At 71.7% G+C, this 456,059-nt stretch carries 408 protein-coding genes, 8 tRNA genes and 9 pseudogenes; 193 read left to right on the plus strand and 232 right to left on the minus strand.

The features are described from left to right. Positions 1 to 3 precede the first annotated feature (3 nt). On the plus strand, positions 4 to 936 hold the full coding sequence (locus OHQ87_RS22420; RefSeq protein ID WP_328340828.1) for an alpha/beta fold hydrolase: 933 nt from the start codon (positions 4 to 6) through the stop codon (positions 934 to 936). A gap of 61 nt (positions 937 to 997) precedes the next feature. Here the strand turns inward: OHQ87_RS22420 and OHQ87_RS22425 are convergent, their stop codons facing one another. After that, positions 998 to 1,363 carry a hypothetical protein gene (locus tag OHQ87_RS22425; protein ID WP_328340830.1) on the minus strand — a complete coding sequence of 122 codons (366 nt, stop codon included), beginning with the start codon at positions 1,361 to 1,363 and terminating at the stop codon, positions 998 to 1,000. Beyond that, complete coding sequence (locus tag OHQ87_RS22430; protein WP_328340832.1) at positions 1,360 to 4,623, minus strand: SseB family protein; 3,264 nt, start codon at positions 4,621 to 4,623, stop codon at positions 1,360 to 1,362. The genes OHQ87_RS22425 and OHQ87_RS22430 overlap by 4 nt, the downstream gene beginning before the upstream one ends. A gap of 154 nt (positions 4,624 to 4,777) precedes the next feature. Between OHQ87_RS22430 and mycP the strand changes: the two genes are divergently transcribed. Continuing rightward, entirely contained in the window at positions 4,778 to 5,998 is a 1,221-nt protein-coding gene (mycP, locus tag OHQ87_RS22435) for a type VII secretion-associated serine protease mycosin (protein ID WP_328340834.1), read from the plus strand. A 58-nt stretch (positions 5,999 to 6,056) separates the two neighbouring features. On the opposite strand, the gene OHQ87_RS22440 is transcribed toward mycP, so the two are convergent. Further along, positions 6,057 to 6,350 (minus strand): WXG100 family type VII secretion target, encoded by a 294-nt coding sequence (locus OHQ87_RS22440; protein WP_328340836.1) that lies wholly within the window; start codon positions 6,348 to 6,350, stop codon positions 6,057 to 6,059. 24 nt (positions 6,351 to 6,374) lie between these two features. Next, positions 6,375 to 6,692, minus strand: a complete 318-nt coding sequence (locus OHQ87_RS22445) for a WXG100 family type VII secretion target (protein ID WP_328340838.1) — start codon at positions 6,690 to 6,692, stop codon at positions 6,375 to 6,377. A gap of 366 nt (positions 6,693 to 7,058) precedes the next feature. Here OHQ87_RS22445 and eccE point away from each other — a divergent pair, with 366 nt between their 5' ends. The 4 genes and pseudogenes from eccE to rarD all read left to right on the plus strand — a co-directional run bounded on the left by eccE (position 7,059) and on the right by rarD (position 10,947). Further along, the gene (eccE, locus tag OHQ87_RS22450) at positions 7,059 to 8,867 is read left to right on the plus strand and encodes a type VII secretion protein EccE (RefSeq protein ID WP_328340840.1); all 1,809 of its coding nucleotides are present in this window, start codon (positions 7,059 to 7,061) and stop codon (positions 8,865 to 8,867) included. Between the two features lie 113 nt (positions 8,868 to 8,980). Then, positions 8,981 to 9,367: a phage holin family protein gene (locus OHQ87_RS22455; RefSeq protein WP_328340842.1), complete on the plus strand. Its 387-nt coding sequence runs from the start codon at positions 8,981 to 8,983 to the stop codon at positions 9,365 to 9,367. A gap of 169 nt (positions 9,368 to 9,536) precedes the next feature. Beyond that, a pseudogene (locus OHQ87_RS22460) lies at positions 9,537 to 10,027 on the plus strand (GNAT family N-acetyltransferase). Beyond that, positions 10,024 to 10,947, plus strand: a complete 924-nt coding sequence (gene rarD / locus OHQ87_RS22465; protein WP_328340846.1) for an EamA family transporter RarD — start codon at positions 10,024 to 10,026, stop codon at positions 10,945 to 10,947. Before OHQ87_RS22460 ends, rarD begins: the two are co-directional and overlap by 4 nt. 60 nt (positions 10,948 to 11,007) lie before the next feature. Here rarD and OHQ87_RS22470 read toward each other — a convergent pair whose 3' ends face one another. Continuing rightward, positions 11,008 to 11,709, minus strand: a complete 702-nt coding sequence (locus tag OHQ87_RS22470; protein WP_328340848.1) for an anti-sigma factor family protein — start codon at positions 11,707 to 11,709, stop codon at positions 11,008 to 11,010. Beyond that, entirely contained in the window at positions 11,706 to 12,200 is a 495-nt protein-coding gene (locus tag OHQ87_RS22475) for a sigma-70 family RNA polymerase sigma factor (RefSeq protein ID WP_328348956.1), read from the minus strand. Before OHQ87_RS22475 ends, OHQ87_RS22470 begins: the two co-directional genes overlap by 4 nt. Positions 12,201 to 12,437: 237 nt before the next feature. Here OHQ87_RS22475 and OHQ87_RS22480 point away from each other — a divergent pair, with 237 nt between their 5' ends. Continuing rightward, the gene (locus OHQ87_RS22480; RefSeq protein ID WP_328340849.1) at positions 12,438 to 14,564 is read left to right on the plus strand and encodes a PhoX family protein; all 2,127 of its coding nucleotides are present in this window, start codon (positions 12,438 to 12,440) and stop codon (positions 14,562 to 14,564) included. 93 nt (positions 14,565 to 14,657) lie between these two features. Here OHQ87_RS22480 and OHQ87_RS22485 read toward each other — a convergent pair whose 3' ends face one another. Next, complete coding sequence (locus OHQ87_RS22485; protein ID WP_328340851.1) at positions 14,658 to 15,440, minus strand: IclR family transcriptional regulator; 783 nt, start codon at positions 15,438 to 15,440, stop codon at positions 14,658 to 14,660. Positions 15,441 to 15,597: 157 nt separating this feature from the next. Here OHQ87_RS22485 and OHQ87_RS22490 point away from each other — a divergent pair, with 157 nt between their 5' ends. Beyond that, positions 15,598 to 16,788 carry an MFS transporter gene (locus tag OHQ87_RS22490; protein ID WP_328340853.1) on the plus strand — a complete coding sequence of 397 codons (1,191 nt, stop codon included), beginning with the start codon at positions 15,598 to 15,600 and terminating at the stop codon, positions 16,786 to 16,788. A gap of 32 nt (positions 16,789 to 16,820) precedes the next feature. Here the strand turns inward: OHQ87_RS22490 and OHQ87_RS22495 are convergent, their stop codons facing one another. From OHQ87_RS22495 to OHQ87_RS22600, 22 genes are all read right to left on the minus strand, one after another. Continuing rightward, positions 16,821 to 17,903, minus strand: coding sequence for a polyprenyl synthetase family protein (locus OHQ87_RS22495; protein WP_328340855.1), 1,083 nt, complete (start codon positions 17,901 to 17,903; stop codon positions 16,821 to 16,823). A gap of 90 nt (positions 17,904 to 17,993) precedes the next feature. Further along, complete coding sequence (gene nuoN / locus OHQ87_RS22500) at positions 17,994 to 19,547, minus strand: NADH-quinone oxidoreductase subunit NuoN (protein ID WP_328340856.1); 1,554 nt, start codon at positions 19,545 to 19,547, stop codon at positions 17,994 to 17,996. A gap of 64 nt (positions 19,548 to 19,611) precedes the next feature. Then, on the minus strand, positions 19,612 to 21,144 hold the full coding sequence (locus tag OHQ87_RS22505; protein WP_204925776.1) for an NADH-quinone oxidoreductase subunit M: 1,533 nt from the start codon (positions 21,142 to 21,144) through the stop codon (positions 19,612 to 19,614). A gap of 64 nt (positions 21,145 to 21,208) precedes the next feature. Beyond that, positions 21,209 to 23,167 (minus strand): NADH-quinone oxidoreductase subunit L, encoded by a 1,959-nt coding sequence (gene nuoL / locus OHQ87_RS22510; protein WP_328340860.1) that lies wholly within the window; start codon positions 23,165 to 23,167, stop codon positions 21,209 to 21,211. 12 nt (positions 23,168 to 23,179) lie between these two features. Then, on the minus strand, positions 23,180 to 23,479 hold the full coding sequence (nuoK, locus tag OHQ87_RS22515; protein ID WP_091244416.1) for an NADH-quinone oxidoreductase subunit NuoK: 300 nt from the start codon (positions 23,477 to 23,479) through the stop codon (positions 23,180 to 23,182). A gap of 112 nt (positions 23,480 to 23,591) precedes the next feature. Further along, positions 23,592 to 24,362, minus strand: coding sequence for an NADH-quinone oxidoreductase subunit J (locus OHQ87_RS22520; RefSeq protein WP_328340862.1), 771 nt, complete (start codon positions 24,360 to 24,362; stop codon positions 23,592 to 23,594). Beyond that, positions 24,359 to 25,018 carry an NADH-quinone oxidoreductase subunit NuoI gene (gene nuoI / locus OHQ87_RS22525; RefSeq protein ID WP_328340864.1) on the minus strand — a complete coding sequence of 220 codons (660 nt, stop codon included), beginning with the start codon at positions 25,016 to 25,018 and terminating at the stop codon, positions 24,359 to 24,361. Before nuoI ends, OHQ87_RS22520 begins: the two co-directional genes overlap by 4 nt. 1 nt (position 25,019) lies before the next feature. Then, positions 25,020 to 26,372 carry an NADH-quinone oxidoreductase subunit NuoH gene (gene nuoH / locus OHQ87_RS22530; RefSeq protein WP_328340866.1) on the minus strand — a complete coding sequence of 451 codons (1,353 nt, stop codon included), beginning with the start codon at positions 26,370 to 26,372 and terminating at the stop codon, positions 25,020 to 25,022. Further along, positions 26,369 to 28,795 carry an NADH-quinone oxidoreductase subunit G gene (locus OHQ87_RS22535; RefSeq protein WP_328340868.1) on the minus strand — a complete coding sequence of 809 codons (2,427 nt, stop codon included), beginning with the start codon at positions 28,793 to 28,795 and terminating at the stop codon, positions 26,369 to 26,371. Before OHQ87_RS22535 ends, nuoH begins: the two co-directional genes overlap by 4 nt. Before the next feature lie 55 nt (positions 28,796 to 28,850). Next, positions 28,851 to 30,167, minus strand: a complete 1,317-nt coding sequence (nuoF, locus tag OHQ87_RS22540) for an NADH-quinone oxidoreductase subunit NuoF (protein WP_328340869.1) — start codon at positions 30,165 to 30,167, stop codon at positions 28,851 to 28,853. Next, positions 30,164 to 31,129 carry an NADH-quinone oxidoreductase subunit NuoE gene (nuoE, locus tag OHQ87_RS22545; protein ID WP_328340871.1) on the minus strand — a complete coding sequence of 322 codons (966 nt, stop codon included), beginning with the start codon at positions 31,127 to 31,129 and terminating at the stop codon, positions 30,164 to 30,166. The genes nuoF and nuoE overlap by 4 nt, the downstream gene beginning before the upstream one ends. Then, on the minus strand, positions 31,126 to 32,451 hold the full coding sequence (locus OHQ87_RS22550) for an NADH-quinone oxidoreductase subunit D (RefSeq protein WP_328340872.1): 1,326 nt from the start codon (positions 32,449 to 32,451) through the stop codon (positions 31,126 to 31,128). The genes nuoE and OHQ87_RS22550 overlap by 4 nt, the downstream gene beginning before the upstream one ends. Next, positions 32,448 to 33,179, minus strand: coding sequence for an NADH-quinone oxidoreductase subunit C (locus tag OHQ87_RS22555; RefSeq protein WP_328340874.1), 732 nt, complete (start codon positions 33,177 to 33,179; stop codon positions 32,448 to 32,450). Before OHQ87_RS22555 ends, OHQ87_RS22550 begins: the two co-directional genes overlap by 4 nt. Beyond that, entirely contained in the window at positions 33,176 to 33,853 is a 678-nt protein-coding gene (locus OHQ87_RS22560) for a NuoB/complex I 20 kDa subunit family protein (RefSeq protein ID WP_302740008.1), read from the minus strand. The genes OHQ87_RS22555 and OHQ87_RS22560 overlap by 4 nt, the downstream gene beginning before the upstream one ends. Before the next feature lie 14 nt (positions 33,854 to 33,867). Continuing rightward, positions 33,868 to 34,233 (minus strand): NADH-quinone oxidoreductase subunit A, encoded by a 366-nt coding sequence (locus OHQ87_RS22565; protein ID WP_067300536.1) that lies wholly within the window; start codon positions 34,231 to 34,233, stop codon positions 33,868 to 33,870. A 135-nt stretch (positions 34,234 to 34,368) separates the two neighbouring features. After that, positions 34,369 to 35,643 carry a geranylgeranyl reductase family protein gene (locus OHQ87_RS22570; protein ID WP_328340878.1) on the minus strand — a complete coding sequence of 425 codons (1,275 nt, stop codon included), beginning with the start codon at positions 35,641 to 35,643 and terminating at the stop codon, positions 34,369 to 34,371. Between the two features lie 134 nt (positions 35,644 to 35,777). Further along, entirely contained in the window at positions 35,778 to 35,999 is a 222-nt protein-coding gene (locus OHQ87_RS22575) for a hypothetical protein (protein WP_328340880.1), read from the minus strand. A 68-nt stretch (positions 36,000 to 36,067) separates the two neighbouring features. Then, complete coding sequence (locus OHQ87_RS22580; RefSeq protein WP_328340882.1) at positions 36,068 to 36,778, minus strand: demethylmenaquinone methyltransferase; 711 nt, start codon at positions 36,776 to 36,778, stop codon at positions 36,068 to 36,070. 130 nt (positions 36,779 to 36,908) lie between these two features. Next, positions 36,909 to 38,168, minus strand: a complete 1,260-nt coding sequence (locus OHQ87_RS22585; protein WP_328340884.1) for an LPXTG cell wall anchor domain-containing protein — start codon at positions 38,166 to 38,168, stop codon at positions 36,909 to 36,911. A gap of 557 nt (positions 38,169 to 38,725) precedes the next feature. Next, positions 38,726 to 39,916, minus strand: coding sequence for a cyclic dehypoxanthinyl futalosine synthase (mqnC, locus tag OHQ87_RS22590; protein WP_328340886.1), 1,191 nt, complete (start codon positions 39,914 to 39,916; stop codon positions 38,726 to 38,728). A gap of 501 nt (positions 39,917 to 40,417) precedes the next feature. Continuing rightward, a complete protein-coding gene (locus OHQ87_RS22595; RefSeq protein WP_328340888.1) occupies positions 40,418 to 40,618 on the minus strand; it encodes a DUF397 domain-containing protein in 201 nt (66 codons plus the stop codon). A gap of 7 nt (positions 40,619 to 40,625) precedes the next feature. Beyond that, the gene (locus OHQ87_RS22600; protein WP_328340890.1) at positions 40,626 to 41,474 is read right to left on the minus strand and encodes a helix-turn-helix domain-containing protein; all 849 of its coding nucleotides are present in this window, start codon (positions 41,472 to 41,474) and stop codon (positions 40,626 to 40,628) included. 187 nt (positions 41,475 to 41,661) lie between these two features. On the opposite strand from OHQ87_RS22600, the gene OHQ87_RS22605 reads away from it, so the two are divergent. Further along, positions 41,662 to 42,027, plus strand: a complete 366-nt coding sequence (locus OHQ87_RS22605) for a hypothetical protein (protein WP_328340892.1) — start codon at positions 41,662 to 41,664, stop codon at positions 42,025 to 42,027. Between the two features lie 187 nt (positions 42,028 to 42,214). Here the strand turns inward: OHQ87_RS22605 and OHQ87_RS22610 are convergent, their stop codons facing one another. The 6 genes from OHQ87_RS22610 to paaA form a co-directional block, all read right to left on the minus strand. After that, entirely contained in the window at positions 42,215 to 42,844 is a 630-nt protein-coding gene (locus tag OHQ87_RS22610; RefSeq protein WP_328340894.1) for a hypothetical protein, read from the minus strand. Positions 42,845 to 42,976: 132 nt separating this feature from the next. After that, on the minus strand, positions 42,977 to 44,167 hold the full coding sequence (locus tag OHQ87_RS22615) for a 2Fe-2S iron-sulfur cluster-binding protein (RefSeq protein WP_328340896.1): 1,191 nt from the start codon (positions 44,165 to 44,167) through the stop codon (positions 42,977 to 42,979). Continuing rightward, positions 44,164 to 44,691: a 1,2-phenylacetyl-CoA epoxidase subunit PaaD gene (gene paaD, locus OHQ87_RS22620; protein ID WP_328340897.1), complete on the minus strand. Its 528-nt coding sequence runs from the start codon at positions 44,689 to 44,691 to the stop codon at positions 44,164 to 44,166. The genes OHQ87_RS22615 and paaD overlap by 4 nt, the downstream gene beginning before the upstream one ends. 13 nt (positions 44,692 to 44,704) lie before the next feature. Further along, complete coding sequence (paaC, locus tag OHQ87_RS22625) at positions 44,705 to 45,430, minus strand: 1,2-phenylacetyl-CoA epoxidase subunit PaaC (RefSeq protein WP_328340899.1); 726 nt, start codon at positions 45,428 to 45,430, stop codon at positions 44,705 to 44,707. Beyond that, positions 45,427 to 45,738, minus strand: a complete 312-nt coding sequence (paaB, locus tag OHQ87_RS22630) for a 1,2-phenylacetyl-CoA epoxidase subunit PaaB (RefSeq protein WP_328340901.1) — start codon at positions 45,736 to 45,738, stop codon at positions 45,427 to 45,429. Before paaB ends, paaC begins: the two co-directional genes overlap by 4 nt. After that, the gene (paaA, locus tag OHQ87_RS22635) at positions 45,735 to 46,805 is read right to left on the minus strand and encodes a 1,2-phenylacetyl-CoA epoxidase subunit PaaA (protein WP_328340902.1); all 1,071 of its coding nucleotides are present in this window, start codon (positions 46,803 to 46,805) and stop codon (positions 45,735 to 45,737) included. Before paaA ends, paaB begins: the two co-directional genes overlap by 4 nt. A gap of 372 nt (positions 46,806 to 47,177) precedes the next feature. Between paaA and OHQ87_RS22640 the strand changes: the two genes are divergently transcribed. Next, positions 47,178 to 48,164, plus strand: a complete 987-nt coding sequence (locus OHQ87_RS22640; RefSeq protein WP_328340903.1) for a hypothetical protein — start codon at positions 47,178 to 47,180, stop codon at positions 48,162 to 48,164. Beyond that, positions 48,164 to 49,114 carry a hypothetical protein gene (locus OHQ87_RS22645; protein ID WP_328340905.1) on the plus strand — a complete coding sequence of 317 codons (951 nt, stop codon included), beginning with the start codon at positions 48,164 to 48,166 and terminating at the stop codon, positions 49,112 to 49,114. Before OHQ87_RS22640 ends, OHQ87_RS22645 begins: the two co-directional genes overlap by 1 nt. Positions 49,115 to 49,155: 41 nt before the next feature. On the opposite strand, the gene OHQ87_RS22650 is transcribed toward OHQ87_RS22645, so the two are convergent. Beyond that, the gene (locus OHQ87_RS22650) at positions 49,156 to 50,007 is read right to left on the minus strand and encodes a menaquinone biosynthetic enzyme MqnA/MqnD family protein (RefSeq protein WP_328340906.1); all 852 of its coding nucleotides are present in this window, start codon (positions 50,005 to 50,007) and stop codon (positions 49,156 to 49,158) included. Between the two features lie 378 nt (positions 50,008 to 50,385). Here OHQ87_RS22650 and OHQ87_RS22655 point away from each other — a divergent pair, with 378 nt between their 5' ends. The 6 genes from OHQ87_RS22655 (at position 50,386) to OHQ87_RS22680 (ending at position 55,935) form a co-directional block, all read left to right on the plus strand. After that, positions 50,386 to 52,347 carry a HelD family protein gene (locus OHQ87_RS22655; protein WP_328340907.1) on the plus strand — a complete coding sequence of 654 codons (1,962 nt, stop codon included), beginning with the start codon at positions 50,386 to 50,388 and terminating at the stop codon, positions 52,345 to 52,347. Positions 52,348 to 52,480: 133 nt separating this feature from the next. Further along, on the plus strand, positions 52,481 to 53,110 hold the full coding sequence (locus tag OHQ87_RS22660) for a transporter (protein WP_328340909.1): 630 nt from the start codon (positions 52,481 to 52,483) through the stop codon (positions 53,108 to 53,110). Beyond that, positions 53,107 to 53,418, plus strand: coding sequence for a transcriptional regulator (locus OHQ87_RS22665; protein WP_328340911.1), 312 nt, complete (start codon positions 53,107 to 53,109; stop codon positions 53,416 to 53,418). The genes OHQ87_RS22660 and OHQ87_RS22665 overlap by 4 nt, the downstream gene beginning before the upstream one ends. Next, positions 53,415 to 54,308, plus strand: coding sequence for an ABC transporter ATP-binding protein (locus OHQ87_RS22670; RefSeq protein WP_328340912.1), 894 nt, complete (start codon positions 53,415 to 53,417; stop codon positions 54,306 to 54,308). The genes OHQ87_RS22665 and OHQ87_RS22670 overlap by 4 nt, the downstream gene beginning before the upstream one ends. A 12-nt stretch (positions 54,309 to 54,320) precedes the next feature. Beyond that, positions 54,321 to 55,058 carry an ABC transporter permease gene (locus OHQ87_RS22675; protein ID WP_328340914.1) on the plus strand — a complete coding sequence of 246 codons (738 nt, stop codon included), beginning with the start codon at positions 54,321 to 54,323 and terminating at the stop codon, positions 55,056 to 55,058. Positions 55,059 to 55,152: 94 nt separating this feature from the next. Next, the gene (locus OHQ87_RS22680) at positions 55,153 to 55,935 is read left to right on the plus strand and encodes a VOC family protein (protein ID WP_328340915.1); all 783 of its coding nucleotides are present in this window, start codon (positions 55,153 to 55,155) and stop codon (positions 55,933 to 55,935) included. Here the strand turns inward: OHQ87_RS22680 and OHQ87_RS22685 are convergent. From OHQ87_RS22685 to OHQ87_RS22700, 4 genes and pseudogenes are all read right to left on the minus strand, one after another. Further along, on the minus strand, positions 55,930 to 56,739 hold the full coding sequence (locus tag OHQ87_RS22685; RefSeq protein WP_328340917.1) for an ABC transporter ATP-binding protein: 810 nt from the start codon (positions 56,737 to 56,739) through the stop codon (positions 55,930 to 55,932). The genes OHQ87_RS22680 and OHQ87_RS22685 overlap by 6 nt on opposite strands. Before the next feature lie 114 nt (positions 56,740 to 56,853). Beyond that, positions 56,854 to 57,888: a FecCD family ABC transporter permease gene (locus tag OHQ87_RS22690; RefSeq protein WP_328348957.1), complete on the minus strand. Its 1,035-nt coding sequence runs from the start codon at positions 57,886 to 57,888 to the stop codon at positions 56,854 to 56,856. Positions 57,889 to 58,120: 232 nt separating this feature from the next. Beyond that, positions 58,121 to 59,056: an ABC transporter substrate-binding protein gene (locus OHQ87_RS22695; protein ID WP_328340919.1), complete on the minus strand. Its 936-nt coding sequence runs from the start codon at positions 59,054 to 59,056 to the stop codon at positions 58,121 to 58,123. 357 nt (positions 59,057 to 59,413) lie between these two features. Beyond that, a pseudogene (locus OHQ87_RS22700) lies at positions 59,414 to 60,721 on the minus strand (M14 family metallopeptidase); the annotation flags it as partial. Positions 60,722 to 60,924: 203 nt separating this feature from the next. On the opposite strand from OHQ87_RS22700, the gene OHQ87_RS22705 reads away from it, so the two are divergent. Then, positions 60,925 to 62,283 carry a C39 family peptidase gene (locus OHQ87_RS22705; RefSeq protein ID WP_328340921.1) on the plus strand — a complete coding sequence of 453 codons (1,359 nt, stop codon included), beginning with the start codon at positions 60,925 to 60,927 and terminating at the stop codon, positions 62,281 to 62,283. Between the two features lie 16 nt (positions 62,284 to 62,299). Here OHQ87_RS22705 and OHQ87_RS22710 read toward each other — a convergent pair whose 3' ends face one another. The 3 genes from OHQ87_RS22710 to mqnE all read right to left on the minus strand — a co-directional run bounded on the left by OHQ87_RS22710 (position 62,300) and on the right by mqnE (position 64,368). Then, on the minus strand, positions 62,300 to 62,572 hold the full coding sequence (locus OHQ87_RS22710) for a DUF4229 domain-containing protein (protein ID WP_328340923.1): 273 nt from the start codon (positions 62,570 to 62,572) through the stop codon (positions 62,300 to 62,302). A gap of 162 nt (positions 62,573 to 62,734) precedes the next feature. After that, positions 62,735 to 63,175, minus strand: a complete 441-nt coding sequence (locus OHQ87_RS22715; RefSeq protein WP_328340925.1) for a hypothetical protein — start codon at positions 63,173 to 63,175, stop codon at positions 62,735 to 62,737. Between the two features lie 23 nt (positions 63,176 to 63,198). Beyond that, positions 63,199 to 64,368: an aminofutalosine synthase MqnE gene (gene mqnE, locus OHQ87_RS22720; protein ID WP_328340927.1), complete on the minus strand. Its 1,170-nt coding sequence runs from the start codon at positions 64,366 to 64,368 to the stop codon at positions 63,199 to 63,201. A gap of 244 nt (positions 64,369 to 64,612) precedes the next feature. Between mqnE and OHQ87_RS22725 the strand changes: the two genes are divergently transcribed. The 6 genes from OHQ87_RS22725 (at position 64,613) to OHQ87_RS22750 (ending at position 71,752) form a co-directional block, all read left to right on the plus strand. After that, the gene (locus OHQ87_RS22725; protein ID WP_328340929.1) at positions 64,613 to 66,202 is read left to right on the plus strand and encodes a C40 family peptidase; all 1,590 of its coding nucleotides are present in this window, start codon (positions 64,613 to 64,615) and stop codon (positions 66,200 to 66,202) included. 140 nt (positions 66,203 to 66,342) lie between these two features. Beyond that, positions 66,343 to 67,755, plus strand: coding sequence for a hypothetical protein (locus OHQ87_RS22730; protein ID WP_328340931.1), 1,413 nt, complete (start codon positions 66,343 to 66,345; stop codon positions 67,753 to 67,755). A 283-nt stretch (positions 67,756 to 68,038) separates the two neighbouring features. Next, positions 68,039 to 69,898 carry a DEAD/DEAH box helicase gene (locus tag OHQ87_RS22735; RefSeq protein ID WP_442930852.1) on the plus strand — a complete coding sequence of 620 codons (1,860 nt, stop codon included), beginning with the start codon at positions 68,039 to 68,041 and terminating at the stop codon, positions 69,896 to 69,898. Positions 69,899 to 69,995: 97 nt separating this feature from the next. Continuing rightward, positions 69,996 to 70,613, plus strand: a complete 618-nt coding sequence (locus OHQ87_RS22740) for a putative glycolipid-binding domain-containing protein (protein ID WP_328340933.1) — start codon at positions 69,996 to 69,998, stop codon at positions 70,611 to 70,613. 304 nt (positions 70,614 to 70,917) lie between these two features. After that, complete coding sequence (locus OHQ87_RS22745; protein ID WP_328340934.1) at positions 70,918 to 71,463, plus strand: DUF6232 family protein; 546 nt, start codon at positions 70,918 to 70,920, stop codon at positions 71,461 to 71,463. Further along, positions 71,456 to 71,752 (plus strand): hypothetical protein, encoded by a 297-nt coding sequence (locus OHQ87_RS22750; protein ID WP_328340936.1) that lies wholly within the window; start codon positions 71,456 to 71,458, stop codon positions 71,750 to 71,752. Before OHQ87_RS22745 ends, OHQ87_RS22750 begins: the two co-directional genes overlap by 8 nt. A gap of 9 nt (positions 71,753 to 71,761) precedes the next feature. On the opposite strand, the gene OHQ87_RS22755 is transcribed toward OHQ87_RS22750, so the two are convergent. From OHQ87_RS22755 to OHQ87_RS22765, 3 genes are all read right to left on the minus strand, one after another. Continuing rightward, positions 71,762 to 72,853: a PLP-dependent cysteine synthase family protein gene (locus OHQ87_RS22755; protein ID WP_328340938.1), complete on the minus strand. Its 1,092-nt coding sequence runs from the start codon at positions 72,851 to 72,853 to the stop codon at positions 71,762 to 71,764. A gap of 22 nt (positions 72,854 to 72,875) precedes the next feature. After that, positions 72,876 to 73,703 carry an SDR family NAD(P)-dependent oxidoreductase gene (locus tag OHQ87_RS22760; RefSeq protein WP_328340940.1) on the minus strand — a complete coding sequence of 276 codons (828 nt, stop codon included), beginning with the start codon at positions 73,701 to 73,703 and terminating at the stop codon, positions 72,876 to 72,878. Positions 73,704 to 73,821: 118 nt separating this feature from the next. After that, positions 73,822 to 74,280, minus strand: coding sequence for an Lrp/AsnC family transcriptional regulator (locus OHQ87_RS22765; protein ID WP_328340942.1), 459 nt, complete (start codon positions 74,278 to 74,280; stop codon positions 73,822 to 73,824). 268 nt (positions 74,281 to 74,548) lie between these two features. Between OHQ87_RS22765 and OHQ87_RS22770 the strand changes: the two genes are divergently transcribed. After that, positions 74,549 to 74,815: a BldC family transcriptional regulator gene (locus tag OHQ87_RS22770; protein WP_328340944.1), complete on the plus strand. Its 267-nt coding sequence runs from the start codon at positions 74,549 to 74,551 to the stop codon at positions 74,813 to 74,815. A gap of 163 nt (positions 74,816 to 74,978) precedes the next feature. On the opposite strand, the gene OHQ87_RS22775 is transcribed toward OHQ87_RS22770, so the two are convergent. Beyond that, the gene (locus OHQ87_RS22775; protein WP_328340946.1) at positions 74,979 to 75,605 is read right to left on the minus strand and encodes a UbiX family flavin prenyltransferase; all 627 of its coding nucleotides are present in this window, start codon (positions 75,603 to 75,605) and stop codon (positions 74,979 to 74,981) included. Between the two features lie 156 nt (positions 75,606 to 75,761). On the opposite strand from OHQ87_RS22775, the gene OHQ87_RS22780 reads away from it, so the two are divergent. Further along, the gene (locus OHQ87_RS22780; RefSeq protein ID WP_328340948.1) at positions 75,762 to 76,721 is read left to right on the plus strand and encodes a terpene synthase family protein; all 960 of its coding nucleotides are present in this window, start codon (positions 75,762 to 75,764) and stop codon (positions 76,719 to 76,721) included. Positions 76,722 to 76,914: 193 nt separating this feature from the next. Here the strand turns inward: OHQ87_RS22780 and mqnP are convergent, their stop codons facing one another. Beyond that, positions 76,915 to 77,826: a menaquinone biosynthesis prenyltransferase MqnP gene (mqnP, locus tag OHQ87_RS22785; protein ID WP_328340950.1), complete on the minus strand. Its 912-nt coding sequence runs from the start codon at positions 77,824 to 77,826 to the stop codon at positions 76,915 to 76,917. Further along, complete coding sequence (locus OHQ87_RS22790; protein WP_328340952.1) at positions 77,826 to 79,286, minus strand: menaquinone biosynthesis decarboxylase; 1,461 nt, start codon at positions 79,284 to 79,286, stop codon at positions 77,826 to 77,828. The genes mqnP and OHQ87_RS22790 overlap by 1 nt, the downstream gene beginning before the upstream one ends. A gap of 278 nt (positions 79,287 to 79,564) precedes the next feature. On the opposite strand from OHQ87_RS22790, the gene OHQ87_RS22795 reads away from it, so the two are divergent. Then, positions 79,565 to 80,437, plus strand: coding sequence for an alpha/beta fold hydrolase (locus OHQ87_RS22795; RefSeq protein ID WP_328340954.1), 873 nt, complete (start codon positions 79,565 to 79,567; stop codon positions 80,435 to 80,437). A 67-nt stretch (positions 80,438 to 80,504) separates the two neighbouring features. On the opposite strand, the gene OHQ87_RS22800 is transcribed toward OHQ87_RS22795, so the two are convergent. From OHQ87_RS22800 to OHQ87_RS22820, 5 genes are read right to left on the minus strand one after another with little or no spacing between them, the layout of a single operon-like run. Then, positions 80,505 to 80,861 carry a ribbon-helix-helix domain-containing protein gene (locus OHQ87_RS22800; RefSeq protein ID WP_328340956.1) on the minus strand — a complete coding sequence of 119 codons (357 nt, stop codon included), beginning with the start codon at positions 80,859 to 80,861 and terminating at the stop codon, positions 80,505 to 80,507. Beyond that, positions 80,858 to 81,139, minus strand: a complete 282-nt coding sequence (locus OHQ87_RS22805) for a hypothetical protein (RefSeq protein ID WP_328340958.1) — start codon at positions 81,137 to 81,139, stop codon at positions 80,858 to 80,860. Before OHQ87_RS22805 ends, OHQ87_RS22800 begins: the two co-directional genes overlap by 4 nt. A gap of 60 nt (positions 81,140 to 81,199) precedes the next feature. Continuing rightward, entirely contained in the window at positions 81,200 to 81,388 is a 189-nt protein-coding gene (locus OHQ87_RS22810; protein ID WP_328340960.1) for a DUF397 domain-containing protein, read from the minus strand. Continuing rightward, complete coding sequence (locus OHQ87_RS22815; RefSeq protein WP_328340962.1) at positions 81,379 to 82,173, minus strand: helix-turn-helix domain-containing protein; 795 nt, start codon at positions 82,171 to 82,173, stop codon at positions 81,379 to 81,381. Before OHQ87_RS22815 ends, OHQ87_RS22810 begins: the two co-directional genes overlap by 10 nt. A 58-nt stretch (positions 82,174 to 82,231) precedes the next feature. Further along, the gene (locus OHQ87_RS22820) at positions 82,232 to 82,807 is read right to left on the minus strand and encodes a carboxymuconolactone decarboxylase family protein (RefSeq protein ID WP_328340964.1); all 576 of its coding nucleotides are present in this window, start codon (positions 82,805 to 82,807) and stop codon (positions 82,232 to 82,234) included. Positions 82,808 to 82,855: 48 nt separating this feature from the next. Between OHQ87_RS22820 and OHQ87_RS22825 the strand changes: the two genes are divergently transcribed. Then, a complete protein-coding gene (locus tag OHQ87_RS22825) occupies positions 82,856 to 83,332 on the plus strand; it encodes a MarR family winged helix-turn-helix transcriptional regulator (RefSeq protein WP_328340966.1) in 477 nt (158 codons plus the stop codon). Positions 83,333 to 83,385: 53 nt separating this feature from the next. On the opposite strand, the gene OHQ87_RS22830 is transcribed toward OHQ87_RS22825, so the two are convergent. Next, complete coding sequence (locus OHQ87_RS22830; protein ID WP_328340968.1) at positions 83,386 to 84,531, minus strand: LacI family DNA-binding transcriptional regulator; 1,146 nt, start codon at positions 84,529 to 84,531, stop codon at positions 83,386 to 83,388. Between the two features lie 64 nt (positions 84,532 to 84,595). Further along, positions 84,596 to 86,050: a ricin-type beta-trefoil lectin domain protein gene (locus tag OHQ87_RS22835; RefSeq protein WP_328340970.1), complete on the minus strand. Its 1,455-nt coding sequence runs from the start codon at positions 86,048 to 86,050 to the stop codon at positions 84,596 to 84,598. A gap of 605 nt (positions 86,051 to 86,655) precedes the next feature. Here OHQ87_RS22835 and OHQ87_RS22840 point away from each other — a divergent pair. Next, complete coding sequence (locus OHQ87_RS22840; RefSeq protein WP_328340972.1) at positions 86,656 to 86,877, plus strand: hypothetical protein; 222 nt, start codon at positions 86,656 to 86,658, stop codon at positions 86,875 to 86,877. Here OHQ87_RS22840 and ccsB read toward each other — a convergent pair. Genes ccsB through hemL form a run of 6 tightly spaced genes read right to left on the minus strand, consistent with a single transcriptional unit; the run spans position 86,843 to position 92,991 of the window. Then, positions 86,843 to 87,883, minus strand: coding sequence for a c-type cytochrome biogenesis protein CcsB (ccsB, locus tag OHQ87_RS22845; protein WP_328340974.1), 1,041 nt, complete (start codon positions 87,881 to 87,883; stop codon positions 86,843 to 86,845). The genes OHQ87_RS22840 and ccsB overlap by 35 nt on opposite strands. After that, entirely contained in the window at positions 87,883 to 89,499 is a 1,617-nt protein-coding gene (gene resB, locus OHQ87_RS22850; RefSeq protein WP_328340976.1) for a cytochrome c biogenesis protein ResB, read from the minus strand. Before resB ends, ccsB begins: the two co-directional genes overlap by 1 nt. Then, positions 89,499 to 90,425: a cytochrome c biogenesis CcdA family protein gene (locus OHQ87_RS22855; protein ID WP_328340978.1), complete on the minus strand. Its 927-nt coding sequence runs from the start codon at positions 90,423 to 90,425 to the stop codon at positions 89,499 to 89,501. The genes resB and OHQ87_RS22855 overlap by 1 nt, the downstream gene beginning before the upstream one ends. Beyond that, a complete protein-coding gene (locus tag OHQ87_RS22860; RefSeq protein WP_328340979.1) occupies positions 90,425 to 91,000 on the minus strand; it encodes a TlpA family protein disulfide reductase in 576 nt (191 codons plus the stop codon). The genes OHQ87_RS22855 and OHQ87_RS22860 overlap by 1 nt, the downstream gene beginning before the upstream one ends. 1 nt (position 91,001) lies before the next feature. Further along, entirely contained in the window at positions 91,002 to 91,649 is a 648-nt protein-coding gene (locus OHQ87_RS22865; RefSeq protein WP_091244220.1) for a histidine phosphatase family protein, read from the minus strand. A 4-nt stretch (positions 91,650 to 91,653) separates the two neighbouring features. Next, the gene (gene hemL, locus OHQ87_RS22870; protein ID WP_328340983.1) at positions 91,654 to 92,991 is read right to left on the minus strand and encodes a glutamate-1-semialdehyde 2,1-aminomutase; all 1,338 of its coding nucleotides are present in this window, start codon (positions 92,989 to 92,991) and stop codon (positions 91,654 to 91,656) included. Positions 92,992 to 93,159: 168 nt separating this feature from the next. Between hemL and OHQ87_RS22875 the strand changes: the two genes are divergently transcribed. Further along, on the plus strand, positions 93,160 to 93,495 hold the full coding sequence (locus tag OHQ87_RS22875; RefSeq protein WP_145917415.1) for an STAS domain-containing protein: 336 nt from the start codon (positions 93,160 to 93,162) through the stop codon (positions 93,493 to 93,495). Positions 93,496 to 93,544: 49 nt separating this feature from the next. Here OHQ87_RS22875 and OHQ87_RS22880 read toward each other — a convergent pair whose 3' ends face one another. After that, positions 93,545 to 95,137 carry an ABC transporter permease gene (locus tag OHQ87_RS22880; RefSeq protein WP_328340988.1) on the minus strand — a complete coding sequence of 531 codons (1,593 nt, stop codon included), beginning with the start codon at positions 95,135 to 95,137 and terminating at the stop codon, positions 93,545 to 93,547. Then, on the minus strand, positions 95,134 to 96,090 hold the full coding sequence (locus OHQ87_RS22885; RefSeq protein WP_328340990.1) for an ABC transporter ATP-binding protein: 957 nt from the start codon (positions 96,088 to 96,090) through the stop codon (positions 95,134 to 95,136). The genes OHQ87_RS22880 and OHQ87_RS22885 overlap by 4 nt, the downstream gene beginning before the upstream one ends. Before the next feature lie 96 nt (positions 96,091 to 96,186). Here OHQ87_RS22885 and OHQ87_RS22890 point away from each other — a divergent pair, with 96 nt between their 5' ends. After that, a complete protein-coding gene (locus OHQ87_RS22890; RefSeq protein WP_328340992.1) occupies positions 96,187 to 96,693 on the plus strand; it encodes a GbsR/MarR family transcriptional regulator in 507 nt (168 codons plus the stop codon). A gap of 10 nt (positions 96,694 to 96,703) precedes the next feature. On the opposite strand, the gene OHQ87_RS22895 is transcribed toward OHQ87_RS22890, so the two are convergent. Together OHQ87_RS22895 and OHQ87_RS22900 are read right to left on the minus strand one after the other, a co-directional pair. Further along, positions 96,704 to 97,261, minus strand: coding sequence for a response regulator (locus OHQ87_RS22895; RefSeq protein ID WP_328340994.1), 558 nt, complete (start codon positions 97,259 to 97,261; stop codon positions 96,704 to 96,706). Next, positions 97,258 to 101,622, minus strand: a complete 4,365-nt coding sequence (locus OHQ87_RS22900) for a HAMP domain-containing protein (protein ID WP_328340997.1) — start codon at positions 101,620 to 101,622, stop codon at positions 97,258 to 97,260. The genes OHQ87_RS22895 and OHQ87_RS22900 overlap by 4 nt, the downstream gene beginning before the upstream one ends. 311 nt (positions 101,623 to 101,933) lie before the next feature. Here OHQ87_RS22900 and OHQ87_RS22905 point away from each other — a divergent pair, with 311 nt between their 5' ends. Next, the gene (locus OHQ87_RS22905; RefSeq protein WP_328340999.1) at positions 101,934 to 103,988 is read left to right on the plus strand and encodes a SpoIIE family protein phosphatase; all 2,055 of its coding nucleotides are present in this window, start codon (positions 101,934 to 101,936) and stop codon (positions 103,986 to 103,988) included. An 11-nt stretch (positions 103,989 to 103,999) separates the two neighbouring features. Here the strand turns inward: OHQ87_RS22905 and OHQ87_RS22910 are convergent, their stop codons facing one another. Then, a complete protein-coding gene (locus OHQ87_RS22910) occupies positions 104,000 to 105,436 on the minus strand; it encodes an FAD-binding oxidoreductase (protein ID WP_442930590.1) in 1,437 nt (478 codons plus the stop codon). Positions 105,437 to 105,510: 74 nt separating this feature from the next. Here OHQ87_RS22910 and OHQ87_RS22915 point away from each other — a divergent pair, with 74 nt between their 5' ends. Both OHQ87_RS22915 and OHQ87_RS22920 read left to right on the plus strand, forming a co-directional pair. Continuing rightward, positions 105,511 to 107,607 carry a S9 family peptidase gene (locus OHQ87_RS22915; protein ID WP_328341003.1) on the plus strand — a complete coding sequence of 699 codons (2,097 nt, stop codon included), beginning with the start codon at positions 105,511 to 105,513 and terminating at the stop codon, positions 107,605 to 107,607. Positions 107,608 to 107,618: 11 nt separating this feature from the next. Beyond that, positions 107,619 to 107,819 carry a hypothetical protein gene (locus tag OHQ87_RS22920; RefSeq protein WP_328341006.1) on the plus strand — a complete coding sequence of 67 codons (201 nt, stop codon included), beginning with the start codon at positions 107,619 to 107,621 and terminating at the stop codon, positions 107,817 to 107,819. 4 nt (positions 107,820 to 107,823) lie between these two features. On the opposite strand, the gene OHQ87_RS22925 is transcribed toward OHQ87_RS22920, so the two are convergent. Genes OHQ87_RS22925 through OHQ87_RS22940 form a run of 4 tightly spaced genes read right to left on the minus strand, consistent with a single transcriptional unit; the run spans position 107,824 to position 111,208 of the window. Continuing rightward, positions 107,824 to 109,347, minus strand: a complete 1,524-nt coding sequence (locus OHQ87_RS22925; protein ID WP_328341008.1) for an ABC transporter permease — start codon at positions 109,345 to 109,347, stop codon at positions 107,824 to 107,826. After that, positions 109,344 to 110,069, minus strand: coding sequence for an ABC transporter ATP-binding protein (locus tag OHQ87_RS22930; protein ID WP_328341010.1), 726 nt, complete (start codon positions 110,067 to 110,069; stop codon positions 109,344 to 109,346). The genes OHQ87_RS22925 and OHQ87_RS22930 overlap by 4 nt, the downstream gene beginning before the upstream one ends. Continuing rightward, positions 110,066 to 110,602 carry a PadR family transcriptional regulator gene (locus tag OHQ87_RS22935; RefSeq protein WP_328341012.1) on the minus strand — a complete coding sequence of 179 codons (537 nt, stop codon included), beginning with the start codon at positions 110,600 to 110,602 and terminating at the stop codon, positions 110,066 to 110,068. The genes OHQ87_RS22930 and OHQ87_RS22935 overlap by 4 nt, the downstream gene beginning before the upstream one ends. A gap of 33 nt (positions 110,603 to 110,635) precedes the next feature. Then, the gene (locus OHQ87_RS22940) at positions 110,636 to 111,208 is read right to left on the minus strand and encodes a TIGR03086 family metal-binding protein (protein ID WP_328341014.1); all 573 of its coding nucleotides are present in this window, start codon (positions 111,206 to 111,208) and stop codon (positions 110,636 to 110,638) included. 31 nt (positions 111,209 to 111,239) lie between these two features. On the opposite strand from OHQ87_RS22940, the gene OHQ87_RS22945 reads away from it, so the two are divergent. Continuing rightward, positions 111,240 to 112,088 (plus strand): AraC family transcriptional regulator, encoded by an 849-nt coding sequence (locus tag OHQ87_RS22945; protein WP_328341016.1) that lies wholly within the window; start codon positions 111,240 to 111,242, stop codon positions 112,086 to 112,088. 719 nt (positions 112,089 to 112,807) lie between these two features. Here the strand turns inward: OHQ87_RS22945 and OHQ87_RS22950 are convergent. The 6 genes from OHQ87_RS22950 to OHQ87_RS22975 are packed head-to-tail and all read right to left on the minus strand — an operon-like array spanning position 112,808 to position 118,399. Further along, entirely contained in the window at positions 112,808 to 114,346 is a 1,539-nt protein-coding gene (locus OHQ87_RS22950; protein WP_328341018.1) for a SpoIIE family protein phosphatase, read from the minus strand. A 1-nt stretch (position 114,347) separates the two neighbouring features. Further along, positions 114,348 to 115,673 carry an ATP-binding protein gene (locus tag OHQ87_RS22955; protein WP_328348959.1) on the minus strand — a complete coding sequence of 442 codons (1,326 nt, stop codon included), beginning with the start codon at positions 115,671 to 115,673 and terminating at the stop codon, positions 114,348 to 114,350. A 23-nt stretch (positions 115,674 to 115,696) separates the two neighbouring features. Beyond that, positions 115,697 to 116,713 carry a SpoIIE family protein phosphatase gene (locus tag OHQ87_RS22960; RefSeq protein ID WP_328348960.1) on the minus strand — a complete coding sequence of 339 codons (1,017 nt, stop codon included), beginning with the start codon at positions 116,711 to 116,713 and terminating at the stop codon, positions 115,697 to 115,699. Next, positions 116,710 to 117,126, minus strand: a complete 417-nt coding sequence (locus OHQ87_RS22965) for an ATP-binding protein (RefSeq protein ID WP_328341020.1) — start codon at positions 117,124 to 117,126, stop codon at positions 116,710 to 116,712. Before OHQ87_RS22965 ends, OHQ87_RS22960 begins: the two co-directional genes overlap by 4 nt. Continuing rightward, complete coding sequence (locus OHQ87_RS22970; RefSeq protein WP_328341022.1) at positions 117,123 to 117,539, minus strand: STAS domain-containing protein; 417 nt, start codon at positions 117,537 to 117,539, stop codon at positions 117,123 to 117,125. Before OHQ87_RS22970 ends, OHQ87_RS22965 begins: the two co-directional genes overlap by 4 nt. Beyond that, positions 117,539 to 118,399, minus strand: a complete 861-nt coding sequence (locus tag OHQ87_RS22975; protein WP_328341024.1) for an STAS domain-containing protein — start codon at positions 118,397 to 118,399, stop codon at positions 117,539 to 117,541. Before OHQ87_RS22975 ends, OHQ87_RS22970 begins: the two co-directional genes overlap by 1 nt. A 158-nt stretch (positions 118,400 to 118,557) precedes the next feature. On the opposite strand from OHQ87_RS22975, the gene OHQ87_RS22980 reads away from it, so the two are divergent. Next, a complete protein-coding gene (locus OHQ87_RS22980) occupies positions 118,558 to 118,914 on the plus strand; it encodes an STAS domain-containing protein (protein ID WP_067310147.1) in 357 nt (118 codons plus the stop codon). Between the two features lie 9 nt (positions 118,915 to 118,923). On the opposite strand, the gene OHQ87_RS22985 is transcribed toward OHQ87_RS22980, so the two are convergent. Next, positions 118,924 to 120,228, minus strand: coding sequence for an MFS transporter (locus tag OHQ87_RS22985; protein WP_328341028.1), 1,305 nt, complete (start codon positions 120,226 to 120,228; stop codon positions 118,924 to 118,926). Positions 120,229 to 120,277: 49 nt separating this feature from the next. Between OHQ87_RS22985 and OHQ87_RS22990 the strand changes: the two genes are divergently transcribed. The 5 genes from OHQ87_RS22990 to OHQ87_RS23010 all read left to right on the plus strand — a co-directional run bounded on the left by OHQ87_RS22990 (position 120,278) and on the right by OHQ87_RS23010 (position 123,151). After that, positions 120,278 to 120,961: a FadR/GntR family transcriptional regulator gene (locus OHQ87_RS22990; protein WP_328341030.1), complete on the plus strand. Its 684-nt coding sequence runs from the start codon at positions 120,278 to 120,280 to the stop codon at positions 120,959 to 120,961. A 40-nt stretch (positions 120,962 to 121,001) separates the two neighbouring features. Next, the gene (mscL, locus tag OHQ87_RS22995) at positions 121,002 to 121,460 is read left to right on the plus strand and encodes a large conductance mechanosensitive channel protein MscL (protein WP_328341032.1); all 459 of its coding nucleotides are present in this window, start codon (positions 121,002 to 121,004) and stop codon (positions 121,458 to 121,460) included. A gap of 79 nt (positions 121,461 to 121,539) precedes the next feature. Further along, positions 121,540 to 121,788 carry a hypothetical protein gene (locus OHQ87_RS23000; RefSeq protein WP_328341034.1) on the plus strand — a complete coding sequence of 83 codons (249 nt, stop codon included), beginning with the start codon at positions 121,540 to 121,542 and terminating at the stop codon, positions 121,786 to 121,788. Positions 121,789 to 121,856: 68 nt separating this feature from the next. Further along, complete coding sequence (locus tag OHQ87_RS23005) at positions 121,857 to 122,219, plus strand: hypothetical protein (protein WP_328341036.1); 363 nt, start codon at positions 121,857 to 121,859, stop codon at positions 122,217 to 122,219. A 659-nt stretch (positions 122,220 to 122,878) separates the two neighbouring features. Further along, positions 122,879 to 123,151: a hypothetical protein gene (locus tag OHQ87_RS23010; RefSeq protein WP_328341038.1), complete on the plus strand. Its 273-nt coding sequence runs from the start codon at positions 122,879 to 122,881 to the stop codon at positions 123,149 to 123,151. Here OHQ87_RS23010 and OHQ87_RS23015 read toward each other — a convergent pair. After that, positions 123,138 to 124,451, minus strand: a complete 1,314-nt coding sequence (locus OHQ87_RS23015) for a benzoate/H(+) symporter BenE family transporter (RefSeq protein WP_328341040.1) — start codon at positions 124,449 to 124,451, stop codon at positions 123,138 to 123,140. The genes OHQ87_RS23010 and OHQ87_RS23015 overlap by 14 nt on opposite strands. A 69-nt stretch (positions 124,452 to 124,520) precedes the next feature. Between OHQ87_RS23015 and OHQ87_RS23020 the strand changes: the two genes are divergently transcribed. The 4 genes from OHQ87_RS23020 (at position 124,521) to OHQ87_RS23035 (ending at position 127,998) form a co-directional block, all read left to right on the plus strand. Next, positions 124,521 to 125,081 carry a helix-turn-helix domain-containing protein gene (locus OHQ87_RS23020; protein WP_328341042.1) on the plus strand — a complete coding sequence of 187 codons (561 nt, stop codon included), beginning with the start codon at positions 124,521 to 124,523 and terminating at the stop codon, positions 125,079 to 125,081. 85 nt (positions 125,082 to 125,166) lie between these two features. Continuing rightward, positions 125,167 to 125,886 carry a PP2C family protein-serine/threonine phosphatase gene (locus OHQ87_RS23025; protein WP_328341044.1) on the plus strand — a complete coding sequence of 240 codons (720 nt, stop codon included), beginning with the start codon at positions 125,167 to 125,169 and terminating at the stop codon, positions 125,884 to 125,886. Positions 125,887 to 125,936: 50 nt separating this feature from the next. Beyond that, a complete protein-coding gene (locus tag OHQ87_RS23030) occupies positions 125,937 to 127,145 on the plus strand; it encodes a GNAT family N-acetyltransferase (RefSeq protein WP_328341046.1) in 1,209 nt (402 codons plus the stop codon). A gap of 103 nt (positions 127,146 to 127,248) precedes the next feature. Next, the gene (locus tag OHQ87_RS23035) at positions 127,249 to 127,998 is read left to right on the plus strand and encodes a ZIP family metal transporter (RefSeq protein WP_328341048.1); all 750 of its coding nucleotides are present in this window, start codon (positions 127,249 to 127,251) and stop codon (positions 127,996 to 127,998) included. A 126-nt stretch (positions 127,999 to 128,124) separates the two neighbouring features. Here OHQ87_RS23035 and OHQ87_RS23040 read toward each other — a convergent pair whose 3' ends face one another. Then, positions 128,125 to 129,207 (minus strand): NAD-dependent epimerase/dehydratase family protein, encoded by a 1,083-nt coding sequence (locus OHQ87_RS23040; protein ID WP_328341050.1) that lies wholly within the window; start codon positions 129,205 to 129,207, stop codon positions 128,125 to 128,127. Between the two features lie 223 nt (positions 129,208 to 129,430). Continuing rightward, positions 129,431 to 130,144, minus strand: coding sequence for an RICIN domain-containing protein (locus OHQ87_RS23045; protein ID WP_328341052.1), 714 nt, complete (start codon positions 130,142 to 130,144; stop codon positions 129,431 to 129,433). A gap of 773 nt (positions 130,145 to 130,917) precedes the next feature. Here OHQ87_RS23045 and OHQ87_RS23050 point away from each other — a divergent pair. The 6 genes from OHQ87_RS23050 (at position 130,918) to OHQ87_RS23075 (ending at position 137,667) form a co-directional block, all read left to right on the plus strand. Further along, entirely contained in the window at positions 130,918 to 131,541 is a 624-nt protein-coding gene (locus OHQ87_RS23050) for an RNA polymerase sigma factor (RefSeq protein ID WP_328341054.1), read from the plus strand. Beyond that, on the plus strand, positions 131,528 to 133,441 hold the full coding sequence (locus OHQ87_RS23055; protein WP_328341056.1) for an EAL domain-containing protein: 1,914 nt from the start codon (positions 131,528 to 131,530) through the stop codon (positions 133,439 to 133,441). Before OHQ87_RS23050 ends, OHQ87_RS23055 begins: the two co-directional genes overlap by 14 nt. A 453-nt stretch (positions 133,442 to 133,894) precedes the next feature. Further along, positions 133,895 to 136,303: a sensor histidine kinase gene (locus OHQ87_RS23060; protein ID WP_328341058.1), complete on the plus strand. Its 2,409-nt coding sequence runs from the start codon at positions 133,895 to 133,897 to the stop codon at positions 136,301 to 136,303. Further along, complete coding sequence (locus OHQ87_RS23065) at positions 136,300 to 136,731, plus strand: roadblock/LC7 domain-containing protein (RefSeq protein WP_328341060.1); 432 nt, start codon at positions 136,300 to 136,302, stop codon at positions 136,729 to 136,731. Before OHQ87_RS23060 ends, OHQ87_RS23065 begins: the two co-directional genes overlap by 4 nt. Further along, positions 136,728 to 137,093, plus strand: coding sequence for a DUF742 domain-containing protein (locus OHQ87_RS23070; protein WP_328341061.1), 366 nt, complete (start codon positions 136,728 to 136,730; stop codon positions 137,091 to 137,093). The genes OHQ87_RS23065 and OHQ87_RS23070 overlap by 4 nt, the downstream gene beginning before the upstream one ends. A gap of 34 nt (positions 137,094 to 137,127) precedes the next feature. After that, positions 137,128 to 137,667: a GTP-binding protein gene (locus OHQ87_RS23075; protein ID WP_328341063.1), complete on the plus strand. Its 540-nt coding sequence runs from the start codon at positions 137,128 to 137,130 to the stop codon at positions 137,665 to 137,667. A gap of 84 nt (positions 137,668 to 137,751) precedes the next feature. On the opposite strand, the gene OHQ87_RS23080 is transcribed toward OHQ87_RS23075, so the two are convergent. After that, entirely contained in the window at positions 137,752 to 139,143 is a 1,392-nt protein-coding gene (locus tag OHQ87_RS23080) for a tryptophanase (protein ID WP_328341065.1), read from the minus strand. A 26-nt stretch (positions 139,144 to 139,169) separates the two neighbouring features. Further along, positions 139,170 to 140,309: a tryptophan dimethylallyltransferase family protein gene (locus tag OHQ87_RS23085; protein ID WP_328341067.1), complete on the minus strand. Its 1,140-nt coding sequence runs from the start codon at positions 140,307 to 140,309 to the stop codon at positions 139,170 to 139,172. A gap of 662 nt (positions 140,310 to 140,971) precedes the next feature. Here OHQ87_RS23085 and OHQ87_RS23090 point away from each other — a divergent pair. Genes OHQ87_RS23090 through OHQ87_RS23120 form a run of 7 tightly spaced genes read left to right on the plus strand, consistent with a single transcriptional unit; the run spans position 140,972 to position 147,629 of the window. Further along, complete coding sequence (locus tag OHQ87_RS23090; RefSeq protein WP_328341069.1) at positions 140,972 to 142,021, plus strand: Gfo/Idh/MocA family oxidoreductase; 1,050 nt, start codon at positions 140,972 to 140,974, stop codon at positions 142,019 to 142,021. Between the two features lie 34 nt (positions 142,022 to 142,055). Then, positions 142,056 to 143,429, plus strand: a complete 1,374-nt coding sequence (locus tag OHQ87_RS23095; RefSeq protein ID WP_328341071.1) for an AMP-binding protein — start codon at positions 142,056 to 142,058, stop codon at positions 143,427 to 143,429. Continuing rightward, positions 143,422 to 144,657 carry a hypothetical protein gene (locus tag OHQ87_RS23100; RefSeq protein WP_328341073.1) on the plus strand — a complete coding sequence of 412 codons (1,236 nt, stop codon included), beginning with the start codon at positions 143,422 to 143,424 and terminating at the stop codon, positions 144,655 to 144,657. The genes OHQ87_RS23095 and OHQ87_RS23100 overlap by 8 nt, the downstream gene beginning before the upstream one ends. 56 nt (positions 144,658 to 144,713) lie before the next feature. Then, positions 144,714 to 145,556 carry a phytanoyl-CoA dioxygenase family protein gene (locus OHQ87_RS23105; RefSeq protein WP_328341075.1) on the plus strand — a complete coding sequence of 281 codons (843 nt, stop codon included), beginning with the start codon at positions 144,714 to 144,716 and terminating at the stop codon, positions 145,554 to 145,556. After that, entirely contained in the window at positions 145,553 to 146,227 is a 675-nt protein-coding gene (locus OHQ87_RS23110) for an ABC transporter ATP-binding protein (RefSeq protein WP_328341077.1), read from the plus strand. The genes OHQ87_RS23105 and OHQ87_RS23110 overlap by 4 nt, the downstream gene beginning before the upstream one ends. Then, positions 146,203 to 146,940 (plus strand): hypothetical protein, encoded by a 738-nt coding sequence (locus OHQ87_RS23115; protein ID WP_328341078.1) that lies wholly within the window; start codon positions 146,203 to 146,205, stop codon positions 146,938 to 146,940. Before OHQ87_RS23110 ends, OHQ87_RS23115 begins: the two co-directional genes overlap by 25 nt. Then, complete coding sequence (locus OHQ87_RS23120) at positions 146,937 to 147,629, plus strand: hypothetical protein (protein ID WP_328341079.1); 693 nt, start codon at positions 146,937 to 146,939, stop codon at positions 147,627 to 147,629. Before OHQ87_RS23115 ends, OHQ87_RS23120 begins: the two co-directional genes overlap by 4 nt. Before the next feature lie 145 nt (positions 147,630 to 147,774). Here the strand turns inward: OHQ87_RS23120 and OHQ87_RS23125 are convergent, their stop codons facing one another. The 8 genes from OHQ87_RS23125 to OHQ87_RS23160 all read right to left on the minus strand — a co-directional run bounded on the left by OHQ87_RS23125 (position 147,775) and on the right by OHQ87_RS23160 (position 170,984). Then, entirely contained in the window at positions 147,775 to 149,049 is a 1,275-nt protein-coding gene (locus OHQ87_RS23125; RefSeq protein ID WP_328341081.1) for an MFS transporter, read from the minus strand. Between the two features lie 189 nt (positions 149,050 to 149,238). After that, positions 149,239 to 150,285: an alpha-hydroxy-acid oxidizing protein gene (locus OHQ87_RS23130; protein ID WP_328341083.1), complete on the minus strand. Its 1,047-nt coding sequence runs from the start codon at positions 150,283 to 150,285 to the stop codon at positions 149,239 to 149,241. A gap of 213 nt (positions 150,286 to 150,498) precedes the next feature. Continuing rightward, positions 150,499 to 151,269: an alpha/beta hydrolase gene (locus OHQ87_RS23135; protein WP_328341085.1), complete on the minus strand. Its 771-nt coding sequence runs from the start codon at positions 151,267 to 151,269 to the stop codon at positions 150,499 to 150,501. Further along, a complete protein-coding gene (locus OHQ87_RS23140) occupies positions 151,266 to 153,320 on the minus strand; it encodes a glycosyltransferase family A protein (RefSeq protein WP_328341087.1) in 2,055 nt (684 codons plus the stop codon). Before OHQ87_RS23140 ends, OHQ87_RS23135 begins: the two co-directional genes overlap by 4 nt. An 82-nt stretch (positions 153,321 to 153,402) precedes the next feature. Then, a complete protein-coding gene (locus OHQ87_RS23145) occupies positions 153,403 to 154,953 on the minus strand; it encodes an AMP-binding protein (RefSeq protein WP_328341088.1) in 1,551 nt (516 codons plus the stop codon). A 49-nt stretch (positions 154,954 to 155,002) separates the two neighbouring features. Continuing rightward, positions 155,003 to 169,234 (minus strand): non-ribosomal peptide synthetase, encoded by a 14,232-nt coding sequence (locus tag OHQ87_RS23150; protein ID WP_328341090.1) that lies wholly within the window; start codon positions 169,232 to 169,234, stop codon positions 155,003 to 155,005. Between the two features lie 81 nt (positions 169,235 to 169,315). Further along, positions 169,316 to 169,531: an MbtH family protein gene (locus OHQ87_RS23155; RefSeq protein ID WP_328341092.1), complete on the minus strand. Its 216-nt coding sequence runs from the start codon at positions 169,529 to 169,531 to the stop codon at positions 169,316 to 169,318. Between the two features lie 400 nt (positions 169,532 to 169,931). Further along, positions 169,932 to 170,984, minus strand: coding sequence for a methyltransferase (locus OHQ87_RS23160; RefSeq protein ID WP_328341094.1), 1,053 nt, complete (start codon positions 170,982 to 170,984; stop codon positions 169,932 to 169,934). 515 nt (positions 170,985 to 171,499) lie between these two features. Between OHQ87_RS23160 and OHQ87_RS23165 the strand changes: the two genes are divergently transcribed. Then, a complete protein-coding gene (locus OHQ87_RS23165; RefSeq protein WP_328341095.1) occupies positions 171,500 to 172,657 on the plus strand; it encodes a glycine amidinotransferase in 1,158 nt (385 codons plus the stop codon). A gap of 55 nt (positions 172,658 to 172,712) precedes the next feature. On the opposite strand, the gene dpgD is transcribed toward OHQ87_RS23165, so the two are convergent. Then, positions 172,713 to 173,516 (minus strand): enoyl-CoA-hydratase DpgD, encoded by an 804-nt coding sequence (gene dpgD, locus OHQ87_RS23170; protein ID WP_328341096.1) that lies wholly within the window; start codon positions 173,514 to 173,516, stop codon positions 172,713 to 172,715. 54 nt (positions 173,517 to 173,570) lie between these two features. On the opposite strand from dpgD, the gene dpgA reads away from it, so the two are divergent. The 10 genes from dpgA to OHQ87_RS23220 all read left to right on the plus strand — a co-directional run bounded on the left by dpgA (position 173,571) and on the right by OHQ87_RS23220 (position 183,647). Continuing rightward, positions 173,571 to 174,710, plus strand: coding sequence for a 3,5-dihydroxyphenylacetyl-CoA synthase DpgA (gene dpgA / locus OHQ87_RS23175; RefSeq protein ID WP_328341097.1), 1,140 nt, complete (start codon positions 173,571 to 173,573; stop codon positions 174,708 to 174,710). A 13-nt stretch (positions 174,711 to 174,723) separates the two neighbouring features. Beyond that, a complete protein-coding gene (gene dpgB / locus OHQ87_RS23180) occupies positions 174,724 to 175,458 on the plus strand; it encodes an enoyl-CoA-hydratase DpgB (protein ID WP_328341099.1) in 735 nt (244 codons plus the stop codon). Continuing rightward, complete coding sequence (dpgC, locus tag OHQ87_RS23185) at positions 175,455 to 176,822, plus strand: (3,5-dihydroxyphenyl)acetyl-CoA 1,2-dioxygenase DpgC (RefSeq protein ID WP_328341101.1); 1,368 nt, start codon at positions 175,455 to 175,457, stop codon at positions 176,820 to 176,822. Before dpgB ends, dpgC begins: the two co-directional genes overlap by 4 nt. Next, positions 176,819 to 178,117, plus strand: a complete 1,299-nt coding sequence (locus OHQ87_RS23190) for an aminotransferase-like domain-containing protein (protein WP_328341103.1) — start codon at positions 176,819 to 176,821, stop codon at positions 178,115 to 178,117. Before dpgC ends, OHQ87_RS23190 begins: the two co-directional genes overlap by 4 nt. Then, the gene (locus OHQ87_RS23195) at positions 178,114 to 179,310 is read left to right on the plus strand and encodes a cytochrome P450 (protein WP_328341104.1); all 1,197 of its coding nucleotides are present in this window, start codon (positions 178,114 to 178,116) and stop codon (positions 179,308 to 179,310) included. The genes OHQ87_RS23190 and OHQ87_RS23195 overlap by 4 nt, the downstream gene beginning before the upstream one ends. Before the next feature lie 37 nt (positions 179,311 to 179,347). Beyond that, positions 179,348 to 179,542 carry a ferredoxin gene (locus tag OHQ87_RS23200; protein WP_328341106.1) on the plus strand — a complete coding sequence of 65 codons (195 nt, stop codon included), beginning with the start codon at positions 179,348 to 179,350 and terminating at the stop codon, positions 179,540 to 179,542. A 17-nt stretch (positions 179,543 to 179,559) separates the two neighbouring features. Continuing rightward, positions 179,560 to 180,708: a glycine amidinotransferase gene (locus OHQ87_RS23205; protein WP_328341108.1), complete on the plus strand. Its 1,149-nt coding sequence runs from the start codon at positions 179,560 to 179,562 to the stop codon at positions 180,706 to 180,708. Between the two features lie 132 nt (positions 180,709 to 180,840). Beyond that, positions 180,841 to 181,752 carry a phytanoyl-CoA dioxygenase family protein gene (locus OHQ87_RS23210; protein WP_328341110.1) on the plus strand — a complete coding sequence of 304 codons (912 nt, stop codon included), beginning with the start codon at positions 180,841 to 180,843 and terminating at the stop codon, positions 181,750 to 181,752. Positions 181,753 to 181,963: 211 nt separating this feature from the next. After that, positions 181,964 to 183,298 carry a nucleotide sugar dehydrogenase gene (locus tag OHQ87_RS23215; protein ID WP_328341111.1) on the plus strand — a complete coding sequence of 445 codons (1,335 nt, stop codon included), beginning with the start codon at positions 181,964 to 181,966 and terminating at the stop codon, positions 183,296 to 183,298. A 112-nt stretch (positions 183,299 to 183,410) separates the two neighbouring features. Beyond that, positions 183,411 to 183,647 carry a hypothetical protein gene (locus OHQ87_RS23220; RefSeq protein WP_328341113.1) on the plus strand — a complete coding sequence of 79 codons (237 nt, stop codon included), beginning with the start codon at positions 183,411 to 183,413 and terminating at the stop codon, positions 183,645 to 183,647. A 145-nt stretch (positions 183,648 to 183,792) separates the two neighbouring features. Here the strand turns inward: OHQ87_RS23220 and OHQ87_RS23225 are convergent, their stop codons facing one another. The 4 genes from OHQ87_RS23225 to OHQ87_RS23240 form a co-directional block, all read right to left on the minus strand. Continuing rightward, positions 183,793 to 185,481, minus strand: a complete 1,689-nt coding sequence (locus OHQ87_RS23225; protein WP_328341115.1) for an ABC transporter permease — start codon at positions 185,479 to 185,481, stop codon at positions 183,793 to 183,795. Beyond that, positions 185,466 to 186,230: an ABC transporter ATP-binding protein gene (locus OHQ87_RS23230; RefSeq protein ID WP_328341117.1), complete on the minus strand. Its 765-nt coding sequence runs from the start codon at positions 186,228 to 186,230 to the stop codon at positions 185,466 to 185,468. Before OHQ87_RS23230 ends, OHQ87_RS23225 begins: the two co-directional genes overlap by 16 nt. 124 nt (positions 186,231 to 186,354) lie before the next feature. Then, positions 186,355 to 187,995 (minus strand): sodium/solute symporter, encoded by a 1,641-nt coding sequence (locus OHQ87_RS23235; RefSeq protein WP_328341119.1) that lies wholly within the window; start codon positions 187,993 to 187,995, stop codon positions 186,355 to 186,357. Between the two features lies 1 nt (position 187,996). Further along, entirely contained in the window at positions 187,997 to 188,425 is a 429-nt protein-coding gene (locus tag OHQ87_RS23240) for a hypothetical protein (RefSeq protein ID WP_442930591.1), read from the minus strand. Positions 188,426 to 188,746: 321 nt separating this feature from the next. Between OHQ87_RS23240 and OHQ87_RS23245 the strand changes: the two genes are divergently transcribed. From OHQ87_RS23245 to OHQ87_RS23255, 3 genes are all read left to right on the plus strand, one after another. Then, positions 188,747 to 190,066, plus strand: coding sequence for a hypothetical protein (locus tag OHQ87_RS23245; RefSeq protein ID WP_328341121.1), 1,320 nt, complete (start codon positions 188,747 to 188,749; stop codon positions 190,064 to 190,066). Positions 190,067 to 190,250: 184 nt separating this feature from the next. Further along, on the plus strand, positions 190,251 to 192,365 hold the full coding sequence (locus OHQ87_RS23250) for a choice-of-anchor D domain-containing protein (protein ID WP_328341123.1): 2,115 nt from the start codon (positions 190,251 to 190,253) through the stop codon (positions 192,363 to 192,365). Between the two features lie 77 nt (positions 192,366 to 192,442). Beyond that, a complete protein-coding gene (locus OHQ87_RS23255; protein WP_328341125.1) occupies positions 192,443 to 193,819 on the plus strand; it encodes a hypothetical protein in 1,377 nt (458 codons plus the stop codon). A gap of 128 nt (positions 193,820 to 193,947) precedes the next feature. Here OHQ87_RS23255 and OHQ87_RS23260 read toward each other — a convergent pair whose 3' ends face one another. The 9 genes from OHQ87_RS23260 to OHQ87_RS23300 all read right to left on the minus strand — a co-directional run bounded on the left by OHQ87_RS23260 (position 193,948) and on the right by OHQ87_RS23300 (position 203,493). Further along, positions 193,948 to 194,745 carry an ABC transporter ATP-binding protein gene (locus OHQ87_RS23260; protein WP_328348962.1) on the minus strand — a complete coding sequence of 266 codons (798 nt, stop codon included), beginning with the start codon at positions 194,743 to 194,745 and terminating at the stop codon, positions 193,948 to 193,950. Next, positions 194,742 to 195,818 carry a FecCD family ABC transporter permease gene (locus OHQ87_RS23265; protein ID WP_328341127.1) on the minus strand — a complete coding sequence of 359 codons (1,077 nt, stop codon included), beginning with the start codon at positions 195,816 to 195,818 and terminating at the stop codon, positions 194,742 to 194,744. Before OHQ87_RS23265 ends, OHQ87_RS23260 begins: the two co-directional genes overlap by 4 nt. Beyond that, a complete protein-coding gene (locus OHQ87_RS23270) occupies positions 195,815 to 196,864 on the minus strand; it encodes a FecCD family ABC transporter permease (RefSeq protein ID WP_328341129.1) in 1,050 nt (349 codons plus the stop codon). The genes OHQ87_RS23265 and OHQ87_RS23270 overlap by 4 nt, the downstream gene beginning before the upstream one ends. Next, positions 196,861 to 197,799 (minus strand): ABC transporter substrate-binding protein, encoded by a 939-nt coding sequence (locus OHQ87_RS23275; RefSeq protein WP_328341131.1) that lies wholly within the window; start codon positions 197,797 to 197,799, stop codon positions 196,861 to 196,863. The genes OHQ87_RS23270 and OHQ87_RS23275 overlap by 4 nt, the downstream gene beginning before the upstream one ends. Before the next feature lie 63 nt (positions 197,800 to 197,862). Continuing rightward, the gene (locus tag OHQ87_RS23280) at positions 197,863 to 198,714 is read right to left on the minus strand and encodes a siderophore-interacting protein (RefSeq protein ID WP_328341133.1); all 852 of its coding nucleotides are present in this window, start codon (positions 198,712 to 198,714) and stop codon (positions 197,863 to 197,865) included. A 34-nt stretch (positions 198,715 to 198,748) separates the two neighbouring features. Continuing rightward, positions 198,749 to 199,510: a LytR/AlgR family response regulator transcription factor gene (locus tag OHQ87_RS23285; RefSeq protein WP_328348963.1), complete on the minus strand. Its 762-nt coding sequence runs from the start codon at positions 199,508 to 199,510 to the stop codon at positions 198,749 to 198,751. Positions 199,511 to 199,527: 17 nt separating this feature from the next. Continuing rightward, the gene (locus OHQ87_RS23290; RefSeq protein WP_328341135.1) at positions 199,528 to 200,751 is read right to left on the minus strand and encodes a histidine kinase; all 1,224 of its coding nucleotides are present in this window, start codon (positions 200,749 to 200,751) and stop codon (positions 199,528 to 199,530) included. Positions 200,752 to 200,791: 40 nt separating this feature from the next. After that, on the minus strand, positions 200,792 to 202,303 hold the full coding sequence (locus tag OHQ87_RS23295; protein WP_328341137.1) for a sugar transferase: 1,512 nt from the start codon (positions 202,301 to 202,303) through the stop codon (positions 200,792 to 200,794). A 329-nt stretch (positions 202,304 to 202,632) separates the two neighbouring features. Next, positions 202,633 to 203,493 carry an Fpg/Nei family DNA glycosylase gene (locus OHQ87_RS23300; protein WP_328341139.1) on the minus strand — a complete coding sequence of 287 codons (861 nt, stop codon included), beginning with the start codon at positions 203,491 to 203,493 and terminating at the stop codon, positions 202,633 to 202,635. A gap of 80 nt (positions 203,494 to 203,573) precedes the next feature. On the opposite strand from OHQ87_RS23300, the gene OHQ87_RS23305 reads away from it, so the two are divergent. Together OHQ87_RS23305 and OHQ87_RS23310 are read left to right on the plus strand one after the other, a co-directional pair. Continuing rightward, positions 203,574 to 204,842 carry a glycosyltransferase gene (locus tag OHQ87_RS23305; RefSeq protein WP_328341141.1) on the plus strand — a complete coding sequence of 423 codons (1,269 nt, stop codon included), beginning with the start codon at positions 203,574 to 203,576 and terminating at the stop codon, positions 204,840 to 204,842. Between the two features lie 183 nt (positions 204,843 to 205,025). Continuing rightward, positions 205,026 to 205,235 carry a hypothetical protein gene (locus OHQ87_RS23310; protein ID WP_328341143.1) on the plus strand — a complete coding sequence of 70 codons (210 nt, stop codon included), beginning with the start codon at positions 205,026 to 205,028 and terminating at the stop codon, positions 205,233 to 205,235. Here OHQ87_RS23310 and OHQ87_RS23315 read toward each other — a convergent pair. The 6 genes from OHQ87_RS23315 to OHQ87_RS23340 form a co-directional block, all read right to left on the minus strand. Further along, positions 205,232 to 208,645, minus strand: coding sequence for a DEAD/DEAH box helicase family protein (locus OHQ87_RS23315; protein WP_328341145.1), 3,414 nt, complete (start codon positions 208,643 to 208,645; stop codon positions 205,232 to 205,234). The two genes, OHQ87_RS23310 and OHQ87_RS23315, sit on opposite strands and share 4 nt — an antisense overlap. A 44-nt stretch (positions 208,646 to 208,689) precedes the next feature. Further along, positions 208,690 to 209,868: a restriction endonuclease subunit S gene (locus OHQ87_RS23320; protein ID WP_328341147.1), complete on the minus strand. Its 1,179-nt coding sequence runs from the start codon at positions 209,866 to 209,868 to the stop codon at positions 208,690 to 208,692. Beyond that, positions 209,865 to 211,391 carry a type I restriction-modification system subunit M gene (locus tag OHQ87_RS23325; protein ID WP_328341149.1) on the minus strand — a complete coding sequence of 509 codons (1,527 nt, stop codon included), beginning with the start codon at positions 211,389 to 211,391 and terminating at the stop codon, positions 209,865 to 209,867. The genes OHQ87_RS23320 and OHQ87_RS23325 overlap by 4 nt, the downstream gene beginning before the upstream one ends. Positions 211,392 to 211,652: 261 nt before the next feature. Then, the gene (locus OHQ87_RS23330) at positions 211,653 to 212,852 is read right to left on the minus strand and encodes a helix-turn-helix domain-containing protein (protein ID WP_328341151.1); all 1,200 of its coding nucleotides are present in this window, start codon (positions 212,850 to 212,852) and stop codon (positions 211,653 to 211,655) included. Beyond that, positions 212,839 to 213,009 (minus strand): hypothetical protein, encoded by a 171-nt coding sequence (locus OHQ87_RS23335; RefSeq protein ID WP_328341153.1) that lies wholly within the window; start codon positions 213,007 to 213,009, stop codon positions 212,839 to 212,841. The genes OHQ87_RS23330 and OHQ87_RS23335 overlap by 14 nt, the downstream gene beginning before the upstream one ends. Continuing rightward, positions 213,006 to 213,248, minus strand: coding sequence for a hypothetical protein (locus OHQ87_RS23340; protein WP_328341155.1), 243 nt, complete (start codon positions 213,246 to 213,248; stop codon positions 213,006 to 213,008). Before OHQ87_RS23340 ends, OHQ87_RS23335 begins: the two co-directional genes overlap by 4 nt. Before the next feature lie 111 nt (positions 213,249 to 213,359). Here OHQ87_RS23340 and OHQ87_RS23345 point away from each other — a divergent pair, with 111 nt between their 5' ends. The 5 genes from OHQ87_RS23345 to OHQ87_RS23365 all read left to right on the plus strand — a co-directional run bounded on the left by OHQ87_RS23345 (position 213,360) and on the right by OHQ87_RS23365 (position 218,097). Further along, positions 213,360 to 214,271, plus strand: coding sequence for a helix-turn-helix domain-containing protein (locus OHQ87_RS23345; RefSeq protein WP_328341157.1), 912 nt, complete (start codon positions 213,360 to 213,362; stop codon positions 214,269 to 214,271). A gap of 10 nt (positions 214,272 to 214,281) precedes the next feature. Beyond that, positions 214,282 to 214,464, plus strand: coding sequence for a DUF397 domain-containing protein (locus OHQ87_RS23350; RefSeq protein ID WP_328341159.1), 183 nt, complete (start codon positions 214,282 to 214,284; stop codon positions 214,462 to 214,464). A 651-nt stretch (positions 214,465 to 215,115) separates the two neighbouring features. Then, positions 215,116 to 216,444 carry an AAA family ATPase gene (locus OHQ87_RS23355; protein WP_328341161.1) on the plus strand — a complete coding sequence of 443 codons (1,329 nt, stop codon included), beginning with the start codon at positions 215,116 to 215,118 and terminating at the stop codon, positions 216,442 to 216,444. A gap of 7 nt (positions 216,445 to 216,451) precedes the next feature. Further along, on the plus strand, positions 216,452 to 217,063 hold the full coding sequence (locus OHQ87_RS23360) for an RloB family protein (RefSeq protein WP_328341163.1): 612 nt from the start codon (positions 216,452 to 216,454) through the stop codon (positions 217,061 to 217,063). 344 nt (positions 217,064 to 217,407) lie between these two features. After that, entirely contained in the window at positions 217,408 to 218,097 is a 690-nt protein-coding gene (locus OHQ87_RS23365; protein WP_328341165.1) for a hypothetical protein, read from the plus strand. A 55-nt stretch (positions 218,098 to 218,152) separates the two neighbouring features. On the opposite strand, the gene OHQ87_RS23370 is transcribed toward OHQ87_RS23365, so the two are convergent. Then, a complete protein-coding gene (locus tag OHQ87_RS23370) occupies positions 218,153 to 218,536 on the minus strand; it encodes a hypothetical protein (protein WP_328341167.1) in 384 nt (127 codons plus the stop codon). Between the two features lie 176 nt (positions 218,537 to 218,712). Here OHQ87_RS23370 and OHQ87_RS23375 point away from each other — a divergent pair, with 176 nt between their 5' ends. From OHQ87_RS23375 to OHQ87_RS23385, 3 genes are read left to right on the plus strand one after another with little or no spacing between them, the layout of a single operon-like run. Beyond that, positions 218,713 to 218,946, plus strand: coding sequence for a hypothetical protein (locus OHQ87_RS23375; RefSeq protein WP_328341169.1), 234 nt, complete (start codon positions 218,713 to 218,715; stop codon positions 218,944 to 218,946). Then, a complete protein-coding gene (locus tag OHQ87_RS23380; protein WP_328341172.1) occupies positions 218,943 to 219,500 on the plus strand; it encodes a DUF6879 family protein in 558 nt (185 codons plus the stop codon). Before OHQ87_RS23375 ends, OHQ87_RS23380 begins: the two co-directional genes overlap by 4 nt. A 28-nt stretch (positions 219,501 to 219,528) precedes the next feature. Beyond that, positions 219,529 to 221,679: an ATP-binding protein gene (locus OHQ87_RS23385; protein WP_328341174.1), complete on the plus strand. Its 2,151-nt coding sequence runs from the start codon at positions 219,529 to 219,531 to the stop codon at positions 221,677 to 221,679. A 68-nt stretch (positions 221,680 to 221,747) separates the two neighbouring features. Here the strand turns inward: OHQ87_RS23385 and OHQ87_RS23390 are convergent, their stop codons facing one another. The 5 genes from OHQ87_RS23390 to OHQ87_RS23410 form a co-directional block, all read right to left on the minus strand. Then, positions 221,748 to 222,557 carry a pectate lyase gene (locus tag OHQ87_RS23390; RefSeq protein ID WP_328341176.1) on the minus strand — a complete coding sequence of 270 codons (810 nt, stop codon included), beginning with the start codon at positions 222,555 to 222,557 and terminating at the stop codon, positions 221,748 to 221,750. Positions 222,558 to 222,870: 313 nt separating this feature from the next. Then, entirely contained in the window at positions 222,871 to 223,593 is a 723-nt protein-coding gene (locus OHQ87_RS23395; RefSeq protein WP_328341178.1) for a CDP-alcohol phosphatidyltransferase family protein, read from the minus strand. Next, positions 223,568 to 224,635 carry an iron-containing alcohol dehydrogenase family protein gene (locus tag OHQ87_RS23400; protein WP_328341180.1) on the minus strand — a complete coding sequence of 356 codons (1,068 nt, stop codon included), beginning with the start codon at positions 224,633 to 224,635 and terminating at the stop codon, positions 223,568 to 223,570. Before OHQ87_RS23400 ends, OHQ87_RS23395 begins: the two co-directional genes overlap by 26 nt. Further along, on the minus strand, positions 224,623 to 225,354 hold the full coding sequence (locus OHQ87_RS23405; protein ID WP_328341182.1) for a phosphocholine cytidylyltransferase family protein: 732 nt from the start codon (positions 225,352 to 225,354) through the stop codon (positions 224,623 to 224,625). The genes OHQ87_RS23400 and OHQ87_RS23405 overlap by 13 nt, the downstream gene beginning before the upstream one ends. 131 nt (positions 225,355 to 225,485) lie before the next feature. After that, positions 225,486 to 226,295, minus strand: a complete 810-nt coding sequence (locus OHQ87_RS23410) for a hypothetical protein (protein WP_328341184.1) — start codon at positions 226,293 to 226,295, stop codon at positions 225,486 to 225,488. Positions 226,296 to 226,452: 157 nt separating this feature from the next. Between OHQ87_RS23410 and OHQ87_RS23415 the strand changes: the two genes are divergently transcribed. Then, complete coding sequence (locus OHQ87_RS23415) at positions 226,453 to 227,547, plus strand: aminotransferase-like domain-containing protein (RefSeq protein ID WP_328341186.1); 1,095 nt, start codon at positions 226,453 to 226,455, stop codon at positions 227,545 to 227,547. A gap of 503 nt (positions 227,548 to 228,050) precedes the next feature. Next, the gene (corA, locus tag OHQ87_RS23420; RefSeq protein ID WP_328341188.1) at positions 228,051 to 229,199 is read left to right on the plus strand and encodes a magnesium/cobalt transporter CorA; all 1,149 of its coding nucleotides are present in this window, start codon (positions 228,051 to 228,053) and stop codon (positions 229,197 to 229,199) included. A 60-nt stretch (positions 229,200 to 229,259) separates the two neighbouring features. Here the strand turns inward: corA and OHQ87_RS23425 are convergent, their stop codons facing one another. Then, positions 229,260 to 230,165, minus strand: a complete 906-nt coding sequence (locus OHQ87_RS23425; protein WP_328341190.1) for a polysaccharide deacetylase family protein — start codon at positions 230,163 to 230,165, stop codon at positions 229,260 to 229,262. A 212-nt stretch (positions 230,166 to 230,377) separates the two neighbouring features. Next, a complete protein-coding gene (locus OHQ87_RS23430) occupies positions 230,378 to 231,256 on the minus strand; it encodes a hypothetical protein (protein WP_328341192.1) in 879 nt (292 codons plus the stop codon). 84 nt (positions 231,257 to 231,340) lie between these two features. Here OHQ87_RS23430 and OHQ87_RS23435 point away from each other — a divergent pair, with 84 nt between their 5' ends. After that, a complete protein-coding gene (locus OHQ87_RS23435) occupies positions 231,341 to 231,871 on the plus strand; it encodes a peptidylprolyl isomerase (protein WP_328341194.1) in 531 nt (176 codons plus the stop codon). 27 nt (positions 231,872 to 231,898) lie between these two features. Next, positions 231,899 to 232,846 (plus strand): rhomboid family intramembrane serine protease, encoded by a 948-nt coding sequence (locus OHQ87_RS23440; RefSeq protein WP_328341196.1) that lies wholly within the window; start codon positions 231,899 to 231,901, stop codon positions 232,844 to 232,846. A 52-nt stretch (positions 232,847 to 232,898) separates the two neighbouring features. Here OHQ87_RS23440 and OHQ87_RS23445 read toward each other — a convergent pair whose 3' ends face one another. Then, complete coding sequence (locus OHQ87_RS23445) at positions 232,899 to 233,324, minus strand: PH domain-containing protein (protein WP_328341198.1); 426 nt, start codon at positions 233,322 to 233,324, stop codon at positions 232,899 to 232,901. Positions 233,325 to 233,460: 136 nt separating this feature from the next. On the opposite strand from OHQ87_RS23445, the gene OHQ87_RS23450 reads away from it, so the two are divergent. The 7 genes from OHQ87_RS23450 to OHQ87_RS23480 all read left to right on the plus strand — a co-directional run bounded on the left by OHQ87_RS23450 (position 233,461) and on the right by OHQ87_RS23480 (position 240,075). Further along, complete coding sequence (locus OHQ87_RS23450; RefSeq protein ID WP_328341200.1) at positions 233,461 to 234,633, plus strand: thiolase family protein; 1,173 nt, start codon at positions 233,461 to 233,463, stop codon at positions 234,631 to 234,633. Between the two features lie 41 nt (positions 234,634 to 234,674). Next, the gene (locus tag OHQ87_RS23455; RefSeq protein WP_328348964.1) at positions 234,675 to 234,767 is read left to right on the plus strand and encodes a DUF3072 domain-containing protein; all 93 of its coding nucleotides are present in this window, start codon (positions 234,675 to 234,677) and stop codon (positions 234,765 to 234,767) included. 576 nt (positions 234,768 to 235,343) lie between these two features. Then, positions 235,344 to 236,528 carry a phosphotransferase gene (locus OHQ87_RS23460; RefSeq protein ID WP_328341202.1) on the plus strand — a complete coding sequence of 395 codons (1,185 nt, stop codon included), beginning with the start codon at positions 235,344 to 235,346 and terminating at the stop codon, positions 236,526 to 236,528. Positions 236,529 to 236,728: 200 nt separating this feature from the next. Then, a complete protein-coding gene (locus OHQ87_RS23465) occupies positions 236,729 to 237,229 on the plus strand; it encodes a hypothetical protein (protein WP_328341204.1) in 501 nt (166 codons plus the stop codon). A gap of 68 nt (positions 237,230 to 237,297) precedes the next feature. After that, a complete protein-coding gene (locus OHQ87_RS23470) occupies positions 237,298 to 237,993 on the plus strand; it encodes a response regulator transcription factor (protein ID WP_328341206.1) in 696 nt (231 codons plus the stop codon). Next, a complete protein-coding gene (locus OHQ87_RS23475) occupies positions 237,986 to 239,410 on the plus strand; it encodes a sensor histidine kinase (RefSeq protein ID WP_328341208.1) in 1,425 nt (474 codons plus the stop codon). Before OHQ87_RS23470 ends, OHQ87_RS23475 begins: the two co-directional genes overlap by 8 nt. A gap of 56 nt (positions 239,411 to 239,466) precedes the next feature. Then, a complete protein-coding gene (locus OHQ87_RS23480; protein ID WP_328341210.1) occupies positions 239,467 to 240,075 on the plus strand; it encodes a hypothetical protein in 609 nt (202 codons plus the stop codon). A 135-nt stretch (positions 240,076 to 240,210) separates the two neighbouring features. On the opposite strand, the gene OHQ87_RS23485 is transcribed toward OHQ87_RS23480, so the two are convergent. Beyond that, positions 240,211 to 242,412: a phospholipid carrier-dependent glycosyltransferase gene (locus tag OHQ87_RS23485; protein ID WP_328341212.1), complete on the minus strand. Its 2,202-nt coding sequence runs from the start codon at positions 242,410 to 242,412 to the stop codon at positions 240,211 to 240,213. A gap of 124 nt (positions 242,413 to 242,536) precedes the next feature. On the opposite strand from OHQ87_RS23485, the gene OHQ87_RS23490 reads away from it, so the two are divergent. After that, positions 242,537 to 243,241 (plus strand): glycosyltransferase family 2 protein, encoded by a 705-nt coding sequence (locus tag OHQ87_RS23490; protein WP_328341214.1) that lies wholly within the window; start codon positions 242,537 to 242,539, stop codon positions 243,239 to 243,241. A gap of 72 nt (positions 243,242 to 243,313) precedes the next feature. Here the strand turns inward: OHQ87_RS23490 and OHQ87_RS23495 are convergent, their stop codons facing one another. Next, on the minus strand, positions 243,314 to 244,222 hold the full coding sequence (locus tag OHQ87_RS23495) for a transketolase family protein (protein ID WP_328348965.1): 909 nt from the start codon (positions 244,220 to 244,222) through the stop codon (positions 243,314 to 243,316). A 2-nt stretch (positions 244,223 to 244,224) separates the two neighbouring features. After that, entirely contained in the window at positions 244,225 to 244,947 is a 723-nt protein-coding gene (locus OHQ87_RS23500) for a transketolase (protein WP_328341216.1), read from the minus strand. A 45-nt stretch (positions 244,948 to 244,992) separates the two neighbouring features. On the opposite strand from OHQ87_RS23500, the gene soxR reads away from it, so the two are divergent. Beyond that, complete coding sequence (gene soxR / locus OHQ87_RS23505) at positions 244,993 to 245,454, plus strand: redox-sensitive transcriptional activator SoxR (protein WP_328341218.1); 462 nt, start codon at positions 244,993 to 244,995, stop codon at positions 245,452 to 245,454. A gap of 18 nt (positions 245,455 to 245,472) precedes the next feature. On the opposite strand, the gene OHQ87_RS23510 is transcribed toward soxR, so the two are convergent. Beyond that, positions 245,473 to 246,450, minus strand: a complete 978-nt coding sequence (locus tag OHQ87_RS23510) for an NAD(P)H-quinone oxidoreductase (protein ID WP_328341219.1) — start codon at positions 246,448 to 246,450, stop codon at positions 245,473 to 245,475. Positions 246,451 to 246,744: 294 nt separating this feature from the next. Here OHQ87_RS23510 and OHQ87_RS23515 point away from each other — a divergent pair. Continuing rightward, positions 246,745 to 246,831, plus strand: a tRNA-Ser gene (locus OHQ87_RS23515). Positions 246,832 to 247,168: 337 nt separating this feature from the next. Then, a pseudogene (locus OHQ87_RS23520) lies at positions 247,169 to 247,396 on the plus strand (hypothetical protein); the annotation flags it as partial. Positions 247,397 to 247,521: 125 nt separating this feature from the next. Here OHQ87_RS23520 and OHQ87_RS23525 read toward each other — a convergent pair. Beyond that, entirely contained in the window at positions 247,522 to 247,902 is a 381-nt protein-coding gene (locus OHQ87_RS23525) for a nuclear transport factor 2 family protein (protein WP_328341220.1), read from the minus strand. Positions 247,903 to 248,067: 165 nt separating this feature from the next. On the opposite strand from OHQ87_RS23525, the gene OHQ87_RS23530 reads away from it, so the two are divergent. Beyond that, entirely contained in the window at positions 248,068 to 248,601 is a 534-nt protein-coding gene (locus OHQ87_RS23530) for a YbhB/YbcL family Raf kinase inhibitor-like protein (protein WP_328341222.1), read from the plus strand. Positions 248,602 to 248,651: 50 nt separating this feature from the next. Here the strand turns inward: OHQ87_RS23530 and OHQ87_RS23535 are convergent, their stop codons facing one another. Continuing rightward, positions 248,652 to 249,362 carry a class I SAM-dependent methyltransferase gene (locus OHQ87_RS23535; RefSeq protein ID WP_328341224.1) on the minus strand — a complete coding sequence of 237 codons (711 nt, stop codon included), beginning with the start codon at positions 249,360 to 249,362 and terminating at the stop codon, positions 248,652 to 248,654. Positions 249,363 to 249,716: 354 nt separating this feature from the next. Between OHQ87_RS23535 and OHQ87_RS23540 the strand changes: the two genes are divergently transcribed. After that, positions 249,717 to 251,495, plus strand: coding sequence for a hypothetical protein (locus OHQ87_RS23540; protein WP_328341226.1), 1,779 nt, complete (start codon positions 249,717 to 249,719; stop codon positions 251,493 to 251,495). Between the two features lie 25 nt (positions 251,496 to 251,520). On the opposite strand, the gene OHQ87_RS23545 is transcribed toward OHQ87_RS23540, so the two are convergent. Beyond that, a complete protein-coding gene (locus tag OHQ87_RS23545; protein ID WP_328348966.1) occupies positions 251,521 to 252,300 on the minus strand; it encodes a hypothetical protein in 780 nt (259 codons plus the stop codon). Positions 252,301 to 252,685: 385 nt separating this feature from the next. Between OHQ87_RS23545 and OHQ87_RS23550 the strand changes: the two genes are divergently transcribed. After that, positions 252,686 to 254,188 (plus strand): peptide deformylase, encoded by a 1,503-nt coding sequence (locus OHQ87_RS23550; RefSeq protein ID WP_328341228.1) that lies wholly within the window; start codon positions 252,686 to 252,688, stop codon positions 254,186 to 254,188. A gap of 171 nt (positions 254,189 to 254,359) precedes the next feature. On the opposite strand, the gene OHQ87_RS23555 is transcribed toward OHQ87_RS23550, so the two are convergent. Further along, positions 254,360 to 255,478 (minus strand): globin domain-containing protein, encoded by a 1,119-nt coding sequence (locus OHQ87_RS23555; protein ID WP_328341230.1) that lies wholly within the window; start codon positions 255,476 to 255,478, stop codon positions 254,360 to 254,362. 172 nt (positions 255,479 to 255,650) lie between these two features. On the opposite strand from OHQ87_RS23555, the gene OHQ87_RS23560 reads away from it, so the two are divergent. Further along, entirely contained in the window at positions 255,651 to 256,397 is a 747-nt protein-coding gene (locus OHQ87_RS23560; RefSeq protein ID WP_442930853.1) for a CPBP family intramembrane glutamic endopeptidase, read from the plus strand. Here the strand turns inward: OHQ87_RS23560 and OHQ87_RS23565 are convergent. Further along, positions 256,358 to 257,236, minus strand: coding sequence for a hypothetical protein (locus OHQ87_RS23565; RefSeq protein WP_328341234.1), 879 nt, complete (start codon positions 257,234 to 257,236; stop codon positions 256,358 to 256,360). The two genes, OHQ87_RS23560 and OHQ87_RS23565, sit on opposite strands and share 40 nt — an antisense overlap. A 965-nt stretch (positions 257,237 to 258,201) precedes the next feature. Here OHQ87_RS23565 and OHQ87_RS23570 point away from each other — a divergent pair. Next, positions 258,202 to 258,292: transfer RNA gene (locus OHQ87_RS23570), tRNA-Ser, on the plus strand. 35 nt (positions 258,293 to 258,327) lie between these two features. Beyond that, positions 258,328 to 258,400 (plus strand) — tRNA-Arg (locus tag OHQ87_RS23575). Positions 258,401 to 258,501: 101 nt separating this feature from the next. On the opposite strand, the gene OHQ87_RS23580 is transcribed toward OHQ87_RS23575, so the two are convergent. The 10 genes and pseudogenes from OHQ87_RS23580 to OHQ87_RS23625 form a co-directional block, all read right to left on the minus strand. Further along, complete coding sequence (locus OHQ87_RS23580; protein ID WP_328341236.1) at positions 258,502 to 259,920, minus strand: tyrosine-type recombinase/integrase; 1,419 nt, start codon at positions 259,918 to 259,920, stop codon at positions 258,502 to 258,504. Positions 259,921 to 260,441: 521 nt separating this feature from the next. Beyond that, positions 260,442 to 260,786, minus strand: a complete 345-nt coding sequence (locus OHQ87_RS23585; protein WP_328341238.1) for a YnfA family protein — start codon at positions 260,784 to 260,786, stop codon at positions 260,442 to 260,444. Positions 260,787 to 260,820: 34 nt separating this feature from the next. After that, on the minus strand, positions 260,821 to 261,111 hold the full coding sequence (locus OHQ87_RS23590) for a hypothetical protein (protein WP_328341240.1): 291 nt from the start codon (positions 261,109 to 261,111) through the stop codon (positions 260,821 to 260,823). Further along, on the minus strand, positions 261,095 to 261,538 hold the full coding sequence (locus OHQ87_RS23595; RefSeq protein WP_328341242.1) for a MerR family transcriptional regulator: 444 nt from the start codon (positions 261,536 to 261,538) through the stop codon (positions 261,095 to 261,097). Before OHQ87_RS23595 ends, OHQ87_RS23590 begins: the two co-directional genes overlap by 17 nt. Next, on the minus strand, positions 261,535 to 261,867 hold the full coding sequence (locus tag OHQ87_RS23600) for a hypothetical protein (RefSeq protein ID WP_328341244.1): 333 nt from the start codon (positions 261,865 to 261,867) through the stop codon (positions 261,535 to 261,537). The genes OHQ87_RS23595 and OHQ87_RS23600 overlap by 4 nt, the downstream gene beginning before the upstream one ends. 146 nt (positions 261,868 to 262,013) lie before the next feature. Beyond that, complete coding sequence (locus OHQ87_RS23605; RefSeq protein ID WP_328341246.1) at positions 262,014 to 263,258, minus strand: MFS transporter; 1,245 nt, start codon at positions 263,256 to 263,258, stop codon at positions 262,014 to 262,016. Next, positions 263,258 to 263,878 (minus strand): annotated as a pseudogene (locus tag OHQ87_RS23610) (flavoprotein); the annotation flags it as partial. The gene OHQ87_RS23605 and the pseudogene OHQ87_RS23610, both read right to left, overlap by 1 nt. Before the next feature lie 130 nt (positions 263,879 to 264,008). Beyond that, positions 264,009 to 264,776: a glucose 1-dehydrogenase gene (locus OHQ87_RS23615; RefSeq protein ID WP_328341248.1), complete on the minus strand. Its 768-nt coding sequence runs from the start codon at positions 264,774 to 264,776 to the stop codon at positions 264,009 to 264,011. Between the two features lie 33 nt (positions 264,777 to 264,809). After that, entirely contained in the window at positions 264,810 to 265,352 is a 543-nt protein-coding gene (locus tag OHQ87_RS23620; RefSeq protein WP_328341250.1) for a cyclophilin-like fold protein, read from the minus strand. Positions 265,353 to 265,383: 31 nt separating this feature from the next. Beyond that, a complete protein-coding gene (locus OHQ87_RS23625; protein ID WP_328341252.1) occupies positions 265,384 to 266,403 on the minus strand; it encodes a zinc-dependent alcohol dehydrogenase family protein in 1,020 nt (339 codons plus the stop codon). A 148-nt stretch (positions 266,404 to 266,551) separates the two neighbouring features. On the opposite strand from OHQ87_RS23625, the gene OHQ87_RS23630 reads away from it, so the two are divergent. After that, positions 266,552 to 267,430 (plus strand): helix-turn-helix transcriptional regulator, encoded by an 879-nt coding sequence (locus OHQ87_RS23630; RefSeq protein ID WP_328341254.1) that lies wholly within the window; start codon positions 266,552 to 266,554, stop codon positions 267,428 to 267,430. 162 nt (positions 267,431 to 267,592) lie between these two features. On the opposite strand, the gene OHQ87_RS23635 is transcribed toward OHQ87_RS23630, so the two are convergent. The 3 genes from OHQ87_RS23635 to OHQ87_RS23645 all read right to left on the minus strand — a co-directional run bounded on the left by OHQ87_RS23635 (position 267,593) and on the right by OHQ87_RS23645 (position 270,396). Next, the gene (locus OHQ87_RS23635; protein WP_328341256.1) at positions 267,593 to 267,985 is read right to left on the minus strand and encodes a hypothetical protein; all 393 of its coding nucleotides are present in this window, start codon (positions 267,983 to 267,985) and stop codon (positions 267,593 to 267,595) included. Between the two features lie 127 nt (positions 267,986 to 268,112). Next, positions 268,113 to 269,348, minus strand: a complete 1,236-nt coding sequence (locus OHQ87_RS23640; protein WP_328341258.1) for a tyrosine-type recombinase/integrase — start codon at positions 269,346 to 269,348, stop codon at positions 268,113 to 268,115. Between the two features lie 706 nt (positions 269,349 to 270,054). Continuing rightward, positions 270,055 to 270,396 carry a hypothetical protein gene (locus OHQ87_RS23645; protein WP_328341260.1) on the minus strand — a complete coding sequence of 114 codons (342 nt, stop codon included), beginning with the start codon at positions 270,394 to 270,396 and terminating at the stop codon, positions 270,055 to 270,057. Between the two features lie 352 nt (positions 270,397 to 270,748). Between OHQ87_RS23645 and OHQ87_RS23650 the strand changes: the two genes are divergently transcribed. Beyond that, positions 270,749 to 271,120, plus strand: coding sequence for a hypothetical protein (locus OHQ87_RS23650; RefSeq protein WP_328341262.1), 372 nt, complete (start codon positions 270,749 to 270,751; stop codon positions 271,118 to 271,120). A 226-nt stretch (positions 271,121 to 271,346) separates the two neighbouring features. Here OHQ87_RS23650 and OHQ87_RS23655 read toward each other — a convergent pair. Both OHQ87_RS23655 and OHQ87_RS23660 read right to left on the minus strand, forming a co-directional pair. After that, positions 271,347 to 272,514, minus strand: a pseudogene (locus OHQ87_RS23655) (IS3 family transposase). A gap of 63 nt (positions 272,515 to 272,577) precedes the next feature. After that, a pseudogene (locus OHQ87_RS23660) lies at positions 272,578 to 272,866 on the minus strand (transposase family protein); the annotation flags it as partial. A 101-nt stretch (positions 272,867 to 272,967) separates the two neighbouring features. Between OHQ87_RS23660 and OHQ87_RS23665 the strand changes: the two are divergent. Continuing rightward, positions 272,968 to 273,525, plus strand: a complete 558-nt coding sequence (locus OHQ87_RS23665) for a restriction endonuclease (protein ID WP_328341264.1) — start codon at positions 272,968 to 272,970, stop codon at positions 273,523 to 273,525. A 1-nt stretch (position 273,526) separates the two neighbouring features. On the opposite strand, the gene OHQ87_RS23670 is transcribed toward OHQ87_RS23665, so the two are convergent. Further along, on the minus strand, positions 273,527 to 278,833 hold the full coding sequence (locus tag OHQ87_RS23670) for a CHAT domain-containing protein (RefSeq protein WP_328341266.1): 5,307 nt from the start codon (positions 278,831 to 278,833) through the stop codon (positions 273,527 to 273,529). Positions 278,834 to 279,489: 656 nt separating this feature from the next. On the opposite strand from OHQ87_RS23670, the gene OHQ87_RS23675 reads away from it, so the two are divergent. Genes OHQ87_RS23675 through OHQ87_RS23685 form a run of 3 tightly spaced genes read left to right on the plus strand, consistent with a single transcriptional unit; the run spans position 279,490 to position 281,149 of the window. Then, complete coding sequence (locus OHQ87_RS23675; RefSeq protein ID WP_328341268.1) at positions 279,490 to 279,819, plus strand: PadR family transcriptional regulator; 330 nt, start codon at positions 279,490 to 279,492, stop codon at positions 279,817 to 279,819. Next, the gene (locus OHQ87_RS23680; protein ID WP_328341270.1) at positions 279,816 to 280,841 is read left to right on the plus strand and encodes a hypothetical protein; all 1,026 of its coding nucleotides are present in this window, start codon (positions 279,816 to 279,818) and stop codon (positions 280,839 to 280,841) included. The genes OHQ87_RS23675 and OHQ87_RS23680 overlap by 4 nt, the downstream gene beginning before the upstream one ends. Continuing rightward, positions 280,838 to 281,149 (plus strand): PCC domain-containing protein, encoded by a 312-nt coding sequence (locus OHQ87_RS23685; protein ID WP_328348967.1) that lies wholly within the window; start codon positions 280,838 to 280,840, stop codon positions 281,147 to 281,149. The genes OHQ87_RS23680 and OHQ87_RS23685 overlap by 4 nt, the downstream gene beginning before the upstream one ends. Before the next feature lie 362 nt (positions 281,150 to 281,511). Here OHQ87_RS23685 and OHQ87_RS23690 read toward each other — a convergent pair whose 3' ends face one another. Beyond that, the gene (locus tag OHQ87_RS23690; protein ID WP_328341272.1) at positions 281,512 to 281,721 is read right to left on the minus strand and encodes a hypothetical protein; all 210 of its coding nucleotides are present in this window, start codon (positions 281,719 to 281,721) and stop codon (positions 281,512 to 281,514) included. Positions 281,722 to 282,208: 487 nt separating this feature from the next. Next, positions 282,209 to 285,079: a CHAT domain-containing protein gene (locus tag OHQ87_RS23695; RefSeq protein ID WP_328341274.1), complete on the minus strand. Its 2,871-nt coding sequence runs from the start codon at positions 285,077 to 285,079 to the stop codon at positions 282,209 to 282,211. A 53-nt stretch (positions 285,080 to 285,132) separates the two neighbouring features. On the opposite strand from OHQ87_RS23695, the gene OHQ87_RS23700 reads away from it, so the two are divergent. Then, entirely contained in the window at positions 285,133 to 285,501 is a 369-nt protein-coding gene (locus OHQ87_RS23700) for a hypothetical protein (protein WP_328341276.1), read from the plus strand. An 832-nt stretch (positions 285,502 to 286,333) separates the two neighbouring features. Here the strand turns inward: OHQ87_RS23700 and OHQ87_RS23705 are convergent. From OHQ87_RS23705 to OHQ87_RS23760, 12 genes and pseudogenes are all read right to left on the minus strand, one after another. Then, the gene (locus OHQ87_RS23705) at positions 286,334 to 287,953 is read right to left on the minus strand and encodes a hypothetical protein (protein ID WP_328341278.1); all 1,620 of its coding nucleotides are present in this window, start codon (positions 287,951 to 287,953) and stop codon (positions 286,334 to 286,336) included. Beyond that, positions 287,950 to 288,804, minus strand: coding sequence for a protein phosphatase 2C domain-containing protein (locus OHQ87_RS23710; protein WP_328341280.1), 855 nt, complete (start codon positions 288,802 to 288,804; stop codon positions 287,950 to 287,952). The genes OHQ87_RS23705 and OHQ87_RS23710 overlap by 4 nt, the downstream gene beginning before the upstream one ends. Beyond that, positions 288,801 to 289,478 carry a vWA domain-containing protein gene (locus OHQ87_RS23715; protein WP_328341282.1) on the minus strand — a complete coding sequence of 226 codons (678 nt, stop codon included), beginning with the start codon at positions 289,476 to 289,478 and terminating at the stop codon, positions 288,801 to 288,803. The genes OHQ87_RS23710 and OHQ87_RS23715 overlap by 4 nt, the downstream gene beginning before the upstream one ends. A gap of 188 nt (positions 289,479 to 289,666) precedes the next feature. After that, the gene (locus OHQ87_RS23720) at positions 289,667 to 290,791 is read right to left on the minus strand and encodes an IS630 family transposase (protein ID WP_145920661.1); all 1,125 of its coding nucleotides are present in this window, start codon (positions 290,789 to 290,791) and stop codon (positions 289,667 to 289,669) included. A 785-nt stretch (positions 290,792 to 291,576) separates the two neighbouring features. Beyond that, positions 291,577 to 291,651, minus strand: a tRNA-Lys gene (locus tag OHQ87_RS23725). 383 nt (positions 291,652 to 292,034) lie between these two features. Then, complete coding sequence (locus OHQ87_RS23730) at positions 292,035 to 292,244, minus strand: hypothetical protein (RefSeq protein WP_328349120.1); 210 nt, start codon at positions 292,242 to 292,244, stop codon at positions 292,035 to 292,037. After that, a pseudogene (locus tag OHQ87_RS23735) lies at positions 292,234 to 292,416 on the minus strand (transposase); the annotation flags it as partial. The gene OHQ87_RS23730 and the pseudogene OHQ87_RS23735, both read right to left, overlap by 11 nt. A 60-nt stretch (positions 292,417 to 292,476) precedes the next feature. After that, positions 292,477 to 293,823 (minus strand): DUF4407 domain-containing protein, encoded by a 1,347-nt coding sequence (locus tag OHQ87_RS23740; RefSeq protein ID WP_328341285.1) that lies wholly within the window; start codon positions 293,821 to 293,823, stop codon positions 292,477 to 292,479. Further along, complete coding sequence (locus OHQ87_RS23745; protein WP_328341287.1) at positions 293,816 to 295,258, minus strand: hypothetical protein; 1,443 nt, start codon at positions 295,256 to 295,258, stop codon at positions 293,816 to 293,818. The genes OHQ87_RS23740 and OHQ87_RS23745 overlap by 8 nt, the downstream gene beginning before the upstream one ends. After that, positions 295,255 to 297,279 (minus strand): hypothetical protein, encoded by a 2,025-nt coding sequence (locus tag OHQ87_RS23750; protein ID WP_328341289.1) that lies wholly within the window; start codon positions 297,277 to 297,279, stop codon positions 295,255 to 295,257. The genes OHQ87_RS23745 and OHQ87_RS23750 overlap by 4 nt, the downstream gene beginning before the upstream one ends. 289 nt (positions 297,280 to 297,568) lie before the next feature. Further along, positions 297,569 to 298,168 carry a toll/interleukin-1 receptor domain-containing protein gene (locus tag OHQ87_RS23755; RefSeq protein ID WP_328348968.1) on the minus strand — a complete coding sequence of 200 codons (600 nt, stop codon included), beginning with the start codon at positions 298,166 to 298,168 and terminating at the stop codon, positions 297,569 to 297,571. Positions 298,169 to 298,945: 777 nt separating this feature from the next. Beyond that, positions 298,946 to 300,247: a helix-turn-helix domain-containing protein gene (locus tag OHQ87_RS23760; RefSeq protein ID WP_328341291.1), complete on the minus strand. Its 1,302-nt coding sequence runs from the start codon at positions 300,245 to 300,247 to the stop codon at positions 298,946 to 298,948. Between the two features lie 101 nt (positions 300,248 to 300,348). Between OHQ87_RS23760 and OHQ87_RS23765 the strand changes: the two genes are divergently transcribed. Further along, complete coding sequence (locus tag OHQ87_RS23765) at positions 300,349 to 300,741, plus strand: hypothetical protein (RefSeq protein WP_328341292.1); 393 nt, start codon at positions 300,349 to 300,351, stop codon at positions 300,739 to 300,741. On the opposite strand, the gene OHQ87_RS23770 is transcribed toward OHQ87_RS23765, so the two are convergent. Beyond that, entirely contained in the window at positions 300,731 to 301,177 is a 447-nt protein-coding gene (locus OHQ87_RS23770) for an HIT family protein (protein ID WP_328341293.1), read from the minus strand. The genes OHQ87_RS23765 and OHQ87_RS23770 overlap by 11 nt on opposite strands. 241 nt (positions 301,178 to 301,418) lie before the next feature. Here OHQ87_RS23770 and OHQ87_RS23775 point away from each other — a divergent pair, with 241 nt between their 5' ends. The 4 genes from OHQ87_RS23775 (at position 301,419) to OHQ87_RS23790 (ending at position 306,265) form a co-directional block, all read left to right on the plus strand. Then, complete coding sequence (locus tag OHQ87_RS23775; protein WP_328348969.1) at positions 301,419 to 302,747, plus strand: NAD(P)/FAD-dependent oxidoreductase; 1,329 nt, start codon at positions 301,419 to 301,421, stop codon at positions 302,745 to 302,747. A gap of 23 nt (positions 302,748 to 302,770) precedes the next feature. Beyond that, complete coding sequence (locus OHQ87_RS23780) at positions 302,771 to 304,324, plus strand: aminotransferase class I/II-fold pyridoxal phosphate-dependent enzyme (protein WP_328341295.1); 1,554 nt, start codon at positions 302,771 to 302,773, stop codon at positions 304,322 to 304,324. A gap of 217 nt (positions 304,325 to 304,541) precedes the next feature. Continuing rightward, positions 304,542 to 305,423 (plus strand): hypothetical protein, encoded by an 882-nt coding sequence (locus tag OHQ87_RS23785; protein WP_328341297.1) that lies wholly within the window; start codon positions 304,542 to 304,544, stop codon positions 305,421 to 305,423. Then, positions 305,420 to 306,265, plus strand: a complete 846-nt coding sequence (locus OHQ87_RS23790) for a hypothetical protein (RefSeq protein WP_328341299.1) — start codon at positions 305,420 to 305,422, stop codon at positions 306,263 to 306,265. The genes OHQ87_RS23785 and OHQ87_RS23790 overlap by 4 nt, the downstream gene beginning before the upstream one ends. Before the next feature lie 73 nt (positions 306,266 to 306,338). On the opposite strand, the gene OHQ87_RS23795 is transcribed toward OHQ87_RS23790, so the two are convergent. Then, positions 306,339 to 306,830 (minus strand): hypothetical protein, encoded by a 492-nt coding sequence (locus OHQ87_RS23795; RefSeq protein WP_328341301.1) that lies wholly within the window; start codon positions 306,828 to 306,830, stop codon positions 306,339 to 306,341. A 284-nt stretch (positions 306,831 to 307,114) separates the two neighbouring features. Here OHQ87_RS23795 and OHQ87_RS23800 point away from each other — a divergent pair, with 284 nt between their 5' ends. Beyond that, entirely contained in the window at positions 307,115 to 307,507 is a 393-nt protein-coding gene (locus tag OHQ87_RS23800; RefSeq protein ID WP_328341303.1) for an SCO5389 family protein, read from the plus strand. Between the two features lie 101 nt (positions 307,508 to 307,608). Here the strand turns inward: OHQ87_RS23800 and OHQ87_RS23805 are convergent, their stop codons facing one another. Continuing rightward, on the minus strand, positions 307,609 to 308,001 hold the full coding sequence (locus OHQ87_RS23805) for a Fur family transcriptional regulator (RefSeq protein WP_328341305.1): 393 nt from the start codon (positions 307,999 to 308,001) through the stop codon (positions 307,609 to 307,611). A 198-nt stretch (positions 308,002 to 308,199) separates the two neighbouring features. Here OHQ87_RS23805 and OHQ87_RS23810 point away from each other — a divergent pair, with 198 nt between their 5' ends. Together OHQ87_RS23810 and OHQ87_RS23815 are read left to right on the plus strand one after the other, a co-directional pair. Beyond that, a complete protein-coding gene (locus OHQ87_RS23810) occupies positions 308,200 to 308,673 on the plus strand; it encodes an RrF2 family transcriptional regulator (RefSeq protein WP_328341307.1) in 474 nt (157 codons plus the stop codon). Positions 308,674 to 308,752: 79 nt separating this feature from the next. Next, on the plus strand, positions 308,753 to 309,979 hold the full coding sequence (locus OHQ87_RS23815; RefSeq protein WP_328341309.1) for an MFS transporter: 1,227 nt from the start codon (positions 308,753 to 308,755) through the stop codon (positions 309,977 to 309,979). Positions 309,980 to 310,066: 87 nt separating this feature from the next. Here the strand turns inward: OHQ87_RS23815 and OHQ87_RS23820 are convergent, their stop codons facing one another. Next, a complete protein-coding gene (locus tag OHQ87_RS23820; protein ID WP_328341311.1) occupies positions 310,067 to 310,849 on the minus strand; it encodes an SAM-dependent methyltransferase in 783 nt (260 codons plus the stop codon). Positions 310,850 to 311,023: 174 nt separating this feature from the next. Here OHQ87_RS23820 and OHQ87_RS23825 point away from each other — a divergent pair, with 174 nt between their 5' ends. After that, positions 311,024 to 311,509: a hypothetical protein gene (locus OHQ87_RS23825; RefSeq protein WP_328341313.1), complete on the plus strand. Its 486-nt coding sequence runs from the start codon at positions 311,024 to 311,026 to the stop codon at positions 311,507 to 311,509. On the opposite strand, the gene OHQ87_RS23830 is transcribed toward OHQ87_RS23825, so the two are convergent. Then, the gene (locus tag OHQ87_RS23830) at positions 311,474 to 313,819 is read right to left on the minus strand and encodes a glycoside hydrolase family 65 protein (protein ID WP_328348970.1); all 2,346 of its coding nucleotides are present in this window, start codon (positions 313,817 to 313,819) and stop codon (positions 311,474 to 311,476) included. The two genes, OHQ87_RS23825 and OHQ87_RS23830, sit on opposite strands and share 36 nt — an antisense overlap. Positions 313,820 to 314,008: 189 nt before the next feature. Here OHQ87_RS23830 and OHQ87_RS23835 point away from each other — a divergent pair, with 189 nt between their 5' ends. Beyond that, entirely contained in the window at positions 314,009 to 314,623 is a 615-nt protein-coding gene (locus tag OHQ87_RS23835) for a phosphatase PAP2 family protein (RefSeq protein WP_328341315.1), read from the plus strand. 67 nt (positions 314,624 to 314,690) lie between these two features. On the opposite strand, the gene OHQ87_RS23840 is transcribed toward OHQ87_RS23835, so the two are convergent. Further along, a complete protein-coding gene (locus tag OHQ87_RS23840) occupies positions 314,691 to 315,422 on the minus strand; it encodes an A24 family peptidase (protein WP_328341317.1) in 732 nt (243 codons plus the stop codon). Between the two features lie 546 nt (positions 315,423 to 315,968). Between OHQ87_RS23840 and OHQ87_RS23845 the strand changes: the two genes are divergently transcribed. From OHQ87_RS23845 to OHQ87_RS23900, 12 genes are all read left to right on the plus strand, one after another. Next, complete coding sequence (locus tag OHQ87_RS23845; protein WP_328341319.1) at positions 315,969 to 316,532, plus strand: hypothetical protein; 564 nt, start codon at positions 315,969 to 315,971, stop codon at positions 316,530 to 316,532. Next, positions 316,526 to 317,446 carry a hypothetical protein gene (locus tag OHQ87_RS23850; RefSeq protein WP_328341321.1) on the plus strand — a complete coding sequence of 307 codons (921 nt, stop codon included), beginning with the start codon at positions 316,526 to 316,528 and terminating at the stop codon, positions 317,444 to 317,446. Before OHQ87_RS23845 ends, OHQ87_RS23850 begins: the two co-directional genes overlap by 7 nt. Before the next feature lie 109 nt (positions 317,447 to 317,555). Further along, the gene (locus OHQ87_RS23855; protein ID WP_328341323.1) at positions 317,556 to 318,206 is read left to right on the plus strand and encodes an SAF domain-containing protein; all 651 of its coding nucleotides are present in this window, start codon (positions 317,556 to 317,558) and stop codon (positions 318,204 to 318,206) included. Positions 318,207 to 318,208: 2 nt separating this feature from the next. After that, the gene (locus OHQ87_RS23860) at positions 318,209 to 319,012 is read left to right on the plus strand and encodes a ParA family protein (protein ID WP_328341327.1); all 804 of its coding nucleotides are present in this window, start codon (positions 318,209 to 318,211) and stop codon (positions 319,010 to 319,012) included. Next, positions 319,002 to 320,543, plus strand: coding sequence for a CpaF family protein (locus OHQ87_RS23865; RefSeq protein ID WP_328341329.1), 1,542 nt, complete (start codon positions 319,002 to 319,004; stop codon positions 320,541 to 320,543). Before OHQ87_RS23860 ends, OHQ87_RS23865 begins: the two co-directional genes overlap by 11 nt. Next, positions 320,540 to 321,439 carry a type II secretion system F family protein gene (locus OHQ87_RS23870; protein WP_328341331.1) on the plus strand — a complete coding sequence of 300 codons (900 nt, stop codon included), beginning with the start codon at positions 320,540 to 320,542 and terminating at the stop codon, positions 321,437 to 321,439. Before OHQ87_RS23865 ends, OHQ87_RS23870 begins: the two co-directional genes overlap by 4 nt. Next, positions 321,439 to 322,299: a type II secretion system F family protein gene (locus tag OHQ87_RS23875; RefSeq protein WP_328348971.1), complete on the plus strand. Its 861-nt coding sequence runs from the start codon at positions 321,439 to 321,441 to the stop codon at positions 322,297 to 322,299. Before OHQ87_RS23870 ends, OHQ87_RS23875 begins: the two co-directional genes overlap by 1 nt. A 29-nt stretch (positions 322,300 to 322,328) precedes the next feature. Then, positions 322,329 to 322,520 carry a hypothetical protein gene (locus OHQ87_RS23880; RefSeq protein ID WP_328341333.1) on the plus strand — a complete coding sequence of 64 codons (192 nt, stop codon included), beginning with the start codon at positions 322,329 to 322,331 and terminating at the stop codon, positions 322,518 to 322,520. After that, positions 322,493 to 323,056 carry a TadE family protein gene (locus OHQ87_RS23885; RefSeq protein WP_442930592.1) on the plus strand — a complete coding sequence of 188 codons (564 nt, stop codon included), beginning with the start codon at positions 322,493 to 322,495 and terminating at the stop codon, positions 323,054 to 323,056. The genes OHQ87_RS23880 and OHQ87_RS23885 overlap by 28 nt, the downstream gene beginning before the upstream one ends. Before the next feature lie 119 nt (positions 323,057 to 323,175). Further along, positions 323,176 to 323,640, plus strand: coding sequence for a TadE/TadG family type IV pilus assembly protein (locus OHQ87_RS23890; protein WP_328348973.1), 465 nt, complete (start codon positions 323,176 to 323,178; stop codon positions 323,638 to 323,640). A gap of 53 nt (positions 323,641 to 323,693) precedes the next feature. Next, positions 323,694 to 324,068 (plus strand): hypothetical protein, encoded by a 375-nt coding sequence (locus tag OHQ87_RS23895; RefSeq protein WP_328348974.1) that lies wholly within the window; start codon positions 323,694 to 323,696, stop codon positions 324,066 to 324,068. Positions 324,069 to 324,197: 129 nt separating this feature from the next. After that, positions 324,198 to 325,517 carry a LysM peptidoglycan-binding domain-containing protein gene (locus OHQ87_RS23900; RefSeq protein ID WP_328341335.1) on the plus strand — a complete coding sequence of 440 codons (1,320 nt, stop codon included), beginning with the start codon at positions 324,198 to 324,200 and terminating at the stop codon, positions 325,515 to 325,517. Between the two features lie 222 nt (positions 325,518 to 325,739). Here the strand turns inward: OHQ87_RS23900 and OHQ87_RS23905 are convergent, their stop codons facing one another. Then, the gene (locus OHQ87_RS23905; RefSeq protein ID WP_328341337.1) at positions 325,740 to 326,591 is read right to left on the minus strand and encodes a Rieske (2Fe-2S) protein; all 852 of its coding nucleotides are present in this window, start codon (positions 326,589 to 326,591) and stop codon (positions 325,740 to 325,742) included. 186 nt (positions 326,592 to 326,777) lie between these two features. On the opposite strand from OHQ87_RS23905, the gene OHQ87_RS23910 reads away from it, so the two are divergent. Further along, positions 326,778 to 327,533, plus strand: coding sequence for a crotonase/enoyl-CoA hydratase family protein (locus tag OHQ87_RS23910; protein WP_328341339.1), 756 nt, complete (start codon positions 326,778 to 326,780; stop codon positions 327,531 to 327,533). A gap of 121 nt (positions 327,534 to 327,654) precedes the next feature. Here the strand turns inward: OHQ87_RS23910 and OHQ87_RS23915 are convergent, their stop codons facing one another. The 3 genes from OHQ87_RS23915 to OHQ87_RS23925 form a co-directional block, all read right to left on the minus strand. Further along, positions 327,655 to 329,139 carry a dihydrolipoyl dehydrogenase family protein gene (locus OHQ87_RS23915; protein WP_328341341.1) on the minus strand — a complete coding sequence of 495 codons (1,485 nt, stop codon included), beginning with the start codon at positions 329,137 to 329,139 and terminating at the stop codon, positions 327,655 to 327,657. Between the two features lie 77 nt (positions 329,140 to 329,216). Further along, entirely contained in the window at positions 329,217 to 330,539 is a 1,323-nt protein-coding gene (locus OHQ87_RS23920; RefSeq protein WP_328341343.1) for a cryptochrome/photolyase family protein, read from the minus strand. Next, positions 330,536 to 331,447, minus strand: coding sequence for a phytoene/squalene synthase family protein (locus OHQ87_RS23925; RefSeq protein WP_328341345.1), 912 nt, complete (start codon positions 331,445 to 331,447; stop codon positions 330,536 to 330,538). Before OHQ87_RS23925 ends, OHQ87_RS23920 begins: the two co-directional genes overlap by 4 nt. A gap of 65 nt (positions 331,448 to 331,512) precedes the next feature. Here OHQ87_RS23925 and OHQ87_RS23930 point away from each other — a divergent pair, with 65 nt between their 5' ends. The 9 genes from OHQ87_RS23930 to OHQ87_RS23970 all read left to right on the plus strand — a co-directional run bounded on the left by OHQ87_RS23930 (position 331,513) and on the right by OHQ87_RS23970 (position 337,746). Beyond that, entirely contained in the window at positions 331,513 to 332,667 is a 1,155-nt protein-coding gene (locus tag OHQ87_RS23930; protein WP_328341347.1) for a polyprenyl synthetase family protein, read from the plus strand. Between the two features lie 28 nt (positions 332,668 to 332,695). After that, complete coding sequence (gene crtI, locus OHQ87_RS23935) at positions 332,696 to 334,177, plus strand: phytoene desaturase family protein (protein WP_328341348.1); 1,482 nt, start codon at positions 332,696 to 332,698, stop codon at positions 334,175 to 334,177. Positions 334,178 to 334,181: 4 nt separating this feature from the next. Next, positions 334,182 to 334,814 carry an isopentenyl-diphosphate Delta-isomerase gene (gene idi / locus OHQ87_RS23940; protein ID WP_328341350.1) on the plus strand — a complete coding sequence of 211 codons (633 nt, stop codon included), beginning with the start codon at positions 334,182 to 334,184 and terminating at the stop codon, positions 334,812 to 334,814. Beyond that, positions 334,804 to 335,742 (plus strand): MerR family transcriptional regulator, encoded by a 939-nt coding sequence (locus tag OHQ87_RS23945; RefSeq protein ID WP_328341352.1) that lies wholly within the window; start codon positions 334,804 to 334,806, stop codon positions 335,740 to 335,742. The genes idi and OHQ87_RS23945 overlap by 11 nt, the downstream gene beginning before the upstream one ends. A 63-nt stretch (positions 335,743 to 335,805) precedes the next feature. Continuing rightward, a complete protein-coding gene (locus tag OHQ87_RS23950) occupies positions 335,806 to 336,594 on the plus strand; it encodes a polysaccharide deacetylase family protein (protein WP_328341354.1) in 789 nt (262 codons plus the stop codon). Positions 336,595 to 336,736: 142 nt separating this feature from the next. Next, positions 336,737 to 336,809, plus strand: a tRNA-Glu gene (locus OHQ87_RS23955). 30 nt (positions 336,810 to 336,839) lie between these two features. Then, a tRNA-Asp gene (locus OHQ87_RS23960) sits at positions 336,840 to 336,916 on the plus strand. 101 nt (positions 336,917 to 337,017) lie between these two features. Beyond that, positions 337,018 to 337,091 (plus strand) — tRNA-Phe (locus OHQ87_RS23965). Between the two features lie 130 nt (positions 337,092 to 337,221). Continuing rightward, complete coding sequence (locus tag OHQ87_RS23970; protein ID WP_328341356.1) at positions 337,222 to 337,746, plus strand: SRPBCC family protein; 525 nt, start codon at positions 337,222 to 337,224, stop codon at positions 337,744 to 337,746. A gap of 79 nt (positions 337,747 to 337,825) precedes the next feature. Here OHQ87_RS23970 and OHQ87_RS23975 read toward each other — a convergent pair whose 3' ends face one another. Further along, positions 337,826 to 338,512: a DUF2786 domain-containing protein gene (locus OHQ87_RS23975; protein ID WP_328341357.1), complete on the minus strand. Its 687-nt coding sequence runs from the start codon at positions 338,510 to 338,512 to the stop codon at positions 337,826 to 337,828. 127 nt (positions 338,513 to 338,639) lie between these two features. Between OHQ87_RS23975 and OHQ87_RS23980 the strand changes: the two genes are divergently transcribed. Next, positions 338,640 to 339,053 (plus strand): hypothetical protein, encoded by a 414-nt coding sequence (locus OHQ87_RS23980; RefSeq protein ID WP_328341359.1) that lies wholly within the window; start codon positions 338,640 to 338,642, stop codon positions 339,051 to 339,053. Positions 339,054 to 339,123: 70 nt separating this feature from the next. Here OHQ87_RS23980 and OHQ87_RS23985 read toward each other — a convergent pair whose 3' ends face one another. Continuing rightward, entirely contained in the window at positions 339,124 to 339,513 is a 390-nt protein-coding gene (locus OHQ87_RS23985; RefSeq protein WP_328341361.1) for a hypothetical protein, read from the minus strand. 183 nt (positions 339,514 to 339,696) lie between these two features. Here OHQ87_RS23985 and OHQ87_RS23990 point away from each other — a divergent pair, with 183 nt between their 5' ends. Then, a complete protein-coding gene (locus OHQ87_RS23990) occupies positions 339,697 to 341,049 on the plus strand; it encodes an ABC transporter substrate-binding protein (protein ID WP_328341363.1) in 1,353 nt (450 codons plus the stop codon). Between the two features lie 50 nt (positions 341,050 to 341,099). Here OHQ87_RS23990 and OHQ87_RS23995 read toward each other — a convergent pair whose 3' ends face one another. Continuing rightward, positions 341,100 to 341,843 carry an enoyl-CoA hydratase/isomerase family protein gene (locus tag OHQ87_RS23995; protein ID WP_328341365.1) on the minus strand — a complete coding sequence of 248 codons (744 nt, stop codon included), beginning with the start codon at positions 341,841 to 341,843 and terminating at the stop codon, positions 341,100 to 341,102. Next, positions 341,840 to 342,694 (minus strand): 3-hydroxyacyl-CoA dehydrogenase family protein, encoded by an 855-nt coding sequence (locus tag OHQ87_RS24000; RefSeq protein ID WP_328348975.1) that lies wholly within the window; start codon positions 342,692 to 342,694, stop codon positions 341,840 to 341,842. The genes OHQ87_RS23995 and OHQ87_RS24000 overlap by 4 nt, the downstream gene beginning before the upstream one ends. A gap of 169 nt (positions 342,695 to 342,863) precedes the next feature. Between OHQ87_RS24000 and OHQ87_RS24005 the strand changes: the two genes are divergently transcribed. Beyond that, positions 342,864 to 343,169: a hypothetical protein gene (locus tag OHQ87_RS24005; protein ID WP_328341366.1), complete on the plus strand. Its 306-nt coding sequence runs from the start codon at positions 342,864 to 342,866 to the stop codon at positions 343,167 to 343,169. A 53-nt stretch (positions 343,170 to 343,222) separates the two neighbouring features. Here OHQ87_RS24005 and OHQ87_RS24010 read toward each other — a convergent pair whose 3' ends face one another. Beyond that, positions 343,223 to 344,005 carry a class I SAM-dependent methyltransferase gene (locus OHQ87_RS24010; RefSeq protein ID WP_328341367.1) on the minus strand — a complete coding sequence of 261 codons (783 nt, stop codon included), beginning with the start codon at positions 344,003 to 344,005 and terminating at the stop codon, positions 343,223 to 343,225. A 42-nt stretch (positions 344,006 to 344,047) separates the two neighbouring features. Here OHQ87_RS24010 and OHQ87_RS24015 point away from each other — a divergent pair, with 42 nt between their 5' ends. Further along, positions 344,048 to 344,428, plus strand: coding sequence for a PPOX class F420-dependent oxidoreductase (locus tag OHQ87_RS24015; RefSeq protein WP_328341369.1), 381 nt, complete (start codon positions 344,048 to 344,050; stop codon positions 344,426 to 344,428). Between the two features lie 113 nt (positions 344,429 to 344,541). Here OHQ87_RS24015 and OHQ87_RS24020 read toward each other — a convergent pair whose 3' ends face one another. Both OHQ87_RS24020 and OHQ87_RS24025 read right to left on the minus strand, forming a co-directional pair. Continuing rightward, positions 344,542 to 344,751: a BldC family transcriptional regulator gene (locus OHQ87_RS24020; protein WP_007073996.1), complete on the minus strand. Its 210-nt coding sequence runs from the start codon at positions 344,749 to 344,751 to the stop codon at positions 344,542 to 344,544. A 251-nt stretch (positions 344,752 to 345,002) separates the two neighbouring features. Next, the gene (locus OHQ87_RS24025; RefSeq protein ID WP_328341372.1) at positions 345,003 to 345,842 is read right to left on the minus strand and encodes a hypothetical protein; all 840 of its coding nucleotides are present in this window, start codon (positions 345,840 to 345,842) and stop codon (positions 345,003 to 345,005) included. Between the two features lie 251 nt (positions 345,843 to 346,093). Between OHQ87_RS24025 and OHQ87_RS24030 the strand changes: the two genes are divergently transcribed. Continuing rightward, complete coding sequence (locus tag OHQ87_RS24030; RefSeq protein ID WP_328341374.1) at positions 346,094 to 347,176, plus strand: Glu/Leu/Phe/Val family dehydrogenase; 1,083 nt, start codon at positions 346,094 to 346,096, stop codon at positions 347,174 to 347,176. Between the two features lie 330 nt (positions 347,177 to 347,506). After that, positions 347,507 to 347,725, plus strand: coding sequence for a DUF3073 domain-containing protein (locus tag OHQ87_RS24035; RefSeq protein WP_091252097.1), 219 nt, complete (start codon positions 347,507 to 347,509; stop codon positions 347,723 to 347,725). A 195-nt stretch (positions 347,726 to 347,920) separates the two neighbouring features. Here the strand turns inward: OHQ87_RS24035 and amcA are convergent, their stop codons facing one another. The 5 genes from amcA to OHQ87_RS24060 all read right to left on the minus strand — a co-directional run bounded on the left by amcA (position 347,921) and on the right by OHQ87_RS24060 (position 352,627). Continuing rightward, positions 347,921 to 348,154, minus strand: a complete 234-nt coding sequence (amcA, locus tag OHQ87_RS24040; protein WP_328341379.1) for a multiple cyclophane-containing RiPP AmcA — start codon at positions 348,152 to 348,154, stop codon at positions 347,921 to 347,923. Continuing rightward, positions 348,123 to 349,226: a cyclophane-forming radical SAM peptide maturase AmcB gene (amcB, locus tag OHQ87_RS24045; protein ID WP_328348976.1), complete on the minus strand. Its 1,104-nt coding sequence runs from the start codon at positions 349,224 to 349,226 to the stop codon at positions 348,123 to 348,125. The genes amcA and amcB overlap by 32 nt, the downstream gene beginning before the upstream one ends. 130 nt (positions 349,227 to 349,356) lie before the next feature. Beyond that, the gene (purM, locus tag OHQ87_RS24050) at positions 349,357 to 350,511 is read right to left on the minus strand and encodes a phosphoribosylformylglycinamidine cyclo-ligase (RefSeq protein WP_328341381.1); all 1,155 of its coding nucleotides are present in this window, start codon (positions 350,509 to 350,511) and stop codon (positions 349,357 to 349,359) included. Between the two features lie 59 nt (positions 350,512 to 350,570). Further along, positions 350,571 to 352,106 carry an amidophosphoribosyltransferase gene (purF, locus tag OHQ87_RS24055; RefSeq protein ID WP_328341383.1) on the minus strand — a complete coding sequence of 512 codons (1,536 nt, stop codon included), beginning with the start codon at positions 352,104 to 352,106 and terminating at the stop codon, positions 350,571 to 350,573. Between the two features lie 167 nt (positions 352,107 to 352,273). Next, positions 352,274 to 352,627, minus strand: a complete 354-nt coding sequence (locus tag OHQ87_RS24060; protein WP_328341385.1) for a sterol carrier family protein — start codon at positions 352,625 to 352,627, stop codon at positions 352,274 to 352,276. 150 nt (positions 352,628 to 352,777) lie between these two features. Between OHQ87_RS24060 and OHQ87_RS24065 the strand changes: the two genes are divergently transcribed. Then, a complete protein-coding gene (locus tag OHQ87_RS24065; protein ID WP_328341387.1) occupies positions 352,778 to 354,994 on the plus strand; it encodes a carboxypeptidase-like regulatory domain-containing protein in 2,217 nt (738 codons plus the stop codon). A gap of 110 nt (positions 354,995 to 355,104) precedes the next feature. On the opposite strand, the gene OHQ87_RS24070 is transcribed toward OHQ87_RS24065, so the two are convergent. The 4 genes and pseudogenes from OHQ87_RS24070 to purS all read right to left on the minus strand — a co-directional run bounded on the left by OHQ87_RS24070 (position 355,105) and on the right by purS (position 359,830). After that, positions 355,105 to 355,860, minus strand: a complete 756-nt coding sequence (locus OHQ87_RS24070; protein WP_328341389.1) for a 2-phosphosulfolactate phosphatase — start codon at positions 355,858 to 355,860, stop codon at positions 355,105 to 355,107. Positions 355,861 to 356,140: 280 nt separating this feature from the next. Then, a pseudogene (purL, locus tag OHQ87_RS24075) lies at positions 356,141 to 358,819 on the minus strand (phosphoribosylformylglycinamidine synthase subunit PurL); the annotation flags it as partial. A gap of 70 nt (positions 358,820 to 358,889) precedes the next feature. Continuing rightward, positions 358,890 to 359,573, minus strand: coding sequence for a phosphoribosylformylglycinamidine synthase subunit PurQ (gene purQ / locus OHQ87_RS24080; protein ID WP_328341391.1), 684 nt, complete (start codon positions 359,571 to 359,573; stop codon positions 358,890 to 358,892). Beyond that, a complete protein-coding gene (purS, locus tag OHQ87_RS24085; RefSeq protein ID WP_328341393.1) occupies positions 359,570 to 359,830 on the minus strand; it encodes a phosphoribosylformylglycinamidine synthase subunit PurS in 261 nt (86 codons plus the stop codon). Before purS ends, purQ begins: the two co-directional genes overlap by 4 nt. Before the next feature lie 482 nt (positions 359,831 to 360,312). On the opposite strand from purS, the gene OHQ87_RS24090 reads away from it, so the two are divergent. Continuing rightward, positions 360,313 to 360,879 carry a YbjQ family protein gene (locus tag OHQ87_RS24090; protein WP_328341395.1) on the plus strand — a complete coding sequence of 189 codons (567 nt, stop codon included), beginning with the start codon at positions 360,313 to 360,315 and terminating at the stop codon, positions 360,877 to 360,879. Between the two features lie 308 nt (positions 360,880 to 361,187). Here the strand turns inward: OHQ87_RS24090 and purB are convergent, their stop codons facing one another. From purB to OHQ87_RS24115, 5 genes are all read right to left on the minus strand, one after another. Further along, the gene (purB, locus tag OHQ87_RS24095; RefSeq protein WP_328341397.1) at positions 361,188 to 362,612 is read right to left on the minus strand and encodes an adenylosuccinate lyase; all 1,425 of its coding nucleotides are present in this window, start codon (positions 362,610 to 362,612) and stop codon (positions 361,188 to 361,190) included. Positions 362,613 to 362,663: 51 nt separating this feature from the next. Beyond that, positions 362,664 to 363,287, minus strand: a complete 624-nt coding sequence (locus OHQ87_RS24100) for a hypothetical protein (protein ID WP_328341399.1) — start codon at positions 363,285 to 363,287, stop codon at positions 362,664 to 362,666. Between the two features lie 146 nt (positions 363,288 to 363,433). Continuing rightward, positions 363,434 to 363,742, minus strand: a complete 309-nt coding sequence (locus tag OHQ87_RS24105; protein ID WP_328341401.1) for a hypothetical protein — start codon at positions 363,740 to 363,742, stop codon at positions 363,434 to 363,436. After that, positions 363,723 to 364,643: a TNT domain-containing protein gene (locus tag OHQ87_RS24110; RefSeq protein ID WP_328341403.1), complete on the minus strand. Its 921-nt coding sequence runs from the start codon at positions 364,641 to 364,643 to the stop codon at positions 363,723 to 363,725. Before OHQ87_RS24110 ends, OHQ87_RS24105 begins: the two co-directional genes overlap by 20 nt. A gap of 138 nt (positions 364,644 to 364,781) precedes the next feature. After that, positions 364,782 to 366,074, minus strand: a complete 1,293-nt coding sequence (locus OHQ87_RS24115; protein ID WP_328341405.1) for an acetyl-CoA C-acetyltransferase — start codon at positions 366,072 to 366,074, stop codon at positions 364,782 to 364,784. A 56-nt stretch (positions 366,075 to 366,130) separates the two neighbouring features. Here OHQ87_RS24115 and OHQ87_RS24120 point away from each other — a divergent pair, with 56 nt between their 5' ends. The 7 genes and pseudogenes from OHQ87_RS24120 (at position 366,131) to OHQ87_RS24150 (ending at position 372,936) form a co-directional block, all read left to right on the plus strand. Then, on the plus strand, positions 366,131 to 367,507 hold the full coding sequence (locus tag OHQ87_RS24120) for a 3-oxoacyl-ACP reductase (protein WP_328341407.1): 1,377 nt from the start codon (positions 366,131 to 366,133) through the stop codon (positions 367,505 to 367,507). Next, complete coding sequence (locus OHQ87_RS24125) at positions 367,507 to 368,535, plus strand: MaoC/PaaZ C-terminal domain-containing protein (RefSeq protein ID WP_328341409.1); 1,029 nt, start codon at positions 367,507 to 367,509, stop codon at positions 368,533 to 368,535. The genes OHQ87_RS24120 and OHQ87_RS24125 overlap by 1 nt, the downstream gene beginning before the upstream one ends. An 82-nt stretch (positions 368,536 to 368,617) precedes the next feature. After that, positions 368,618 to 369,370 (plus strand): NUDIX hydrolase, encoded by a 753-nt coding sequence (locus OHQ87_RS24130; RefSeq protein WP_328341411.1) that lies wholly within the window; start codon positions 368,618 to 368,620, stop codon positions 369,368 to 369,370. After that, entirely contained in the window at positions 369,367 to 370,215 is an 849-nt protein-coding gene (locus OHQ87_RS24135; protein ID WP_328341413.1) for a serine/threonine protein kinase, read from the plus strand. The genes OHQ87_RS24130 and OHQ87_RS24135 overlap by 4 nt, the downstream gene beginning before the upstream one ends. Further along, positions 370,173 to 370,877: pseudogene (locus tag OHQ87_RS24140) on the plus strand (hypothetical protein); the annotation flags it as partial. The gene OHQ87_RS24135 and the pseudogene OHQ87_RS24140, both read left to right, overlap by 43 nt. 71 nt (positions 370,878 to 370,948) lie before the next feature. Next, positions 370,949 to 372,220 (plus strand): adenylosuccinate synthetase, encoded by a 1,272-nt coding sequence (locus OHQ87_RS24145; RefSeq protein ID WP_328348977.1) that lies wholly within the window; start codon positions 370,949 to 370,951, stop codon positions 372,218 to 372,220. A 98-nt stretch (positions 372,221 to 372,318) separates the two neighbouring features. Continuing rightward, a complete protein-coding gene (locus tag OHQ87_RS24150) occupies positions 372,319 to 372,936 on the plus strand; it encodes a DedA family protein (RefSeq protein ID WP_328341415.1) in 618 nt (205 codons plus the stop codon). 65 nt (positions 372,937 to 373,001) lie between these two features. Here the strand turns inward: OHQ87_RS24150 and OHQ87_RS24155 are convergent, their stop codons facing one another. Beyond that, positions 373,002 to 373,640: a TetR/AcrR family transcriptional regulator gene (locus tag OHQ87_RS24155; protein WP_328341417.1), complete on the minus strand. Its 639-nt coding sequence runs from the start codon at positions 373,638 to 373,640 to the stop codon at positions 373,002 to 373,004. A gap of 79 nt (positions 373,641 to 373,719) precedes the next feature. On the opposite strand from OHQ87_RS24155, the gene OHQ87_RS24160 reads away from it, so the two are divergent. The 5 genes from OHQ87_RS24160 (at position 373,720) to OHQ87_RS24180 (ending at position 379,309) form a co-directional block, all read left to right on the plus strand. Next, entirely contained in the window at positions 373,720 to 374,172 is a 453-nt protein-coding gene (locus tag OHQ87_RS24160; protein ID WP_328341419.1) for an SCP2 sterol-binding domain-containing protein, read from the plus strand. Positions 374,173 to 374,174: 2 nt separating this feature from the next. Continuing rightward, a complete protein-coding gene (locus tag OHQ87_RS24165) occupies positions 374,175 to 375,389 on the plus strand; it encodes an acyl-CoA dehydrogenase family protein (protein ID WP_328341421.1) in 1,215 nt (404 codons plus the stop codon). 123 nt (positions 375,390 to 375,512) lie between these two features. Beyond that, positions 375,513 to 376,136 carry a dihydrofolate reductase family protein gene (locus OHQ87_RS24170; protein ID WP_328341423.1) on the plus strand — a complete coding sequence of 208 codons (624 nt, stop codon included), beginning with the start codon at positions 375,513 to 375,515 and terminating at the stop codon, positions 376,134 to 376,136. Between the two features lie 274 nt (positions 376,137 to 376,410). Beyond that, the gene (locus OHQ87_RS24175; protein ID WP_328341425.1) at positions 376,411 to 377,976 is read left to right on the plus strand and encodes an AMP-binding protein; all 1,566 of its coding nucleotides are present in this window, start codon (positions 376,411 to 376,413) and stop codon (positions 377,974 to 377,976) included. Between the two features lie 142 nt (positions 377,977 to 378,118). After that, a complete protein-coding gene (locus OHQ87_RS24180; protein ID WP_328341427.1) occupies positions 378,119 to 379,309 on the plus strand; it encodes a serine hydrolase domain-containing protein in 1,191 nt (396 codons plus the stop codon). A gap of 184 nt (positions 379,310 to 379,493) precedes the next feature. Here the strand turns inward: OHQ87_RS24180 and purD are convergent, their stop codons facing one another. From purD to OHQ87_RS24195, 3 genes are all read right to left on the minus strand, one after another. After that, complete coding sequence (purD, locus tag OHQ87_RS24185; protein WP_328341429.1) at positions 379,494 to 380,744, minus strand: phosphoribosylamine--glycine ligase; 1,251 nt, start codon at positions 380,742 to 380,744, stop codon at positions 379,494 to 379,496. A gap of 242 nt (positions 380,745 to 380,986) precedes the next feature. Continuing rightward, positions 380,987 to 381,937, minus strand: coding sequence for a type IV toxin-antitoxin system AbiEi family antitoxin domain-containing protein (locus OHQ87_RS24190; RefSeq protein WP_328341431.1), 951 nt, complete (start codon positions 381,935 to 381,937; stop codon positions 380,987 to 380,989). Positions 381,938 to 382,130: 193 nt separating this feature from the next. Then, positions 382,131 to 383,420 carry an adenylosuccinate synthase gene (locus OHQ87_RS24195; RefSeq protein WP_328341433.1) on the minus strand — a complete coding sequence of 430 codons (1,290 nt, stop codon included), beginning with the start codon at positions 383,418 to 383,420 and terminating at the stop codon, positions 382,131 to 382,133. Between the two features lie 123 nt (positions 383,421 to 383,543). Here OHQ87_RS24195 and OHQ87_RS24200 point away from each other — a divergent pair, with 123 nt between their 5' ends. Continuing rightward, the gene (locus tag OHQ87_RS24200; protein ID WP_328341435.1) at positions 383,544 to 384,584 is read left to right on the plus strand and encodes a hypothetical protein; all 1,041 of its coding nucleotides are present in this window, start codon (positions 383,544 to 383,546) and stop codon (positions 384,582 to 384,584) included. A gap of 79 nt (positions 384,585 to 384,663) precedes the next feature. Then, entirely contained in the window at positions 384,664 to 386,529 is a 1,866-nt protein-coding gene (locus OHQ87_RS31455) for a chromosome partitioning protein (RefSeq protein WP_442930593.1), read from the plus strand. Positions 386,530 to 386,616: 87 nt separating this feature from the next. On the opposite strand, the gene OHQ87_RS24210 is transcribed toward OHQ87_RS31455, so the two are convergent. Beyond that, positions 386,617 to 387,045, minus strand: coding sequence for a DUF3151 domain-containing protein (locus OHQ87_RS24210; protein ID WP_328341439.1), 429 nt, complete (start codon positions 387,043 to 387,045; stop codon positions 386,617 to 386,619). 309 nt (positions 387,046 to 387,354) lie between these two features. Between OHQ87_RS24210 and OHQ87_RS24215 the strand changes: the two genes are divergently transcribed. Next, a complete protein-coding gene (locus OHQ87_RS24215) occupies positions 387,355 to 388,560 on the plus strand; it encodes an LOG family protein (RefSeq protein ID WP_328341441.1) in 1,206 nt (401 codons plus the stop codon). 76 nt (positions 388,561 to 388,636) lie between these two features. Here the strand turns inward: OHQ87_RS24215 and fbaA are convergent, their stop codons facing one another. Both fbaA and OHQ87_RS24225 read right to left on the minus strand, forming a co-directional pair. Further along, the gene (gene fbaA, locus OHQ87_RS24220) at positions 388,637 to 389,659 is read right to left on the minus strand and encodes a class II fructose-bisphosphate aldolase (protein ID WP_328341443.1); all 1,023 of its coding nucleotides are present in this window, start codon (positions 389,657 to 389,659) and stop codon (positions 388,637 to 388,639) included. Positions 389,660 to 389,803: 144 nt separating this feature from the next. After that, positions 389,804 to 390,187, minus strand: a complete 384-nt coding sequence (locus OHQ87_RS24225) for a phage holin family protein (protein ID WP_328341445.1) — start codon at positions 390,185 to 390,187, stop codon at positions 389,804 to 389,806. A gap of 125 nt (positions 390,188 to 390,312) precedes the next feature. Between OHQ87_RS24225 and OHQ87_RS24230 the strand changes: the two genes are divergently transcribed. The 5 genes from OHQ87_RS24230 to OHQ87_RS24250 all read left to right on the plus strand — a co-directional run bounded on the left by OHQ87_RS24230 (position 390,313) and on the right by OHQ87_RS24250 (position 397,344). Then, positions 390,313 to 390,525 (plus strand): hypothetical protein, encoded by a 213-nt coding sequence (locus OHQ87_RS24230; RefSeq protein ID WP_328341447.1) that lies wholly within the window; start codon positions 390,313 to 390,315, stop codon positions 390,523 to 390,525. A gap of 90 nt (positions 390,526 to 390,615) precedes the next feature. Further along, complete coding sequence (locus OHQ87_RS24235; protein WP_328341449.1) at positions 390,616 to 392,160, plus strand: LPXTG cell wall anchor domain-containing protein; 1,545 nt, start codon at positions 390,616 to 390,618, stop codon at positions 392,158 to 392,160. A 109-nt stretch (positions 392,161 to 392,269) separates the two neighbouring features. Then, positions 392,270 to 393,724 carry a 3' terminal RNA ribose 2'-O-methyltransferase Hen1 gene (locus tag OHQ87_RS24240; RefSeq protein WP_328341451.1) on the plus strand — a complete coding sequence of 485 codons (1,455 nt, stop codon included), beginning with the start codon at positions 392,270 to 392,272 and terminating at the stop codon, positions 393,722 to 393,724. Continuing rightward, positions 393,721 to 396,234, plus strand: coding sequence for a polynucleotide kinase-phosphatase (locus OHQ87_RS24245; protein ID WP_328341453.1), 2,514 nt, complete (start codon positions 393,721 to 393,723; stop codon positions 396,232 to 396,234). Before OHQ87_RS24240 ends, OHQ87_RS24245 begins: the two co-directional genes overlap by 4 nt. A 258-nt stretch (positions 396,235 to 396,492) precedes the next feature. Then, entirely contained in the window at positions 396,493 to 397,344 is an 852-nt protein-coding gene (locus OHQ87_RS24250; RefSeq protein WP_328348978.1) for a DedA family protein, read from the plus strand. Between the two features lie 179 nt (positions 397,345 to 397,523). Here OHQ87_RS24250 and OHQ87_RS24255 read toward each other — a convergent pair whose 3' ends face one another. From OHQ87_RS24255 to clpB, 14 genes are all read right to left on the minus strand, one after another. Next, a complete protein-coding gene (locus tag OHQ87_RS24255) occupies positions 397,524 to 397,901 on the minus strand; it encodes an ArsR/SmtB family transcription factor (RefSeq protein WP_007454255.1) in 378 nt (125 codons plus the stop codon). A 57-nt stretch (positions 397,902 to 397,958) separates the two neighbouring features. After that, positions 397,959 to 398,498 carry an orotate phosphoribosyltransferase gene (gene pyrE, locus OHQ87_RS24260; RefSeq protein WP_328341455.1) on the minus strand — a complete coding sequence of 180 codons (540 nt, stop codon included), beginning with the start codon at positions 398,496 to 398,498 and terminating at the stop codon, positions 397,959 to 397,961. 167 nt (positions 398,499 to 398,665) lie between these two features. Further along, positions 398,666 to 399,475, minus strand: coding sequence for an SDR family NAD(P)-dependent oxidoreductase (locus OHQ87_RS24265; protein ID WP_328341457.1), 810 nt, complete (start codon positions 399,473 to 399,475; stop codon positions 398,666 to 398,668). After that, positions 399,472 to 400,056 carry a hypothetical protein gene (locus tag OHQ87_RS24270; RefSeq protein WP_328341459.1) on the minus strand — a complete coding sequence of 195 codons (585 nt, stop codon included), beginning with the start codon at positions 400,054 to 400,056 and terminating at the stop codon, positions 399,472 to 399,474. Before OHQ87_RS24270 ends, OHQ87_RS24265 begins: the two co-directional genes overlap by 4 nt. 73 nt (positions 400,057 to 400,129) lie before the next feature. Beyond that, on the minus strand, positions 400,130 to 400,978 hold the full coding sequence (locus OHQ87_RS24275; protein ID WP_328341461.1) for a hypothetical protein: 849 nt from the start codon (positions 400,976 to 400,978) through the stop codon (positions 400,130 to 400,132). 153 nt (positions 400,979 to 401,131) lie between these two features. After that, positions 401,132 to 402,115: a hypothetical protein gene (locus OHQ87_RS24280; RefSeq protein ID WP_328348979.1), complete on the minus strand. Its 984-nt coding sequence runs from the start codon at positions 402,113 to 402,115 to the stop codon at positions 401,132 to 401,134. A 34-nt stretch (positions 402,116 to 402,149) separates the two neighbouring features. Next, on the minus strand, positions 402,150 to 403,742 hold the full coding sequence (locus OHQ87_RS24285; protein WP_328341463.1) for a polyamine aminopropyltransferase: 1,593 nt from the start codon (positions 403,740 to 403,742) through the stop codon (positions 402,150 to 402,152). Then, entirely contained in the window at positions 403,739 to 404,434 is a 696-nt protein-coding gene (locus OHQ87_RS24290) for a hypothetical protein (RefSeq protein ID WP_442930854.1), read from the minus strand. Before OHQ87_RS24290 ends, OHQ87_RS24285 begins: the two co-directional genes overlap by 4 nt. Before the next feature lie 53 nt (positions 404,435 to 404,487). Next, complete coding sequence (locus OHQ87_RS24295; protein ID WP_328341467.1) at positions 404,488 to 404,910, minus strand: DUF350 domain-containing protein; 423 nt, start codon at positions 404,908 to 404,910, stop codon at positions 404,488 to 404,490. Positions 404,911 to 404,948: 38 nt separating this feature from the next. Next, on the minus strand, positions 404,949 to 405,374 hold the full coding sequence (locus OHQ87_RS24300; protein ID WP_328341469.1) for a DUF4247 domain-containing protein: 426 nt from the start codon (positions 405,372 to 405,374) through the stop codon (positions 404,949 to 404,951). Beyond that, the gene (locus OHQ87_RS24305; protein WP_328341471.1) at positions 405,371 to 406,048 is read right to left on the minus strand and encodes a DUF2617 family protein; all 678 of its coding nucleotides are present in this window, start codon (positions 406,046 to 406,048) and stop codon (positions 405,371 to 405,373) included. Before OHQ87_RS24305 ends, OHQ87_RS24300 begins: the two co-directional genes overlap by 4 nt. A 2-nt stretch (positions 406,049 to 406,050) precedes the next feature. Further along, complete coding sequence (locus tag OHQ87_RS24310) at positions 406,051 to 406,677, minus strand: DUF4178 domain-containing protein (RefSeq protein WP_328341473.1); 627 nt, start codon at positions 406,675 to 406,677, stop codon at positions 406,051 to 406,053. Positions 406,678 to 406,773: 96 nt separating this feature from the next. Further along, positions 406,774 to 407,178 carry a hypothetical protein gene (locus OHQ87_RS24315; protein WP_328341475.1) on the minus strand — a complete coding sequence of 135 codons (405 nt, stop codon included), beginning with the start codon at positions 407,176 to 407,178 and terminating at the stop codon, positions 406,774 to 406,776. 246 nt (positions 407,179 to 407,424) lie between these two features. Next, entirely contained in the window at positions 407,425 to 410,016 is a 2,592-nt protein-coding gene (clpB, locus tag OHQ87_RS24320) for an ATP-dependent chaperone ClpB (RefSeq protein WP_328341477.1), read from the minus strand. A 197-nt stretch (positions 410,017 to 410,213) separates the two neighbouring features. On the opposite strand from clpB, the gene OHQ87_RS24325 reads away from it, so the two are divergent. Then, the gene (locus OHQ87_RS24325) at positions 410,214 to 411,263 is read left to right on the plus strand and encodes a Fic family protein (protein WP_328341479.1); all 1,050 of its coding nucleotides are present in this window, start codon (positions 410,214 to 410,216) and stop codon (positions 411,261 to 411,263) included. A 57-nt stretch (positions 411,264 to 411,320) separates the two neighbouring features. Here OHQ87_RS24325 and OHQ87_RS24330 read toward each other — a convergent pair whose 3' ends face one another. Further along, positions 411,321 to 411,602: a hypothetical protein gene (locus OHQ87_RS24330; protein WP_328341481.1), complete on the minus strand. Its 282-nt coding sequence runs from the start codon at positions 411,600 to 411,602 to the stop codon at positions 411,321 to 411,323. 465 nt (positions 411,603 to 412,067) lie between these two features. On the opposite strand from OHQ87_RS24330, the gene OHQ87_RS24335 reads away from it, so the two are divergent. The 4 genes from OHQ87_RS24335 to OHQ87_RS24350 all read left to right on the plus strand — a co-directional run bounded on the left by OHQ87_RS24335 (position 412,068) and on the right by OHQ87_RS24350 (position 414,833). After that, positions 412,068 to 412,298 (plus strand): winged helix-turn-helix domain-containing protein, encoded by a 231-nt coding sequence (locus tag OHQ87_RS24335; RefSeq protein ID WP_091252208.1) that lies wholly within the window; start codon positions 412,068 to 412,070, stop codon positions 412,296 to 412,298. Between the two features lie 131 nt (positions 412,299 to 412,429). Further along, on the plus strand, positions 412,430 to 412,930 hold the full coding sequence (locus OHQ87_RS24340; protein ID WP_088641912.1) for a cation:proton antiporter regulatory subunit: 501 nt from the start codon (positions 412,430 to 412,432) through the stop codon (positions 412,928 to 412,930). Between the two features lie 5 nt (positions 412,931 to 412,935). Continuing rightward, positions 412,936 to 414,141: a cation:proton antiporter gene (locus OHQ87_RS24345; RefSeq protein ID WP_328341487.1), complete on the plus strand. Its 1,206-nt coding sequence runs from the start codon at positions 412,936 to 412,938 to the stop codon at positions 414,139 to 414,141. A gap of 260 nt (positions 414,142 to 414,401) precedes the next feature. Next, on the plus strand, positions 414,402 to 414,833 hold the full coding sequence (locus OHQ87_RS24350) for a hypothetical protein (protein ID WP_328341489.1): 432 nt from the start codon (positions 414,402 to 414,404) through the stop codon (positions 414,831 to 414,833). Positions 414,834 to 415,707: 874 nt separating this feature from the next. On the opposite strand, the gene OHQ87_RS24355 is transcribed toward OHQ87_RS24350, so the two are convergent. From OHQ87_RS24355 to dnaK, 5 genes are all read right to left on the minus strand, one after another. After that, a complete protein-coding gene (locus OHQ87_RS24355) occupies positions 415,708 to 415,935 on the minus strand; it encodes a hypothetical protein (RefSeq protein ID WP_328341491.1) in 228 nt (75 codons plus the stop codon). Between the two features lie 90 nt (positions 415,936 to 416,025). Continuing rightward, positions 416,026 to 416,469 (minus strand): heat shock protein transcriptional repressor HspR, encoded by a 444-nt coding sequence (locus OHQ87_RS24360; protein ID WP_328341493.1) that lies wholly within the window; start codon positions 416,467 to 416,469, stop codon positions 416,026 to 416,028. Between the two features lie 28 nt (positions 416,470 to 416,497). Next, positions 416,498 to 417,682, minus strand: a complete 1,185-nt coding sequence (gene dnaJ / locus OHQ87_RS24365; protein WP_328341495.1) for a molecular chaperone DnaJ — start codon at positions 417,680 to 417,682, stop codon at positions 416,498 to 416,500. An 82-nt stretch (positions 417,683 to 417,764) separates the two neighbouring features. Then, positions 417,765 to 418,508: a nucleotide exchange factor GrpE gene (grpE, locus tag OHQ87_RS24370; RefSeq protein ID WP_328341497.1), complete on the minus strand. Its 744-nt coding sequence runs from the start codon at positions 418,506 to 418,508 to the stop codon at positions 417,765 to 417,767. Positions 418,509 to 418,547: 39 nt separating this feature from the next. Beyond that, a complete protein-coding gene (dnaK, locus tag OHQ87_RS24375; protein WP_328341499.1) occupies positions 418,548 to 420,419 on the minus strand; it encodes a molecular chaperone DnaK in 1,872 nt (623 codons plus the stop codon). 211 nt (positions 420,420 to 420,630) lie between these two features. On the opposite strand from dnaK, the gene OHQ87_RS24380 reads away from it, so the two are divergent. From OHQ87_RS24380 to OHQ87_RS24390, 3 genes are all read left to right on the plus strand, one after another. After that, entirely contained in the window at positions 420,631 to 422,484 is a 1,854-nt protein-coding gene (locus tag OHQ87_RS24380) for an ABC transporter (protein WP_328341501.1), read from the plus strand. Between the two features lie 17 nt (positions 422,485 to 422,501). Next, positions 422,502 to 424,163, plus strand: a complete 1,662-nt coding sequence (locus tag OHQ87_RS24385) for a GTPase (RefSeq protein ID WP_328348980.1) — start codon at positions 422,502 to 422,504, stop codon at positions 424,161 to 424,163. 121 nt (positions 424,164 to 424,284) lie between these two features. Continuing rightward, the gene (locus OHQ87_RS24390; RefSeq protein ID WP_328341503.1) at positions 424,285 to 425,511 is read left to right on the plus strand and encodes a hypothetical protein; all 1,227 of its coding nucleotides are present in this window, start codon (positions 424,285 to 424,287) and stop codon (positions 425,509 to 425,511) included. A gap of 12 nt (positions 425,512 to 425,523) precedes the next feature. On the opposite strand, the gene OHQ87_RS24395 is transcribed toward OHQ87_RS24390, so the two are convergent. Together OHQ87_RS24395 and OHQ87_RS24400 are read right to left on the minus strand one after the other, a co-directional pair. After that, positions 425,524 to 426,435, minus strand: coding sequence for a hypothetical protein (locus OHQ87_RS24395; protein ID WP_328341504.1), 912 nt, complete (start codon positions 426,433 to 426,435; stop codon positions 425,524 to 425,526). After that, on the minus strand, positions 426,432 to 427,571 hold the full coding sequence (locus tag OHQ87_RS24400; RefSeq protein WP_328341506.1) for an SPFH domain-containing protein: 1,140 nt from the start codon (positions 427,569 to 427,571) through the stop codon (positions 426,432 to 426,434). Before OHQ87_RS24400 ends, OHQ87_RS24395 begins: the two co-directional genes overlap by 4 nt. A 76-nt stretch (positions 427,572 to 427,647) precedes the next feature. Between OHQ87_RS24400 and OHQ87_RS24405 the strand changes: the two genes are divergently transcribed. Next, positions 427,648 to 428,334 carry an NUDIX hydrolase gene (locus OHQ87_RS24405; protein ID WP_328341508.1) on the plus strand — a complete coding sequence of 229 codons (687 nt, stop codon included), beginning with the start codon at positions 427,648 to 427,650 and terminating at the stop codon, positions 428,332 to 428,334. Between the two features lie 91 nt (positions 428,335 to 428,425). Here the strand turns inward: OHQ87_RS24405 and OHQ87_RS24410 are convergent, their stop codons facing one another. Together OHQ87_RS24410 and OHQ87_RS24415 are read right to left on the minus strand one after the other, a co-directional pair. After that, positions 428,426 to 429,031 (minus strand): phosphatase PAP2 family protein, encoded by a 606-nt coding sequence (locus OHQ87_RS24410; RefSeq protein WP_328341510.1) that lies wholly within the window; start codon positions 429,029 to 429,031, stop codon positions 428,426 to 428,428. A gap of 359 nt (positions 429,032 to 429,390) precedes the next feature. Then, positions 429,391 to 430,323, minus strand: a complete 933-nt coding sequence (locus OHQ87_RS24415; RefSeq protein WP_328341512.1) for a hypothetical protein — start codon at positions 430,321 to 430,323, stop codon at positions 429,391 to 429,393. Positions 430,324 to 430,817: 494 nt separating this feature from the next. Between OHQ87_RS24415 and pdhA the strand changes: the two genes are divergently transcribed. The 6 genes from pdhA (at position 430,818) to OHQ87_RS24445 (ending at position 438,194) form a co-directional block, all read left to right on the plus strand. Continuing rightward, complete coding sequence (gene pdhA, locus OHQ87_RS24420; protein ID WP_328341514.1) at positions 430,818 to 431,996, plus strand: pyruvate dehydrogenase (acetyl-transferring) E1 component subunit alpha; 1,179 nt, start codon at positions 430,818 to 430,820, stop codon at positions 431,994 to 431,996. Then, positions 431,996 to 432,985, plus strand: a complete 990-nt coding sequence (locus tag OHQ87_RS24425) for an alpha-ketoacid dehydrogenase subunit beta (protein ID WP_328341516.1) — start codon at positions 431,996 to 431,998, stop codon at positions 432,983 to 432,985. The genes pdhA and OHQ87_RS24425 overlap by 1 nt, the downstream gene beginning before the upstream one ends. 5 nt (positions 432,986 to 432,990) lie before the next feature. Next, positions 432,991 to 434,448 (plus strand): dihydrolipoamide acetyltransferase family protein, encoded by a 1,458-nt coding sequence (locus tag OHQ87_RS24430; RefSeq protein ID WP_328348981.1) that lies wholly within the window; start codon positions 432,991 to 432,993, stop codon positions 434,446 to 434,448. Positions 434,449 to 434,667: 219 nt separating this feature from the next. Beyond that, entirely contained in the window at positions 434,668 to 434,805 is a 138-nt protein-coding gene (locus tag OHQ87_RS24435; protein WP_168222356.1) for a hypothetical protein, read from the plus strand. A 341-nt stretch (positions 434,806 to 435,146) separates the two neighbouring features. After that, positions 435,147 to 437,870: an LppU/SCO3897 family protein gene (locus OHQ87_RS24440; RefSeq protein ID WP_328341520.1), complete on the plus strand. Its 2,724-nt coding sequence runs from the start codon at positions 435,147 to 435,149 to the stop codon at positions 437,868 to 437,870. 111 nt (positions 437,871 to 437,981) lie between these two features. Next, complete coding sequence (locus OHQ87_RS24445; RefSeq protein WP_328341522.1) at positions 437,982 to 438,194, plus strand: hypothetical protein; 213 nt, start codon at positions 437,982 to 437,984, stop codon at positions 438,192 to 438,194. Positions 438,195 to 438,239: 45 nt separating this feature from the next. Here OHQ87_RS24445 and OHQ87_RS24450 read toward each other — a convergent pair whose 3' ends face one another. Then, entirely contained in the window at positions 438,240 to 439,295 is a 1,056-nt protein-coding gene (locus OHQ87_RS24450) for a DUF2690 domain-containing protein (protein WP_328341524.1), read from the minus strand. Positions 439,296 to 439,563: 268 nt separating this feature from the next. Here OHQ87_RS24450 and OHQ87_RS24455 point away from each other — a divergent pair, with 268 nt between their 5' ends. From OHQ87_RS24455 to OHQ87_RS24470, 4 genes are all read left to right on the plus strand, one after another. Continuing rightward, on the plus strand, positions 439,564 to 440,379 hold the full coding sequence (locus OHQ87_RS24455) for a hypothetical protein (RefSeq protein WP_328341526.1): 816 nt from the start codon (positions 439,564 to 439,566) through the stop codon (positions 440,377 to 440,379). A 94-nt stretch (positions 440,380 to 440,473) separates the two neighbouring features. Continuing rightward, on the plus strand, positions 440,474 to 441,358 hold the full coding sequence (locus tag OHQ87_RS24460; protein ID WP_328341528.1) for a hypothetical protein: 885 nt from the start codon (positions 440,474 to 440,476) through the stop codon (positions 441,356 to 441,358). Positions 441,359 to 441,694: 336 nt separating this feature from the next. Continuing rightward, positions 441,695 to 442,048: a nitroreductase/quinone reductase family protein gene (locus OHQ87_RS24465; RefSeq protein ID WP_328341530.1), complete on the plus strand. Its 354-nt coding sequence runs from the start codon at positions 441,695 to 441,697 to the stop codon at positions 442,046 to 442,048. A gap of 67 nt (positions 442,049 to 442,115) precedes the next feature. Continuing rightward, a complete protein-coding gene (locus OHQ87_RS24470) occupies positions 442,116 to 443,954 on the plus strand; it encodes an NHL domain-containing thioredoxin family protein (RefSeq protein WP_328341532.1) in 1,839 nt (612 codons plus the stop codon). Positions 443,955 to 443,990: 36 nt separating this feature from the next. Here the strand turns inward: OHQ87_RS24470 and OHQ87_RS24475 are convergent, their stop codons facing one another. From OHQ87_RS24475 to OHQ87_RS24485, 3 genes are read right to left on the minus strand one after another with little or no spacing between them, the layout of a single operon-like run. Beyond that, positions 443,991 to 444,740 (minus strand): LamB/YcsF family protein, encoded by a 750-nt coding sequence (locus OHQ87_RS24475; RefSeq protein ID WP_328341533.1) that lies wholly within the window; start codon positions 444,738 to 444,740, stop codon positions 443,991 to 443,993. Further along, on the minus strand, positions 444,724 to 445,632 hold the full coding sequence (locus OHQ87_RS24480; protein WP_328341535.1) for a biotin-dependent carboxyltransferase family protein: 909 nt from the start codon (positions 445,630 to 445,632) through the stop codon (positions 444,724 to 444,726). The genes OHQ87_RS24475 and OHQ87_RS24480 overlap by 17 nt, the downstream gene beginning before the upstream one ends. After that, positions 445,629 to 446,240 (minus strand): 5-oxoprolinase subunit B family protein, encoded by a 612-nt coding sequence (locus OHQ87_RS24485; protein ID WP_328341537.1) that lies wholly within the window; start codon positions 446,238 to 446,240, stop codon positions 445,629 to 445,631. The genes OHQ87_RS24480 and OHQ87_RS24485 overlap by 4 nt, the downstream gene beginning before the upstream one ends. Before the next feature lie 107 nt (positions 446,241 to 446,347). Here OHQ87_RS24485 and trhA point away from each other — a divergent pair, with 107 nt between their 5' ends. After that, positions 446,348 to 447,025: a PAQR family membrane homeostasis protein TrhA gene (gene trhA, locus OHQ87_RS24490; protein WP_328341539.1), complete on the plus strand. Its 678-nt coding sequence runs from the start codon at positions 446,348 to 446,350 to the stop codon at positions 447,023 to 447,025. Between the two features lie 76 nt (positions 447,026 to 447,101). On the opposite strand, the gene OHQ87_RS24495 is transcribed toward trhA, so the two are convergent. Beyond that, positions 447,102 to 447,392, minus strand: coding sequence for a DUF6458 family protein (locus tag OHQ87_RS24495; protein WP_328341541.1), 291 nt, complete (start codon positions 447,390 to 447,392; stop codon positions 447,102 to 447,104). A gap of 124 nt (positions 447,393 to 447,516) precedes the next feature. Between OHQ87_RS24495 and OHQ87_RS24500 the strand changes: the two genes are divergently transcribed. Next, positions 447,517 to 448,053 (plus strand): SixA phosphatase family protein, encoded by a 537-nt coding sequence (locus tag OHQ87_RS24500; RefSeq protein WP_328341543.1) that lies wholly within the window; start codon positions 447,517 to 447,519, stop codon positions 448,051 to 448,053. 21 nt (positions 448,054 to 448,074) lie between these two features. Here the strand turns inward: OHQ87_RS24500 and OHQ87_RS24505 are convergent, their stop codons facing one another. The 4 genes from OHQ87_RS24505 to OHQ87_RS24520 all read right to left on the minus strand — a co-directional run bounded on the left by OHQ87_RS24505 (position 448,075) and on the right by OHQ87_RS24520 (position 452,580). Further along, positions 448,075 to 448,344 (minus strand): DUF6458 family protein, encoded by a 270-nt coding sequence (locus OHQ87_RS24505; protein WP_067300694.1) that lies wholly within the window; start codon positions 448,342 to 448,344, stop codon positions 448,075 to 448,077. A 395-nt stretch (positions 448,345 to 448,739) separates the two neighbouring features. Beyond that, on the minus strand, positions 448,740 to 450,596 hold the full coding sequence (locus OHQ87_RS24510) for an acyl-CoA dehydrogenase (RefSeq protein WP_328341546.1): 1,857 nt from the start codon (positions 450,594 to 450,596) through the stop codon (positions 448,740 to 448,742). 115 nt (positions 450,597 to 450,711) lie between these two features. Then, positions 450,712 to 451,839 carry a PP2C family protein-serine/threonine phosphatase gene (locus OHQ87_RS24515; RefSeq protein ID WP_328341548.1) on the minus strand — a complete coding sequence of 376 codons (1,128 nt, stop codon included), beginning with the start codon at positions 451,837 to 451,839 and terminating at the stop codon, positions 450,712 to 450,714. Positions 451,840 to 451,926: 87 nt separating this feature from the next. Further along, positions 451,927 to 452,580 (minus strand): septal ring lytic transglycosylase RlpA family protein, encoded by a 654-nt coding sequence (locus OHQ87_RS24520; RefSeq protein ID WP_328341550.1) that lies wholly within the window; start codon positions 452,578 to 452,580, stop codon positions 451,927 to 451,929. A gap of 184 nt (positions 452,581 to 452,764) precedes the next feature. On the opposite strand from OHQ87_RS24520, the gene OHQ87_RS24525 reads away from it, so the two are divergent. Continuing rightward, a complete protein-coding gene (locus OHQ87_RS24525) occupies positions 452,765 to 453,316 on the plus strand; it encodes a phosphoribosyltransferase (RefSeq protein ID WP_328341552.1) in 552 nt (183 codons plus the stop codon). A gap of 17 nt (positions 453,317 to 453,333) precedes the next feature. On the opposite strand, the gene OHQ87_RS24530 is transcribed toward OHQ87_RS24525, so the two are convergent. Next, the gene (locus OHQ87_RS24530; RefSeq protein ID WP_328341554.1) at positions 453,334 to 454,215 is read right to left on the minus strand and encodes an LLM class flavin-dependent oxidoreductase; all 882 of its coding nucleotides are present in this window, start codon (positions 454,213 to 454,215) and stop codon (positions 453,334 to 453,336) included. Positions 454,216 to 454,640: 425 nt separating this feature from the next. After that, positions 454,641 to 454,714: transfer RNA gene (locus OHQ87_RS24535), tRNA-Gly, on the minus strand. 234 nt (positions 454,715 to 454,948) lie between these two features. On the opposite strand from OHQ87_RS24535, the gene OHQ87_RS24540 reads away from it, so the two are divergent. Next, positions 454,949 to 455,986, plus strand: coding sequence for a zinc metalloprotease (locus OHQ87_RS24540; RefSeq protein WP_328341556.1), 1,038 nt, complete (start codon positions 454,949 to 454,951; stop codon positions 455,984 to 455,986). Positions 455,987 to 456,059 lie beyond the last annotated feature (73 nt).

Here is a 456,059-nt window from a genome sequence, read left to right on the forward strand (position 1 = left end):
CCCATGACCGAGCAGCGTGGCGGACCCGTCGACGAGTCCTGCGTCCTCACCGAGGGACCATGGACACACCGGTTCGTCGGCGCGAACGGCAGCCGGTTCCACGTCGTCGAGGCGGGCACCGGCCCGATGGTGCTCTTCCTGCACGGCTTCCCCGAGCACTGGTGGGCCTGGCACGCCATGCTCCCGGCCGTCGCCGACGCCGGCTTCCGGGCCGTCGCGGTGGACCTGCGTGGTTACGGCGCCAGCGACAAACCACCCCGGGGGTACGACGGTTACACCCTCGCCGCCGACGTCGCCGGCCTGATCCGCGCCCTCGGGGAACGCTCCGCCACCGTGGTCGGCGCCGGTTCGGGCGGCCTGATCGGCTGGACGGCCGCCTCGTTCCACCCCACCCTGGTACGCCGGCTGGTAGTGCTCGGCGCACCCCACCCGCTGCGGCTGCGCGCCGCGATCTTCGCCGACCCGCGCGGTCAGTTCGCCGCCGCCACCCCGGCGTTGAAGTTCCAGCTCCCCCGGTACGAACACGTGCTCACCCGCAACGACGCCGCCGAGGTGCCGGAGATGCTGCGCCGCTGGGGCGGGCCGCAGTGGGTGGCGGGCCCCGAATTCGCCGGCTACGCGCAGCGCTGCCGGGAGGCGATGTTGATCCCGCAGGCCGCCTTCTGCGCCCTGGAGGGCTACCGGTGGGCCTTCCGCTCGGTGCTGCGGTTGCACGGCTACCGGTTCGTCCGGTTGATGCAGAAGCCCCTGGTCACACCCACCCTGCAACTGCACGGCGCCGTCGACGTGGCCTCGCTGCCGCGCACCGCGCAGGGCTCCGGCCGCTATGTCAGCGCCCCCTACGAGTGGCGGCTGCTCGACGGCGTGGGCCACTTCCCCCACGTGGAGGCCGGCGACGTGGTCCTCGGCGAGATCCTGCGCTGGACGAAATCCTGACCGCACCGGGTCAACGGCTGGCGGCTGGCGGCTGGCGGCTGGCGGCTGGCGGCTGGCGGGGTCAGGCTCGTTGTTCGCGCAGGTCGGCGACCTCGGCGGCCGGGGCCCAGCCCTGGTAGACACCGAAGTCGAAGACCTCCAGCCCCATCGCCCGCGCCACCGGCCAGCGGCCACCTGTGTACTCGACCCGCAACCAACCGTCGTGCTCGCCGAGCACGATGAACGGTTGTCCCTGCCAGGTGCAGGTGGTCCGCACGTACGCCAACTCCTCGACCTCGTCGGCCGGGACGACCCGCACGTACCGGCCGGGGCGTACCTCCTCGAAGCCGTCGGCGGGCTCCGGCTGGTAGATCCGCACATGGTCGCCGTCCGGGCTGACCTGGTACTCCCGCCCCTGCCAGCGGGCCACGTAACCGTCCCGCATCACGGTTGGTCCACCCGTCGCCAGACCAGCGCGTCGGTGTCCAGGACGGCGATCACCCGTTCGGTGCCCTCCGCACCGATCCGCCAGAGCTGTGCGCCGTGCGGCAACCGGGCGCTGTCCACCTTGAACTCGGCCACCACGTCGCTGCTCTCCCCCGGGGCGAACCCGTTGCCCCGGAACGGCGCGCGTTCGATGACCCAGCCCTCCATGGCCCGCATCGCCGCCTCGTTCTGCCCGCCGTACGGGATGCGGTAGAGGCTCGGTCGGTACGCCGGCCAGCGCAGCACGTACGCCGCCTCGGCGTCCCGCGCGAAGGGGGAATCCGGGTAGCCGAGTCCGAGTGCGTCGTACAACTCGGCCGGGGTGGTCAGGTGGGCCAACTCCCCGGCCCGGTGCACGAAACCGGAGACCCGGTCGTAGCCCCGTTCGAGGTAGTAGGCGAGCTGGCTGGGGGCGATCGCCTTCTGCATCACCACCGGACGGGACGGGTCGGTGGCCGGCGGAGCGTACCGGGTGCGCTCGGCCGGCACCTCGGCGGCGGCCACCGGTTCGAGATCCGCCTCGTCACCGAGCCCGACCTCGGCCGCCCAGCTGGCCAGGGCGACGATCTGTTCGCCGGGCAGCTTGGCCCCGACCGGAGTGCCCGGGTTGACGGTGAACACCCAACCCGGGTCCGGCCAACACCGGATCAGCTGCACGAACCGGACCTCGATCGTCTCCACAGGCAGTACGTCGTGCTCGGCCAGCCGTTCCGGGGAGGTGTAGACCACCACGCACGTGTCGCCGTCCACGGTGCCGGTACGCCACTCGAAACCGGGCTCGCCGGGCCGACTGCCGGACGCCGAGTCGGGATTGACCGGGAGCAGCACCCGGGCCAGCAACAGGGTGGAGAGGAAACCGTCGGTGCTGCCGGCACCCGCGGCGTCCAGCAGGTTCTCCTCGACCTCGTTGGCGGGCTGGAACGACTCGTCGACGGTGGCGGCAGCCGGGGCAGCCGGGACGTCCTGGGCCGCGACGGGCGGAGCGTCCGGGGTCAGCACGGGTGGAGCGTCCACGGGCGGAGCGTCCGGGGCCGGGGCAGCCGAGGCCGGCACGGGCGGGGTGGACAGCGCGGCGGGAGTCGTGCCTGCACCGGAGGGCGCGACGGTGGCCGGGCCGGGGCCCGACGCCGGGGACATCGACGCGACCCGCTCGGCAGCGGGCGTCCAGAGGTCGTCCAGGTCGGCAGGCGGGCCGGCATCGCGTACCACCGCAGCGGTCGGCGAAGGCGACCCGGCAGCAGGAGCCGCCTGGGCGGCCGTGCCCGGACCTGTCTGGGCGGCCGTGCCCGGACCTGTCTGGGCGGCCGTGCCCGGACCCGTGGCATCGGTCGTCGGGGCGGGGCCGCTGGCGGTCGGCGGGACGGCGCTGTCGGTGACTGCGGCAACCGACGGGGAGGGCGGCGCAGCCGGCACGGCGACCGGCGTACCCGGAGCGGTGGGAGCCGCATCCGGCGTGGCGGTCGGGGGAGTCGCCGAAGGGGCCGCAACCGTGGGAGGGGCCGGCGGAGCGGCCGGCGCGGTCCGCGCGGCAGCCGGGGTCCACAGGTCGCCGGAGGCGGAGCGGGGCGGGGCGGGGGCCGGAGAGTCCGGCCCGGACGGGGCCGGTCGACCGCGTGCGGCGAGCGGACCGACACCCCCGTTCAGGTTGACCGTGACCTCGGCGTCCGAACCGCTCGTAGCCGGCCCGGGAACGACAGCCGGCCCCGGAACGACAGCCGGCCCCGGAACGACCGGAGGTACGGGAGCCGGCGCGGGAACGGTCGGCGGCGCGGTCGCCGGGGCCGGGACGACGGGCAGGTCCCGGGACTCCAGGATCACCCCCTCTATCACGATGGGCGTGAACCCCCGGCGTGCTGCCGGCGGCCCGGAGACCGGCTCGGCGGACGACGGTGACAGTTCCTCCGCCTCGACCGGCATCGACCCGGTCGAGGCTGCCGCACCGGCGAACGAGTCGGTCGAGGGCCGGGGCTGCCGCACGTCGGACGGGCCGTCCGGGGTCCGCGGCCGGCGGGGCAGGGACTGGGCGGCCTCTGCCGCCGACGGTCCGACCCCGAACGCCCGGGTCGGCTCCTCGGCCAACGGGCCGACCCGGAAGGCCCGGGTCGGTTCCTCGGCCATCGGGTCCACCCGGAAGGCCCGGGTCGGTTCCTCGGCCATCGGGTCCACCCGGCGGCCGGCGGTCGCCGTGCCGTTGCCGTTGCCGTCGCCGGGGGCGGACCGGGTGGGCGGACCGGGCGGACCGGCGACCCGGAACGCCCGGGTGGCCTCGTCCTCGGCCGGCTGCGCGGGTGCCGGGCGTCGCCGGGGAAACGGCTGGCCGCCCAGACCGGGCCGGGCCGGCGGGTTGGCCCGCTCACCCGACCGCAGGGGATTCTCCCGTGGTGACCGGGAGGCGCCCCGGGCGGTGGACGGTTCGAAGAACGAGGCACGCCCGTTGGCCGGACCGGTGGGCTCCTCACCCAGTAACCGGCGGCGGGGGACCGTCGTCGGCCTGCCGGCGGTGGCCTGACCGGGCGTTGCGGCGGGGTCGGGGGAACCGGTGCCGACGGACCGACCGTCGACGGGTGGTCCCCCAGGGGCGTCGAGCGGACGGGCACCGGGTGCGACGACCGGACGACCCCGTTCGTCGGTCAGGGCCGTACCCCCCACCGTCCGGGTGACACCCCCCGTAGGCGGCACGGCGGTGGACGGCGGGACCGGCCGGGACGGGGCCCAGCCGGCGGGGCTGGCGGAGAGGTCGGCGGTCGGCTCGACGTCGGACGTCCCGTCGACCCAGGTCCGGCCCGGCGTCTGTTCGCGTTCCGACCGGGACCGCGCACCCGGGGTGCGACCGGGCAGCCGGACGTCACCCCGGGAGAGCTGGGAGACGAACCAGGCGGGCAGGTAACCCTCGATCGGCAGGCCGGGGTTCACCGCCAGCCACCACTCGTGGTTGGGCCAGTCGGCGGCCAGTTCGGCGTAGCGGCTGCGGCGGCACGGACCGGCGGATACACCAAGGCAGGCGTGCATCGCCGCGGCCGAGGTGAAGGCCAACACGTGGGTACGGCCACCGGTGGTCCAGGTGCCCCAACCCGTAGGTGCCGCACCGGCGGCGGCCTGGCCGGCAACCGGGAGGAAGACGTCGGCCCCGGCCAGGATCCGGAAGTAGAGTTCCTGATCACCGGCGCGCAGCGCGTCGCGCATCGCCGTCTCGGCCTCGGTAGCCGGCTCCCAGTCGGTCACGGCCACCTCTCCTCCCCGGATCAGGCCACAGGCGTCGCGTACAACCTACAAGGTGAAAACAGGATCACAATGGGCTGGCCACCGGCGGCAGGCACGGCGACCAGCCCGGGGGATAGCATTCCGTCGCGGAGTCGTCACGACACGGAGGCGGTAGATGTCCCGATCCGGCAGTCGACGGGCAATGACCATCCTGACCGCCGCCCTGCTGGCCGCCCCACCGGCGGCCGTCGTGTCGTCGGTCACCCCCGCCCACGCCGCCCCGGCCTGCGCCACGTCGCCCGCGCCGGCCCGGCCGGTCGCCGCCGTCCCCTGGCCCCAGCAACGGTACGCCCCGCAGCGGCTCACCCCGCTGACCACCGGCACCGGCGTCATCGTGGCGGTGATCGACTCGGGTGTCGACCGACGGCATCCCCAGCTGCGGGGCCGGGTGCTCGACGGCGCGGACTTCCTCGACCCGGGTGGCGACGGCACCCGGGACTGCGCCGGCCACGGCACCGGAGTAGCGAGCATCATCGCCGCCGGGGAGGGCGCCGGGGTGGCCTTCCGTGGGCTCGCGTCCGGGGCCCGCATCCTGCCGGTGCGGGTGAGCGAGCAGCAGGTCGTCGAGGGGCGGGAGTCGGGGCGTACGGTCAGCGCCGCCGGTTTCGCCCAAGCCGTCCGTTGGGCGGTGGACCACGAGGCCGACGTGCTCAACCTCTCCGTCGTGCTGTACGCCGACGTCCCCGCCGTGCGGGACGCGATCGACTACGCGGTCCGGCGGGACGTGGTCGTGGTGGCCGCCGCCGGCAACCTGCACGACGGCGGCGACCCGCTGCCCTACCCGGCGGCGTACCCGGGGGTGCTCGGCGTCGGGGCGGTCACCCCGACGGGCGCCCGTGCGCCGTTCTCGCAGATCGGCCCCTACGTCGACCTGGTCGCCCCTGGCAGTGACGTGCTGATGGCCGCACCGGGGCGGGGCCACCAGCGCGCCGAGGGAACCAGTTACGCCGTCCCGTTCGTGGCGGGCACCGCGGCGCTGCTTCGGCAGTACCGGCCGGAACTCGATGCCGGGGAGGTGACCCGCCGGATCGTGGGCACCGCCGATCCGGCGCCGGGCGGGCCACGGGACGGCTACGGGGCCGGGGTGCTCAACCCGTACCGGGCGGTGGTGGAGACCGGCGCCGACCCCCTGCCGGCCGCCCGACCGACGATGGGCCTGCCGGCGGAGCGGGTCGACCCGGAGCTCCTGGCCCGACGGCACCGACGGACGGCGGCCCGGGACCGGGCGCTGCTGGTCGCCGCCGTCACCGGCGGAGCGGTGGCGGTGGCGGTGCTGCTGGCCGTCGTGCTCCCCCGCGGTACCCGCCGCCGCTGGCACCCGGCCGGATCCGCCTGACGGCAACGCCCGACCGATGGGTCGCCGGGCGCTGCAGTCGGACGGTGCCGGTGCCGGTTCACTGGAACAGGCCGACGTTCCGTTTCTCGGTGTTGAGGTAGTCGGCGGCGGAGTCGTCCACCGCGAGTTTGATGTCGCGCAGCATCGCCTGGAGGTCCTGCGAGGCGGAACGCCACCGCGCCTGCCGCTGCTCGTATGCCTGCCGGGCCTCACCGTCCCAGCCGGCGACCAGTGGCGCGGCGTCCCGTTCCAGCTGACCGAGCTGTGAGTCGAGGGTGTTCAGGGCCTTCTGGATGTCCGCGCCGGCCTGGTGCAGCGCGGCGAAGTTGACGACCAGCACACCGTGGTCCATCGGATACTCCTTACCGGGATCTGGTCAGAGCGGCAGGTGGATGCCGCGGTTGGTGCCGGCGACCCGGCCGGCGGCCTCGGTGTCCGAGGCGTCGTACTGCCGGCCTGCGGTGCGGATGGCCGTCGCGGTCTCCCGCAGGGCCCGTTGCAGGGTGGCTTGGTCCTTCCCCCACTGCTGCTTGACCTGCTCGAACGAGCGCCCACCGGCGCCCCGCCAGGCCTGCTGCAACACCTCCAACTCGGCCATCAGGCCGGTCAGCATGGCCTGCAGGGACTGGTCCACCTGCTCGAACTTCGTGGCGGTGTGCTGCATCACCGCAGCCTCTGCCTGGGTCTGGGACACCCGGACGTCACCTCGTCTCCTCGGTCGGAGCCGACCTCGCACCGTCCATTCCGGACGGTCGCCGCCCCCGGCACGGGCCTGGGCGGACATGGTCGGCGAACTCGTCGCTGACGGTAGTCGCACGATCGCGGTTGTGCTACCCCGGCGACATCCCCTGTGGACAACCACAGTGCCACCGGGGTCACGACCACGGTCTCCATCGGACCGACCAGGCCACTACCATGGGTCACGCCGCCGTAGCGTTCAGGTCCAGGCGCCACCGTCCCACCGGACGGAACGGCCCGAACAGGCCCGTACACAGGTATCCCCCGGGCAGTCGGCCACCGGGGCTCGCGGCGGGCGCAACGGCGCGACGGAGGAGGTGCGGTGACGGCGAGCACGACCGATCGGCCGGTCCGGCGTCGACCGCCGCCGGCCCACGGGGCTCCGCACCGGGCCCGCCCGGGTTCCGCCGTACGCCCGGGTCAGGTGGTCGCCGCGCAGGTCGCGATGGCGTTGCCGGTGGCCGCGTACGGTCACGGGCCCGGTGCGGCCGCGCTCGCCGCTGTCGGGGCGGTCGTGCTGGCCGGTCTCGGTTGGGGGCGCTGGCGTGGGCGGTGGCTCTTCGACTGGTGGGGTGCCGCCACCGGCTACGCCACCCGACGGCGCGGGCTACCCACCGACGCCACCCCGGCGGCCCTGCTGGGTCTGGTGCTCCCCGACGCCGTGCTGGGCTCGGTGGAGCTGACCGCAGGCCCGACGGGGGTGGTCGACGACGCCGCCGGGTTGACCGTCCTGCTCGACCTCGGCGACCCGGGTGACCTGCTCGGCGACCGGTCGCACCCGCTGCCCGACCCCGGCACGCTGCTGCCGCCGGCCGGGGCCGAACAACCGCCTGTGCGGGTGCAGTTGCTGCTGCACGCCATGCCCGCGCCGGCGGCGGGGGTGTCCGGCACGGCCGGGACGTCGTACCGGCAGTTGACCGAGGGGCGGCTGCCGGGGCAGGAGCGGGCCCTGCTCGCGGTCCGCGTGCTGCGGGCGCCCGGCTGGTCCGACGCCGACCTGCGCCGGGCGCTCGCCGGCACGGTGCGGCGGATCGTCCGCCGGGTCGGACCGATGCCGGCCAGGCCGCTCGGTGAGCATGCCGCGCTGCGGGTGCTGTGCGAACTGGCCCACCACGACGGCGGACGACCGGTCCGGGAGACCTGGTCGATGCTGCGCACCGGCGACCTGTGCCAGGCGACCTTCCGGTTGGTCAGTTGGCCGGACGCCCGGGTCGATCCGGGCCGCCGGCTGGTGGCCCGGTTGCTGGCCCTGCCGGCGACCGCCACCAGCGTGTCGCTCTGCGTCGGCCCGCGTACCGGCGGCGGCACCGCGCCGCCACCGGCCGAGCTGACGGTACGGCTGGCCACCCCGACGCCGGCCGAGCTGGAACTCGCCGCCGAGGGGTTGTGCCGGCTCGTCGCCGATGCCGGTGGGGAACTGTGCCGGCTCGACGGCGCGCACCTGCCCGGCCTGGCTGCCACGTTGCCGTTGGCGGTACCCGCGGTGGCGGAGGTGACCGCGCCGGAGGCGGACCCACCGGAGCTGACCCTGGACGGGGCCGGGCTGATGGTGGGGGCCAACCGGCACGGCGGCGCGGTGACCGTCCGGCTGTTCCGCGCGGAGGGCACCCGGCTGGTGCTGGTCGGCGGGCTGGCGGCGGCGCAACTGCTGGTGCTGCGGGCGCTGGCGCTGGGTGCCGGGGTCGTCGTGCAGACCGGTCGGCCCCGCGCCTGGGAACCGTTCGTCCGGGGGGTCGGCGGTCAGCAGGGCGGGGTCGCGGTGGTCCCGACCGGTCGGGCGGTGGGCGCGGGCTCGCCGCTGCGGCCACTGCTGGTGGTGAGCGACGCGGGTACCCCGGTGGGCGAGCCGGCGCCGGGGGTGGGCTGGGTGTCCACCCTGGTGGTCCGGGACGAACTGACCCCGACGGACGTCGACACCCTGGGCCGGGCCGACCTGGCGGTGCTGCAGCCCCTCGACCCGGCGGAGGCCGCCCTGGCGGGCACGGCGCTGGGGTTGGGCGGTTCGGCGGAGTGGCTGACCCGGGTCCGGGCCGACATGGTCGCGGTGGTCAACCGTCGGGCGCTGCGGTGGGCGCTACTCTCGCCCACCCCGATCGAGTCGCAACTGGTCGGCCGCCCCGGTCGCCGCTGAGGGGAGCGACCACGGGCGCCGGCCGGCGGAGCAGCAGCCGACCGGGTGGGCGGCACGGATCGGGAGGCCATGATGGGTTCCCCGGGTGGACCGCTCGTGGCACGATCCCGGCCATGGATTTCCTGAAGGGTCTTCTGATCAGGTTGGGCTCCACGGCGGTGGCCTTCTGGCTGGCGACACTGCTCATCCCGGGTATCACGCTCGACACCGACTCGGCCGGCGAGGCGATCGTCACGCTGGTGCTGGTGTCGGTGATCTTCGGGGTGGTCAACGCGGTGCTCCAGCCGATCATCAAGACCGTCGGCTGCGGTTTCTACCTGCTCACCCTCGGGTTGATCGCCCTGGTCGTCAACGGTCTGCTGTTCCTGCTCACCAGCTGGATCGCCGACCAGGCGGACCTGCCGTTCCACGTGGACGGGTTCTGGCCGGAGGCGGTGCTCGGCGCGCTCCTCGTCGGCATCGTTACCTGGATTCTCGGGGCCGTCCTCGACCGCGACTGATCCGGTTCCCGGCCACCGCCCCGACCGACAGCGGCATGGCGGTGGCCACCCGCCGGGTCAGGCCGCCCGCAGACGCCACCCGCTGCGAAGCCCACGCCCACCGGGTGGAGGCCCGCCACCGGGTGGGAACTGCCGTTGCCACCGGCCCCGGCTGGGCTAGCGTGGCGGCGTGTTCTCCGTGACCCACCCCGACGGCTATCAGCTCAGCACCGACCCGGAGCGGATCGACCGGGACCGGGTGCACCACTGGCTCTCCACCGACGCCTACTGGGCGCGCGGTCGCAGTCGGGAGACGACGGACCGGTCCTTCGCCGGGTCCATCCCGTACGGCGTCTACCGTCCGGAGGACGGCACGCAGGTCGCCGTCGCGCGGGTGATCACCGACCGGGCCACCTTCGGCTGGCTCTGCGACGTCTACGTCGCGCCCGAGGTGCGTGGGCGCGGGTTGGGCACCTGGCTGGCCGGTGCGGTCCGCGACCACCTCGCCTCCCTCGGCGTACGACGGATCGCGTTGGCGACCCACGACGCCCACGGGGTGTACGCGAAGCTGGGTTTCACCCCGGTGCCGGCGGAGCGGTGGATGGAGTGGGTGACCGGCCGGTGACCCCGCTCACCGGAAAGGAACCGAAGCCGACTGCACCCCTTACGGTGGGGGCGTGACTCCGCTGCGGCTCGGCTATCTCTACGGCGTCGGCGCGTACCTTGTCTGGGGTTTCTTCCCGATCTACCTGAAGCTGCTCCGCCCGGCGGGGCCGGTGGAGATCCTGGCCCACCGGATCATCTGGTCGGTGCTCTTCGTCGCGCTGCTGCTCGCCGCCCTGCGCAACGTCGGCTTCCTGCGGTCACTGGCCCGTCGCCCCCGGACGTTGGCCGGGATCGCCGTCGCGGCGGCGCTGATCGCGGTGAACTGGGGCACCTACATCTACGGGGTGAACTCCGACCGGGTGGTGGAGACCGCGCTCGGTTACTTCATCAACCCGCTGGTGTCGGTGCTGCTCGGCGTGTTCGTGCTGCGGGAGCGGCTGCGCCCGGCGCAGTGGACGGCGCTCGGGGTGGGTGCGGCGGCGGTCGCGGTGCTCACCGTCGACTACGGCCGGCTGCCCTACCTGGCGTTGACCCTGGCGGTCAGCTTCGCCGGGTACGGGCTGGCCAAGAAGCGGCTCGGGTTGCCGGCGGCGGAGGGGTTGTTCGTCGAGTCGGCGGTGCTGGCGCTGCCCGCCCTGGCCTACCTGGGCTGGCTGGCGAGCCGGGGCGACTCGACGTTCGGGCAGGTCTCGGCCGGGCACACCGCGTTGCTGGTGGCGGCCGGGGCGGCGACCGCCGTACCGCTGCTGCTCTTCGCGGGCGCGGCCAACCGGCTGCCGCTGACCGCCCTCGGCATGCTGCAGTACGTGGCACCGATCCTCCAGCTCGGCTGCGGCGTGCTGATCTTCCACGAGCCGATGCCCCCGGCCCGGCTGGCCGGCTTCACCCTGGTCTGGCTGGCCCTGCTGATCTTCACCCTGGACGCGGTGCGGCACGGCCGGCGTACCCGGGCCGTGGCCCGCGCCGCTGCCCGGCTGCCCGTCACCACCCACTGAGCGCCCCGGTCCGCCGGGCGGACGGCCCGGGCACCCCGACGGGGCCAGCACGCACCCGGATCAGCGGACGTCGTAGCTGAGGACCATGGTCCCGTCGGAGCGCAGCAGTTCGAAGCGGACCAGCTCGGCGTCGGTGAACCGGGTCGCGCCGCGCAGGTTCACGTCGTCGCCGGGGGCGGCCAGCCACGAGGCGATCTGCTCCGTCGCGTCGTCCGGGCCGCGCGCCAGCAGCCGGAACGTGTACGCCTTGCCGTAGTCGGCCGTCGCGTCGTACCCGCAGTGCATGGTGACCTCGGTGCCCCACTTGGTGCCCCGCAACCCGATCTCCGCGTGCACCGCCGGGGTCTTGGCGGCAACGGGTGCCATGGCGACCATCCGCACCGCCTGGACGGTCGGCGCGGGCGGGGTGGGCGGGCGCAGGGCGGTCGCCCCGCCGAAGCCCAGCACGAGGGCGAACGCGGCGGCGACGAGCGCGGTCACGGCGTACCGTCGGCGGTTGCCGGTGCGCTCGCGGCGGCGGCGGTCCCGTGCGGTGGCGATCAGGTCGGGCACCCGGCTGATCTCCGGCGGCGGCGGGAGGAACTCCTCAAGCGTGGTCGGGTCGAGCCGGCCCAGCAGGCCCGGCAGCACGGCGACCTCGGCCACCGCCTCCCGGCACGCCGCGCAGCCGGCCAGGTGCCGCTCGTACGCGGCCCGGTCGGCGGGAGCGAGCGCACCCAGCACGTACGCGCCGTCGTCGTGTGCGAACTCGCAGCGGGTCATCCGGTCACCCCCATCTCGGCCAGGGCCAACCGCAGTGAACGCAGCGCGTAGTGGGTGCGGGACTTGACCGTCCCCGCCGGGACCCCCAGCCGGGCCGCCGCCTCGGCCACCGAACGACCCTGGTAGAAGCACTCGACCAGCACCTCCCGGTGGGTGGGGCTGAGTCGGCTCAGCGCCTCGGCGATGGTCCAGGCCTCCACCGCGCGCTCCGCTTCGTCAACCGTCTCCGGTGGCTCGGGCAGGTCGTCGGTGAACACCTCGCCGACCCGGGTCGACCGCCGCCGCCAGGCGTCGATCGCCAGGTTCCGGGCGGTCGTGAAGAGCCAGGCGCGGACCGAGCCGCGTCGCGGGTCCAGCGACTCGGGGTGCCGCCAGGCCCGCAGCAGGGTCTCCTGCACCAGGTCCTCGGCCCGGGTGCGGTCCCCGTTGACCAGCCGCAACGCGTGCGTGTAGAGCGCCTCGGCATGCTCGTCGTGCAGGGCGCGCAGCAGTTGGGCGTCGTGGTCGCTGATGGTGATCCCCTCGCTTCCCGCGCGACGAGTCCGGCGAGTGTGTCCGCCCGTTACTACGGGTCGTGACCCCGATCGGTTCACCGGTCACTGCTGTTCACATCCGGTTCACACCGAGTCCGGTGCCCGCTCATCCCGTCCTGGCAGCGTCCGCCCGGTACGCACGTCGAGCAGGTGAGAACGGCGTGCCACCGACCTGCTTCCAGGAGGCTCCTTCCCATGAGCGACCGTCCCCGGCTGCTCCCGCTGCTCGGTGCCAACCGGCACGGCAGCCGCGATGCGATGACCTGTCTGTACCGCTGCGGCAACGCCTGCGACCACCCGGTGCCCAACACCTCCGACAACACCTACTTCGGCGACCTGGTCGAGGGCGAGGTCTCCCGCCGGGGCGTGGTCCGGGCGGGTGCCGTGGGCGCCCTGGTGCTCGGCTTCGGCGGTGCCGCCGCCGGCGCGCTGGCCGGCGCCGTCCCCGCCGCCGCCGCGCCGGCCACCCCCGTGGTGCCGGAGGTCGGCAACCCGACCGCGCCGCAGCGCGGCGTCGGCAGCGGGGCGCTCACCTTCAAGCCGATCCCGCCGAACCAGCTCGACACCCTGGTCGTCCCCAACGGGTACGACCACAGCGTGGTCATCCGCTGGGGCGACCCGGTACTGCCCGGCGCGCCCCGGTTCGACCTGCGCGGGCAGACCGCCGCCGCCCAGGCCAAGCAGTTCGGCTACAACAACGACTTCGTCGGGGTGCTGCCGCTGGACCGGCGGGGCAGGCGGGCGCTGCTCGTGGTCAACCACGAGTACACCAACGAGGACCTGATGTTCCCGGGCTTCACCGGCCTGGACAACCTCACGGTCGAGCAGTTGCGCACCGCGATGGCCGCGCACGGCATGTCCGTGGTGGAGCTGGAGCGGGTGGACGGCACCGGGCAGTGGCGACCGGTGGGCCAGGGTCGCCGGCCGTACAACAGGCGGGTCACCGCGCTGGCCACGAAGTTCGAGCTGACCGGTCCGGCCGCCGGCTCGGCCTGGCTGCGTACCGCAGCCGACCCGAAGGGCCGTACGGTGGTCGGGACGCTCAACAACTGCGCCGGCGGGGTCACCCCCTGGGGGACGGTGCTCTCCGGCGAGGAGAACTTCAACCAGTACTTCGTCGGCGCGGACGCGGCGCCCGCCGAGCTGAAGCCGAAGTTCGACAGGTACGGCATCACCACCACCGCCCGCTACCCGAGCGGCAGCCGCAAGTGGGAGCGGGCCGACGAGCGGTTCGACCTGGCGAAGCACCCCCACGAGGCGCACCGGTTCGGGTGGATCGTGGAGATCGACCCGTTCGACCCGGAGAGCCGCCCGCGCAAGCACACCGCGCTGGGCCGGTTCAAGCACGAGGGCGCCAACGTGATCGTGGCCCGCGACGGGCGGGTGGTCGCGTACATGGGTGACGACGAGCGCTTCGACTACCTCTACAAGTTCGTCTCGGACAAGAAGTTCATGCCGGGCGACTCCTGGGTGGCCCGCAAGAACAACCTGACCCTGCTGGAGTCGGGCACCCTCTACGTGGCGCAGTTCGCCCAGACCAGCGCCGCCGAGATCGACGGCTCGGGAAAGCTGCCCGCCGACGGCGCGTTCAACGGCTCCGGCCGATGGATCAGGCTGGTCAGCGGCAACCGCTCGTACGTCGACGGGATGACCGCCGCCGACGTGCTCACCTTCACCCGGCTCGCCGGCGACAAGGTCGGCGCGACCAAGATGGACCGGCCGGAGGACGTCGAGCCGAGCCTGCTCACCGGCAAGGTGTACGTGGCGCTGACCAACAACTCCGACCGGGGCAAGGCCGGCAAGCCGGCCGCCGACGAGATCAACCCGCGCAACCTCAACAAGCACGGGCAGATCCTGGAGCTGGTCGAGGACCGGGGCGACAACACCTCGGAGTCCTTCGCCTGGTCGCTGCCGATCGTCGCCGGTGACCCGACCGACCCGTCGACCTACTTCGCCGGGTACGACAAGACCAAGGTCTCCCCGATCTCCTGCCCGGACAACGTCGCCTTCGACGCTACCGGCAACCTCTGGATCTCCACCGACGGCAACGCGCTGGGCAGCAACGACGGCCTCTTCGCCACCGCCGTCGAGGGGCCGGAGCGGGGGCACCTCAAGCAGTTCCTCACCGTGCCGCTGGGTGCGGAGACGTGCGGGCCGTTCATCACCGGCGACAACCGGTCGGTGTTCGTGGCCGTGCAGCACCCGGGCGAGATCACCGGTGCGTCGGTGGAGAAGCCGGCGTCGACCTGGCCGGACGGCGACTACGCCAAGCCGGGCGTGGTGGTCACCTGGCGGCTCGACGGCGGCCCGATCGGCAGCTGACGTACCTCTCCCGGGTCGGTCCACCGCCGGACCGGCCGCGAAGGCCCTCTTCCGCTTCGGTCCGGGAGGGGGCCTTCGCCCGGGTGGGGCGGGTCAGACGTCGGCGGCGATGCCGTCGGCGACGGCACGGGCGGCGGTGAGCAGCTTGGCCCGCACCACCCGGGCCGAGGTCATCATCTCGCTGGCCGGCAACGCGCAGGCAAGCACCACCCGCCGTTCCATGTCCTTGTCCGGGGTGACCAGGACGGCGGCACAGGCCACCCCCTGCCGGAACTGGCCCAGCTCCAGCTGCATCCCCCGGCGGTCACCGGCGGCCAGGTCAGCCTCGAACGCCTCGGGGCTGGTCAGGGTGGCGGTGGTGAACGGCCGCATGCCGTAGTCGCGCAGGTAACGGAAACGCTGCTCGGTGGTGAGGGTGGCCAGCAGCGCCTTACCCAGGGCGGTGGCGTGTGCGCCCTCGTCGAAACCGGGGACCATGTCCTCCAGGTAGGGCGAGCGGATCCCCTCGGCGGTCGCGGTGATCGCCACCTGGCCGCCGACGAACCGGCCCAGGTAGTGACTCCATCCGGTCTCCACGGCGGCCCGCCGGAGCGACTCCCCGACGGCGGCCGGCCCGCGGAACGCGGTGACCAGTTCGCGGTACCGGTCGGCGATCTCCAGGCCGACGATGTAGGTGCCGTCCTCCCGCCGGATCACGTAACCCTCGTAGGCCAGGGTGCGGACCAGGTGGTAGGTGGTGGCGACGGTCAGCTCGCAGCGCCGGGCGATCTGCTTGACGGTCAGACCCTTCGGGGCACGACCGACCGACTCGAGCACGCGTAGCGCGCGGGAGACACTTCGGATCAGGTCCGAAGGTTCCGCCAGGGGGTCACGCACAACCACCTCCGCAGCCGGGGATTACACCATATGAAAAACCAGCCCGAGACGGAACGCCCGATCGGGTGGAGGATGCCAGATCAGGCGGTATACGGCGGGTCACTCGGCGACACGCCGGGAGATGTCCGGAAGTCGACTCGCGTAGGTTGATCCCACGATGACCGACACCGTGCTCAGCCCCTCGCCGAGCCGACCGCCCGTACGCCCCCTGCGGGCCGGTGGCGGAGCGGTCGCCACCACCATCGCCAGCGTCCTGCCGGTCTTCCTGGTCGGCGGGCTCGCCGTACAGATGGGGGACGACCTGGGCTTCTCCCCCGCCGGGTTGGGGCTGGCCGTGTCGGTCTACTTCGGCGTCAGCGCACTCGCCTCGATGCCGTCCGGCCGGTTGGTGGAACGGGTCGGCCCGGCCGTGGTGGCCCGGGTCGCCATCGGGCTCGCCGCCGGTTGCCTGCTCGCCATCGCCGGGCTGGCCCGGTCGTACCCGGTGCTTGTCGGCCTGCTCGCGCTGAGCGCCACGGCGAACGCACTGGGCCAACTGGCCAGCAACGCCGCGCTGGCCCGGCACGTGCCCGCCCGGCGGCAGGGCCTGTCGTTCGGGGTGAAGCAGGCCGCCGTCCCCGCCTCCACGCTGCTGGCCGGGGCGGCGGTGCCGGTGATCGCCCTCACCGCCGGGTGGCGCTGGGCGTTCGTGGCCGCCGCCGCGGCCGCACTTGCCGCGCTGCCGGCCGTACCGCCGGGGGTGGCCGGACCGGTGCGGCAGCGCGCGGCGGGGCGCGGTGGCGGGGCCACAGCGGCGCTGGTGGTGGTCGGGTTGGCCGCCGCCCTCGCGGCGGGGGCCGCCAACGCGCTGGGCACGTTCGTGGTCGACTCGTCGGTGCACCAGGGGCTGGCCCCCGGCCCGGCCGGGTTGGTGCTCACCCTGGGCGGCGCGGTCTGCGTGGCCGCCCGGATCGGCGTCGGCTGGCTCGCCGACCGGCGCGACACCGGTCACGTGGCGCTGATCGCCGCGATGCTCGTGGTCGGGGCGGTCGGGCTGGGGCTGCTGGCGGGGGCGGGGGCGGTGCCGTTGACCGTCGGGGTGGTGCTCGGCTTCGGGCTGGGCTGGGCCTGGCCGGGGCTGCTGAACTTCGCTGTGGTCCGGCTGCACCCGCAGGCCCCGGCCGCCGCCACCTCGATCACCCAGACCGGGGTGTACGCCGGCGGCTGCGTCGGCCCGCTCGGCCTGGGCGCGCTCGCCGGGGCCAACGGTTACCCGGCGATGTGGCTGGCCGCCGCGGTCGCCATGGTGCTGTCCGCCGTCCTGATGCTCACCGGCAGCCGGCTGCTCACCCGTTCCGCCGCCGCCTGACGCGCCATGCTCGGGGGCCGGCGACGCACCGGTCAGCTGGTGCGGTCGGCGATGTAGTCGCAGAGGGATTCGAGCGCCCGCCGGGCCGGGTTCTGCGGGAGCGGGGCCAGCTGCGCGCGGGCCTCCTCGGCATAGCTCCGGACGGTCTCCCGGGCCCGCTTGAGCGCGGGGGACTCCCGGAGCAGGCCGAGCGCCTCGGCGTGCAGCGCGTCGTCGACGAGCGGGCCGGTGGCCAGGATCTCCCGCAGCCGCACCGACGCCGCGTCGGAGTCGTCACCGGCCAGCGCGTAGAGCACCGGCAGGGTCGGCACCCCCTCCCGCAGGTCGGTGCCGGGTGTCTTGCCCGACTGTGTCGACTCGGAAGCGATGTCGAGCAGGTCGTCGGAGAGCTGGAAGGCCACCCCGATGGTCTCCCCGTAGCCGGCGAGGGCCTCGGTGTGCGCCTCGGACGCCCCGCCGAACATGCCGCCGAAGCGGGCCGAGGTGGCGATCAGCGAACCCGTCTTGTCGGCGATCACCCGCAGGTAGTGGTCGACCGGGTCCTCCGCGCGGGGGCCGACGGTCTCGGCGATCTGACCGTGCACCAGCCGGGCGAAGGTGCGGGCCTGGAGGCGGACCGCCACCGGCCCCAGGTCGGCGGCGATGTCGGCGGCCCGCGCGAAGAGGTAGTCGCCGACCAGGATGGCCACCGAGTTGGTCCAGCGGGAGTTGGCGCTCGGGGCGCCCCGCCGCACGGCCGCCTCGTCCATCACGTCGTCGTGGTAGAGGGTGGCCAGGTGGGTGAGCTCCATCACCACCGCGGCCGGCACCACCTGCGGGCCCGCCGGGTCACCGAACTGCGCTCCCAGGGCCACCAGCAGCGGGCGGAAGCGCTTGCCGCCCGCTTCGACCAGGTGCCGGGCCGCCTCGGTGACGAGCGGATCGGCGCTGGACACGCTGGCCCGCAGCTCCACCTCGACGTCGTCGAGCAGGCCCAGCACGGACGCCTCGACCCGCGGATCGGCCAGGTGCACGCCGAGCGCGCCGATCTGACCCGTACCCGCCCGGCCCCGACGACCGCCGGAGCCGACGCCGCCTGACCGTTCCCCCGCCGAAATCACCACACCATCAACCATGCCACACCCGTTCGACCTGCTCCTGCCGGGGGATACGGCCGTGGGGCCGGCACGCCCCCGGCGCGCCGGCCCCACGGCCTGGAGAGAAGATCACCTGACGAATGTCGCAGCGTCCGTCGCCAGGTCGAGCAGGGGCGCCGGCAGCACGCCGAGGATCAGCGTGGCCGCCACCCCGATCATCAGCGCGGTGGCGGTCAGCCCACCCGGCACCGCGATGGTCGGGGTGGTCTCACCTGGCTCGGAGAGCCACATCATCACCACCACCCGCAGGTACGGGAAGGCAAGCACCATGCTGGTCAGCACGCCCGCCACCACAAGCCAGGCGTGCCCGCTCTCCAGCGCCGGGCCGAAGACCGCGAACTTGCTCATGAAGCCGCTGGTCAACGGGATGCCGGCGAAGGCCAGCAGGATGAAGGTGAACACCCCGGCGTAGAACGGCGAGCGGCGGCCCAGCCCGGCCCACCGGGACAGGTGGGTGGCCTCCCCGTCGGCGTCCCGGACCAGGGTCACCACGGCGAACGCGGCGAGCACCGAGAAGCCGTACGCGGCCAGGTAGAACATCGTGCCGGAGACGCCCGCACCGGTCGGGGCGAGCACCCCGACCAGCAGGTATCCGGCGTTGGCGATCGACGAGTACGCCAGCAGGCGCTTGATGTCGGTCTGGGTGACCGCCAGCACCGCGCCGACCAGCATGGTGAGCACCGCCACCACCCCGAGGACCGGGGTGAAGTCCCAGGCGGCCCGGTCGAACGCCACGTGGAAGACCCGCAGCAGGGCGCCGAACGCGGCGACCTTCGTGCAGGCCGCCATGAAGCCGGTGACCGGCGTCGGCGCGCCCTGGTAGACGTCCGGGGTCCAGACGTGGAACGGGGCGGCGGCGGCCTTGAACAGCAGGCCGATGGCGATCAGCGCCATTCCGGCGTAGAGCAGCACGTCGCTGGCCGGGGACTCGCTCACCGCGGCGTGCACGGTGGCGAAGTCGACCCCGGCCGAGCGGCCCGGGATGCCGGCGGTGAAGCCGTACACCAGGGCCACCCCGAACAGGAAGAACGCCGAGGCGTACGCGCCGAGCAGGAAGTACTTCATCGCCGCTTCCTGGCTGAGCAGCCGCCGGCGACGGGCCAGCGCGCAGAGCAGGTAGAGCGGCAGGGAGAAGACCTCCAGCGCGATGAACATGGTCAGCAGGTCGTTCGCCGCCACGAAGATCAGCATGCCGCCGATCGCGAAGCTGGTCAGCGGGTAGACCTCGGTCGCCCCGTTGCGTCCCTCGGCCTGCTGCCTGTCGTCGGCCGACTCGGCGGTCACCGCGGCCTGGGCGACGAACGCCCCGCCGCGCTCCACCGAGCGCTCGCCGATCAGCAGCAGCGCCATCGCGGCGAGCACCAGGATGGTGCCCTGGAGGAACAGGGTGGGACCGTCCACAGCCAACGCCCCGCCCGCCGTGACCAGCCGCACGCCGGCGTTGAGCACCACCAGCACGAGTGCGGCGAGCACCGCCAGCAGGGACAGCGTCAGCTGCACGAGGTGCCGGCGGCGGCGCGGCACGAACGCCTCCACCAGGACGCCCAGCAGGGCCACCCCGAGCATGATCAGGATCGGGGCGATCGCCGGGTAGTCGATCGACGGCAACTTGAGCTCGGTCATCGCAGATGCCGCCTTTCGCTCGCGACTGCGGGGCTCACTCGCAGCGCTCGTCCACTCCTCGCGCTCACTGTGCAGCCTCCTGGACGCTGCCGACCTCAGGGGCGGGATCGGTCTTGCCGACGTCCTGCATGGTCGCCTGGACGGCGGGGTTGATCACATCGGTGACCGGCTTGGGATAGAAGCCGAGCAGCACGATCAGGGCGATCAGCGGGGCGACCACCGCCTTCTCGCGCAGGGTGAGGTCCCGGTGCATCGCCTTGACCTCGGTCAGCTCCGGGTTGAGCGTCCCCTGGGTGGTGCGCTGCACCATCCACAGCACGTACGCCGCCGCCAGGATGATGCCCAGGGTGGCGATCACCGCGACCGGCTTGTTCACCGTGAAGGTGCCGATCAGCACCAGGAACTCGGAGACGAACGGCGCGGTGCCGGGCAGCGCCAGCGACGCCAGACCGGCGAAGAAGAGCACCCCGGCCAGCAGCGGCACCAGTTTGCCCGCCCCGCCGAAGTCGGAGATCAGCGACGAGCCCCGGCGGGCGATGAGCATCCCGACCACCAGGAAGAGCAGGCCGGTGGCGAGCCCGTGGTTGAGCATGTAGAGCACCGCGCCGGTGCCCGCCTGGGTGGTGAAGGCGAAGATGCCGACCCCGATGAACCCGAAGTGCGCGATCGAGGTGTACGACACCAGCCGCTTCAGGTCGGACTGACCGACGGCGAGCAGCGCGGCGTAGAGGATGCCGATCAGGCCCAACGCCAGCGCCCACGGGGCGAACCACTTCGACGCCTCCGGGAACAGCGGCAGGCAGTAGCGCAGGATGCCGAAGGTGCCGACCTTGTCCAGCACCCCGACCAGCAGCGCGGCGGCGCCCGCCGGGGCGGCCCGACCGGCGTCCGGCAGCCAGGTGTGGAACGGGAAGAACGGCGCCTTGATCGCGAAGGCGAGGAAGAAGCCGAGGAACAGCCAACGCTCGGTGCCGGTGGAGATGTCCACCTGGGTCAGCGTCTGCCAGTCGAAGGTCTTCCCGCCGACCACCCACAGGCCGATCACCGCGGCCAGCATGAACAGGCCGCCGACCAGGGAGTAGAGGAAGAACTTCACCGCCGCGTACTGCCGCTGGTGGCCGCCGTAGCTGCCGATCAGGAAGTACATCGGCACCAGCATGACCTCGAAGAACACGTAGAACAGGAAGACGTCGGCGGCGGCGAAGACGCCGATCATCGTGGATTCGAGGACGAGCAGCAGGGCGAAGTAGGCAGGCACCGAGCGCTTCGACGCGTCGGCGTCGTGCCAGGACGCCAGGATCACCAGCGGCACCAGCACCGCGATCAGCATCAGCATGACCAGCGCGATGCCGTCGACGGCGAAGGTGAAGTTGACGTCCCAGGTGGGGATCCACGGGTACGACTCACGGAACTGGAGCCGGTCGCCGTCGGCCTGGAACGAAACCCACATCACCACCGAGAGCGCCAGCACCAGCAGCGACCAGCCGAACGCCACCTGCTTGGCCAGGTCGGGCCGGCGACGCGGCAGGAAGGCCACGACCAGGGCGCCGACCAGCGGCGCCACGGTCAGCACCGAGAGGAACGGGAAGTTGGACATTATGCGGCCTTACCTCCGTCGTGGATGCGGGGTCCGCCGGCGGGGGCGGTCGCATTGAGGTCGATCACGCCAGCCACCCCGCCTGCACTGCCAGGAACGCCGCCACCACGAGCAGCGCGCCGGTCAGGATCGAGGTCGCATACGACCGGACGAAGCCGGTCTGCCACCGCCGGAGCCGGCCCGAACCGCCCCCGATCCCGGCGGCCAGGCCGTTGACCAGCCCGTCGACGCCCCGGTTGTCCAGGAAGACAAGCGCCCGGGTGAGGAAGATGCCCGGCTTCTCGAAGACCACCTCGTTGAAGGCGTCCGTGTAGAGGTTGCGCCGGGCCGCGGTGACGACCACCCCGGCCGGCTGCGGCGCGAGGGCCGTGCCGTTGCGGAACAGCGCCCAGGCCAGCCCGGCACCGAGCACCGTCACCACAAGCGACAGCGTGGTGAGCAGCCAGTGCGGCAGCACCGCGGCGTGCTCCGTGTGCTCGCCGCCCAGCCCGGCGGTGGCGGTCAGCCAGTCCGGTACGGAGGTGGCGAGCAGGAACCCGGCGCCGACCGAGCCGACCGCCAGCAGGATCAGCGGGATGGTCATCAGCTTCGGCGACTCGTGCGGGTGCGCGATGTCCTCGGTCCACCGCTTCGGGCCGTGGAAGGTCAGCACGAACAGCCGGGTCATGTAGAACGCGGTCAACCCCGCGCCGAGCAGCGCCGCCCCGCCGAACAGCCAGGCCGTCCAGCCCTCCCGCTCGAACGCGGCCACGATGATCGGCTCCTTGGAGAAGAAGCCGGAGAACGGGAACATGCCGATGATGGCGAGCCAGCCCATCATGAAGGTGATCCAGGTGATCTTCATGTACTTCGACAGCCCGCCGAAACGGCGGATGTCCACCTGGTCGTTCATGCCGTGCATGACCGAGCCGGCACCGAGGAACATGTTGGCCTTGAAGAAGCCGTGCGCCAGCAGGTGCACGATGGCCAGCGCGTACGCCGCGCCGCCGAGGCCGACACCGAGGAACATGTAACCGATCTGGCTGACGGTCGACCAGGCCAGCACCCGCTTGATGTCGTCCTTGGCCGCGCCGATGATGCAGCCCATCAGCAGGGTCAGCGCGCCGACGCTCACCACCACGAGCTGGAGGGTCTCGTTGGCCGAGAAGATCGGGTTGGACCGGGCGATCAGGTAGACGCCCGCGGTGACCATGGTGGCCGCGTGGATCAGCGCCGACACCGGCGTCGGGCCCTCCATCGCGTCCGGCAACCACGCCTGGAGCGGGAACTGACCGGACTTGCCGGCCGCCCCGAGCAGCAGCAGCAGGCCCAGCACCAGCACCGTGCCGCTGGCCAGCCCGCCGACGCCGGTGAAGACCTCGTCGTACTGGGTGGTGCCGAGGGTGGCGAACAGGATGAAGATGCCGATCGCCAGGCCGGCGTCGCCGACCCGGTTCATCAGGAACGCCTTCTTGCCGGCGGTGGCCGCGCTCGGCCGCCCGTACCAGAAGGAGATCAGCAGGTACGACGCCAGACCGACGCCCTCCCAGCCGAAGTAGAGCATCACGTAGTTGTTGCCGAGCACCAGCAGCAGCATCGCGGCGACGAAGAGGTTGAAGTACGCGAAGAACCGTCGCCGGCCCTCGTCGTGCGCCATGTACTCCACCGCGTAGAGGTGGATCAGGAAGCCCACCCCGGTGATCAGCAGGACGAAGACCGCGGCCAGCGGGTCGAAGAGCAGACCGAAGTCCACCCGCAGGTTGCCGACCGTGATGAAGTCCCAGAGGCTCAGCTCGACGGACTTGTTCTCCAGCCCGCGCAGCTGGAAGAACGAGGTGAGCCCCAGCACGAACGCGGCACCGATCGCGGCCACGCCCAGCCAGTGCCCCCAGCGGTCGGCCCGCCGGCCGAGCAGCAGCAGGATCGCCGCGCTGACCAACGGGATCGCCACCAGCAGCCAGACGCTGCTCAGCAGGCCGTCCGCCGCCGCGTAGGTGACGGCACCCGCCGGCTCTGCCTGGGCGTACGTCAGAATCTCATCCACCGCAGGGCCCCTTTAGTACTTCAGCAGGTTGGCGTCGTCGACGCTCGCGGAGCGTCGGGTCCGGAAGATCGACATGATGATCGCGAGCCCGACCACGACCTCGGCCGCCGCCACCACCATCACGAAGAACGCCATGATCTGTCCGTTGAGGTCACCGTTGATCCGGCTGAAGGTGACCAGCGTCAGGTTGGCCGCGTTGAGCATCAGCTCGACGCACATGAACAGCACGATCGCGTTGCGCCGTACCAGCACCCCGACCGCGCCGATGGTGAACAGCACCGCCGCCAGGATCAGGTAGTAGTCAGGGCTCACCGGACCGGCCTTTCGTTCGCGACTGCGGGGCTCCGCTTCGCTGCACTCCTCGCGCTCACCGAAACCACTCCGTTCGCGACTGCGGGGCTCCGCTTCGCTGCACTCCTCGCGCTCACCGTTCCGTCCCCTTCAGGGTGGTTTCCTCGGCGGTCAGCTCGCGCTGGGGCAGGATCGCCGGGGTGCTGCGGTCGGTCAGCCGGCCGTCGGGCAGCCGGGCCGGGGTGGCCACCGAGGAGGAGGTGGCGAAGACACCCGGGCCGGGCTTCGGGCCCGGGTAGTTGCCGGGGCGGAACCGGGCCTTCATGGTGGCGACCTGGTCCATCTTGTCTTCCTTGCGCCGCTCGACGTGGGCCAGCACCATCGCGCCGATCGCCGCCGTGATCAGCAGCGCGGAGGTCAGCTCGAAGGCGAGGACGTACTTGGTGAAGAGCAGCCGGGCGATGCCCTGCACGTTGCCCTCCGCGTTGGCCTGCTCCAGACCGACCGCGGCGACCCCGTTCAGGGCCCGGTAGAGGCCGGTGCCGACCAGCCCGGCGAAGCCGAGCCCGAGCACCACCGCGGCGATCCGCTGACCGCGCAGCGTCTCGATCAGCGAGTCGGAGGCGTCCCGACCGACAAGCATCAGTACGAACAGGAACAGCATCATGATCGCGCCGGTGTAGACGATGATCTGCACCATGCCGATGAACGGCCCGGCCTGCAGGACGTAGAACACGCCGAGGCAGAGCATGGTGAGCACCAGGAAGAGCGCCGAGTGCACGGCGTTGCGCGCCCAGACCATGCCGATCGCGCCGATCAGCGCCAACGGGGCGAGGATCCAGAAGGTGACCTCCTCACCCCCGGTCACCTGGCCCGCCGCGGCGAGCACCGTGGACGTGTTCATGCTCCGGCTCCCTTGCCCGCTGCCGTGCCATCGGCCGCACCGGCCCGCTGGGCCGCCTGCTCGGCACCCGGGAAGGTCACCCCGGGGTGCTCCTCGACCCGGTAGCCGCCGGGCCCCATCGGGGACTGCTCGGCCCCGGCCGAGGTGCCCGGGTTGGTCAGCGCGCCGACGTAGTAGTCCTTCTCGCTGTCACCGAGCCGCATCGGGTGCGGCGGCTGCTCCATACCTTCGAGCAGCGGAGCGAGCAACTGCTCCTTGGTGAAGATCAGGTCCTGCCGGTTGTCCCGGGCCAGCTCGTACTCGTTGCTCATGGTCAGCGAACGGGTCGGGCAGGCCTCGATGCAGAGCCCGCAGAAGATGCACCGGGCGTAGTTGATCTGGTAGACGCTGGCGTACCGCTCGCCCGGCGAGAAGCGCTGCTCGTCGGTGTTGTCGCCGCCCTCGACGAAGATCGCATCCGCCGGGCAGGCCCAGGCGCACAGCTCGCAGCCGATGCACTTCTCCAGGCCGTCCGGGTGCCGGTTGAGGATGTGCCGCCCGTGGTAGCGCGGCGCCGAGACCGGCGGCTTGAACGGGTAGTCGGTGGTGACGACCTTCCTGAACATGTGCGAGAAGGTGACTCCGAAGCCCTTGAACGTTCCGGTGATCGCGCCCACGTCACACCTCCTTGGAGTCGGAGCCGGTGGCGATGTTGGCCGGCTCCCGCTCGGCGACCACGCGCTTGGTGCGCGGGCTCGGCGGTACCTGTAGATCCAGCGGGGGCAGCGGGAAGCTGCCGTACGGCCGGCTGTCGGCCTGTTCCTGCGGGGTCGGCTTCGGGGTCGGCTTGCGGCTCGGCCAGAGCAGCGTCGCCAGCAGCAGCACGCCCGCGCCGACGGCGGTGGCGAGCAGCCGGTCCCGCGACTGCCAGTCCTCGATGGAGCGCAGCCCGGCCAGGACCAGGATCCAGACCAGGTTGATCGGGAGCAGCACCTTCCAGCCGAAGCGCATGAACTGGTCGTAGCGCAGCCGGGGCAGGGTGCCCCGGAGCCAGACGAAGACGAAGACCAGCAGCAGCACCTTGCCGAAGAACCAGAGCATCGGCCACCAACCGGTGTTGGCGTCCGCCCACAGCGTGATCGGCCAGGGGGCCCGCCAGCCACCTAGGAACAGCGTCGTGGTGACCGCGGACATGGTCACCATGGCGACGTACTCGGAGAGCATGAAGAGCGCGAACTTCAGCGAGCTGTACTCGGTCATGAAGCCGGCGACCAGCTCCGACTCCGCCTCGGGCAGGTCGAACGGCGCCCGGTTGGTCTCCCCGACGGTGGCGATGAAGAAGATGATGAAGCTGGGCAGCAGCAGGATCGCGTACCAGCCCGGGGCGGGGATCTCGACGCCGGCGATGGTGAGCCGGGTGGCGTCCCCCTGGGCGGCGACGATCCCGCTGGTGGACATGGTGCCGGCGGTCATGAACACCGCGACGATGCTCAGCCCCATGGCGACCTCGTAGGAGATCATCTGGGCGCTGGAGCGCAGCCCGCCGAGCAGCGGGTAGGTCGAGCCGGAGGCCCAGCCGCCGAGCACGATGCCGTAGACGGCCAGCGACGAGCAGGCCAGCAGCACCAGCACCGCCACCGGCACGTCGGTGACCTGCAACGGCGTCTGGTGGCCGAAGATGCTCACCATCGGGCCGAACGGGATCACCGACAGCGCGGTGACCGCACAGACCACCGAGATGACCGGCGCGAAGAAGTAGACCACCTTGTCGGCGGACTTCGGGAGGATGTCCTCCTTGAAGGCCATCTTGAGGCCGTCGGCGAGGGTCTGCAGCAGGCCGAACGGGCCGACCTGGTTGGGGCCGGGCCGGACCTGCATGTAGCCGACGACCCGGCGCTCGAACCAGACGCCGAGCAGGGTGGCGAGCAGACCGAAGACGAAGGCGAAGACGATCTTGATGAGGACCAGCCACCACGGGTCCCGGCCGAAGTCGGCAAGCGTCGGGTCCTGCGCCAGGAGGAGGGTGTTCACTGTGCACCTCCGGAGATCCGGACCACCGTGCCGGACGCGGTGCCGAGGCTGCGCCGGACGGTCGAACCGGGCGAGTTGGTCGGCAGCCAGACGACGCCGTCGGGCATCTCGGTGATGGCCGCCGGCAGGGTGACCGCACCCCGGTCGGTGCCGACCGTGACCGGGTCACCGTCGGCCACGCCGAGCGTCTCGGCGGTGCCCTTGCCCAGCCGGACCACCGGCGGACGGCCGGTGCCGGCGAGGTGCTCGTCACCGTCGGTGAGGCTGCCCAGGTCGATCAGCTGGTGCCAGGTGGCGAGCACCGCCTCGCCCGCACCCGGCTGGGGCACGGACCCCGGGGCGACCGAGGGGGTGACCGGCCGGTCGGCCCGGGTCGGCGGCAGCGCGCCCAACTCCCGGCGGACGCTCGTCACGTCGCCGGTGCCGAGCCGCACGTCGAGCTGCGCGGCGATCGCGTCCAGCACCCGGCCGTCGGTCATCGCGGCGGTGTGCAGCACCGCCTCGAAGGTGCGCAGCCGGCCCTCCCAGTCCAGGAAGCTGCCGGCCTTCTCCACCACCGGGGCGACCGGGAGCACCACGTCCGCCCGACGGGCCACCGCCGAGTTACGCAGCTCCAGGCTGACCAGGAAGGGCACCGCGTCGAGGGCCTGCTCGGCCAGCCTCGGGTCGGCCAGGTCGGCCGGGTCCACCCCGGCCACCACCAGGGCGCCGAGCTGGCCGCCCGCGGCGGCGGCCAGGATCTGGTCGGTGTCCCGACCGGCCTGGCTGGGGATCACCCCGGCCGGAATGTCCCACGCCTCGCCCAACTCGGCGCGGGCCGACGGCTCGGTCACCGGACGCCCGCCGGGCAGCAGGTTGGGCAGGCAGCCCGCGTCGACCGCACCCCGGTCGCCCGCGCGACGCGGCACCCAGGCCAGCTTCGCACCGGTACGCCGGGCGACGTCCGCGGCGGCGGAGAGGCCACCGGGCACGCCGGCCAGCCGCTCGCCGACGAACAGGATCGCGCCCTCGGCGCTCAGCGCCTCGGCCACCGTGTCGTGCTCGGCGAGCACGCTCGCCTCCTCGCCCGGCACCACCCGGGCCAGCTTGGCCCCGAGCTTCTCCAGGCCACGGGTGGCGAACGGGGCGATCGCGTACACCGTCAGCTTCTTCTTCAGGTACGCCTTGCGCAGCCGCAGGAAGAGGATCGGGCACTCCTCCTCCGGCTCCAGGCCGACAAGCACCACCGTGGACGCCTTCTCCACGTCGGCGTAGGTCACGTCGGTGACCCCGGCGACGGTGCTGGCCAGGAAGTCGGCCTCCTCGCGGGAGACCGGCCGGGCCCGGAAGTCGATGTCGTTGGTGTTCAGGGCGACCCGGGCGAACTTCGCGTACGCGTAGGCGTCCTCGACGGTCAGCCGGCCACCGGTCAGCACCGCCGTGCCGCGACCCTCGTCGCGGGCGGCCCGCAGCCCGTCGGCGGCCCGGGTCAGCGCCTCGCTCCAGGACGCCTCGCGCAGCTCACCGGACTCCTCGTCGCGGACCAGCGGGGTGCTCAACCGGTCGAAGGCGCGGGTGTACTGGAAGCCCCACCGCCCCTTGTCGCAGTTCCACTCCTCGTTGACCTGCGGGTCGTCGCCGGCGAGCCGACGCAGCACCTTGCCCCGCCGCCAGTCGGTGCGCTGGGCGCAGCCGGCCGAGCAGTGCTCGCAGACGCTCGGGCTGGAGACCAGGTCGAACGGGCGGGCCCGGAACCGGTACTGCGCCCCGGTGAGCGCGCCGACCGGGCAGATCTGCACGGTGTTGCCGGAGAAGTACGAGTTGAACGGGACGTCGCCCTCGTCGCCCTCCGCGCCGTACGCGTCGTCCCGGTAGATGTTGATCTCTTCGGCGGACGACCGGCCCATCAGGTCGATGAACTTGTCGCCGGCGATCTCTTCGGAGAACCTGGTGCAGCGCTGGCAGAGCACGCAGCGCTCCCGGTCCAGCAGCACCTGGGTGCTGATCTCCATCGGCTTGACGTACTCCCGCTTGTGCTCGTGAAAGCGGGAGTCGGTGCGGCCGGTGGACATCGCCTGGTTCTGGAGCGGGCACTCACCACCCTTGTCGCACATCGGGCAGTCCAGCGGGTGGTTGAGCAGCAGCAGCTCCATCACCCCCTCCTGCGCCTTCTTGGCGACCGGGGAGCTGAGCTGGGTGCGGACCACCATGCCCTCGGCGACGGTCTGGGTGCACGAGGCGACCGGCTTGCGCTGCCCCTCCACCTCGACCAGGCACTGCCGGCAGGCGCCGGCCGGGGCCAGCAGCGGGTGGTCGCAGAACCGCGGGATCTCGGTGCCCAACTGCTCGGCGACCCGGATCAGCAGCGCCCCCTTGGGGGCGGTGACCTCGACGCCGTCGATGGTGAGCGTCACGGTCTCGGTCTGCTTGGCTACGTCGGTCATCAGAGTCGCCTTTCATTCGCGACTGCGGGACTCGCAAGCTCGTTCCTCGCGCTCATCAGTGAGCTCCAACCAGCTGCTTGTCGGAGAGCTTCGGCGCGGTACGCCCCTCGATGTAGTCGAGGTAGTCCTGCTTGAAGTACTGCAACGACGAGGTCACCGAGCTGGTCGCACCGTCGCCCAGACCGCAGAACGAGCGGCCGAGGATGTTGTCGCAGGTGTCGAGCAGGGTGTCCAGGTCCTCGTGGGTGCCCTGACCGGCCAGGATGCGCCGGTAGACCCGCACCATCCAGTAGTTGCCCTCGCGGCACGGGGTGCACTTGCCGCACGACTCGTGGTGGTAGAACTCCAGCCACCGGTAGGTCGCGTAGACCGGGCAGTCCTGGTCGGAGAAGATCTGGGTGGCCGTGGTGCCCAGGATCGAGCCGGCCGCCGCCACCCCCTCGAAGTCCAGCGGCACGTCCAGGTGTTCGGCGGTGAGCAGCGGGGTGGACGATCCCCCGGGCGTCCAGAACCTGAGCTGGTGACCGGGCTGCATGCCGCCGGCCAGCTCGATCAGCTCGCGCAGGGTGACACCCAGCCCGCACTCGAACTGGCCCGGGTTGACGATCCGACCGGAGAGCGAGTAGATCATCGGCCCGGACGACTTCTCCGTGCCCATGGTCTTCCACCAGTCCGCGCCGCCCAGCACGATGTACGGCACGCTGGCGATGGTGCCGACGTTGTTGACCACCGTCGGGCTGGCGTACAGGCCGTGGGTGGCCGGGAACGGCGGGCGGAGCCGGGGCTGACCCCGGAACCCCTCCAGCGAGTCCAGCAGCGCCGTCTCCTCGCCGCAGATGTACGCCCCGGCACCCGAGTGCACCACCAGCTCCAGGTCGAACCCGGTGCCGAGGATGTTGCGCCCGAGGTAACCCTTGGCCTGTGCCTCGGCCACCGCGTTGCGCAGCCGGCGGGCGGCGTGCACCGCCTCGCCGCGGATGTAGATGTAGGCCCGGTTGGCCCGGATCGCGTACGAGGCGATGATGACGCCCTCGACCAGCGCGTGCGGGTCGTGGGTCATCAGCGGCAGGTCCTTGCAGGTGCCCGGCTCGCCCTCGTCGGCGTTGACCACCAGGTAATGCGGCTTGCCGTCGCCCTGTGGGATGAAACCCCACTTCAGGCCGGTGGGGAAGCCCGCGCCACCCCGCCCGCGCAGCCCGGAGTCCTTGATCAGCTGGATCAGGTCGTCCGGGTGGGCCTTGAGGGCCTTGCGCAGCGCGGCGTAGCCGTCGAGCTTCTCGTAGGTGCCGATCCGCCAGGCGTCCGGCGAGATCCAGCGCCGGGTGAGCACGGGAGTCAGCTTGGCCAGGGTCTCCGGCCGGGGAGTGGTCACTTCTGGGCCCCCGTCTCGCTCGCGACGGCGGAGCCCGCGCCGGCAGCGCCCGTTTCCGCCTCGGCTTCCTTGAGGTTGCGCTGCTGCGCGCCGGCCTCGTCGCCGGCGGGCTTGCCGTCACCGGCGGGAGCGTTCGCGGCCACCCCGGCCGCCTGCGCCGCCTGCGCGTCACGGGGTGCCGGCGGTGCGCCGTCGGTCGGGACCTTGACGCCGGGGGCGGTCGGGGCCTTGGCGGCTTCGGCCTTCGCCTTCGCCTCGGCAGCGGCCCGGTCGGCCTCGGCCTTGCTGCGGATCGGGGTCTTCGGGTCGTAACCCGGCGCCGAGATGCCGTGCTGCTCGGCCAGCCGCAGGCCGCGCAGGGTGGCCTCGCCCGGCCCGCCGTCGGCGACCGCGCCGTCACGCTCGTCGGCGAACCCGGCGAGCTGCACCGCCATCTCCTTGAGCGTGCAGAGCCGGGCACCCCGGGTCGGCATCGGCCGGCCCCCGGCGCGCAGCTCGTCCACCACGCCGACCGCGCCCTGCGGGTCGACGCCGTCGAAGAAGTCGTAGTTGACCGTCATCACCGGGCCGTAGTCGCAGGCCGCCAGGCACTCGGCGTGCTCCAGGGTGATCTTCCCGTCGGCGGTCGTCTCGTCGTGCCCGACGCCCAGGTGCTCGACCAGGGTGTCGTAGACCTCCTGGCCGCCGAGCACGTTGCACATCGTGTTGGTGCAGACGCTGACCAGGTAGTCACCTGTGGGCCGGCGCTTGTACATGGTGTAGAAGGTGGCCACCGCGCCGACCTGGGCCTTGTTCAGCCCCAGCACCTCGGCGCAGAACGTCACCCCGGCCGGGGAGACGTAGCCCTCCTCGGCCTGCACCAGGTGCAGCAGCGGCAGCAGCGCCGAGCGGGACCGGTCGGCCGGGTACCGGGCGATGATCTCCCGAGCCCGGGTCCGGGTCTCTTCAGTAAACGTCGTCATCGGTCACAACCACCCATCACGGGGTCCAGCGAGGCGCCACCGGCGATCACGTCGGCGATCAGGCCGCCCTCGGCCATCGCCGGGAGGGCCTGGAGGTTGACGAAACTCGGCTCCCGGTAGTGCACCCGGTAGGGCCGGGTGCCACCGTCGGAGACCGCGTGCACGCCCAGCTCGCCCCGGGGCGACTCGATGCCGACGTACACCTGGCCCGGCGGGACCCGGAAGCCCTCGGTGACCAGCTTGAAGTGGTGGATCAGCGACTCCATCGACTGACCCATGATCTTGGCGACGTGCTCCAGCGAGTTGCCCATGCCGTCCACGCCGATGGCCAGCTGCGCCGGCCAGGCGATCTTGCGGTCGGCGACCATCACCGGGCCCGGCTGCAGCCGGTCCAGCGCCTGCTCGACCAGCTTGAGCGACTCCCGGATCTCGGCCAGCCGGACCAGGTAGCGGCCCCAGACGTCGCCGTCCGGGTGGGTCGGCACGTCGAACTCGTAGCTCTCGTAGCCGCAGTACGGCATGGTCTTGCGCAGGTCCCAGCCGAGGCCGGCGGAGCGCAGCACCGGACCGGTCACGCCGAGCGCGAGACAGGCGGTCGTGTCGAGCACCGCGACGCCCTGGGTGCGCTCGGTCCAGATCGGCTGGCCGGAGAGGAGGTCCTCGTACTCCTTGAGCTTCTTCGGCATCATCTTGAGGAAGTCGCGGATCTTGACGATCGCCGCGTCCGGCACGTCCTGCGCCACCCCGCCCGGCCGGACGTAGGCGTGGTTCATCCGCAGGCCGGTGATGGTCTCGAAGATGTCGAGGATGTACTCCCGCTCGCGGAAGCCGTACAGCATGATCGAGATCGCGCCCAGCTCCATGCCGGTGGTAGCCAGCCACACCAGGTGCGAGGAGATCCGGTTCAGCTCCATCATCAGGACCCGGATCGTGGTGGCCCGCTCGGTGATGTCGTCGGTGATGCCGAGCAGCTTCTCCACCGCGAGGCTGTACGCCGTCTCGTTGAAGATCGGGGCGAGGTAGTCCATCCGGGTCACGAAGGTCGAGCCCTGCACCCAGTTGCGGTACTCGAGGTTCTTCTCGATGCCGGTGTGCAGGTAGCCGACGACCGAACGGGCCTCGCGGACCGTCTCGCCCTCCAGCTCCAGGATCAGCCGCAGCACGCCGTGCGTGGACGGGTGCTGCGGACCCATGTTCACGACGATCCGCTCGTCGTTGATCGGGTCGGTGCCGGAGACGACCTGGTCCCAGTCCCCACCGGTGACGGTGAAGACCCGACCCTCGGTGGTCTCCCGCTCGGTCGCGTAGTTGGACGTGGTCACTGGTACGACCTCCTGCGGTCCGGCGGCGGGATCTCGGCGCCCTTGTACTCCACCGGGACGCCGCCGAGCGGGTAGTCCTTGCGCTGCGGGTGGCCCTCCCAGTCGTCCGGCATCAGGATCCGGGTCAGGTTGGGGTGGCCGTCGAAGACGACACCGAACATGTCGTACGCCTCGCGCTCCTGCCAGTCGGCAGTCGGGTAGACGGCGGTCACGCTGGGCAGGTGCGGGCTCTCGACGGAGACGGCCGCCTCCAGCCGGACCCGACGCCGGTAGGTCATCGAGGTGAGCAGGTAGACGACGTGCAGCCGGCGCTCGTCGGCACCGAGGTAGTCCACCCCGGACACCGAGGAGCACAGCTCGAAGCGCAGCGCCAGATCGTCCCGCATCACCTGGCAGACCTCGGCGATCCGCTCCGGGCGCACGTGCAGGGTCAGCTCGCCCCGGTCGACGACGACCTTCTCGATCGCGTCGCCGAAGTGCGGGTACGCCTCCTCCAGCGCGTCGCGTACCTCGTCGAAGTAGCCCCCGTAGGGCCGGGGGGCCTCCTCGATCGGGGTGCGTTGGCGGACCAGGCCGCCGTAGCCGGAGACGTCGCCGGTGCCCTGCATGCCGAACATGCCGCGCCCGGCGGGGCTGGACGGCGGCAGTTCGGCGGGAGCGCCGCTTGTCGCACCGGCCGGGGTGACCGGCACCGGCACCCCGCCATCGTTGGTGCGGTGGTCGGTCACTTCGGGCCCCCCTGCGATTGGAGGTGGTTCTGGGCGTTCATCCAGTTCTCGATCCGCAGCTGCTCCTCGCGCCCCTCGCGGACCGCCTTCGTCCACTCGGCGCGACGGGCCTTGTCGTTGCGGTACGACGACGGCATCGAGCCGTACGGCACCACGGGCACGTCACCGCGCTCCAGGCGGGCCGCCTGCATCTTGCGGCCGTTCGGGCCCAGCGGCTCGTACATGATCTTCTCGCGGAGCTTGAGGATCGCGTCGATGAGCATCTCGGGGCGGGGCGGGCAGCCCGGCAGGTACATGTCGACCGGGACCACGTGGTCGACGCCCTGGACGATGGCGTAGTTGTTGAACATGCCGCCGCTGCTGGCGCAGACACCCATGGAGAGCACCCAGCGGGGCTCGGCCATCTGGTCGTAGATCTGGCGCAGCACGGGGGCCATCTTCTGACTCACCCGGCCGGCCACGATCATCAGGTCGGCCTGGCGCGGCGAGGCCCGGAAGACCTCCATGCCCCAGCGGCCCATGTCGTAGTGCGGGCCACCGGCCGCCATCATCTCGATGGCGCAGCAGGCCAGGCCGAAGGTGGCGCCCCAGACGGACGACTTCCGCGACCAGTTGACCAGCTTCTCCACGGAGGTGAGCAGGACGCCGGCGGGGAGTTTCTCCTCGATGCCCATCTGACGTTCCTCCCTCAGTCCCAGTCCAGGCCGCCGCGACGCCACACATAGGCGTACGCGACGAAGACCGCGACGATGAACAGGACCATCTCCACGAAGCCGAAGATCGGCAGGGCGTCGAAGGAGACCGCCCAGGGGTAGAGGAAGATGATCTCGATGTCGAAGACGATGAAGAGCATCGCCGTCAGGTAGAACTTGATCGGGAACCGTCCGCCGCCCACCGGCTGCGGGCTAGGCTCGATCCCACACTCGTATGCCTCGAGCTTGGCCTTGTTGTAGCGCCGGGGACCGGCGAAGCGGGCGGCGGCCACGGAGAACAGCGAGAACGCCGCGGCGAGGGCGAACAGCCCGATGATCGGTGCGTAAGGCGAGAGCGACATCTTTTCTCCTGCTCGTCCTTCCCCTGCCCCAGGTGCTTGACGAAATTCACACTATTCACATCCCCCGTGACTGCCGTCAGCGGGGGTCGATCCCTGCCCGTGCCGGGGCCGTCGTTGGCCCTGGCCCGGTCGCGCTCACACGGCCGGAGCCGCCTTGGTCATCGCGTTGATGACCCGGTCCATCGCGTCCCCGCCGCGCGGGTCGGTCAGGTTGGCCAGCAGCTTGAGCACGAAGCGCATCAGCATCGGGTGCGGCATGCCGTGCCTGGTCGCCATCCGCATCACCTCGGGCCGGCCGATCAGCTTGACGAAGATCCCGCCGAGCCGGTAATAGCCGCCGAACCGGGCCTTCAGCTCCTGCGGGTACGCGGTGAGCGCCCGCTCCCGCTCCGGGCCGGCCGGTCGGGCCAGCGCCTGGACGATGACCTCGGCCGCCAGTTCGCCGGACTCCATCGCGTACGCGATGCCCTCGCCGTTGAACGGGTTGACCATGCCGCCGGAGTCGCCGACCAGCAGGACCCCCCGGGTGTAGTGCGGCACCCGGTTGAAGCCCATCGGCAGCGCCGCGCCGAGGATCGGGCCGTCGGCGTTCGCCTCGTCGGTCATCCCCCAGTCCGCCGGGGTGTTGGCCAGCCAGTCGGTGAGCAGCCGCCGGTAGTTGGTCTTGCCGAACGCGGAGGAGGAGTTGAGCACCCCGAGGCCGACGTTGACCCGGCCGTCACCGAGGCCGAAGATCCAGCCGTAGCCGGGCAGCAGCGCGTCGTTGTCCTTGCTGCGCAGCTCCAGCCAGGACTCCAGGTAGTCGTCGTCGTGCTTGGCCGGCGAGCGGTAGTAGCGGCGGACGGCCACCCCGATCGGCCGGTCCTCCCGCTTGGCCAGGCCGAGGGCGAGCGGGAACCGGCCGGAGACGCCGTCGGCGGCGACCACCAGCGGGGCGTGGAAAGTGGCTGGCGCCCGGTCCGGGCCGACCTCGGCGGTCACGCCGACCACCCGGTCGTCGCCGTCGAGCACCGGGCCGATCACGTTGACGTTGGTACGCAGCTCCGCGCCGGCCGAGACCGCCCGCTGGGCGAGCAGGTCGTCGAAGTCCAGCCGGGTGCGGACCAGGCCGTAGTTGGGGAAGCTGGCCAGGTCGGGCCAGTCCAGTTCGAGGCGTACCCCGCCGCCGATCACCCGTAGGCCCTTGTTGTGCAGCCAGCCGGCCTCGGGCGAGGTGTCCACGCCCATCCGGATGAGCTGCCGGGTCGCCCGGGGGGTGAGCCCGTCCCCGCACACCTTCTCGCGGGGGAACTCGGTCTTCTCCAGCAGCAGCACGCGTACGCCGTGCCGCGCCAGGTGGTACGCCGTCGCCGATCCACCGGGACCAGCGCCCACCACGATCACGTCGGCGTCGTTCTCCACCGAAGTCATCTGCGCCTCCTCCCGCACGCTCGTGAAATGCTTCACAAGCCGATCGGGTTGGAGTCTATGACCGTGGTTACCCCGCTGCCGGGTGAGGGGTACCTAACTTTTTGGAAACATGCGGGTCGGGGGTCGGTTCGGGCTCAGTTCCGGGCGGTGTCGAGCCCGGCGGCGGCCCGGATCGCCGCCGGCAGTTGGTCACGTAGCGCTCCGCCTGCCGCCCGGTCGAGCGCGCCCAGCACCTCGGCAACCACCTGCCGGACCTCTGTCGGGTCCGCGCCCGCCAGCTCCCTGAGCTGGGCGACCAGCTCGGCGGCGTCGTCGTCGGTGGTGGCCGGTGGGTCGCTCGGCGCTGCTCCCGTCATGCAGGGGAGCTTACGGGTCAAACTACGCCGAAATTAGGCATGAGCGAAAAGTTGCCATTCACGCAGGGTCACCCGCGAACGGCCCGGTGCAGGGCCACCACACCGCCGGTCAGGTTGCGCCACCCCACCCGGCCCCACCCGGCCGCGCCGATGCGGGCCGCCAGCGCCGCCTGGTCCGGCCAGGCCCGGATCGACTCGGCCAGATAGACGTACGCGTCGGGGTTGCTGGACACCGTCCGGGCCACCGCCGGCAACGACCGCATCAGGTACGACAGGTAGACGGTACGGAAGGCCGGCTGCACCGGGGTGCTGAACTCGCAGACCACCAACCGCCCGCCGGGCCGGGTCACCCGGGCCAGCTCCCGCAGCGCCGCATCGGTGTCGTTGACGTTACGCAGGGCGAAGGAGATCGTCACCGCGTCGAAGGAGGCGTCGGCGAAGGGGAGCCGCAACGCGTCCCCGGCCAGCAGCGGCACCTCCGGCCGGACCCGCTTGCCGGCGTGCAGCATGCCCTGCGACAGATCCGCCCCCACCACGTACGCCCCGGAGCGGGCCAACTCCTGCGTCGACACCCCGGTGCCGGCGCCCACGTCCAGCACCCGCTCCCCCGGGAGCAGCCCGAGCGCCGCCCGGGTGGCCCGCCGCCACGAGCGGTCCTGCCCGAAGGACAGGACCGTGTTCGTCAGGTCGTAACGGGCGGCCACCCCGTCGAACATCGCGGCGACCTCGTGCGGAGACTTGTCCAGGCCGGCGCGCTGGCCCTGCGGGGTACGGCTCACCCCTCCACTCTGCCAGCCACCGCCCACCCGCCCGGCGCTGGGTCTCTCCCCGGACGTGCGGCGGGCGGGGTGGATGACCACCCCGCCCGCTCTACGTCCTACCGCTCAGTCGTGCGCCGACCGCCGCCGTTCAGCTCTGCGGCTTCTCGTCGCCCGGGGTCACCAGCACGAGCCGACGCCGACGGGCGAGCATCAGCAGCGCCCCGCCCGCGAGCAGCACGGCGACACCGATGCCACCGATCAGGGTGGCCTGCGCGCCGGTCACCGGCAGACCGCCGTCGTCGTCGCCACCGCCGGTGCCGCCACCGGTCGTCGGACTGGCGCTGACCGTGGGGCTGGCGCTCGTCGACGGGCTGGGCTCGCCGGTCGGGCTCGGGCTCGGCGTCGGGCTCGGACCGGCGGTCAGGTCGACGAACACGTCGAACAGCGAGGTGTTGTCGCCGTCGTCGGTCTCGGTGAAGGTCTTCCGCTGCGCCTTGCTGGCGACCTGCGGCTCCTCCTCCGGCTCACCGACGGCACCGTCCAGCCCGGCGGCGAAGATGACGCCTGGCGTGAGCACCTTCTCGGTGACGCCCGCGTCGACCTTCACCCGTACGTCGGCGGTGTAGAACTCGCCCGGCCGCAGCACCGCGCCGGGGTCCTCGCAGTACGCCACCACGCCACCCAGGTCCTGCGTGACGCAACCCTCCGGCACCTCGACGAAGCTGGCACCGGCCGGCAGGGCGATGCCGTAGAAGATGCCGGTGGCCCGGCGGCTGCCGCCGTTGTAGACCGCCCAGTCCAGCGGGGCGGTCCCGCCCGGCTTGACGCCGGTCAGTCCGCTCTCGCCGGCCTCGTCGCCGTCGACCACCACGTCGGCGTAGACGTCCTGCACCCAGGTGGTCAGGTCGTAGCCGGGCTTGACGACCATGATGTCGTGGTCGACCGAGTCCGAGATGGCGTTGGGCGCGCTCACGGTCACCTTCAGCACGCCCCCCTTGCCGCGCGTGTCGGTGCCGAAGAGCGGAATGCCGAACTCCTCGGTGGTGCCGCCGACGATGTCGTCGGTGGTGCCACCCAGGTCGGACAGCGAGCAGGTGAAGGCGGTGCCGGCGACGGCACAGCCGTCCGGCACGAGCACCCCGACCTTGTTCGGCCTGAGGCCCGCGGTCTCGACGGTGACCTTCACGTCCTTGGCGTCGACCGTGCCACGGAGGTTCTGTACGGAGAACTTGAACGGCTTGGCCTTGGCCTCCTTGACCCCGAGCGCCAGCTGGTAGCTGAGTGGGACAAGGTCGAGTTTCGCCTGGTCGGCGGCGTTGGCCGGGGCGGCCACGGTGGCCAGGCCACCCACGGCGAGCAGGACCACGGCACCGACGCGGGCCACGGCCGAGCGGTGGAACAGAGTCATCGATCCCCCGGGGGGTAGGGACTGCTGGGAAAGGTGGGGCTGATGTGTCAAGCCGAGCGGACGTTATCCGAGATCGACGCCGGTACGCCAGCTGTGACGTGCGATTTTGTCCAAGACGGGTCCGAACGGACGAAGAGCGGGGGCGGGATGGTCACCCATCCCGCCCCCGTTTTATATGAACGGCCCTCCCGGACCGATGGAGGACGACGCCAAGCTCGTCCGGGCCTCCCGCGGGGGAGACGAAGGTACGTCGGGCGCACGTTAGCGGGCACCGCCGGGCCGCGCCAACCCCCGCGCCGGAGCGCCACGACCTGGGTATCCGCCCAGCATGGCGCACCCCGCCCAAAATGCCGCGTCTTGTGGTGGCTGATCCCCCGTGACCTCGGCCGAACGGCGACCACGAATATCCCCCGGGCCGACACCCGAACCCGTTCAGCCAGTCACGCCGACGACCCGATCCGTAACCCTGCGTGACTGCAGGGGCGGCCCACCCTCGGCCGCCTTGCCGGCGGCGACCCGGCGGCCTACCGGGCTCGCCACCGGGCAGGGCCGGTGGCTCAGCGGGCCTCGACGAGCGGCAGGGGCCGGCCGGCTCCGCCGCCGGGCATGGCGATCGAGGAGAAGTGCGAGACCACCCGGTCGTCGGTCGGGTCGTCGGCCGGGGTGTGGTGCACCGCCAGCCGGCGGTAGAGGGTGTCCCGCTGGGCCGGAATCCGGTCGGCCGAGCGGATCATGCCGATCAGCTCGTGCAGGTTGGACCGGTGCCGGGCGCCCGCCGAGGAGATCACGTTCTCCTCCAGCATGATCGAACCGAGGTCGTCCACCCCCATGTGCAGGGAGAGCTGACCGACGTCCTTGCCGGTGGTCAGCCAGGACGCCTGCAGGTGCGGCACGGTCTCGAAGAAGAGCCGGGCCACCGCCACCAGCCGCAGGTATTCCAGGGTGGTGGCCTGGGTGCGACCCTTCAGGTGGTTGTTCTCCGGCTGGTACGTCCACGGGATGAACGCCCGGAAGCCCTGGGTGCGATCCTGCACGTCGCGGATCATCCGCAGGTGTTCGATCCGCTCGACGTTGGTCTCGCCGGTGCCCATCATCATCGTCGCGGTCGACTCCAGGCCCTGCCGGTGGGCCAGCTCCATGACCTCCAGCCAGCGCGCGCCGGACTCCTTCAGCGGGGCGATCGCCTTCCGTGGCCGGTCCGGCAGCATCTCGGCACCGGCCCCGGCGATCGAGTCCAGCCCGGCCGCCTTGATCCGGGCGATGGCCTCGTCCAGGCTCACCTGGGAGACCTTCGCCATGTGCAGGATCTCGCTGGGCCCGATGGAGTGGATGACCAGCTGCGGGTACGCCTTCTTGACCGAGGAGAACAGCTCCTCGTAGTACTCCACCCCGTAGTCCGGGTGGTGGCCGCCCTGGAGCATGACCTGGGTGGCCCCCAGCTCGACCGCCTCGCCGCAGCGACGCAGGATCTCCTCGGTCGGGTGGGTCCACCCCTCGGCGTGCTTGGGCGCGCGGTAGAACGCGCAGAACTTGCACGCCGTCACGCAGACGTTGGTGTAGTTGATGTTGCGGTCGATCAGGTAGGTGACGACGTTGTCCGGGTAGCGCCGCCGGCGTACCGCGTCCGCCGCCTCGCCCAACGCATGGAAGGGCGCCTCGGTGTAGAGCAGCAGCGCCTCCTCGGGCGTGATCCGCCCGCCGTCCGCGCCCCGCTGCAGGATGTCGTCGATCTCCCGGTTCGCCGTCACGCCACCGAGCGTACGCCGACGCGGCGCGCCCTCCTCAGGCCCCGTCCGCTGGACCCGCAATTCTGCACGAAACACTCATTGCGGGCGGAGCATTCGGGCACCGACCGACGCTCGCCCCCGCCTCAGCGCAGCGAGTTTTCGTCGACTCCGGCCGGCGGCCGGCGGCCAACAGTCCCGCACCGGGCCCGTAGGTGACCGAGGGACCCGGGCGCGACTCAGAGAGGGGTCTGATCGAGATCGCCACCTTCGATGGCCTCCGCACCGGCGATCCCAGCGAGAATGCGAGCGAGCGCGAGTTTCCCACTCAGTTTTGGCAAACCCTTCCCAGGAAGGTTCAGATAAAACTACGAGAAAACCCGGCAAGCAGCCCGCCGACACCGCCGCCCTACCCCGACCCAGAACTCAAGATCAAATTGCAAAAAGGGAGAAGACACGCCGACGAAGATGCGCGAAACAGCAATGTGATCGAGCACCCCCGCCCCCCAGCCGCCTGTAGCGGCGTCAGAACCCGGAACGCACCGGCGGGTCGGCGACGAAGGCGGCCCAGGACCGCCGGTCGAAGGCCAGCACCGGCCCCGCGGGGTCCTTCGAGTCGCGTACGCCGACCACCCGAGCCGACTCGGCCACCTCGACGCAGTTGGCGTTCGAGCCGCTGCGGGTCGACTTGCGCCAGGTCACGCCGGACAACTCAGGGCTGATCATCCGAGGCTCACTCTCGCTCGTGCTCCGTTGCATACCGCGCAACGAGTTCCACCGAATCGACGGGGCTGAGCGCCACCTCGGCCAGCCTATCCGCCTCCCGCCGGAAGTGCGCCACCTGCGGGGCCTCCTCCAGGAACAGCCCGGTCAGCTTGTGGTCGAGGAAGACCACCGAACGGTTGCGCGGAAAGTCGAAGAGCGCGAACGACCCGTCCAGCCCGGTGTGCCCGCCGACGGCCAACGGCACCACCCGCAGGGTCAGGCCCGGCCGGTCGGCCGCCTCCACCAGGTGCCGCAGTTGCCGGGCCATCACCCGAGGCCCGCCGAGCGCCCGGCGCAACACCATCTCGTCGAGCAGCACGTGCAGGGTCGGTGGGGCTGGCCGGGTCAGGATCGCCTGCCGGCCGAGCCGGGCGGCCACCCGCCCCTGCGCCTCGTCGGCCGGCACCCCGCAGCCGACCATCACCGCCTGGGCGTAGTCCGCCGTCTGCAACAGGCCGGGCACCAGCAACGGCTCCCAGTTGACGATGCCGGTCGCCTCCGACTCCAGCCGGATCAGGGTGCGCGACTCCTCGGAGAGCCCGCCGATCGCCTCCCACCAGCCGACCTCGGCCGACCGCTCGGCCATCCCGAGCAGCCGCTTGCGGGCGTCCCCGGTGACCCCGTAGATCACCAGCAGGGACGCGACGTCGGCGGCCGAGACGCCCTGGATGCCGTTCTCGATCCGCGAGAGTTTGGACGGTTGCCAGCCGAGCCGGATGGCCACCCGCCGTTGCGGCAGGCGACGAGAGTCCCGCAACTCACGCAGTTCTCCACCGAGCCCACGGCCGACCACCGTGGGCTGACTCGCCTTGGCCATGCCGATCCTCCCGATCGCACCGCGACCCGCCCGATCGGTGATCTCGGCGGCAGCACATAGCCGAGTCAGCACACCGCCTCATCACTGCGGCGACACGAGTCGTGACGTTGAGTATTGACTCTCGCCCGATCCCACGCAAGCATGAGCAGCAACGTTGCTATCGAGCGTGCAGAACTTGGAGGCCGCCATGCAGATTCCCCAGCCCACCTGGTTACGGCCATACGACCCGGACGACTCGCCCGGTCCCATCCCGTCCGTGGTCGAACGCTTCCGGCGGCGCAGGCGGGACGAGCCGGAGCCGCCGAGCGAGGCCGAGCGGGAGGCCGCCCGCTACACGGTGGTGCTGGTGTCACCCGACGCGGCGCAGGCGCTCGGCGACGACCGGGGCGAGGTCGGGCTGCACCTGTTCCGCGACGAGGACTGGGACGGCAGTCCGGGGCACCTGGACGATGCGGTCAAGCTGATCGAGGAAGCCTGCGGCGAGGGGGTCGCCCTCACCGAGCACCACTCCGACCTCACCTACTGGACCGCACACCTACGCGAGGGCGACTGACCACCCCACACGCCACCATGCCTACCGGCCGTCTGTAGGAACTGCTCGACGACCGGACACGCCGGGCGGGGCTTCCCGAGCGCGTGGTCAGCGCCCTGCATCTCGCGGCGACGCCGCCCCCGCGCTCCAGCCCCGGAGGATCACCGACCCCTACCGACGCTGACAGGGTGTCGTTGGTCGGGGCGGGTCAGCGCAGGGTGAGGCCGCTGGCGGGGAAGTCGTACCAGGACAGCTCGAAGGGCGAGCCGGCCTGCGGCACCACCGGGAACACTGCCCAACTGGTCAGCTCGCGGCCGGGTGCGAGGTCGAACGACTCACCGGGCCGGGTGGTGGAGCAGTAGGTGCTCTCCGGGCGCACGGTCTTGCCGCCGGCCAGGGTGAGCTGCACCAACTCGCGGTCCTCGGCGACGGTCGGGCAGTTCAGTGTCCACGGGCTCACCGAGCTGTTGCGGTACCGCAGGTTCAGCCGCAGCTTGCTCCCGGTGACCTCGGCACTGACCACGGTGACAGTCATCGACGACTGGTCGTAGAGAACCTGGTTGAGCCGGTACGTCCGCGATGGCCCGTCCCCCGACGAGCCGGACGGGTCCGTGGGAACGCCGGACGACGGCTGCGCCGACGGCTCAGCCGGGGTGGCTCCCCCGCTGGCCTCGGGGCCGCCCGGCTGCCGGCCGGCGTCCACGGTGCTGCCGGCATCCACGGTGCGGTCCGTCGCCGCGCTGTTGTTCCGGACGGCCAGGTAGTTACCGCCGACCGCACCGATGACCGCCATGCCCGCCAGTACGACGACCAATGTGACGACGAATCTCTTTTCCATGGTGCTCCTACCCCGGCCGGCGCTGCTGGCGTGACCGTAACAACCACAGGCCAGTCGCCGTCGCGTGGGCGAACGCCCCGACGAAACGCCCTCGGGCCGTCTGGCCGCCACACCCGGGATCGAAAAGCCCGCCTACCCGTCGTAGTCGACGGTGAGGGTGTCGGTGACGGGGGTGGACTGGCAGGTCAGCACGTACCCGGCGGCCACCTCGTCCGGCTCCAGCGCGTAGTTGCGGGCCATCGTCACCGCACCGGAGACGACCCTCGCCCGGCAGGTCGAGCAGACCCCGCCCTTGCAGGCGTACGGCAGTTCGCCGCGCACCTTCAGCGCCGCGTCCAGCACCCGCTCGCCGGGGCCCATGGTGAACCGCGACGACCGGCCGTCCAGCACGATCGTCACCTCCGCGCCGCCTGTCGACTCGCCGCTGCGGCGTACCGGCTCCGGTGGGGCGTCGACGTGGAACAGCTCGGTGTGCACCGCCGACTCCGGCAGACCCCGCCCGGTCAGCACCGCCTTCGCGTCCAGCACCAACTGGTACGGGCCGCAGAGGAACCACTCCTCGATCGTGTCGCCCGGCACGATGGTGTCCAGCAGCCGGCCCAGCCGGTCGGCGTCGATCCGGCCGGACAGCAACGGCGACTCGCCCTGCTCCCGGGAGAGCACGTGCACCAGGTGCAGCCGGGTCGGGTAACGGTCCTTCAGGTCGGCCAACTCCTCGGCGAACATCACCGTGTTCGCCGTGCGGTTGCCGTACACCAGGGTGAAGGTGCTGGCCGGCTCGACGGCCAGGGCGGTCGCGACCAGCGCGAGCACCGGGGTGATGCCGGAACCGGCGGCCACCGCGCCGTAGTGCCGCACCCGCTCCGGCGCGAACGCGGTGGTGAAGTGCCCCAGCGGGGGCAGCACGTCGACGGTGTCGCCGTGCCGCAGCGCGCCGCAGGCGTAGCTGGAGAACGCGCCGCCGGGAACCTCTCGTACCCCGATCCGCAACCGGCCGTGCCGGGCCAGGTCGTCCGGCGTCGAGCAGATCGAGTACGACCGCCGCACGTCCGCGCCGGCAGCGACGCCCGCAGCCGGGCCGCCTGTCGGATCGGCCACGGCACCGGCCGGCCCGGCGGTGGTCGTCCCGGCCGCACCCGGTGCCCCGGCCGGCAGGCGGACGGTCAGGTGTTGGCCGGCGGAGAACGCGAACGTCGCCCGCAACTCCTCGGGCACCGCGAAGGTGATCGCCACCGCATCGTCGGTGAGCCGGTCGACGGCGGTGACCGGCAGCGGGTGGAAGGCCGGCCGGCGACGGGCGGGGCGGGTGATGGTGACAGTCACAGCGCCTTCAGGTGGTCGAAGGGTTCGGAGCAGGAACGGCAGCGCCAGAGCGCCTTGCACGCGGTGGAGCCGAACCGGCTGACCTGCTCGGTCTCCGGCGATCCGCAGCGCGGGCAGCGCACCGCCAACGTCAACGGCACCACGCCGGGCGGACGGCCCGGAGCAGACCCGCCGCCAGCCGGGCCGACCGGGGCAGGGCCGCCGCCGACCGGGGGCGGCGGGGCGATGCCGGCGGCGGCGAGTTTCACCCGGCCCTCGGCGGAGATCCAGTCGGTGCTCCAGGCGGGGCTGAAGACGGTACGGACCTCGGCGTCGGGATACCCGGCGACGGCCAGGGCCCGGCGGATGTCGGCGCGGATCACGTCCATCGCCGGGCAGCCGGTGTAGGTGGGGGTGATCGTGACGACCACCCGGCCGGTCTCCCCGTCCTCGTCGACCGCCCGCAGGATGCCCAGCTCGTCGATGGTGATCACCCGGATCTCCGGATCCACCACCGCCGCCACGGCCGCCCTGGGGTCGGTCACCGGCCCGCCCCGCTCACCACTGCGCCCCGGGGTGGGCGCGGTGCAGCACCTGCATCTCGGCCAGCAGGAAGGACAGGTGCTCGGTGTGTACGCCGTCCCGGCCACCGCCCGGCGTCCAGCCGGTCGCCGGCCGGGTCAGGGTGGCCTCGGCCAGCACCGGGGAGACCACGGCGTCGAAGTCGGCCCGCAGGGTGGCCGGGTCGACAGGCGCCGCCGGGTCCGCCGTGAACAGCTCGTGATGGTACGGCCAGAGCTCGTCCACCGCAGCCTGGGCGCGACGGTGCGACTCGTCGGTGCCGTCGCCGAGCCGCTTCACCCACAGCGCGGAGTGGTCCAGGTGGTAGGCCGACTCCTTGCGGGCCTTCGCGCCGATCGCGGCGAGCCGCTCGTCTGCGCACCCGGCCAGCGCGGTGTAGAGCGGCAGCTGGTAGGCCGAGAGCAGCAGCAGCTTCACCATGGTCATCGCGAAGTCGCCGTTGGGCAGCTCGACCAGGAGACAGTTGCGGAACTCCCGGTCGTCGCGCAGGAACGCCAACGCGTCCTCGTCCCGGCCCGCGCCCTCCAGCTCCCCCGCGTACGACAGCAGCAGGCGGGCCGCGCCGAGCTGGTCGAGGGCGATGTTGGCAAGCGCGATGTCCTCCTCCATCTCGGGGGCGCGGGTGGCCCACTCGCCGAGCCGCTGGGCGGCCACCAGCGCGTCGTCGCCGAGGGCGAGGGCGAAGTCGAAGGGGCCGTTCACAGGTGGGCCACCCCGTCCGGCACCTCGTAGAAGGTGGGATGGCGGTACACCTTGTCGGCGGCCGGGTCGAAGAAGGCGTCCTTCTCGTCGGGGCTGGACGCGGTGATCGCGCCGGCCGGCACCACCCAGATCGACACCCCCTCCTGCCGACGGGTGTAGAGGTCACGGGCGTTGCGCAGGGCCAGCTCGGCGTCGGGGGCGTGCAGGCTGCCGACGTGGGTGTGCGACAACCCACGTCGGGCCCGGACGAAGACCTCCCACAGCGGCGAGGTCGCCGGCACTCCGGGCGGTGTGCTCTGCTCGCTCACGCGGCCACCTTCTCTCTCTGCGCCGCAACCCGCTTCGCGGCGTACGCCGTGGCGGCCTCGCGTACCCATGCGCCGTCGGCGTGGGCGCGGCGGCGGTGTTCCATCCGCTGCCTGTTGCACGGCCCCTCGCCCTTGATCACCCGCATCAGCTCGGCGTAGTCCGGCTGGGTGAAGTCGTACGCCTGCCGCTCGTCGTTCCAGCGCAGGTCGGGGTCGGGGATGGTGAGGCCGAGGCTCTCCGCCTGCTGCACGCACATGTCGACGAAGCGCTGCCGCAGTTCGTCGTTGGAGAACCGCTTGATCTTCCAGGCCATCGACTGGGCGGAGTGGGTGGAGTCACCGTCGGGCGGGCCGAACATCGCCAGCGACGGGTACCACCAGCGGTCCAGCGCGTCCTGCGCCATCGCTCGCTGGCCCTCGGTGCCGTGCGCGAGGGTGTGCAGGATCTCGTAGCCCTGCCGCTGGTGGAACGACTCCTCCTTGCAGACCCGGATCATCGCCCGCGCGTACGGCCCGTAGGAGCAGCGGCAGAGCGGGACCTGGTTGACGATCGCCGCGCCGTCCACCAGCCAGCCGATCGCGCCGACGTCGGCCCAGGTGAGGGTGGGGTAGTTGAAGATCGAGCTGTATTTCTGCCGGCCGTCGAGCAGCAGGTCGACCAGCTCGTCCCGGCTGACGCCCAGGGTCTCGGCGGCGGCGTAGAGGTAGAGGCCGTGGCCGGCCTCGTCCTGCACCTTGGCCAGCAGGATGGCCTTGCGCTTGAGCGAGGGGGCCCGGCTGATCCAGTTCCCCTCCGGCTGCATGCCGATGATCTCGGAGTGGGCGTGCTGGGCGATCTGCCGGACCAGGGTCCGGCGGTAGGCGTCGGGCATCCAGTCGCGCGGTTCGATCTTCTGATCGGCGTCGATGACCTCGGCGAAGTATGCCCCCGGGTCCTCACCGGGCGCGGTAGCGCCCTCCCGGGAGCGGGTCGCCGCCTCGCGCAGCGCCACCTCGGCGGCCTCGACCTGACCGAGCAGGCCACCGCCGGGCGCGTCCTGTTCCGGGGCGAAGTCGTTGCCATACATGCCACAAGTGTTACAGCTCGCCTCCGATGACACCAGAGGGTGTAACAGGATTTAAGCGGCCCCCTCCGTTACCAGGCGGATGCTCTCGGTCAACGCCGGGGCGGGCGATTGACTATGAATTGGGTCACTGATCAAAAGTGAATCCCCTCAATCACCGCATATTGTGCCTTTATCTCGACTTACCGGCGGATTGCCGAGCGTCGGGTTCTGGCGAGTCCGCTGTCCGGACGTAGACTTCCCCGGTCACCACCGATCGGCTGCCGACGATCACCACCTGAGACAGAGGCCACCATCCCCCGGCCTCGGTGATCGAGCCGACACCCTCGGAAACAGCCGGTCCCCCCGGCCCTGACATCTGGAGTTCGCCCACTCATGCGATCTCGCGTGATCCTGGCGCTCGCCATCCTGGCGGTGCTACTCGGCACCGGCATGCTGGTGCCGGCCGCGTACGCCAAGCTCGCCGGCGACGACACGGCCGGCGGCGTCGGCGGCGGCACGGCGGAGAAGGTGCCCGCCCCCGCGCCCACCGCACCCCCGGCCCCCACCCTGGCCGCCGCTCCGGTCGCGGTGGACTTCAAGGGTGCGTTCTTCGGCTGGGCCCTGATGGACCGCGAGACCGGCCAGCTCTCCGGCTCGAAGAATCCGGCCTCGACCAGCTCCACCGAGTCGATGTTCAAGGCCTGGATCGTCGCCGACTACCTGCGCCAGCTCGGCGACCGGGAACCGCCGGCGGCGATGAAGAAGAACGCCAGCCTGGCCATCCGGGACAGCAACGACGACGCGGCCAACCGGGTCTACGCGGCGGCCGGTGGGTCGTACCGGGTGCCGGCCGGCGGACAGCCCGGCCCGGTACTCAAGCGGGCGATCCAGATCTGCGGTCTCACCGACACCAAGCGCGGCAACGTCCCCGGCTACGAGGGCTGGTGGAGCTTCACCCGGATGTCCCCCCGCGACGCCGTCCGGCTCGGTGACTGCATCGCCGACGGCAAGGCCGCCGGCCCCAAGTGGACCAAGTGGGTGCTCAACGAGATGGCCCAGGTCCGGGGCAGCGTGACCACGCAGCAGGCCCGCTCGGGCGGCGGCAAGTGGGGGATCGTCGACGGCCTGCCCGCCGAGATCAAATCGCAGGGCCCGGTCGCCATGAAGAACGGCTGGACCGCCCTCAGCTATGACAGCAACTGGCACGTCAGCTGCCTCGCCGTCACCGACAAGTGGAGCCTCGCCGTGATGATGCGCTACCCGGTCAAACAGCGGCTGACGTACGGTGCGAAGGTCTGCGCCAGCGTCGCCACCCAACTGGTCACCCCGCAGCCCGGCGCGGCGCTCAAGGTGCCGCAGCAGCCGGTCGGGAAACTCTGATGGCGCGCAGCCGACGATCCGGCCGCCCCGCCGGACGAGACCAGCAACCGGTGAAGCTCGTCGCCGTCGCGGCGGTCCTGACCGGTCTGGTGCTGGTCTCGCTGCGGCTGATCCCCGGGTCACCGATGGAATCCACCGCCGCCTCCCAGTGGGGTGACCCGTCCACCGCCGCCCGCTCCACCGACTCGGCGGCCGACCGCCGCAGTCGCCCGACCCCGGTGCCGTCCGCCACCCGGTCGCTGACGCCGCTGCCCTTCGCGGACCGGGACCTCGACCTCGACATCAAGGGTTGGTACGCCTGGAGCGTGCTGGACCGTCGGACCGGCAAGATCATCGGCTCGGACAACATGGCCGAGACCAGCACCACCGCCTCGCTGATCAAGTCGTGGATCGTCGCCGACTACCTGCGCCGGGCCGCCGACGCCGGGCAGACCCCGAGCGACGCCAAGCTCGCCGACGCCACCCGGATCATCCGGGACAGCGACAACACCCGGGCCGAGCAGTTCTACAACACCGTCGGCCGGTCCGCGTCGATCAAGCGGCTGATCTCGATCTGCAAGCTCACCGACAGCAGCGTGGCCGCTGACGGCGGCTGGAGCCGCACCAACCTCTCCCCCCGCGACACCGCCCGACTCGGCAACTGCATCGCCGACGGCCGCGCCGCCGGCCCCACCTGGACCAAGTGGCTGCTCAACGAGATGAAGCTGGTGCGCGGCGCCGGTGACTTCGGCATCCGCAAGGCGTTCCCGGCCGCCGAGCAGAAGAAGATCGCCATCAAGAACGGCTGGATCGACCGGACCCGCGAGCAGGAGATGCACATCAACTGCCTGGCCATCGGCGACACCTGGACGATGGGCGTGATGGTCCGCTACCCGATCAACATGGGCTACGAGTACGGCATGAAGAACTGCCAGAAGATCACCGAAGCCCTGCTCCAGCCCGCCACCTGACCGGAGCCGGGCCGGGCCGGTCGCCGGGGCCGGCAGGGGAGTCAGCCGGCGAAGAACTCCGGGCCACCTTCGGGCAGGGCCGGGGCCTCGCCGGTCGCCGCCGCGCGGCGGGCGAACTCGCGCAGGCCGGCGACCTGCCGCGCACCCAGCGAGAAGTCGAGGGTACGGAAGTAGGTGGCCAGGGTCGCCGCGTCGAACGGCTCCCAGCGGGCCGCCGCCTCGGCCACCTGGTCCAGCTCGGCCAGGCACAGGTCACGGGAGCGCAGGAACGCCTCGTGCACCTCCTTGACCAGGCCCGGATGGGCGGCGGCGAAGTCCCGGCGGACCGCCCAGACGGCGAAGACCATCGGCAGGCCGGTCCACTCCCGCCACGCCTGACCCAGGTCGGTCACTTCCAGCCCCCGCCGGGGCGCCTCGTAGAGGGCGCGCAGCGCCACGTCGCCGATCAGCACCCCCGCGTCGGCCTCCAGCAGCATCTGGGTCAGATCCGGCGGGCAGCGGAAGTACTCCGGGCGGACGCCGTACCGGTCGGCGAGCAGGAGCTGCGCCAGCAGGACCCCGGTCCGCGAGGTGGAGCCGAGGGCGACCCGCCCGCCGTCCAGCTCGGCCAGCGGCCTGGTGGAGACCACGTTGACCGAGAGCACCGGCCCGTCGCTGCCCACCGCCAGGTCCGGCAGGAGCAGCAGTTCGTCGGCGTGCCGCAGGTATTCCACCTGGGAGATCGGGCCGATGTCCAGGTCACCGGCGACAAGTGCGGCGCTGAGCCGGTCCGGCGAGTCCTTGTGCAGGTCGACGTCGAGCAGCGCGCCGGAGCGCATCAGCCCCCAGTAGATCGGCAGGCAGTTGAGGAACTGGATGTGCCCGACCCGGGGGCGTGCCACGCGCTCAGCCATGCCCCGACCGTATCGCCGTCGGTCCGTACCGGCTCACCGGGAGCCCCGGGGAGTGGCCAACCCCGCACCCGGAAAGCGGATGGAGCGGGAGGGCGGGCGGGGCGTAGTCTGATTGACCGCTCGACGGCCGTGGTGAGGTAGCCACCGCAGCGGACGTCCCCACGCGCCAGGCCCTCCCTGGATACGCGGGCGAGCCGATCGAGACCGCCAAAGAGGATCACCGTGCCCGCAACCGAAGAACGCGGCAGAGCACACCCCGAACCAGCGGGCCCTGAACCAGCACACCCCGAACCGACACGTCCCGGACCAAAACGCCTCGAAGCGGAGCTGGGCGCCGAGCAGGCCCACCTGGAGACCTCCCGGCTCGCCCTGCGGCGGATGCGGGAACGTGCCCAGTCGCTCTTCGCCACCGGGGACAAGGTCGCCGGGGACTCGTACACCGCCGAGCAGCTCGGCCGGCACCTGGCCCGGCGGGTCGCCGAGTTGGCCGACGACCCGGCCACCGCGCTCTTCTTCGGCCGCCTCGACTTCGGCCCCGCCGACCCGGAGCACGCCGAGCGGGCGTACCACGTCGGCCGGCGGCACGTCACCGACGAACGGGGCGAGCCGCTGGTGCTGGACTGGCGGGCCCCGGTGTCCCGGGCGTTCTACCGGGCCAGCGCCCGCGACCCGCAGGGTGTCGCCGTACGACGGCGGTTCGGGTTCAGTGCCGGGGCGCTTACCAGTTTCGAGGACGAGCGCCTGGACCGGGGCGAGGAGCTGGGGACCACCAGCCGGATCCTCACCGCCGAGATCGAACGCCCCCGGGTCGGGCCGATGCGGGACATCGTCGCCACCATCCAGCCCGAGCAGGACGAGCTGGTCCGGGCCGACCTGGCCGACTCGATCTGCGTCCAGGGCGCACCGGGCACCGGCAAGACGGCGGTCGGGCTGCACCGGGCCGCGTACCTGCTCTATCTGCACCGGGAGCGGTTGCGCCGGGCCGGGGTGCTGATCGTCGGCCCGAACCGGGCGTTCCTGTCCTACATCGCGGCGGTGCTGCCCGCCCTCGGCGAGGTCGAGGTGGCCCAGGCCACAGTGGAGGACCTGGTCGCCCGGGTGCCCGTGCGGGCGGTCGACGATCCGGCGGTCGCCGCCCTCAAGCACGACCCCCGGATGGCCGAGGTGCTGCGGCGCGCGGCGGACCACCTGATCACCGCCCCCACCGAACCGATCATGGTGTCGGACGGCTCGTTCCGCTGGCGGATCGGCCTGGACCCGCTGCACCGGGTGATCGAGGAGACCCGCCGGGAGGGCCTGCCGTACGGGACCGGGCGGGAGCGGGTCCGGGCCCGGGTGGTCGGGTTGCTGCAACGCCAGGCCGAGGCCCGCCGGGCCGAGTCGCCGGGCGACGCCTGGCTGCGCCGGATGGGGAAGGCCCGCCCGGTCACCGCCTTCCTCGACGCGGCCTGGCCGGCGCTGACCCCGGAAGGGCTGGTCCACTCGGTGCTCGGCGACCCGGCAGTCCTGTCCGCCGCCGCCGACGGCCTGCTCACCGACGCGGAGCAGGCCCTGCTGCCCGGCACGAAGCTGGGCCGGACGCCGAAGGCGACCCGGTGGACCGCCGCCGACACGGTGCTGATCGACGAGGCGGCCGGGCTGATCGAGCGGCCCGCCGGTTTCGGGCACGTGGTCGTCGACGAGGCGCAGGACCTCTCGCCGATGCAGTGCCGGGCCATCGCCCGTCGCAGCGAGCACGGGTCGATCACCCTGCTCGGTGACCTGGCCCAGGGCACCGCCCCGTGGGCGGCCACCGACTGGCGGGTGTCCCTGGCCCACCTGGGCAAGCCGGACGCGGTGGTGGTGCCGCTGAGCGTCGGCTTCCGGGTGCCGGCCGTGGTGGTCGCGTTCGCCAACCGGCTGCTGCCGGCGCTGGCTGTCGACGTACCCCCGGCGGTGTCGTTGCGCCACGACGGCGCGCTCGACGTGCGTGCCGTGGCCGATCTGGCGGCGGCGACGGTGGCCGAGGTGTGCGCGGCGCTCGGGCACGACGGCTCGGTCGGGGTGATCGCCGCCGACGACGCGGTGGACGGGCTGCGCGCGGCGCTCGCCGCCGCCGGGGTGCCGACCGCGACCGCCGACGACCCGGCGGCCCCGGCGCGGGTCACGGTGGTCCCCGCCACCCTGGTCAAGGGCCTGGAGTACGACCACGTGGTGGTCGTCGAGCCGGCTGCGATCGTGGCCGCCGAACCGCGTGGGCTGCACCGTCTCTACGTGGCGTTGACCCGGGCCGTGTCCGGGTTGTCGGTGCTGCACACCGCGCCGCTGCCCGGCCCGCTGGCCGAGCCGCCGGTGGCCTGACCTCCGGCCGGGCACCGACCGGGCCGGTGGGCGGCGCTGCCGTGCCGTCGGCCGCACCGGGGTGGGCAGTCCGGCTGTCCGGTGGCCGACCCGGACCACCGGCGGCTCGACTTTGTGTTTTAAAGTAGTTTGCATGAACCCGGAAGACGACGTCGCCCCGCTCGACGCCGCCGACGCGATGCGGCTGATCCGCGAACAGCGGGCCAGCACCGCCCGACGGCTGGAACCCGATCCCCGGCTGCACTACTGGCCCTGGGGGTTCGCCTGGCTGATCGGCTTCGGGGTCTACTTCCTGCGCTTCTCCCCCGACGGCCGGACCCTCGTCGACATGCCCGCCTGGCTGCCGCCGACCGTGCTCTTCGTGCTACTCGTCGCCGCCACGGTGGTCTTCGGGGTGGGCAGCGCCCGCGCCTACCGGCACGTCGCCGGCGAGTCGGCCCGGCGCGGCAGCTGGTACGGCGCGTCCTGGGGGCTCGGCTTCCTGAGCCTGTCGCTGATCCTCGGCCGGGTCACCGACAGTCTGCCGCCCGACCTCGCCGGGCTGCTCTGGTCGGCGCTGTCGGTGGCGCTGACCGGCGCGCTGCACATGGCCGGGGGCGCGATCTGGCTCGACCGCACCCTGTTCCGCCTCGGCGTCTGGCTCACCGCGGTCAACATCGTCGGGGTGCTCGCCGGCCCCGGCTGGCACGCCCTGGTGGTCTCGGTGGGCGGCGGTGGTGGCTTGCTGGTGGCCGGCGCGCTCGCCCGGCGGCGGCACGGATGAGCGAACTGGACCCGGTCATCCACGCCCAGGCCCGGCTGCGGGTGGTGGTCACCCTGGCCACCCTCGCCGCCGGCGACCGGATCACCTTCCCCCGCCTCCAGGAACTGCTCGCGATGACCGCCGGCAACCTCTCCGTCCACCTGCGCAAGCTGGAGGACGCCGGCTACGTCGAGATCGACAAGACCCACCGCGGACGTACCCCGACCACCCTGGTCCGGCTCAGCCGGCGCGGCCGGCGGGCGTTCGAGGAGTACACCGAGAACATCCGTGCCCTGCTCGACCCCGCCGACCCCCGGGAGAACCGATGATCCTCGCCCACGCCGACCAGGCCACCCGCCGGTACGGCGACGTCCTCGCCCTCGACCGGGTCGACCTGACCGTCTCTGCCGGTGAACTGGTCGGCCTGCTCGGGCCGAACGGCGCCGGCAAGAGCACCCTGATCAACATGCTGGTCGGGCTGCGCCGACCGACCGCCGGCCGGGTCGAACTCTTCGGCGGCGACCCACGCCGGCCGGCGTCCCGGCGGCAGCTCGGGGTCACCCCGCAGGAGACCGGCCTGCCCGGCACGCTCCGGGTCGGCGAGGTGGTCGACTTCGTCGCCGCGCACTTCCCCGACCCGGTGCCCCGGGCCGAGCTGCTCGACCGGTTCGGCCTCGCCGACCAGGTCAGACGGCAGACCGGTGGGCTCTCCGGCGGTCAGCGGCGTCGGCTCGCCGTCGCGCTGGCCTTCGTCGGCCGGCCCCGGCTGGTCGTCCTCGACGAACCCACCACCGGGCTGGACGTCGAGGCCCGGCGCACCCTGTGGGAGGCGATCCGGTCGTTCCACGCCGACGGCGGGACGGTCCTGCTGAGCAGCCACTACCTCGAAGAGGTGGAGGCGTTGGCGCAGCGGGTGGTGGTGATCGGGCAGGGGCGGGTGCTCGCCGACGACACCGTCGACGCGATCCGGGGCATCGTCGGCGTCCGCCGGGTCAGCCTGGTCGCCGACGACCTGCCGGCGCTGCCCGGTGTGGTCGCCACCGAGCACACCGAGGGGCGTACCCACCTGCTCACCACCGACGCCGACCAACTGGTCCGCGACCTGGTCACCGCCAGGGTGACGTTCCGCGAGCTGGAGGTCCGCCCCACCTCGCTGGAGGAGGCGTTCCTCGCCATCACCGCCACCAGTGCCGCCGTCGGCGGCCGACCCACCGCCTGAGGAGTCGACGCCGTGCCGCTCGCCCTGGTCCACGCCCGCTACCAGCTACTGGAGATCATCCGCATCCCGGTCGCCGTGGTCGGTAGCGCCTTCTTTCCCGCCGCCGCGATGCTCTTCTTCGTCGTCCCGTTCGCCGGGGACGACCCGACCGGCGCCACCTACGCCACCGCCGCGATGGTCACCTTCGCGGTGATGAGCGCCAACATCTTCCAGTACGGCGTCGGCGTCGCCGAGGACCGCGACCAGCCGTGGAACCCGTACACCCGGACCCTGCCGGCCGGCCCGGGGCCCCGACTTGCCGGACGGATCCTGGCCGGGCTGGTGCTGACGTACCTGTCGATGCTGCCCGTCGTGATCATCGCGGCGGTCGCCACCGCCGCCCGGGTCACCCCGGCCGGGCTGCTGCTCGGCACGGTCACCGTGGCCGTGGTGTCGGTGCCGTTCACCCTGCTCGGCCTCGCCATCGGCTACTCGTTGCCGAGCAAGGCGGCGATCGTGGTCGCGCAGGTCGTCTTCTTCCCGCTGGCTTTCGGCGGCGGCCTGCTCTCCGGCCCGGACGACGCACCCGGCTTCATCAAGGTGATCGCCCCGTTCCTGCCCACCCGGGGCGCGGTCGAGCTGATGTGGACGGCGGTCGGCGACTGGCGACCCGACCCGCTCGCCCTGACCATGCTCGGCGTCTGGATCGTGCTGCTCGCCGGGGTCTCCGGCTGGGCCTACCGGCGGGACGAGGGTCGCCGGTTCAGTTGACCTTTCGCCGGTTCGGCCCGGTGACCGCCGACCGGTGCCACGATGCCGGCAGGGCGTCCACCGGCACGCCCCCCGCAGCCGAGAGGGGCCGACAATGAGCACCGTCGCCGCGGGCACGCCCTGCTGGACCGACCTGGCGACCCCCGACCTGGACGCCGCCCGACGGTTCTACCCGGAGCTGTTCGGCTGGACCGGCCGGATCGCGCCGGAACCCGAGGCGGCCGGCTACACCACCTTCCGCAAGGACGGCCGGGCGGTGGCCGGCGCCGGCCCACCGGCCGGTCCGGACCAGGTGCCGGTCTGGTCGACGTACATGGCGACCGACGACGCCGACCTGGTCACCACCCGGGTCGAGGCGGCCGGCGGGCAGGTGCTCGTCGCCCCGTTCGACGTCCTCGACGCCGGCCGGATGGCGGTCTTCGCCGACCCGGCCGGCGCGGTGTTCAGCGTCTGGCAACCGATGCGGATGCCCGGGGCGGAGTTGCTCGACGCCCCCGGGGCGATGTGCTGGAACGAGCTGGTCAGCCCGGACCCGGAGGGCGCGGAGGTCTTCTACGAGCTGGTCTTCGGCTGGCACCCGGAGGAACAACGCACCGCCGGGTACGACTACACCGGCTGGCGGTGCGGGGCGCGGATCGTGGCCGGAATGCTGCCGACGACCGGTGACGGTGGCGCGCGGCCGGCGTACTGGTCGGTGTTCTTCGCGGTGGCCGACGTGGACGCTGCCGCCGCCCGCGCCACCATCCTCGGCGGCACCATCCACACCCCGCCCCGGGACACCCTGCTGGGCCGCCTCACCACCCTCCGCGACCCGCAGGGCGCCATTTTCTCCCTGCTCCAGACGGAAGCCGGGCGCGGCGACGTCGACCCCTCATGATCGCGGTGCCCCCGGGCGGGTGGGGACCACCAGGGGGCCGTGGTCGCCGGGGATCACCCGGACCCGGGCGCGGTAGTGGCGGGACAGCAACTCCTCGGTGAGCACCCGGTCGGGTGACCCCACCGCGACGACCCGGCCGTCGGCGAGCAGCACCATCCGGTCGGCGTACTCGCCGGCGACCGAGAGGTCGTGCATGGTGGCCAGCACGGTGAGGCCGTGTGCCCGGCGGAGCTGGTCGACCAGCTCCAGCACCTCCTGCTGGTGACCGATGTCCAGCGCGCTGGTCGGCTCGTCCAGCAGCAGCAGGGTGGCACCCTGGGCGAGCGCGCGGGCCAGGAAGACCCGCTGCCGCTCACCGCCGGAGAGGGTGGCCAGCTCCCGCCGGTGGAACCCGGTCAGATCCAACCGGTCGAGTACGTCGTGCACGGCGGCCAGGTCGGCGGTCGACTCCCGACCCAGCGGCGCGACGTACGGGGTCCGCCCCAGCAGGACGTAGTCGAACACCGACATGCCCGCCGGCACCACCGGGGACTGTGCCACCGTCGCCACCACCCGGGCCCGGTCCCGACGACGCAGCGCGCCGGACGGCGTACCGAACAGCGAGACCGCGCCCGGGGCGGGCAGCAGGCCGCCGACGGCACGCAGCAGGGTCGACTTGCCGGCGCCGTTCGGCCCGATCACGGTGACCCACTCACCCGGGGCGACCGTAAGGTCGACCCCGGCCAGGACCACCTCCCCGCCCAACCGCACGTGCAGCCCCCGCACCTCCACCGCCGGCAGAACCGGCTCACTCCTCGCGCTCACGGGCTTATCTCTGTTCGCGACTGCGGGGCTCGCAACACCGGCTCACTCCTCGCGCTCACGGGCTTATCTCTGTTCGCGACTGCGGGGCTCGCAACACCGGCTCACTCCTCGCGCTCACGGGAACACCCGGCGGGCGGTGCGTAGGACCAGGACGAAGAACGGGCCGCCGAGCAGGGCGGTCACCACGCCGATCGGGATCTCGGCGGGGGCGGCTGCGGTGCGGGCGACCACGTCGGTGAGCGCCAGGAACGCCGCGCCGAAGAGCATCGACAGCGGGAGGATCACCCGGTAGCTCGACCCGGCCAGCAACCGTACGGTGTGCGGCACGATGATCCCGACGAAACCGATCAGCCCGGACGCGGAGACGGCGGCGGCGGTGCCGAGCGAGGCGGCGGCGATCAGCAGGTAGCGGGAGCGCTGCGGGTGCAGGCCGAGGCTGGCCGCCTCGTCGTCGCCGACGGAGAGCACGTCGAGTTCGCGGCGGTGCAGCAGCACCACCACGGCGGTCAGCACGAAATAGGGCAGGATCAGCCGGACGTCGCCCCAGCCGGCGGTGCCCAGCCGGCCGAGCAGCCAGGAGTAGACCTGCTGGATGCTGTCGGAGTGCCGTTGCAGCAGGTACGTCTGCCCGGCGGCGAGGAACGCCGACACCGCCACCCCGGCTAGGATCAGGGTGGCCGGGGAGCGGTCCCGCCCACCCGCCGCCCCGAGCAGGTAGGTCAGGGCGACCGCCCCGAGCGAGCCGACGAACGCGGCGAGCGGGATGGTGACAGGCATCCCGGTCAGCGCCCCACCCGCCCCGGCACCCCCCAGCGTGATCACCGCGGTCACCGCGAGCCCCGCGCCGGCCGCCACCCCCAGCAGGTACGGGTCGGCCAGCGGGTTGCGGAACACGCCCTGGTAGCAGCCGCCGGCCAGGGCGAGCAGACCACCGACGAGCAGGCCGAGCACCACCCGGGGCAGCCGCAGCTCGGTGACGATGGCGATCTCGCGTTCGGTCAGCCCGCTGTCCAGGCGTACCCCGGGCAGCAGGTTGAGCAGTTCGGCGGCGACGCTGCCGGGCGGCAGGCCGACCGGGCCGAGGGACACCCCGGCGACCAGGGCCACCAGCACGGCGAGTACCCCGGCGGCGAGCCAGCGCTTGCGCAGCCCGGCCGGTCGGGGCGTACCGGCGGGGGCCTTCGGGGTGCGGGCCGACCCGGCGGCGGACCGTCGACCCGGGGCGGACGCCGGCCCGGCCGAGCCGGACCCGGCCGGCCCGGACCCGGCCGGGGATGCGCCGGCTACCGGACCGGGCTCGGGTACGCCGGGCGGCCGGGACGCGTCGGGCGTCCCGGCCGGCCCGGGGTCGGTGGAGCGCACGGTCACCGGTGGTGGACCGTCACGCCGGCACCTTGGCGGTGGCGTCGACGATCGAGCGGAGCAGGTCGACCACGCGCGGCCCCCAGCGCGAGGCGACGTCGTCGTCGAGGGCGACGACCTGGTTGTTCTTGACGGCGGTGACGCCGGCCCAGCCGCTGCGCGCCTTGACCGTGTCGGCGCTCTGCTGGCAGCACTTGACGTCGGCCAGGAAGACGAAGTCCGGGTTCGCCTTGACGATGACCTCCTGGGAGAGCTGCGGGTAACCGCCGTTCTTGCCGTCGGCGTCGGAGGCGTCGGCGATGTTCTCCAGGCCGGCCATCGCGTAGATCGAGCCGATGAAGGTCTTGCTGGTCGCGCTGTACAGCTCCGGCCCCAGCTCGTGGTAATAGGTCAGCTTGGTCGACCGCTTCGGCAGGTCCTTGGTGAGCTTGCCGATCTCGTCCTTCATCCGGGCGGTGACGTCGGCCGCCTCGGTCGGGTGGCCGGTGAGCGTGCCCAGGTCGGTGAGCTGCCGGTAGGTGTCGTCGAGGGTGGTCGCGGCCGGGGTGAGCAGCACCGGGACCTTGAGCGCGGTGAGCTGGGCGACGATCTTGTTGGTGTCGTTGGCGAGCACCACCAGGTCGGGGTTCTTGCCGGCGATCGCCTCGGCGTTGGGCTGGAAGCCGGACAGCTCGCTCTTGGGCGCGTCGGCAGGGAAGTTCGACTGGTCGTCGACGGCGGCCACCTGCTTGCCGGCGCCGATGGCGAAGAGCATCTCGGTCGCGGTGGGCGACAGCGAGACGATCTTCTCGGGCCGCTCGTCCAGGGTGAGGTTGCCGACCGTCGCCGGGAAGGCGGCGGTGCCGGAGCTGCCGCCGGTGGCGGGGGTGTCGGAGGTCTTCTCGGCGCACGCGCCGAGGGCGAGGGCGGCCACCGCGAGGGTCGCGGCGAACAGCCGGGGGGTACGTCGGGACATCTGGCCTCCTGTCGGTCGAGGAGCGTGGTGCTTCGCCGACAGGGCCGCTGGCGTACCCGTCCGCGAGGCGCCCTTCCTCGAGAGCGCGTGTCGCGACCGACCGCAGGCGACCTGGCTCGTCCCCACACGCGACGACGCCGGCCGCTCGGGCCGGGCGTCGGGGTGGCCCCGGCAGGGCCGGGAACCACGGTGGGGCATCTCAGTTGCGGGACAGCGCCGGTTTCGCACCGGCTTCGCTGCGGATCGATCGGGTGCCACGGTAGCGCACGACCAGCGAAGATCGTCTGGTCGGGAGGGGTGGGTGGGGTCCCGTCGGGGGCTTACGGGACCCCACCCGGAGTCACGTCAGAGGGTTCAGCAGTACGTGCTCTGCTTGTTGATCACCCGGTAGGGGCAGTCGGCGTACTCCGACAGGAGCAGCACCGCCTCCTTGTTCCGGGAGGTCTGCGCCGGGATCACTTCGTCGGGCGGGTAGAAGCCGCCGCCGGCACCGGACGATCCGGGATACATCTCGAAGGTGTACGCCCAGATCTTGTGTGTCGCCCACATCCAGTCGAGGCTGTCGCCGTCGGTGATGTAGAGGTCGCTTGACTGCTCGGGGGTGTACCCGTTGGTGGCCGCCATCTGCTGCCCGAGGGTGGCGAAGGTGTTGTACTGGTCGGCCGTCATCCCGCTGGGGGTGTTCGCGGTGGTGTAGCCGAACGGCCAGAGCACCAGCTGCGAGTAGGTGTGCCAGTCGATGTTGGCCTTGATCTGCTGCACCCCGCCGACGACCCGGCTGTTGACGAAGTCCCGCAGCGCCTTGGTCTCCGGCGCGGAGAAGGCCGACGGCCCCCGGTAGGTGGTCGACGACGGGGTGCCGGACGAGCCACCGCAGCAGCCCCAGTTGTAGCCCCAGTTCCGGTTCAGGTCGGTGCCGACCGCCGCGGCGCCGCTGTTGGGCTGCCGGTTCTTACGCCAGGAGCGGTAGGAGCCGGTGGCGATGTCGTACTCGCTGCCGTCCGGGTTGACCGTGGGGACGATCCAGATCTCCCGGGAGTTGACGATGCCGGTGATCCGGGAGTCGGTGCCGTAGCTGTCGGTGAAGAGGTTGAGCAGGTAGATCGCCATCTCGACGGTCAGGTGCTCGCGGGCGTGCTGCTGGGAGTTGAACAGGATCTCCGGTTCGGCCTCGTCGGTGCCGACGTTGTCGGAGATCTTGACCGCCATCAGGTCGCGGCCCTCGTACGACCTACCGATGCTGATCTTGCGGGCGATGGCCGGGTGGTCCGCGACCACCTGGTTGACCACGGCGGTCAGCTCGGCATAGTCGTGGTAGTTCGAGTCGGCCGGCGGGAAGGCGTAGGTGCCCGCCCCCTCGGCGGGGGCCGGCGTGGCCTCCTTCTCCAGCCGGAAGCCGAGCCGGGTGATCGCGGCGGCCTCGGACCGGGTGGCCGAGACGTACAGCACGCCGTGCTCGGCGGAGTCGATGGCCGCGCCGGTGCGGGCGACGGCGTTACGGTCGGCCAGGGTACGGGGGCCGAGCACCCGGTATTCGGCGGCGGCGGGCTCGGGTTCCGGGGCCGGGCGCGCGGAGACCGGCCCGGTGGCGACGGCGGTGAGGCCGAGGCCGGCGACGACGGCGAGCACCAGCCGACGCCGGAAGGGGGAGGTGCGGAAGGCCATGGACGTCCTCCTCGGGGTACGGGTATCCCGCTGTGCGCCCACTCCACCAGGAGTCACCTGGTCATATCAATATCTGTGACTATCTCTGACCATCCCGATCGGATCGTCATCCCGGCAAGGATTTTCCTTCTACCACGACCTGGCGAAATTTCCTGCCGCGCGGGACAGTGAACGGCAACGATTCCCCACCCTGCGGAGTTGCCATGTCCAGCAGAGCCCTGCGCGCGGTCGCCCTCGTCGGCGTCGCCACCCTCACCCTGCTCGCCAGCACCGCTCCCGTCCGCGCCGGTGGCCCGTCACCCGCCGCGGACCGCACGCCCGCCGGCGGACACGACGAGCAGATCACCTTCCAGGAGTGGTCCCGGCACCCCGACTGGCGGGCCGGCACCCACCGGGGCACGTACGCCGTACCCGGCCACCGCGGCGGCCTCACCATCGGCCGTCCCGCCGGCAGCACCGAGTTCACCGACCCGCACACCGGCACCACCCGCACCTGGGAGTACGCCACCTGGACCTCGCCGCGCACCCCGATCGGCTTCGACGCCACCGAACTCGTCGCCTCCTGGAACGCCGACACCCCCGCCGGCACCTGGCTCCAGGTCGAACTCCAGGGCACCTACACCACAGGCGACCACACCCCGTGGTACGTGATGGCCCGCTGGGCCGACGGTGACGAGGACATCGCCCGGGCCACCCTGGACGGTCAGGGCGACCCCTGGTCCAGCGTCTGGACCGACACCTTCGCCATCGACGACGCCGCCGCCGGAGTGCTGCTGCGGTCGTACCGACTGCGGCTCACCCTCTACCGCGCGCCCGGCCAGGCCGCCTCACCCCGGGTCCGGATGCTCGGCGCGATGAGTTCGCAGGTGCCGGACCGGTTCACCGTCACCCCCAGCCGGGGCGGCATCGCCTGGGGCACCGAGTTGCCGGTGCCGGCCCGCTCCCAGATGATCCACCGGGGCAGCTACCCGGAGTGGGGCGGCGGCGGGCAGGTCTGGTGCAGCCCGACGTCCACCACGATGGTGCTGGAGTACTACGGCAGGCTGCCGTCGGCCGCCGACCTGGCCTGGATCGACCCCGACCACCCCGACCCGCAGGTCGTCCACGCCGCCCGGATGACCTGGGACAACGAGTACGAAGGCGCGGGCAACTGGCCGTTCAACACCGCGTACGCGGCAAGCTTCCCCGGCATCGAGGCCCGGGTGACCCGGCTGCACTCGCTCGACGAGGTGGAACGGTTCGTCCGGGCCGGCATCCCCGTGATCACCTCGCAGTCCTTCCTCGACACCGAGCTGGACGGGTCGAACTACGGCACCTCCGGGCACCTGTTCGTGATCGTCGGCTTCACCGCCGACGGTGACGTGATCGTCAACGACCCGGCGTCGGCGTCCAACGCCGAGGTGCGCAACGTCTACCGGCGGGACCAGTTCGAGCAGATCTGGCTGCGGACCAAGCGCCACCGGGCCGACGGCTCGGTGGCCGGCGGTCCGGGCGGCATCGCCTACCTGATCAAGCCGACCGACCGCCCGTGGCCGGTCGTCCCGGGCTCCACCAACTGGTGATCCTGCGGGGCGGGGGTCAGGGGCGCGGGTCGCCCCCGGCGGGGTGGTCGTCGCCGGCCAGGGCGGAGCGCAGCCGTTCCTTCTCCGCGCGTCGCCGCTCGGCGGCGGCGGCCACCTCCTCGGCCATCTGGTCCCGCCAGCCCCGGAGCAGGAAGAACGACGCGGCGGCGGAGAAGATCAACGCCACCATCAGCTTCAGGAAGAGGTTCATCCCGACCGGCCACAGCGCCGCCACGACCACCAGGAACAGCCCGATCCGGGCCAACGTGTACTTGACCGCCGCGCTCATGCGCCAACCTCACTTCGCGACTGCGGGGCTCGCAAACCCGGCTCACTCCTCGCGCTCATGGGCCCACCTCACTTCGCGACTGCGGGCTCGCAAACCCGGCTCACTCCTCGCGCTCATGCTTCCCACCCCTTGCTTCTGCGCCGGGGCCCCGACGCCTGTGGTTCAGCCCGTGCGTCGGGCCAGCCAGTGCACGCCCTGGAACCAGAGCGCCGCGTACCCGATGGTGAACGCGAGCGCGGCCAGCCCGCCGGTGAACAGCGGTGCCAGCCCTGCGGCGAGGCCCGCCACCAGCAGCCCGGCGAGCACCGCGACCACCGCGGCGGACAACGCCGCGACCACCCGGGCCGCGCCGAAGTCCCAGGCCCGGAAGTCGTCCCAGAACAGCCAGGCCGGCAGGATCACCGCGAGCCAGCCATTGGTACGGCCGAAGTCGCCCGCGCCGGCCACCGCGAACGCCCAGTCGAAGAGCACAAGCGCCAGCAGGCCGATCAGCCAGCCGGCCACGCTCACCCCGAGCAGGTCACCCAGGGTCAGAATGCGCCCCTCGGCGTCCCGGCGGGGAAAACCGCTGTGCTGCGGCGCGGTCGGCTGCTGTCCGGTCATGGTGTGCCGAGCATACGGTCGGGTCAGGCCCAGACCTGCTGGGGCTCGGCACGCCGCTGCGCCGGCGAAGGCGCCCGGTCGTACTCGCGCACCACGTTGTAGCGGGTGTCCCGCTCGACCGGCTGGAAACCGGCGTCCCAGATCAGGTGCAGCAGGTCGTCCCGGTGCATCGTGTTCGGGGTGCCGTACGAGTCGGCGTCGTGGGTGATCTTGTATTCGACGACCGAACCGTCCAGGTCGTCCACGCCGAAGTTGAGCGACAGCTGGGCCACCGACAGCCCGTGCATCACCCAGAAGTTCTTCACGTGCGGGACGTTGTCGAACAGCAGCCGGGAGACCGCGAACGTCTTCAACGACTCGGCCGGCGAGGCCATCGTGGTGCGCGCCTGGATCCGGTTACGGATCTTGCCGTCCGCCGAGTCGACGAAGTCGTGCTGGTAGCGCAGCGGGATGAAGACGGCGAAACCGCCGGTCTGGTCCTGCAGCTCGCGCAGCCGCAGCACGTGGTCGACCCGGTGCCGGGGCTCCTCGATGTGGCCGTAGAGCATCGTCGCCGGGGTCTTCATGCCCTTGGCGTGGGCCAGCGCGTGGATCCGCGACCAGTCCTCCCAGTGGCAGGCATGGTCGACGATGTGCTGGCGGACCTCCCAGTCGAAGATCTCCGCGCCGCCGCCGGTCAGCGACTCCAGGCCGGCGTCCATCAGCTCGTCGAGGATCTCGTCGGCCGACAGGCCGCTGATCTTCTCGAACCACTGCACCTCGGTCGCGGTGAAGCACTTGAGCTTGACGTTCGGCAGCGCCGCCTTCAGCTCCCGCAGCACCTTCGGGTAGTAGCGCCAGGGCAGCGTGGGGTGCAGGCCGTTGACGATGTGCAGCTCGGTGAGCTGCTCGTCCTCCATCTCCTTGGCCTTGCGGACCGCCTCGTCGATGCGCATCGTGTACGCGTCCTTCTCGCCCGGCTTGCGCTGGAAGGAGCAGTACGCACACGAGGCGGAACAGACGTTCGTCAGGTTGAGGTGCCGGTTGACGTTGAACATCACCCGTTCGCCGTTCAACTCCGTACGCCGGTGGTGGGCCAGCCGGCCCAGCCAGGTCAGGTCGTCGCTCTCATAGAGGGCGATCCCGTCCGAGCGGGTCAGTCGCTCCCCCGCGTACACCTTCGCTTCGAGCTCACGCTTGAGTCCGGCGTCCATCGAAAAGCCACGTCCCTTCCACCTGCGGTCCCGATCGAGCCTACGTCGGACCACCGACGGGTCGGCAGGACGGGCACCGGCAGCGACGTACTTCACCCGTACTCCCAGGCTTCTCCAAGCCGTCTGCGCATCGACATCGTTGTCCCGGTGCGGTAAGACAGGATGGGACGCAACGCACGACCGGTGGCGTCCCGGTCGCCGCGCCCACCCCGCGCGGCGCCATCACGCGACATCAGGGAGCGGAATGGTCGACAGCGGGCACGGGCGACGGCAGCAACGACGCAGAAGCCCGCTGATCTCCCCGGTGCTACGTCCGGCGCTCTGGTCGGCCCTGCTCGGCGCGGTCGCCGCGATGGTCCTGACCACCCCGGCCTACGCCGAGCCGCCGCTGCCCAACACCGTCCCGGACACCGGTACCCGGCCGGTGGCGGCGGGCGGATTGCAGTTGCCCGGCGCGGCGGCCCCCGGCTACCCGACCCTCGGTCAGCCCGGCTATCCGACCCTGCCGGTCGGCGGGCTCCCGACCAGTCCGCTGCTGTCCCAGATCGACGCCCTGACCGCGCAGAACGGTCAGCTCGCCGACCAGCTCCTCCAGTTGCAGAAGCAGCGCGACGACGCGCGGCTCCAACTCACCGGCGTGCAGGGTGAGCTGACCCGGGCCCGGGGCGCGCTGACCGTGGCCGAGCAGCAGGCCAACGCCGTCGCCGCCAACGCCTTCAAGGCCGCCGCCGCCCTGCCGCCCGGCGAACTCGCCCGCGACCTGCGCGGGTTGAGCGTCCTGCAGCGGGTCTCCCGGGGTGAGCAGGCCGACGACGAGACCACCGCGGCGGCCGGTGAACTGTCCCGGGCCCGCACCGCCGAGCAGGTCGCGGCCCAGGCGGTCACCGCAGCCGAGGACCGGGTCCGGCGGGCCGAGGAGCAGTTCGCCGCGGTGCAGAAGGCGCTGCGCGACAACGACGCCACGCTGATCAAGCTGCGGGCCAACAACCAGACCCAGCTCATCGCGCTGGAGAAGCAGCAGGAGGCCGCCGAGCAGAAGCTGGGCGCGGCGTACGTCGAGGGGCAGAGCAGCAGCGGCCTGAACGCCAGCCCGCAGGCGCTCGCCGCCGTGCGGTACGCGCTGGCGCAGCTCGGTGACCCCTATCTCTGGGCGGCCGAGGGCCCGGACCGGTTCGACTGCTCCGGCCTGATGTGGGCCGCCTACCGGTCCGCCGGGTACTACGACCTGCCCCGGGTCGCCCGCGACCAGTACTACGCCACCCGCGGCCGGACGGTCTCCCAGGGTGCCCTGCTCCCCGGCGACCTGCTCTTCTTCGCCTCGGGCAGCAGCTGGACGACCATCCACCACGTCGCGATGTACATCGGTGGCGGGCGGATGGTGCAGGCGCCGCGCAGCGGGGACGTGGTCAAGATCTCCCAGGTCCGCTGGTCCGGCCTCTACGCCTCCACCCGGGTCGTCGGCGCGGTGACCACCCCCGGCTCCCCGGTCACCCAGATCCCGACGCCGACCCCGAAGCCCACCACGCCCTCGCCGAAGCCGACCACCGCGTCCCCGAAGCCCACCACGCCGACGCCTCGGCCGACCGGCGGGTCGACCACGGTACCGACGAAGCCCCCGACCCCGACCCCGACGTCCAGCTCCGCGACGCCGACCCCGACGCCCACGCCGACCAAGAGCGCGGGCCCGACGCCGAGCGTCTCCGGTTCCGGCACCCCGACCCCGCAGACCAGCAGCGCCACCCCGACCACGGCCACCAGCACCGGCACCCCGGAGAGCAGCCGGTCGGCGTCCGCCTCGGCATCGGCGACCGCCTCGGCGAGCACCGGGAGCTGACCGACCGTCCCCGGCGCGTCGGCCCCGGTCGGTACTCCGGCTGTGCCGACGGGGCGAGATGTGGCACGGTGACACGAGGCACAGCCGGTCACCGGTCACGGGACGCGGGACGCGGGTGCGAGGGTGCGCGGAGGGTGATCATGGGTGAGCAAGAGGTTCCGGTGGAGCGGGTCGACCAGGGGCCCGTGCCCGACCCGGCCGCCGACGCCCCGGGCCGGCCCACCGGAGCCGCCGACCGGCCAGCCCGCGCCACGGCCAGCGTGAGCACCGTGACCGCACCGCCCGAGGGTGGTGAACCGTCCGCCGAGCCGGCCGTCGCGACCACCTACCGAGCCGGCGCCCCGGTGACCTCCGCCGGCCCCGACGACGCACCCGCCGCCCCGGCCGTCGTTCCCGGGCAGCGCGGCGGACCGGACGGCGGCACGGCACGAGCCAGCGTCTCCGTCCCCGGGCTCAGCCGGATCTCCGCCGCCGAGGCCGAAGGCGCGGCGGCAGGAGCGGGGACGCGAGCCGGCGATGCGGCCGGTGGGGTGTACCGGTCGACCCCGGTCGCTCCGGAGCCGCCGGAGCCGGCACTGCCCCCGGAGCCAGCACTGCCCCCGGAGCCGGTCCGGCCGCCCACCCCGCCGACCCCGGCACCGGAGCCCACCCCGGAACCGCCACCGCCGCCGAAACCCGCTCCCGGGCCGGCCCCGAGCCCGTCGCCGTTCACTCCCGAGCCGCCGGCGCCCGGTCCGTTTCCCGCGCCGGTTCCGCCGCTGCCCGGTCCCGTCCCGGTCCCACCCGGGCCGGTCCCACCCGTACCCGGGCCGCCGGTGCCGCCCCCGGGTCCGGCGGTGCCTCCGCCTCCGCCGTCGCCCGGCCCGATGCCGGCGCCTCCGTTCCCGCCGCCACCGGCCATGCCCGACCGGCCGAACCCGACGCCCACCTTCCGGGCCAGCGCCCCCGCCACCGCCACCCCGCCCGGCGGGGCCGTCCCCACGCCCGGCAGCACCGTCCCCACGCCCGGCGGGGCCGCCACCGCGCCCGGCAGCACCGCCACCGCGCCCGGCTCGGCGGGTCCGGCCCCGACGCCTGCGGCCTCGGTGGGGCCAGCCGGTGCGGGGGGTGCCGGTGCGGCCGTGCCCACGTTCCGGGCACCGGTCGTCCCCGACCCGTCAGCCGGGGACGCCACGTCGGTGCTACCGGTGGTGTCGGCTTCCGCACCGCCCGGCCGGTCCCCGGCCGCACCCGGTCCGCGCCGGACGGCCACCGGTACGTCCTATCGTGGCGGCCAGGACCTCGCAAGCGTCGGCTTCGGCGGCGGCACCGACGGGCCGGGGCACTCCACGATCGCCTTCCCGGCCGCCAATCCGGTGGAGAACTCCGGCTCGCTGACCGGGCACATCCTGGCCCAGGGCTGGTCCGACACGCCGACCTCGCGGACCAGGACCACCCGGGTGGTGATCGTGCTGGCCGCCTCGCTGGGGTTGCTGGTGGCGATCAGCGTGCTGGTCGTCCTGCTCGCCGGCGACGTGATGGACGGGCTGGTCGGCGGCATGCTGTCCAAGTGAGATCGGGCCGAGGCTGCGCTCGACGGATGTGCTGCTGGGCGGGCCTGCCGGGCGGGTGAGGACGACCGAGCCGAGGTGAGTCCGCCCACTACCGCCTCGGGATGCACTGGCGGCACCGCCGGATCGCCGTACACTTGTCGGGATCACTGACCTGGCGCGCGTGGCGTGCCCCTGGGCGATCTTGCGGGCGATTCGGCGGCGTACCTCATGCTGCGGCGGGCCATCGCGAAGATGCGCCCCGCTCGAAAGGCATTTCTTGACCACCTCTGTTGACCCCGGCACCATTCCGTCCGCCCACGACCTCCCGACCGGTGACGTCACCGGCACCGACCCGGCCCCGACCGCCCCCGTCGTCGGCTTCGCCGACCTGGGGCTGCCCCGGCAGTTGGTCGACACCCTCGCCCGGCAGGGCATCACCGCCCCGTTCGAGATCCAGCGGGCCACCCTGCCCGACGCCATCGCCGGCCGGGACGTGCTCGGTCGGGGCCAGACCGGCTCCGGCAAGACCCTGGCCTTCGGCCTGGCGGTCATCGCCCGGCTGGCCGAGCGCAACCGGGCCCGGCCGCTGCACCCGCGCGCCCTGGTCCTGGTGCCCACCCGCGAGCTGGCGATGCAGGTCAACGACGCGCTGCTGCCGCTGGGCAAAGCCGTCGGGATCTTCCTCAAGACCGCCGTCGGCGGCGTGCCGTACGACCGGCAGATCGACGCGCTGCGTCGGGGTGTCGAGATCGTCGTAGCCACCCCGGGCCGACTCGGTGACCTGATCAACCGGGGCGTCTGCGTCCTGGACGACGTCGAGGTAACCGTCCTCGACGAGGCCGACCAGATGGCCGACATGGGCTTCCTCCCCGAGGTCACCGAACTGCTCGCCAAGACCCCGGCGAACGCCCAGCGGCTGCTCTTCTCGGCCACCCTGGACGGCGACGTCGACACCCTGGTCAGGCGGTTCATGACCGACCCGGTGACGCACTCCACCGCCCCGTCGACCGCCTCGGTGTCCACCATGGACCACCACCTGCTGCTGATCCCGCCACACGACAAGTTCGCCGTGGCGGCGTCGATCGCGGCCCGCCCCGGCCGGACCATGCTCTTCGCCCGTACCCAGCTCGGCGTGGACCGGCTGGTGGAACAGCTCGGCGCGGTGGGTGTGCGGGCCGGTGGGCTACACGGCGGCAAGACCCAGCGGATGCGCACCAAGACCCTCGCCGAGTTCAAGGAGGGACGGATGAACGTGCTGGTCGCCACCGACGTGGCGGCCCGGGGCATCCACGTCGACGGGGTCTCCCTGGTGCTGCACATCGACCCGCCGAAGGACCCGAAGGACTACCTGCACCGGGCGGGCCGTACCGCTCGGGCCGGCGAGTCCGGCGCGGTGGCCACACTGGTACTGCCCAAGCAGCGGCGGACCACGCTGGCGATGATGGAGAAGGCCGGCGTGGCGCCGGCCGAGACGCGGGTCCGGGTCGGCGACGCGGTGCTTACCGAACTGACCGGTGCCCGCGAGCCCAGCGGCGTCCCGGTCCTGGTACGCGAGGAGCCCGACGCGCGCCGGCACGGCGACCGGCCGCGCCGCTTCGGCGACCGGGACTCCAGGGGCTACGGCGGCAACCGGGACAGCCGGGGTTACGGCGGCAACCGGGACTCCCGGGGCTACGGCGGGGACCGGAGCTACGGTGGCGACCGACCGACCGGGGATCGCCAACCCACCGGTGAGCGCGGTTACCGCGACCGTCCCACCGGCGAGCGCGGCTACAGCGCCCGCCCCGGCGGCGAGCGGGGTTACGGCGACCGTCCCACCGGCGACCGCGGTTACAGCGCCCGCCCCGGCGGCGAGCGCAGCTACGGTGACCGGGCCAGCGAGCGGGGTTACGGCGAGCGCCCCGGCGGCGAGCGGGGCTACGCCGACCGCACCCGGACCGAGCGGGGTTACGGCGACCGCACCGATCGGCGCTTCGGAGACCGGGGCGAGCAGCGGTTCGGCGGCCGGAGCGACCAGCCTTCCGGGGAGCGCCGGTTCGGCAGCGGTGACCCCCGTGGCGGCGACCGGCAGGGCGGGTTCCGCACCGAGGGGCGGGTTCGCGACGACCGACCGCGCGACGACCGGCAGGGTTTCGGCGGCCGGCCGCCGGCGCGTACCCACTGATCCGACGAATCGTCGACGCCGCCCCGGAGCCCACGCTCCGGGGCGGCGTTTCCGCATGGCGCTGCCGGCGGCAGCCGGCTGGCGTAACGTCCGAGCCATGCCGAGGTCACTCTTCTGGAGCCGGACGGACACCGCCGGGGCCGAGCACGCCGTCCTCGACGACGGGCCCGGTGTCGCTGCGCACGGCACCCAACTGGCGGTCGACCCGATCCCCTACACCTGCCGTTACCGGTTGGCGACCGACGCGGACGGGGTCACCACGTCGCTCGCCGTGGAGGTCGAGGGGGCCGGCTGGTCACGGACCGTACGGCTGGAACGCGGGGCGGACGGTTGGCGGGCGACGACCGGCGAGCAGGGCGACCTGGACGCGGCGCTCCGAGCGGCCGGTCGTCCACCGGCAGGGCTGCCCGGCATCGAGGACACCGACCGGCTGCACGACGCCCTCGACGTCGACCTGGGCGGCTCGGTGCTGTTCAACAGCCTGCCGATCCGCCGGTTGGGGTTGGCCGGAGCCACGTCCAGCGTCGAGCACCGGATCACCGTGGCGTGGGTGCTGGTGCCGAGCCTGGAGGTGGTGGCCGGCGAGCAGGTCTACACGGCCGTGGGGCCGGGGCGGGTCGGCTTCGCCAGTGACACCTTCCGGGCCGAACTGACAGTGGACGACCACGGCTTCGTGATCCGCTATCCGGGCCTCGCGGAGCGGTCGCCCGCCTGAGTCCGACCGTCCGTCGCCCCGAACAGGGGTGACGCCGCCGCCCGTCGTACGCGCCGCCCGCAATGTCGAACGGACGCCTGCCGGTGGTCGCCCGAACAGTTGGGCCGACAGTTCCGAAGAGCCGTTTTCCGGCCCCGGAAAGCTATGTGGAAGTAGCACCTTCGCCAATCCTGTCCCAATACCGACAGGTCTCGCTCACGGGACTCTCACTCCACTACCATTTGCGTCGCATCCAGTGTCGCCAGCCGTATTCCGGCGCGGAATAGCGTCGGCGTCGGCACGGCGGCACATAAACCGACAGGTCGTGAAGAGAGGTACCGACGTGGCCGACCATGGCGGCACCACCCAGCTCCGTATCAACCGCGCCACACTGTGGGTCGGTAGCGACATCTACCAGCTCCGCAATATCGCCCGCGTGCAGTCACTGGTCTCCACACCCGACCGGGCGGGGGTCACCCGGGCCATCACCAGAACCGTCTTCTGGCTGTTCGGCCTGACGGTAGCGCTCTGTTGCGGCGCCCAGGCCGACGCGCCGAGCGGGGTCGCCGTCGTCGCCGCGCTGGTCTTCCTGGCCCTCGCCGCGCACAGTGGCTGGACGGCGTTCCGCATCGCCACCCGGGCCACCCAGTACGCCCTCGTGCTGGAGACCACTGGTGCGCCGAGCGCCGCCCTCGTGAGCACCGACGGCGTGATGATCGACGGGCTGGTGGGTCTCATCGCCGAGGCCATCGAGAATCCGCCGATTCGGGAGATCATCCAGAACATCGACAATCGGAAACTGGTCTTCGGCGACGAGATCAACATGAAGAGCAACGGCATCCAGATCGGAAAGGTGGTGCGCGGTGGGTGACCATTACGGCGACCAGATCAACATGCACGGCGGATATCTCCAGATCGGCAAGATCGTCGGTCGGGATGCCGCCGACGAGCTGAGTTCGCTCATCTCCCTGCTACAGCAGAAGGGAGCTGCCGACGCTCAGGGAAACGTCGTCGACCCCGTGGTGGCCGCCGAGACCGTCAGGCAGGAGAAGAGCCGCCTCACCGGTCTGCACGAGGCGGTACGCAAGGGACTCGGCCCTGCGATGAAGACCCTGGCCACGGGTACGGCCGTGGAATTCATCGTGCAGTCGCTGACCTGACGGCACCGGTCAGGCCGGCCAGCTGCCGGTGGTGAGGAAACGTTCGATGGTGGCCAGGTGCGGGGCGAGGTCGAGGCCCTGCCCGGCCACCCAGGCATCGTCGTAGTAGGTGTCGGCGTACCGCTCTCCGGCGTCGCAGATCAGGGTGACCACCGAGCCGGTCCGGCCCTGCGCGAGCAGCTCCCCGATCAGCCCGAACGCACCCCACAGGTTGGTGCCGGTAGAGCCGCCGACCCGCCGGCCGAGCACCGCCGAGCCGGCCCGCATGGCGGCCAGCGAGGCGGCGTCGGGCACCTGGGTCATCCGGTCCACCACCGAGGGGAGGAAGGACGCCTCGACGGTGGGCCGGCCGATCCCCTCGATCCTGGACCCCCGGCCGGTGCACGCCGACCAGTCGGCGGCCTGCCAGGCCGGGTAGAACGCGGAGTTCTCCGGGTCCACCACGCAGAGCTTGGTGGGCAGCCGCTGGAAGCGGGCGTACCGGCCGATGGTGGCGCTGGTGCCGCCGGTGCCCGCGCCCACCACGATCCAGGCTGGCACCGGGTGCCGCTCCAGGGCGAGCTGTGCGTAGATCGACTCGGCGATGTTGTTGTTGCCCCGCCAGTCGGTGGCCCGCTCGGCATAGGTGAACTGGTCCATGAAGTGCCCACCGCTGTCCTCGGCGAGCCAGCGCGCCTCGATCACCACCTTGGCCGGATCCTCGACCAGGTGGCAGCGCCCGCCGTGGAACTCGATCTGGGCGATCTTCTCGGGGGAGGTGGAGGCGGGCATCACCGCGACGAACGGCAGCCCGAGCATCCGGGCGAAGTACGCCTCGGAGACCGCCGTCGAGCCGGAGGACGCCTCGATCACCGTGGTCGCCGGTCCGATCCAGCCGTTGCAGAGCCCGTAGAGGAAGAGCGAACGGGCCAGCCGGTGCTTGAGCGACCCGGTGGGGTGCACCGACTCGTCCTTGAGATAGAGGTCGATCCCCCACTGCCGGGGCAGTGGGAACGGCAGCAGGTGGGTGTCGGCGGACCGGTTGGCGTCGGCCTCCACCGAGGCGATGGCCTCGGTCACCCACACCCGGCTGGCCTCGTCGCACCGGTCCAGATGAGTCACGTCGGCAACGTTACAAGCGAGGTCAGCTCGGGTTCGGGCCGACCCGGCGGCGCTGCCGGCGCTGCCCGGCCCGGCCGACCGCCCGGACCACCGGGACCAGCGCCAGCGCCAACCGGGGAAAGGTGTCCAGCAGACGTACCTGGGCGCCCCGCCAGCGCGGCAGGCTGACCACCGGGCGGGGGCGCCGGGCCAGCCGGGCGACCCGCGCCGCGACCCGTTCCGGGCGCAGCAGGGTGCCGGTGAAGGAGGCCGCCGCGTCCGGGTCGTCCAGCCGGTCGTGCAGCATCGGCGTCCAGATGCCGTCCGGGCAGAGACAGGAGATGTGTACGTCGCGCAGCCCGGCCGTCCGCAGGTCGGCGAGGGTGCCGATGCTGAACGCGAGCAGCGCGTGCTTGCTGGCCGCGTAGACGGTCTCGCCGGGGGCGGCGACCAGCCCGGCCAGGGAGACGACGTTGAGCACGTGCCCGTGCCCCTGGGCGCGCATCACGTCGAGGGCGGCGAGGGTGCCGGTCATCGCGCCGAGCGTGTTCACCTCCAGCACCCGCCGTCGGGTGGCCGGATCCTGCGTCCAGGACGGCCCGGTGACCAGGATGCCGGCGTTGTTCACCCAGAGTCCGAGCCCGCCCCGACCGACCGCTTCGGCGGCCACCTCGGCGCAGGCCGTCCCGTCGCGGACGTCGAGCGCCCGGGACCATCCGCCGAGCGGTCCGGCGGCGAGCGCGACCGCGTCGGCATCCAGGTCGGTCAGGAGTACGGTCCAGCCGTCGGCGTGCAACGCGGCGGCGACGGCCCGGCCGAGCCCGCCCGCCGCCCCGGTCACCACGGCGGTGGTGGGCGCAGGCGTCGTCATCGGCGCAAGGTATCGCCGTCGTCCCTTCCGCACCAGCCCCGGCCCGCCCGACGGCGTCGGGGCCCGTCCATGGGGCGGCACGGCGGCCGGTCGGTCCGCGGTGCGGCACGGCGGCCGGTCAGGAGGTCGGCGGCTCGATCGGCTGGGGCCGGTTCTCCCACTTGGTCGACAGCGCGATGCCGGTGCGGGTGGAGGCCACCCCGGGGGTACGGCTCAGCCGGACGATCAGCTGCTCCAGCTCGGCGATGGTGCCCACCCGCGCCTTGAGCAGGAAGGACTCGACGCCGGCCATGAAGTAGCAGGATTCGATCTCGGGCATCTGCCGGAACGTCTCCAGCACGTCGTCGGTGTCCCCGCCGGAGTCCTCGACGATGCCGATCAGCGCGGTCACCCCGAGCCCGATCGCCTCTGGCTCGACCTCGGCGCGGTATGCCCGGATGACGCCGCTGGACTCCAGCTTGCCGACCCGTTCGTGCACGGCCGGCGCGGAGAGACCGACCTGCCGGGCCAGCTCGGCGTACGACAGGCGGGCGTTACCGCGCAGCAGTTCGACGAGGCTCCGGTCGATCGTGTCCACGGAGGGTGAGCCTATCCGTTGGGGCGTAACGTCCCGCGCCGGGCATCCGTTGAACATGACAGCAGGTGACAGTTCGCAGACCGACGGTCAAGGGAGTGCCGCGCCGGTACCATTTACTAACTTCTCACTCCGTGCGTTTTTCGCGTTTGGCGGACAGGCCAGGTCGCTGGTGCTGTAATTGCCATACGTCCCTCATGACGGCTCTGGGCTCGCACCGGCCGGGGGCAGTGTGTTCAGCCGAGGGCTTCGTCGACGCGAGGAGGGGGCTGTGGACACTGGAGATCGCCTGCTGACACCGGGTGAGGTCGCCGCACTGTTTCGGGTGGACCCGAAGACTGTGACGCGGTGGGCGGCGGCCGGCCGGATAGGCAGCATCCGGACTCCAGGCGGGCATCGCCGGTTTCGGGAATCCGAGGTGCGGGCCCTGCTGGAAGGGGAGGGCATGTTGGACGAGGCGGATGACATGGGCAAACCGCGCAATGCGGGCCCTACCGCCTCGACCGGGCCGGGTCCGGCCAATGCCGGGATGTACTGAATGGTGCGATACGGGCGCGCGGGCCGGCCGAAAGGTCCGGCCCGCCTCCGACTGGGCGGTTGACGGGTTCCGGCGGGGATCGTCCGGCCCCGCCACCGGGCGGCCACCCGCGTCAGGTGCCGGTAGGCGGCTTGTTGTGTGCGGCACCCAGATCGACGACGGGTCAGCGGTCGGCGGCCAACTGGCCCGACCAGCGGCGGAACAGCGTGTGCGGCACGCCCAGGGCGTCCAGCACCTTGCCGGCGACGAAGTCGACAAGTTGCGCTGCGGTGGCGGACGCACCCGCGCCGTAGAAGCCGGGGCTGGCCGGCAGCACCACCGCGCCGGCGTCGTGCAGCGCGATCAGGTGTTCCAGGTGGCTACGGGTCACCGGGGTCTCCCGGGGCACCAGCACCACCGGGCGTCGTTCCTTGAGGTTGACCTCGGCGGCGCGTTGCAGCAGGTCCTTCGACAGGCCGATGGCGATGCCGGCGCAGGCCGCAGTGCTGGCCGGCACCACCGCCATTCCTCGTACCCGGTAGGAGCCGCTGCTCGGACCGGCGGCGATGTCCCCGGCGGGCCAGTGCCGTACGTCGTCGTCGGTGAGATCCCGGCCCAGCCAACCGGCGAGGTCCTCGGCCCAGTGGCCGTCCCGGAACGGCCGACCGGTCTCGTCGAGGACGGTCAGCCGGGCGGCCCGGGACACGATCAGGTCCACCGGCTGCCCGGCGTCGAGCAACCCCCGGACGACGGCCGCCGCGTACGGGGTGCCGGACGCCCCGGAGACCCCGACCACCCATGGTTCACGCATACAACCAGCCTGCCTGGTCTGCCCCGACTGTCGACGCCCACCCCCGGGAATCCCCGCCCCCGCCCGGCTGCACCGACCGGACCCGGGCGACGCGTCCGTGGGCGACCTGGGATGCTGCGGTCTACTGATCCACACCGTACGGGGGGAGGCATCGGTATGGTCGGCGAGGTCCTCTGGGCGTTACGGTCGGCGTGCCCGATCCCACCCCGGCTCTCGCCGTACGCCGACGGGGTGCAGGAGTGGTTGCTGGACCGGCTGCCCCGGTGGGGGTTCCCGTTGGACGCCGAGGCACTGGGCCGGCTCGACCGGGCCGGCTTCGCCAGGTATGCCGGCCGCCTCTACCCGGACGCCGACGAGCCGGACCTGCGTACCGTGACCGCCCTGTTCACCTGGTTCTTCCTGGTGGACGACGCCTGTGACGGGCCGGACCGGCTGCCCCCGGAGCAGATCCGGGCCTTGCGGACGGGGACGCTGACCCTGCTGCACGACGGCCCTCGACGACGGCACCCGGGGTTCGGCGGGCCGCTGCGACGGCTACTGGTGGAGGCGTGGCGGGCGCCCCGACGCCGGATGCCGGCACGCTGGCGGCTACGGTTCACCGACGCGGTCGCCGACCACCTGGACGGCACCTGGCGGGAGGCGGTGGCGAAGGAGAACGGACGGGCACCCGGGGTGACCGAGTACGTCGAACTGCGCCGGGCCACCTCGGCGGCGTACGTGTCGTACCCGCTTATCGAGTTCGTCGGGGGGCGGACGCTGCCCGAGGCGGTCTACCACCATCCGCTGCTGCGTCAGATCGGCGCACTCGGCAACGACCTGCTCTCCTGGTACAACGACCTCGCCTCGGTGGAGCGGGACCGGGCCACCGCCGGCGGGCACAACCTGGTGCTGGCGCTGGCCGCCGAACGGAACGTGCCGGTGGCGCAGGCGGTGGAGCTGGTCGCCGAGCGGTGGCAGGACACCATGGCCGCCTTCGAGAGGCGACGCGCGACGGTCCCGTCGTTCGGCCCCGCCCTGGACGATGCCGTCGCCGCCCACCTCGCCGGCATCGCGAACGCCGTCCGCGGCACCATCGACTGGACCCTCGAAAGCGCCCGCTACCCCACCCACCCCTGACGCCCTCCCCAACCCGCCCCCTCCCGCCTAACCCCACCCGGCCCACCCCGCCGCGCCCGGCCGCCCCACCCCTGACGCCCTCCCCAACCCGCCCCGCCCCGGTGATCAAGAGAAATAGGTCACTTTGAAGATCAAAGTTGACGTAAACCTCTTGATCACCGGGGCGGGGCGGGGCGCACCGGGGTGGGTGGGGTTAGGGGTGGAGGTTCAGGCGGAGGAGGAGGTCCAGCAGGGCGAAGGCGAAGAGGGCGATGCCGACGAAGCCGTTGGCGGTGAAGAAGGCCCGGTTGACCTTGCTGAGGTCGGTCGGAGTGACCACCAGGTGCTGGTAGCCGAAGGCGACAGCGGTGAGCGCCAGCCCGATCCACCAGGGCCAGCCGTAACCGACAAGCGTGCCGAACCAGATGAACAGGGCGAACGTCACCACGTGCGCCACGGTGGAGGCGTGCAGGGCGAAGCGCCGCCCGTAGCGGGCGGGGACGCTGCGTACCCCGATCCGCCGGTCGACCTCGTCGTCCTGGCAGGCGTAGATCAGGTCGAAGCCGCCGATCCACAGGCCGACGGCCGCGCCGAGCAGCCAGGCCGGCCACGAGCCGGCGAAGGTGCCGGTGACGGCGAGCCAGGCGCCGACCGGGCCGACCGCCTGGGCGACCGCCAGGATGGCGTGCGGCCAGTCGGTGAACCGCTTGCCGTAGGGATAGACCACAAGCGGGATCACCGCGAGCGGGGCGAGCACCAGGCAGAGCGGGTTGAGCAGGGCGGCGGCGGCGAGGAACACGACGAGCGCGACGGCCGCGCCCGTCCAGGCCGTCCGCACGCTCACCGCCCCGGTGACCAGTTCCCGCCCGGCGGTACGCGGGTTCCGCGCGTCGATCCGTCGGTCGAGGATCCGGTTGGCGGCCATGGCGAACGTCCGTGCCCCCACCATCGCCACGGTGATCAGCAGCAGGTCGAGCCAACGCACCCGACCGCCGTCGACCTGCATCGCGGTCAGCGCCGACAGGTAGGCGAACGGCAGCGCGAAGACGGAGTGCTCGATCGCGACGAGCCGGAGGAAGGACTTGACCCGGCCGGGACGGGCGGCCGGCGTGACGGCGGTGGCCATCAGATGCCGTACTCCTTCCAGCGCTTGTCGACCAGGGAGGCGACCTCCGGCGACATGGTCATCTCCTCCGGCCAGCCCCGGGTGTAGCCCTCGGTGGGGAGCTTGCGGGTCGCGTCGACGCCCACCTTGCCGCCCCAGAACTGCTGGTAGGACGAGTGGTCGAGGTGGTCAACCGGGCCCTCGGTGAGCAGCAGGTCGCGGGCGTAGTCGACGTTGCCGAAGGCCCGGAAGGCGACCTCGTGGTAGTCGTGCACGTCGCAGTCGGAGTCGACGATCACGATCAGCTTGGTCAGCGACATCAGGTGCGCACCCCAGATCGCGTTCATCACCTTCTGCGCGTGCTTCGGGTAGCGCTTGCGGATCGACACGATCGCGCAGTTGTGGAACACCCCGGCGGCCGGCAGGTCGTAGTCGACGATGTCCGGGATCATCAGCTTGAGCAGCGGTTGGAAGATCCGCTCGGTGGCCTTGCCGAGGCCGTGGTCCTCCTGTGGCGGCTTGGAGGTGACGATCGAGTGGTAGACCGGGTTGCGCTGCATGGTCATCGTCTCGATGTGCAGCACCGGGAACGGCTCGACCGGGGTGTAGAAGCCGGTGTGGTCGCCGAACGGTCCCTCGGGCAGCCGCTCGCCGGGCTCCAGGTAGCCCTCCAGCACGATCTGCGCGTGCGCCGGCACCTGCAACGGCACGGTCAGGCAGTCGACCATCTCGACCCGCTCGCCGCGCAGAAACCCGGCGAACAGGTATTCGTCGATGTCACCGGGGAGCGGCGCGGAGGCGGCGTAGCTGACCACCGGGTCGCAGCCGATGGCGATGGCGACCGGCAGCCGCTGGCCGAGCCGTTCGGCGACCGCGTGGTGGGCGGTGGAGTCCTTGTGGATCTGCCAGTGCATGCCGAGGGTGTTGCGGGAGTGCTGCTGGAGCCGGTAGAGACCGAGGTTGCGCTTGCCCGTCTCCGGGTGCTTGGTGTGGGTCAACCCGTAGTTGTGGAAGATGCCGCCGTCGTCGGGCCAGACCTGGAGGCCGGGCAGCCGTCCCAGGTCGACGTCGTCGCCGGAATAGACCACCTCCTGGCAGGGGGCCGTCTTCACCTTGCGCGGCGGCACCGACTTGAGCTGCATGACCTTGCCCAGGCCCTCGCGGATGCCGGACCAGCCGACCGGCAGCTCCGGCTTGATCAACGCGCCGATCCGGTCGCCGATCTCGTCCAGCGACCCGACGCCGAGCGCCATCGCCATCCGCTTCTCGGTGCCGAACAGGTTGATCGCCACCGGCATCTCGCCCCGGGTGGGCCGCTCGAACAGCAGCGCCGGCCCGCCGGCCCGGACCGTCCGGGTGACCACCTCGCTGATCTCCAGCGTGGGGTCCACCGGGACGGTCACCCGCCGCAGCTCGCCCGCGCGCTCCAGCGCCGCGAGGAAGTCCTTGAGATCGGTGTACGGGAAGCCACGTGCCGCCATACGGCCAGTCTCCCGCACCCCGGGCGGCACCGCCCACGCCGGGTCGCCCCGCGCGGTGTGCGTCTCCCCACCCCGATGAGTGCGCCTCCCCGCCCGGGTGGATGGCGGCCTTGGTCAGAGATCTTGGCAGGAAATGGCCCCATATGGGGCCATTTCCTGCCAAGATCTCGGCGAGCGTCTCCACACGGGCAGGTGCGTCTCTCCGACCGACGGCTGCTCGTTGGACGGGTGACGGTGGGGCAGGTGGCCGGGCCGTCGACGTCGGAACGGGGGCAGGGATGGACGACGGACGGGTTCCGGTGGGGTTCACCGAGCAGCGGGCCCAGGTCGGCGAGGTGGCGATCAACTACGTCCGGGGCGGCCGGGGGCCGACGCTGGTGCTGCTGCACGGCTATCCGCAGTGCTGGCGGATGTGGCGGGGGCTGCTGCCGGAGCTGGCCGCCTCGTACCAGGTGGTCGCCCCCGACCTGCGCGGCTTCGGCGACAGCGACGCCCCGCCCGAGGGATACGACAAGAAGACCGTCGCCGCCGACCTGCACGGGCTGCTGACCGGCCTCGGCCTGGCCGACGACATCCGGCTGGTCGGTCACGACGTGGGCACCATGGTCGCGTACGCCTACGCCGCCGCCCACCCCGACACGGTGTCCCGGCTCGTGCTGACCGAGGCGCCGATTCCGGACGAGAGCATCTACGCGTTCCCCGCCCTGAGCACGGCCGGGCCGGCGGTGTGGAACTTCGGCTTCTTCAACGTCACCAACGGCCTGCCGGAGGAGCTGGTCGCCGACCGGGAGGCACGCTGGGTGGACCGCTTCACCGACTCGATCATGGTGCACAAGGGCAGCATCGGCCCGGACGACATCGAGGAGTACGCCCGGCACCTGACCGACCCGGCGCACCTGCGGGCCAGCTTCGACTATTTCCGGGCCTTCGCGCAGGACGTCGCGGACAACACGGCGTACCGGAAGAACCCGTTGCCGATGCCGGTGCTGGCCGTCGGCGCGGCGGCCAGCCTCGGCGGACAGGTCGCCGACCAGGTACGCCGCTACGCCCGCACGGTCGACGGCCAGGTGGTCGCCGACTGCGGCCACTGGCTGTTCGAGGAGCGCCCCGCCGCGCTGACCGCCCTGCTGCTCCCCTTCTTACGCGACTGACACCGGAGCCGGTGCCGGCGAGGTCGACCGGCATCTCGGGCGCGCAGCGGTGACGCCTCGCCGGCGGTCATGCCGCGTCGGCCCGGCCTTCGCGGTGGCGAGCGGTGACGACGCGGCGCAGCACGTCGAGGGCGTGTTCGGCTTCGTCGTGACTCACCGGCGCGGTGCGGACGGTGACGTATCCGCTCAGGGCGTCGCGGATCACATCGGAGCGGCGGCTTGCGGTCTGCTCGGCGAGGCGGTCAAGTTGCTTCACGAGCTCCACTGGTAGCCGGGTGCTGACCAGCACCATCGGTGTCTCAGGCGCAACCCCGGAGGCCGGCGTTGCCGTCATGGACCTGATGACCGGCGCCAGGCTGTCGGTGTGCTGGAACCATGCCACGACCTCGTCTTTGGTCATCCGGTCGAAGTCCGGCTCGGTCATAGGACTCGCCTCCTCCACTCGTCGAGGTCTGCGCCACGTAGGGCACGAGCCCCGATGATCTTGTATGTGTTCGTGGCACCGATGCGGTCACACAGTGCGGCGACCACTCGACCACTGTCGGCCATGCCCATGATGATGAGCAGCAGATCCCCGAGAGTGCGCTCGTGGCGTAGGCCCGACGGGGCGTACAACGCCTGAGTCGTCTCGTCCACACCGACGCCGTTGCGGCTGGCGTTGTCCAGACCCTCGTCGGTCCAGACGTACTCGCGTTCACGCACTCCGCAAGCGTAACACGTCGTAATACGCCGGGATTCGACGGAGCAGACTGCCGCCGGGGGTCAGCGGGTACGGGCGAGCGCGACGAAGGACCGCCAGGCTGCCGGGGTGAAGCTCAGCACGCCGCCGGCGCGGTCCTTGCTGTCGCGGACGGCGACCAGCCCGGGAAGGTTGTCGGCCACCTCGACGCAGTTGCCGCCGTTGGTGCTGCTCCGGGTGCTGGTGCGCCACCGCGCGCCGGTCAGCTCCATGACTTCGCCACCTCCGTCAACAGATCGATCGACTGCTGGAGCGGCAGCGCCTCCCCCTGGATCGACTCCCAGGCCGACCGGACCGCCAGCACGCCCCCGGTGTGGTCGATCACCTGACCCTTGAGCTGATCGTCCAGATAGACGACATCCTCTCCGGTGGGCAGCGGAGCCAGCACGAAGGCCCCGGCGACACCGGGATACGCGCCGACCGAGGCGGGCACGATGTGCAGCCGGACCCGGGTGTGCGCGGTGGCGACCTTCACCAGCCGCAACAGTTGCTCGCGCATCACCACCGGCCCGCCGACCGGGCAGCGTAACACATGTTCGTCGAGCACCGCGACGAGCTGCGGCGGTCGTTCCCCGGTCAGCACCGCCTGCCGGGCCAACCGCGCCTCGGCCCGCTGCTCCACCTCCGGCTCGTCGAAGAGGCCGACGCTGCGGAACAGCGCGCGGGCATAGGCGGCCGTCTGGAGCAACCCCGGCACCACAATGGGTTCGAACGACCGGAGCACGGTGGCCTGCCGCTCGTTGGCCTCCCATTCCCGCATCCACTGCGGCGACCCGAGGCGGGCCAGCATCCGGGCGAACGCGCCGCCGGTGTCGAGCGCCACGTCGACCCGCTCCCAGAAGTCGGGCGGCGGCTTCCGCGCGCCGGTCTCGACCATCGCCACTGTGGACGGCGAGTAGTTGACCGTCCTGGCCAGCTCCTCCTGGGTCATCTTGCGGGCGGCCCGCCGATGACCTGGGCTTCCGGTCAGCCGTGGCGCAGAACCACACTCAGTCATGCGCACCCGGCAGCAGGCGCCCCTTCCCCGCCGAACCTGCCCAGGGCGGCGTTTCCGATCAGGCCGCCGGCTCCCAGGCATAACCGGCCAGGGGCGGGTCGAGCGGGGCGCGGGTGAGCCGGTTGGCCAGGGTCGAGATGGTGTACGTCCCGACCCCGAGCACCACGTCCAGGGCGTGCCGGGGGCGGTAGCCGGCGTCGAGGAAGGCGGTCAGCTCGTCGTCCGGCACGTCACCGGCGTGGTCGAGGACGGCGAGGGTGAACCGGCGCAGCGCCGCCAGCCGGGGTTCGGGCAGCTCGCTGCCGTCGCGCAGCGCGGCGATCAGTTCAGCGGCGGCACCCAGCCGGTGCAGCGTCGCGGTGTGCATCGCCACGCAGAGGTGGCACCGGTTGCGGGTGGCCACCGTCAGCACGACCACCTCCCGCTCGACAGGTGCGAGGTCGGTGGCCTCGAAGGTGGCGGAGGCCGTCAGGAACCCCTTGAGCAGTTCCGGGGATTCGGCCATCAGGCCGACCGCGCCGGGCAGGTGGCCGAGTTTGCGGTGCACGCCGGCCATGGTCGGCCGGGCGGCGTCGGGCGCGGTGTCGAGGGTGTGGGTGGTGAAGCCGGGTCGGGACATGGCGGTACCCCTCACGTAAGCTAGTCAACGTGGTTGTCGAAACAGTAAACCAGATTGTCGAACGTGTCGACGGCTGACCCCGAGCGCCCCGGCTTCGTGCTGCCCCTGCTGCTGCTCGCCGGGTTCCGCAGCCTCATCGACGAACTGCACGCCGAGTTGGCCCGGCAGGGCCACCCCGAGCTGCGGCCGGCGCACGGCTTCGTGCTCCAGGCCGTCGGGGTCGACGGCACCACCGCGTCCGAGCTGGGGCACCGCCTGGGCGTCTCGAAGCAGGCCGCCGGAAAGACCGTCGACCGGCTGGTCGCCCTCGGCTACCTGGAACGCGCCGACGACCCGGCCGACGCCCGCCGCAAACTGGTCCGGATGACGGAGAAGGGTGTCGACGGGCTACGTCGGTCGGCGGTGCTCTTCGACGCGCTGCGGGAGCGCTGGGTGACGCGGATCGGCGCGGAGCGGGTGGCCGCCCTGGAGGACGACCTGCGCGCGGTCACCCCGCCGGATTCCTTCCGCCTCGACGTCCCCGGCTGGTTCGGCACCTGACCACTCCAGAGCCAACCAGCGACGATCCGGGCGCGGGAGCGGCCCGGTTTGGGTCAGGCGGTTCGCGGTGGTGCCGTGCTGGCCCGTGTCACCAGCCGGTTCGGCACCAGGCTGGTACCGGGCTCGACGGGCTGGTTGCGGATCTGTCGCAGCGCGGTCTCGACGCATCTGCGGCCTACTTCGGCGAAGTCCTGATGGATCGTGGTCAGTGGTGGGATGAACGAGGCGCTGTCCGGGATGTCGTCGAAGCCGATCACGCTGATGTCGCGGGGAACGATCCGTTGCTTCTCGTGCAACGCCCGCAGCACGCCGAGGGCCATCTGGTCGTTGCCGGCGAAGACCGCGGTGCACGACGCCTCGTCTGCCAGCAGGAGGCCGGCGCGGTAGCCGGATTCGGCCGACCAGTCGCCGCGATACATCGACGGTACGGGCCGACCCGCCCCTTCAAGCACGCAGCGCCACGCCGTCGCCCGACGCCCGGCGGCGAAGGACTCCGGCGGCCCGGCGACGTGCCAGACGGTGTGGTGGCCGAGGTCGAGCAGGTGTTGGACGGCCTGCCGCGCACCGTCGGCCTGATCGGTGTCCACCACGCTGTAACGGTCGCCGGCATCGGAGTCGACGACCACGACATGCACCCCTGGCGGGAGGACGAACATCGCGGCGTCGAGCAGATGCACCTCCATCACCACGATGACGGCGTCCACCGCCAACTCGCCCAGTCGGGTGAACGCGCCCAGCACGCCGTGCTGGGTGGGTGTCGCCACGGGCATGAGCGTGATCACGTAACCTGCCCGGCTGGCGTGGGTGGCGATCGCCTCGAGCAGCCGGCTGTTTCCCGTGGTGGACAGCGTGAAGATGATGACGCCGATGGTGCGGAACTCGCCGTTCTTCAGCGCCCGGGCCGCGCTGTTGGGCCGGTAGCCCAACTGCTGCATCGCCGCGAGAACCTGTTGGCGGGTGGACGCGACAACCCCGGGATGGCCGGTGGAGACGCGGGATACCGTCTGCGCGGAGACCCCGGCCGCTCGGGCCACGTCCGCCATCGACACGCGCCGGTGGCGTCGGGTGATGCCTGACGATCCTGCGAGGGCCCGCGGCACACCGTCCGGCGATGCTGGGATCATCGCTACGGTGCTCCTTTCGCAGCCCGGCGGGCTGTTGAACGACACGATAAAGCAGCTATCGGTTCTTGACGCCATCCGAGAGAGACGTCGGAGGGATCCGGAACGCCTCGTTCCGGATCCCTCCGACGTCAGGTTGGTGTCAGCCGCGGGTCCACCGCTGGTTGGCGCCTCCGTTGCAGGTCCACATGTTCACCGCTGAACCGTTCGCGGTCGCGTTGTTGGCGACGTCCAGGCACAGCCCGGACTGGACTCCCACCACTGTGTTGTTGGTGAGGGTCCACTGCTGGTTGGCACCGCTGCCGCAGTCCCCGAGGACCGCCGTGGCACCCGGCGTCGTGCTCTGACCGGAGACGCCCAGGCACTTGCCGAGCGACTGCAACTGGCGGGTGGAGGCGTTGTACGTCCACTGCTGGTTGGCCCCGGTGTGGCAGTCCCACAGCGCCGGCCTGGTCCCGTTTGCGGAGTTGCTGTTCGGCACGTCGAGGCAACGACCCGACTGAGCGCCGATCAGCCTCGCCGTCGTCGTCCCCGTGGTCGGGACCGGTGTCGTCGGCACGACGCCGCCCAGGTCGATGGTGCTGTACGTGACGGAGTTGACGGTGCTGCCGTTGTAGCCGCCGCTGAGCACCACCAGGCTGTGGCCGTCGGCCAGCGGAACCATGCCGCGGCTGTACCCGCCGGCGACCTTGGAATCGACACGGGTCCAGGCGTTCGCGGCACCGCCCTGGGTGTTGACGAACACGTCGGTTGTGCTTTGCGCACTGACGACGAGGGTGCCGTTGGAGCCGCCGGTGGGAAGCCAGGTGATGTACGGGTTCCAGAAGGCGGTGTGGCCGTCGGTCGACCTCAGGACCTGGCCGGTGACTGAGCCGAACGCCTCGGGGTTGGAGGAGATCTTGTAATAGACCGCGAGGTTTCCCGCCGGCGAGCCCCCGTACTCGTACGTCATCACGTAGTTGCCGTTCGGCAGCTTCGCAACTGTCGACATGCCGGGTCGGTCGCTCTGGGTGGAGGTCGCCACGTCGTCGACGACGGGGCCCCAGTTGACGCCGTCCGTGCTGACCTGGTGCACCAGCTTCTGGCTGTGGCTGCTGTCTCGCTCGTCGGAGTAGTAGACGATGAGTTTGTTGCCGTTGACCAGGAAGAAGGGTTCCCAGACCGGTCTGCCCGCGCCGTTGGCGATGGTCTTGACGAAGGTCCAGCTCTGCCCTTGGTTCGTGCTGGCGTACATGTCGATCTTGAACCCGGAGCGGTTACTGGGGACGGAGTCGCCGGCGGCCAGGATGGTCCCGGCGGGGAAGCTGCCGATCGCGGTGGGCAGTTCGAACAGCTGTGGCTGCCAGCGCATGCCCCAGCCGTTCTGCGTGTCGGCGACTTCCGAGATCTTGGTCCAGGAGTTGCCGGTGTCGGTGCTGCGGTAGATCGGGAAGACGGGCTTGCCGGTGGTGTACTGCTCGAAGGTGGCGAGCATGGTGCCGTTGGACGACCCGCTGTGCTCCAGCCGGATTCCCCTGGGGTAGAGCGTGCCGGGGGCGGGGGTGCCGGACGGCGGGGTGTACATGGTCTGCGAGGAGCGGGTGATGGCCTCGCTCACTGCGGGGAGGAGGACCGTGCCGACCGCTGCGACCAGGGCGAGCAGCAGGAGCAGGACAAGGAGGGGGAAGGGACGGGAAAGCGGGGCGGCGCCGGATCTGGCGCCTGTCTGCTTCGGGAACATGTGCGGCTCCAATAGCGGGGGAACGAGGTCTCGTCCGGGTCCGCCGCGTCGGGAGTGACCTGGTGGCGGTACGGCGGAGTTCAGGGAACTGTCAGCCGGGCGAGTTGGTGTCCAGCGGCTGGTCGTTGTCCTCTCTCCTCGCGGACGGGTGGGCCAGGGGTCAAGGCGTCTCCCCCGCCGGCCGTCAACGTCGACCACGTCACCCTTGTCGATGTTTACGTAAACATCGACAAGGGTCGCGGCCCCATCCGGACGCCGCAGTCGAAGCTGATGCCCGATTTAAGCACTAAATTGTTTACGCAAACATCGTTCGGCGATGATGTCACCAGCCTTATGGGGCGTCAAGGTGTCGGCCAATGGGAAGGCACCACGACCACCACCTACCGCTGGCGGTCGGTACCGCTGACCGGCTTCGGGAGGGGAGACGTTCTGCCGGCCAAGGGGCATCGACACACCTGGTCCTCCGGTAGAGGATGGGACGCATGGACGACGCGTACACGGTGGGCGATCCCGACGGCCTCTCCCCGCTGCTGCGGGAGATCCGCGACGCGGTGGCCCGGGAGCTGCACGCCCAGCTCGCCCTGCGGGCCGAGCGCCTCGAACTGGCCGACGTGCCCGAGGTCGCCTACCAGGTGACCCTCGGCGTCGACCGGGTGCTCACCGGCCGGCTCAGTTCACCCCGGCGTACGAGTGCAGGCCGGTGAAGAAGAAGTTCACCCCGAACAGGTTCATCAGCACGGTCAGGAAACCGAGCACCGCGATCCAGGTCGCCACGTTGCGCTTCACGCTGGGCGTGGCGCGGGCGTGCAGGTAACCGGCGTAGACCACCCAGGAGATGAACGCCCAGGTCTCCTTCGGGTCCCAGCCCCAGGCCCGGCCCCAGGCCGCCTCGGCCCAGATCGCGCCCGCGATCACCGCGAACGTGAAGATCGGGAACGCGAAGGCGTGCAGGGCGAAGGTCAGCCGCTCCAGGTCGGCCGCCCCGGGCAGCCGTCGGGCCAGCGTGTACGGGAAGCTGCGCCGCCCCTGCTCGTAGCCGTTGCGCAGCAGGAACGACACCGCCGGCACCACGCCCAGCAGGAAGATGCCGGAGGAGAAGACGATCGTCGACACGTGGATGATGAACCAGTACGACTGGAGCGCCGGCATCAGCGGCACCACCTGGACGTAGAGCTTCAGCTCGGCGAAGGCCAGCAGCAGCACCATGACCAGTGTGAGGAACAGCCCGAGCCGGCGCAGAGCCGGCCGCTTCCAGAGCACCACGAGCCAGGCGGCGGTCCCGATCCAGGTGACCGTCAGCACGAACTCGTACATGTTGCCCCAGGGCATCCGGTCGGCCGCGATCCCCCGGGTGACCAGCGCGCCCAGGTGCAGCGCGGCGGCGAGCACGGTCAGCCCGGCGGCGATCCGCCCGGCCAGTCTGGCCCGCCCGGCCGAACGACTCGGCCGGATCGACGGCGGCGTGGCCCCGACGGGTGGGGCCCCGGCCGCATCGCCCGCCACCGGCCCGTCGACCTTGTCGACGCCCGCGCCACCGGCACCCGCGGCGCCCACCGCACCGACGCCCGCGCCGACCAGCTCGCGGGCCGGCGCTACCCGGGCCGCCACCGCGCGGACGTTGCCCAGGGCGTACTCGACGGCGTGGCTGATCATCGCGACCAGGTACACCAGGATCGCGAACGTCACCAACTGGTCGGAGACTGCGGACATCACTCGACTCCCTCTCGCGCCCGCCGGTCGGGCCGCCCGTCGTCGCGTACCGCGGCGACGAGAGACGCGAACTCCTCGGCGAACCCCGGATGCTCGGTGCGCGGCAGCCCACCGGCCGCCACCAAACTACTACCGCTCGTCGGAGATCCACTGTCGGGGGGCGTCACCCGGAACCAGACCCGCCGCCGCCGACCGAACAGCGAGCCCATCAGCCCGGCCAGCAGCACCACGCAGGCGCCCAGCATCAGCTTCTCGCCCGGGTCGTGCCGGACGGAGAGGGTGACGTACCGCTTGGTGCCGAGGAACTCCAGTTTGCTGCCGTCGTCCAGGGTCCACGTCTCGCCCGGGGCGAGCTTGCGGTTGCCGACCTGCTTGAGCTTGCCGTTGGTCACCTGCCGCTGGTCGAGTTGGTAGACCGAGCCGGGGATGCCCGCGTCCAGCCCCAGGTTGCCCCGGTAGGCGGCCAGCACCACGGCCGGGTTGCGCTCCTCGGGGAACCGCGACGACGCGAACGGCGCGGTGTCCGGGGCGGTCGGCAGGTAGAGCCCCTCGAAGGCGACCTGCTGGTTCGCGTCCCGCCGGCCGGTCGCCGGGTCGACGTTCGCGTCCGGGAAGGCGGCCACCCCCTCGCTTGTGAGGTTGGCGTCGCCGCTGGTCAGGAACGGCTCCGTGCTGGTCTGGCTGCGGCCGTACCGGTCGGTGTACTTCAGGATCGGGGCGTAGCCGTGGCCCAGCAGGTAGACGTTGGCCGAACCGAGCCGCAGCGGCGAGTTGACCGAGAAGTCGGCGGTGCGCCGGTCCGACCCGTCCGGCCGGTCGACGGTCACCGTCGCGCGGTAGCTCTCCGGCTGACCGGACGGCAGGAACCGGGCGTCGAAATCGTCGAGGGTCAGGCAGAACGGTGGCAGGTCGGCGCTGTCGACGCGCGGGCCGAGCTTCACCTCGGCGTACTGCTGGCGGGTGTTGCAGAAGCTCGCGTCGGCGACCAGCAGGCGGTTGCCGTGCCAGCCGTACCACGAGCCGAGCGCGACCCCGATCAGGACGGCGACCAGCGAGGTGTGGAACAGCAGGTTGCCGGTCTCCTTGAGGTAGCCCTTCTCGGCGGAGACCTCGTTGCCGCGCACCTGCACCCGCCAGCGGCGGCGGCGCAGCACGGCGGCGATGGCCGCCGGGTCGGCGGCGGCCGGCGCCTCCAGCACGGTGTGCTGCGGCAGCCGGTCCAGCCGCTTCGGCGCGGCCGGCGGCCGGGACCGCAGCGCCCGCAGGTGGTCGCGCATCCGGGGCAGGACGCAGCCCACCAGCGAGGTGAACAGCAGCAGGTAGATGGCGGAGAACCAGACCGAGCCGAACACCTCGAACGCGCCGATCCGGTCGAGCTGCGGGGCCAGCTCGGGGTGCTCGACGAAGTACCTGTCGACGTTCTCCGGGTTGACCCCACGCTGCGGCAGCACCGAGCCGGGAATCGCGGCGACCGCGAGCAGGAACAACAGGATCAACGCGGTACGCATGCTGGTGAGCTGCCGCCACGAGTTGCGCAGCAGGGCGAGCAGCGGATTCGGCCGACGGCGGGGCGCCTCGGCGGGTGGGCTGGTCGGCCGGTCGTCGACTGTCGTCATCAGATGCTCACCTCGCCGGGGCCCACCGTCGTCTGCAACCAGATCACGAAGTTCTGCCAGCCGCCTGTGACAAGCGCCAGGCCGATCAGGATCAGCAGCACCCCGCCGATCCGGGTGACCCACCGGCTGTTGCGCCGGACCGCCCGGAACACCCCGAGCAGCCGGTGGAAGCCCAACCCGAAGACCACGAACGGCAACCCCAACCCCAGGCAGTACGCCACCGCCAGCACCACGGCCCGGTCGGTCTGCCCACCGGTGGCGGCCATCCCGAGCACCGCACCCAGCGTCGGACCGGTGCACGGCATCCAGCTCAGCGCGAACACCGCGCCGAGCACCGGCGCACCGAGCAGCCCGGCGGCGGGCAGCCGGCGGATGCGCAGTTCCCGCTGCATGCCGGGGAGCACGCCCAGGTAGCTCAGCCCGAGCAGGACGATCAGCGCGCCGATGACCACCTGGAAGGTGCGCTCGTAGTCGAAGAAGATCCGGCCGAACCCGGCGAAGAGGATAGCGGTGGCGGTGAAGACGACTGTGAAGCCCGCGATGAACAGCAGCGTCCCGGCGAGCACCCGCCCCTTGACCGCCGCCGCCGGCCGGGTCGCCGCCCGGGTCGCGACCGCCACCGGGCCGTCCGGGCCGCCGGCCCGCGCCGGTTCGCCCCCGGTCGGGGCCGGTTCTCCACCGGTCGATCCCGGCCCGCTGTCGGTCGGGGTCGGGGTGCCGGCCGGATCGGGACCGCCGCCGGTCGGGGTCGCCCGGGAGCGGCCCTCCAGGTCGGTGCCGGCCAGGCCGGTCACGTACGACAGGTAGCCGGGCATCAGCGGCAGCACGCACGGGGACAGGAAGCTGACCAGCCCGGCGAGCGCCGCCGCGCCGATCGCGAGCAGCAGCGGGCCGGACTGGGCGAGTTCGCGGAACGTCTCGCCCATCAGCGGGAACCGGTGGACGCCGGCTCTTCGGCGGCTATCCGCTCGACGATCGGCCGCAGCCCGTCGGTGGTGACGGCGGCCCGGATCACGGTGGCGATCCGGCCCTGCCGGTCGAGCACGACGGTGGCCGGGATGGTGTTCGGCGGGATGTCCAGCGCCAGCGCCAGCCGACTGGCCGGGTCGAACAGGCTCGGATAGGTGACCCGGCCCTCCTCGAAGGCGGTCGCCTTGTCCCGGCTGTCCTGCACGTTGATGCCGAGGAAGGTCACCCCGGCGGCCTTGGTGGCCTGGTAGGTGGCCTCCAGGTCGTCGGCCTCGGCCCGGCAGGGCGCACACCAGGAGCCCCAGAAGTTGAGCACCACCACCTGGCCCCGGGCCTGGGAGGTGTCGTACCGGCCACCGGTGAGCAGGTCACCGGCGATCTTCGGGGCGGCGGAGCGTTGGTCGGGGGCGCACTCGACGATGCCGCCGTTGTTGGCGCACCGGCCCTCCTCGTCACCGGAGGAGCAGCCGACCAGCGCCGCCCCGGCGGTGACGGCGGCGAGCAGGACGGCGAACGACCTCCGAAGACGCATCTCAGGCCCCCTTGGCCGTCCGGGCTGTCGCGGACATGGCGATCAGGTGGGCGGCCGGCTCGGAGTAGCCGATCCCGACCACCTTGGCCCCGTCGAAGTGGAACGAGGTGAGGCTGGCCAGCCCGCACTGCCGGCGGCGCGGGTCGTGCCAGAGCCGCTTGCGCTCGACGTAGCGGCGCAGCGTCCAGATGGGGAGCTGGTGGGAGACGATGACCGCCTCGCGCCCTTCGGCGGCGACCCGGGCGGCGTGCAGCCCGGCGAACATCCGCTCGGCGATGGCCCGGTAGGCCTCACCCCAGCTCGGGGTCACCGGGTCACGCAGCACCCACCAGTTGCGCGGGTCGCGGAACGAGCCGTCACCGGGCGAGACCTTCTTGCCCTCGAACCAGTTGGCGCTCTCGATCAGCCGCTCGTCCACCCCGACCGGGAGCCCGAACTGACCGGCGATCGGCTCGGCGGTCTGCTGGGCGCGTTCCAGCGGGCTGGCCACCACGTGCACGACCTCCCGCTCGGCGACCGCCTGGGCGGCGGCCTTGGCCATCTGCACGCCCAGCTCGGAGAGCCGGAAACCGGGCAGCCGGCCGTAGAGGATCTGGTCGGGGTTGTACACCTCGCCGTGCCGCAGCACATGGACGACCGTCTTGCTCATTGGTTTACCCCCCGTGGCCCGCGGCTGCCGCTGCTGTCGCCGCCGCCGGCAGGGCGGCGGCGATGTGCTCCAGGGCGGCGTCGTCGAGCGCCGCCGACACGAACCACGACTCGAACGCGCTCGGCGGCAGGTAGACGCCGGCGGAGAGCATCGCGTGGAAGAACGCCTTGAATGCGGGCACCTGCTGGGTGCGGGCGCTGTCGTAGTCGACCACGTCGGCGTCGGTGAAGAAGATCGAGAACATGCTGCCCGCGTACGACAGGCGGTGCGGGACCCCGGCGGCGGCCAGCGCGTCGGCGGCCAGCCGGCCCACGACGGCGGCCGTGTCGTCCAGCTTCCGGTAGAGCGCGTCGTCGGCCAGCCGCAGGGTGGCCAGGCCCGCGGCGCAGGCCAGCGGGTTACCGGAGAGGGTGCCGGCCTGGTAGACCGGGCCGGCCGGGGCGAGTCGGGACATGATCTCCGCGCGCCCGCCGAACGCCGCGGCGGGCAGCCCGCCCCCCATCACCTTGCCGTACGTCCACAGGTCGGCCTCCGACGGGTCGAGGCCGTGCCAGCCGGCCCGGGAGACCCGGAACCCGGTCATCACCTCGTCGACGATCAGCAGCGCGCCATGCGCGTGGGCGAGTGCCGCGAGCCGGGAGTTGAAGCCGTCGCGCGGGGCGACCACCCCCATGTTGCCGGCGGCGGCCTCGGTGATGACCGCCGCGATGTGCGGCCCCTGCGCGGCGAAGGCCGCCTCGACGGCGACGAGGTCGTTGTAGGGCAGCACGATGGTGTCGCCGGCCGCCGCGCCGGTGACCCCGGGCGAGTCGGGCAGGCCGAGGGTGGCGACGCCGGAGCCGGCGGCGGCGAGCAGCCCGTCGGAGTGGCCGTGGTAGCAGCCGGCGAACTTGATGATCTTGGAGCGGCCGGTGAAGCCCCGGGCCAGCCGGATCGCCGACATGGTCGCCTCGGTCCCCGAGTTGACCAACCGGACCTGCTCGACCGGGGTGCGGTCGACGATCTCGGCGGCCAACTCCACCTCACCCGGGGTGGGGGTGCCGAAGCTGGTGCCGAGGGTGGCGGCCTCCCGGACCGCCTCGACCACCTCGGGGTGGGCGTGGCCCAGGATCAGCGGCCCCCAGGAGCAGACCAGGTCGACGTAGCGCCGCCCGTCGGCGTCGTACAGCCAGGGACCCTCCCCCCGGACCATGAAGCGCGGGGTGCCACCGACGGCACGGAACGCGCGCACAGGGGAGTTCACCCCGCCGGGCACGATGGCCAGGGCGCGGTCGAACAGGGCCTCGGAGGCCGGTGCGTCGGCCGGGTAGCGACCGGTGCCGGCGGAAAAGGTATTCGTCACGATGCGGCCATTGTGTCAGCGCCGGACGGGGAATCGGCAGGCACCCCGGGACGGGGTTACCCCGCTCACCCGCCCGACAGGGGCCGGAACACCGCTCGCCGGTGCGATGACCGACACGGCGGATCGCCTCGCCGGGCCGGGTCGCCGAGATCGCGATAGGCTGACCGGGTGGATCGTGCCGAACTGTCCATCACGGTACACCGGACGGGCGACGAAGTGGTGTTGCGCCTGGCCGGTGAGATCGACATGCTCACCGCCGCCCAGTTGTCGACAGTCGTGAACGAGGTGCTCGCCGATCCTCCGCCGCGCATCGTGCTCGACCTGGCCGGGGTGACCTTCTGCGACTCGCAGGGCCTGGGCACGCTGGTGGTGCTCAGTCGCAAGGCCAGCCACTCCCAGTGCCTGCTGATCCTGAGCAACGTGGGCGACTTCCTGCTCCGCGTCCTCGACATCACCGGCCTCCGCTCCGCCCTGATGATCCGCAACGAGACCCCCTCCGGCTGACCCGGTCCGCGCCGGGCGGGTGCCGGGGCGGCGGGCATTCGGCACGGGGTCAGGTGGTGGGCACGTCCCGGCGGCGGAAGGCGGCCAGACCGGCCGCCGCGAACAGCCCGGCGAGCGCGGTCATCGTCAGCAGCGGGGTGGCGCTCCAGCCGGCCCGCAGCACCTGCGGGGTGTGCGTGAACGGCGAGAGGTCCAGCAGCCACTGGCTCAGTTCCAGCACCGCGCCGAGCTGACCGAGCAGCACGCAGACCGCGAGCACCGCCCACGCCGTCGGGGCGAGCCGGGGCAGCTGGCCGAGCAACAGCACCGCCAGCCCGGCCAGTACCCAGGCCGCCGGCGCCTGGGCCAGGCCGGCACCGAGCATCCGGGGCAGCTGACCGGGCACGTCGTCGACGCTGAGCCCGTAGGTCAGGCCGGTCGCCAGGCCGGTCACCGCCAGCGCCACCACCGGCCCCAGCAGGGCGAACACCAGGTGCGAGGCGAGCCAGGCCGACCGGTGCACCCCGGTGGCCAGCAGCGGTTCGACCCGCCCGGCGGCCTCCTCCGAACGCATCCGTAACGCCGCCTGGATGCCGTACCCGGCGGCGGCCAGCCCGGCAACGCTCAACGACGCCCCCAGGTACGCCTCGGCCAGCCCGGACGCCCCACCCAACCGGGCCATCACCTGCTCCAACGCGGCGTTGCCGGCGACCGACCGGCCGGCCGCCTCGGCCGCTCCGCCGATGACCGACCCGAGCAGGCCGAAGCCGACCGCCCAGCCCAGCAGCTGCCCCCGGTGCAGCCGCCAGGCCAACCCGAACGGCCCGGCCAACGCCCGCCCGGCCCGGAGCGGGCCCGGCCGCGACGGCAGCACGCCGGCACCGAGATCCCGCCGCACCGAGACCGGGTACGCCACCGCCGCGAGCAGCACGGTCAGCGCGACCGGCAGGGCCAGCACCCACCAGCGCTCCCCCTCGTAGGCGCGGATCCGCGGCGCCCAGCCCAGCGGGGAGAGCCAGCTCGGCCAGTCGTGGCGGGCGGTGTCGCCGACCAGCCGCAGCACGAACGCCACCCCGAGCGCCCCGACGGCGATCCCGCGCGCCCCACCGGCGGTCTCGGTGAGCTGGGCGGCCAACCCGCCCACCGTGGCGAAGACCACCCCCACCAGTGCCGCCGACGACCCGTACGCCAGTGAGCCGGCCGCCGGCAGCCCGGTGGCGGCCAGCCCGGCGGCGGTGAGCAGGCCGAGCAGCAGACTGGCCGCGTACGTGACGAGCAGCGCGGCGGTGAGCCCGGCGTACCGGCCGAGGACGGTCGCGCCGAGCAGCTCCCGCCGGCCGGCCTCCTCCTCGGTGCGGGTGTGCCGGATGACGGTGAGCAGGGCGGCCAGCCCCACGATCACCTGGAGGAAGCCGCCCCGCTGGGCGGTGAGCGCGCCGACGCTGTCGCCGTAGACCGGGCCGAGCAGGGCCACGATCGACGGGGCGCGGGCGGTGCCGGTGGCGTACGCGGTCCGCTCGGCGGCGGTCGGGAAGAGCGCGAAGAAGCTGCCCGCGTACGACATCGGCAGGACGGCAAGCAGCAGCACCCAGAGCGGGAGGACGATCCGGTCCCGGCGCAGGACCAGCCGGACCAGGTGACCGGTGCCGGTGAGGGCGCTCACCGCCGTACCCCCGTGGGCTGGTCGCTGCCCCGCGCTGCGGGGGCCGACACGTCGGTGGGCGGGTCGGCGGCGGGCGGCTCGTAGTGGCGGAGGAAAAGCTCCTCCAGGGTCGGTGGCTGGCTGACCAGGCTGCGTACGCCGATCTCGGTGAGCCGGCGCAACGCGGCGTCGAGCGCGACGGTGTCGACGTCGAAGCGGACCCGGTCGCCGTCGACCCGCAGGTCGTGCACGCCGGGCAGGCCGGCCAGGCCGTCCAGCGGGCCGGTCAGCTCGGCGTCGATCGAGGTGCGGTGCAGGTGACGCAGCTCGGTCAGGGTGCCGGTCTCGACGGTGCGACCGTTGCGGATGATCGTCACCCGGTCGCAGAGCGCCTCCACCTCGGCGAGGATGTGGCTGGACAACAGCACCGTGCGACCGTCCCGCCGGGCCCGGCCGATCCAGTGCTGGAACACCTCCTCCATCAGCGGGTCCAGCCCGGAGGTGGGCTCGTCGAGGATGAGCAGTTCGACGTCGGAGGCGAGCGCGGCGACCAGGCCGACCTTCTGCCGGTTGCCCTTGGAATAGGCGCGCCCCTTCTTGCGCGGGTCCAGCTCGAACGACTCCAGCAGTTCGTCCCGGCGTCGCGGGTCGAGCCCGCCGCGCATCCGGCCGAGCAGGTCGATCACCTCGCCGCCGGAGAGCTGGGGCCAGAGGGTGACGTCCCCCGGCACGTACGCCAGGCGGCGGTGCAGCGCGACGGCGTCGCGCCACGGGTCGCCGCCGAGCAGCCGGACGGCCCCCGCGTCCGCCCGCAGCAGCCCGAGCAGCACCCGGATGGTGGTCGACTTGCCGGCGCCGTTCGGGCCGAGGAAGCCGTGCACCTCACCGGCCCGGACGTCGAGGTCGAGCCCGTCGAGGGCCCGGGTGCGGCCGAAGGTCTTGACCAGGCCGGCCACCGCTATCGGGGTTTCCATACTTCGGAAGCTACACTCGTTTCACAAAGTTGTGAAGCATGTGTCCGGTGCGGCACCATCGCCTGCGTAACCGACACCCCGAGGAGCACCGGACCGATGCCTGACGACCGCCACCCCGGCCAGGACGACGAGGTCCACCTCTTCGTCGAACGGATGGCCATGGCCTTCGCGGACGTCGGCTTCCCCCGGATGGCCGCCCGGGTCCTGTTCGCCGTGATGAGCGCCGACGGGCCGCTGACCGCCGCCCAGATCGGCGAGCGGCTGGGGGTCAGCGCGGCGGCCGTCTCCGGCGCGGTGCGCTACCTGACCCAGTTCGGCATGCTGATCCGCGAGCCGGTCCCGCGCTCCCGCCGGGACCACTACCGGATGCCGGAGAACCCCTGGTACGAGGGGACCATCACCAAGACCGGCCTCTACAAGAACTTCATCGACATCGCCGACACCGGGGTCGCCGCGCTGGGTGGTCCGGCCACCCCGGGAGGTGAGCGAGTGGCCGAGATGCGCGACTTCTTCGCCTTCGTCCAGGAGGAGATCGACTCGCTCGGCGAACGCTGGCGGCTCCGCCGGGCCGCCACCGGCCACGCCGACCGGCCCGCCGGCTGACCGTGGCCGGTCAGGCGGTGTTGCCCCAGCGGGCCTGTTCCAGGACGTCCAGGGCGCGCTGCCGGGCCTCCGGGTCGTCCTCGGCGCGCAGCAGGGTGGTCGCCTCGTCCACCGCGTCGGTGAGCACCCGCCACTGGGCGTCGCGCTCGCGCACCACGTCGGACTGCGCCGCCAACTGCCGGGTCTTCACCCACAGCTCCACGAACACCGACACCTTCGCCCGCAGTACCCACGGGTCGAACGGCTTGGTCAGGTAGTCCACCGCCCCGACCGCATAACCACGCAGCGCCAACTGGGCGTCCTTGTCGGCGGCGGTGAGGAAGATGATCGGCACGTGCCGGGTCCGCTCCCGACGCTTGATGTGACTGGCCGTCTCGAAGCCGTCCATGTCCGGCATCTGGGCGTCCAGCAGGATGACCGCGAAGTCGTCCACGAGCAGTTGCTTCAGCGCCGCCTCACCGCTCTCCACGGCCACCGACTGCACCGGGAGCCCCTGGAGGATCGCCTCCAGGGCCATCAGGTTCTCCCGACGGTCGTCGACGAGCAGCGCCTTGGCAGTCTGCGTCACGAATTCTCCTTGTCTCGGCGGCCGCTGACCCAGGACGCCATCCGCTCGATCAGCCCGTCCAGGTCCACCGGCTTGGTGATGTAGTCGCTACCCCCGGCGGCGAGCGCCGACTCCCGGTCGCCCGGCATCGCCTTCGCGGTGAGGAAGACGATCGGCAGGTCCGCGAAGCGGTGGTTACGGCGGATCTGCCGGGTCGTCTCGTAACCGTCCTGGTCGGGCATCATGGCGTCCATCAGCACGATGTCCACCTCCGGATGCTCGGCCAGCACGCGGACACCGTCCGCGCCGTTGTCCGAGTACAGCACGGTCATCCCGTGCAGTTCCAACGCGCTGGTCAAGGCGAACACGTTGCGTACGTCGTCGTCGACGATCAGCACGGTGGCGCCGTCCAACTGCCGGGTGGCCGGGGCCTCCGGTGCGGCGAGCAACTCCATCGGCGGCATCAGCAGCGACGCAGGCAGGCCCGCGCGCTGCGGCGACGGCGACTGCGGCGCCACCACCGCGTCCGGCGCCAGCACATCCGGTACGAAGAGGGTGAACGTCGAACCCTGCCCCGGCGCGGAGGTCACGGTGATCGTGCCGCCGATCAACCGGGCCAGGTCCCGACTGATCGACAGGCCCAGCCCGGTGCCGCCGTAGCGCCGGCTGGTGGTGCCGTCGGCCTGCTGGAACGCCTCGAAGATGATGTTCAGCTTGTCGTCGGAGATGCCGATGCCGGTGTCGATCACGGTGAAGGCGACCACCTGCCGAGCGTTGGTCAACGCCGGCACGTCGAAGACCGCGTTCTCCGCCGCCGGGGCGATCCGCAGGGTTACCGCGCCGTTGTCGGTGAACTTCACCGCGTTGGAGAGCATGTTGCGCAGGATCTGCTGCAACCGTTGGGCGTCGGTCACCAGGGCTGGCGGCAGTTCCTTGGCCACCCGTACCTGGAAGTCGAGGTTCTTGTCCTCGGCCTGCGGGGCGAACGCCTGCTCCACGTAGTTGCGGATCTCGGCGAACCGGATCTCCGTCGGCTCGACGTCCATCCGGCCGGCCTCGATCTTGGACAGGTCCAGGATGTCGTCGATCAGGCGCAGCAGGTCCGAGCCGGAGCCGTGGATCGTCCGGGCGAACTCGATCTGCTTCGGGGTGAGGTTGCGCTCCGAGTTCTCCACCAGCAACCGGGCCAGCAGCAGCAGCGAGTTCAGCGGCGTACGCAGCTCGTGGCTCATGTTCGCCAGGAACTCCGACTTGTAGGCCGACGCCCGGGTGAGCTGCTGGGCCTTCTCCTCCAGGCCGAGCCGGGCCAGCTCGATCTCCCGGTTCTTCGTCTCGATGTTGCCCTTCTGCTCGCTCAGCAGCTTCGCCTTGTCCTCCAGCTCGGCGTTGGTGCGCTGCAACTCCGCCGACTGGTCCTGCAACTCCAGCGCCAGCCGCTGCGACTGGGCCAGCAGCTCCTCCGTACGCCGGTTGGCCTGGATGGTGTTGACCGCGATGCCGATGGTGAGCACCAGCCGCTCCAGGAACGCCAGGTGCAGCTCCGAGAAGCGGGCCACGCTGGCGAACTCGATCACCCCGAGCAGCTCGCCCTCGAACAGGATCGGCAGCACCACCAGGTCGGACGGGAGTGTCTCGGCCAGCCCCGACCGCAGGGTGATCCGCCCGTCGGGCAGCGCGTTGAGCCGGATCGTCCGGCGGGAGAGCGCGGCCTGACCGACCAGCCCCTCACCGGGCCCGAAGGTGACGTCGTGCCCCCGCGCCACATATCCGTACGAGGCGGTCAGCCGCAACCGCATCACCCCGTCGGAAGTGTCCGCCAGGAAGAACGCGCCGAGCTGCGCGTCGACGAGCGGGGTCACCTCCATCATGATCATGCGGCAGACCTCGCCCAGGTCCCGCTGGCCCTGGAGCAGGCCGCCGATCCGGGCCAGGTTGGAGTCCAACCAGCCCTGCTCGGCGTTCTTCTTGGTCGTCTCCCGGAGGGTGACGATCATCTGGTTGATGTTGTCCTTCAGCTCGGCGACCTCGCCCTGCGCCTTGACCGCGATCCGCTGGGTCAGGTCGCCCCGGGTCACCGAGGTGGAGACCTGGGAGATCGCCCGGAGCTGGGTGGTCAGGGTGGAGGCGAGCTGGTTGACGTTCTCGGTGAGATCCCGCCAGGTGCCACTCACGCCCTTCACCTGGGCCTGACCACCGAGCTTGCCCTCGATGCCGACCTCACGCCCGACCCGGGTCACCTCGTCGGCGAACGAACTGAGCTGGTCGACCATCGTGTTGACGGTGTTCTTCAGCTCCAGGATCTCGCCCTGCGCGTCCACGGTGATCTTCTGGCCGAGGTCGCCCTTGGCCACCGCCGTGGTCACCGAGGCGATGTTGCGCACCTGGGAGGTCAGGTTCGACGCCATCGAGTTCACGTTGTCGGTCAGGTCCCGCCAGGTGCCACTCACGCCCTTCACCTGGGCCTGACCACCGAGCTTGCCCTCGGTGCCCACCTCACGCGCCACCCGGGTCACCTCGTCGGCAAACGAGCTGAGCTGGTCCACCATCGTGTTGACAGTGTTCTTCAGCTCCAGGATCTCACCCTGCGCGTCCACCGTGATCTTCTGCGACAGGTCACCCTTGGCCACCGCCGTGGAGACCTGCGCGATGTTCCGCACCTGCGAGGTCAGGTTGGACGCCATCGAGTTCACGTTGTCGGTGAGGTCCCGCCAGGTGCCGGCGACCCCGCGTACCTGGGCCTGACCACCGAGCTTCCCCTCGGTGCCCACCTCACGCGCCACCCGGGTCACCTCGTCGGCAAACGACGAGAGCTGGTCCACCATCGTGTTCACCGTGGACTTCAGCTCCAGGATCTCACCCCGGGCGTCCACGGTGATCTTCTGGCCGAGGTCGCCCTTGGCCACCGCCGTGGTCACCGAGGCGATGTTGCGCACCTGGGAGGTCAGGTTCGACGCCATCGAGTTCACGTTGTCGGTCAGGTCCCGCCAGGTGCCACTCACGCCCTTGACCTGCGCCTGACCACCGAGCTTGCCCTCGGTGCCCACCTCACGGGCCACCCGGGTCACCTCGTCGGCAAACGACGAGAGCTGGTCCACCATCGTGTTCACGGTGTTCTTCAGCTCCAGGATCTCACCCTGCGCGTCCACCGTGATCTTCTGCGACAGGTCACCCTTGGCCACCGCCGTGGAGACCTGGGAGATGTTCCGCACCTGACTGGTCAGGTTGCCGGCGAGCTGGTTGACGTTCTCCGTCAGGTCCCGCCAGGTGCCGGAGACCCCGCGTACCTGGGCCTGACCGCCGAGCTTGCCCTCGATGCCGACCTCGCGGGCCACCCGGGTCACCTCGTCGGCAAACGACGAGAGCTGGTCCACCATCGTGTTCACTGTGTCCTTCAGCTCCAGGATCTCGCCCTGGGCCGCAACGGTGATCTTCTGGCTCAGGTCACCGCGGGCCACCGCCGTGGAGACCTGAGCGATGTTCCGTACCTGGGAGGTCAGGTTCGACGCCATCGAGTTGACGCTGTCGGTGAGGTCCTTCCAGGTGCCCGCGACGTTCGGCACCTGGGCCTGCCCACCGAGCTTGCCCTCGGTGCCCACCTCACGGGCCACCCGGGTCACCTGCTCGGCGAAGAGCCGCAGCGTGTCGGTGAGCGAGTTCATCGTGTCGGCCAGCTCGGCGACCTCGCCGCGCGCCCCGACGGTGATCTTCTGCGACAGGTCGCCCCGGGCCACCGCCGTCGCCACCTGGGAGATCGACCGCACCTGGCCGGTCAGGTTCGACGCCATGGTGTTCACCGAGTCGGTGAGATCCTTCCAGGTGCCGGCGACGCCCCGGACGTCCGCCTGACCGCCCAACTTGCCCTCGGTGCCCACTTCACGGGCCACCCGGGTCACCTCGTTGGAGAACGACGAGAGCTGCCCGACCATCGTGTTGACCGTCCGGCCGATCCGCAGGTACTCACCGCGCAGCGGACGGTCGTCGATCTCAAGCGCCATGTGCTGGGAGAGGTCGCCGTCGGCCACCGCCATGATCACGCGGGCGATCTCGGTGGTCGGTCGGCCCAGGTCGTCGATGAGCGAGTTGACCGCCCGCTGGCCCTCCGCCCAGGAGCCGTCCAGGCCCTCCTCGTCGAGGCGTTCGGTCAGCCGGCCGTCCCGGCCGACCACCCGGCTGATCCGGCGCAGGTCCAGGTGCTGCCGCTCCTGGAGCGACACCACCTCGTTGAAGGCGTCCGCCACCTCACCGGCCGCGCCCGCGCGCCGGGGCAGCCGTACCTTGAAGTCGCCCCGGCCGACCCGCCGCAGCGCCTCCGACAGCTCACCGAGGAGCGCGTCATGCTCGGAAGCGGACACGTCCGCTGTCACCGACTGTTTCGCGGTCATCGTTCCTCGCTCAGCTCGGAGGGCTCCCGGCGTGCCGACACGCCGGCTTCCCCTCATTGTGCCCGCGTCTTCACCGGGCAGCGGATGCGACGTGCCCGGCGTCTCCCCTGCCCACGGGAAGGCGGTGACCGGCCGCGCGCCGACCCGTCGGATCAGGTCGGCTACGGACCCGTGGGCAGCGACCGTTCGCCGCCGCCGGGCCCCGCCTGGGGTGAGGCGGAGGTGTGACACCGACGGGTCGACGGGCACGGCGGGTGTGACGGTCCGTGGTGCGGCTTGGCACCCGGCCGGTGGCGTTAGAGGATACGGGGGTGTCAGCGGAGTCGGGGGCCGGGACGGACAGGGGACGGGACGAACACGTCCGGCGCGTACGGCTGCCCGCTGACCGGCGTACCCCGGCCGCCGCCCGCGCGGTGGTCCGCTCGGTGCTCGCCGAGGCCGACCTCGACGAACTGCTCAACGAGGCGCTGCTGCTCACCACCGAGCTGTCCACCAACGCCGTCGAGCACGCCCGCACCGAGCTGGACATCGAGGTCGTCGCCGACCAGATCGGCCTGACCGTCACGGTCTCCGACTTCGCCTCCGGGCCGGTCGACGAGCTGGTGGTCGGCATCCGCAACGACACCGACCAGATAGGCGAGGTCTCCGCCCGGGGGCGGGGATTGCTGCTTGTCGACCACTTCGCCAGCCGCTGGGGCACCACCTACCTGCCCACCGGCAAGGGCGTCTGGTTCCGGCTGGACCGCGACGGCGACCACGGCGACGGGCCGCACCCGCCGCCCGGCCGGTCCGACAGCGACCCGGCGACCACCGCGCCGAGCGCCGCCGCGATGAGCGAACTGACCCAGACCAGCCCCGACCCGTACGCCGACGAGCCGCTGCCCGAGTTCGCCACCGGCCTGCTCACCAGGGTCGCCGACATGGTGGGTGCGGCCGGCGGGGTGATCCGGCTGGACCGGGGCGAGGGAGAGGGCCCGCAGGTGTTGGCCCGCTACGGCCGCCAGCCCCGCCCCGGTAACGAACTGTTACGGGTGCCGCTGGTGGTGCACCGGCCGTACGCGGGAGAGCTGGAACTGGACGCGGCGCCCTCGGCGTACGCCCGGCCGTTGGCCGTCCTCGCCGCCGAACGGCTCTCGCTGCACCTGGAGAACGACCGGCTGCGCCGCGCGAACGTCCGCCGCTCGGCCTGGCTGACCTTCCTCGCCGAAGCGAGCGAACTGCTCGCCCAGTCGCTCGACGTCGACCTGACGATGGCCCTGATCCCGCAGTTGGTGGTGCCCCGGCTCGGCCAGTGGTGTGCGGTGCACACCACCGACGAATGGGGCCGGCTCAAGCTTGCCGCGTCCAGCCACGCCGACGAGTCGGTCCTGCCCCAACTGCACAAGGTGCTCCAGGAGACCGGCCCGGACTCGGTCCAGACGCGGCTGCGCGAGGCGTCGCGCATCGGGTCGCAGGTGCCGCTCGGTGGGCCGATGGAGGGCTTCGCCGTCCCGCTGGTCGCCCGCAGCCAGAAGCTCGGCACCCTGGCCGTGGGCCGGCACCAGCGGCACCGGCACGACCCGGACGAGGTGGCGGTGTTGGAGGACGTGGCGCGGCGGGCCGGCCTCGCCATCGAGAACGCCCGGATCCATGCCGAACGACGTCGGGTGGCGCAGACCCTCCAGCAGTCGCTGCTGCCGCCCGTGCTCCCGGTCGTCGAGGGCGTCGGCTTCGCCGCCGAGTACGTCCCGACCGGTGACGAGGCCGAGGTCGGCGGCGACTTCTACGACGTGGTGCCACTGCCGGACGGCCGCTGGCTGGTGGTGATCGGCGACGTGTCCGGCAAGGGGGTGCAGGCGGCGGCGGTGACCGGGCTGGTCCGCGACGTGATCCGGGTGCTGGTCGGGGACGGCAAGCCGCTGCCCGAGGCGTTGGCCCGGCTCAACGACACGCTCGTCGAACGGGGTGGGGGGCGATACTGCACGCTCGCCCTGGCGGCGGTCGGGCCGGGCGACGGCGGCCGGCTCGACGTCTCGCTGCACCTGGCCGGGCACGACCGGCCGGTCCTGTTGCACGGTGCCGGCGGGGCGAGCTTCGTCGGGATCGGGGGTACCGCGCTCGGCCTGCTCGACTCGATCACCTCGCCGTCGGCGGAGATTCCGCTCGCACCGGGCGACGCGCTGATCTTCTATACCGACGGGGTGACGGAGCGGCGGCGCGGCCGGGAACTCTTCGGCACCGAACGGTTCCGGGAGGCCGCCGCGCCCCTGGCGGGTTACTCCGCGGATGTGGTCGCGGCGCGGCTACGGGCCACCGCGATCAACTTCTCGGTCGAGTCGCCCCGCGACGACATCGCCATCCTGGTGCTCCGCAACGACGCCCTCTGAACGGGTAACGGTCAGAGGCCGCCGGGGAGGCGGCCGGGGGCGAGCCGGCGGTGCGGGTCGAGGTGGTCCTTCGCCTCCCGCAGCCGGGGGATCACCGCCGCCGCACCCCACACGTCGACCGCCTGGCGTACCTCCGGGGGCGCGGCGACCACCACGCACCGGCCCCGGCGGGCGACAAGCACCCCGCGGACGGCGGCGAGGATGCCGGCCACCCGGTCGACCGGGAACGACCCGGGCAGCGCGGCGTGCACCACGCCCAGACCGGCGGAGCCGCGCACCGGGAGCGGAACACCGGCGGCGTCCCGCAGTGCGTAGACGGCGGCGTGCAGGTCGGTGGCGGGTGCCTCGACCCGCAGCGCGGTATCCCCCGGGGCGAACGGATAGCGCCGCCACCACGGTGGCGGCTGGTCGGTGACGCTCGCCGCACCGTCGAGCAGGGCCAGCAGGCGATCGGCCCGCTCGGCCACCTCGGACCGGTCACCCTCCAGCAGGATCGCCAGCTCACCGGCGTTGTCCTGGGCGGGCGACGGATCGGCCCGGCGGCCGGCCATCGCGGGATGGTTGGCGCGGGCCGCCGCCTCCGCGGCGGACATCGGTCGACCGGCCGGACCCGGCGTCGCACCCGCCGCCGGGGCGGCGACCGGACGCGGCGGGTACCCGGCGACCGGCAGGTCCAGCTCGACGGCAGCCGGGTCGAGGTCGGCGGCGAGCACCGCCCGGACCAGGTCGCGCGCCTCCGACGGGGTCCGCACCGGCCGGGACACCCAGGCCCGGCTCGCCGGCACCGCCTGTGCCCGCAGCGTCGCCGAGACGAGCACCCCCAGCCCGCCCTGCGAGCCGCAGAGCAGCCGGCCCATGTCGAGGCCGGCCGGCGCGGCTCCCCCGGCCAGCTCGGCGGCGCTGCGGCCGGCGCTGACCACTTCACCGTCGGCGTTCAGCCAGCGCAGGCCGACAAGTTGCTCGCAGGCGGTGCCGTGCCGGTGCCGCAGCGGGCCGGACTCGTCGGCGGCGAGCACCCCACCGAGGGTGGCCCCGGGCGACGGCGGATCGAGGGCCAGCCGGCGGCCGACGCGTCCCAGGGTGGCCTGCACGGCCCGCAGCGGGGTGCCGGCACCCACCTCGACCACCGGGGAGGCCGCCGGCTGATGACCGACCCCGGCGAGCCGACCGGTGTCGAGCATGATGTCGACCCGGGCCGGCACGGCACCCCAGTCGATCTTCGTGCCGGCGCCCCGGGGCACCACCGACAGATCGTGCCGGGCGGCGAGCCGCAGCACCTCGGCCGCCGCCACCGGCCCGCCGGGGACGGCCACCCAGCGGGCGAGCCGGCCGGCGACCTCGTCGGCCGCGCCCGCCAACCGGGCGAAGGAGGGACCACAGATCCCGGCCAACCGCCGGGTGATCTCCGCTGCACCGATCGAACCCGCTCCCGTCGACATGGCATTCATCGTACACATGTTCTAAAGAGGTGGGTGGTGGTTCGGCCGCGCCGCGGAGCGCGACGGGCCGGTAACGTGGCGGCGTGACCACCGAGACCACCCCGCCCGTCGCCCGACAGGTCCCCGCGGAGCGCACCCACCACGGCGACACAGTCGTCGACGAGTACGCCTGGCTGGCCGCCAAGGACGACCCGGCGACCATCGCCCACCTCACCGCCGAGAACGCCTACACCGAGGCGCGCACCGCCCACCTGGAGGCACTGCGCGGCACGCTGTTCGCCGAGACCCGGCAACGCACCCAGGAGACCGACCTGTCGGTGCCCACCCGCAAGGGCGGCCACTGGTACTACACCCGCACGGTCGAGGGCCAGCAGTACGGCGTGCACTGCCGCCGCCCGGTCCGCGACGGCGAGACCGCGCCCCCGGTCAGCGTGGACGGCGCCCCGCTCGACGGCGAGGAGGTGCTGCTCGACGGCAACCAGCTCGCCGAGGGGCACGACTTCTTCTCCCTCGGCGCGTTCGACGTCAGCCCCGACGGGCGCTGGCTGGCCTACTCGACGGACTTCTCCGGCGACGAACGCTTCACCCTGCGGATCAAGGACCTGAGCACCGGCGAGCTGCTCGACGACGAGGTGCCCGACACCTTCTACGGCACCGCCTGGTCGGCCGACGCCAGCGTGCTGTTCTACGTCACCGTCGACGAGGCGTGGCGGCCGAACCGGGTGTGGCGGCACACCGTCGGCACCCCGTCGGGCGAGGACGTGGTGGTGCACCTGGAGGACGACGAGCGGTTCTGGGTGGGCGTCGAGCTGACCCGCTCCGAGCGGTTCGTGCTGATCGACAGCACCAGCAAGGTCACCAGCGAGGTACGGGTGATCCCCGCCGACAACCCGACAGGCGAGCCGGCGGTGATCGCCCCCCGTCGGCAGGGCGTGGAATACAGCGTCGAGCACCACGGCCACCGGTTCCTGATCCTGCACAACGACGGCGCGGAGGACTTCGCACTGGCGTACACCTCGGCGGACGCCCCCGGCGACTGGGTGCCGCTTATCGAGCACACCCCCGGCACCCGGCTGGAGTCGGTCGACGCGTTCGCCGACCATCTGGTCGTCTCGCTGCGCACCAACGGCCTGACCGGCCTGCGGGTGCTCCCGGTCGGCGGCGGCGACGGCCACGACATCGAGTTCCCCGAGCCGATCCACAGCGTCGGGCTGGACGCCAACCCGGAGTACCGCACCCGGCAGCTCCGGTTCCGCTACACCTCGCTGGTCACCCCCGACTCCGTCTACGACTACGACCTGGTCACCCGGGAGCTGACGCTGCGCCGCCGCAAGCCGGTGCTCCCCGGGCCGGACGGCCGCGCGTACGACCCGGACGACTACGAGCAGCACCGCGAGTGGGCCCTCGCCGACGACGGCACCCGGGTGCCGATCTCGCTGGTCTGCCACCGGGACACCCCGCGCGACGGCTCCGCCCCCGCCGTCATCTACGGTTACGGCTCGTACGAGGCCAGCATGGACCCGTGGTTCTCCATCGCCCGGCTCAGCCTGCTCGACCGGGGCGTCGTCTTCGCCGTCGCACACATCCGGGGCGGTGGCGAGCTGGGCCGCCGCTGGTACGACGAGGGCAAGCTGCTGGCCAAGAAGAACACCTTCACCGACTTCGTGGCCTGTGCACGGCACCTGGTCAAGGCCGGCTGGACGGCGAGCGACAGGCTGGTCGCCCGGGGTGCCTCGGCCGGTGGCCTGCTGATGGGCGCGGTGGCCAACCTCGCCCCGGACGCGTTCACCGGGATCGTCGCGCAGGTGCCCTTCGTGGACGCGCTCACCTCGATCCTCGACCCGTCGCTGCCGTTGACGGTCACCGAGTGGGAGGAGTGGGGCAACCCGCTCGCCGACCCCGAGGTGTACGCGTACATGAAGTCGTACACCCCGTACGAGAACGTCACCGCCGCCGACTATCCGGCGATCCTGGCGGTGACCAGCCTCAACGACACCCGGGTGCTCTACCACGAGCCGGCCAAGTGGATCGCCCGGCTGCGCGCGGTGGCCCCACAGGGCGACTACCTGCTCAAGACCGAGATGGGTGCCGGCCACGGCGGCCCGAGCGGCCGGTACGACGCCTGGCGCGAGGAGGCGTTCGTCAACGCCTGGATCCTCGACCGGCTGGGCCGGGCCTGAGCCTCGGCACGATGACCAGCACCGACGACGGCCGGGCGGACGAGGAGCCGCCCGGCCCCGACGTACCACCGGAGCCGGTGCGCTCGGCGGCGCGGCGCGGGCCGACCTGGCTGATCCTCGGCGTGGTCGCCGCCGCCCTGCTGGTCTGCTGCTGCTCCGCCCTGGTCGGTCTGCTGCTGTCCTGGTCGACGGGCCTGTTCCACCCCCGCTGACCGGTCAGCCGACGCGCAGTTCGTCCAGTTCGGTGCTGGCCCGCAGAAAGAGCAGAGCGACAGCCACGGTGACCAGCACCGCCGCGAGGGCGCTGGCACCGACCCAGGCCAGCTGCGCCACCGGTACATCCGGCGCGACGCTCACCTCCGGCACCCACGTCAGCCGCAGGTGCTGCGCCCTGGTGGCCGGATCGGCGCAGAGCGCGGGGGTGCCGTCGCAGACCATGGTGGAGTGACCGCCACCGGTTGCCGCACGGCCGCCGCCGAAGAGCTGACTGAGCAGGAAACCGACAACCAGGGCAAGGCCGATCGCCGGGATCGCCGGAGCGAACGCCTGCCAGACGACGGCTCGGCCGATGGTGGCCCGGGGCACCCCGCCGGCGACCAGCGCGGCGTATGTCCGCCGCCGGGCGACGATCCCGTCGACCAGGGCGACGACGAGGCCACCGGCGGCAATCGCCACCGCCACCCCGACCGCGAGGTCCACCAGGTCCATGCTGCGCAGGTAGAAGGCGCCGTTGGAGTTCGGCCGCTCACTGGTGAGCCGACCCACCTCGATGGCGGCCTGGAAGGATGCCCGCAGCCCGGCCGCGCCGGCACCCACAAGCACTGCGGTCAACAACGCGGCGAAGGTGCGGCTGCCGGCCCACGGATCGGTGATCAAACGGCGGGACGCCAGCAGCGTGGCAGGCCGGTGGGCGTACCGGTGCAGTAGTCGACCCGCCGCGTACGAGAACCAGCCGGTGCTCGCCACCACGCCCACCACCATGGCGACGGCACCGCCCCCCAGCAGCAACAGTGGCAGCAGGAACGGTGGTTGCCGGTGCCGGTCGGCGTACCAGTCGAGCACCGGAGCGAAGGAGGCAAAGGCGACGATGCCGATGACGACCAGCACCGCTACCCACGGGCCAGGGGCCTCCTCGCGGGTCCGACGGATCGTGCCGAACGGGGTGGTGGTGACCCCGCGCAGCAGGACGACACCGACCAGCGCGGCCAGCACCGGCAGCCCGAGCACGACCGCACCGATCACCGGCGGCGACGGGAGCACGTCGGTGGGCAGGGGCAGCCGCCCGTGTGCGTCGGGTCGGTGCAGCAGCACCCGGCCGGCCAGGTAGGTCACCAGCCCGACGAGGGTGCCGAGCAGGCTGGCCAGCCCGGCCTCAAGGGCGACCAGACCGGTCACCTGCCCGGGGGTGGCCCCGGCCAGCCGGAAGCCGGCGAGTCGCCGGTCGCGGGCCGGGGCGCCGAGGCGCACGCACTGCCCGGCCAGGGCGAGCACCGGGACGGCGAGCAGCAGCAACGCGACCGCCGTCCCGCCGCGCAGGCCCGGCTCGCGGAGCAGCGCGTTGGCGTACTGCTCGGAGTTGTTGCTGCCCCGCTCTCCGGGTGGGGTCGGGATGGCCAGCACGGTGAGCGCGGCCAGCCCGGCGAGGCTGGCCAGGGCGGCACTGAGCGCGGTGAGGACGACCCGGGCGGTGTCCGTGCGGTTGCCGGCCAGGGCGAGCCGCAGCGCGACGACCGGCCTCACCGGCTGTCCGTGCCGGGGCCGGCCGACGCGACCGGGACGAGCGGTTCGTCCAGGCCGAGCCCGGTCGGGTCGACGACACCGTCGCGGAGCATCACCTCCCGGTCGGCGTACGCGGCGATCCGGGGTTCGTGGGTGACCAGGACGATGGCGGTGCCCTGCTCGCGGGCGAACCGGACGAGCTGGGTGAGGACCTCCTCGCCGCTGAGCGTGTCGAGCGCGCCGGTCGGCTCGTCGGCGAAGAGCACCCGGGGGCCGGTGACCAGGGCGCGGGCCATGGCGCAGCGCTGCTGCTGCCCGCCGGACATCGCGCCGGGGCGCACGTCGGCGAGGTGGGCGACGCCGAGCCGGTCCAGCCAGTCGCGCGCCGCCTGCCCTGCTCCTCGCCGCCCCGTGCCGGCGAGGAGCAGGGGCAGGGCGACGTTCTCCACCGCGGTCAGCTCGGCGACGAGCTGACCGAACTGGAACAACACCCCGAACTCGGTACGGCGCAGCCGGGACCGCGCCGCCTCGGGCCAGGTGTCGATCCGCTTCCCCCGCCAGTGCACCTCACCCTCGTCCGGGCGCAGGATCCCGGCGAGGCAGTGCAGCAGGGTGGACTTGCCGCAGCCGCTGGGGCCGGTCACGGCGACGATCTCCCCTTCGGCGATGTCGAGGGTGACGCCGCGCAGGGCAGGTGTCGGGCCGTACGCCCGGACCACGCCGCGTGCCTGGAGTCCGCTCACGAGTGCACCTCCCGGTGCCAGTCGGCGACGCGGGCCAGGGTGGTACGCAGCCACCTCAGGTCGGCGTCGAGGTGGGCGACGGCGTAGTCGACGGCGACGACGTCGTCGAGGGTGGCCGAGGGTGCCGTCTTGACGGCGGTGAGTTCGCGCAGCCGGTCGGTGTGCGCCCGCGCCTGGGCGACCAGGTAGGAGCGGGCCGAGTCCGGGTCGGCGACCAGCAACGCCACCGCGACCTTGGTGAAGAGTGCGCTTGTCACGTACGGCATGGGTGGCTCGACGGCGGCGAGCCAGCCGGCGAGCGCGGCCCGGCCCTGGTCGGTGAGCGCGTAGGCGGTCCGGTCAGGGCCGGCCTCGCGCTCCTGACCGGCGGCGACCACCAGGCCGTCCCGTTCCAGCCGGCCCAGGGTGGCGTAGACCTGCCCGAAGGCGAGCGGCTTGGCCCGGGGCAGCCGGGTGTCGTGGGCCCGCTTCAGCTCGTAGCCGTGCCGGTTGCCGGCGGCCAGCAACCCGAGCAGCACGTGCGAGGTGGACACCCGGACAACTATTCATCCAGTGAATAGCTGGTGTCAAGCAGCTCTCCAGGCCGGGTCGCGGCCGGTGCGACCGAGCAGCCGGTCCAGCTCGGTCGCGTCCGCGTCGACCGGCACCTCCGGGCCGAACGCGCCCATCTGCCGACCCGTCGGCCCCATCGCGTCCATGAAGCCGTGCAAGGCCCCGATGCTCTCCGGTGTCGGCTCGTACGGTTGGCCGGTCGCCCGCGCCAGGTCCCAGCCGTGCACCACCAGGTCCACCACCCCCATCAGGCCGACCGTCGACCGGGGCAGCCCCATCCCGGGCACGACACCCTCCTCGCTGGCCGGGTCGTCCCAGGCCACCACGAGCTGCGCGGTCTCGGCCGCGAACCGGTCCCGCCAGCCCGGCCCGGCCACGTGATCGGTCTTGACCGACCAGTCCGTCTCCTGCCCGGCGGCCAGCCGCTGGAAGTTGACAGTCACGTCGTACACATGGTTGAGCAGTCCCCGGACGGTGTAGTCCACGCACGGCGTGGGCAGGTCGAGTTGGTCGTCGCCGATCGCCCGGACCAACGCCACGGTCTGCGGCGCGGCGGTGGCCAGCAGCTCACTAGTCTTCGTTGCCATATGGCGAGCGTATGAAGGCGGTCTTGAACGAATGCGACAGCCACGCGGCGACGACCGGGGCATCCTCGATCCGGCCCGGCTCCGCCGGGAGCTGCGGTTCCGTCGACACCTGCCGACCCCCGCGCTGCGCCCCTGGGTGGAGCACTACTGGCTGGTCGACTGGGCGCTGACCGCGCCGTTCGTGCAGCAGGTGGTGCCGCACCCGGCGGTCAACGTCGTCTTCCGTCGGGATGCCGGGGGCCCGGAGACCGCCGAGCTGGCCGGGGTCGGCCGGACGCTGTTCACGGTCACCCTGACCGGCACCGGAACGGTGAGCGGCATCCAGTTCCGCCCCGGGGGTTTCCGCCCGTTCTGGCGTCGCCCGGTCGCCGAACTCACCGACCGGCACGTTCCCCTCGCCACCGGCCCGGCCGCCACCCCCGCCGCCGCCGCCGGGTCCACCGTCGCACCGACCCCCGCCGCCGGGCCCGCCGTCGCGCCGACCCGCTGCGAGGGTACGGACGACGAGCGCCGCCACGCGTTGGATGCCTTCCTGCTCGCCTGGGCACCGCAGCCCGACCCGGGCGCGGCCGAGGCGATCGCCCTGGCCGAGACGATCCGGACCGACCGGAGCGTGCTGCGGGTGGACGACCTCGCCCGTCGACACGACCTCCCCGTCCGCCGGTTGCAGCGGCTCTTCCTGGACCACGTCGGCGTCGGCCCCAAGTGGGTGATCCGTCGGTACCGCCTCCTGGAGGCGATCGAACAGGCCGCCACCGGGCTGCCCGACTGGGCCGCCCTCGCCGCCGACCTCGGCTACAGCGACCAGGCCCACCTGGCCCGCGACTTCGCCGCCGTCACCGGCCGCACCCCCACCGGCTACGCCCGCTCACTGCGCTGACCGGCACCCTGGCGATCTTCGCGGTGACGCCCGGCGTCTGCCGCATGCGCCCGGACGGCGTCAGCCGGACGATCGCGGAGAGTCAGCGGCATCCGCCGCCGCCGGCCCAGCCCGACGGGTCAGGCAGGTGTCCTACCCACCGTCACGAGGTGGCGAGCTGCCTCCGCGGCGCGCTTCGGGAGCATCGAACGGTCGGCGTATCACGGAGCTCTCCGCGTTCCCGGATGCAGCAGACCATCCCACCCAAAGCCACGACGGTGCGTAATGACAGCCACCCCCATACACCTACCGCCTCGCATCCTTTGCTCTGCTGCCACCCAGACGCCAGCTACCCACCGTGTCCGGCAGGGGAAGCGGCGCATTAACCGAGATTTGTGAAGTAGCAGCTCAGGAAGATGTCGCGCATAGAGCAGCAGAGCAAAGTCTGATGAGGGGGATGGTCGGGGGTGGGAAAGTAGTCACGGTGAGCAACATAGGGAGCCCGCTCCAGCTTGAACACTCTGCGTGATCGAAGTAGCGGGATCAAGGTGGTGGAGGTGACGGCCGTGGAACACGATCCCGACCGTCCGCAGCTCGGCTGACCTCTGGCGAACCGGCGGGCCACCCACCCTGCGCCACCCACCCCGCGCCACCCACCATCGAGTGGCAGGGCGTGACCTCGGCGCACGAGGACACCGTTGCGCACCGCAGGGCAGATCCCGGAGAGCAGCCGGCACCGCTCAGCGGCGGCGGACCGCCACCACCGCGACGTCGTCGTGGATCTCCGGCGGGGCCAGCTCGACCAGCAGTCGCTGGCAGAAGCCGTCCAGGTCGGCGTCGACCACTGTCGCGCAGGCCGCCAGGGCGGCCAGGCCGTCGTCGATGGTGGTGTCCCGTCGCTCGATCAGCCCGTCGGTGTAGAGCACCAACGTCGCCCCGGCCGGCAAGGTGAACTCCAAGTCCTCGGGGCGGTCCGCGCGCACCCCGAGCAGCGGGGCCGACTGCTGGACGAACTCCACCCGGCCGTCCACCGTCACCAGCGCCGGCAGGTGCCCGGCGCTGGCCAGCCGGATCCGGCCGGTCGGCGGGTGCAGCAGCAGGATGCACAGGGTCGCCAGCTCGTTGCGGAGCAGCGTACGCATCAGCACGTTGAGCCGTTCCAGGATCACCCCCGGCTGGTGCCCCTCCACCGCGTACGCCCGCATCGCGTGCCGCAGCTCGGCCATCACCGTCGCCGCGTGCAGCGAGTGGCCGGCGACGTCGCCGATCGCCACCAACAGGTGCCCGTCGAGCATCACCAGCTCGTAGAAGTCCCCGCCCACCTCGGTCTGTGCGCTGGCCGGCTCGTAGCGCACCGCCAGGTCGAGGCCGACCACCTCGGGCAGCCGTCGGGGCAGCAGACTCCGCTGGAGGGTGACCGCGATCCGGTGCTCCTCGTCGTAGGAGCGCTGCGCCTCCACCGCCGAGGCGACCGCCTGGGCGAGCTGCACCAGCACCGGCGTCCGGGCGGTCTGGGTGGCGGTGGGCACCACCACGTAGAGCGGGGCGCGGTCCTCCCGCAACTTGGCGGCGGCCACCGTCACCGTGTCGTCCGCCGGCCACCGCACCAGCCCCCAGTCCTCGGGGGCGTCCACCCGCACGGTCGCGCCGGTCGGCACGCCGGTGTCGTCGACCACCCACGGTACGACCTCCGGCTCCTCCCCCGGACCGGCGGAGATCCCGGCCAGGCAGTCCCCGTCGAAGGTCTCCGCGACCACCGCCGCCGGGCTGCGGAAGATCTGCGCCGCACCGGCCGCCGCCTCCTGCAGCAGGCGGGTGAACGTCGACGCGGCGTGCACCGCCACGGTGGTGTCGGCCAACCCGGTGAGCCGCTCGGCGAGCAGCTCGGCCCGCTGCCGCGCCTGGTAGTAACGCAGCACCGCGTGCGCGGTGGCGACCAGTTCCTCCGGCTCGATCGGCTCGGCCAGGTACGCGTCCGCGCCCCGGGTCAGCCCCTGGGTACGGTCCACCACGTCGACCGCATGCGCGGACACGTGGATCACCGGGATCGCCGGGTGATCCGCCTTGATCCGCTCACAGACCTCGAAGCCGCTCAGATCCGGCAGTCGGACGTCGAGGACCACCAGGTCGATCGGGTCCACCCCGACCCGGGCCAGCGCCTCGGTGCCGTTCTCCGCCTCCCGGACGGTGAAGCCCGCCCGGGTCAGCCAGCTGACCAGCAGGTAGCGCTTGGTGGGGCTGTCGTCGACCACCAGGATCGTCGCCGGGGCGCCGACCATGTCACACCTCCGCCACGGGCAGGTCCACCGTGAAGGTGCTGCCCTGCCCCGGCTCGCTCACCAGCGTCAGGGTGCCGCCGAGCAGGGTCACCAACCGCCGCGCGTACGGCAGGCCGAGGCCGGTGCCGCTACGCCGGCTGGTCCCCGGCACCTGGTAGAACTCCTCGAAGACCCGCTCGTGCAGCTCGGCGGGGATGCCCGGCCCGGTGTCCGAGACGTAGATCCGCACCCGGTCGGCGGCCCGCTCGGCACGCATCCGCACCTCGCCCCGGTCGGTGAACTTCACCGCGTTGTGCAGCAGATTACGCAGCACCTGGGCCAGCAGCACCTCGTCCGAACGGAGCACCGTGCCCGGGGGCGGCTCCGCCACCAGCAGTTCCACCTCGGAGCGCAGGGTGAGCGCCCGCAGCGTCCCCCGTAGCTGCCCGAAGACCGCCCGCAGGTCGACCTCCGCCCAGTCCGGCTCGATCCGGCCCGACTCCGCCTTGGCCAGGTCGAGCAGGTCGTTGACCAGGGAGAGCAGGTCGGCGGCCGAGGACCGGACCAGTTCGACCTGCTGGGCCTGCTCGACGGTGAGCGGGTCCGACGCGGAGTCGGTCAACAGCCGCCCCAAACCGATGATCGCGGTCACCGGAGCCCGCAGCTCGTGGCTGACGTTGGCCAGGAACCGGCTCTTCGACTCGCTCGCCGCACGCAACTGGGCCGACTTCTCGTCCAGCTCGGCGTAGAGCGCCACCACCCCCCGGTTGGTCTCCTCCAGCTCCTCGGAGAGCTGGCCGTAGAGCGCCATCACGCCCCGGTTGGTCTCCTCCAGCTCGGCGTTCAGCACGGCCAGCTCGTCCCGCTGGCTGCGTACCTCGTCGAGGGCGGCGATGAGCTGCCCGTTCTGGGCGGCCAACTCGTCCAGGGCGCTGGCCGGCGCGCTGGTCCCGAGCTCGGCGCGCAGCTCGGCCAGGCGCGTCGGGTTCAGCGCCGCAGCGGCGGCCGGTACACGTCGGGACATCCTCACGACGGTATCCCCCGTCACGTCCGCCAGCCCCAGGGTGTCCACCAGTCGCGCCACCGCGCCGGACTGCGGCTCGTACCGGTTGCCCGGGAGTGGACGCAGCGGGGCGAGGTCGACGCTGAGGAACCGCCGGCCGTCCAACTCCGTCACGGCGGCGAAGCTGACGTCAGCGCCGTCCACCGTCCGCAGCAGGTCCCGGGCCACCTCGCTGAGCGCGGTGGCGAACCGGACCTGGTCCTGGTGCTCCAGCCCGATCGCCGCGGCCACCTCCCGGCCCCGCTGGCGTACCCCGAAGATGTCCTGTTCCACCCGCAACGCCATCCGCAGGAGTGGCTCGCGGGCGGTCACGACGGAGTTCTCGCGACCAGCACGCAGGCGTCGTCCCGGCGGATCCCGGCGTCCCGCAGCAGGGTCGCCGCGACGACGACCGGCGCCCGCCCGGTCAGCCCGGGATAGTCGTCGGACCGCCACCGGTCCACCACCCCGTCGCTCTGCATCACCAGGGTCGCGCCGGCCGGGAACGGGTAGTCGTACTCGCGCACCGTCGGGCGTTGGTGGCCGGCGATGCCGGGCAGCGACACCAGCCCCCGCCGGGTGCCGTCCGGGGCCAGCACCGTCCCGGCGATGTTGCCCAGCCCGGCGTAGCGCAGCAGACCCGCCGCCGGGTCCAGCTCCGCCACCGCCAACGCGGCTCCCCGGGTGTGCGACATCGCGCGGTGCAGATGCGCCACCACGGTGGCGGGCGGACCGGCCGGCGCGGTGCGGAACGCGGAGACGGCCGCCTCGGCGGCCACGTTGGCCAACGGCCCGTGGCCCAGACCGTCGCAGACCAGCACCTGGTGCCGCCCCTGTTCGGTACGCATCGCGTGGGTGTCGCCGCTGACCTGCTCACCGGTGATCGGCCGGGTCAGCCCCGCCGCCCAGGCCGGCGTGACCCGTACCTCCTTCGCCCACACCTGCACCGCGAAGACGGTGCCCCGACCCGGCCGGGACCAGGCGTCGTACCAGCTGGCCTGGCGGGCGATGGCACCGAGCCCGATGCCCAGGGTGCCGGTGGTGGAGTGACCGTCCCTGGAGGAGACGGTCAGATCGGCCATCCCGGGGCCGGAGTCGATCGCGATCAGCTCCACCCCGGCGGTGTCGCCGGTGCGCACCGGCCGCAGCAGCAGGACACCCTCCTGGGCGTGCTTGACCAGGTTACTGGTCAGCTCGGCGGCGACGATGGCCAGTTCGGCGACCCGGTTCTCACCGAGGCCGAGCTGTCCGCCGAGGCGTTCCGCCGCCCGGCGGACGGTGCTGGCGGCGCCACCGCTCTCCACGCCGTACCAGTGACCCGCGTCCGGCACCACGTCGTGGATCATCGGGACCACTTGGTGATGGTGATCCGGGTGCCCTCGCCGGGTGCGGTCTGGATGTCGAAGTCGTCGACCAGTCGACGGGAACCGCTGAGGCCGAGGCCCAGGCCACCACCGGTGGTGTAGCCGTCGGTGAGGGCGAGGCCCAGGTCGGCGATGCCCGGACCGGAGTCGGCGAAGACGATCCGCACCCCGCGTCGCCGGCCGTCCTCGACGACGGTCACCTCGGCGCTGCCACCACCGCCGTAGATGAGGGTGTTCCGGGCCAGCTCGCTCGCGGCGGTGACCAGCTTCGTCTGGTCGACGAGGGACAGCTTCACCGCCACCGCCACGGTACGCACCAACTGACGGACCCGGACGACGTCCTCGTCACTGCCGATCGCCTGGGTCTGTGGGCCCAGGTCGACTCCCGCGGTCATGGCGATGTCGCCGCCGTCCCGGACTCCACGTCCTCGGGGTCGTCGTCGTACCCGAGGTCGTCGCGGGTCGCCGCGATCAGCTCCATGCCCCGTTCCACGTTCAGCGCGGTCCGGATGCCGTTGAGCGACAGGCCCAGCTCGACCAGGGTGATGGCGACCGCGGGACGCATCCCGACGACCACCGTCTCGGCGTCGAGCACCTTGGAGATCGAGGCGATGGTGGAGAGCATCCGGCCGACGAACGAGTCGACGATGTCCAGCGCGGTGATGTCGATGATGACGCCGTGGCAGCCGGTCGCCACGATCCGCTCGGCCAGGTCCTCCTGGAGGGCGACCGCCGTCTGGTCGGACATGTCGATCTGGATGGAGACCAGCAGGATGTCGCCGATCTTCAGGATCGGCACCCGTTCCATCACGCCTCCCGACGCGGGTGGCGGCGGGAGGCCTCCACCCCGGTGAGCCGCAGCACGTGCCGCAGGGCGTCGGCCAGGCTCGCCTTGGTGGCGATGTCACCGAACTCGATACCGAGCGCGACGATGGTCTGGGCGATCTGCGGGCGGATGCCGGAGATGATGCAGTCGGCGCCCATCAGCCGCGCGGCCACCACCGTCTTGAGGATGTGCTGGGCGACCTGGGTGTCGACCGCCGGCACGCCGGTGATGTCGATGATCGCGTACGGCGAGCCGGTGTCGACCAGGGTCTGGAGCAGCCGTTCCATCACCACTTGGGCGCGGGCCGAGTCGAGGGTGCCGACCAGCGGCACGGCGACCACGCCGTCCCAGATCTTCACCACCGGGGTGGAGAGTTCGAGCAGCTGCTCGGCCTGGTCGGCGATCAGGCCCTCGCGGGTCTGCACGTAGGTCTCGAAGGTGAGCAGCCCCATCCGGTCGACCAGACCGGTGAAGTCGACGACGTCGCGCAGCGACAGCTCGACGCCCTCGGTCTCGGCCAGCTCGACCAGGACGTCCTTGAGGGCGTAGATGCTGATCGCGGTCTCGGTGGCGGTGAAGCTCTGCCGGGCCCGGCTGCGGGACAGGTCGGCGAGCACCGCCCGCAGCTCACCCGCTCCGGGTGCCTGGAGGTCCGCCAGACCGGCGCCGCCAGCACTGATCATGCTAGCGTGCAGCTCCTGCACCTGGAGGCGCAGCTCGGCCTGGCTGAGCCGACCGCGCAGCGAGGCGGTGACGATCTCGGTCCACCGCTGCACGACACGCTCGCCGTGCCCGGTGAGCAGCCCGAGGAGCCGGTCACCTCCGTCTGCGGTCAACGCCATGGTTACCTCCTGTGAGCTGGGCCGGCCGGACTCTATCACCGGGGGTGGGCCCGGTAGTTGCCGCGCGGCAAAGGAATGATCGGTCCCACCGGAAGCGCTCCCGTTCTGCGTGTCCCGCCGTCCGTGGGATACCGTTTCACCAATAACAGGAGGTCTGAATGTCCCTGACGGTGCACACGGAACAGCGCGGCGACGTCGTCGTCGTGTCGGTCGCGGGCGAACTCGACATGGCGACCGCACCGCAGTTGCAGGACCAGATCACCGACCTGCTCGACAAGGGTCGCAGCCGGCTGGTGTTCGACCTGGCCGAGGTGTCGTTCTGCGACTCGACCGGGCTGTCGGTCTTCGTCCGGGCCAAGAACAGCTGCGACGAGGCCGGCGGCGTGGTGCGGTTGGCCGCCCCGCAGCGCGGGGTGCTGCGCATCCTCGAGGTCAGCGGTCTGGTCGAGGTGCTGCACACCTACCCGACTGTCGACGAGGCCGTCGCGGGCGACCCCACCCCCGCCTCGTCCTGACCGGTTTGCTCAGCGCTCGTCCTCGATGAACCGGGGGCGAGCGATCACCATGCCCGCGGTCGTCTGCACCGCGAGCGCGGTGAGCAGGAAGCCCATCGGCGCGGTCCACCCGCCGGTCGCCTCGTAGAGCACCCCGACGAGCAGCGGGCCGAGCGCGGCGATCACGTAACCGGTGCTCTGTGCGAAGGCGGACAGGGCGACAGTCCCGTCGGCGGTCCGGGCGCGCAGGCCGATGGTGGTCAGGATCAGCGGGAAGGCGCCCTGGCCGAAGGCGAGCAGCAGCACCCAGAGCACCGCCCCGTCGCGCGGGGCGAACGCCAACCCAAGGTAGGCCGCCGCGGAGAACGCGGTCAGCCCGAACACCAGCGGGCGAAGCGTCCGGAGCCGGCCGGCGAGCGTCGGCATCAGCAGGGCCACCGGCACGCCGAGCGCGGTGACCCCGGCGAGCAGCAGTCCGGCGCTCTCCGCACGGAAGCCGGCGTCCCGGAAGAGCTGGGCCAGCCAGCCCATGACCGCGTACCCGCTGAGCGACTGCGCGCCGAAGTAGACAGCCATCGCCCAGCCGAGCCGGGTGCGGGCCGGTCGGACCCGGGAACGGACGGTCGGGACCGCCGTCGGGGGCGCGGCCCGTCGGGCGGCGCGCGCCCGCAGCGCCAGCGGCACCCACGGGAGTACGGCCACCGCCGCCAACGCCGCCCACACCCCGAGCCCGGCCCGCCAGGAGCCGAAGGCGTGCGCCACCGGCACGGCGGAGGCGGCGGCCACCGTCGTACCCGCCGTCAGGGCCATCGTGTACGCCCCGGTGACCAGCCCGGTGCGGTGCGGGAAGTGCTGTTTGACGAGCATCGGCAGCAGGATGTTCGCCACCGCGATGCCGGCCAGGGCGAGCGCGCTGGTGAGCACGAAGACCGCCGCCGAGTCGGTGACCACCCGGAGCACCTGACCGACGGTGAGGGCGAGCATCCCCACCACCAGCACCCGGGGCGCCGCCCAACGGCGGACCAGCCAGGGGGTGAGCGCGCCGAGGCCGGCGAAGGCGATGGTGGGCAGGGTGGTGACGAACCCGGCCATCGCGCCGGAGAGACCGAGCCCGGTGCGCACCTCGTCGAGCAGGGCGCCGAGGCTGGTCACCGCTGCCCGCAGGTTGAGCGCGACAAGCAGCATCCCGACCAGCACCAACGCGCCACCGGTGACCGGCGACGGGGCGCGGTGGGCCGGCCGGACGCCCGGTCCGGGGGCTTCGACGGTGGCGGTCGGGCCGGCGGCGGCGCTCCGGCCGGTGGTGGCCTCGGCGCTGGCGGTTGGCGGGGTCATGACCTCGAACCTACAATCATGGGATGAATTTCGGCAGCTGGTGTAACCGGTGACACCGTCAGTCGATTCCCGGCCCGTGCCCCCGCGCGGTCAGCGGGTGCAACAGACGATCGAGCAGCTCCGGGGCCGGATCCTCGGCGGCGAGTGGGCGGTCGGTGGGCGGATTCCCACCGAGCCGCAACTGGTGACGGCGCTCGGGGTGGGGCGCAACACCGTCCGCGAGGCGGTCCGGGCCCTGGTGCACGCCGGGGTGCTGGAGTGCCGGCAGGGCTCCGGGACGTACGTGGTGTCGACCGACGAGCTGGCCCCGGTGGTGGCCCGCCGGCTCACCGACGACCGGATGGCCGAGGTGGTGGAGGTACGCCGGGCGTTCGAGGTCGAGGCGGCCCGGTTGGCCGCGCTGCGGCGTACCCCGGAGGACCTGGTGGCGCTCGACGGCGCGCTCGCCGCCCGGGAGGCCGCCTGGCGGTCGGGCCGGGTCGGTGAGTTCGTGGAGGCGGACGTCGCGCTGCACACGGCGGTGGTCGCCGCCGCCCACAACGCCATGCTGGCCGAGCTGTACGCCTCGGTCGGCGCGGCGCTGCGCAGCACCGTCGCGCACGCGATCGGTGACACCCTGCAACCCCAGCGGTACGTCGACCACGGCCGGCTGGTGACGGCGATCCGGGACGGTGATCCCGGGCGGGCGGCGATCGAGGCCGGTGCTTTCCTGGAGCCGCCGTCCGGGGCATAGGTTGTCCCCGACGGAGAATCGGGACGGCACAGGAGTACGGATGCTCAAGGGCTTCAAAGACTTCATCATGCGCGGCAACGTCGTCGACCTGGCGGTCGGTGTCGTCATCGGCGCCGCGTTCACGGGCGTGGTCACCCAACTGACCAAGTCGTTCCTCGAACCAGTGATCAAGGCGGTCGGAGGGGGCACCGGCCAGTTCGCCGGGAAGTGGGAGATCACCGAGGACAACTACATGGACTGGGCCGGCTTCCTCAACGCCCTGATCACGTTCCTGTTGACCGCAGCGGTTCTCTACTTCCTCGTGGTGTTCCCGATGAACAAGCTGGCCGAGCGGCGCAAGCGGGGCGAGGAGCCGCCGCCGGCCGCGCCGAGCGAGGAGGTCAAGCTGCTCACCGAGATCCGGGACGCACTGCTGGCCGGCGGCCACGTCGCTCCGGGGCAGCGCGGCGCACTCGACGACGTGCTCGGTCGGCGTCCGGAGCCGCCCGCCCCGCGCTGACCGACCGGCGCACATCGGCCCCTGCGGAATTCCCGCAGGGGCCGGTTCCTGTCGTACACATGTTCGATAGAGTCCGGCCATGGAGCAGCGTAGGCACTGGTGGAACGGCAAATGGGGACGACTGGCACGGCGGGACGTGTTCCTCAGGGTCGACGCCGACCGGTGGCACGTCGAGCAGCGGGCCGGCGGCGCGGAGGGCGTCTCCCAGTTCTACGAGTACGGCAGCGCGGACGAGGCCGAGGAGACCGTCCGGGCCCTGCTGGAGGGGGCGGACGCCTGGCGGGAGTTGTCCCCACGGCCGCCCAGCGCCTGGGGCCCGGCGGTCTAGCGTCGGGGCGCGGGGGCGGTTTAGCGTCGGGCGGAGCAGGGAACCGCCCGTGGATGGAGCAGCAGGGCATGGCAGAACAGGCGGTCATCTCCCGGGTCACCACCGGCATGCGGGTGGTCGACACCGTCGGCGTCGAGGTCGGCACGGTGGACCTCGTCCAGCGGGGTGATCCGAACGCGGTGGCCGTGCAGGCTTCGACGGCCACCGATCCGGGCGGCAGCCTGGACGAGCTGATCGAGTCGGCGGCCGTCGAGGAGCCGGACGTCCCGGCCGACCTGGCCGCCCGCCTGCTGCGGACCGGCTACCTCAAGGTCTCTACCGAGTTGGCCCGCACCGGCGCGGTGTACGTGCTGGCCGACCAGATCGCCACGGTCGTCGACGACCGGGTACGCCTGAGCGTTCCCGTCGGCGACCTGCCCCCCGAGGAGTAATCCACCCCCTCCTCCCCACACCACCTGCCCGGCCCGGCGCTGGTCGGCCGCGCTCTGCTTGGGTTTGCCGGCGTGCGTGCGGAGATCTCTACTACGCACGCACGCCGGTCAACGGCATCGCCTGGGGGCCGACAATCCTGTCGCGCGTCCTTTGGAGCTGATGACGTAGACGAGTCATCGGTGGCAGCGCCAGCAGATCGTCCGCGGCGGGCTGTTCTTGGTGGGCGCGCTGATGCGGGCCAATCGACTGACACCCGAACCGGTCGCCGGACCACGCCGGACCACGCCGGACCACGCCGGGTCGCCGACCCCGGAAGCAGACCCGAGCAGATCACCATCGCGCCGGCGACCGAGGGGCACGGCGAGGCGGGTCGCATCCTCGCTGCGACGGTCCGGTTCCGCCTGTTCGGCGGCCCGTCCGCCGAGGCCTGTTCGGCGGCCCGTCCGCCGAGGTGGGCGCGTCGATGCGCTTGCCGTCCTGCTGTCGGTGAGTCGTTGACGTCATCAGCTCGAAAGGACCCGTAGAGGTGCTACTGCCCACCGGGGATTCACCCTCAGCACCGGGGATTCGCCACCAGGATGCGGCGGGAAGGGCGACCGTCCGGCCTGTCGTCGGCGCGGGCCCGCGGAGTCGAGGTCGTGCGTTCTAGTGTGGACCGATGTACATGGTCATCGGAGAGCAGCGGATGCCGGCCGGTACGGCGCAGTCGCGACAGGAGCAGTACGCGCACATGGCCGAGGTGGTCCGGCAGAGCCCGGGGTTCGTCCGTGGTTGGTGGGGGCCGGACGAGGCGGACCGGGAGACGGGGCACGCCCTGGTGTTGCTCGACAGCCGGGAGCACGCGCTGGAGTTCGCGGCCACCGTCGAACAGTACGTGCCGGACCTTCGGCTGCGGGTGATGGCGGTCGAGGTGACCGTCAGCGCACCGTGACCTGCCCGGCCTGACCCCCGGCAACCGAGGTCCCCTCGGGATCCGGCAAACCCGGCAGCCCCGTGGTCGGCGTCCGGCGGCGGAAGAGCACCAGCAGCAACCAGCCGGCCAGTAGCCCCCAGAACGCCCCACCCACGCCGAGCAGGCTCACCCCCGAGGCGGTGACCACGAAGGTGACCACGGCAGCCTCCCGGCTCTGCGGGTCGGTAGCCACCGGGGAGGGGGCGGCTGCCGGAGAGACAACGGCTGCCGGAGAGGCAACGGAGGCGGGTGCAGGGGAGGGGGCGAGGGCCGAGGAGAGGGCGGCGGCCAACGCACCGAGCAGCGCGAGCCCGGCGACCGCCTCGATGAGCACCGGTGGAGAGAGCAGCACCATTGTGGTCGCCGCCCCCGCGCCGAGTCCGAGCAGCACCATGCCGATGCCGGCGGTCACCGAGGCGATCCAGCGCCGGTCCGGGTCGGGGTGGGCGTCCGGGCTGGCCGCCAGGGCGGCGGTGATCGCGGCGAGGTTGACCGCGTGCCCACCGGTGGCGGCACCGAGCGCGCTTGCCAATCCGGTGGTACGCAGCGCGGGGGCGAGCGGCGGCCGGTAGCCGTACCCGCGCAGCACCGCCGTGCCGGGCACGTTCTGCGCGGCCATGGTGACCAGGAACAGCGGCAGCGCCAGGCCGACCACCGCGGGCAGCGTGAACGTGGGCACGGTCGGCGACACCACCGGCCGCAGGTCACCGATGCCCACCCCCACGCCCGACGTGGTCAGCGTGATCGCCAGAGCCGCCACCACCAGCGCGGCCGGTACCGCCCAGCGGCGGGCGAACAGGTGCAGCACCAGCCAGGTGACGATCACCGGCGCGGCCAACGCCGGCACCTCGACCAGCGCGCGTACCGGGGCGGTGCACAGCGGCAGCAACACCCCGGCCAGCATCGCCGCCGCCACCGGGGCGGGGATGGCGGCCACCGCCCGGCCCAGGGCGGGGAAGAGGCCTGCGGCGACGATGAGCAGCCCGCACAGCGCGAACGCCCCCACGGCGGCGGGCCAACCCCCGGGGACCGGCCCCGTGGCGACCAGGAGGGCCGCACCCGGCGTGGACCAGGCGATCGCGATCGGTATCCGGTGCCGCAACCCGAGCCAGACCGCGCAGATCCCGGCGGCGACGCTCACCGTGAGCAGCCCCGAGGCGGCCTGGGCCTCGCTGGCGCCGACCGCCCGCAGACCGGCGAGTACCACGGTGAACGAGCTGGCGAAGCCGACCACGGCGGTCACCACCCCGGCCAGCACCGGTTGCAGCCGATCCCCCACCACAGCCTCCCTCGCGCCGTCGACCATCGTTCCGTTTACGGAACGACGGTCGTGTAGCACCATAGCGGCATGACCCGGCCCCGCCCAGCCCGCCGGCCACCACTCGACGCCGACGCCGAGGCGGTCGGCCGCAGGCTCCGCGCCCTGCGTACCGAGCGCGGGGTCTCCCTCTCCGCGCTGGCCCGTACCGCCGGGGTCGGGAAGGCCACCCTCTCCGCGCTGGAGAACGGCACCCGCAACCCCACCCTGGAGACGCTCTACGCGATCACCGCCCAGCTCGGCGTACCGCTGGCGGCAGTACTCGCCGGACCCGCCGCCACCCCGACCGTCCGGGGCGCCACGGTCGTCGCCACCCTGCTGGAGTCGTTCACCGACACCGATGCCAGCTACGAGCTGTACCGGCTGCGGGTCCGCCCCGGCGGGGAGCAGGTCTCCCCCGCCCACCGACCGGGAGTCACCGAGCACGTCACGGTCTTCGCCGGGGTGCTGCGCGCCGGCCCGGTGGACGCCCCGCAGACCGCCTCCACCGGTGACCACCTGCGTTGGACCTCAGACGTCCCGCACGGCTACGCCGCCCTCGGCGACGAGGATGTCGCCGCCAGCCTGCTGTTGCGCTATCCCCGTAGCTGACCCACCACCGACACGGGGCTCATTTCTTCCACCCACGCACCAGTGCGTAGAGACGAATGGAGGGTGTATCCGGCAAGCTTGTCGTATGACGCTGATCCTCCGCTCGGCCATCATCAACGACGTCGGCCTGGTCCGCACCAACAACGAGGACTCAGCCCTCGCCGGTGAACGCCTGGTCGCGGTGGCGGACGGCATGGGTGGGCTCCCCGCAGGTGAGGTGGCCAGCGAGATCGTCATCCGCATCCTGGACGAGTTGGTCCCGCCCACCGGCACCGACGAGGCCGCCGAGGCGTTGCGTGCCGTGGTCTCCACCGCCAACCGACGCATCCGCGCCGCCATCTCCGCCGACCCGGCCCGCGAGGGCATGGGTACGACGCTGACCGCCGCCCTGCTCGCCGGGGACACCCTGGTCCTCGCCCAGGTCGGCGACTCCCGCTGCTACCTGCTGCGTGACGGCGAGTTGACCCAGCTCACCCGGGACGACACCTTCGTCCAGGCGCTTGTCGACCAGGGTGCGCTCTCCCCCGACCAGGCCCGCCACCACCCGCAGCGGTCCCTGGTGACCCGGGCCGTACAGGGGGCGGACGCGCCACCCGCGATCGGCGTGCTGACCGTGTTCGCCGGGGACCGGGTGCTGCTGTGCAGTGACGGGCTCTCCGACTACGTCGCCGACGAGGCGATCCACGGTGCGCTCGGCACCTACCAGGACCGACAGCACTGCGGCGAGCAGTTGGTCAAGCTGGCCCACCAGGCCGGCGCACCGGACAACGTCACAGTGGTGGTCTCCGACGTCACCGAGGGCTGAACCGGGCCAACCGGGTTGCGGCGGACCGCCGGCCGGGTTGGGATGGACGGATGCTCATCCGTCGCCTGGCCGCCGAGGAACGACTGACCACCAGCTTCCCGATCCAGGCGTACGCCTTCGAGGCGTCCCCGTTGAGCAGGGAGCGCGTCGACGCGTTCCACAGGTACCTGCCGTACAACAAGGGCAACCGGACGCTCGTGGTCGAGGAGGGGGGCGAGGCACGGGCCACCGCCAGCGCCATCCCGATGCGGCAGAACCTGCGTGGTGCGGTGCTGCCGATGGCCGGGGTCGCCGGGATCGCCACCCACCCGCTGGCCCGCCGGCAGGGGTATGTCCGCGCCCTGGTGTGCCAACTCCTCGACGAGATGCGTGACGGCGGGCACCCGGTGAGCGCGCTGTACCCGTTCCGGGCCAGCTTCTACGAGCGGTTCGGCTACGTGGGGCTGCCCCGGGCGCGTACCGTCCGGTTCTCTCCGGCCGAGTTGGCCCCGCTGCTACGTACCGAACTGCCCGGCACGGTGGGCTGGGAACAGATCGGCGCCGGGTACGCCCGCTACCGGTCGTTCATCGAGCGGTGCCTGCGCGAGCGGCACGGCTTCGCGATCTTCCCCGAGTTCCGGGACGTCGGCCTGCGCGACCGGGACGACAGGTGGCTGATCACCGCGACGATCGACGGCAGCGTGGTCGGCGCGCTCACCTACCGGATCGACGACCACGGTGGCGAGCTGGTCGGGGACGACCTGCTCGCCGCCGACCCGTACGCCCGCGCCCTGCTGTTGCAGTTCCTCGCCCGGCACGTCGACCAGGTGGAGCGGATCAGCCTCCAGATCCCCGCCGACGACCTGCCCGAGCTGTGGCTGACCGACCTGGCCGTGCACGTCGAGGCCCGGGTGACCCGACCCGGCTCACCGGCGCCGATGGCCCGCCTGCTCAGCGTGGACGTCCTCGCCGGGCTGCCCGCCGGACCCGGCCGGGTCCGGGTGGAACTGGTCGACGACCGCTGGCTCGCCGGCATCCACCTGCTCGCCGGCACCGGTGGCCGGTTGGAGCTGACCCCCGGTGGCCGGTCGGCGGTGGCCTCAGGCGGTCCGGTACCGGAGGCGACGCTCACCGCCGCCGGGTTGTCCGCGCTGGCGTACGGGGTGCTCGACCCGGCCGAGGTGCACATCCGAGGGCTGGGCGACGTCGGCCCGGAGGCAGCGGTCGAGCTGCGACGACTCTTCCCGCGCGCCCTCCCCTACCTCTTCGCCGACTTCTGACCCGGATTGCCCCAGGCCAGGGCCGGATTGCCCCAGGCCGAAGCCGGGTTGGCGCGGGACGGGGCCGGGTTGCCGCGGGACGGGGCTGGGTACGGTCCCCGGAATGCCGGAGTGGTTGCAAGCCGGGGCGTGGGGCCTGCTGGCCGGTTCCGCCCTGTTGGTCGGGGCCGCCGTCGGGTTCTTCGCCCGGGTGCCCCGCAAGGTCGTCGCGTCGATCATGGCGTTCGGTGCGGGCGTACTGCTCTCCGCGGTCTCGTTCGAGTTGATCGCCGAGGCGCACGAGCAGGGCGGGCTGCTGCCGACCGTGATCGGGGCGGCGGGCGGGGCGCTGGCGTACACCGGCGCGAACCTGCTCCTCGCCCGACGGGGTGCCCGGCACCGGAAGCGGTCCGGCGAGGAACAACCCTCCGAGCAGGAGCAGCCCGGCTCCGGGTCGGCGATCGCGGTGGGTGCGCTGCTGGACGGCGTACCCGAGTCGGTGGTGATCGGCGCGAGCCTGCTCACCGGCGGCCCGGTCAGCCTGGTCACCGTGGTCGCGGTCTTCCTCAGCAACGTGCCCGAAGGGCTGTCGAGCGCCGCCGGCATGCGCCGGGCCGGCCGCTCCCGCCGGTACGTCTTCGCTCTGTGGACGGCGATCACCCTGATCAGCGGCATCGCCGCGCTGCTCGGCAACACCCTGCTGGGCGGTGCGCCACCGGAGGTGCTGGCCACCATCACCGCCCTGGCCGCCGGGGCGATCCTCGCGATGATCACCGACACCATGGTTCCGGAGGCGTTCGAGGACGCCCACCTGCTGGTCGGCCTGATCACCGTCCTCGGCTTCCTCACCGCCTTCGCCCTCTCCCACACCTGACCCACCCCCACCTCACACCCACATCCCGCGCCCCGCCCAGTCCGCACCCCGCCCAGCAAGGTCACGAGCAGCTCCGCACACGGGCAGGCCCGCACACGAGCAGGCCGAGGGGCGGGGCGTCGCTGGTCAGTAGGGGTTGCCCTGGCCGGGGGCGCGGCCCCGGAGCAGGCCGGCGGGACGACCGGGAAGGTCGGGGGCACCGGACATCGGCGGACCGCCGGTGTGCGCGCCGCGGGCCATCCCGGCGAACAACTCCTTCAGCGCGGTCACCGCGTCGACCTGCGGCTGCCAGCCGAGTTCGGTCTCGGCCCGAGCGCTGGACATCAGCGGCGCGTTGAGGCCCAGTTCCACCCAGCCCGCGTCCACCGGCTGGAGCCGGAACCGCCAGGTCAGCGCGGCGGCGACACGTAGCACCGGAGCGGCCACCGGCACCGTCCAGCCCTTGAAGTGCCGGGCCACCAGCTCCGGGGTCAGCACCGGGTCCGCGGCGACGTTGAACGCGCCGCGCGCATCACCGAGGACCGCCCGGGCGTACGCGTCGGCGACGTCGTCGGCGTGCACCGCCTGCATCCGCAGCCGGCGGTTGGCCGGTACGAGCGGAATCCGCCCGTGGCGCAGCAGCCGCACCGGGGCGAGTGGCCCGAGGAAGTACCTGGTGATCTCGGTACCCGCGTCCCGCTGGAAGATCAACCCGGGGCGCAGCCGGACCACCCGCAGCTGCGGATGTGCTGCCTCGACGGTGTCCAGCATCGCCTCGACCTCGGCCTTGTCCCGGCTGTACGACGAACCGGGCACCCCGGTCGCCGGCCACCGCTCGCTGACCGGGTGGTCCTTCGGGCCGGGCGCGTAGGTGCCGACCGACGAGGCGTACACCAGGGCGGGGACGCCGGCCCGCACGGTGGCCTCGGTCACCGCGCGGCTGCCGCCGACGTTGGTCCTGTGCAGGGTGCGCTGGTCGTGGCTGGGCTGGATCTGCCAGGCCAGGTGCACGACGGCGTCGGCCCGCGCGAAGATCGCGGTCAGCGTGTCGACCGCGTCCGGCGCCCCGATGTCGCAGGAGTGCCACCGCACCCCGTCGTACGGCGCACCGGCGTCCGGGCCGGGCAGTCGGCGGGCGACGCCGACCAGGTCCAGCCCCGGCTCCCGGCCCAGCCGGCGCAGCACCGCCGTGCCCACGTTGCCACTGGCCCCCACGATCACGATCCGCATGCCGGCTGCGGTACCCGCTGAGCCCGACCCCAACCCCGAACCGCCCTACCGGCCCCGACTGCCCCACCCCGGCTCGACCCACCCGGGCCCGGACCACAACGGCACGACCTGACAACGGCCCGGACCACAACGGCCCGGACCGTGGCCGGCGGTGTCCGGTCGACCGGACACCGCCAGCTCGCCGCCGTGGCGGGACCACCGCCCGGGGCGGCCCGGTCGTGGGTCAGCCGCCCGCCGGGGTACGGGCCGGACCGTTGTCGACCAGGCGGAACGTGCTCAGCAGGGGTGCGTCCCCCAGCTCTTCCAGGATCAGGCCACGGCTCGGCGAGAACTGGAGGAACGCCGAGTTGTTGCTGATCGCGTACGCGCCCTTGCCCGCGCTCGCGATGGTGAAGAGCTGGGCCGGCTTGCGGGAGTCGCAGGCCGCCCCCTCGACGGTGAGCGACCCGCCGTTGGCCGGGTTGACCACCTGCCAGCAGGCGGGGTCGTCGCTGGCGGGGTGGTTGTCGCGCCTGCCGTACGACTTGATCAGGTATTTGCCGGCACCGGTCGGCGTCGGCACGAACAGTTGGCGTCCGCTGTCGTCGTCGACCTCGACGAGGGTGCCGCCGTCCAGCGCCACCCCGGACTCCGTCGACTGCACCCGGACGATGGTCACCTCCCGCTTGCCGGACAGCACGGACCCGGCGGAACCGGCCGTGGCCGACGGCTTCGCGGTGGGCTTGGGGGGTGTCGTGGCCGTCGCCGAGGGGGTCACCGGCTCGCCGGGCACTGCCGTACCGCTGGGCGTCACGGCACCGGTGGGTGTCACGGTGCCCGACGGCGTCGCGCTGGCCGACGCGGCGTCGGTGGGCGTCCCGGTGCCGTCCCCGCAGGCCGCCAACGCGCCCGAGCATGCCAGCAACGCCACCCCGGTAACCCACTTCACCTTGAACATGCTGTGCTCCTCAAACCGGACCCCGCACGGGTGCGCGGAGCTCTCCACACCTGAACCTCACACCGGCGCTGAAAGCGCCGCAGCACAGACTGGACGCCGGTGGTCACCCGCCGGTTTCCCCGTACCCGGAAGAACCTGAGATCGTCGGCACCGCCGGGCCGCCGCGCCGCGGCCAGTCGCGGTGGCCGGCGCAGTGCGACGGTCCGAACCGGACGGTGTCGGCACGCCGGCTCGGCTCGACGAGCCTGGAGCCGCGAGCTGAGGTGATTATCCAGACACACACAGTGATGAGAAGTGACGGAGAATCGCCCCGGCTCCGCCCGAACACCCTATCGCCCAGCGTGTCGCAGACATGACTTTAGGCTGTGTAGCCAGCTTAAACGCTTGATCATGGATCTCTGTGAAGATTGTGGACAGTGCGGCATCTACATTCCGGCCTCGCCACGGATAGTAATTGCAGACCGAGGGCGACTAGGGAGAATGATGAACGAAGCGCTGGCGGAGACGCTCTCCGGCTCCGAAGCGATGGCCGCGACCCTGGCCGTTGCCGCGACGGCAGCGGGCTTGCTACGGGCCTACGTTGCGCACCGGACACGTCTACACGAGGAACGTGAGGCGTCGACACGTGCCGCGGCCCGGATGAGAGGGCTGGTAAGGCTGGCGGCGGTTCAGCATGACGTGGTGCGAATCGTGGAGCGTGATCGTGACGGGCACCGCAGGGTGGAGCTGGGAGCCTGTGGCATGCAGCGGTGCGAGACCCCCGGGGAGGCCGCATGATCGAGATCGAGGGCACCGCTGCCCGGACGCCGGAACCGGTCGACAAGGAGGCGATGCGACAGGCGGACGCCGCGCGTCTCAAAGCCAGGCACGATCAGGAATTCGCCAGCTTCGCCGAGGCCTCCTACCACACGGTGGAACGAATTCTCCGGGCGGAGTGCCGGGACCGTGAGGCGGTCGAGGACGCGCTCAACGAGGCGTACGCGCACGGGCGCGACCAGTGGCACAAGATCCGTATCTACACCAAGCCGGTCGGCTGGGTGATCACCACGGCCCGGAACAAGATCCGCAAGGACCGCCAACGACGTCAGCGCGAAACCGCAGTCGCGCCGGAAGACCTGCCACCCGCGCCGGACTCCGACATCGCCGACGTGTGGGAGGCGCGGGAGACGTTACGGAACTGGTTGCACCAGCTTCCCTCGCGGCACGCCGAGGTGTTCCAGATGTCGCGCGAGGGGTTCTCCAATCTGGAGATCGCCCGCATCCTCGGCCTGACCGAGAACAGCGTCCGGACCTACAAGGTCGCCGCGAGGAGAAAGCTGCGTGAACTGGCCGAGAAGGCGGGTTACACGAATCCGGAAGGCAGACGGCGTCAGGGAGGAAGTCGTGGATCTCGATGACATTCTGGCGCTGGCCGAGACGGGCCGGCCGAGTCCTCTCGAACTCGCCCGCGCCCGCCGCGTGGCGCGGGCAGCGCAGGGGCACTACGACTCCGCCGTCGCCGACGGCTACCGGATATTCGTCGACAGCGATCTGTTCGACCCGTTGAGCGAAGATGTCGACGAGGCGACCAGGGTCGCCCGTGCCGCCCAGTTGGCGAAGCAGGGCACGATCACCTGGACGCCCGGCGGGGGCGGCGCCCGAGGATCCGGACGCCTCTGCTGGTCGGACGAGATGGCGATGATCTTCGGACAGGCGCCTGGAACCCTCCACCTCACCCCCGAGAGCCTGGTCGATCTCGTTCATCCCGCAGACGTGGAGATGCTGCGCCGGACCGTCCGGACGGCATGGCAGCAGAGCAGGCCCGACGACGTCGAGTTCCGGGTGATCCATCCGGGTGGCAGCGTCCGTCACGTACGCTGCCACCTCGAAATCCTGACCACCGCCGACGAGCCGTCGGGGATCATCGCCACCGGAGCGGACGTCACCGCGTGTGAGCTGGCCCGACAGGAGCGCCAGCGGCTCGCCGTTCGACGTGGGATGCTCTGTGCCGATCTGGCCGTGCAGGACACCGTGACCGGACTGCCGACGCGTGGCTACCTCATCGACGAGGTGGACCGGGCACGCCGGACCACCGGCGGGGCGGTCGTCGTCGTGGCGACCGAACCGGCCACCCGGCTACCCGACGCCCTCACCGATGACGACCGCGACGAGTTGGCAGCCGCGATCGCCCACCTCCTACGCGAGACCGTCGGTGCCGACGTGACCTGCGGTCCGGTCGGCTCCGGCTGGTGGGGGGTGCTGCTCGGTCGCGCCGACGGGCACCCGGAGGCTGCCGAGACCCTGGCGACCCGACTCGTCGACACGTTCCGACGCCACCTGTTCAGCGTCCGTCAGCGGACCCTGCGCCTCAACACCTGGGCGGGTCTGGTGCACTTCGGCAGCGGTATCGCCGACACCGGGTTCGACCTCCTCGTCGACGGTGAGCATGCGGCCCGGGACGCGCGCCGCAACGCCGCCCCGATCACGGTTCTCGACCAACCGGTTGCCGCCGACGACCGGACCGACCGGTGCCGTTCCCGGGTACGAGGTGCGGTGTCGGCCAACAGGTTCGCCCTTTACGCCCAGCCCATCGTCGACCTTCGCCTCAACCAGGTCACCCGGCACGAGATCCTTCTCCGGGTGCGCAGCGACATCGGCGAACCGACCGCGCCCTGGGCCTTCCTCGACATGGCCGAACGCGTCGGTGAGATCCTCGCCGTGGACAAGTGGGTCATCGACCACGCCCTGGCACTCATCGGTCGGGGTGCGCAGACCTCCCACTACCAGATCAACGTCTCCGGCAAGTCGCTCGCCGACCCGGGCCTGCTCCACTACGTGAACGAGGCGATCCGTCGCCACCGGGTCAAGCCGGAGTGCCTGACCTTCGAGATCACCGAGACCGCTCTCATCGAGAATCGCAACGAAGCCCTGGCCTTCGCCACCGGGATCAGGCAGGCCGGCTGCCATTTGGCGCTCGACGACTTCGGCACGGGATACGGCGCCCTCGCCCATTTGCGATATCTTCCGGTGGACTTGGTGAAGATCGATGGAATGTTCGTCGTCAACCTCTGCCGGTCACCGGCCGACCAGGCGGTCGTGTCGAAACTGGTGGAGCTGTGTCACACCCTCGGTATCCATGTGGCCGCCGAGTACGTGCAGGACGAGGAAACCCTCGAACTGCTGCGAAGCTGGGGGGTCGACTTCGCCCAGGGTTACGGAACCGGGCGGCCTGAGCCGATAGCGGTGAACCCGAAGCAACAGGTGCAGACGATCGAACTCGAGCTGCGGCTTCCGCCGGAGCAGATCGCCATGGGCTGATTGAGAGGCCCGGCCCTCGGCCGGCCCGGCATCCCGCGGTCCACGGCATGGTCGGCCAGCCGACCGGAGGTGCCCGACGGGGCCGGACCGACCGGGTGCCACCCTCAGCAGCCCGCCAGGATTCGCCGACCGCGGCGCGTCCAGCGCCCGCGGTCGGTCAGGAACGCCTCGGCCACATTGCGTCCCGATCGCTGACCAGCGCAAAGGGACGGAACCGTCCACAGTTGTCGAATCGCGGCCGGGTGCGCGACCGGATAGACGGTAAGGTTGGCACCCATCGGCGTCGGCCAGTGGCGCTCGACGTCTGGTGTATTAGGCTTGACCAGGATTGGATACGACGACTTGGCGCACAATCAGGCCGATCGCGAAGACCCGCGCCGCGCCTCAGACGATCAGGCCCCACCGACGACATCGGGTCGGCGTGCCGGTCGACCGCAGTCGATCAAACGTCGCGTGATCAGGCTGGTGCTCATTCCCAGCGTCGTCGCCCTGGTCGTCTGGCTCGTCGCCTCCGGCTATCTCATCTTCCAGGGCTTCTACAACCGCCAGGTCGCGAACAGTGTCCGGCAGGTGTCGATCCCGGCGGTGTCGGCGCTGTCCTCGATCCAGCAGGAGCGGCGGTTGAGCGTCAGCTACCTGACCCAGCCGTCCCGGGACCTGGGCAGGCTGATCGAGCAACGGCAGCAGACCGATCAGCGGGTGGCCGCCCTGCGCCCGGTCGCCGACTCCGCGCTGGCCAGCGCCCCGGACTCGATCGTGTCACGGTGGCGGACACTGGCGGGCCTGCTCGACGAACTGCCGAGCATACGGAGCACCATCGATTCCCGGTCGGCCAACGGATCGGGTGTCTACGACTTCTACAACCGGCTGCTCGACGCCTCCACCGACCTCTTCGACACCCAGGCGAGAATCGTCCCCGACGTCGCCGCCGCCCAGGGTGGCATCGCGGCGACCGAGGCGTTCCGCGCCAGTGACCTGATGTCGCGGGCAGGCTCCACGATCGACGGTGCGTTCGGTGCCCGTACGCTCAGCCCGGAGGATCACCTCGACTTCACCAGGCTGGTGGGGGCCTACCATGCCGGCCTGACCAACGTGGCGCCGCACCTGGAGCCGGACGCCCGCCAGCGCCTTGCCGCGATCACCGCGAGCGGATCGTGGAAGGAGCTCGCCGCAGCGGAGAGTGCCCTGGTCAGCAGCGGCCCATGGCGCTCCGGCACACCCCGCGCGTTGACGTTCAACCGGACCCAGTGGGAGACCCTCACCCGGCAGGTCTCCGACGAGCTGATCAATCTGACCGTCGTCCAGGCCGACAAGGTCTCGGCCCGGACCCTGCGCACCGGCAACACCCAGCTGCTGACCGCCTCGCTGGGCAGTCTGATCGCGTTGCTCGTCGTCATCGCCGCGATCATCTGGGCGATCCGCCAGTCGCAGATCCTGGTCGACCGGGCGCTGTCGGTCCGCCTCGCCCAGCTGGGTCGGGACGCCGAGGCGGTGGTCGACAAGCAACTGCCCGCCATGATGGACCGGCTCCGCCGACGGGAGAAGGTCGACCTCGCTGCCGAGCTGCCCCTCCAGGAGTACGGCAGCGACGAGATCGGCCGGGTCGCCGAGGTCATCAACCGCTCGTTGCAGGCGGCGGCGGGCGCTGCCGTGGACGAGGCGAAGACCCGGGCGGCGGGTATCGCGATGCTGATGGGTGTCGCCCGGCGTCCGCAACGCCCGCTGCAACGCGGTCTGAAGGTCATCGAGGACCTGCAGAACCGGATCGGTGACGAGAAGCTGTTGGCGGAGCTCTTCGACATCAACCACCAGCTCACCCAGACCCGCCGCTTCCTGGAGAACCTCGTCATCCTGGCAGGCGGCCAGATCGGCAGGCGCTTCCAGAATCCGGTGCCGGTACGGCGGGTGCTGCTGGCGGCCTTCGCCGAGGCCCAGCAGTACCAACGCATCACGCTGCGCAGCGCACCCGACGTGGCGGTCCTCGGCCCGGCGGTGGCCGGCACCGTCCACCTGGTGGCCGAGTTGCTTGACAACGCGCTGGCGTTCTCCCCGCCCGAGACCACGGTCTGGGTCACCTGCATCGAGGTCAAGCGCGGTATCGCGGTGGAGATCGAGGACGCCGGGGTGGGGATGCGGGCGGACGCGTTGGAGCGGGCGAACGAGCTGCTGGCCACCGCGCCCACTCCGGACGTGACGGCGCTCAAGGACGGTGCCCAGGTCGGTCTGCACGTGGTGGCGGAGCTGGCCAAGCGGGACGGCATCCAGGTGAGCCTGCGCGCCTCGGCGTACGGGGGTCTGTTGGCGATCGTGTTGCTGCCCGACCGGGTGATCGCCACCGACCCGTTCACCACCGACCTGGACCGCACCGACCCGGGCGTCCTCCCGCTCGGCGCCGTCGCCACGGCGATGTCGCGCCCCGGCGTCGGGGCGGTGCTGCCGGTCGGCGGTGGCCGGCGGGAGCTGCACCCCGCCGCGGGGGCCCGGCCCACCGCGATGGCGACGACGGCGGTGAGCGGCTCGGTGCAGGCGCCGGCCGACCCCGCCGGGGACCGACGGCCCGACCGCACCGGGGGCACCATGACCGAGATTCCGACGCAGCGTGGCGCGGTCCGCGGCGACTCGTCCGCTCCCCAGGTCGCCGACCGTCCGCCCCTGCCGCACCGCCGGCCGCAGCAACACCTCGCCCCCGAGTTGCGGGAGGACGGCCTGCCCGGACAGGCCCCTGACGCGGCGCCGGCCGCCGCCCGGTCACCGGAGGAGGCCCGGGACCGGTTCACCAGGTACCAGCGGGCCTGGGCCGCTGGTCGGGCGGCGAAAAACGGGGACTCAGCCAGCAGAGACGACCAAGGCAGGAAAGCATGACCTACTCGGCATCGCAGAACGATCTGACCTGGATCCTGGACGATCTGGTAGAGGTCCCTGACGTTGTCTACGCGGTTGTCCTGTCCACCGACGGGCTGATCGTGCAGAAATCCACGTCGCTCCCGCAGGACGCCGGGGAGTTGCTTGCCGCCGGCGCGTCGTCCCTGCACAGCATCGCGGCGGGGATGGGCCGACGCTTCGACAGCGGGCCGGTGCAACAGGTCATCATCGAGTACGAGGGGCGGACGCTGTTCGTCGCCGCCGCCGGTCAGAACGCCCGGCTGGCGGTGCTCTGTGAACAGTCCGTCGACATGGGCACCGTCGCGTACGAGATGAGTCGCCTGGTCACCCGGATCGGCGACTACCTCGGCTCCGAGGCCCGCCTGGACGGCGCGGTGCTCGCCGATCGTCCCGGGTCGAAATCATGACGTACGACGTGTGGGACGGCGACGACGAGGCGGAGGCCGGCCGTCTCGTGCCGCTGTACATTCTCGTCAACGGACGGACCAGCCCCCGGAACACCAGCCTGGACCTGGCCACCCAGGTGATCGCCCTCCCGGCCGATCAGAGCCGGTTGGAGCTGGAATACCGGGACATCCTCCACCAGTGCACCGGGTGGATCTCCATCGCCGAGATCGGTGCCTACCTGCACCGCCCGCTGGCCATCACCAAGGTGATGGTCGACGTGCTCCACGAACAGGGGTTTCTGGACATCGGCTCGCCGGCACAGGAGAAGATCGCCGACCGGTGGCTGCTGGAGACGGTTCTCGCCGGCCTCCAGCGGATATAGACAAGAGGGACTGATACACGTGGATCGGAAATCGGTGAAGGTCGTCGTGGCGGGCGGCTTCGGCACCGGCAAGACCACCCTGGTCGGATCGGTCAGCGAGATTCCGCCACTGGTCACCGAGGAGGTCCTCACCCAGGCCAGCATCGGTGTGGACGACATCACCGGGGTCGAGGGCAAGACGAGCACGACGGTCGCGCTGGACTTCGGGCGGATCACCATCAGCAACGACGTCGTGCTCTACCTGTTCGGCACCCCGGGGCAGGACCGGTTCTGGTTCATCTGGGACGAGCTGGCGCAGGGGGCGGTGGGGGCGATCGTGCTTGTCGACACCCGCAGGCTCGGCACCAGCTTCCCGGCCGTCGACTACTTCGAGCGCCGGGGCATCCCGTTCGTCGCCGCCGTCAACCGGTTCTACGGCGAGTGTCCCTACACCGAGGAGGAGATCCGCGCCGCGCTGGAGTTGGACCCGACAGTGCCGCTGTTGTGGTGCGACGCACGGGACCGGGCCTCCAGCAAGCAGGCGCTGATCGAGCTGGTCCGGCACGCGCTGGCCCGGCTGCCCGCCACCGCCTGAGCTACGCCGGCCCGGCGGCCGGGTGGCCAGGCCACCGCCTGGGCCACGCCGGCCCGCCGGCCCGGCGGCCCGCCACGCCCGGCCTCACCGCCTCGTCGGGAGCTGCGCGAGCCGCACCTTGAAGTGGCGCAGCAGGGGTGGCGACGAGACCACCCGGTAGCCGGTGACCCGCTCGGGTTCCTTGGCGATGTCGGCGAGCACGGCGGCCACGTACTCGAAGTGGGTGTCGGTGTAGACCCGACGCGGGATGGCCAGGCGCACCAGTTCGAAGGGGGCCGGGGTCACCAGCCGGTGCTTGTCGTCCATCCCGCCCAGGTAGAGCGATCCCAACTCGGCGCAGCGGATGCCACCGTCGAGGTAGAGCTGGCAGCCGAGGGCGTGGCCGGGGAACTCCTGCGGTGACAGGTGGGGCAGCAACCGGCCGGCGTTGAGGTAGAGGGCGTGGATGCCCGGCGGTTGCACCGTGTCCACGCCGGCGTCGTTGATCAGCCGGGCCAGCCGGGCGGTGGAGGCGGCCCGTGCCCCGAGGTATGCGGGATCGACCACTTCGCGCAGCCCCTGGGCGAGCCGTTCGAGGTCGTGACCGGCCAGGCCGCCGTAGGTGGAGAAGCCCTCGGTGGCGATCAGGTTCGCCTCGCACCGGGCGTGCAGCTCGTCGTCGCGCAGCCCGATGAGCCCACCGATAGCCGACAGGCCGTCCTTCTTGAGGCTCACCACGCAGCCGTCGGCGAGCCCGAAGGCGTGGGTGGCGATCTGCCGGGGCGTCCAGTCCTGATAGCCCGGCTCGCGCTGCCCGACGAGCCAGGCGTTCTCGGCGAACCGCGCCGCGTCCAGGAAGAACGGCACCCGGTGGTGGCGGCACAGGTCGCGTACGGCGGTGAGGTTGGCCATCGACACCGGTTGCGCGCCGAGGCCGTTGTTGGTGATGGTCATCAGGACCAGCCCGACCCGGTCCCGTTCCGGCCCGGTGAGGGTGCGTTCCAACGCGTCGAGGTCGATGTTCCCCTTGAACGGGTCGGTGCCGTCGAGGTCGAACGCGGCCGGGCAGGGGAGGTCCCGGGGCTCCGCGCCGACCAGTTTGACGTTGGCGTGGGTGGTGTCGAAGTGGGTGTTGCTGAGGCAGAGCTGGCCGGGCTTCAACAGGCTGGTGAAGAGCACCCGTTCGCCGGCCCGGCCCTGGTGCACGGGGAGGATGTGCGGATATCCGGTGAGGTCGTGGACCTCGTCCCGGAACCGGAACCAGGAGCGCGCCCCGGCGTACGACTCGTCGCCGAGCGCGGCGGCAGCCTCCTGCGCGGCCGAGGTGGCCCCGGTGCCGGAGTCCGACAGCAGGTCGATGGTGATCTGGTCGGCGCGCAGGTTGAACGGGTTGAACCCCGCCTCCGCCAGGGCCTCCTGCCGCTCCTGCGGGCTCAGGAAGGGGATCGGCTCGACCACCTTGATCCGGTACGGGGGCAGCATCTTGTACGCGTCCACGGCCACAACTCGCTTTCCGAGGGGATTCAGAGGTGTCCTGCTCCGGCCCAGCCGGTCGGAGCCGCCAGCGCCGCACCGTCCACGGTCGACCGGTGGCGTGCCGGCGGACTCACCTGGTACGCCTCGGCGGACAGGTAGACGGTCACCCCCGGTCGGGGTGCGCCCAGCCGCAGGGACAGGTGCGGGATCAGCCCGACGCCGTCGCGCAGTGGTCGACGGGCCACCGCGGCGAGCGCCCGGTCCAGCACCGTGCGGTCGAACCCGTAGCGGTCCAGCACCGCCACCACCCGGTCGTACGCCTCCTCGTCGTCCTCGACGTAACCCCGGATCGGCACGTAGAGGCTGTAGCCGACGGGCCGGTCGACCCCCTCGACCAGGGTGTAGCTACCCACCAGCGGGAGGCCGACGAACCGGGTCCGGTCGCCACCGGCCAGCGCGCAGAACTCGGCGAGCCGGCTCGCGTCGACGTCGTCGACCACACCGGCCGCCCGGACGACGTCCCGCACCTGGGCGTCGTGGTGGGTCAGGTAGAGCTTGACCCGCGCCTGCGCGCTGTCGTGCAGGTCGAGGGCGAAGAACGTCAGGCGGTCCCGGTGGCCCAGCTCGCCCGGCCGGATGCCGTGGTCGAGCATCGTCTGGTAGGACCTGCCCAGCCCGAGCCGGTGCAGCGCCTCGGACACCAGGCTCGGGGCCCGGTCGACCCCCCTGACCTCCGGGTTGAGGTAGACCTTGAACTCCGGTCGCCGGCCGCTGCGGAATACCAGCGAGCACCAGAGCGCGAACACGCCCTGCGGGTCGTAGGTGGCGAACAGGTCGCGCACCGAATCCAGCCGGGACGTCGACAGGCCGGCGCGGTGCGCCTGGGTGTCCAGGAACCGCTGGGTGGCGAGCATGTTGGCCAACCGGCCCGGCGGCGCTCCCAGCGTCTCGCCCAGAATCCGTACCGTCGGCGGCTCGGTGGGGCTGAAGGCGACGGAGAACTCCACAGGGGTGTGGTCGTCGGCGACGTTGGACGGCCAGGGTGGCGGGGCCGACAACGGCTGCGGACCGGCCGGGCCGAGCAGGCCCTCCAACAGTTCCAGCGGCTCCGCCGCACCGATCCCGACGGCCGCGCACAAGCGCCGCAACTGGTCACCCAGTCGATCGGAAAGGAACACCTCGTCCATCAGTTCCCTCTCCCGATCACGCCGACTGACCGGAAGAGACCTTAGGAATCATTTCGCCGGAAGGTCAAGATTGATCACAACTTGCAATGACATAGCGGGATCCAGAGCGGCAAATCGCCCCTGTCTGATCACTCAGCGTTGCGCAAGGGACACGGTACATCATGTCAATTGTCACGCCGGGCCTCGGCGTGGGGCCTGGGCGCTCACCACACACCGGCCTGTTCCGACCGCACCCACACGACGACCATGAGTGTGATCTGGATCACCAAGACGCTCGCTTTGTGTCACAACAGGCAGCGCCGTCCAGCGGCCGCAGACGACGCGAATACCTGTTCATCGGCGCAACAGTCGTGGGCACCCCCTTACATTCAGTAGTTCCCGGTAGCGGACCAGGCGGTCGGCAGGCGTTGAGGGGCAGCGATGATGAGCAATGCCGGCTAGGGTTCCGAACAAGTCAATCTTCTGATTGACGATCCGCCAGCGGCGGGCGCAAGACCAATGGAAGGAACGGGGGTGATTTCCATGAAGGTCAAGCCGATCGTTCGGGGTAACCCGGCCTGAGCAAAATGAGGTGAGCTTGGATCGGGCTGTCGCCCGATCCAAGCTCACCTCTCGCTTCTTTTCCGCCCTGGAACAGCGCGGATTTCACGGGGGAAACACACATGAGAATAGCGATCATCGGCGTCGGCCATATAGGGCGACGCTATGCTGGTTATCTCCGCGAGGACGGTCTAGAGACCGTCTTCGTGGACAACAACGGCCGGTTCGACCACCGCCGGGTAGCCGAGGTGACGAATCCCGGCGCCGTCGATGTCTGGATCGTCGCGACACCGACGGCGACCCACCTCGGGGTCGTCCGAGAGATACTCGAGTTGGTGCCCGCAGCCGCCGTCCTCATCGAGAAGCCCGCCTGCCATCCCGATCAGATCCCGGCGCTGGCCAGCATGTTCGCCCGCCATCCGGACGCCCGCCTCCTCGTCAACGACGTCTACCAGCACAGCGCGACCCTGCACACGCTCGCTGCGGCGACACACGTCCGGGCACCACACGATCCGGTCAGACGGATCACCGTCGAATTCTCGAAGAACCGTCTCAAGGACGTGGCGGACGGTCGTTTCGTGGACCAGGCGTATGGCGATGTGGGCTACGAGTGGTTCCACATGCTGTCCCTCCTACGCGCCCTGCTGCCCACCGCGGATTTCAAGCAGTACCTCAGTCTTCCGCTCGCGGTGGCGACTCCTGAGGTACACACGGAGATCACCCTCCCGGCCGGTGTCGACATCACCCTCCACTCATCCGTCGTCGGACACATCGGATTTCCGGAGATCGGGCTCCCGTTCTACGCCGCAGCGGTGCCGCAGCGACATCTGGGCAGTGGTGAGATCCCCTACGGCTCGGACTTCCGGTACCGGGTGGCGGTCGTTGACTTTCAGTCCGGTGGCACTGCGACTGCAATTTTTGAGCCGCACTACGGTCGGTCGGTGGATTTCAAGAACCAACATCTGGTGGAGGTCCGCGCCGATGGGCGGACGGAGCGTCACGACATCACCGACAACCATCTCCGCCGCGCGCTGGGGCGTCAGATTCGGGACATCACCACCAGGGATCCGTGTGACGACGGACGGCTCCGACTCGACGAACACAGACACATGGCCGATCTCGCCGGCGTGCTGCGGCGCACCGACGACCGGCGCTCCCTGAACATCGCCTGAGCGCACCGCTCACGTCCAGCGCCGGAGGTCCCTGTTGGACTCATACTTCGCTCCCGCCGAACTGCGACACCGCCTCAGTGTCGAGGACGTGCTGGTGCGCTATCCCGAACTCACCTGCGACCACGAACAGTACGAGGATTCCCTGCCGGATCTGCCGTACCTGCGCTCGGTCCTGGCGACCTTCGTCCGTCGGCTCACCACCGAGACCACCCCGTGGCGGTGGACGCGGGCGGTCGCCGAGCAGGTACGGAGACATCCGATCTACGCGGACGAGCGGTACGCCGCCACGGAGCTGACCGGGCTGCCGACGTTGACGAAGACGGCTCTGCGGCGACACCCGGAGCCCTTCGACCACCTCGCGGAGCCGACTGCCGTCATCTACACCGACAAGACCTCCGGCACCTCGGGCGCACCGCTCGACCTGGCCTACAGCCAACAGTTCATGTCCCAGTCGCTGTACCTCGAACCGATCAAGATCATGATCCGCGCCGGGCTGACCGGGGTGGGCGCCGGGCCTGTTCTGTCGGTCTTCCTGACCGACAATCCCAGCCGTGGGAGTGGGCTGCTCGTCCCGAACCTGTTGGACGAGGTCGGGCACACCCTCATCGTGCAGGTCGACCCCAACGACGCGACGTCCCTGAACCGGGTGACCGATCTCCTCGAGGACCTGCAACCCGAAGTGCTGTCCTCCAAGCCGAACCTGTACCGAATGCTGCTCGATCGCTGGGGCGGGCAGCGACCCTTCGCGTCGTACCGCCCCCGGTTGGCGGTTTCCGGAGGCGCGATGCTGGACGACGCGCTCCGGCGGGCCGTGGCGGACCTGCTGGGTTGCCCGGTGGTGAGCAGCTACGCCATCAGCGAGGCCGGCTACCTGGGCTCGGAGTGCCCGTACGGTCGGATGCACCTGGACCTCTCGGTGCACGACCGGTTCGAGGTGCTCGACGAGTCGGGAAGGCCCGCGACCACCGGCGAACTCGTGGTCACCGCGTGCGCCAACAGTTGCATGCCGCTCGTGCGGTACCGGGTGGGCGACACCGTGACCCTGGCGGACGACTGCCCCTGCGGCGGCCCCGGGCCGGTTCTCGCGGCCCTGCGGGGGCGGACCACCCAACTCTTCCACCTCGGTGGAGGCGCACAACTGTCGCCCACCCGGTACATGAAGCTGTTCGAGCTGCACCCCGCGGTGCTCGAGTACCAGCTCACCCAGACCGGCGACCGGCGGTTCCGGCTCCGGGTCGAGCTCCGGGCGGAACTCCCCCCGCAGCAGCGCCGGGAGTCTCTCGCGGCGGTCGCCGCGTACGTCGAGGCGGGGATGCCGGTGCCCGTGGAGATCGACTGTGCGGAACAGGCACTCGACACGACCAGCGGCAAGTTCACCCGATTTCGAAGCGAGGTAGGCAATGCCTGACGATCTGCTGTCGGAACTCCCCGCTCTGTTGGGGGCGAACAGCGACATCCTGGACGCGGTGCGCGGCGGCGCGCTGGAGCGTACGGCGGTCCGCGACGAACTGCGCGCCGCCCTGACCAGCGATCCCGCAGCCTACGAACTCTTCGTCTCGGTGTGCTGCCACCGGACGCCGTACGGTGAGAGCTGGGTGCACGGTCCGGGCGAGAAGGGCCCGTACCTCTCCCTGGAGATCGCGGCGGACGCGCTCGACGAGGAGCGGTACCGACGATTGTTGTTCTCCGTGGTCACCACCGACTCGCCCGCCGTCCCGTACGACTACCGTGCGCTCGCCGCCGCCGCGCTGGTGCGGGTCGGCGTCGGCGGGCACCTGGCGGAGCTGAAAGCGCTGGCAGACCAGCCCGACCTGCCCGAGCGGGGACTGGCCGCCAAGCTCGCCTGCCGGACCGACGGCATCGACCACCTCTTCGACATACCCGAGACGGTCGCCGCCCGCCTCGACCTCCTCCGGGCGGCGAGTGCTGCCAAGACCAACGAGAGCCGGCGGCGGCTGACCCGCCGGATCATCGACGCGGTGGACGGCCGCGAGCCGGTGGCCGAGCCGGCCGCCGCGGACGCCTACCTCTCGACGGAGGCAGAGCGCCTCATCGCCGAGGGCATCGCCGGTGGCCTCGCTCTTCCCCGTGACTACCTCGTGGTGTGGGACCAGATCCCGGTTCCCGATGCGGACGGGAACGGGCTGACCATCGCCGAGCTGTTGCGCATCGTGCTCCTCTGCGGTGAGTTCAAACTCCCCGACACCGCCGTCCGGCCGGTGCTGATCGACTTCTACCGATCGGTCCTGCGGATCAGCGGCCGGGCTATCATCGGGCTCTCCGCCGGGGTCTTCCACGTCGAGCACGGTGTGCAGGCGAGCCCCTCACTGTTCTTCCTCGGCCGGGACGCGGTGCTCGGGAAGGGTTGCGTCATCGACTGCGTGGGTGGCGCGGTGCTCCAGTCCGGCAGCTTCCTGGGCGGGGGCTTCATCCCGATCCTCATCCACACCCACAAGCACATCCGGAGTGCGGGTGAGCCGGGAGCCGCCGAGCGCAAGCGGGTGCTCCCCTGCATCTTCGCGGCCGAGGCCGGGGCCCGGCTGCCGATGGAGGCGATCGGCATCTTCGAGAGCGCCGACTACCTCGACGGCCGGCCCGTCCCCTACGCCGGTATCCGCGCCATCGCACTACGTTGACCAGGGAAGCGAGACCAGTCGTGACAGCACAGTCGACATCCGCGGAACCGATCGGCATGGCGCCTCCCGGCTTCACGCCCGAGACCTGGGAGCAGTTCGCCACGGCTGGCATCCTGGTCGTCGAGGACGCGCTCGACGCGGCACAGGTCGCCCGCCTGGCGGCGGCCGTACGCGGGGCGCCCGAGCCGACCGCATGGAACATCGTCGAGACCGACCCGCGCTTCACGGTGATGATCGACCACCCGGCCCACCTCGGTTACCTGTACGACGTGTACGGCGAGATGCTCAAGCTGCTGCGCAGCGAGTACTTCCGTCGGCCGCCGGGGCAGGCGATCCGTAACAAGTGGCACTTCGACGGCCCGCGCCCCGTGCCCTTCCAGGTGTTCGCCGAGCAGGCGCCGCTACGGATCAAGGTGGGGTACTGGCTCACCGACCTGCCCCACGGCGACATGGGCAACCTGACCTACGTGCCGGGCAGCCACCGCCGGCCCCACCTGTCGACCTACCACACCCACGAGCCGCACCCGGAGGAGGTGGCCCTCACGGTCCGGGCGGGCACGATGACCATGATGTGGGGTGGGTTGTGGCACCGGGTCGCCGAGAACAACAGCGATGTCACCCGGCTCAACATGTTCCTCGAGTACGGCCCCAGCTGGATCGTGACGAGCGACCGGGAACACAGCGATCCTGCCTGGTTGGCCGGGCTCGGGCGTACCCGCCGGATCCTCATGCGCGACTACGTCCATCCCAACCATCTCATCAAGCCACCCGCGGAGGACGTCCCCCTGTTCGCGCGGCGGGCCGACGACCCCGGCGGCGACGCGGACGACTACGGTCCGCACGTCCCGCTGGAACTGCGCAAACGCTCCACCTGGCTCGAACGGCACCTGTCGTCGTGACCGCGCTCATCGAGCTCGACGAGGTCGGATACCACTACCCGCACGGCAGGAGCGAACGGCGCGACGTGCTGCACGGGGTCTCGTTGACCGTGGCAGCAGGCGAGGCGGTCGGCGTCGTCGGCAGCAACGGCTCCGGGAAGAGCACCCTGCTGAGGGTTCTCGCGACGCTGTTGCGTCCGACCCGAGGCCGGGTGCTCTACCGGGGGGTGCCGATGCCGGCGGGCCTGCGGTCCTACCGGGCCCACCTCAACTACTGCGGCGGCGCACCACAGGGCTTCTACCCCCGGCTGACGGCCGCCGAGAACCTGCGGTTCTTCTCGGGCATGAAGGGGCGCATGCTCTCCCGCGGACAGATCGTCACCCTGCTGGGCAGGGTGGGGCTGTCGGACAGCGTCGACGTCAACTACTCCCGCTTCTCGCTGGGGATGCGTCAGCGACTACACCTCGCCGCGGTCCTGTTCGAGCCGGCGGACGTCTGGATTCTCGACGAGCCCACCAACGGCCTGGACGGTGACGGGATGGCACTGCTGCGGGACCTGCTCGCCGAGGTGGACGGGCGGGTTGCCCGGGTGGTGGTGAGCCACGACGCTGACTTCCTCTCCCGGGTGGTCGACCGTACGCTGCACCTCAGGGACGGGAAGTTGACGTGTTCACGTTCGCACTCTTCCTGATCCGGGTCCAGTGGATCGACCGGCTGGCCACGTCCTCGTTCCTGATCGGGATCACCGTCCAGACCGCCCTGCTCTCCCTGGCGCTGTACCAGAACGCGGAGACACCGCGTGAGGCGCTCGTCCTCGCCACCCGGGCCGCCCTGCTCACCTGCACGGCCATCGTGCTGCTGTCGGCCATGTCCAGCGTCCAGAACGAGTTCCGGTACGGCACCATCGAGAAGGTGGTCCTCAGCGCCGTGTCGCTGCCCACCCTCCTGCTCGTCCGGGCCGCAGCCTCCGCGGTCGTCTCGTCCCCGGCGATCGTCGTGCCGTTCCTGGCCGCGTACGCCCGGTTCCCGGAGCTGGTCGGACCGCGCAGCCTTCTGGTGATCCTGCTGGTATACGTGTCACTCGCGGCTGTCTGCTACCAGTCGACGCTCGTCCTGTGCCAGTTCAGGGCACCCGTCGGGGTGGTGCCGTGGTTGCGACTCGGTCTGCTGTTCGTCGGGCTGTCGGTCCTGCCCTTCACGGGTGCCCCACTGGTCGCGCTGGTGCTGCCCACCGGCTGGATCCTCCAACTGGTCGCGGCCTCCGGCCCGCACGCCACCGCCACGGCGCTGACCGGTTTCTTCGCGGTCACCACCGCGTGGACCGGCCTGCTCTGGATGCTGCTGCGGGACCGGACGATGAACCGGATCGAGCGGACTCTCACGGATGGAGCAGAGGCGCGGTGAACAGGTGGCGGCTCGCTACGCTCGTCCTTCGTAACCGCATCCGGCAGGAGGGCCTGACACCGTATCTGCTGCGGATCGGTCCGCTCAGCATGCTCAACGTCCTGTTGCTCGCGGCCATGTTCACGACCGCGAACGGCAGGTCGCTCGACCTCGGCCTGTTGGCGGACCAGTACGTCTACTTCGTCCCCCTGCTGGCGCTGAGCGCGGCGGTCGGCACCTGGGAGGTCGAACTCTTCGCCGGGCTCGGGGAGCACTACCTGCTGCGGCCGTCCTGGGTGTGGCCGACCCGACTGGTCAGTGCGACAGTCGAGTGCATCGTGCCGCTTGTCTTCTTCGTCCTCCTCATCATGCTGACTCCCGGCGGGCGGCGCTGGCAGCACGTGGTGACCGCTCTGCTGATGCTGCCGGTCTTCATCCTGGTCGGGTCGGCGCTCGGGTTCTGCCTCGGCTTCCGCCACGAGAAGGCGGTCAACAACTTCCTCAACGTGATCGTCTGGGTGCTGGGGTTCGGCCCCGGACCGTTCTTCGGCAACGACACCTCCGGGTTGCGGGTTCTCTTCCCGGGCGGGTTCTCCTTGCGCGGGGAGTTCGGCGCGGAGTGGCTACGCCTGGCCTGCCTGGCCCTGTTGGGAATCGCACTGGCCCGCTGGGGTCGACTGCCGCGCCGGCAGCCGTTCTTCGCCCGCTGACGTCGTACCCCGCCCGGGGTGACCGACCGGGCGGGGTACCCACCGGGCCCGTCGATGCGACCCGCAGGGCCCGGCGGCAGCGATCCATGCGTGCCGGTCGGGTTGCCGCCCTACGATGGCGGCAACCCGACCGACCTCTCGTCCGCTAGGCGGGCTGCTCCACGTACGGGCGGTTGCGCTCCGCCCACCGCACCACGTACGGGGTCACCGACCCGACCACGAGGAACACGGCACCGAGCGCCAGCCAACCCGGCACCCCCCAGGTGATACAGAACAGCACCAGCACGGAGGGGGCCACGACGTTCGCCAGTCCGGCGCCGAACCCGAACAGGCCCATGTACTGCCCCTGGGCGTGAGCCGGCGCGAGAGTGAACCGCAACTCCAGAGAGCCGGCCGTGTGCCACAGTTCACCCACGGTGTGGATGAAGATGCCGGCGAGGATACCCACGAGGGCGAGCCAGGTGGGCAGCCCCGCAGCCACCGCCATCGCGGCCATGCCGAGGAAGAAGGCAACGCCGGAGCGGCGCATCGCCCGACCGGCGGCGACAGTGTCGTCCACTCCCCGGCTGGCCCGCACCTGGAGCAGGACCACCAGCGCGGTGTTCACCAGCGCAGCCGCGCCGACCAGCCACCGGGGCGCGTCGGTGTGCCCGACGATCCACAGTGGCAGGGCGAAGAGCAGCACCTGGTGGTGGATGGACATGATGCCGTCGAGCGCGGTGATCGCCATGTACCCCCGGTCCTTCAGCACCGCCCAGCGGCTGGCCCTGGGTGGCGCTGGCACCGGCGCCAGCGACGGCAGCGCCGCGATGATCGCCGCGCTGGCCACGAAGCTGAGGGCGTTACCCAGCACCAGGGCGAGATAGGCCGGTCGGGTGTCGAGTTGGACGGCGAAGCCGGCAGCCAGGGCGGCACAGCTTCCGGCGAGGTTCGCCACCGACCGCAGATAGGCGCGGTAACGCGTCAACTCGGCCCCGCCCACTCCACGCACCAGCGGGCCACGGGCCGCTCCACCGGCGGAACGGGCGAGCTCGCCGACGCAGAGCGCCACCAGGACCAGCCAGAAGGACTGGACCAGGACGAGAGCCGCCATCGCCGCTCCCTGGATGACGAGCATCCACAGGTAGACCTCCCGCGGACCCCGCCGATCGGCGATGTGCCCCACCGGTACGCCGGCGAAGAGGCCGACCCCGGCGGCAAGACCGATGCCGATACCGACCTGCGCCAATGGGAGCCCGACGACACGCGTGAAGTACAGCGCCGAGCTGACCATGAAGACGCCGCTGCCGATCATATTGACGAATGTCGCCAGCGCGAGAATCTGCTGCGGCCGTGTCCCAGGGACCAGCCCGCGCCGAACCAACCAGGATCTCGGCGGTTCCTCCTTGCTGGTGTCAACTCCTTCGGCCAACTGCGTCACGGCGTCCCCTTGCGGTGTCGTCACAGATCCTGATTCCCTTCATCAAATGGCTCGGCCAATGTAGTTGCGGGTCGATGCTCGGGTGCATCAGCCTCACGACCGATACCGCAAAATGTCCGACTCTGCTAATGTTCTTTACATCGGAAGAGGTGGTCGGCCGCAGCGGGCAGACCCGAGGCAGCCGGTCACTCACCGGCTCACCAGCACCGATGGGTCGAGTTCGGCGGGCGACACGAAACCCGCCAACCCCAGGGTGAGATCCAGCTCGGCCAGCAGGCTCCGCACCACCTGCCGGACCCCCTCCGTACCGCCGTTCGCCAGCCCCCACAGATAGGGCCGGCCGAGCAGGACGGCACGGGCCCCGAGCGCGAGCGCCTTGAAGACGTCGGACCCGCTGCGCACACCGGAGTCGAAGAGCACGGTGAGCCGGTCGCCGACCGCTGCGACGATGCCCGGCAACGCGTCGAGCGACGCGACGGCACCGTCGATCTGCCGGCCGCCGTGGTTCGACACCACGACGCCGTCCATGCCGGCGTCTGCGGCCCGCCGCGCGTCATCGACGTGCTGAATGCCCTTGAGCACGATCGGCCCGTCCCAGTTGTCACGCAGCAGAGCCAGCTCAGGCCAGGTGTGGGCCCGCCCGTTGAACATCGGAATCCATGCCTCGATGGCGGCCTGCACGTCGTCTTCGCACGTGCGCCCCAGCCGCGACCGGAAGACCGGATCGGAGAAGGGCGTAGCCAGGCCGTTGCCTCGCAGGAAGGGCAGGTAGCCGCGGTTCAGGTCGTGCGGGCGCCAGCCCAGCGTCCAGGTGTCCAGCGTGACGACGAGAACCTCGTAGCCAGCCTTGTCGGCCCGCTTGAGCAGGCTCGTCGTGACCTCGTCGTCGTGCGGCCAGTAGAGCTGGTACCACCGAGGGCCGGCCACCTCGGCCACCTCCTCGATGTTGAAGGACCCGGCCGTGCTCAGCACCATGGGAATGCCCAGCGACGCTGCCGCACGGGCAGTGGCGATGTCGCCCTCCGGATGGACGATCGACTGGACGCCGACCGGGGCCAGGGCCAATGGTGCCGGGTAGACCCGGCCGAACAGCTCGGTGCGGAGATCCCGTACGTCGGCCGACCGCAACATTCGCGGGACGATTCGCCAGCGCGCGAAGGCCGCGCAGTTGGCCGCGGCGGTGTCGCCACTGCCGCAGGATCCGGCCACATACCAGTAGGCGGTGTCGTCCAGCACCTCCCGTGCCGCCTCCTGGAGACCCGCCACATCCACCGGATACCGCGGCGGCCCCTCACGCAGACCCGCACGGTAGATCTCGAACTGGAAATCAGCGTGGTTCACCGATACCTCCTTTCCGTGTGCACGGACGAATTCCCACCACCGGGACGAGCGCCGGGTATCGCACCGCGACTTCCGCCGCCGATGGGACAATGTTGTCCGCAGTCGTCATCAGAAGCCGTTGTGACGTAGCCAGCGGATACAGTCGGCAGTCCAGTGCAGGCCGGTGTTCCGCGCGAGCCCGAGCGCATGCGGGCCGGATTGATAGATGTGCAGTTCGCAACTGACCCCCGCCTCGTAAAGCACCCGGGCGAACGTCGTGGCGTTGCGCGCCGTCACCTCGTCGTCGTCGAGGGTGTGCCAGACGAAACACGGCGTAACCTGGTCGTCGACAAGCATCTCCGCCGAGAAGCGCCGCCGTTGGTCCTCGTCACCGGCCAGCTCACCGAGGAAGTTGCGTCTCGTCTCCTCGTGGGCAAGTGGATCATTCATCGAGACGACCGGATAGCAGAGCACGCCGAGTGCGGGCCGCTTCGTCCGCTGGTTCGGCAACGACACCGCGGTCAGCATCATCGACGCGAGATGCGCCCCGGCGGACGAGCCGATGACGCCGACCCGCTCGGGATCCAGACCCCATTCGTCCGCCCGGGACCGCAGCAGCGCCAGAGCCTGCCAGGCGTCTGCCAGCAGGGCCGGGAACCGGTGCCCGGCCGATCCGAGACGGAAGTTCACCACCGCGGCGGCGATGCCCTCGGTCGCCAGCCACCGCGCGTACTGAAGACCGGACTTCTTGGACAGGAAGGTGTACGCCCCACCCGGCAGCACCAGCATCGCGGCGCCGGTCGCCTGCTCCGGCGGCGGCAGATGAACGTCCAGGTGGGGAACGTCCTCGTCCGGGCCGACGCCATGAGGGACCGGCCCGTCCCAGAGGTCGACTCTCATGACGCCACGTCCTGGGCGTTCTTCATCCGGACCACCTGCCCGCGCTCGATGTCGATGACGAACTCCTGGCCCTCCCAGACGGCGGAGGGGTCGACCTCCGGTGGTGCCTCCCGCATGGCGTTCCGCGACTGGTCGACCTCGCTGAGCAGCCACTCGTAGCTGCTCTCCGGCAGTCGTTGCGCACGGAAGTAGTCCCGGAGCGTCCGCTGGTAGCAGGTGAGGATGTCGGCGTAGTGCTCGGCGATGATCTGCTCCGCCACCCGCTCGGCCAGGTCGGGGCGCTCGTCGTGTGCGGCCGCCTGGATCCGGCCGAGAACGTCCGCGCTGAACCAGCGCTTCTCCACGTCGGCGGCGTGCTCGCCGAAGACCACGCCAAGAAACCGCTCGCGGACGATGTCCTGTGCCTCGGGGTCGTCGTGGGCATAGAACCGGAGGGCGTTCTGGAGCATCCACCGCAGCGGGAACAGCACCCGCTCCGGGAAGATGTTCCGGCGGAAGGCCTCGTCGTCGTAGGCGCGCACCTCGTCCTCGATGTCGCCCTGGATCCGGGTCATGTGGACGTAGAGTCCGCTCGCCCGCTCGATCATCGAGTCACGGGTCTGCCCGTAGAACACCGCCTGGCTCTTCATCAGATTCCGGGCCATCTTGATCAACCGATCGGTCTCGGTCTGCGCGCACGCCTCGGCAGATGCCAGGCGCACCGTGCAGCCCGTCGCCTGGAGCACCCGGCCGGACTGGTAGTCGCTGCCGGTGACGATGCGCAACCCGGGGCGGCGCAGCTGGTGCTGACCGCCGATGGCCGCGGCCCAGACCCGGAACGCCTTGAGCGCGTCACTCGTATCCGGATAGATCATCTCCTCCGGCGCACCCATACCGGCGAAGAGCCAGGACAGGAAGATGTCATGGCCGATCACCGCGTGCCAACGCCACATCTCATCGGCCCCGACCTGACCGTTCTCGAGGAACGTCAGCGCCGCGTCGTCACCGGAGACGGGAGCCTCCGCAAGCACCAGGGTCCGGTCCTCGAGCAGGTACGCCAGCCGCCCGGCGGGATCGCGGAGCACACCGAACCGTCGCCCGTGCTCGTCCCGGTTGCACAGCGGCACCTCGACCTCGCCGACGTCCTGCACGCGGACCCGGACGAGGTCCCCGACGACCTCCCTGGCGTGGCGGGGCAACTGGGGAAACGCCAGTTCGGTGGAGAGATCGACCGGAACCCCGACCGCCGTCGACAGGTCCGCGTGCCGGGCCAGGCGGTCCGGATAGGCCGGCACGTAGTTGGCGAAGAGCCGCAGCGCCGCGGTCAGCTTGTAGGTGAGGAACGGCATGACGCCGTCGACCGTCGGGCTCTCCTCGAACACCCGAACCAGTTCCCGCAGGACGTGCGGGTGATAGACGGTGTCGCCGTCGGACACCGCGATGATCGCCGTCTGTAGGCGACGCCAGTCGCCGTCGACCAGGCACATCTCCCGCACGGTGGCGATGCAGCTGTCCACCCCCAGCCGGGCGGCATGGCCCGCCCCCGGCTGCGCCTGATTCAGATAGACGATCCGGATCGGGCCGTCGTTCGCGGCGCGGATTCGCTTGACGATCTCGTCGGAACCGTCGGTGGAGTTGTTGTCGACCGCGACGATCACCACCCGTCCCAGGTCGACCCCATGCTGGTGCAGCAGGGACTGAAACGTGGCCTCGATGTGCGGCGCCTCGTCCATGAACTTGATGACGAGGAAGATGTCGCGTCCCTCCGCGGCGAACCGGGCCGCGTCCGCCAGGGGCTGGTACTGGTCCTGCGGAAAACGGGCCGACCGCCCGGCGAGGAACGCCTCGACCACCTGCCGCTGCGCGTCCTGAACGGCCGCCAGGTCGACGCCGCGCGCCACGGCCTCGGCGCGGGCCGTGAGCACGCCGCGCGCCCGCTCGATCTGCTCCGGAAGCAGCGGGTCGACGTCGGAGGACATGTGCAGTTGCAACAGCGGGCTGCGGAGGGTCGCCGCCACGGGTTCGTCCCGACGGCGGTCCGTCCAGGTGTGATGGAACAGGCCAGATGTCATGTGCGCTCCCAGGCTGGTGAGTGGTCGGACCGGAGGAGGACGGGTCACGTACGCCGGACGGGTCGGTGGCGAGCCGTCCCGGTCATCCGGGTGGGGACGGCCGGCGTTCCCGCCCCACCGCCCGACGAGCGGCCAGGTCCCGTAGTCGGCGGTGCAGGATCTTGCCCACGCTGTTGCGGGGCAGGGCCGGCATGAAGTGGATCTGAACCGGCACCTTGTAGGACGCGAGCCGTGCGGCGGCGAAGACCCGCAGCTCGTCCTCGGTCGCCGAGGAGCCGGCATGCAGCACCACCGCCGCGGCCGTCTCCTCACCGAGAGTGGGGTGCGGACGACCGAAGGCCGCCGCCTCCCGCACCGAAGGGTGCTCGACGAGCACCTCCTCGACCTCGGGAGGGGAGATCTTCTCGCCACCCCGGTTGATGATGTTGGCCATCCTTCCGCGCAGGGTCAGGTAGCCGTCCTCGTCGAAGGTTCCCTGGTCCCCGGTTCGCAGCCAACCGTCGAGGAAGGGCTGCTCCGAAGCCGGGACGTCCAGGTAGCCGGGGACGACGTTGGCGCTGCGGATCAGGACCTCACCGGTGCTTCCCGGCGCGTCGGTCAACTCCCCGTCACCGGTCAGCAGGACGATGCTCGCGTCCTGCGGGACACCCACCGTGCCCGGCTTGCGCGGGCCGTCCAGCGGGTTGCTGGCTACCTGGCCGGGAGCCTCGGTCAACGCGTACGCCTCCACCACCGGCGCGGCCAGGGTGCCCTCCAGTTGCTCGAGCAACCGGACCGGCAACGCCGACGAGGTCGACCGGATCACCCGCAGGCGGAGCTCGTCGGCGATCGGGGGCATGCTACGGATCATCGTGAGCAGGGTGTGATGCACGACGGGTGCCGCGGAGTACCAGTTCGGAGCCACCGCCCGGACGAGTTCCAGCAGCGCTTCCCGAGTGGTCAACGGACCGCAGATCGTGCTGCCGCCGCTCGCCAGCGGGGCCAGCAGCCCGGTGAGGATGCCGTGGGCGTGGTGCAGCGGCATCGCGTTCAGGGCCCGGTCCCCGGCGTCCAGCCGCAGCGTCCTCCCGATGCTGTCCACCGCCGCGGCCAGGTTGCCCTGGGTGATCTGGGCGGTCTTCGCAACCCCCGTGGTGCCGGAGGTGAAGAGCAGCAGCGCCGGGTCCTCGGCGGACGGCTCCTCGTCCGTCGAGCCGTCCAGATCGTCGACCGACCAGCAGAGGACCGGTGGGCCCTCGCCGAGCAGCGCCCGCAGGCGGGGGGCCGACCCGGTGTCGGCCAGGACCGCGCGGGGACGCAGGCGGGCGAGGTAGGCGACCAGCTCACGATCAGCGAGGCCGGGATCGAGCGGTGCCACGGCGCAGGCCGACATGGCGGCGGTCAGTGCCAGTGCCATCCGCCAGTCGTGCCCCATGACCAGGCCGACCCGGTCGTGAGGTGTCACACCCGCATCCCGCAGTCGCTCCCGGGCGCCGTCCCGGATCCGGCGTAGATCCTGGTGAGTCGCCCGGACCCCGGTGGCGTCGACGAAGGCCGGGGCCGCACCCACCCGGCCGGCGGCGACGCGCAACCGGGCCTCCAGGGTCGCGGCGGTGATCTCGGGAAGTGTCGGTTCCGAGGGCTCTCTCGGCATCAGGTCCTCCTGGCGGTCCGGCCGGTGGGATGTGGACGGTGGTGATGCGTCACGACGGGCGGAGCGCCTTGTTCAGGGCCTCGCCGATCGTCGCGAGCGGCTCCCGGGACACCGCCGAACCGATCGACACCAGCGGGGCCATGGCCAGTAGTTGATAGTGCGTACAGGCGATGTGGATCTCCTCGAAGCCACCGTCGACGTACGGGCCCCACGTGCTCTCGGCGGGGATGGGTTCCCCCTTGTCGGCGGTCGCCCGGAAGAACAGGACGTCACCGCGGTAGACCCGCGGCACATGGCGACGGCGGACCTGCCGGTGGTAGTGGTAGGCGCTGAGCGCGAGTCGTTGCTCGTGACCGTGCAGCAGGTTCAGCGTGGGCACCGTGCCACCGGCCAACTGCCGGATCTCCTCGGCCACGGCCGTCGGGTCGCCCGGTTCGTACCGTAGGTGCTCCTCGGGCACCGGGCTGCCGACGGCGTCGGGGTCGAACACCATGTTGGTGTCCAGGATCCCCAGCAGGGACACCTCCTCGCCGGCCTCCTGAAGCTGCACCGCGACCTCGTGGGCCAGGACGCCGCCCAGCGACCAGCCGATCACCCGGTACGGCCCGCGCGGCTGCACGGCCCGGATGTGTCCGACGTACTCGCGGGCCATCTCCACCACGCTGCCCGGCCGCAGGCCGGTGCCCGCCATGGCCACCGACTGGATGCCGTACAACGGGATGTCGGGGTCCAGATGCCGCAACAGTCCGCTGTACACCCAGCTCAACCCGCCCCCGGAGTGCATGCAGAACAGCGGGGTGCGGGAGCCGTCCGGGCGGATCGGGTACACCACGTCGAAGGCCTGCCGCAGGCCGCCGGTCACCAGATACCGCGCCAACCGCCGCGGGTCGGGTGCTTCGAACACCGCCCGGACCGAGAGATCGCTGTCGAACGTGGTGCGGATGCGGGTGACCAGCCGGATGGCCAGCAACGAATGGCCGCCGCAGTCGAAGAAGTTGTCCTCGACCCCCACCCGTTCGAGCCCCAGGACCTCGGCGAACAGGTCGCACATGAGCTGTTCCTGGAGGGTGGCCGCAAGCGCGTCGGGGTCGGACCCGCCGGTGTGGTACGCGGCCGGCAGGGCCTGCTGGTCCAGCTTGCCGTTGGCGGTCAGCGGCAGGCGTTCGAGCACCATCACGGCGGCCGGTACCAGGTGCGCGGGCAACCGCTGACCGAGGAACCGGCGCAGCAGCGCGGGTAGTGGGTCGACCTCAGGCCGGGCGACGCCGTCGGCGGCCACCACGTACGCCACCAGCCGGACGTCCCCGGGCCGGTCCGCCCGGGCGACCACCGCGGCCTGTGCCACCTCCGGATGCGTCAGCAGGACGGCCCGTACCTCACCGGGTTCGACCCGGTACCCGCGGATCTTGACCTGGTCGTCGGCGCGGCCGGCGAACACCAGTTGCCCGTCCACGGTCCACCGGGCCCGGTCCCCGGTCCGGTACATCCGTCGGCCGGTCTCGAAGGGGCAGGCCACGAAGCGCTCCGCAGTCAGGTCGGGACGCCCGACGTAACCCCGGGCCAGGGCATCCCCGGCGATGTACAGATCCCCGGTCACGCCGGGTGGCACCGGCCCGAGCGCATCGTCGAGCACGTACGTCCGGGTGTTGGCGATCGGGGTGCCGATCGGCACCGCTCCACCGTTCGCCGACCCGGTCGTCAGCCGGCCGGTGACCGCTCCGATGGTGGCCTCCGTCGGTCCGTAGTGGTTGTGGACGACCCGCTCGCCGGCTGCCGCCAGGATGGTCTCCACCAGCTCCGGCGGGGCCGCCTCGCCGCCGAGCACCAGCGACCCCGCCGGCAGCACCGGCCCCATGCCGTGATCCGCCGCGAGCGCCGCGAGGTGTGAGGGGACCACCTTCATGTGATCGATCCGGTGCGCCGCCAGATAGCCGGCCACCGCGGCCGGGTCGGTCGCCGTGTCGGCGTCGAGCACGTGCAGCTCACCGCCGGTGACGAGACTCGTGTACAGCACCGTGTTACCCAGGTCGGTCACCTGCGGCTGAAGCAGGGCGTACCGGCTGCCCGGCTCACCCCACCCGAGCCGACCGGGAACGAAGGTCGCGTAGTTGACCAACGATCCGTGCGTGACCGCCACGCCCTTGGGGCTACCGGTGGAGCCCGAGGTGTAGATGACGTAGGCCAACCCGTCCGCCGCCACCGGCACCCGGGGCGCGGTGCCGGACACCGAGGCGAGGGCGGCGACCGTGGACGGGTCGTCCAACGCCAGCATCGGCACCTGGGCCGCGGGCAGGTCCGCCCGGGTACCCACGAGCACCGCGACGCTGCTGTCGGTCAGCATGAACGCGGTCCGCTCGGCCGGATACGCCGGATCGATCGGCAGGTAGGCCGCCCCGGCTTTCCACACCGCCAGGATCGACGTCACCATCTCCACCCCGCGTGGCAGGCACAACCCGACCACGGCCTCCGGCCCGACGCCCCAGGTGGTCAGGTGCCGGGCCAACCGGTTCGCCCGGTCGTCCAGCGCCGCATACGACAACCGCTGGCCGTCACAGACCAGGGCGACGGCGTCCGGTGTCCGGGCCACCTGCTCCTCGAACAGCGACGCGATCGACCGGGCCGTGGTCGGCGGCTGCGCCGCGGTGTCGTTCCACCCGGTCAGCACCCGGGTCCGCTCGTCGGCGTCGAGGATGTCGATCGCGCTGATCGGGATCGTGGGGTCGGCCACCACCGACTCGAGCACCCGGAACAGACGGTCGATCAGCCGGCGGACGGTCGACTCGTCGAACAGGTCGACCGCGTACCTGACGAAGACCTCGATCGGCCCCGGTCGGCCGTCCACCGGGGGCCCCACGAACAGGGTGAGGGACAGGTCGAACTTCTCGCGCTGCTGGAACGCGGTCAGGCGCTCCGCGCGTACCCCCGGAAGATCCAGACCGGACGCGCCGGTGAAGACGACCTGCTGCATGATCTGGAAGAGGGGGTTACGGGCAGCCGACCTCGGCGGATTCACCACCTCCACCACCCGCTCGAACGGCACATCCTGATGCGCGAACGCCCCCAGACTCGCCTCCCGCACCCGACCCACCAAACCCCGAAAACACACCCCACCCGACGTATCGACCCGCACCACCACCGTATTCAAAAAACACCCCACCAAATCCCCCAACACCACATCCGAACGACCACCCACCGGCACCCCGATCGGCACATCCCCACCCACACCCAACCGCGTCAACACCACCGCCAACCCCGCATGCGCCACCATCGACAACGACGACCCCGTCAACCGCGCCAACTCCACCAAACCCCCACCCAAACCCCCACCCCACTCCACCACGAACCCCCCACCACGACCCGACCCCACCACCGGCCGCAGCCGATCCACCGGCAACCCCAACTCCACCGGCAACCCCGCCAACACCCGCGACCAATAACCCAACTGCACCGACACCACCGAACCCACATCACCCTCACCACCAAGCACCTCCCGCTGCCACAACGCAAAATCCGCATACTGCACCGGCAACGACACCCACTCCGGCACCCGACCCACCAACCGCGCCCGATACGCCACCGACAGGTCACGCCCGAACGGCCCGGCGGACAGACCGTCGGTGGCGCTGTGGTGGAACAGGATCATCAGCACGTGGTCCCCGGAGTCGTCCAGGGTGATCAGGCTGGCCCGGACCGCAGGCTCGGTCGAGAGGTCGAAGGTGTACTCGACCGCCTGTTGCAACACCTCCGCGAGCGCCGCCTCGGCGCAGCGCGACCGGCGCAGTTCCTGGGGAGCGGGGGGCAGCACCACCTGCACCGGCTGCCCGTCGACCTCCCGCAGCACCGTCCGTAGCACCTCGTGCCGGGCCACCACGTCGGCGAACGCCAACTGCAACGCGTCCGCGTCCAGACGACCGGAGAGGCGGTAGATGAACGGCATGTTGTAGGTGGAGCTCGGACCCTCGATCTGGTGCAGGAACCACAGCCGCTGCTGCGCGTACGACATCGGCAGCCGGTCGGGGCGGTCCCGCGCCGTCAGGGCGGGCCGCGTCTGACCGGTGACGTCCAGCCGGCGGGCCAGCTCGGCCGGCGTGGGGGCTTCGAAGACCGCGCGCACCGTCAACTCGCAGTCGAACGCGCTGCGGATCAACGACACGAGATGCGTGGCGAGCAGCGAGTGCCCGCCGAGATCGAAGAAGCTGTCGTCGACGCCGACGTCGTCCACGCCGAGCGCCTCCGCGAACAGACCACAGAGGATCTCCTCCTGGTCGCTCGCCGGTCCCCGGCCGGTGGCGGTGCCGTCGCCGTCGGGCAGGGGCAGCCGGGCATGGTCCAGCTCGCCGGTGACGGTGCGGGGCAACTCGTCGAGGGCGACCACGGCGCCGGGAACCAGATACTCCGGCAGGAGCCGCCGGGCGTGCTCGTCCGGTCCCGCCGGATCGAACTCCTCGTCCCCGACGACGTACGCCACCACCCGCCGCTCGCCGCCGGGCGTGGCGGAAGCGGCGACCGCGACCTCGACGACGCCCGGGCAGCCGTCCAGCACCGCCTCGACCTCGCGCAGGTCGACGTGACGGGAACCGAGCCACCGGGTAGTGGCGGGGTCGCCGACGTACTCGAGCACCCCGGTGGAGTTCCAACGGCACCGGTGACCGGTGGGGTACACCGGCACCGGCACCTGGGCGGGGAAGCCGCCCGGTCCGTCGAGGGACGGGCCAGCCTGCGGCAGGTGCGGCCCGGTGAGGTACAGCTGCCCGACCACACCGTCCGGGACGAGGGCGAGCGCGTCGTCGAGCAGGTACGCGGCGATCCCGTCACGTGGCCGTCCGAGTGGCACCCTGACCGGCACGTCGACCGCCCGGTCCCAGCTGGCCGACAGGGTCAGGGGGAACCCACCCGCCGGGCCGTGGTAGGTGCGCACCCGGATCCCCGGACAGTGCTCGATGACCCGTCGGATCTCGTCGGCGGGCGGCACCGGGCCACGGACCAGCACCTCCCGGACCTGCGACAGACACTCCGGCCGTTCCTCGGCGACCACCGCGAACAGGCCCGCGGGCAGGTCGACGGCGGTGACCTCCTCGTCCTCGACGAGCCAGCCGATCTGCTCGGCCGCCATGTCGTCCGTGGCCGCCACGATCGTCGTCCCGCCGTGCAGCAGCGGGTACCAGAGCCCGTGACTGGACGGCTCGAACCCGTACGGCGTGACCAGGAGCAGCCGTCCGTGGACAGCCGGGGTGAAGATCGGGTCCGCCACCAGCTCGACGATCTCCCCGTGGGTGAGCACGAGGTCGGTCGGTTCCGTGGTCGAGGAACCCGTGACGAACGCGTGTTGCCCCGGGTCGACGGCGATGCCCGGATCGGTCGCGGGAGGTTCGGCCGGGTCGACCTCGTCGACCCGCACCACGACCGGACCGTCGTGCGGCGTCCGGCCGGCCATGGCACCGTCCGCCACCAGCAGCCGGACGTCATGCCGTTCCAGCGCCCGCCGCAGCTGCGCGGGCGGGGACTGCGGTCGCAGGGGTACGCAGCAGCCACCGACCTTGAGGATCGCCAGCGCGGCGACCACGGCCTCGACGGATGGCTCCAGCGCCATGGCCATTCGTTGCCCCGGACGCCCCCCGGCCGCGAGCAACCGGTGCGCGAGCCGGTTGGCCCGCCCGTCGAGGTCACGATAGGTCAGGGTCTGCCCGGCACAGTGCACCGCCACCGCCTGCGGGGTGCGATCGGCCTGCTCGCGGAAGGCCGTCGGCAGGGTGCGGCCGGCGGACGCCACGACCACCGGCCGGTCCCCGGTGCCCTGGCGCACCAACCGGGTCCGTTCCTCCTCGTCGAGGAGCTCGATCGCGCTGATCGGCTGGTCGGGGTCGACCGACACCTGCGTGAGCATCCGCACCAGGCGTACGAACAGTCGCCGGATGCTCGACGCGTCGAACAGGTCGACGGCGTAGCGGACGATCGCCCGCATCGGCCCGGGGCGTCCCGCCACGGTCTGCGCCTGCAGCATCATCGAGATGTCGAACCGGGCGGCGTCGAGGTGGGCGGGCAGTTCCTCGGCGTCGAGCCCGGGCAGCTGCGGGACCGCCTCCCCGTCGAAGCTGACCTGCTGCATGATCTGGAACAACGGGTTACGGCCGGCCGAGCGCGGCGGGTTCAGCGCCTCGACGATCCGTTCGAAGGGCACGTCCTGGTGCTCGTACGCGGCGAGACTGGTGTCCCGCACCCGGGCGAGTAGGTCCCGGAAGGTCGGATCGCCGGCCGTGTCGATGCGCATGACCAGGGTGTTCGCGAAAAAGCCGATCAACCCGTCCAGCGCCTCGTCCGCCCGCCCGGCGACCGGGGTGCCCAGCGGGATGTCCACGCCCGCACCCGACCGGGTGAGCACCGCAGCCATGGCGGCGTGCGCCACCATGGCGAGGGTGGTGCCGGTGACCCGGGCGAGTTCGGCCATCCGCTCGTGCAGATCCGACCCCAGGTCGAGGACGAACGCCTCGCCCCGGCCGGAGCTGGCGGCCGGGCGCGGCCGGTCGGTCGGGTAGGTGAGCTCCACCGGCAGGTCCGCCAGGGTGCGTGTCCAGTAACCCAGCTGCCGGCTCACCGCCGACCCGGGATCGTCCTCACCTCCGAGCGCCTCCCGCTGCCACAGAGCGTAGTCCGCGTACTGCACGGGCAGCGGCGTCCACTGCGGCACCCCGCCCGTCGCCCGCGCCCGGTACGCCTCCGCGAGGTCCCGGGCCAGCGGTCGCATCGACCATCCGTCGCCGACGACGTGGTGCAGGAGGATCACCAGCACGTGGTCGTCGGTGCCGTCCAGCGTGACCAGGCTGACCCGGATCGGCGGCTCACCGGAGAGGTCGAAGGCATAGCCGAAGTCGTCCCGCAGGACGTCGTCGAGGTCGGCCTCGACGCAACGGATCCGGTGCACCGGGACCGGGCCCGCAGGCAGCACGACCTGCACCGGCTGCCCGTCGACCTCGCGCAGCACGGTACGCAGGGTCTCGTGGCGCGTCACCACGTCGGTCAGCGCCGCGGTCAGCACCGTCACGTCGAGCGGTCCGCTCAGGCGCCAGGTGACGGGAAGGTTGTAGGTGGCGCTCGGCCCCTCCAACTGGTTGAGGAACCACAGCCGCTGCTGCGCGTACGACATCGGCACGTGGAGGGGACGCGGCCCCGCGGTCAGCGGCGGCCGGGCCCCCGTCGTGCCGTCCAATCGCCGGGCGAGCTCCGCCGGGGTCGACGCCTCGAACACCAGACGTACCGGGAACTCGCGCGCCAGGGTGGCCCGGACCCGGGAGATGAGTCGGGTGACCAGCAGCGAGTGCCCGCCCAGCTCGAAGAAGTTGTCGTCGACCCCGACGGCGTCGACCTCGAGCACCTCGGCGAAGAGGCCGCAGAGGATCTCCTCCGCCGGGTTGACCGGCCGTCGACTCTCGACGGTCGCCACGCCGTAGTCGGGTACCGGCAGGGCCCGTCGGTCGAGCTTGCCGTTGGCGTTGATCGGCAGCGCGTCGAGCAGGACGAACGCCGCCGGGACCACCGCCTCGGGGACCGCAGCGCCGACGTGCCGGCGCAGGTCCGCCACGGACGGAGCCGGAGCATCCGGTGTCGCGACGACGTACGCGACGAGCCGCTTGTCGCCGGGACGGTCCTGGCGCAGCACCGTGGCGGCCTGTGCCACCTTCGGGTGGGTCGCGAGCACCGCGTTCAGCTCACCCAGCTCGACCCGGACGCCACGGATCTTCACCTGGTCGTCCACCCGGCCGAGGAAGTCCAGGGTGCCGTCGCCCCGCCAGCGGCCCAGGTCGCCACTGCGGTACATCCGGCCGCCCGGGTCGCCGAACGGGTCGGCGACGAACCGGGCCGCGGTGAGATCGGGCCGGTCGTGGTAGGAGTGCGCGAGGCAGTCACCGGCCATGTACAACTCGCCGGGCACCCCCACCGGCACCGGCCGGAGCCGCTCGTCGAGGACGTGGATCCGGGTGTTCCAGACCGGTGTCCCGATCGACGGCGTCGCCGGCCAGTCGGCCACGTCGGCGGGCAGTGGCGTTCCGGTGACGAAGTGGGTCTCCGAGGGACCGTACTGGTTGTGGAGGGTCAGGGCCGGGCGGGCGGCGTGGAACTCACGGACCCGGGCCGTCAGTTGCAGTGCCTCGCCGCCCTGGATCACGTGCCGCAACGAGTCCAGCCGGAGCCCCTGCTCGGCTGCTGCCTCGTAGACGGCGGCGATGACCAGGTCCGGTGCGTTGAACTCGGTGATCCGCTCCCGGTCCAGCCAGCCGGCGAACCGGGTCAGGTCGAGCCGGGTGTTCTCGTCCGGCACGCACAGTGTCTTGCCGCCGAGCAGGGCCATCAGCATCTCGTACTCGGAGATGTCGAAGCCCACGGAGCCGAACTGCGCGACGCGTGAGCCGGGCTCGTACGGGATGACGCTGGTGTTCCAGGCCACCTCGTTGATGAGCACCCGGGTCGGCACCAGCACCCCCTTGGGGCGGCCGGTGGATCCGGAGGTGAAGACGACGTAGTGGGGTGTCTCCCAGCTGACCGGAGCGGGCCGCTCCGCGTCCGAGGGGTCGTGGGTGGGGAAGGTGGCGACCCGGTCGGAGAACTCCCGCCCGTCCACCGTCCACACCGTGGCCGGCAGCATGCCGGCGTCGGCCTCGGTGGTGAGCAGCACGGTCGGCCGGGTGTCGTCGAGGATGAAGCGGATTCGTTCCTGCGGATAGGTCACGTCGATGGGCAGGTAGGCGGCACCCGCCTTGATCACCGCCAGGAACGTGACGACGAGCTGGCTGCTGTGCCGCAGGGCGACCCCGACGAAGGTGCCCGGCCCGACCCCCTCCGACAGCAGCAGGTGGGCGAGGCGGTTGGCCCGCTCGTTCAGTTCCGCGTAGGTCAGCTGGCCGTCGTGTGCGCTCACCGCCACCGCGTCGGGGGTCCGCGCCGCCTGTCGCTGCAACAGGTCCGGAAGTGGTGTCCGTGGCAGCTCGACGCGGGTGCCGTGCCAGTCGCGCAGGACCCTGTCGCGTTCCCCGTCCAGGAAGAGGTCCACCTCGGAGAGCCGCTGGTCGGGTCGGGCCACGAGCCGGTCCAGCACGACTCGGAACCGTTCGGCGATCAACCTGGCGGTGTCCGGCCGGAACAGATCGGTGGAGTACTCGAGCACCCCGTTGAGCCCGGCCGGCGAACCGTCCGCCAGGTACCGCTCGTCGAAGGTGAACAGCAGGTCGAACAGCGCGCTCTCGGTGTCCAGCGGTTGCGACGCGCTGTCCAGCCCGGGCAGGTCCACGCGATAGCGGTCGAACTCGATGCTGACCTCCAGCATCACCTGGAACAGCGGGTTGCGCGCCAACGACCGGCTCGGGTTGACCGCCTCGACGACCAGTTCGAAAGGCACCTCCTGGTGCTCGTACGCGGCCAGGTCGGTGCGGCGCACCCGCGCCAGCAGCTCGGTGAAGGTCGGATCGTCGGCGAGGTCGACGCGGAGCACCAGGGTGTTGACGAAGAAGCCGATCAGATCGTCCAGCGCGGCGTCGGTACGGCCGGCGACCGGCGTGCCGATCGGGATGTCGGTGCCTGCGCCGAACCGGTGCAGCAGCGTGGCCAGGGCCGCGTGCAGCACCATGAACACCGTGGCGTTTGTCGCACGGGCCAACTCCACCAGCCTGCGGTGCGCCTGCGTCCCGATCGACAACGGCAGTCGGGCGCCCCGATAGCTCGCCGCGGCCGGACGCGGATGGTCGGTGGGCAGTTCCAATTCCTCGACGCAGCCGTCGAGAACACGACGCCAGTGGTCGAGCTGACGGTGGGCGAGGCTGGTCGGGTCGTCCTCGGTGCCCAGCATCGTCTGCTGCCAGAGCGTGTAGTCGGCGTACTGGACGGGAAGCGGCTCCCAGGTCGGTGCCCGCCCGGCCAGTCGCGCAGCGTACGCGTCGTGCAGGTCCCGGGCCAACGGGCGCATGGACCAGCCGTCGCTGCCGATGTGGTTGAGAGCCAACAGCAGCACGTGCTCGTCGGGACCGTCGGTGAACAGCCGGGCCCGCATCGGCACGTCGACGGTGGGGTCGAAGCTGACCCGGGCCGCCTCGCGCAGCGCCGCCTGGACGTCGTCGACCCGTTCCACAGGCAGTGCCGGGCGGGCCTGCTCGGCAGGGAGGACCACCTGGCAGGGGTGGCCGTCGATCTCGGGAAAGATGGTCCGCAGGTTCTCGTGCCGGGCGACGACGTCACCCAGTGCGGCCTCCAGCGCCGCCGGATCACACCGCCCGGTCAGCCGGACCGCCAGCGGCAGGGTGTAGGCCGCCGAACGTCCCTCCAGCCGGTGGAGGAACCACAGCCGACGCTGCGCGAAGGAGAGTGGCACCCGCTCGGGTCGCGTCGCGGGCAGCAGAGCGGGGCGCGCCGCCGGGGCCTGCTTCACCAGCACTGCCAGCCCGGCCGGGGTGGGAGCCTCGAACACCGCCCGGACCGCCAGCTCACAGCTGAAGGCGGTACGAATCCGGGAGACCAGCCGGGTCGCCAACAGGGAGTGCCCACCCAGGTCGAACAGGTTGTCGTCGATTCCCACCCGGTCGACGGGAAGCAGGTCGGCGAAGAGGTCGCAGAGTACGGCCTCGGTCACGTCGCGCGGGGGCCGGATCTCGCCGCGCGGGGCGAGCGCGGGTGCCGGCAGGGCACGATGGTCGACCTTGTTGTTGGCCGTCAACGGCAGCCGGTCCAGTCGGACCACCGCGGCGGGCACCATGTACTCGGGGAGCCGTTGTCTGGCCTGTCGCTCCAGGGCGTCGTCCAGGTCAGCGTCGCTCACGACGTACGCCACCAACCGCTTGTCGCCCGGCTGGTCCTCGCGGGCCACCACCGCGACCTGACGGACCCCCGGCACCGCTGCCAGCACGGCCTCGATCTCCGGTAGTTCGATCCGGAAGCCACGGATCTTCACCTGCCCGTCCGCCCGCCCGGCGAAGTCGAGCAACCCGTCCGGCGTCCAGCGGACCCGGTCTCCCGTGTGGTACATCCGGGTACCGGGTGGCCCGAAGGGATCGGCCACGAACCGCTCCGCGGTCAGGTCGGAACGCTTCAGGTAACCGCGGGCCAGCCCGGCCCCGGCGAGATAGAGGTCACCGACGACGCCACTGGGCACCAGGGACAGGGACTGGTCGAGCACATAGGCACACATCCCGTCCAGTGGACGGCCGATCGGTACCGGCGCGGGCACGTCCGCAGCCCGACGCCACGGTGCCGAGGTAGCGAACAACGTCGTCTCGGTCGGGCCGTAGTTGCTGCGGACGAGCAGCCCGGGACAGTGTTCGAGCACCTTGCGCACGGCGACCGGGGAGACGATGTCGCCGCCCGTGATCACCACCCGGACGTCGGCGAAGCACTCCGGATGCTCCTCGGCCATGACCCGGAAGAGGCCGGCGGTGACGTCGACGCCGGTGATCTGCTCCTGCCGCATCAGCCGCGCCAGCCGCTCCACCGTCAGGTCCGCCTCCGGTGCGATGACGGCAGTTCCACCGTGCAGCAGTGGATACCAGAAGGAGTAGGTGGACGGATCGAATTCGTACGGGGTCAGTAGCAGCACCCGGTCGTGATCGCCGGGCGTGAAGATCGAGTCGCTGATCAGCTCGAAGACGTCGTCATGGGTGATGGCGACACCCTTCGGGGCCCCGGTCGAACCGGACGTGTACATGACGTAGGCGAGCTGGGCACGGTGGCCGGTGACCTCTGGATCGGTGCTGGGAAGACCGTCGGTCTCCGGGTCTTCCATCGAGATGACGCGGTTGGCGACGGGCAGGCCCCGCTCGCGCATGACCTCGTCGGTCAACAGCACCTCGGCACCGCACTCACCCAGCACCCACTGCATCCGGTCGAGCGGCGAGGCGTGGTGCAGCGGGACGTAGAAGCCACCCGCCTTGAGGATCGCGGTCAGCGCGACCACCAGGTCCACGGTCCGGTCCAGGAGGGTGGCGACCGGCCGTTCGGGCCCCACGCCCGCGGCGCGCAGGCGGTGTGCCAGCCGGTTCGACCTCTCGTCCAGCTCCCGGTACGTGAGACTGCGCCCGGCGCAGCGGACGGCGATCGCGTCGGGGCTGCGCTCCGCCTGTCGTCGGAACGCCTCCTGCAGGGTCCGTTCTCCGAAGGCGACGCGGTCCGGACGTGCCCCGGTTCCCTGCCGCAGCAGTTGGTCCCGCTCCTCGCGGCCGAGGATGTCGATCTGGTCGATGCGCTGGTCGGGCTGCGCGACGACCGCCTGGAGCACCCGCCTCAGGCGGTCGACGAGTTGCCGGACCGTGGGCTGGTCGAACAGGTCGAGGGCGAACTCCACCTCGACGGTGACCGGTCCCGGCTCTCCCCGGGCACCGCTACAGCGGAGGTTGATCGCGAGGTCGAGCGCCCCCAGCCGGGGGCCCTGTGGCAGCTCGGTGGCGACCACTCCGTCAAGCAGGAGCGACGTCGGTTCGTCGTCCTCGACGTGGAGCATGATCTGGAAGAGGGGGTTACGGGCAGCCGACCTCGGCGGATTCACCACCTCCACCACCCGCTCGAACGGCACATCCGGATGCGCGAACGCCCCCAGACTCGCCTCCCGCACCCGACCCACCAAACCCCGAAAACACACCCCACCCGACGTATCGACCCGCACCACCACCGTATTCAAAAAACACCCCACCAAATCCCCCAACACCACATCCGAACGACCACCCACCGGCACCCCGATCGGCACATCCCCACCCACACCCAACCGCGTCAACACCACCGCCAACCCCGCATGCGCCACCATCGACAACGACGACCCCGTCAACCGCGCCAACTCCACCAAACCCCCACCCAAACCCCCACCCCACTCCACCACGAACCCCCCACCACGACCCGACCCCACCACCGGCCGCAGCCGATCCACCGGCAACCCCAACTCCACCGGCAACCCCGCCAACACCCGCGACCAATAACCCAACTGCACCGACACCACCGAACCCACATCACCCTCACCACCAAGCACCTCCCGCTGCCACAACGCAAAATCCGCATACTGCACCGGCAACGACACCCACTCCGGCACCCGACCCACCAACCGCGCCCGATACGCCACCGACAGGTCACGGGTCAGCGGCCCTCGGGACCACGCGTCGAAGCCGACGTGGTGGAACAGCAGCACGAGCAGGTGGTCGTCCGGGCCCGTCGTGATCACGGTGACCCGCAGCGGGACGTCCTCCGACAGGTCGAAGGTGTGCTCGACCGCCCGGTCCAACGCCCGGTCCAGGTCTGCCTCGGAGCAGGTCAGTTCGTCGACGTGCACCACGCCAACCGGCAGCACCACCTGTACCGGTTCGCCGTCGACCTCCCGCAGCACCGTCCGCAACGCCTCGTGCCGGGCGACCACGTCGCCCAGCGCCGACCGCAGTGCCACGCGGTCCAGCGGCCCCCGCAGCCGGTGGACGAGCGGCAGGTGGTACGTCCGCTGCGGCCCCTCCAACTGGTCGAGGAACCAGAGCCGTCGCTGCCCGAACGACATCGGGACCGCCGCCGGGCGGGACCTGCGCGCGAGCGGTGGAAGCCCCGGCTCGCTCGCACCGGGCGCCGGGGTGACCGAGCGTTCCTCGGCCGACCCGTCGGCGACACCGGCGGGCGCCCGGCCCAGTCGTACCGCCGCACCCGTGAGCAGCGGGGCGATCAGGTCGGCTGCGGGGACCTCGGCCCGCGCCACGCCGGCGTCCGGGTGCCCACCCGGCCCGTTCTCCGCGAGGAGTCGGACGAGTTCGCCCTGGCTCAACACGACGCACTGCGGTCGGTCAGCGGCCACCGGTGAGACCAGCAGACAGGCCGGGTCCAACGGATCGCGGCCGGATCCGCTCGCCGGATCGTGATCCGACAGGGACGCCACCGCCGCCCGCAACCCCTCGTCCGCCAGATCGAGGAAGGGCACGTCGGTCCGCGCACACACCCGTGCCGTCGGTCCGTCCGCGCCGGAGCCGAGGGCCAGCGCCGGGCCAGCCGCACCGAAGGCCTGGTCGACGCGCTCCTCCGACCACCCCTCCTCGATCGGCAGATACGCTCCGCCCGCCTTCAGTACCGCCAACATGCCGACGGCGAAGCGCGTGTCTCGGGGCAGCGCGAGCGCCACCGACTGCCCGGCCCGCAGACCCCGGGTGACGAGATGGTGGGCGAGACGGTTGACAGTCGCGTTCAGGGCGGCGTACGACAGCTCCTCGCCGTACCCCGTCAGCGCGACGGCTCCTGGCGTGAGCCGCACCTGCGCCTCGAACCTCTCCTGGACCGATCCGGCGATCATGAAGGGCTGCTCCCGGCTAGAAGGAAATCGACGTCTGTTCCGGGCGAGGTCCTGGCACCGGAGAGGTGGGGCGGGTGACGCTCAGGTCAGGGTGTCCATCTGCTGGATCAGGCTGCGCGGGCGCAGGTCCGGCCAGTTCTCGTTGACGTAGGCGATGCAGGACGGCCGATCGGCGACGCCGAAGACGACCGCCCAACCGGCGGGTACCGCGGCGAACTCCGGCCAGAGCGAGTGCTGACCCTCGTCGTTGACGAGGACGAGGAAACGGCCGTCGGGGTCGTCGAACGGGTTGGACATCGAGGTGATCCTGTCTGTGGTCGTGACAACGGGCGTCCTGGTCGACGGCCCGGGACGGTCGTGTGTGGACGACCGGTGGGCGGTCGGCGAGGTGGTCACCGCAGGGTGGCCGGGCCGGTTCGGTGGAACACCGGTCGAGGGCTGGCTCGGGTGCGGTCCGGCTCGGCGGCGAGCTGGTCCGGGTCAGGTTCGACTGGCTCGGTGAGCCGCGGACGGCTTCGGTGTGGCGGGCACGTCGTGACGTGGTCGCTTCTCCCGCCGGAGTGGACCGGGGCGGCGAGGGACCGGTCGAGGCCCGGAGCGGGCCGGTGGGTCATGGTCCGTTCCGGATGGTGGTGCCCGGCCCGCGTGGGTGGTGGCCCGGCCGGCGGGGATGGTGGCCCGGCCGGCGCGGGACGAGCTACTTGGTGCCGAGCGTGAGGCCGTGCTCGTATGGGAGACCACCGATGGTGTGGATCTCCCGAAAGCCCGCCTGGCGCAGCCACCGCTCGTAGTCCCGCGCCGGGTACGCCATGCCCTGCCCACTGGCCAACACGTTGAAGTAGAGGCCGAGCCGGGCGCCGAAGATGCCGCTGGTCTCGTCGTCGGAGACGTTGTAGCCGTAGATGAACACCCGGCCGCCGTCCGGAAGAGCGTCGTACGCCTTCCGCATCAGGCCGAGGATCTGCTCCGCGGCGAAGATCTCCAACACATGACTGAAGAGCACGGCGTCCGGGCCGGTGGGAAAGTCATCGGTGAAGATGTCCCCCGGCTGCAGGGTGACGCCGGCGGGAAGGGCTCTCCCCGGGTCGGCAGTGGCGAGCCGGGACACGCTCGGCATGTCGAAGACGGTGCAGCGCATCGCCGGGTGGCGGGCGACCAACCGAACGGAGGTGGTGCCGTCTCCACCGCCCACGTCGAGCAGGTGCCGCACGTCCCGGAACTCCTGTCGCTCCACCAGGCCGTCGACCGAGCGCAGTGTGAAGGCGCTCATCGCCCGGTGGAAGGTCGCCTCCAGCTCGGGGTCACGCGACAGGCGTTGGTACAGCGTCGGCTCGTCGCCGGGAAACCTGCTCAGCGCGGTGTTGGTGCCGGCACGGAGCGCCTCGGTCATCTGGGCGAAGGCCGGGTAGTAGACCTCCCGCCAGCCGATGAGAATGTGGCTCCAACTGTCGTCGGCATCCGACGCCAACAGCTCTCCGGCCACCGCCGAGTTGTGATAGCCCTCGTCGCGCCGCTCGATCAACCCGGTCGAACACACCGCCTGGAGCAGGACGCGTAGCTGGTGACGAGGCAGCCCCGTGGCCGCCCGGATGGTGTCGAAATCGCATCCGGGCCGCCCGGCCAAAAGCTGGAACACGCGCAATTCAGCGGCCGTGGCCACTGCGTTGAAAAGCGCTGGAGCGTTGACCAGAAAGTTGAAACGCTCGCGAACTGGGTCTTCAAGACGCGCCGCGTCCACCATCCCCATCATCCTCCCCGTTTGAACGATTGGGTGCGCTCCTCACCGAGGCAAGAAACGATAGATCGCACTCAACCTGAACCCTCACCGGGGAACAAGTCCGAGTCAGTGTGACATGGATCACATCATTGAGATACGTAAATACTTACCACATCGAGGGGATTTCGTGGGAGCCCCGGAGGATGCAGCAGGCCGCCCCGAGTGCGCACACACGGTGATTACAGGGCAGCTTTAAGTGGCGTCTCCGCGCTTGAACGCAAACGGCCACAGCTCGCCTCATCAGCTATTTGTGCACTTCAAACGGCCCCCGTGTCAGTGAGTGCCGGTAGATCACCCACCGTGATACCGACCTATATGTGATCTGGATCACATCACCGTGGCCGACCGACGGGATTGCGCGACATCGATGGAGTGTGATTGCATGTCGCTGCGCCAGGTGCATGGACGCCGGCCAAAATTCGATATCCGGAGATCGCATAAAGGGTCCTGTTGCGCCCGCGGTCGGATATCAGTGAACGGGGACTGAAATGCAACTAAATAGCTTTGACGATTGGTCTCCCCTACGGGAGATAATCGTCGGATCCGCAAGAAACTACATCTCCCATGATCGGGAGCTGTCGTTCGAACTATTCTTCCACGAGAACATTACGAACGACAATCCTGGGCGCTCCGAGTGGTATTATCCGCGGCTGTCCCTGAGCGACGAGCAGCGCACCGGGGGCAGCGATCGGGTGCCGATCAAGGCGCGATACGTCGACGAGCTGAACGAGGATCTCGCCGGCATCGTCACGGCTCTCGAGTCCCTCTCCGTCACCGTGCACCGGCCGATGGACGTCGATCCGACCACGGTCGGGGTCCGCACACCGGCCTGGTCCGCGCCGGTCGTACCGCCACTGAACGTACGGGACAACACCCTCGTCGTCGGTGACGAGATCATCGAGACGCCGCCGATGATCCGGGCGCGGTACTTCGAAACCCAGCTGCTCAAGCCGATCTTCGCCGAGTACTTCCGGCGGGGAGCCCGGTGGTCCGTCATGCCCCGGCCCTTCATGACCGACGCCTCGTTCGATCTGTCGTACGTCCGCGAGAGCACGGCCGGCGGACCGACGGAACCGATCGGGGAGGTCACCACCTCCCCCTACGACACGGGCGTGGAGATGATGTTCGACGCTGCGCAGTGCCTGCGTCTCGGCCGGGACATCGTGGTCAACGTGTCCACGGGCAACCACGCCCTGGCCTGCGACTGGCTCGAACGCCACCTCGAGGGCCGGTTCCGCGTCCATCGGGTCCACCGGCTCAGTGACAGCCACATCGACAGCATGGTCCTGGCACTGCGTCCGGGCACACTGCTGGTCCGGTCACCCGAGGTACGCGACAAGCTGCCCGTGCCCCTGCGTGGCTGGGACATGATCGTCCCGCCCCCCGCCACGGCCGACGACTTCCCCCGCTACCAGGATGACGACCTCATCCTCACCAGCCCCTTCATCGACCTGAACGTTCTCTCCGTCGACCCGGACACCGTCCTGGTGAACGACGCCTGCCCCGAGCTGATCCGGGAGCTGGAGCGGCACAAGTTCACAGTCGTCCCCGTCCGGCACCGACATCGTCGACTCTTCGGTGGTGGGTTCCACTGCTTCACCCTCGACACCGTGCGCGAGGGCGGCGACGAGGACTACCTGAGCTGATGGACGAGATGACCACCGGCGCTCGGGGTCGACGGGTCGGCGCGAACCGCGCCGTTCACCTCGCCTCCCACCTCGGTTCACGTTTGTCCACGAAGGCCGCCGGCCCCTCGATCGCGTCCCGGCTGTGCATCCGGCGCTCCTCCCAGGGGTACCGGGTGGTGAACGCCGACGGTAGGGGCATCGTGGCCGACACCGTGGCCGCCTCCTTGATCGCCCGCACCGAGAGCGGTGCGCATCGCAACAGGTCGGCGAGCCAGCCCTCGACACAGGCGTCGAGATCAGCCGGCTCCACCACCTCGTTGACCAGTCCGAGTTCGTACGCGCGCGCCGCGCTCATCGGCCGGCCGGTCAGCAGATGGCCCATGGCCGTCTTCCACGGCGCCTGCCGGGTCAACCGGAAGATGCCGCCGGCCCCCGCTATCAGACCAAGCCTGGCCTCGGGAAGAGCGAAGCTCGCGTCCGTGGACGCGATGACGAGGTCACAGGCCAGAGCCATCTCGAAACCGCCGCCCATGGCGTACCCGCGTACCTTCGCCACCACCGGCTTGGTCAGGTCGAAACGTTCGGTGAGACGGGGCCAGCCCGGCTTGCCGCGACTGCCGAAGGTCGCCGTGCCGGCTGACCCGGTCCGTGTCCTCGCCGCCAACTCCTTGAGGTCCTGACCCACGGAAAAAGCACGGTCGCCCGCGCCGGACAGCAAAGCCACCCACAACGAATCGTCATTCTCGAAATCGTCCCAGATGGCGGCGAGTTCCTCGTGCATACGCAGATCCATCGCATTGAGGACCTCGGGCCGGTGGAGAGTGACCCGGGCGACGCGACCATCTTTTTCATAGATAACTCTCGACGAATGCGACACGTGGGGAGCATAGCAAAGCCCTTCGGGACTTTCGCTGCGCGTGCGCAGACGGCGATGCCCGCAGCCTTTACACATCCGGGAGCCGGGATGAATCCGCAAGCCGCACCGCCGAGCACCACGGTCGCGATCGACGAGTCGACGGCCGGCCTTGCCCGCATCACGGGGATCGGCACCGCCATCCCGGCCACCGCGTACACCCAGCAGGAACTGCTCGACGAGTTCCAGATCACCGATCCGCGGGTGCGCTCGGTCTTTCTCAACAGCGCCATCGACCGCCGGGGACTCGTGCTGCCGCCTCGGCTGCCGGACGGCTCACGCGGCGCGGAATCCCAGGGCGACCTCCTGCGGAAGCACACCACGCAGGGCATCTCCATGGGGACCGAGGCGATCGCGGCGTGCCTGAAGGATGCCGGGGCCACCCTCGCCGACGTCCGCTACCTCTGCTGCGTGACCACCACCGGATTCCTCACCCCCGGCTTCTCCGCCCTGCTGATCAGGGAACTCGGCATCGACAGGCACTGCTCGCGTCTGGACGTCGTGGGCATGGGCTGCAACGCCGGCCTCAACGGGCTGACGGCGGTGGCCACCTGGGCCCAGGCACACCCGGGCCAGCTCGCGGTCCTGGCCTGCATCGAAGCCTGCTCCGCCGCGTACGTCTTCGACGGGACGATGCGGACCTCGGTGGTGAACAGCCTCTTCGGCGACGGCGCGGCGGCCGTCGCCCTGCGGTCCTGCGAGACGTCTCGGGACGGCGGCCCGCGCCTGCTGAAGTTCTCCAGCTGCATCGTCCCGGACGCGCTGGGCGCCATGCGCTACGACTGGGACGATGCGGTGGGCCGGTTCAGTTTCTACCTCGACCCCGAGGTTCCGTACGTCGTCGGCGCGCACGCCGAGATAGCGCTCGATCGTCTGTTGACCGGGACGGGGCTACGGCGCAGCGACATCAGGCACTGGGTGGTGCATTCCGGCGGCAAGAAGGTCATTGATTCGGTGCGGCTCAATCTCACCCTTTCCCGGGATGACCTGAGGCACACCACCGGGGTGCTCCGCGATCACGGAAACATGTCCAGTGGTTCCTTCCTGTTCTCGCTGGAACGGCTGCGCGACGAAGGACGGGTCAATCCCGGGGAGCACGGGGTCCTGATGACTATGGGCCCCGGATCGACCATCGAAATGGCATTGGCGCGTTGGTGAGAGGGGAACGGTGATGACGGACACCGGTACGGTATTCGCACGTACGCAGGACGGTCTCGGGCTGCTCGCACCGATCGACGGAGCCGGCGCACTCGAGGAACTGACAGCCACGGTGAACGCGATCTGTGGTCGGATCGAGACGGGAGCCGAGAAGACGACGTTGGTGCTGCAACTCAGCGGCACTCCGGCGGGCGGCCGGGAATGGCCGGGCGACGTGAGCATCCAGGCGGTGAACCGCTGGGAACGGGCCCTGCGCCGACTCGAACGCCTCGCCGTGGTCAACATCGCCGTAGCCCGGGGTACCTGTGGTGGTGCCGCGCTGGACCTGTTGCTCACCGCGGATCTCCGGATCGCCGCGACCGATCTGGAGATCGTGCTGCCCGTGAACGACGGCCACTTCTGGCCGGGCATGTCCGTCCACCGCCTGGTCCAGCACCTCGGCATGGCGCGGGCCCGGCAGATAGTGCTGTGGGGGGTCACCCTCGCCCTGCCCAAGGCGATCGAACTGGGCCTCGTCGACCAGGTCGGCAGCGACCTCGACGAGACCGTGCACACCGCGATGGTCCTCACCGGGCAGATCTCCGACCAGGAGATGACCGTACGCCGGCAACTGCTGCTGGAAGCCGCCTCGGTCGGACACGACGAGGCCCTCGGGCTGCACCTGGCCGCCTGCGACCGGGAGTTGCGGCGGCTGCGCCAGGTCCGGTCCACGGACGCCGTCGTCCCCACCGCAGCGGCTGCCCCGTGACCGCCGGGACGGCTGCTGACCCGGGGGTTCCCGCACTTGCCCTGACCGGTGCCCTCGAACTGGACGCGGCGGCCCTGACGGAGTACGTCACGCGGGCCGAGGCGCCGCTTGCCTCCCTGCCCTCCCGACCCGACCGGACACCCGCCCAACAGCATCGCGTCGGACAGGCCCTGACGCAGGCGCGGACGGCACGTCGGCGTTTCCTGGCCCGACACGTCGACAGCGTGTACGACATGCTGACCGACGACCGCAGCCGGCACCTGCGACTGGCCGGTCTGTTGTCCGCAGCTGCCTACCGGTTCCCCGGCCTGGTGCCCGATCCGGCCCGGATGGCCGCCGAGGCCGCCCTCCCCCAGTCCGACCGGGACGGCGGTGAGGTCGACCAGGCCGTCTTCTGCGCAGCGGTGTTCCGCTCACCGGTCGCCGGCCGGCACCTCATCGACGCGATGCTGCGGCCGGCACCCGGTTCCGCCGGGCTGTTGGCCGAGTTCCGGCGGACCGGGCGGTTGGTGCTGCCCACAGTGCTCCTCGACCGCGTGGGCGAGGCCGGACAGGTGACCTTCCGCAACGTCCACTGCCTCAACGCCGAGGACAACCGGCTCACCGCCGACCTGGAGACGGCCGTCGACCTCGTGCTGCTCGACGACCGGGTACGCGTCGGTGTACTGCGCGGCGGCGAGATGACGCACCCCCGGTACCGGGGACGGCGGGTGTTCAGCGCCGGTATCAACCTGAAGAGTCTGCGCAGTGGCGAGATCTCGTTCGTCGACTTCCTCCTCGGTCGGGAGCTGGGCTACCTCAACAAGATCGTCCGTGGGCTGCTCGTCGATCCCCACGAGGCGGCGTGGAGCGACCGGACCGTGCAGAAGCCCTGGATCGGTGTCGTCGACTCGTTCGCGATCGGTGGTGGGATGCAGTTGCTGCTGGTCCTCGACCGGGTGATCGCGGAGCCGGACGCCTACTTCAGCCTGCCTGCGGCAGACGAGGGGATCATTCCCGGCCTGGGCAACCTCCGGTTGACGCGGCTCACCGGTGCGCGGCTGGCGCGGCGGATCATCCTCGGCGGCCACCGCGTCGAGGCCGACAGCGCCGAGGGACTGTTGCTCTGCGACGAGGTGGTCCCGCAGTGCGGAATGGACGGCGCGGTCGAGCGGGCCGTTCGGGAGCTGTCCGCCCCGGCGGTGGTGGCCAACCGGCGGATGCTGCTGCTGGCCGAGGAACCACTCGACAGATACCGCGAGTACCTGGCGGAGTTCGCGGTGGCCCAGGTCGCCCGCGCCTACAGCGCCGATGTCCTGGCGAAGGTGGAGCGGCGGTGGTCGGCCGCCCGGTCGACCACCGGGAACCGGGCGGTACGACGATGACGCTGCTGGATTCCACCGCCCTGCACGGCTCCTTGCAGGACCCGGTGCTCGGCTCGCTCAGCTTCCTCAACGAGGTGATGGGGCGCTATCCCGACGCCATCTCGTTCGCGCCCGGTGCGCCGCACCCGGTGTTCTTCGCCGATTTCGATCCCGACGAGTACGTGCAGTGCTTCCTCGATCACCTCGTCCGCGATCGTGGACTCGACCGGACGGCGGCCCGACGGCGGCTGTACGAGTACGGGCCGAGCGCCGGGATCATCACCGACCTGGTCGGTCAGGCCCTCCGCGACGACCACGGCATCGAGGTCGACCCGGCCAGCGTCGTCATCACCGTCGGGGCGCAGGAGGCCATGTTCCTGGTGCTGCGGGCGCTCTTCGCGCACCCCGGTGACGTGCTCGCGGTGGCCGACCCGTGCTTCGTCGGCATCCTCGGCGCGGCCCGGCTGCTCGAGGTGCCGGTGGTCGGCGTACCGGAAGGCACCGACGGGATCGACGTCGACCGGCTCGAACAGGAGTGCCGCGCGGCACGGCGGGCGGGCGGGCGGGTCCGCGCCCTCTACGTGTCGCCGGACCACGCCAATCCGGGCGGGAGCCGAATGTCGCTGCGGTGCCGGCACCGTCTGCTCGAGCTGGCCGACCGGGAGGACTTCCTCGTCGTCGAGGACAACGCCTACGGCTTCACCTCGCCGGCACACGCCCTGCTCCCGCCGCTCAAGGCGTTGGACCGCTCGGCACGGGTGGTGTCCATCGGCACCTTCGCCAAGATCTGCTTCCCGGGAGCGCGGGTGGGGTACGTGCTGGCTGATCAGTGGGTCACCGACGGGAGCACCGGTCGCAGGGAGAGGTTCGCGGCGAAGCTGACCGCGATCAAGAGCATGGTCACGGTCAACACCTCCCCGCTGTGCCAGGCGGTGATCGGCGGGATGCTGCTGCGCCACGGCGGTTCCCTCGCTGAACTCGGCCGCCGCCGGGCCGGCGTCTACCAGCGCAACCTCGGTCACCTGCTGGACGCGTTGGACCGGCATGTCGGAACCGTCGAAGGCAGCGGCATCAGCTGGAACCACCCCGACGGCGGCTTCTTCGTGCGGGTCCACCTGCCGGTGCCGGCGGACGTCGACCTGCTGGAGGTGTCCGCCGGCCAGTACGGCGTGCTCTGGACCCCGATGGCGCAGTTCTATCTCGGTCACGACGGCGACCACCAGCTTCGGCTTTCGTGCAGCTATCTGGACCCGGCGCAGATCGAGGTCGGGGTGCAGCGGCTGGCCACGTTCTTCCGGAAGGAGATCTCCGCATGACCGGCGACACCGTCCCCCGGTATCCGACTCTGCGCCCCGGTCCGTTCGACCCACCGGCCGAGCTGGCGGAGCTACGGAGGTGGGAGCCGATCAGCCGCATGGAGTATCCCGACGGCCACGTCGGGTGGGTCGTCACGAGTCATCATCTCGCCCGCAGCATGCTGAGCGACCCACGGTTCAGCGCCCGGTCGGAGTTCAAACGACCGCCCGTCTCCCGCCCCGGCGCCGACCCGTTCTACGGGGCGCCGGCCCTGCCGGGGTGGCTCGTCGACATGGATCCGCCGGAGCACACCCGACTCCGCCAGCAGTTGGCGGGGCGGTTCACCGCGAGACGGATGCGGGAGATGCGCCCCGAGGTCGACCAGATCGTGGGCCGGCTGCTGTCCGACATGGAGCGCCACGGACCCCCCGTCGACCTGGTGCAGCACTTCGCGCTCCCCCTACCGTCACAGTTGATCTCCGCGCTGCTCGGCGTGCCGTATCGGGAGCGGGCCGAGTTCCAACGGCACAGCGAGACCCTCTTCAGTCTCCAGGCCACCGCAGCCGAGGCGGCTGCGGCAATGGCCGAGCTGTACGCCCTGGTGCGGGAGCTGACCAAGCAGGACCGCGGCCAGCACAGAGGGCTGCTCGCCACGCTCACCGAAGAGGGCACCCTCGATGCGGAGGAGATCGCCGGAGTGGGCGTGCTGCTGCTCACCGCCGGGCACGAATCGACCTCGAAGTCCCTGGCGCTGAGCGTCTTCGCGCTCCTGTCGCACCCCGACCAGCTCGCCAAGCTGACCGCGACCCCGACCTTGATCGACAACGCCGTCGAGGAGTTGCTCAGATATCTGACGGTCTTCCACTTCGGTGTGCCACGTACACCGCTGGAAGACGTGTGGTTCGGTGGCAGGTTGCTCCGCGCGGGCGAGTCGATCACGGTGTCGCTGCCGGCGGCCAACCGGGATCCCGGCTGGTTCGGCGCTGCGGCCGACCGGTTGGACATCGAACGCAGGACCACCGGACACATGGCCTTCGGCTACGGCATCCACCAGTGCCTCGGGCAGAACCTGGTGCGTACGGAACTGCGCGCCGCGCTGCCGGCGCTCTTCCGACGCTTCCCGGAGCTGCGCGTCGCAGTCGACCCGGGTGAGGTACCGCTGTCGACGGACATGAGCGTCTACGGCGTCCAGCGCCTGCCCGTGGCGTGGTGACGGTGCACGGTTCGCACGGAGAGGACAGAGGTGATTCATGAACATCACAGTCGACACCGGCTCCTGCATCGGTTCCGGCCAGTGCGCCGCGTCGGCTCCGGAGGTCTTCGACCAGGACGACGACGGGAGGGTCGTCCTGATCGAGAGCCGGCCGGCCGAGACGTTCCACGACCTGGTGCACGAGGTGGCGCAGTGCTGCCCGGTGCAGGCCATCTCCCTCGACGAGTACTGACGGAAGGCACCTGACCCATGCGACTGAACAGCTACGACGACTTCACGCCGCTGAAGGAGGTGATCCTCGGCTCCGCCGACGGATACGTCGCCCGGCTGCCCGACCTGTCCTTCGACATGTTCATCAGCGACAACCTGACCGGCGCGCGCGGTTACTACCCCAGCATCACCGACTGGCGGCCGGGTGAGGACCGACGGCGACGGAACGAGCCGCACCGCCTGGCCATGAAGACACGTTTTCTCGACGAACTGACAGCGGACGTCGAGGGCCTGGCCGGTCAGCTTCGTGACCTGGGGATACGCGTACACCGACCGATGGCGCTCGACCCGGACCTCGGTGAGCTGGCCACACCGGCCTGGTCGGCACCGGTGACGCCGCCGCTGAATCTCAGGGACAACACGCTCATCCTCGGCGACGAGATCATCGAGACGCCGCCCACGCTGCGGGCCCGCTACTTCGAGACGCAGTTCCTCAAGCCGGTCTTCGCCGAGTACTTCCGTGCCGGCGCACGGTGGACCACGATGCCCCGGCCGATGATGACCGATGCCTCCTTCGACCCGGAGAACGTCTCCAGCGCGGCACCGAACATCGAGGTACCCGACCCCCCGCAGTCCTCGCCGTACGACGTCGGCCTCGAGATCATGATCGACGGTGCGAACTGCCTGCGGCTCGGCCGGGACCTGATCGTCAACATCTCCAACGCCAATCACGCGCTGGCCTGCGACTGGCTGGAGCGGCACCTCCGTGGTCGGTTCCGGGTCCACCGCATGCACAAACTGACGCAGAGCCACATCGACAGCGTGGTGATCCCGCTGCGTCCGGGCCTGCTCCTCGTCCGGTCCGAACGGGTCCTGGACTTTCTTCCGGAGCAGCTGCGCACCTGGGACACGGTGGTCTCGCCCACCCCGGAACTGCACGACTACCCGCAGTACGAGAACGGCGATCCGATTCCGCCCAGCCCGTACATCGACTTGAACCTGCTCTCCGTGGACGAGGAGACGGTTCTGGTCAACGACGCGTGCAAGACGCTGATCCGCATATTGGAGGACCGGAAGTTCACCGTCGTCCCGGTCCGGCACCGGCACCGTCGGCTCTTCGGCGGCGGTTTCCACTGCTTCACCCTCGACACCGTACGCACCGGCGGTGCCGAGGACTACCTGGGCTGAGGTGCCCGAGGAAGCGCACCCGCCCCGCCGGGCACCGGCCGACTGTGGCAACAGTCCCGAGGAACGGAGGTCGATGAGGCAGTCGTCAGTTCTTTCCGCAAAAGAATCGTCGTCGACAATGAGGGGAACATTGTGAACGCGCTGGAAGTCGCCGCCAAAGAATACGCAGAGCAGGGTTTCGCCATCATCCGCAACGTCATTCCTCAGGACCTCCTCGGTGAGGTCCGAGCGCACGTGGAGTGGCTCACCGCGAAGTACCCGGACCTCCGCCCGGAGCACTTCCACCACCCGCTGATCCGCAACGACGCCTTCTGGGTCCGCCTGGTCACCGACCCCCGGCTGGCGGAGATCGGCAGGTACTTCCTCGGGCCGGACACCGCCTGCTTCACCGCGCACTACATCTGCAAGCCCCCCTACACCGGGCAGCCCGTGCTGTGGCACCAGGACGGCGCGTACTGGAAGCTGGAGCCGATGCAGGCGCTGACGGTCTGGCTGGCAGTCGACGAGAGCACCAGCGAGAACGGCTGCCTGCGCATCATCCCGGGCAGCCACGAGATCCCGCTCTACCAACCGTCACCGCGGACCGACGAGCCGAACATGCTGTACTCCGCCGCGGACGAGGAACTCGTCGAGAGGTGGGCGCGGGAACGCGGCATCGTCGACATCGAACTGAACCCCGGCGACGTGTCGATCCACCACCCGCACATCCTGCACTGTTCGGAGCCGAACACCTCGCCGAAGCGTCGGTGCGGGCTCGACATCGGGTACATCTCGACGTCCACCCGGATCAGCAGCGACGGCCTCTACCTCGACCCCATCCTGGTCAGCGGCGCGGCAAAGCCGGGTGTCAACCGCTACCGCAACTACCCGCTGTACCAGCCGGGAGAATCCATCCCCTTCGCCGGGCACGACGAGTGGAACGCCCGGCACCAGGGCCAGCCGGTCCCAGCACTGGCGGCGGGCGACCCGCTCGACGACGAGTCGCCCCTGGCGACCACGCAGCGCATGATCGCGCGGCTCAAGGAGGGCACCGTCGCCAGGTGACGCGACGCCGCCGGCCGCCTCCCACCGACGGCGGCCGGCGGCTCCGCCCCGGCACCAGTGACCACGCGTCGTCGGCTGCGCGATGACCTGGGCCGGTGGCAACGGCGGAGGTAGTGCAAGGCGACACCACCCACGTCCACCAGAGGGCGTCAGGAGACCTGGTCCCGTCGCGCCGGAGGCGCCCCGGGCCGTGCATCGAGGGCGGGACGAGATGAACGTTGTCACCGAACCGAAGATTTCGACGAGTCACCACAGCGAGGCCACCTTCCAGCAGCGAACGCTGGACCGCGATCTGACGATCGCGGTGGTCGGCCTCGGTTACACCGGTCTACCCCTGGCGCACGCGTTCGCCGCCGCCGGCTTCCACGTAGCGGGGGTGGACGTCGATCAGACGAAGCTCGACCAGCTGCACCGCGGCGAGTCGTACCTGCCGGACCTCGGAGAAGAGCAGCTGCGCGCGGTGACCGATCGGCTGCACCTGGCGGCTGGCCCGCAACCGGTAGCCGAGGCCGACGTCGTCGTCATGTGCGTTCCCACCCCGGTCACCGTCGACGAGCGGCCCGATCTCACCTTCGTGGACAACGCGCTCGCCTCGGTGGCACCGATCATCAAGCCGGATACCCTCCTGATTCTTCAGTCGACCATGCCACCCGGTACGACGCGGCGCTGGGCTGACCGGCTCGCCACCCAGACCGGTCTGACGCTCGGCGAGGACCTGTTCGTGGCCTGCGCCCCGGAGCGGGTGAATCCGGCGAACCGCGACGGTTGGACGGTCACCAACACCCCGCGCGTCGTCGGCGGCAGCACCCCCGCGTGTACCCGCCGGGCGGCGGCGGTGCTGCGGTCGATCGCCATGGAGGTCACCCAGCTCTCCGACGCGACCGTCGCCGAGATGAGCAAGTTGCTGGAGAACAGCGCCCGCCTGGTCAACATCAGCTTCTCGAACGAGATCGCCGATCTCTGTCACAAGCTCGGCGTGCCGGTGGACGAGGTGATCCGCGCCGCGGCCACCAAGCCCTTCGGCTATCTGCCGCACTGGCCGGGGCCGGGAATCGGTGGTGAGTGCATCCCGGTGGATCCGCTCTTCCTCATCGACGAGGCGGGGCGGCAGTCCGTCCGGTTACAGGTGATCGAGGCGGCGCACCGCCAGGCGGGCCGCCGGCCCCTGACGGTGGCCGATCGGGTGCAGCAGCTGTTGGCCCGGCGGGGTCTGCCCGTCGAGGGCAGCCGGGTGCTGCTGATGGGGGTGACGTACAAGGCGAACGTGCCGGACCTGCGTAACGCCCCGGCGCTGGCGATCATCAGCCGTCTGCTCGCCGACGGGGTCAGGGTCGGTTACTGCGACCCGTGGGCCGACCGGATCGAGGTGGGCGGGGTCGCCCTCCGGTCGCTGGACGTGGGGCACCTCCAGCTGACCGAGTACGACTGCGTCGTGCTGGTCACCCCGCACGACGCACTGCTCGGGCAGGTCGACTGGCATCAGGCCGGCGCGGTGCTCGACACGGTCCACCGGCTGCCGCCCGCCGCGAACGTGGAGCAGCTGTGAGCACAGCGGGCGTCGAGGCCCGGCCGGTGATCCGGCAGCCGGGACGGGACAACCACGACCCCCGGGGCAGCGCCCCCGGCCAGAGAGTACGAACCGACCAAGGAGGTATTCCATGCCAGTGAAGAACACGCTGAAGGCCGCCCTCGCGGGTGCGATCGTCGCCGGGGTCACCGCGCTGGCGCCGACGCCCGCCAGCGCCGGGATCTACACCTGGTCCTACCAGGGCACCTATTCCTCGCCGGCCGAGTGTCAGGCCGTCGGGGCCGCCCGGGTGGACAACGGTGACGCGGAGGCCTACCGCTGCCAGGGCGAGAACGGTACCGACCTCTACACCGCCCACAACTGGTAGTGCCGTCGTGGACTGCGGCAGGCGGTCGGTGACCGGGGCGTCGCGCTGTGGCGTCGTCGATCACCCCCGCCGGCCGCAGCCCGCGCCGCCGGGTTGCCTGACACCCCGCTCCGGCGGCACCGCAAGGGTGAGCGGCAGGGTGAGGTCAGCGGCGGGGCGTGACGGCCGACAGCAGCTCCGGCATCCGGCGGTCCAGCACGTCCCCGGCCAGGTACGCCCCGAGCAGCGCCGCCCCCGCCCCGTACGCCGCGCCGACCGGTAGGGCCAGCCAGAGCCAACCGTCGCCGAGCAACCCGGCGGCCACCACCATCGGTACGGCCGCAGCCGCCGAGGCGACCATCGACAGCAGGGTGAGCATGCTCTTGGCGATCCCGGAACCGGTGTTCATCGCGAACGGGTTGCTCGTCTCCGGCAGCGAGTACGCCCCGAGCACCGAGATGAACCCGTTGATCGCCAGCCCCGCACCGTACGCGGCGAGCAGCGCGCCCGCCGCCACCCCGAACCATTCCGGCCGACCGAGCACCACGCTGATGATCAGGGCGACGACGCCCAGCATCGGCAGCACGTACACCGAGAAGGCGGTCATCCGGGCGCGCAGCTCCAGCCGACCCGGCACCCCGGCCACCACGTTCGCCGCGTAGGCGCTGCCGTCGAAACCGAACTGGTTGGCCAGGGTCACCGAGGCGAGCACGCCGACGAAGAGCATCGAGATGCTGAGCAGCACCGGCGACGAGTCCCCGGCGACCTCGAAGCCCTCCGCGCCGGCGGTGAAGCCCGCCCCACCGAGGTTGACCATCACCGGCACGAAGATCCCGACCACCGCGATGGTGATCAGGTTGGCCCGCCGTCGGGCGTCCCGCCACCAGTAGCGGCACTCCCGGGCCACCAGCGCGCCGAACCGGTCCCGACGGGTCCAGCCGACCGCCCGGGGGAAGAGTTGGGCGACCGGGCCACCGGTCGGCGACCGCCGGGCCTTCGTCGGGGCGGCGCTGGCCGCGCCGACCATCGCCGACTCCAGCGACCGGGACCACCAGAACAGCAGCGCCCCGATGGTCGCCGCGGTGATCAGCAGCTTCACCGGGACTGCCCAGGCCCGGCCCTCGGCCACGTCCAGGCCGATCGTCCAGGGCGCGCCGAACGGGGTCCAGCCGACGATCCGGGCCACCCCGACCAGCCGGTCCCAGTCGGTCGACCGCACCGCGGCCAGCACCACGAGCTGCAACGGGCCGATCGAGGCGGCCACCACGGCCAGCAGCACGGCGGCCAGGTCGCGTACCCGACGGGACCGCAGCATTGTGGCGAACGCGCTTGTCACCGCGCGGCTGGCGGCGACGCAGAGCAGCACTCCGACGACCACCCCGAGGGCGGCGACGACGCCGGCCGCCGCACCACCGAGCAGCGTCGCGCTGACCACCAGCCCGGCCACGGCGACCAGCACCGCGAACACCGGGACACTGACCAGCGCCGCCGTGAACAGCCCGGTGACCAGGGTGCGGCGGGTGAGCGGCAGCAGCGCGAAGCGGGCCGGGTCGAGGGTCTCGTCGACGCCGAAGAAGACAAGTGGCAGCAGCAGCCAGCCGAGCACCAGCACGCCGCCGCCGAACGATGCCGCCATCACCGCGTAGCGGGGTTCGTCGGCGAAGCCGGGGGCGGCGAACATCAGGAAGCCGCCTGCCGCGAACCAGAGCCCGACCAGCACCCCGGTCACGAACAGTGCGACCCGCCAGCCCTGACCGCGGAAGTTGTTGCCCATCACCCGCAGCTTGAGCCGGACGAAGTGGCGCGGGGAGACCGCCCGTACCCGCTCGGCGGGTGTGCTCACCGGGACAGCCACGCCAGCTCCTCACCGGTCGCCGTCCGGCCGCCGACGACCTCGACGAAGACGTCCTCCAGGGACCGCTCGCCGCGTACCTCGGCGAGGGTGCCGACCCGCTTGATGGTGCCCTCGGCGAGGATCGCCACGTGCGAACAGAGCCGCTCGACGACCTCCATCACGTGACTGGAGAAGACCACGGTCCCGCCGCCGACCACGTACCGGTGCAGGATGTCGCGGATCAGCGCCGCCGACACCGGGTCGACCGCCTCGAACGGCTCGTCGAGCACCAGCAGCCGGGGGCCGTGCAGCAGCGCGCAGGCCAGGCCGATCTTCTTCTTCATGCCTGCCGAGTAGTCGACCACCAGGGTCCGGCCGGCGTCGGTGAGGGCCAGCACGTCGAGCAGTTCCGCCGCGCGCTGGTCGACCACCGCCGGGTCCATGCCCCGCAGCAGACCGTGGTACGCCAGCAGCTCCGCCCCGGTGAGCCGGTCGAACAGCCGGACGCCGTCGGGCAGCACGCCGAGCAGCCGTTTGGCCTCGACCGGGTCGCCCCAGACGTCGTGCCCGAGCACCCGGGCCGCACCGTGGTCGGGCCGGAGCAGCCCGACGGCCATCGACAGGGTGGTGGTCTTGCCGGCGCCGTTGGGGCCGAGCAGGCCGTAGAACGAGCCGGCGGGGACGGCCAGGTCCACCCCGGCGACCGCCACCTTGCCGTCGAACTGCTTGGCCAGGCCGCGGAGTGCCAGCGCGGGGTGTTCACCAGTCATGTGTCGACCGTATCCGGACCGGGCGAGTGGCCGCACCCGCTGAGGGACGATCCCGGCTCATCCCCGAGACGGACGGGGTGAGCCGCACCACCCCGGAGATGACGCCAGCCAACCGGACAGAAAGTCAGGAGCGCAGTGACTCGGGCGCGTGCAGGCGGAGCATGGTGGCCCCGACGTCGACCGGGGTGCGGCGTCGGGTCGCCACCGACACCGCGATCATCACGGTGAAGGCGAGCGGCACCGTCCAGGCCGCCGGCTGGGTGGTGAGGGTGGCCGGCCAGCCGGCCAGCGGCGGCCCGAGCACGGTGACCAGCACCGCGCCGATCGCCGCCCCGCCGCCGACAAGCACCCCCGCCGCCGCGCCGAGGTCGGTCAGCCCGCGCCACCAGATGCCGAGCACGAGCAGCGGGCAGAAGCTGGACGCGGCGACCGCGAAGGCCAGCCCGACCACCTGGGAGACGTCCAGCCCGGAGACGTTGAGGGCGAGCACCGCCGGCACCCCGCCGGCGATCACCGTGGCCAGCCGGAAGCCGCGTACCGAGCCGCGCCCCAGCACGTCGGTGGAGATCACCCCGGCGACGCTGGTGAGCAGCCCCGACGAGGTGGACAGGAAGGCGGCGAACGCCCCGGCGGCGACCAGTGCGGCGAGCAGCCGCCCGGTGACGCCGTCGCCGAGCGTCGCCTCGGGCAGCAGCACCACCACCGCGTCGGTCTGCCCGCTGACAAGCAGTTGCGGGGTGTAGATCCGGCCGAGCACGCCGTAGAGGGTGGGCAGCAGATAGAAGACGCCGACCAGGGCCAGCACCACGAGCGTGGTCCGCCGGGCCGCCGCGCCGTCGGGGTTGGTGTAGAAGCGCACCAGCACGTGCGGCAGCCCCATGGTGCCGAGGAAGGTGGCCAGGATCAGCGAGTAGGTGGCGAACAGGCCCCGGTCGTCGTCCCCGGCGGCGCTGGGCAGCAGCCAGTCGGCCGCCCCGGTGGCCACCCCGGACACCTCGGGCACCGGGTCACCGGCGGCGAAGCTCAGCTCGTCGCCGGGGCGTACCTCCCGGATGGTGCCGTCGGGGAAGGTGAGGGCCGCCCGGTGCTCGACCACGACGGTGGTCGCGGTGCGGAACGCCGGCCCGTCGGGCGGGGTCACCGCCGGGCGGGCGTCGGCCTGCCACTGGAGGGCCAGGAAGATCGCGGGTACGGCGAGCGCGGTCAGCTTGAGCCAGTATTGAAAAGCCTGCACGAAGGTGATCGCCCGCATCCCGCCGAGCGCCACGTTGGCGGTGACCACCGCTGCGACCAGCAGCGCCCCCACCGGGTACGGCGAGCCGGCCACCGTGGCCAGGGTGAGCCCGGCGCCCTGCAACTGCGGCACCAGGTAGAGCCAGCCGATGAAGATGACGAAGACGGTGGCCAGGGTGCGCAGCCGGCGGGAACCGAGCCGCAGCTCGCAGAAGTCGGGCAGGGTGAACGCCCCGGAGCGGCGCAGCGGCGCGGCGACGAAGAGCAGCAGCGCCAGGTAGCCGGCGGCGAATCCGACCGGGTACCAGAGCACGTCCACGCCGTACTTGAGGATCAGCCCGGCGATGCCGAGGAAGCTCGCCGCCGACAGGTACTCCCCGCCGATGGCGGCGGCGTTCCAGGTCGGACTCACCGACCGGGACGCGACCAGGAAGTCCGAGGTGGTCCGGGCCAGCCGCAGGCCGTAGAAGCCGATGCCGACGGTGACCAGGGTGACCGCGACGATCGCCGGTACGACGTACCCGTTGCCCATCTCAGCGTTCCGGCCGCTGGACGAGGTCGACGAAGTCCTGCTCGTTGCGTTCGGCGAGCCACACGTACGCCCAGCCGACGGCGATGAGGAAGGGGAACGAGACCACCCCGAGCAGCAGCCAGGGCAGGTTGACGCCGAGCACGGTGACCCGGCCGACCGGGGGTGCGATGGCGAACAGCCAGGGCAGCCCGCCCAGCCCGATCAGCACCAGCAGGCTCATCCGCAGGGCGAGCGTGAGCTGCGCCCGGACCAGGCCCCGGACCAGCGCTTCGCCGACCCGGGTCTGCTGGGCCAGCTCGGTGCGGGTGTGGTCGGCCCGGGTGTCACGGCGGGTCACCCCGGCCAGCACGATCCGTACCCGCCCGCCCGGCCGGGGGGCCGGCGGCCCGGGGTCCCGGGGCGTCGGTCCGGGATCGTCGTGGGCGGTCACCCGGGCAGTCTCGCCTGCCCGGCCCGAATGTCAAGTGTCGTCCACCGGGGTTGTGGACAACCTGTGGACAACACGCCAGGCCTGTGGACAACGCGACCGCCCTGTGGACGACGACGGCGAGCCGACGGCGAAGATGGCATTACGTCTGATTCGTCCTCACCGGAACGTCACCCGGAGATCATCTGTATCGACCTTGCCGGCATTGACCCAGGCCCCTACGCTGGGGCAGCCAATCCTTTCCTCTTCGAACACGGGGTCTCTATGCGCAAAATCCGCACTATTCTCGGCGTCACTCTCGCCGGAGCATGTGCACTGGCCGTGGTGCCGGGCACGGCGTCCGCGGCTCCGGCCTCCGCGCCGCTGCAGAAGTCGGCGGCCCTCGACGACGTCACCGGTGCCTACTACCCGGTCGCGCCGGCCCGGCTGCTGGACACCCGCGACGGCACCGGTGCGCCGGTCGGCAAGATCGGCGCCGGCAAGAAGGTCGACCTCCAGGTCGCCGGCCGTGGTGGCGTACCGGCCAGCAACGTCGGCGCGGTCGTGCTGAACGTGACCGTCACCGGTCCCACCGCCGCGAGCTTCCTCACCGCCTTCCCGGCGGGCGAGTCCCGGCCCACCGCCTCCTCGGTCAACTTCGCCAAGGGCTGGCTGGGCTCCAACAACGTCACCGTGAAGCTCGGCGCCGGTGGCAAGGTCTCGGTCTTCAACAACAGCGGCTCGACCGACGTGATCGTCGACGTGGTCGGCTTCTACGCGGGCAACGACAACCTCACCAACCGCAACGGCGGCCAGTACGAGTGGTACCTGCCGAAGCGCTACTGGGACACCCGCGAGGACCCGGAGGGCAAGCCCCCGGCCGGTCAGGTGCTGGAATACTCGCTCGACTTCGACGACGCCTACAACCCGCACGTCAAGTCGCTGGTCTTCAACCTCACCGCCGTCTCGCCGGCCAAGTCCGGCTTCCTCACCGCGTGGTCCGGTGCGGGCGCCCGGCCGACCGCCTCGACGGTGAACTACCTCGCCGGTAAGAACGTGCCGAACCTGTCCTTCGTGCAGACCACCCCCTGCACCGGCACCGAGCAGTACAACTGGTGCACCCCCGGTGCGCCGAAGTTCAAGATCTACACCTCGCAGGCCGCGCACGTCCTGGTCGACCTGGTCGGCGTGGTCGACGACGGCGAGTCCCCGTACGGCATGCGGTTCGCGCCGCTGAGCCCGACCCGGATCGTGGACAGCCGGACGAACCTGGGCATCTCCGGGGCCATCCCGGCGGGCGGGGTCCGCAAGGTCACCGCGCCGGCCGAGCTGGTCACCGAGGACACCGGGGTGCTGGCGATGAACGTCACTGCGGTCACCCCGACCAACAACACGGTCGTCACCACCTGGCCGGCGGACTTCGACGACATCGGCAAGCCGGACACGAGCAACCTGAACCCGTACGCGGGCCAGGTCGTCTCCAACGGCGTGCTCGGCGTCATCGGCCCGAACGCCGCGTTCAACGTGCACAACCTCTCCGGCAGCACCCACCTGGTCGCTGACGTGGTCGGCACGTTCTACTACCCGGCCGCCTCCAAGACGGCCAAGTCGCTCACGGCCAAGACGGCCACGTCGGACGCGGTCCCTTCCGCCAACCGGCGCTGACGACACCGGTAACACCGCAGGGCGCCCCGACCGTTCGGTCGGGGCGCTCTCGCATCCGGGCGGTCGACGATCCGGTAAGTGCACAATGCCCTTTCTTGGCATTCCATCAATACGGCCTTGCCGCTGGTGATCACCACCCATAGTGTGTGGTCCACAATCACTCTTCATTTTCCACGGGGTATTCATGCGCATTTTCCGCGCTCTTCTCGGCATGAGCGTCGCCGGGGCCTGTGCGCTGGCCGTACTGCCGGGGGTGGCGCTCGCCGCACCCACCGCGCCGTACACGGTCGTCACTCTCGACATCGGCGAGACCTCCTCACCGGCGGTGAAGTCGGGGGTCTTCTCCGCTCCCACGTTCACCGTCTCGGTGCTGCCCCAGACCGACGGCAGCACGTGGATGTACTTCCGGAACGGCCCGGCGGACTCCCGGCTGTCGCTCCAGGTCAGGGCCCCGTTGGGGCAGAGCTTCGTCGCCGGCCGGACCTACCCCACGACGAGGTTCGGCGACGAGGGCACCGCCCGGCTGGACATCACGTCCGACTACGGGTGTGGCAATCCCACCGGCAGCCTGACGGTCCGGGCCGCCGGTATCGACCCGCTGACCGACCAACTGACCAGCCTGGCCGCCTCCTACTCCTACAACTGCGACAACCGTGGTGACGCCACCGGCGAGATCCGGTGGAACTCCGACGTCGAGTACGCAGCCCTGGTGTCCGCCCCCGCGCCTGTGGACTTCGGTCAGCTCAAGGTCGAGAGCCCGCCCGAGACCCGGACGGTCACCTACCGTTCCGAGGGCACCCTGCCGGTGACCCTCGGCAGTGCGACGTTGGCCGGCACCGATCCCGCGCACTTCCAGATCGCCACCAACGCCTGCACCGGTCGAACCCTCGCCCCCGGGGCGAGTTGCACGATGACGGTGTCCGCCACGGCCAGGCGGGCCGGCACCTTCGCCGCCAACCTGGTGCTTGCCGACGACAGCGCCTACGGCAAGCGACTGGTGCGCTTGACGTTCACCGCGACCGACACCGCCGTGGGGACCTACTACCCGGTGGGTCCTTCGCGGGTGATGGACACCCGTAGCGGCCTGGGCGTCCGCAAGGGCAAGCTGGGGCCGGGGCAGAAGGTCGACCTCCAGATCACCGGGCGGGGCGGGGTGCCGTCGGGTGGTGTCGGTTCGGTAGTGCTCAACGTGACGGTGGCCAACCCGACGGCGAGCAGCTTCCTGACGGTCTACCCGGCAGGTGAGGGGCGGCCGACCGCCTCCTCGATCAACTTCCCGAAGTCCTGGTTGGGCTCCAACAACGTCACCGTCAAGCTCGGCTCGGGTGGCAAGGTGTCGGTCTACAACCACGCCGGTTCCACCGACGCCGTGGTCGACGTGGTCGGCTGGTACGCGGGCAGCGACACGGTGGTGGCCAGTCGCGGCATGGGTGGCCAGTACCAGTGGTTCAACCCGGTGCGGATTCTCGACACCCGCGCGGGCGGCGGCAAGGCCCTGCCGGGTGGCTGGTCGATCACCGCCTGGGTCGACTTCGTGCCGGAGTTCAAGTCCCACGTGCGGGCCTACGTTCTCAACATCACGGCCGTCTCGCCGAAGAAGAACGGATACCTGACCGCCTGGAGCGGGATGGCGGACGTGCCGCTGACCTCGACTGTCAACTACGCGGCGGGCAAGGTGGTGCCGAACCTCGCGATCGTGGAGTCCAGCCCCTGCTTCGCGGAGTACTGCGACGGCGAGTCGTACGGGGCTCCGTCGTACGAGATCTACACCTCGGCGACCTCGCACATCGTGGTCGACCTGGTGGGCGTGATCGACGACGCGACGATAGTGGACGGGCTCCGGTTCACTCCGCGTAGCCCCACCCGGATCGTCGACAGCCGCACCGGCCAGGGCATCCCCGGGGCGCTCGGTCCGGGTTCGGTCCGGAAGGTGAGCCCGCCACCGGCCCTGCTCACCGACACCACCGAGGTGGTGGCGATGAACGTGACAGCCGTGGCTCCGTCGAAGAACACCGTGGTCACGGTCTGGCCGGCGGACACGGCGAAGCCCAGGCCGAACGCGAGCAACCTCAACCCCGCCGCGGGACAGACCGTGTCCAACGCCGTTCTCGGCCAGTTGGGACCGAACCAGGCGTTCAACGTGCACAACCTCTCGGGCAACGTCCACCTGGTGGCGGATGTGGTGGGCACGTTCTACAGGTACTCCGGCACCGACAGTCGGTACGGCAGGGGCGCCGCCCGCACCACCGGGCGGCCGACGGTGGTGGGCGCGGGCGCGCTTCCCCCGACCCGACGCTGATCCGATCCGGGGACGGGCACCGGTCCTTCGACCGTGCCCGTCCCCGGCCATCTCCTTCTCTCACCACGGGGGTAATCATGAACAGAATTCGCGTTCTACTCGGCGTGTTCGTCGCCGGGGTCTGCGCGGCCACTGCGATACCGGCGTCGGCGCTCGCCGCGCCGTCAACAGTCCTCACCCCGGTCGAGGTGTCGGCGCTCCCCAGTGTGGTCGGCACCTACTACCCGATGGCGACGCCCACCCGGATCCTGGACACGCGTACCGGCAACGGTGCGCCGAAGGGCAAGATCGGTGCGGGTCGGAAGATCGATCTTCAGGTGGCCGGTCGCAGCGGGCTGCCGGCGACCGGCATCGGCGCGGTGGTCCTGAACGTGACAGTCAGCGGCCCCACGGCGAACAGCTTCGTCACCGTCTACCCGGGCGGCGAGGCGCTGCCGACGGCTTCCACGGTCAACTTCGCCAAGGGCTGGCTGGGTTCCAACAACGCCACCGTCAAGCTCGGTGCCGGCGGCAAGGTGTCGGTCTACAACCGCAACGGCGAGACCGACGTGGTGATCGACGTGGTCGGCTTCTACGCCGGTGACGAGAGCGTCATGGCCGAGCGCGGGATGGGCGGTCAGGTGCAGTGGTACGAGCCGTACCGGATCATGGACACCCGCACCCGGGGGGTGATCCCCGCCGGGGGCGAGTTCAACGCCTGGATCGACTTCCACGCCTACAACGCCAAGGTGAAGGGGCTGATCCTCAACGTCACGGCGGTGAGCCCGCAGAAGGCCGGTTTCCTCACCGTCTGGTCGGGTGAGGGGGCCCGACCGAACTCCTCCACCGTCAACTACGCGGCGGGCAAGGTGGTGCCGAACCTGTCGTACGTGAAGACGGTGCCGTGCCCCTCGGGTGGTTGCAACGGGGCTACCGGCGCGGCGCGCTACCGGTTCTACACGTCGGCGACCACCCACATCGTGGTGGACCTGGTCGGGGTGATCGACGACGGCACCGAGGTCGACGGGATGCGATTCACCCCGACGAGCCCGACCCGCATCGTGGACAGCCGGATCGGGCAGGGCCTGCCGGCGGCGCTCGGAGCGAACGAGGCGGGGAAGGTCACCGCGCCGGCCGTGCTGTTGACCGAGGCGACCCAGGTGCTGGCGATGAACGTCACAGCTGTCGCTCCCACGGCCAACACCGTGATCACCGTCTGGCCCGCCGACACCGGGATGTCGAAGCCGACCGCGAGCAACCTGAACCCCGCGCCGGGTCAGGTCGTCTCCAACGGGGTGCTGGGGGTGCTCGGCCCACAGGACGCGTTCTACGTCAGCAACCTGTCGGGCAGCACCAACCTGGTGGCCGACGTGGTCGGCACGTTCTCCGTGTATCCGGGCACGGCGGCCGGCACCCGGCGTACCACTGGCAAGCCTGCGGTGGCCGGCAGCGGCTGGTCGATCGCGCTCGGCTGACCGACCCGGCGGAACAGAAGGGCGTCCCGGCTTCGGTCGGGACGCCCTTCGGCCGTTCGGCAACCCGTCCCCCGCGTCCGGCCACCGCCGGTTCGACGGGCAGCGGCCGCCAGCGCGGTTCCCCGGGCTCAGCCGGCGGCCGGATCCCGGGTGTCGGCCGGTACGACCAGCGGTGCTCCGGTGACCGGATCGGGGACGACCTGGTTCGGGATCCCGAAGACCTCGGCGACGAGTTCGGCACCCACAGTCGAGGCGGGACTACCCTCGGCCACGATCCGGCCGTCGCGCATCGCCACGAGATGGGTGGCGTACCGGGCCGCGTGGTTGAGGTCGTGCAGCACGGCCACGACGGTGCGGCCCTGGGCGACCAGGCGGTGCAGCACGTTGAGCACGTCGATCTGGTGCGCCACGTCCAGGTAGGTGGTGGGCTCGTCGAGCAGGACGACCGGGGTCTGCTGGGCCAGCACCATGGCGATCCAGGCCCGCTGTCGTTGCCCGCCGGAGAGTTCGTCGACCCGACGGTCGGCCAGGTCGGTCGTGCCGGTCGAGTCGAGGGCCGACTCGACGGCCTCCTCGTCGGCGTGCGAGAAGCGGCGGAGCACCCGCTGGTGGGCGTAGCGGCCCCGGCCGACCAGTTCCCGGACGGTGATCCCCTCGGGCGCGGTCATGGTCTGCGGTAGGAGCGCGATCCGGCGGGCGCGTTCCTTCGCCGGCAGGGCGACCAGGTCCGCTCCGTCCAGCAGGACCCGCCCCACGGCGGGGCGGAGCAGCCCGGACAGCGACCGCAGGAGCGTCGACTTGCCGCACGCATTCGGCCCGATGAGCACGGTGAACGAGCCGTCCGGGACCGCGAAGGACAGTTCCTCGCTGACGATCCGCTGGTCATAGCGGAGGGTGACGCGTTCCGCGCGGAGTCGGGCGTTCAACTGGTCGACCATCGGGCCCTCCTGATCTCGTGGACGAGCAGCCAGAGCAGGTACCCGCCGCCGACGGTGATCGTCACCACCCCCACCGGCACGGTCAGCGGGATCACGTGCTGGGCGACCAGGTCGGAGCCGAGCAGCAGCAACGCCCCCACCACGGCGGTGGCGGCGAGCGGCATGCCCGGTGTCCGGACGAGCCGGCGGGCGATCTGTGGGGCGGCCAGGGCGACGAAGGAGATTGGACCGGCCACCGTGGTGACGGCGCTGACCAGGATGACCGCGATCAGCACGAGGGCGGCGCGGTTCCGGTCGACAGCGACTCCACTGGCGGCGGCGACGTCGTCGCCCAGCTCCAGCTGGGCCAGGGCCGCCGACCACAGGCCGGTGATCGCCAGCAACGCCAGGATGACCCCGACGGCGGGCCAGACCACTTCGGCGGTGGCGGTGTTGAGTGAGCCGGCGCCCCAGGCTGCGGCGAAGAGCGCCGTCTCCAGGTCGGCACGGAGCAACAACCAGGTGTTTGTGGCGGCGAGCATCGAAGAGACCCCGACACCCACCACGATGAACCGGAACCCGGAGAGCCCGTCCCGGTAGGCGAGCAGGTAGATCGCCAGGGCGGCCAGCAGGCCACCGGCGAGCGAGCCGAGCATCAGCAGGTGCCAGCCGCCGCCGAGCAGCAGCAGGGCGATGAGCATTCCGGAGAACGAGCCGTTTGCCAGGCCGATGATGTCCGGGCTGGCCAACGGGTTGCGGGTGATGGTCTGGAAGATCGCACCGGCGATGCCGAGCGCCGCGCCGAAGGTGACGGCGGCGGCGATGCGGGGCAACCGCCACTCCAGCACGACCGTGCGGGTCAGCCCGTCGATCCGGCCGCCGAGCACACCGAGGACCTCGTCGAAGCGGAGCGGGAAGTCACCCGCCCAGAGACCGACCACCGCCAGCGCCGTGACGACGAGCGCCGCGACGGCGCAGACGGCGGCCTCCCGCACACCGACGGCCACGTGCCGACGGTCGGTGCCGAGCACCAGCCGGCGGCGTCCACCGGTGAGCCGGACCGGCCGGTTCCCGACGCTCACAGTGCGGTCGCCTGTCGGCGTCGGACCAGCGCGATCAGCACCGGCGCACCCACGAACGCGGTGACGATGCCGACCGGCATCTCGCTGGGCAGGACGGCGACCCGGCCGAGTACGTCGGCCAGCAGCACCAGGACGCCGCCGGCCAGCATGGAGCCGGCGAGGATTCGGCGCTGGTCGGTACCGACGCCCCACCGCACCAGGTGCGGCACCACGAGCCCGACGAACGAGATGGGGCCGGCGATGGCGCTCGCCCCACCGGCGAGCAGGGTCACCGCGCCCAGCACGAGCAGTCGGGTCCGGACGAGGCTCACTCCCTGCGCGGCGGCGAGGTCCGGGCCGAGTGCGAACGCGTTCAGGCTGCGCGCCGCGAACAGCGCCGCGAACAGCCCGGCTGCGATCAGTGGCAGCACCGGCAGCAGCACGGCGGTGTCGCGTTCGAGCAGGCTGCCCGCGTTCCAGCCGCGCATCCGGTCGAAGGTGTCGGGGTGGGTGAGGGTGATTCCGGTGGTCAGTCCGGCCAGCACCGCGCCGGTCGCCACCCCGGTCACCAGCAGCCGGCTCGGGGTGGCCCGCAGGTCGGCGGCCCCGCCGACGGCGTACACGGCGACGGCGATCAGGAGCGCGCCGAGCAGGGCCAGCCACATGTAGGCGGCCGGCGAGGTCACCCCGAAGAAGGCGATGCCGGCGGCGACGAACGCGGCGGCACCGGCATTGACGCCGAGGATGCCCGGTTCGGCGAGCGCATTGCGGGTGAACGCCTGCATCAGGGCACCCGCGACCCCGAGCCCGGCACCGACCAGCAACCCGGCCAGGGTGCGCGGCAGGCGCTGTCCCCAGACCACGTACTGCGCGGTCTCGGTGCCCGCACCCCGCAGCGCCGCCCACACGTCCGACGGGGGCACCGGGTTCGCACCGACGAAGACCGACAGCACCAGCGAGCCCAGGAGCACGGCGACCGCCCCGGCCAGCCAGCGCCGGGTGGTACGGCGGCGCGCGGCGCGGCCGGTGGTCGGCCGTGCCGCGCGCGCGGATGCGGTGGTGGTCAACTCGACGCGGTGAGGATGCGTTCGAGGTCGTCGAGGACGGTCTGTCCGCCGACCGTACCGACCCCGGTGATCCAGAACGACTGGTCGACCAGGTGCAGGCGGGGGAAGGCGGCGGCGTTGGCACTGACCGAGGCCGGGATGGTGCTGCGGTCGTTCACGTCGACGGTGGTGACGAAGACGTGGTCGGCCTTGGCCTCCAGCACCCGTTCGGGGGAGATGTCGACCGAGATGGAGTTCTCCCAGTCGCGCGGCGGGGTCTTGAAGCCGACGCACTCCAGGGCGCTGCCCGCGAAGGAGGTGGGTCCGTACAGCGTGAGGACGCCGTCCCGGGGGCGGACGAGCTGTGCGGTCTTGCCGGCGGTGCCGAACTTGTCGGCGATCTCCGCGCACCGCTGCCGGTAGCTGGTGAGGAGCTTGTCAGCGGAGTCCGCACCGCCGAGCGTGGTCGCGGTGAACCGGACGTTGTCCTGCCACGGGTCCGTCTGCGAGGCCATGAAGACCGTCGGGGCGACGGCGCTGAGCTGGTCGTAGAGGGCGGAGTGCCGGGATTCGGTGCCGACGATCAGGTCGGGCTTGAGGGCCGCGATCTTCTGCACGTTGGGTTCCTGGACGGTGCCGACGGTGGTGATGCCGGCGGCCTTGTCCCCCAGGTACTTCGGCACCCCGGCGGCCTCGTTGAGCACGGCCGCGCCGACCGGGGTGATCTCCAGGGCGATGGCGGTGTCGAGCTGTACCGGTTCGAGGACGACGACCCGGGCCGGCTTGGCCGGCACGTCGGCCTTGCCGCGCGCGTGCTCGACGCTTCTGGTGTCACCGACGCCGCTCGCCTGGTCGGAGTCCGCGGAGCCGCAGGCGGCCACGGCGAACGCCATCGTCGAGGCGACGGTGAGGGCGAGCAGGCGTCGGTGGATTGTTCGAGGGGTTGGCGAGCGCATGGTGCGGATTTCCCGTCTGGCGACTTACGGTGATGATGCCTCAGCGCATTAGGTTAGCGTAACCTAATCTGCCGACTCCTCGCGGGCCGGGCGATCATGCCAATAGCCCTGCGTGTGAAGTTGCGCCGAGGTGATGCGTGACTCAGCGAAGAGCCGCCGCACCCGAGCAATCTTGCTACTCTCCGTAGCTACCCAGGCATAGAAGCGAGCCCCGGCCCCGGCCGCCGCCGCACCGTGCTCGGCCAACCAGTCGCCCACCATGGAGGTCAGCGCCGTCCCGCCCCGCGCCTCGCGGCGCAACCGGACCTCGACCGAGTGGCCGGTGGTCACGTCGTCGAGGGTGGCGGCGTCCGCTGTGCTGCCGGCCTCCAGCAGGACCGTCGCCCGCACCCCCGGCCCGAGGCTGGGCAGGATGCCCCGCACCGCCGGGTACGCGGTCTCGTCCGCCGCGATCAGCACCTGGTCCGCCGGCCCCGGCTCCCACTGCACGCCGTACCCGGGCTGACCGGCCTGGACGTGCGGGCCCGACAGCAGCAACCGGTCGTCCGGGCGGGCGGCCTCCGCCCAGCCGCTCGCCGGACCGTGCGGCTGGTGCAGGTAGAAGTCCAGGTCCAGCTCACCCGCCGCCGGCCGGACCCGGTACGCGGTGTAACTACGCAGCCATGGACGCTCGCGGTCGGGGATGGACCGCCACTCCCGCCGCCACTCCTGCTCCGGCTGCCCAGCCCGCAGCTCGGCCGGGTAGTCACCGGTGACCGGCAGCATGATCTTGATGCGTTGGTCGAGCTGGTGCGGAGCCAGATCCCGCAGCCGTTCGTCGCCGAGGGTGACGCGGACGAAACCGGGCGACAGGCGTCGGGTCGCCGTCACGACTGTCTCGAACAAGATGTTCGGCGAGTTCCGGAAGGTAGCCATGCCGGCAGAGGTTAGCGGGCCGCACCCGGTCTGTTCACCGCCCCCAGTCCTGCTTGGCGGCGCGGACCAGCTTGTCCTTCAACTCCCGCGTGTGCCGGCGGCTCACCGGCAGCTCGGCGGCGTCGATCAGCACCACGTATCCCGAGTTGACCAGGCGCAGCTCCGCGATCAGCCGCAACTGCACCAGGTACGACCGGTGGATCCGCACGAAACCGGCGTCCGCCCAGCGTTCGGCGAGGGTGGCAAGCGAGACCCGGACCAGGTGCGACCCGTCGGCGGTGTGCAGCCGGGCATAGTCGCCCTGCGCCTCCACCCAGCGCACCGCCGAGCGGGGCAGCATCCGGGTCGTCCCGGCCAGCTCCACCGGGATCGTCGGGTCCTCCTCGGCGCGGGCCAGGGCCGCCGGGTGCGACGGCACCACCCGGGAACCCATCACCCGGCGCAGCGACTCGGCCAGCCGTTCGGCGCGTACCGGCTTGCGGACGTAGTCGGTGGCGCCCAGGTCGAACGCGTCCGCCGCGCCGTCGTCGTACGCGGTGACGAAGACGATCGCGGGGGGCCTGGCGAACCGGCGCAGCACCCGGGCCAGCTCCATCCCGTCCAGGCCGGGCATCCGGATGTCGAGGAAGACCACGTCCACGTCGGCGTCCCGCAGCACCCGCAACGCTTCGGTGGCGTCACCCGCCGTGTGCAGCCGGGCCACCCGGGGATCGGCCCGCAGGTGGTACGCCAACTCGTCGAGCGCCGGTGGCTCGTCGTCGACCGCCAGCACCCGCAGGAACCCGGACGCGTTCACCGTGCCCGCCCGCTCGTTCACGCGCCGGCCCGTACGCCCGGGTGGAACTTCGGGATCCGCAGGCTCACCTTCGTGCCCGAGCCGGGGCCGGTCTCGACGACCAGGCCGAACCCGTCGCCGAAGACCGAGCGGAGCCGCTCGTCGACGTTGGAGAGGCCGACGTGCTGGCCCGGGTCGTCGGTGGGGTCGCTGCCGGCCCGGGTCAGCTCGGCGATCCCCGCGGTCAGCGTTGCCGGATCCATCCCCACTCCGTCGTCCTCCACAGTGATGTGACACTCGGCACCCGCGTCCCGGGCCTCGATGCTCACCATGCCGGTACCGGGCTTGCGCGACAACCCGTGCCGTACCGCGTTCTCCACGAGCGGTTGCAGACAGAGGAACGGCAGGGTCACCGGCAGCACCTCAGGGGCGATCTGCAGCCGCACCTGCAACCGGTCGCCGAACCGGGCCCGTTCGATGGTCAGGTACCTGTCGATCGAACGCAACTCCTCGGCGAGGGTGGTGAACTCGCCGTGCGCCCGGAAGGAATACCTGGTGAACTCGGCGAACTCCAGGATCAGCTCCCGGGCCCGTTCCGGGTCGGTGCGCACGAACGACCCGATCGCGGTCAGCGCGTTGTAGATGAAGTGCGGGCTGATCTGCGCCCGCAGCGCCCGGATCTCGGCGCGGGCCAGCCGCTCCCGGGACGAGTCCAGCTCGGCCAGCGAGAGCTGGTTGCCGGCCCAGTGCGCCGTCTCCAGGGTGGCCTGCACCAGGCCGGGCGCGGGTGGCCCGTCGGCCACCGCGACCAGCGCCCCGACCACCCGGCCGTCGGCCGACAACGGTGCCACCACCGCCCCGCGTACCAGGCAGTCGACCCGGTCGCAGTGCAGCTCCGACTCGCCCAGCACTGTCGACCGCCCGGTCTCGGCGACCCGCCGGGCCGCCGCGAGCAGTTGGTCGCCGTGGTGCCCGCCGCGCCCGTCGAGGGCGAGCAGCGCGTCGGCGTCCGTCAACGCCAACCCGGCCGCCCCCACCAATGCCCGCAGATGGCGTACGGCCTTCGCCGCGCCCGCCGGGTGCAGCCCCGTACGCAGCGGTTCGGCGGCCAGCCCGGCGGTGTGCAGCACCTCGTAGGTGGCCCGTTGGGTGGCGGTGGCGATGCCCCGTCGACCGCGCAGCCGTAGCGCCGCCCAGAACGCGGCGGCGAGCGCGGTCACCATCGAGACGACGCCGATCACGGCGGAGAGGTTGCCACCCACCCCGCGATCCTGGCCTGTCCGGCCCGCCACGCCAAGGGTTTCAGTACGCGCCCTTGCGGGCCAGCACCACGCCCACCGTGCGCCACAGGATGCTCAGGTCGTACGCCAGCGACCAGTTGTCGACGTAGTAGAGGTCGAGCCGGACCGCCTCGTCCCAGGACAGGTCGGAGCGGCCGGAGACCTGCCACAGCCCGGTCATCCCGGGGCGGACCAGCAGCCGACGCCGTACGTCGCCCAGGAAGTCGCCGTCGTCGGCAGGCAGCGGACGCGGCCCCACCAGCGACATCTCTCCCCAGAGCACGTTGATCAGCTGGGGCAGCTCGTCGAGCGAGGAGGCCCGCAGGAAGCGGCCCACCGGGAACACCCGGGGGTCCTGCTTCATCTTGAACAGCATGCCGTCGGTCTCGTTCTGGTCGACCAGGCCGGCCAGCCGCTCCTCGGCGTTGACGTACATGGTGCGGAACTTCCAGACCCGGAAGGTGTGCCCCTCGTGGCCGACCCGGGGCTGGCGGAAGAAGACCGGGCCGGGGTCGGAGAGCCGGATGGCCAGCCCGATGGCGAGGAAGACCGGCACCAGCAGCAGCAGGCCCAGCCCGGCGGCGACCCGGTCCAGCAGGTTCTTGGCAAGCAGCGCCGGCCCGGACAGGGTCGGCTCCTCCACGTGCAGCAGCGGCAGGCCCTCGATCGGGCGGATGTGCACCCGGGGGCCGGCGATGTCGGTGAGCTGCGGGGCGACCACCAGGTCGACGCCGGAGCCCTCCAACTGCCAGGCCAGCCGGCGCAACTCGCCCGGTTCGGCGCTGGCCGAGCCGCAGACCGCGATGGTGTCCCCGCCGACCTCCCGGACAAGGGCCAGCACGTCCCGGCCGGCGTAGACCGGGACGGGGGTCTCGATGCCCCGGGCGGCGGCGTACCCGTCGGTGATGTGGATGGCCACCGGCACCAGGCCGGCGCTCGGGTTGCGGGTGACCGCGACGTAGACCTCCAGGCACTCCGGCAGGGTGCCCACCAGCACCATCCGGTGCCCGGCGTGCCCGGCCCGACCCCGGATGCGGTGCAGCACGAACCGCGCGGCGATCCGGAAGAAGAGGACGAGCGCCAACGCCCCGGCGAGGGCGAAACCCACCGTGTAACGCGACAGGTCGGTCTTGGTGGCGAAGGCGACGAACGAGACGGTCGCGGCGACCGCGACGCCGCCCCGGATGACCCGTTTGTATTCCTCCGGGCCGAGACCGAGGTAACGCCTGTCGTAGGCCCGGTTACCCCACAGGGCCCCCAGCCAGCCGAGCGGCACCAGCAGGAAGACGACAGTGTAGAACCAGGTCGGGTCGGCCTGTGCGTTGTAGAAGCCGGCGCGGGCCTGACCGAACGCCTCCTGGGCGATCCAGTCGGCAAGCACCACGGCGGCGAAGTCGAGCAGCAGCAGCGCCACCGTGTACGGGCGGTGCCAGGTGGAGACCCGACGGCGGGCGCGAGCCCACGCCGACCTGGGCACCCCGTTGTGTGACGGTGGTGTCGGCGGCTGGATCTCGAAGCTGTCCACGTGCCGCACGAGTTTGCTCCGGCCTGTGTTGGTTACCGGGCGCTGGAGGCTTGTCGTCACCTCAACCCATGTCCTCCCGCATGACCCGCGCCGCTCACTCGCCGTGAGGGGCCCGGGTCGCCCACCGTTCCCGTCTCCCCATGCTGGCAGCGGGTCAAACGCGGACCCGAGGGACCTTGCGTCTGGCGTCGCCAACGAGGAACCGGCCGACTTCACGTCAGTTTTCGAAGCCGGGGACCGAGCCACTATACCGATGGACGGCCACCGGGGTAGAACGCGGACGGGGAGGTTTCACGCGCCGAGGGCGATACCTCTCCGTAACAATGACGAGCCGTCACTCACCGTACGAGACGGGACAACCGACGGTCAGCGAGCGGTTTTCCGCCGGTCTGGCAGGTCGGGCAGTACTGGAGACTGGAGTCGGCGAACGACACTTCCCGCACCGTGTCGCCACAGACCGGGCAGGGCAGCCCGGTGCGGGCGTGCACCTTCAACCCGGAGCGTTTCTCGCCCTTCAGCTCTGCCGCCCGGTGCCCGGCCGAGCGGCGTACCGCCTCACCGAGCACCGTCCGGGTCGCCGCGTGCAGGGTGGCGAGCTGGTCGTCGGTGAGCCGGTCGGTGATCGCGAACGGGGACAGCTTCGCCGCGTGCAGGATCTCGTCGGAGTACGCGTTGCCGACGCCGCAGAGCACCGCCTGGTCGGTCAGCACCCCCTTGACCTGCCCCCGTCGGCTGCGCAGCCGTTCGGTGAAGGTGGCCAGGTCGGCGTCGAGCGCGTCCGGCCCGAGCTTGGCCACCCCGGGGACCTGTGCCGGGTCGGTCACCAGGTAGGCGGCGAGCTTCTTCTGGGTGCCCGCCTCGGTGAGGTCGAACCCGGAGCCGTCGTCGAGGCGTACCCGCAGGGCGATCGGCCCCTTGCCGGGGCGTAGCGGGACGGTGGACGGGAACGCCTCCCGGTAGTGCAGCCAGCCGGCACGAGCCAGGTGCACCACCAGGTGCAGGTCGCCGTCGAAGATCACGTCGAGGAACTTGCCGTGCCGCCGGGCGTCCACCACCGCCCGGCCCGACACCGCAGTGGGCGCCGGTTCGTACGTCTTGAGGGCGTTGATCGCGGCGACCTCGACCCGGTCGACACGTCGCCCCACGGCACGCTCACGCAGGTAACCGGCGAGCGCTTCCACCTCCGGTAGTTCGGGCACCCCCTCACGGTAGCCTTCGTTCCCGTGAGCGCGAGGAATGAGCTTGCGAGTCCCGCAGTCGCGAACGAAGGACAAGCCCCGTGAGAATCGTGGTGGCGCACAACCGGTACCGGGAAGCCCAGCCGTCGGGTGAGAACACGATGGTCGACTCGGAGATCGGGCAGCTCACCGCCGCCGGGGTCGAGGTGTTGCCGTTCATCCGCAGCTCGGACGAGATCCCGTCGATGCCGAAGTCGGCCAAGGCGCTGCTGCCGATCTCACCGATCTACGCCCCGCGCGCCCAGCAGGACCTGTCCCGGCTGCTCACCGAGCACCGGCCGGACGTGTTGCACCTGCACAACCCGTACCCGCTGCTGTCGCCCTGGGTGGTGCGGACCGCGCACAAGCACGGGGTGCCGGTGGTGCAGACGGTGCACAACTACCGGCAGGTCTGCTCCTCGGGGATCTACTTCCGCGACGGCGTCATCTGCCAGGACTGCAAGGGCCGGGCGTTGGCGGTGCCGTCGATCGTGCACCGCTGCTACCGGGACTCGCGGGCGCAGAGCGCGCTGATGGCCGCCACCCTGGCCGTGCACCGGGGCACCTGGCGCTCGGTGGACCGGTTCATCGCGCTCACCTCGGCCATCGCCGACCACCTGACCGACTACGGCATCCCGGCCGAGCGGATCGTGGTCAAGCCGAACGCGGTGCCCGACCCGGGTGCCCCCACGCCGCTCGGCGACGGTTTCCTCTTCCTGGCCCGGCTGACCCCGGAGAAGGGTGTCGACCTGCTGCTGGACGCCTGGCGGCGGCACCCGGTGGGCACCCTGGGCACGCTGCGGGTGGCCGGTGACGGCGAGTTGCGCCCGCTGGTCGAGGCCGCCGCCGCCGAGCGCGCCGACGTCGTCTACCTGGGCCAACTCGACCGGGCCGGGGTGCGCGCCGCGGTCGAGGCGAGTGCCGTGGTGATCGCCGCGTCGATGTGGCACGACGTGCTGCCCACCGTGATCATCGAGGCGCTGGCCAGCGGGCGGCCGGTGCTCGGCACCGCCCTCGGCGGCATCCCGTACCTCGTCGGTGCGGACCTCCCGCACGAGCCCGCCGGCACCGGCCCGGCCGCCGTGGCCTCGGCCGTCGCCGGCCACGCCCCGCCGCCGGCCGGTCCGGTCGCGGTGCCGGCCGGCCTGCTCTCCGGCACCGCCGGCTGGGTGGTCCCGCCGGACCCGGCCGCGCTGGCCGCCGCGCTCCCGGTCGCGCGGGCCGGCGCCGCGCTGCTCTCCGCCCCGGCCCGGCTGCGGTACGAGCAGACCTTCCACCCGGACGTGGTCCTCAAGCGGCACCTCGCCATCTACGCCGCCCTCACCCGCTGACCCCACTGACCCTGCGCACGCGGCGTGTCGCGGGCGGGCCGACATGTCTACTCGACGTGGTATGCCTGGCAGTCATATTCATGACGGACAGGCATACCACCGCTGGTCGAGTACAGCCGCCGTGCTGTGTAGGCGCGGTCCTCGTTGGTAGGACATGGGCGTGATCGGAACAAGGGGCATACGGTGAGCACCAGATCAGGGCGGGAGTTCTCCAGGTATGAATCCCTGGTGGCCGGAGGGTCGATCCGCCTCAAGGCCACCACCACGAACGACCTCGACCAACTGCCCTGTTACGACGTCCCGGCCGGGGTGTCGCCCCTCGATCTGCTGCTCGCCGACAGGCGGACGTCAGAATCGGTGGGTTTGCCGGTCACGGCTCCCGGTGCCGATTAGGCCACCTCGGTTGCCGGGGTGGCGGTGTCCCGGACGGAGTTGAGGATCGTGACCAGGCGGTCCAGGTCGGCGGACGGGAAGATCGATTCCGGGTCGGGCGCGATGTCGCTGAACGGGGATTCGTAGAGCCGCTCGGGCTTCATGACGCCGTTCTGCGTCAGGTGGGCGATGATCAGGCCGATGAAGCTGATCTGGTTGGCGGTGAGGGTACGGCCGGTCAGGAACTCGCTGAACGCCTCGTTGGCCGCTTCCCGGTCCAGCCCGACCAGCGAGCGGATGAAGATCCCCAGCCCTTCGGAGGAGCGGCGGACCCGGTCGATGTCCTCGGTGCCGCCACCGCTGGCCACCAGCATCCGTTCCAACTCGTCGAGGTCGGTGGGGGAAAGCTGCTTGTTGCGGCGCAGCTTCTGCAACGCCACGTGGTCCTCGTGGGCGCGCAGGTAGACCTGGGCCTTGGCGCGGAACCGCTCGAAGTTCGTGCCGATCCTGATGTCGTTGAGCGAGACGAGCGAGATCTCCCCCAACTCGTCGCTGAAGTCGGTGTAGACGATGGCCCGCTTGGACCGGGAGATCAACCTGATCAGCTCGCGCAGGCGTCGACGGATCAGCTCCAGCATCGGCAGGGTCACGTCCTGCCACCACTCGTCGCCGGCCACCTCGTCGAGGAGCTGCTGCTGCTCGCGGACCATCGGGATGCTGGTCTGCTCCAGCAGCGTCGAGGCGATCTCCTGCACCTGCCCACGCAGCCGCGCGTAGTCGGGCAGCACCTGGAACTGACCGAGCTGGAGGCGCAGCACCATCAGGTCGAACCGCTTGGCTGCCTCGTCGTTGTCCTGCACTGCGGTGGGCAGGCCGGCGAGGTTGTCGCCGATCTCGTCCACCGCCTCGGGGGTCAGCCGGCGCCAGTGCGCGAAGTCGACGTAGTGCTCTACCAGGCGGCGCTTGGGGCGTACGACGAAGTTGTCGAGGTGGATGTTCGCCACCCGGGTGTGGAGGTTTCGGGCCAGCTCCCAGCGGAGGCCGGTTTCGCTCTGCGTCCCGTCGGTGTCCGGCTCCGGGCCGACGTCGGTGGGAAGACGCTGGTCGAGGCGGTGGATCAGGTCGAGCTGGGCCTTGAACAGCCGGGTGGTCAGCGGCTCACCCAGCTTCCCCTGCGCCGGCTCGGGGTTCTGGTTGAAATACTCGAAGTTCCGGCAGAAGTCGAAGACCAGGAAGTCCTTCTTGTCCTGCCCGGGGCCGTAGAGCTCCTTGCAGAGCCGGGTGCCCCGGCCGATCATCTGGAGGAACTTCGACTTCGACCGGACGGGCTTGCAGAAGACCAGGTTGACGACCTCGGGCACGTCGATGCCGGTGTCGAGCATGTCCACCGAGATCGCGATGTGCGGGTCCTTCTCCGGCTGGGAGAAGTCGTCGATGAGGCTCTGCGCGTATTCGGTCTTGTGCGTGATGACCCGGGCGCGGTGGCCGGCGTGCATCGGATACGCGTCGTCGAACCGCTTCTGGATGAAGTCGGCGTGATCCTGGTTCCTGGCGAAGATGATCGTCTTCCCGATCCGGTCACCGCCGGCCACCCTGTGGCCGTGGGTCATCAGCGTCGCCAGGACGTTGTCCACTGTCTTCTCGTTGAACACCCACTTGTTGACCGCGTCCGCGTCGACGTTCTCCGGCGGCTCGTCGTCACCCCAGTCGAGCGAGTCCCAGCGGTCCCTGTCCTCCTCGCTGAGGTCGTCGTAGCGGATGCCGTACCACTGGAAATCGGTCTCCACGGAGAACGCGCGCGGCGGGACGAGGTAGCCCTCCTCCACCGCCTCTTCGAGGTCGTAGTGGTCGGTGGGGACGCCGTCCTCAAGGTGGAACAGGCTGTAGGTGTTGCGGTCGATCTCGTTGCGCGGGGTCGCGGTGAGCCCGACCAGGAGGCTGTCGAACCAGGAGAAGATCGCCCGGTACTTCTGGTAGACCGACCGGTGCGCCTCGTCGATGATGACCAGGTCGAAGTAGCCGGCCCCGAAGCGCCGTCCACCGGTCGCGGTCTCGTTGATCAGGCCCATCATGGTCGGGTACGTCGAGACGTACACCCGGCCCTCGGTGTCCTTCTCGGTGACCAGGTTGACGGTGGCCGCCTCGGGCAGGTGCGCCTTGAACGCGTTGACCGCCTGGTTGACCAGGGCGGTGCGGTCCGCCAGGAAGAGCACCCGCTTGACCCAGTTGGCCCGCATCAGCACGTCGACCAGGGCGATGACGGTACGGGTCTTGCCCGCGCCGGTGGCCATCACCACGAGCGCCTGGCGCTGCCGGTCCCGCTCGAACGCCTCGCCGATCTTCCGGATCGCCCGGTGCTGGTAGTGCCGCTCGACGATCTCCGGCTTGATGGGCACGTCCGCGAGCGCCAGGCGGGTGGAGCGGCGCTGGATCAGCAGGGCCAGCTCGTCGCGGGTGTAGAAGCCCTGCACCGGGCGGGGCGGGTAGCCGGTGTCGTCCCACAGCCAGGTGTCGTAACCGTTCGTGTAGAAGATGACCGGCCGCTGACCGTACCGCTGCTCCAGGCAGTCGGCGTAGAGCTTGGCCTGCTGCTTGCCGTCGGTGGCATCCCGCCGGGCGCGCTTGGCCTCGACCACCGCGAGCGGCTTGCCGTCGGCACCCCACAGCACGTAGTCGACAAAGCCGGTGCCCGAGCCGTTGGGCATGCCGGTCACCGGGAACTCGCGGTCGTCCGGCCCGTCGAGCCGCCAGCCGGCCTCGGCCAGCATGAGATCGATGTAGAGGTCGCGGGTCTGCGCCTCGTCGTAGTCGTGGTCGTCGGGGCGGGCCTCGTTGGCGGCCTTCGCGGCGGCGATCTGGGCGCGCAGCTTCGCCAGCTCGGCATCGAGGGTGGCGCTCTTCTTCCGCTCGGCGGCGAGCGCCGCGTCCCGGGCGGCGAGCTTCTCGGCGAGCACCTTCAGCTCGGCCCGGGTCTGCTGCCGCACCTCGGAGGGGGCCGGACGGGAGATCAGATCCGGGTCGAAGGCCAACGCGCTCGCCGGCAGGTGCGCCTGGTCGCGGGTGTAGTGCCGGGCGATCCAGTACGTGACGTGGAACAGCTCGCGCAGGACCGGCACCGAGTCCTTGTCGGTCACCGGCGTCTTCTCGTGCACGGCCCGGTTGCCCTGCTTGCGGATGACGTTCATCTTGACCTGGAGGGCGGTGCCGACCAGGTTGCGCAACGTCGGCTCGTGGATCTTTCCAGAAAGATCGTTCTTGTACGGGCGCTTCAGCGTCGCGTCGGCGTCGAAGAGCCAGCCGAGCGCGAGTTCCAGGGTGCGCCGGGCATAGAAGCACGAGCCCCGCGGGTCGGCGACGGCCAGCCGCTCGGCCCGCAGGGCCTCGTCAAGCAGCTCGGGCCACTCGGCCCGCAGGAACGCGAAGTTGCTCATCGGTCGTCGACCCCCCATGGTGGACAGCCCCAGAGCGTCTCACATCAGAGCAACCCCCGGAAAGCCCGATCCTGCAACGACGCGAACAACGCATCTAGTTCGGCCGAACTTGTTCGATACTGCGTTCTGAGTCGCCGCACGGCTTCAGTACGTTCCGCGTACTTTAGCTGAATAGCACGTGGAGGACACGGTATAGCAACGCCCTTCACGTCGTCAAAATTCAGGCCAGCTTTAACTCCCTGACGGTTTCTTCGAAGGATTTGATCTTGCCCAATTGGTGACGACAAATAAGCAGAAAGGTACACCGGCTCCAGTTTTGAGCATCGAAGAATTGAAAGATGCTGGTTAATGTAAGCCGTACTGAGACCATCTGGGACAACGGCTGTGCGGCCGAGATCCGCCGTAATGCTTAACAAGACATCGCCCGGCTCCACCCTTGCTCGCCTTGCTTCAGCGGTTTCCGGCGCTTGCACGTAAGCAACGTCTTCCAGCAGGAGTTCACCACCTCGTACGTTCTGAATCCTGAGGAAGAGGTCTCCGTGATCTGCATAATGGACGGCCCAGCCCCGTGAGCCACTTGTCAGGAAATCAAGGAGCTCTCCAAGAGTAGCGGTTGGCCAATCCGTTAGAATGCTGTGCGTACCTCCAAACATCTCAAGAAAAATGGATTGAGTGAGGACGTCCAGGTGAGCGAGGGATTCCCGGCGCTTGGCGCGGAGTTCGTCCGCCCGATCCAACACGTCGGCGATTCTCTTCTGCTCCAACAGAGACGGAGTCGGAACCGAAAGACCAGCGAGGAAGGCTTCCGGTACGCGACGTTGCCCTGCACTGCCAGTCATCCGACGTTCACCGGCGACGCGAACTTGGGGCCTACGCAGGAAATGGAGGAGATAGCGCGCGTCAAGCCGGGTTTGGTTTGGGCGAATCACATGGAACTCGGTCGAACCGACGCCTATCCGATGCTTGAGCCCAGCCTGAGCAATCTTGCCATTTTCAAAGCAGGGGGTGATCTTCGCGACCAGGACATCCTTATCGGAAAAAACGGTGTAACCCTTGCTGACCTCGCCGAAAGCTCGTTCCTCGCCCATCTCTGTGGTTCCGGTCTGGCCGTCAACCGCAGACATGGGAACGAATGAGATGAGATCATCGTCTGCCGGACGACTGGTCAGCCTTGGATTGATCGAAGCGACATCTGCCAGCTTGGAAGAGGCCGGCGCGCTCATCCGAGCATCGCCTTCAGGTCGGTCATGCCCTGCTGGATCTCGGATTCCAGGCGTTCCAGATCGGCCAGGATGTCCAGTGGCGAGCGATGTTCGGTCTCTTCGTGGACGATCTCCTTGTAGCGGTTGAGGCTGAGGTCGTAGCCCTGCTCGACGATGTCGGCCTTGGGCACACAGAAGCTCTGCTCGGTCCGCGCCCGCTGCAACTCGTCCCCGCCCCGGCGGGACCACCGCGCCAACGCGTCCGGCAGGTTGTTCTTCGCATGCTCGTCCCCGGTCAGCACCGCACCCGGCCCCAACTTCTCGGCCGGCAGCAACGGAGTCCTCTTGTCGTCCAGGCTCCAGCCGTCGGCGGTCACCTCGTAGAACCAGACGTGGTCGGTCCCGCCGCTGTTGGTCTTGGTGAAGAACAGGATCGCGGTGGAGACGCCCGAGTAGGGCTTGAAGGTGCCGCTGGGCAGCTTGACCACTCCGTCGAGCTTCTGGTCCTCGACCAGCATCCGGCGCAGCTCCTTGTGCGCCTTGCTCGATCCGAAGAGGACGCCCTCCGGCACGATCACGGCCGCCCGCCCGCCGGGCTTGAGCAGCCGGAGGAAGAGGGCGAGGAACAACAGCTCGGTCTTCTTGGTCTTGACGACCCGCTGGAGGTCCTTGGACGTGCTCTCGTAGTCGAGGCTGCCGGCGAACGGCGGGTTGGCCAGGATCAGCGAGTACTTCTCGGACTCGCCGCTGACGCTCTCGGCGAGCGAGTCGCGGTAGCGGATATCCGGGCTGTCCACGCCGTGCAGCAGCATGTTCATGCTGCCGATCCGCAGCATCGTGCCGTCGAAGTCGAAGCCGTGGAACATGTTCCCGTGGAAGTGTTCCCGCTGCTTCGTGTCGAGCAGCGCCTCCGGGTGGACGCGCCGGACGTACTCGTTGGCCTCGACCAGGAAGCCAGCGGTGCCGCAGGCCGGGTCGCAGATCTCGTCGTCCGGCCTCGGGGCGGTCATCTCGACCATGAGCTGGATGATGTGCCGGGAGGTGCGGAACTGTCCATTGTGTCCGGCCGTGGCGATCTTGCTGAGCATGTACTCGTAGAGGTCACCCCTGGTGTCCCGGTCATCCATCGGGAGCTTGTCGAGCATGTCGACCACTCGGTCGAGAAGCGCCGGGCTGGGGATGGTGAACCGGGCGTCCCGCATATGGTGCGAATAGGTGGAGCCGTCGCCACCGAGCCGCTGGAGGTACGGGAACACCTGGTGGGTGACGGTCTTGAACATCGTCTCCGGATCCAGGTCCTTGAACCTCGACCAGCGGAGTTCCTGCTCGTCCGGCTTGAACCGCAGGGTGACCGAGGCGTCCGGGAAACGTTCCGCCTTCTTCAACTCCCGCGTCTCGATCTCGTCCAGCCGCTTGATGAAGAGCAGGTAGGTGATCTGCTCGATCACCTCCAGCGGGTTGGAGATGCCGCCCGACCAGAAGGCATCCCAGACGCGATCGATCCTGCTCTTCAGTTCACCGGTTATCACGTGCCTCGTCCCCATGGGTGTCGCGTCATGCTTGGCCTCACAGGCTAGCCCTCGCCAATGGTCAAGTGGAGCGGGCTTGCCGGCCAGGACTTGCTGGCCGGCAGGCAGCGGCGGCGTCGAGGACGTCGTGGGCGGCGGCCGACAATCGGCAGTCCGGAATCCGGCAGACCCGACAGTGACCGTCCGGGCCGGGCCGGTGGTCGCGGAGGACCGCTCGGGCGGTGAGGATCAGCCGGTTGCGGATCTGCGCCAGCGACAGGTGCGGCCCGGTCATGGTCAGGTCACCCCGAGGGCGGCGGCGAGCTGGATGCTCGTGGCCGGGGCGTGCGGGGCGCGGGCCACCTGGCCGAGCACGTCCCGGGCGACCGGTCGGTGGCGCACCTCGGCGGGTGCCATCCGGTCGGCGTCGGCCAGCACCCGGCCGGCGTTGGCCGGGTCGTCGGCCTGGAGGTAGGCGCGGGCCGCGTCGATCAGGTGCGCCGCCCGGTGTTCCAGCGGCAGCCACCGCCAGGCGTCCCGCCGGGTCGTCCTCTCGTGCCAGGCCACCGCCTCGCCGGCATGGCCCAGGTCGAGGGCGACGGCGGTACGGGCGAGGTCGACCGCCGTCGGCCCGAACGCGGTCCGGTGGTGGTCGTGGCCCTCGCCGACCTGCGCGGCCATGTCGGCGGCCTCGTCGAGGAGTTCACCGGTGGCGCGGTCGTCACCCCGGTGGGCCGCTGCCAGGGCGGCCTGCACCAGCAGCGTCCCGCACAACGACAATTCGCCAGGGTCACCGTCCTCGGGTTCGAGCGGGGCGATCCGGTACGCGGCGGCGAGCGCCGCCGACACCGCCGCCCGTGGCCACCCCGAGGCGCGGAACACCTGCCCGAGCTGCACCGTGGCGGCGGCCACCAGCAGGGGGTCGCCGGCCCCGGTTGCCATGGCCCGATCTGCGGCCAGCCAGGCCAGCTCGGCCTCGCCGAGCTTCACCAGCAGCGACGCGGTGAGCCGGTAGACCTCCACCAGCAGCGGGCGGCTCCGCTCGTGATCGTCGGCGGCTACCCGTTGCACGCCGGCCAGCAGACCCGGCAGAACGTCGGTCACCTGCGGATACCGGGCATGTTGGAACAGCACCCAGGTGTGCTCGACATCCCGGACCACCCGGTCGGCCGAGGGCACCCCACGGGCCGCCGGTCGACCCAGAGCGATTTCGTACGCCGACAGCGCCTCCCGGATCCGCGCCACCCTCTCGACCCCCTGAGCCGTCACGGCGGGTTGGGTGTCCCTGCCGAGCAGCACGGCGGCGTCGATCCGCAGCACGGCGGCGATCTCCCGCAACGTCGACACCTTGTCGAGCGACCGGATACCGCGCTCGACCTTGTCGACCCAGGACTTCGACCTGCCGAGCCGATCGGCGAACACCTGCTGCGACAACCTGCGCCGCCCCCGCCAGTACGCCACCCGCCGGCCGACAGGCAGCAGCTCACTGCTGTCCACGACGCCACCGCCGATCCGGCACCGCCCTGGTGGTCTCCTCGGCCGGTATCCGCTCCGCCTCGGCCTGGGCGAGGATCCGTTGCCGGGCCGCCTCGCGCTCCGCCGCCTGGATCTGCTCGCCCCGGTCCGCCCGGTCGGACTTGCGCCGCGCCTTCACGACCAGCACCCCGCCCGGTACTCCCCCGCCAGCGTCAACAGCGGCCGTTCCGGCAGCAGCGGCCGTTCCGGCAGGTGGGGCACCCGCGCCACCCCGATCACCCGGTACGCCGCCAGGCGCTCCGCATGGTTCGTCGCCGGCCGGAGGCGGTCGAGCGGGTTGACCCGACGACGCCTGAACGGCCGCCAGAGCCTCGCCAGCAGACCGGGGTACGCCGAATCCTTCGCATGCCGAGCCATGGACACCTCCCGAGACGTAGCTACTTCCGCACCAAGAGTGACAACCTTGGTTCGGCAAGTCTAGGCTTCCATGGAAAGTTTCTTGGGAGGCTCGCCTTTCGCCTGGCGACCTTGATCCTGGCGATGGAAAGGGGAACACTGACGGTGTTCGCGACCTTGGAGGTAGACGTGGCGAGGACGAGCGGTCCGACGATCGCGCGGTGGCAACTCGGCCGGGAGCTGCATCGGCTTCGTGAGATAGCCGGCGTCTCGCACAAGGAGATTGCGACCGAACTGGGCTGTTCCGAGTCGAAGATCTACAAGATCGAATCAGGCGTGGTCGGCGTCAGCCGGGCCGACGTGATCGTGATGCTCAGCCGCTACGGCGTCAGTGACGATCGGATACGGCAAACCGCTCTCGACCTCCAGCGCCAAGGCAAGGAGCGAGGTTGGTGGGCGAAGTTCGGCCAGCTCCCGAACCCTTACAGCATGTACATCGGGCTGGAGTCCGCAGCGATCGCAGTCCGAAACTTCGAGCTGGCCGTTGTACCCGGGTTGCTCCAGACCGAGGCATACGCCCATGCGATCACCAGTGCTGCTTGGCCGGGACAGAGCGAGGAAGCACGCCGCCGCGTCGCGGTGCGGATGACCAGGCAGGATTGCCTGACCGAAGAGCCGGTCCTGAAGCTCTGGGCAATCGTCGACGAGGGCGTGCTACATCGTCAGACCGGCGGCCCAGATGTCATGCGCGCCCAACTCCACCATCTCATCGAGATGGGCGACCGGCCGAACATCGAGCTTCAGGTATTGCCGTTCGGCGAGGGCTGGCACCCCGGCACCGTGGGTTCCTTCTCGATCCTGGAGTTCCCGGAGGACATCCACAGCCCGGTCGTGTACGTGGTGAGCCAGGCGGGAGACGCCTATCTCGAACGCGAGGATGACTTACGGCGGGTTACGCTTACCTACACTCACCTGCATGCGGCAGCACTCAGCGTCACCAAGTCGCGGGACCTGATCGCCGCTATCGCAAAGGACATGACATAGGGGAGGCGGCATGGACCGTTCACGCGCGGAGTGGCGCAAGAGCAGCCGAAGCGACGCCAACGGCCAGTGTGTCGAAGTGGCGGACCTTCGCGACGGGGTGGCCGTCCGGGACAGCAAGGACAAGACCGGCCCCACCCTCGCCTTCGACACTCAGGGCTGGCGTACCTTCGTCGACTCCCTCAAGCACAACTGACTCCGCCCGTCGTACCGAATGCGGCAGTGACCTGCCCCGGCCCCCGTCGCGGAGGCCGGGGCGCGCTGCTTTCCCGCATGGTCGAAGCCCGATGACGGGCAGGCGGCGGAACCTCTACGGAAGCGCCGAGCTTCAGCAGCGCCTGAGCGTGTCACGCGTCCGCATCGTCCAGCTCACCAGCCGCCCCGACTTCCCCGACCCCTTCGACCGGTTGGCCGGCGGATCGGTCTGGCTCGTGCACGACGTGGAAGCCTGGATCACCGAGCACCAACCATGGAAGGCCCGAGGCGCAGACGAACCCCCGTCACCGACCGTTGAGCGGAGCAAAACCCGTGGGTCGAAGTAGCGGTATCCTGCGCGCGGTTGACACCTCCGACGTCCCGGTGATCAAGAGGCTTGCGTCATCGGGAAGATCAAAGTTGACGCAAACCTCTTGATCACTCGGCAGATCGAAGCGGGGGGCCTGCCTCCTCGGAGCGGACGAGCCGCTCACTGGGCAAGCCGATCAACACCGACGGGCCGCTCAGTGTCGCCGGCGGATGCCAAAAGGTCAGCTACATCGCGCCCCCGATGCAGAAACAGGCCGGTTTTCGTCGGAATCCTGCGAAACACCAGCGCTGGTTGCGCCCTGACCTGCGGTAGCGTGCACCTGTGCTTATCAGGTTCGAGGCCAGCAACTACCGGTCGATCGCCGAAGGTGTCGAGCTGTCGATGGTGGCGGTGGACCGCGACCGCGAGGCAGCCCGGGACGCCCCACACCTCGGTGAGAGCCTGCTGACCCGAGCCGCGATCTACGGGCCGAACGCCTCCGGCAAGTCCAACGTCGTCGGCGCGCTCGCCTGGCTGCGCGACGCGGTTGAAAACTCACTCCGGCTGTGGGAAGACGAGATTCCGCTGGAGCCTTTCGCCTTCGGCCCGGCACCGGCCAGGTCCAGCGAGTTCGTCATAGAAACCACAGTGGGCGGTGTGCGCTTCGAATACGTCGTCGAACTCGACGCCCGCCACATCATTTACGAGGGACTTTTCCACTATCCCGAGAAGAAGCAACGCCGGATCTTTGAGCGGGAGGGTTCCGAGCTTAAGCTCCAGCGCGGGCTGGGCGCACTGTCCGGGACTCGCGAGTTGCTGACGGAAAGTACACTCGCCCTGTCCGCCGCGCGCCGCTTCGACGAGCCGCTCGTCACGAATTTCGCCAGAGAGATCCTGCGCATTCAGGTGCTCGGCCAACTGCCGCGCCCGCGCCGGCCGGGAGCGTTCTACAACTTGTTTAGGCCGCGGCACTCCGGCAAGCCCGACACGGCCCGCTGGTTCGATGGACCAGACAACGAACAGCCATTACTGGTTCCCTTCGTCAGCGAAGGAGAAACCGCCCCCGGCGACGAGGGGAAAGATTGGTCGACGCTGAGCAGTCGGCAACAGGCACTGGCACTGCTGCGCCTTGCCGACCTGGGCATCGAAGATGTGGTCATCGACATGCAGGAAGTTGTCTCTGCCGGCGGCGGGACGATGACCCAACGCCGTCTACGACTCCTGCACAGATCCGGAAACGATTCCGCGCCGCTCGACTTCTCTGCCGAATCGGAAGGAACAAAAACGTGGTTCGGCCTGATCGGGGCGGTGCTGACCGCGCTACGGGCAGGGTCGATCGTCATCTTCGACGAGCTGGACGCCAGCCTGCATCCGACGTTGTCCGCAGAGCTGCTGCGGGTCTTCCAGAGCCCGGTCACCAACCCCCACGGCGCTCAACTCATCTTCACCTCGCATGACACCAGCCTGCTCAACCATCTGAACCGGGACGAGGTCTGGCTCACAGAGAAACAACTCGATGGCTCCACCCGGCTCGGCGCGCTCGCCGAGTTCGCCGGCGAGCGGGTGCGGAAATCGCAGAACCTCGAAAGTGCCTACCTGCACGGCCGGTTCGGCGCGCTCCCCCAGGTCGACCAGACGGAGTTCCTGCGGGCGCTCGGTCTGATCGGCTGACGACACGATGAGCCCACGCCGCCGGGAAACGAAGCCCCTCAAGCGCACCGTCGCTCGACGCCCGGAGTTGCGCACGGTCGTCGTGTTCTGCGAGGGCATCAACTCCGAGCCCGACTACATCAACGGGCTGAAGAAGCTGCCCGAAATCGCGGACAACACCGCCCTCAACCTCGAAATCCACCCCGACCAGGGCGTCCCGCTCACACTCGTGCAGATGGCGGCCGACCGCCTCGCCGACCCGGAGGTGGACGAGTGCTGGTGCATCTTCGATGTGGAATGGCCGAAGAACCATCCGAACCTGCATCGCGCCAAGCAGTTCGCTCAGGCCAAGGGTGTCGGGCTGGTGATCTCGAACCCGTGCTTCGAGCTGTGGCTGATCCTGCACCACAGCGAGCACACGAAGTTCGTCGACACGGCGGAAGCCGAGAAGATGAGCCGCAAGCTTGACGGCCGCACCGGCAAGAGCATCGACAGCAGCATCTATATGCCGCTGCGAAAGCAGGCCGCCCGCCGGGCCGAGCAACTCGAAAAGCGGCACGCCAACAACGGCACCGCGTTTCCCGACGACAACCCGTCCTCCGGCATGCATCACCTGCTACGGGCACTCGGCGCAACGTAGCCGACGGCCCGTTGGGCCGGGTGTGCTGCGGCGAAGTAGCGGCGTCCGGGCGCGGTCGATACCGCTACTTCGCCCCAGGTAAGTCGATCACCGTGAGGCGCGGCGCTGGGAGCGGAAGGCAGCGCCGTTGCCTGTAAAGAAGGCGATAGTCGGGCTCGCCCATGTCTCAGCCCGGCAGCCACCGTGCAAGTTTGCGCTGGTGGCGGGGGTGGGTCCGGTACGGCCGGCGGGTGGTTACCCGCCGCATTGCGCGCATACGTACGTCTGGCTGCCGCCGCGTCCCACCACGTAACCTGAGCGACCGCGACCATAGTGGACGCCGGTGGATCCGAGGAGTTCGACGCATGGTGACAGATGCCCACGACGGGCCGGTTCCGGAAGCGGCCGGAGGTGGGCAGCGGGTCCTCGATCTGCTGGACAAGGCGATCACCCTCCAGAGCCCACTGGTGCGCAAGAACATCGCGCGGGCCCGCCAACGCAACCCCGAGGCGACCCCCGCCGAGGTGATCCGCAACCTGGAGCGGATGTACGTCAGCGCCCTGACCGGGACGGGTGCCGCAGTCGGCGGAGCCGCAGCCGCCCCCGGCGTCGGCACGGGAGTGGCACTGGCGCTGTCAGGCGGCGAGTTCCTCTCGTCCCTCCAGTTGAGCGCCCTCTTCGCGCTCTCCATCGCCGAGGTGTACGGCGTCCCCATCGACGAGGTCGAGCGCCGCCGGACGATCGTCATGGGCATCATGCTCGGCGGCTCCGGCTCCGCCACCATCACCAAGGTCGCCGAACGCACGGGTCAACACTGGGGACGGGTGATCGTCGGGCACGTCTCCGGCGAGACGTTGCGTCAGATCAACAAGGTGCTGGGGAGACACTTCATCACCAAATACGGCACCAGGCAGGGCATCATCGTGCTCGGCCGGGTGGCACCGTTCGGCGTTGGCGCGGTGATCGGCGGTGGTGCCAACGCAGCCCTCGCCGCGCTGGCCGTCCGGGCCGCCCGTCGCGCCTTCGGCCCACCCCCGACGTCATGGCCAGGCTGATGCCCAGCACCCCGGCAACGTCCGAGAACCTGACTGCGGTCGCCGCCGGTCTCCTTCACGACCCGCCGAACGAGATACCCCCATGGACGTCGCGGGCCTGCACCACGGGCCCGCTGACATCGCCCGAGATGGAGTTCGTCACGCTGTCCCGGCCTGCCGCGACGGCCGCGTTGGCCTGCTTCCAACGCTCCTGGAACTCTGCACCGAACGCCGGGTCGCGTCGGGCCTCGCGGTCCAAGAGAAGGGCAAGGGTACGCGCGTTGTCCGGTGACGGCTGGTGGAGCACACCCTCGATGACCTTCCGCGCCTCGGGCTCGCGCCGAAATCGGTCCCGCAGGAAATCGGTCAGCGCGGACACTGCCAGCCGGCCGCCCTCGGCAATCTCGGTGGTCGTCCACGCGACGAGCGTTGTCGCTGCGGTAACCATGATTGGGTCCACCGTCGGTCCACCTCCAGGCGGCCGGCTCCGGCCGGCACAAGGACCAACCGAAGACGGTCAAGCATGTCCGAGCTATCCAGATCGGATTGACGATAACAACTTGTTCGACCACTACGCTACGCACTAGCTTCGTCACCGAAGGCCCTGGCTGGGCATGTGATTCGTCGGAGGTCGCAGTGAAGCTGACCAAGCTCTACAAGGACCCCGGGTCGGGCGGCAACGGCTGTCCGACGGTCTACCTCGCGGACAATGGGGAGCTGGTCGTCCAGGGACACCTGGTCGACGGCGACACCCTCGGCGAGTTGGAGAACGTGCTTCCCGGGGAGGGCGCGGTGCGGATCTCCGCCGACGTGGTGCTCGGCGCGATCGAGCGCTACCGCGAGTCCCGGGCTGCGGTGAACCAGGGGTGACCCGCCCGTTCACCTCACTCGATGACGCCGAGTTCAACCAACTGTTCCGCGACTTCCGATACACGGCCTACCGGCTGGAGACGCTTCAACGGTACGACGTGTCGTACGAGCAGGATGAGTTCGCCCGGTTCCTGGCGGGCGAGACCCGCGGCGAGTTTCCCGGGATCGCCTCCTGGTGTGACACCGTGCGGGCGGCGGCATCAGCTGGCAAGCACATGCACCGCGTCCATGTCGTCGCTGAGCCGGTTTCGGATTATGTCCGGTTCGAATGCGGCTGGGCCTACGAACACACGGTCGAGGCCGGCGAGGACGTCCGTCTCATCGTGGTCTCGGGCGACGACTGGCCGGCAGCACTGCCGCACTACGACTACTGGTTGTTCGACTCCTCGCGACTCGTGGCGATGTACTACGACGAGCAGGGGCGGTTCGTCTCCGGCGAGTTGATCAGCGAACCGGAGAAGATCGTCCAGGCCAACCACTGGCGTGACGCCGCCGTCGCGGCATCCATCCCCTACCGGACGTACGCAGCCCGACTCCAACCCCGCTCCCCATAGATCGCCACTCACCGGGGAGGGAGCCAGCATGCACACCGCCCACAACGAGTCGTCAGGAGATGCTGAGGCCGTCGTTCAGGCCGGGACGGTGTACGGCGGCATCAACCTGTTCGGGCGTGCGGGACCACCACCTCCACCACCTCGCCAACTGCCCTTCGACGCGACCCGCTTCGTCAACCGCCAGCAGACCATCACCCGACTGGACGCCGCACTGCCAGCCGAGAACGCGACGGCTGCTGGCGGCCAGTCGATGACGGTTGCGGCCATCGCGGGCGCCCCCGGCGTGGGCAAGACAGCCTTGGCCGTGCACTGGGCGCACCGGGTCCGGCAGTGGTTCGCCGACGGCGATCTCTACGTCGACATGCGCGGCTACGGCCCCGGACCGGCCTTGGACGTCGGACAGGCATTGGACACATTCCTGCGCGCCCTCCATGTGCCTGCCGATCAGATCCCGACGGATACCGAGGGACGCGCCGCCCTCTACCGGTCCGTCCTGGCCGGCAAGCGGGTGTTGATCGTGGTGGACAATGTGTCCACGGTCGGCCAGGTCCGGCCGCTGCTGCCGGCGACCCCGAGCTGCATGGCGATCATCACCAGCCGCAGCCGGCTCTCCGGCCTCGTCGCGCGGGAAGGAGCGTCACGGATGACCCTGGATGTCCTGTCCCCCGACGAAGCAGTTGCGCTGCTGAGCGACAGCATCGGCGGCGACCGCGTCAACGGCGAGCCGCAGGCCGCCGCCGAACTCGCCCGCCGCTGCGCCTACCTCCCGCTCGCCCTGCGGATCCTCGGCGAACGCATCGCCAACACCCCCCATGCCACCCTCGCGGAGTTCGTGGCTGACCTGGCACTCGTTGAGCGTCAACTTGATGCCCTCACCATCGACGGTGACGAACTGTCCGACGTCCGGGCGGTGTTCTCCTGGTCCTATCAGGCTCTGCCGGAGGACACGACGCGGTTCTTCCGCATCCTCGGATTGCATGCCGGCTCCGACATCTCCGCCGCCGCAGCCGCAGCCATCACCGGCGTGAACCTGCCCCGAGCCCGCAACCTCCTCGACCAGCTCACCGCTGCGCACCTCGTACAGAATCCTGCCCGCGACCGGTACCTGTTCCACGACCTTCTGCGCGCCTATGCCCTCGAACGCGCGCAGGGCGAAGAGACCCCCGAACAGCAACGCCGAGCGCGACGCCGCGTCTACACCTGGTACCTGTGGATGGCCGAGGAAGGCCGGAAGATCATCCTTCCCTACTCCCACGCCATCCCGCTGCCCCCAGCCGGACCTGACGTACCGCTCACTCCTCCCAGCGCCGTGGCCGAGGCAATGGCCTGGTTCGAGCGGGAACGCCTCAACCTCCTCGACAACGTTCGACAAGCAGACCAGTTGGGTGACCACGACATCGCCTGGCAGATCCCTGTGGTCAGTGACGGCTTCTTCGAACTCAAGTCGTACTGGGCCGACTGGCGCGAGATCCACCTCACCGGCCTACACGCCGCACGGTCCACCGGGTCCCGCCTCGGCGAGGCCGCCAACCTCCGTTGCCTCGGCGACGCCTACTGGCGGACGGAGCAGCGCGATGCCGCGCTCGACTGCTACCGCCAAGGCGTCGAGGCCAGTCGCGACGTCAACGACCACTGGGTGGAAGGATTCTGCCTCCGGGGTCTGGGCCTCATCCACGAGGAACTCGGCCAGTTGGAAGAAGCCCTCGATCTGTACGGCCAGGCACGGGAGCTTTTCCGGCGTCACGGCATCGCCCGAGGCGAAGGCATGTCGCTGCTCAGTCTCGGCAACTGCCACCGCGCACGGGGACACCTCGATATCGCTATCACCCAATACCGCCAAGCGGTCGCCGTCCTCGACGGCATCAACGACCAGTGGAGCGTCGCCTGGGCCTCCTACCCCCTCGGCTTGGCCTACCAGCAGGCCGGCCAACTCGACGAAGCCCTCGAACAGCATCAGCGGGCACTGGAGCTTTTCCGCAGATTCGACGACCGACGCTGCGAAGGGCTCACCCTCGCCGGCCTCGGCGACACCTACCATGCCGCCGGCCAACACCCCGATGCACAGCGCTGCTGGCAGCAAGCACTCCAGATCCTCGACCCACTCGGTGACCCTCACGCCGACGCTGTCCGCCGTCTCGTCGCGCAAGCCGACAGCTCGAACGAAGAGCATCCGGCCTGATCCAACCCGCCATGCCGCGCACGTCCACCTGGGGAAGTGCGCGGCCCGCCTGGGGTTTGGCGTGGGAGTTACTTGTAGACGATGTTCGACGACGTGTACTTGCAGTACGTACCGTCGGGCCCGCTGCCGGTCTTGACGGGCTCGGCACCGGAGCTGTTGCCCGTGTAGCGGTCGCAGATGGAGATCTTCCGGCTGCTGTCGCCGTAGATGGTGATGCCCGAGAACGTCGCGGTGTCGCCGTAGTTGGTGTTGATGCCGGCGAGCACCTTGCCGGGGGCGGTCACCGTGACGTTCTGGATGACGACGGTCCGCTTGTACTGGGTCGAGCAGTTGCCGCACGACCGGTACAGCTTGCCGAAGTTGCTGACGTCGAAGTTCTTGATGGTCAGCTTGCCGCCGCCGTTGTGCTGGAACACCTTGTCCGAGGCGGACCGGGCACCGCCGCCGTCGACCGTGTAGTTCGCCGACGAGCCGCCCTTGAAGGTGGCGGCGTCCTCGCCGACGTCCTCCCACCACACGTTGACCAGCGTGCAGGTGCCCTTGCAGTGGATGCCGTCGGCGGCCGGCGAGCCGATGATCACGTTCTTGATCGTCGCGCCGTCGGCCAGTTCGAGGATCGGCTTCTGGCTCTCGCTCTGGCCGCCGTCGCCCATCGCGCCGCCGGCCTTGAAGCGCACCAGGCCGTAGTCCTTGGTGCCGCTGACCGACTGGGTGCTGGTGACTGTGGTGGTGCTCTTGGCCGTGGGCCAGGTGGCGGCCTGGGCACCGGTCTGGGTCACGACCAGGCCGGCAGCGACCAGCCCGACGGTGGCGAGCGGCACCAGGGCGAGTCGCCACCGCCGGTGGCGTGCTGGTGCGCCGTTCTCACGTGTGCTCACGTGTCCTCCGAATGGATCAAGGGACGGGTGGTGGTGGCGGACGGGTCCGCGCCGCAGGGCGCTCACCGGCGTGCCGTACACCTCGGGAAAGCGCTTGCCTGCAAGGTGTCACGTTACGATAAACGTCGATTTCTTGGAAGGGTCTGCGCTCGGGGAAGCCAAGATTCTGTTGCCCAGAGATCAGCGCGCCCGTGCAGGGGATCAACCCGACTCGATGGTGCGATGTAGCGGTATCGGAGCGCTTGATACCACTCCATCGACCCAGCTGAGTCGATCAAGCCGGGCGGGCCGACATGGCCCGCGCGAGTGTGGGTCAGCGCAGCGAGGCGCGGGCCGAGAAGGCGATGCTGGCCAGCAGGAACCCGCCGTTGACGATGGTGAACGCCACGATCACCCAGAACACCAGCGCCGGGGCGAGCATCAGCACCAACCCCGCCACGAAGATCACCGCGCCGTAGTCGCGGACCAGCTTCGCCAGGCGTACCGGCAGCGAGGTCGAGGTGACCATGCTGGCCGCGTTCGGGCCGGACTGCATCACCGAGGTCACCAGGTTGACCATCCAGGTGCCGGCGAAGGTCGCGATCAGCCAGGTCGGCGTTTCCGGGCGCTGCGCCACGGCGGTGGCGGACAGGGCGGCGACCAGGGCGATCTGGGCGGCCACGTCACAGAGCACGTCGACCCGGGCACCGGCCGCGCTGCCCTGGCCGGTCACCCGGGCGAGCTGCCCGTCCGCGCAGTCCAGGGCGTACGCCACCTGCCAGCCGACCAGCGCGACCAGCCCGACTACCCAGGCCGGGACGGTGCCGGCGGCGACCCGGTCGGCGAGCGCCACCACCGTCACCGAGGCGGCCAGGCCGAGCACCAGGTTGGTGATGGTCAACGCGGTCGGGCGCAGCCCGAGACGCTGGGCGACCAGGGCGAAGACGGCACCCAGCCACTGGCTGACCGACTCGCTGAACAGGCCGCCGCCCCGGTTTACCCGGTGGAAGTCGGCAACGGTGGGACGGGGTTCAGCCACAGTGGTCGCGGAGTGCACCGGCGTAGTCTGCCAGCCGCTCCCGCGTCTCGGTAACCGACATGGCCAGGTGCTCCAGGATGGTGTACCGGTCGGGGCGGGTGGCCGGGGCGAACTGCACCGCCTCGACGAACTGGTCGTCGGTCAGGCCCACGTCGGCGGGGTGCCGGGGCAGCCCGTGCCGGCCCAGGCAGGCCGACATCTCGGCGAAGCGCCGCAGGTCACCCCGCAGGTAGGTGCAGAACAGCGCGCCGAGCCCGGCCAGCTCGCCGTGCGACGAGGTGCCGGGAAAGAGGGCGTCGATCGCGTGCATGATCTCGTGGCAGCCGCCGCTGGCCGGTCGGCTGCTGCCGCAGACCGCCATCGCCAGGCCGCTGGAGATCAGCGCCTCGGCCAGCACCGTGACGAACGCGTCGTCGGTCATGTCGCCGGTGTGTGCGAGCACCGCCTCCGCGCCCATCCGGGCCAGCGAGGCGGCCAGGCCGTCGACCGGTTCGCCGCGTACCCGGCGGGCCAGTTCCCAGTCGGCCAGGGCGCTGATGTTGCTCACCACGTCGCCGATGCCGGCCCGGTTGTGCCGGTCCGGCCCGGCCGCCACGAAGTCGAGGTCGACGATCACCGCGATCGGGATGTGCACCCCGTAGGAGCCCTTGATGCCGCCGTTGATCAGGCTGGCCACCGGAGAGGCGATGCCGTCGTTGGCGAGGCTGGTCGCCATGGTCACCATCGGCAGCCCGCGCCGGGTGGCGGCGTACTTCGCCACGTCGATGGTCTTGCCGCCGCCGATGCCGACCACCGCGTCGTACGAGCGTTCGCGGAGCTTGCCGCCCAACTCGTCGGCGGCGTCGAGGGTGCCGCCGGCCACGGTGAACACGTCCGCCGAGCGCAGCGACGGCCGGATCAGCTCGGCGATCTGTTCGCCCTGCCCGGGGCCGACCGCCACCGCCACGTCGCCGCCGGCGGAGATCCGCCCGTCGGCCAGGATCGTGGCGAGGTCGGCGACCGCCCCGCGCCGCACGTCGATGTGCAGCGGGGTCAGGATGGTACGGGCTAGTAGCGGCACGCGATCTCCCGCGCCCGGGTCAGGTCGTCGTGGTTGTCGACCTCGACCCAGGAGACGTCACCGATCGGCGCGGCCCGCACCTCGCCACCCCGGTCGGCGAACTCCTGGTAGCCGTCCTCGTAGTAGAGGTTCGGGTCCCGCCGCCAGGTCGCCTCCAGCGCGTCGGCGAGCGCCCCGGCCACCTGCGGCTCGATCAGCGTCGCGCCGATGTACTCCCCGTACGCCTCGCCCGGATCCATCAGCTTGGTGATCCGGGTGAGCTGGCCGGCGGCGTCGAAGGTGGTCTTCATCTCCTCCTCGGCCAGCGCCTTGAGGGTGTCCACGGCCAGCAGGATGCCCGGCCCGCGCTCGGCCAGCAGGGTCTTCTCCACGCCCACCGGGTGCACGGTGTCCCCGTTGACGAGCAGCACACCCCGGGCGAAGTGCTCCCGGGCCAGCCACAGCGAGTAGGCGTTGTTCCACTCCTCGGCCTTGTCGTTGTGCACCAGGCTGAGGGTGACGCCGTACTTCTCCTCCAGGGCCGGCTGCCGCTGTACGACCGCGTCGGCGGCGTAGCCGACCACGATCACGATCTCGGTGAGCCCCACCTCGGCCAGGTTGCGCAGCGCGATGTCCAGGATGGTGGTCTCACCGTCCACCGGCACCAACGCCTTGGGCAGGGTGTCGGTGTACGGGCGCAGTCGGCGCCCCGCACCGGCCGCGAGCACCATCCCGATCATGCGGGGCCTCCCTCGTACGACTCCAGGTCACCTTTGCGGGTCACCGTTCCAGGTCACCGTGGAGGATAGCCCCGCGTCACCGGGCACCCGCCGCCAACCGGGAGTTCAGCCGGGCAGGGCGGGTCGGTGGCTCAGCCGGGCAGGGCGGCCAGGTCGGCGAGCACGCCCAGCCGCTCGTCGGCGGTCAACGTCGCGTACGGGCCGGCCGCCCGACGGTCGGTCTCCAGCTCGATGGCCCGCCGCTCCGGCCCGTCCGACAGCTCCCCGACGCTTGTCGCGGTGTGCCCGGCGGCGGTCCACGCGGCGGCGTGCGCGTCCGCCCGGTGGTAACGCAGCGTGCCGATCCGGTTGAGCAGCAGCACCCCCGACGGGGTGCCGTCCGGCTCGTACGGCGGGGCCATCGCGGCGAACGCCGGCCCCGGTTCGGCAGCCGGCTCACCGGCCAGCAGCACCGCGTACGCCAGCACCCGGCCGCACGCCTCGACCAGCCGGTGCACCCGGTCGTCGTGCCCGGCCCACAGCTCCTCGGTCACCTCGGCGTGCACCTGGTAGAGCTCGGTGAGGAAGTCGACGCCCCGCTCGGTGGCGGTGAAGCCGCCGTCCGACCGGCGGGCGATCATGCCGTGCGCGACCTGCTTGTCGAGCGCCCGCTGGCAGGTCGCCGGGTCGCGGTAGCGGTTGACCGCCGCGAAGCCGGCCCGGTCGACGACGCCCCCCGGCGCGGCGAGCCGGGTGCGGAACTCCACCAGGAAACCGGTGGCGGCCGGTCCGCCGTACCGCTGGCTCAACTCGGCGCCGCCACCGTCGCGGCCGGCGAGCATCCCGGCCACGAACGCCCGCTCGACCGCCGGGGCGACCAGACCGGCGAACCGGTGCGGCGCGAGCTCGACGCCATCGTCCACGATCAACGCGCCGGCGCAGCGGAGGGGCTCGGTGGGCACACTTCGACAGTAGCGAGCGCCGACCGCCCGCGCCGATGTCCGGTCCTGTCCCGACCTGCACCGGGGTCGACCGGTTCCGCCCGGCGGTCGTGCCCGCATGTTGAACTTGGCGTGTATGCCGGCCGGAGCGCCCCGGCCAGGCCCTAGGCTCGTGCGCATGACCGCCGAGCAGCTGATCTCGTTCGCCCGTGGCGCGCCCTCGCTGGACATCGTGGATGTCGAGGGGCTCAAGGCCGCCGCCGTCCGTGCCTTCGACGCCGACCCCGCCGGGGTCACCGCGTACGGCACCTCCGTCGGTTACCCGCCCCTGCGGAAGTGGATCGCCGAGAAGCACGGCGTCGAGGCGGATCAGGTGCTCGTCACCAACGGCTCGCTCCAGGCCGACGCGTTCCTCTTCGACCACCTGGTCCGGCGCGGCGACGCCGTGGTGGTGGAGCGGCCCACGTACGACCGGACCCTGCTCAACCTCCAGCGGATGGGCGGCGAGATCCACGGCGTGGGCATCGAGCCGGACGGTCTGGACACCGCCGAGCTGCGCAAGCTGCTGGAATCCGGGGTACGCCCCCGGCTGGCCCACGTGATCCCCAACTACCAGAACCCGGCCGGGGTGACCCTCTCCCTGGACAAGCGGCGGGAGTTGCTCGACCTCGCCGCCGAGTACGGCTTCACCATCTTCGAGGACGACCCGTACGCCGACATCCGGTTCCGGGGTGAGCCGCTGCCGTCGATGCTGTCGATGGACACCCGGGGCGTGGTGGTGCACGCGTCAAGCTTCACCAAGACCGTCTGCCCCGGGGTCCGGGTCGGTTACCTGGTCGGGCCGGCGAGCCTGATCGCGGACATCGCCAAGTCGGCGACCAGCCTCTACATCTCGCCGGGCATGGTGGCGCAGGCGATCGTGCACCAGTTCTGCGTCTCCGGTGACGTCCAGCGGTCCATCGCCACGGTGTCGTCGGCGCTGGGCGAGCGGGCCGGGGTGCTGGCCGAGTCGCTGCGCCGGCACCTGCCCGAGGTGACCTTCGTCGAGCCGGACGGCGGCTACTTCCTCTGGGTGGAGTTCCCGGACGACGTGGACGTGGACCGGCTGGCCCCGGCCGCCGCCGAGCGGGGCGTCGCCGTGGTCAAGGGCAGCGACTTCATGGTCGACGGCGGGCGGCACGCGCTGCGGCTGGCGTTCTCCGCGGTGACCGCGGACCGGATCGACGAGGGCGTCCGTCGGCTGGCGGACGCGGTGGCAGCCGTCCGCGGCTGACAATATCTGTCGGGTTTCCGACAAAAGTACGGCGTCGGCCGGTCGAGGGCTCGCCTCGACCGGCCCGGCGACCCACAATGCTGCGAGCGTCGCTCACGTTCGACCGGTGACCAGCCCCACCGCCGCCGGGCGGACGACGACGCCGCAGCTTTACCCCCCGCCCCAACGGTGCCGGGTGGGTCGGGTCGCCCCCTCACCCCCTGAACGCGGCCCGACCCGCCCGGTACCACCACCCGGTCGACCTCCCCGGCTGCCGCCCCGCCCGGACCGGCGCAACCGCCCCGCTCCCGGCCGACGCGGGCCGGTCCCGGCCGATGCGCCCCGCTCCCGGCCGACCGGTCCCGGATGGAACGCGCAGCCGTCCGCTCGCCGTGACCAGGATCACGCCCGTCGACCCTCCGCCGCCCGTCCGGCACCGGAGGTCACCGATCGTCCGAGGGTCGCACGGGCCGGTGGCGGCGTAGCCTGCAAGCCGCAGCAGCACACCCGGGAGGGGGAACGCCATGACGGACCGGGCGGAACGGGAGCGGTCGGCGACACTCCACGGCGGCCGGGTGCTGAATCCCCGCGCCTGGGTCTCACCGGTCCGGGCGATGTCGCGCATCCTCAACGCCGACGGCTCCCCGCGTAACCCCGCCCCCGTCGGCCCCGGGCGCAGCGGGGTGGTGGACTGCGGCCTCTACGTCGACGGCGAACGCCGCCCCGGCCAGTGGCACTACGCCGAGGCGCTGGCCGCCGCCCGCGACGAGCGCGACGGGTTCGTCTGGCTCGGGCTGCACGAACCGGAGCTGGCCGAGATGACCGCCATCGCCGAGACGTACGGGTTGCACGAGTTGGCCGTCGAGGACGCGGTGAAGGCCCAGCAGCGGCCCAAGCTGGAGCGCTTCGGCGAGGTCAGCTTCCTGGTGCTACGGACCGCCCGGTACTGCGAGCACACCGAGCTGACCGAGACCTCCGAGGTGGTCGAGACCGGCCAGGTGATGCTCTTCATCGGCCCGAACTTCCTGATCAGCGTCCGGCACGGGGACGCCTGCCGGTTGGCGCCGGTCCGGGCCGACCTGGAGGCCAAGCGGGACCTCCTGCGACACGGGCCGTGGGCGGTGGCGTACGCGATCACCGACCGGGTGGTGGACCTCTACCTGGAGGTGGCCGACCAGCTTGAGGACGACCTCGACGTGCTCGAAGCGGACGTCTTCGACCGGCAGAGCAGCGGGCGGATCCAGCGGATCTACCAGATGAAGCGTGAGCTGGTGGAGTTCAAGCGGGCGGTGATCCCGCTGCAACGGCCGCTGATGACGCTTACCGCGCAGGTGCACCGGGAGGTGCCGCAGGAGGTACGGCGCTACTTCCGCGACGTGCAGGACCACCTCAGCCGCACCGTCGAGCAGGTCAACTCCTACGACGACCTGCTCAACTCGATCCTCCAGGCCCGGCTGGCGCAGGTCACCGTCGACCAGAACAACGACATGCGCAAGATCGCCGCCTGGGCCGCCATCGCCGCGGTCTGGACCGCGTTCGCCGGGGTCTACGGCATGAACTTCGAGAACATGCCCGAGCTGAAATGGACGTACGGCTATCCGGGGGTGCTCGCGCTGATGCTCGCCATCTCGCTGGCGCTGTACCGGTGGTTCCGGCGCAACGGCTGGCTCTGACCGCCGCTCGGCCGGCCGGGCCGCACCCCCGGTGGTCCGCTCGGCCGGGCCGGTGGCCGCTCAGCCGGCCGGTGTGGCTGCCGGGTTCGCCGCCGCCAGCAGCTCGGAGACGGTGACGAACTCGAAGCCCCGCCGCCGCAGACCGGTGATCATCGCGGCCAGCCCCCGGATCGCCACCAGCCGGTCGGCTGGCCCGGTGTCGTGGGCGAGCAGGATGGTGCCCGGGTCACAGGAGTCGACCACGTAGTCGACCAGGCCGTCCGGATTCTGGGTGAACCGGGATTCGAGCATCTGCCGGTTCCAGAGGACCACCTGGTAGCCGAGGTCGTTGGCGGCGAGCAGGGTGCTGCCGGCCAGGTGCCCGTACGGCGGGCGGAGCAGGGTGGGCTCCCGGCCGCAGAGCCGGGTCAGCTCGTTGTGCGCCCGGCCGATCGCGGCACAGGCCTGCTCGTAGGTCATCTTCGCCAGGTCCTGGTGGTCCCAGGTGTGGTTGCCGATCTCGTGCCGGTCCAGCCGGTGGGTCACCAGGCGGCCGTACTCGCGGGCCCGGCGACCGACCATGAAGAAGGTGGCCGGGGTGTCGGTCTCCTCGAGGATCGACAGCACCCGTGGGGTCCAGTTCGGCGCCGGACCGTCGTCGAAGGTGAGCGCGATCAGCCGGCGGGTGGTGTCCACACTCCACACCACGTCGACCCGGGAGGACTTCGGCGGGGTACGCCGGTCGCCGTGCACGGTGGCCGCGTACCCGCCGTAGACGGGCAGTTTGTTGCCGGCGGTGGCCTCGGCGTACCCGAACTCGCCGGTCATGGCCACCCCCGCACCGGCCAGCGCGGCAGCGGTGCCGGAGAGGATCCGCCGCCGGGACACGGCCCGGTCCCGCCCGGCCGCCGGGGCACGGCCCGGCTCCGCGGGGGCACGGACCGGCTCGGGGTCCGGGAGATCCGGGTCGGTGGTCGGCGTCTGCATAGTCAGCACTGTAGGAGCCGGACGCCCTCCGGACGATCCCATAAGCTCCGGCTTAAACCCGCATGTGCCGGTAGCTCCGGGGGCCGGGCCCTACCGAAAGACCCGGGCCGTCACACGTCGGCGGCGCGGGACGACCCGTGGGTCGTCTCCGCGCCGCCGACGAGGGTACGCAGATCAGCGCCGGGTGCAGGTCAGCGCCGCCCGGGTGCAGGTCAGCGCCGCGTGCTGGACTTCGCGGCGGCCCGTCCGGCCTCGATCGCCTTGCCGAGGTCGTCGGCCGGTCGGCCGGAGACGTCGGTGGCACCCTCGGCGACCGAGGGAACCTTGTCGTCCGGGTGGATCACCGGCTTGCCGGTCGACGTGTCGGCGGCCACGGCGGAACTGCCGACACCGGTGGACGGCGTCGCCGAACCGGTCGGCGTGGACCCGCTCGCCGAGGGGGTCTCCACCACCAGGATGTCGACCCCGTCCCGGGCGGACTCGACGTCGGCCGTGGCCCGGACACCGGATGCGCCAATTCCACCGGCGGTGTTCTCGGTGCCGGAGGCACGGGCGGCGGGGGTGGTGTCGATGCCGTGGGTCGGGTCGTACTCGGCCCATTCCTGCTGCTCGCGGCGGCGGCGCATGGCCATCGCCCCGGCCACCCCGGCCACCGTACCGGCGACCAGCAGGCCGGCCATCATGCCGCGCGACGTCCGCTTCTTCTTCCGGGCCTTCGGGCTCTTCGCCTTGATCTTCTTGCTCACCGCGGCCTGCCTGGCGGCGGCGGCCTTCTTACCTGCCACCGCCTTGCCGGCGGCCTCGGCCTGGGCGTTGCGCACCGCCAGGGCGACCGGGGCGAGCGCCGCGACAGTCGACGCGAGCCCGCTGGAAGCCCGGTCCCGCACCACGACCGCGGTCGGCGCGACGGCCCCCCGGGCCGCCTGGACCCGTGGGCCGACAGTGGCGCCGGCACCCTTCGCCGCGTGCGTGGCAGCCTGCTTCAGGTGACCGATGCCCTGGTGCAGCTCCACCTTTGCCAGCTGCCCCTGGGTCTTGCGCCGCCCGATTCCAAACACGGTCCCACCTCCTGGGAGTTGTTCCTTCGTCATCCTCCACCTTCGGATGCCTCCGCAATGCCAGATCGGGCACATGGGAGGATCCGCATGGAACTGACCAACGAGTGAGGAGTACCCGTGGCCGAGGCTATCTACGCCACCTTGCACACCAACGCTGGCCCGATCCGGCTGGAACTCTTCGGCAATCACGCTCCGAAGACGGTTCGTAACTTCGTCGACCTGGCCGAGGGCAACAAGGAGTACACCGACCCCCGCACCGGGCAGCCGGGCAACGGGCCGTACTACGACGGCACCATCTCGCACCGGGTGATCAGCGGCTTCATGGTCCAGATGGGCGACCCGACCGGCACCGGCCGGGGTGGTCCCGGTTACACGTTCGCCGACGAGTTCCACCCCGAGCTGCGCTTCGACCGGCCGTACCTGCTGGCGATGGCGAACGCCGGGCCGGGCACCAACGGTTCGCAGTTCTTCATCACCGTCGGGGCGACCCCGCACCTGAACAACCGGCACACCATCTTCGGCCAGGTGGCCGACGAGCAGTCGGCGAAGGTGGTCGACTCGATCGCGAACACCCCGACCGGCCCGAGCGACCGACCGCTGCAGGACGTGGTGATCGAGCGGGTCGAGATCGAGCGCACCGGAGCCTGATCGCGCCCGCGAGGTACCTTTGCACGCATGACTGAACGCTCCGGGCCGGCCGGCGACGCCACCGGCGGGTCGGTGCCGACCACCCCGGTCTGCTACCGCCACCCCGACCGGGAGACGTACCTCAGGTGCTCCCGATGCGACCGGCCGATCTGTCCGGAGTGCATGCGGGACGCCCCCGTCGGCCACCAGTGCCCGGAGTGCGTGAACGAGGGACGCCGCAGCGTACGGCCGGCGCGTACCGCCTTCGGTGGTGGTGCCGCCGGCCGTCGCGGCGTGGTCACCCGCACCCTGATCGCGCTGAACGTGCTGGTGATGATCGTCTCGGTGCTCAGCGACCGGGGCGGCGACTCGATGATCGGCGGGTCCGGCTTCGGCGGCCTGCTCGGTGGCGGCACCCCGCTGACCCAGTGGGGCTCGGTGCTCAGCTACGCGTCGTACGTGCCGTTCGGCGAGGCGCACGGGGTCGCCTCCGGCGAGTGGTACCGACTCGTCACCGCGATGTTCCTGCACTACGGCCTGGTGCACCTGCTGCTCAACATGTGGGCGCTCTGGGTGCTGGGGCGGGAGTTGGAGGCCCTGCTCGGGCCGCTGCGCTTCCTCACCCTCTATCTGGTGGCCGGGCTCGGCGGCAACGTCGCTGCATACCTGTTCAGCAGCCCCAACACCGCATCGGCCGGTGCCTCCACGGCGATCTTCGGGCTGTTCGCGGCGATCTTCGTGCTGATGCGCCGGCTGGGCCGGGACACCTCGGCGATCCTGCCGATCCTGGTGATCAACCTGATCTTCACCTTCACCGTCCCGGGCATCTCCATCCCGGGCCACGTCGGCGGGCTGGTCGTCGGGGCGCTGATGGCGCTCGTGCTGGCGTACGCCCCCCGGATGCGGCGCTCGGTCTTCCAGGCGGCCGGCACGGCGGTCATCCTGGTGGCGCTGCTCGGCCTGGTGATCGTCCGCACCGTCATGCTGCTCGGCTGATCCACGGATCACGGCCGGGGCGGCCCGCCGCGCCACCCGGCTGAGCCACGGATCACGGACGGGCGGCCCGGACCTCCTCGGCCACCTCGGTCGGCGACGCGCCCAGGTCGGCCCGGCCGAGCAGGTGCAGGGTCTCGCCGGCGTCGATCTCCAGCGTCTCTCCGGTCAGCCCGAACCGGGTCCGCCGGTCCACGGTGACCGCCTCCACCGCGTCCCACGGCAGGTGACGCCGCCCGGCGTACCCCCGGACGACGGTGATGCCGCTGGCGTCGACCGCGAGGCGGACCGGGGCGACCAGGTCGCGTACCGCCCAGCCGGCCAGGCCCACGGCGGCGGCGACGGCCAGCGCCAGTTGGACCGGGTCGCCGGCGGCGAGCAGCAGCCCGAGGGCGACCAGACCGAGCGCACCGGCCAGCTTCACCGCCGGGAGGGCCGGAGGGACCCGCCACTGGCGGGCCGGAGACGATGGTGGATGCACCACCCCAGCATGCCAGCCGGAACCGTCCGGCCCCGGTGACCGGACGACCCACCGATCGACGGCACGGTCGAGGGCATGGGGGTGCGGGACGATCCGCCGGTAGTATCGACACAGCCGAGGTTACCGGGGAGTAGTCATGAGTGACGCAGTCATCGTCGGTGCGGTACGCACCCCGGTCGGGCGACGCAAGGGCGGCCTGGCCGAGGTCCACCCGGTCGACCTCTCGGCGCACGTGCTGCGCGCCCTCGCCAACCGGACCGGCATCGACCCCGGCCAGGTCGACGACGTGATCTGGGGCTGCGTGTCCCAGGTCGGCGAGCAGTCCTGGAACATCGCCCGCAACGGCGTGCTCGCCGCCGGCTGGCCCGAGTCGGTGCCCGGCACCACCCTCGACAGGCAGTGCGGCTCCAGCCAGCAGGCCCTGCACTTCGCCGCCGCGACGGTCCTCTCCGGTCAGGCCGACCTGGTGGTGGCAGGTGGCGTCGAGTCGATGACCCGGGTGCCGATGGGGGCCAGCGTCGGCGACGGCATGCCGTTCAGCACCCAGCTCCGCGCACGTTACCGGGGCGTCGAAGGATTCGCCGACGACCAACCGCTCCCGTTCAACCAGGGGGTCGGCGCCGAGCTGATCGCCGCCCGCTGGCGCTTCTCCCGTGCCCAGCTCGACGAGTTCGCGCTGGCCAGTCACGAGAAGGCCGCCGCCGCGCAGGACGCTGGGGCGTTCGACCCCGAGCTGGCCCCGGTACCACTGCCCGACGGCGGCACGTTCACCACCGATGAGGGCATCCGCCGGGACACCTCCCTCTCGGTGCTCGGTGGGCTGAAGACCCCGTTCCGCGCCGACGGCGTGGTCACCGCCGGGTCCGCGTCGCAGATCTCCGACGGGGCCGCCGCGCTCGCCGTCACCACCGCCGAGTGGGCCGGCCGGCACGGCCTGCGCCCGTTGGCCCGGGTACACACCGCCGTGGTCGCCGCCGACGATCCGGTCACCATGCTCACCGCCCCCATCCCGGCCACCGCGAAGGCGCTGCGCCGCGCCGGCCTGGGCATCGAGGAGATCGGCGTGTACGAGGTGAACGAGGCGTTCGCCCCGGTGCCGCTGGCCTGGCTGGCCGAGACCGAGGCCGACCCGGAGCGGCTGAACCCGCGCGGCGGCGCTATCGCGCTGGGCCACCCGCTCGGCGCGTCCGGTGCCCGGATCATGACGACGATGCTCCAGCACATGCGGGACAACGACATCCGGTACGGCCTGCAGACCATGTGCGAGGGCGGCGGCATGGCCAACGCCACCATCCTCGAACTTCTCTAGCCCTCCACCCAGCCCGGCCCTAGCCCAACCCACCTGGGGCGATCAAGGACCCGGAACAGTGGGTGACTGCGGACGAGCCGCCGACCGCCGCCCAGGAGTCGCCGGCGCGCTCCACCCGGCCGCCCGAGCGGTAACCCCACCCGCCCGCACCGCCCGCGCCACCCTGCCCAATCACCCCGCCCAACCACCCGCCTGATCACCCCGCCCGGTCACCTCGCTCAGCCCCCACCCCGCCCGATCACCTCACCCGGTCACCTCGCTCAGCCCCCACCCCGCCCGATCACCTCACCCGGTCACCGCAGAGCTGGCCCGCCCAGCCCCGCGATGGGCCGCACAGCCCGATCGCCGCGGGACTGACCCAGAGAGCAAGATCATCACAGTTGGGGCAATGTAGCGGCATTCAGATAGCTTGATACCACTACACCGCACCCACCGTGCATCGACCTCGGTGCCGGCACCGCCAATCCGATCGAGGCCCCCACCCCCACCCCACCCCCACCCCCACCCCGTTCCACCCCCCGTCCTCGTCGATCATGAAGTTGTGGTGCCTCCAATAAGCCTTGAAGTATGGAATTCGCCCACCACGACTCCATGATCGACGAGGACGGGTGGGGGTGGGGCGCGGGGGGAACGCGGGCGGGCGCGGGGGGCGGGCGCGGGGGGCGGAAATGGCGGGTGTGGGAGGGGGTGGGTGGCTTACCCTGCGCTGCGTGACGATTACCTCCGTGGCCGCCAGCTGGACCGACCCGCAGTGGCGGTCCGACGCGCTCGACTGGGTGAGCGGGCAGCTCGACAGGCACGGCCGCCGGGTCACCGGCCCGGTCGAGCCCCGGATCCGCCCCTGGTCGCTGGTGTGGCGGGTGCCCACCGACACCGGGCCGTACTGGTTCAAGGCGAACAACCCCGGTACGGCGTACGAGGCGGCGCTCCTGGTCGAGCTGGCCCGGCGTGCTCCCGGTCGGGTGCTCGAGCCGGTGGCCGTGGACTCCGGCCGGGGCTGGTCGCTGCTGCCCGATGGTGGCCCGTCCCTGCGTGACCTGGCCGAACCCGATTCCGGTCGCTGGGCCGACGTGCTCGCGACGTACGCCGCACTCCAGCGGGCGGTGGCCCCGACGGCGGACGAGCTCGTCGCGCTCGGCGTACCAGACCAGCGACCGGCGGTCATGCCGGGCCTCCTCGCCGACCTGCTCGACGACCGGGCCGCCCTGCTTCTCGCCCCGGAGAACAGGCCGCACGCCGCGGACGAACCGCACGCCGAGGGCGGGCAACACCCCGAGGGCGGGCAACACCCCGAGGGCGGGCAACACCCCGAGGGCGGGCAACACCCCGAGGGCGGGCAACACCCCGAGGGCGGGCAACACCCCGAGGGCGGGCAGCACACCGAGGGCGGGCAGCACACCGAGGGTGACGGCGGCGACGAGCGGATGGACGTGGCTACCCACGACCGGTTACGGGCCTACCTGCCGCGCTTCGCCGAGGACTGCCGGCGACTCGCCGACAGTGGCATCCCGGCCACCGTGCAGCACGACGACCTGCACGACGGGAACGTGTTCGCCACCGGCGACGGATACCGCTTCTTCGACTGGGGGGACGCCTCCGTCGCCCACCCGTTCGGCACCCTGCTGGTGACCCTGCGCTCGGTGGCCCACACGTACTCGTTGGCCGAGGGTGATCCGGTGCTGCTCCGGCTGCGCGACGCCTATCTGGAGCCGTGGACCGACCGGCACGACCGGGCCGCCCTGCGGGAGATCGCCGGCCTGGCCGTGCGGGTGGCCACGGTGGGCCGGGCGCTGTCCTGGCGGCGGGCCCTGGACACCACCGACCCGAGCCGCACCGGCTACGCCAGCGCCGTGCCCGGCTGGCTCGGTGAGCTGTTCGCGCCCATGCCCGTCTGACCGAGCGCCGGGGCAGACACCGATCATCGCCGGGTAAGGCGGCGATCATCGGCGGTTCAGGTGTCGATCACCGGCGGGTCGGGAGGCGATCACCGCGGGGTCGGGCGGGAGGACGCACCTCCGGTGCGACCCGGGCGGGTGGAATATCCAAAAGTCGACAGTGACCCATGTCACCCCTGGTTACGGCTCGTTGGCCGAGTATGGACGTCTTCTCGCGCACCTTCCTCCCGGCCGCCGCCGAGACCGGGCTGGCGGTCCAGACGGTGAGCCGACACATGCCGGTCTTCCGGCAGTGTGTCGGGTCGGGTGACGCCACCGTCCTGGTCGCCCGGTGCGCCCGCCCCGACCGGCCGGTCGGCGGGGAGTACCTTCTCCTGCTCACCCACCGCCGGTTGGTGGTCACCCAGCAGACCCGGGTGCTGCACCGGTTGCGTCTGCACCTGAACACCGAGCTGCGTGAGCTGAGCAACGTCACCTGGAGCCCCGACGCCCGGGCGCAGGCGGTGGAGCTGGCCGCCACCGCGATCGACGGGGTGCGCGAGCGGTTCGTCATCCGTACCCAGCACCCGAAGCAGGTGTGGCAGCTCGACACGCTGCTGCACCACGCGTTCCGGACCCGGCTACGCAAGCCCGAGGAGCGGGTCGTCGCCACCATCGGTGACGCCCCGGCCGTCGCGCCGCACCCACTGCCGGTCCGCTGACCGCATCCTTACCTGACCCGAACACCGTCGCACGTCCCGCCCGACCCCGGGTCGGTCATCATGGGCCGGTGACCGTCGACGCCGCCCCGCAGCGCGGGCTCGTCCTCGTGGTGGAGGACGAGCCGGCCATCGCCGACCTGGTCCGGCTCTATCTCAGCCGGGACGGGTTCGGCGTACACCTGGAACGGGACGGCACGGCCGGGTTGGCCGCCGCCCGCCGGCTGCGACCGGTGGCCTGCGTACTCGACATCACCCTGCCCGGTCTGGCCGGCACCGAGATCTGCCGCCGGCTACGCGAGGCCGGCGACTGGACCCCGGTCATCTTCCTCACCGCCCGCGACGACGAGGTCGACCGGATCGTCGGCCTGGAACTGGGCGCGGACGACTACGTCACCAAGCCGTTCAGCCCCCGGGAGCTGGTCGCCCGGGTCCGGGCGGTGCTGCGGCGCACCGCCGGCGCACCGGACGGTGTGGACCGACCGCGCACGGTCGGCCCGGTCATCCTCGACCCGGGCCGCCGCACGGTGCTCTCGGCCGGCGTCCCCGTGCAGCTCACCTCCACCGAGTTCGACCTGCTCGCCCACCTGATGGCCCGCCCCGGCCGGGTCTTCACCCGGGAGGAGCTGCTGGCCGGCGTCTGGGGATACGCGGCACACGGCGGCACCCGTACCGTGGACGTGCACGTCGCCCAGGTCCGGGCCAAGCTCGGCCCGGCCAGCGTGATCCGCACGCACCGGGGCGTCGGATACGCCGCCGATGGCTGACCCCGCCGCCCGGCCGCGACGCCGTCGGCCGCGCCGCCGGTTCACCCACACGCTGACCGCCCGCGCGGTCCTGGTCACCTGCGCGGTGGCGCTGGTTTCGGTGCTGGTCACCGCGCTGGTCGCGGTCCCCCTGGCGGTACGCGGGGTGGAGCGCCGCGACCAGGCCGCGCTGGCCGCCCAGGCCCGCCTCGCCGCCGACGTGCTCCGGGTACGCCCCAGCCGCCAGCGCGACGCGGCAGGCGACCGGCTGATCCGCCAGCTCCAGGAACAACAGATCGAGGTGTACGTCGTCCAGGGCGGGCTGGCCGACCGCACCGGCCTGCCCCGGCAGGTGGTGAACCGGATCTCCGCCGGCCGGGACGTCTCCGGTCGACGGTTCGTCAACGGCCAGCGGACCCTGGTCGAGGGGCGGGCGCTGCCCGGCGGGGACGGGGTGGTGCTGACCCGGGCCACCCCACAGGGACCGTGGCGGCAGGTGCTGCGCGCCCTCTGGCTGCCGCTGTTGGCGGGGCTCGCCGCCGGGGTGGCCGCCGGGCTGCTGCTCGCCCGCCGGTTGGCCCGGCCGATCCGGCACGCCGCCACCGCCGCCGCCCGGCTGCGCGCCGGTGACCGGGCGGTCCGGGTGCCCGTCGAACCCCCCGACGAGGTCGCCGACCTGGCGTACGCGTTGAACGGGTTGGCCGCCGCGTTGGCCACCAGCGAGGGTCGACAGCGGGAGTTCCTGCTCTCCGTCTCGCACGAGTTGCGTACCCCGTTGACAGCGATCCGGGGTTGGGCAGAGGCGCTCGCCGACGGGGTGATCGACGCGGACCAGGTCTCCGCCACCGGCCGGACCATGCTCACCGAGGCGCAGCACCTGGACCGGCTGGTCGCCGACCTGTTGGCGTTGGCCCGCCTGGAGGCGGTGGACTTCCCGCTGGAACCGGTGCCGGTGGACCTCACCCGGTTGGCCGTCGACGCCGAGCGGACCTGGGCGGAGCGGTGCGCGGCCGTCGGGGTGCCGTTCCGGCTGGAGACGCCGGGCACGGCGGTGCCGGCGTACACCGATCCGGGACGGATCCGGCAGGTGCTGGACGGGCTGTTGGAGAACGCGCTGCGGGTCGTACCGCCGGGGGCGCCGGTGGTGCTCGCGGTCCGGGCGGCCGGTGCCGGGCCGGCCGCCGGTGGGCTGGTCGAGGTCCGCGACGGCGGACCCGGCCTCACCGACGACGACCTGACGGTGGCCTTCGAGCGTGGCGCGCTGCACCAGCGGTACCAGGGGGTACGCAAGGTGGGCAGCGGGTTGGGGCTGGCGCTGGCCGCCGGGCTGGTACGCCGGCTCGGCGGCCAGATCGTCGCCGGGCACGCCGCCGAGGGCGGGGCCGCGTTCACCGTCCGGCTCCCCGCTGGTCCTTACCTGACCCGAACGTCGGCCTGACCCCGCGCCCATCCCGCTGCGCGACGCTTGTGGCACCACGGACGAGAGGGAGAGTCATGGCACATCGGGGAATCGCCGTCGCCGCCACGTCGCTGCTCGCGGCGCTCGCACTCGGCGTCGCCGGCTGCGGATCGGCCCAGGTCGCGCAGGACAGCACGAAGGCCGCCGCGATCGACGTGGCCGCCGCGCTGGGGGTCGAGGGGCAGGCGCTGGTCGCACTGGGCGTCGACCCGACCGAGTTGGACCTGCTCGCCGCGCCCGCCCCGGCAGCCGGGGAGTCGACCTCCCCGTCCCCGTCGGCCGGGGCGAAGGGCAAGCGTGGGGAGCGGGCGCAGGAGCTGCGTCAGCGCCGACAGGCCCGGGTGCTGCTGGGCCGCAACGGCCTGCACGGTGAGGCGGTGGTGCAGACGAAGGACGGCGGCACGAAGACCGTCGTCGTGCAGCGCGGCGCGGTGACCGCGATCGACGGCGGCTCGGTGACCGTGAAGTCCACCGACGGCTTCTCGCTGACCTGGAAGCTGGGCGACCAGCTCCGGGTGGTCGAGCGGCGCACCACCATCAAGGCCGCCGACGTCAAGGTGGGCACCAAGGTCCACGTGGCCGGGGCCCGCGACGGCGACGCCAGCGTGGCCCGGCTGATCGTGGTGCCCGTCAAGCAGCAGTGACCCGTGGGGGACGGTCGGGGCCGGCGTGGACCACCGCGCCGGCCCCGACGTGTGCCGGCCGGCGGTGAGCGCTGAGGTCAGCCGATCGCCGCTGCGGTCGGCCCGGCCTGCGCTGCCGGCGGTCGGGGTCGTCGGTCAGCGGGTCGGGGGCAGCGCGTAGCCGACGTGGTCGCGGTACTGGATCGTCCAGCCCGCCGGGACCAGCCGGGCGCACTCCGTCCGGGGGCCGGTGCAGACGATCGCGTCGACCGAGGTGGGGGCTGCCGGCGGCCGGTCCGGCAGCACCGACTGCAACGCCACCAGCTCGGGCGACCGGCCGTCGTCGTCACGCAGCAGCAACCACCAGGGGTACTCCCAGTTGTCGTTCTGCTGCACCAGGCCGATCCGTCGGGCGTCACTGGCCCGGACCGCCGAGGCGGCCCAGCGGAACTCGTCGGCCCACTGCGGCCGGCGCAGGAACCGGGTGTCCCACTCGGCGGTGGTGAAGACCGAGCCGCTGCCGACCAGCCGGCGCGGGAAGCCGTACGACAGGGCCAGCACGCCGGCCAGCGCGGAGGTGGCGAGCACGGTCACCACCAGCCCGGCGGCCACCGACCGTCGGCCGGGACCGGACCGCCGGCGCAGCACCGCGTCCACCCAGAGCCCGGCCAGCGGTACGGCCAGCACCAGCGCGTAGAGCAGCAGCCGGTTCCCCCACGGCTGCCACTTGATCATCGCGGCGTGCAGCAGCACCGCGAACACCACCACACCCGCGTACGCCCGCAGCGCCCCCGCCCGCCCGGGGCTGAGCCGCCGGGGTCGGGTCAGGGCGAAGACCGCCCCGAGCAACGCCAGCGACCCGGCCAGCGGAAAGGCCACCCGGTCCTCGTCGGGATACCAGGACGGCACCGGGAAGACCTCCCGGCCGAAGGTGATGGCCCGGTCCTGGGGGTCCACGCCGACCGCCCGGGAGCCGGCCTCGATGACCCCGGCGGTGCCGGCGCGCAGCGGGCCGAGCGGGGTGTCGAACGCGGTGTGCCCGATCCGCAGCGCGTTGACCAGGACGGATGCCGGGTCGTGCCGTTCCATCGGGATGGATTCGCGCAGCCGGGGCGGCCCCAACGGGTGGCCGAACTCGGCGGTCTCCCGGGCCAGGAACGGCCCCACCACGGTCACCGCGACCAGCAGCACCAGCAGCGAACCGCCCATCGTCCGGGCCACCTGCCGGGCCCCGCTGAGGCGGAGCTGGGCCAGGCCCCAGAGCAGCAGCAACGGCCCGACCGCGAGCAACCCGCTGGTCTTGGTCAGCGCGGTCAGGCCGGTGGCCGCGCCCAGTGCCAGCGCGTCGGCGAGGTCGGCCCGGCGACGCAGTCCGTCCAGCGCCAGGGTGGCGGCGCAGGCGGTCCAGGCGGCGGCCACCAGGTCGGTCTGGGTGCTGGTCGCCTGGAGGGCCACCATCGGCGTGGTGGCGAGCAGGAACGCGGTGAGCAGTTGGGCCCGCCGACCGCCGCCGAGCTGGGCGGTGATCCGGGTGGCCGCCAGCAGGCAGCCGATCCCGGCGGCCCACTGCACCAGGTTGTGCAGAGCGTCCCCGCCGGTGAACAGGCGCAGGTGCAGCAGCAGGTATTCGGCACCGGGCGGGATGGTCACCTGCCGGTGGATGGCGGTGGGCCAGAAGTCCAGGCTGCCCTGGGCCACCCAGTGCTCCACCTTCGGCAGGTGGTAGGTCTGCGAGTCGAAGTTGTTCGGCTCGGCGAGCAGCGCCACCACCAGCTCGACCAGCACCAGCCCGACCACCGTGCCGGCGAGCAGCCGCTCGCCCCGGGTGGCCGTACGCCGGAGGTCGGCGAGCCGGTCGACCCAGCCGGTCAGCATCGCCGCGACGCCGGCCCGGCCGGTGACCGGTGGTGTCGCCGATGCGGCCGGCAGCTCCGCCCCGGGCGCCGCGTCGGGCCCGGCGGCATCACCCACGACCGAGCCGCCCGAGACCGAGCTACCCACGGCCGGGCTGCCCGCTGCCGGGCTGCCCACGGCCGCGCCGACCAGCACCGCCCGGCGGGCCTCGGCGACCCCGGCCCCCTGCCGGACGGCGTCCCGGCCGCGTCGCCGGCCGGCCGCCGCCGCGATCCCGGTGACGAAGAGCAGCCAGGCCAGGGCGAAGGCGGGCAGGGTGAGCGTGCCGAACGCGCCGAGCAGTTCCACGGTCAGCACGGCGAAGACGCCGGTCAGCAGGGCGGCCCGGATCACGCCGAGGCGGTTCGGGGCGACCGACCCGGCGGCCCGGGGCCGCAGGAGGGCGGTGAGCATCACGAGCGCGGCGACGGGGGCCGCCACGAGCATCCAGCCGGCTGCCGACATGGGCGGAAGTAAACACCATCCGGCTGAATGACCGGGTGCCGGCCGGTCCGGTGGCGACCCTCGCGCGGCTGACCTGCCAGGCTAGGCTAGGGCCCGACTCACTGTCGCCACCGTGGAGATTCCCGTGAAGCTCTCGATCCTCATGCCGGTCTACAACGAGGAAGAACGCATCGCGGATGCCCTCAAGCAGGCATTGGCTGTCGATTACCCGTGCGAGATCGAGCTGGTCGTGGTGGACGACGGCAGCCGGGACGGCACCGGGGAGATCCTCGGCCGGGCGGACGACGCGCGGCTGCGGGTGATCACCCATCCCCGCAACGCGGGCAAGGGCGCGGCCATCAAGACGGCCGTGGACAGCGCCGAGGGTGAGTACATGGTCATCCTCGACGCCGACCTGGAGTACGACCCGCAGGACATCCCCCGGCTGCTCGCCCCGGTGCTCGACGGGCGGGCCACCGTGGTCTACGGCAACCGCACCTTCGGCAGCCACAGCGCCTACAGCTTCTGGTACGTGATGGGCAACAAGGGCGTCACGATGGCGGCGAACGTGCTGTTCAACTCCTACATCGGCGACCTGGAGACCTGCTTCAAGCTGATGCCGGTCGAGCTCTACCGGTCGCTGGGCATCCGCTCCCGGGGCTTCGGGATGGAGGCCGAGGTGACCGGCAAGCTGCTGCGTCAGCGGATCCGCCCGTACGAGGTGCCGATCAGCTACCGGGCGCGCGGGCGCGAGGAGGGCAAGAAGATCACCTGGAAGGACGGCGTCGAGGCGATCTGGATCCTCGGCCGGGAGCGCACCCGCCGCCGCCCCGCCCGCGCACCCCGCTGAGCCCGGCGACGGCCCCGCCCGGGTTGGCGACCCCGCCCGGGTTGGCGGGTCCGGCCGCCGCCGTCGGCCCGGTCACCGCGACGGGGCACCCTGCGTCCGGTCGCCCGAGGTCAGGAAGTCGCCGATCGCGCGGCGCAGTCCGGCCGGGTCGAGGCCGTGCCAGCGGTCGTGGTCCTCGGCGGTGCCGTAGCGCCGCAGCTCCGCGCGGCCCACACCGAGGCTGAGCAGCCGGTGCGGCCGGTCGGCGAGCGCCTCGGTCACCACCCGGGTGGAGGTGCCGGCCAGGTAGGGCTCGACCATGATCACCTCGCTGCCGGCCAGCGTCCGCAGCCCGGCCACGTCGAACGGCCGGGGCCGGTGGGTGTAGGCCACAGTCACCGGCAGGTCGGCCACCGCCGCGAGCGCGTCGTCGAGCACCGGACCGACCGCCACCAGCAGCGCCGCGCCCGGCCCGGCGTCGCGCACCACGTGCAACCCACCCGCCTGCGGGTACGCCCGCGCGTTGCTGCGCAGGGACAGCCGCAGGTAGGTCGAGTGCTGCCCGCAGACCGCGTCCCGCAGCAGGTCGGGCACCTCGTCGGGGTGACCGGGCACGTGCACGGTCCAGCCGTCCAGGGTGTCGATCAGGGCCACGTCGGCCGGGGCCAGATGGGTCCGGCCGGATTCCGCCCGGTCGTAGGAGGCGCCGATGCTGACCAGCACCGCGCCGACCCCCTGGTGGTCGAGGTCCAGCTTGATCTGCTCGTACGCCCGCTCGACGAGGAACGGGGCGTAGCTGTGCACGATCGGGCGTTGCCCGGTGAGGGCGAGCCCACCGGCCACCCCGATCATCAACTGTTCCCGGATGCCCACGTTGACGACCCGGTCCGGATACCGCCGGCCCGCCTCGGTGAAGGCGTCGGCGGAGATGTCGGCCAGCACGATCGTGGTCCGGGGGTCGTCGAGGAACCCGGTGGCGCTGGCGACGAAGGCGTCCCGCATGATCATTTCCCGCTCCCCGGGGTAGGGCCGTCGACGGCGACGACCACGTGTGGACGGTGGCCGTCGTGGCCGGTGAGGGCCGTGTGCAGGGCGTCGTGGTCGTGCCCGTCGACGACGCTGGCGGTCCAGCCGTTGACGGTGAACCGGCTGGCCGGCCCACCCGGCCAGCCGTGACTGGCCGACGAGTTGTCGACCACGATCGCGGTGAGCCCGGCCAGCCCGGTGGCCCCGGCGTAGGCGATCGCCTCGTGGTTGGAGCCCTCGTCGAGTTCGGCGTCGCCGAGCAGGACGTACACCCGGGGGGTGGCACGGCCCTGGGCGCGCAGGCCGAGCGCGGTGCCGACGCCAAGCCCGAGGCCGTGGCCGAGGGAGCCGGAGCCGATCTCGACGCCGGGGACCAGGGTGCGGTCGGGGTGGCCGCCGAGCCGGCTGTCCGGCCCGCCCTCGTCGTCGAGCCAGTCCACGGGAACGAACCCCTTGGCGGCGAGTACGGCGTAGTAGCCCGACACCGCGTGCCCCTTGGAGAGCAGGAAGCGGTCCCGGTCGGGGTGGTCGACGGTGGCCGGGGTGACCCGCAGGACGCGGTCGTAGAGCACCCAGTGCACGTCGATGGTGGAGTAGACGTTGGCGTCGTAGCTGCGGCCGGCGCGGAGGCGCTCCAGCGGCGCGACGACCGGCGCGGGGAGGACCCGGCCCGGCTGGCGGGTTGTGGTCGATGTGGGCATGCCGCTAGCTTGCAACTTGAAGTTAACTTCAGCTCAAGGACAGTGATGCACGAGTCACTCACCATCGGACAGCTCTCCGCCCGCAGCGGGGTGGCCCAGTCGGCGCTGCGCTACTACGAGCGGCTCGGCCTGATCCGCGCCGAACGCACCGGCGGCAACCAACGCCGGTACGCGCGCACCGAGCTGCGCCGGGTGGCGTTCATCCGGATCTCCCAGCAGGTCGGCATCTCGCTGGAGGAGATCCGTACCGCGCTGGACTCGCTGCCCTCGTCGCGCGCGCCCAGCCCGGACGACTGGGCCGCCCTCTCCCGCACCTGGCGGGAACGGTTGGACGAGCGGATAAAGCTGCTCGGCAAGCTCCGCGACGACCTGGACGGCTGCATCGGCTGCGGCTGCCTGTCGTTGCAGCGCTGCACCCTCTACAACCCGGGCGACTCTCTGGCCGACGAGGGCCCCGGCGCCCGCCTGGTCCTCCCCCGCCGGGACGGCCCTGTTTCGCCTTCCTGAGCGTGCCGGCGGGGGCCGTCACGCGGTGGTGAGCAGCACCTTGCCCACGTGGTCGCTGGACTCGACCAACCGGTGCGCCTGCGCCGCGTCGCGCATCGGCAGCCGCCGGTCCACGATCGGCCGGATGGCACCCGACTCCACAAGCGGCCACACCTGCTCCCGTACGCCCCGGACGATGTCCGCCTTGTCGGCAAGCGGACGGGAGCGCAGCGCGGTGGCCGTCACCGAGGCCCGCTTCGCCAGCAGCGCGCCCAGATCCAGCTCGGCCATGCGCCCGCCCTGCATGCCGATCACCACCAGCCGCCCGCCGTCGGCAAGCGCCGCCACGTTCCGGGCCAGGTAGGACGCGCCCATGATGTCGAGGACCACGCCCGCACCCCGCCCGTCGGTGACCCGCCGGACCTCCTCGACGAAATCCTGCCCGCGGTAGTCGATGGTGTGCGCGGCCCCCAGCTCACGCAGCCGGTCGTGCTTGGTCGACCGGGCGGTCACCACCACTGTCGCGCCCAGCGCCGCGCCGAACTGCACAGCGAACGTGCCGATCCCACTGCCACCGCCGTGCACCAGCAGCGTCTCGCCCCTGCCGAGGTGGGCCACCCGCACCAGATTCGACCAGACCGTACAGGCCACCTCGGGCAGCGCGGCGGCGTCGACCGGGTCGACCCCGGCCGGCACCGGCAGCAACTGCCCGGCCGGCACGACCACCCGCTCGGCGTACCCGCCGCCGGCCAGCAGCGCGCACACCGGCTGACCCACCGCCCACCCGGTCACCCCCGCACCGACCGCGCCGACCACCCCCGAACATTCCAGCCCGGGGTACGCGGGCGCGCCCGGCGGCGGCGGGTAGTGCCCCTGCCGCTGGAGCAGGTCGGCCCGGTTGACCGCGCTGGCGGCCACCTCGACGACCACCTCACCCGCGCCGGGCTCGGGATCGGGCACCTCGGCCCAGACGAGCGCGTCGGGTCCACCGGGTTCCGGGATCGTGATCGCGTGCATGGCCCAGTCTTACCCGATCCGACCCCCGGACCACCCCGTCCGACGACAACTGCCAACCAGGCCACATCCGGGCGGCAAGATCCGCCACCCGTCGCCGGGGGCGGACCATCGCTCGCCCACGACGGTCGGAAATTCGGCCACAGTGGACCGTCCGGGTGAGGCGATGCTGGTCGTGCCATGGATGAGCGAGCCGACTCTGGCACAGGAAGCGTGATTAGGGGGCGGTGGGACGGCTCGCCCGGCAGCCGTTCGTGGCAGACTAGGTACAGCCGTGCACCTCTGGGTGGCGGTCCGGGAGGGTTCGCCTAGTGGCCGATGGCGCTGGTCTTGAAAACCGGTAAGGCAGCGATGTCTTCGTGGGTTCGAATCCCACACCCTCCGCCTCCAAAGCAGCAGAAGCGCACCCTAAACCCGGGCGGACGCCGATCAGGGTGCGTTTTGCCGTTGGTGAACCGCAACCCCCACGGGATGTCATGGCCGCGCTGCCCCCGCGCACTGCCCGTGATGACTGCCCCTGCCGGGTGGCGGCTGCTCGACGGGGCGCGGTAGGTGCGCGCGGCGGAGCGCCGCTGCTGATCCAGTCGGCGTGGGACTGCCTGGACCACCACCGCCACAGCCGGTGCGGGAGGTGCACCGAAGGCGGCTTCTGCCCGATGGTCGAGGCCGCCCGTGCCCGGATCAGGACATGGCGCAGACTACGTCAGGTCTGGGTTCATCGATGAACGCGCCGCTGCCGAAGGCCGGCGACCTGGTGTACGTCACCCGCGCCGCCAGCGTGCAGTTCAGCAAGCCGATCTTCTGCCGGGTCATCCGGGTGCTCGACTGGATCACCTACGACGGGTGGTGCTGGCTCGACGTCTACCAACTGGACGCCAAGGGCGATGCGGTCGTCCGACGATCGATCTTCGTGCAACCGGCGAAACTACAACGCCAGCAACAGGCACCCACGCCCCGCGCCCGGCACGACCAGCGCCCATCCCCGGGTGTGCGCCGCCCTCGTCCGTCGGCTGGGGCCCGGCCGCCGCCCGGATCGACACCTGACCAGCGGAAGTCGTCTGACCCGTTCAACGGTCAGGGGGCGGGGCTGAGGTGGGCCGCGAGGATGCGCCAGCCGTGCTCGTCGTCGTAGGTCCAGGTCCGGGTGTAGCGCAGTCGCGCGGCGAACGCCTCGCCCTCGAAGGTGCCGCGCACCCGGCCGCGGAAGAACGTCACCCCGGTCGTCCCGGCGACGATCAGTTCCAGCTCCTCCTCCACCAGCTCGTCGAGCACCGAGCTGCCACTGCTGTGGGCGGCCAGGTCGTCGGCCTTGCTGAAGGTACGACCGTCCGGCCCGACGGCGACCAGGCGGTCGTCGAGCAGGGCGTCGAGCGCGGCCACGTCGCCGGCCCGCTGGGCGGCCTGGAGGCGGCGCTCCGCGTCCAACAGGTCCGCCTCACGTTCGGTGTCCCGCATGCGCCCTCCCGGTCCTCGGCCCGGCCGGTCGGCCGCGCCCCCTCATTCTGGCGGCCCGACGGTGCGCGGTGCCTCCGGTTCGATCGTCGCGCCCGGCGGGGTAAGAAGGGCAGGCGGGGTAAGAAGAGCAGAGGAAAACGCGCCACACCGGAAGGAACCTTCCCGATGACCCTGGAACGACCGATCGCCCCGGACCCGTACGAGTTGCTGCCGACCGTGTCGTCGTTCGACCTGACCAGTGACGACGTGCACAACGGCGAGCCGATGGACGCCCGGTACGCGCACGGCAGCACCGGTGGCGAGAACGTCTCCCCGCACCTGGCCTGGTCGGGCTTCCCCGCCGGGACGAAGAGCTTCGTGGTGACCTGCTTCGACCCGGACGCCCCGACCGGCAGCGGTTTCTGGCACTGGGTGCTTGTCGACGTGCCCGCCTCGACGACCAGCCTGCCGACCGGCGTGCAGGAGGCCGACCTGGGTGGGGCGTTCAGCGTCCGCAACGACTACGGCGACACCGGCTACGGTGGCGCGGCACCGCCGCCGGGCGACCGTCCGCACCGGTACGTCTTCGCCGTGCACGCGGTCGACGTCGAGCGGCTCGACGTCGGGCCGGGTGCCAGCCCCGCGTACGTCGGCTTCAACCTGGCCTTCCACACCCTGGCACGGGCGGTCATCCGGCCCACGTACCAGATCAAGGAGTGAACGGTGTCCCGCCGGTCCCGCACATGCTGCGGGACCGGCGGGCGCGACGGTCAGGCAGGCACCCGGGCGACGGCGAAGACGGACTGGCCGAACGGGGGCCGGACGAGCTGCTCGGCGGCCTTGGTGGCGGGCAGGACGAGGGTGTCGTAGACCTTGACCATCGGGCCCTCCTTCGGCATCAGGCGGAAGACCTTGGTGGCCATGAAGTAGCCGATCAGGCCGAGGGCGTTGGCGTAGTGCATCGTCTCGACGTGCAGCCCGGCCGAGGTCATCGCGTCGCCGAGGGTCTTCTTGGTGTAGCGGCGCACGTGGCCGGTGGCGATGTCGGCGGGGCCCATCGCGAACTGGAACGCCGGCACGATGATGATCACCGCACCGCCGGGCCGGACCAGGTCGCGCATGCTGCGCAGCGCACCCACGTGGTCCTCGATGTGCTCCAGGACGTTGTACGAGACGGCCGCGCTGTAGTCGCCGCCGCCCGGGTGCGGCAGCAGCATCTCGCGCACCTCGATGGTCGGCTCGTCGACCAGCCGCTCCTTGAGCAGGATCAGCCGGTCCGGGTCGGCCTCGGTGGCGGTGAACCGGGGAACGTGCCGCGCCCACTCCAGGGCGTAGTCGCCCAGGCCGCTGCCGATCTCGATGGGGTCGTCACCGAGGTGGGGCACCGCCAGTTCGACGAACCACCTGCGGTGGTTGACCGCGGTGGCCAGGCCCTCCAGGACCTCCGACTGGACGCGCTGATCCCCAGTGATTTCTGCCATGCGTCGATTCCTCACGATATATGACTGATCCGCGCCTGGACCGACAGAGTGAATCATCCGCAGGAGGGGCGGAGGAAACGGGGCACCGTGGGGGCTGAAATGTGGTCGGGGGAGGGCACGCGATCGGCGGTCGGCGAACCCGGCACATAGTACGGCAGTACCCGAAACATGTCACGTGCCCGCCATAGGCCAACTACGCTGTGAATTGTCATGACTACTCCCGAATCGGGCCCCGGGGCCGGTCGATCCCCCGGCGACGCCGGGTCGACGTCCGCTCGGCGTGTCGTCCGGCGGAGGTGGCGACGGGCGTTCCCGCCGCCACCGGCAGGCTCGTCGCCGTCGGCGGACGCTTCGGTGCGGGCAGCGCGGTCGGTGGCGGCCGGGCCGACGGCGGCGGGGTGGCGGTGGGACGCGCTCGCCGTGGGCAGCTATCTCCTGCTGGCATTCTGGGTGACCGCCCGGTTCTGGCGCGACCCAGGAGCCGGAGTGCGGGACAACCGCTCGGACCAGGCGCAGTTCGAGTGGATGATGGCGCACGGCGCACGGGTACTCACGGAATGGAGTTATCCATTCGGTTCGGACCGGATGAACGTGCCCGACGGCGTGAATCTGATGGCGAATACCTCGGTACTATCCATTTCGATACCGATGACCCCGGTCACCCTGCTCTTCGGGCCGCACTGGTCTTTTCTCCTTTTCCTCACCCTGGGAATGGCGGCCACCGGCACCGCCTGGTATTTCTTCCTGTCCCGGGTGGTCACCCGCTCCCGGGGGCCGGCCTGGCTCGGCGCGGCGTTCTGCGCGTACGCCCCGGCGATGGTGTCGCACGCCAACGCCCACCCGAACATCGTCTCCCAGTTCGTCGTCCCGCTCCTCATCTGGCGCACCCTGCGGTTGGTCGAGCCCGGCCGGTGGCTGCGCAACGGACTCCTGCTCGGCCTGTTGATCGTCTGGCAGGCGTTCCTCAACCTGGAGATCCTGCTGATGACCGCGATCGGGCTGGCCGTGGTGATCGCTGCCCTCGTCGTCGGCCGACCGCAGCTGCGCACCTCGACCCGGCCGTTCCTCGCCGGGCTCGGCGTGGCCGCGCTCCTCTCCGCCGTGCTGCTCGCCTACCCGCTGTACGTGCAGCTCTTCGGGCCGGGCTCCTACCACGGGCTGTCCCGGCTGATCCGGGGCTACCGCACCGACCTGGGCGCGTTCGTGGGCTGGTCGCGGGAGTCGCTGGCCGGCGACGCCCGGTCCGCCGATCCGCTGGCCCGCAACCCCACCGAGGAGAACGCCTTCTTCGGCTGGCCGCTGGCCGTCCTCACGGTCGCCCTGGTCTGGTGGTTGCGGCGCAGCGCCCTGGTGGTCGGCCTGGCCGTGCTGGGGCTGCTCTTCGCCGTCCTGTCGCTGGGGCGGGAGGTGCAGCTCAACGGGCGCAACACCGGCGTTCCCGGCCCCTGGGCGCTGCTGGAGAAGCTGCCCCTGTTGCACTCCGTGGTGCCCACCCGCTGGTCGCTGGCGATCACCCCGATCGTCGGGGTGCTGCTGGCGCTCGGCACCCAACGGGCCCGGGACCTCGCCCGTCGACACCCGGCGGCCCGCCGGCAGATCCGGTTCGTCACCACGACCGTCCTGCTGATGGCCCTGCTGCCGCTGTTGCCGACCCCGCTGCCGGCGACCCGTCTGGACCCGGTGCCGGAGTTCGTCACCTCCGGCGGCTGGCGTCCCTACGTGGCGGGGGGTCGCAGCGTGGTGACCCTGCCGCTGCCCGACAACACCTACGCCGACCCGCTGCGCTGGTCGGCCCGGACCCGGCTGGAGATGCCGCTGGCCCGGGGTTATTTCCTCGCCCCGGACACCCGCCCCTGGTCACCCGAGCCCGGGGCCGCCCTGTTCACCGCGCCATACCGGCGGACCAGCAACCTCTTCGGCGGAATCGCCCGGACCGGAACGATCCCGCCGGTCACCGCGGCGGACCGGCGGGCCGCCGTGACCGACCTGCGTTACTGGCGGGCCGGCGTGGTGGTCCTCGGCCCGCACCGGTACGCCGACGCGCTGCGCCGGGCGATGACCGCGGTGACCGGCATCACCCCCACCTGGACCGGCGGGGTGTGGCTCTGGGACGTCCGGCCGCTCACCGGTTGACCCGGGCCGGCACCCGGGGGGGAGGTCAGACCGAGCGAACGCAGCAGCCCTGGCAGACCTTCGGGCTGGGCAGGGTGAAGGCCAGGCAGCAGGTACGCCGTTGCACGGTCGGCTCGCCGTTGCGGCCGGGCACCAACTCGACCAGGTCCGCCACGCCGAGGGTGTCGAGCAGGGTGTCGACGGTGCGCACCGACGAACCCGGCAGGGCGTCCGCCGCGCGCAGGATGCCGTGCGCGACGCCGGAGGCCACCGAGCCGAGCAGGGTACGGGCACCCACCCGCACCTCCGCCTGGATGGCGGCGATCATCGGGACGAGGTGGGCGTCGAGCAGCGAGGCCCGCAGTACGCCGAGCAGCTCCGCCTCGTCGGCGACCACCCGGACGCCGGGCTGACCGGTGAGGGCCAGCGGGTCACCGGGCAGCACCGCGACCTCGGTCGAGTGGCGCAGGCCGATGGTGAGCAGTTGCCTGTGGTCCTCGAAGTGGATCAGCACGTCGGCCGGGTCGAGCAGCGGCACCCGGCGGGCCGAGGCCCAACCGAGCACCACCGGCAGCGCCGTCCAGTAGCTGTAGGACTTCCAGGCCAGCGCGGCGCACGCGTGCGGGGTGCCACCCCAGCGGCGGGCGGCGGCACCCAGGAAGTCGGGCATCCGGGTGCCGTCGACGAGCGTGGTCGCGGGGCTCCAGCCGGCCTCGTCCGCCACCACCAGGCCGGGCGCGAGGCCGGGCAGCGCATCGGTGCCGAACATGGCGCGCAGGGTCGCGGTCACCGGGGCGAGCCGACCGGCGAGATCCTGACCCGGCATCACCGCCGTCATCCGGACCGCCCTCCCGTCCCCCGCTCGGCCGCCGCGGACGGCGGCGGTCTCCTCGGCCACTCCGGTGCCGGAGGGGTCGCCCGTGAAGCTAAGGCTAGCCTAACCATGCCCGGGGGTCGGAGGGAAGCCTCTCCCGGAGGCCGATCGGGAGGCCGGGATCACGCGTCCGTCCCGCCGGTCCGGGCGGGTGCCGAGAGCCCGGTCGGCCAGGTTCGGCCCGACCGGGTGCTGATCGGCCACGTTCGGCTCCTACCCGGCGGAACGCGGAGAAAACACGAGGCGATGTCAAGGCATATGTCGGCAACGTGCCAGTTCGCTATGGGCCGCCGACAAGAACATGAAGACTTGTCATCCCGGCTGCGTGAGGAAGCTGATGACGACCTCCCCTCTGGAGCGGGCCGCCGACGCGTTCGCGGCGGATCTCGCCCGGCACCGGGCGGGGCGAGGGCTGACCAAGAAACAGCTCGCCACCATGATGGGCTTCGACCCGTCGTACGTGAGCCACGTCGAGGGGCGTCGACACCGGCCCACCGAGGACTTCGCCCGCCGTGCCGAGGCCGTCCTCGACGCCGGCGGTCTCATCTGGCAACGGTTCCGCGAGTACGACCAGCTCCGTCAGGCCCGCACCGCCCCCGGTCAGCGCGAACCCGCACCCCCCGGGCGGTGGCTCCCCCCGGGCACCGGGCTCGTCGTCGAACGGGAGACCGCCAGCCTCACCCTGGTCGACGGCACGTACCGGTGCGTGGTCCGTCGCCGGCTGCACAACGCCGGCACCGAACCGGTCACCCGATACCTCGTCCGGGTCGCCGTCGACAGGTGGCCCGACGACCCGGGGCGCTCCAACCGGCACCACCGGGAACACCCGCTCACCTTCGCCGAGCTGCGCTTCCGGGCCGTCCACCACGACGGCGGGGCCCGCGAACCGATGCACTGGCGGGTCCGCCACGACCGGGACGCCTACAAGGAGATCTGGCTGCTGTTCGAGAACGCCGACGGGCCGTTCCCGCTGCACCCCGGCCAACGCGCCGAGGTCGAGTACGCCTACCGGGTCGGCCGGGTCAAGTGGGGACCCTGGTTCCAACGGGCCGTCCGCCTGCCCACCCGGCACCTGGCCGTGCGGCTGGACCTCCCGGCATCCCTCGACCCCCGGGTCTGGGGTGTGGAGACCTCGCTCTCCGCCGACGAGGGGCCACTGCGCACCCCGGTACGCCGACACGACCGCGGCGACCGGGCGGTCTTCGACTGGTCCACCGAAGACCCGCCGCTCAACACCCGGTTCCGCCTCCAGTGGCGGTTCCGCCAGGAGCCCACGGAGACGACCTCGCGGGTGCCGACCCGCCCCGCCGAGCAACTGCGCGCCCTCGGCGTACCGGCCCCCGACGCGACCCCGCCCGGCCGCCCGGCCCGCCCCTTCGACCTGCCCCGGGAGGCCACCGCCGCCCGTGAGGTGGTCGGCCGGCTCACCGACCTGCTGACGCAGGCCGACGAACTGCACCCGTTCAGCGCCGGAATGGGCCTCGCCGCACCTCAGCTCGGCCTGGACGTCGCGGTGGCGGTGATCCGTCCCGCCGACCGGGCCGCCCCGCCGGTCGTCCTGGTCAACCCCCGCGTGGTCGGCGAGAGCCCGGAGACCGTCGAGCAGTACGAAGGCTGCCTCGCCGCCGCCGACCACCGTGGGCTGGTCCCCCGCCCGCTGCGCATCGAGGTGGAACACGCCCGCTGGGACGGCGGACGGATGATCACCTCGTTCGCGTACGGGATGGCCCGGTTGGTCGCCCACGAGATCGACCACCTCGATGGCCGGGCCTGGACCGACCGGATGGCACCCGGCGTGCCGTTGGTCCCCGTCGAGGAATATCGCGACAGCAACGTCTGAGCCCGACGGGCCGACCCGTCGTCGGCACCCGGGCGGCCCGGTCGACGGCGACCGGCAGGCACGGACGTGACCGGGCAGGCACAGACATGACCGGACAGGCGCGGACGGGCGACCGGGTCGCGTGCCCCAGGGGGCGGAGGCACGCGACCCGGTCTCGGGGGGAGTAAAGCTCTACAGGTTGCCGAAGGTGTCGTACCGGATGTGCTGCGGCGGCACCTCGTCCTCGGCCAGCGCCCGCAGCGTCGCCCGGACCATCGGGGCGGAGCCGGAGACGTAACAGTCGTGCGTCGTCCACGGCCCGTAACGGGCGACCACGTCGGGAACGTCCCCCCGCTCACCGTCGAAGTCCGGGTCGTCGCTGCACGACGGGGTCACCGACAGCCAGGGGTGGGCGGAGACCAGCTCCTCCAGGCCCGCCAGGCCGTACAGCTCGTCGGCGTGCCGGGCACCGTAGAAGACGTGCACCCAGCGTGCCCGGTTCCAGCCGGCCAGCTCCTCCACCATCGCCTTCACCGGGGCCAGGCCGACCCCACCGGCCACACAGAGGATGTCCCGCTCGGATTCGCGGTCCACCGTCATCGAACCCATCGGCGCGGCCACCCGGAGCAGGTCACCCGGCTTGGTCCGGCGGACCAGCGCGCCGGAGACCCAACCCGCGCCGACCGGCGTACGGACGTGGAACTCCAGCACGTTGTCGTCGTTCGGGGCGTTCGCCACCGAGTACGTCCGCCACACCCGGGGCAGGTGCCGGGGCACCTCGACGCTGACGTACTGCCCGGCCTTCCAGACCAGCGGGTGCTGGAGGGCGCGGACGGTCAACACGGCGGTGTCCGCACCGAGCCGCTCGTGGGTGAGCACCTCCGCATGCCAGTACGGCGGATTCTCGTCCAACTCCGCCCCGGCCAGCATCGTCGCCGTGATCGCCGCGTACGCGTCCCGCCACGCCTGGTCGTACTCCAGGTTCCAGCCGCCGCTGGCGGTGCTGCGCAGCGCGTCCAGCAGCGCCACCCCCATCGTCGCGTAGTGCGCCGCGTCGACGTGGTATTTGCGGTGGTCCCGACCCAGGGAGCGCAGGTACTCGGTGAAGCTTTCCGGGTCGTCCATCACCTGGGTGGCGGTGACGATGGCGTCCAGAATCCGGTCACCCTGGCCGGTCATCTCCACCGGGAAGAGCTTGCGCAGCTCGGGGTCGAGCAGGAACAGCCGGGCGTAGAAGCGACCGCTCAACCGGTCCCGGTCCTCCTCGACCAGGGTCCAACTCTCCTTCAGCAGCCGAGCGAAGTTGTCCACGGGGGGCGGTCCTCCTCCTGACGGCGGATGGGGCCCGGATAGAATGTCCACGGACCGTGGTCACCGGTCGCACAGTCAGTGCGACCGGCCCATACCAGTCCATTGGCCGGTGCCACCGGCGCGCCCCGTCGGGCAGAGTGGTGCGGTGACCGTTGAGCAGCACACCCGCCCGATGTCCCGGCGGGTCCTCGGCACCGAGACCCTGCTGGTGCTCGGCCTGTCACTCGGGCAGTCGGCCGTCTACGCCGTGGTGTCGCTGACCGCCAAGCTGACCGCCGACGGGCCGTTGTCGAAGCAGACCGCCTCGCTCAACACCTCGCAGTCCGCCCGACCTTGGCTCGACCTGACGTACCAGCTGCTCGGCATCGTCTTCGCGTTGCTGCCGGTGCTGCTCGCCGTACACCTGCTGGCGCGGGAGCCCGGCGACCCGGCGCGGACCCTCGGCGTGGACCTGCGACGGCCCGGGTCCGATCTTGCCCGGGGTGCCGGGTTGGCCGCGCTGATCGGCCTGCCCGGCCTGGCCCTGTTCTGGGTGGCGGCGCAGCTCGGCGTCAACGCCACCCTGGTCCCCGCCGGCCTGCCGCCGCTGTGGTGGGCGGTGCCGGTGCTGATCCTCGCCGCCGTGCAGAACGCCGTGCTGGAGGAGGTGATCGTGGTCGGCTACCTGGTCACCCGGCTGCGCCAGCTCCAGTGGCGGCTCGGCGCGGTCGTCGCGACCAGCGCCCTGCTCCGCGGCTCCTACCACCTCTACCAGGGCTTCGGCGCGTTCGTCGGCAACGCCGTGATGGGCGTCGTGTTCAGCCTGTTCTACCTGCGCACCCGGCGGGTGATGCCACTGGTCGTCGCGCACACCCTGCTCGACGTGGTCGCCTTCGTCGGCTACTCGCTGCTGCCGAGGGACTGGTTCGACTGGCTCTGACCACTGCCGCCGGCCCGGCCCGGCCGGTAGGCGGCCACCGCCCGCGCGGCGAGCCGTCGCGTCGCCGCCGCGTCGCCCGCCGCCGTCGCCAGCACCGCCGCCCCCGGCAGCAACCGGGCCGCCAGGCGTATCGCGACCCAGCCACCTGCCTGCGCGGCCAGCGGGGCCGCCAACCGCGAGGCCGCCTCCGCCGCGCGTGGCCACGGCCCGTCCGCCGGTCCGTCCGCCGCCCGCGCGGCCTCCAGCGCGGTACGCGCGCTGTCCGCGTCCGGGTGCACCCGGGTCAGCACCAGAAGTTCCACCGCCCGGTCCGGGTGGACCGGATCCCGGCCGTACGCCGCCGCCAGATGCAGCACCAGCGCCGACTGCGTCCAGAGCACCGCCGCCAGCTCGGCCACCGGCGCGAACAGCCCCGCCACCGCCGCCGCGGCCCCGCCCGCCCCGGCCAGCCGCACGAACCGCCGGGCAGCGAGCCGGGCCAGCCCGTCCGACCCGGCTCCCGGGTACGCCTCACGCAGCCCACGCGCCCACTCCCGGGCGCGCGGCCCGATCCCCTCGACGGCGGCCAGGGCCAGCAGTTCCGGTGCGAACCCCGGGTGGGCCAGCAGCCGGGTACAGAGCATCGCCAGCTCCCCTCCCCCGGTACGACCCGACACCGCGACGCCCATGCCCGTCGCCGCGGCCCGGGCGGGTTCTGCGGTGGTGGTCGGGTCGGTGGCGGCCGGTTCGGTGGTGAGGGTCGGTGCGGAGGGCACAGTCCTGCTCGGCGTCGTCGCCGCAGCGACCGCATTGCCCCGGATCGCGGTCTGTTCGGTCGGCGCGGTCTGTTCGGTCGGCACGGTCGGCGTGGTCGGTCTGGCGGTGTTCTCCGAGGTGGTGTTCTGGGGCGGGGTCGCCCGTTTGCGCGGTGTGGCATTGCGGGAAATCTGCCCTGTTTCGTCCTTTACGGTGGCCTTTCGGGTGGTCCGCTTTCGTGGCGGCGTGCTCGTCCCCGCCGAGGCGCTGTCCGTGCCGGTGTCGGCACCCTCGACGGGTTCGGTGGGGGTCCGGGCTGGCCGAGCCTGTGCGCCGGTCAGCGCCTGCCCCTCTGATGAGGCGGCGGCCGGCGGAGCGCTGCCGGCAGCCTCCCCCGTCGCCCGACTGCGGGGGGCCCGACGCGGGGTCACCTTCGCGGGGATCGCCTTCGCGGGGATCGCCTTCGCGGGGATCGCCTTCGCGGGGATCGCCTTCGCGGGGATCGCCTTCGCGGGGATCGCCTTCGCGGGGACGGAACCGCGTGCCGAGGTCGGCGCAGCATCCGTCTCGGGCTGGGCAGAGCCTGCCGGCGCGCCGTCCGTCGCGGCGGTCGGCCCACCCACCGGCGTGGTGTCGTCAACCGCTCCGCGCGATCGGGTCGCTGCCGGCGGACGAGGCGTGGCCGGCTCGGCGGCGGGTGGTTGGAACAACACGCCCGGTGCCGCCTGCGCCGGACGGGTCCGCTTCGGCCGGGGCGTCGCCTCGTCGTCGGAGGGTTGCTGCTGGCGGGGTGGGGCCGGCGGCGGGGTGAAGGTCGCCTCCGGGGAGCGACGACGCGCCCGGTCACTGGCGGGGCGGCGGGGCGGGTCCCTCGGCGGCTGCTCCTGCATGTCGATGGAGCGTAGTCGCGAACGTGACCTCGCACACGGTGGAATACGGCGCGGTCCCGCGCGGCGTGGCCTCCTGGGCCGGGCCCTCACCAGCGAACCGAGCCCCGCCCGGATAGTCGCTTTGCCCCGGGTGGGGGCGGACCTGTATCCTCGTCCGCGGTGGTCCGCAGGGTCACCGGGGAGACTTCGCCTAGTCTGGTCTATGGCGCCGCACTGCTAATGCGGTTGGGGTTTTAAAGCCCCTCCCGGGTTCGAATCCCGGAGTCTCCGCGCAAAACCGGTTGTGTAGACTGGCTTAGCACCGAGCGCCCGTAGCTCAATGGATAGAGCATCTGACTACGGATCAGAAGGTTAGGGGTTCGAGTCCCTTCGGGCGCACAAGATCAAAGAACGCCTGGCCTGCGGAAACGCGGTCGGGCGTTCCTTGTTGATCGTCCCATCTGGACGGTGGGTGTCGCGTGGGTGTCATGTGGGTGCCGTCACTTTCTGTAATCTTGGGCGGGTCGCGCAGGCTTTGACCTGGCCTTTCGCGTTGCCGTCACCTCTGCTTGGCGGGCGGTGCGCTTGTTTTTCGGGCGGGGGTTGGGGCGGTTGCTTCGGCCCCTCTTCCTGATCTTTTCGCGGGTTCGGCGGGCTGCGGCGAGAACCAGCCGGGCGGTGGCCTCGGCGCACTTACGCTGGGCATACGGCAGGACGCTGGTGTAGGTGTCGGCAGTGGTGACGATGCTCGCGTGACCGAGTAGATCTTGCACGGTCTTGAGATCGGCGCCGGCTTCGTGCGCGAGGGACGCCGCGCCGTGGCGGAGGTCGTGAAGCCGGATCGGTGGGAGGTCGGCCCGCTTGACGAGTCGGGTGAACTGCCGCGTGGCGTACTCGGGGTGCAGCGGCCTGCCGTCGGGGCGGATGAACACGTAGCCGCTGTCGTAGCAGGTCTTGCCTGCCGCCTCGCGGGCGGCCTGTTGCTGACGCTGGCGGCGCAGGTGTTCGCGGAGCACGGCCACGGTGTGCTGGTCGAGAGCGACGGCGCGCGTGCTGGCGGCCGTTTTGGGCTCTCCCTCGATGATCCGGTAGCCGACCACAGTGCGGCTGCGGAAGATGAACAGCACGCCGTGGTCGAGGTCGAGGTCGGTCCAGCGCAGGCCGCATGCCTCGCCGCGGCGGAGACCGCGTAGGGCGATCAGCCACCACAGGGCGAAGAGCCGGTCGGGGGTGACCGCGTCGAGGAACGCGGCGAGGTGGGGCGCGGTCCAGACAGCCACCGACGGTCGTCGACCGGTTGCCCTCCACTCCGCGACGCGGGCCGGTGTCCAGACCTGGGCGTGTGGCTTGCGGTAGGACGGGAGTTCGAGGTGCCGGATCGGGTTGGCGTCGAGGAGGCCCTCTCGGACAGCGAGGTTGAGCGCCGCGCGAAGGGTGGTCCGCAGGTGCTGTAGGCATGAGGGCGACTGTGGCTGGCCGCGCCCGTTGGTGGTCTGTGCGATGTCGTCGAAGCCGCTGCGGATTCGCCGGATGTTGAGCTCGGCCAGGGTGATCCTGCCCATGTGCGGGATGAGGAACTGTTCGACGTCGCGGGCGTACTGGGCCCTGGTGGTGTCCTTGATCTTGGTGCGGGTGGAGAGCCAGTATCGCAGCCACCGTTCGAGGGTCCATCCCTGTGCGGTGCGTTCCTCGCCGGTCTGGGTCAGCCACTCGTCGCGCGCCTGGCAGGCGGCGGCTTTGGAGCGGAAGCCGCCTCGGCGGGCCCGTGCCGGTCTGCCGAACGCGTCGGTCGCGGAGCAGGCGAAGTGCCAGGTGCCGTGTCCGCGTTCCGGCAGGCGGGGGCAGTGCTGCTCCAGCCGCTTTCTTGTGGCCATGTGCCGGCAGCCGCACCGCTTGTAGATTGATCCCGAACCAGCCATGACTTCTCCCTATGAGATAAAGGGAATTTCGTGAGGACTGGTCACATTTTCTGGCGTTGTGGTGCGAGAACGACGGACCGTGAGTCCGTCGCACTGGCTTGTTCCATGTCCGACGCGGGCGAGCTTGCCAGAGGACCGATTACCGGGCTTGGCGCCTACCGGTGGTTCTGGCGTGCCGTGTGCCCGGGCGTAATGGTCGGTTCGACATCAAGGCGTCAGATGACGTACGAGGCGTATGCGGTGGTGCCGCGTCGGGGGTGAGCAGGCGTGGGCCGGTGATGACGGAGGCACCGCGCGATGACCGCGCGTCTCACCGAGGTTTTTACCCGCGCTGCCGGTGATCTGCCCGCGCGGGTTCTGCCCTTTCGTTGCAGCGCTGACGACCGCGACTATCGGCCGGTCAACGGTTGGTTGTTCGTCATCCTCGTCGAGGTCGGCCTGGTGACCGCTGGACCCCTGATCCTTACGCGTGGGGTGAGGGATCTTCGGGCTGCTCAACGATCGGTAGAACTCCCTGGCGGTCAGGAGCCGCTCGCGGTCCTTGGGGCGTACATGATGATGGCGACGCCGATCAGGCAGATGCTGGCACCGGTGATGTCCCACCGGTCGGGGCGGAACTTGTCGACGAGCATGCCCCAGGCGAGGGATCCGGCGACGAAGACGCCGCCGTAGGCGGCGAGGATGCGGCCGAAGTTCGGGTCGGGCTGGAAGGTGGCGACGAATCCGTATGCGCCGAGGGCGATGACGCCGGCGGCTATCCACCACAGGCCGCGGTGCTCGCGCCAGCCCTGCCAGACCAGCCACGCCCCGCCGATCTCGAAGAGGGCGGCGACGACGAACAGCAGGATGGAGCGGGTGACGGTCATGCTCGCACCGTAGCGGCCTGCCCGTCGCCGGTGGTCATGCCGGTGACCCGGTCGAGCATCGGCAGCCGTTGCCGCCGGCACAGCCGCCGTGGTGGCAGCGGCGGCTCGCCCACCACCAGGTGCCCGCGGCGAGGGCGGCCAGGGCGATGGCGATGCCGGGCATCCACGCGCTGGCGGCGGCCCATCCGGCGCCGGAGAGGACCCCGGCGGCCAGCAGCAGCGGGATGGCGCAGCACGCCGCGCAGGCCAGCCCGGCCAGGCCCGTGAGGCCAGAGGGCAGCCCTCGGCGGGTGCGGTGATCGGTCCGGTCAACGGTCTTCGGCATCGGGGGCTCCGTGGGCGATGGTGGCGAACGGGATGGGGCAACATGGTTGGCCGGCGCACGTGACGAGGTCGTCGCAGCCGGCGTCGACGGCGGCGCGCAGGGTGCCGGCGATGACCTGTAGGTCGGCGATCTTCGCTTCGACCTCGGTGAGTTTGGCGTGCGCGCGGGTTCGCAGGCGGGTGTCGGGGTGGCGGCTGTGTCGGTGTCGGCCTGTGTCGAGCAGGTCGGCGACCTCGTCGAGGGTGAACCCGAGCCGCTGCGCCGCTTTGATCACCTTCAGCACGGTGATCGCCTCAGGTGGGTAGAGGCGGTGTCCGCCGAGGCTGCGGTGTGGTGCGGCGAGCAGGCCGCGGCGCTCGTAGTAGCGCAGCGTCTGGAGGTTGACCCCGGCCTGGGCGGCGACCTGGCTGCTGCGCAGCCCGCTCATGTCGTTGTCCCGGCGGCGGCCCGCGCGGCGAGCGCGTCGAGGACGTCGACGTGTGCGGCTGGCACCTGCACGTCGAGGCGCAGCGCGTCAGCGTCGCGCGCGACGGTGAAGGAGAAGAACGAGCAGCAGGAACTCTCCCGGCCGGTGAGGTCCCGGACGGTCGCCTCGGCGGCCGGGTCGAGGCGCCACCGCAGTGCCGTCGGCGACAGCCGCTGCTGGTCGTGCAGCGCGGTGGCGAACAGGTCGTCGAACTCGGCCAGCCGCAGCGGCCGCTCCACGGTCGGCAGGGTGCAGACCTCGGGCACCCATGCCTGCTCATCGCTGGTCATGCACCCACGGTAAGCCCGTACCCAGGTACCGGATGCAAGCCCTCCGCGCCGTGGATTCGTCGACAATCGGCCGAACTGGAGGCGACCGGGTGGCGGCTCTGGCGATCTGCACCCTGTGGCAGTTCCGCACGTGCGCGGTGTCCGGCTCAGCGGATGGGAGACGGCGGTGTGGTGGAGGCGCGCACCAGCACGCCGGTGGCGGCGAGGGCGCAGCAGGCGGCGACGACGGTGAGCAGGATCGGGTAGCCGGCGGTGGTGTGCAGGAGTGTGGCGGCGGCCAGCGGGGCGGTGGCTCTGGCGATGGTGACGGGGGCGGCGAGGCGCCCGGCGATGGTGGCGTAGGCGGTGGTGCCGTACCGGTCGGCGAGGAGAGCGGGGGTGGCGAGGTGGGCGATGCCGAAGCCGAGTCCGAAGCCGACCACGGCCACGATCGCACCGGTGCGGGTGCCGGCGAGCAGGGGCATCGCGAGTACGGCGGTGGCTTGGACGGCGAAGACGGCGGCGACGATGGTGGTGACCGGCAGGCGTCGGCGGGCGGCGGTGAGGACGAGTCGGCCGGTGCCGAGCAGACCCGTGGCGGTGGCGGCGAAGGTGGCGGGGTGGCCGCGGCTGACCAGGTAGCCGATGAGGTGCACGGTCATGGTGCTGGTGGCCGCGCCCTGGGCGATGAAGGTCGCGGTGAGGATCCAGAAGCGGGCGTCGCGCATCGCCGCCGCGGCGACAGCCCGCCGTGGGGTGTGTGCGGGCCGGGCCGGGCTGATCGGTGCTGCCGTGGCTGCCGGTTGGGGCCGGCGGATGGTGAGGGCGTGCAGCGGTACGGTCACCGCGCCGTGGATCGCGGCGAGGACGAGCAGGGCTTCGCGCCAGCCGAGGTACGCGCTCAGCAGGCCGGTCAGCGGCATGAAGATGGTGCTGGCGAACCCGGCGACGATGGTGACAGCCAGCAGGGCGGTGGCGCGTCGGTGAGGGGTGAACCAGGAGACGATGACGGCGAAGGCGGGCTCGTAGAGCACCATCGCGCCGGTGATCCCGATGCCGGTCATGACGGCGTAGAGCTGGCCGATGGTCTGGACCTGGGACCAGGCCACGAGCAGGGCCGTCGCGGCGAGCGAGCCGGCGGTCATCAGCGCGCGACCGCCGTGGTGGTCGAGCCACCGTCCGACGGGGATGGCCATGACGGCTCCGGCGAGCACGGAGGCGGTGAGCGCGCCCGTGACGGCGATGGTGGACGCGCCGAGGCTGACGGCCATCGGGTTCAGCAGCACCGCGTAGGCGTAGTAGAGGGTGCCGTAGCCGATGGCCGAGGTGACGGCGGGGGCGGCGACGATGCGCCAGCCGTGGGCGCGGTGCCCGCCGACCACAGGGTCGGCGGGCACCGTCGTGGTGGGCATCAGCTTGCGCAGCAGCCGCCGGTCTGTCCGTCTGCGGTTGGGGTGTCGAGGGCGATCAGGTGCACCGGCGCGGCGAGTAGGCTGCCCGAGATCCCGGTGGCCAACCCTCGGCCCGCCGGCTCGACGGCCGGTGCCGGTGCGCAGCAGTTGTCGGCCGTGGCCGATTCGTCGGGGTTGCTGTTGCAGACCCCGGTCTCGGGCAGGTCGAGTTGGACGTCGCGGGCGGCGTCCCAGTCCCCGGCGAGGGCGGCGACGACGGAGCGGACCTGCTCGTAGCCGGTGGCCATCAGGAAGGTCGATGCCCGACCGTAGGACTTCATGCCGACGGCGTAGTAGCCGACCTCGGGGTGGGTGAGCTCGTTGACGCCGTGCGGGGGCACGGTGCCGCAGGAGTGCTCGTTGGGGTCGATCAGCGGCGCCAGGGCACGAGTGGCGCCCAGCACCGGGTCAAGGTCCAGACGTAGTTCGGCGGCGATCGAGTGATCCGGGCGGAAGCCGGTTGCCGCGACGATGCGGTCCACGGTGACGGACTCTTCACCTCTGTCGGCGTGGCGCACGACCACACTCACCCGGCCGTCTGCCGGGGTGAGGGCGTGCACGGAGAAGCCGGTGAGCAGCTGCCGTACTAGAGCCACGGAGGGCGCTGGCGATGTCCTTCGGATGTCGGTGAGCATCGGGTTGGTGCTGACGTTGCCCGGAACCGATTTCACCACGGCCGGCACCGGATTCGGCTCGTGTGGTGTGTGAGGTCTACTGCGCTGTGTATCCGCCGTCGACGGGCAGCGCGACGCCGACGACGAAGCTGGCGCCGGGGCTGCACAGCCAGAGCACGGTGGAGGCGATCTCATCGGCTCGGCCGAATCGGCCGATGGGCTGGTTGGCCAGCGCTGCGGCGGTGTCGAGTTCACCGCTGGCGATCATGGCGGTCACCATGGGCGTTTCGAACGTGCCGGGGCAGATGGCGTTGATCCGGATCCCGCGCGGCGCGTACTCCAGGGCCGCGCTGCTGGTGAGCCCGAGCACCCCGTGCTTGGACGCGTGGTACGCGGCCCGCCCGGGCAGGCCGACGAGCCCGCCGAGGGAGGAGCAGTTGACGATGGCGCCGCTGCCCTGCTCGCGCATCTGCCGCAGTTCGTGCTTCATGCAGGCCCAGACGCCGCGCAGGTTGACGGCGTTGACGCGGTCGAAGGTGTCGGCGGGTTCGTCGGCGGCGTCGGACGGCGGGGCCTGGATGCCGGCGTTGTTGAAGGCCATGTCGAGCCGGCCGTACGACGCGACGGTCTGGTCGATCAGGGCGGCGACCTGCGCCTCGTCGGACACGTCGCACCGGACGCCGAGGGCCTCGTGCCCGCCCGCCCGCAGTTCGGCGGCGGCGGCCTGCAGGGCCGCGTCGTTGACGTCGGCCATGACGACCGCGGCTCCGGCATGGGCGAACGCCTGCGCGGTGGCCAGCCCCATGCCGGAGCTGGCGCCGGTGACCAGGGCTACCTGGCCGGTGAAGTCGTAGGTGGGGTTCATCGTGTCTCCCGGTAGCGCGCTCGGAGGTGGAGGTCAGGCCGCGAAGGGCTCGACGGTCGCGGTGACGGCGCCGTCGAGGTCGGCGATGCGGCTGGCGGCCTCGCCGTCCAGGCGGCCGATGATCACGATGCCGGGGAAGTACGACTGATCGCCGTAGTAGAGGACGAGGTCGTTGCCGGGTGCGTAGTAGCCGACATCACCGACGTCGGGGTCCGCGCCGTCCGGCTGGCCGTTCAGGGACAGCGGTGTAGGCAGCGGGCCGGTTTTCTCCACTGCGCCGTGGTCGATCATGTTGATGGTCAGCGGCAGCTGGGTGAGCAGGTCACGGCCGGCGGCGCCGTCGAAGATCGTGGCTTGGAAGCGCTGGTCGTTGATGGCGATCTGGATCTTCATCTGTTCTCCCCGGGGCGCGGCTGTGCCGCTCGGTGGTGTTGCGGCCAGGCCGGTGCTGCTGGGCGAGGTCGCGGACGTTTCGCGGCCGGTGTCGCCGGGCTGACCGTTGCCGCCGCAGCCGGCAAGGGTCAGGCCGAGGACCGCCGACAGCGCTGCGCGGGCGGCCGCTCGTGTGGCTGGCATGGCATCTCCCAGTGTCGGGTCCGGAGGCGGGTCAGAGGGTGAGCAGAACCTTCGTGGCGGTGCGCTGGTCCATTGCCTCGTAACCCTCAGCGGCCCGGTCGAGCGGGAGGGTGAGGTCGAAGACCTTGCCCGGGTTGATGGTGCCGTCCCAGATCAGTTGGATCAGTTCGGGCAGGAAACGGCGGACCGGGGCGGGGCCGCCGTGGATGTGCACGCCGGCCATGAACAGCTCGTCGCCGGGGATGGTGACGTCGTGGGACACGCCGACGAAGCCGACGTGGCCGCCGGGGCGGGTGGAGCCGATGGCCTGCATCATGGCCTCCTGGGTGCCGACGGCCTCGATGACGCTGTGCGCGCCCAGGCCACCGGTCAGCTCCTTGACGGCCTCGACGCCGGCGTCGCCGCGTTCGGTGACGATGTCGGTGGCCCCGAACTCCCGCGCGAGGGCCTGCCGGTCGGCGTGGCGGCTGAACGCGATGATGCGCTCCGCGCCGAGCTGCCGGGCGGCCAGGACGCCGAGCAGGCCGACCGCGCCGTCGCCGACGACCGCCACGGTCTTGCCCGGTCCCGCCTCGGCGGCGACAGCCGCGAACCAGCCGGTGCCGAGCACGTCGGAGGCCGCCATCAGCGACGGGATGAGGTCGGGGCCGGGCTGCCCGGGGGCCGCCACGAGCGTCCCGTCGGCGAGGGGGACGCGGGCCAGCTCGGACTGGGTGCCGATGGTGCCCATCAGCACGCGATGCGGGCAGTACGCCTGGTAGCCGGCCCGACAGATCTCACAGGTGTTGTCAGACGCCCAGAAGGAGCCCACGACGAAGTCGCCGACCTTCACGGTGCGAACCTCGGACCCGACCTCCTCGACGACGCCGACGTACTCGTGACCCATCACCTGGTGGTCGACCGGCTCGGCACCCCGGTACGGCCACAGGTCGCTTCCGCAGATGCAGGTCGCGGCCAGGCGGATGACCGCGTCGGTCGGCTCGACGATTGTCGGGTCCGGGCGCTGTTCGACCCGTACGTCCCCGGGCTTGTACATGACGACCTGGCGCATGCTGGTGTGCTCCGTTCGCTTCGGTTCCGGCGGCCTCGCGAGGCCTATGCATTCAGTCAACGTGCCCGCCCGAGCGGGGAGAAGTCCCTGTGAATGGGTGTACTGACAGGGAACCCTTCGCCAGCGGCGTGCGACCTACGCTGGACGCATGGACAACCGTTCGGAGGTGCGCGACTTCCTGACCACGCGCCGGGCCCGGCTGACGCCCGAGCAGGTCGGGCTGCCGCTGACGGGCAGCCGGCGCGTCCCCGGTCTGCGGCGCAGTGAGGTGGCCGCTCTCGCCGGGCTCAGCGTCGAGTACTACGCCCGGCTCGAACGCGGCCAGATCGCCGGCGCGTCGTCCAGCGTCCTGGAGGCACTGGTCCGCGCACTGCACCTCGACGACACCGAACGCGCGCACCTGTTCGACCTCGCCCGCGCCGCCGACGGCATCCCGACCTCCGGGCGGCCCCGCCGCCGCACCGCCACCGCTGGCGCCGCCGGCAGGGCCGCCGCACGCCTGAGCCTGCGGTGGGCGATGGAGGCGATCACCGACGGCGTCGCGTTCGTCCGGGACCCGCAGCAGAACCTGCTCGCCACCAACACGCTCGGCCGCGCCTTCTACTCACCGGTGATCGGCGACGGGGGCCGCCTGCCGAACCTGGCCCGGTTCCAGTTCCTCGACCCGGCCTCGCGCGAGTTCTACCCCGACTGGGACCGCTTCGCCGAGATGTGCGTCGGGGTCATGCGTACCGAGGCGGGCCGCGACCCGCACGACCGCGCTCTGCAGGATCTCGTCGGAGAGCTGTCCACCCGCAGCGAGGACTTCCGCCGGCTCTGGGCCGACCACAACGTACGCACCCACGGCGCCGGCACCAAGCGGTTCCACCACCCGATCGTGGGTGAACTCACGCTCGCCTACGAGGAACTCGCGATCACCGCCGAACCCGGCCTGGTACTGCTCGTCTATACGGCCGAACCCGGGTCGCCGTCCGCGGAACGGCTGCGCCTACTCGCCTCCTGGGCGGCTACGGATCAGCAGGGTTAAAGGTTCGAGTCCCATCGGAGACAAGATCAAGAGAGTGCCGATCTCGGGGTCGAGCTGGCCTCTACGCACCAGCCGCGACGTCGACAAGAAGGGCAACGAGGGCGGTGATGGCTTGAAGAATGGCGAAGGCCAACGCCCATAACGCGATCCGGGCCTCGATCGTCATGCGCCTGCCGGGTGTTTCGGTCGCCACCGGCGAGGCGACACTTCGCGCGGTTGCCTGCGCCGGGTGGATCGCGGCAGGGGAGCGAACGACGGCGGGACCATGTGCAACCGGTACAGCCACGGATCGATCCACTTCGCCGCACCCATGTGGCGAACCCATGCCACCAACTTCTGTCGCTTGTGTCGCTGGCAGCCGACGAGGATCTTGCCGTCCTTCGCGCACGGCTTCCTGGTGGTCTTGGTGATGACGAGACACTTGGCCTCGATCCTGAAGCCGAAGTAGTAGCAGACGTACAAGAAGAGCGCCGCCGACCAGAACAGGATGCAGACGACGTTCTCCCAGAACGTGGGCTGCCCGACGGGCTCCGGACTCGCTGCCAGGAAAGGCACGACAGTGCAATCTACAGTAGGCAATCAACCAACCTCGGAACGTGATCGCACTCGTGCGGCCCCGGGTGGCACGCGACGAACGTTGTCCGCCCGTCGGCGCGCAGCCCCGGGCCACACACGAGGGCTGTCAGCGGGGCTCGTGTGCCCGGCCGCTCCGCCGGCGTGCCGAGGAACGGAGCCGGGCGCCTCTCGTTGCCGAGGATGGCTTCCACCGGGGGCGGCAGGCGGGTGCCGTCACCGGTTGCGCCTCGGCCGGGCGCCCTTGCACTGTCGTCGGGTTGTGGGTGAGCTGGCGCCGGATCTCGGCGCCGGACTTGCCGGCGTCGAGGACCAGGCGTGCGGTGGCTTCGGCGGCTTCCCGCTGAGATTCGGGTAGGACGCTGGTGTAGGTGTCGGCGGTCAGGTGGATGCTGGCGTGCCCGAGTTGGTCCTGCACCGCTTTGAGGTCGGCGCCGGCTTCCCGAGCCAGGGTCGCGGCGCCGTGCCGCAGGTCGTGCAGCCGGATCGGCGGCAGCCCTGCCCGGTCAACCAGCAGCCGCATCCGCTGGGTGAGATACCCCGGGTGGATCGGCAGCCCGTCGGGGCCGGTGAACACGTAACCACTGTCGTGCCACACCTTCCCGATCGCGGCCCGCAGGTCGCGCTGCTGGGTTTGCCGCTCGCGGTGCTGACGCAACACCCGCATCGTGTGCTGGTCCAAGGCCACACTCCGGCGGCTTGACGCCGATTTCGGTGGCCCCTCGTGTACGTCGTAGCCGGCGGTGGTGCGCTGCCGCACCACCGACACCTGGCCCGCGTGCAGATCGACCTCGCCCCAGCGCAGGCCGGCGGCCTCACCACGGCGCAGACCCCGCAGGGCGATCAGCCACCACAGGGCGAACAGGCCGTCATCGCGGACGTAGTCCAGGAACGCGGCCAGTTGTGTGGGTGTCCAGACCGCGATGGTGGGCCGCTGCCCGGTGGCCTTCCACTCGGCGACGCGAGCCTCGGTCCACACCTGGGCCTGCGGACGCGGACGCGCGGGCAGTTCCACGTGACGGGCCGGGTTGGTGGTGAGCAGGCCCTCGCGGACCGCGCCGGTCAGCGCCGCCCGCAGCGTCGTGTGGACGTGCTGCAGGGTGCAGGGGCTCTGCAGTTGCCCGGAACGGTTGCGGGTGGCCGCGATCTGACCGAACGCGGCGGTCAGCTGCCGTGCGCTCAGATCACCGAGGATCAGCTGGCCGATGTGCGGGATGAGGAACCGCTCGACGTCGTGGGTGTAGTGCATCCGTGTCGTCGGCCGGATCCGGGTCCTGGTCGACAGCCAGTACCGCAACCAGCGGGTGACGGTCCAGGACCGGCCGGCCTGCTCCTCACGCGACAACGCCAGCAACTCGTCTCGTGCTGTGCGGGCTGCTACTTGTGACGGGTAGCCGCCGCGGCGTATCCGTTCGGCGTGTCCGAGCAGGTTCCGGATGGAGCAGTGGAAGTACCAGCTGCCATGCGTTCGCTCTGGCAACCGTGGACAGGAGTTTCCCCGGCGTCGGCCTGTTGTGATGTTCAGGCATCCGCATCGCTTGCTGATGACACCCTCACCGTTCATGGTCTCTCCCTTGACGTTGATGGGGTTCATCGTGGCGAAACCGCAGGTGGTGAAGGGCGGCTTCGATCTGAAATGCTCGTCATCTGTCGAGTAGGAATGAAATGAGGTGAAACGTGACCGGAGCTCAGTGGCGGTCCGGGATCCTCGGGGTGCCGAATGTTCGGCGAGTTGATGGTGACGTCAGGAGCATGGCCGGGTCCGGTTGTGCGAGGCCGCGTACCGCGAGCGGCGGTGTGGGTGGTGATCGTGGGTGCTCGGTGGGTGCTCGTACGTCGGGGAACTGACCCGGACGTAGCGCTACGGACACGGACCCGACAGGAATCGCGACGTCCGCCAGTCCATTGATATGTAGGGATGCTTCCCGTGTGTAGGGCGTGGACCTGGGGGAACGCGACTGGACGTGGATGGATTAGAGGGGTTGCGGTCGGACGAGTTGGGGGTAGAGTGGTCTTTGTAGAATTCCGCTCTCCTGGCTTCGGTCTACGGATCAGAAGGTTAGGGGTTCGAGTCCCTTCGGGCGCACTTCACGATCAAGGCCGTGACCAGCAGAAACGCCGGTTGCGGCCTTGTTGTTGTCCCAGGATGTGCCGCGATCTTCCATGATGTGGACGGCTGGTGCTCCGTTGGTGCTCCTCTGTTTCGGGGGGGTTGTTTCCCGTTCTGTGCCACAGCTGTCGGTAACGGGTCCGCTGGTGTTCGGGTGGTCCACGCGGGCTGGTGGTTGGGTGGCCGTGACGCGCGCCGCGTCGGTGAGGACCTGAACGCTCGGGGGTGCGTGCGGGAGAATGTCGCCCAGGCTGGCGGTGCGGGCCTGGGTGGTGTCGTGCATCGAGCCGGGGCGTGCCTCGTCGCAGAACGGCAAGCGGCCGGGCGGGTCGCCGCCGTAAGCGCTCGCACCTGCGCGGTGGCCCCGGCCCGGCGCAGCACGCGCTACCGGGCCGGACCGATCGCAGCCCCGAGTCGCCGCGCACATCGCGGCTGCTTCCGGGCGTCGCGGGACAGCATGGGTAACACAGAGCGTGACGGCTCTGCAGGCGCGCGATTAGCTCACCGAAGAGTTGCGGGCTTCCGCGCAGCGGTCGCAGTTGTCGGCGCCGACTGTCGGCCCCAGTAGCCCGCACGGCGGGTGCAGGATCCGCCGACCGGAGCGGGGGTTACGGTGGATAATTAACAGTCCGACGATGAGGCTGCAAATGATCAATGCCCAGGAGTTCGCGCGACGGCTGAGTACTCTCGGAGCTGATGCGTTCACCAGCGACGACGTCGTGGACCTGGCGACCGCGGCCGATGTTCGCATCAGCGCAGACGTCGAGATCGACGCCACCCTGGCGCAGCGCTTGCTCGACCAGATCTCGCCTACCCTGCCGGTCACCGGGGCCCAGATCGCGGCGTCGCAATGGCCGCCACCGGAGTCTTCCCGTCCTGCAGCGCCTTCGGTGTCGTTCTCCAGCCCTGGTGCCGTCGACGGACCGGCTGATCAGCCGACCCGACGCCGCAGTTCTGGGTCTGCGGGTAGCGGTCGGCGACCCGGCTCCCGACGAACTGGCAGGTGACACTGCGGCCCCAGCTTCTTCAGCACAGGGCCGTCGGGGCGGGGTGTGGGCATCGGTCGGGCCCTTCCTGCGCAGGCGAGCGGGTGGGGATGCGTGGCACCGGGGTGATGTCCGGGTCGGGTGAGTCACTGGCTGGTGTTGGTGGTGACTCATAGGTCGCAGCTGGGGAGGTCTTCCTCGTTCTGGGGAACCAGGGGTCTGCTGCACCGATAGGTGACAGTTGCAGTCACGCGGCCTGACTGGCCGGTGGGGTCATGATGGTCTCGTACTCGATAGGGGTCAACCGGGACAGGGATCGTTGGCGTCGGCGGCGGTGGTAGGTACGTTCGATCCAGGTCACGATCGCGGTCCTGAGTTGCTGTCGGGTGGTCCAGGTTCGGCTGTCGAGGACGTTGTTCTGTAGCAGGCCGAAGAACGATTTCATGGCGGCGTTGTCGCCGGCGGCGCCGACTCTGCCCATCGACCCGATCATCTGGTGCTGGTTGAGGGCCTAGACGAACTTCCGGCTTCGAAATTGGGACCCGCGGTCGGTGTGCAGCACGCAGCCGGCCACGTCACCACGGCGGGCTACGGCGTTGTGCAGGGCGTTGACGGCCAGCCTAGATTTCATGCGTGCGTCGATGGAGTAGCCGACGATCCGGTTCGACCACACGTCCTTGATCGCGCACAGATACAGCTTGCCCTCACCGGTGCGGTGTTCGGTGATGTCGGCCAGCCACAACCGATTCGGGCCATCCGCGGTGAAGTCGCGGCGCACCAGATCGTCGTGCACCGGCGGACCGACCTTGCCGCCCTTGCCCCGGCGCTTGCGCTTGCTGAACGCGCTGAACCAGCCCATGCCAGAGCAGATCTTCCAGGCGGTGCGCTCGACCATCGGCTGGCCGGCAGCGCGGGCCTCATCGGCCAGGAACCGATATCCGAACTCCGGGTCATCACGGTGGGCGTCGAACAACGCGTCCGCCCGGTACGCCTGCGCCAGGTCGGCGTCGGTGACACGGCGGGCAAGCCACCTGTAGTAAGGCTGACGAGCGATGGTCAATACCCGGCACGTCACGCCACGGGGATCCCGTCGGCGGCCAGCTCGCTCACGAGCGGGTAGAGCCTTTTCCCGGCAGGTTCGCCTGCGACAGGTAGGCCGCGGCCCGACGCAGGACCTCGTTCTCCTGTTCGAGGAGCTTGATCCGCTTACGGGCCTCCCGCAGCTCGACTGAGTCGCTGCCACTGACGCCAGGCTTGGTCCCGGCGTCGATGTCGGCTTGGCGCAACCACGTGAACAACGTCATCGGATGGACCCCGAAGTCCTTCGCGATCTGCCCGACCGTCACGCCCGGATCACGATCACGGGCCACCCGCACGACATCATCACGGAACTCACGAGGGTAGGGCTTGGGCACAGCGACATCCTTCCAGCCTGCCCACTCGGCAAGCCATCTCAGATGTCACCTGTCGGTGCAGCAGACCCCTGGTTCCCGGAACGTGCGGCGACAGCCCTGGGTCGGGCACACCAGACGACGTATACGTACCCGGAGCACCACCGGCCGGGCATCGACCGGAACGTCCCCGAGGGTCCGCTGGTGATATACCCGTGCACCCGGGCCGTCACGGCCGCGCACCCCGGACACGCCACTGGCCTCTGCGGAGTCCGAGCCCGCACCAGGATTCGCTCGCCCTCGTCCATCACGTCGTCGATCACCAGCGGCAGAGTCCTGAGAACACCGTCTTCGCAAGATCATCGATCTCGCACACAGGTCTCAACGACATCGACTACCTTCGGTCACCACCGAATGTGAGGCAGAGCCGTTCGTTTGACAGACCCCTTACAGGTTGCGTAGCGGTAACGTGGCGGGGTGGTGCAGGACGAGCGGGTGGTGGGGCGGTATCCGTATCCGGGGATCACGCCGGGTGAGTTCGAGGAGTTCGTTGCCGGGGAACTGTTGGGGGCCGCAATGTCCCAGGTTGACGGGCTGGTGGTGAGTACGCATGAGAAGGTCGCCGGGGTGGACGGGATCTACGAGTTTGACGCGACCGCGCGGTACCGGTTCGCCGGGATGGAGTTCGTGGTGGTGGTCGAGGCGAAGTTGCACCGGAACCCGATCAAGCGGGAGTTGGTGCAGGTGTTGCGGCAGAAGGTGCTGAGCGTGGGTGCGCACAAGGGGGTGTTGGTGGCAACCTCGGCGTTCCAGGCGGGGGCCGTCGAGTTCGCCAGGACTCACGGGATCGCGCTGGTCACCGTTGCCGAGGGGCGGTTCGTCTTCACCACTCGGGACACGGGCAAGGCCGCCCGGCCCGCCCTCGTGGCCTGCTACCACGGTGGAGTGGGTGCTCGGGGGATCGTGTTGGCCGCCGACGATGAGGACCACCCGGAGTGTGTCGCGGAGTTCCTGTTGGGGTGCCCCAGCGTCTGACTCACGGGCCGACGTGGACGTGGGACGCCCACACCAGCGGGTCGTCGGGGTGGCGGCCGCGTAGGGTGCGGGTAGCGGTGTGCACGGCTGTCGCGATGTCTCCGCCCGCTGCGATCGCCGGGTAGACCAGTTCCGCGAAGTCCACGGCGGGCTGGTCGCCGATCGGCCACAGGGTGCCGATCACGTGCCGGTACCCCGCCAGCTGGAACGCCGATGCCAGGTGGATCACCTCGTCCGCCAGCCGCCCGCCGGGGCGGGCTGTCGAGCACGCGGACAGGAACGCCAGATCTGCGTCCAGGCGCAGGTGTGCAAGGTCCAGCGCGGTGAGTGGGTGGTTGTGGTGGTCGGCCAGCAGAAACAGGCTCTCCGAGGGGTTGGTCAGATCGCTGTTGCCGTGGCAGGCGAAGTGCGCAATCTGCGCCTTTGGCAGGGCCGCGAGGACAGCGTCGCGGGTCGCCGCGGTCCCGCTGACCACGTCAACCGCGCCGGGCAGGTGGGTGCGCACCACCGCCGCCTCCCGCTCTGCGCCGGGCAGCGGCACGTCGTGGCCTGGCGTGCGCGGCATCGCCACGACTAGTGCGCGGTCGGCGCGTGGCCTGGCGGGGTCGGCACCACGCCGTGAGTGCACCAGCGCCCGGAGGGTCGGCGTGGTCGAGCACACCACCCGGTCCACCACGGTGAGCGACCCCGTGCCGTGGTAACCCGCTGCGTGCAGCGGCAGCAGCGAGAGCATGCCGGACGGGCACCACCACAACCGTTCGGCGGCATCCAGGTGGTCGAGCACCGGGCCGGCTACCGCGTCCCAGATCCACTCCAGCGTGCGTATCACCCGGTCGCGCCCGGCGGCCCTGGTCCTGGCCGTCCCGGACCGGGTGTCCTCGACCGCTTGGAGAAAGTCCAGCACCTCCTCCATGACGACCCGGGGCGTGAGCGCGGGCAGCGGAACGGGCGTCACCTCGGCTGCAGCGGACAGGATCAGCGCGTACGACCCGAAGTCGGACACCACGACGACCACGGCGTGCCCCTCGGCAGGCGCGAGGTCGCACACGGTCGGCGGGCGCAGAAACGTGTCGAAACCGGGCAGCGTCCGGATATTCGCGAGCAGCCAGTCGTACCGCGCGGCCAGCCCGCGTCGCGTCGCGACGTCCGTGTCGGGGTCCTCGAAGACCGCGCACAGCTCGGTGAACATCGTCGCGAACGCGGGTTGGCGCTCGGCGAGCGCGGTGAGGTCGGTCCGGCTGTCCAGCGCGTGCCCGAGCAGCAGCCCGCGCCCTTGCTCGAACAGCTCAACCGCCCGCGTCGGCAACCCCGCGCGCACACAGCACGCGGCGGCGTCCGCACCGAGCCCCGCCATACCGTCGATCAACGCCTCGCGGTCGCGCCAGGTAAGGGATCGGGACACGGTCCGCCCCACCAGGTCGACCGCCGTCCCGTACGCCTCGGCGGCCTCCGCCCACCGCCCGTCGGACGCCGCCAACCCGGCCCACTCCGCGGCCGCAGCGGCGCGGACGCGCGGTACACCCACATCGGTCGACGCCGCCTCCCGGACCGCCGCGAGCACGGCCTCCAGATCCGTACCGGTCACGGCGTTGCGTCGGCGCAACACCCTGCCGAGGGAGAGCAGGTGGAGCGGCCGGTCGGAGTGGTCGACGGGGAGTTCTGCCAAGGACTTGCGGGCGCCGTCGACCGCGTCGTCGAGGGTTTCCTGTCGTCCGGTCCGGTCGTGCAGGTCCAGCAACGCCTGCGTGAGGTTCAGCAAGGCGGGTGCGCGTCGCGGATCGCCGGGAGCCAGCGCCTTCACGGCAGCCCGGCACACCTCCAGCGCTTCGTCGAGATCGGCGGGGGCGTCGCCGACGCTGAACCGGGTTAGGAGGATCGCCCCGAGGTTCGACAGGCGCAGCGCGCGACTGGTGTGGTCCGGCGAGGTCGCCTTGACGGCCTGCCGACCGGTGTCGATCGCCTCGTCCAGGTCGGCGCGGTCCTGCCGGCAGTCGAACCGGGTGTAGAGCGCGGATGAGAGGTTGGCCAGCACCATCCCGCGTTCGTAGCTCACGGCGGACATGGCCGACACGGACCGGCGCAGCGCGTCGATCGCCTCGTCCAGGTCGACCTGACCGCTCGTGCGGCGGAACCGGGCCAACAGCGCGCCGCCGAGGTTGCCCAGGTAGACGCCAAGGAGCGGGGTGCCCTTGAGCGCGGCCCCAACGGCGGCACGCCCGGCCTCGACCGCCTCGTCGACGTGCTCGATGCGGTCGGTACGCTCGAACAGCAGGCGGAGGGACATGCAGAGGTTCGACAGGTCGGTGGGCGAGGGCTCGGTGTCCGACGCCATCGCGTCGCGGGTGTACCGGATGGACTCGTCCAAGTCCTCGGGCGCGCCACCGTTCTGGTACCGCTGGGATAGGGCGATCGCCAGCGTGGACCTGCGCCCGGCGAGTTCCGGGTCGTCGGGTGGCGTCGCCTCGATCGCGGCCCGCCCCGCTGCGATGGACGCGCTCAGGTCCTCAGACCGTCCGGAATGGACGAACCGGTCCCGGAGGAGGTCGCACAGGCCCTCCAGGTGCTCGGCCGGTGACTCACCCGCGTCGAGCGCGTCCTGCCGCACTCGCATGGCCCGGTCGAGGTCCGCCAGGTCAGCGGTGCGGATGAATCGGTTCCACAGCAAGTCGGACAGTTCACCCGGATCGGACGCCGCGTCGATCCGGGCGCTCAACCCGGCCTCGTGATCGAGGTAGTTCGCCAGGGTGCGTCGCGTGGTGTCGAGGTTGGTTTTCAACGCCTCGATGTCGGGATGGTCTGGCCACCCGTCGACCGCCGCCTGGCAGGCCACGACGGCGTTCTCCAGGTCCTGCCGACTGCCCAGCCGCTCAGCCCGGGTCAGCAGGGTGATTCCCAGGTTGGACAGGCACGTCGCCTGCATCGGATCGTCCGGCGGGGCGTCCTCGACGGCGGCCTGGCACTCCTCGACCGCCTCGTCTAGGTCGTCCTGGTCGCCGTCGCGGTCGAACTTCGTCATCAGTGCGGTACCGAGGTTCGTGCGCAGGTGCGGGAGTTCGGCGTGCCCGTTCTCGGCGTGGTCGATCGCCCGGCGGAACAGGCGGACAGCCCGGTCCAGGGCGCCCGGATCGGTGTCGGCGTCGCGGTACTGGACGCGGCCGAGCTTGCCGAGCGTCGCGGCGCTGTCCGGTGCGGCGGGCGGGTATTTGTCGAACTGCTCGGCGATCAACGTCGGGACGTGCGCCCGACCGCCCATCCGGTACAGCGGCGCGAGCAGGTCGAGCGCGACCATCATCAGCTCCGTGGCACCCTCGGGCGTGCCATGCGCCTCGACCCTCGACAACAGCAGCAACCCGGCCGTCTGCGTGACCTCCACGTCGTCGAGCGGGTCCGGCACCGCGCACAGCAGGTCGACCAGCTCGTCGAGTACTTCGGGGACGAGCACCTCGTCGGCATCGCGGGTACCACCGAACGCGGTCAGACGCTCGCGCAGGGCGGTGATCAGGTTTGATCGCTCGGTCGCGGAGAACCCGGACCCCATCAGACCGTCGCGGGCCGTCACGAACTCCCGCGCGAGTTCGAGCGCCACAGCGTGCGCGACCTCACCGATGCCACCCGCGAGTCGCACGAGTTCGGCGCGGTCTATGCCGCGCACCCTTGGCGCGGCCCAGCTCACGGTCCGCTCCAGGATCCACAGCTCCATCACGCGGTCGTCCTCGACCACCGCGGCGACCGCTTCCTCGCGGTCGCCGAGGACCTGCTCGACGATGCCCGGTGTGGTCAGCGCCATCGCCCGGATCAAGGCGGTTCGGGCTTCGGCCAGCAGGGCATGCTCGCGGGTCACCTCAAACGCACGGCACAGCACGAACCCCAGGTGCGTCATGCGCCGGGCCAGGTCGACGTCGTCCTCGGCGTCGACCCCGACCGCCTCCCAAGCAGTGTCGAGGACCTCGCGCAGCACGTGCGGGTCCTTGTTATGCCCCGTCAGCTGGTGCAACGCAACAGACAGCGAATACAGGAGGTCGCCGCGCAACGGCTCGTCGTCGGCCAATTCGGCCAGGACCATCCGGCAGGTCGCGATCCCCTCGCGAAGAATGTCCTCGTCCCCGGTCCGGTCGGCCAGGTCCACGAGCGCGTCGGCGAGCACCGCGACCTCACCGAGCCCGGCCTCCGTGACGGCCTCGTCCGCCATCACCTCGACGGCGTCCTGCACAAGGGAGGGGTCTTCGGTCCACCGGTAGAGCACGCGCAGGGTGTTCGCGGCGTTCATGAGCCGGGAGTGCAGGGAAGCGTGCGTGTCCGGCGTCGCGCCCAGGACCCGCGCGTGCGCGGCCAACGACTCGTCCAGCAGCGCGGCTTCCTTGGTGCGCAGGAACAGTTCCCTGAGGAAGACGGCCTGGTTGGCGACAGTCGGGAGCAGATCGGGGTCGGCTGCGATCGCGGCCCGGCCGACGTCGACCGACTCGCGCAACGCCTCGCCGTCGTTCAGGTACTCGTACCGGGCTTCCAGAGACGCAGCCAGGTTCGTCAACGCGAGCCCACGCTCCTCGTCGTTCTCGGCGGCGTCAACGGCGGCTCGCGCGGTCGCGATCGAATCGTTGATCACCGCCTCGTCCCCGGTGCGCATGAACTCGACCCGGAGCGTGCCGCTGAGGTTCGCGAGGCGGGCCGCCCCGCCCTCGGTAGGAGATGCCACGTCGGTGCCCGACTCGGCGAGGGTCCGCGCCACGTCGGCCGCCTCGCGCGCCGCCTCCAGGTCGCCGGTCGCGCTGGCGAGTTCGACAAGGGCCGCGTGCAGACTCCGCAGGCACCGGGCGTTCCTCGCCCGGTCGGCGACACCGACGGCCGCGCGGTAAACCCGGACGGCCGCCTCCAGCGCCTCCACATCGCCGTGCTCCTCGTACCACTCGTACAGCGCACCGCCCTGCTCGGTGTAGGCGTCCGGGTCGTCGCTGTACCCGAACACAGAGTCGTCCGACTCGGTGCTCTCCGGCGTGTGGTCGAACAACTGGCGCACCTGGTCCGGCAACGAGTCGGGTGCGACCCGGTACACCTCGCCCAAGAACAGCAGGGCGTCCTCCAGGTCCTCCGTTCCCTGCCTCGCGCGGTACCGGAGCAAGTGGAGCCGCCCGATCAGCGTCAGCGCGACTACGTCGACAGGCAGGTCGGGCGTTGACGCAGGTCCGGACACCCGCAGCTGGAGCAGGTTCGCCTCCTCCAGCGCGTCCTCGGTCAGGACTGCGGCGTAATCACCCGTCCGGCGCGCCTCCTCGAACCGCGCCAGGATCGCCTCGACCAACTGTTCCCGCACCCGGACCTCCGTTCACCACCGCTTCCGCGGCACCTTACCGAGTGTCGGCGCCCCATTGTCGAAGCTGTAGATTCCTGTAGGGTGCCAAAACCAGAGCCATTCGCCAGTCATCCATACGTGATTGAACTGAAGCTGGGGTTTCTTCGCGGGAACCGGAGCTGGGAGCGGACATCTTTGATGCTCTCGTCTCTGACGGTTTCCGGGTGATCCTGATGGCTGACGGCGGCTCGATCCGTTCCTCGCGCTTCAGTGAGGAAGATCGAGGCGAGGGGTCCACCGACGGTGGGCGCGGTGAGCCGCCACCGACCTGATGAATGTGGGTCTGCTGCTGGCCGGCCGTGTCGCGGCACGATTGGTGTCGTGGAGCGCGATGTTCATCAGCCGGGCTCGAACTCCCTGGGTGCTCCACGGGTGCTCGGACGTCGGGGAACTGGCATGGACCCCCTCGGACCGATGCGGAAGTTGGGCCCTTGCCCCGATCGCGGGAAGTAGTGCTGCGCGGCTTCTGGTTGCCAGGGGGCGTGGATCTGCGGTTATCCGGCTGGACTCACCAGGAACCAGGCCGCCTGAATCTCGGACCCGGTGAACGTTCATGGCCAACGCACTAGGCAATAGTACGTTTGACGTTATACATCGTGCAACTTATTATGCTCGTCATGCAAGAAGCCACCTTCCTCATCCTCACCGCGCTCGCAGCGCAGCCGCGGCACGGGTACGGGATCATCCAGTCGGTCGAGGCTCTCTCCGAAGGCGAAGTGAAGCTGCGGCCAGGCACGCTCTATGGCGCACTCGACCGTCTCGCCAGCCAGGGACTGATCGTCGTCGAACGCGAAGAGATCATCGACGGGCGGCTGCGCCGCTACTACCAGCTCAGCCACTCTGGAGTGGACGCCCTCGCTGAGCAGGCCCAAAGGCTGCGCAAGCGGGGCGCCGCGGCGGAGGCGCAACTGCGACGCCGGCCGCAGCTCTCGGGTGGTGCCGCGTGACGATGCCACATCGCGTGCTCCTGGCCGCGTTCCCGGCCCGCATCCGCCGCCGCCACGGGGCCGAACTGATCACCACCCTGGCCGAGATGACCGACGGCCGTCCGTCCCACACCGATCGCCTGCGGTTGATCGCCGACGGTGTGCGTGAACGGTTCCGGCTGCCGGCCCGACGGCCACTGGCTGTGCTCACCGTGGCGGCAGCCGTACTGGTCGGCGGAGCGATCGGCCTCGCCGTCGGTTCGCTCGCCGGCGAGCAGACGTACCCGTCGATGCCGGCGACGGCCCCGCTGGCCGCACACATTCTGGGTCCGCAGGCCCAGCCCGACCGGCTCCATCGCGACCGCTTCCACCTGGAGATCACCCACAACCTCGGCGCAGCCGCCACTTCCAGCACGCTTGAACAGCAGGTACACGACATCCACGACCGGCTGGCCGCGACAGGCTGGGACGTCACCGCCGTCGAGCGCTACCGCAGCCTCGACCAGTGGAGCTTCTCGGCGCGCTCCCATGGCCTACGAGTCTCGGTCACCGGGTACGCCGACCCCCACCGTCCCATCGAGGTCCTGGGCTATCCGGTACGCCCGGCCACCTACCTCCCCCTGGTCCTCGGTGGCCTCCTGGTCGGGCTGCTCACCGGCTGGCTGGTGGGTGCCGCGATGGCAGACCGGCTGACGGCTTCCCGCCACCGCGTGCCCGCCGTGGTCGTTGGTGCCGTGGGCATGGCGATCCTCGCCGTGCCGACCGGGAGGCTCTATCAGGGGCTACTCCTCTTGCTGCGTAAGGACAACGGCGCAGGCTTCGACGCACCGATACACGACGCGCTCTCCTGGATGCCCTGGCCGTTGCGCGATCCGACCACGTTCCCGGACACCGTCGTCCCCGGCCTGCGAACGCTCCTGATCGGACTAGCGATCACCGCTCTCGCCGCCGTGACAGCCCACCGCCCCCGCAGCGACGGCCACCCTGTCCCTCTTGAGCTACCGCCTGGCGGGCCGGCCGGGCAGGGTGGCGATGTCCAATAGGTTCAACATCCCAATACGCGAGCCAGGTGGAGGTGCTGTCACTGGTCGGGGGCGTGGCCGCCCGCGACGGCGAGCCGGTCCTGCACGTGCACGCGGTTCTCGGCCGCCCTGACGGCGGCCACGGTGGGCGCCGGGTGCGGTCGACGCTCGAGGCGATCGTCACCGAGGTCGCTCCGGAGCTGACCAAGCGGGTCGATCCGGAGACCGGACTGGCGCTCATCACCGGCCCCGTTCGGTGGCCCGCTTGCCAGCAGGCATCGGCCCCGCCGAAGGCCGCCGAGGTCGCCAGTATCAGCGGCGGACGGTGACCAGGGCGAAAGCGAGGCGGACGGCTCAGGGGCGGCACCGTGGGTCGAGCTGGCGTTGCTCACTCAGTGAGCCTTTCCGCGCAAGGGTGTGATCAACGAAGGTGATTGTTTGGCTGGGCGTGGTCGAAGTGCGGCAGCGCGAGCGCCGCTGCGACGATCTTGCCGATCCGCCATGGATCGAGGCTGACGTTGCGAAGCGCCCTGAACGCGGGTCCCAGCCCGGGCGCCCCGGCGTGCCGTTCACGGCTGAGCAGGTCGGCCAGGCACCGCACGGTCTGCAACGAGCCGTGCCGTGCGGGTTTCGCCGATCGGCCCGCCGAGGTAGAGCACGAGTGGATCCTCACTGCTGGGGCGCGTGAAGGTCAGGTCCGGTCGCTCGCCGGGGTGGTGAGAATGACGTCGATGCCCCGTACGAACAGGTCCTCGTCGACCCACTGGCTCTCGTCGAGGTGCCCCGAGGCGGCGAGCGTGGGATATCTGGCCGGGTTGCTCGTGATCCGCCTTCGTGCCCCGGCCCGCGCCCCCGGGTCGTCGATCTGCCCGGTCCTGCCGCCGGCGCGGCGGCCTGGCATCGACAGGCACCAGCGGTCGGCGGCGGTCCGGGTGGCCGAGTGGTGCCGGGCCCGGCGGTCGGCGGGCGAGCCGTCAGGGCTTGGCAGCCGCGATCCCGTCGAGGATGTATGCCACACCGCGCCGGAAGTTGGCGTCCCAGTCGTCCTGGACCATGTTGCCGCGCGCGTTGAGCACCGGGTACCTGTCGCGCTGCTGGTGCAGGTGCTGGTTGACGGTCGCGTAGGTGCTTCACCGAGCCGTTCCGGCACGGCACGGCACGGCACGGCACGGAAACGCTTACGCACCGACGAACACGCCGGATTCGGACTCGGCCCGGCCATCGTGCACAGCATCGTCCGCGCCCACGCCGGGACCCTCGCCCTCGTCGCCCGGCCCGACGGAGGACTCCTGGTCACGGTCCGGCTCCCGGCACGCCGGCCACCCTCCCGGGCAAGGCGACCGGCCGGCCCGGGTGCCTACGCGTCGGCAGCTCGTGCGGCCGGGGTGCTACGGACCGGTGTGGATCAGCGCCGCCCACACCTCCGGGCGGTCCGGGTGCGCACGTCGTACCCGGTCGATGGCCCGGTCCAGCGCGACGGCCGCACCGTCGGCGTCCAGGCGTCTCCCCGCCCTCAGGCCGGCGTAGACGTCGTCGGCGACCTGGGCCGCCACCCGGTCGGAGACCGCCCACTGGCTGCCGATGACGTGCCGGAAGCCGGCCATCTGCAACGCCGCGGTGAGATGGATTCCCTCGTCGGGCAGGTCCCGACCACCGGCCGCGGTGCGACACGCGGACAGGTAGGCGAGGTCGCAACCGCCGGCCGACTGGCTGCGGGTGGCGAGACGGTCAGCGAGGTCCAGGACGCTGAGCCTGCCGTCGACCAGGCGGAGGGCGGCGGCGCTGGGCCGCTTGAAGTCCTGGTCGCCGTGGCAGGCGAAGTGCGCCCAACTGTGCTGTTCGAGCGCGGTCAGCACGCCCTCGACGGTGGCGCTGCGGCCGGAGAGCACCCGCAGGCCGGGCACGTGCGAGCTGACCGCGCGCAGTTCGTCGCTGACCGCGGGCAGCGGCGCCTGGCCGGGGAGGGTGCCGAGCCCCACCGCGAACGCCTGCGGCGCTCCGTCCGGCGTCGGGGTGGCGCGGGCGCGCAGCAGCGCGGACAGGCTCGGGGTGTAGGACGACACGCAGCGGGCGGCGACCGAGATCCGGCGTCTCGCGGCGAGCGGGGCGCTCGCGCCGAACCGGCCGGCGGCGTGCAGCGGCAGCATCGTCAGCGGCCCGGTCGGGCACCACCACACCCGGTGCCGCCGGTCCGGCCCGCCACCGAGGATCTCGTCGAGGGCCGCGCAGACGGACTCCCCGACGGTGTCCCAGAGCCACCGTTGCAGGGACACCAGCGTCTGGTGCAGCGCGGCCCGTTCGACCGGCCCGCCGCCGCCCTCCACCGCCCGCTGCACCTCGAGGAACGCCGCGGCCCGACGCTGCGCCGTGTCGTGGGACAGCCACGGGAGCGGCACGGCGCGCACCCCGTCGGTGGTGACGATGATCGCGTCGCTGCGCCAGCGCGACGTGTTGACCAGCACCGCCGCCCCGCCCGTGGTAGCGGGCTGGAGGGCGGCGAACGACGGCGGGTGCAGGAAGTTCTCGAAGCCCGGGAGGCGGCGGGCCTCGGCTGCGAGCTGCTCCCAGCGTTCCGCCAACCGGCGGCGGTGACCGGCGTCCTCGGTCTCGACGCGGTGCGGTCCACCCAGCGCGCTGGCCAGCAGGTCGCGGCCCAGTTCCCAGCCGGGACGGGCCGGGAGCTCGACGACCGGGGACGCCCCGGTGCCGTCCAACTCCCGGCGCGTCCGGTCGAGTTCGTCGGCGAGCGCGGGTGCGACCGCGGCCAACGCGGACAGGTCGCTGCGGGTCTGCAGGGCCTGCGACCACAGCACCTGACGGCCCTGCTCCAGCAGTTCCACCGCGCGTTGCGGCTGCCCGGCGGCGAGGGCCCAGGCAGCCGCGTCGCCGGCCAGCCCGGACACCGCGGCCAGCCGTTTCTCCTGCACGGTACGGTCCAGGCCCCGCCACGCCAGCAGCGGCAGCAGACCCACGGCGGTGCCGTACGCCTCCAGGGCCAGCTCCGCGTCACCGGCCTCGGCGGCGGTCTGCGCCCAGGTGCGGGCCGCGGTCATCCGGATCTCGACGGCACCCGCCCGGGAGGCCGACGACGACCGCCACATGCCGACTGCGGCGTCGAGGTCGGCCGGGTCGCGATCGATCAGGTAGCGCACCCGCAGGGCCGTGCCGAGCACGTTGAGGGCCCGTGCCCGGTCCGGGTGGCCGGGCGAGAATCCGGCCAGGGCGGCCATGCCGGTGTCGACGGCGTCGTTGACCCCGGCCGGGTCGCTGCTCATCCGGGCCCGGATGAGCAGCGAGTGGGCCAGGCTGACCAGGTGGCCGGCCCGTTGGGTGCCGGCCGTCGGCGCGTCGACGGCCTCCCGGGAGCTGCGGATCGCCTCGTCCAGGTGCGCCGACGAGTTGCTGCTGAGGCCGTGCATGACCAGCAGGGCACCGTGGGTGGACAGCAGTTGCGCGCGGACCGTGCCGATGCTCGGCAGGTCGGCGACGACCTGCCGGCTGACCCGGACCGCCTCGTGCAGGTCGGCGTCGTCGCCGCCGTCGCGGCTCACCCAGCGTTGCACCAGCGCGATCACCAGCACACCGTTGAGGGCGGCCCGGTCGACGTGCCGTGCGGGCATGGTGGCCACACCCCGGCGGCAGTGCGCGATCGCCTCGTCGATGTCACCCGGGCCACCGGTCCGGACGAACCGCATGACCAGGCAGAGCGCCAGCAACTGGTGGGCGGTGAGCACGTGGTCCGGGTCGGTCGAGCGGTGGACCTCCCGGCTGAGGCGGACGGCCGTGTCGATGTCCGCCAGCTGGCCGAACCTCTCGAAACTGAGCCGGTACACGTTCACGCAGCGGATCAGCACGTCGATCCGTACCGGGTCGTCCTCGTCGACGGCGGCCACCGCGACGTCCGCGTGCCGCTTCGCCATGGACAGGTCCGACACCTCACGCCGCTGTTCGAAACGGAAACCGACGACCATGGCGAGCTGGGCGTTGACGTACGGCCACCACGGATCGTCGGGCGGGGTGAGCGCCGTCGCCCTCCCGGCGGCGGCCACGGCGGCGTCGAGCTGCTTCGGATCCGAGGTGCGGCCCCGCAACATCAGGACGGTGGAGAGCGCGGCGAGCACGTCCACCCGGGACGGATCCGCCGCGAGCAGGTCCCGCGCCACACCCTCGGCCCGGACCAGCAGCGACTCGTCGCCACTGTCGTTGTAGGCGACGATGAGCGGGTCCACCGCATCGATGGACCGCTCGGGCGATGGCACCGGTTCAGTAGATTCGACGGCAGCTCAGGCGTCAACCGACGGGAGTGTCGTACATGGAGCAACGCCGTCTGCTGGCCTCGTTGTGCGCCGCCGTGCCGACCCTGCGGGAACGTGCGGAGGCGGGGGCGTGGAGCGACCTGCTCGACGAACTCCTCGACGAGCTGGCCGCCGGCAAGCCGGTGGTGGAGGTCTGCCGGCAGCTCGGCTGGACGACCGAGACCGAGACCGAGCGCAGCATCGGCGTCGGCCCGTCGGACCACGCCGAGGGCGCCCGGCTGGAGGGTCTCGCGCCGGTGGTGCTCGACGGCGACTACCGCTGCCCGCTGCACCGTTGCTCGCGCCGGGCCCACCGCGACGACCGGGGCCGGGTGCCGCACTGCGCGCTCGCCGACACGGCGATGACGTACCGGTCCGAGCCATGATCGAGGTGCTGCTGGGCGAGGTCGGACGGCGGATCAACGACCGCTGGCTGACCCGGGCGCTCGGCCCGGCCCTGCTGTGGCTCGCGGTGGCCGCCTTCGCCGTGCTGCCGGGGCGTGGTGCCGTCTTCGACGTGCCCGGGGCGGCGTTCGCCGCAGCCGACGCCGTCGACCACCTGCGGGAGCGGGTCGGCCTGGCCCTGGTGGTCGGGGCGCTCGTCGTCGCGGCCGCTGCGGCGGCCGCCGTCTGCGCCCAGGCGGCCGGCAGGGTCGTCCGTCACGTCTGGCTGGGTGCCTGGGTCGGCCCGGCCCGCCGGCTCGCGACCGCGTTGACCGCCCGCCGACGTGCCGCCGCCGCGCGCCGCTTCACCGCGCGGGCACGGGTGGTTCCGGCGGTGTACCTGCCGGCCCGACCCACCTGGATCGGCGACCGGATCCGGCTCGCCGACGACCGGGTGGCCGCGCAGTACGGGCTCCGCCTGGGTCTGATCTGGCCGCGCCTGTGGCTGCTGCTCACCCCCGAGGGGCGCACCGACGTGATGCAGGCGCGTGACCGGTTCGACCGGGCCGTCGCCTCGGCCGGCTGGGCGGTGCTCTGTCTCGCGCTGGCCCCGTGGTGGTGGCCGGCGACGGTGCTCGGCGTGACCCTCGGTGTCGTCTCCTGGCGGCGGGCCCGGTCGGCGGCGGGCCTGTTCGCCGACATCGTGGAGGCGACCGTCGACCTGCGGCACCGCGGCCTGGTCGCGGAGCTGGGTTTCCCTGTCGAGCAGGGGCGTCCGCTGCCACCGTCGACCGCTGCCACCGTCAACGACCTTCTACACAAGGGTGCCAGCGGTCACGGGCAGTACGACCGGGCCGGCGCGGAGAGCGAGCCGACACCGTACCCGTCGTCGTCGGTGACGAGCGACAGCCGGGAGCGCCAGCAGCCGGACGACGAGCCGGCACCGTCCGGGTCGAACACCACGTTGACCTGAGGGCTGCCGCCGGTCGCGGTGCGGATGCCGATGATCGTCGCGACGGGGAACGGGCCGTTCTTCGTCAGGGTGGCGGCCCGGACGAGCTGGGTCCGGCTCCGGTCGTCCAGGCGTGGTGCGTCGGCGTTGATCCCGCACAGGAAGCGACGGACGGCGGTGACCGAGGACTTCGTCCGGGCTGACGTCCGGTTCAGGCCACTGCCCACCTTGACGTCGCTGAAGAGACAGGGCCGGGCCAGCGGAAGGAGCTTCTCCAGGTCGATTCGGGTCGGCAGGGGCAGGCCGGGATACCGGGTCGCCCCGGCCGCACCGCCGGTGGGCGTGGCCAGGCCCGGGATGCCCGGCGACAGCCGGGGATAGGACGGTTGCCCGACCAGTCCCGTCGGCAGACCCGACCCGGCCCGGTAGGGCGTGTCCGGGGAGTCGTCGTTGGCGCTGATCAGGCCGACCATCACCGCTATCGCGGCCAGCGCCGCGACGAGCAGACCCCAACCTCGGCCGGCCGGTCGGGGACCGGCCACCGCGGGCGCGGGGACGACGCGGCGTACCGGGTCCGCGCGGGCGTCGTCCGGGCGGGTCGGCTCCGGGCCGGTCGGGGGAGCGGCAGCCCGTTGCGGCGGTGCCGTCGGCGGGGTGCGGCGCATGCTCCGCTCCAGAGCGTCCGACCACTGCTGCGGAGCGGGCCGCAGGTGCGGGGCGGGGTCCAGGCTCCGGCCGGCGAGGGTGACCAGTTGCCGGTCGAGCCGCGGCCGGGCCGCCTCCGGGTCACGGGTCTGCTGGTCACCGGCGAACAGGCGCACCGCGAGCAGGCCGAACTTGTACGCGTCGCTGGCGGGCGTGGCCAGTTCCTCGGCGTCCGCGTCCGGCACGTGCCACTCGGGGGTCTCGGCCTGCGCCAGCACCGAGTCGCCGTGCAGCCGCATCGCGTCGCAGTCGATGAAGTAGCACCGGGGCCGGGAGTCGAGGCTGAACAGCAGGTTGTTCGGTGACAGGTCGCCGACGCAGACGCCGAGCCGGTGCAGCAGGGTCAACGCCTCGCCGGTGTCCCGCAGCAGTTCGAGACGCAGCCGGTCGTCGATGTGCAGCCCACGGTCGAGCAGGTAGTCGTCGCTGTTCAACAGGTACTGCACCTGGGCCAGGACGGTGTCCGGTCCGCGCGGCAGTTGGATGCGGACCCGGAACCGGTCGGGTACCCGTGGCATCAGGAACCCCCGGACCACGCCCTCCTTGCGGACGATCGCGGTGGGCCAGGCGGCGAGACCGAGCAGAGTCTCCGCATCCGGCCCGGCCCCGGCGGCGAGCCGGACGAAGCGGTTCAACGTGGTGACGTCGACGTCGTCGACGAACCGGGTCGCGTACTCCTTGTAGACCCACCGGGGATCCTCGGTGAGGGCGTAGACGGTGCCCTGACCGCCGGTGCCGATCCGGGTACGCGGGCCGAGGGCGGACAGGCTCACCTCGGGCGGCAGCGGGCCGGTCATGACGGCTCGGGCGGCACCGGCCAGACGGCCAGCACCGTGCGGTCGTCGTCCCACGACCCGCCGGTGAAGTCGAGCATCCAGGCGAGCCGGGTCATCGCGGGAGGCGTGGTCAGCGCGTCGCCGAACAGCCGCCCGAGGTTCCCGGTGCCGGGGCCGAGCGGCTCGGCGAAGCCGTCGGTGGCCAGCACCAACACGTCGTCTGCGGCGAGCGTCACCGCCACCGGGTCGACCTCGGCGGGCACCCGGGGCAGGGCAGCGACGCCGTCCGGGAGCAGTTCGTCCTGCGGGTCGGCCGGGTCGGTGAACAGCGGCTCCCAGCCGCCGTCGCGCAGCCGCCAGGCGGCCGAGTCGCCGACCCGGACCAGGTGGGCGACCGCCCGCCCGGGGCCGTCCGGCCGGACCAGGGCGACCACCACGGTGCTGGCCAGCAGCGTCTCGGCCCGATGCGGATCGGTCTCGCCCAGTTGCCGCCCGGCGTACTCCACCAGTGCCCAGCCCGCGCAGCGCAGGAGGTCGTGCCAGTCGACGGTGTCGTCGGCGCGTAGCAGGTAGTCGACGACCGTCCGGCACACCATGGTCGCGCCCAGGTGGGACAGCGGGGCGTTCGAGACCCCGTCGGCCACCACCGCGATCACCGAACCGGCCACCGTGGCCAGCGCGAAGTCATCCTGCCGGGGTACGCCGGACGCCCGGTGGCCGGGCCCGCGCACCGAGGCCCCCCGTACCTCGAAGCCGGCCGCCGCCCAGCCGTCGACCACGGTGTCCGGCCGGTACGGCTGCGTCTGCGGGGCACGGGCCGGCACCTCCGGGCCCGGCACCCCGATCAGCGGCGGCGCCCAGTCGAAGCTCACACCACGTCCACGGCCATCCGGAAGCTGTCCGGCCGCTCCACGACCAGCTCTGCGGTGTCACCCCCGACGGCCTGCCCCGACCTGATGACGCTGCGGGTCAGCGCGGTGCAGAACTCGGCGATCGCGAAGCCCACCTCCACCCCCGGCGTGGCCACGAACGCGAACTCCGGCCGGGTCGCCACGTGCAGAATCGTCTCGGCACGCGCCTCACCGATGCCACACGCGATGATGTTCGGCGCGGTCGGGGTGCGCTCCCGGTCGGTCAACTCGGCGTAGACCGGCTCCCACTGGCCCGGGTCGGTCGGCTGCCCGTCGCTGAGAAAGAACACCGCCGGCCGGTGCACCGCGAAGCCCTCCCGCTTGAGGGCCCGCACGTCGGCCGGGATCCGGTCGATCAGCAGACTGAACGCGACGCCGTAGGCGGTCCCGGCCCGTACCGACAACTGCGGCAGCGCCGTCTCGTTGCGCAGGTCGGACAGGGCCGAGTGGACGATCACGTCCTCGGAGAAGCCGATGATCGAAAACCTGACCTTGGCCGCCGCGAGGGGCTCGCGCAGCAGGGCGTCGTGCAGCGACTGGAGCCCGGCGTTCAGCTCACCCACCACCGGCGTCATGGAGACGGACTCGTCCGCCACCAGGTAGACCGGCAGCACCCGCCCGGCAGTCTCCGCCATGCGCACCCCCAACCGTCGTCAGTGGACGGCTTCAACGTAACACCGTCCGTCTATGTGGCGATGGCGGTCCGCGACGCCCCACCCGGCCGAGCGGCTCAAGCAGGCGTGCCTGGATGGCCGGCTGGACGAGGAGACCTACGCAGCAGCCGAGGCAGAGCTAGTGCTGTGACCGGAAACGTTGGCCGGTTTCAGGCCGCCGTTTTGGCGGGGGTCTGACCCCAGCGGCGTTGTCGTTCGGAGCGGATCCGGGCTCGTTCGCGGCGTTGGGCGGCGAGGACGTCGGGGTGACGGGCGTTGGCGTTGCGCCAGCGCAGGTAGTTGTGCAGGGCTTGGGTCGCGGCGGGATGGTTGGGATGGTTCGACCCGGCCACGACGAACATCCGCAGCGGTCCGAAGTGCGCCTCGATCGGGTTCGCCCACGACGAGTACGTCGGGGTGAAGCACAACTCGACCCGGTTCCGGGCCGCCCACTGCCGGATCTTGACGCCGCGATGCGCGGAGAGGTTGTCCAGGATGACGTAGACCGGCGCGCCGTCAGGGCGGGCGGCCCGGATGCTCTTGAGCGCTGCCAGGGTGTTCGCCGCGGACTTTCGCCGGCGCACGACACCCCAGAGGGTGTCGTCGCCGACGCTGTAGCAGGCGTGGAACTGCCGGACCCCGTGCAGCTTGTGGTAGTTGCCGGGGAGCCGGTCCGGATGCCCGGCCCGAGTCCAGGACGCGCCAGCGTGTGGCCGGATCGTCAGCGGCCCGAACTCGTCGAAGGCGAAGACCCGGTCCGGGAACGCCGTGGTCACCGCCTCGATCCGGGCGAGTTTCGCCTCAGCGTTCGGGTCGTTGGTCTCCTTCCAAGTCTTCGTCCGCTGGAAGGTGATGTCGTGGCGGTGCAGGAACTCCCGTAGCCGTTCCCGGCCCACGAGCACCCGACGCGGGCCGTGGTTGTGAGCCAGGTAGTCCGCGAGTTTGCGCAGGCTCCACCGGGTGAACGGCTGGCCGAGCGCTTGCGGTCTGGTCTTGGCCGTCGCGACGATGAACGCTTCGTCGTCTTCACTGATTCGGCGGGGACGGCCACCCGCCCACCGAGGGTCCAGGCAGGCCAGGCCCATTTCGTTGAACCGGTGGATCACCTCACGGACCGCGTCCTCGTCCCCCTGGACCAGGCGGGCGATTGCCGCGACGGTGTTCCCACTGGCCGAAGCCATGATCACCATCGCCCGACGCAACCGGATCGGAGACCCGGTCCCACGCCGCACGATCTGCTGTAGTCGCCGGCCCTCGTCATCACTGAGCCGACGAGCCCGGACAGGTTCTGCCATCCCGACAGCCTGAACCCTCCACCAGCCACCACCACGACCACTGACCGGCGTGTCACCCAACCCGGCCAACGTTTCCGGTCACAGCACTAGACGCGGCGACCGGCTGCCTACGAGACGGATCCGCCACCAACCGCAGCGGGTTCCTGATGTCCCTCAAGCGGCTGCAAGGCCTGGTTGCCGACGTCTCTGAACTGGCCGTCAGGCTGGCGATGATCATCACGGCCGCGCGAGGCATAGCGTGACAACGCACTCCACCCACAACGTCGCCCAAGGCAGCGCCTTCGTCGGCGCACAAGCGGGCGTCATCACGGGCGGCGTCCGACCTTCCACCTGGCGCTGAACAGCGGCGAGACGATCACCATGCAAGTAACCGGGACCGACACCGAACCGACCGCACCAAACGAGGACCCCGGCCCAGTCACCGAACTGACCATCGACGCCTCGGGACTCCGCCAAACCCTGCACGTGCTGGAGGGCGTCGCGGCAGAGGGCAGGGACTGGGTACGACTCCACCGAGAGCAGGCCGACGACCGGCTCGCCGAGCTCTCCCGCCGCACCAGCGACCTACTCGACTATGGCACCAGACCAGCCAACGACCGAAGCGCTGGCAGTGCAGGCGACTGCTGACCGCTTGGACGAGCCGGGCGCGAGAGGGATCCCTAGGCCTACTGCCATTCCTGGCTGGGGTGCTCGGCGGGTGCTCATATACTCCGGCCCAAATCCGACAATGGCCCCTTAAGGGGTCGTCGATAAGAAGTGACGTCTGGCTATTTTCCCAGTTCAGATGGTGGGCCGCCTGGGACTCGAACCCAGAACCTAAGGATTAAAAGTCCTCAGCTCTGCCATTGAGCTAACGGCCCGCTGCGCCACAGGCTACCCGAATATTACCGACCGCTCGTCTCTGCCGGTCGGGCCCGTCGGCCCCGCAGTCACGATCTCACGCCGCCACGCCAGCGCCCGTTCACGTCACCGCGCACATCCGGCCGCCGCCACCCGATGCCTTTGCACAAAGTGCTCTCGGCGGGGTGCAGCGAACTCACCGCGATCCGGCACTGGTCCGCCGCTGCGGCACCCCGCCCGGAGGTGGCCACCGGTACTACATAAAGTTCGGGTAGACCGGGCGAGCGCAGCCCCCGGCAGGTACGGCCCGGCGGAGTCGGACGGCGTCCGCTCCATAGGCGGCGCCACGGTGCAGACGTCCGCGTCCGGCTGATCCGACCGGTCGACGGCAGCTACTCCAGTGTCACTTGGCCTGTCTGCGCTGGTAGTGGGATCGGCGGGCTCGGGCTTGGGATGTTCGTCGCCAGATCGACCAGTGCAGGATGTGCTCTGGCGGTAGCGCCACGGCGAGGACGAGGGCGTTGAGGAGTCGGCGGATCTCGGCGACGGTCAACGCGATGATCTCCGCGTCGGCGTGGGTTTGCTGCGCGGTGGCGGTGGCTGTTCTCGACACGTCCGGCGGTGCCGGTGTACTGCCGCTGCACCCCGACCGAACACAGGCCCTTCTTCAGGAACCCGGTCTCGTCGCAGGCCAGCACCGCGTCGGGGTGGCCGAACTGTTCGACCAGCCACTCTCGCACGTCCTCGCGGACGGCGTCGGCGTCCCACACCGCTGTGCGTAGCAACGCGGTGGCCGTCTTCATGCCCGCGCCACGCCCAACGCCGAAGCCAGGTGACGTTGAGTACTAGGCATCACCACGCAACCGGCGAGCCAACTCCTCGATCTGCGCGTCGAGCCCGGCCTGGCGGTCGGCTTCGGCGTCGCGACCATGCTCCTCGATCCGTTCCTTCCGGAGCCGGACGGCCTGCTCGTTCTCTTGGATCTGCACGTCGAGATCGCCGATTTCCCGCTCGACGTGGTACTTCAGCGTCCTCTCATGCAACCTGTCGTCGACGATCAGCTGACGGGAGAGCATGCCGTCGTACGTGCTGAACCGGCTCAGCCTCTTGATGATCACGGGCAGCGCGTCCACCAAGACCAGCAGCAGCCGCAGCAACCAGGAGTAGACCAGTACGGAGCGGTTCTCGCTGGTGAGGTGTTCCAGGGCCCGGCTCTGGTCGAGCAGACCCGGCTTTTCCAGCTTCGCCGCCTTCCCCTCCGTCTTCTCCTTGATCGTCGCGGTGACCGCCTCGGCGTAGACCTGCCTGACGGTGCTCAGCTGACCGTCAATCTTGGCGATCTCGGCGCTGGTCGCATCCAGTTCCGCCTGCCGCCGCGACCTCCCGCTGTCGGCGATGTACGTCGCCGTCTCGCTGCGCAACTGCCGGCAGTTCGGCCCCTCGCCCACCTGGCCGCTGAGACCGGTTCCCCGCGTACCGTTGCATTCCCGACGGGCGAGGTCCTCTCGCCGTCTGATCTCGGCGTCGATGACTTTGATCGCCTCCTGGATCTCGACCCGTTCCGCTTCCTTGGCTGACTTGCTTCCCAGCAGGGGCTGGGGTGGCCCAGGAATGTTGAGCGCGAATTCCCGGGTGCAGCCGGCAGGGTCGGCGGGCGGCTCTCCGGAGAGCGTGTTGCACCGCTTCAGGGTGCCCTCATACGTGTCGATCAGGCTGGTGCGTTCCTTGCCGATCTGGGTGTTCACATCCGAGCTGAACATCCACAGCAGCAGCGGTTCCGCGACGACCACACCCATCAGGATCGAGATCGCCAGCCGGGCGAGGAACATACCGGCCCGCATGCCGCTCGTGCCGTGCGTGTCGGCGACAAGCCGACGGTCTAGCGTGAGAATCACGTGGCCCCACAGCATCGCGGCCGGGATCAACGCCGCGACCGGCACGCTGTGCGAGCCGAGCAGTACCAGCATCGACAGTGCCGCCATCAGGCCGGTGTTGAGCAGGACCCCGCCGAGCAGGCTGTACCGGTGCCTTTCCTCAGGAGCCCAGTCGAGGATCGACTCCTCGACACCCGCGATGTGGCGCAGGAAGTACCCGACGCCGCGTCGCGCCGGTTTCCCCGGCCGATACGGACCCCGCTTCAGCACGCCGGTGTCCTCGTCCGTCCGGGGTAGGAAGCGCTTCCCGTCACTCATCTTCTTCGAGTACCCCGCCGCTTCGGTCCTCTCCGCTCTCGATCTCCTCTGGGGACGGGAAACGTCCATCGACCGCCGCCGCCCGCCGGTCGTCGACCTCGGGCTGTGGCATGTGCATGACCTCGGCAAAGAGCGAGCTGCCGCCGAGGTCGGTGGTGTTGAAATGCCCCTGGGCGGTCATCGTCTTGAGCATCTCGAAACGCATGGTGTCGATGCGCTGGGCGTCCTCTCGTTCCATCCGCTCCTGGCGCAGCCGGTCCTCGCGGGCCTCCTTCTCGCGCCTCTGCGCGTCGACCCGCTTCTGCGTCTCGCGCCGGCGCTCCTGCTCCGCCCGGCGCTCGTTGTCCTCCTGCTGCCAGCCCCGTTCCACCTTGCGTTCTTCGAGGCTGGCCGCCCGCAGTGCGAGCTGGGACTCACGTTCCTGTACCGCGTCCCGCACCGCATGCTCCCGGGCGCTGTCGTCGATCGCCTTGAGGCTGGCGGCCAGCCCCTGCGCGTCGAGTTGACCGGCGGCGTACGCGGCCAGCAGCGCCCGTTTGGGATCGCCGTTGATCATCTCGACGTTCTTGTCGAACTCGCTCCGGGCCACCTCCCCGCGGCGTCGGATCAGTTCCAGCTCATGATCCGCTTCCGTCGATGCCTTGCGCAGGCCGTGCGCGTGCCGCCATTCCTCGATCTCCAGTTCCTGCGCGGAGGCCGAGGACGTCTTGCCCAGATCGTGATCGTGGGACCGGCCGTCGAGGTCCAACTCGTGGTCACGCCGGCCGCTCTCCAGCGACTGGCTGTGCGCCGTCGTGCTCATCTCCTTGCGTTGCAGGTACTCGAGTTCGTTCCAGTCCAGCCGATGCGCGAATGTCGACCTGCGCACGTCATCCTCGAAGTCGACGATCGCCTTGGGACTGCTCACTTCGACGTTGGCGAACCGGGCCTGCATGCCGGATACCCTCGCCGGCACATGGGTCAGATACGCTCTGACCTGCGCACTCACCAGTCGACGGACGGTGTTCACCTGGGTCAGTCTGTGGTCGAGCCCCAGCTCGAAGATCCGGTTGTGCGCCTTGAGATGCCCCTGGAGCGCCTCGTACGCGTCCACGCCACCGCTGACCACGGCGACCGGATCGGTCACCGTGCACCGGAACGTCACCAGCACCTCGAAGTACGACGCATCCGCCGACGGGATGCGCAGGGAGGCCACCACAAGAGCGTCACGACGCATGTCCACGATGCTCACGTTCGTGGCATTGAGGAATCGCTCGTCGGTCGGGACGATCCGACCGTCGTCGACGACGAGTTCCCCGCCGATCCGGTACACCAGGGACTGGTGCGCGGAGGGACGCGGCAGATCCTCGGCCCGGTGGCGGCGCCGGCCGAGCCACCGGGTCTTCTCGGCCGGGTTGAGCGTCCGGCGTTCAAGGATGGGGTAGGGGGCGGTCATGCGGTTCCTCCGGGATAGATCTTTCTGGCGATAGCGTCGAGACAGGCGACGAGTACCTCGGCGAGCGGTTCCTTTCGGCCCTTGCGTGCCTGCTCGTCCACCTGCATGAATGCGTCCTTGAACGTGTGCCGCTCCCGTGGCGGTAGGGCGTCGGCCAGGGCGGTGCCGAGATCGCGGGCGCGCGTCGCGGGCTCCGCGCTGATGTCCCGCAGCGCGTGCAGCCCATGCCGCAGCGCGTAGAAGGCCTCCCACCGGAGCGGGCGAAAGACGAGTACACCGGCCCAGATACGGGCGATCACCGGCAGTCGATTCGGATTCGCGTCCAGGTACTCGACGATCGCAGGACGACCGGTGCGGATGCTCCGGGATAGGACGACCGCCATGGCCGCCGTCATGGTGAGATTCCGCAGCCGAGTGAGCTGGTTCGCCGGCACGGGACCTCTGCGGTCCTTCGGCCCGTCACCGGTGCCGAAGTCACTCATCTTCTTGTCCAGCAGGTTGAGCACGGTGGCCGGGTCGCCGTCCTCGTCGTCGCTGAGCGTGGCGAACAGTGCAGCCATCGCCGCGCACCCGGCCGGCCACAGCTCACCGTTCTGCGACATGATCTGCCACAGCCGGTTCACCGCCTCGGACGGGAAGAACACGCCGAGCTCGCCGCCGAACGCGATCACCGCCGTCCGCTGTCGATGCACGTCCCGACTGCGGGACCAGGCCACTGCCATCCGCAGGGCGATGGCCTGCAGGCCCTCCCGGTGGCACATGTACCACAGGGCGTAGGTGGCCGTCACCTGACCGGCCCAGCCTCTCGTACCCGCGGCCCACGGCTCGACATAGCAGCGCAGTACCTCATGCACGCTGGAGCAGGCGAGCCAGGCCAGGCCGCTGGCCACAGTGACGTGACTGTCCTCGTCCTCGGTGATCACCTCAGTGAGCCACTCACGGATCGCGTCCCAGAAGTGGATCGTCTGGGTGCGCCAGAGTTCCGCGAGTACGTGCCGGCGGAAGGCCTCGTTCGTGAAGGTGATGACCTGGACCGTCGCACCCATCCAGGGCGCGGTGCGTATCTCCAGCAGGCCGCCGCCGTGCACCCGGGACTCACGCTCACCGAAGATGTCGGCGTCCTCCTTGCGGATCTCCGCCTTGGCCCGCCCGTCGGTGACCCGGTCCGCCATCACCTCGTGCAACCGCTCCAGCGACGTCTCGTACGTCCGCACGTCGGCGCCTTCGAGGAAGCACAGGGCCGCGACGGCGATGATGTCCCGGTGTCCGGGTCGGCCGGCGAACCATTCCAGGACGCGCCGGCCCACCCTCTCGTCGAGCCTCGCCAGCGCCTCACCGGTGGACAGGTGCTCGTCACGAATCATCCGAGCCACGGCTACCAGGTTCGTCAGTGAGGTGTCGTCGCCGAGCGCGGCGATCACGTCGTGCACCACCGTCTCGACGCCCTCGATGTCGCCCAGCTGCGCCCGCAGCACCTTTTCCGGCGCCGGCACCTCCCAGGCGAGGTGCGGCACCGATCCGGTCGTCACGGCACCGATCACCGAGGTGGTGATGACGAGATGTGCCTCCGATTCGTGGATGCGTTCCTTCACATTCGACCAGGTGAAATCGAGGTCGATCCGCTGCCGTTCCGGTACGTGGTCGAGCATGAGATAGCCGTAACCCGCGCTGTACGTGCGCTCCGCGAGTTCCCTGGGGGACAGGGTCGGTGACAGCACGATGAGCGGACCGTCCGTGACGTGGCGGAGCAGGTTGATCCCGCCCGCGCGCCTTCCGACACCCGACCGACCCTCGATGACCACGACCCGGTTGTGCCGCAGATTCTTGAGCACCCCGTCGAAGCACGGCGGTCTCGCGTAGCGGTCGACGACGGCCTCGGTCTCCTCCGGGTCGAGCCGGCCGGTGACCTTCCGGTGGCCGCCCGCCCGGCGCTCGCTTCCGTCCTGAACACCGAATACGGCACCGTTGGTTGCCACACCGCCGTAGAAGTTGTTGGTGACGGCGGCGATCCGGTCGGTCACGTCGTCGGATCGTCCGTGGCCCGCGGTCCGTTGCGCCCCGCGTGGCATCGCGGTGTCGTCGGCCAGGCTGTCGAGGCCGAGAGCCGATTCCGCCGTCCGCTCCGGCGCGTCGTCGGAGTCGTCCGACGCAGCGGACTCCGAGGCCGGCGAATCGACGACCGGTGCCTCTGCTGGCCGCCCGCCCGGCTGACCCGGTGGGGGCGCCGGGAAGGGGGACTCCGGTGACGACGACCTGTGCGCGGCGGCCGTGGCGGTCGGATCGGGTTGGGCGGCTTCGCCCGGCATCGGCCTACTCACCCCGGTGCACCGCCACGCCGAACACCGCATGATCGGCGTTGACCTGCTTGTGGAAGTTGTTGGTGACCGTCGACTGCCCCGTCGGCGCGTCGTCGGGGCGTCGCTTCGCCCCCTGCCCCGTTTCTGCGACCGGTGGCCCACCGAGAAGGGCAACGAGCTCGTCCGCCACACGTTCGATGTCCTGCTCGATGCCCCGAAACCGGAGGGTCCGGTACTGGTGCAGCGGCAGGCCACGCAGATCCTCCGGCAGGTCTTCCGGGATCGGCAATTTTGCGTCACCGACCAGGACAGGCACCACCCGAATGCCACGGCGCAACGCCTCGGCGATTTCCCGACGCACGAAGTCGGACGGGTCGTCGATACGGCGCCGACCGTTCTCACCTGTCTGCAACCAGCGGCTTCCGATCACGGCGACGAGGATGCGGCACTCCCGGATCGCTGCCCAGATCCTGCCCGGATAGCGCTCGCCTGGGCTTATCGTTTGGTAGTCACGGAAAACACGCTCACCGATGCGACTTCTGAGCGCCTGGTCGATGAGCAGAGCCGCGAGCGGTTCGTCGGCGGTGCGGTAGTTGACGACAATATCAATCATGGTCACGAAACCTCTCGAACTATCGGATGCAGGACAGGGGAATCACTCGCAACGGTGAGCACAGGATCGCGGCCCATCCGCCGCCTCGGTCAGCAACGGACCGCTCGTCGACGAAGTGTCATTCCTTGCCGGATCGACAGCGTCGCAGTCGCGACCAGTCGTCAGCAAGCGGTTGTCCGGTGGGTACCGGACTGGACGACGGGACGAGAAATCGAGCACTGCGGACGACCTGGACAGCGGTCAATCGGAGGCCCGAGGACCAAAGGACAGGCGTCGGTCAGGTGTGCGGATTTCCCAGCTTGATAGGGCAGGTGACGCTGCACCCCCGGGGCCACTCGCTGATTGACACGCATCGTACGCCGGTTGACGGTGGTATCTTCTCGCCGGACGCCGGTCGAAGCTCACGGTGCTGGCGGATCGATCGGAGAGGCCACGCACACCGGAACGCCGGCACTGCTGACCCTGCGGAAGGGTCGCTCGACCCGCTTCGGTGAGGTGCATCTGCGATTTCGCAATCTCCGACAGGGCTGCGCTTACGGATTGAGGTGATCACCGCCAGAACGGGGCCGGCGTGCCGTCGCCGGTCAACTGGTCGAAAGTGTCGGCGACACCAGTGCGGCAGCGCTGAGTCAACCGTGAGGCTCCGTTTTTGCCACCCCCTCGCATCTCCGGCCTCATACGGTACGCATGGATTCGGCCAGACCGGATCCGTGCCACAGGGGTTTCCCGTTGCCCAACGGACGGGGCGGGTGGAAACGCCAGCATCCGCCGCCACAGTTAGCTGATGCTGGGTACGTGCAGGACGGCGTGCAATGTCGGCAACAATTCACGGACGTCGGGCTCGCGGCGCCACCGGGTGAGCAGGTGGCCCAGCCGCGCGAGGTCGGACCGCACGGTGGCGGAGTCGACGTGAACCGCTGGCTCGAGCAGGGCGGTCACCACGGCGCAGGCTCGTTCTGGTTCGGCCGCGTCGGCGTACGCGAGCGCCAGCCGAACACCGAACCGGACCCGGGTGCGGAGCGCATTCGGGGGCACCGAACCAAGCTGCTGTTCGAGAATCCGCACCGCTTCGGCCGGCTGACCGAGGTCGTACAGGCACCAGCCGCGAGCCATCCCCGCCGGGTCGCTCAGCGACGACGTGCCGACCACCGGTGTGCCCGCCGGCACGGGCGCGAGCGCCAGCTCTTCCGCCGCCTGATCGAGAGCCCGTCGGCAGGAATGCTCATCTCCACCGAGCGCGTGACCCTGCGCCTCCCGCTGGGCGGCAAGCCCACGGATGCGGTGGTCGACAGCGGCGGCTCCGGCTCGTCGCGCCAGTGCCACCGTCTGGGACGCGTCGTGGCGGTACAGGGAAACCAGTGCTCGGCGGACGTCCGCGTACGCCACGAACTGGGTGTCACCACCGGCCGCGGCGAGATGCGCTGCCCTGTCCGTCCAGGCCAGCGCGGCGCGGTCGTCACCCGCCTCCTGCAGGCACCAGCCCGCGTACTCGGCGAACCGGGCGGCGAGCACCAGGACGGCCGGCCGTTCGTCGGCGCTCACCGTCGTCGCGAGCCTCCGCAAGGTGTGGGTCTGGGCGAGCGTGGCCGGCAGGACGAGCGTGGGCGACTGCCGCTGGCCGAGCCTGCGCAGTTCGCCGAAGATGGCGCGGAATCCCTCCAGGGTGCCGGCCGACAGGCCCCCGCCAGCCGACGCGTTCCAGTGACTGACCTCGGCCGCGCTCACGTCATCGACCGGAACGACCGTGAGCCGACCCGCACCGCTGCCGTCGAGGGTCAGCGTCCAGTCCTCGGTCACCTGGGCCAGCGGGTGCCGGTGTTTCCCGGTTGGCGTCTGCTCCGTGGAGGGTGTCTCTTCATGCGGGCGGACCGGCCCGCCGAGCCGACGCAGGGCCCCGTGGGCGCGCAGCACCGCGTCGCACTGCCGGGCAAGTTGGTCCGACGGTTCCTTCCTACCGTTTTCGACCTTGCTCAGATGGCTCTTGCTGTAGTGGACACGACGCGCCAGGTCATCGAGCGACAGGCCCGCCTCGTGCCGGAGCCGGCGGAGCTCATCGCCGAACCGCAGCGGGAAATCCATCCATACAGTGTCGACGCCGATCCGTTCCGCGACAACCGCCCGTCGAGCTTTCGCCCGTTATGGAGGGACACTCTGTGAGTGCCGGTTCCGATGCCCCTCGTATGAAGCACCTCGAGTTCCTCCAGGAGGTGATTGCCCGAATGGCCAACACGTCGCTGCTGGTGAAGGGGTGGACGACGACGATGTCGGTCACCCTGCTCGTGGCGTCGGTCGAGCGGCACAGCTGGCCGGTGGCGGCGAGTCTGCTGCTGCAGGTCCTCGTGTTCTGGTGCGTCGACGGCTATTACCTGCGCCAGGAACGATTGTTCCGGCGACTCTACGATGCCGTCCGGCTCGCCGACGAGACGGTGGAGCCGATGGCGATGAGTCCGCTGCGGTTCCGGGCCCAGATCACCTGGGCCGGCGCGGCGCGGTCGGTCACCCTGATGGCGTTCTACGGCACGATGGTGGGAATCGCCCTGGTCTTCGTCGCGATCGCGGCCATCACGGCCTGAGCTCCGCCAGCTCAGCCCGAATCAGCTCGGCGATACGTTCCCGTGCTGACGCCTGCTGCGGAGGGCGGGTCGGCCAGATCCGTCCCATGTGGTCGTCTTTCCACCGCGGTACGACGTGGAGATGCAGGTGGAACACCGACTGCGTCGCGACCTCACCCGCCGAGCTGATGAGATTCATGCCCTGCGGGCGCAGGGCCCGCCTGATCGCCGCACCAACGACCGAGGCCGCCCTCGCCACCGGCGCGACGTCAGCAGCTTCCCCGTCCCAGAAGTCGCGGAGGTGCCGCCGCGGCACCACAAGGGTGTGCCCCACCGCAGCTGGCCGGACCGGCGGAAACGCGATGACCTGCTCGTCCTCGTACACCAATATCACCGGTTCCCGTCCTGCGACGATCGCGCAGAAGACGCAGTCGGAACGCCGGGCGTCATTTTCCATGCTCACATCTTGCCGAGTCCGGTCGCTGGGACGTCGGCCCCACAGCGAAGGCCGCCACCGGTCCGTGCACCTCGGCGACGGCGATCGTCCGGTGGAGCGCGACGATCGGGGATCGGCCGTGAGTGTCAGTCACCGTCGGATGGGCGACACCTCGTCTTTTAAATCCACTGTGGACGTACGGTATGTTGCCCGCAGCCGTTGCCAGGCAAGCGCTCCCGCCGCCACCGCCGACGAAGGACCGATACAGATGTACGACGCGATCGTGATCGGTGCCCGCTGCGCGGGCGCGTCCACCGCGCTGCTGCTCGCCCGGCAGGGCCACCGGGTGCTGGTGGTGGACCGCGCCTCGTTCCCCAGCGACGTCATCTCGACGCACTTCCTCTGGCCGCACGGGATGTCCTACCTCAACCGGTGGGGTCTGCTGGACGAGGTCCTGGCGGTCACCCCGGCCCACACCACAGTCGAGGTGGTCAACGACGGCATCCGGCTCAGCGGTTCGGTGCCGCCGGAGCTGCTGCGGGAGTACTTCCGGGACCTGCACGGCGACGACTCGGGAGTGGTGCAGAGCTACGCCTCGGTGCGGCGTCGGGTGCTCGACCAGATCCTGGTCGACGCGGCGGCCGGGGCCGGTGCCGAGGTACGCACCAACGTCACCGTCCGTGAGCTGATCGTCGAGGACGGACAGGTCGTCGGCATCCGTGGGCGCGGCGTCGACGGGGAACCGGTCGAGGAGCGGGCCCGGATCGTGGTCGGCGCGGACGGCCGGAACTCGTTCGTCGCCCGCGCGCTCGACCTGCCGAAGTACGACGAGCGGCCCCGCTGCACGTTCGCCTACTGGAGCTACTGGTCCGGCTTCGACCTCGGCCCGGCCCAGCTGCACCGGCGCGGCCGGCTGGCCTGCGCGGTGGTGCCGACCAACTTCGACCAGAACATGGTCCTGGTCTGGGGGCCGAGTGAGTGGTCCCGGGAGTTCCGCGCCGACGTACCGGGCAACTACCAGAAGGCGCTGGACTTCGTCAGCCCCGAGCTGGGCGAGGTGGTCCGGCTCAAGGGGACCCGGCAGGAACGCATCTACGGCACCCTGGACCAGTCGGCCTTCCTCCGGCCGTTGCACGGCCCCGGCTGGGTGCTCGTCGGGGACGCCGAGTCGGCCAAGGACCAGTGCACGGCGATCGGCATGACCCACGCCTTCCGCGACGCCGAACTGGTCAGCGCCGCCCTCGACGGATGGCTGCGCGGTACCGCGTCCATCGACGAGGCGATGACCGGGTACGAGAGCCGCCGCCGGAGCCAGAACGCCGCCGCCTACCACGACTACGTCTGCACGCTGGCCGAGATGCGCCCGTACCGGCACGACGAGTTGCAGCTCTTCGTCGCGTTGCGCGGCAACCAGCAGGAGACCGACAGGTTCATCGCCACCCACGCCGACGTCGCCCCGGTGTCGGAGTTCTTCCAGGCGTCCAACCTCTTCCTGCTCAACGACGCCGCGAAGGAGTCATCCGCCGACCACCCGGTCTTCGCCGACTTCGCCGAGACGTCCCGCATGTACCAGCAGAACCTGTTCGCCTGAACACGCACCAGGGAGACGACACCGTGACCATCGAGCTGGACCAGCGTGAAGACGGCGAACTGATCGGGATCATCCTCCAGGCGGCCGGGCGGGGGGATTTCGAGACCATGGCGCGTACCGCGTCGGAGGTCTCCGAGATGACCCGCAACTGGGCCACCCACATCCCCTGGGACGACCTCGCCGCCCTCGACGGGGCCGACGGGGAGCTGGCCCGGGTCGTCGAGGACCTGACCGAGATGTGGGAGCCGGCCCACCTGCGCAACCCCGTCGACCCCGACGAGGAGTACGCGCTGGACAAGAACGCGTACGACTTCTACCGACCCGCCGGGCGCAACCTGCTGACCCGTACCGAGGACTTCTACGACTGGGTGCAGGCCCGCCGCCGTACCGAGACCTGGCAGTACTCCCGGGTGTTGGAGGCCGCGCCGGACAGCGTCGCCCAGATCACCAACGACCTGGGCCGACGCGCCCGGGGCATCAACTTCAACTCGCAGGACTACCTGTCGTTCAACACCCACCCGGCGATCCGGGAGGCGGCGGCCAGGGCGATGCACGACTACGGGCCGCACAGCGCCGGTTCGCCGATGGTGCTCGGCAACACCCGCATCTCCGACGACCTGGAAGCCGCCCTCGGTGACCTGGTCGGGCTCGACCACGTGACGCTCTTCCCGACCGGCTGGGCCGCCGGCTTCGGCGCGGTCGTCGGCCTGGTCCGGCAGTCCGACCACATCCTGATCGACCGGCTGGCCCACTCCTGCCTCCAGCAGGGTGCGCGGGCGGCCACCCGCAACGTGGTCCGCTACGAACACCTCAACGTCGAGGCGGTACGCCGGCACCTGACCGAGATCCGGGCCACCGACAGCCGCAACGGCATCCTGGTGGTCACCGACGGGCTCTTCTCGGTGGACGCCGACTGGCCGGACCTGGTCACCCTGCAACGTGTCTGCCGGGAACACGACGCCACGCTGCTTGTCGACGTGGCGCACGACCTGGGCTCGATGGGACCGGGCGGCACGGGCGTGCTGGGGATGCAGGGCCTGCTCGGCGAGGTCGACATCGTGATGGGCGCCTTCTCCAAGACGTTCTGCTCCAACGGCGGCTTCGTCGCGTCCCGCTCGCCGGCCCTGAAGCAGTACGTCAAGATGTTCGGCGGCTCGCACTTCTTCTCCAACGCGCTGTCCCCGGTGCAGACCGCCGTGGTGCGCGAGGCGGCCAGGATCATCCGCTCGCCCGAGGGGGACGTGCTGCGCGACCGGCTCTTCACCGCGATCCACGCCCTGCGCGACGAGCTGACCGGACGGGGCCTGACCTGCATGGGTGAGCCGTCGCCGATCGTGCCGCTGCTGATCGGCAACGAGAAACTGGCCCGTACGGCGAACCGGCTGCTCTTCGACCGGGGGGTACTGGCGTTCATGGTCGAGTTCCCGGTGACCCCGACCGGCTCGTCCCGGTTCCGGCTCCAGGTGCAGGCCGGGCACCGGCCCGAGGAGGCCCGCGAGGCGGCCCGGATCATCGAGGGCGCGCTCGCCGACTCCCGCGCCTACCTGTCCAGCGCGTTCGGCAGCGCGCCCCGCTGACCGGTGCACTGCCGAGCCGCGCCCGGTCCACTATGGCGTAGTGTGTCGGTCCGGTAGCCGTGCGGAGGTGAGGAGCGTGCCACCACGCAGACCGAAACGAGCGAAGGGCCAGCGGAGGCCGGCCGTACCCCAGCAGCAGCCGACGGTCCCGCAACCGGAGCCCCGTTCGCAGCCGGCGGCTCCCCAGCCACAGCCGCCGGCCACGCCGCAGCAGCCGGTGGACGAGCAGTCGGATACTGCGGCTGACCGGTCCTCACGGCGAAAGCTGCTGCTGGCGGCGGGTGGCGCGGCGGCCAGCGCGGTGATCGGCACGGTGATCGGCGCGGTCGCCAACCGGATCACCTCGTCGGAGCAGGCGGTACGCGACGACCGCGCGGTCGAGCAGGCCAAACGGACGGAGGCTCAGCGGAAGCCGCCGATCGCGGTCAACGCCTACTACTACAACCGCTCCGACGAGCCGGCGGCCTGGATCCTGCCGGCGCCGCTGACCGGCGACCAGCGGCGGGGACTCCTCACCCGACGGCATCAGTTCATCGACGAAGAGGTCACACGCGCCTTTCCGGACGCCGTGTACGGGGCGGTGGACGTCCCCGATAGCCGTCTCACCCGGGTGCTCACCCGGATCCGGATCTCCACGGTCGGCCAGTGGACCGGCCCGGTGTTCGTCAGGCAGATCCGCGCCCGGGTACTCAAGCGCTCCGCGCCGATGTCCGGCACTCTCCTCTTCCGGGGAAGCCAGGGTGACGGAGAACCACTGGAGATCGGTTTCAACCTGGACGAGCCGGACAGCATCGCTCGTGTGATCAACCCGAAGAACGACACACTCGGCGCGGCCTACGTGGACCGTCATACGCTGACCCTCTCACCGGGTGAACCGTTGACCATCGACGTCCAGGCGTACACCGACCGGTCGTACTGCGAGTGGGTCGTCGAACTGGAACTCGATCTCCAGGGCGAGAACCGCGTACAGGTGGTCGACGACCACGGCCGGCCGTTCCGCAGCACCGGCCTGGCCCCCCGCTACCAGGACCGCTACTTCGTGCACTTCACCAACGGCTGGACGGCGGACGGTGCCGGGCCACCCGTCTGGCGACTGTGAACACCGGCCGGCGGCAGACCGGATCAGCCCTGCTCGTCGTCGTCCTGGTCCTGCCCGCACTGCTGGCCTTCGGCATGGTCCGGCTGCTCGGCACGCGGGACGGCGGGAAAGACCGGGCGGAGCCGCCCCCGCCGGTGAGCCCGTCCGGCGCGGTCGACTCCGGGCCCGCCATCGACCTGGCCGCCCGGATCACCGGCACCGCGTACAGCACCGAGCTGACCTTCGAGATCAACCGGGACCGGGCCGAGGCGGGGCCACCGCCGCAGGTCGGAGACTGCCGCCAGTTCGCGGAGTGGGCTCAGCGCAACGGCGGTTTCCCGGTGGGCGGCGAGCCGGTCCAGACCCTGTCGGTGCACGCGCGGCGCAGTCTCGACGTGAACTGGGTATCGGTGACGGCGGTACCGGTCGCCGAGGTCGAACTCACCAAGGAGGACGGCCCCTGGGTGGAGCTGGCCTGCCGCGACGATGCCCCGTCCCCGTCCCCGTCCGTCCCCCGAGGCGAGGAGGAGGGGAACATCGACCGGCCGCACGTCCTCACCGCCGGGCAGACGATCGAACTGCCCGTCCCGCTGCAGGCCCCCGACGACACCGGTGAGGCGTTTCCGCGCGGCGTGGTCGACTACCAGCTCGACGTGCGGATCGAGATCGACGGGGTGGTACAGGAACACGTGCTGCGCAACGGCTCCGTCCCCTTCCGGTGTTGTGGACGCATCACCTACATGGGCTTCCAGGCGGCCCGGTACGAATGGCGGCTGTCACCCTCCCGCTCGCTGCGGTACTGCCCCGAACTGCGGTACACCCTGGAACCGCCACCGGAGCGGTGCGAGACCACCCGACGCTAGGTGGCCGGGGTCGGGGTGCCGGGCGCCCGCTGCCCCCGGGTGGGCCGGGGGCAGCGGGCGGCGCAGGTGCGGGCTAGGAGAACTTGACCGAGCCCGCCCGGTTGCTCCAGCCGTCGCCGATGTTGCCGAGGTTCGACGACTGATCGATCCACGTCGAGGCGGCGCCCCCGAAGTTCACCTTGTTGAAGAATTTGACGTCGCACTGGTTGTAGGTGTGCACCGAGCTGACCCGGTTGCCCCAGCCGATGCTGTTCAGGTCGTCCCACTGCCATTCATTGTCGTAGCCGGAGGTGCACTCGCGGGACTGGGTCCAGGTGAACGTTCCACCAGCGGTGTCGTAACCGGTGTTGTCGTAGAAGATGGCAATCGTCAGCGCCGCAGCCGAGACACCGCTGAGGCGTCGGGCCTGCTGCTGGTCGCTGGCACAGGTGATCCGACCGGTGTCCAGGTTGGCTATGCAGTGCCGGTTGGAGGATTGATCGGCGGTAGCAGCCACCGCAGGGCTCGCGGTGCCCACCACAGCGATGCTCAATAGCAGGGCGAGGGTGCTGATCGACTTTTTCACGCATGTCTCCCAGGTGAACAGCGAATGGGCCACGAACGGGACTGGTCACTTTCGTCGATGATCCTGTCACGATGAATCACCACGGGCGCTCTGAGCGAGCAATTAATCGAATGCCGGCGATGAAACTGCCAAGATGAGGGATGAGGGGCCGGCACCGTGCGTAGCGCCCTGTGCTGCGGGCTGGGCGTGCGGGCAGCCGGAGTGTCGGTGTTGACGCAGGTGGAGTGACGTGGTGTGCTCACAACGCTAATGAAAACCGTAGTCGTTATCATCTAAGGAGGATCATGTCTCTCACCGTGCCACCCACCCTGCTGGAAGCCGCCGAAGCGGGTCCGGTCGACGACCGGGAATTCATCGCCTGCGTACGGGACTCCCTGCCGTACGCCTGGCAGACCGTCAGCCGGGTCGTCGCCGATCTGGAGTCGTCCGGATCGGACCAGGCCGACAACTCCGTGCCCCCGCCCGGCGAGGCGGAGCGGGGCCAACTGCTGCGTGCGCTGGCCAGCGACGCCATCCGGTCCAGCCTGGAGCGCCACTTCGGGGTGAAGCTGGCGTTCCAGAACTGCCACCGGGTGGCCGCGTTCCGCCCCTCGGCAGTTGACGGCACGCCCTACCGCCGGTTCGTCTCCACCCGTGGGCAACTCCTGAACCAGTCCCCCGAGTTGCGGAACTGCTGACCCACCTCTGATCCGGCGAGCGGGCCGCGGCGCGGTCACGCACCTCGGCCCGCTCGCCGGACCGCACGCCACACCGGGCAGCCGGAAAGACCCGACGTCGGTCAGCTGGCGCAGGCCGCGCAGGTGCCGAAGATCTCGAAGGTGTGCCCGACCTCGGTGAAGCCGTGTTCGGCGGCGACCTGGTCGGCCCACCGCTCGACAGCCGGCCCGGCCACCTCGACAGTGCTGCCGCACTGCCGGCAGACCAGGTGGTGATGGTGCCGGCTCTGGCTGCACCGGCGGAACAACTGCTCGCCGCCGGGCAGCCGGGTGGAGTCGATCTCGTGGGTGTCGACGAGCAGTTGCAGGGTGCGGTAGACCGTGGTCAACCCGACCCGGGCCTTGCGGGCCAGCAGCATCTGGTGCAGTTGCTGCGCGGTGTGGAAACCGTCGACCTCGCGCAGCAACGCCAGCACCTCGCCGCGCTGGCGGGTGTTCCGGGTCACGTTCGGCATCGCCTGGGTCACCGTACCGCCGTCTCCGCTCGTCGCTCCGGCCGCCGACCGGCGACCGTCGCTGCTCCGCGCCCCCGTCGGTCCGCGCGGAGGCCGTGACCATTATGCGATGCGCATATGAGCACGCCATGCCCCCGAGCGGCACGGTATCGCGGACCACCCGGGCGAACCAGGATGTGTAATATCCTGGTTGTGCGGATGAGCGAGCAGGTCGAGTGGGGGCTGCACTGCTGCGTCACCCTGGCCTGGATCGGCGGCGACCACCCCATGCCCGCCGTCCGGCTCGCCGAGTGGTTCGCACTGCCCCCGGCGTACCTCACCAAGTGCCTTCAGGCCTTGACCAGGGCCGGCATCCTCCAGTCGGTGCCCGGCGCACGCGGCGGGTTCCGACTCGCCCGCCCACCGGCCGAGGTGACCGTGCTGGACGTGACGGTGGCGATCGACGGGGCCGACAACCCGTTCCGCTGCACCGAGATCCGCCAGCGCGGCACGGGGGTGGACCCCTCCGCGCCGGAGTTCCGCATCCCGTGCGCCATCAGCACCGTGATGCACCGCGCCGACCTGGCCTGGCGGCGTGAGCTGGCCGGTCACACCCTGGCCGACCTGCTCGCCGCCGCCCCAGCGGAGGCGGCCGAACGCACCCGTCGCCGCTACGCGCTGCTGCGCCGCTGACCACCCCGCCGCCTCCGCCCCGACCGTCGGCCACCACACCACCACACCACCGCGATGCCGCCCGCACACCGGAGACCTCATGTCCCACCTGCGCGCCCACGCCGGCCCGGGGCCGGCCGCCCCCACCCCGCCCCGGCGGGGCCTACGGTTCACGCTGATCCTCGCCGCCGGCACCTTCGCCGTCGGCACCGATGCGTTCGTGGTCGCCGGACTGCTCCCCGACCTGGCCGCTGACCTGCGGGTCTCCACCGCCGCCGCCGGGCGGTCGGTGACCGTGTTCGCGATCTCCTACGCGCTCCTCGCCCCGGTGCTGTCCACGCTGACCGCCCGGCTGCCGCGCCGGACGCTGCTCGTCGCCGCGCTGCTGGTGCTCGCCGCCGGGAACCTGGTCTCGGCGGCTGCCGGGACGCTGCCGGTGCTGATCGTCGGTCGGATCGCCGCCGCCGCCGGTGCCGCCGCGTACACCCCGAACGCGGGTGCCGCCGGCGCATCCCTGGTGTCGCCGGCACTGCGGGGGCGGGCGCTGGCCGTGGTGATCGGCGGGCTCACCGCCGCCACCGCGCTCGGCGTCCCGCTCGGCGGGCTGACCGGCCGGTGGCTCGGCTGGCGGGCCGCGCTCACCGCGGTGGCCCTGCTGGCGTTGGTCGTCGCGGTGGCCGTCCGGCTGGCCATGCCCGCGCTGCCCGGCGGCCCGGCGGTGCCGCTGCGTGCCCGGTCGGCCGCGCTGCGCCGCCCGGCCGTGCTCGCCGTGCTACCGCTCACCGTGATCGGGATGGCCGCCTGCTACACCGTGTACGCCTTCGCGGTGCCGACCCTCGGCGCGCTCGGCGTCGACGCCTACCAGGTCAACCTGATGCTGCTGCTCTACGGGGTGGGGGCGGTCGCCGGCAACGTCGCCTCCGGCTACGCCACCGACAGGTGGGGCCCGGTGCCGGTGCTGGTGGTCGGCTACGCCACGATGGCCGTCGCGCTGGGCGGGCTCGGCGCGCTCAGCATCGCCGGTCGCGCCCCGACACCACTGGTGGGGCTGCTGGTCGTCGCCTGGGGCGCGGCGAGCTGGTGCCAGACCCCGGCCCAGCAGCACCGGTTGATCGCCGCCGCGCCGCAGCAGGCCCCGCTTGTGGTGTCGCTGAACTCGTCAGCCATCTACCTCGGCATCGGCCTGGGCACCACGGCCGGCGGGGCGGCGCTCGCCACCGGCGTGCCGACCATGTACGCCCTCGGCGCGGTCGGGGCGCTGGTCGCGCTGCTGGTCCTCCAGTTCGGCCGGCACGTCATCCGCCGGACCGGGGCGGCGTCACCGTGATCCGCACCCCGGCCCCGACCGAGGTGCGATAGCGCCCGCCGCCGACCGAGGCGGGATCCGCGCCCGGCCCCGGCCGATGGTGGATCGTCAGCGGCGCAGGCCCATCCCGGCGTAGCCGTGGGAGATCCGTTCCCGCGGCTCCCCGTCGGGCCGCCAGTCGGCCACCCGGACCAGGCCCGGATCGACCAGGTCGTAGCCGTCGAGGAAACGCAGCACGTCAGCGTGCGGGCGGGGCACCAGCGGTGCGCTGCTGCGCTGGTAGACCGCCTGCCCCTGCTGGACGGGCAGCGGCGGGGCACCGTCCAGGGTGAGGTGGGAGACGACCAGCGGGCTGCCCGGGACGGTCGCCTGCCGCAGCCGGGCGACCGCGTCCCACGGCTGCTCGGCGTCGGTGAGGAAGTGCAGCACCGCCACCAGCAGCACGGCGACCGGGCGGTCGAAGTCGATCACCGCCCGGACGTCGGGGTGGGTCAGCAGTTCGTCCGGGCGGCGCAGGTCGCCCCGGACCACGCGGATCCGCCTGTCGACCGGCAGCAGCCGCCGGGCGTACGCGACGGCGACCTCGTCGTAGTCGACGTAGACCACTGTCGAGTCGGGGGCGACCTGGCGGACCACCTCGTGCACGTTGCCCTGGGTGGGCAGCCCGGCACCGATGTCGAGGAACTGGCGTACGCCGAGCTCGGCGGCGTGCCGGACGGCCCGGCGCAGGAAGTGCCGGTTGGCCTGGGCGGCGATCCCGGTGTCCGGGAAGATCCGCAGGATCTGCTCGGCGGCGGCCCGGTCGACGGCGAAGTTGTGGCACCCGCCGAGGTAGTAGTCGTACATCCGGGCCACGTTCGGCCTCTGCTCGGCGTCGGTCGGCGCGGTCACCGGCCCTCCCCTGCGCTCGCGGTCCCCGGACGACCCGCCGCCGCACGGCGGGCATGCCCTGATGTCTAGCACCCGGGGCGACGAGATGTTGACCCGCCGTGTCGGCGAAGCGGCTGCGCACCACCATCACCTGCAGGTATGACGGTGACACGAGCGTCGTCGAGGAGGCATCCGATGAACCCTGCCCGGGAGACCGTGGAGGTGGACCCGACCCTGTTCCGGGCCGTGTACGACTCACCCGCCTCGCTGCCGGGGCGGCACCGCTGGACCACCCCGGAGCACGACGTACGCCGGCTGGAGAAGCTGCTCGGGATGCCGGCGCAGAGCATCGGCGCACCGCTGTGGGTGAGCGGCGACGAACCGGACTGCCCCAAGTGCGGACGCCGGACCACCTGGCTGGACATCGTCGCCTCGGCCCTCAAGGGTGTGCACGACCCGACGATGATCGCCACGGTGATCCTCGGTGACCGCCGGTACGTCAACACCGAGGTCCCGGAGGCTATCGCCGGGGTGCACTGCCTCGACTGCCACACCCCGGTCACCGGGCTGCGCAGTTTCAAGTGCCACAACTGGGCGTACGCCTTCGAGGAGCTGGCCGCGGTGCGGGAGCGGATGCGGGGCGGGTCAGGCCCGGTGGGCGGGTCGCCGGCCGGGCGGTGACGGCGGCTCCGGCCCCGGGTCGGGCAGCTGCGGCATCGGCCGGGTGACCGCCTCCCCACCGGTGACGGTCACCGGCTCTCCGGCGTGCCGCAGCTCGACCGCCGTCGCCGGGTCGGCGTCGGGCAGCTCGTAGCGGGCCCCGTCCCGGGTCAGGGTGACCCGCAACCGCTGCCCGCGCCAGCGCAGATGGAATGCCAACCGGTGGATCGGGGCCGGCAGCCGGGGGTCGAACGACAGCTCCCCGGTGTCGTCGCGCAGCCCGCCGAAGCCCTCCACCACCGCCGTCCACGCCCCGGCCAACGCGGCCAGGTGCAGCCCGTCGCTGGTCTTGTCACCGAGGTCGGCGAGATCGTGCAGCGCGGCCTCGGCGAACAGGTCGTACGCCAGGTCCAGGTGGCCCAGCTCGGCGGCGAGCACCGCCTGCGAGCCGGCCGACAGCGACGAGTCGCGGACGGTACGGGCCTGGTAGTAGGCGAAGTTGCGGGCCTTGGCCTCGGCGGTGAACTCCCCCGGGCAGCGCTGCATCGCCAGCACCAGGTCGGCCTGCTTGACCACCTGCCGCCGGTACAGCTCCAGGTAGGGGTAGTGCAGCAGCAGCGGGTAGTCGTCGTCGGTCATCGCCGCGAAGTCCCACTCGGGCTGCTCGGTGAAGCCAGCCGCCTGCTGGTGCACCCCGCGCTTGCTGTCGTAGGGCAGGTGCACGGCGTCGGCGGCGGCCCGCCAGCGGGCGACCTCCCCGGCGTCGACACCGAGCGCGGCGGCCCGCTCCGGGTGCCGTCCGGCGGCGTCGGCGGCACCCCGCAGGTTGCGCCGCACCATCAGGTTGGTGAAGACGTTGTCGTCGACGAGCGCGGCGTACTCGTCGGGGCCGGTGATCCCGGTGACGTGGAACGCGCCGTCGTCGGACCAGTGACCGTAGCCGGCCCAGAGCCGGGCCGTCTCCACAAGCAGCTCCAGCCCGGTGTCGGCGAGGAACGCCTGGTCGTCGGTGGCCGCGACGTAGCGCAGCACCGCGTCGGCGACGTCGGCGTTGACGTGCAGCGCGGCGGTGCCGGCCGGCCAGTAGCCGGAGCACTCCCGGCCGCCGATGGTGCGCCACGGGAAGGTCGCCCCGGTCAGCCGCAGCTCGGCGGCGCGCTCCCGGGCCTCGGGCAGGTGGGCGTGCCGCCAGCGCAGCGCGCCCCGGGTCACCTCGGGCAGCAGGTACGTCAGCACCGGCAGCACGTAGCTCTCGGTGTCCCACAGCACGTGCCCGTCGTAGCCGTTGCCGGTGAGCCCCTTCGCCGCGATGGTCCGGTCGCCGTCGGCCCGCCCGGCCTGGAGCAGGTGGAACACGGAGAACCGGACGGCCTGCTGGAGCTCGGTGTCACCGTCGATCTCCACGTCGGCGGTGCGCCACCGCTCGTCGAGCACGGTCCGCTGGTCGGCAAGCAGCGCGTCGAAGCCGTGCCGCCGGGCGTCGTCGGCCTCGACGGTGACCAGGTCGGCCAGCTCGTCGGGGGTGCCGCCGTCGACCGGGCTGCACCCGTACGCGGCGAATTTGGTCAGCCGCAGCCGCCCGCCCGGGGCGAGCCGGCCCTCGATGGTCATCCGCAGCCGGTCCGGGGTGTGGTCGTCGCTGTCGACGAAGCCCGCCGGCAGTTCCGTCTCGTGGGTCACCGCGACGGCGACGCGCTGGGCGCTGCGGTCGGTGCGGTGCACCAGCACGCCCCGGTGACCGTCCGGACGGTGCAGTTCGGCGTCGAGCGGATCGTGCACGATCGAGGCGGCCCGGGGGTCGTCGCCGCGTTCCGGCACCCGCTCGTTGGCCAGCACGTCCGAGCAGAGCCTGATCTCGACAGGCCGGTCGTCAAGCGACTCGACCTGGTAGCGGACGGCGGCGACGGCATGCCGGGGCAGCGAGACCAAGCGGGTGCTGCGGACCCGGACCCCGTGCCCGCCCGGCGAGATCCACTCGGTGTGCCGTTCCACCACACCGGCGCGCAGGTCGAGGGTCCGTTCATGGCTGCGGACGGTCCCGGTGCGCAGGTCCAGCGGCTCGCCGGCCACCCAGAGCCGGATCAGGGCGGCGTTGGGCGCGCTGATCACGCTGTCGCTCTCCTGCGGGAAGGCGTACCCGTCCTCCGGGTAGCTCTGTTCCCGCCGCTCGTGGAGACCGTTGAGGTAGCTGCCCGGCATGCCGTAGGGCTGGCCCTCGTCGAGGGTGCCCCGCCAGCCCACCCAGCCGTTGCCGAGGGCGAAGACCGACTCGGTCTCGCCGAGTCGCTCCAGGTCGGTGGTGGTACGCCGGATCTGCCAGGTCTCGTCCATCTGCACGGCGGGGAGGTACCCGGCGTCGGTGGGCGGTCAATCGCGGGGGCCGCTGTGAACTCGCTGTGACGAAGGTCAGGGACGGCTCCCGACTTTGGCACGATGTGACCGTTCGGGAGACTTCCTATGCTCTCTCCGATTTCAATGGGGTATGAACCTTTAGTGAGGTGAACTATGGCGCAGAACGGCATGACGGAAATTCCCGATATCAGTGTGGAGTGGTACCGCGACCTGGTCGAGGTGGCCGACGCCGCCCCGGCCCCGGTGCAGTGGTTCGCGGTGCACTTCACCGAGGCGGTGATCCTGCTGCTCGGCCTGCTGCTGGTGGCCGTCGCCGCACCCAGGCTCTTCCGCGCCGAACCGTGGGGCCGAGCCCTCGCCCTGCTCGCGCCGGCCAGCGTCGTCCTGGCGTACGGGTGCAGCGAGGTGCTCAAGTCGCTTGTGGACGAGGAGCGGCCCTGCCGGGGCGCGGTCACCATCCTGGCCGGGCAGTGCCCGCCGACCGGCGACTGGTCGTTCCCGAGCAACCACGCCACCATCGCCGGGGCGCTGGCCACTGCCGTCCTGCTGCTGTCCCCCAGGTGGGGCCTGCTCGCCGCCCCGCTGGCCCTGCTCGCCGCGTTCTCCCGGGTCTTCGTCGGGGTGCACTACCCGCACGACGTCCTCGCCGGTCTGCTCCTCGGCCTGGCGGTGCCGCTGCTTGTCGCCCCGTTGGCGGCCCGCCCGCTCGCGGAGGTGCTACGCCGCCGCTCCGCCACGCCCGCCCCGGACCCGGTCGCCACCGGCCCCCGCCCCCGCTACTGAGCCTCCTCCCCGCTCACGGGCGGCCGAGAGCCCCACGGCAGCCCCGAGGCTGCGGCAGCCGGTGTGGTCAGCCGGGCAGGAGCAGGGCGGCGCAGGTGCCGGCGACCAGGAACGGGCCGAACGGCAGATGGCTGGACCAGCCGACCCGGCGGGACGCCAACAGCGCCACGCTGACCAGCGCCGACAACAGGAAGGTCAGCACCAGGCCGGTCACCAGCAGGCCCCAGCCCTGCCAGCCGAGCAGCGCCCCCACCCCCAGCGCCAGTTTGGCGTCGCCGAGGCCGAAGCCCCGCCGGCCGAGCAGCAGCGTGGTGGTGGCGAAGGCAAGGCCGAGCGCCGCGCCGGCCGCCACCGCGCGCAGCCACGGCCCGGCACCATCCACCCCGGTCAGCGCGGCCACCCCGAGCAGCGCCCAGGTGCCGATGGCGGCGGGCCAGGTGAGCCGGTCCGGTAACCGGTGCACCGCCACGTCCACCAGGACCAGCGGGACCGCCCAGCCGAGCCACCAGGCCAACGCCGCCCGCTCGGCCACCGCCCCGTCGACCAGCACCAGCACCGCCACGGCCACCAGCAACAACGCCTCGACCGCGAACGGGGCCGCGCCGATCCGGCCCCGGCAGGTCGGGCAGCGGGCCGCCGGTCCGAGCGCCGGCAGCGGCCGGTCCAGCCCGACCGGCGCGCCGCAGCCCTCGCACCCGCCCCGGTCCACCACCCCCGGGGGTACGGCGTACCGGGCGACCGCCAACCGGAGCACCGGCACGACCGTCAGCGCCGCCGCCAGCCGCCGAGCAAAGGACACGGAGGGTGACTTCCCGTCGGGGCCCGGGTAACGGTCCGATATCACTCCGGTGTCCGGAGTGGAGACCAGGCCGGCCCTTACCCCCTCGGAGTCTTCCGGGGCGTCGGCGGCAGCAGCCGGGGAACGGATCGGGCGAGGCCGATCGACCCGCCCCATATCCCCCGGTGGCGCGGGCGGTTCGACAATCATGCCGGTCCGGTCGGCGGGCACCGGCCCATGATCGGCCGACCCCGGTGGCACCGGCCGGCCCCCCTGGACATCGCCCACCTTCGGTCACTCCTGCCCATCACTGAGAGTGCGCGGTTGAATTGCCTCTGTTGCATCGGCGCACGTCAGCCTATGCTCGCCCCTTGGGTGGGGCGCAACTCCGAGCAGCCGCGTGACAGCCCACACCGGACAGCACACTCCACAGTTGGCAAAAGATCCGCACAGGTAAATGCAGCAGCACCCCGGAAATGTCCGATCGACATCATCCCGGCGTACCGCCGCATGCCCGGAGGCCGCCACGATCGCCGCCGCCGGGTGGTACCGAGGAGGGGCACGGCAATGCGTACAGGGCATTCCCGCCGCTGGACCACCTGCCTGGTCATCGCCGCGGTGGCCGGCTCCGCCGCCGGTTGCGGCGACGCACCGGAGACGACCACCGCACCCGCACCCCGGCCGGCGAGCGACACCCGCCGGCCCACCGAGGCGGAACGGGACGCCGAGCGGGCCGCGCTGGCGGCGTACGCCGGCTATCTGGAGGCCTCCCGCGAGGCGAGCCGGGACAGCGACCCCCGCCACCCCAAGTTGACCCGGTTCCTGGCCGACCCGCTGCTCACCCGGGTCCGGGTCGCCATCGACGACACCCGACGGCACGGCGCGGTACGCACCGGGACGCTCAGGTCCGAACCCACCGTCACCTCCGTCAGCCTCGACGGTGAACCGCCGACCGTGGAGATCCAGGACTGCCTGGACGCCACCGGCTACCGGCTGGTCTACGTCAAGGACAAACGGGTGGTGCCCGGCTCCGGCGGCACCCGTCACCTGGCGACCGCCACCGCCACCCGCTACCCGGACGGCCGGTGGCTGATCAGCTCCGGCGCGGCACACGAGGACCAGCCATGTTGACCTGGAGAAATGGGCACGCCCCCACCCGCCGGGTGCTCGCCGGGCTGCTGCTTGCGGTGCTGGTCGCCGGGGTCGCGCCGCAGGCACCGGTGCAGGCCGCCGGCCCGGGGGTGGAGTGCCCGCCGGGGCAGAACGACTGCAGCATCTGGGACGACGACCCGGGCACCCCCGGGGACCCGGGCGGCGGCGACGGTCCGGGTAGCCCGAACAGCCCCGGCGCCACCCCGAAGTGCCAGTGGAACGGCAAGCCGCTGCCCTGCTACAACGAGTTCCTCGGCTGGTTCGACAACGCCAGCGGCTGCTACTACAAGGTCGCCGAACCCCAGCCCGAGGCCTCCGACGGCCAGGTGTGGTACGTCCGCACCTGCAACGGCGGTGACCTGGGCGACCAGTCGACGGTGCTGCTCGCCGGGCCGCCGCCCGGGTTCGGCACCCCGCCCGACCCGGAGGAACTGGCCCGCCGGGCGCTCGCCTCGATCAGCCTGCTGCCGCCCCGGGCCTCGGTGGCCCCCCGGCGCAGCATGGGCCCCGGTCTGGTCGGCCTGCCGGTCTGGATGTGGGCCAGCACCGGCCGGAACTACTTCGGCCCGCTCCACGCCTCGGCCAGCGACCGCGGCCTGACCGTGGAGATCACCGCCGAGGTCGAGCGGATCGTATGGACCATGGGCAACGGCAAGAAGATCACCTGCACCGGCCCCGGCACACCGTACAAGGCGAACGGCCCGAACGCCGGCAAGAAGTCGCCGACCTGCGGTTACGACGGCTACCCCACGGTCGGCAACTACCGGGTCAGCGCCACCACCTTCTGGAACGTGCACTGGGCCGGCGGTGGCCGTAGCGGCGACATCGCGCAGACCCGCACCAGCGGCGTCATCGACATCCAGATCAAGGAGCTCCAGGTGGTGACCCGATGACCAACGCGCCGGTCTTGCGAGCCCCGCAGTCGCGAACGGAGATCTTCCCAGTGAGCGCGAGGAGTGAGCCGATCTTGCGAGCCCCGCAGTCGCGAACGGAGATTGTCCAGTGAGTCTGGCCACCCGCAATGGACTTCCGGTGGACGCGCCGGTCACCCCGCCCAAGGTGGTCCGGCAGCGCCGTACCCGGCCCGGTCTGCTCGGCCTCGCCGTACTGCTTATCGCGTTGGGTGGCCTCGGCGCGGCCTTCGCGGTCACCTCGGTCCGGGCCACCGGCAGCTACCTGGCGGTCGCCCGTGAGGTCGAGGTGGGTCGCATCCTGACGGCCGACGACCTGGTCAGCGTGCAGGTCTCCGGGGGCGCGGGGCTGTCCCCGGTGCCGGCGAAGAAGCGGGACGAGGTGGTGGGCAAGCGGGCCGCCGTGTCGCTGGTCCCCGGTTCGCTGCTCACCATGGCGCAGCTCACCGACGCCCCGCTCCTCGGCCAGGGGCAGCAACAGATCGCGCTCGGCCTGGAGCCGAGCAAGGTGCCGGCCCGCAAGCTGCACCCCGGTGACAAGGTGCTGCTGGTCAGCACCCCGGACGAGGACGCCGACAACCAGCCGTCGACCACCCGGTTCACCGCCACCGTGATCGACGCGGTCACCCCGGAGAACGACGACGTGGTGGTCTACCTGGCGCTCGCCGTCCGGGACGTCCCGGCGGTGGTGGTGCTGGCCGCACAGGACCGGATCGCCCTCGTGCTGACCGAGGCGGCCTGACCGTGGCCATCATCGCGCTGGTCTCGGCGAAGGGCTCGCCCGGCGTCACCACCACGGCGCTGGCCTGCACCCTGAGCTGGCACCGGCGGCTGGTGCTCGCCGAGTGCGACCCGGCCGGCGGCTCGGTCCTCGCCGGCTACCTGGGCGGTGCGCTCGACGGGCCGCGCGGAATCGGTGAGCTGGCCGTGGGTGAGCTGCGCGACGGCAGCCTGGAGTCGACGTTCTGGTCCCAGCTGGTCGACCTGGACGCGCCGAGGCGGGAGCGGCTGCTGCTGCCCGGCGTGGTGGACCCGGCCCAGGCCGGCAGCGTCGCCCCGCTGTGGCAGCGGTTCGCCGACTTCTTCGGCGCGCTGGAGAAGGGCCGCCCCGGCTACGACGTGGTCGTCGACTGTGGACGGCTTCAGGTCTTCGGGCCGCCGTGGCCGCTGCTGCGCGCCGCCGACGTGGTGCTGCTGGTGACCCGGGCACAGCTGCCCGACCTCTCCGCCACCAGGTCGACGATCCGGGCGATCGAGCGGGACTTCACCGACCACCGGGTGCCCCCGGGCACGCTGCGACTGGTGGTCGTCGGCGACGGCCACGGCAAGGGCGAGATCAGCAAGGCGTTGGGCGTACCGGTGATCGCCCGGTTGCCGGACGACCGGCGTACCGCGCAGGTGCTCAGCTTCGGTGGCACGGTCCGCGCCGGACGGCCGCTGCTGCGCGCGGCGGCGGCGTTGGAGGCCCCGGTCCGGGAGTTGCTGGAGCAGCGGCGGGCCCGGTTGGCCTGGCCGGCCCCGGCTCAGGGGGTGCCGGATGCGGTTTGAGCCGGTCGCCCACGACCCGCGCACCCCGCCGCCGGGGGCCACCTCGACGATGCCGCCCCTGCCACCGGTGAACGGCCGGCACCACGCCGCCGCGCCGCCGCCGGCCGCCGCCCCACCCGCGCCCACCCCGCCGCCTCGACCGAAGGTGGACTTCGCGCTGGTCCGCGAGCTGCGCCGGGAGCTGAGCGAACGGCTCACCCAGTGGCAGCGCGGCCGGGAGTTCGACGCCGACGCCGAAGAGGTCGAGCGGGCCCGGCTCGCCGTCGCCGTGGTCTCCGGCTACGCCGACGCGGTACGCCGGGCCGGCACCCCGCTCAGCGCCGACGAGGAACGGACCCTGCTCGACCAGGTGACAGCCGAACTGGTCGGGCTGGGTCGACTCCAGACCCTGCTGGTCGACGACACCATCGAGGAGGTGCACATCCTCGGCTGCGACCAGGTGCGCATCACCCGGCACGGCGGTGGCGTCGACTGGGGTGAGCCGATCGCCGACAGCGACGACGAGCTGGTGGAGATCCTCCAGGCGGCGGCCCGGCGGGCCGGGGCCACCGAGCGGTCGCTGTCCACCTCCAAGCCGACGCTCGACCTGCAACTGCCCGACGGCAGCCGGTTGGCGGCGGTGTTCCTGGTCAGCCACCGCCCGTACGCGGTGATCCGTAAGCACAACACGCTGGACGTCAGCCTCGACGACCTGGCCGGCAGCCGCCCCGACCTGGACGAGATGATCGATCCGCTGCTGCGCGACTTCCTCCGGGCGTCCATGCGGGCCGGGTTGAACATCATGGTCGCCGGGCTGGCCGGGGCCGGGAAGACCACTGTCATCCGGGCGCTGATGGACGAGATCCCGCCCGACGAGCCGTACGTGCTGCTGGAGGAGAGCCGCGAGCTGCTGCCGGCCCGGCGTGGCGACAAGCACCGGGCGGTGATGAGCTTCGAGTCCCGCGAAGGGCACGGCGAACGCGGCCCGGACGGTCGACCGGCAGGTGAGGTGAGCATCGCCGACCTGATCCCGGTGTCGCTGCGGATGGGCGTGCTGCGGATCATCGTCGGCGAGGTCCGGTCCCGGGAGATCGTGCCGATGCTCCAGGCGATGACCACGAGTCGCGGGTCGATGTGCACCATCCACGCCCGTACCCCGGCCGGGGTGAGTGAGCGGATCATCGAGCTGGCGCTGGCCCACGGCCGGGAGATGACGGTCGACCAGGCCCGCCGGATGGCCGGCAACGCCCTCGACCTGATCGTCTACGTCACCGTCGAGGACGAGACCGCGATCGGCGGGCGCAAACACCGGTTCGTCTCCCACGTGGAGGAGGTGATCGGGGTGGGCGACGCCAACCGGATCACCACCACCACCGTCTTCGGGCCCGGCCCGGACGGCCGGGCCATCCCCCGCCACCTGCCGGAACGGGTCCGTGGCCAACTGCTGCGGGTCGGCTACGACGCCCGGCTGCTGTCCCGGTTCATCGAGGCCGGCGCGGGCGCGTGGCGTCGTCCCCGGCACAGTCGCCTCGCCCCGGTGGTGCGCCGATGAGCACCATCGAACTGCTCGCGGTGGTCTCCGGCGCGGCCTTCGTCGGTGGTCTGGTGCTGGCCGTGGTGGCGCTCTTCGGCACCACCAGGCCCACCCGACCGGCCCGCAGCTCCGGCACCGGGCTGCGTCGGCTCTGGCTCGGTTCGGGGACGAACCGCCAGGACCAGCGCGCCCACCAGCTGACGCTGGGCGCGGCGGTGGTGGCCGGTGCGCTGGCGTTCCTGCTCACCGGGCTGCCGGTGGTGGGTCTGATCGTGGCGGTGGCGGTACCGGGGGTGCCCTGGCTGTTCGCGGTGGGCCGGGCCGAACAGCGGGCGATCGCCCGGATCGAGGCGGTCGGCGAGTGGACCCGCCGGCTCAAGGACGTCTCCAACACCGGGCAGGGCCTCCAACAGGCGATCGTCGCCACCATCGCCACCGTCCCCGACCAGATCCAGGAGGAGGTACGGCTGCTCGCCGCCCGCCTCCAGGCCGGCTGGACGGCCCGGTCCGCGCTGCTGGCGTTCGCCGACGAGATCGGCGACCCGGTCTGCGACCAGGTGGTCGCCGCGCTGATCCTGCACCTGACCGACCGGGGTGAACGCCTCGGCGACGTGCTCGGTTCGATCGCCTCGGCCGCCTCGGCCGAGGTGGCCACCCGGCGCGAGGTGGAGGCCAAACGCACCCAGCCCCGGTTCGCGGTCCGCTTCCTCACCGGGATGACCCTGGCCGTGCTGGCGTACGGGCTGGTCAACACCGAGTACATCAGGCCGTACGGGACGTTCTTCGGTCAGGTGCTGATGGCGATGCTCGGAGCGGCGTTCGTCGCCCTGCTGGTCTGGGTGCGCTCGATGAGCCAGCCCCCGCCGCCGCCCCGGTTCCTACCCAGGCCCGACCCGGCGGAGGTGCTCGCGTGATGCTCAACTGGCAGCTCACCATCGCGGTGCTCGGCGGGGCCGCCATCGGGCTCGGCCTGTTCCTGCTGGTCCGGGAGGCGTTGCCGGCCTCCCCGGCGCTCGGCCCCGCGCTGCGCCGGCTGCACCAGCCACCGGGCACCGCCGTCGCCGCCGGCCGGGGGCCGGACTGGCTGGGTGGCTTCTCCCGCTGGCTCAGCCCGCCGCACCGCCAGCTCGCCCTGCTCGACCAGACCCCCGAGCAGTACGCCATGTCGATCCTGCTCTCCGCTCTGGTCGGGTTGGCCACCCCGACGGTGGCGGGGGCGCTGCTCTTCCTGGCCGGGGTGGGCATGCCGGTGGTCGTACCGGTGCTGGGCAGTCTCGGGTTGGCGCTGATCTGCGCGCTGCTGGCACACCGGGCGGTGTTGACCAAGGCGGACGCCGCCCGCGACGAGTTCCGCGCGGCCGTCTGCACCTACCTGGACCTGGTGGCGTTGCAGTTGTCGGCGGCGCACGGCCCGGTGCAGTCGCTGGAACGGGCGGCGGCGGTCTGCGACGGCTGGGTCTTCGCCCGGATCCGCGAGTCGCTGCGGATCGCCCAGATGCAGATGCACTCCCCCTGGGACGAGCTGCAGGAGCTGGCCGAGAAGATCGGCATCCCGGAGCTGGGTGACGTCGGGGCGATCATGCGGTCCTCCGGCAGCGAGGGCGCCCAGGTGCACGAGACGCTGCGCAGCCGCGCCGAGTCGCTCCGCGACCAGATCCGCACCGACAACCTGGCCCGCGCCGAGGGCGTCACCAGCCGGCTGGACATTCCCGGCTCGCTGCTGGTCTTCGTGCTGCTGGCGTTCGTCCTCTATCCGTTCGTCGCCCGCCTCTGAGCAACCCACCCTCCCCAAGGAGTCCCGTCATGCAATTCGTCACCTTCCTCTACGTGGCCACCGTGGCCCGGCTGTCCGAGCTACGCCGGGAGGCGGAACGGGGCGACAGCCCGGTCCCGACCGCCGTGATCATCGCCGGCCTGGTGGTTGCCGCAGCCGCAGTCACCGCCCTGGTCAAGACCAAGGCCGAGGGATGGATCAACAGCATCCCGAGCCAGTGACAGGCGTTCCCCTGGTCGGCTCACGTCGGGACCGGACGGCCCCCACCGCCCGGTCCCGGTGCGCACCCCTGCGCGCGTCCGCGCCCCCACACACGTCCGCAGCCGGGCACGCCGCCCCGGCCGGGCTCCGCGCCGCCGGCCGGGCCGCACACCGCAGGCTCACCGCCGGGGGTACGGACCGGGGGGCCAACCCGGTGGAGCTGGCCGTGGTGATGCCGGCGGTGCTGGTGCTGCTCTTCGGCTCCATCCAGATCGCCGCCTGGTTCGTGGCCCGGTCGACGGCGATGCACGCCGCCCAGAGCGGGGTGAACGCGCAACGGGTACTCGACGCGCCGGCCGGGGCGGGTGAGGCCCGCGCCAGACACTTCCTGGGTGCCGCCGGGGACTGGCTGGCCGGCGCGAAGACCACCTGCGCCACCACCGCCACCGAGGTGACCTGCACGGTCACCGGGAAGTCCCTGAGCGTCATCCCGGCCGTCCGGTTCGACGTCCGGCAGACCGCCCACGGCACGGTCGAACGGTGGACGAACCCGTGACCGCCCACCCGACCCGGCGCACCTGGCGCGCCGTACCGACCGAACGGGCCGGGCCACTCCCCCGGAGCGACCAGTCCGTCGTCCCTGCCGGACGACCCACCGCCGACCCGCCGACCGGGCTGGCCGCGGGGCGTGCCCGGGGATCGGTGTCGGTGGAGGTGGCGGTGCTGGCCCCGGCGTTCCTCGCGTTGCTGATGCTGGCCGGGGTGGCCGGCCGGGTCGCGGTGGCCGACGAGGCCGTGGAGGCGGCGGCGCACGACGCCGCGCGGGCCGCCTCGATCGCCCGCGACGCCGGTACGGCGGAGAGCGCCGCCCGGTCGGCCGCCCGGCGGCAGCTCGACTGGCGGGGCCTCCACTGCACGAGCGCACCCCGGGTCACGGTCTGGGGGTCGACACGGAACTCCGACCACACGTCGCTGAACACGGCGTTCCGGAGCCCGCTCGGCGAGCCGGTGAGCATCTGGGTCCGGGTGAGCTGCACGGTCTCCTTCGCCGGTATGCGCTTCCCCGGCCTGCCGATGGGTGACAAGCGGGTCGAGGCGACCTTCGCCTCCCCACTGGACCGTTACCGGACCCGGCAGTGACCGCGCGCCCGACCGGCGACGAGGGCCGGATCAGCCTCTTCCTCGCCGTCACCATGCTCGGCGTACTGGCGATCATCGGCGCTGCTTACGACGGCGCGGGTCAGCTGCGTACCCTGCAACGCGCCGACGACCTGGCCGCCGAGGCGGCCCGCAGCGGCGGCCAGGTGATCGACCGGGCCGCCGCGATCGAGGGACGGCCCAAGGTGATCGACGAGCCGGGTGCCCGCGCGGCCGTCACCCAGTACCTGCGGGGCAACTCCGACGTGACCGGCCAGCAGGTCAGCTTCCCGGTGGTCGCCGGCGAGAAGCAGATCCGGGTACGGGTCACCGTCGTCTACCGCCGGCACCTGCTCGGCCTGATCGGCATGGACCGCACCGTCACCGTCTCGGCCGAGGCGACCGCCCGCACCCTCACCGACCGACCATGAGCCCGCTCACCCGACCGGCATCGTCGCCGATCTCGCCGTCCCCGGCAGACGCCGGGCCGCTCGACCGACAGAACGTGGACCCGCTCCCCCGGCGCCCACGCACCGACAGACCGTAGGAAGGAGGGCGTCATGACCGCACCGCGTGGTTCCACCGCCCGGCGTACCGGGCAGTTGCTCACCGGCTTCGGGTCGCTGGTGGTCCTGGTGGCGTTGCTGGGCGGCGCGCCGGTGGCGTTGCTCGCCTTCGCCGGCAACCCGCTACCCGACCACCTGCCCACCCTCGCCGAGGTCGGCACCCTGCTGACCAGCCGCGACGACGGCCAGCTCTTCATCCGGGCGCTGGCAGTCGTCGGCTGGTTCGGCTGGGCGACGTTCGCCTTCTCGGTGCTGGTGGAGGTGGGTGCCCAGGTGACCCGCCGGCAGACGCCCCGGCTGCCCGGGATGGGCCGGCAGCAGCGGGCGGCGGCGGCCCTGCTGGGCTCGGTCGCCCTGATCATCGCGGCCAGTCCGGCAGCCAGCGCGGCGGTGACGCTGGCCCAGCCACTGCCGGCCGCCGCCGGCACCGGCGTGGCCACCACTTCGCACACCTCCCGCAGTGCCCTCGGCGCCGCCCCCAGTGCCGGTCTCGGTGCCAGCTCCGGTGTCGCCCACGGTGCGGCCCCGACCACCGGGCAGCCCACGGCCAAGCCGGTGTACCGGGTGGCCCGGGGCGACTACCTGGGTGAGGTGGCGGAGCGTTACCTGGACGACTTCGACCGCTATCCGGAGGTGGCCCGGCTCAACGACCTGCACGACGCCAACCGGATCCGGCCGGGTCAGCTCATCAGGCTGCCCGCCGAGGCCGACGACGCCGGTGCCCGCCGGCACGCCGCAGGTCACCTCGTCCCGGGTACGCCCCGCAAGCCGTCCCCGCGTCCGCCGGCCACCACGCCGGGTAACCCTGGCGGCCAGGCCGACCCGCAGCAGCCGGGCGCTCCCGGTTCCCCGGGCGGGCCGGGCGGGCCGACCACCCCGGGCAAGCCGGCCCGTCCGGCCACCCCCACCAGCCCCACCGCCCCCGCCAGCCCGAAGCCGACCGGCAAGATCGGGCCGGCCACACCGCAGACCGCCACCCCGCAGACCGCTCAACCACCCGCGCAGCAGCCGGCCGAGCGACCGGTCGGGGTTCCGCCCGCGATGGCCGCCGGTGCCTCCCGGGCCACCCCCGCCGACACGATCAACCGACCGCTGGCCGTGTCGGCGGTGCTGGCGGTGGCGAGCATCGTCGGCGCACAGATCGGCGCGGTGCTCGGCCTGCGCCGCCGCCCCGTCCGGGTGGCCGCCGGCCGCACCTCGGCCGCCCGGATCGCCGCCGCCCGGACGTCCACGCCCCGCACCCCGGGCCGCTCGATGGGAAGCCGCGCCTCCGCCGCCCGAGACCTGGTAACCGGCCGCCACCGCCGCGACTGACCCAACCCGCACCCCTACCCCGCCCCACCACCCCACCCCGGCCGGGCCCACCCCGACCGGACCGCCCTGGTGATCAAGAAGTTTGCGTCAGTTGATCAAGAGGTTTGCGTCAATTTGGAGATCAACTTTGACGCAAACCTCTTGATCAACACTGTGGGTGGGGGTGGGGGTGGGGGTGGGGGTGGGGCGGGGTGGGGTGGGGTGGGGTGGGGGTGTTTCGGGTTAGGGGAGGCGGGTTTGGAGGGTGCCGTCGACCACTCGGGTGGGGAGGATCTGCTGGTCGGTGGCGGAGGGGCCGTGGACGACCTCGCCGCCGTTGAGCCGGAACGCCGAGCCGTGCCAGGGGCAGACCACACAGGCGTGCCCGTCGATCTCCTTCACCTCACCCTCGCCGAGCGGGCCGCTCTGGTGCGGGCAGCGCTCCAACATCACGGTGACCTCGTCGCCATGCCGGTAGAGGATGACCGAGACGTCGTCCACCTCGCGGGTCACCAGCTCCCGCTGCGGCAGCCCGGCCAGTTCGACCACCGACTGCCACCCGTCGCCCATCCGATGCAGCTCGGAGACGCTCTGGCTGACCTGCGCCCCCTGCTTGTACGCCAGGTGCCCACCCAGGTAAGCCCCGGCACCCGCCGCGCCCAGCCCCAGGTAGGCAAGCACCCGGCCGACGCCGTGCCGACCGGTCAACCGGGCCGCGAGGGAACCTGCGTACAGGGTCAGCCCGACGGTGTTGGCGGCAGCGTGGACGAGCCCCACCCGACGCTGGTCCCGGGAGAGTTCCGCCCAGTCGTTGAGCCCGGCCACGGCGGCGGGCACCGCGCTCACCGTGCCCAGCGCGACAAGCGTGGTGGCCGCCCGACGCTGGCCGGGGAGCAGGTCGACCACTGCCGCGCTGATCCAGGCACCCACCGGCACCTGCACCATCGCCGGGTGCAGCGGATGGCCCAGGAAGACGCCGTGCAGCAGGTCACGTACCCGCTGCGGGCGCAGGGTCGTCTGGACGGCACGCTGCAACCGGTCGCCGGCCCGGTCCAGCGCGGTGGCCTGTTCGAGTTTCGTCATCAACGCTCGCACCTTCTCCGACTTCCCGGCTGAACGGGCGGCAAACCGGGCGGCCGGGACGAATCTCCCCCCGACCAGGACCAGCGACGTGCCCGGGAGCCGTGCGACGTTCACACATCGCCCCAACAGCGCCGCGCGCAAGCGCCCCGGGCAGCGGGTGGGGTGGTCCGGGCGGGGTGGGCCAGGGATGCTGGGGGGATGGCTGTGCATGTTGCCCGGGACGGGGCGGTGACCACGGTGATCCTCGACCGGGCGGCGTCGCGCAACGCCGTCGACGGCCCGACCGCGCGGGCGCTCGCCGACGCGTTCCGCGCGTTCGAGGCCGACCCGCAGGCCCGGGTCGCGGTGCTCTGGGGCGCGGGCGGCACGTTCTGCGCGGGTGCCGACCTCAAGGCCATCGGTACGCCGCGCGGCAACCGGGTCGAGCCCGACGGCGACGGCCCGATGGGTCCGACCCGGATGTCACTGTCCAAGCCGGTCATCGCGGCGATCTCCGGGTACGCGGTGGCCGGCGGCCTGGAACTGGCGCTCTGGTGCGATCTGCGGGTCGCCGAGTCGGACGCGGTGCTCGGGGTGTTCTGCCGACGCTGGGGAGTGCCGCTGATCGACGGTGGGACGGTACGGCTGCCCCGGCTCGTCGGGGAGGGCCGGGCGATGGACCTGATCCTCACCGGCCGCCCGGTGCCCGCCGACGAGGCGTACGCGATGGGGTTGGTCAACCGGGTGGTCGCGCCGGGCGAGGCGCGGGCGGCGGCCGAGCGGCTGGCCGCCGAGATCGCCCGCCACCCGCAGACCTGCCTGCGCAACGACCGGGCATCGGTGCTGGCCGGTGCCGGTCGGCCCGAGCCGGAGGCGCTCGCCACCGAACTCGCCTACGGGATCGACTCGCTCGCGGCCGACGCGCTGACCGGTGCGGCCCGCTTCACCGCCGGCGCCGGCCGCCACGGCGAGTGATGCCGACCCCCGGTCGACCCGGCGCCAGGGCCGGCGACACGGGGCACGGATCAGACCACGGCACGAGGCAGACCCGGCCGGCCGACACCGGGCAGGACCCGGGTCGGCCGGCGTGACGGGCTCAGCTCAGGTCGTCCAGGGCGCTCTGGATGGCCCGGTGGAACGTCGGGTACGCGTAGATCATGTGCCGGAGCTGGCTGACCGGGACGGCGGCGTGCACCGCCACCACCAGCGCCGATAGCACCTCGCCCCCAGCCGGGCCGACCGAGGTCGCACCGATCAGCACCCCCTGGTCGGCGTCGGCGATCACCTTGATGAAGCCGCCCGGTTCACCCTTGTGGATCCAGCCCCGGGTGGACGACGACAGCTCGGTGAAACCGACCTGCACGTTGATGCCCCGCTCGCGGGCCTGCCGTTCGGTGAGCCCGACCGCGCCGACCTCGGGATCGGTGAAGGTGACCCGCGGCAGCGCCCGGTAGTCGGCGCGGGGCACGGTGCCGGCGGCGCCGCTCGGGCCGGCCGCGCCCATCGCACCTCCGACCGCGCTGGCCGCGCCCATCGCGCCGCCCACCACGCTGGCCGTGCCGCTGGCGTCGGGACCGCCCTCGGCCCGCCGGGCGTGGTCGAGCACGTCGGCGACCACGATCGACGCCTGGTACATGGCGATGTGGGTGAACGCGCCCTCGCCTGTCACGTCGCCGACCGCCCAGATCCCGTCCGTGACGTGCATCCGGTCGTCCACCGGCAGGTAGCGCTGGGTGGCGTCCACCCCGACGGTGTCCAGCCCCAACTCTTCCAGGTGGGCCCGGCGGCCGGTCACCACCAGCAGCTTCTCGGCGCTGAACGACCGGTCACCGGCGTGCACGGTGAACGTGTCGCCGTCGTGGTCGACCCGTTCGATCTTGACCTCGGTGGCGATCTCCACCCCGTCGGCACGTAACGCGGCGGTGGCCGCCTCGGACGACTCCGGCTCCTCCAGGGCGAGCACCCGGCCGGACGCCTCCAGCACGGTCACCCCGACCCCGAACCGGGCGAAGACCTGCGCCAACTCCAGCCCGATCGCGCCGCCCCCGATGATCAGCAGGGTCGCCGGCAGCTCCGCCACCTCGATCGCCTGGTGGTTCGTCCAGTACGGGGTATCGGCCAACCCGTCGATCGGCGGGATCGACGGCCGGGTGCCGGTGCCGACGACGATTCCCCGCCGGGCCTGGAATACCTGGTCACCGACCCGGACCCGGCCGGGGCCGTCGAGTCGGCCGCTACCGCGCAGGAACCTGCCGCCCTTGCCGGTGAACCGGTCCACCGCGGCCCGGTCGTTCCAGGTGTCGGTGGCCTCCTCCCGGATCCGCCGGGCCACCGGCGCCCAGTCCGGCCGGACCTGCGCCGACCCGGCCAACCCGTCGACCCGTCGCGCCTCGGCCAGGGCGTTCGCCGCCCGGATCATCATCTTGCTGGGGATGCAGCCCCAGTACGGGCACTCCCCGCCGACCAGGTCGCGTTCGACACCGACGACGGTGAGGCCGGCCTCGGCGAGCCGCCCGGCCACCTCCTCGCCGCCCACGCCGAGCCCGACCACGACCACGTCCACCAGTTCCGGCTCTGCCATCCCGCCAGCATTCCGCACGGTCCGGGCTCCGGCCACCGCTCCATCCCGCAATTCCCGCCCCCGTGCGCCGGACGGGGTCAGCGCAGCCAGACCGGATCGGCGCCGGGCACCTCCAGCGGCGGCGGGTAGTCGAGGGTGCGGCGTGTCTCGGGGGGCAGCCGCCATGGCTGGTGCACGGCCCTGCCGGCCACCGCCGCCAGCTCGGGCACCCAGCGGCGGACGTACCCGCCGTCGGGGTCGTAGCGTTCGGCCTGGCGTACCGGGTTGAGTCCCCGGTAGGGGCGGCTGTCGTTGCCGGTGCCGGCCACCCACTGCCAGTTGCCGGAGTTGTTCGGCACGTCCCCGTCGAGCAGCCAGCGGGAGAAGACCGCGAGGCCGGGTCGCCAGTCCAGGCCGAGCACCTTGGTCAGGTAACCGGCGGTGATCAACCGGGCCCGGTTGTGCATCCAGCCCTCGGCGTGCAGTTGGCGCATGCCGGCGTCCACGATCGGCATCCCGGTCCGGCCCTCGGTCCAGGCGGTCAGCGCCGCCGCGTCGTACCGCCAGTCCTCGGTGGCCCCGCGTCGGTACGCCTTCGCCGAGATCTCCGGGAAGGCGGCGGTGACCTGGTAGTAGAAGTCCCGCCAGCAGAGCTGCCTGACGAACGGCCCGCCCCGGTCGCCGGCCCGGTTCGCCACCGCCAGCGGGGACAGGCAGCCGAACCGCAGATACGGGCTGAGCCGGGAGGTCTCGTCGCCGGCCAGGTCGTCGTGGATGTCGTCGTACCGGTGCAGGGTCGGCAACCACTGCGCGAGCCGGCGCTGCCCGACGGTCTCGCCGCCGACCACGGCGGCCGGCGACCCGCCGTTCGGCAGCGCCGGCAGCCGGCCGACCTGGACCCCGTCGGGCAGGGTCACCCGCCGGGGCGCGGCCAGCTCCGCCCGCCACCGCGTCCCCGACCAGACCCGGTGGTACGGGGTGAACACCCGGTAGTGGTCCCCGCCGCCGGGCCGCACCGCCCCCGGCTCGACGACGGTGACGCCGGGGAAGAGCCGCAGGGCCAGCCGGTGCCTGTCGCACTCGGCGCGCAGCAGGCGTTCCCGGCGGTGGGCGTACCGGCTGACGTCGGCGGAGAGGCCGATCCCCTCGGCGTCGACCTCGCGGGCCACCCGGATCGTCTCGGCCACCGGGTCGCCCCGGCGGATCACCAGGTCGCCGCCGAGGCCGCGCAGGGTGTCGCGGAGCTCGGCGAGGCACTGGTGCAGGAACCGGGTGCGGTTGGGCGAGCGGTCGGCGAGCGCCGGGTCGAGGACGTACAGCGGCACCACCCGGTCGAAGGCGGAGCAGGCCGTCGCCAGTGCCGGGTGGTCGTGCACCCGCAGGTCGCGGGTGAACAACACGACAGCCGTGCGGCCACTCACGACAGGTCGGGGCCGGGCACCACGACCGGGGTGCCGGTACGGGTGAGCAGCGCCTTCGCCGCCACCGCCAGCCGTCGTCGCTGGGGCACCACGGCCCGCGTGACGAACACGTCGAAGTCCTGGGCGGCGACCTCGTCGAGGATGCCGCCGTAGAGGGCGTAGGCGGTGCGCATGCACGCCTGGGAGGCGGGGGCGAGCAGGGTGATGCCCGGTGCGGCGGCGGCGTAGTGGGCCTGGGCGCGGGTCACCTCGTACTCGATGAGGTCGCGGATCCGGTCGGTGCTGCGGCCGGCGGCCTGCGCGGCGCGCAGGTCCTCGGTCGTGACGTTGAACTTGGCCAGGTCCTCGTCGGGCAGGTAGGTGCGGCCCCGGTCGAGGTCCTCGGCGACGTCCCGGATGAAGTTGGTGAGCTGGAAGGCAAATCCGAGCTGACGGGCCGGTTCCCGGGCGGCGACCGGGTCGGAGCTGCCGAGGATGGGCAGCATCATGGTGCCGATGACGGCCGCCGAGCCCTCCATGTAGTCGAGCAGGTCGTCGTAGGTCGGGTACGACATGACCGTCAGGTCCATCGCCATGCTGCGCAGGAACGACGCGAAGTCGGCCCGGTCCAGGTCGAACACGGCGATGGTGTGCAGCACCGCAGGCAGCAGCGGGTCGTCGACCGGATCGCCGTGCAGGCCGGCGACGAACCTGGAGCCCCAGGCGTCCAGCCGGGCGGCGCGTTCGGCGGGCGGCAGGTCCTCGGTGCGGTCCACGATCTCGTCGGCGTAGCGGGTGAAGCCGTACAGGGCGTGTACGTGCCGCCGTTTCCATGCGGGGAGCAGCCGGGTGGCGAGATAGTAGGTGCGGCCGTGGTGTCTGTGCAGCTCCTGGCATCGGGCATAGGCGGCGGTGAGATCGGTGTCCACCGGGGCCTCCTCGTATTCGACGCAGCAATCGACGCAACTCGTAACCCTAGGGTACGCTCGCTCACATGGCCAACGACGCAGTTGCGGGTAATGCGCTCCGCGTCGCGCCGGCACAGCCGGGAGCGACGGACGATCCGGTCCGCGGCGTACTGGCCGCTTTCGCGAAGGACCTGGTCAACAGCGTCGACGACACGCTTGCCGCGTTCCTCGCCCGCGAGGTCGAGGCGCTGACCGAGATCGACGCAGCGATGGGCGGTTTCGCCGCGACGGCGCGCGACTGCGTGCTGACCGGCGGCAAGCGGGTCCGCCCGACCTTCGCCTACTGGGGCTGGCGGGGGGTGGTGGGGGGCGACCAACCGCTGTCCCCGGTGCTGCCCGCGCTGGCCGCCCTGGAGCTGCTGCACACCTTCGCCCTGGTGCACGACGACGTGATGGACGCCTCCGACACCCGACGTGGCCGGCCCACCGCACACCGGGCCGCCGCCGCCCGGCACGTCACCGCCGGACACACCGGTGACCCGGGTCGGTTCGGTGAGTCGGTTGCCGTCCTCATCGGCGACCTCTGCCTGGTCTGGGCCGACCGACTGCTCGCCCACGCCGGCGTGCCGCCGTTCCGGCTGATCGAGGTGCGGCGCTGCTACGACCAGATGCGCGTCGAGACCATCGCCGGGCAGTACCTCGACGTGCTCGGCGAGAACGACGTGGCGAACTGGTCGGTGGACCGGGCGCTGCGGGTGGCCCGTTACAAGACCGCCAGCTACACCGTTCAGCGTCCGCTGCTCTTCGGCGCCAGCCTGGCCGGCATCGACACCGACGCGCCGCTGATCGCCGCGTACACCCGCTACGGGCTGGCCGTCGGCGAGGCGTTCCAGCTCCGCGACGACCTGCTCGGCGTGTACGGCGATCCGGCGACCACCGGCAAGCCGGCCGGTGACGACCTGCGGACCGGCAAACCCACAGTGCTGCTGATGCTCGCCCGCCAGCTCGCCACCGGCGGCCAGCGGCGGGCGCTGGAGCGGGCCGGGAGCGCCACCGGCGGCCGGGAGCTGGCCCGGCTGGCCGAGGTCGTCACCGACACCGGGGCGGTCGCCCGGGTGGAGGACATGATCTCCGACCGGGTCGCCGACGCGCTCGCCGCGTTGGAGACCGCGTCGATCGACGAGACGGCGCGCACCGCGCTGACCGGTCTCGCCACCGCCGCCACCACGCGGCGGGCATGATGGGCAACTTCGTGAGGGAGGTGGTCGTGTGCGTACCGTGACGGGACGTACGGACCGGGTGGTGGTCGTGGGCGCGGGCCTGGGTGGGCTGGCGTGCGCGCTGCACCTGGCCGGCAGCGGCCGGCAGGTGACAGTGCTGGAGCGCGAACCGGTGCCGGGCGGCCGGGCCGGGCGGCTCAGCGTCGACGGGTACGAGTTCGACACCGGCCCCACCGTGCTCACCATGCCCGACCTGATCGCCGAGGCGCTCGACGCGGTCGGCGAGGAGCTGTCCGACTGGCTCGACCTGACCCCGCTCGACCCCGCCTACCGGGCCTACTACCCGGACGGCTCCACCCTGGACGTGATCACCGACACCACCCGGATGGCGGCCGAGATCTCCCGGGTCTGCGGCCCCCGCGAGGCCGACGGCTACCTACGGTTCGTCGAGTACGCCCGCAACCTGTGGAACTGGGAGCGGGCCGACTTCATCGACCGCAACCTGGACGCCCCGACCGATCTGCTCACCGGCAACCTGCTGAGGCTGCTGGCCAGCGGGGCGTTCCGGCGTCTCCAGACCAAGATCAACCAGTTCTTCGACGACCCGCGTACCCAGCGGATCTTCTCCTTCCAGGCGATGTACGCCGGGCTCGCGCCGCACGACGCGCTGGCCATCTACAGCGTCATCGCCTACCTCGACTCGGTGGCCGGGGTCTACTTCCCGCGCGGCGGCATCCACGCGGTGGCCAAGGGGATGGCCGGCGCCGCCGAGAAGCACGGCGTGCAGATCCGCTACGACACCACCGTCACCCGGGTGGAGACCGCCAACGGTCGGGCCACCGGCGTGGTCACCGCCGACGGCGAACTGGTCCCGGCCGACGTGGTGGTGCTCAACCCGGACCTGCCGGTCGCCTACCGCGACCTGCTGCCCGAGGGCCGGCGGCGCAGGCTGACCTACTCGCCGTCCTGCGTGGTCCTGCACGTCGGATCGACGCAGGAGTATGGGAAGATCGCTCATCACAACATCCATTTCGGACGGTCCTGGAAGGGCACCTTCGACGAGGTGATCGGGCGCGGCGAGCTGATGACCGACCCGTCGCTGCTGGTCACCAACCCGAGCCGGACCGACCCGTCGGTCGCCCCGGCCGGGCGGCACACCTACTACGTGCTGGCCCCGGTGCCCAACCTCGACCGGGCCCCGTTCGACTGGCGGGGCGACCTGAGCCGGCGATACGCCGACCAGCTCGTCGCCACCCTGGAGGAGCGCGGGTACGTCGGGTTCGGCGCCGGCATCGAGGTGTTGCGTACGATCACCCCCGCCGAGTGGGAGGAGCAGGGAATGGCCGCCGGTACGCCGTTCGCCGCCGCACACAGCCTCTTCCAGACCGGGCCGTTCCGCCCGTCGAACCTGCACCGCAGCCTGCCCAACGTGGTCTTCACCGGCTCCGGCACCCAGCCCGGTGTGGGTGTGCCGATGGTGCTGATCTCCGGCAAGCTCGCCGCCAACCGCATCACCGGCGCGGGTCGGTGACCGGGTGAAGTCACGGGAGGGTCACCTCGTCGAGCTGGTCGACGACACCGGCCGGGCACTCGGCGAAGCCACCGTCTCCGCCGCCCACCAGGCACCCGGACGGCTGCACCGGGCCTTCTCGGTGCTGCTCGTCGACCCGGACGGCCGGGTGCTCCTGCAACAACGGGCCGCGGTGAAGACCCGGTTCCCGCTGCGCTGGGCCAACTCCTGCTGCGGGCACCCGCTGCCGGGTGAGCCGCTGGCGGAGGCGGCCAACCGCCGGCTCGCCGAGGAGTTGGGCGCCGGGCCGGTGTCGCTGACCGAGGTCGGCGTCTACCTCTACTACGCCGAGGACCCGGCCTCCGGTCGGGTCGAGTTCGAGTACGACCACGTGCTGCGGGCCGACGTGCCGGCCGAGCTCACCCTGCTGCCGGACCCGGACGAGGTGTCCGAGCTGCGCTGGGTGGACCCGGTCCGGTTGATGACCGAGATCGACGCCGACCCGCGCACGTACTCGCCCTGGCTCGGCGGTGTGGTGAGCCGGCTGCTGCGCCCCACCACCGACACTGCCACCACCGGTTCCGACGCCCCCGCCGGGTCCGCCACCCCGTCCGGACAACGGGTGGACGACGCGTCGGAGCGGTCGGGTGGTCGATGAGCCGCTGAGCGCGGGGGCCGTGGCACGCCGGCTGGGTGTGGCGGTCACCACCCTGCGTACCTGGCACCAGCGCTACGGCCTGGGTCCCAGCCAGCACGTCCCGGGTCACCACCGGCGTTACACGCCGACCGACCTGGCCCGACTGGAGATCATGCGGAAGCTCACCGCCGAGGGGGTCACCCCGGCGGAGGCGGCCCGCTGGGCGAAGCAGAGCCCCGGCGGGCAGCTACGGCTGCGGGCCGGCGTCGGGCGGGACGGCGGAGGACAGACCATCCCGGTCGGCCGGGCCGGGCCGGCCGCCCGGGGGCTGGCCCGCGCCGCCATGCGGCTGGACGCGGCGGTGATCGGCGACACGATCTCGCACGCCCTGGCCACCGACGGGGTCGTCGCCACCTGGGAGGGGCTGCTCCGGCCGGTGCTGGCCGGCATCGGTGAGCGCCACGTCACCACCGGGGGCCTGATCGAGGTGGAACACCTGCTGTCCCGGTGCGTCTCCGAGGCGTTCGCCGCCGTCGCCCGGTCCGCCCGGGCCGGCGGTCCGGCCAGGATCCTGCTCTCCTGCGCCGACGAGGAGCAGCACACCCTGCCCCTGGAGGCGCTGGCCGCGGCGCTGGCCGAGGCGCGCGTGGCATACCGGATGCTCGGGGCCCGGGTGCCGGTGGCGGCCCTGGTCGAGGCGGTCAACCGGACCGGGCCGGCGGCCGTGGTGGTCTGGTCGCACACCCGCCCGACCGCCGACCCGGGGCAGCTCTCCGCGCTGCTCGCGGTGCCCCGCCGACCGCTGCTGGTGCTCGCCGCCGGGCCGGGCTGGCGGGCCGACACACTGCCCGCCGGGGTGGTCCGCCCGGTCGACCTGGCCGAGGCGGTATCGCTCGCGCTGGCCGTCCGGGATTCGTTGGACCAGTCGACGGGGGCCGACCGGGCCTGACGAAACGGGACATCGTGAACTACCGTCGGGGCGGTCCGCTTACCCCTTCCCCCCGGAGTGACGATGCGTTCACGCCCCGTCCTGGCGGTTGCCCTGGGTCTGCTCCTGCTGGTCGCCGGCTGCGGAGACCAGCCCCGACACGTCCGGCCGGCCGCCGCGCCGGCCCCGGCCACCCCCGCGCCCGAGCCGGCCCAGACCCCGACCCCGACGCCGTCGCCCACCAGCAAGCCGAAGCCCCGGTTGCGACCGAAACCGAAGACGCTCCCCGCCGGCCTGCGTAAGGCGACCGGAGTACGCGCGGTGGCGCTGACCTTCGACGACGGCCCCGACCCGACCTGGACACCGAAGGTCCTCAACGACCTCCGGGCGGCCAAGGTCAAGGCGACGTTCTGCGTGGTCGGCACCCAGGTCCGCAAGCACCCGGAGCTGGTGGCCCGGATCGTCCGGGAGGGGCACCAGCTCTGCAACCACAGTTGGCGGCACGACGTCGACCTGGGTCGCCGGCCGGTCGCCGAGATCCGGGCCGACCTGGTCCGCACCAACCAGGCCATCACCAAGGCCGTCCCGGGCGCGAAGGTGCCGTTCTACCGTCAGCCCGGGGGCCGGTGGACGCCGGAAGTGGTGGCGGTGGCCAAGCAGTTGGGCATGCGGTCGCTGCACTGGACCGTCGACCCGCAGGACTGGGCCAAGCCCACGACCGGCGTCATCACCAAGCGGGTCGAGAACGCCGCCCGTCCCGGGGCGGTGGTGCTGATGCACGACGGTGGGGGTGACCGGAGCCGCACCCTCGGGGCCGTGCCGCACGTCATCGGTGACCTGAAGCGCCGATTCGGCATCGCGCCACCCCGCTGAGCTGCCGGTATGCCCAGCCGGGTCCGGCCGGGCATACCGGTTTGGCCGACTGGCAGGGGATGACATATGCTTCTCATGCCTCCGGCGGGGCCGGATGGGAGCAAGTCCGCAGAAGTTGCGAGTGTGCAATGATGGCGGGGACGCCCTCATCGTCTAGTGGCCCAGGACGCCGCCCTTTCAAGGCGGTAGCACGGGTTCGAATCCCGTTGGGGGTACGATCCGGCCCAGCCGGAGGCAACAAGTAAGGTCCTGTGGAGCAGTTGGAGTGCTCGCCGCCCTGTCAAGGCGGAGGTCGCGGGTTCAAGTCCCGTCAGGACCGCCAGCGCCGACGCCGCGTGCACCATTGCGCGGCGTTCTGCGTTATCGGGACGAGTCACCCGTCGGCGGAGAACCCGCCCTCCGGTAACATGTCCCGAAGCACCAGGCCAGGTAGCTCAGTTGGTACGAGCGTCCGACTGAAAATCGGAAGGTCGGCGGTTCGACCCCGCCCCTGGCCACATAGCCTTTCGCCGGGCTACAGAAAACGGTGACCTGCGGAGACGCGGTCACCGTTTTCGTGTATCCGGCTTCCCACGAGCGCGTACACGAGGCTGCACAGCGCCTCGTCAGCCGGTATGGTCCGGGCCTATGGGACAGGAGAACGTGAATCCGGAGGACGTCCACCAGGACGTCGACCGGTACTCGCTGCGCTCCACGCTCCTCGTCCCCGCCAGCGCGGAACAGGCCTTCGCGGTCTTCACCGGCTCCCTTACCGACTGGTGGGTACGTGAATACACCTGGTCCGGGCCGGCGGCGCTTGCCGAGTTGGGGATCGAACCCCGGGCCGGCGGCATGCTCTACGAAATCGGCCCGTACGGCTTCCGGGGCGACTGGGGCCGGGTGCTCACCTGGGATCCACCGCGCCGACTCGTCTTCACCTGGCAGCTCGGCGCGGACCGGGTCCCGGTGCCGGACCCGGCCCGCGCCAGCGAGGTGGAGGTGCTGTTCCTGCCGGACGAGTCGGGGCAGACCCGCATCGAGCTGGAGCACCGGCACTTCGACCGGCACGGTGAGGCCGCTGAGGGTTATCGTGCCGCGTTGACCGCCGGCTGGCACGAACTGCTCGGCCGCTACCTCGCCACCCTCACCCGCACCGTCCCCGGCCCCCACTGACCCACCCCCGCTCCGCCCCCTCGTTCCCCCGTGCCTCCGCCGGGCCCCGGCAGGTGAGCCGGAGCTGGGTGAGGGCCGGTCAGGTGGAGCCGGTCACCGCGTCGGGGCCGCCGAGGTCCGCCCGGCGGCCGGCCGCCGCTCCCGCGCCGAAGCCGGAGCCGGCGAGTCGACGGGTCGGGGCGCTCCGCAGCCGGGGATAGACCTCGGTGACCCGGCGGGCCACCCGGTCCGAACGGTCGGCCAGCACCAGCGCGACCGACGGGGTGCCCCGTTCCGCCGCCGCGCCCGCCTCGGCGGCCCGGAGCCGCTCGGAGATCACCCGGGCGAAGCCGGCCAGCCAGGAACGGCGGAACGCCGCCGGGTGCTCACCGGGCGGCACCACGGTGCCGGCGAGCCCGTGCGCGGCCTGCACCAGCAGCGAGGTGAAGAGCAGGTCCACCCGCTCCAGGTCGCTGGCGAAGCCGAACAGGTGCAGCACGAATCCGCTGCCGTCCTGCCGTCGTACGCAGCGGCAGCGCAGCGGGTCGGCCACCGCCGCGAGCAGCCCGGCCTTGTCCCGGGCGTACGGGGCGACGACGTCGACCACCCGGTCGCCGACCGGATCGGTGGTCGGATCCCGGGCGGCCAGCAGTGCGCGGTCGACACCGTACCGGGCGATCAACTCGGTGGCCTTGGCGGTGAAGGCGGCCGACTCGGCGGAGGTGCAGGCGGCGTCCTCGGCCTGGGCCAACAGCTTGCGCACCTTGCTGAGCATCGCCTCGGACATCCGTCACAGGTACCACGAAGGTTCACGAGTCCGTCACAGCGGGATCAGAGATCGACAGATATCATCGCCACTCACCGCGCCCTGTCCGCGACTCAGGGTCCGTCCCCTCTTCCCTGGAGGCACCACCATGGCATTCCGGCCCGCCCGCCTGATCGCGATCGCCGCCACCCTGCCCCTGCTGTGGTACGGCGCACCCGCACAGGCCGCCCCGGAGACCAACCTCTCCGCCTCGGCCGCCACCTGCTACGGCGGGGCGGTCCGGTCGTACTTCCAGGTCGGCGGCTGGGGTGGGGACGCCGGCCCGTACAAGGCGAGCGCCCGGTGCAAGGACGTCAACGTCAAGAACAGCAGCGAGTTCGGCACCGAGGCGTGCGTGGTCTTCATCGACAAGACCAACAAGTGCAACTACCTGACCTACCTGCCGGCGAAGTCGGACTACATCACCGTCGCCACCAACGTGCGGGACGGGGCGAACTTCAAGGTCCGCTTCTCCAACCTGCGCTACGAGTACGAGCCCCTGGTGGCGTACCACGCGTTCTGAGCCGGCCGACGCGACGCCCGCCGCCGAAGAGCCACCCCGGCGCGACGGCCCGCAGCGGGGGCGGGGCGGGTCAGCCGGCCCGGCTGCGCAGGGTGGCCACGGTCGAGCCGGCGAGGGTGAGCAGGCAGTCCGGTAGCTGCCCGTCGGCGACCGCCGCCCCGAACAGCGCCTCGCCGGTGTCGGCGTCGTGGTTGGCGTACGCGCTGACGAACCGGGCGACCCAACGGGTGTCGTACCCCGCCTCGTCGATGCCTGGGAAGTCCAGCGCGCACGCTCCCGGCGGCGGCGGGTCGCCGATCATGGTGGCGGCCAGGGTCCAGGCGACCGTGTACGCCCCGGCGAGGCCGGACCGGTCCACCACGGCGTCGAAGGTGCCGACAACGGCGGCACCGTCTCCGGACAGCGCCGAATCGAGTACGGCGGTAGCGTCGGCCAGCGTCTGATCCGGTACGTCGGTCACTTGCGGCACAGTAGGAGGCCAGGTCAAGCGAGAGAGCGCCGAAATGGTGACCACCTGCTGGGACGGCGTGACGGAGCGTACGGACGACTGTCGGGCCGACGACCAGGGCAGCCTCCCTTGGTCCCACGGCTGCCGTCGGCACGCTATGGTGCGCACCGGACCTGCGCCGGAGGAAGGACGACCATGCTCGTTACACGCGGCCCGCGCGCGGCCACCCTGGCGGCCTGCGCGTCGTTCCTGCTCGCCGTCAGCGCGTGCGGGACGACCGACAAGCCCGAGGAGGCGGCCACCCCGCAGGTGCGCCTGTACGGCACCGACGGCAACATGCAGAACTCCTTCGCCGCCGAGCTGAAGGACCGGGCCGACCTCGTCGACGGCATGAAGGGCACCACGCCGCTCACGCCGCTCACCGACGACTTCAAGCAGCGGCTACGCTCCGTCGACCCGAAGTTGACCGACTACCTCTACGCGGCGGAGACGTACGACGCGGTCATGATCAGTTCGTTGGCCGCCCAGCTGGCCGGGAGCACCGATCCGGCCGACATCGCCAAGCAGATCGTCGGGGTGACCACCAACGGTCGCCGCTGCACCGATGCGGCGAGCTGCCTGCCGCTGGCCCGGGACGGCCAGGACATCGAGTACCGCGGCCAGTCGCTGACCCGCGCCGGCTTCACCGACCTCGGGGAGCCGGCCACCGCCAGCTACGCGACCCTGCACTTCGACAACCAGAAGATCAACGACGCGAAGACCGAGTTCGTGGGCGCCGGAGACGAGTCCGGGGTGAGCACCAAGGCCGCACCCAAGCCGAAGAAGCAGCGGGGCGGGCGCAACGACAGCAGCGACGGCTCCCCGCTGATCCTCGGCGGCCTGCTGCCCAAGACCGGTGACCTGGCCCTGGCCTATCCGCCCCTGGCGGCCGGCGTGGCGTTGGCGATCAAGGAGATCAACGCCGCGGGTGGGGTGCTCGGCGACCCGGTGACCTGGTTCGACGGTGACGACGGCACCAACCCGGCCGTCGCCAAGGCCACCGTGGCGTCGCACGTCAGGAACAAGGTCCAGGTGATCATCGGGGCCGCCGCGTCCGGGATCTCCGCCGCCGTGCTGCCGGACGTGGTGGCGGCGGGGAAGATCCTCTTCTCGCCGTCCAACACCGATGCGGGGTTGAGCCAGGCCGACGACAAGGGCCTCTACTTCCGGACCGCTCCGCCGGACAGCCTCCAGGGCCGGGCCCTGGCCGACGTGATCCTCCGCGACGGCCCGCACAAGATCGTGGTGGTGGCCCGCAAGGACTCCTACGGTGAGGGCCTCCAGGAGACCGTCCGCGCCGAGCTGGAGCGGGCCGGCTTCGGCAGTGACCGGGTGAAGCTGTTCACCTACGACCCGCCGGCCGACGCCAAGGCCCCGCCTGTCGACTTCGGCAACCTGGCCGGTGAGATCAAGAACTACCGTCCGGAGGCCGTGCTGGTCATCGGCTTCGGCGAGTCCGCCGGGCTGATCAAGGCACTGGCCGACGCGGGCGTACCGATCCGACACTGACGCCGACGTCGCCGGGGGCGGCACCGGAGCTGGTGCCGCCCCCGGCTCCGTCAGCGCGGCCGGCGACGGTCCAGGAAGTCGGTCATCCGGCGGTGCTTCTCCTCGTCCTCGAAGAGCACCGCCTGGCTGACCAGGTCCAGCTGCGGGTGGGCGGCGACCGGGGCGTCCACCGCGAGCTTGGTCAACCGCAGCGCCAGCGCGGAGCCCTCGGCCATCTCGTCGAGCAGCCCGTGCGCGGTGGGCAGCAGCTCCGCCGGCTCCGCCACCACCCGGTTCACCAGACCGATCCGTAGCGCCTCGTCGGCGTCGACCCGCCGACCGGTGAAGAGCAGTTCCTTGGCCCGGCCCTCGCCGACCAGCGCCGGCAACCGGTGGGTCGCCCCGGCACCGGCCAGGATGCCCAACCGCACCTCGGGCTGGCCGAAGACCGCCCGGGCCGTACACACCCGCAGATCGCAGGCGTACGCCAGCTCCGCGCCGCCGCCCAACGCGGGACCGTCCACGGCGGCCACGCTCGGCATCGGCAGGGCCCGGAGCCGGGCGAAGGCCGCCGAGTTGATCGCGGCGAGGGCGTCCAGCCGACCCCGCTCCCGCAGCTGGCCGATGTCGGCACCACCGGCGAAGAGCCCGTCCGCGCCGCCGGTGAGCAGCAGCAACCGGGGCCGGGCCTCCAGGTCGGCGCAGACGTCGTGCAGTGCGCCGATCAGGTCGGCGTCGATGGCGTTGCGCTTCTCCGGCCGGTCCAGCGTCACCACCACCCGGTCGGGCAGCTCCTCCACCCGCAGCCCGCTCATCGCCGCCGACCGTCCTGCCACGAGTAGAAGCCCTGCCCGGACTTCTTGCCGAGCTTCCCGGCGGCGACCATCTCGACAAGCAGCGGCGGCGGTGCGAACCGGTCCCCGTACGCGGCCTGGAGGGTGCGGGCGATGTCCAGCCGCACGTCCAGCCCGACCAGGTCGGTCAGCTCCAACGGGCCGACCGGGTGCCGGTAGCCGAGCACCATCGCCTTGTCCACGTCGGCCGGCTCGGCCACCCCGTCGGCCACCATCCGGATCGCCTCCAGGCCGAGGGTCACCCCGAGCCGGGAGGTGGCGAAGCCGGGCATGTCGCGTACCACGACGGGGTCCTTGCCCAGCCGGCCGGCGAGCGCGACGGCCGCCGCGGTGGTCTCCGGTGCGGTGGCCGCGCCGACCACGACCTCCAGCAGGGCCATCACCCAGACCGGGTTGAAGAAGTGCAGCCCGAGGAAGGACTCCGGCCGGGCCAGCCCCTCGGCCAGTTCGCCGATGGGGATGCTCGAGGTGTTGCTGCCCAGCAGCGCCGGGCGCAGCCGTTCCGCCTCGGCCAGCACCGACCGCTTCAGCTCCGACCGCTCGGGCACCGCCTCGACGACCACCTCCGGTGCCGGGGCGATCTCGGCGAGCGCGCTCCGCAGGGTGATCCGCGACCGTTGCGCGGCGGCCTCGTCGCCGCCGAGCTTCCCGCGCTGCACCGCCCGCTCGCACAGCTCGTCGAGGCGGACGGCGGCGGCCTCGGCCCGACCCCGGTCCACCTCCACAAGCTCGACGGCGTAGCCCGCGCCGGCCGCCACGTAGGCGATGCCGAGCCCCATCGTGCCGGCCCCGACGACGACAAGACGACTCATCGCTGCTCCCTCACTGCGCACGGTGGCGTGCGGGGTCTCCGGCACGCCCTGCCGCTCGCTTCGCTCGCTCATGGGTGCGACCCTATGCAGCACCGTTCCCGGCGGCATGCGTGGGGGATCGCCACACCGGGTACAGACGGGCCAACGTCAAGGGAAGGAACCAGTCGACATGAGCCAGGCACCGGAGACCGTGGACGGCAGCGACACCACCGACGGCACGGCGATCGTGGAGACGCGCGGCAACGAGCGTGTCGACCTGCTCCGCGCCGACACCAACAACGACGGCAAGACCGACGTGTGGGTGGTGGACACCGACGGCGACGGCCGGGCCGACCTGTTCCAGTTCGACACCGACGGCGACGGCAAGGTCGACATCACCATGGTCGACATCGACGAGGACGGCACCCCGGACGAGGTGGTCGACGGCGACGGCGGCCTCCCCCCGGAGCAGCTCCCCCCGACCGTCCAGGTCTGATCCGGGCGCGGGGGCCCCGGTCGGGCCCCCGCCCACCTCCCGGTCGGGCCCGCTCACCGCCCGGCCAGCCGCAGGGTGGCCAGATAGTACGGAGCGTCGCGGTCGTCCACGTCGGTCAACCGCCACGGGGTGCCCCGGACCAGCTCGGCCAACTCCTCGGGCGAGCAGACCAGGTAGTCGAACCACTCGGTGCCGAGCTCGCGGTAGCGCAGCCGCAACCGCAGTTGCCCACCGAGCCGACCGCGCCGGCGGTTCCGCTCGTGGTAGCCGGTGTGCACCGGGTCCGTGGTGCCGTACGGGTCGGTGCCGTGCGCGATGACCTGCGCACCGGGCCGGGCCAGGGCGGCCAGCGCGGCGAGGAACCCCGGTGCCCGCTCCCGCCCCTCGAACAGCCCCAGGTTGTTGCCGAGCAGCAGGAACGTGTCGTAGCGCCGGCCGTCGGCCACGTGCTCGTCGACGGTGCCGAGGACGAGGTCGCGCACCCCCCGGTGCCGGCTGACGCGCAGCGCCCCCGGTGAGGTGTCCAGCCCGGTGACCGGTACGCCGTGTTCCTGGAGCACCAGCGCGATCCGGCCGCCCCCGACGCCGACGTCCAGGGTGGCGCCCCGGGCCCGGTCCACGGCCCGGTGGTCGTACGGCTGCCAGTGCTCGGGACCGTCCAGGTAGTGCGCGGCGGGCGCCCCGTTGACCAGCCCGTCGTCCCGTTCGATGATCTCGATGACCGGCCGGGGCAGCCGCCCGCCGACCAGCGGCCGGGGCCCGATCCCGGTGTGCACCGCGTACGCGTCACGCAGCAGTTCTCCGAACACGTCGCCCAGCCGAGGTTCTCCGGTCACGACTGCACGCTATCGGGGCCCGGTCGTCGTATCGTGGGCGGCGTGACCGACCTGGACCGCCTGGCGGCGGAGAAGTACGTCCTGCTGACGACGTTCCGCAAGGACGGTCGTGCGGTGTCCACCCCGGTCTGGGCGGTCCGCGACGGCGACGCCCTGGCGGTCTGGACGGTCACCGACTCGGGGAAGGTCAAGCGGATCAGGCGGGACGGCGCGGTGACCGTCGCCCCGTGTGACGTGCGCGGCCGTCCGCTGGGCGAGGCGGTGCCGGGTCACGCGGTGCTCTGCGGGCCGGCGGAGAGCAGCCGGGTGCGCCACCTGCTCCGCCGGAAGTACCGGCTGCTGGGCCGGCTGACCCTGCTCGGCAGCCGGCTGCGCCGGGGCGAGGCGGGCACGATCGGCATCCGGGTCACCGTCGGGCAGTGACCGGGCGTCGGGTCGGCCGGGCCGGGCGTCGGGTGCGGACATGGCACAGGGGCGGTGGAGCGCCGCTTGCCGCGACGTCCGCCCGCCCCTGTGGCCGAAATGTTCTGACCGGGTCAGTCCCCCTGGCGCTGTTGGGGAATCTGTCCCTGTAGCAACGCCCGCACCTCCGACTCACGGTACCGACGGTGTCCGCCCAGGGTTCGGATCGCGCTGAGCTTCCCCGCCTTGGCCCACCGGGTCACCGTCTTCGGGTCGACACGGAACATCGACGCCACCTCGGCCGGCGTGAGTAGCGGCTCTGGTTCATGCGTTCGCGATGCCATCGGTCACTCCTCCACATGGATAGACATCGGCCGGGGTCCCGCCGGCCGACGCGTCTCCCATGGTCCGGCTAGTCCCCGATGTCCGACATGGGCCGAACGGCCGAAGGTCCCTAGACGGACGGATGAACCATGCCCGATTTATCTGACTTTTACACGGCAGAAACTACCTTATTCGGACTCATGATCACGGTTCGTGATGCGTCAACTACGAGGGTGACTCACAGTTGACAGTGTCGCTGGGCGTTTCGTGGCTAATTGCACCGTTCGAGCAGCTGGATCGCCCGCCACCGGGCCACCAGCCGGTCGTACGCCGCCGACGCCTCTTCCGCCTCACTTCGGGAGAGCCCGGCCAGCCCCGTCGCCACCAGCTCCGGCGAGTCGTCCGCCGCCAGCGTCTCGTCGGAGAGCAGCTGCACCAGACCGCCGTAGTCCAGCTCGACAACCGAACGCGGGTGGAACTCCTCCAACCACCGGGCGGCCTCCTCGACCGCCTCGGTGATCGGCGCCTCACCTATCGACTTCTTCAGCACCGAGAGCGCCCGGGAGGCCCGCCGACGGGCCTTGGAGATCTCCGTCCGGTAGCGCAGCGCCCGCCGCCCCGGCCGGGTGACCAGGTCCCGCTCACCCGCCTCGAAGAGCACGAACCACCGCAGCGGTACGCCCCAGGTGGCGATCTGCTCGTGCAGTCGGGGCACCCCGTGCTCCAGCACCCGGGCGCCACTGCGCCAGTCCTCCACCACCGCCTTGGCCTGCCCGGCCAGGACCGGCGGGACGAACGCGTCGGCGATCACCGACGGCACCCCTTCCCGGGCGCTCAGTGCCGCCTCGGCGACCCGGATCCGCAGGTTCCAGGGGCAGACCAGCAGCGCGTCGTCGATCTCCAGCACGTACGCCTCGTCGGGCAGATCGGGCAGCCGGGTCCAGCCCGCGCCGAGCGCCGCGATGACCGAGGTGCGTTGCCGGCCCGGCCCCTCCAGCGGGGCCACCGCCCGCCCCTCCCGCACATAGCGCCGCCAGTACGACTGACGGTCCCGGTCGAAGGCGGTCAGCGGCTCGTACACGCGCAGGTAAGAAGCGAAGAGCGACGGCACCGCGCGATCCTCCCACGAAACCCCGCACCGGTGCCGCCGCCGTCGTGCCCTGCCGGACCCGGGCCGGGACCGGCACGGCGATCGACCGGCGGCGACCCATCGGCACAGCGGCCCGACAGGCGCGGTGGTCGTGATGTGGACGACGGCACGGGTTCCGACCGATATTAGGCTCACCAGGGCCGGCAGCATCCCCGCCGGCAGCCGACCAGGTCCGCGCCCCACGAGGGCGCACACCGACACAGGAGCAAGTCATGGGCGTATTCGCCAGCACCGACGATCCGGGATCCGCCGGTCACGAACAGGTCGTCTTCTGTCAGGACAGGCAGAGCGGCCTCAAGGCGATCATCGGCATCTACTCGACCGCGCTTGGCCCCGCGCTCGGCGGCACGCGGTGCTATCCGTACGCCAGCGAGGAGGCGGCGCTGGCGGACGTGCTGGACCTGTCCCGGGGCATGGCGTACAAGAACGCCCTGGCCGGGCTGGACCACGGCGGCGGCAAGGCGGTCATCTGGGGGGATCCGGACCAGGTCAAGAGCGAGGCGCTGCTGCGCGCGTACGGCCGGTTCGTGCAGTCCCTGGCCGGGCGCTACTACACCGCCTGCGACGTCGGCACCTACGTGGCCGACATGGACGTGATCGCCCGGGAGACCCGCTTCGTCACCGGTCGCAGCGTCGAGCACGGCGGCGCGGGTGACTCCTCGGTCCTCACCGCCTGGGGCGTCTTCCAGGGCATGCGGGCCGCCGCCGAGCACGTCTGGGGCTCACCGACGTTGCGCGGACGTCGGGTCGGGGTGGCCGGGCTGGGCAAGGTCGGCAGGCACCTGACCGGTCACCTGGTCGACGACGGGGCCGAGGTGGTGGCGACCGACGTCGACCCGAGGGCGCTGGAGTGGGCGCGGGCCAACCACCCCCGGGTCGGGCTGGTCGCCGACACCTCCGCGCTGGTCGCCGCCGACATCGACGTGTACGCCCCGTGCGCCCTGGGCGGTGCGCTCGACGACGACACGGTGCCGGCGCTGCGGGCCAGGGTGGTCGCCGGCGCGGCAAACAACCAGCTCGCCCACCCGGGCATCGAGAAGCTGCTCGCCGACCGGGGCATCCTGTACGCCCCCGACTACGTGGTGAACGCCGGGGGCGTGATCCAGGTCGCGGACGAGATCGACGGCTTCAACTTCGAGCGGGCCAAGCTGCGGGCCACCCGGATCTACGACACCACCCGGCAGATCCTCCGGCTCGCCGAGGACGAGGGGGTGCCCCCGGCGGCGGCCGCGGACCGGCTGGCCGAGCGCCGGATGGCCGACGTGGGCCGACTGCGCGCCATCCACCTGCGGTGACGGGGCCCGTCCCGGGTGTGACGGTGGCCGCATCCGGGACACCTCACCTCGATCGGCGGCTCCCGTGCGGGTGACCGTCCGCAGCCGGTAAAGCCTGTCGCTATGCGGCTTCTCCCCCCGTTTGACCGCTGTCACGGGCAGCTCCGGCGCCTACCCCTTACCGGGTACGATCGGTGACGGCCGGGTGACTGCGACGCGCAGGGCCGGCAGACGGTAACCCGAGGTGCCGAACGGTGGCATCCCCATGTACCGTAAGAGCCACGAGAGATGCCTGACGTCATCGGGGCCCGCCTTCGGGCTGCCCCGCATTCTGTGCGAGGGGGTCGAGCCATGGGGCGCGGCCGTGCTAAGGCCAAGCAGACAAAGGTGGCGCGGGAGTTGAAGTACCACTCCCCGAACACCGACCTCACCGCCTTGCAGCGCGAACTGGCGAGTGCCGGTGGGAAGTCTGAGCAGCACTTCGACGACGACTACAAAGAGTATGTCGACGACGACGACGAGGATCACGCGGACGACGACCCGGACCCCTGGGCCCCTCCGACCCGCTGACCTCCGGTCACATCGAGCACGCGGCAACTCTCCGCGTGCTCACTCATGTGCCCGACCAGAGCGGCGCGACCATCGACGATCAGGGACCTCGCCGGCCCGGAGCACACACCCTCCGACGGTCGACGCGGTCCCTGATCTCGACGGGCACGACTCGCCTCGACGTCCCGCAACAGCTCTCGGCCACCCCGAGCCAGCTCAGCGTGGTCGGTTGTTCCAGTTGTAGAAGGTCGGGATGTTCTCGAAGTGGTTCCAGGCGCAGACCGCGCCGGCCCCCTCCCCGCCCGGCACCTCCGCCCGGGACCGACGCGCGGCCTCGGCCTCGTGGAGCAGGGCGGAAAGCTCCCCGGCGGCATCCCGCACCCGGTCGGCGACCTGATCCGTGCCGGTCCCGACGCGCTCAGGCGGCCGGGGACTCGTGGTCTCGGGCATGCTCCAACACTCCCTCCAGTAGGCGGATCTTGCTGTTGCGACAGTGTTCGGTCTCCGTACCGTCGAACCGTCCCTGCTCGAAGTAGCGGTTGGCCGCATGGCCGCCACCGCAGAAGCCGAAGTACGCGCAGGACGACCGGCACGCCTCGACCCCGCTGAGGAACTCACCCACCCAGTCGGTGCCCGGCGCACCGGTCAGGATCTCGGCCAGCGGGGTGGCCAGCACGTTCCCGCTGCTGAAGTCGCCGTACCGGGCGTCGGTGAAGCCGGCCAGCTCCGGGGAGAGCACGGTGACCGAGCCGTCGTACCCGATCGTCGGGATCGGGTCGAGCTGCCGGGGCAGCAGGTCGCCCTCCGCGCCGGCCAGCACCGCCGCCGCGTACCGCAGCGACCACTCCACCTCGCGCAGGTGCACCCTGGGCGTCCGCCGCCAGGCCGTCACCAGTTCGGCCCAGAACGCGGTCACCGTCGCCGCGTCGTGCGCGTTGCTCCGGGTGTTGACCCCCTCGGTCTCCTCGATGTTGAGGCCCAGCACGTCACAGCCCAGTTCCAGGAAGTAGTCGTACAGCTCGGTGGCGAGGCCCGGGGTCGGCCGGCTCACCACCGCCAGCGCCGAGAACGGCAGGCCGTGCCGGCGCAACGCCGCGATCCCCCGGACGATCCGGTCGTACGCCGGCCGGCCGGCCCGGGTCACCCGGTCGTCGTTGCGGGCGCGCGGGCCGTCCACGCTCACACTCACCCGCACCCCGTGCTCGACGAAGAACGCGCACCAGGCGTCATCGACCAACGTGGCGTTGGTCTGCACGTGGTGCTCCACCCCGGCGGGGAACGGCGCGATCAACGCCGCCAGGTGTTCCCTGCCGGCGGCCAGCGGCTCCCCGCCGTGCCAGACCACCGAGAACCGGCCCTGCGCCGCCCAGGGGGCCACCGCGGCGGCGACCGCCTCGGCCACCGCCACCGGCATCCGCCGGTCGGCCGCCCGGTGCGGCAGATAGCAGTACGCGCAGTCGAGGTTGCACAATGTCGTCGGCTGCATCACCACGTACGACGGAATCGCCGCGATGCCCCGCATACCCGGCAGGGACAGTGCCCGAGCAGCCATCGACCCTCCTCCCCCGTGCCCGAAGTGTCCTTCAGGCTAGGCGGCGACGGCCGCTCGGGTTAACCCCCGACCAGGTGCGCGGCCGGACGAGCCGAGACGATCAGCCCCGGGTGTGCTGGCCGATCATCTGGACGTTGCCGGTGCCCTCGATGATCTCGCCGGCCAGCCAGGCGTCCACACCCCGGCCCGCGAGGGTGGCCAGCGCGCGGTCGGCGTCCTCGGCGGAGACGATGGCGAACATGCCGACGCCCATGTTGAACGTCGACTCCATCTCCGGGTCGTCGATCCGGCCCTTGGACTGGATCAGGTCGAAGATCGGCTGCGGCTTCCAGGTGGCCCGGTCGACCACCGCGTCGACATGCTCGGGCAGCACCCGGACCAGGTTGCCGGGGATGCCGCCGCCGGTGACGTGGGCGATCGAGCGCACCTCCGCCTCGGTGATCAGCTTCAGGCAGTCCTGCGCGTAGATCTTGGTCGGGGTGAGCAACTCCTCGCCCAGGGTGCGCTGCCGGCCGAAGTCGTCGATCACCACGTCCAACCGCATCCGACCGGCACCCAGCAGCACGTGCCGCACCAGCGAGTAACCGTTGGAGTGCAGACCGGACGAGCGCATCGCGATCACCACGTCGCCCACCTCGACCCGGTCCGGGCTGAGGATCTCGCTCTCCTCGACCACGCCGACGCCGGTGGCGGAGACGTCGTACTCGTCGGGGCGCAGCACGCCCGGGTGTTCGGCGGTCTCGCCGCCGAGCAACGCGCAACCGGCGTACCGGCAGCCGTCGGCGATGCCGGCCCCGATCTCGGCGACCCGGTCCGGCACGACTTCACCGGTGGCGATGTAGTCGAGCAGGAACAGCGGCTCGGCGCCACAGGCCACCAGGTCGTCGACGACCATCGCGACCAGGTCGATGCCGATCGTGTCGTGGATGTCGAGCTGCTGGGCGATGACCAGCTTGGTGCCCACCCCGTCGGTGGAGGAGGCCAGGATCGGGTTCTTGTACTTCTTGGTGTCCAACCGGAACAGGCCGGCGAAACCGCCCAGGTCGCCCATGACCTCCGGCCGCCGGGTCTCCTTGACCTTCGACTTGAGCAGCTCGACCGCCCGGTCGCCCGCCTCGATCGACACCCCGGCGTCGGCGTACGAGACCGAGCGTTTGCGGGTGGTGCGGCCGGTGCCCGCCGTCCAGGGCTGACGGTCGCCACCGGCGCCGTTCGGGCTGCTTCCTGCGCCGCTGCGCTCGGACACGTAGGTCACGGTTCTCCCCTTTGTGGTTCTCGGTGCCGTGCCGACGGTGGCCGGACGACCCCGGTGTACTACGGGCGGTGGGCGGTCGCGCCGCCCGGAGTGGCGACGAGCGGTGTGTGGTGCTCCGGAGCGTCCGGGGTGTCGGCGACCCGCCGGCCCACCCCTTCGAGCACGTGCTTGCCGATCAGGTTTCCCGCCGGCAGGTCGATCGGGTACTCCCCGTCGAAGCAGGCCCGGCAGAGTCGGTTCTTGGGCTGCTCGGTCGCGGCGATGAGACCGGGGAGCGAGACGTAACCGAGGGTGTCGGCACCGATCGACCGCCGGATGCCCTCGTTGTCCAGCCCGTTGGCCAGGAGTTCGGCCCGGGTGGCGAAGTCGATGCCGTAGAAGCACGGCCAGTTGACCGGCGGGGAGGAGATCCGGACGTGGACCTCCAGCGCCCCCGCCTCGCGGAGCATCCGCACGATCGCCCGCTGGGTGTTGCCGCGCACGATCGAGTCGTCGACCACGACCAACCGCTTGCCCCGCACGTTCTCCCGCAGCGGGTTCAGCTTGAGCCGTACGCCGAGCTGACGAAGGGTCTGCGACGGCTGGATGAAGGTACGCCCGACGTACGGGTTCTTCATCAGGCCGGCGCCGTAGGTGATGCCGGACGCCTCGGCGTAACCGATGGCGGCCGGGGTGCCCGACTCGGGCACCGGGATCACCAGGTCGGCCTCGACCGGGTGCTCCTTGGCGAGTTGCCGCCCGATCTGCACCCGGGCGGCGTGCACGTTACGGCCGGCGATGGTGGCGTCCGGCCGGGCGATGTAGACGTACTCGAAGAGGCAGCCCTTCGGCTCCGGCGCGGCGAACCGGTTGGAGCGCAGGCCCGCCTCGTCGATCGCGATCAGCTCGCCCGGCTCGACCTCCCGCACCACGCTCGCGCCGACGATGTCCAACGCGGCGGTCTCGCTGGCCACCACCCAGCCGCGCTCCAGGCGGCCGAGCACCAGCGGCCGGACGCCGTGCGGGTCCCGGGCGGCGTAGAGGGTCGACTCGTCCATGAAGACGAAGCTGAACGCCCCCCGCAACTGCGGCAGCACCTCCAGCGCGGCGGCCTCCACCGACAGGTCGGGGCGGCTGGCCAGCAGCATTGTCACAAGCGAGGTGTCGTTGGTGGCCCCGTCGTCGAGCAGGCCGCGCTCGGCGACCTCCTTCTGCAACTCGGCGGTGTTGACCAGGTTGCCGTTGTGCGCCAGGGCGATGGTGGTGCCGGAGGTGGTCGACCGGATGGTCGGCTGGGCATTTTCCCAGGTCGAACCGCCGGTGGTGGAGTAGCGCGCGTGCCCGATCGCCAGGTGGCCCCGCAGGCTCTTCAGCGTCGGCTCGTCGAACACCTGGGCCACCAGACCCAGGTCCTTGTAGACCACCACGCCGGACCCGTCGCTCACCGCGATGCCGGCGGCCTCCTGACCACGGTGCTGGAGCGCGTAGAGACCGAAATAGGTGAGATTGGCGACCTCTTCACCCGGGGCCCAGACACCGAAGACGCCACAGGCGTCCTGGGGGCCGGGTCGCTGGGGGTCAAGGTCGTGGCTCAGCCGGCCATCGCCTCGGGGCACTGCCGCTCCCTCATGCTGGTCTGGACTGGCCTGGCGGAGCCGGGGGCTGCCCCGCGCCTTTCGGCCCTGGACCACTGTCGTCGCCTGACAGTGTACGCGAATACGAGTGGATACAGAAAGTCATGATTCGCCTCCGATCAGTCACCCCGCCGAGAGGAACGGTGCAGCTAGAGCGGCAGGTGGTCGGAGAGGTCCGCACGATTTCCGCTCACCTGTACGCGACCGTCCGTGATCGCCCGCGCCCACGACAACCGCCCGGTGGCCAGCGCCAACCAGGTGGCCGGCGCCATCTCCACCACGTTCGGCGGGGTGCCCCGGGTGTGTCGGGGCCCCGGAACGCACTGAACTGCGCCGTAAGGTGGGACCCGCACCTCCACCGATCGGCCGGGGGCACGCTCCGCGAGGACGGTCAGAAGGGTACGGACCGCCTCCCGGTACACCGGCCGTTCGGGCGTACGCCCCTCATCGAGTGCCGTCAGCGCCGCTACTACCACGGCGGACTTAATGTGCGGAGAGGACACGACGGGACGATACGACCTGAGTCTGCCGGGTGCCACGCTGGCCCCTGGGTCGCGCCGATCCGGTCAGACAAGGCATAGTTGCCGACGGCGTATTCGTACCGTGATGATCCCCGGCCCCCGCCGGGGAAGTCAGACCGGAAGGCGGTGGACGTGTCAACACACCGACGTGCCTGGACGCAGCGGGCCGGTGTGGTCGTAGCGCTGGTGGCCGGCGCCCTGCTCACGGTCCCCGCCACACCCGCCTTCGCCGCTCCGGGCGTCAACAACGTCTCGGCGTCCCCGAGCTCCGTCGAAGCCGGAAAGACTACGCGGGTCAGCTACTCGCTCACGGTGGGTGACGGCTCCCCTGTCGACGTCTCGGTCACCTCCAGCAACGGCAAACTGCGCTGCGTGGACGGTTGCAGTCGCAGCAAGGTCGACCAGAGCGGCGGCTCCAGCGCCAGCTTCGCCCTCGCCGACGACGCGTCGAACGGCTCCGCCACGATCACCGTGAAGGCCGTCGACGCCAACGGCGCCGAGAACTCGGCCAACACCACCGTGACCCTGGTCGCCAAGGCCGCGCCGCAGACCACAGCGCCCCAGGACAAGCCGACGGTCAAGTCGGTCTCCGGCAAGGTGGTCGTGGCGGCCAACGGCGACCCGGTACCCAACGCGGTGGTGGGGCTGGAGGATTCGAGCGGCAAGCAGTTCAACACCACGAGCGACGGCAGCGGCAACTTCCGGATCACCGGCTCCACCGCGAACCCGATCGCGCCGGGATCGATGGTGCTCGGGGCCAGCAAGGACGGCGTCGTCGCCACCAAGCCGATCAACGCGGGTGCCGGGCAGAGCCTGGGCAACCAGCGGATCAGCCTGGCGTTGAAGGTCGAGGTCAGCCCGAGCGCCACCCCGTCGGTCACGGCAGAGGCCACGCCGACGGAGGAGACGACCGAGGAGACCACCGAGGAGACCACCGAACCGACCGGCGGGCAGCAGCAGGCCGCGTCCCAGGACGACGACAGCGGGTTCGGCTCCTTCCTGATCATCCTGCTCGGCGGCCTGTTGGTGGCGGCCGGCGTCGGCACCATCGTGCTGCTCTGGATCCGGCGCAAGAACGCCGACGCCGACGACGGGGAGGCACCGGGCACCGCCGCAGCGGGTGGCGTTCCCGGCCCCCGGGGGCCGCGCGGCACCGACGACCAGACCCGGGTGGTCAACCGGGTCGGTGCCGGACCCGACCCGACGATGGTCGGCAGCTCCGCGCTCAGCGACGCACCGACGATGATGCACCGGCCGGTCGTCGACGACGTCCCGCCGGACCCGTACGCCGCTCCGCCGCAGCCCTACGGCGCACCGCAGGACACCTGGGCCGGCGCCGGCGGTTACGGCGAGGAACCCCCCGGCCAGGGCGGATACGGCCAGCCGGGCGGTTACGGTGCCGCACCCTCCTCCGGCGGTGGTTACGGTGCGGCGGGCGCTGCCGGTGCGGCCGGCGGTTACGGCAACGCCCCAGCCTCCGGCGGCGGTTACGGCAACGCCCCAGCCTCCGGCGGCGGTTACGGCAACGCCCCAGCCTCCGGCGGCGGTTACGGCAACGCCCCAGCCTCCGGCGGCGGTTACGGCAGCCGGGACTACGGCGCGACGGCCGGTGCTGGTTACCCGGCGCAGGAGCAGCCCGGCGGTTACGGCAACGAACGCTACGACGAGCCCACCGGCCGCTACACCGGCGACAGCACCTCGTACGCACCGGCCGCCGACCCGTACCCGACCAGCACCTACCAGCCGGAGCCGGACGCGTACGGCCAGCCCGGTGGCGCGGCCGGTTACGGCCAGCCCGAGCAGGGCGGCTACGGCCGGGGCGCGGAGCCGACCGGCGGTTATGCCGGCGGTGGCTACGGTCAGCAGGCCGGTTACGACGCAGGCCCGGCACAGGGTTACGGCAGCCAGCACGGCGGCTACGACCAGCCGACCGGAGCCCACCAGGGCGGCGGAGCCCACCAGGGCGGTTACGACCAGCGCGGCGGTGCCCCGCAGGGCGGTTACGACCACCGTGGCGGTACCCACCAGGGCGGTTACGACCAGCGCGGCGGTTACGACCAGCAGGCGGGTTACGACCAGCAGGCCGGCTACGGCTCTCCGCAGGGCGGGTACGGGCAGCCCGGTGGTTACGGTGCCGAGCAACCGCAGGGCGGCTACCGTCAGGAGCCGCCGCAACAGCGCGGCGGCGGCTACGACCAGCAGGGCTACGACCAGCAGCAGGGCGGCTACTACGGCGATCAGGCCCAGCCCGGTCAGGCCCCCACCGGCCAGGCCCCCACCGGCCAGGCCCGACCGGACGGGCCACCCCCGGAGCACGGCGGACGCCGTCTCGACTGGTTGGACGACTGAGACTGGTCGGACGACCGACCCACAGGCGACAGCAACGACGGCGGGCCGCCCGGTGAATCCGGGCGGCCTGCCGTGTCACCGGATCAGCCCCGCTGTGTCACAGCACCGGATCAGCCGGCCGAGAAGACGCCCTGACGGAGCACCGGCACCACGTCCGACCCGTCGAGTTGGACGGCGACCTCGACGTCCCCGGCGAAACCGCCCTCGATCAACTCCCGGCCGGAGACGCACCCGCGTACCGCCGCCGGCACGTCGGGGGTGCTGGCCAACGCGGCGAGCGCCATCGCCGCCTCCACCGAGAGCCCTCCGGGCACCCCGGAGATCGCATCCAGCACGCTTGCCGCACCCAACTGGTCCTCCACCGAGGGGCGTAGCGTGCCGTCCGGCCAGCGTTCACCGGCGGCCACCACCCCCACCGGGGCATCCGTCGAGCCGTACCCGTGGTGGCGCAGCCATCGTCCGACGGCGCGGGCGTTGCGCAGGCAGGCCGCGACCACCGGCCGACCGGTGGCACTGGCCGCGGCGCTGATCGCGGAGCCGTTCGGCGACGGCAGCACCAGGTCGGCGACGACCGGCGCGCTGCTCAGGGCCGCCGGGGAGAGCGACCACGGGTGCTCCGCGCTCGTCTGCCGACGACCCACCGCGGCCACCGCGCCGACCCGCACCGCGTAGTCGGCTGCCTGTTCTCCCCAGGGGAACGGGTGGACCCGCATCCCCCGGGCGACCGCCACCTCCACGGCGGTGGTGAACGAAAGCACGTCCACCACCACCAGGACCGCACAGACCCGGCCGAGTTCCGCCGCCCCGGTCGGCCCCCAGTCGAACCGGGCACCCGATCCGGGCTGGGCGTGGACGGCCGAGGGCACCGCCTCAGCGCTGGTCGGGCGTCGGGCGCTGCCCGTCACCGGTCCCGGCCGCCGGAGCATCGTCCGCACCGGTCTCCGAGGTCGACCCGACCGCCGGCACACCGCGCCCGCCGGCCGTCGACGCGGCGTCCGGGGTGCCCGCCCCGGGCGTGCCTCCTCCGGAGGGGACGCCCGACGCCGGGGTGGTGCCCCCCGGGGCGTCCGGTGCCGACCCGCCGACCGCCGGGGCCTGCGATGCCGGCGCGGTACCGGCGGGAGCGTCGGCCGAGACCGGTGCGGTGCCGGCAGGGGCGTCGGCCGAGACCGGTGCGCCGGCCGCTGCGGTGTGCGCGGTCGTCGGGCCGGTGCCCGTCGGGGCTTCGTCCGCGACCGGTGCGGCGGTCGCCGGAGCGGCCACCACCTCGCCGGCCGGGTCGTCCGCGTCGGCCGGCTGCTCCCGCTCCGGTACGCCCACCGGCTGCGCGACGGTGGCCGGCGCGATCGTGGTGGTGCCGGTCCGGACCGCCTCGACCTGCGCCTGGGCCGCCTCCGGCCCGCCGAAGAGCCGGGGCAGGGTCGCGGTGTGGGCGGCCCGCAGCTCGTCCAGCCCGATCCGGAACTGGCCGTGCACCTCAAGGAGGCCACCGGCCGGGTCGGTGACGCCGATCAGCTCCCACGGCACGCCACGCTCGGCGCAGAGCGCGGTGAACGCCTTGTCGTGCCCGCGCGGGACGGTCACCAGCACCCGGCCAGCCGACTCGCTGAACAGGAAGACGAACGGCAGCGAACCGTCGGCGAACCGCTCCGGCACACCGATCCGGACCCCGACGCCCCGGCGCAGGCTGGACTCCACCAGGCTCTGGGCCAGGCCACCGTCGGACAGGTCGTGCGCGGAGCTGAGGTGGCCCACCCGGGCCGCCTCGGCCATCAGTTCGGCGAGCTGACGCTCCCGGCCCAGGTCGACCTGCGGCGGCATGCCACCGAGGTGCTCGTGCGTCACCCAGGCCCACTCGGAACCGGAAAGCTCCACGTGCGTGTCGCCCAGCAGGTAGACCTGGTCGTGGTCGCCGTTGGCCCGTGGGACGAAGCCCATCGGCACCCGGTCGGCCACGTTGTCCAGCACACCCAGCACGCCGACCACCGGGGTCGGGTGGATCGCGGCGGCACCGGTCTGGTTGTAGAAGCTGACGTTGCCGCCGGTAACCGGGATGCCCAGCTCCAGACAGCCGTCCGCCAGGCCACGGACGGCCTCGGCGAACTGCCACATCACGCCCGGGTCCTCCGGCGAGCCGAAGTTCAGGCAGTTGGTCACGGCGATCGGCTTCGCGCCGGTCACCGCCACGTTCCGGTACGCCTCGGCGAGCGCCAACTTCGTCCCCTGGTAGGGGTCGAGGCGGGCGTACCGGCCGTTGCCGTCGACGGAGAGGGCGACCCCGAGGCCGCTCTGCTCGTCGATCCGGATCACGCCGGAGTCCTCCGGCTGGGCCAGCACGGTGTTGCCCAGCACGTACCTGTCGTACTGCTCGGTGACCCAGGTCTTGTCGGCCAGGTTCGGCGAGGCGATCATGCGGAGCAGGGTCTCCCGCAGCGCCTCCGGGTCGCTCGGCCGGGGCAGCGTCTCGGCCCGGTCGGCCTGGAGCAGGATCAGGTCGGCCGGCTCCCGCATCGGGCGGGCGTAGACCGGACCGTCGTCGACCAGCGAGCCCGGCGGCACGTCGACCACCACGTGGTCGTTCCAGGTGACAAGCAGCCGGCCCGGCCCGCCGTCCGGCGAAGGCGCGGTGACCTCGCCGATCGCGGTGGCCAGCACCCCCCACTTCTCGGCGGTCTTGAGCACCGCCTCCAGCTTCTCCGGGGTCACCACCAGCAGCATCCGCTCCTGGGACTCGCTGGCCAGGATCTCGTGCGGCTCCATCGACGGCTCGCGCAGCGGAACCCGCTCCAGCCAGACCCGCATCCCGGTGCCGGCGGACGCGGCGGTCTCGGTGAGCGCGCAGGTCAGGCCCGCGCCGCCGAGGTCCTGGATGCCGACGACCAGCTCGGCGTCGTACAGCTCCAGGCACGCCTCGATCAGCAGCTTCTCGATGAACGGGTCGCCGACCTGCACCGACGGGCGGCGCTTCTCGCTGCCCTCGTCGAAGGTGGCGCTGGCCAGCACCGACACGCCGCCGATGCCGTCCCGGCCGGTCTTCGCGCCGAGCAGCACCACGACGTTGCCGGGGCCGGCGGCGTCCTTCTTCTGCAACCGGTCGACCGGCAGCACGCCGAGGCAGAGCGCGTTGAGCAGCGGGTTGCCCTGGTAGCAGGGGTCGAAGACCAGCTCGCCGCCGATGTTGGGCAGGCCGAGGCAGTTGCCGTAGCCGCCGACGCCGGCGACCACGCCGGGCAGCACCCGGGCGGTGTCCGGGTGGTCGGCCGCGCCGAACCGCAGCGGGTCCATCACCGCGACCGGGCGGGCACCCATCGCCAGGATGTCCCGGACGATGCCGCCGACGCCGGTGGCCGCGCCCTGGTAGGGCTCGACGAAGCTCGGGTGGTTGTGCGACTCGACCTTGAAGGTGACGGCCAGCGTGTCGGAGACCCGGACGACGCCCGCGTTCTCCCCGATGCCGGCGAGCAGCCGGTCGCTCGGCGGGGCCTTCTCACCGAACTGGCGCAGGTGCACCTTGCTCGACTTGTAGGAGCAGTGCTCGCTCCACATGATCGAGTACATGGCCAGCTCGGCCTGGGTGGGGCGGCGGCCGAGGATGTGCCGGATCCGGTCGTACTCGTCGTCGCGCAGGCCCAGCTCGGCGTACGGCTGGAGCTCGTCGCCGGTGCCCGCGGCCCGCTGCACGGTGTCCACGCCGTCGGCCCAGTCGGTGGCCGGTGCCGGACCGGTGTGCCGGCCGGCGTTGGCCGGCGGCGCGACGACCGCGCGCGGCTCCGCCGGGACGGGGCCCGCGGCTGCCCGTACGGCCGGGTCCTGGTGGGTGGTCATGACCTCTCCTCGCTGCGCTCGTACCCGCCGGTGGGGCGGTGGAGCCGACCGATGTTCCCGTCGCGCACGGTCACGCCGGCGTCCCCACCAGGTGCTTGAGCACTGAGGTGAAGAAGCCGAGGCCGTCCAGGGAGGGGCCGGTGAGCGCCTCGACCGCGTGCTCCGGGTGGGGCATGATGCCGACCACGTTGCCGGCGGCGTTGGTGATCGCGGCGATGTCCCGCTGCGATCCGTTGGGGTTGCCGCGGACGTAACGGGCGACGACCCGTCCCTCGGCCTCCAGCGCGTCGAGGGTGGCGGTGTCCGCGACGTAGCAGCCCTCGCCGTTCTTGACCGGGATGAGGATCTCCTGGCCGGGCTGGAAGGCGTTCGTCCAGGCGGTGCCGGCCGACTCGACCCGGAGGACCTGGTCCCGGTTGCGGAAGTGCAGGTGCTGGTTGCGGGTGAGCGCGCCGGGGAGCAGGTGTGCCTCGCAGAGGATCTGGAAGCCGTTGCAGATGCCGAGCACCGGCAGGCCACCCCGGGCGGCGTCGACCAGGGTCTCCATCACCGGGGCGAACCGGGCGATGGCACCACAGCGCAGGTAGTCGCCGTAGGAGAATCCACCCGGGAGGACGACGGCGTCCACCCCGTGCAGCTCAGGGTCGCCGTGCCAGAGCCGGACCGGCTCCGCACCGGCGATCCGCACGGCACGGGCGGCATCCCCGTCGTCCAGCGAACCGGGGAAGGTCACCACTCCGACGCGGGCGGTCACGAGTGCGCGTCCACGGTCTCGTCGGCCTCGACCCGGACGGTGAAGTCCTCGATGACGGGGTTGGCGAGCAGCTTGTCGGCGATCTCCCGGGCCCGGTTCAGGTCCGGTTCGCCGGTGAACTCGATCTCGATCCGCCTGCCGATGCGGACGGAGGCGACGTCACCGACGCCGAGCCGCGGCAGCGCGTTTGCGACGGCCTGGCCCTGAGGATCGAGGATCTCGGGCTTGAGCATGACGTCGACGACGACGCGAGGCACTGGGCACTCCTGACTGTGTACGCAGTTGGGTGCCGGCCCACTACGGGCGAGCGCAGCCAGCGTACCTGGCAGATTCCGGTCCGGACGCACCGGCCGGGCGCAGTTCAGGCAGTGATCGACATTACCGCCTGCCGCGACGGCCGGTCGAGATCCGTTCGTTGCCGCTCTGATGCGGATTTGTTGCCGATCGTCGCCGCGCCACCTCGACACACCCCACCTGAGCAGGCAATACGTGGCTCAACGCCAGATTTAGGACCGGTATCCGACAAACAGGGACGAGCGCGTCGCGAGTCACCTCTGTCACAGTGGCCGACGCCGACCGCGACCTTGCACGCGAACCGGACGCCGACCACCCCGATCGCCAGATGTCGATGCCCGGGTCGGCCTCCCGGCGCCGCCGGTCCGACGGCCCGATCGTCCCGAGAGCGGCACGGATGTCGGCCTGACGCCCGCCTGACTGTTACCACCCGGGCACGGCGCGGATGGCTGTTCGAGTGCCGCCCGTCCGCGCCGCCTCGTTTTGCAGCATCCGACCAGGTGCCCACGGGACGCTTCGAGGCCGTACGACTACTGACAGCATCGGAACCGTGCTGGTCGTGACGACGGATCAACTGCCCGGCTACGAGATCCGCCAGATCCTCGGCGAAGTGGTGTCGTCGATGGCGCGGACGAGGAACCCGTACCGCGAGGGGGTCAAGAACCTGCGCGGCGGGGCGTACGACCCGATGGCCCCGGACAACCTCACCCGCTGGCGTACCGACTCGGTGGCCCGGCTCGGCGAGGAGGCCCTGCGCATCGGCGCGAACGCCGTGGTGGGTATGCGCTTCGACAGCCGGGACTGCGGCGAGATGTGGATGGAGATCTGCGCCTACGGCACGGCGGTGATCGTGGTGCCCAGGGTCCCCGACGTCATGCCGCACGACCAGCCCCTGGTCGCCGCGGAGACCGCCCACGAGCCCGGCTTCACCGAGGCCCCCGGCGGCATCGCCGAACCGGCGAGCGCCCCCGACCTCTCCTCCGCCGCCGACACCCCCACCCGCAACCCCTGACCCACCCCACCCACCCCCGCCCCTGCTCCGCCCCGCCCCTGCCCCTGCCCCGCCCCCGCTGATCAAGAGCTTTAGGTCAAATCGATCTCGAAAGATGGCCCAAACCTCTTGATCACCGCCAGTAACCGCCGGGTAGGTGGGGTGTCAAGAGGTATGGGTCAAGTTGATCACCTTTGGTGACGTAAAGCTCTTGATCACCGGGGACTGCGGGGTGGGGACTGCGGGGTGGGGGGTGCGGGGTGGGGGGTGGGGGGTGCGGGGTGGGGTTGCTATAGGGGGCGACGTTCGGGGAAGTAGGTCTACTCCTGTCAGAGGATGGGGGGTGGGGAGTAGGTGGCGGCTTCGGGGTGGGCGGTGACGACGGTGGTGATGCGGCGGGTGATCGCGTCCACCTGGGCCTGGGCGGCACCGGTGAAGGTGGCGGGGTCGGCGACCAGGGTGTCGATCTCGCTGCGGGTGAGGCCGAGGCGGGAGTCGGCGGCAAGCCGGTCGAACAGGTCGTTCTCCGGGGCGCCCTTCTCCCGCATCGCCAACGCCACGGCGACCGCGTGCTCCTTGATCACCTCGTGGGCGACCTCCCGGCCGACGCCCCGGCGCACCGACGCGACCAGGATCCTGGTGGTGGCGAGGAAGGGCAGGAAGCGCTCCAGCTCCCGGCTGATCACCGCCGGGTAGGCCCCAAACTCGTCGAGCACGGTGAGGAAGGTCTGGAACAGCCCGTCGGCGGCGAAGAAGGCGTCCGGCAGGGCCACCCGGCGGACCACCGAGCAGGAGACGTCCCCCTCGTTCCACTGGTCACCGGCCAGCTCGCCGACCATCGACAGGTAGCCCCGGATGATCACCGCGAAGCCGTTCACCCGTTCCGACGAGCGGGTGTTCATCTTGTGCGGCATCGCGCTGGAGCCGACCTGACCCGGCTTGAAGCCCTCGGTCGCCAACTCCTGACCGACCATCAGCCGGATCGTGGTGGCCAGCGACGACGGCGCGGCGGCCACCTGCGCCAGGGCTGCGAGCACCGCCATGTCGATCGAGCGCGGATAGACCTGCCCGACGCTGTCCAGCACCCGGGAGAAGCCCAGGTGCCCGGCCACCCGCCGCTCCAGCTCGGCCACCTTCGCGGCGTCGCCGTCGAAGAGGTCGAGCTGGTCGGCGGCGGTGCCCACCGGCCCCTTGATCCCGCGCAGGGGGTACCAGTTGATCAGGTCTTCCAGCCGCTCGTACGCGATGAGCAGCTCTTCCGCCGCCGAGGCGAAGCGCTTGCCCAGCGTGGTGGCCTGCGCGGCGACGTTGTGCGACCGGCCGGTCAGCACCAGGCCGGAGTGCTCGTGGGCGAGCCAGGCCAGCCGGGCCAGCGCGGCGACCACCCGGTCCCGGATCAGCTCCAGCGAGGCGCGCACCTGGAGCTGCTCGACGTTCTCGGTGAGGTCGCGGGAGGTCATCCCCTTGTGCACGTGCTCGTGCCCGGCGAGCGCGCTGAACTCCTCGATCCGGGCCTTCACGTCGTGCCGGGTGACCCGCTCCCGCTCGGCGATCGAGGCCAGGTCGACCTGGTCGACCACCCGCTCGTACGCCTCGACCACCCCGTCCGGCACGGCCACGCCGAGGTCCCGCTGGGCGCGGAGCACGGCGAGCCAGAGCCGCCGCTCCATCCGCACCTTCTCCTCCGGGGACCAGAGGGCGACCAACTCGGGTGAGGCGTACCGGTGGGCGAGCACGTTCGGGATCGTCGTCACGTACCTCATTGTCCCGCACGCCGGGGCAGCCACCCGAACCAGGTCGCCGGGTCAGACCTTCGGGATGTCGTGCACCGGGGCGGTCACCACGATGGTCTTCGTCTGCGTGCCGTGGGCGTTGCGCACGGTCAGCGTGTAGGTGTGCTTCTGGACCTCACCCTCCCGGCCGGAACAGGGGAAGTTGAAGGTTTCACTGCCGGCCGGCGGGTAGTCGTCGCCGTAGATGCCGGGACCATCGACCGAGAGGGCCACCGAGTCGACGTTGCCGGCCTTCCACTCCACCAGGGCCGGGCTGCCGGCGATCGGGTTGACATTGGTCCCGGCCGGGCAGGACGGCTTGTCGGCGACCCGGAAGTAGCTGATGGTCGGGCCGCTCGACTTCGTACCGGACCGGCCCCCGCCGCTGCTGCCGGTGCCACCCCCGGTCGACCCACCCCCGGTCGACCCACCGCCGGTCGACCCACCGCCCGTCGAGCCACCGCCAGTCGCGTCGGTGTCGGTGATCGAGCCGGTGCCGGCCGGGGTCGTCGCGGCGACCGGGCCCGGCGCGGCGTCGGTCGCCCCGGCCTCCGTGGTGGGGTCCCCGGCACTCGTGCCGGTGGAGGTACAGCCGCCGACCGCGAGCGCGGCGGCGAGGGCGACGGCGGCGGTACGGAGCAGAGATCGACCGGGCATGGCCACTCCTTGAGGGGCGCCGCCACCGTGGCTCCGGGCGGGCTGACACCACGGTAGGTAGGCCTGGCAACACCGCTTTGAACTGCTCAAACCTCCACTCCGCCCGGTCGGTGGCCGACCGGAACCGGCGCTGCGCCCGAACGTCGTCAGGGCGGGGCGGGTCGGCCGGTAAGCGCCCGCCACAGGCCCGCGCACGCCTCCTGCTCGGTGTCGCAGGTCAGGCGGACGTCGTACACCCCGCGTTCGTACGCCCCGATCTCCCACCGCCCGTCGGCGGACCTGCGGAGGAACCAGAAGTCGGGTGGCAGCGGGACGTGCTCGTGCACCCCCTCCAGTTCGAAGGCGTCCGGGGAGATCCCGGTGGTGAAGAGGGCGTTACGCAACTCGTGCCGGTCCACTGTGACCTCCAGGGTGCGGGGAAGGGGCGGCAGCGGATCAGCAGACCGGTGCGGCACGCAGCCCGCCGCCCGCCCCACCCTGACGCGGCACGGCGTCGGTCGGGCAGGGCGGGGTGCCCCCACCCAGATACTCCTCGACGATGACGTGGTGGTCGAGCAACCACTGCACGGTCAGCAGCTTGCCGGCCTGCGGCACGTACTCCGGGTTGAGCTGGAACTGGGTGCCCATGCCGGGCTGCGCGAACCAGGGGGCGATCGGGCCGGAGTCGACGTCGAACGGCTTGAGCACGCAGTAGGTGTGGTAGTTCGCCAGCGGTGCGGCCGGCGTGGTGGCCGGCGGCGTGGGCGGGGTGTTCAGGCTCTGCGGGGCGAGGGAGCGGGAGTTGAACGGGGTGCCGAGCGGGGCCAGAAAGGCGCCACCGGTGAAGCCGAAGCGGTCGAGGCGGTACCCGGGCAGCATGGTCTGCCGCTGCTTCACCGGCTTGCCGTCCGGGCCGAGGAAGAAGCCGTTCTCCGGCGGGAAGACCAGCGTGGTCCCGGCCCCGTTCAGGGTGTAGTTCGAGATCCACTGGGACTCGCTCTGCGCGCCGAACCGCCGGTAGCCGGCGAGCAGCGGGCCGACCGGGGACTGTGTCGGCAGTACGGCCGGCCCGAGCAGCCGGTTGTCGTCATAGAACCGGGTGGTCTGCGGGGCGTCCGGTGGCAGGCCGGGGCGGCAGAGGCTCGCGTCCGGCGGCGGCTGCGGGGCGCGGGACCGACCGGTCTGGCCGTGACCGGGTCGGGCGGTGGGTTGCGCGCCGGGACCGGGCCGACTCCCGTCCGGCCCCCGGGAGCCGTCGTCGGCGAGCGCGGCGACCTCGGCCGTGGTGATCGGCGTACCGGCCGACGGCGCGGCCCCGGGGAGGACGACCAGGGCCGCCCCGGAGAGGACGGCGACCAGCCAACGTCTACGTTTCACCACAAACCTCCTGCTAAGGGACGAGTAACGCCCTTATCGTGTGGAGGTCAGTGCCGGAACGTGAACCTTCGGGCTATTCGTCCCTCGAAGGAGGTTCGGGAGGATCACCCCGGCCGGACCGGGGCCGGGGTGGGTGTGTCAGCGTTCCAGGATGGCGGTCACGCCCTGCCCGCCGGCCGCGCAGATCGAGATCAGCCCGCGTCCGCCGCCCTGCTCGGCGAGCAGCTTGGCCAGCGTCGCCACGATCCGGCCACCGGTTGCGGCGAACGGGTGCCCGGCGGCCAGCGACGAACCGTTGACGTTGAGCCGGTCCCGGTCGATCGCGCCCAGCGGGGCGTCCCGCCCCAACCGCTCCTTGCCGAACTCCGCCGACTCCCAGGCCGCCAGGGTGGCCAGCACCTGCGACGCGAACGCCTCGTGGATCTCGTAGAAGTCGAAGTCCTGGAGGGTCAGCCCGGCCCGCTCCAGCATCCGGGGCACCGCGTACGCGGGGGCCATCAGCAGCCCCTCGTCGCCGTGCACGAAGTCCACCGCCGCCGTCTCCGACCAGGAGAACCAGGCCAGTACGGGGAGTTGGTGCTCACGCGCCCACTGCTCGGAGGCGAGTAGCACGGTGGACGCGCCATCGGTCAGCGGGGACGAGTTGCCGGCGGTCATGGTGGCCTGCTCGGCGTCCGGGCCCCGGGTGCCGAAGACCGGCCGGAGCGCGCCGAGCTTCTCCAGGCTGGTGTCGGCGCGGAGGTTCTGGTCCCGGGTCAGCCCCAGATAGGGGGTCATCAGGTCGTCGAAGAAGCCCCTGTCGTACGCGGCGGCGAGGCGCTGGTGCGAGCGGAGCGCCAACTCGTCCTGGGACCGCCTGTCGACCTGCCAGCGCAGGGCCGTCCGGGCGGCGTGCTCGCCCATCGACAGCCCGGTGCGGGGCTCGGCGTTGCGCGGCAACTCCGGCTTGAACGGCTGGTGCGGGCGGAGCTTGGCGGCGATCTTCAGCCGCTCGCCGAGGGTCCGGGCGCTGTTGAGTTTGAGCAGGGTGCGGCGCATGTCCTCGTTGATCGCCAGCGGCGCGTCGGAGGTGGTGTCGACGCCACCGGCGATGCCCACGTCGAGCTGCCCGAGGGCGATCTTGTTGGCGACCAGGATCGCCGCCTCCAGGCCGGTGCCGCAGGCCTGCTGGATGTCGTACGCGGGGGTGTGCGGGTCGAGTTTCGAGCCGAGCACCACCTCCCGGGTCAGGTTGAAGTCCTTGGAGTGCTTGAGCACCGCCCCGGCCACCACCTCGCCGACCCGCTGCCCGGCCAGCCCGAACCGGGCGATCAGCCCGTCCAGCGCCGCGCCGAGCAGGTCGGCGTTGGACGCGCTGGCATACCGGGAGTTGGACCGGGCGAAGGGGATGCGGTTGCCGCCGATGACCGCGACCCGCCGGATGCTCTGCACGATCCCGCCTCCGTTTCAGGGCTTGCCCACAACCTACTGGCCAGTAGGCTACGCCTATGACCGACAGGTACGCGAGCTTCGTCCAATCGGGGGCCGGCCGCGCGCTGGTCAAGCGCCTCGGGCTGCCCGACCCGCCGCGACTGCGCCGGCACACCCCCGGCGACCCGCTGCTGCCCGGCCCGGTCCTGCTCGGCGCGGCCGGCGGGTCGAGACTGGCAGTCCAGGTGGGCCGGATGCTGCTCGACGCCGGGGTCGAGTTGCGCGACACACCGGCGAGCGGCGACCCGGACCCCACCACAGGCCAACTGCCGAAGAACGGCGCCCTGGTGTACGACGCCACCGGCGTCACCGACTCCACCGGCCTGCGCCAGCTCTACGACTTCTTCCACCCGCAGGCCCGGGCGGTGCTGCCCAGCGGTCGGGTGATCGTGTTGGGCACCCCGCCCGCCGAATGCGGCTCGCCCCGGGAGGCCACCGCCCAGCGGGCCCTGGAGGGGCTGACCCGCAGCATCGGCAAGGAGTTCGGTCGGGGCGTCACCGCCCAACTGGTGTACGTCACCCGGGCCGGGGACGCCGGCACCCCGACCAGCCTGGAGGCGACCCTGCGGTTCCTGCTCTCCGGCCGCTCCGCGTACGTCTCGGGGCAGGTGGTCCGGGTCGGCACCGGGCCGGCCGCCGTCCCGGCGGACTGGAACCGGCCGCTGGCCGGGCAGGTGGTGCTGGTCACCGGCGCGGCCCGGGGCATCGGCGCGGCGGTCGCCCGGGTGCTGGCCCGCGACGGCGCGCAGGTCGTCGCGCTGGACGTCCCGTCGGCCGGGGACGCCCTCGCGGCGGTCGTCAACGAGATCGGCGGCACCGCCGTACAACTCGACCTCACCGGGTCGGACGCCCCCACCCGGCTCGCCGACCACCTGGCCGAGCGGCACGGCCGGGTCGACGTGGTGGTGCACAATGCCGGCATCACCCGGGACAAGACACTGGGTCGGATGGACGCCGACAGGTGGGACTCGGTGCTCGACGTCAACCTCTCCAGTCAGGAACGGATCAACGACGTGCTGCTGGAACGGGGGTTGATCCCCGAGGGCGGCCGGCTGGTCGCCGTCTCGTCGATCGCCGGGATCGCCGGCAACCGGGGCCAGACCAACTATGCGACAAGCAAGGCCGGGGTGATCGGCCTGGTCGACTCGCTCGCCCCGGCGCTGGCCGGGCGCGGGATCAGCGTCAACGCGGTCGCCCCCGGCTTCATCGAGACCCGGCTGACCGCCCGGATGCCGCTGGTGATCCGGGAGGCGGGTCGCCGGATGAACAGCCTGGCGCAGGGTGGCCTGCCGGTGGACGTCGCCGAGACGATCGGCTGGCTGGCCTGGCCGGCATCGGGTGCGGTCAGCGGCAACGTGGTCCGGGTCTGCGGCCAGAGTCTGTTGGGGGCGTGATGGCACGACGCAGGAACCGACCCGGGGAGTCCGGCGACGGGGAACTGTCGGTCGGCGACCTGATCGACGGGCCCACCGAGGTCATCTCACCGGCGGCGCTGGCCGCCGCCCGCGCCGCCGACCCGGGGCACGACCGGGCCGTCGACGAGACGCACGACCTGTCGACGCGGGCCGGGCGGGCCCGGGTGGAGCTGCCCGGCCTGCCCAGGCCGGGCGCGCTCTACCGGCGGGCGCTGCGCGACGCGGTGCCCGGGATCGGCCGGTCCCGTCGGCCGGACGCCGCGCCCCCGGTCGAGCTGGCCGTCACCGGGGTCACCGTCGACCGGACCCACCTCGCCGAGTACGACCGGGTGTGCGGTTTCCGGTTGGCCGACGCACTGCCGGCGACCTACCCGCACGTGCTGGGCTTCCCGCTGGCGTTGCGGTTGATGACCCTGCCGGAGTTCCCGTTCCCGCTGGCCGGGGTGGTGCACGTGGGCAACCGGATCAGCGTGAGACGACCGGTCCCGGCCGGCGAACCGTGGGACTTCGTCGTCCACGCCGAGCAGCTGCGACCGCATCCGCGCGGGCGGCAGGTCGACGTCGTCCTGGTCGGCTCGGTCGGCGGCGAGGAGGTGTGGCGCGGGGTGTCGACGTACCTGGGCCGGGAGCGGGGGGCCGACGGCGGTGCCGGGCGCGACCCGGGCGAGCGCCCCGCGCCGCCGGCCGCCACCGCGCACTGGCGGCTCACCCCCCGGGTGGGTACGGAGTACGCCCGGGTCTCCGGGGACCACAACCCGATCCACACCTCCCGGCTGGGGGCGCGACTGTTCGGGTTCCCCCGACCGATCGCGCACGGCATGTGGAGCAAGGCCCGCTGCCTGGCCGCGCTGGAGAGCCGGCTGCCTGAGGCGTACACCGTGGAGGTGGGGTTCAAGCTGCCGGTGCCGCTGCCGTCGACTGTGGCGTTCAGCGCCGTCCCGGGCTGGGACTTCGCCCTGCACGACACGCGGACCGGCCGCCCGCACCTGGTGGGCACCATCCGCTGAACGACGCACGGCGGTTGCCCACCGCCGTTTCGTGAGCTAGGTTGTTCTCAGATCGAGTAATTCTCAACCTGAGAGGGATGCGGTGAACGAGCAGGACTTCCTCGCCGGATACGACCCCGGCGCCTACCCGTCGACCGCGATCACCGTGGACGTGGTGGCGCTGACCATCCGCGAGGGCGCGCTGCACCTGCTGCTGATCCGACGCGGCCAACCTCCCTACCAGGGGCACTGGGCGCTGCCCGGCGGCTTCGTCCAGCCCGACGAGGACCTCACCACCGGGGCCCGCCGCGAACTCGCCGAGGAGACCGGCCTCGGCGGCGACCGGCTGCGCCGGGTCCACCTCGAACAGCTCGCCAGCTACGGCAGCCCGGACCGGGATCCGCGGATGCGGATCGTCTCCGTGGCCCACCTCGCCTTCGCCCCCGACCTGCCCGACCCGGTCGCCGACTCCGACGCCGACGAGGCCGGCTGGCTGCCGGTCACCGCCCTGCCCAGCCGGCAGCTCGCCTTCGACCACGCCCGGATCGTCGACGACGGGCTGGAACGGGCCCGGTCCAAGCTCGAATACACCCCGCTGGCCACCCGCTTCCTCGGCCCCGAGTTCACCATCGCCGAGCTGCGCGGCGTCTACGAGACGGTATGGGGGCACCCGCTGCACGCCGGCAACTTCCACCGCAAGGTGCTCTCCGTCCCCGGCTTCGTGGAGAGCACCGGCACCAGCACCGAACGCGGCGGTGCCCGGGGCGGCCCCCGCGCCCGGCTCTACCGGGCCGGCGACGCCCGGCTGCTGCACCCGGCGCTGCTGCGCCCCGCCCGGGAGGAGACCGTCCGGTGAGGACCGACGAGGCGATCCGCCTGGTCGCGGCGGCCCGCACCGACGCCGACCTGTTCGGCGTCGACACCCCGGGGCGGCGCTACCGCGAGCTGGTCGCGGCCCTGCACCCCGACCGGCTGGGCGCGCTCGACGCCCGGGCACGCGCCGCGGCCACCGACGCCTTCGTCCAGGTCACCACCCGCTGGCAGGCCGCCCGGGCCCCTTCTCCCACCGACCCCTCGAACCCGGCCGGCGGGTCGACCGCCACCGGGCCGGCCTCCGGTGGCCCCGCCGCCGACGACGCGGCCCCCGACGGACCGACGGTCGTGTTCGGGGGGTACCGGCTCGGCGCGCTGGCCCACGCCGGTGACCTCGCCGACCTCTACGACGTCGGGGCGGACCGGCTGCTCAAACTGCCCCGCGACCCGGCCGACAACGACCTGCTGGCCCGCGAGGCACACGCCCTGCGGCAGATCGAGGAGCGCGGCGACCCCCGCCACCTGCCGTACGTGCCCCGGCTGGTCGACACCTTCCGGCACCGGGACGCGGCCAGTGGCGCGGAACGCCGGATCACCGTGCTGGCCGCCGTACCCGGGCTGCACGACCTCGACGCGGTACGCCGGGCGTACCCGGACGGGTTGGACGCCCGGGATGCGGCCTGGATCTGGCGGCGGCTGCTGGTCGCCCTCGGCCTGGCCCACCGGGCCGGCGTGGTGCACGGCGCGGTGCTCCCCCGGCACGTGCTGATCGAGCCGGAGGCACACGGTGTGGTGCTCGTCGACTGGTGCTTCTCCGCAGTCGGCGGTGGCACCGTCCCGGCGCTGGTCCCCGGCTGCGCCAGGGTTACGCCCGCGACCCGCAGGTGATGTTCGGCGCGATCGGCGACGCTACCTGCGACCGGGTGCCGTTGCAGGTGGGGCAGTTCGAGTCGGACAACCGGATGGACGACGACCTCGGCCGAATCGTGCTGGAGGGCGGTGGCGGCGGTCAGCTGACCGAGTCGTACGAGCTGGCGATGTACTTCATGGCCCGGCACACGGTCACCGACAGCTGGGAGAAGCGGGGGCGGCGCGGTTACCTGTTCATCATCGGCGACGAGCTGGCGTACCCCCGGGTGAGCCGGCGGGAGGTGCGCCGGCTGATCGGCGACGACCTCGGCGAGGACGTGCCGCTGCGGCAGATCGTCGACGAGGTGACCCGCCGCTGGGACACCTACTACCTGCTCCCCGCCGGCAGCCACTACGCCGGCAACGCCAGGGTGCTCGACTTCTGGCGGGACCTGCTCGGGCAACGCGCCGTCGTCCTTGACGACCTGGACGCGGTCTGCGAGACCATCGCGCTCACCGTCGGCCTCGGCGAGCAGGCCATCGACCTGGACGAGGGGCTGCGCGACCTGGACCGGGCCGGCTCCACCGTCGGCGGCACGGTGTCCAAGGCGCTGGCCCGACTGGGCGGCGGCCGGCGTACCGAGGTCTCCACGCTGCCGGCCCCGACCACGCACCGCACCGGTGGGGTGACCCGGCTGTGAACGACGTCCCCGCCCCGGTGACCCGGCGGCCCGGTCCGGTCCCGCCGGTCCCCGACCCCGGCCGGCACGTGATCGTGGTCGACCTCGGTTACGGCGACGCAGGCAAGGGCACCGTCGTGGACTGGCTCTGCGCGACCCGGCCCGTGCACACGGTGGTGCGGTTCAACGGGGGTGCGCAGGCCGCCCACAACGTGGTGCTGCCCGACGGGCGGCAGCACACGTTCGCCCAGTTCGGGGCGGGGACGTTCCGGCCAGGGGTCCGCACCCACCTGGCCCGGCAGCTGGTGGTGGACCCGTTGGCGCTGGCGGCCGAGGCGGACCACCTCGCCTCGGTCGGGGTGCCCGACGCCCTCGACCGGCTCAACGTCGACGGGGAGGCGCTGCTGGCCACGCCGTACCACCGGGCCGCCAACCGGCTCCGGGAGATCGCCCGGGGGGCCGACCGGCACGGCTCCTGCGGGCTGGGGGTGGGCGAGTCCGTCCGGTACGGGCTCGCCCACCCCGACGAGGCGCCCCGGGTGGCCGACTGCCGCCACCCGGAGCTGCTGCGTCGCCGGCTCACCGTGCTCCGGGACAGGTTGACCGCCGAACTCGGCCCGCTGGACGCCCCACCGGTGGCGGACTGCCTGCCCGCGTTCACCGGCTTCGCCGCCCGGGTGGCGATCGTCGACCGGTCGTACCTGGCCGGGGTGCTGCGGGCGGGGACCTGCGTCTTCGAGGGGGCGCAGGGGGTGCTGCTGGACGAGTGGCACGGCTTCCACCCGTACACCACGTGGAGCACCACCACCTTCGCCAACGCCGAGGCGCTGCTCGCCGAGGCGGGGGCGGCCGGGTCGGCGTACCGGCTGGGGGTGTTGCGGACGGTCACCACCCGGCACGGGCCGGGCCCGCTTGTCACCGAGGACCGGGGCCTGCCGTTGACCGACCCGCGCAACCCGACCAACCCGTGGCAGGGCCGGTTCCGGTTCGGCCACTTCGACGCCGTCGCCCACCGGTACGCCCTGACGGTGGCCGGCGGGGTGGACGGGCTCGCCCTCACCCACCTCGACCTGACCCGCTCCGATCCGACCCGCCCTCCGCTGCGGATCTGCCGCCGCTACGAGGGCGTCGACCGGCTGCACCCCGGCCCGCCCGGCGACCTGGACCGGCAGGCGGCCCTCACCGCCCGCCTGCTGCGGACCCGCCCGGTGTACGACGCCCCGCCCACCGACTGGCCGGCGGCGGTGGCCGAGGCGCTGGCCGCCCCGGTGGTGCTCACCTCGCACGGTCCCACCGCCGCCGACAAGCGGGAGCACGGCTCGCCGGCCACCGCTCCGCTCCCGGCTCCCCAGCCGGTGGCCTGATCCCCACCCCGTGGCCTGATCCCGCGACCCGGCCCCGGCCGGTGGGCTGATCCCGCGACTCGGCCCCCGGCCGGTGGCGCAGCGTCGAGCATGGGGACATGCAGTCGGTGCTCGACCTGCTCCACCACACCGTCACCTCGCCCTGGGTGTACCTGGTGATCTTCGTGGTGACCGCGGTCGACGCGTTCTTCCCGGTGATACCCGGCGAGACCGTGGTGATCACCGCCGGGGTCTTCGCCGCCAGCGGCGAGCCGAACCTGGCCGCCGTGATCGCGGTGGCGGCGCTCGGCGCGCTCGCCGGCGACCACGCCTCCTACGGCATCGGTCGGCGCGGCGGTGCGCACCGACTGGCCCGACTGCCCGACGGCAGCCGCCGCCGGACCAGCTCGGACTGGGCCCGCCGGGCGGTGGACCGGCGGGGCGGCTCGATCCTCACCACCTCCCGCTACGTACCCGGCGGTAGGACCGCCGTCACCCTGACCATGGGTGCGGTCCGCTATCCGCTCTCCCGTTTCCTGCTCTTCGATGCCGTCGCCGTCGTCACCTGGAGCGTGTACTGCGGGCTGCTCGGCTTTTTCGGGGGGCTGACCTTCGAGCGGGATCCGCTCCGCGGGCTGCTCGTCGGCATCGGTCTCTCGCTGGCCGTCACCGGGCTGTTGGAGCTGGCCCGCTGGTTGCGCTACCGGGCCCGCCGCCGCGCCGCGGCCCGCCGCTGACCGAACCGGTGGGACGACCCGGCGGGTGGTGGTCGGGGCTGGCGCACGGCGGTTCGCCGGGCGATTCAGTCCGCCGGGGGCCGCCAGGTGACGCCGTCGAGGAGTTGGGCCGCACCGAGCCAGGCGACGTTCATCATCCGGGTGGCGGTCTTCTCCGGCTCGGCCTCGGGGTGGTCGGCCAGCCAGTCCGCAAGCGACTCGCTCGCGCCGACCAGGGCGTACGCGACGACCTCCAGCTCGGTGCCGGTGACCTCCCGGCCCCGGGCGCGCAGGGCGTGGTCGAGCATCCCGGCGACCACGTCGACCAGCCGGGCGCGCATCGCGGCCAGTTCGGCGGCGAACGGTTGGGAGCCCCGGGCCTGCCGGTAGAGCACGGCCCAGCCGTCGCGGTGCGCCCCGACGAAGCCGAAGAAGGCCCGCAGCCCGCGCCAGAGCCGCTGGTCGGCCGGGAGGTCGGGGGCGGCGGCCCCGGCGATGGCCAGCATCATCCGGGCGGTCTCCCGGTGCAGGCAGGCGACGAAGAGCTCCTCCTTGGTGCCGAGGTACGCGTAGACCATCGGCTTGGAGATGCCCGCGTCCTCGGCGATCTCGTCCATGCTGGCGGCGTGGAAGCCACGTCGGGAGAAGACCTTGACGGCCGCGTCGAGCATCTGCTGCTCGCGTACGGCCCGGGGGAGGCGCTTGAAGCTGGGTGTGCTGGACACTCTTGCGAGCATACCTACCCGTGCGTAAGGTTACGCCAGAGTAACCACAAATCGGTCCGCCCCGAGAGGTGCAACTTCCATGACTGACTTCGACCCGGCCAACTTCGCCAACTACGGTCCCAAGGAGTTCGCCAAGCTGGTCAAGTCCACCCCGGACGACAAGATCGCCGAGGTGATGTCCGGCGAGCTGCGCGGCAAGGTGCTCAGCGAGGTCTTCGGCCGGATGCCGCAGCTGTTCCGCGCCGACCGGGCCGGCGCCACCAACGCCGTGATCCACTGGAACATCACCGGTCGCCCCGACGGTGGCACCGACATCTACGAGATCGTCGTCGCCGACGGTGCCTGCACCGTCAACGAGCCGCCGCAGCACGAGCCGAAGCTCGCCCTCACCATGGGTCCGGTCGAGTTCCTGAAGATCGTCTCCGGTGGTGCCAACCCGGTGATGATGTTCATGACCGGCAAGCTCAAGGCCAAGGGTGACCTGGGCCTGGCGGCCAACATCGCCAACCTGTTCGACATCCCCAAGGCCTGACGATGGCCGAGTTCTCGCTCGACCTGAACGAGGAACAGCGGGACCTGCGGGACTGGGTGCACGGCTTCGCCGCCGAGGTCGTGCGCCCGGCCGCCGCCGAGTGGGACGCCCGGGAGGAAACCCCCTGGCCGATCATCCGGGAGGCCGCGAAGGTCGGCCTGTACGGCTTCGAGTTCCTCGCCACCTGCTGGGCCGACCCCACCGGTCTGTCCCTGCCGATCGCCAGTGAAGAGCTCTTCTGGGGCGACGCCGGTATCGGCATGAGCATCTTCGGCACCTCGCTCGCCGTCGCCGCCATCTACGGTGCCGGCACCCCCGACCAGCTTGTCGAATGGGTGCCGCAGTGCTTCGGCACGGTCGACGAACCCGCCGTCGCCGCGTTCTGCACCACCGAACCGGAGGCCGGCTCCGACGTCGCGGCGATGCGCAGCCGGGCCCGCTACGACGAGGCCGCCGACGAGTGGGTGCTCACCGGGCAGAAGGCGTACGCCACCAACGGCGGCATAGCCGGGGTGCACGTGGTCACCGCCTCCGTCGAGCCCGAGCTGGGCTCGCGCGGGCAGGCCGCGTTCGTCGTACCGCCGGGGACGGCCGGGCTGCACGCGACCCGCAAGCTGAAGAAGCTGGGGCTGCGCGCCTCGCACACCGCCGACGTGTTCCTCGACGACGTCCGGGTGCCGGGGCGTTGCCTGCTCGGCGGCAGGGAGGCGCTGGACGAGCGCCTGGCGCGGGCCCGGTCCGGGCAGCGGGCCAGCGGCCAGGCCGCGATGCGCACCTTCGAGCTGTCCCGGCCGACCGTCGGCGCACAGGCCCTCGGGGTGGCCCGGGCCGCCTACGAGTACGCCCTCGACTACGCGAAGGAACGGGTCCAGTTCGGCCGGCCGATCATCGCCAACCAGGCCGTCGCGTTCGCCCTCGCCGACATGCGGACGGAGATCGACGCCGCCCGGCTGCTGGTCTGGCGGGCCTCCTGGATGGGCCGCAACAACCGGCCCTTCACCGCCGGCGAAGGCTCGATGTCCAAGCTCAAGGCGGGCGAGGTGGCCGTCTCGGTGACCGACAGGGCGGTGCAGCTGCTCGGCGGGGCGGGCTTCCTGCGCGACCACCCGGTCGAACGCTGGTACCGGGACGCCAAGATCTACACCATCTTCGAGGGCACCTCCGAGATCCAACGGCTGGTCATCTCCCGGGCCATCTCCGGCGTCCAGATCCGCTGACCGCATGTGCTGTGGGGGAGATTTCCCGCAGGGCCGCCCCGATCGACGACCGGCCGATGCCCGGCGTCGGCAATGAGTACCGGCATACGGTTCCGAAGTCGGCAGTTCGTGATTGGAGCAGCCATGCGAAAACTCGTCTACTACGTCGCCGTCAGCATCGACGGATACATCGCCGACCCGACAGGCGGGTTCGGTGCATTCCTCGTCGAAGGTGATCATGCGTCGGTGGTGTTCGGCGAGTACGCGGATGCGCTACCCGCGCACGCGCACGCAGCGCTGGGAATCGAGCCGCCGAAGACGCGGTTCGACACGGTGATCATGGGGTGGAACACGCTCACCCCCGCACTCGATATCGGTGTCGCCAGTCCCTACCCGCACCTGCGGCAGGTCGTCGCCAGTCGCCACCGGCGCGACGTCGACCCGGCGATCACCCTCACCGCCGATCCGCTCGCCACGGCCCGCAGCCTGAAGCAGGAAGACGGTCTGGACATCTGGCTCTGTGGTGGCGGCGAGCTCGCAGGCACACTCCTGCCGGAGATCGACCACCTCGTCCTGAAACGCAACCCCGTCGTCTTCGGTTCCGGCATCTCCATGTTCGGCGACGCCCCCCATGAGCCGCGCGCGTTCACGCTGACCGGAACCCGCTCGTTCGAGTCCGGTGTCGTGATCGAGGAGTACGTCTCCCGTGGCAGAGACGGTGCTTCCGGCCAGACCTCAGGGGATCCCGCCATACCCGCCGCGTCGTAACGGAAGGTGGAGCGTTACCACGCGATCCAGATCGTCGCAGCGGCCCTGCACGGGTGTCGGGAACCACACCCGCACGCGGTCGGGTCACCGTCGGTTTCCGACGTGCCTGACCTGTCACGGTCGGCCGACAGTGCGGTCACCGGCTGTGCATCACGGGCGGCCCCCGCCCGGCACCGGGTGGGGCCCCCGCCGGAACAGGCGCATGATCGAGAGAGGAACCCCTGGTGAAGGCATACGCCTGACCCCGTGACGTACCCCGAAGGAGGCTCGCCGGATGGACCTGCCGTTCATCGTGACCACGTTGACCAGACGGGGACTGCTCAACCCCGGCCGCCCCGTCCGGGTCGCCTCGCAACTCACCGCGCTGCGCCGGTGGGGCTGGGGAATGGCCGGGGAGCTGCGACAGGCCGCCGCCCGGGATCCGGACCGGGTCGCCGTCGTCGACGAGCACGGCGACGAGCTCACCTACCGGGAACTGCTCGACCGGGCCGAACGGCTGGCCCGCTCGATGCGCAGCGGGCTCGGCGTAAAGGCCGGTGACCGGGTCGGGTTGCTGTGCCGCAACCACCACGGGCTCGTCGAGGGCATCGTCGCCGCCACCCTGCTCGGCGCCGACGCGGTGCTCGTCAACACCGGCCTGTCCGCCGCGCAGCTCGGCACCGTGGCCGAGGAACAACGCCTCAGGGTGCTGGTGCACGACACCGAGTTCGCCGAGCGGGTCCTCGGCCTCCCCGCCGAGGTGCACCGGGTCGACGAACACGGCCTCGACGACCTGATCGCCGCCGCGCTCCCCGGCGACCGGCTCGCACCACCCGCCCAGGACGGCCGGACCATCGTGCTGACCTCCGGCACCACCGGCACGCCCAAGGGTGCCCGCCGGCCCGTCCCGACCGGTTTCGGCCCGCTGGTATCCATCGTCGACCGCATCCCGCTGCACGCCCGGGACACCGTGCTGATCGCCGCCCCGATCTTCCACACCTGGGGGTACGCCGCACTCCAGGTCGCCTTCGCGCTGCGCGCCACCATCGTGCTGCACCGCCGGTTCGACCCGGCCGCCACGCTGGCCGCGCTCGTGACGCACCGGTGTCAGGCGCTGTTCGCCGTACCGGTGATGGTGCAGCGCCTGCTCGATGTGCCGGCGCCGGAGCCACGGCCGGCGCTGAAGGTGGTCGCGGTCAGCGGTTCGGCGCTGCCCGGTGGCCTCGCCACCCGGTTCATGGACACCTACGGCGACGTCGTCTACAACCTGTACGGCTCGACGGAGGTCTCCTGGGCCGCCATCGCCGGCCCCACCGAGTTGCGGCAGGCACCCACCACTGCCGGTCGGCCCCCGCACGGCACCCGGCTGGAGATCCTCGACGATGACGGGAAGCCGGTCCCCGCCGGGCGGGTCGGCCGGATCTTCGTGGGCAACGAGATGCTCTTCGAGGGCTACACCTCCGGGGCCCGCCGGGAGACCCACGACGGGCTGCTCGACACCGGCGACCTCGGCCGGGTCGACGCCGACGGGCTGCTCTTCGTCGACGGCCGGGCCGACGACATGATCGTCTCCGGCGGGGAGAACGTCTTCCCCTCCGAGGTGGAGGATCTGCTCGCCCGGTTGCCGCAGGTCCGCGAGGCCGCCGTGCTCGGCGTGCCGGATCCGCAGTACGGGCAACGGCTCGCCGCCTTCCTCGCCCTGCGCCCCGGCGAGACCCTCGACCCCGAGGCGGTACGCGAGTACGTGCGGCACTACCTCGCCCGGTTCTCCGTACCCCGGGATGTGATCTTCGTGAAGTACCTGCCGCGCAACGCCACCGGCAAGGTGCTCACCCGCGAACTCCGCCGCTACTACGGCTGACCTGCGCTCCGACCCAGGGCTGCTCCTGCCCTCCGCCGGCGGCGGCCTGCGGCCCGGGGTGATCTCCCTGAGCAGACGATCCGGGTGCGTCGGGGGACTCTCCCCGATGTCGTCGATGCCGGCGGCCGGAAGGCTCAAGGACATGAAGATCATGAATCGGCGGGCCGTGCTCGTCGCCACGACACTCGGTGCCCTGCTCGGCGTGGCAGCCCCCGGGACTGTCGCCGTGGCCGCCCCGGCTGCCATCCCCGACGACCGTCGCGGCGGTTCGGTCTGCCGTCCCGGCACCCTCGACCCGACGCCCATCCGACAGGCGATAGCCGGGTTACCCGACGCCGACGCCACCAGCGCCCAGGTCCGGATCACCACGCCGGACGGCTGCTGGACCGGCACCACCGGCGTGCGGGACCTGCGCAGCCAGGCACCCGTACCACCGCACGCCCGGTTCCGGGTCGGCAGCGTCACCAAGGTCTTCACCGCCGCGCTGGTGCTGCAACTCGCGGCCGAGGACCGGATCGACCTCGACGCCACGGTGCAGCGACTCCTCCCCGGGCTGCTCCCCGCCGACTACCCGACCGTCACCGTCCGCCAACTGCTCGACCACACGAGCGGCCTGCCCAGCCCCGAGGTTCCCGACGGCATCGAGTGGCAGCTCGCCCACCGCTACCACAGCTGGACCCCGGAACAACTGGTCCGGCTCGGGCTACGCAACCCCCGCGAGTTCGACCCCGGGGAGAAGCAGCACTACACCAACATGGGTTACATCGTCGCCGGAATGATCATCGAGAAGATCACCGGCCACTCGTACGCGGCGGAGTTGGACCGACGCATCGCCCGGCCGCTCGGCCTGCGCGACACCTACGCGCCGGGTGACGACCCCCGGATCCGTGGCCCGCACGCCCACGGCTACGAGGCCGTCGTCCGGCACGGGCGGACCGAACTGGTGGACGTCACCACCTGGAGCCAGACCTTCACCCCGGCCTCCGGCGACGTCATCTCCAGCCTGACCGACCTGGACACCTTCTACACGGCGCTCTTCGCCGGTCGGGTGGTGCCGGCCGCCCAGCTCACCACGATGTTCACCCTGCCGGCCGTCCCGGACGTCGACGGCGGGCCGGCCCGCTACGGCGCCGGCCTCACCGCGTTCCCGCTGCCCGACGGCGAGACCCTGTGGATCAAGACCGGTTCCCGGTACGGCTACCTCGCCGGGGTCGCCTCCACCCGGGACGGCCGGTTCCGGGTGGAGTACTCGATCACGGGCACCGACGCCAAGGGCGAGGAACTCAGCCTCACCGCCCAGCGGCTCATCACCGCCGCACTCGGCCTGCTCTGACTGCACTCACCTCCCGGGGTACGTCGACGCGGACGTCCCCCGGCGACCCGCCGGTCGGGAGCGGTGATCCGGCCGACCGCCGACCGACCGTCCCCGGCTGGCTGCGCCGACAGTGCGCGACCGGGTCGACCCCGAACGCCGCGCACACCACCGCCAGGTGCGCCGCCGTGGTCGTCTCGGCGCGTCAGTCGGGGACGGTGATCCGGCCGTCGACGGCGGTGGCGGCGATGTCGCTGCGGTGATGCGAACCGGCCAGCTCGATGCCGCGTACCAGGGCGTAGGCGGCATCCCGGGCGGCGGTCAGGTCGGGGCCGGTGGCCGTACCGCAGAGGACTCGGCCGCCGGCGGAGAGCAACGCGCCGTCGGCGGCCCGACGGGCGGTCCCGGCGTGGATCACCCCGGGGTGGTCGGCACCCGTGATCACGTCACCGGTACGCGGCGCGGCCGGGTAGCCCTCGGCCGCGACCACCACGGTGACCGCCGCGCCGTCGCGCCAGCGCAGCGGCGGGTGCGCGGCCAGCGTGCCCGTCGCGGCGGCGTGCAGCAGCCCGGCGAGCGGTGTCTCCAGCAGCGCCAGCACCACCTGGGTCTCCGGGTCACCGAAGCGGGCGTTGAACTCGATCACCCGGGGGCCGGCGGCGGTGAGCGCCAGCCCGACATAGAGCAGACCGACGAACGGGGTACCCCGCCGGCGCATCTCGGCAAGCGTCGGGTGGACCACGTCGAGCATCACCTCGTCGACCAGGCCGGGCGGTGCCCACGGCAGCGGGGCGTACGCCCCCATCCCGCCGGTGTTCGGGCCGGCGTCGCCGTCGCCGACCCGCTTGAAGTCCTGTGCGGGCAGCAGCGGCAGGGCGGCCTCACCGTCGGTCACCACGAACAGGGAGACCTCGGGGCCGGACAGGTACTCCTCGACCACCACCCGGCCGCACTCCTGCGCGTGCCGCAGCGCGGCGGCCCGGTCGTCGGTGACCACCACTCCCTTGCCGGCGGCCAGCCCGTCGTCCTTCACCACGTACGGCGTGCCGAACTCGTCGAGCGCCCGCCCGACGCTCTCCGCATCGGTGCAGGTGTACGCGCGGGCGGTCGGCACCCCGGCCGCCGTCATGATCTCCTTGGCGAAGGTCTTCGAGCCCTCCAACCGGGCCGCCTCGGCCGACGGCCCGAACGCCGGGACGCCCTTGGCGCGTACCGCGTCGGCCACCCCGGCCACCAGCGGCGCCTCCGGCCCGATCACCACCAGGTCGGCACCGACCGACACGGCCAACTCGGCCACCCCGGCAGGATCGACCGGATCGACCTGCCGCAGCTCCGCCACCCCCGCGATCCCCGGGTTACCGGGTGCCGCGAACAGGGCCTCCACAGCCGGATCCTCGACCAACCCCAGGGCGAGCGCATGCTCCCGCCCACCACCACCCAGAAGAAGTACGCGCACGGCGACGAATCCTACCCACCCTCCCCCACCCCCCACCCCACCCCGCCCCACTCGCCCCGCCCCGCCTCGCCCCGCCCGCCTCGCCCCGCCTCGCCTCGCCTCGCCCCGTCGATCAAGAGGTTTACGTCATGCTGGAGATCAACTTTGACGTGAACCTCTTGATCGACTGACGCAAACCTCTTGATCACCGGGCTGGGAGGGGTGGAGGGGGGCGGGTGGGGTGACTACGGGGGGAGGGCTAGTTAGTGCGGGGTTCTTCTGGAGTGGGGCGGGTTGCGGGGGGCGGACATGGCTTGGCGGACGGTCTGGGGGATGTAGTCGGGACGCAGAGCGTCGGACCAGGTGAACCGGAGGATTCGCCAGCCCGCGTTGACCAGGCGGTTCTGCCGGCGACGGTCGGCGAAGAGTGCCTCCGGCGTACCGTGGGGGCCCATTCCGTCGGCCTCGGCGATCAGCCGGGCGGCACGCCAACCCAGGTCACCGATGCCGAGCAGATGGCCGTCCTCGTCGCGGACCTCCTGCTGCAGTACGTCGGGCGGGACACCGCCGTCGACACACCGCAGTCGTGCCCAGGTCTCCAGGGGGGACTGGGCCCGCCCGTCCACCTCGCCGAGATGACTCCTGGCCGCCGGGGCACCCCGTCGGCCCCGGACCAGCACCGGTGCGGTCGCGAGGTCCTCCGGGGTGACGAGCCCGCGGTTCAACGCCGAGTCGAGCACCGACACGGCAGGGTACCGGTCCAGTCGGAGAATCACATCCGTCACCGTCCGCAACGGTGATGTCGTGGGGATGCCGGACACCTCGACGATGTCATCGGGGCGCACGGTCAGTTGGTGGACCACGAGTGAGGGATCGGTGGGCCGCTGCGGCCGGGGGCGGTCCACAGGCACCGAGACGTGGACGGCGGAGTTCCGGCGCGGTACGGCGATGCCGTGCAGCTCCAGCGCGCTGTCGAGGACCGCAAAGGCTCCCGGACCGAGGCTGACCACCGCCGCCCGGATGCGGGTCCGGCCGGTGACCGCATCGGGTGGCTGCCCGCCCGGCGCGAAGCAACCACGGGACAGCCGCCTCCACCGGCCCGAGCGGCAGAGCTGTCTGATGTGGTCACGGGTCAGACCGGCCGCGAGGGCCTGCGACGTGGTCACCATCCCGTCCTGCCCCAGGGCGACCCGATGGATGAGTTCAAGCGGCATCACCGCCCCACCCTGACCCGCCACCCACAGCAACTTCGACCCCTGTGGAAAACCCTGTGGATAACTTTCGCGACTCAGCTGGTGATCAAGAGTTTTACGTCAAGAACGACCACTCTCGTGACGCAAACCTCTTGATCACCGGGGCGAGACGGGGCGAGACGGGGCGGGCGGGGGCGGGCGGGGGGGTGGGGGGTTAGGGGAGGAGGGGGTGGCGGATCACGTTTTCTTCGCGGCCGGGGCCTACGCCTACGACGCTGACGCGGGTGCCGGTGATCTCTTCGATTCGGGCGATGTAGCGGCGGGCGTTCTCCGGCAGCTCGTCCTCGGTGCGCGCCTTGCTGATGTCCTCCCACCAACCGTCGTGCTCTTCGTAGATCGGGGTGGCGTGGTGGAAGTCGGTCTGCGTCATCGGCATGTCGTCGAAGCGTTCGCCGTTGATCTCGTACCCGATGCAGAGCGGGACCTTGGGCAGGCCGGTGAGCACGTCCAGCTTGGTGATGACCAGGTCGGTGACGCCGTTGAGGCGGCAGGAGTACCGGGCGACGACGGCGTCGAACCAGCCGCAGCGGCGTTCCCGGCCGGTGGTGGTGCCGTACTCGTGGCCGACCTTACGCAGGTGCTGGCCGTTGTCGTCGAACAGCTCGGTCGGGAACGGGCCGGACCCGACCCGGGTGGTGTACGCCTTGCTCACCGCGATGACCCCGGTGATCGCGGTCGGCGGGATGCCCGCGCCCACGCACGCCCCACCGGCCGTCGGGTTCGACGAGGTGACGAAGGGGTACGTGCCGTGGTCCATGTCGAGCATGGTGGCCTGGGCGCCCTCCAGCAGCACCGTCTCGCCCCGGTCCAGGGCGTCCCAGAGCATCACCCGGGTCTCCGCGATGTACGGCCGCAGCCGCTCCGCGTACCGCAGGTATTCCTCGACGGTCTCGTCGACGTCGATGGCCTTACGGTTGTAGACCTTGAACAACAGCTGGTTCTTCTCGCGCAGCGCGAGTTCCAGCTTCTTGCGCAGGATGCCCGGGTCGAGCAGGTCCTGGAGCCGGATGCCCATCCGGGCGACCTTGTCGCCGTAGGCCGGGCCGATGCCGCGCCCGGTGGTGCCGATCCGGGCCGAGCCGAGGTAGCGCTCCACCACCCGGTCCAACGCCCGGTGGTGCGGCATGATCAGGTGCGCGTCCCCGGAGATCCGCAACCGGGACACGTCCACCCCGCGCTCGGCGAGCCCGTCGATCTCGGCGAGCAGCACCTTGGGATCGACCACCACCCCGTTGCCGATGACGATCATGGCACTCGGGGAGAGCGCCCCCGACGGCATCAGGTGCAGCGCGTACTTCTGCCCGTCCGGGGTGATCACCGTGTGGCCGGCGTTGTTGCCGCCGGAGTAGCGCACGACGTAGTCGACCCGCTCACCCAGCAGGTCGGTAACCTTGCCCTTGCCCTCGTCGCCCCACTGAGCACCGATGAGCACGATCGCTGGCATCTTTTCCGCCTCCAGAAGGCTCGGGTGCCAGGTGGCGACCGGTTGGCGAGCCCGGGGTGTCAGGCTAACAAGTAGGGACGGCGTGGCCGGCAGGGGTTCACGTCGGAGGTCAGGAGGCCCGGTTTGTACGACGTGGTGCTGCTCACCCTCGGCTCGGAGCGGGACGCTCCAGGTGGGGGCTGCGGAAGCGGCGACGCCTGCTGCGGCGGCACCTCCGACCCCGCCGGGAAGCCGCCCGCCGCGCAGCCCGACGCAGGCAGCCAGACCAACACGGGCGGGGAGCGCTGTGCGACGCCGCGCGTCCCGGTGCTGGCCTGTGCCGACGAGCTGACCGCCCGGGGTGCCCGGGTGGAGACCGTGACCGCATACTCCGACGCCGAGGTCGACGAGGTGCTGGCCCGGCTGGACGCCCCGGCCCGTCCCGACGGCCTCACCTGGCCCGACCCGGACAGCAAGGTCCGGCTGGTCGTCGCCGCCGCCAGCGACGCCCAGCTGCGCGCCGTCGTGCGTCGGCTGGTCCGCCGGTACGCCCCACCGCCGAGCCGCCGCCCGGCCGAGCTGGCCGGCAACCGTACGGTGCCCGATCTGCCGCCGATCGGGGTACTCCCGCTCGATCCGGCCCGGGGTGGCCCGCACCGGGACCTGGTCGCGCAGCTCGGTCTGCCCCGGGAACCGGCGGCGGTGGCGGCGGCGGTGCTCGACGGCGGCGTACGCCGACTCGACCTGCTGCGCAACGACGGCGGCTCGGTGACCCTGGACGGCGCGTTGCTCGGCGCGGCAGACGACGCGGGCCGGCCGCTGCACTGGCGCGGCCGGGTCGAGGTGGACGACGCGGTGCTCTCCGACGGCACCGACCCGATCCTGGCCTGCGCGATCGGCAATGCCGGCGGGTACGCCACCCTCGACTCGCTGCCCCTGCTCACCGCCGGCGACCCGGCCGACGGGCTGGTGGAGGTCGCGGTGGCCGTTCCCGTGCCGGCCCGCTCCACGTTGGGTAGGAAGAGGAAGATCCGGTACGAGGTGCGTCGGGCCCGGGGCCGGGCGGTGGCCGTGATCCCCCGCGACGAACGGGTGCCCTTCCTCGACGACGGCGTCGAGGGTGAGCTGAGCCGCAAGCGGTCCTGGTGGACCGAGCCCGGAGCCTGGGCGGTCTACCAGGGCTGACCACCACCCGCGTCCGTCACCCGGCGTGACGGGACCGGGACGGCCTATCCTCGGCGGGAGGAATGGGGGAGGAGCCGTGGTGGACGACAACGCCGACCGGGCAGGACTGCCCGGCCAGCAGCCGGTGCCGGAGCGGGACATCGAACCGCTCTGGCCGCCCGACCCGGCCGATGCGGTGCCGCACTGGGCCGGCGAGCCCGCGCCGGTGTACCCGCCGACGGCGTACCCGTCGCTCGCCGCGGAGGTCACCCCGACGCCGCCCGACGGTGGTTGGGCCCCGCCCGGGTACGACGGTCAGCTGGATCTCGATCTGCCGTTCACCCTGGACCCGTCGCTCGCCGGCCCACCGTCGCCACCCGCCGGGCCTGCCCCCGGGCCTGGTCAGGCGACGCACACGAACCCACCGAACGGCCTGGCTCACTTTGTCCCACCGGCCCGTCCGGGCCACGGGAGCGGCCTGACCGACGGGACCGACCCGACCGAGTCGGATCTTGAGGGGTCTCCACCCTCGGCGGGGCCTGAACCTCCCGGGATCCGCGGAGCCGGCCCGGATCCGACGTCGGATGCGACGGGCGTGGCGGCGGTGTCGGCACCGCACGCCGGCCGGGGCGAGTCGCCGTGGGCGCTGCCGCCCCAGCGGCTCTCGGGCGGTGCCGATGAACCCGGCAGAGCCGAAGGTCCGCGCCGGGCCGAGGTGGTGCCCGCTGCCGCCGTTCACCCCTACCCGGCACCCACCGCACCGCCGCCGCTCCCGCCCACCTCGCCACCAGCACTTCCCGCCGCACCCGGCCCGACCGCCTCGGCACCGACCGGACCAGGGCCGGTGGATCCCGGATCGACCCGCCCGGAGTCGACGGGCGGGACAGGACCGGTGCCGCCCCCACAGCAGTCACCGGGGGGTTGGTACCGACCCTCCTGGCCGGAGCAGCCGGCCCCGGTCGGGGCGACCCCACCGGCCAGTCCCGACCCGGCGGCCCTGACCGGATACCCGGAACTGGGCTGGTCGCCGGAGAGCGGGGTCGCGCCGACCGCCGAGGACTTCGCCCGCCGCCGGCAGATCCGACCGGCCGAGCCGATCGCCACGATGGGCGTACGGGCCATGGTCAACCGGATCGGGCTGGTGAAACTCCCGCCGGGGCAGCACGAGCAGGAGTTGAAGCGGGACATCGAGATGGTGCGCCGCAACTTCGGCGGGCTGCGCCAGGTGACAGTGGTCAATCCCAAGGGCGGGGCCGGCAAGACCGTGGCCATCCTGCTGCTCGCGATGACCTTCGGGCAGAAGCGCGGTGGCTACGTGCTGGCCTGGGACAACAACGAGACCCAGGGCACCCTGGGCATGCGGGCGCAGCAGGACTTCCACTCCCGTACGGTCCGGGACATGCTGCGTGACCTCGGGCAGTTCCAGGGGCCGCACGGCCGGATCGGGGACCTGTCGCAGTACGTCCGCTCGCAGGGCGAGGGGATGTTCGACGTGCTCGCCTCGGACGAGTCGGCCACCGGCGGCGAGATGCTGACGGCGGCGGCGTTCGCCGAGATCCGCGAGGTGGTGAGCCGGTTCTACAAGCTGATCTTCGTGGACACCGGGAACAACGTCCGGGCGCAGAACTGGCAGGCCGCGATGGACGCCACCGACCAGTTGGTGGTCACCATGTCGGCCCGTAACGACTCGGCCGAGACGGCCGCCCGGATGCTCGACCACCTGGAGCAGAGCGGTCGGCACCGGCTCGTCCGGCAGGCGGTGACTGTGGTGTCGATGCCGCCGTCCCGCAAGGAGATCGACCTGCCGGCCATCCAGGAACACTTCGCCGCCCGGACGAGGGCGGTGCTGCTCGCGCCGTACGAGCGGCTGATCGACACCGGCGAGCCGATCCGTTACGGCGGGCTCTCCTCGGCCACCCGGGACGCCTGGCTGAAGATCGCCGCGGCGGTGGCCGAGGGGCTCTGAGCGGCCCGGTCAGCAGCACGACGACAGGAACCGGCGTCACCGGCCCGCCCCGGACGACTTCGGGGCGGGCCGGTGACGACCGGCAGGTCAGGCGCTGGCGAGAGCGTCTCCGGCCGCCGGGTCGCAGTCGCGGAGGAACTGGGCGCACCGGGCGGCCTCGTCCGCCTCGCCGATCTCACCGGCGGCCCGGGACAGCACGTACAGGCAGCGGAGGAAGCCCTCGTTCGGGGTGTGCGACCACGGGACCGGGCCGTGCCCCTTCCAGCCGCTGCGCCGCAGCTGGTCCAGGCCACGGTGGTAGCCGGTGCGGGCGTACGCGTACGCGGCGATCACCTGGCCGCTGTCCAGGGCTCGGGTGGCCAGCGCCGCCCAGGCCGCGCTGTGGGTGGGAAAGCGGGCCGCGACCTCGGCGTACGCCTCGTCGGTGCCCTTGTCCGCGGCGGCGGCCAGAGCGGCGTCCGCCTCTTCGTGGACGGGCAGGAGGGTGGCCGGAGGCTCAGGCAACAGGTTCTGCATCGCCCCATTCAACCCGCTTCGCCCTGCGCCGCGCGAGGGGGTCGGGTGCATACGGTGGCTGAACGGTGGAGGTCTACGTCACGCCCGGGACCCTGTCGGGTGAACCCTCGGCCCCACCGGGTGAACCCTCGGCCGACCGTACCGGCCCTGCGGCCCATGCCGCCCGAAGATGTTTTCCACTACAACTATTGGTCCGGAGCCTCCCCAGGAACCGGTTACGCAGGAGCCCGGTGACCTCGGTCGCCGGGCTCCTGTCGTCGGTGCCCCGGCCGCCGCGCGGCGGTGGCGGGGTGGGGGCAGGATGACGGGGTGCCGACCCCACCTCCCGCGGACGTCATCGCGCCGCACGACACCAGTCATGACGAGATCGAGACCCGGGCCGAGTTCGACAGGCACCTGGTCGCCGGCAGCCTCGCCGGGTTGACCGTGCAGGGGCTCCGCCTCGACCTCGATCCGGTCCCCGACCTGACCGCCACCGAGGTGGCGGGCACCCTCTTCGTGGGTTGCCGGTTCGCCGGCCGGGAGGTCGGGGCCGACCTGGTCCGGCGCGGGGCGAACGTCGTGCCGCCCTTCTCCGGCCTGCCGTACCCGACCCAGCCGGCCCACCTCTACACCCCGGCCGACCTGGCCGAGGGGTTCGCCGACGCCGGCTTCGCCGGGATGTACGACACCCGGGTCTACCAGCACTTCCGCGCCCACGGCGGGGCCCTGCCCGACGTGAAGGAGGCGCTCGGCCAGCGGCTGCACGACCACGGGGTGGACAACGCCCTGGCCGACGCGACCCGGACCTGGCTGTCCACCCACGGGCCGCAGTCGGTGGTGGGGGTGATGGGCGGGCACGCGGTGCCGCGCGGCAGCGTGCCGTACCGGATGGCGGCGGTGCTGGGCTGGGAGCTGGCACGGGCCGACCGACTGGTGGTGACAGGTGGCGGCCCCGGGGTGATGGAGGCGGCCAACCTGGGGGCGTTCCTGGCGGCCTGGCCGGCGCGGGAGCTGGACACCGCGATCGACCTGCTGGCGGCGGCCCCCGACTTCACCGACCACGACCGGTACACGGCCACCGCGCTGGCGGTCCGCGAGCGCTACGCCGCCGCCGTGCCGCAGCAGCGCGGCCCCGGCCTGGACTGGGCCCGCTCCGGCGGGCTGGCCATCCCCACCTGGCTGTACGGCCACGAGCCGGCGAACCTGTTCGCCGGTCGGATCGCCAAGTACTTCTCGAACGCCATCCGGGAGGACACCATCCTGCGGCTGGCCCGGGGCGGGATCGTCTTCGCCCCCGGCCGGGCCGGCACCGTGCAGGAGGTGTTCCAGGCGGCGACGAAGACGTACTACGGCACGGACGGGGCGAGCGGGGCGTACGTCTTCCTGGACCGGGCGTACTGGACCCGGGAGCTGCCGATCGAGTCGTTGCTGCGGCCGCTGTTCGCCGGGTCGCCGGCCGGTGACCTGTCCGCCAGCATCCACCTCACCGACGACGTCCACGAGGCCGTCCGGGTGCTCACCGCGACCGCCTGACGCCCGTCCCGGCCACCGCCGTGACGCCGACGGCCGGCCCCCGTGCGGGGGCCGGCCGTCGGCGGGCTACGAAAGGTCACTTCATCCGGGTGCCGGTGGAGCGCAGGTGCTCGCACGCCTCGGCGACCCGGGCGGCCAGACCGGCCTCGGCCAGCTTGCCCCAGGTACGCGGGTCGTACTGCTTCTTGTTGCCGACCTCGCCGTCGATCTTGAGTACGCCGTCGTAGTTGCGGAGCATGTGGTCCGCGACCGGCCGGGTGAAGGCGTACTGGGTGTCGGTGTCGATGTTCATCTTCACCACGCCGTAGTCGAGCGCCTCCCGGATCTCCTCCAGCAGCGAGCCGGAGCCGCCGTGGAAGACCAGGCTGAGCGGCTTGTCCTTGCCGTACTTGGCGCCGACCGCCTCCTGGATCTGGTTGAGGATCTCCGGGCGGAGCTTGACGTTGCCCGGCTTGTAGACGCCGTGCACGTTGCCGAAGGTCAGCGCCGCCATGTAGCGGCCCTTCTCGCCCAGGCCCAGCGCCTCGACCATGGCCAGGCCGTCCTCGACGGTGGTGTAGAGCTTGTCGTTGATGGCGTTCTCGACGCCGTCCTCCTCGCCACCGACGACGCCGACCTCGATCTCCAGGACGATCTTGCCCTTGGCGGCCTCGTCGAGGAGCTGGGCGGCGATCTCCAGGTTCTCCGCCACCGGCACGGCCGAGCCGTCCCACATGTGCGACTGGAACAGCGGCTCCTGGCCGTTGCGCACCCGCTCCTGGGAGATGGCCATCAGCGGCCGGACGAACCCGTCCAGCTTGTCCTTCGGGCAGTGGTCGGTGTGCAGCGCGACGTTGACCGGGTACTTCTTGGCCACCTCGTGCGCGTACGCGGCGAACGCCACCGCACCGGTCACCATGTCCTTGACGGACGGGCCGGACAGGTACTCGGCACCACCGGTGGAGACCTGGATGATGCCGTCGCTCTCCGCGTCGGCGAAGCCCTTCAGCGCAGCGTTCAGGGTCTGCGACGAGGTCACGTTGATCGCGGGGTACGCGTACCGGCCGGCCTTGGCCCGGTCCAGCATCTCCGCGTAAGCCTCGGGGGAAGCGATGGGCATGTGAAAAGCTCCTTAGTTACCGCTCTCGGCCGCGCTGGCCGCTGACTTCCATCGGTGCGCCGGACCGCGCTGTCCACCGTCGGCAGTATCCCGCAGGAGGCGACGGCGGGCACCACCGCCCCGGCGACCGTCCACCCGTCGGCCTCACCGGATCTCCCGACGGTCCGGCACGGCGATGCTGATCAACCAGGTCACCACGGCCATCACGATGGCCCCCCAGAAGGCGGCCCAGAAACCGTCCACCCGGAACGGCAGGTCGAGGGCGCGGGCGAGCCGGTCGGTCAGCAGGAACAGCAACGCGTTCACCACCAGCGCGAACAACCCGAGGGTGAGCAGGTAGAACACGCACCCGACCACCTTGATCACCGGCTTGAGGACCGCGTTGACGACACCGAAGATCAGCGCCACCACGAGCAGGGTGAGGGCGGTGTTCGCGCCGTTGCGGCCGGTGACGTCGACCCCGGGCACGATCAGCGTGGTGACCCACAGCGCGATCGCCGTGATCACCAACCGGATCAGGAAACCCACCGACCCATCCTGACACCGGCCGGCGTTCCCGGTGGGACGTTCCCGCGTTCCCGCGCCCACCGGGCGACCTCCCCCACCAGGCCGTACGGTGGGGTGGACAGGCCACCGGAAACCAGGGAGGGACGATGGGTCAGCCCGACGAGGACTTCACCCCGAGCGACCACCTCGACCCGGAGGAGCGCGACCCGGAGGCCGAGCCGGCCGACGCGGTCGAGCAGGCCGCCGTGATCGGCCCGGACGAGACCGACGCCGAGCCGCACCGGGGCCTGGAGGTCGCCGACTGGGACGCGATGGAGCAGGCCCGGGTGGTCACCGCCGACGAGGACGACTATCGCTGAGGGAGGGGCACGCCGATCACTCAGCAGAGTGACCCAAAAACCGTGAGGTACCTCTAAGCTGCGTGGGCCCACCCCCACTGGGAGGACCCCATGATCGAGCGTTCGCATCGGCGCTGGCTGGCCTGGATCGGCGTCGCAGGCGTGTTCCTCACCGGCACCGCCACCCCGGCCCTCGCCGCGCCCACGGTCGAGATCCGGCCCTATTTCCAGGACACCACCCTCGCGCCCCGCTCCCCGGGCGTCTCCCGCGTCCTGATCCTGTACGCCGACCGACCGACCGCGCTCTCCGACGTCTCCGTGCGGTACGACTACCGCTCTCTCGCCGGCAAGATCACCGTCGCCGCCGAGCGGGCCATGGACTGCACGGCCCCGGAGCCGGGCGTCCTGGTCTGCAAGGAGCCCGACGGCATCGACATCACCGAGGGACTACCCGGCAGCGGGATCTACCGGAGCGGCACCGAACCGGTACGCATCACCGCCACCGACGAGGCGATGGTAGGCGACTCGGGCGACGTCAAGGTCGACCTCCTCGTGGCCGGCCAGCGACGGGGCAGTTACACCTCCCGGATCCGCGTCGGTGAGGGCGTCGACCTGGCCGGCGGCCCGGACACCAGCCACTCCACCCCGCCCGGCGGGAAGGTCGCAGTGCCACTGGTCGTGGCGAACGTCGGCGACAAGGCCGTGGCGGGCTTCGCGGCTGTCTTCGACCTCCCCTACGCCGTCCTGGCCCCGGGCCGGTTCAGCAACTGCCTCTACAACGATGATCGCCTGTTCTCCTGCCAGTTCGACGAGGAGATCCCGGCGGGCGGGCGGCTCGCGACCACGTTGGACCTCCGGCTCGGCAAGGACACCTATGCGCCGAGCACCCAGTCCGCCTCGGCCTACTTCATGACCAGGGCCGACTTCGAGGACCTGTACCGGGTGCAGAAGGAGGCCGGTGCCCGGGCGGCCATCCCCGGCAGCGGCCCGAGACTGGCCCTGACCGACGCCTCGACGCAGTCGCGGCACGCCGACCAGACCGACGTCGGTCCGGGCAACAACTACACCTCGTGGTCCATCAAGATCACCGGCAGGAACGGCACCGACCTCGTGGCGGTCGGCGACACGGTGCAGGGCGGGGCCGGCGCCGTCGTCACGGCGACCGTCGGCTTCCGGAACAACGGCCCGGCCACGCTCGACAGGGTGAACGGCGACTACGAGGCCGCCACCCACACGGTCGTCGAACTGCCACCGGGCACCACCGCCACCGAGGTCCCGGACAACTGCGGGTTGCGGCGGGGCACCCGCACCTACCAGTGCAGCTCGGGCATGCTCCTGCTGAACGGCAAGAGCTACACCATGGACTTCCGGCTACGCATCGACAGGGTCGTCCCGAACGCCCGGGGGGCCGTACACGTCAACGCACCGTGCGAGTGCCCGGGCAGCGTTGGCTTCGCCGATGACCTCAGGCCGGCCAACGACCGGGCCTGGCTCACGGTCAACCCGGCCAGCGGCCAGGGTGCCGGTGACGACGGTGGCCTGCCGGTCACCGGCGTGCCGACCTCCCTGTTCGCCGCTCTCGGTGCGCTGCTGCTCGTGGTCGGTGGCGGCGGCTACCTGATGTCCAGGCACCGACGGACCCGCTTCGTCGCCTGACCGGCCTGCCCCGCCGGGCCCGCAGCGGGCTCGGCGGGGCCCGCGTCGTGGGCCACGGCGGGACGTAAACGGGACGACGGAGGATCGACGGCCCTGGCACCCTGGGGCCGTGCTACTCACCCTCACCACGACGCACCGGCCCGCCACCGACCTCGGATACCTGCTGGTCAAGCATCCCGACCGGCTCCACTCCTTCGAGTTGCCGGTCGGCGCGGCGCACGTGTTCTATCCCGAGGCCGACGAGCAGCACTGCACAGCCGCCCTGCTGGTCGACGTCGACCCGCTGCGGCTGACCGGCGAGGGCCGGGGCAGGGGCCGCGCCCCGGAGAGCTTCAGCCTCGGCCAGTACGTCAACGACCGGCCGTACGCCGCGTCGAGCCTGCTCTCCTCCGCGCTGGCCAAGGTGTTCCGCTCGGCCCTGCGCGGCGAGTCCCGGGACCGGCCGGAGCTGGCCGCCGCGCCGATCCCGCTCCAGCTGCGGGTGCCGGTGCTGCGCTGCCGGGGCGGTGCCGACCTGGCCGCCCGGATGTTCGCCCCGCTGGGCTGGGCGGTGACGGCCGCCCCGATTCCACTCGACGACACGCACCCGCAGTGGGGCGACAGCCGCTACGTCGATCTGACCCTCACCGGCACGGTACGGCTCGCCGACGCCCTCAACCACCTGTACGTGCTGCTGCCGGTCCTCGACGACGCGAAGCACTACTGGGTCGCCCCGGACGAGATCGACAAGCTGCTCCGAGCGGGTGCCGGCTGGCTCGCCGACCACCCGGAGCGGGCCGTCATCGTCCGCCGCTACCTGGCCCACCAACGAGCCCTGGCCGGGGAGGCCATGGCTCGCCTCGCCGCGCAGCAGCTGGCCGACGAGCCACCCGCCGACAGCGTTACCGAAGCCGAACGCGAACAGGCCCCTCGCCAGCCGTCGCTGGCGCTGCGCCGCCGGGAGGCGGTGCTCGCCGCGCTCACGGCCAGCGGGGCGACCCGGGTGTTGGACCTCGGCTGCGGACCCGGTGCGCTGCTGTCCGCCCTGATCGGCGACCGGCGCTACACGGAGATCGTCGGCACCGACGTGTCCACCCAGGCGCTGACGCTCGCAGCCCGTCGACTGCGGCTGGACCGGCTGCCGGATCGGCAACGGGACCGGGTCCGATTGTGGCAGTCCGCCCTGACGTATCGGGACGACCGGCTACGCGGGTACGACGCGGGGGTCCTGATGGAGGTGATCGAGCATGTCGACCCGCCACGCCTACCGGCGCTGGAGGATGCCGTATTCGGCCACGCCCGGCCCGCCACCGTCGTGGTGACCACACCGAACGCCGAGCACAACGTCCGCTACGAAGGGCTGGGAGCGGGCCGGTTCCGGCACCCCGACCACCGTTTCGAATGGACCCGGGTCGAGTTCGCCGACTGGGTCGACCGGGTCGCGGCGGCGTACGGCTATGTGGCCGAGATCCGGGGCGTCGGTGACGACGACCCCGAGGTGGGCCCACCCACCCAGCTTGCCGTGTTCCGCACCGTGGGGACGGGAACGACCGTCGGGACGGGCACCCGGGAGGTAGCCCGATGACCATCCTCGACATTCCCGAACTCGCCCTGGTGGCGCTGGTCGGCGTCTCCGGGTCGGGCAAGTCCACCTTCGCCGCCCGGCACTTCGCGCCCAGCCAGGTGCTCGCCTCGGACGCGTTCCGGGCGATGGTCGCCGACGACGAGAACGACCAGTCCGCCTCGGCCGACGCGTTCGGGGCACTGCACCACGTGGCGGGGGTCCGGCTGCGGCGGGGCCGGCTCACCGTGGTCGACGCGACGAACCTCCAGCCGCACGCCCGCGCCGGTCTGGTCAAGGTGGCCCGCGAGCACGACGTGCTGCCGGTGGCGATCGTGCTGGCCGTGCCGGAGACGCTGGCCTGGGAGCGGACCCAGGCCCGCGCCGACCGGACGCACGGCCGGCAGGTGCTGGCCCGGATGCAGCGCGACCTGCGCCGGTCGTACGGGCAGTTGGACCGGGAGGGGTTCCGCAAGGTGCACGTGCTGCGCGGGGTCGAGGAGATCGACGCGGCGCAGGTTCGCCTCGACAGGCTCCACAACGACCGGCGGGAGCTGACCGGGCCGTTCGACATCGTCGGTGACGTACACGGTTGCCGCCAGGAGCTGGAGTCGCTGCTGACGCGGCTGGGTTACCTGCTGCACCGCGACGACGCGGGTCGCCCGGTGGACGCGGCGCACCCGGCTGGTCGTACCGCCGTCTTCGTGGGTGACCTGGTGGACCGCGGCCCGGACTCCCCCGGCGTGCTGCGCCTGGTGATGGGCATGGTGGCGGCCGGGCACGCGATCTGCGTGCCGGGCAACCACGAGCACAAGTTGCTGCGCAAGCTGCGTGGTCAGGACGTCAAGCTCACCCACGGCCTGGCCGAGACGATGGCGCAGCTCGACGCCGAGGACCCGGCGTTCGTGACCGGGGCGGCGACCTTCATCGACGGCCTGGTCAGCCACTTCGTGCTGGACGGCGGCCGGCTGGTGGTGGCACACGCCGGGCTGAAGGAGGCCTACCACGGCCGCGCGTCGGGCCGGGTCCGCTCGTTCGCGCTCTGGGGCGAGACCACCGGCGAGACCGACGAGTACGGCCTGCCGGTGCGCTACCCGTGGGCACGCGACTACCGGGGCTCGGCAATGGTCGTCTACGGGCACACCCCGACCCCGGTGCCGGAGTGGGTGAACAACACCATCTGCGTCGACACCGGTTGCGTCTTCGGCGGGCAGCTCACCGCGCTGCGCTACCCGGAGAAGGAGCTGGTCTCGGTCGCCGCCCAGCGGGAGTGGTACGCCCCGGCCCGGCCTCTGGTCAGCCCGCCGGCCCGCCCGGACACCGTGCTCGACCTGGCCGACGTGACCGGGCGTCGGCACCTGGAACACGCCTACGGGACGCTGACCGTGCCGGCGGAGAACGCCGCCGCCGCGCTGGAGGTGATGAGCCGGTTCGCGGTGGACCCGGGCCGGCTGGTCTGGTTGCCGCCGACGATGGCACCCTGCTCGACGTCGACGGTGGAGGGGTTCCTGGAGCACCCGACGCAGGCGTTCGACGACTACCGGGCGGCCGGTGTGGAGCGGGTGGTGTGCGAGGAGAAGCACATGGGTTCCCGGGCGGTGGTGCTCGTCGAGCAGGAACCCGGCGCGTTCGGCGGCGGGGTGGTGCACACCCGTACCGGCCGGCCGTTCTTCGGGTCGCCGCTGGACGGCGAGCTGCTGGACCGGGTCCGGGCGGCGGTCGGCACGGCCGGCCTGTGGGACGAGCTGGGCACCGACCGGCTGCTGCTGGACTGTGAGCTGCTGCCCTGGTCGGCGAAGGCGGGTGGGCTGATCCGCGAGCAGTACGCCAGCGTCGGCGCGGCCGGGCGGGCGGCGTTGCCGGCGGCGCTCGCCGCGCTGGACGCGGCGGCGGCCCGGGGGCTGCCGGTGGACGCGCTGCGGGACCGGATGACGGCCCGCCGGGCGGAGGTCGAGGGCTACTCGGCGGCCTACCGGGCGTACGTGGCACCCACCGAGGGGTTGCGCGGGGTGACGCTGGCGCCGTTCGCGGTGCTGGCCGGGGCGAAGGTGACCTTCACCGACCGGGAACACGGCTGGCACCTGGCGCTGGCCGACCGGCTCTGCGCGGCCGACCCGGAGTTCTTCACCCCGACCCGACGGCAGGTGGTGGAGCTGGCCGACGCGGCAGCGGTGGCGGCGGCCACCGACTGGTGGCTGGCGCTGACCGGGGACGGCGGCGAGGGGATGGTGGTCAAGCCGTACGCCGGCCCGGCGGCCCGGTCGGCACGGGGCTCGCTGCTCCAGCCGGGCATCAAGTGCCGGGGCCGGGAGTACCTGCGGATCATCTACGGCCCCGGGTACACCGAACCCGCCCAGCTCACCGCGCTGCGTCGCCGCTCGTTGGGGCGCAAGCGGGGCCTGGCGCTGCGCGAGCACGCGCTCGGCCTGGCCGCCCTGGACGCGTACGCCGCCGATGTCCCGCTGTGGCGGCGGCACGAGCTGGTCTTCGCCATCCTCGCCTGCGAGTCGGAGCCGGTCGACCCCCGGCTCTGACGGTCGGCGACACCCACTGCGTCCACACGGCACGGCAGACCGTGGCCGTTGCGGTGGAGTCGCCAATCGTTCGGCCCATTCGGCTCGCTGCCCGCCGTAGCGGGGCGGTGACCGCCCGAGTTTGTTCCGTACGCTACGCCACGACTGCCTCCACGTCCGGGGGGTGAGATCCCGGCCGAAGGGACGAGTGCCGCGACCGGCCCCTTCGCGGGCTCGGTATGGTGTGTGGCCGTGGACACAGGTGAGAAGACCCGGATGATGACCGAGACGGTCGCGCTGAATCCGCTCGACCCTAAGGATCTGCTCCAGACCTTCGGTCTGGTCGGCGTGTGGGTGATCCTCTTCGCCGAGACCGGGCTGCTGGTGGGGTTCTTCTTCCCCGGTGACTCGCTGCTCTTCCTGGCCGGGGTCGCCGCCTCGCCGGTGGCCGACGCGATCTTCGGCAGCGGCACCCGGCTCTCCCTGGTCGGACTGCTGATCGGTGGGCCGCTCTGCGCGATCGCCGGCGCCCAGCTCGGGCACTGGCTCGGTGCCCGCTACGGCCGGCGGATGTTCGAGCGCCCCAACTCCCGGCTCTTCAAGAAGGAGTACGTGGAGAAGGCGGAGTTCTACTTCCAGAAGTTCGGCCCGGCCAAGGCCGTGGTGCTGGCCCGGTTCATCCCGATCGTGCGGACGTTCCTCAACCCGGTGGCGGGTGCGCTCGGGATGCCGGCGAAGCAGTTCTTCCTCTGGAACGTCGTCGGCGCGATCCTCTGGGTGGACGGCATCCTGCTGATCGGCTACCTGCTCGCCGACCAGATCTACAACGCCATCGGCGACAAGATCGACAGGTACATCCTGCCGGTGGTCGCGCTGATCATCCTGATCTCGGTGCTGCCGATCTTCTTCGAGTTCCTCCGCGACCGGAAGGCGCGTCGGCGCGGTGAGGCAGTCGCCGTGGTCGCCGCCGCGAGCGCGGTGGGGGCGGTGGAGGCCGTCCGGGACACCGTCGAGCACCACCACCACGACCAGCCCCGGCAGCCGCACGACCAGCAGTTCCCACCGCAGACCTACGGTCAGTCCCCGCCGCAGGACGGTGGGCGGTACCCGGAGCACGGTCAGGGCCGCTGACCGGCGGACGACGAACGGCCGGTCCTCGGGGAGAGGACCGGCCGTACGCGTACACGTACGCCACCGCGGGCACGGTGGTGGATCAGCGAACTGACCGGTGACGGACAACCGTCACCACCCGATGACGCCACCCCTGGTACGCCATCGGACGTCGCCCCTGGCCGGGACGACGGGTGCAGTCAGCGGGCCTTCTTGGTGGCCCGCTTGCGCGGCGGCGTGAGGAGGTCGGCGATCGTGGCGATCGCCGACGGCACCAGCCGGTAGTAGGCCCACACACCACGCTTCTCCCGCTCCAGCAAGCCGGCCTCGGTGAGGATGCGGAGGTGGTGGCTGACCGTCGGCTGCGAGAGGCCGAGCGGCGCGGTGAGGTCACACACGCACGCTTCGCCCTCGGGCGCCGACTGGATCAGGCTGAGCAGCCGCAGCCGGGCGGGGTCGGCAAGGGCCTTGAGGACCCCCGCCAGCCGCTCGGCGTCGGCACGTTCGATCGGCTCGCCGGCAAGCGGCGAGATCTGAGGCATGGTCATTTCAGCCAACGCAGTTCCCACGTATTCCATCCTTCCACCAGCAGCATCGATCCGCCTGCATATCAGCAGATCCGAATCGGCAAATTTTCACGCCACAAGGCCGAGGTCAGCCAACGTATAGGCCGCCCGATACGGCAGTCCGGCGGCTCGTACCACGTCGCCGGCGCCGCGATCGACGACAACCGCCACGCCCACGACCTCCGCCCCGGCCTCGCGTAGTGCTTCGACGGCCGTCAACACACTGCCGCCCGTCGTCGAGGTGTCCTCCACCGCCAGTACCCGCCGGCCGGCCACCTCAGGACCCTCGATCCGCCGTTGGAGACCATGCGCCTTGCCGGCCTTGCGGACGACGAAGGCGTCCAGGGGGCGGTCGGTCTCCGCGGCGGCGTGCAACATCGAGATGCCGATCGGATCGGCACCCAGGGTCAACCCACCGACCGCGTCGTAATTCCAGTCGGCGGTCAGCTCGCGCATCACCCGACCCACCAGGGGAGCGGCCCGGTGATGGAGAGTCACGCGACGCAGATCGACGTACCACTCCGCCTCCCGCCCCGAGGAGAGCACGACCCGGCCATGGACCACAGCCAGGTCAGTGATGAATTTACGCAGGTCGTCGTGGTCCCCCATGGCGATAGAGGGTACTGCGCAAGTCTGTGCGTCGTGTGTGCGCCCCACCCGGATCGACCACACGAGCGACCGATGACTGGCGATGGACCGCTACGCTGCGCGACCGCACCGGCAGAGTTGTGGTTCGATGTCAGGCCGTCCGGGCACGGTCCGGCACCGACGAACAGTCATCCCCCGGTCGGATCGACCCGTCCCCGCCGGTCCCGGAACGCACCGCGCAACAGCCGTCGCGGTATGTGCCGCAGGCTCGCCACGGCCAGCTTGTACTTCCAGTCGGGAACGCTTACGGTCTTGCCTTTCCGCAGGTCACGTAGGGCCTCGGCGACCACGTCGTCGGCCCGCAGCCAGATCCACCCCGGCATGCCGGACATGTCGATGCCGGTGCGTTCGTGATAGCCGGTACGGGTGTAGCCGGGGCAGAGCGCCATCACGTGCACGCCCGACGCGCGTACCGATTCCCCGATCGACTCGCTGAAACTGGTGACCCAGGCCTTGCTGGCCGGATAGGTGGAGCCCGGCATCACCGGGCCGAACCCGGCGACCGAAGAGACATTTATCACTGTCCCATCGCCGCGGCTGGTCATGGGTCCGAGGGCCGCAAGAGTAAGCCGCATCACCGCGTGCACATTCAGCCGGAGCAATCGGGTCTCGTCCGCGACGGTGGAGCGCAGAAACGGCCGGCTGAGGCTGGTTCCCGCATTGTTGACCAGCAGGTGCACCGGGTCGCCGGTGGCGAGCCGCCGTTCCACCCGGGCACTACCGTCGTCGGTGGACAGATCGGCCGCAAGGGTCTCCACCCGGTTGCCGTACCGGCCGGTCAGCTCGGCGGCGGTCGCGTCGAGCCGGGCGGCGTCCCGGGCCACCAGGATCAGCTCCCAGCCCTCGGCGGCGAGGTGCCGGGCGAACGACTCGCCGATCCCGGCGGTGGCACCGGTGATCAACGCGGCGCGGCCCGCAGCCGTTCGGTCGGCGGTCACTGTTGCTCCTCAGCTCTGCGGCGGGCGAACCAGGCGTTCGCCGGCGGCAGGGCCAGCAGCGCGGCCACCACCAGGTAGCCGAGGGCCTGGCCCGCCGAGACCCCCGCGTTCGCCGGGACCCACCAGGACGGGTAGGCGTCGCCGAGGGTGCCGAACAGGTCGGCCACGCCCCGGTCACCGACGCCCAGCCGCAGCGGCCTGGCCCGCTGACCGACAAGTGTGACAAGTGCGCACCCACCGGCGAGCAGGCCCAGCCCGCAGACCACCCAGACGCCGATCCTGGCCGCCCGCCGTCGGGCGAGCAGCCCACCGGCCAGGCCGACCAGCAGCAACCCCACCAGCACCGTCAACATCGCCGCGCCGATCGTGCCGAGCCTCAGCAGCCGGACCACGCCGTCGATGTCGCCCGGGTCGGCGGCGGTGCCGGTGGCGGCGGCCCGGAACCTGTCGATCGTGCCGCCCAGGGCGAGCAGGGTGGTCACGGCGTAGACCCCGGCGACGAGCGCCATCAGCCCGAGCAGCGCCGCCGCCGTGGTGACGGCGACCGGCCGGCGAACCGGCACCTGATCCGGGTACGACACGACGATTCCCTCCGGTAGGCGTCGGTGAGCAACCTACTCGGAGGGAATCGTCGATGTCGCCGTTACGCGCCCGTCAACTGCCGGCGGGGCGCTGCGGGTCGTCCGGTCCGCTGCCTCCGGCGGGCCGGTCCGGCTCCCCACCCGACGGCGGCTGCCAGGACGAGCCGTCGGACGGCTGCGGCTGGTCCGGCACGCCAGGGGTGGACGCCGACGACGGACCGGGCTGACCCGGGGCCGACGACTGGCCGGGGGCACCGGCCTGCGGGTAGCCGGGCGTGGCCGGGTAACCCGGGGTCGCCGGGTAACCCGGGGCGGCCGGGTAGGCGGCACCGGGAACCGGCGGCTCCCAACCACCCGTCTTGGGCTTGCGGAAGAACTCGTTGGACTTCGGCAGGGCGAGCAGGATAAGCGCCGCCAGCAGGGCGAGCAGGCTGAGCACGCCGAGCAGGGTGCTCACCGGGTTGTACCAGGAGGGCAGCACGGCGTTCATGCTGCGCTCCAACTCCTCGGCGCTCGGCGCGTCGCCGGAGGTGGAGCCGGCGGAACCGCTGAAGCCCGCGGCACCGTTGACCAGTCCGCCGCCGACGCAGCAGACCATGATGCCGCCGACCACCCAGGTGGCGATCCGGCTGCCGTTCTTGCCCCGGTTGTTGAAGATCGCCAGGACGACGAGGGCGATCGCGATCAGCAGCAGGACCGCGGACGCGCCGACGGCGAAGACCACCACGGCGGTGCCGAGCCCCTCGACCTCGCTCGCGGTCCCCTGGAACGCGTCCTCGAACGCCTGGCGGAGCTTGCCGCTGATCGACAGGGTGAGGATCAACCCGATCAGTTGGAGCGCCGCGAACAACATCAGCAGATAGCTGGAGAGTGTCACCAGACCCGGGCGGGTCCGGGCGGGCGTGCTGTGGGAATCGACCATGATTCTCCTTCCTAGATCACCGCACCACGGTAACGTCCGCAGTCCCGTCGCACCGGGTACGACGGAGCCGTACCCGATGATCGACCTGCCGAATCATCACCGCGCCGGGCACCGGTCCGCGACCGAACCGGATCAGTCCGCCTGCTCGCCCGGTCACGACTCGCGGACCAGTCGACGGTGTTCGGCGGTCACCACGGCGAGCAGGAGCAGGTCCACCGCGAGCCCGGTCACCGCGTCGAACTGGTTGACCGTGAAGTTGAAGATCTGCCCGAACAGCAGGTCGACCAGGAGGGCCAGCTTGAACAGCCGGAACGCGGCCCGCCGGTCGTGCCGGAGCAGGAACGCCGCGCGGATGCTCAGCACGGCGGCGACCAGCGCCGAGGCGGACACCCCGAGCACCGCGCCCCACTCCCCGGCCTGGTCCAGCTCGCCAGCCACCCCCTCGGTCACCACCCCGACCACCGTCGCCACCGGCTCGACGACCAGGTAGGCCACCACCAGCAGGACCACCCAGCGCTGGGCGGTCAGCCGGATCAGCGCGGCCCGCAGTCGGGCCACCCAGGGCTGCCAGAACCGCTGCGGCGGCGGTTCCCGGCGCGGCACCACGTCGAGCAACGCGGACACCGCCGACTCGACCTCCGGGCCGGCACCCCGGACCAGCCGCAGGGTGGCGATCCGCCGCCGGTCGGTGAGCCCCCGGCCGACCCCGCCGACGATCACGTCCAACGCGTTCGCCACCCGTTCCCCCGGGGTCAGGCGCAGCCGGTCGCGCAGCGCCTGGGTGATCACCACCAGCAGGGCGAAGACGGCGTAGATGATCCCGGCGGCCGGTCGGTAGAAGTAGTTGGTGCCGGCGGTGACGAACTTGCCGACCTCGTCGATGAAGAGCCCGAAGCCGACCCCGGCGAGCACCGCGCCGGTCATCCGGGCGGCCCCGCCCAGGAAGACCAGCGCCACACCCAGGCCGACGGTCATCAGCAGACCACCCCAGAGCACGTGCGCGATGTGCAGACCACCGCCGCCGAGCTGCGGGTAGCCGGTGGCGCGCAGGAAGGCCCGGGTGACCAGCACCGTCGCCACCCCGGACAGCACGAATGCCTGGAGGTACGCCGCCGCGTCCACCGCACGCGGTGGCAGCCGGCGGCGCGACGACGGTGACACCTGTCCGAGGCTAGTAGCCGCGCCACTCACTGCGGGCGTAGTCGAGCACCCTGGGCCGCAACAGGGTGGAGGCGGGCACGTCGAGGCGGGCCCGGTCGGCGGGGAAGGCCGCCGCCGCCCGCAGCACCGCCGGGTCGAGGAACCGCAGCCGGGGCGGGTCGGCCGGCAGCTCCAGCACCGGCGGGGTGCCGCCCGGCGCGGCGAGCACGAACCCCCAGTCGCCGAACGACGGCACGTCGACGTGGTAAGGCACGGTGGCGAAGCCGGCCTCGCGTACCGACGCCTCGATCGACCAGTACGACCTGGGCGCGAAGTACGGCGACCCGGACTGCACCACCAGCCGGCCGCCCTCGGCGAGCACCGAGCGGATCAGCGCGTAGAACTCGACTGTGTAGAGCTTGGCGGTGGCCGTCTCGTCCGGGTCGGGCAGGTCGGCGACGACCACGTCGAAGCGTTCGGCGGCGGTACGCAGCCAGCCGAACGCGTCGGTGTTGAGCACCCGTACCCGGGGGTCGTCGAGGGAGCCGCCGTTGAGCGCCCGCAACTGCGGCTCGGAGCGGGCCAGCGCCACCACCGCCGGGTCGAGGTCGACCACTGTCACCCGGCGCACGTCCGGGTAACGCAGGATCTCGCGGACCGCGAGCCCGTCGCCGGCACCGAGGACCAGCACCTCACCGCGCGGGCCGCGCATCGCCGGATGGACGAGCGCCTCGTGGTAGCGGTACTCGTCGATCGAGCTGAACTGGAGGTCGCCGTTGAGGAACAGCCGCAGGTCGGTGTCGGGGTGGCCGACCTCGCGCACCGACCGGGTCAGCACGATCTCCTGGTAGCGGGAGCGTTCGGCGTGCACCACCGGGTCCCGGTAGAGCTGCTGGCGGCTGGTCACCTCGAAGTCGGCGGCGGTGACCCAGGCGTACCCGAGGCAGAGGGCGACCACGACGGAGCCGGCGCCCAGCACGAGCCGGGCCCGCCGGCTCAGCTCGGCGCGGAACACCGTGCAGACCAGGGCCAGGCCGGCGACCGCGTTCACCGCGCCGACCACCAACGCGCCCTTGAGCTGGCCGAAGACCGGGATCAGCAGGAACGGGAAGGCGAGCCCACCGAGTAGTGCGCCGACGTAGTCGGCGGCGAACAGGTCGGCGACCGCGCTGCCGGCGGCCTGCTCGCGGATGCGTTGCAGCATCACCATCAGCAACGGGATCTCCGCGCCGATCAGCAGGCCCAGCACGAAGGCCGTGCCGACCAGCGCCGGGCCGTACAGGTCGAGCCAGGCGAAGGCGGCGTATAGGCCGAGCACCGACAGGCCGCCGAGCAGGGCGAGGGTCAGCTCGATCACCGCGAACGCGGCGGCGGCCCGGGGCTGCAACGGCTTGGCGACCAGCGCGCCGACCCCCATCGCGAAGACCATCACGCCGAGCACGATCGACGCCTGCCCGACCGTGTCACCGATCAGGTAGCTGCCGAGCGCGACAAGCGCCAGCTCGTACACCAGGCCGCAGGCGGCGCAGACGAAGACCGCGACCAGCACCGCCGCGCGGGCGAGCCGCCAGCGCGGCCGGGCGGCCGGGCCGCCGTCGGCCGGCACCGATGTCCCGGCGGTCACGGCTTGCCCCAGGTACGCCCGGCCGGGGCCGGGGCCCGCCGCCGGCTCCGCTGCACGAACCCGACGGTGATCAGCAGCACGGCGACCAGCAGCAGGCCGGCGGCGGTGAGCAGCAGACCCCACCGGTCCCGCCAGAAGTCGCTGCCGGCCTCCGGCAGCGGAGCCACCGCGGCACCGGGATCGACGGTCGGGGTGGCGGCCGGTGGTGCGACGCCGGCCTCGGCCACCAGCAGCGGCAACGCCACAGCGGCCCGGCAGACCGCCCAGCCCGGGTCGTCGACGAACACGTCGTCGTTCAGGCCGAACCTGGTCAGCCCGGCCTGCACCGAGGCCAGGTCGGCGGCGGCGATGTCGGGCGAGCCGACCACTGTGACGTACGCCGAGTCGCTGCTCTCGCTGCTCTCCGCGGTGTAGGTGATCCGGGCACGGGCCTCGACCCAGCGCGGGCAGCGGGCGTCCTCGCTCACCGGCACCCCGTCGCCGAGATTGGAGCCGACACTGACCGCCGAGTCGTACGACTCCTCCAGCCGCCAGCCGTAGCAGATGCCCTGGCTGGCGGTGGCCTGGGCGAGCAACGGCACGGTGTCGGCGCGTTCGTCAACCGCCGGGGCGGGGACGGCGGTGCCACCGGAGTCCTGGTTGAAGAGGCTGCTTCCCACGCAGCACAGCGCCAGGCCGAGGACGATCCACACCACCCAGGCGCCCGTGTTCTGTTTCGGCTTCGCCGGCTGTTGCGCCGTGGTCATCAGCTGATGGCGGCGGCGATGACCGCGCCGGTGGCGAGGTGCACCACCGCCGACACCCAGACCGCCGGGTGCGGCTGCGGGTCGACCAGCAGCTCGCCCAGCTTGCCCGGGGTCAACGCGTCGAGCAGCACGAACGCCAACGCCATGATGACCAGCCCGACGATCCCGTACGCGGCGGCACCGACCAGGCCGAGGAGGAAGTCGTCCTCGCTGGCGGCGATCGCGGCGACCACGATGGTGCCGACGCCGGCCAGGTTCGAGGCCAGCAGCAGCGCCGCGTTCCGGTTGCGTTCGATCCAGATCTGCTCGTGGAGCTTGCCCGGGGTGGCCACGTCGACAAGCACGTAGCCGACGGCCATCAGGACGACGCCGACCACCCCGTAGGCGAGGGTGACCAGCAGATCGGTGACCAGGTTCTGCACAGGTGCTCCAGGGTTCGTTCGGTCGGGATCGGTTCGCGCTACTTGCCGGTGCCGGGGCCGCCACCGCGTACCGTGCTGCCCCGCCCCCAGCCCCAGTGGTTGCCCACCGTCGAGTGGTAACGCGGGTACGCGGTCCGCATCCGTTCCAGCAGGATCACCGAGCCGGCGGCGATCGGCAGGATCACCAGCGAGTCGTCGTCGTAGCGCAGGTAGACGCCGCTGCCGTCGACGTACTGGTCGGCCGGCTTCCAGGCGCCGGTGATGTCCTCCGCCACCTGGCTCGGGGTCCGGTTCGAGGTGTAGGCGACGGCGTCCCCGCCGATGTCCCGGCTCGCCGACCGGGTGTAGCGGTCCTCGACGTAGCCGCGCGGCGAGAAGTTGCCGTAGAAGATGGCGAAGGCGGCCACCAGCGCGCCGATGACCGCCAGGGCCACCCCCACCACGATCCAGCGTCGGTAGGTCACGGTTTCTCCTCCGTTCGCGACTGCGGGGTTCGCACCATCGGCTGCGGGGCTCGCGGGAGCGCCACCGTCGTCTCGGTCAGGACCAGTTCGTTGGTCTGGGGGTACGCGTGCCAGGTGCGCCAGCCGACCGACCCGGCCGGCAGATCGGTGCGCACCGCCAGCGCGGTGACCGCGTCCGGGTCGCCGGGAAAGACCCCGACCAGGGCGTACGGGTGGTCGGCCAGGTCGGCGCGGAGCGCGGTGATCCGGGTGTGCAGCTCACCCTCGGCGGGGCGCAGCACGGTGGCGGTGAACCGGTAGCCGCCCGCCTCGTCGTGCAGGCTGTCGGGCAGGTGCGGCGGTCGACCGGGCAGGCAGGCCACCGTCTCGACGAGCGCACCCGCCGCGTCAGGACCCGTCGCGTCGGGGCCCGCCGCGTCAGGACCCGTCGCGTCGCCGGACCCGGCCGAGGTGGCCGCGTCGGCACGCCCGGCCGGAACGTTCGTGTCGGCGAGCCCGGCCGGGGCGGTAAGGACGACCTGGTGTGACGCACCTAGCAGGCGTAGCCGGAGCCGGATGCCACCGGGCAGGGTCAGGTCACGCACGTGCAGGGCGGGGCGTTGCGGGCCACCGAGCGCCAGGCTCAGGTCGGCGGCGCAGGTGTCGACGTACGGGGTGTCCAGGCTGACCAGCACGATCAGGACGCCTCCGGCCCGGCCTGCGGGTACACCATCACGTCGGCACGGTGCAGGTGTTCACCCCGGCCGACCTCCCAGCCGGCCTCCCCGTACGCCTCGAAGGAGAGCCGCTCGCCGCCCTGCCCCCGGTAGTCGTGGTAGCGGACCGTGCCGTGCGGGTCGAGGCCGGTGCTGCCGGTGGCCGAGTAGCGGGCCTGGCCGGACTCCTCCCAGGAGTAGCGGCGGCCGGCGAAGTCGAGGGTGGGTGCGCCCGGGGTGACCGTCGCGGCCGGCTCGGCCGTCCAGAGCACCAGTTCCAGGTCGGGGTCCTCCTCGACGGAGAGCCAGCGCTTGTCGCCCTCGACGGTGTCCAGCAGGTGCTCGGCCCAGCTCCAGCCGCCTTCGACCAGGTGCACCGAGCCACGGACCGCGTACGACACCTGGCGGATCTCGACGATGTCACCGGGCTTGAGCTTGCGGGGGTCACCGCGCAGCGCGTCGGAGTCGGTGTCGCGGAAGGGGTCCTTCGCCGCCGTCGGGCGGGTCTGCCTACGCCCCTTGCGCAGGGCCACCACCGCCACCACGACCCCGGCGACCCCGATCAGACATCCCAGCGTCGTCACGACGTATGCCAGCGAACCGTTCACCCCGACCACCTCCCCAAGTGTGTCGGCGGAGACGGTAACAACACCGCGCACCCCACGCACCTGGGGAAACTCAATTATTGCTGAGTGAACGGTCAGTTACTGAGCGTCTTCGTCGGTGCGGTGGTCGGCAAGCCGTTCGGCGGCGTACCCACCCAGCGTGGTGCTGCCCATCAGGCAGCCACTGAAGGTGGTGAGTTCGCCGTCGTCGTCGCGTAGCATCGTCCAGGCGTCCCGGGCCGCCGGCGGGTCGACCTCCTCCAGCAGCGTCGCCGCGTACGCCCGACCGGCCGGCGAGCCGTGCCGCAGCAACCAGTCGACCTGCTCACGGGCCTGTCGGGGACGCTGCGCGAACGCCTCCTCGACCCGCCGGTACGCCTCGGTCGCCGGCAACAGCGTGCCGGCGAACCCCACCCCGCCGAAGGCGACGGTGTCCGCCCCGGCGAGTTCCCGCACGGCGGCATCCAACTCCGGATCCCCGCTCTTCTTCCGCATCCCGAACATGTCCCCATCCTTTCCCCGCCCCGCCCCCAACCAGCCCACCCCATCCCGCCCAACCCCATCCCACCCCTCCCCACCGTGCCCCTGCGCCCCGCGCCCCGCGCCCCGCCCGGTCCGACTGCGGTGATCAAGAGGTTTGCGCAGTGGAGAGCGCTCTCGGTGACGTAAACCTCTTGATCACCGGCACAGAGGGGCGGGGAGGGCACAGAGGGGCGGGGAAGGGCACAGAGGGGCGGGGAGGAGCGGGAGTCAGGCGGGGGTGACGGTCAGGCCGTCCTTGCTGTCGGCCAGGTCGACGCGCACCGTGTCGCCGTCCCGGATCACGCCGCCCAGCAGGGCCTTGGCGAGCTGGTCGCCGATGGCCGACTGGACCAGCCGGCGCAGCGGTCGGGCACCGTAGATCGGGTCGTACCCGTGCTCGGCGAGCCAGGTCCGGGCGGTGTCGGTGACGTCCAGCGCCAGCCTGCGGTCGCCGAGCCTGCGGCGCAACCGGTCGAGCTGGATGTCGACGATGGACCGCAGGTCGTCCCCGCGCAGCGCGGCGAAGACCACGATGTCGTCGAGCCGGTTGAGGAACTCCGGCTTGAAGTGCGAGCGAACCACCGCGAGCACCCCCTCGCGGCGCTGCTCCTCGGCGAGCGTCAGGTCGCTGATCACCGACGACCCCAGGTTGGACGTCAGGATCAGGATCGCGTTACGGAAGTCGACGGTACGACCCTGGCCGTCGGTGAGCCGCCCGTCGTCGAGCACCTGGAGCAGGATGTCGAAGACGTCCGGGTGGGCCTTCTCCACCTCGTCCAGCAGGATCACCGAGTACGGCCGGCGGCGCACCGCCTCGGTGAGCTGCCCACCCTCCTCGTAGCCGACGTAACCGGGCGGGGCACCGACCAGGCGGGCGACTGAGTGCTTCTCGCCGTACTCGCTCATGTCGATGCGGACCATGGCCCGCTCGTCGTCGAAGAGAAACTCGGCGAGCGCCTTGGCCAGCTCGGTCTTGCCGACGCCGGTGGGGCCGAGGAAGAGGAAACTGCCGGTGGGGCGGTCCGGGTCGGCGACGCCGGCCCGCGCCCGGCGTACCGCGTCGGAGACGGCACCGACGGCCTCGGCCTGGCCGACGACCCGGCTGCCCAGCGACTCCTCCATCCGGAGCAGCTTGGCGGTCTCGCCCTCCAGCAGTCGGCCGGCGGGGATGCCGGTCCAGGAGGCGACCACGGCGGCGATGTCGTCCGCGCCGACCTCCTCCTTGAGCATCGCGCCGTCGGCCTGGAGCCGGGCCAGCTCCTCCTCGGCCTGCTTCAGCTCGACCTTCAGTGCCGGAATGCGGCCGTAGCGCAGCTCGGCGGCGCGTTCCAGCTCGCCGTCGCGCTCGGCCCGCTCGGCCTCGCCGCCCAGGCGTTCCAGCTCCTCCTTGGCGGTGGAGAGCTTGGTGATGTGGCTCTTCTCGGTCTGCCAGCGCTCGGACAGCGCGGTGAGCTGCTCGCGCTTGTCGGCCAACTCCTTGCGCAGCCGTTCCAGCCGCTCGGCGGAGGCGGCGTCGGGCTCCTTGGCCAGCGCCATCTCCTCGATCTCCAGCCGGCGGACGGCCCGCTCGATCTCGTCCACCTCGACCGGCCGGGAGTCGATCTCCATCCGGAGCCGGGACGCGGACTCGTCCACCAGGTCGATCGCCTTGTCCGGCAGGAACCGGTCGGTGATGTAGCGGTCGGACAGCGACGCGGCGGCGACCAGCGCGGCGTCGGTGATCCGGACGCCGTGGTGCACCTCGTAGCGCTCCTTGAGGCCGCGCAGGATGCCGATGGTGTCCTCGATGGTCGGCTCGCCGACCAGCACCGGCTGGAAGCGGCGCTCCAGGGCCGGGTCCTTCTCGATGTGCTCGCGGTATTCGTCGAGGGTGGTCGCGCCGACCATCCGCAGCTCGCCGCGCGCCAGCATCGGCTTGAGCATGTTGCCGGCGTCCATCGAGCCTTCACCCTTGCCCGCGCCGACCACGGTGTGCAGCTCGTCGAGGAAGGTGATGACCTGCCCGTTCGAGTTCTTGATCTCCTCCAGGACGGACTTGAGCCGCTCCTCGAACTGGCCCCGGTACTGCGCCCCGGCGACCATCGCGCCGAGGTCGAGCGAGACCAGCTTCTTTTCCCGCAGCGATTCCGGCACGTCGCCGGCCACGATCCGCTGGGCCAGGCCCTCGACGATCGCCGTCTTGCCGACGCCGGGCTCGCCGATCAGCACCGGGTTGTTCTTGGTACGCCGGGAGAGCACCTGGATCACCCGACGGATCTCCGAATCCCGGCCGATCACCGGGTCGATCTTGCCGTCCCGGGCGCTGGCGGTCAGGTCCACGCCGTACTTGGTGAGCGCCTGGTAGGTCTGCTCCGGGTCGGCGCTGGTGACCCGCCGGTCCCCGCCCCGCACGGTCGGGAACGCGGCGACCAGGTTCTCCTCGGTGGCCCCGGCGGACTTCAGCGCGTTGGACACCGCGCCACCCACCCGGGCCAGGCCGGCGAGCAGGTGCTCGGTGGAGGTGTACTCGTCGCCGAGCGGCCGGGCGATCTGCTCGGCGGCCCCGATGGCGTTGACGAACTCCCGGGCCAGGGTGGGCTCGGCGATGCTGGACCCGCGCGCGGCGGGCAGCCCGTCGACCGCGCGCTGGGCGACCCGGCGCAGCTCGGCGGGATCGGCACCCACGGCGCGCAGCAGGCCGGCGGCGGTCGAGCCGTCGGTGTCGAGCAGGGCCAGCAGCAGGTGCCAGGATTCCACGGTGGCGTGACCACGCTGGTTGGCCAGCGCGACGGCACCGGTGATGGTTTCGCGGCTCTTGGTGGTGAGTCGTTCCGTGTTCATGGGCTCCCCCGGGATCGGCGTGTCCACTAGTAAGAGACACCACCAAAGTTGAGCCTATTCCGCTCAACTCTGCTGGTATGACTCGCATCACAATGAGTCGAGACCGAACGCGCCGGGGCTCGCGCAGCAAACTACCCAAAGAAACTACTAAACTAAATAATTCACGTCACCGTTGGGGACTTTTCCGGGAGTTTGCCGTGCTCAGCTTCGCCAAACTGGACCATTGCATCGGTCACGTTCCCGGCCCGGTCGTGACGGCACTGAGCACGGTGGACGTCGGCCGGGGATCGGAGGATCTCTACCGCGACCAGCTACCCGGGCTACTCAACCAGTTGGCCGACCGGGCCCGGGTAGCGAGCATCACCGCCTCGTCGGCCATCGAGGGGATCGTCGTCGACGACAGCGCCCGAGCCGATCGCATCCTCGCCGGACGGGTCACCAACCTGAGAACTCGCAGCGAGCAGGAGTTGGCCGGCTACCGGGACGCGCAGGACTACCTTTTCCAGGGCTCCTGGCGACCGCTGAATCCGGGCCTCCTACTCCATCTGCACAAGTTGCTCTTCGCCCGCACCGCCGCGCCGGGCGGCCAGTTCAAGACCGAGGACAACGTCGTCGACCGCGCCGCCACCGGCGAAGTGACTGTTCGCTTCCGGCCCGTACGAGCGTCGGACACGCCCTATTTCGTAGCCGAACTGATCGATCGTTACGCGGCCGAGACGATAGCGCGGCGTCACCATCCGGTACTCCTCGTCGGCCTCTTCGTACTCGATCTCCTCGTCGTGCACCCCTTCGAGGACGGCAACGGCAGGGTGACGCGGGCACTCACCAATGCCCTGCTGATGGATGCCGGCTACTCGGTGTCGAGGTACGTCAGCCTGGAGCACCAGATCGCCGCGAGCGCAGACGGCTACTACCAGGCACTGCTGGACTCGACCCACGGCTGGCACGACGGCGAGGCCGATCCCTGGCCGTGGCTGACCTACTTCGTCAGCATCTTGGCGAACGCGTATCGCATGTTCGCCGAACGCGCAGCTTCGGATCGGGCAGACGGCTCGAAGCAGGATCGGGTGCTCGACTACGTGCTCCACCACGCCCCGCGCATCTTTCGGGTCGCCGACATCCGCACGGCGCTACCCGGCATCAGTGACCCGACGATCCGTGTCGTACTGGACCGCCTACGTCGTGAGGGCGCGATCGCTTCGGAGGGGCTGGGCCGGGCGGCGGCTTGGCGGCGCCTACCGTCCTGATCCGGCGGAAGGCGCCCGCCGGTCAAGAGGCAGACAGGGGCTCACAGTCAGCTCAGGTCAACGGGGCAGGCGGGCGGCGTTCGGTGGCCAACGGGGCAGGCGAGAGGTGCAGGGGGTCTCGTGGTCCGCCCGGAGCACGCACCGCCGACCACTGTCCAGCCGGTTGTCGCAGTAGACGCGGTGGCGTACCCCCTGATCATCCTCGGCGGAGACGGTGGTCTCGCCGGGGTCGACGTGGGCGAGGAAGGCAAGCGAGCGGGCCGCCGTCCGGGCGAGCATCTTGGCCCGCGCCAGATCCGCGGCGACCACCGGCAGGTGTACGACATACCGCCCGGTCACGCCTCCCCACCCGCCCGACCCGGCTCACGCCGCCCCGGGCGGGCCGGAGCAATATCGGCCCAATGGCGGTATCGCGATGGCTCGGACACCGCAATATCGCCCCACCTGAGTTGACCAAGGTCGAGCTTCGACGGTGGGTGCGGCGACTCGTACGCCATGGCGCTCCTTCGTTGGACGGCTCGGTGTCGCGGTGCTGGAAGGGCAGCCCGGCCGCGCTGTCGCCTCGGCCGGACTGCCCGCCCTGCCGTCGCAGCCCACTTCGGCGGTACGACGACAGGGCCGCTGGCCTGGTCGGGACGGGCCACGGGGGATGCCCGCCCCGACCGCGAGCGCCCCAAGTGCCATCCGGGGGCGTTCACGACGAACCTACAATCGGTACCGGTTGTAGGTCAATGACCCACCCACGATTGCTTGAGGTCGGAGGTGCCCGCGTGATCAAATGGGCGTGCCATCCGGGGAGTGTGTATGCCCAAGCAGCAGTACCAGGTGCTCGCAGACGAGCTGAAGAACAAGATCGATTCGGGAGAGTGGCCGCCCGGCACCAAGCTGCCGAGCAGGTCGCAGCTGTGCAAGGAATACAGCGTGTCGGACACCGTGGTCGGCAAGGCCATGATGATCCTGCGCGCCACCGGGCTCACCGAAACCCTGGAAGGGGTCGGAGTCTTCGTCGCCACACCCGCCGACGCCTCGTCCTGAGCCGGCCGCCCGGCCCACAGGGTTACCGGTCGGAGGGTCGGCGAACACGGGCGGTGTCGACGGCAGGGGGCCCACCAGCAGCGCAGACGTCCGGCGGGCCGGTCTTTCCGGCAGGGTATAACCTCACGTCCGTGCGAGTACGTGTCGAACAGACCGCCTTACCAGGAATCGGCGTACGTCATGATCTGATGACGGAGTCCGGTCGCCGGCTCGGTGTGGTCTCCCACCGCAATGGCCGCCGCGACCTGGTCCTCTACGACCCGGACGATCCCGACTCCTGCCAGCATGACATCCCGCTGACCGACGACGAGGCCGAGGCGTTGGCCGACATCCTCGGCGCGTCGCTGATGCTGGGTCAGCTCTCCGGCCTGCGCGAGCAGGCGGCCGGCCTGCTCACCGAGCAGATCGCCATTCCGGCCGGGTCGAAGTACGTCAACAAGCGACTCGGTGACACCAAGGCGCGTACCCGCACCAGCGCCTCCATCGTGGCGGTGCTCCGGCAGGGCGAGGTCAACGTCTCGCCCGATCCCACCTTCCGCTTCGCGGCCGGTGACGTGGTGGTCGTGGTCGGGACCCGGCAGGGTCTCGACGGGGTGACAGCCATCCTCGCCGACAGTGACCCGGACGGCTGAGGCGGATGCACGAAACCACCACACTGCTCATCGAGGTCGGCGCGCTCCTGCTTCTACTCGGGCTGCTCGGCCGGCTCAGCCGCCGGTTCGGCGTCTCCCCCATCCCCCTCTATCTGGTCGCCGGTCTCGCCTTCGGTCACGGTGGCCTGCTCCCGCTGGCCGCGAGCGAGGAGTTCTTCGCCGTCGGCGCCGAGATCGGCGTCATCCTGCTGCTGGTCATGCTCGGCCTGGAATACAGCGCCAACGAGCTGGTCGGCAACCTGCGCTCGGCGGCCCCGGCCGGCCTGATCGACGCGGCGCTCAACGCCCTGCCCGGTTTCGGTTTCGCGCTGCTGCTCGGCTGGGGCTGGGTGGCCGCCGTGGTGCTCGGCGGCATCACCTGGATCTCGTCCTCCGGGGTGATCGCCAAGGTGCTCGGCGACCTCGGCCGGGTCGGTAACCGGGAAACCCCGGTCATCCTCTCCGTGCTGGTCATCGAGGACCTGGCGATGGCGCTCTACCTGCCCCTGGTGACCGCACTGCTGGCCGGTGTCGGCCTGGTCAAGGGCGGCATCGCGCTGGGTGTCGCGGTGTTCACCGTGGTGATCGTCCTGGTCGTCGCCATCCGCTTCGGCCACCTGATCTCCGCCGCCCTGTCGGCCAAGGACCCGGAGGCGTTGCTGCTCGGGGTGCTCGGCCTGACCCTGCTGGTGGCCGGCATCGCCGCCCGGCTCCAGGTCTCCGCCGCGGTCGGGGCGTTTCTGGTCGGCATCGCCCTGTCCGGGCCGGTGGCGCACCACGCCACCGAGCTGCTCTCTCCGCTGCGGGATCTCTTCGCCGCGGTCTTCTTCGTCTTCTTCGGCCTGGTCACCGACCCCCGGGACATGCCGCCGGTGCTGCTACCCGCGATCGCGCTGGCCGTGGTCACCATGGGGACGAAGCTGCTCACCGGCTACCTGGCGGCCCGCCGGGCCGGCATCGCCGAGCCCGGCCGTTGGCGGGCCGGCTTCGCGTTGATGCCGCGCGGTGAGTTCTCCATCGTCATCGCCGGTCTGGCGGTCGCCGCCGGCACCGTCGAACCCAAGCTGGCCGCGCTCGCCACGGCGTACGTGCTGATCACCGTGATCACCGGGCCGATGCTCGCCCGACTGCCCGACATGCGCTGGTTCAAGCAGCGGCTGCGCCGCCGGATCGCTGCCCAGCACCCCCGGCCGGTACCCGCCACGGACTGAGCCAGGCCTGGCCAGGTCGAGGCCTTACGGTCGACCTGGCCAGGCCACGGCTGCCAGGTCGACCCGGCCAGACGGCGGCACGGTCCCCTGGCCAGGTCACGGCTGCCCTGGCCAGGTCGCCCCGACCAGGGCAGCCGTTGCCGAATTGCTCCCGGTGGGGTCTTCCGTCGGCCGGGCAGCGGCGGCTAGCGTTGCGCCCCAGCAAGCCCGGGTCCGCGGATGGCCGGAGGCACCCCGCGGCTGTGAGCGGAAGGTTGCCGGTGAACGTGCAGGGTCCGACGTTCCGCGGCTTCGCCAACCCCGTCGACCCGTCGCCGGCGGAGTTGCGGGCCTGGGCGTACCAACCCGATTCGGTGCCGTTGACCTCCCTGCCCCAGGACTGGGACCTGTTGGTCGCCGGTGACCACCTGGTGTCCACCCTCTTCGAGCTGGCCATGGATCCAGCCTGCCCGGCCCGCCGGTTCGCCCTGCACTGCCTCTACATCTACGCGGCCGACGGCATCCGGACGAACTTCCGCGCCCATCCCCGGCGGCGCTTCCGCAAACTGGTCGAGCAGGCCGAGCGCGACGGCGACGAGTTGGTGCGCAACTGGGCGTACAACAGTCGGGTGCTGCTGGCCCGTCAGGAGCTCTTCACCTACCACGACTGGTGCGAGGGCGGCCTGGTCCGGGGGAACCGCCGACTCGGCTGAGCTGACACACCGGCCCGGCCAGAGCGATCACGTCGGCCCCCTCTCCCCAACACCGTTGCGTTAACGCCGTGGGCGGCTGGTCAACCCGGGACAGGAAGTGCCCGATCGGGGAGCGGGGTGGGCCCGCTTGGCGATCATGGAGTGGTGGTGCCGACCTTGGGGGCTTTACGGGCGTTCTGTCACCCACCACAACTCCATGATCGGCGAGGCAGCGGTGGTCGACGAACAGCCGGACCACCTAACGCAACGGTGTTGCCCCCTTTCCCCGCGACCACGATGCGGCCAGCGAAGAACGACGACTCCGACCCATCACGCAGTGCCACCATCACCCCACCCCCACCCTCTACCACTCACTCCCTTTGCTCTGCTGTCCTCACTGCGACAGTCACGACAGGTAACCAGACCTCGGATCAAGAAGAGAGCGCTCTCACTACTACCCCGCAGGCCATGCCAGATGTCGCCCCGATGGCAGCAGAGCAAAGCGGGCAAGGAGACATGCGAGGGGAAGCGCGCAGATCACTGTGTGTCATGGCGCAAGGAAGTTACTCTGCGCAATCTACGGAGTACCTGCGGACCAGCAACCCGGCGGGCGAGTGGCCCCGGCGGGAGAGTGACCGCATCTGCAGCGAGCCCCGCCCGCGCAACCGAGCGCAACCGAGCGCACCCACCGCAGCGACCCGGCCCCAGCGGCGACTGGCCAGTCGACAACCTGGTCGGATTAAGTCCGATTGGTTCTTTTGGATCCGATTCGGTTTGGTTCGGTTTGAACTCGGCCCACACCGGCGAGTCCGGCCCACACCGCAGCCCCACGCCTGGCAGGACGGCGAACGGGCCGGGACCCCCCGTGGGTCCCGGCCCGCACGTCGGCGGATCGTCAGCGCTCCGATCCGCCCTGGTTCCGGCGTTTCGCCACAGCCTGCCCCTGGTCCACCCCACGTTCGGCCCGGTCCGTCCGATCAGCCCGGTCGGCGAACCTGCCGTTCTTCACCGTGTCGGAGAACTTGCCCTGGGTAACCCGGTCGAACTTCTCCCGGACGTTCTCGGCCACCTTGTCGAGCCGCTCCTCCGCCTGTCGGGCCACCTTCTTCGCCGATTCCGCCACGGTTTCCCCCCGCCATCGGAGCCCGGATTGAACTGGTTGGACCTGATTCATAGGCTAACCGGAACCACCGCCTCACCGCCGGAAAACCGGTCAGCGGTCGGGGGTGCGGCGGGGACGCCAGACGACCAGCGCCGTGGAGGTGCGGTTCGTCGGCACCAGGTCACCCCGGGAGAAGCCGCTGGCCAGCGTCTCCAGCTCGGCGATCCGCCGGTACGCGGCGTCCAGCTCCGCCTCCAACCGGGCCACCCGCTGCTGGGCCTGCTCCACCAGGCGTTCCAGGCTGATGATCCGCTTCACGCCGGCCAGGTTGACGCCCTCGTCCTGACTGAGCCGCTGCACCTCGCGCAGCAGCACCACGTCGCGCACGCTGTAGCGCCGCCCGCCCCCGGCCGCCCGGCCGGCCTGCACCAGGCCGAGTCGGTCGTACTGGCGCAGCGTCTGCGGGTGCATTCCCGCCATCCGTGCCGCGACCGAGATCATCAGCACCTTGGCCTCGTAGGCAGGGTCACCCGAACCGACGAACCCGTCCGACATCCCACTCACCTCCGCACCCGTCCACCGGTCAACCGGCCCGACGCACCCGCGCGTCGAGATGTTCCCGGGCCGCCGGCGGCGTCGACCCGGCGAACGACTCCAGCGCCGCCCGGGCCTCGTCCGACACCGTCGCCGGCACCACCACGTCCAGCGTGACCAGCAGGTCACCGGCCTGCCCGTCCCGTCGCACCACACCCTTGCCCCGGGCCCGCAGCACCCGACCGGACGGGGTTCCCGGCGGGACGCGCAGGGTCACCGCGCCGTCCAGCGTGGGCACCCGCAGATCGGTGCCGAGCACCGCCTCGGTGAAGGTGATCGGTACGGCCAGCGTCAGGTCGTCACCGGTACGCCCGAACAGGTCGTCCGGGCGGACCTTCACCTGGACGAACAGATCGCCCGCCGGCCCACCGCGCTGGCCCGGTTCGCCCCGCCCGGCCAGCCGGATCCGCTGACCGTCGGCGACCCCGGCGGGAAAGCGGACGTTCAGCGTGCGGGCCTTGGTGACTCCGCCGGTGCCGTGGCACTCGGGGCACTTCTCCTCGACGACCGTCCCGACGCCCTGGCAGTTGCGGCACGGCTCGGAGAAGCTGAACGACCCCTGGTCACGGGTGGTCACCCCGGCACCGTGGCAGACCGGGCAGGTGGTCGGCTGGGTGCCCGGCTTCGCGCCGTTGCCGTGGCAGGTGTCGCAGACGCCGGGCGCCCGCAGCGTCAACGGCAGGGTGACGCCCCGGACCGCGTCGCCGAAGTCGAGGGCGACCTCGGCCTCCACGTCCCGACCCCGGGCCGGGCCACGCGCCCGCGTCGGACCGGGCCCACCGGCACCGCCGGAGAAGATCGAGCTGAACAGGTCGGTGAAGCCGCCGCCACCGAACCGGGTGTCCCCACCACCGCCGCCGCCGAACAGGTCGGAGACGTCGAACGGGGCACCACCGGGCTGATCCGGGCCGCGTGCGCCCCGGCGGAAAGCGCCCGAGCCGAACAGCGAGCGCATCTCGTCGTACTCGCGGCGCTTGGCATCGTCGCCGAGCACCGCGTACGCCTCGGAGACGCCCTTGAACCGCTCCTCGGCCGACGGGTCACCGGGGTTGTGGTCCGGGTGCGACTCCCGGGCCAACTTCCGGTACGACTTCTTGATCTCGTCCGAGGAGGCGGACTTCTCCACGCCCAACGTGGCGTAGAAGTCCTTCTCGATCCAGTCCTTGGAACTCACCGGTCCACCCCCTTCCGTGAGATGTGGCCCGGTCGCCCCGCCCGCCGGGTGAGGGCGGGCGGGGCGACCGGATGGCCGTGCACTATTCCGGGTCGGCGACCGCGACCATGGCCGGCCGCAGCAACCGCTCGCCGAGCAGGTACCCCCGGCGCATCACCTGCACGCAGGTGGGCTCGTCGACGTCCGGTGAGGTCTGGTGCGCGACCGCCTCGTGCCGGGTCGGGTCGAACGGGTCACCCTGCTCGCCGAAGGGCGTCAGGCCGAACTTGCCCAACGCCGTGGTGAGCTGCTCGGCCACCGTGCCGAACGGACCGACCAGGTCACCGTGTTCCCGGGCCCGGTCCAGGTCGTCCAGGATCGGCAGCAGCGCGGCGAGCACCGAGCCGGTCGCCTGCTCCTGGACCACACCCCTGTCCCGGTCCACCCGCTTGCGGTAGTTGGCGTACTCCGCCGACACCCGTTGCAGGTCGCGGGTCCGCTCGTCCAACTCGGCCCGGAGGGCTTCCAGTTCGGCACCGAGCGGGGAGCCCGTCGGGCTGCCGTCGACCGGCTGCGCGGGGGCGTCCACCACCGGCGGACCGGTCGGTGCCGGGCCGTCGAGCGTGGTCGCCTCGATCTCGATCTCGTCGACCACCACCTCGGCATCCTCGACCAGCCCCTCGGTCGGGGCGTCCGCCCCGGCGTCGGCGGCGGCGGGCGTCTCCTCGGTCCGGCCGAGCTTGCGGTTGTTCCGGATGACGACCCGCGGCCCGTCGTCGGCGGGCGCGGAGCCACCCGGCGTCGACCCGGAGGCGTCCGGGTCGGCGGCTCGTGGCTTCTCCGTCATACGACTACCTCGTTCCCTGTGCGGTGCCGGTGCGGACGGTCACTTCTTGTCCTCGTCCACGATCTCCGCGTCGACCACGTCGTCGGCACCGCCGGCCTTCGGGCCACCGGCCGCACCGGCACCCGCGCCGGCACCGGTGCCCGGACCGGCAGCACCCGGCTGCTCCCCCTGCTCGGCCTGCTGCGAGTAGAGCAGCGAACCGGCCTGCTGGGAGACCTGGGCGAGCCGCTCGTGGGCCGCCTTGATCTTCTCGATGTCCTGGCCGCCGAGCGCGCCGCGCAGTTCACCGAGCGCCTCGTTGAGCTGCTCCCGGTTCTCGGTGGGCAGCTTGTCGCCGCTCTCGGCCAGGAACTTCTCGGTCTGCCACTGGAGCGCCTCGGCCACGTTGCGGGTCTCGGCCTCCTCCCGGCGACGCTTGTCGTCGTCGGCGTGCTCCTCGGCGTCCCGGCGCATCCGCTCGATGTCGTCCTTCGGCAGCGAGGAGCCGCCGGTGATCGTCATCTTCTGTTCCTTGCCGGTGCCCAGGTCCTTGGCGTGCACGTTGACGATGCCGTTGGCGTCGATGTCGAAGGTGACCTCGACCTGCGGCACGCCGCGCGGTGCCGGCGGGAGGCCGGTCAGCTCGAAGGTGCCGAGCTTCTTGTTGTACGCCGCGATCTCGCGCTCACCCTGGAACACCTGGATCAGCACCGACGGCTGGTTGTCGTCGGCCGTGGTGAAGACCTCGGAGCGCTTGGTCGGGATGGTGGTGTTGCGCTCGATGAGCTTGGTGAAGATGCCGCCCTTGGTCTCGATGCCCAGGCTCAGCGGGGTCACGTCGAGCAGCAGGACGTCCTTGACCTCGCCCTTGAGCACGCCGGCCTGGAGGGCCGCGCCGACGGCGACGACCTCGTCCGGGTTGACGCCCTTGTTGGGGTCGCGGCCGGTGAGCTGCTTGACCAGGTCGGTCACGGCCGGCATCCGGGTGGAGCCGCCGACCAGGATCACGTGGTCGACGTCGGCGATCTTGATGCCGGCGTCCTTCACGGCCTGCTCGAACGGGCCCTTGCAGCGGTCCAGCAGGTCCTGCGTCATCCGCTGGAACTCGGCGCGGCTGAGCGTCACGTCCAGGTGCAGCGGGCCGGCCGAGCCGGCGGTGATGTACGGCAGGTTGATGTTGGTGGTGGTGGCCGCGGACAGCTCGATCTTGGCCTTCTCGGCCGCCTCGCGGAGCCGCTGGAGGGCCATCTTGTCCTGGCCCAGGTCGATGCCGTGCTCGCCCCGGAACGTCTTCACCAGGTGGTCGATGATCCGCTGGTCCCAGTCGTCGCCGCCGAGCTGGTTGTCACCGCTCGTCGACTTGACCTCGACGACGCCCTCGGCCAGCTCCAGCAGGGACACGTCGAAGGTGCCGCCGCCCAGGTCGAAGACCAGGACGGTCTGCTCCTTGGAGCCCTTGTCCAGCCCGTACGCCAGGGCCGCCGCCGTCGGCTCGTTGACGATCCGCAGCACGTTGAAGCCGGCGATCTCACCGGCCTCCTTGGTGGACTGGCGCTGCCCGTCGTTGAAGTAGGCGGGGACGGTGATCACCGCGTCGGTGATCTGCTCGCCCAGGTAGGCCTCGGCGTCCCGCTTGAGCTTCATCAGCGTGCGCGCCGAGATCTCCTGCGGGGTGTACTTCTTGCCGTCGATGTCGACGGTCCAGTTGGTGCCGATCTCCCGCTTGACCGAGCGGATGGTCCGGTCCGGGTTGGTCACCGCCTGGCGCTTGGCGACCTCACCGACGAGCACCTCGCCGTTGCGGGCGAACGCGACGATCGACGGGGTCGTCCGCGAGCCCTCAGCGTTGGCGATGACGGTGGGCTCACCGCCCTCCAGAACGCTGACGCAGGAGTTCGTCGTGCCGAGGTCGATACCGACCGCACGTGCCATCTTCGCTTCCTCGCTTCGTTCGTTACGGGTGGGCAGGTCAGAGGGCCTGCCCGGGGGGCCGCCCGTAGCGACCACACCACAAGTTGAGTGAACTTGACTCAATAGTGCCACGCGATCGCCAAAGCGCAAGTCGAGTTGAGCCGACCCGACGCAACCTGACCGTTACTACCCTCCGGTTGTCTCTGTTGCATCGGTCGGGCACGCTTTAGCGGTGACGACGCACGGCGATCCCGCCACCCGGTCCGGCGCGCCCACCGTCGCCGCCCGCACCGGGCCGTCGGAGACCGACGAGACGCCGCCCGGCACCACCGGAGACGGCCTGCCCGCCGCCCTCACCGGCCTGCGGGCCGCGATCGGCGCGACCCGGTTCCCGTTGGCGCTGCCCTCGGCCGAGCCGGCCCGGCACACCGGCCGGGCGCTGACCGACCAGCTCGACGACTACCTGCTGCCCCGGCTGGCCCGGCTCGACGCCCCACTGCTCGTGGTCGTCGGCGGCTCCACCGGCGCGGGCAAGTCGACCCTGGTCAACAGCCTCGTCCAGGCCCGGGTGAGCGCCGCCGGCGTGCTCCGCCCCACCACCCGGTCCCCGGTGCTGGTCTGCAACCCGGCCGACTCCGCCTGGTTCCGCCAGGGTGAGCTGCTGCCCGGTCTGACCCGCACCAACGAGCCCAGCGAGGACCCGGGCACCCTGCACCTGGTCACCGCGCCCGCGCTCCCACCCGGGCTGGCCTTCCTCGACGCCCCCGACATCGACTCGGTGGTCGACGCCAACCGGGCCCTCGCCGGCCAACTGCTCGCCGCCGCCGACCTCTGGCTCTTCGTCACCACCGCCGCCCGGTACGCCGACGCCGTCCCGTGGGAGCTGCTGCGCACCGCCCGCTCCCGGGGGGCCGCGATCGCCATGGTGCTCGACCGGGTGCCGCCCGAGGCCGCCGACGAGATCGCCGCCCACCTGTCCGAGATGCTCGCCGCCCAGGAGCTCGGCGCGGCACCGCTGTTCGTCCTGCCGGAGACCTGGGTCGACGGTCAGGGTCTGCTCCCCGACCGGGTCACCGCACCACTGGGCAGCTGGTTCGCCCGGCTCGCCGCCGACGCCGAGGCCCGCGCCGCCGTGGTCCGGCAGACCCTGGACGGCGCACTCGCCTCGCTGCACCCGACCGTGGAGGCGCTCGCCGACGCGGCCGACGAACAGGTCGCCGCCGCCGACGCGCTTGACGACCGGGTCCGGGCCGCCTACAAGGGCGCGCACCGCACCGTGGCCGAGGGGCTGAAGGACGGCCGGCTGCTGCGCGGTGAGGTGCTCGCCCGCTGGCAGGAGTTCGTCGGCACCGGGGAGTTCTTCCGGACGCTGGAGGCCCGGATCGGCCGGCTGCGCGACCGGCTCGTCGCCGCGGTCACCGGTCGGCCCGCCACCCCCGCCACCGAGCTGCGCAACGCCATCGAGTCGCAGCTGGTCACCCTGCTGCGCGGAGTCTCCTCCGAGGCGGCGGAGCACACGTACACCGCCTGGAAGGCGCACCCGGCCGGGGCCGCGCTGCTCGAACCGCCGCTGGCGCACGCCTCGGCCGAGCTGCCCGAACGGGCCGAGCGACTGGTCCGGGACTGGCAGCGGGCGGTGCTGGAGCTGGTCCGGGAGGAGGGCGGCGACCGGCGGTTCGTGGCCCGGACGGCCGCGTACGCGGTCAACGCCACCGGGCTGGCCGTGATGATCGCCGTCTTCGCCTCCACCGCCTTCATCCCGACCGGCCTGGAGGTCGCCACCGGGGCGGGCACCACAGTCGCCGCGCAGGCCGTACTCCAGGCGATCTTCGGCGACCAGGCGGTGCGTACCCTCGCCGCGAAGGCCCGGGGTGACCTGCTGGACCGGGTCCGCACGCTGCTGGACGAGGAGGCGGCCCGCTACCTGTCCCGCACCGACGCGGCCCGGTGCGGTGCGGAGGCCGCCGCCGGGCTGCGTCGGGCCGCCGGCCGGGTCGAGGTGGCCCGGCACCGCAGCGGCCTCGCCGACCGGGTCGGCCAGGCCCTGCCGACCCCCACCCCGACCTCCGAGGAGGGCACCCGGTGACCAACATCGTCGGCCGGATGCGCGAGGCGCTCCGGGGTGACCAGCGGGTCGACGCCGATACCCTGGTGGCCCGCCTCGACGCGGTCCGCCGGTTCCTCGACGCGGTCGACGGCGAGGTGCCCGACGCCCAGTTGGTCGGCGCGAACACCCTGGTCGAGCGGGCCGGCACCCGGTTGTCACTGTCCCGGGACCACACCGTGGTGGCGTTGGCCGGTGCCACCGGCAGCGGCAAGTCCAGCCTGTTCAACTCCCTGGCCCAGCTGGATCTCTCCCCGGTCGGGGTGCGCCGGCCCACCACCGGTGTCGCGCACGCCTGCGTCTGGGGGCCGTTGGACGGCGGCAACCAACTGCTCGACTGGGTCGGCGTGCTGCCCCGGCACCGGTTCGTCAGGGAGAGCGCGCTGGACGGCGACGACGAGTCCGCCCTGCACGGGTTGATCCTGCTCGACCTGCCCGACTTCGACTCGGTGCAGCGGTCCCACCGGCTGGAGGTGGACCGGCTGCTCGGCCTGGTCGACCTGGTGGTCTGGGTGGTCGACCCGCAGAAGTACGCCGACCGGGTGATCCACACCAGCTACCTGCGCGAGTTCCACAGGCACCGGGAGGTGACGGTGGTGGTGCTCAACCAGGCCGACCGGTTGCCCCCGGCCGAGTTACCCCGGGTCCTCGCCGACCTGCGCCGGCTGCTCGACGTCGACGGGCTCGACGGGGTGCCGCTGCTGGCCACCACCGCGGTCGAGCCGGGCGGGATGACCGGGCTGCGGGAGGCGCTGGAACGGGCGGTCTCGGATCGGCAGGCCGCGCTGCGCCGGCTCTCCGGCGACGCCGACACGGTGGCGACCGCGCTTGGCGAACTGGTCGCCGTCGAAGCTCCGGGGCACGTCCCGGACGCCGGAACGGTCCGCGCCCTGGACCGGGCGCTGGCCGAGGCGGCCGGGGTGCCGGCGGTGGCGGGCGCGGTCGAGGGGGCGTACCGGCACCGGGCCGGCGGGACCACCGGCTGGCCGCTGGTACGCGGTTGGCGCAGGCTGCGCCCGGACCCGCTGCGCCGGCTGCACCTGCCCGGCCCGTCCACCGACCCGCAGCAGCCGGAGCAGCCACTGCTCGGGGCGACCTCGGTACCCGAACCGACGGCCGCCCAACAGTCCGCCCTCGGGTTGGCCATCCGCGCGGTCGGCGACAGGTCCGGCGGGGAGCTGCCGGCACCCTGGCCGGCCGCGGTGACCGCCGCCGCCCGGTCCCGGCTGGCCGACCTGCCGGACGCGTTGGACGGGGCGGTCGCCGGCACCGACCTGGGGATGGACCGCCGGCCCGCCTGGTGGCGGCTGGTGGGTGCCCTCCAGTGGCTGGTCACCCTCGCCGCCGTGGCCGGGCTGGGCTGGCTGGTGCTCGGCTACGCGCTGCGTGCCCTCGGGCTGCCGGCGCTGGATTACCCACGGGTGGGCGAGGCGCCGCTGCCGACCGTACTCCTGCTCGGTGGTCTGCTCGCCGGTTTGTTGGTGGCGGCGGTGACCCGGCCGGTGGTCCGCTGGGCGGCCCGGCGGGCCCGGCAGCGGGCCGAACAGCGGCTGACCGAAGCGGTCGCCCGGATCGGCGCGGAGTACGTCCTCATCCCCGTCCGGGTCATCATCGACCGGTACGCCCTCGCCCGTCAGGCCTGGCAGGACGCCGCCCGCTGACCGGCACCCGACCGGGCGCGGGCGGCCGAACGCCACCCGTCGACGAACGCCCGGCCACCCGCCGGTGAACGCCGCCGTCGGCACGGGTGTCCGGGGCGGCGCGGCGGCGTAGGGTCGTGCCATGGCCACGCCACAGACCCCCTACGACGCGGTGCTCTCCGCGGCCCGCGACGTGACCAGGCTGGACTGCGCGCTCGACGCCGAGATGCTCGGCACGGCGCTGCTGGGCAGCGTCTACGCGATCGCCGAGACCGACCGGGAGACGGCGGTCCGGGACTTCGTCTCCGGTTTCCTCGCCGCCACCTCCCGTCGCCGCACGGCCGCCGCCACCACCATCCGCCAGGTCTTCGCCGCTCTGGTGCCCGATGCCGAGGGCGCGGCGAAGGTCCGCCCCGGTGCGCAGGCGCCGGCCTGGGCCGGTCAGCTCGGCCGGGTCCGCCTCACCGGCACCTGGTCGTACGGCGACGTGTTCGGCGACCAGACCTCCTACCTGGCCACCTTCGCCTACGACGACGAGCTGGGCGGCCCGGAGCACGCCCTGGTGGCGCTTGTCGACCACAACATCGGCATCACCAAGGACGTCTTCGTCGGTGGGCCGGCCGAACGGATCCTGGACCAGGTCCGGCAGATGTGCGCCGACGACGACCTGACCTGGTTCCGGGAGGAGGACCCGGCCCGGATGCACGGCGAGGTGCGCCGCCACCTGGCGATCACCGACGACCTCGGTGACCTGCCCGCCGAGGGTTCGCTCGCCACCGACCGGGCGCTGGTCGGGGCGCGGTTGGCGGTGCTGCCCGGGACGGACGCCGACACCACCGAGGGTGTCGCGGAGCCGCTCGACGCCGACGAGCGCACCGCGCTGGTACGGGCCTTCCTCGCCTCCCCCGAGGCGGCCCGGTACGGACTGAACACCCTCGACAGCGACGCCGAGCTGGCCTCGTTGCACTTCTGCCTGGGTCTGCTCTTCGACCACTCGGCGAGCTTCCCGGATGCCGACCCGCTGCGGTGGAGTCCGGCCGTGGCCGGGTTGTTCCTGCTCGACTGGGTGCACCGGCGGGCCGTGCTGGACATGGACGACGCGGCGCTGCTGCCCCGGGTGCTGCGTGCCTGGGCGGCGTTCGCGGCCCGGCGGCGGGGGCTGCCCGAACGGGCCGCCACCCAGACCGACGAGGCGATCGAGGAGCTGGTGCCGGAGTTCGCCCGGCTCTACTCGACAGGCGAGCGACGCAGCCCGGCGACGGCGGCGGTGGCCCAGTTGATGGCCGACGGCGTCGACCCGGACGACCCGGTCGCCCTGGACGCCTGGATCGAGGCCAACCGGCAGCGTCTCGGCGACGACACCCCCTGAGCGCCTGACGGTCTACGGCTCGACCAGGGCCAGTCGGCCGGGGGCGACGTCGAGGCGGATCCGCTGGCCCCAGCGCAGCGCCAGCCGATCCGCCTCCAACCCGTCGGCGAAGGCCACCAGGCCGTCGGACTCGGCGGTCAGCTCCAGCGCGTCGGTGCCGTCGAGGCGGCCGGCGACCAGGTCGACCCCGGTGACGGGGGAGGGCCACGCCTCCCGCACGTACCAGCACAGGGCCGGTTCCTGCGGGGCGGGCGGTGGGGCGGCGGTCGGCCGGTCCCGGGCGATCGAGGCACACCAGCCGGTCGCCCCGGTGCCGGTGCCGACGACCACCCCGGAGGAGGACTGCCGTTCCCGGCGGGGGCAGTCGTCCGCGGTGACGTCGAGCAGGTAGCGGGCCGACTGGTGGGAGGCGTGCCCGACGTACACCTCGTTGAGGCCGACCAGCTCCTGGCCGTCGTCGAGGGTGGCCCGGACCATCGCCCGGTGGCGCAGCGGCGCGGCCCCGGCGACCACCGCCGGCAGCAGCGCGGCCACCTGGTCGCCTGTGCACCGGACCAGCACCCCGGCGTTGCGGCCCGGCTCCGGGTCGACGCCGACGACGGGCTGCCCGGTGAGGTACTTCGCCACGTTGGCGACCAGGCCGTCCGGGCCGACGGCGACGATCACGTCCTCCGGACCGAACAGGAACCGGGGCAGGTCGTCCCGGTCCACCGTGCCGCGCCGCCAGTCGGCGGGGACGGCGGCCCCGACTGCGGTCAGCGCCGCCTGGAGGGCCTCGTGCCGGTCGATCACCTCGGCCAGGTCCCGGCCCCGGGCGCGCAGGTACCACTGGGCGGCCGCCCGGGTGCCGTGCCGGGCGAGCAGTTCGTCCAACTCGCTGGGGCGGCGGACCACCACCACCCGGGGGGCCAGCGTGCCGCTCACCGCTCGACCGCCCCGGCTCGCCCGGTGAGCCGCTCGACCGCCCCGACCGGCCCGGTGAGCCGGCCGAGCAGGTCGGCCAGCAGGTCCGGGGTGACGGTGAGCTGGCCGATCTGCGGGAGCTGACCGGCGAGTTCGCGGACGGTGAGGGCTTGCAGCACCGCCGGCGGCAGTTCGGCGTACGCGGCCAGCTTCGCCGCCTCCGCCTCGGCCTCGGCGGCGCCGACGGCGCGTACCGTCTCGGCCTTGGCCAGGGCGAGCACCCGTTCCCGGTCGGCGGCACCGCCGGCGAGCAGCCGGTCCTTCTCCGCCTCGGCGGTGGCCAGCACCCGGGCGCGTCCGGCGGCGGCGGCGTTGGCGACCTGCTCCCGTTCCGCCTTGCCGTGGGCGGTGGCCAGCTCGGCGGCGGCGTCGAGCTCGGCCCGGCGGCGGGTGTTCGCCCCGTGCTGCTCGACGAGCTGCTGCTCCCGCCGGGCCAGCTCGATCTTGTTCTGGAGCTCGTTCTCGGCGATCCCGCGTTCCTGCTCGACGGCCTGCGCCCGGCGGGCGTAGGTGGCCCGGTCGGCCTGCACCTGCACGGCCTCCCGGGTGGGGGTCTGCAGGGCGCGTTCCAGCTCGGGTTCGGGCCGGACGGCGACCACCCGGGCGCTGACCACTGCCACACCGATGTCGGCGAGCCGGGGTTCGGCACCGAGGGCGGCGGAGACCGCCTCGCGGACCGGTGCGACGGTGGTCAGCGCCTCGGCCAGCGGCACCCGGGCGAGCAGGTCGAGGGCGGGTTGTTGGGCCAGCTCGGCCAGGAGCGTGGCCACCTGGTCGAGCGGGCGGGACCGGGACCGGCCGGTGCGCGGGTCGATCGAGAAGTCGAGCCGGGCGGCGGCCAGCGCCGGGTCGGCCACCCGGTAGGTCACGGTGGCCTGGACGGTGATGTCGGCGAAGTCACCGGTCCGGGCGTGGAAGAGCAGGGGCAGTTCCCGGTCGTCCACCGGCACCTCGCTCAGCACGGCGGTCAGCGGCCGGTACCAGAACGACTGGCCGGTCCCCTCCCGGCGGACCCGTCCGTCGACGTGCAGCCGTACCCAGTTGGTGGGTGTCCCGCGCAGGTGGCGCAGGAAGAGTCGTCTCGTCACGTCGGCCATGTCTCGCATCCTCCCCTTTTTCGTCTACATGACGATAAACGATCTGGTAACTTATCGTCAAGGTGGTGATAAAGCGATGACCGACTACCCGCCCTTCGCCGTGACGGTGGACCTGGTGGTGCTCACCGTCCGCGCCGACGAGCTGCACCTGCTGCTGGTCCGCCGGGGCGTCCCGCCGGACGAGGGTCGGTGGGCGCTGCCCGGTGGCTTCGTCGGCATCGACGAGGACCTGCCCGACGCCGCTGTCCGGGAGTTGACCGAGGAGACCGGGCTGCCCGAACCGGCGGGCCACCTGGAACAACTCGGCACGTACGGCCGACCCGGGCGCGATCCGCGCGGACGGGTGGTCACCGTGGCCTGGTTGGCCCTGCTACCCGACCTGCCGACCCCGGTGGCCGGCTCGGACGCCGCCTCGGCCGACTGGGCGCCGGTCGCCCGGCTCACCCCCGGTGAGCTCGCCTTCGACCACGACCGGATCGTCGCCGACGGTCTGGAACGGGCCCGCGCCAAGTTGGAGTACACCCCGCTGGCCAGCGCCTTCTGCCCGCCCGAGTTCACCGTGGCCCAACTGCGGGCCGTCTACGAGACGGTCTGGGGCACCCGGCTGGACCCGCGCAACTTCCACCGCAAGGTCACCGGAACCCCCGGATTCGTCAGCCCTGCGGGCCGGGCCACCGAGGGCGACCGGGGGCGACCCGCCCAACTGTTCCGCCGGGGCCCGGCCACCCGGCTCCACCCACCCATGCTCCGCCCTGAGCCCTGAGCCCTGAGCCCTGAGCCGCCTCCCGCGAACCCCGGCCGCGCCACCGCCCGCCCGACCGACCCGGCCGGTCACCCGGTTCGGGGTGGGAGCCTCAGAAGAGCGGGCCGTAGACCACCCCGGCCACCAGGCCGCCCACCAGCGCACCCACCACGACCTGGGCGACGGTGTGGTCACGCAGCCGCACCCGGGACCAGCCGACCAGACCGAGCAGCGGCACGGCCGGCAGCAACCGGGGACCGAAGGTGAGCAGCAGCACCACGAGCGTGCCGGCGGCCACCGCCGAGTGGATCGACATCTTCCACCAGTGGCTCACCGACACCGCCACCACCAGACCGACCACCCCGGCGGCGACCAGGGCCAGCACCGACCGCGGCGCATCGAGCGCCGCGAGCAGCGCCAGCCCGGCGGCGGCCGAGGCGAGCCCGAGCAGCAGCGGTACCCGGCGCTGCTCGCGGCGTCCGATGTGATGGTCGGTGAGTCGGCCCCGCCGCACCCCACCCATGATGTAGGCGAACGGGACGCCGGCGGCGAAGACCGTGGCGAGCAGCCCCCAGGCCAGCCCACGCGCCCCACCGGCACTGTGCCAGCCGATCAGCACGGTCAGCCCGCTGACCAGCACGGCCGGCGCGGTCAACTCGGTCACCACCCGGGCCGCCCGGGTCACCGCCCCTGCCGGCACGACCGGCTCGGCCTCCACCGGGGCGGATGCGGTCCGCTCGGCGGCAACCGGGAGGCCCCCGGCTGGAGCGGGTCCGGCCGGAGCCGGTCCGGCCGGAGCAGGGACAGCCGGGTCGCCGTCGACCGGGGTACGTCCGGGGGTCGTCGCCGGCCGGTCGCCGCCCTCGTCGCGCGTGCTCAGCGTTCCGCCCCCAATCCCTTCCGCCTGACCCGGCACGCCGTGGTGGTCGACGGGTCGGCCGTCGGCATCCGAACCGCGCGGCTCAGAGTGGCCTCAAGATCAGATTGCGATTCTGCAGACGACACGCCGATACGAGTACGCGAAATCACAATCTGATCATGGTGGCCCGTCCCGCCCTCACGCGACGACGCTGCGACTCAGCCTGCGGCGTCGACCGTCACCGTACCGTCGGGACCGGTGGTGTCGTGGCCGGTCGGCGCGGGCACGGCGGGTGCCAGCGGCGCGGGGGCCGGAGTGGCCGACGGGGGCGCGGGCCGGGCCGGCGGGCGGGCCGGATCCGGGCCGACGCGGGGCACGGGGCGGGCTTCGTCCAACGGGCGCAGGGCGCGGGGCGCGCGGGTGGGGATCGCCGTCGCGGTGGGCCGGGGGCGCGCCGTGGGGATCAGGGTGACCGTGACGGTGGGGCCCGGTGTCGGGGTGGGCTCGGGCACCTGTGTGGGCTCGGACGACGGGGTGGGCTCAGGCGACGGGGTGGGCTCGGGCGGAGGGGTGGGCTCGGACGGCGGGGTGTCGGGGGGCGCCGAGGTCGGCGACGGGTCCGGCGGTGGCTCGGAGAGGGTGGCCGTCGGCTCGGCGGTCGGGCTCGGGTCCGCGCTCGGTGCGGCGGTGGGTGCGGGACGGGACGGACCGGTCGGCGGGGACGTCCGGCGGATCGGTCGGGGCGTGGTGACGGGTGGCGGAGCGGGACGGTGGGCGGAGCCGGCGTCCACGGTGGGCGGGGCCGGGGCGGCAGCCGGAACGGGCGGCGGCGGTGCGACGGTCGGCGGGAGGGCCGGCTGGCCGGTGGCGGGCACCGGTACGACCACCGGGCCGACCGACGGGGTGGGCAGGAACGGGGTGCCGCCGTCCGGTAGCGCGGTGCTGCCCACGGTGGCCGATCCGGTGCTGATCGCGGCGAGCACGGGCATCGAGGCGGCCCCGGCGAGCAGGGCGACGGTGAACAGGTAGCCACGGTGTGGCCCACCGAGGCCGGGGGCCCGGTGGACGCCGATCATCCGCCGGTAGCTGCCTCCACCGGCCCGGTGCCGGCCGAGGAGCGGGACCGGAGGACCGTCACCATGCTCGGACACCGCACCACTCCCTCGTCGACCTGGACACCATCGTCGGTGGACAGCCCGGACCTGAACGGACATTATGCGCTAAACGCCCATCGACCACGTCAGCTTGACCCAGTGACGCCCAGTTCACCAGGCACCACAGCGTGTCGACACACAAAAAGTCCGTCGTGGCCACTCGGCCATACCGACAAAAGAGTCCACGCGTCATGAAGCGGACATCGTCCCACCGGCGGGAGGGCCATACTGTGGGGCCGCTCACCTCCTCTGCAATCATTCAGGCACGACGGCAACGCAGCCGCACCTCCGCGTACCCCGTGGCAGGCGTAGCTGGTCGCCGGCGCTCCCGAACCGGGTTCTACCCATGGATCCGGCTCAGGCCGCGCGGCAACCCCCACCGGGGCTAGGCACGGCCGCCAGGAACCAGTCCGGCAACAGCCGGGCCGGCGCACGTTGTGCGCGGACGGGTGACCCCCCGGCTCGGGCACAGACACGACAGGGAGAGACGGATGGCAAAGGGCGACCCTGCGGTCTCCAGCCGCGGCCGGCGAGCCGCACCCCGGTCCCGGCGAACCGCCGCGACCGGCGAGCCGGAACTCGTACAGCTGCTCACCCCGACCGGCGAGCGCATCGAGAGCGCCGTCGGCCCGGACGGCACCGAGTACCGCGTCGACTTCACCGACGAGGAGTACCGCGGCCTCTACCGCGATCTGGTGCTGGTCCGCAAGCTCGACGCCGAGGCGACCGCACTGCAGCGGCAGGGTGAGCTGGGCCTCTGGGCCTCGCTGCTCGGCCAGGAGGCGGCCCAGGTCGGCTCCGGGCGGGCGCTGCGCAGCCAGGACATGGCCTTCCCGACCTACCGGGAACACGGCGTGCTCTACTGCCGGGGCATCGACCCGATCATGCCGCTCGGCCTGTTCCGCGGCGTCGACCAGGGCGGCTGGGACCCGAACGAGTTCAAGTTCAACATGTACACGATCGTCATCGGGGCGCAGACCCTGCACGCGACCGGGTACGCCATGGGCGTCCACATGGACGGCCGCACCGGCACCGAGGACGGCGAGGCGGTGATCGCCTACTTCGGCGACGGCGCCACCAGCCAGGGCGACGTCAACGAGTCGTTCGTCTGGGCCAGCGTCTTCAACGTCCCGCTCGTCTTCTTCTGCCAGAACAACCAGTACGCCATCTCCGAACCGCTGGAACGGCAGACCCGGGTGCCGCTCTACCGCCGGGCCGGGGGCTTCGGCTTCCCCGGCGTCCGGGTGGACGGCAACGACGTGCTCGCGTCGTACGCGGTGACCCGGCACGCGCTGGACAACGCCCGGCTCGGCCAGGGCCCCAGCCTGATCGAGGCGTACACCTACCGGATGGGGGCGCACACCACCTCCGACGACCCCACCCGCTACCGGATCGCCAGCGAGGTCGAGGCCTGGCAGGCCAAGGACCCGATCGCCCGGATGAAGGCGTTCCTCGACAAGCAGCAGATCGCCGACGCCGACTTCTTCGCGTCGGTGGACGAGCAGGCCCGCGCCGAGTCGGTGCACCTGCGCGAACGGGTGCTCGAACTCCCCGACCCGGCCCCGGTGTCGATGTTCGACCACGTCTACCCGCACGGGTCGCCCGAGGTGGACGCGCAGCGGGCGCAGTTCAGCAGGTACCTGGAGTCGTTCGAGGGGAGCGCGCACTGATGGCCACGGAGACGCTCACCCTCGGCAAGGCCCTCAACACCGGCCTGCGCCGGGCTCTGGAGAACGACCCGAAGGTCGTCATCATGGGCGAGGACGTCGGCAAGCTCGGCGGCGTCTTCCGGATCACCGACGGGTTGCAGAAGGACTTCGGCGACCAGCGGGTGATCGACACCCCGTTGGCCGAGTCCGGCATCATCGGCACCGCCGTCGGCCTGGCCATCCGGGGCTTCCGGCCGGTCTGCGAGATCCAGTTCGACGGCTTCGTCTACCCGGCGTACGACCAGATCGTGTCGCAGGTGGCCAAGATGCACTACCGCTCCCAGGGCAAGGTCACCATCCCGATGGTGATCCGGATTCCCTACGGCGGTGGCATCGGCGCGGTGGAGCACCACTCCGAGTCGCCGGAGGCGTACTTCTCGCACACCGCCGGTCTGAAGGTGGTGACCTGCGCCAACCCGCAGGACGCGTACGTGATGATCCAGCAGGCCATCGCCTCGGACGACCCGATCGTCTTCCTGGAGCCGAAGCGGCGCTACTGGGAGAAGGGCCCGGTCGAGCTGGACGCCCCGCTGTCCGGGGCGTACCCGCTGCACTCCGCCCGGGTGGTGCGGCCGGGCACCGCCGCCACCGTGCTGGCGTACGGCCCGATGGTGCGCACCTGCATCGAGGCGGCGACCGCCGCCGCCGAGGACGGCCGGGAGCTGGAGGTCGTCGACCTGCGCACGCTCTCCCCGCTGGACCTGACCGCCGTGTACGAGTCGGTGCGGCGCACCGGCCGGTGCGTGGTCGTCCACGAGGCCCCCGGCAACCTGGGCCTGGGTTCGGAGATCGCGGCGCGGATCACCGAGGAGTGCTTCTACTCCCTGGAGTCCCCGGTGCTGCGGGTGACCGGCTACGACACCCCCTACCCGGCCAGCCGGGTGGAGGAGGAGTACCTGCCCGACCTCGACCGGGTGCTCGACGCCGTCGACCGCTCCTTCGGCTGGTGAGCGCGATGTCCCGGATCAAGGAGTTCAACCTGCCCGACCTGGGTGAGGGCCTGACCGAGGGCGAGATCCTCGCCTGGCTGGTCAAGGTGGGCGACATCATCGAGCTGAACCAGCCGATCGTCGAGGTCGAGACGGCCAAGGCTGCCGTCGAGATCCCGGCGAAGTGGGCCGGCGAGGTGCGGTCGATCTTCCACCCGGAGGGCAGCACGGTCGAGGTCGGCACCCCGATCATCGCGATCGACACCGACCCCGGCGCCGGCCCGATCGCCGAGTCCACCACCGCCGCCCCCAGCTCCGCCCTGCCCACCCCCTCGGCCGCCGCGCTGGCCGCAGTCGAGCTGGCTCCCGCCGAGGGCGCCGTCGAGCCGGGCATGATCGGTGGTCCCGCCCCCGGTGGCCGTACCGCCGTCCTGGTCGGCTACGGGCCGCGTACCACCTCCGCAAAACGCCGCCCCCGCAAATCCCCCACGACTCCCCACTCCGTCGATCATGGAGTTGTGGTGGGTGACAAAATCACCCCTACCCCCGCAAGCCAGGCACCATCCCTCCATGATCGACCGGGTACGAGCGGGCCGGTGCTGGCGAAGCCGCCGGTGCGGAAGCTTGCGAAGGATCTCGGGATCGACCTGGCCACGCTGAGCGGGTCGGGTCCGCTCGGGTCGATCACGCGGGAGGACGTACACGCGGCGGCGAACGGGAGCACGACGGCGGCCGAGCCGCTGGCGGCGGCCCCACCGGTCACGGCGGCCGCGAGCTTCGGCGCGGACCGCGAGCAGCGCATCCCCGTCAAGGGGGTACGCAAGCTCACCGCCGAGAACATGTCCCGCTCGGCGTTCACCGCTCCGCACGTCACGGAGTTCCTGACAGTGGACGTGACCCGGGCGATGAAGGCGCTCGACCGGCTGCGTGACCGGCGGGAGTGGCGCGAGGTCCGGGTCTCGCCGTTGCTGCTGGTCGCCAAGGCGGTGCTGCTGGCGGTCAAGCGGCACCCGATGGTCAACTCGACCTGGGCGGGCGACGAGATCGTCGTCAAGGAGTACGTCAACCTGGGCATCGCGGCGGCCACCGGGCGCGGTCTGATCGTGCCGAACATCAAGGACGCCGGACGACTCACGCTGCGTGAGCTGGCAGATGCGATGACGGGCCTGGTGCAGACGGCCAAGGCGGGGAAGACCTCCCCGGCGGACATGTCCGGCGGTACGTTGACGATCACCAACGTCGGGGTCTTCGGAGTCGACACCGGCACCCCGATCCTTCCCCCCGGGGAGGCGGCGATCCTGGCCTTCGGCGCGGTCCGCGAACTGCCCTGGGTACACAAGGGCAAGGTCAAGCCACGCCAGGTGACCACGCTGGGGCTCTCCTTCGATCACCGGATCGTCGACGGCGAGCTGGGATCGAAGTTCCTGCGCGACATCGGCGACTTCCTCGCCGACCCGGAGGCGGCCCTGCTCGCCTGGACCTGATCACGCGACGTGCGGCGACGGCCGGTGTGCCCAGGGTGAACTCCTGACACACCGGCCGTTGCCATCCAGGGAAGAAACAGTGGCCTAGATCCCTCCTTGACCTACGATCCTTAGGCGGGTGTCTCAGCTCACCTAACAATCGATGGCAGGCGGCGATCGGTTGGTGTTCAATGGAGTCATCAGGGGCTGACAACCGAATAGCCGGAAGAGAGACACACCATGAGCATGATCGAGCGAATCCGCACCCGTCGTGACGCCAACCGTCGGGCCCGTGCCATCGAGCACGCACTGCGTTCCGCCAACTCGCCGGCGGTCCGCGAGGAGATCCTCGCGATCGCCCAGCGTCACATGAGCTGATGCGGCAGCGACTCTCCCACCTCCCCCAGATCGATGACCCGCCCGGCCCCGGGCGGGTCGTTCGGCGTTTCGGGCCCGTCGAGACCGGGATTCCACCTCGCCACGACGCCCGGTACGGTGGTTCCGGTCGCCACCCGCCGACCTGGACACCGATCGCGCCGGATGGATGCCGATCGACACCGTCCGGCGACGCGGAGTGACGGCCGGTGCTCCCTGGGTGCCCCGCGCGCGAACCGGCTACCGTGCGGGGAGCCCGCACGGCCGAATCGGCCGGGCACCGGTGACGCAGCCGACCGGACGGACGGCATCGGCGGCCGACATGTGATGGAGGAGGCGCACCCATGACGTCCGAGGGCCAGCACCGCCCCGGCCAGGAGCCGGACGAGGTGCCGCCGGGCTCCGGTGGACCGGCGCCGTACGGCGACCGACAGCCGCAGCAGGACCCCGGGTACGGCACTCCCGCCACACCCGACCTCGGCTGGGCGCCACCGCCCCCCACCGGACGGGCCAATCCGACCGGCCCGTCCTGGTCCACCCCGGACCAGCCGGCGGCCTGGGGTGGCCCGCAGGTTCCCCAGCAGTCCGAGCCGACCGAGGCGTGGAGCCCGCCCGGCTGGGCCCAGGCCGAGCAACCCGCCCCGGCCTGGGCACAACCCGAGGCAGGCGTCCGCGGGGCGGCCCGGGTGCCGCAGCCCGACAACCCGGCCGGTGGTGGTTGGTCCACTCCGGCCGATCCGGCTCCGCCCGCTCCCACCGGCTGGCCTGGTCAGGACGCCGCGCAGCAGGAAACCCCCGGCGCCAGCAGTTGGGGCACCGCACCCGCACCCCAGCAGGACGAGCCGACCCGCTCCGGCGGCTGGCCGGCCGACGACCGGGCCGACCAGGCCCGCGGTAACGGCTGGCCCGCCGACGACCGGGCCGAGACCGAACCGGCGCGGGACGGCTGGCCGGCCAACCCCCAGGACGCGCCGGGCACCTCCGGTGGCTGGGCCGCCGGTGCTCCGTCCCACCCCGACGAGACGCACCGCCCCGCCGGTCGGGCCTCGGTACCCGTACCCGCCCAGCCGCAGCCCGCGAACCCGGCAACGGTGGCCTGGCCGCAGCCGGAGTCCGGCGGCCACGGGGGCGCCCAGGTGCCGCCGGCCAGCGCTCCGGTCACCGACCGTTGGTCCACCGAGGACGACCCGGCCCGCTCCGGCGGCTGGTCCGCCAACCGGCCCGGCCCGGACGACGCCGACCGCTCCGGTGACTGGCCGAACGGATCGCAGGACGACCGGCAGCCACAGTGGGGGGCGCCGGACGAGCCCGCCACGGCCCGTTGGGAGGGTCGGCGCGAGCAGCCAGCCGTCGATGCCTGGCCGGGCGGGGCTCCGGCCCGCCCCGAGCAGCAGCACCAGGACGATCCGGCGTCGGGCCAGGAATGGCCGGCGCAGGCCGGTCCCCGCGGCACAGCCGCCGCACCGTCCCGGGAGGACCGCCCGGAGTCGGGTGCGACCTGGACGGCACCGGAGCAGCCTGCCCGGGCTGCCGCGTCGGTCGCCACGCCGGACGGCCCGCCCGCCTGGGCCGGTGCCGCCGACGACCACAACCCGACGCCGTGGGCGGGTGCCGCACGCCCGGCCCTGCCGGACGCCGAGCCGTGGGCGCCCGAGCAGGCGTGGGGCCGCGCCGAGCCGACCGCCCAGCCCACCGAGGGGGCCTGGGAGCCCCGGCGCGGCGAGGACCAGCCGATCTACCAGCCGGGGCCGGCCCCCGGCATCTCACCGGCCAACGCGGTGCCGCTCCCGCCGCAGGAGCAGCGCGTCCCCGGGGCCAGCCTGGCTGCCGCACCACCGGCCGATTACGTCCCGCCCGCCCAGTTCGGTGGTCCCGTCGAGCAGCAGCCGCACGGCCGGGAGGCGGCCTCGTGGGGCGCGGTGGAGCAGCCGCAACTGCCGGCCGGGCCGGCGCTGCCCGCCCAGCGGCTCTCCCCCGAGTCCGAGAGCGCCGGTCGCGCCTCGGTGCCGACGGCCGACGGAGGGGAGTCCGGTGCCGTCGGCCGGGCCTCCGCCAGCGCCTCGGTGCCGATGGCCAGCCGGGTCGTTCCGCCGTCCGACCAGGAGGCGCGTCCGGGAGGCCCGGCCGTTCCGCAACCCCGGGTGTACGGGCGACCGGCCCGCCCGGAGCCGGTGGACGAGGCGGAGGAGCACGACACCCGCCGCCCCGAGCACGATCCCCGCTTCGCCGACCAGGACCGGCCCCGCTTCGACGGCCCCGAACAGCCCCGGTTCGACGAGCCGGAGCGCCCCCGCTTCGACGACCAGGACCGGGCGCACGGCTTCGGTGCCGAGGCGCCCTCGTCCGCGCCGCCCGCGTTCGGTGGGGGCATCCCGGCCTTCGCCGACCCGGCCGGCAGCAACCGGCCGATGAACGGCACCCGGCCGCACGGACCGGCGGACCGGCCGGCCGAGCCGTTCGGCACCCGCCCGACCAGTGGCGGCCCGACCAGTGGCGCCCCGTCCGGTGCCGCACCCGTGCCGGGATACGGCCACCCGGCGCACGACCCGGCGCACGGCGGCTACGCGTCGCCGTTCCCGCCCACCGGGCAGCAGTTCCCGCCTGCGGGTCAGCAGTTCGCACCGGCCGGGCAGCAGGCCGGCCCCGCCGGTTGGCCGGCCGAGCCCGAGCAGGAGCAGGGGCAGGGGCGTTTCGACGCGTTCAAGCCGGAACCGGAGCCGGAGCAGAAGGCCGAAGAACAGCCCACGCCCAAGGTACGCAACGGGCGGGTGCTCGCCCTGGTGCTGATCGTGGCGGTGCTGATCCTGGCCGTCCCGCTGGGCCTGCTGATGCTCCTCGGCAAGATCGGTGCGGACGACAAGCCGGCCCCCTTCAACCCGGCCGTCGGCTCCTGCGTCAAGCAGTCCGGCAACGGCGCGAGCGCGGCGGGCTGCAGTGAACCGGGCGCGTTCACGGTCATCTCCAAGGTGGACGCCAAGGAGAAGTGCACCGACCCCGCCCAGCCGCACGTGGTGCTGCCGGGCGGTGGAGTCGACCGGGTGCTCTGCCTGAAGCCGGCCGGCCAGTAGCGCGCACCGTCGGCGGGGGCACGGTCGACCGTGCCCCCGCCGCCTGCGTTTCGGGTTCTCCGAAGTGGGCAGTCTAGAGAGCACACTGACGTCACCCGAGGAGGTCACCCCATGGCAGGCGCCGAGAACGAGGTCAACCGCAGCGCTCGCAGCGGTCGGTTCGTCAGGGAGAGCACCACCGAGCGGGACCCTCGGCACACGACCACCGAGCAGGTCGGGAGCGACGGGGAGCACGAGGTCCACCGCAGCGCGAGCACCGGCCGGTTCGTCACGGAGACCACCGCCGAACTGCACCCCTCGACGACCGAGACCCAGCACGTCTGACCGACCGGACCATTACTGCCCTCCGCGCTGGCGCGGAGGGCAGTGTCATGTCCGGGCACCGAGGCGTACGCAGGGGGTCCGGGCGCTCGCCAGCAGGTTGCGGTTGTCCGCGGCGGTGACGTCGACAGTGACCGACACACAGCCTTCGGTGGTCCGCAGCACGTTGCCGAACACGCTGTACACCTGACGTTTGACCATGAACGGGTAGTCGAACCGGCTGACCGCCCCGTCGGACGGGCGGGCGGCGGAGAGCCGGATGGTCGCCCCGGTCGGCACCCGCTCGGTGGAGACGAAGAGCGGCCAGGCCGCCCGGCAGCGCGGCGAGTAGCGCAGCGTCAGGCTCCCGTACGGCGGCTGTTTCGGGTCAGGGTCCGGGACAGGGACGGTCTCCGCACTGACCGCGTCGACCTGGCAGCGTTCCTCCTGCGGATCCGCCCCGTCGGCGGCGGGAGCGGCGGCGGTCGTGGATGCCGGGGTCGACGCGTCCGCCGGTCGGTCCGACTGCCGGCCCGGCCGGGAACCCGAGTCGGCAAGCAGGGGAACGACCGAACCGGCGACGAGCACCGTCAGCCCCGCCGTCGCGACCAGCGCCCACCGGGACACCGCCGATCGCCGTGCCGACGTCGATTGTCCTGACAGCGGTTGGCCCGACAGCGGTTGGCCCGACAGCGGTTGCTCCGACGCCGGTTGGCCCGACGCCGGCTGCTCCGAGGCGGGTCGGGGGGTGGCCGACCCGGTCTCCTGGCTCGGCGCGGACTCCCGGTGCCAGCGGGCTCGCCAGGTCGCCTCGTCGCCACCGCAGGCCCGGACGAACGCCATGGTCAGTTCCAGCGACGGGAACCGGGAGCCGGACAGCACGCTCGCCAGGGCGGTGTGCGAGTAGTGGGCGGTCGAGGACATCTTCCGCAGCGACGGTTGCCCGGCGTCGCGCCGCAGTCGGGCGAGATCGGCGACGAATTCGCGGTGTAGGGCCTCGCCTTCGTGATGCCGGGCATCGCCTTCGTCGCGGCGGGCATCGCCTTCGTCGCGACGGGCATCGCCTTCGTCGCGACGGGCATCGCCGGGCACCTGCTCGCCGAGCCGTCCGCTTCGACCCGTCATGGGCCCTCCCCTGCGCGTAAACCCTGGTGTCAACGTCCGTCAGGCCAGTGCTTTACAAGCGGGTGCCGGGACAGGATCGACCCGGCAGCAGCCACCCGCTGGATAGGTACCGGCGAATATGATCTCACGGGTTGTGTCGGGTCCGACACGCATCCGAACGGTTCGAAATCGACGTTCGCCCCGGGGATATCGGACCGTACGAGTCACCATCCGGCGGCTACACCGCCCCGATCCCGGGGCGGTGCCGAACTCTCGACAGGAGAACCGCGTGTACCAGCCGAACGGTACGAACGCCCCGGGCGCGACGCCCCATCGAGGACGGTCGAGGCTCGTCGGCCGGGTCCTCGCCGCCTTCGCCGTCACCGCGTTGGTCCTGGTGGGCACGGCCTCGCCGTCGTTCGCCGGCATCAGCGGCTACAGCGTGGCCGGTACGGGCGGCGCCGGCCTGACGGTGCGCACCAGCCCGTACGACGCGAACGCCGGCTCGGTGGCGCTGCTCGGCGACGGCACCGGGTTCGTCGCCGAGTGCGCGGTACGCGGGCGCAACATCTCCGGCAACTCCGTCTGGCACAAGATCAGCTACCCGGCCAGCGGCTGGATCAGCGACTTCTACACCAACACGCCGGGGTTCAACCAGTACCTGCCCGGTGAGCCGGAGTGCTCCACCACCCCGCCGCCCACCGGCACCCGGGAAGACCGCGCGCTGGCCTGGGCGCGGTCGGTCATCGGCCAGGCGTACACCAACGGGGACCTGGGCGACTCCAACCACCAGTGGGACGGCTGGTGCGACAACTTCGTCGGGCACGCCTACGGCCGGGCCGCCAGCGGCTACGCGTCCGCCATCGTGCACTACAACTCGCTGAGCGCGCGCGGCCTGATCCGCACCACGGGCACCCCGCCGGCCGGCGCACTGGTCTTCTACGCCGCAGCGTCGATCAACGGGTACTACGGCCACGTGATGCTCTCCGAGGGCAACGGCAACTACATCACCTCGGCGGCCACCGTCCGCCGCGTCACGCAGAGCTGGCCCGGTGCGCCGTACCTCGGCTGGTCCTACGCCGACCCGGAGTGGACCGGGCGCTGACGCCCCCACCCGGCCCGACTCCCCCTGGTCGTCCGCCGAAAGGACCACGATGCATCTCCCCCTTCCGCTCCCCGCACTCCGGCACGGTCGCCGGGTGCGACTGGCCCTCGGCCTGGCACTGGTCGCCGTCGTCGGCGTCAGCACCGTGCCCACCCCCGCCACCGCCGCACCCTCCACCGCCGCCCGCTCCGCCTCGGCGCAGCGCCCCACCGAGCAGGCTGCGCCGGCCCCCCGCCCCGCCGACCAGGCCAAGACCGCTACCCGGCCGGGTGACCAGGCTCAGCCCGCCAGCGTCGGCGGTCCGGCCACCGGCGCGAAGGCTGGCCGGGTCAGCCTGGCCGCCACCGGCATCGACCTGTGTGCGCAGGTCGGGTACGCCGCCGGGTTCCGGAACAACCCGCTGGTATCCGCCGTGGCGGTGGCGATGGCCGAGTCCTCCTGCAACCCGTCGGCGGTCGGCACCAACGGCCCCACCGCCGGCTGCCCCAGCGGCTCCCGGGACCGCGGGCTGTGGCAGATCAACAACTGCTACCACCCCACCGTCACCGACACCTGCGCCTACAACGCCCAGTGCAACGCCAACGCCGCGTACAGCATCTCCAGCGGCGGCAGCAACTGGCAGCCCTGGTCGACGTACAAGAACGGCGCGTACGCCGGTTACCTGTCCGCCGCGCAGGCCGCCGTGGCCCGCCTCGGCGGCGGCGATCCGCCGGCCGGCGTGACCGGCACGATCCTGGCCAACCCGTCACTCAACATCCGTACCGGGCCGGGCACCACCTACGGCGTCGCCGGCTCCGTCAACTACGGCGCCACGGTGAACATCTCCTGCTACACCTTCGGCGAGTACGTCAGCGGCGGCTACTGGCCGTCGTCCACCTGGGACCGGATCACCAACCCGGCGACGGGCGTGACCGGCTACGTGGCCGACACCTGGGTCGACACCGCCTACGACGTGAAGACGATGGTCGGCCCCTGCTGACCAGCTGTTGAGGCCGCGCGGGCAGGGTCGGACCCCTCCCGCGCGGCTCCGTCGTGACCGCTGCCCCTCCCGCACGGCGGCGGCGACCCACACCATGTCCCTGGCGGGCGCGGCGGCGACCCACACCTCGCCCCTCGCAGCGCGGCGGCGGCCCACACCGTGTCCGGAGAGCGGTATGCCTGACAGGCATAAATATGACTGACAGGCATACCGATGTACGCCGGTATCACTCCCCGGCCCCATGTCGCCGGTAGTCGCGGCTCTCGCTCACGTTCCCGGGGACCGGTCGGTGTTACGGTCGGCGTAGAGCTTTCCTATCGACGACGGAGGGCCCGGATGGGTCATCGAGGATCGTTCCCCTCGGGGTTCGCGCGGACGTTCAACGCCCGGGTCATGGCGCTGCGGTCGTCGCCACGCTGGGGGCGGTTCCTCCGGCGGCACCTGGCCGTGGTTACCTACACCGGTCGCCGTTCCGGGCGGACGTTCAGCACGCCGGTCGCGTACCGACGGGCCGGCGATGCGGTGGTCATCCAGGTCGCGATGCCCGACGCCAAGCAGTGGTGGCGGAACTTCCTGGGCGCGGGCGGCCCGATCTCTGTGAACCTCGATGGGGTCGACCGGGCCGGGCACGCGGTGGCCCGCCGGGACGACCGGGGCCGGGTCACCGTCACCGTCGACCTGACCCACTGACGACGGCGACCGTCGTCCGGGTCACGATGCGCGGCCCGGCCACGAGCGACGTGGCAGGCTGACAGGCATGGGAACGACACCGCGCGTACGGGCCCCCGAACTGCGGGGCAGGCAGTGGCTCAACACGGGTGGGCGGGAGCTGAGGCTCGCCGACCTGCGGGGGAAGATCACCCTGCTCGACTTCTGGACCTTCTGCTGCATCAACTGCCTGCACGTCATCGACGAGTTGCGCCCGCTTGAGGAGAAGTACGCCGACGTGCTGGTCGTCGTCGGGGTGCACTCGCCGAAGTTCGAGCACGAGAAGGACCCGGATGCGTTGGCAGCCGCCGTCGAGCGGTACGGCGTGCACCACCCGGTGCTCGACGACCCCGAGCTGGACATGTGGCAGCAGTACGCGGCGAAGGCGTGGCCCACCCTGGCGGTGGTCGACCCGGAGGGGTACGTGGTCGCCACGATGGCCGGCGAGGGACACGCCGAGGGGCTGATCCGGCTGGTCGACGACCTGATCGCCACCCACCAGGCCAAGGGCACCCTGCACCGGGGCGACGGCCCGTACGTGCCGCCGACACATGCGGAGACGACGCTGCGCTTCCCCGGCAAGGCCGTGCTGCGCGACGGCGGAAGCCTGCTGGTCTCCGACTCGGCCCGGCACAGCCTGGTCGAGCTGGCCCCCGACGGCGAGACGCTGATCCGGCGAATCGGCTCCGGTGAGCGGGGTCGGGTCGACGGGCCGGCCGCCTCGGCGGGCTTCGCCGAGCCGCAGGGGCTCTGCCTGCTGCCCCCGCACGTCGCCGAGGTGGCCGGCTACGACCTGCTGGTCGCCGACACCGTCAACCACCTGCTGCGCGGCGTACGCCTGGACACCGGCGAGGTGACCACTGTCGCCGGCACCGGCCGGCAGTGGCGCTCCACTGTCGACGACCACGCCCACGACGCGCTCTCCGTCGACCTCTCCTCCCCCTGGGACCTGGCCTGGTACGACGACAAGGTCATCGTGGCGATGGCCGGCATCCACCAGCTCTGGTGGTTCGACCCGATCAAGCGGACCGCCGGCATGTGGGCGGGCACCACCGTCGAGGCCCTGCGCGACGGCCCGCTGACCGAGGCGTGGCTGGCCCAGCCGTCCGGCCTGTCCGTCTCGGCCGACGGCACGCGGCTCTGGGTCGCCGACAGCGAGACCAGCGCCATCCGCTTCGTGCAGGACGGCGTCCTCGGCACCGCCGTCGGGCAGGGGCTGTTCGACTTCGGGCACGTGGACGGGCCGGCCGACCGGGCGTTGCTCCAGCATCCGCTGGGGGTGTGCGCGCTGCCCGACGGTTCGGTGCTGATCGCCGACACCTACAACGGCGCGGTACGCCGCTTCGACCCGGCGACCGGCCAGGTCGCCACGGTGGCTGACGGGCTGGCCGAGCCGAGCGACCTGGTGCTCACCGCCGACGGCGGGGTGCTGGTGGTGGAGTCCGCCGCGCACCGGTTGACCCGGCTCGCCCCGGGCGCGTTGACCGCCGCCGGGGCGGACACGGTGGACGGTCCCCGGCACCGGCTGGAACGCCGGCCCACCGAGGTCGCCGCCGGTGAGCTGACCCTCGACGTGATCTTCACGCCGGCCCCGGGGCAGAAGCTGGACGAGACGTACGGACCGTCGACCCGGCTGGTCGTCTCGGCCTCGCCGCCGGAGCTGCTGGTCGAGGGGGCCGGCACCGGCACCGAACTGTCCCGTCGACTGGTGGTCGACCCGGCCGTACCCCAGGGGGTGCTCCAGGTGACCGCCCAGGCCGCCACCTGCGACGCCGACGTCGAACACGCCGCCTGCCACCTGACCCGGCAGGACTGGGGCGTCCCGGTGCGGGTCGTCGACCACGGCGCGACCCGCGTGCCGCTGGTGCTGCGCGGCCTGGACACCTGAGGCCCGGTCACCCGCGCAGGCAGCGGCCGGCAGCGGTCAGGCGAACGGGATGGGGGTGACCCCGGCGTCGATCAGCGCGGCCCGCACCAGGGCGGCCGAGGCGACCGCGCCGGGGCTGTCCCCGTGCAGGCAGATCGAGCTGACCGGGCACGGCACCACGGTCCCGTCGACCGCCACCACCGTCCGCTCGGTGGCCATCCGCACCGCCCGGACGGCCACCTCCTCCGGGTCGGTGACCAGCGCGCCCGGTGCGGTACGCGGCACCAGCGCGCCGTTGGGCAGGTAACCCCGGTCGGCGAAGCCCTCGGCGACCACCCGCAGTCCCGCGCCGACGGCGAGCTGGGCGAGGGTGGAGCCGGGGGCGCACAGGATCGGCAGCTCGTGGTCGTACCCGCTGACCGCCGCGACCAGGGCGGCGGCCTGCACCTCGTCGGTGGCCGCCGCGTGGTAGAGCGCGCCGTGCGGTTTGAGGTAGCGGACCCGGGTGCGGGACGGCCGGCAGAACGCGTCGAGCGCTCCGAGCTGGTAGGTGACGTCGTCGCGTAGCTCGTCGAAGCCGTACGCGATGTGCCGGCGGCCGAAGCCGGCCAGGTCGCGGTAGCCGACCTGCGCGCCGACCGCGACGCCGCGTTCGACGGCGGCGGCGCAGACCCGCCGCATGGTCGACGGGTCGCCGCCGTGGAAGCCGCAGGCCACGTTGGCGGAGGTGACCAGGTCGAGCAGCGCCTCGTCGTCGCCGAGCCGCCAGATGCCGAATCCCTCGCCGAGGTCAGCGTTGAGGTCCATGGAACCTCACCGTAGTCCCCGGTCGGGCCTGCGCGAGCCCGGTCACGTCGTCCACCACCCCGATCACCGGGTAGCCGCCGGTGGTCGGGTGGTCGGCCAGGAAGATCAACGGTTGGCCGTCGGCAGGCACCTGCACCGCGCCGAGCACCACGCCCTCACTGGGCAGCTCACCGGCCACCGCACGGGGCAGCGCCGCGCCGACCAGTCGCGCACCGACCCGGTCACTCACCGGACTCACCGTGTACGCCGTGCCGCGCAGCAACGTCAGCGCGTCGGCGGTGAACCAGTCGGCGCGCGGGCCGGGGCGCAGGGTCAGCCACAGCTCGTCCGGCACCGGCCGGGCGACGGTGAAGTCCACCGGCGCGGGTGGACCGGCCGACGGGCCGAGCGGGAGCAGGTCGCCGTCGCGTACCGGAGGCGGACCGAGGCCGGAGAGGGTGTCGGTGGACCGGCTGCCGAGCACCGGCGCGACGGCGATCCCGCCGTCGACCGCGAGCCAGTTGCGCAACCCGTGCCGGGGCGACCCGATCCGCAGCACCGCCCCCGCCGGCACCGCCAGCGGCCGACCCACGTCACCGGGGCGGTGGTCCACCCGTAGGTCGACGTCGGCCCCGGTCACCGCCACTGTGCCGGCCCGGGTCAGCCGCAGCTCACACCCGCCGAGGGTCAGCTCCAATCCGGCGGCGTCCGCCGGATTGCCGACCAGCCGGTTGGCCAGCGCCAGCGCCGCCGGATCGAGCGCCCCCGACCGGGGTACGCCGAGGTGCGCCCATCCGAACCGCCCCAGATCCTGCACCGTGGTAAGCGGTCCCGCCCGCCGCACCTCGATCACCCCACCGGTCGGCCCGGGTGGCTGCCCCGCCCGGCGGGTCCCGGTCCCCTCCCCGGTCACCCGGTCACCAGCCGGACCCGGGTGCCGGGGGTGAGGGTTGCCGGCGGGTCGGCGGCCACGTCGAAGAGGGTCAGCGTGGTCCGCCCCACCAGCAGCCAACCGCCCGGCGAGGCGGTCGGGTAGATCCCCGCGTACGGCCCGGCCAGGGCCACCGAGCCGGCCGGCACCCGGGGGCGCGGGGTGGGCAGCCGGGGCACCGCGTACTGCGGGGGCAGACCGGTCAGATAGCCGAAACCGGGGGCGAAGCCGCAGAACGCCACCCGGAACTCGGTGCTTTCCAGGCGCTGCACCACCTGGGGCACGGTCAGCCGCCAGTGGTCGGCGACCAGGGGGAGGTCTTCCCCGTCGTACACGGTGGGGACGTCGACGGTGGCGACGGTGGCCGTGGTGGTGACCGGCTCGGGGGTCCAGCCGGTGATCCGGGCGGCCGTCGACTCCGGGTCGGGCACCCCGTCGAGCAGGACGGTGCCGGCGGCCGGGACGATCTCGGCGGCGCTCAGCTCACCGACCGCCCGGCGACGCCACAGCTCGGCCCGCCACTGCTCCACCTGGCCGGGGTCGTCACAGTCCAGCAGCAGGGCGTGCCGGCCCACGGGTCGCATCCGCATCCCGCCATACTCCCCGATCGATGCGCCGTCCAGGGGCGATGGACTCGACAGGTGTGGTGACGGGTCGCACTACCTGAAAGTAACCTACGGTGCCGTAACCTGATTGCGTGACCACCTCCGCACCGCTTCGACTCAAGCCGGTCGACATCGGTAAGCCCCGGATGCGCGGCTGGCTGCACACCTACGCGTTCTTCGTGGCGCTCGTCTGCGGCATCGTGCTCTGCGCCGTCGCGGCCACCCGCCCCGGCTGGGCCCCCCTGGTGAGCTGCCTGATCTACAGCGTGACCGTGTGCGGTCTCTTCGGCACCAGCGCCCTCTACCACCGCCGGGTGTGGTCGGAGCGCGGCTACCAGATCATGCGCCGGATGGACCACTCGATGATCTTCGTGTTCATCGCCGGCTCGTACACCCCGCTCTGTGTGCTCCTGCTCGACAGGCGGACGGCCGCCCTGATGCTCGGCCTGGTCTGGGGCGGGGCGCTGGCCGGCGTGGCCGTCAAGCTGATCTGGCCGCACGCCCCGCGCTGGGTCTCCGCCCCGCTCTACCTGGCCCTCGGCTGGGTGTCGGTGGCGATCCTCCCGCAGATCCTGCACCGGGGCGGGGTCACCGTGCTGGTGCTGCTCGCCGCCGGTGGAGCGATCTACAGCATCGGCGCGGTCTGCTACGCGCTGCGTCGACCGAACCCGTGGCCCACCGTCTTCGGCCACCACGAGTTCTTCCACGCCTGCACCCTGGTCGCCGCCCTCTGCCACCACATCGCGATCTACTTCGCCGTCTTCTCCTGAATCCCGGCGCGGCCCCCGGCAGGAGAGGTTCGGGGGCCCCGCGCCGTTGCGGGGCCCCCGAGTTCCTGGGTCGCGGTCAGACCGGGTAACCCGGGCCGCGCGACTCGCGGTACTCCTCACGCACCACCCGGTCGCCCTGCACCGGCACGACCCGGTCGGCGACGACCTGGTCCTGACGCACTCCGGTGGTGACCACGGCGCGGCGGCGGCTGTTCCAGAAGTAGAGGGTGGTCAGCAGCCCGACGAGACCGGCGAGCATCAGCACCCAGCCGACCACGTCGAGGTTGAGCCATCCCAGATCGGCGTCGACGGCGAACGCGAAGATCGCACCCACCGCGATGAGGAAGATGCTGGCACCGATGCCCATGACGTAGCCTCCTTGGCTGTCAGCTGGCGTTACCCACCCGCCACGGCCATCGAGGGCATCGATGGGCGAGTGGCCCCATCGACATACCCAGGCGACACGCGCGCCAATCAGGCAAGCTGTGGGAATGACGGACGGTGGGGCCGAGACACGGACACTGGTGCTGCTGCGACACGCCAAGGCCGAACAACCCGGGACCGGCCCCGACGTCGAGCGGCGGCTGACCGCACGAGGGCACGCCGACGCCGCTGCCGCCGGTGCCTGGCTGGCCCGGCAGGCCCTGCTCCCCGACGTGGTGGTCTGTTCGGCGGCCCGCCGGACCAGGCAGACCTGGCACGACGTGGCGCTGGGTCTGACCGGGTCCGCGCCGGAGGGTGGCCCGGCGGGGACGGCTCCGGTGGTGCGGTACGCCGCCGCCGCGTACGAGGCGCACCCGGACGACCTGCTCGACCTGGTACGGACGGTCGAACCGGAGGCCCGCACGGTGCTGCTCGTCGCCCACAATCCGGGCATCTCGCTGCTCTCGGCGCTCCTCGACCCGGAACGGGCCGACCGGGAGGGGCTGCGTACCACCGATCTCGTGGTGCACCGGGCGGCGGTGCCGTGGGCGGAACTGGCCCCCGGCGGCACCCCGATCGTCGACCGGCACACCGCACGCGGCTGACCCCGGCGGCCAGCGAGCCGGTCAGGACGGGGGTGCGGTGGGCGGCGGCGGGTCGGGCGGCGGGGGCATCATCGCGGTCGGGTGGGAGAGCCGGTTCTCCTCCACGATGAGCGTGCGCGCGCGCTTGCGCCGGTCCTGCCAGAACCACAGCGTGGTGAGCAGCACGGCCAGCCCGGCCAGGATGAACACCCAGCCGACCGCGCGCAGGTCGATCCACCAGACGTTGGCCCGGATGGCGAACGTCATGATCGCGCCGAGCGCGATGAGAAAGATGCCGCTACCAATACCCATGTGCGCTGCACTCCCCCGTGCGATGGCCGTTGGGCGTGCCCGTGGTCCGCGCGGGTTACCCGCCCAGCGGCCCGCCTACCGGATCGGACCCGGCGAATCCCGCTCCGTCCGGCCTCCCGCGCCGGCCTACGCCGCCACGACCCGCCGGTCGTCGGCCATCGGCTCGGCGGCAGTGGGAGGCCATCCCGGCGGCGCGCGGCGGCCGGCCACCGGACAGCCACGACCAGCTCAACGGGGCGGACGCCTCGGCATCAGCGCACATGAACAACGCTGTGGGGCCGATACCGTGGCATCAAGCGCAGGGTGATCAACTCAACGGGGCCGATACCGCGGCATCCGGACGATCGGACAGCGCGGTATCGGCCCCATTGCGGGTCACACCCTCGGGCTGCGGATCAGAACGCCTCCTCCGGGAGGTCCATGATGTCCAGGTCGGCGCCCTCGATGATCCGCCGGTCGGCGCCGATGCGGGGCAGCACCTCGCGGGCGAAGAACCGGGCGGCGGCCACCTTGCCGGTGTAGAACGCCCGGTCGGCAGGGGACACCTCGCCGGCCAGCACCTTCAGCGCCACGTCGGCCTGCTTCTGGAGCAGCCAGCCGACGACCAGGTCGCCGAGGGCGAGCAGGAAACGACGGCTGCTCAGGCCGACCTTGTAGAGGCTGCGGGTGTCACCGGCCTGGGCCTCGCCGAGCCAGCCGGTCAGCACGCCGAGGATGTGCTGGATCTCGGCGAGCGCCCGGCCGAGCGCCTGCCGCTCCTCCTTGAGCTGCCCGTTACCGGCCTCGGTGCTGATGAACTCCTGGATCTCACCGGCGACGGTGGTCAGGGCCTTGCCGTTGTCCCGGACGATCTTCCGGAAGATCAGGTCGAGGCTCTGGATCGCGGTGGTGCCCTCGTACAGGGTGTCGATCTTGGCGTCCCGGACGTACTGCTCCAGCGGGTAGTCCTGGAGGAAGCCGGAGCCACCGTACGTCTGGAGCGCCTCGTGACCGAGCAGCTCGTACGCCCGCTCCGACCCGACGCCCTTGACCAGCGGCAGGAGCAGGTCGTTGACCCGCTTGGCCAGCTTGGTGGCCGGTTCGTCGCCGGCCGCCCCGGTGATCGCGATCCTGTCCTGCCAGGTGGCGGTGTAGCAGACCAGCGCCCGCAGCCCCTCGGCGTACGACTTCTGCATCAGCAGCGAACGACGGACGTCCGGGTGGTGGGTGATGGTGACCCGGGGCGCGGTCTTGTCGGCCTGCTGGATCAGGTCGGCGCCCTGCACCCGGTTCTTCGCGTAGTCCAGGGCGTTGAGGTAGCCGGTGGAGAGGGTGGCGATCGCCTTCGTGCCGACCATCATCCGGGCGTACTCGATGATCATGAACATCTGCCGGATGCCGTCGTGCTTCCCGCCCAGCAGCCAGCCCTTGGCCGGTACGCCGTGCTCGCCGAAGGTCAGCTCGCAGGTGTTGGAGACCTTGATGCCCATCTTGTGCTCGACGTTGGTGGCGTAGACGCCGTTGCGCTCGCCCAGCTCACCGGTCTCGGCGTCGAAGTGGAACTTCGGCACGACGAAGAGGGACAGCCCCTTGGTGCCCGGACCACCGACGCCCTCGACGCCGACCGGTCGGGCCAGCACGTAGTGCACGATGTTGTCGCTCAAGTCGTGCTCACCGGAGGTGATGAAGCGCTTCACGCCCTCGATGTGCCAGGAGCCGTCCGGCTGCTGGACAGCGCGGGTGCGGCCGGCGCCGACGTCCGAGCCGGCATCCGGCTCGGTGAGCACCATCGTGGAGCCCCACTGCTTGTCGATGAAGAGCTTGGCCCACTTCTTCTGGTCCTCGGTGCCCTCGACGTGCAGCACGTGGGCGAAGGAGGGGCCGGAGGAGTACATCCAGACCGGCGCGTTGGCGCCGAGGACCAGTTCGGCGAGCGACCACCAGAGGGCGCGCGGGGCGTTGGTGCCGCCCAGGTCCTCGGGGAGGTCCAGCCGCCAGAACTCGGAGTCCATGAACGCCTGGTACGACTTCTTGAACGACTCCGGCAGCGGCGCGGTGTGCGTCGCCGGGTCGAAGACCGGGGGATTGCGGTCGCTGTCCAGGTAGCTGGCCGCGAGGTCCTCGCGGGCCAGGCGGTCGACCTCGGAGAGGAAGCTGCGGGCGGTGTCGACGTCCAGGTCCGTGTACGGCTCCTGGCCGAACGCCCGGTCCGCCCCGAAGACCTCGAACAGGTTGAACTCAAGATCCCGAAGGTTGCTCTTGTAGTGGGTCATGTTCGCTGGCCCCGCTTCCGGACAGGTGTTACCGATCAGTAACCCCCACTGTATTACTCACGGGTAGGTAGCGACAACCCATTCATCGGAGTGACGGGGATCACGCACCTGTGCTTCAGCCCTCCGCCGCACCGACCTCCCACGAGGGCACCGCCACCGTCACCCCGCTGCGCGGGCCGGTGTACTCCATCAGGACCAGCGCGATGTCGTCGTCGAGCCGACCGTGCACCCACTCGACCAGGGCGGTCTCCAGCGAGGCCAGGCCGTCGCCGACGGTGCCGTGACCGAGCAGCCGCCAGGCACGGTCGGCGGTCGGGAAGAACTCGCCGTCCCGCCGTGCCTCGCCGAGCCCGTCGGTGAAGAGCAGCAGCCGGTCCCCCGGCTCCAACCGCTCGACCCGGGGCCGGACCACCGGCATGAACCCCAGCGGGGGTGCCGGGGCGGGCGGCTCCAACGGGATCACCGCGCCCCGGCGCAGCAGCAGCGGTGCCGGATGGCCGCAGTTGACGATGGTAAGCGTTCCGCCGCGCTCCTCGACCACGGCCGCGGTGACGAAGTCCTCGTCACCCACGTTGCGGGCCACCGCCCGGTCCAGGTCGGCCACCACCGCCCGCAGGTCGGGCCGCTCGTAGGCGACGTGCCGGTAGGAGCCGAGCACGATGCTGGCGAGCCGGACCGCGTCCAGCCCCTTGCCCCGCACGTCCCCGATGATCATGCGGACGCCGTACGGGGTGTCGATCGCCTCGTACAGGTCGCCACCGATCTCGGCGGTGGCCGTGGGAGAGATGTACCGGGCGGCCACCGCCAGGGTGCCGACCTGCGGGCCGAGCGGACGCAGCACTGCCTGCTGGGCCACCGAGGCCAACTTGGACAACTCGCCGATCCGCTCGGCCTGCCCCTGCCGGACCGCCGCCACCCCGGCCGCCACCACCGTGGCGAAGGCGATCCCGACCAGGGCGACCGCCGTGGTCAGCGCCATCTCCGAGTCGGTGAGCGCGAAACCGGACCCGACCACCAGGGCGAGGAAGCCCACAGCGGTCACCGCCCGCCACGAGGCGAACCCGGCGGCCAGGATCGGCGCCACCGTCATCAGCGCCACGTAGTGGACCGCCCAGCCGTCGGCCGCCTCGATCGCCGAGACGACCGCGAGCAGCCCGACGGCCGCGCCGACGCCGGCGCGGGACCCGGGGCTCAGCGGGCCGCGGCCCGACTGGAAGGCATGTTTACGTACGTGGGACAGCATGCCTGATGGAACCGGACCGGAGAATGAACCTAGCCCCACGATTGAGGATGTTCTGCCCGGCCGGACGGCCCGTGCCGCCGTTCGCCGTCAGCCGAGCACCTCGTACCTGACGGTCAGCTCACCCAGGTCGACCGAGGCGATCGCGGCGAAGGCGGCCCGGGACAGGTCGATGCAACGCCCGTCGATGTACGGACCACGGTCGTTGATCCGTACGGTGACGGACTTGCCGTTGGCCGGGTTGGTGACCCGGACCCGGGTGTCGAACGGCAGGGTCTTGTGCGCGGCGGTCAACGCGTTCGGGTTGAAGCTCTCCCCGTTCGCGGTCAACTGGCCCTCGTCATAGAAGGACGCACCGCAGGAACCACTGTCGACGACGTTGCTCTTCGGAGCTGCGGCCTTCTTGGTGGTGGCGGAGGGCTTGGGGGCGGCCGTACGCGGCTTGTTCCGGGACGCCGCCTGGGTCCGGGTCGCCCTCGGACTGGCGGTGACGGTCGGCGACGGGCTCGCGCTCGGGGAAGCGGTGGGACTCGGGCTCAGGCTCGGGGTCGGGGTCGGCGCGTCGGTGGTGACGGCGGCACTGGGCGTGACCGTGTCCACGACCACCGGGGCCGGCGCGTCGTCGGCGGTCAGCTGGACCGCGCCGACGGTGCCCCCGACGGCGAGCGCGACGCCGACCGCGGCGGTGGCGGCGATGCCGGCGGGCGAGGAGAAGATCCGGGTACGGGAATGCCTGCCAACCACCGGCTCGGTCCTTTCGTATGCCTTCATAACGGCTCGGACGGTAACGAGAGAAGCACTTCCGAAGTCAACGTGATCATGGTGTTATGGTGCGAATTGCAGTGATACGTCTGACCGATCGGCCGAGGTCCGCTGGACCGCACGGGCCAGAATGCCACCGTTGGCATTCAGCACCGAGGATGAGGGCATGACCACCGAGCTGTGCAAGCGTCTGGTCGAGCTGTTCAACTGGGTCGATCCGGGGCCGGGCAGCAGCCACCTGGTCAGCGACACCTCCGGCTGGTGGCGGGCCCCCGACGTGCTCGCCGGGCTCGGTCCGGCGCTGGTCACGCCGTTCCGCGCCGCCCGCCCGACGGTCGTCGTCGCCCCCGCGGTGACCGGGCTGATGCTCGGGCCGCTCGCCGCGACCGCCCTCGGGGTCGGCTTCGTCCCGGCCCACAAACCCGGCGACGGAAGGCTCCCCGCCGCCCCGCTGACCTGGGCGCGGAGCCCGCCCGACTTCCGGGGCCGGCGGGTCGACCTGGCGGTACGCGACGACCGGCTCGGCGCGGGCGACCGGGTGCTCATGGTGGACGACTGGGTGGCCACCGGCGCCCAGGTGCGGGCCGTGCGGGACCTCTGCGTCGCCCGGGGCGCCCGCTGGATCGGCGTCGCCGCCGTGGTCGTCGACCTGCCCACCCCGGTCGCCACCGAACTGGGCGTACGCGGCCTGCTCACCACCGACGACCTGCCCACCTGACGGCGGGTGCCGGTCGGTCAGGGGGTGCGCAGCTCCGGCAGCAACCGGGTGGCGACGTCCGCCAGCACCGCCTCGTCACCGGCGTACCAGCTGCTGGCCCGGGGCCAGTGGGTGATCACGTCGGTGAACCCGAGCGCCGCCGCCCGCGCCACCTGCTCGGCGAAGAAGTCCGCGCTGCTCAGCGAGAAGACCGGCGCCGCGTCCAGGGAGAGGTAGCGGGGCAGGGTGGCCGGGTCACGACCGGCCTCGTCGAGGGTACGGTCCATCCGGGCGCAGAGCGTCGACACCCCGTCCCACCAGGCCGTCAGCTCCTCCTCACCGGTGCCGGTGGTGACCCAGCCCTGACCGAACCGGGAGACCAGCCGCATCGACCGGGGCCCGTTGGCGGCCACCACGAACGGCACCCGGGGCCGCTGCACGCAGCCGGGATTGTTACGGGCGTCGACGGCGCTGAACCAGTCGCCCCGCCAGGTCGTGCCGTCCTCACGCAGGATCAGGTCCAGCAGCTCGGTGAACTCGCCGAACCGGTCCACCCTCGGCCGGGGCGGCAGGGTCTCCCCGCCCAGCACGGCGGAGTCGAAGCCGATCCCACCCGCGCCGAGGCCCAGCAGCAGCCGCCCGTCGGAGACGTCGTCGAGGGTGGTGACCTGCCTGGCGAACGCCGCCGGATGCCGGAAGTTGGGCGAGGCGACCAGGGTGCCGAGCCGAATCCGGTCGGTCACCGTGGCGGCGGCGGTCAGCGTCGCCATCGAGTCGAACCAGGGACCGTCGACCAGGTCCCGCCAGCCCAGATGGTCGTACGTCCAGGCGTGGTCGAAGCCCCACTCGTCCACCTGCTGCCAGCGCCGACGCGACTCCGACCAGCGCTGGTCGGGAAGGATCACGATGCCAATCCGCATGATCACCAGCGTACGTCGCAGGGGCTGCCCCGCGGCCGGTCGATCCCGCGCGGCGGTTTCCCGTTGGTAGGTAGCGGCGCCTTCCGTCGGGTAGGTGGAGGTTCCCCGCGTCAATCACGCCGAAGCTGGTCGTCGGCCGACGACAGGGCCTCCACGCGTTCGTCCTGTACCTGGATCTCCTGCCTGGACCGGTGTGCACCAGGGTTGTAGATCTCGTCGATGGGGCCCATCAACCTCGCGCCCACGCCGCTACGCCGGACACAAGGCCAGCAGGCGAAGATGACTACCGGCCCTGCCGACCAGGGGGCGTCACCCGCCCCGCTCGCCGGTCCGTACTGGCACACCAATGCCTCGATGCGCCCTGGTTGACCTCGGAACATCGAAGGCCCTGCCCAGGATTCGGGTCCTGATCAGGGCCTTCGTGGTGGAGCGGGTGACGGGAATCGAACCCGCACTGTCAGCTTGGGAAGCTGATGTTCTGCCATTGAACTACACCCGCGAGCGGCATCACTGTACCTGAAGTGACCGGACCCGCGCACCCTGGCACCCCCGCGCGTCTCCGGCGACGGAGTGTCATCGCATCGCCACCACCTGCACGAACGAAACGGTCAGATGTTTCACAGAAGCAACTTAGGGACGTTCTCAAACGTGTCGATCAGTTGTAACGTCACCCCCACGTTCACGACCTCGGTGCGACATACCCCCTGTCACACCGCCAGAAAGAGGTGGGCCCATGGGACTGCGTCCCAACCTGCTGACCCGGCGTGCCGCCGGTGTCGCATCGACGACCTTCGCGCTGCTGTTGAGCACCGCTGCGGTGGGCGTCGTACCTGCGGCTTCCGCGTACTCCGCAGCTCCCGGCAGCGCCTCCTGCGCAGAGCCGACCGACGTCCACGCGGACGTCCACTCCGACGCGCGTGTCCGCGGTGGTGGCAAGAAGGCCGCCCACAAGCGGCACGACCCGAACGAGCTGACCGCCGAGCAGGTCCAGACGCGGGAGGCGGACTTCACCGCGGCCCTGCGTACCAGCACGCTGCGGTCGAAGTCCAGCATCCGCACCGGCTCCACCGAGGGCAGGACGGTCGCGCTGGCCCCGATCTCCGTTCCGGTGGTCGTGCACGTGATCCAGCGGGACAGCACCCGGGCCGGCGGCAACATCCCCGACTCGCTGATCAACGCGCAGATCAACGTGCTCAACCAGGCGTACGGCGGTGCCACCGGCGGGGTGGCCACCGGCTTCACGTTCCAGCTCCAGAAGATCAACCGGGTCACCAACGCCTCCTGGTACCCGATCGTGCAGGGCTCCACGGCCGAGCGGCAGATGAAGACCTCGCTGCGCACCGGCGGCAAGAACACCCTCAACATCTACCTGGGCGAGCTGAGCGACGACCTGCTCGGCTGGGCGACCTTCCCCAAGCGCACCCTCGACGTGATGGACGGCGTCGTGGTGCTCGGCGAGTCACTGCCGAACGGTGCGGCCACCAACTACAACCAGGGTGACACCGGCACCCACGAGGTCGGCCACTGGCTGAACCTCTACCACACCTTCCAGGGTGGCTGCTCCGGCTCGGGCGACAGCGTGTCGGACACCCCGGCCGAGCGCGAGCCGGCCTTCGAGTGCCCGACCGGCCGGGACACCTGCACCGCCACCGGCAAGGACCCGATCACCAACTTCATGGACTACACCTACGACTCGTGCATGTACCAGTTCACCGCCGGCCAGGCCAGCCGCATGGTGAACGCCTGGACCGCCTACCGGGCAGCCGCCTGACCGGCACCCGGTACACACGACACGACAGTGCCGGCTCCGTCCTTTCCCGGACGGGGCCGGCACCGTCGTTTGC

Origin of the sequence: Micromonospora sp. NBC_00421 (genome assembly GCF_036017915.1) — a bacterium.
Taxonomy (GTDB): domain Bacteria; phylum Actinomycetota; class Actinomycetes; order Mycobacteriales; family Micromonosporaceae; genus Micromonospora.

What these genes read in the sequence shown, in the direction of transcription:
- OHQ87_RS23970 (WP_328341356.1), top strand. Translation starts at nt 337,222, where the DNA reads ATGGGACAGGAGAACGTGAATCCGGAGGACGTCCACCAGGACGTCGAC.
- OHQ87_RS22470 (WP_328340848.1), bottom strand. Translation starts at nt 11,709, where the DNA reads ATGACCCGCTGCGAGTTCGCACACGACGACGGCGCGTACGTGCTGGGT.
- OHQ87_RS24035 (WP_091252097.1), top strand. Translation starts at nt 347,507, where the DNA reads ATGGGGCGCGGCCGTGCTAAGGCCAAGCAGACAAAGGTGGCGCGGGAG.
- OHQ87_RS22885 (WP_328340990.1), bottom strand. Translation starts at nt 96,090, where the DNA reads ATGGAAACCCCGATAGCGGTGGCCGGCCTGGTCAAGACCTTCGGCCGC.
- OHQ87_RS23030 (WP_328341046.1), top strand. Translation starts at nt 125,937, where the DNA reads ATGCTCATCCGTCGCCTGGCCGCCGAGGAACGACTGACCACCAGCTTC.
- OHQ87_RS24165 (WP_328341421.1), top strand. Translation starts at nt 374,175, where the DNA reads ATGGCCGAGTTCTCGCTCGACCTGAACGAGGAACAGCGGGACCTGCGG.
- OHQ87_RS23215 (WP_328341111.1), top strand. Translation starts at nt 181,964, where the DNA reads ATGAACGTTGTCACCGAACCGAAGATTTCGACGAGTCACCACAGCGAG.
- OHQ87_RS22890 (WP_328340992.1), top strand. Translation starts at nt 96,187, where the DNA reads ATGCCTGACGACCGCCACCCCGGCCAGGACGACGAGGTCCACCTCTTC.
- OHQ87_RS24030 (WP_328341374.1), top strand. Translation starts at nt 346,094, where the DNA reads ATGGGCGTATTCGCCAGCACCGACGATCCGGGATCCGCCGGTCACGAA.
- OHQ87_RS22585 (WP_328340884.1), bottom strand. Translation starts at nt 38,168, where the DNA reads ATGACTCTGTTCCACCGCTCGGCCGTGGCCCGCGTCGGTGCCGTGGTC.
- OHQ87_RS24390 (WP_328341503.1), top strand. Translation starts at nt 424,285, where the DNA reads ATGGCCACGCCACAGACCCCCTACGACGCGGTGCTCTCCGCGGCCCGC.
- OHQ87_RS22800 (WP_328340956.1), bottom strand. Translation starts at nt 80,861, where the DNA reads ATGACCGAGCCGGACTTCGACCGGATGACCAAAGACGAGGTCGTGGCA.
- OHQ87_RS23255 (WP_328341125.1), top strand. Translation starts at nt 192,443, where the DNA reads ATGAACAGAATTCGCGTTCTACTCGGCGTGTTCGTCGCCGGGGTCTGC.
- OHQ87_RS23995 (WP_328341365.1), bottom strand. Translation starts at nt 341,843, where the DNA reads ATGAGCGGGCTGCGGGTGGAGGAGCTGCCCGACCGGGTGGTGGTGACG.
- OHQ87_RS23200 (WP_328341106.1), top strand. Translation starts at nt 179,348, where the DNA reads ATGAACATCACAGTCGACACCGGCTCCTGCATCGGTTCCGGCCAGTGC.
- pyrE (WP_328341455.1), bottom strand. Translation starts at nt 398,498, where the DNA reads ATGGGGGACCACGACGACCTGCGTAAATTCATCACTGACCTGGCTGTG.
- OHQ87_RS24195 (WP_328341433.1), bottom strand. Translation starts at nt 383,420, where the DNA reads ATGCCAGCGATCGTGCTCATCGGTGCTCAGTGGGGCGACGAGGGCAAG.
- dpgB (WP_328341099.1), top strand. Translation starts at nt 174,724, where the DNA reads ATGACGGACACCGGTACGGTATTCGCACGTACGCAGGACGGTCTCGGG.
- OHQ87_RS23140 (WP_328341087.1), bottom strand. Translation starts at nt 153,320, where the DNA reads ATGACATCTGGCCTGTTCCATCACACCTGGACGGACCGCCGTCGGGAC.
- OHQ87_RS22940 (WP_328341014.1), bottom strand. Translation starts at nt 111,208, where the DNA reads ATGGCAACGAAGACTAGTGAGCTGCTGGCCACCGCCGCGCCGCAGACC.
- OHQ87_RS23845 (WP_328341319.1), top strand. Translation starts at nt 315,969, where the DNA reads ATGCGTACAGGGCATTCCCGCCGCTGGACCACCTGCCTGGTCATCGCC.
- OHQ87_RS24440 (WP_328341520.1), top strand. Translation starts at nt 435,147, where the DNA reads ATGACGTCCGAGGGCCAGCACCGCCCCGGCCAGGAGCCGGACGAGGTG.
- OHQ87_RS23020 (WP_328341042.1), top strand. Translation starts at nt 124,521, where the DNA reads ATGACCCGGCCCCGCCCAGCCCGCCGGCCACCACTCGACGCCGACGCC.
- OHQ87_RS23480 (WP_328341210.1), top strand. Translation starts at nt 239,467, where the DNA reads ATGGCACATCGGGGAATCGCCGTCGCCGCCACGTCGCTGCTCGCGGCG.
- OHQ87_RS23535 (WP_328341224.1), bottom strand. Translation starts at nt 249,362, where the DNA reads ATGGCAGAAATCACTGGGGATCAGCGCGTCCAGTCGGAGGTCCTGGAG.
- OHQ87_RS23220 (WP_328341113.1), top strand. Translation starts at nt 183,411, where the DNA reads ATGCCAGTGAAGAACACGCTGAAGGCCGCCCTCGCGGGTGCGATCGTC.
- OHQ87_RS23035 (WP_328341048.1), top strand. Translation starts at nt 127,249, where the DNA reads ATGCCGGAGTGGTTGCAAGCCGGGGCGTGGGGCCTGCTGGCCGGTTCC.
- OHQ87_RS23590 (WP_328341240.1), bottom strand. Translation starts at nt 261,111, where the DNA reads ATGCCGAAGACCGTTGACCGGACCGATCACCGCACCCGCCGAGGGCTG.
- pdhA (WP_328341514.1), top strand. Translation starts at nt 430,818, where the DNA reads ATGGCAAAGGGCGACCCTGCGGTCTCCAGCCGCGGCCGGCGAGCCGCA.
- OHQ87_RS23040 (WP_328341050.1), bottom strand. Translation starts at nt 129,207, where the DNA reads ATGCGGATCGTGATCGTGGGGGCCAGTGGCAACGTGGGCACGGCGGTG.
- mqnP (WP_328340950.1), bottom strand. Translation starts at nt 77,826, where the DNA reads ATGGCCACCGCCGTCACGCCGGCCGCCCGTCCCGGCCGGGTCAAGTCC.
- dnaK (WP_328341499.1), bottom strand. Translation starts at nt 420,419, where the DNA reads ATGGCACGTGCGGTCGGTATCGACCTCGGCACGACGAACTCCTGCGTC.
- OHQ87_RS23205 (WP_328341108.1), top strand. Translation starts at nt 179,560, where the DNA reads ATGCGACTGAACAGCTACGACGACTTCACGCCGCTGAAGGAGGTGATC.
- OHQ87_RS23475 (WP_328341208.1), top strand. Translation starts at nt 237,986, where the DNA reads ATGGCTGACCCCGCCGCCCGGCCGCGACGCCGTCGGCCGCGCCGCCGG.
- OHQ87_RS23350 (WP_328341159.1), top strand. Translation starts at nt 214,282, where the DNA reads ATGGACCGTTCACGCGCGGAGTGGCGCAAGAGCAGCCGAAGCGACGCC.
- OHQ87_RS23850 (WP_328341321.1), top strand. Translation starts at nt 316,526, where the DNA reads ATGTTGACCTGGAGAAATGGGCACGCCCCCACCCGCCGGGTGCTCGCC.
- OHQ87_RS22855 (WP_328340978.1), bottom strand. Translation starts at nt 90,425, where the DNA reads ATGGGCGAGACGTTCCGCGAACTCGCCCAGTCCGGCCCGCTGCTGCTC.
- OHQ87_RS23000 (WP_328341034.1), top strand. Translation starts at nt 121,540, where the DNA reads ATGGAGCAGCGTAGGCACTGGTGGAACGGCAAATGGGGACGACTGGCA.
- OHQ87_RS23625 (WP_328341252.1), bottom strand. Translation starts at nt 266,403, where the DNA reads ATGCGCCAGGTCGTCATGTACAAGCCCGGGGACGTACGGGTCGAACAG.
- OHQ87_RS22815 (WP_328340962.1), bottom strand. Translation starts at nt 82,173, where the DNA reads ATGACTGAGTGTGGTTCTGCGCCACGGCTGACCGGAAGCCCAGGTCAT.
- OHQ87_RS23865 (WP_328341329.1), top strand. Translation starts at nt 319,002, where the DNA reads ATGCGGTTTGAGCCGGTCGCCCACGACCCGCGCACCCCGCCGCCGGGG.
- OHQ87_RS23580 (WP_328341236.1), bottom strand. Translation starts at nt 259,920, where the DNA reads ATGGCTGGTTCGGGATCAATCTACAAGCGGTGCGGCTGCCGGCACATG.
- OHQ87_RS24345 (WP_328341487.1), top strand. Translation starts at nt 412,936, where the DNA reads ATGCACGAAACCACCACACTGCTCATCGAGGTCGGCGCGCTCCTGCTT.
- OHQ87_RS23155 (WP_328341092.1), bottom strand. Translation starts at nt 169,531, where the DNA reads ATGTCCAACCCGTTCGACGACCCCGACGGCCGTTTCCTCGTCCTCGTC.
- OHQ87_RS23360 (WP_328341163.1), top strand. Translation starts at nt 216,452, where the DNA reads ATGAGCCCACGCCGCCGGGAAACGAAGCCCCTCAAGCGCACCGTCGCT.
- amcA (WP_328341379.1), bottom strand. Translation starts at nt 348,154, where the DNA reads ATGCCCGAGACCACGAGTCCCCGGCCGCCTGAGCGCGTCGGGACCGGC.
- OHQ87_RS22455 (WP_328340842.1), top strand. Translation starts at nt 8,981, where the DNA reads ATGGATTTCCTGAAGGGTCTTCTGATCAGGTTGGGCTCCACGGCGGTG.
- fbaA (WP_328341443.1), bottom strand. Translation starts at nt 389,659, where the DNA reads ATGCCCATCGCTTCCCCCGAGGCTTACGCGGAGATGCTGGACCGGGCC.
- OHQ87_RS22715 (WP_328340925.1), bottom strand. Translation starts at nt 63,175, where the DNA reads ATGACCGGACAGCAGCCGACCGCGCCGCAGCACAGCGGTTTTCCCCGC.
- OHQ87_RS23045 (WP_328341052.1), bottom strand. Translation starts at nt 130,144, where the DNA reads ATGTTCAAGGTGAAGTGGGTTACCGGGGTGGCGTTGCTGGCATGCTCG.
- OHQ87_RS22665 (WP_328340911.1), top strand. Translation starts at nt 53,107, where the DNA reads ATGAGCGAACTGGACCCGGTCATCCACGCCCAGGCCCGGCTGCGGGTG.
- OHQ87_RS23090 (WP_328341069.1), top strand. Translation starts at nt 140,972, where the DNA reads ATGAGAATAGCGATCATCGGCGTCGGCCATATAGGGCGACGCTATGCT.
- OHQ87_RS22970 (WP_328341022.1), bottom strand. Translation starts at nt 117,539, where the DNA reads ATGGAACGGGTGCCGATCCTGAAGATCGGCGACATCCTGCTGGTCTCC.
- OHQ87_RS23340 (WP_328341155.1), bottom strand. Translation starts at nt 213,248, where the DNA reads ATGGCTCGGCATGCGAAGGATTCGGCGTACCCCGGTCTGCTGGCGAGG.
- OHQ87_RS22645 (WP_328340905.1), top strand. Translation starts at nt 48,164, where the DNA reads ATGGCGCGCAGCCGACGATCCGGCCGCCCCGCCGGACGAGACCAGCAA.
- OHQ87_RS23405 (WP_328341182.1), bottom strand. Translation starts at nt 225,354, where the DNA reads ATGATCGGGATGGTGCTCGCGGCCGGTGCGGGGCGCCGACTGCGCCCG.
- OHQ87_RS23425 (WP_328341190.1), bottom strand. Translation starts at nt 230,165, where the DNA reads ATGCAGACGCCGACCACCGACCCGGATCTCCCGGACCCCGAGCCGGTC.
- OHQ87_RS24150 (WP_328341415.1), top strand. Translation starts at nt 372,319, where the DNA reads ATGCAGTCGGTGCTCGACCTGCTCCACCACACCGTCACCTCGCCCTGG.
- OHQ87_RS23770 (WP_328341293.1), bottom strand. Translation starts at nt 301,177, where the DNA reads ATGGAAAATGACGCCCGGCGTTCCGACTGCGTCTTCTGCGCGATCGTC.
- OHQ87_RS24465 (WP_328341530.1), top strand. Translation starts at nt 441,695, where the DNA reads ATGGGTCATCGAGGATCGTTCCCCTCGGGGTTCGCGCGGACGTTCAAC.
- OHQ87_RS23755 (WP_328348968.1), bottom strand. Translation starts at nt 298,168, where the DNA reads ATGATTGATATTGTCGTCAACTACCGCACCGCCGACGAACCGCTCGCG.
- OHQ87_RS23600 (WP_328341244.1), bottom strand. Translation starts at nt 261,867, where the DNA reads ATGACCAGCGATGAGCAGGCATGGGTGCCCGAGGTCTGCACCCTGCCG.
- OHQ87_RS23975 (WP_328341357.1), bottom strand. Translation starts at nt 338,512, where the DNA reads ATGTCCGAGGCGATGCTCAGCAAGGTGCGCAAGCTGTTGGCCCAGGCC.
- OHQ87_RS23800 (WP_328341303.1), top strand. Translation starts at nt 307,115, where the DNA reads ATGTCTCTCACCGTGCCACCCACCCTGCTGGAAGCCGCCGAAGCGGGT.
- OHQ87_RS23900 (WP_328341335.1), top strand. Translation starts at nt 324,198, where the DNA reads ATGACCGCACCGCGTGGTTCCACCGCCCGGCGTACCGGGCAGTTGCTC.
- OHQ87_RS24515 (WP_328341548.1), bottom strand. Translation starts at nt 451,839, where the DNA reads ATGCTGTCCCACGTACGTAAACATGCCTTCCAGTCGGGCCGCGGCCCG.
- OHQ87_RS23500 (WP_328341216.1), bottom strand. Translation starts at nt 244,947, where the DNA reads ATGCCCACATCGACCACAACCCGCCAGCCGGGCCGGGTCCTCCCCGCG.
- OHQ87_RS23550 (WP_328341228.1), top strand. Translation starts at nt 252,686, where the DNA reads ATGACGACCTCCCCTCTGGAGCGGGCCGCCGACGCGTTCGCGGCGGAT.
- OHQ87_RS23525 (WP_328341220.1), bottom strand. Translation starts at nt 247,902, where the DNA reads ATGCGGGACACCGAACGTGAGGCGGACCTGTTGGACGCGGAGCGCCGC.
- OHQ87_RS23100 (WP_328341073.1), top strand. Translation starts at nt 143,422, where the DNA reads ATGCCTGACGATCTGCTGTCGGAACTCCCCGCTCTGTTGGGGGCGAAC.
- OHQ87_RS24190 (WP_328341431.1), bottom strand. Translation starts at nt 381,937, where the DNA reads ATGCCGCTTGAACTCATCCATCGGGTCGCCCTGGGGCAGGACGGGATG.
- OHQ87_RS24170 (WP_328341423.1), top strand. Translation starts at nt 375,513, where the DNA reads ATGCGAAAACTCGTCTACTACGTCGCCGTCAGCATCGACGGATACATC.
- OHQ87_RS23700 (WP_328341276.1), top strand. Translation starts at nt 285,133, where the DNA reads ATGGAGCAACGCCGTCTGCTGGCCTCGTTGTGCGCCGCCGTGCCGACC.
- resB (WP_328340976.1), bottom strand. Translation starts at nt 89,499, where the DNA reads ATGACGACAGTCGACGACCGGCCGACCAGCCCACCCGCCGAGGCGCCC.
- OHQ87_RS22560 (WP_302740008.1), bottom strand. Translation starts at nt 33,853, where the DNA reads ATGGGCATCGAGGAGAAACTCCCCGCCGGCGTCCTGCTCACCTCCGTG.
- OHQ87_RS22600 (WP_328340890.1), bottom strand. Translation starts at nt 41,474, where the DNA reads ATGGCCAAGGCGAGTCAGCCCACGGTGGTCGGCCGTGGGCTCGGTGGA.
- OHQ87_RS24120 (WP_328341407.1), top strand. Translation starts at nt 366,131, where the DNA reads ATGACCGACAGGTACGCGAGCTTCGTCCAATCGGGGGCCGGCCGCGCG.
- OHQ87_RS24425 (WP_328341516.1), top strand. Translation starts at nt 431,996, where the DNA reads ATGGCCACGGAGACGCTCACCCTCGGCAAGGCCCTCAACACCGGCCTG.
- OHQ87_RS23980 (WP_328341359.1), top strand. Translation starts at nt 338,640, where the DNA reads ATGGCATTCCGGCCCGCCCGCCTGATCGCGATCGCCGCCACCCTGCCC.
- OHQ87_RS23165 (WP_328341095.1), top strand. Translation starts at nt 171,500, where the DNA reads ATGCAACTAAATAGCTTTGACGATTGGTCTCCCCTACGGGAGATAATC.
- OHQ87_RS23990 (WP_328341363.1), top strand. Translation starts at nt 339,697, where the DNA reads ATGCTCGTTACACGCGGCCCGCGCGCGGCCACCCTGGCGGCCTGCGCG.
- OHQ87_RS22740 (WP_328340933.1), top strand. Translation starts at nt 69,996, where the DNA reads ATGCCGAGGTCACTCTTCTGGAGCCGGACGGACACCGCCGGGGCCGAG.
- nuoE (WP_328340871.1), bottom strand. Translation starts at nt 31,129, where the DNA reads ATGACGACGTTTACTGAAGAGACCCGGACCCGGGCTCGGGAGATCATC.
- OHQ87_RS22490 (WP_328340853.1), top strand. Translation starts at nt 15,598, where the DNA reads ATGACCGACACCGTGCTCAGCCCCTCGCCGAGCCGACCGCCCGTACGC.
- OHQ87_RS22680 (WP_328340915.1), top strand. Translation starts at nt 55,153, where the DNA reads ATGAGCACCGTCGCCGCGGGCACGCCCTGCTGGACCGACCTGGCGACC.
- OHQ87_RS24175 (WP_328341425.1), top strand. Translation starts at nt 376,411, where the DNA reads ATGGACCTGCCGTTCATCGTGACCACGTTGACCAGACGGGGACTGCTC.
- OHQ87_RS24525 (WP_328341552.1), top strand. Translation starts at nt 452,765, where the DNA reads ATGACCACCGAGCTGTGCAAGCGTCTGGTCGAGCTGTTCAACTGGGTC.
- OHQ87_RS24125 (WP_328341409.1), top strand. Translation starts at nt 367,507, where the DNA reads ATGGCACGACGCAGGAACCGACCCGGGGAGTCCGGCGACGGGGAACTG.
- OHQ87_RS23880 (WP_328341333.1), top strand. Translation starts at nt 322,329, where the DNA reads ATGCAATTCGTCACCTTCCTCTACGTGGCCACCGTGGCCCGGCTGTCC.
- OHQ87_RS23745 (WP_328341287.1), bottom strand. Translation starts at nt 295,258, where the DNA reads ATGACCGCCCCCTACCCCATCCTTGAACGCCGGACGCTCAACCCGGCC.
- OHQ87_RS24530 (WP_328341554.1), bottom strand. Translation starts at nt 454,215, where the DNA reads ATGCGGATTGGCATCGTGATCCTTCCCGACCAGCGCTGGTCGGAGTCG.
- OHQ87_RS22565 (WP_067300536.1), bottom strand. Translation starts at nt 34,233, where the DNA reads ATGTCGCTCTCGCCTTACGCACCGATCATCGGGCTGTTCGCCCTCGCC.
- OHQ87_RS22830 (WP_328340968.1), bottom strand. Translation starts at nt 84,531, where the DNA reads ATGGCGTCAAGAACCGATAGCTGCTTTATCGTGTCGTTCAACAGCCCG.
- OHQ87_RS23870 (WP_328341331.1), top strand. Translation starts at nt 320,540, where the DNA reads ATGAGCACCATCGAACTGCTCGCGGTGGTCTCCGGCGCGGCCTTCGTC.
- OHQ87_RS23720 (WP_145920661.1), bottom strand. Translation starts at nt 290,791, where the DNA reads ATGGCAGAACCTGTCCGGGCTCGTCGGCTCAGTGATGACGAGGGCCGG.
- OHQ87_RS22705 (WP_328340921.1), top strand. Translation starts at nt 60,925, where the DNA reads ATGTCCAGCAGAGCCCTGCGCGCGGTCGCCCTCGTCGGCGTCGCCACC.
- OHQ87_RS22975 (WP_328341024.1), bottom strand. Translation starts at nt 118,399, where the DNA reads ATGGCGTTGACCGCAGACGGAGGTGACCGGCTCCTCGGGCTGCTCACC.
- OHQ87_RS24000 (WP_328348975.1), bottom strand. Translation starts at nt 342,694, where the DNA reads ATGAGTCGTCTTGTCGTCGTCGGGGCCGGCACGATGGGGCTCGGCATC.
- OHQ87_RS24335 (WP_091252208.1), top strand. Translation starts at nt 412,068, where the DNA reads ATGCCCAAGCAGCAGTACCAGGTGCTCGCAGACGAGCTGAAGAACAAG.
- mycP (WP_328340834.1), top strand. Translation starts at nt 4,778, where the DNA reads ATGTCCCGATCCGGCAGTCGACGGGCAATGACCATCCTGACCGCCGCC.
- OHQ87_RS22920 (WP_328341006.1), top strand. Translation starts at nt 107,619, where the DNA reads ATGACCAGCACCGACGACGGCCGGGCGGACGAGGAGCCGCCCGGCCCC.
- OHQ87_RS22595 (WP_328340888.1), bottom strand. Translation starts at nt 40,618, where the DNA reads ATGATCAGCCCTGAGTTGTCCGGCGTGACCTGGCGCAAGTCGACCCGC.
- OHQ87_RS22660 (WP_328340909.1), top strand. Translation starts at nt 52,481, where the DNA reads ATGAACCCGGAAGACGACGTCGCCCCGCTCGACGCCGCCGACGCGATG.
- OHQ87_RS23910 (WP_328341339.1), top strand. Translation starts at nt 326,778, where the DNA reads ATGGCTGTGCATGTTGCCCGGGACGGGGCGGTGACCACGGTGATCCTC.
- OHQ87_RS22910 (WP_442930590.1), bottom strand. Translation starts at nt 105,436, where the DNA reads ATGAATGCCATGTCGACGGGAGCGGGTTCGATCGGTGCAGCGGAGATC.
- corA (WP_328341188.1), top strand. Translation starts at nt 228,051, where the DNA reads ATGACGGACCGGGCGGAACGGGAGCGGTCGGCGACACTCCACGGCGGC.
- OHQ87_RS24180 (WP_328341427.1), top strand. Translation starts at nt 378,119, where the DNA reads ATGAAGATCATGAATCGGCGGGCCGTGCTCGTCGCCACGACACTCGGT.
- OHQ87_RS23275 (WP_328341131.1), bottom strand. Translation starts at nt 197,799, where the DNA reads ATGCGCTCGCCAACCCCTCGAACAATCCACCGACGCCTGCTCGCCCTC.
- OHQ87_RS23825 (WP_328341313.1), top strand. Translation starts at nt 311,024, where the DNA reads ATGAACCCTGCCCGGGAGACCGTGGAGGTGGACCCGACCCTGTTCCGG.
- OHQ87_RS23915 (WP_328341341.1), bottom strand. Translation starts at nt 329,139, where the DNA reads ATGGCAGAGCCGGAACTGGTGGACGTGGTCGTGGTCGGGCTCGGCGTG.
- OHQ87_RS23620 (WP_328341250.1), bottom strand. Translation starts at nt 265,352, where the DNA reads ATGCCAGCCACACGAGCGGCCGCCCGCGCAGCGCTGTCGGCGGTCCTC.
- OHQ87_RS23485 (WP_328341212.1), bottom strand. Translation starts at nt 242,412, where the DNA reads ATGTCGGCAGCCGGCTGGATGCTCGTGGCGGCCCCCGTCGCCGCGCTC.
- OHQ87_RS23145 (WP_328341088.1), bottom strand. Translation starts at nt 154,953, where the DNA reads ATGCCGAGAGAGCCCTCGGAACCGACACTTCCCGAGATCACCGCCGCG.
- mscL (WP_328341032.1), top strand. Translation starts at nt 121,002, where the DNA reads ATGCTCAAGGGCTTCAAAGACTTCATCATGCGCGGCAACGTCGTCGAC.
- OHQ87_RS22655 (WP_328340907.1), top strand. Translation starts at nt 50,386, where the DNA reads ATGCGGGAACGTGCCCAGTCGCTCTTCGCCACCGGGGACAAGGTCGCC.
- OHQ87_RS24020 (WP_007073996.1), bottom strand. Translation starts at nt 344,751, where the DNA reads ATGGCATCGCGAACGCATGAACCAGAGCCGCTACTCACGCCGGCCGAG.
- OHQ87_RS22650 (WP_328340906.1), bottom strand. Translation starts at nt 50,007, where the DNA reads ATGGCTGAGCGCGTGGCACGCCCCCGGGTCGGGCACATCCAGTTCCTC.
- OHQ87_RS23690 (WP_328341272.1), bottom strand. Translation starts at nt 281,721, where the DNA reads ATGCCAGGCCGCCGCGCCGGCGGCAGGACCGGGCAGATCGACGACCCG.
- OHQ87_RS24505 (WP_067300694.1), bottom strand. Translation starts at nt 448,344, where the DNA reads ATGGGTATTGGTAGCGGCATCTTTCTCATCGCGCTCGGCGCGATCATG.
- OHQ87_RS24470 (WP_328341532.1), top strand. Translation starts at nt 442,116, where the DNA reads ATGGGAACGACACCGCGCGTACGGGCCCCCGAACTGCGGGGCAGGCAG.
- OHQ87_RS22955 (WP_328348959.1), bottom strand. Translation starts at nt 115,673, where the DNA reads ATGGCGTTGCGGGTGGAACAGGACATCTTCGGGGTACGCCAGCGGGGC.
- OHQ87_RS23895 (WP_328348974.1), top strand. Translation starts at nt 323,694, where the DNA reads ATGCTCGGCGTACTGGCGATCATCGGCGCTGCTTACGACGGCGCGGGT.
- OHQ87_RS23135 (WP_328341085.1), bottom strand. Translation starts at nt 151,269, where the DNA reads ATGAGAGTCGACCTCTGGGACGGGCCGGTCCCTCATGGCGTCGGCCCG.
- OHQ87_RS22605 (WP_328340892.1), top strand. Translation starts at nt 41,662, where the DNA reads ATGCAGATTCCCCAGCCCACCTGGTTACGGCCATACGACCCGGACGAC.
- OHQ87_RS22440 (WP_328340836.1), bottom strand. Translation starts at nt 6,350, where the DNA reads ATGGACCACGGTGTGCTGGTCGTCAACTTCGCCGCGCTGCACCAGGCC.
- OHQ87_RS22535 (WP_328340868.1), bottom strand. Translation starts at nt 28,795, where the DNA reads ATGACCGACGTAGCCAAGCAGACCGAGACCGTGACGCTCACCATCGAC.
- OHQ87_RS22730 (WP_328340931.1), top strand. Translation starts at nt 66,343, where the DNA reads ATGGGTGAGCAAGAGGTTCCGGTGGAGCGGGTCGACCAGGGGCCCGTG.
- OHQ87_RS23930 (WP_328341347.1), top strand. Translation starts at nt 331,513, where the DNA reads ATGGCCAACGACGCAGTTGCGGGTAATGCGCTCCGCGTCGCGCCGGCA.
- OHQ87_RS23070 (WP_328341061.1), top strand. Translation starts at nt 136,728, where the DNA reads ATGACGTACGACGTGTGGGACGGCGACGACGAGGCGGAGGCCGGCCGT.
- OHQ87_RS24500 (WP_328341543.1), top strand. Translation starts at nt 447,517, where the DNA reads ATGACGGACGGTGGGGCCGAGACACGGACACTGGTGCTGCTGCGACAC.
- OHQ87_RS22860 (WP_328340979.1), bottom strand. Translation starts at nt 91,000, where the DNA reads ATGCGTCTTCGGAGGTCGTTCGCCGTCCTGCTCGCCGCCGTCACCGCC.
- paaA (WP_328340902.1), bottom strand. Translation starts at nt 46,805, where the DNA reads ATGTATGGCAACGACTTCGCCCCGGAACAGGACGCGCCCGGCGGTGGC.
- OHQ87_RS23085 (WP_328341067.1), bottom strand. Translation starts at nt 140,309, where the DNA reads ATGGACGAGGTGTTCCTTTCCGATCGACTGGGTGACCAGTTGCGGCGC.
- OHQ87_RS24160 (WP_328341419.1), top strand. Translation starts at nt 373,720, where the DNA reads ATGACTGACTTCGACCCGGCCAACTTCGCCAACTACGGTCCCAAGGAG.
- OHQ87_RS23440 (WP_328341196.1), top strand. Translation starts at nt 231,899, where the DNA reads ATGACTGAACGCTCCGGGCCGGCCGGCGACGCCACCGGCGGGTCGGTG.
- OHQ87_RS23545 (WP_328348966.1), bottom strand. Translation starts at nt 252,300, where the DNA reads ATGCCGGGTCAGGATCTCGCCGGTCGGCTCGCCCCGGTGACCGCGACC.
- OHQ87_RS24430 (WP_328348981.1), top strand. Translation starts at nt 432,991, where the DNA reads ATGTCCCGGATCAAGGAGTTCAACCTGCCCGACCTGGGTGAGGGCCTG.
- OHQ87_RS22810 (WP_328340960.1), bottom strand. Translation starts at nt 81,388, where the DNA reads ATGGAGCTGACCGGCGCGCGGTGGCGCACCAGCACCCGGAGCAGCACC.
- OHQ87_RS23560 (WP_442930853.1), top strand. Translation starts at nt 255,651, where the DNA reads ATGTCCCGGCGGGTCCTCGGCACCGAGACCCTGCTGGTGCTCGGCCTG.
- OHQ87_RS23950 (WP_328341354.1), top strand. Translation starts at nt 335,806, where the DNA reads ATGCGTTCACGCCCCGTCCTGGCGGTTGCCCTGGGTCTGCTCCTGCTG.
- OHQ87_RS24435 (WP_168222356.1), top strand. Translation starts at nt 434,668, where the DNA reads ATGAGCATGATCGAGCGAATCCGCACCCGTCGTGACGCCAACCGTCGG.
- OHQ87_RS24360 (WP_328341493.1), bottom strand. Translation starts at nt 416,469, where the DNA reads ATGTCGGACGGGTTCGTCGGTTCGGGTGACCCTGCCTACGAGGCCAAG.
- OHQ87_RS23005 (WP_328341036.1), top strand. Translation starts at nt 121,857, where the DNA reads ATGGCAGAACAGGCGGTCATCTCCCGGGTCACCACCGGCATGCGGGTG.
- OHQ87_RS24315 (WP_328341475.1), bottom strand. Translation starts at nt 407,178, where the DNA reads ATGTTCGGGATGCGGAAGAAGAGCGGGGATCCGGAGTTGGATGCCGCC.
- OHQ87_RS23315 (WP_328341145.1), bottom strand. Translation starts at nt 208,645, where the DNA reads ATGAGCAACTTCGCGTTCCTGCGGGCCGAGTGGCCCGAGCTGCTTGAC.
- OHQ87_RS23190 (WP_328341103.1), top strand. Translation starts at nt 176,819, where the DNA reads ATGACGCTGCTGGATTCCACCGCCCTGCACGGCTCCTTGCAGGACCCG.
- OHQ87_RS24250 (WP_328348978.1), top strand. Translation starts at nt 396,493, where the DNA reads ATGACCGAGACGGTCGCGCTGAATCCGCTCGACCCTAAGGATCTGCTC.
- grpE (WP_328341497.1), bottom strand. Translation starts at nt 418,508, where the DNA reads ATGACGGAGAAGCCACGAGCCGCCGACCCGGACGCCTCCGGGTCGACG.
- OHQ87_RS22985 (WP_328341028.1), bottom strand. Translation starts at nt 120,228, where the DNA reads ATGACCCCGCCAACCGCCAGCGCCGAGGCCACCACCGGCCGGAGCGCC.
- OHQ87_RS24450 (WP_328341524.1), bottom strand. Translation starts at nt 439,295, where the DNA reads ATGACGGGTCGAAGCGGACGGCTCGGCGAGCAGGTGCCCGGCGATGCC.
- OHQ87_RS22575 (WP_328340880.1), bottom strand. Translation starts at nt 35,999, where the DNA reads ATGACGGGAGCAGCGCCGAGCGACCCACCGGCCACCACCGACGACGAC.
- clpB (WP_328341477.1), bottom strand. Translation starts at nt 410,016, where the DNA reads ATGAACACGGAACGACTCACCACCAAGAGCCGCGAAACCATCACCGGT.
- OHQ87_RS24510 (WP_328341546.1), bottom strand. Translation starts at nt 450,596, where the DNA reads ATGACCCACTACAAGAGCAACCTTCGGGATCTTGAGTTCAACCTGTTC.
- OHQ87_RS23105 (WP_328341075.1), top strand. Translation starts at nt 144,714, where the DNA reads ATGGCGCCTCCCGGCTTCACGCCCGAGACCTGGGAGCAGTTCGCCACG.
- OHQ87_RS22695 (WP_328340919.1), bottom strand. Translation starts at nt 59,056, where the DNA reads ATGTCCCGACGTACCCCCCGGCTGTTCGCCGCGACCCTCGCGGTGGCC.
- OHQ87_RS23765 (WP_328341292.1), top strand. Translation starts at nt 300,349, where the DNA reads ATGAAGCACCTCGAGTTCCTCCAGGAGGTGATTGCCCGAATGGCCAAC.
- OHQ87_RS23050 (WP_328341054.1), top strand. Translation starts at nt 130,918, where the DNA reads ATGATCGAGATCGAGGGCACCGCTGCCCGGACGCCGGAACCGGTCGAC.
- OHQ87_RS22795 (WP_328340954.1), top strand. Translation starts at nt 79,565, where the DNA reads ATGGACGACGGACGGGTTCCGGTGGGGTTCACCGAGCAGCGGGCCCAG.
- OHQ87_RS24255 (WP_007454255.1), bottom strand. Translation starts at nt 397,901, where the DNA reads ATGGAATACGTGGGAACTGCGTTGGCTGAAATGACCATGCCTCAGATC.
- OHQ87_RS22670 (WP_328340912.1), top strand. Translation starts at nt 53,415, where the DNA reads ATGATCCTCGCCCACGCCGACCAGGCCACCCGCCGGTACGGCGACGTC.
- OHQ87_RS24475 (WP_328341533.1), bottom strand. Translation starts at nt 444,740, where the DNA reads ATGGACCTCAACGCTGACCTCGGCGAGGGATTCGGCATCTGGCGGCTC.
- OHQ87_RS23150 (WP_328341090.1), bottom strand. Translation starts at nt 169,234, where the DNA reads ATGATCGCCGGATCGGTCCAGGAGAGGTTCGAGGCGCAGGTGCGGCTC.
- OHQ87_RS23495 (WP_328348965.1), bottom strand. Translation starts at nt 244,222, where the DNA reads ATGCGGGACGCCTTCGTCGCCAGCGCCACCGGGTTCCTCGACGACCCC.
- OHQ87_RS23230 (WP_328341117.1), bottom strand. Translation starts at nt 186,230, where the DNA reads ATGACTGGTGAACACCCCGCGCTGGCACTCCGCGGCCTGGCCAAGCAG.
- OHQ87_RS23875 (WP_328348971.1), top strand. Translation starts at nt 321,439, where the DNA reads ATGCTCAACTGGCAGCTCACCATCGCGGTGCTCGGCGGGGCCGCCATC.
- OHQ87_RS24540 (WP_328341556.1), top strand. Translation starts at nt 454,949, where the DNA reads ATGGGACTGCGTCCCAACCTGCTGACCCGGCGTGCCGCCGGTGTCGCA.
- OHQ87_RS22865 (WP_091244220.1), bottom strand. Translation starts at nt 91,649, where the DNA reads ATGAGCAAGACGGTCGTCCATGTGCTGCGGCACGGCGAGGTGTACAAC.
- OHQ87_RS24210 (WP_328341439.1), bottom strand. Translation starts at nt 387,045, where the DNA reads ATGCAGAACCTGTTGCCTGAGCCTCCGGCCACCCTCCTGCCCGTCCAC.
- OHQ87_RS23715 (WP_328341282.1), bottom strand. Translation starts at nt 289,478, where the DNA reads ATGGCGGAGACTGCCGGGCGGGTGCTGCCGGTCTACCTGGTGGCGGAC.
- OHQ87_RS22495 (WP_328340855.1), bottom strand. Translation starts at nt 17,903, where the DNA reads ATGGTTGATGGTGTGGTGATTTCGGCGGGGGAACGGTCAGGCGGCGTC.
- OHQ87_RS22960 (WP_328348960.1), bottom strand. Translation starts at nt 116,713, where the DNA reads ATGATCCACGACGTGGTGCCGGACGCGGGTCACTGGTACGGCGTGGAG.
- OHQ87_RS23675 (WP_328341268.1), top strand. Translation starts at nt 279,490, where the DNA reads ATGCAAGAAGCCACCTTCCTCATCCTCACCGCGCTCGCAGCGCAGCCG.
- mqnE (WP_328340927.1), bottom strand. Translation starts at nt 64,368, where the DNA reads ATGGACGCCGGACTCAAGCGTGAGCTCGAAGCGAAGGTGTACGCGGGG.
- OHQ87_RS23320 (WP_328341147.1), bottom strand. Translation starts at nt 209,868, where the DNA reads ATGAGCGCGCCGGCCTCTTCCAAGCTGGCAGATGTCGCTTCGATCAAT.
- OHQ87_RS23810 (WP_328341307.1), top strand. Translation starts at nt 308,200, where the DNA reads ATGAGCGAGCAGGTCGAGTGGGGGCTGCACTGCTGCGTCACCCTGGCC.
- OHQ87_RS22775 (WP_328340946.1), bottom strand. Translation starts at nt 75,605, where the DNA reads ATGCGTGAACCATGGGTGGTCGGGGTCTCCGGGGCGTCCGGCACCCCG.
- OHQ87_RS23325 (WP_328341149.1), bottom strand. Translation starts at nt 211,391, where the DNA reads ATGGGGACGAGGCACGTGATAACCGGTGAACTGAAGAGCAGGATCGAT.
- OHQ87_RS23615 (WP_328341248.1), bottom strand. Translation starts at nt 264,776, where the DNA reads ATGAACCCCACCTACGACTTCACCGGCCAGGTAGCCCTGGTCACCGGC.
- OHQ87_RS23815 (WP_328341309.1), top strand. Translation starts at nt 308,753, where the DNA reads ATGTCCCACCTGCGCGCCCACGCCGGCCCGGGGCCGGCCGCCCCCACC.
- OHQ87_RS24230 (WP_328341447.1), top strand. Translation starts at nt 390,313, where the DNA reads ATGGGTCAGCCCGACGAGGACTTCACCCCGAGCGACCACCTCGACCCG.
- OHQ87_RS23250 (WP_328341123.1), top strand. Translation starts at nt 190,251, where the DNA reads ATGCGCATTTTCCGCGCTCTTCTCGGCATGAGCGTCGCCGGGGCCTGT.
- OHQ87_RS23650 (WP_328341262.1), top strand. Translation starts at nt 270,749, where the DNA reads ATGAGGCTGCAAATGATCAATGCCCAGGAGTTCGCGCGACGGCTGAGT.
- OHQ87_RS23195 (WP_328341104.1), top strand. Translation starts at nt 178,114, where the DNA reads ATGACCGGCGACACCGTCCCCCGGTATCCGACTCTGCGCCCCGGTCCG.
- OHQ87_RS23465 (WP_328341204.1), top strand. Translation starts at nt 236,729, where the DNA reads ATGGACGTCTTCTCGCGCACCTTCCTCCCGGCCGCCGCCGAGACCGGG.
- OHQ87_RS23585 (WP_328341238.1), bottom strand. Translation starts at nt 260,786, where the DNA reads ATGACCGTCACCCGCTCCATCCTGCTGTTCGTCGTCGCCGCCCTCTTC.
- OHQ87_RS23605 (WP_328341246.1), bottom strand. Translation starts at nt 263,258, where the DNA reads ATGCCCACCACGACGGTGCCCGCCGACCCTGTGGTCGGCGGGCACCGC.
- OHQ87_RS24400 (WP_328341506.1), bottom strand. Translation starts at nt 427,571, where the DNA reads ATGGCCGACGTGACGAGACGACTCTTCCTGCGCCACCTGCGCGGGACA.
- nuoN (WP_328340856.1), bottom strand. Translation starts at nt 19,547, where the DNA reads ATGACCGAGCTCAAGTTGCCGTCGATCGACTACCCGGCGATCGCCCCG.
- OHQ87_RS22840 (WP_328340972.1), top strand. Translation starts at nt 86,656, where the DNA reads ATGGACGACGCGTACACGGTGGGCGATCCCGACGGCCTCTCCCCGCTG.
- OHQ87_RS22980 (WP_067310147.1), top strand. Translation starts at nt 118,558, where the DNA reads ATGTCCCTGACGGTGCACACGGAACAGCGCGGCGACGTCGTCGTCGTG.
- OHQ87_RS22900 (WP_328340997.1), bottom strand. Translation starts at nt 101,622, where the DNA reads ATGACCGCGAAACAGTCGGTGACAGCGGACGTGTCCGCTTCCGAGCAT.
- OHQ87_RS24445 (WP_328341522.1), top strand. Translation starts at nt 437,982, where the DNA reads ATGGCAGGCGCCGAGAACGAGGTCAACCGCAGCGCTCGCAGCGGTCGG.
- OHQ87_RS23595 (WP_328341242.1), bottom strand. Translation starts at nt 261,538, where the DNA reads ATGAGCGGGCTGCGCAGCAGCCAGGTCGCCGCCCAGGCCGGGGTCAAC.
- OHQ87_RS22520 (WP_328340862.1), bottom strand. Translation starts at nt 24,362, where the DNA reads ATGAACACGTCCACGGTGCTCGCCGCGGCGGGCCAGGTGACCGGGGGT.
- OHQ87_RS23645 (WP_328341260.1), bottom strand. Translation starts at nt 270,396, where the DNA reads ATGCACGACACCACCCAGGCCCGCACCGCCAGCCTGGGCGACATTCTC.
- OHQ87_RS22965 (WP_328341020.1), bottom strand. Translation starts at nt 117,126, where the DNA reads ATGACCGCGGGAGTCGACCTGGGCCCACAGACCCAGGCGATCGGCAGT.
- OHQ87_RS24245 (WP_328341453.1), top strand. Translation starts at nt 393,721, where the DNA reads ATGACCATCCTCGACATTCCCGAACTCGCCCTGGTGGCGCTGGTCGGC.
- OHQ87_RS23885 (WP_442930592.1), top strand. Translation starts at nt 322,493, where the DNA reads ATGGATCAACAGCATCCCGAGCCAGTGACAGGCGTTCCCCTGGTCGGC.
- OHQ87_RS22710 (WP_328340923.1), bottom strand. Translation starts at nt 62,572, where the DNA reads ATGAGCGCGGCGGTCAAGTACACGTTGGCCCGGATCGGGCTGTTCCTG.
- OHQ87_RS23025 (WP_328341044.1), top strand. Translation starts at nt 125,167, where the DNA reads ATGACGCTGATCCTCCGCTCGGCCATCATCAACGACGTCGGCCTGGTC.
- OHQ87_RS24495 (WP_328341541.1), bottom strand. Translation starts at nt 447,392, where the DNA reads ATGGGCATCGGTGCCAGCATCTTCCTCATCGCGGTGGGTGCGATCTTC.
- ccsB (WP_328340974.1), bottom strand. Translation starts at nt 87,883, where the DNA reads ATGTCCGCAGTCTCCGACCAGTTGGTGACGTTCGCGATCCTGGTGTAC.
- OHQ87_RS23530 (WP_328341222.1), top strand. Translation starts at nt 248,068, where the DNA reads ATGACCCTGGAACGACCGATCGCCCCGGACCCGTACGAGTTGCTGCCG.
- OHQ87_RS22610 (WP_328340894.1), bottom strand. Translation starts at nt 42,844, where the DNA reads ATGGAAAAGAGATTCGTCGTCACATTGGTCGTCGTACTGGCGGGCATG.
- OHQ87_RS23010 (WP_328341038.1), top strand. Translation starts at nt 122,879, where the DNA reads ATGTACATGGTCATCGGAGAGCAGCGGATGCCGGCCGGTACGGCGCAG.
- OHQ87_RS24405 (WP_328341508.1), top strand. Translation starts at nt 427,648, where the DNA reads ATGACCGACTACCCGCCCTTCGCCGTGACGGTGGACCTGGTGGTGCTC.
- OHQ87_RS23235 (WP_328341119.1), bottom strand. Translation starts at nt 187,995, where the DNA reads ATGGGCAACGGGTACGTCGTACCGGCGATCGTCGCGGTCACCCTGGTC.
- OHQ87_RS24100 (WP_328341399.1), bottom strand. Translation starts at nt 363,287, where the DNA reads ATGCCCGGTCGATCTCTGCTCCGTACCGCCGCCGTCGCCCTCGCCGCC.
- dpgA (WP_328341097.1), top strand. Translation starts at nt 173,571, where the DNA reads ATGCCCGCAGCCTTTACACATCCGGGAGCCGGGATGAATCCGCAAGCC.
- OHQ87_RS23280 (WP_328341133.1), bottom strand. Translation starts at nt 198,714, where the DNA reads ATGGCTACCTTCCGGAACTCGCCGAACATCTTGTTCGAGACAGTCGTG.
- OHQ87_RS23835 (WP_328341315.1), top strand. Translation starts at nt 314,009, where the DNA reads ATGACGGAAATTCCCGATATCAGTGTGGAGTGGTACCGCGACCTGGTC.
- OHQ87_RS22725 (WP_328340929.1), top strand. Translation starts at nt 64,613, where the DNA reads ATGGTCGACAGCGGGCACGGGCGACGGCAGCAACGACGCAGAAGCCCG.
- OHQ87_RS23510 (WP_328341219.1), bottom strand. Translation starts at nt 246,450, where the DNA reads ATGCACGCGATCACGATCCCGGAACCCGGTGGACCCGACGCGCTCGTC.
- OHQ87_RS23805 (WP_328341305.1), bottom strand. Translation starts at nt 308,001, where the DNA reads ATGCCGAACGTGACCCGGAACACCCGCCAGCGCGGCGAGGTGCTGGCG.
- amcB (WP_328348976.1), bottom strand. Translation starts at nt 349,226, where the DNA reads ATGCGGGGCATCGCGGCGATTCCGTCGTACGTGGTGATGCAGCCGACG.
- OHQ87_RS22570 (WP_328340878.1), bottom strand. Translation starts at nt 35,643, where the DNA reads ATGACTTCGGTGGAGAACGACGCCGACGTGATCGTGGTGGGCGCTGGT.
- OHQ87_RS24275 (WP_328341461.1), bottom strand. Translation starts at nt 400,978, where the DNA reads ATGGTCGATTCCCACAGCACGCCCGCCCGGACCCGCCCGGGTCTGGTG.
- OHQ87_RS22790 (WP_328340952.1), bottom strand. Translation starts at nt 79,286, where the DNA reads ATGGCGGCACGTGGCTTCCCGTACACCGATCTCAAGGACTTCCTCGCG.
- OHQ87_RS22780 (WP_328340948.1), top strand. Translation starts at nt 75,762, where the DNA reads ATGGTCGGCGAGGTCCTCTGGGCGTTACGGTCGGCGTGCCCGATCCCA.
- OHQ87_RS22760 (WP_328340940.1), bottom strand. Translation starts at nt 73,703, where the DNA reads ATGACGACGCCTGCGCCCACCACCGCCGTGGTGACCGGGGCGGCGGGC.
- OHQ87_RS23415 (WP_328341186.1), top strand. Translation starts at nt 226,453, where the DNA reads ATGACCGCCGAGCAGCTGATCTCGTTCGCCCGTGGCGCGCCCTCGCTG.
- OHQ87_RS23740 (WP_328341285.1), bottom strand. Translation starts at nt 293,823, where the DNA reads ATGAGTGACGGGAAGCGCTTCCTACCCCGGACGGACGAGGACACCGGC.
- OHQ87_RS22420 (WP_328340828.1), top strand. Translation starts at nt 4, where the DNA reads ATGACCGAGCAGCGTGGCGGACCCGTCGACGAGTCCTGCGTCCTCACC.
- OHQ87_RS24485 (WP_328341537.1), bottom strand. Translation starts at nt 446,240, where the DNA reads ATGCGGATGCGACCCGTGGGCCGGCACGCCCTGCTGCTGGACTGTGAC.
- OHQ87_RS23065 (WP_328341060.1), top strand. Translation starts at nt 136,300, where the DNA reads ATGACCTACTCGGCATCGCAGAACGATCTGACCTGGATCCTGGACGAT.
- soxR (WP_328341218.1), top strand. Translation starts at nt 244,993, where the DNA reads ATGCACGAGTCACTCACCATCGGACAGCTCTCCGCCCGCAGCGGGGTG.
- OHQ87_RS23630 (WP_328341254.1), top strand. Translation starts at nt 266,552, where the DNA reads ATGGACAACCGTTCGGAGGTGCGCGACTTCCTGACCACGCGCCGGGCC.
- OHQ87_RS23365 (WP_328341165.1), top strand. Translation starts at nt 217,408, where the DNA reads ATGGTGACAGATGCCCACGACGGGCCGGTTCCGGAAGCGGCCGGAGGT.
- OHQ87_RS24235 (WP_328341449.1), top strand. Translation starts at nt 390,616, where the DNA reads ATGATCGAGCGTTCGCATCGGCGCTGGCTGGCCTGGATCGGCGTCGCA.
- OHQ87_RS22945 (WP_328341016.1), top strand. Translation starts at nt 111,240, where the DNA reads ATGCGACAGCCACGCGGCGACGACCGGGGCATCCTCGATCCGGCCCGG.
- OHQ87_RS23430 (WP_328341192.1), bottom strand. Translation starts at nt 231,256, where the DNA reads ATGACGAAGGAACAACTCCCAGGAGGTGGGACCGTGTTTGGAATCGGG.
- OHQ87_RS22640 (WP_328340903.1), top strand. Translation starts at nt 47,178, where the DNA reads ATGCGATCTCGCGTGATCCTGGCGCTCGCCATCCTGGCGGTGCTACTC.
- OHQ87_RS23385 (WP_328341174.1), top strand. Translation starts at nt 219,529, where the DNA reads ATGCACACCGCCCACAACGAGTCGTCAGGAGATGCTGAGGCCGTCGTT.
- OHQ87_RS22480 (WP_328340849.1), top strand. Translation starts at nt 12,438, where the DNA reads ATGAGCGACCGTCCCCGGCTGCTCCCGCTGCTCGGTGCCAACCGGCAC.
- OHQ87_RS23160 (WP_328341094.1), bottom strand. Translation starts at nt 170,984, where the DNA reads ATGATGGGGATGGTGGACGCGGCGCGTCTTGAAGACCCAGTTCGCGAG.
- OHQ87_RS23830 (WP_328348970.1), bottom strand. Translation starts at nt 313,819, where the DNA reads ATGGACGAGACCTGGCAGATCCGGCGTACCACCACCGACCTGGAGCGA.
- OHQ87_RS24090 (WP_328341395.1), top strand. Translation starts at nt 360,313, where the DNA reads ATGGCTGTTCGAGTGCCGCCCGTCCGCGCCGCCTCGTTTTGCAGCATC.
- OHQ87_RS22950 (WP_328341018.1), bottom strand. Translation starts at nt 114,346, where the DNA reads ATGGTCGGCGCCCCGGCGACGATCCTGGTGGTCGACGACAGCCCCACC.
- OHQ87_RS23760 (WP_328341291.1), bottom strand. Translation starts at nt 300,247, where the DNA reads ATGGATTTCCCGCTGCGGTTCGGCGATGAGCTCCGCCGGCTCCGGCAC.
- OHQ87_RS24005 (WP_328341366.1), top strand. Translation starts at nt 342,864, where the DNA reads ATGAGCCAGGCACCGGAGACCGTGGACGGCAGCGACACCACCGACGGC.
- OHQ87_RS22505 (WP_204925776.1), bottom strand. Translation starts at nt 21,144, where the DNA reads ATGTCCAACTTCCCGTTCCTCTCGGTGCTGACCGTGGCGCCGCTGGTC.
- OHQ87_RS23450 (WP_328341200.1), top strand. Translation starts at nt 233,461, where the DNA reads ATGAGTGACGCAGTCATCGTCGGTGCGGTACGCACCCCGGTCGGGCGA.
- OHQ87_RS24385 (WP_328348980.1), top strand. Translation starts at nt 422,502, where the DNA reads ATGCGCGAGGCGCTCCGGGGTGACCAGCGGGTCGACGCCGATACCCTG.
- OHQ87_RS23705 (WP_328341278.1), bottom strand. Translation starts at nt 287,953, where the DNA reads ATGACCGGCCCGCTGCCGCCCGAGGTGAGCCTGTCCGCCCTCGGCCCG.